The sequence below is a fragment of the Hirschia baltica ATCC 49814 genome (genome assembly GCF_000023785.1).
GTDB classification, from domain to species: domain Bacteria; phylum Pseudomonadota; class Alphaproteobacteria; order Caulobacterales; family Hyphomonadaceae; genus Hirschia; species Hirschia baltica.
Genome location: NC_012982.1, coordinates 749,729 through 1,211,101, shown reverse-complemented (window position 1 = coordinate 1,211,101; position 461,373 = coordinate 749,729). Strand labels below are relative to the sequence as shown.

Sequence of the window (461,373 nt, the reverse complement as noted above, 5' to 3'; positions counted from 1 at the left end):
CAATCCCGAACCCACATTTTCTCAAACATATACAAAATTACTAACAATATTGAATAAGCGATACCCCAACGCTGAAATTGTAAGCCTCGTTGGCCCCATGTTACATGGTGACGATGCCAAGAATGTAACGGAAGCTACGTTGCGCGGCATTCAAAATGCCTCCCCTGCAGTCCAAAAAGTAACGAAATTTATTTCACTGTATTCAATTGAAATAAACAAATCAGATTGGGGCTGTTCATGGCACCCGAACCTAGGTCTGCACAGAAAAATGGCCGAAACTATTTTGGCACGTTAATTGCTTGAAAGTCTTTAAATATTTTTAAAGGCTGCAGCAATGGCATTCAAAATCTCTTTCGCATCACCGACCACAATTGCACCGAGCACATTCGGCGCTTTTAAAATCGATTCTCTTCAGATTTTGCGAGCCGTTGCAGCGTTGAGTGTATTTTTCTTCCATTTTTTTGATGCAATGAATAACGATTTCGGATTATTTTCTGGAAACGTTTTCTCTGTTGGGGCCTTTGGGGTTGATGTTTTCTTTGTGGTCAGTGGTTTTATAATTTGCTTCGCAGCTGAAAAAGAAACCTCCCCAATATCATTCTTCATTAAACGCTTATGTAGAATCCTACCTCTCTACTATCTGCTCACCTTTGGCGTGTTCCTTATTGCGATAGTTGCACCATTTCTCCTCAATTCTACCAGTGCCGATATACCAAACCTACTGAAATCACTCTTTTTCATTCCGTACGCAAAAGAAAATGGACTTGTACAGCCTCTGCTATTTCTGGGATGGACATTAAATTATGAAATGTTTTTCTACGTCATTTTTGCTATTTCGATGATAGCTGGCCGCTTCAAGATATACGTCTGCATCGCCATCATTTCACTTTTGATCCTAGCTGGGTATGTCACCAAACCAACATCAACAATCGCTCAATTCTACACATCTGGAATAATGCTAAACTTTATTTGGGGTGCCGTATCTTACCTTATATTCCGCCACTTCCCCAATGTCTGCAAAGCCCTTCAGCCGTTTTGGCCCTTAGCAGCTATTGCTATCTTAGCTCAGAATTTTGTGCAGCTGCCATTGAATCGCGAGTTTGCCTTCGGTCTACCTGCCGCGATGCTTCTTCTTGGCGTGGTGACGATAAAAGTACCCAATGGAAAAGTCTGGTCCTTTTCTCAATTGTTAGGTGACGCGTCTTATTCTCTATACTTAGTTCACCCATATATTCTTCAAGTTATAATTAAAGTGCTTATTCCTCTTGTCGGTATAAACATTGTGTCAATATCGACTGCTACAGTTATGAGTATTGCTGTAACTTTCCTTGCCTCTATTTTATTATTCAAGTGGATCGAAAAACCATCGAATACATTTCTGCGCTCAATTGCCTTGAAAAAAACAATGCGTGCAGGTGGGCTTTCAGTTAAACTTAGTAGTTAAGGGTTTTAACTTCTTAAGTCTCAATCACGTTTTACCTTGTCAAAACAAGGTAAATTGGATAGTAAACTTGTACTCAAATTGGGCAAAAGCCCAGCTTTATTCGGATTTTCCCCTAAAACTTATAGGCTAAATCTTGAAATCTGCTGATGCTTACCCACATAATACTCATATTGAGTAAAAGGTTCCCCTCAGTCATCTCATGGCATTCGGGATATGGACCATAAAGAATAAAGGGGCTGAAAATGGCACGTATTATTGATGCAGGAAATGTTTGCGAGATCCCAAATCTGGATAAGCGTCACGCAAACCCATCCCAAGCGCGCGGCCTAGCCTATAATGACGAGGTCAAAGCAGCCGTTGATCATCTGTATGAAGAAGTCAAAGACTTCATCACACCAATGGAATGGCCAACTTATGCCCCACTCATTCATGCGATAAACAAGCTCAAAAAAGAGAAAAACGCGGTTGTTTTGGCGCACAATTACATGACACCGGACATTTTCCACCTTGTTGGAGATTTCCGTGGTGACAGTCTACAGCTTGCCCGTGAAGCAGCGGAAGTAGATGCTGATATCATTGTGCAAGGCGGCGTCCACTTTATGGCCGAAACATCAAAAATCCTCGCGCCAGAAAAGACCGTTCTTATCCCAGACATGCGTGCGGGTTGCTCCCTTGCTTCGTCTATTACGGCTGAAGATATCCGCCTGATTAGAAAAAAATACCCTGGCATCCCAGTGGTCACTTATGTGAACACATCCGCCGCAGTTAAGGCCGAAACCGACATCTGCTGTACGTCTTCCAATGCGGTTCAAGTTGTTGAACAAGCTGCAAAAGATTGGAATACTGACACAGTTATCCTGATGCCAGACCAATATCTTGCGAAAAACGTTGCGGCAAATACAGGCATCAAAATCATCACATGGGCAGGCGCTTGTGAGGTCCACGAATTATTCACGGGACAAGACGTGATCGACATGCGTGAAGCCCACCCCGGCGTTGTCGTATTAGCCCACCCTGAATGTCCACCAGACGTGCTAACCCAAGCAGATTATGCAGGCTCTACATCTGGCTTGGCCAATTATGTAAAAGAAAAATCACCAAACAAAGTTATCCTACTGACGGAATGTTCCATGAGCGATAATGTTGCAATGGAGAACCCCGACGTGGAGTTCGTAAAACCTTGTAACCTCTGCCCACACATGAAGCGCATCACAGTTGAAAACATCTATGATTGCCTTGTAAATATGGAATATGAGGTGGAAATCGAAGAAGCAACACGCATCAAAGCAAAATCCGCTATTGATGCAATGCTGGCCCTTCCCAAAATGCAAACACCGCCAGACTTCCAAACAGGCCTCAAACCGATAGACATCGAAGTTGAGTCACGCCCTGTCGAATTTGAGGCAGTTAAATAAGCATATTTGCTAAAAATCGCGGCGGTGGCACCTGCCATAACCATGTCACATTGCCACCGCTATTTCGTTGCAGGCTTTAATCTGATTGAGTTTGATCAGTTTTTCAGCCACAGGATGCCAAGCCATGACAGCTAAGTCATCATTTTTAAAGTCGAAGATACTTTTAAGTACGATTGCATTTTCTACAATCGCAACCATTTTTCCAACCGCTGCACAAGCGGAAGACGCTCGCGAACACGTCTCAACGAATATAGCTGGTGCATGGGTCTTCGAAACAGGTAGTTATAATCAAGGCCGCTGCAACCTAACCGGCCGTATGACAATTATGGCCACACCCCAACCTAACGCATATACATGTGAATTTACGACCTATGAAAGATGCCCCGGCCAATATGGTGAGGTTGAGCAGACTTGCTCCCTTCTCATTGATGGTGATGAAGCAGCTTTTGTATCCCAAATCGAAAATATCGTTAAACAAACGCCCCAGCCCTATGGGTATGCACCTGATGATTGGCGCCTAACGATAAAATCAAATGATGAAATGGTCGGCACGCTGGAAAGCGCCAGCCGAGCTTATGTCCTCTTCAAGCGCGATTCCGCGCCAATATCCTGAAAAAAGTATGACCGTGAACAATATGGAAAATTCAACATCGTCCAGAAGTGACACCGACATCCTCATCATCGGTGCCGGTCTTGCAGGCCTTTTCCTTGCGCTAAAACTTGCTCCAAGAAAATGTACGGTCATTTCTCCTGCGCCATTGGGCACTGCAGCGTCATCATCTTGGGCGCAAGGTGGCCTCGCAGCCGCGCTTCACCCAGCAGATAGTCCAGCGCTTCACGCAAAAGATACGATCGCAGCGGGTGGACACCTTGTTGAACCAGTTGTCGCAAGCCTCATCGCAACCCATGGCCCCGAACGTGTGCGAGACCTCTTAGAATTAGGCGTCCCTTTTGACAGAACAGAGAATGGCGCGCTTGCTTTAAGCCTTGAAGCTGCACATTCCCATCCGCGTGTGGCCCGCGTTGCCGGCGATCTAGCCGGTGCCGCCATTATGGAAGCTTTGGTGAATGCCTCAAGAGCAGCTGACCATATAGAGCTAATCGAAGGCGTCAAAGCCATATCATTATTACAAGATGAGCATGGCCGCATTGGGGGCATCGTCGCACAAAATGTAGCATCAGGTGAAACCCATCGAATGTTGGCACTGGAAACTGTGATATGCGCAGGCGGATCAGGTGGTTTATTTCAAGTCACAACCAACCCGCGTTCATCGCGCGGTGATGGCATTGCCATGGCGTATGAATGCGGCGCTTTAATTGCTGATCCAGAATTTGTGCAATTTCATCCCACAGCCATTGATGTTGACCGCGATCCAGCTCCGCTTGCTACGGAAGCCTTGCGCGGTGAAGGTGCCGTATTGCGCGACAAAAATGGTCGCCGCTTTATGTTTGATTACAATGAAAAAGGCGAAATGGCTCCTCGTGATGAAGTTGCCCGCGCCATCTATGCCGAACGCATGGCAGGTCGCGGCGCATTTCTCGACACAATAGCAGCTGTGGGTGACGAATTCCCACACCATTTCCCTACAGTTTTCGCAGCCTGTGAAGCCGCAGGCATAGACCCGCGCAAAGATCATATTCCAGTCGCGCCTGCCGCGCATTACCACATGGGCGGCGTTGTATCCGATATCTGGGGACGCACATCCTTAGATGGCTTATCCGTTTGTGGAGAAAGTTCTTCAACCGGCGCACATGGTGCAAACCGCCTCGCCTCCAATTCCTTGCTAGAAGCTGTTGTATTTGCTGACCGCATCGCAACACGCCTGCGCGAAGCAACATTATCCAGCGCTCAAGGGCTTTTATTTGGTCAACCACCTGTTGACCTAGATCCTACAGACCTAGAAGCCCTTCGCATTCTGATGGCCGATCATGCTGGTGTTTCTCGCAATAAAGACGGCCTCACATTGCTTTGCAACTGGATTGAAGAAAAAGAAGATGTACGCGGCGGCGCACGCGCGCTCACCGTCTGCCGCATGATTGCGCGCGCCGCCCTTGAACGCAAAGAAAGTCGCGGCGGACATTACCGCACCGACTACCCGCAGGAAGATGCACCTGCCCGCACTTATGTTAGTAAAAGTGACGATTTAAAGCCAATAATCACGCGCATTCCAATGGATAATACAATTCAGGCCGCTTAAGCTTGGCCGTGCTACAAATGAATGCCGCACACAAAGAGATTTTTTATATGAACATTCTGCCTATCCCACCGCTTCCTGATGTTATAATCGAACCTCTTGTCCGTTTGGCGCTCAGCGAAGACCTTGGCCGCGCAGGCGACATCACAACTGATGTCACAATACCAGCCGATACGCGAATGATCGCCACAGTAAACGCACGCGAACCTGGCATTGCAGCAGGCTATGACGCAGCAAGACTAGCAGCACGTATTGTCGACCCCGATCTAGAATGGGAAGTGGTACACGAAGAAGGCAAACCATTTGAAAAAGGCGCAGAACTTATTCGACTAAAAGGCTTTGCCCGATCCATCCTAACAGCAGAGCGCATGATATTAAATTTCATCGGCCCTCTATCTGGCATTTCGACGCTGACAAGCAAATTTGTCGATGAAGTCAAACACACTAATGCCCGCATTGTATGTACTCGCAAGACCACCCCCGGTTTTCGCGCCCTTGAAAAACGCGCTGTAAGGCTCGGAGGCGGCGTAAACCACCGTTTAGGCTTGGATGATGCCATTTTGATCAAAGACAACCACATCGCAGCTGCAGGTAGCATTAAAGCCGTATTGGAACGCGCCAAAGCCTCCGTTGGTCATCTATGCTCTATCGAAATAGAGGTGGACACACTTGAACAGCTTAAAGAAGCCATCCCTTTTACACCAACAGCTGTCCTACTCGACAATATGAAACCCGATATGCTGCGCGAAGCTGTCGCCATGATAAACGGCACGTGCAAAGCAGAGGCCTCAGGCGGTGTAAACCTATCTACTGTGAAAGCTATCGCTGAAAGCGGCGTAGACTTTATCTCAGTCGGCGCACTTACCCACTCAGCTGTAAATCTCGATGTTGGGTTAGATTATGGTGACTAGAGCTCTGATTTCAACATCATCAACTTAAATTGCCAGCAAGCCCAAGAGTAATCATAAATTTATGGATCTCCTCCACAATCAAATCTCTCTGTTCGGCAAAGATTGCATGATCACCGCCAGGCATCTCTATCAAACGTGAATTTGAGATTTGCGAAGCGATGTAACGTCCTTCCTCCACATAGACTTCCGTATCATCAACTCGATGCATAACCAGTGTCGGAACTCGAATGAGCGGTAAATATTCTCTAACATCAATAATTGTGTTGGTTTCCGCAAGGGACATTGCAGCTGCGGGGCTGGCACTGCGTCTCTGATATGTAGCCCACCATCGACAAAAGTCCTGATCGCTGGCGAGACTCGGCGCAATACTTTCAACACCAATAGGACCGCCCCAATTGGTTTTTATTTCATCATAAAAGGTTTGACGTTCTACCTTATTGGGTGCCCAAGGATAATCTTTCGACCATTCGCGTTTGGCAAATGCTCCATCCAATATCAAACAATCAACCTTCTCTGGAAACATCGCTGCAAACGCAATCCCAAGCGCTGAACCTTCACAAGTCGCAAGAATGCTTATTTTTTCAGACCCCGTCGCTGCAATGACAGCACGTACATCATCAATACGTTCGTCGAGATTTGGCAGACCAAAACTTCTGTCTGACAATCCTGTGCCACGTTTATCAAACAGGATTAATCTCGAAAAAGCCGAAAGTTGATCGTAGAAGGCACTCAGTCGACTCGGTTCCCAGCCATATTCAAGATGAGTGACCCATGCTGGAATGTATATTAAATCAGAAGGACCCAATCCCGACGTTTGATAAGCAATCGAAATATCACCGCTCTGCGCATATTTAACCTCAGAGAGTTGTCGCTCAGCCACATCATCTTTATCTGTAAATACCGGCAATCCTATCCGATACCCTCGCTTTGGGATTGTCACAATAATTGTTTTCTCTTCATCACCCAGAGCACATCGGCAGGTAGACACGACTCTGGCAAGGGATTCTTCGGTTGCAAAAACATGTGGCCACAGAGTTTCCAAAAGCTCTTCTTTTGAAAATAGTCTTCCACGTCCCTCGACTAATAGTGATAAAAATTCATACGCTTTAGGGCGCAATTTTAGATCATCACCTTCAAATGTAATGGTCCCCAGATCGCGATCTAGAACGAATTCTCCAAACTTGAAAACACGCGTATTTTGCTTTGATGGCTCCAATTTCAGCTTTCTTTCAAGACAAATGTCGTCTTGTCCCCCAAGGATAAAATCGACGCATTTATAATGGGAGAAGAAAGATGAGAGCACTAGTGCTTATCTATGGAACAATTTGTTACACGGCCTTTTTATTGGTTTTTTTGTATCTGATTGCGTTTGTCGGCGATTATGGTGATGGCAATACACTCAATAAAGGGCCTAATTCGCCGATTGGAATCGCATTTACAATAAATGTAATTCTACTTTTTCTATTTTCGATTCAGCATAGCGCGATGGCTCGCCCCACTTTCAAACGTTGGCTTGCCAAATTAGTTCCCGCGTCGATTGAACGCTCAACATATGTGCTTCTTACTAATCTTGTTCTTGTGTTATTATATTTTCAGTGGCGGCCAATTGACGGTTTGGTCTGGCAAATCACAAATCCTGCAATCATCATAATCCTTCAATCACTTTTTTGGATAGGCTGGGCCACCGTATTATGCTCGACCTTCATGATAAATCACTTTGAATTATTTGGGCTTCGTCAAATTTGGCAAAATTGGACAAGGACGACAGCTGCTCCTCCCACTTTTCGTACACCTTTTTTCTACAATCTAGTACGTCACCCAATCTATACAGGTTTCCTTATTGCTTTTTGGGCAACGCCAACTATGACGGCTGGTCATCTGCTCTTTGCATCGGGAATGACATTATATATTTTTATAGGTATTCAGTTTGAAGAACGAGACTTACTCCGCATATTTGGAGAACAGTATCAGAAATACCGCAAACAAGTCGCGATGGTCATACCGGGCCTAAAGCTGTAAAAAATGGAAAAAAGCCGCTCGAATGCAAATCTGAGCGGCTTTTTTGTGTATTCAATTTTATAAAACTTACAGCGCTTTTTCAGCAGCTTTGTTCAAATCATCAGACGTCACAACGTTTGACACTTTTTGGATACCACGCAGGCCATTCGCTTTGGCTTGTTGTGTGCGGACTGTTCTCCACTCTTCAGCCTCTGGAATGCGATAGAAGATGTGAGTACCAATTGTTTCTGTGTGTATAAGGCTAGAACGCCAATAAGGTGTCACATAATCTGTGTGATAATGTGTGGCATTGCCCGTCATAGTCTTGTCGCTAAGACCCATCATAACAAATGCTGCAACCTCGATCGAACGATCCCATGCTTCACCGCGAGGTTTACGACGCAATGAACCATCACAAGTGAAAGAGAACTGACAACCAGTCACACGTGTATGTCCCTGATAAACCACATCACAAACTGTGTCAGGGTATCGATCTGAAGCGACGCGGTTCTCTACGACTTCGGCAACAGCTAATTGTCCGCCTAATTCTTCACTACGTGCTTCATAATAAATCGCTTCAGCCAAACATAAGTGTTCAAGGCGCTGCTCTCTAACTTCCTCAATCTGCTTACGCGGAGAGAAATTCGCAATCACATCGACAACAGGATCAATTTTTTCAACGTCAAAAGACGCCTTCGTCAAAGAACCCGGAACAATCTCACTGTCAGATGCATATGCAACTTGCTGACGCCAAGGCTTGGAGATGTCTATGCCTTCAATATCAATCTGACCGTCTGCAGATGTATTGATAAGCTGTGCCAGCTCATTCGCTTGTCCCAGAAAAACTTCTTCTGTCTTTTGAACACTAACGTGAGCAGTAATTTGAGGCGCACCATATGCAGCAGCCGCGGCCGCACAAGCGACCCCTACTGCACGTTGTTGCATTTGCCGTTTTTCTTCAGCCGACATCATCACTAACCGGTTCAACGCGCCCGCAAGGAACGCCAACGAACTATCGAGTATATAACGAGTCGATTTCATAAAAGTTAACAAGATCGTCCCCCCCGGACAATCGCCCCTAAGCAAGTTTACAATTTATCTTCCCGCTGCTGAACGCAATGCAACGACGTCACGAGCACAGATTAACAAGGTGTTAACGGCCTAATTATGGCTAGATATGTGATTTTTTAGGGATTTGGCAACCCCAAACGCCACTTCATTAACACTTTGCAATGAAATGGTAATGTTTGCAGGCGGATGAATTTTAATGCCGATCCAATGCTAGCCAAGTTAAAATCAGGCTAAAAGTTTATTTTCTATGAAAGAATTCGTTAACGATAAAAACTTTTTTTTATCATTATTCATGGTGAAGATATGCATATCAGCATGCCAGCTACCCATAAAAAAGGGCTGATTCTTCAACCAGCCCTTCTTCAATTTTCAATTATTTGATTCGTTTACGCAGTCAAAGCCGCATGTGCCGCCGCTAAACGTGCCACAGGAACACGGTAAGGCGAACAAGACACATAAGTCATGCCAAGGCCGTGACAAAACGCGATAGAAGCTGGGTCACCGCCATGCTCACCACAAATCCCGATTTTCAAATCAGGCTTCACGGAACGACCACGCTCAGCACCAAGTTTCACCAATTCCCCAACACCTTCAATATCAAGTGTTACGAATGGGTCTTTTTCATAAATGCCTTGCTTCTCATAGTCACCAAGGAAACGCGCAGCATCATCACGGGAAATACCCAATGTTGTTTGCGTCAAATCATTCGTTCCAAACGAGAAGAACTCAGCCTCTTCTGCAATATCTGCAGCACGCAATGCAGCACGTGGAAGCTCAATCATTGTACCGACAAGATAATCAATCTTGATGGCTGATTTAGGCAAGACCGCCTCAGCCATTTTCACAATGCGCGCTTTCATCAGCGCCACTTCTGCTTTTGTTGCCACAAGTGGAATCATCACTTCAGGCACAGGCGCAATACCTGTTTCTTTTGCAACATTCACAGCAGCTTCAAATATAGCGCGTGCCTGCATCTCATAGATTTCCGGGTAAGTTACACCCAAACGACATCCACGGTGGCCAAGCATTGGGTTGCTCTCGTGCAATTCAGACGCGCGATGTGTCAGCATCTCAATAGATACACCCGAGCCTTTTGCCACTTCTGCCATTTCTTCATCAGAGTGCGGCATGAATTCGTGCAATGGCGGGTCAAGCAAACGAATATTGCAAGGCTTATCGCCCATAATGCGGAAAATAGCCTCAAAGTCGGAGCGCTGCATTGGAAGCAATTTTTCAAGTGCTTCTTTACGGCCCTTCTCATTGCTTGCCAAAATCATGGCGCGTACAACTGGGATACGGTCAGCATCAAAGAACATGTGCTCGGTGCGACAAAGACCAATACCTTCCGCGCCAAAGTTTTTAGCCACTTCAACATCAGCTGGCGTTTCAGCGTTTGTGCGCACAGATAATGTCCGCGCATTATCTGCCCATTCCATAATGTGCGCAAAATCACCAGAAAGATCTGGTTCAATCATCGCAACGCGGCCTTTAAACACTTCACCTGTCGCACCATCCACCGTTACGATGTCACCGCGTTTAAGCGTGTCACCTGCAACAGACACTTCGCCAAGCTCTTTATTGATGCGCAATGAACCAGCACCACACACACATGGACGCCCCATGCCGCGCGCCACAACAGCCGCGTGAGATGTCATCCCGCCGCGTGCGGTCACAATCGCTTTAGACGCGTGCATACCGTGAATATCTTCTGGGCTTGTTTCGATACGGATAAGAATCACGTCTTCACCCTTAGCAGCCGCATCCGCCGCTTCATCGGAATCAAACACGATTTTACCAATAGCCGCCCCCGGAGATGCAGGCAGACCTTTCACAAACACGCGCCCTTCAGCCGTTGCTGCCGCTTTGGCGTCTTGGTCAATCATTGGGTGCAATAATTGGTCAAGCTGAGCCGGAGCGAGACGAAGCACTGCTTCATCCTCAGTGATCAGACCTTCTTTACACATTTCAACAGCCATCGCCAAAGCAGCTTGTGCTGTGCGTTTCCCATTGCGAGTTTGCAGCATGTAAAGCTTGCCCTGCTCAACAGTAAACTCAATGTCCTGCATGTCGCGATAATGGTTTTCAAGCTTAGATGCGACATCAGTCAATTGCTGATAAACATCGGGCATTGTCACTTCTAATGGTTCATCATCAGAACCCATTTCAGCGGCACGTGCTTTTGAAATCGGAGCCGGTGTACGAATACCCGCCACAACATCTTCACCTTGTGCATTGATAAGGTATTCACCATAGAATAAGTTTTGTCCTGTGCCCGGGTCACGTGTAAACGCCACACCCGTCGCAGAAGTATCACCCATATTTCCAAACACCATGGACTGCACATTAACAGCAGTTCCCCAAGAAGCTGGAATATCATTGTGCTTGCGGTAGAAGATCGCGCGATCATTCATCCATGATCCAAACACAGCACCAATTGCGCCCCATAGCTGATCTTTAGGATCTTCAGGGAAAGGTTTGCCGCCATTATTGCTTAAAACAGCAGACTTATATTTGCCAATCACATCCTGCCAGTCTTCAGCCTGCATGTCTGTGTCCAGCTCATAACCTTGAAGGTCTTTATAGTCTTCAAGAATGTCTTCAAACACATCATGAGTGATGTTCAACACAACATTGGAATACATCTGAATGAAACGACGATAGCTGTCATAAGCAAAGCGCTTATCACCAGATAAGCTTGCAAGACCTTCAACTGTTGTATCATTGAGACCAAGATTGAGGACAGTATCCATCATACCCGGCATGGAGGCGCGCGCACCAGAACGCACAGACACTAATAATGGGTTTGTCGCAGATCCAAACTCTTTGTCAGTTTTCGCTTCAAGCGTTTTCAGGCTTGCTTCAAACTGTGCATCTAGCTCTTCTGGATATTTGCGGCCCAAATCATAAAATGCAGTACAAACGGCTGTCGTGATCGTAAATCCTGGAGGAACTGGTAGCCCTAGACTTGCCATTTCAGCAAGGTTTGCTCCCTTTCCACCAAGTAGGTTTTTCATAGACGCATCGCCATCTGACGCGCCGCCGCCGAAATCATAGACCCATTTTGTGTTGGCCATTATTGTTGTCCCGTAACTTGTCCCTAGCCTTCTATTTTTGAGAAATCCGCGACTTGGCTAGTTACATCCCGGATTCTTGCTAACAATTTTAGGCGGTTTTCCCGCACTTTATTATCTTCTGCATTGACGATCACATCGTCAAAAAATGTATCGACTGGACCACGTAGCAAACTCAATGCCGACATCGCCCCTTCGAAGTCTTCCTTCTTTAATGCAGCTTCTGCATTCGCAGTTGCAACATTTAAAGCTTCATGCAAAGCCAATTCCGCAGCGTCTGACAACAGTTTTTTGTCAATCTCGCCCGTTATAGCGCTACCATCCTTTTTTTCTTCTTTTTGTAGGATATTTGTCGCACGCTTGTGTCCCGAAACGAGATTCTTTCCGTCCTCAGTTTCCAAGAATGAACCAAGCGCCTCAACCCGTTTCACAATCAAAACAAGATCATCGCCGCCCAACGAGAACACAGCATCCAGTAAATCATGGCGAATGCCCTTATCGCGAAGGTAAACTTTTAAACGATCTTCAAAGAATGAGAGGAGGTTTTGAGCCAAAGTCTGCGCTTCATCTTTAAAGCCAGTTCCTTCAATGAAAGTTGTCCCATCAGCCTCGACGTCCTGTGACAACTTCCACATTTCAGTCCAGTGTGCTTTTGATACTGGCGACAGTGCAAATCCAATTTCAGCTAATTCTGAAAAACATGGCTCCAATTTCAATCGAATATTATTTTCCAAAACTAAGCGAATAACACCCAAGGCAGACCGTCGTAATGCATAAGGATCTTTTGATCCTGTAGGCAATTCATTGATGGTCCAAAAACCAGAACATAAAGTATCCAGCTTATCCGCCAGCGCCACAGCTACAGCCGTTGGCTCTGTTGGCACGTCATCAGATGGGCCTTTAGGCTTATAATGGTCGCGGATCGTATCAGCGATGTGTTGAGGTTGCCCCTCTTCCATCGCATAATAGCGCCCCATCACACCTTCAAGCTCAGTGAACTCAAACACCATCTCAGCGACAAGGTCACATTTGGCGAGTTTTGCCGCCGCAATCGCGTCTTCTTTCTTCGCGCCCACAATCGGCGCAAGCTCACCTGCAAGGGCCGCCACGCGCTCAGCTTTGTCTTTTACAGTGCCAAGCTTTTCGTGGAAGACGATATTGCCAAGGCTATCAAAACGCTCTTCTAATTTTTTCGCTTTGTCATTCTCATAGAAGAACACAGCATCAGATAAACGCGCAGACAACACTTTAGAATTACCCGCCGCAATCGTCTTGCCGCCATCTTCAGCTTCAAGATTTGCCACCACGATAAATTTAGGCGCAAGCTTGCCCGTCTTAGGATCACGCACCGCAAAATACTTTTGGTGTACGCGCATAGACAGGGTGATAACTTCCGGCGGCAACGCCAAGAATTTAGGGTCCATATCCCCCATAATCACCACAGGAAATTCAGCCAGCCCCGCCACTTCTTCCAGCAGGCCAATATCAGGCACTAACTCTAGGCCCTGCGCATCACACAATGTTTTGGCTTCTGTCGCGATAATGTCTTTGCGCTCATCGCGGTCGTAAATCACGCGGCCTTTATTCTTCAAAATATCGGAATAATCATCAAACCGGCGCACCTTAAACGGACCTGCGCCCATAACGCGGTGGCCCTGCGTGACATTGCTTGATGCAATGCCATCAATTTCAAACGGCACCACTTCACCATCAAACGTACACAAGATACGCTGCAATGGACGCACCCAACGCATTTCTCTGCTGCCCCAGCGCATAGATTTTGGCCAATGGAATGAGCGCACAATCTCAGGCACCATATTCGCAATAATCTGCGTTGTTTCTACGCCCGGCTTATTAATCACCGCGACATAGAATTGGCCCTTCTTTTTATCTTCTTGAATTTCTGCTTGCTCGATGGAGTCTAATCCCGCACCGCGCAAAAATCCCGCAATCGCTTTTTCAGGCGCACCAACTTTTGGCCCCTTGCGTTCTTCGCGTACATCCGCAGATTTAACCGGCAAACCTTCCGCTACAACACACAAACGGCGCGGCCCAGAAAAAGCCTTTACCCCTTCGGCCATCAAGCCCGCTTCGGATAATTTATCCATCACAGCGCGTTCAAGGTCTGCTTGCGCCTTTGCTTGCATGCGAGCAGGAATTTCTTCACAGAAAAGTTCAAGGAGTAATTGTGGCATAGCGTATGTGCCCTATGGCAAAGAGATCAAATTTTGGTTCAGAATAAACGATAAATTTCGCGCAAACTACTCTGCTGCGACCGCTTCTGCTTCTTCTTGCTTGGCCCATGCTTGAGCAGCGCCTTTGGCCATATCGCGCACGCGGGCGATAAAGCTTTGACGTTCGGTGGGTGACACCACCCCGCGCGCATCCAGCAAGTTAAACATGTGCGATGCTTTCAAAGCTTGCTCATAAGCGGGCAGCGGCAAAGGCTTTTCAAGACCAAGCAAATGCTGGCTCATGCGCTCACACGCTTTAAAGCTTTCAAGCAAATCATCTGTGTTGGCGTGCTCGAAATTATAGGCTGATTGCTGTTTTTCGTTTTCCAGAAACACATCCCCATAAGATAATGGGTGCGGGCTGTCTGGGTCATTATATGGCAAATCATACACATTATCGACGCCAAACACATACATGGCCAAGCGCTCAAGCCCATAGGTTAGCTCACCCGACACAGGGAACACATCCAAGCCACCCACTTGCTGGAAATATGTAAACTGAGACACTTCCATCCCGTCACACCACACTTCCCAGCCAAGCCCCCATGCGCCCACAGTTGGGTTTTCCCAGTCGTCTTCCACAAAGCGAATATCATGCACTGTCGGATCAAGGCCGATTGCGCGCAAGCTTTCCAAATACCAATCCTGAATTTCTGGCGGGTTTGGTTTTAAGATCACCTGAAACTGATAATAGTGCTGCAAGCGGTTTGGGTTTTCCCCATAGCGCCCATCTGTCGGACGGCGCGAAGGCTGCACATACGCCACATTCCAAGGCTTAGGCCCCAGCGCCCGCAAAGTCGTTGCGGGGTGTAATGTACCCGCCCCCACTTCCATATCATAAGGCTGCAATACCGCGCATCCGCGAGAGGCCCAATATGTTTGAAGGGTCAGGATCAAATCCTGAAATGATTTAGGTTTTTGGCTAGCTGACATGTCAGTTTCTTTTTTGTTCGCGAGGTCTGTCTTCTGGCCGTCATAGACCACAGATTCCCCACCGCTTCCATTGCACAATTTGGCGCGGAAGCTAGTCTTTTATGACAGTGGGATCAAGGTGGGGAGTTATAGTTAGAAGTCAATCATATAACTATTCGATTTTCTTTTCATCGTCTTCTTGTTTGACAAAACTTCTGAGAACCCTCAACGCCAGTTCTCGATCACCATCTGGAATTTTATCCCAAGTAGACCAAACCTGATTAGACGCCATTGGGTCGCGGATCAGAAAATCTGCAGGTTCACAACATAATGCTATAGAGAAAGCCTCAAGCAAACCTTGATTGTAAGGCTTGATTTGTCGCTCAAGTTCACTGACGTAACCCTTGGTGGTCTGCACGCGGTCAGCTAGTTCCTCTTGCGAGAGTTTGCGGTAAATCCGCCAATGTTTTAAATAAAAAGGTCTTTTACTGTTCATTTCTCAATTATATGTATTTGTTCCGTTGAGAAAAGAGAAATTCACCAAGCTGAAAAAATCTGACCGTGCCGCGTAGGTGCACTACGCACAAGCAAATGCAACATCTCACCCCGTCATACCCGACGGCGCAGCCGTCAGGGTATCCATCTCTTATCATCTCAACATAGTATCGGGATGCAATTTCGGGTGTTGGCTTCCACCAAAGAAGCTGTCACCTCAGCGAAGGCTGGGGCCCACCTCACAACACATCTTGCATTAAAAATGACTAAATGTGAGTGCTGCGAGGTCTGTTCTATTAGGATTAAAGCCAGTCGTGCTGAAAACTGAGCCCCAGCCTTCGCTGGGGTGACACGGAAAGAAATTGCAACCTATAACTGCCCAAGAGAAGCGTACATATCCAACCAATATGGATTATCGCGTTCAATCATATTGATTTTCCACTGGCGCTGCCACGCTTTGATGTTTTTCTCGCGCTTTATCGCGGTGTGAATGCAGTCATGGTTTTCATACCAAACTAACCGACTCACACTGTATTTTGTCGTAAACTTCGCACCGACACCCTGCTTATGTCCCCAAATACGCCGCGCAAGATTGTTCGTCACGCCCGTATAGAGCGTGCCATGATCTTGAGAGCTCACAATATAAACAGCATACCTCATCGCACCGAACATAAAGAGAACATTTACATTTGACAACGTCTTTTTCGCTCACCAAAATCATGGATATCTCAAAACTTATCCCCGCCTCTCAAAATCTAGCGCATATTTACATCACCTTCTCATGGTGTGGGCGATGCGCAAATTCGTATCATGAGCGGGCTGATGCTTTGAGCATTGAGCGAGCATGTGTTGATTGTCAGCTTGAAGATCAAAACATCAGGTAGAGCGCACGCTTCTGGCGGCACGCATACCATTTACCATTATCTAACAGCGGTCAGACCGTGCGCTTTACAGCCCATTTCCTAACCGACACAAAACAAGACCGACAAAACTCCCCTTAGCGATATGGCGGAGCTATTGGCGCATCTAAGCTTTTTAGCCTCATCATAGAGTGCATGACGCGCCAGCAAATACACCTTTGCGCAAGTCACGCTTTAGCAAATTCCGCCGCGCGCGCCTCTTCTCGCTGCAACAATCCCCATTTACCATTTTTGCAAGCACGTATAATATTCATCCCGAATTTGATGATATTGCCTGCTCTGGGACGCGGCGCAATCTAAACGCCACATCATTCGTGGATGCATATTAAAGGGGATGCATTAATGCGAAATCATACGCATAAACACCGCACACTATTTGGCAAAACAGCAAAATTTGCTTTCACCGCGCTCGCCGCCATCACTCTCGCGCCTGCTGCATCAGCAAAGAACTGTCCGAACGGGTTGGTCCTCGCCAACACATTTGAACATTATTTTGCCAGCGGACCAAATACATGGGGACAGGCCATTCTATATTGGCAGGATTATGGCTCCGCGGCGGTGGAAACACGCACTAAAGTCGTCCGCGCTTTGCTTGAATGCTATGGAAGTTATTGCGGCATGGGCAATGGCGACACCACTGCGCACACCACGCTGAAGAAATATTATCAGGAACTGGCAGCCTTTGAAGGGGGCCGGTCCACGGTGAAGCCCGAGTTTCCAAAGGGGCTTGATGCCCCGCCGCCAGTTATGCTGGCATGGGCTGAAAAACGTTTTGGCTGTACTGCCGGACCGACTAACAATGAGCGTCAGGCAGCGCAGCTTGCAACTTATAAAGCAGAACAGGCAGAAAAAGCCCGCATTGCGGCTCTACCGAAAAAGCCTGCAACCCGCGAAGAATTGGTTCTGCGCACGAATATAATCGACGACTGGGAATTCTATGAAGTCGCGCGCAAAGAAGGCGGGCCGATGTTCTACCGCTGGTGGGATGCCAACAAGAAAATGCGCACCATCCAGGACGCCTATGATATGTGCTATTTCCACAAGCCAACAAGTGTTGAATGCACAGGACCAAAAGCATGGGCAGATCGCATGTCTGGTAAGAAAACCTATTGGGGTAGTGGTCAGGCAAACCAGCCGAATAATGGTACCTATACGGAAAGCTACACCGATAAATACGGCTTCAAGCCACCGCCGCGCACCGCCCCTCCGCCGCCAAGCTCCAACCGCCGCGATTGTTATGACCAAGGCGATGGCACAGAAATCTGTTTCACCGATTAAGCTGGCAGCATCTTCATACCAATAAACAAAAAGCCCGACCATTTCTAATTGGGCTTTTATTATTTTCACATAGCAACGATAAGATTAAAACCCTTGCCCTGGGCGCTCTCTCCACAAAGTAGAATGTTCTTCACCCGAAATTTCTTCCTGAGGCCGGCCATTTGAAAAATAATACACGGCTATAGAACGGCGCATGAGATCAGGTGGACCTACTATTTTTTCCGGCTGCCCATGAAAGGAAAAATCTGTCGTCGAAAAAAGAACCGTGCGATTCATAACGGGCAATATACGCCGTTGACACGAAGTCATTTCACGATCCCACAATTCCAACCAACCCTGATTTTCCTCTTTCCACCCATCATTCAAATAGACCAGCAAATTTAATCGACGATCCAATTTAAAGAAATGATGCTTGTTAAAATCAGCATGGATTGCCAACTTCCCGCCAGAACTGGTGAAATGTAGTCCTCCGCCTAGCATATAAGGATCTGGCATTAGTCCTTGAATGCCAGTCACTGCTGTCAGTGTTTGAAGAAAGTGCGCTTCGTTTAATTGCCGTAGAATTTCTCTTGTATTCGGGCCGTACTCAGTTTTCCATGTTGATGCGTATTTCTGGACAGAATAAGTTCCATCATCATGAGGCTCTACCGAACTTTCAGATGTCGCCGGCCATTCTTCAATTACGTTGCTCAACACGTCGTTTTCAAACAAATTGTCGATTACGAGATGCGGGAAAGGTTGAGCGCTTTGATAATCGGCAGCTAGTCCCGTCAATTTTTCAATCGCACCCGGTGCAAAAACATTGATCTTTTTTGTTTGCTCTTCACTCAAGCCGAACAAACCTTTGATTGCATCAAGGTTGATCATTATCGCTCCTTAATATCTAGCAATAGAAAAAAGCCCGACCTTCTATGATCGGGCTTTTCTTTGTAACTATCTAAGTATCCAAGAAGCTGCGCAATTTACGTGAGCGGCTTGGGTGTTTCAGCTTGCGAAGCGCTTTGGCTTCAATCTGACGAATACGTTCACGTGTCACCGAGAATTGTTGCCCCACTTCTTCCAGTGTGTGGTCAGTATTCATACCGATACCAAAACGCATACGCAGCACACGCTCTTCACGTGGTGTAAGAGACGCTAGAACGCGCGTTGTTGTTTCACGTAAGTTCGACTGAATCGCTGCATCCACAGGAAGCAATGCCATTTTGTCTTCGATGAAGTCACCAAGGTTACTATCTTCGTCATCACCAATTGGCGTTTCCAGAGAAATCGGTTCTTTTGCGATTTTGAGAACCTTGCGGATTTTCTCAAGCGGAAGACCAAGCTTTTCAGCCAATTCTTCAGGTGTTGGCTCACGGCCAATCTCGTGAAGCATTTGACGCTGAGTCCGCACGATTTTGTTGATTGTCTCAATCATGTGCACAGGAATACGGATTGTGCGGGCCTGATCCGCGATAGAACGCGTAATCGCCTGACGAATCCACCAAGTGGCATAAGTCGAGAATTTGTAACCACGGCGATATTCAAACTTATCAACCGCTTTCATCAAACCGATATTTCCTTCCTGAATAAGATCCAGGAATTGAAGACCACGATTTGTGTATTTCTTAGCGATAGAGATTACGAGACGAAGGTTTGCTTCCACCATCTCTTTTTTCGCCACACGCGCTTCACGCTCACCTTTTTGAACTGTCGCAACAATGCGGCGGAAATCTTCAATTGGAACGCCCATCTCTTGTGCAAGAGAAGAAATTTCCGAGCGCATTTCTTCAACCTTATTGGTCTCAGCTGCGATGAATTTTTTCCACTTAGCAGAAATCAGGGATACGCGTGTTCCCCAATCAGGCTCAAGCTCGGTTCCGAAATAATTATCGAGGAAAGACTTACGCGGCACACCATGCGCATCAGCAAGGCGCATCAAACCGCCCTCTAATCCCATCAAACGTTTGTTGATGGCATAAAGCTGCTCAACAAGTGTTTCGATACGCGCATTGTTCAGGTGAAGCTTTTTCAGGTTTTCAATAATGTCATCCTGAAGTTTTACATATTCCTCAGAATCTTTTGGAGAAAGCTCTTTACCTTCCATGTGGCGGTTAACCAGCTTTTCCTGCAAACGGCGGTAAGCTTGGAATTCAGACGCCACATTATCCAAAATGTCCGTCACGCCTTCACGAAGTTCAGCCTCCATTGCCGACATCGACATTGCGCCGCCATCGTCAAAATCATCGTCATCATCGTCTTCCTTGCCTTCTTCTTCAGGCGGTAGACCTTCTTCGATGCGCTTTTTCTTGGCGATTTCGTCTTGCTTGGCTTTTTCTTCAGCTTCTAATTGCTCAGGTGTCTTCTCAAGCGGCTCACCTTTTTCAAGGGCAACAGCAGCAGCTGAGTTATCTGGTACACCACCATTTGCAGCAGCATAAGTTGCTTCAAGGTCGATAATATCACGCAACAACACGCGCTCATCTTCCAATTCCTGACGCCAAACCATGATCGCTTCAAACGTCAATGGACTTTCACAAAGCCCGCGAATCATTGCGTCGCGGCCAGCCTCAATACGTTTGGCTATCGCGATCTCGCCTTCACGAGACAATAATTCAACTGTTCCCATTTCACGCAAATACATGCGCACTGGGTCATCTGTACGGTCATAACGGTCAGAACGGCCGCCCGTTGCAGCAGCTGTTGATTTAGCTTTGGTTACAGCACCAGAAGCATTCTCGCCATCAGAGGATGCTTCATCGCCGTCGCCTTCACCTTCTTCGTCAGAATCAACAACGTTGATTCCCATTTCAGAAAGTGCAGACATAACGTCCTCAATCTGATCTGGATTAACTTCATCCGACGGAAGAACTTTATTCAATTCATCATGCGTGATGAATCCACGCGCTTTACCAGCGGCGATGAATTTCTTTACACTTGCATTCGATAAATCAAGTACTGGACCATCTTGGTTCTCAGCAACTTCTTCGTTATCGGCTTTTGTTTTGGTCATACAAATCTCCCGCCTTTAAACCCAGCTGCCCAAGCTGCGTTTGGCAAATCAATCCTGTGAGTTGCTTGTGGTTATATCGTCGATAGGTTCTTGTGACTTTGCCTTCAATGCTTGTCGTTCCGCCACTAATCTCTTTCGACGTGCCCATTCCGCTTTATGTTCCTCGACTCCGTTAGCTGAAGCGAACGCATTCTTCTCGCTCTCCGCCTCGTCTTTCAGAGCCGCAACAGTTGGGAAACGCTCCAGTGCAGCGAGCCATTCACGCCCAATCGTAGAAGATGGGTCTATGGGCTCCTGATTAGGATACTCTTCGAGCAGTTTCGCAGAACGTGTGCGGCCAAGACTCCGTAAATGGGCTGCAATTGCGCTGCGGTCAACCTTTTCCCCAAAATCTTGCACATCTAATGCAGCATTTCTTAGTGCTAACACGTCTTCATCGCGAAAATCAGCCATTGCAAGCATCTCTTTTGCCTCATCCATTAGGTTTGGGCTGTCAATAGCGCGTACAATCATTCCCAGTCCCGTGCGCCCTGTTAGGCCGCGTGTATCTGCTAATTTAATCACAGGACCTTGTGCAATATTCTTACCACGGAAGTTTGAACTGTTTTTGCCGCCCCATTCATTTTTACGAAATGGAGTCTGTTTAGCCTGTCTTTGATCTCGAAAATACTGATAGCGACGATCTTTTAATTCTCGCTCATATGCGCGGCGCACTTGCTCATTTGCAATCGCAGAGACGGCTTCATCCAACCTTGCCTCAAATCCAGCCCGTCGCTCAGGTGTATCTAGTTTTTCTTTGTTGAGTTCCCTGTCCCACAATAATTCCACCAATGGACGCGCATTACGCAATAAATCACGCAGACCATACTCACCACCATCCGTTTTTAAGAGATCATCAGGGTCCATCCCTTGTGGCAGAATCGTCACGTAAACAGATTTGCCCGGCTCAAGCATCGGCAATGCCAAATCAACAGCACGCATAGCGGCCTTCTGACCTGCTTCATCACCATCAAAACACATTATGGGTTCAGGCCCGACCCGCCACAGCATTTTTAATTGCTCTTCGGTGAGCGCTGTTCCCATCGGTGCCACAGCTGTTGAAAAGCCATGTTCTGCCATCGCGATGACATCCATATACCCTTCAGTGACAATTAAGCCGCGTGCAAATGGATCGGCTGAAGACGCATTGCGTGACAATTTATAAATGGCATCACGAGCTCGGCCATAATTATAAATAACCGAAGATTTGTGAAACAAAGGCGTTTCAGAGGAATTCACATATTTGGGAATCCCTTTTTCCTTCAGCACATGCCCCGGTTCTAATGCACGTCCGCCAAGCGCAATTGGTCGGCCCGTTGGATCAAGAATTGGAAAAATAATGCGATGACGAAATGCATCATATGGTGGTTTACTCGAATTTTTCGATGGCCGAACAAGTCCGATTTCAAGAAGTTCTTTGGCAGTCGCACCCATTTTGATCAGATGATCATGCAATGTTTGCCAACCTTCTGGTGCATATCCAATCCGGTGACGCCGCCACGCCCCCTCACCTAAACCACGCGATTTGGAAAGATATTCTCTTGCTTGCTCGCCCACTGGTTCACGTAATTGCTCTTCATAAAAAGCAACCGCCGCCTCCATCAGCTCAAACAAGGATTTGCGTTTGGTGACCTGTTTTTTCTCGGCCTTGGTTTCAGTTGGCATTTCCATGCCAGCGAGCTGAACAAGTTTTTCGACAGCTTCCTGAAAACTTAATCCTTCTGTTTCCTGCACAAAGGAAATAATATCGCCAGAGTTTTGCGTCGAGAAACAACGATAGGAACGTTTGTCATCATCGACATAAAAAGAAGGCGTATTTTCATCTTTAAAGGGTGAGAGGCCTTTGAAGTTCTTTCCCGAACGCACAAGCTTAACCTTGCGCCCGACATAACCAGATATTGGCAGTCGATCTTTTAATTCATCAATGAAAGCTTCGGAAAACCGCATCACACCTCTCGGAATTCTATCCTAGCCCAGGAAAGACTCCACGTCTGTCTCAAATTAACCAAAAAATCAATTATTGATTAGAGAAGCAACTTTTTCACAGCAGATTTTGCTGCACCTGACTCAATACGGTCAGGATAGCGTGCTTTTAGCTCAGAAACGCAGCGGCCCATGTCTTTCAGGCATTCAGCCCCAAGTTCATTGACCACTTCTTCTGCTGCAAGCGTAATCTCTGTCTTACCTAGACATTGTGGAAGAAACTCTTTGAGTGTCTCCACTTCTTCACGCTCTTGCTCAGCAAGTTCAATCTTACCAGCCGCATCATATTCTTCGGCTGCGGCTTCACGCTGCGCTATCATATGGCGCAAAATCGCGTTGATCTCTGTTTCTTCACAAACGCTGCATTCGTCTTTTTGACGCGCTTTGATATCGCGATCACGTACAGCGCATAAAACAAGTCTGAGTGTCGCCGCGCGTTGCTCAAGATTCTCAGTCTCTGCTTTGTGAAGCTCTGTTTTTAAAGTTTCACGAAGTCTCATTTGAGCGTTATCATCAACATTTTGTTGTAATGCAAGTGACATCTATCCGTTAGTCCTGCTAGGAGTTAATCCGTTTTCATCACCAAATATGAAGGTTTTAAGTCCGATCATCTTGACTGTTATTCCTTCATCTCTCTATTCACGTGCGAAAAGCGTCGTGAGTCAATGGTTATGAACACGCTGTAATAAAACAAGAAGGCGCGCTCTTATGCCCAATCAGGTTGCCAATCAAGACCCTAATACAAAGTTTACATCGGATGAGCTTTCTAACAACGGCTCCCAAATGACCCAAAAAGCGACTGGTGCGGTCGCTTTGGAAGACGGTACTATCGTTTATGGACGCGGCTCAGGCGCAGCCGGAACAGCAGTTGGAGAGTTATGCTTCAACACGTCCATTACTGGTTACCAAGAAATTTTAACTGACCCATCTTATTCAGATCAAATCGTGATGTTTACATTTCCTCACATTGGAAATGTTGGTGCAAATGAAGACGATAATGAAGAAAGCAGCGTCAATGGTGCTAAAGCTGCGCGCGGCGCACTTTTCAGAGCGCACCCTACACCGCCAGCAAATTGGCGCTCAAAAGATCATTTAGGTGCTTGGCTTCGCAAAAAAGGCATTGTCGGAATTTCCGGCATTGATACGCGCGCCCTCACACGTCGCATAAGAGAAGGCGGCATGCAGAAAGTGGCCATCGTTCACGCACCTGATGGCGTTATAGACAAAGATGCGCTTCTTGCAGCTGCACGCGCATGGGGCGGCGTCGAAGGATCTGACCTCGCTAAAACAGTCACAACCAATGATAAGTTTGAATCGTCTCAAAACCTGTGGGACATCAAAGATGGATATCTTGATGCAAGCACAGCCTTGTATCACGTCGTCGTCGTTGATTTTGGTGTAAAGAAAAACATCTTACGCAATCTGGCCAGTGTCGGTGCACGCGCGACAATCGTGCCTGCTTCAACATCTGCAGAAGACATTCTTGCGCTTAATCCAGATGGTATCGTCCTTTCAAACGGACCGGGCGACCCAGCAGCCACTGGTGAATACGCCTCCCCAATGATCAAAACTTTGATCGAATCAAACAAACCTATCCTTGGTATTTGTTTGGGTCACCAAATGCTTGCTTTGGCTCTTGGAGCCAAAACCATGAAAATGACGCAAGGCCACCATGGTGCAAACCACCCAGTCAAAGACCTAGAGACCGGAAAAGTGGAAATCGTATCCATGAATCACGGCTTCACTGTTGACCCTGACACACTCCCAGAAGGTGTGGAGCAATCTCACATCTCCCTGTTTGATGGCACCAATTCAGGACTAAAAGTGATCGGGAAACCCATCATTTCTGTGCAACATCACCCAGAAGCAAGTCCAGGTCCGCAGGATTCATTCTATTTATTCCAGCGTTTTGCAGATTTGATGAAATAATTAGCGGGCAAACAAAACCTTTATGTGAAGGTTTTGTGGCAACGCCCAAAAGTCCTTGCGGCTGCTAAGATTCAGTGCCATTCGGTTGCCTAACAGAGGTTTAACAGAAACCTCTGTCTAGTGTTGCGTTGAAGATAGATGGGCTGTTGCAATGGAAATTCTGGGCACTAACATTTGGGCGGTCATAGGTTTCGCCTTTGCTGCTTATGCTGTTGTCGGTAATGACGCATTGCAGACACTAGGTACTTTCATCAATTCAAACAGACGTTTGCCTTGGTGGGTTTTATACCTTTTCGCCGTTAGTATTCTGCTTATTACATTCTATTGGGGATGGTCCTCATCCCTTGGAGATGTGTCTTGGGGTAAGCTCGACAAGACAGATAAATTCCCAATTTTCGAAGTTCATTGGTATCATGCTCTCCCGCCCATGGTGCTTTTGCTTTTAACACGTTTTGGTATTCCGGTTTCAACAACCTTCATGGTGCTGGCCACATTCGCGACCATGTCCGGCATGATGACTATGCTGAACAAATCCCTGATGGGTTATGCGGTCGCATTTGCCACTGGTGGCCTGATCTATGCCGCATTGGCTCCATCACTTGAGCGCTGGTTCTTGAAAACGGCGGACTCGCAACACAATCCAGTCTGGGTCGTCTTACAATGGGTGACAACAGGTTATCTCTGGGGCGTGTGGTTGATACAAGATTTTGCGAATATCTTCGTCTACCTGCCCCGCAATTTGCCCAACGCATTCAATGTCGGCGGAGAAATTGTCGAAGCGAGCAAACCTGACGCGCAAGCCATTATCGACAAATGTAATGAACTTTTCATCGGACAAGCCGAGCTCATTTCTTCCTGTCTCTCTGATGTTTCTATCGCATCACGTTCTCAAAATCTCAGCCTCATGCACGCAAGCTTAGGCATGGGATTGATCGCAATATTCTTGCTGATCACTTTTGCCAACCGTGGTGGGCCCGTTCAGAAAATCTTGCTCACCAAAACTTCGGTGACAGATATTCGTTCAGCCACAGTGATCGACTTTATCTACGCCACGCTCTTATTCGCCTTCTCTGGAAACCTTCAGGATTTTGGTATCCCAATCTCAAAAGTGCCAATGTCAACAACATGGGTTTTCTTGGGATTGATCGCTGGACGTGAATTTGCCATCGCAACGATAGACAAAGTCCGCTCCACTGGCGCAACAGCTAAAATCGTGGGAATGGACTTAGCAAAAGCGACACTAGGTATTATCATCTCAGTTGTCCTCGCGCTCTCAATGCCCTATCTCGCGCAACAATTTGATCCGGTAGATGAAGTCACTATCGACACCAATAACAACTAGGCAGATATAGTTGAACTAAAAACATACACTATCAGACCACAGGTATGACCAAAGCTAACTGATAGTGGCATATTAATAAGCTAGCGAGTTGCGCGTTGCACAATAACACCTCGCCACCCAAGGCCGGCGTAAGTTTCATACCCAGGGGTTAAATGATACCCGACCGTTTCACCGCTCTTAGACGTATAAAAGCCCGCTTCGGGATCTGTAAGTGAAAGATCAAACGTCTCTCCGAGCCTTCTCTTAGGGTCGCTAGATGCAATAATTCTATCTTGTGCATCAATCAGCAAGACACTCGTGCGATCAGCCTCCTCATTCGTAAGACGAATACCGTTCACTATGCTTGCTGCCTGAGGCTCCCAATCAAAATGTATCCCCAAAACCCCAATCTGCTCGCCATGCAGATCACCATTTTTTCTGACACTGGCTGCATAAGTAGCAATTTGAGCGTTGCTCAATAAGCTCTCTTCTGTGATGTCATCAACGATATAATCATCACCACTTTGAAGATTTCTAGCCTGCCTATACCAATTTTTATAACTAACATCTTCTCCAATGACCGGATAAATATCTGGTCGGCCATTTGCAATGATTTTGCCATTCATGTCGCAAAGCCAAAGATCAACGTAAACAGTATATGCCCCTAAAATAACCCCTAATCGTTTGCTCGCATAATCCCGCGCAGAAGCGGCGTCATTATCAATTGCGTCAACAAGCGCTGAATCTGTTGCCCACCAGCGGACATCACATGTGCGTTCAAATAAATTGCGATCTATCAGCTCAACGGCATTCAAGGATAAATCAATCAGACGCTTGCCATTTGCTTGGCTGATCATGTTGCAAATGGTCTGCTCAAGTGCACTAATTTCTGCGACAAGTTCGCTGGATAAAGATTGCGCCAGCATATCCACACTGGCAGAGACACCCTTGACTTCGTCTGCAACGACCCCAAACCCAGCCCCTAATTCACCAACTCTTTTAGCTTCTATCAGAGCATTAAACGCTAGCATTCTTAAGCTCGCATTCTTAAGCTCGCATTCACTTTTTGAATATCACGAACCTTACCATCAGTTATTGTGCGAGCCCGTTCAGCTCCGGCAACAATAAGAGAAATTCCACCATCCTCATGTGAAGCACTCATCGACCACAACCTCCCTGATTGCTATAGATCATCGCTCAGCATGCTGAAGGTTTTAAAGTCTTCAATGTTCTCAAGCTATTATTTCAAATTTTACGAAACTAATAAAAAAACACAATCTCCAAAACCAGCTCTAGATTGGCTTTTTTGATAACATTCCTGACCCGAATATTAACCTTATGAATATAATGGTTAAATAACCAGCAAATTAGTACGGGTAATCTAAATTTTGTTCAAATCATCGCGCAGGCAATGGTCCACATTTTTGCTCATACAGCTCAATATATTGCGGCATCACTTCGATGAAAGCTCGCGCACGTTTTTCAGGATCAGGGTGAGTCGACATAATCTCAGCCGGACGATTTCCTCCGCCCAACTCTGCCATCCGCCCCCATAATTCAGGCGCTTCACGCGGATCATAACAAGCGCGCGTTAGCAACTCTAGGCCAATCATATCTGCTTCGCTTTCGTGCGCACGAGAGAACGGTTTCATCACGCCCATGTCTGCGCCCATGCCGAACGCCCCCATCACTGCGCGCTGCGCACCTGCGCCCATATCACCCACGCTTGCACCAACAGCCATCTGACCAAATTGCATAATCTTGGCTTGGCTCATGCGTTCTGCCCCGTGGCGCGCCAATGCATGACCAATCTCATGGCCCATAATCGTCGCGATGCCATCCCGATTAGCGGCTGTAGACAAAATCCCCGTATAGAAAGCCACTTTCCCGCCCGGCAGACAAAAAGCATTTGGTGTATCAGATGCAATGACCTGAAATTCCCACGCAAACTTATCTGCCAGCGTGCCCCATTTAGGAATATTGCCGCCCGATTTTCCCAGCCCGATAACAGGCGCACCTTCGCGTTCCCATTCAATCGCAGCACGCGCAATATCTTCACCAATTTTCTGAATGATATCGACAATCTCTTTTTCGTTGACGCCGCAAGATGTCGCGCGACTTCCACAAAGCACAGGTTCAGATTGCAAGATCTGCATATAGGATTGATCCCCAAGCGCAACTTCCTGCTCCACAGACATGGTGACCATTTGCTTACGACCAGCAATTCCGGTTTTCTGATTCGAAAACCAATAAAATGCCAATCCGAGGACGACCAAACCAATAATTGGCAGACGGCCACCAATTGCCCCCAATAGTCCGCCACTTGTTCTGCGACGACTTGAATAAGCAGGAATGCGCATACCATAAACCCTCTAAAATAGACCGTTCTTCACCCAATACCTCAAGAACATTCAAACCTTACCCCACACTTGGGCGTAATAAAAACACTTCTTGGCAGTGAAATGAGAAATCTTATTTGCCATTGGCTCATTGCATCCACATCTTGTGAATATATAAATGCCTGAAACGTCAGCAAAGATTGAAAAGCTTACCATGCCCGCGACACCTTCCGATCCAGAAAACCACACAGCAAACGCCCCGATCCCTTTCAAGGTGCAAATCATACCGGTCACGCCGCTTCAGCAAAATTGCTCTTTGATTTTCGATGAAGAATCAAAGGAAGCTGTCTTTGTCGATCCGGGCGGCGATGTTGAACAATTGGAAGCAGCGCTCAAACATTTTGGCCTCAAACTCACACAGATATGGCTGACACATGGCCATCTTGATCATGCCGGCGCGGCGCAATCCTTAAAAGAATCATGGAATGTCGACATTGTCGGGCCCCACAAGGAAGACCAATGGTTGCTCGATGATATCGAAGCGCAAGGTGCCAAATACGGCATTACGACGGGACGCAACACAAAATCAGATAAATATCTGGACGATGGTGACACGCTTGAATTTGCGGGACACACATTTGGCGTCGTGCATTGCCCGGGACACACACCCGGTCATGTTGTCATTTACAATGAATCAGCACAATTGGCATTTGTCGGCGATGTGATTTTCCACGGCTCGATCGGGCGCACAGACTTTCCACGTGGCAATCACCAAGAATTACTTGATTCCATCACTCAAAAATTATGGCCATTGGGAAAAGACATGCGCTTTATTCCCGGTCATGGACAAATGAGCACGTTTGGACAGGAACGCCTCACCAATAATTATGTGGCGGATTCTGTGTTAGCGCGCAAATAGCTAAGCCGCATCATCGCGGCGTTCAGCACCATTATATTTAATATTCTGGAGACGGCGCCGACATGGGCCAAAATAGTTTTCCGTCCGAACAAAAGCTCGGTTTTGATTTACAAGATTTACAATCTGACGCCATAAATCATTTCCAGTGAATGGTAGAGCCATCACACCATCCACACCGGCTTGAACAGCTTCCCGAACAACGCGTTGTGAAGGGGTCGCCGTCATAAGCAATACAGCACCATAAGGATTGGATGCATGTGTCTCAGACCGAACAGCTTCAACAAGTGGTGCAATTGGAAGCCCGGGCGCGTGATTAATGATGATTATGTCGCGATAATTGTGACGAACAGCTTCTTTTAAATTCTGAAGCTCACCAACCGATTCAATGCGCTTAACACCAAAAGAATGCAAAGCCGTTTTTTCAAGGTGAACCAAGTTCTTGTGTCGACTGTATATCAGAACATCAACTGCGTTTAAATTTGTGACACGCAAATCGCCTCATCTCCTCTAAATGCATCCATCTTTCAAATAAATCCCCATACTCATCTATACCGCCAATCTAGTTAACGATTTGAATACTGATTTAATTGAGTTTCTATATTCCCTTATCTATCTATTTCCATGATAACATAAGTTGGAGCAAAATAAGTATATCTGATTACTTATAGAGACACATCCAGATTTGAGATTCGTCCACACACTTATTAACGGCACATCCCAATATCATAGAACCAGAATTTTCCTTCGAGAATGCGCCCGCATTCTGTTGCATTAAATCCGCTACCATTTTCCTCACGGATACATTGACAATACGCGCTTGTCCTTGACTGTCCAAGCCTGCGGGAACCAGATAGATAGCTTCCCCCCGCGCGCTTAGAATTTTGCTTTCTTTTGCGCCGCACATCCCCATTGAAATCTGCTGCACTTGCAAGGAAGCACGTTGCGCCAAACTTTCTGACCATTCCAGTCCACTCGCGCCTTTGGCCTGCAAGGCATAAGTGTGTGCCTGCGTTATACCGGCAAGATCACCTTTTTCAGGAAACGCACGCAGAGGCGTCGCTGAATTGGCGATCACTGTTCCATCATTGTGTTTTGCTGGCGGAATATCGCGTTCGTCTACTTTCTCTACTGGTTTTGTCTTAGGCATTGGCCCCAAAGACAAATCAGGCTCGACAGGAACGGGATCTGGAACTTCTTCAATCTCTACAGACTCCACAACCGGCAAAGGCTCCAAAGGCGTCTCGTCAGAGGTCGTTTCACATCCTGCGATGACTAATACCCCCAGACAGATACTCGCTTGAATGGAAGATTTTACGATACGTCTCATATTCACATCACCTATTAGCGAAACTCTGGCGGCATTTTCACACAATCAAAATATTCAGTATTCGGAACACATTTTGATTCTTGAGCCTATCAATTACGCGATTTTTTTATCCATGCCTCAAACAAATTTGAATTTCCAGTTAGTTTTTAGCAATGCGAAATCATCAAACCTATCGGCAAACCACATTTTCAACCGACACGTATAAGCATTCATGATACAAGAAATAAGCATTGAATCAAAAACGTTTTAAATTGAGCCTTGCACCAACACGCTCAGACAGTTAAACCGTCCAACAATTTGCCCATACGAGCCTAGGCTTGTGTGAGAGCATTTATTTTGTAGTGCGCCGAAAAGACCCCAAGGACCGACCTCCATGCCTAAACGTACCGATATTAAATCCATCCTAGTTATCGGCGCAGGCCCAATCGTTATTGGGCAGGCTTGTGAATTTGATTATTCCGGTGTTCAGGCCATCAAAGCTCTTAAAGAAGAAGGCTACCGGATCATTCTGGTAAACTCCAACCCCGCAACAATCATGACAGACCCAGAACTTGCGGATGCCACATATATAGAGCCCATCACCCCTGAATTCGTCGCTAAAATAATCGCCATAGAGCGCCCAGATGCAGTTTTGCCAACAATGGGCGGACAGACAGCACTCAACACAGCCCTAGCACTTGATAAAGACGGCACACTTGAAAAATACAATGTCGAGCTGATCGGTGCCAAAGCAGATGCCATCGAAAAAGCTGAAGACCGCGAAAAATTCCAAGTCGCGATGAACAATATTGGCCTTGAAAACCCTAAATCCGTTATCGTTTCCGCACCTAAGACAGTTGATGCAAATGGCAATGAAACAGGTAAAGACATTTTAGGCGGCCTTAAAGAATGTTTTGATGCACTGGATGAGATTGGTCTTCCAGCCATTATTCGCCCTGCCTTCACCTTGGGTGGTACAGGCGGCGGTGTTGCCAACAACCGCGAAGAATACGAGCACTTCTGTCGCTCAGGTATGGAAGCTTCCCCAACAGGCCAGATCCTGATTGATGAAAGTCTTCTTGGTTGGAAAGAATATGAGATGGAAGTTGTTCGCGACACTGCGGACAATTGTATCATTATCTGTTCTATCGAAAACATTGACCCAATGGGTGTGCACACCGGTGATTCGATCACTGTTGCCCCAGCCCTCACTCTGACAGACAAAGAATACCAAATCATGCGGAATGCTTCGATTGCAGTTCTGCGTGAAATCGGTGTTGAAACGGGTGGTTCAAACGTACAATTCGCTGTTCACCCAGAAACAGGTCGCCTTGTTGTCATCGAGATGAACCCACGTGTAAGCCGTTCTTCAGCCCTCGCTTCTAAAGCTACAGGTTTCCCGATTGCAAAAGTTGCTGCCAAACTAGCCGTTGGTTACACGCTAGATGAACTCGACAATGACATTACTGGCGTCACACCAGCATCATTTGAACCAACAATCGATTATGTCGTCACAAAAATTCCGCGCTTTGCTTTTGAGAAATACAAAGGCGCAGACGAAATGCTTTCAACAAGCATGAAATCCGTTGGTGAAGCCATGGCCATTGGCCGGACATTCCAAGAAAGCTTCCAAAAAGCCCTACGTTCATTGGAAACAGGCTTTTGTGGCCTCAACGAAGTTGAGATCAAACGCCTTGGCAAAGGTGATGACCGCAATGTCATGCTGGCTGCTTGTAGCCAACCAACAAACAAGCGCCTGCTCGTGATCGCGCAATCCATCCGTAACGGTCTTTCAGTGGAAGATGCCGCCAAAGCGTCCGGCGTTGATTTATGGTTCCTGCGCCAGATTGCCGACCTTATCGAAACTGAAAAGAACATCCGCCGCGATGGTCTGCCAACAAATGCCGCTGATATGACGTTGATCAAATCCAAAGGCTTCTCCGATGAACGCCTTGGTATGCTGACTGGCAAATCAGAAACAGACGTGCGCGCTTATCGCCATTCTCTGGGTGTGCGCCCAGTCTATAAACGTATTGATACATGTGCTGCTGAATTTGCCGCTAAAACCCCTTACCTCTACTCAACCTATGAAACAGGTATGATGAATGAGGATGGCACACTGCTTCCAGCTGAATGTGAAGCCCTGCCATCAACACGCAAAAAAGCCATGATCCTTGGCGGTGGCCCAAACCGTATCGGGCAAGGTATCGAATTTGACTATTGTTGCTGTCACGCTGCTTTCGCCATGGAAGATCTGGGCATTGAAAGCATTATGGTCAATTGTAATCCTGAAACAGTGTCGACAGACTATGACACATCAGACCGCCTCTACTTTGAACCACTCACTCTCGAAGACGTGTCCGAGATTTGCCACATCGAGCAATCAACCGGTGAATTTGCAGGTGTGATCGTCCAGTTTGGTGGTCAAACACCCCTAAAATTGGCGCCTGGACTAAATGAGATGAAAGTTCCTATCCTTGGAACATCACCTGACGCGATTGACCTTGCTGAAGACCGTAAGCGTTTCTCAATTTTGCTTGATGAAATTGGCTTAAAGCAAGCACCATCAGGCATCGCAACGACAGTTGAAGAAGCCCTCGCCATTGCAGAGCGTGTTGGTTATCCAGTCATGGTACGCCCTTCCAATGTCTTGGGTGGACGCGCGATGGAAATCGCCCACGATATTACCGACCTTAAAGACTATGGCGCAAAAGCCATTGTGGCGTCTGAAGGCGGAAACCTCCTAGTCGACCGTTATTTATCTGATGCAATCGAAGTCGATGTCGACGCCATTTGCGATGGTGAAACCACCCACGTTGCCGGTATTATGCAGCACATTGAAGAAGCAGGTGTGCACTCAGGTGATTCGGCCTGTTCCATTCCGCCATACTCGCTTTCCCAGCCAATTCAGGATGAGTTAGCCCGTCAAGCTCGCGTTTTGGCCAGCGCGCTGAATGTAAAAGGTCTTATGAATGTGCAATTTGCCGTCAAAGATGATGAAATATTCGTCCTTGAAGCCAATCCACGTGCATCCAGAACGGTTCCTTTTGTCGCAAAAGCTGTGGGTAAACCCCTTGCTTCTATCGCTGCAAAAGTAATGGCAGAAGAAAAACTAGCCCAATTTGGACTAGGCGATGGACCAATTACACCACCTCGCATTGCCGTAAAGGAAGCCGTATTCCCATTCGCGCGCTTCACTGGCGTCGACCCGGCACTTGGTCCTGAAATGCGCTCAACCGGTGAAGTTATGGGGATTGCTGAGACATTTGATGCAGCATTCCTGAAATCTCAAATCGGTGCTGGTCACGATCTTCCACAAAGCGGAACTTGCTTCATCTCTGTGAAAAAGAATGACAAAGCAGCAGCGATCGAAACAGCTAAACAGCTGATAGATTTAGGCTTTTCAATTATTGCAACATCCGGCACAGCCCGTGATATGCAAGAAGAAGGCATAGATGTCAGCGTCGTGAATAAAGTTCTAGAAGGGCGTCCACACATCGTGGATAAAATTTCTGACGGAAAAGTTCAGCTTGTGATCAATACGACGGAAGGTGCACAATCCATGCTTGATTCTGCATCCATCCGACGCACAGCTCTTATTAAGGGCGTACCCTATTATACAACTATTTCTGGTGGGCATGCAGCAGTTAGGGCAATTCGTGTTCTTAAAGAACGCCCCCTTGAAGCTGCCTCACTTCAATCCTACTCTTGACCTTAGCGAAAGTTCGGTCGACCTTTCGTAAAGTTTCAATAACGGTATCTAACTAATGCAACGCATTCCTATGACAGCCCAAGGCCATCAGGCCTTGGAAGATGAACTTAAGCATTTGAAAACAGTCGCGCGCCCTGAAGTGATTCAGGCGATTGCGGTCGCACGCGAACATGGTGACTTATCTGAGAATGCTGAATATCACGCGGCAAAAGAAAGCCAGAGCCACATTGAAGGCCGTATTATCGAGCTGGACAGTAAGCTCGCGCGCGCTCAAGTTATCGACACGTCCAAATTATCTGGTGACAACATCAAATTTGGTGCCACGGTAACAGTTGTCGATGAAGACACCGAAGAAGAAGCGACTTACAAAATCGTTGGTGAAGACGAAGCCAATATTGCAGATGGTAAAATCTCGCTTTCCTCTCCTCTGGCGCGTGCCATGATAGGTAAAGAAGAAGGTGACATCGCAGAAGTAAGCGCACCTGGCGGTGCCAAGACTTACGAAATTCTCGACGTTAAATGGATCTAAAGCCATGATTTCCAGCGCGGCTGTCGGACCGTCTATCTGGGTTGTTTCCGATGGGCGCGCAGGAATTGAACGTCAAGCAGTCGCCATTGCGCAAGCATTGGGTGAATTGCACAGATGGGCAAACATCTCTCATATCAGATCAACAGCCCACAAGTCTGAACCAGTTCGCATATCACCTAAAGCACCTCAGCTTTGGTTGCCGCCCCAATTGTGGCTTGCGCCTTTAGCAGCCTTGCCCAAACCACAAAGAGACCAGCTTAAAGCGCCATGGCCTGATATCTGGATTGGGTCTGGTCGTCGGTCTGTGCCCTATTCGATGCGTGTCAAAAAATGGTCAAATGGCAAAACGCTAGTTGTCCAAACTCAAGACCCTAAAGTAAACCCGTCTCACTTTGATCTTGTGATCCCACCTGAACATGATCAGCTTGAAGGCTCCAATGTGCTTTCAACGATTGGCGCACCTGCCCATTTCTCGATGGGAGACCTAGAACAAGCCGCGCTCAATTTTGGTGATTTGATCGCTGAGCCGGGACGCAAAGCTGCTGTCATCATTGGCGGCACTTCCAAAACCCACACATTATCTGAAACGCGCGCCAAAGAATTAGAACAAGAATTACGCGGTTTAGCGGCGCAAGGCATCCGTATGTGGATTACGGTCTCTCGCCGCACCCCCGAACATGCGCGCATCCGCTTTCGCAATATGGCTGAAGAAGTTGGTGCACGCTTCTGGGAATCAGAAACAACCGATGGCCCCAATCCTTATTTGGCTTTCCTCTCAATGTCTGACCTAATCTTCGTCACCGAAGATTCAGCGAATATGATTTCTGAAGCCGCTTGGTTTGGAAAACCTGTCTATCTTCTAAAGCTTGTTGGAAAATCTGCCAAATTTGACCGCCTCCATCAAAGCTTTACCAAACAAGGCATTGCGCGCTGGTATGAAGGCAAAGTTGAACATTGGCCCACAGAGCCAGTCAGAGAAATCGACCGTGCCGCAGATGAAATTATAAAACGGCTATTGGAAAAACACCCCAAACCAAAATAAAATAGGCATAACAAGCCTGTATTGTGATGATATAACATTATAATACATTGTAATTATTAGGGTTTTCATTTCGTCCAAGATATAATACACAAATGCAATGACAGATAGCCACACTGACCATCATCACCACGACAAGCATGATCACGGTCACGACCATGATCACGGTCACGACCATGATCACGCTGCACACGCCTCTCAAAGCCGTATAGCTTGGGCATGCGCGCTAACAGCATCATTCATGATTGCTGAAATTATTGGCGGTGTAATTTCTGGTTCTTTAGCATTGCTGGCTGATGCCGCACATATGCTCACCGATTCTGCCAGCCTATTGCTTGCTTGGGTTGGTTTCTGGTTGGCCGCGAAGCCATCTGATGCAAAGCGTAGTTTTGGCTTTGGCCGGTTTCGCATTCTCGCCGCTTTTGCCAATGGTCTCACGCTGGTTCTACTTGCAGGTTGGATCGTCTTAGAAGCTATTCAACGCTTTATGGCTCCTGCTCCTATCCAGTCAGATATATTACTTGGCGTCGCCATTATTGGCCTGATCGTGAATATTATCGCCTTCTTCATTCTGCATGGCGGTGATGATCATTCACATGGTGATGTAAACCTTGAAGGCGCTCTATGGCATGTCGCCGGCGATATGCTGGGATCGATCGTTGCCATTATTGCGGCGATTGTCATCATCTATACCGGCTGGACACCCATCGACCCAATCTTATCCATGATTGTCGCAGTCATCATTGGCTATGGCGGCATTCGCGTGATCAAACGCTCAGGTCATATTCTTCTGGAAGGTGCACCAGAAAATTTCGATAAACAAAAATTGGTCAGTGATCTACTCGCCAATATTGAAGGCTTACAAAGCGTCCACCACATCCACGCATGGACGCTAACTGGGTCTGATAAGTTGGTGACCATGAATGTCTGCATTCAAGATGACGTCGACACAGCGACCACGCTTCAAGCTATTAAAACACGGCTGACGGAGCATCATCATATGAACCATGTTACAATTGAGCTCAGTCAATCTGAAAACGACACAGATTGCACACAAACTGCACACTCAGAGCACACTCACACTTAAAAACCATTGTAATTTCTCGATAGCAAAACGACATTTACGTCACATTGCATCGCGTATGATCACATTAGAATTGATATACAGTATTGATGGCTGTGTGACTTGCAATCTGGCTCTACTCCCCCTAAATCCGTTGATCTAAATTTACTATGTTTTGGCGCCCTGTTGGCGACGATTCCAAATGCCCCGCAGGAGCGAACCAAATGAGCAATACCGAGCACCGTTCACTGATCATCCTTGGATCAGGCCCTGCAGGATATACAGCTGCGATCTATGCTGCGCGCGCAATGCGTAAACCTATGCTAATTGCAGGTATGCAGCCTGGCGGTCAGCTAACAATCACAACCGAAGTTGAAAACTACCCTGGTTTTGCTGAAACCATTCAAGGCCCATGGCTGATGGAGCAAATGAAAGGGCAAGCTGAACATGTCGGGACTGAGATTGTCGAAGATCACATCAAATCAGTTGACCTGAACAACCGACCTTTCACACTGATTGGTGAAAGCGGAACAACATACACATGTGATGCATTGATCATTTCTACAGGTGCACAAGCTAAATGGCTTGGCCTTGATTCTGAAAAGAAATTTCAAGGATTTGGTGTATCTGCATGTGCCACATGTGATGGTTTCTTCTATCGCGGCAAAGAAGTCATTGTTGTTGGCGGCGGGAACACAGCGGTTGAAGAAGCACTCTTCCTCACCAATTTTGCATCCAAAGTCACATTGGTTCACCGCCGTGATAGCCTACGTGCAGAGCGCATCCTACAAGAGCGCTTGCTCAATCATGAGAAAGTGGAAGTTGTCTGGGATCACCAACTTGAAGAAGTTGTCGGTGATGAAAACCCACTTGGCGTCACAGGTGTAAAACTGAAAAATGTCAAAACAGGTGAAATCATAGACCGTGAAGCCCATGGTGTATTCATCGCCATTGGTCACGCACCGGCAACATCCCTATTTGACGGCCAACTTGAGATGAAACAAGGCGGCTATCTCATCACAGCCCCTGATTCGTCCAAAACATCCGTCCCCGGCGTTTATGCTGCTGGAGACGTAACAGATGACAAATTCCGCCAAGCCGTCACCGCTGCTGGAATGGGATGCATGGCAGCACTCGAATCTGATCATTTTCTTGCTGAATTAGAATTAAACAATAAATAATGCCCCGAAAAACGTGTTCGCTTTGACAATGATTTAAATCTTGGCATCTAGTAAATGCAGGATACGAATCACTAAGGTCTGCTTCAAAGGGACTCACAATGGTACAATCTATGGACTGGGATAAGCTCAAATCCTTCCATGCTGCGGCAGAAACTGGCAGTCTCACGGCTGCTGGGGAACGATTAGGTATTTCTCAATCGGCTGTTTCACGTCAGATTGCCTCTCTGGAAGAAGCGTTGCAAAATTCGCTTTTCCAAAGACATGCTCGTGGTCTAATTCTTACTGAAGCAGGTAGAATACTTCACCGCGCAACCGCTGAAATGGCATCCTCTGCCCGTACAGCCGAGTCCGCACTGAACGACACCGGAGACACACCGCAAGGCCAGCTTCATGTCACGGCACCTGTTGCTTTTGGATCTTTCTGGCTCGCACCGCGTATCCATAAATTTGCTGACATGTATCCGCGTATGCGCATCAAATTATCGCTTGATGACCGTGAGTTTGATTTGCTCACGCTTGAAGCTGAATGTGCGATTCGTTTATGGGCTGCCAACAAAGCTGACCTCATACAACGCAAACTCGTGACCGTTCGCACAAGCCTTTATGCCTCAGAAGAATACCTCGCTAACAATGGTACACCTGAACGTGCAGAAGATTTAGATCGTCACCGCATTATTTCATTCGGTGAGGACGCAGAACAAATGAAAGCGATGAATTGGGCACAGCGTGTTGGCCGCGATGATCGCCCCGAACGCGAGCCCGCTCTGCAAATCAACAATGTGAATGGAATGATGCGTGCTGTCCGCTCTGGTCTAGGCATTGCTGACCTTCCCGAATATATGGTGTCGAAGGAATTTGGACTGAAAAAAGTTCTTCCAGAACTAACCGGTCCAACATTTGATCTTTACTTCATCTATCCTGCGGATTTGAAACGTTCTCGCCGTATTAGTATTTTTAGAGACTTCATAACTTCAGAGCTAAAAGCCGACCGCCAACAGGTCAAATAAGCCCTTTACCTTAAGTCACACACAGAAGATATTGAAATTTAATGTATTTATTTCACAAAATGCATATGTTCAATCTGATCATAAACTATTGATATTCTATAAAAAATTTAAACATATGCAATACTGCATAACACCAATGATGAATTGTTGCTTGTTTGCCACACTTTAATATGATTATGTTAACGCAAGCAAAACGGCCTCACTTGCTACCCAATTCGAAGCGCTAGCCGCTTCTTGGGCGTTTCCTCCCCGAGGCACACCTTATATAGCCGCGCTTTTTAGCGTGGCTTTTTTTTGTCTAAAACATAAAATCTCTCTATCAGACCTTTGAATTATCGACCTTCAAAGTCTCCACTCAATCTGACCTATCCAGATAGCTATGCATTTTCACACTACAGCACTACCCAAACAATGCTTGTATGCATTGCTTGATAATGTATAAATAACCCAAGCGAGAATGCCTCCCTTGCTACCCAATTTGAAGCGCTAGTCGCTTTTGGGCGTTTCCTCCCCCCGAGGCACACCTTTTATAGCCGCGCTTTTTAGCGCGGCTTTTTTTTGCTGTTATTTTTTCATTAGTCGCCACAACTTGGCATCTTGCCGTTATTGAGCGCTGCAAGATCAATCTTCTGCTCCTTAACAAAGGTGAAGTAATCTTTTTCCTCTGATGGTTTTAAATAGATTTTCACCGCCATTTTTTGGAATGGGTTTGAACCAACCTCCAAACACCCCTGCGTTGTCACACTTAGACTAAAACTATTTTTTTCTTGCTGTGAACTCACCTTATCGTTCGCATTCCTGTCCTGCTCGACAATATTGGAAAACGCATCTCTAAACGCCAACACGCGATCATTATCTTTCTCCGCAAAAGATAATCCGTAAACATCAAAACCAGATAGCATTTGCCCATGTAGAAATGGGGAGACTGGCTTGGAAGTAACAACCATATCAAATGTTTCAGAGATATTCTCTTGAGTTCGTCCATTATAAAGATTGGCCACCAGCTTTACATCGCCATCCTCAACTCGAAACCCCTCCTCTATTCGAACGGCAATTTTTGCTTTTGAAAAATCAAATGTCTGAGGGTTCAATGCTGCTAACTTGGGAAAATTAGTAATCGGAATTGTGGAACAAGCTGAAATCACAGAGATTAAGCACGCGAATTTTAGTATTTTGAGGTAATTTTTCATAGACACAAATCCATATTTATATGATAATAAATTATCGTAAAACATGAATTTTTATAAATTGAAAGTTAAATGAGTCAGATACACATACTGCCAAACTCCTCACGCAATATCTGTACAGTCTGTAAATGGCTAACAATAGTGGGTGCCCTAGCGCTCGGGCTTCAACTTATTTTCGGCAATGGTCTGGATGAAATTGTAAACAAGCATTGGAATATGCTTTCGCTAGAAATTCGAGAGAATACCACTTATTCCAACCCCAAAAAAATTGCCGTTTTTGCTCTCGCCAGCTTAGACTTTATTGGAATGTATCTACTCGCTTTTGCGATTTGGCGTATCTTCAACTCGCTCGTAAAGCACGGCCCATTTTCCATAGACATTTCAAAAGCATTGTCATTTATGGGGTTGGCGATAATCATCGCCTCGCTATTGAACATAATCGCGCCGACATTGATGGCTCTCGCGATAACATATGATAACCCGCCGCAAATGCATGTGCTGACAATCCAATTATCAGCTGGTGCGATATCAATGCTATTTATTGGAATTGTAATTAGAATACTTGGAAAAATTATGCTGCAAGCATCTCATATTGCTGATGAAAACCGGCAGTTTGTTTGATGACCATCATAGTAAGACTAGATGTCATGCTCGCATTGCGGAAAATGAAATCAAAAGAATTAGCTCAAGAAATAGGTATTTCCGAACAAAACCTCTCCCTACTCAGGCAGGGAAAGGTCAAAGGTGTTCGCTTTGAAACGCTAGATAAGATTTGTGAGATACTCGATTGCAAACCGGGTGATCTTATCGACCGTGAATAAACCTTAAGCGATGTGTGAGCGCAGCATCCATGCTGCTTTCTCGCTTGCGGCTGCTCGCTGTGTCATGAGATCAGCTGTTGCATCATCATCTTTATCACCGGCAAGTTTCAGTGCATCACGCGCTGCGCGTACGACAGTCTCATTGTCTGCCACCAGATTGGCAATCATGTCATTTGCAGATGGAATTGCTGTATCTTGTTTGATGCCAGAGCGCTCATATATTTCACTGACTGCTGGTGCGTACAATCCAAGTGAACGAATTCGTTCTGCAATCTCATCCAGCGCAGCCCATAATTCAGTATATTGAAGCTCAAACATGGCGTGATAGGCAGAGAATTGAGGCCCTTCTACATTCCAGTGATAATTGTGCGTTTTCATGTACAACGCATATGTATCTGCAAGCACCTGACTTAAGGCATCCGCGATTGCTGTCCGGTCGTCTTTTGAGATTCCGATATCCATTTTCAATCCACCTATAATAATTTTATTTAGAACTATTCTAAATTAGTGCGATATTCTACATATTCAAGTATCATTCATAGATTAATCGGCGCTATTCTTCTATTGGGCGTTTTGTCCATACAGCAAGTTCATTGCCCACAGGGTCAAGAAAATGAAACCGCTTTCCGCCCGGAAATTCATGATGTTCAGTTACGGTGCCACCAGCTTCCAAAACTGATTTCTCAGTCGCCTCTAATGCCTCCATGTCTTTAGCGAGAAGTATAACAAGCGTCCCGCCCCGCACTGGCTTATCTTTAGACTTGCGAAATCCACCCTCAAGGCCAGCATTCGAAAAAGCGAGATATTCCTCCCCCCATTCTTCAAATTCCCATCCGAAAACAGATCCATAAAATGCCATGACACTGGAAAAATCGCTCGCGACAAATTCAATATAATCTATGTTCATGTTATATCCGCTTTTGTTTATGATTTGATCTAGCCAACATTTACCACAACAAACAAATTTGAAGAAGGCTATTCATGGCGAGTAAAGCATATAAATGCTCATTCACTCATTCTGGTTTCAGCCAAAGTTGAAGTTTGCGTTGAATGAAGTCTTTTTCAATCTGATTTTTTGTAAATGGCACTGCTTTTTCCAACAATTGTGATGCCTCTTCTCGCCGACCAGAACGATAAAACAAATCAGCTTTAGCCAGAAGGAATGAGATATGGTTTTGCATGTCGCTATTGAAATCTAACTCCGTCAGCATTTCCAAAGCCGCCGCGACAGAATACGCATAAGACACTGCTAAGGCGTGATTTATTTTCACAACCGAATTCGGCTGCAATTTATAAAGCAGCGCATACAGCGCTGCGATCTGTTGCCAATCCGTGCTTTCCCAGTCGACCGCCTCGCCATGAAGCGCGCTAATACATGCCTGTAATTGATAAGGACCAATGGTTTGCAAAGCCAAAGCTTGCTTTAATACATGGCGGCCTTCTTCAAATTTGGATTTGTCCCAAAGTTTACGGTCTTGAAATTCCAAAGCCACCATATGGCCCTGCTTATCAATCCTCGCAAACCGGCGCGCATCATGCAAAAGCAACAAAGCATACAGACCCGCAACTTCAGCCTCTTCTGGCAATAACTGCATTAAAATACGGGCAAGACGAATTGCTTCATCAATCAAATCGACCCGTGTCAGCGCATCACCAGAACTAGCCGCATAACCTTCATTGAAAATCAGATAAATGACGGCCAGCACCCCTCGCAATCGCGATGGCATCATCTGTTGATCAGGTATCCTGTATGGAATACCGGCCAATTTGATCTTTTTCTTCGCCCTTACCAGTCGCTGCGCCATCGCTGTGGGCGTATCTAAAAATGCGCGTGCAATTTCTTCGGTTTTTAACCCGCCAATTGTGCGCAATGTGAGCGCCACTCGCGTTTTTTCTTCTAGCGCTGGATGGCAGCAAGTGAAGATCATTTCCAACCGTTCGTCGGGAATGATTGATGTGCTTGAAATTGCCTGATCCAACAAGGTCATCTGAGTGAGATATTGCAAGTCCGCTTGCTTGTTTTCAAATGTCTTGAGACGCCTTAGTCGATCTATTGCTTTGCGGTGTGAAACCGAAATCAACCACGCTGCGGGCGATTTCGGTATCCCGTTCTTCTTCCAGTGCTTCAATGCAGCTTCTACAGCATCTTGCAAGCTGTCTTCAGCTAATTGGATATCTCCCACGTTTTTTGTCACGCAGGAAAGTATGCGCCCCCATTCCTCTTTCACGATCTTTTCGATGGTCTGATCCAGAGTATAAGGAGGCAGCATATGAAACGTTTCCGTTTTTTATTAAATGCAGAATTCTATTCAAACACCATAATTGGTCGCACTTCTACACGGCCATATCGCGCTGTTGGAATTTTGGCAGCATATTCCAATGCTTCATCCAAATCCTTACATTCGAGCAGATAATAACCACCCAATTGCTCTTTGGTTTCGGCAAATGGACCATCCATTATTTCAGCTTTACCATTCTCCATTGTGACAGTGCTAGCTGTTGCCACTGGCTCCAATGCGTTTGCGTTGACCAAAACACCATTCTGCGCGCAAAGAGCGCTAAATGTTTCATAATCCTGCATATAAGCACCAAACTCAGGTGTACCAGGCTGAGGGTCTTTACCTTCTGTTCCATAAATCAAACATAGAAACTGCATGTCGTTCTCCATAAAATGACGCAAGGTCATCAAAACCTTACATACACTAGACGAACGGCAAATGCCCAAATCGACATAGAAGAAAAAATAACTGCAAAATAAATTTTACGGTTTCAAACCATATCGCTTTATCTTGTCGCCACTAATGTCAGACCAAAACCCACAAACAGGCTGCCAATCACACGGCGTAGATATTTCAAACGCTGCGAACTTTGGAAAAATGGACGGATATATTCTCCCATATACGCGATAGCATAATGCACAATGAAACACATAAAAGCATAGGTCGTCGCCATAATAGCAGATTGAAGCCACAAGCTAGACTCAGCCTGCATAAAAGCTGGAAACATCGCCCCCATAATTACGATAGCTTTGGGATTAGTAATACTGAGAATAAAAGATGTGCGAAACAAGCTCACCTCATCGGGAGCAATCTCACCGCCTTCTGCAGCAATAAAATTGCCAGTTGCACGCCAGGATTTAATACCAAGCCAAACCAGATAAGCCCCACCGACGATTTTGACCATTGTAAACGCAAACGCAGAAGCCTGCATTAATCCACCTAGCCCATACCCGATGCAAAGTCCCAAAACGACCAACCCAATGGCATTCGCACTACCAGAAATAATCGCAGCACGACGACCAAAACGGATCACGTTAGAAATTGTAAGAAAGACTGCTGGCCCAGGACTTACACCGGCCATAAAACACAAAAAGGCAAATACAAGCCACGTTTCTAATGACACTTACAACGCTCCAACATGGTGAGAAAACCACTGCCTACACCTAAGAAAGATGGATTGTCAAAGCGGCGCAAAATCATCTGTTTTGGGGAGTGCATTGACAGCATCCAACAACATTTGCGGCGGTACAATAACCTTGCGCGTATTTAAATCCATCCAAACGACCATTGAGCGTACTTCAGCCGTTATCGTGCCATCGAGCGCACTAAAGCGATTGACGATCACATAGCGCGTATCTTTAGAATTTACACCAGCCCACATGAGCTCGATTTTAAACTTATCAAGCATGTGCATTTCGCGCCGATACGATAAATTATCATTGAGCGCGACCGGCCCGACTTCAAGCTCCTTCATCGCTTTGGCACCAAACCCATATTGCTCAAAATAAACAATCCGGCTGTATGTCGCAAAATCCATATAGGCTGTGTTGGCCATATGCCCATTCGCATCAAGGTCACGCCATGTTACCTGAAAATCAAATAAATTGGTTTTGTCCATAATCTGGCTCCCTGTCATGCACGATGTCTTGATATTTGGCCTATTCTAGACGTCACGTCCATCATGCCCTAGCGGCAGATTAGCCCATCTATCGCCCCGCAGATTGACGCACTTAAGCCAGCCTGCCATTGAACACGCTTAACTTCTCCTAAAAAAGGTCCCCCGATGAGCGAATTACCACCCTGCCCAAAATGTGAATCAATTTACACATATGAAGACGGTGCACTCCTCATCTGCCCAGAATGTGCGCATGAATGGTCCGCAGCTGAAACCGCTGAAGATACCGCCGAAAAAGTCTATAAAGATGCCAATGGCACCATCCTTCAGGACGGCGATGCGGTCACAGTGATCAAAGACCTAAAAGTCAAAGGCTCATCTCTTGTTGTAAAGGTCGGCACCAAGGTGAAATCTATCCGGCTCATAGATGGCGATCATGACATTGATTGTAAAATTGATGGTATCGGGCCAATGCAACTCAAAACTCAGTTCGTGAAGAAGATTTAGCGTAGAATTTCATCTGAAGAAAAATATTTACCACGACACCCTACACATTAAAAAGCCGCCCCATTACTGAGGCGGCTTTCTTATTTTCGATAATGATAACTGAGAGTTATTTCAAACCAGCACAGAAACGTTGAATACGCTTACCAGCTTCTTGCAATGCTTCAGTTGATGTCGCGTAAGAGATACGGAAAGCTGGTGAGAGACCAAAGGCTTCTCCGTGCACCACAGCGACCATTTCTTCTTCGAGCAAAGCACCAGCAAAATCCTGATCAGATTGGATAAGCTTGCCGCCAGCGGATGTCTTACCCATAGCTGCTTCACAGCTTGGATATACATAGAAAGCACCTTCTGGTGTCGGGCATTTCAAAATACCAGAACAATCATTTAGCAAAGCCACCATCATGTCACGACGCTCAACAAAGACTGCATTGCGCTCGGCGATAAAGTCTTGCGGGCCATTAAGCGCTTCAACAGAGGCATATTGAGAGATTGAACACGGGTTGGATGTTGTCTGTGTCATCACATTACGCATGCTCTTAATCAGGCTTTCAGGCCCAGCAGCATACCCGATACGCCATCCAGTCATTGCATATGATTTAGACACACCATTCATAGTCAATGTACGGTCATAAAGCTCAGGACAAACTTGCGCGATCGTGTAGAATTTAAAGCCATCATAGACGAGATGCTCATACATATCATCTGTCAAAATCCACACATGTGGATGACGCAACAAAACCTCACCCAAAGCTATCAGCTCATCTTTTGTGTAAGCTGCTCCTGATGGGTTTGATGGTGAATTTAGCACCAACCATTTGGTTTTGGGTGTGATCGCCGCTTCCAGCGCTTCTGGCTTTAATTTGTAATTGTCAGATGCTTTTGCTTCAGCAAATACTGGTTTTGCACCGCACAGGATCGCCATATCAGGGTATGAAACCCAATATGGTGTTGGGATCACAACTTCATCGCCAGGGTTCAGCGTCGCCACAAAAGCGTTATAGATAATAGGCTTACCACCGGGCGACACGTTTACTTGTGCTGGTGTGTAATCAAGCTCATTGTCGCGCTTGAATTTTGCACAAATCGCTTCTTTCAGCTCGGGGATACCATCAACGGCAGTGTATTTTGTGTGACCAGCATTAATCGCTGTAATTGCGGCTGCTTTAATATTGTCTGGCGTATCAAAATCAGGCTCTCCGGCACCAAGACCAATAACATCATGGCCCGCTGCTTTAAGCTCGCGCGCTTTAGACGTCACAGCAATTGTTGCTGACGGTTTTACGGCTTTTAGGGCTTCAGATATTGGTGCAGTCGACATGAGAGGTGATCCTTTCGCGGCTCACGGACAATTTAGAGAAATATCTCCAAATGCGGTCTGGAAATTAAGACTACTCCATTCCACAACCAGCCCATGATGAAAAGACGCAATGGTGTCACATTTAGGAAAATTCATCTAAAAAAATGGGTATAATTCGACTTCAATGCAACAAACTACGTAAATTTGCATTCATTGACGAATTTTACATGTCTTCAGGATCAGTTTGCACAGGTTGTTCTTTACGCCGTTCTTTACCTGTCCAACGCCCACCATCTTTACGGCGACGATCTGGTCCATAATAAAATGCAGTTTTCACAAACTGGCGTCGGTTATTCACAACAGCCGCTAACTTCTTCCAAGCTTGATCGGCAGATACAGGCTTTGCAAGGATCTCATCCACACCAGAATCAACAAGCAATTTCAACACTGAGCGGCGTGTATCAGCCGTACAAGCAATAATCGGAACATGCTGAGATGGACTATCAGGCGCACGCCGCAACATACCAGCAAATTCAGCCCCCGTCAGACCATCAAGATGATGATCCACGATGATTGCATCAATATCTTTATCACCAACCTGCTTAAAAGCATCTTCGGCATTGTCGGCTTCATGAACGGTACGAATACCAAACGCCAGCAATATCCCCCGCCACAACAATCGCATGTTGCGGTGGTCGTCCAAAACGAGAATAGAAATGTTTGCTAGCTTATTCGCCACGTTATAGACTCGATATCAAAAAAATGTGCACTTTTCTTTAAACATATCAGATAGCAACCGATTAATGTTAATAAAAAATGTCGCTTTATTCAGACTCTGCAAATTTCTTTTAATAAAATTGAGATTCGCAATCTTGGAAAGAGAACACGCTCAATTTAAAGTTACAAGCCTAATCAAGAAGACAGTCGTCAGGCATGTATACGCGTCGCTCTTGATCACCCACATAAGGAGAAGCACGACGACGGCGGTCTGGACCAGAATATTTCCCTAGCCTCACAAATGTACGACGACGATTCACAAGCATACACATTTTCTGCCAAGCTTGTTCAGCAGACACTGGTTTTGCGAGTATTTCATCCACTCCAGCATCAATCCATTTGCGCAATACTTTAGGGCGGGAATCGCCAGAACATGCAATTACAGGGATGTGTGGGGCTGGGCTATCAGCGCCCCTGCGCAGCATGCCGACAAACTCAGCGCCGGTGAGGCCATCGAGGTGAAAATCGACGATAAGTATATCGATAAAATTACTCCGCAAAACTTCAAGAGCTTCATACGCATCTTTCGCCTCATATACTGAACGTATGCCAAACCCCATAAGCATAGAACGCCATAAACTGCGCATATTCTTATGATCATCCAGAATCAAAACTTTGACGTTTCCCAAACGGTTCATGCGCTTGCCCTTATCAATTCTCTCTTCTCACCCAAGTCTCACCCAAGGAGATTTCCACCTATTAAAGCACAGTATGATTAGGGTCTGATTTTTAGGATTGAACCAATCTATGGGATTGATGGAATAAGCTATTAACTATAATTATCTGCCGCTTGGCATATTCTCACTTACATAAAACCCAACACCGCCCCTATATTGTTCTTATGACCGACTCATTGCCTGAAAAGCCAATTCACACACCCGCACCCAAAGATGCGCCCCCTAAAACGGGTGTTAAAATTGATGCGCCATCGCCTGCATCGCAGCCTTTTGAGAAGGGGCGAATATCGGGCGTAGATGTCATAAAAAACCATTTAAAACATCTGCCTAGCAAATCCGGTGTTTATCGCATGTATGGCATTGATGGTGATCTTCTATATGTGGGGAAAGCTAAAAGCTTGAAAAACCGCGTTGCCAATTATGCAAAGCTTGGCGGCCATACCCAGCGCATTGCACGCATGATTTCGCTCACCCGCAGCATGGAATTTGTCGTCACTGAAAGCGAAACAGAAGCATTATTGCTTGAAGCAAGCCTGATTAAAAAACTCAAACCGCGTTTCAACATATTATTGCGCGATGATAAGAGTTTTCCTTACATACTTATCCGCCGAGATCATGATGCGCCGCAAATTTTAAAGCATCGCGGGGCGAAAAAGACCAAGGGTGAGTATTTTGGCCCGTTTGCATCTGGTTATGCGGTCAATGAAACGTTGGATATCTTGCAAAAAGCTTTCTTGCTGCGCACTTGTTCCGACAGCGTGTATGAAGGGCGTTCGCGGGCGTGTATGCAGCACCAGATTAAGCGCTGTTCAGCCCCCTGCGTTGATATAATTTCTAAGAAAGATTACAATGATTTAGCCGATCAAGCCGCGCAATTTCTCAATGGCAAAGTCAACACCCTACAAGAAGACATGGCCAAAGAAATGGAGGCGGCATCTCAAGACATGGAATTTGAGAAAGCTGCTATCCTGCGTGATAGGATAAGAGCGCTTGCGGCTGTGCGGGCATCTCAGAGTATTAATCCGGCAAATCTCAATGAAGCAGACATTTTTGGCATTGAAACCAAGGCCGGACAGACATGTGTGCAGGCTTTTTTCTTTCGTGCGGGACAAAACTGGGGTGCGACCGCATATTATCCCCGTCATGATGTGGATGATACGCCGGAAGAAATCCTCGCGGCTTTTCTTGTACAGTTTTACGATAATCGCCCCGTCCCTAGGCTCATTCTAACGTCTGTTGAGCTTGATCAAGCCAAATTTATTGCCGAGGCGCTGGAATTACGCACGGATTATAAAGTCTATATCCACAAACCTTCGCGCGGTGAAAAACTTGGCTTTGTTAAACAAGCCCACACCAATGCCCGCGAAGCGCTTGCGCGTAAATTGGCGCAAACGCAGAGCCAAGGCAAAATTCTAAGCGCTGTGCAAAAGGTGTTTGATTTAGACGAGCCGCCCAAGCGTATTGAGGTTTATGATAACTCTCACATTCAGGGCAGCAATGCTGTTGGCGGCATGATTGTCGCCAATTCTGAAGGCTTTGATAAATCCAGCTATCGAAAGTTCAATATCAAAGACACTGAGATAGAACCCGGCGATGATTATGGCATGATGCGCGAAGTGATGCGCCGCCGTTTTGCGCGCCTTAAAAAAGAAGCAGCGGGGCGCGAAACCAAACCCGACACTTGGCCCGATTTGGTGCTAATTGATGGTGGTTTAGGCCAGCTTTCAGCTGTGATAGAAGCCATTGGCGAGGTGGGTTTTGGGCCCAACGACCTGAATTTAATAGCGATTGCCAAAGGGCCAGACCGCAATGCAGGCCGCGAGCAATTTTTCAGGCCCAACCGTGCCCCTTTCCAATTGCCGATCAATGATCCAGCGCTTTATTATCTTCAACGATTACGCGATGAAGCCCACCGCTGGGCCATTGGCGCACACCGCGCCAAACGCAGCGCTGATATTGTGAAAAACCCGCTAGATGAAATTGGTGGCATTGGTCCATCGCGCAAAAAAGCATTGCTACATCATTTTGGCAGCGCAAAAGGTGTCTCGAATGCGAAACTAAAAGACCTTGAAGGCGTTGATGGTGTATCTGCCGCGCTTGCGCAGAAAATATATGATTATTTCCAGAATTGAGTTTTGCCCCGAATAGAGGTTTACCCAGAATAGAGATTTGCCCCGAATAGAGATTTGCTATGTCGTCCACGCTCAATATCCGCCTCGCCGCCCCTAAAGATCACGCGCGCATCTGGGAAATTTTAGAGCCAGTCCTCAGCGCTGGCGAGACTTATGCCCTGCCTTCCGATTGGAGCAAGGACGAGGCGCTGGATTATTGGTGCAATGATGATCGGCATACATTCGTCGCTGAATGTGACGGTGTTATACTGGGGACATATTATCTTAAAACCAATGCAATGGGCGGACTTTCCCACATCGCCAATTGTGGATATGTCACCGGCTATAAGGCCCAAGGGCGCGGTGTCGCCTCCCAAATGTGTGAGCATTCTCTGTTAAAGGCCTGTGAGCTTGGTTATAAGGCAATGCAGTATAATTGTGTCGTTGCTACCAATTCAGGTGCGATTCGCTTATGGCAAAGATGGGGCTTTGATATTGTCGGCACACTTCCCAAAGCTTTCGCCCACCCCACCCAAGGCATGGTCGACGCGCATGTGATGTTTAAGAGCTTGGTTTAGGGTAAAAGATAGGAACTGACCCTTTCCAGCCCATCCTGAATGTATGCAGCTTGGTGATCTAACAGACCAAAAGCAAACGTTCTATTCACAATAACTACATCCAACCCAAACGGATCAATCGCACTCAAAGGCATCTCTGCAACATACCCAAACGGATTAGCGCCGCCATTTAACCTAATCGGGTCAGTATCCAGATAACGTCCAAGTGTAGGATCATAGTCGCGCCAATGGTTTTGCAGGAGGCCTGTTTCAAACGGCTCTACTCCCTTAATTCAACCCACTGATTTATTTACTTTATCAATAGCGGGCTGCTGTGCCCCCGTTACGAGAAGTAAATCCTATAATATCAAAAAACTCATTGAATGATTGCGTTTTCTTTATGAGATTTGCACGCCGCCGATCAAAACCTATTCCGGGCATCAATCTACGTAATCTTTGGGCCGTCATCTCTTGAGCTTCTTCTAGAGTAACCTGCCTTACAAAGGTCAGGTCAAATTCCACCTCTGCAAACTTTTTGAATTCTAAAACAAGCACATGATGCCAAGGCATCCAAGTTTTCACAGTACGAATATTTTCAGTATGGAAATATCGTAATTCCGCATCTATATATTCATAAGCCTGAATAGTTCCATCCACGACAGCTGTTTTATAACATGTTTGCAGGTCTTTGATATTTGCATATCCTTCTACATTTGCACCTTGACCAAGGGCAATTACAGGAAATGTTAATTGCATTTTTTATTCTCCAGATGCTCCCCCAAAAACATCGCCAGTAGCACTACCCGCTTGGAATGATTTTGGGACACCAGCACCCAATCGCTTATAAAAATTGAATTTAGAATGAATACTATGATGAATTGGTTTAGGAATTGAATTCAGATTAAATGGGTGGTTTTTGATGGAATTAGATACATGCTTTCCCCAATCATTTCTTGGAATTGCCCAGTGATGTAAATCATTTGAACTCGGTATATTTTGAGCTCTTCTAGTTCTTTGACTGACGGCATTCCATCTTTTAGACGTCGCGACATTTAGGCATTTCTTACCCTGTACAGAATGGCGCAATCCACCGCTTACAAATTTAGTACCCAGAGTTGCTGCTGTTCCTCCACCAAGCCCTCCAAGGGCACCTAATAAACCGGACTTCACGACTTGACTAGTATCGATACAATTAAAATCTCCATTCTGTTCGACATATTAATCCACAGCCGCTCCGATAGCACCCCATCCTATGACAGGTAACAACCATGCAAACTCTCCGGTTAGATCTAAATAATGCAGTGGATCAGCATAAGCATACCCAAACGGATTAGCGCCGCCATTTAGCTCAATCGGGTCTGCATCTAAATAACGCCCCAATATTGGATCTTACACTATCACCAGTACAGGCCCCAATGTTTACCGGCCTTGGAGTTTTTGGAACGATCAACTTTATGTGGATGCCATATCTATAAGTGTTTGCCAAAATTGTACCTGTCCACATTTCGCGAATAGCTACTTCCCCCTCAGAATCACTTATCCAGTAATAAACCACACCCCACAAAACGCGTCATGCCCGATGGCGCAGCCGTCTGGGTATCCATCTCTTATCGTCTCAACATTGTGTGGGGATGCGATGGCGGGTGTTGGATTCCCTGATGCGCACACGCATCGGGAATGACGCGCAGAGCAAGGCACGGACCCAAGACAGTTCTACACTCGCTCGACATCTTAGCCTCTATGTCATCCCGCATGAAGCGTAGCGGTATTGCGGGACCCATTTTTAAGATCTAGCAATGTTGATGCATGGGTTCCGGTCTTTGCCAGACGACAAAACCGGAATGATAGTGGTGGGTTTTGCTATTGGGTACGCACCTCCCTTTTGCTGGATGTCTGGAAACTTATCCTCGCCCCGTAAAGTCTAGCGCATATTCAATACACCTTCTCATGGTGTGGGCGATGCGCAAATTCGTATCATGAGCGGGCTGATGCTTTGAGCATTGAGCGAGCATGTGTTGATTGTCAGCTTGAAGATCAAATCATCAGGTAAAGCGCACGCTTCTGGCGGCACGCATACCAAATTTATATTCCCTAACTGCCGACAAGGCGTGTGCTTTACAGCCCATTTCCCAGTCAGTGATCAAGATAGGCTCTAAACACCTCCCCATAGCGATATGGCGGAGCTATTGGCGCATCTGACATCATATTGAATTATTCAAAAATAGAGACATATTCGGCTGGCATATCGTCGATTTCCAGAATTTCTATATCTTTATAAAACAGCTCGGCGGCTTCGCTTTGTAGCTGGATTTTACCCTCATACAAATCGATTGCTTCACCATTCTCAATATAGCGGGAATTTTGCAGCGCCATCACGACATGTCCATTGACGATGTGCAGGCTGCGGCCTTCATGGCAGATCAGCTCTAGCTCATTCCATTGCCCATGCGGGTTTTCGTGATTTTCCTTGCGCAGAACAAAGCCTTGAATGTCTTGGCCTTCCCCCACAGAAATCCAGTCTTGAGATTCATCGGCGACGGGGTTCATAATGTATTCGGGAATGTAAGCGCGAATATCTATGGCGGAATTGGCTTGATTCCAGAAATCTCCCATATGTCCCTGCATGATCTGAAATTCTTGAGATAGCATCCAGCTGCGCCAATGATCTGCGCCCATTGGCCCGATGGAATGATATAGAATGCCAGAATCTTTAAGAAGCTTTTCGCGCGGTGGCCAGACTTTATCGCCCCATTTCACTTTTAGTTTTAGGCGATAATTGCGGTATTCTTTCTTTGAGATGACAGCGCCATAAGCTTCGCCGCTGACACGCAAGACGGGTTCACCATCTTTGACAATGCTGGTGAAGACACCCATTTCATCATTGCCAGTGTTAAGCCCTATTGGAGCGATATCATTGCCTGCTGAATCCTTTGGCATTGAGCCATCATAGCCATATTGATGACGATAGCTGAGGTAGATATCCCATTGTGATAAATCTTCATCGAGAAGCGGTGTCCATTGTGTTTGTGTACACGCGCCTAGTGGCATGAGAAACAAACACGCGATGAATGTGAGACTAGATTTTACGGATATCATTTTGCTCCCCCTATTCAACCATTTTGGCTTTATCTGGGAGCCTTTTTAACACTATACACCAATTAAGACAACGTTATCATAATCTCGCATAACAATCGTGAAATGATCAGTACACTGATTAAAATCGTGATTAGCTGGCTTTTTCTTGAGGTGTTTGATCGAGGACATTTTCACGTCCCCATTTATGCAATTCCATAATAATAGTCCGCAAAGATTGCCCCTTATCTGTGAGGCTGTATTCAACACGAGGCGGCACTTCAGCATAGACTTCACGGTGGATCAATCCTGCATCTTCTAACTCTCGCAATTGCTTGGTTAAAATACGCTGAGAAATGCCTGTAAGCGTGCGCTGAAGCTCGTTGAAACGCATGGTTTGGTCCAGCAAAATGCACAGGATAGAGCCTTTGCCCTTGCCGCCGATAATATCCAGAGCTGCCTCTACTGGACATCCGCGATGGGTATAGTCTGCTTGCTTTTCATAAACAATTTTATCGCTCACCAATAGTACCCTTTATGTAACCACCGAACCAAATTGTGCGTTCTTGCGCCGAAATTTCAACATCATACATAACCGATATGAACCCAGTCCCCAAATCAAACTAAAGAGAGAAATGACTATGGGAAATGATATTATCGCCGCAGCAAACAGACGCTATACGACAAAAGCGTATGACCCTAACAAAAAAATCCCCGACGAAACTGTGCAAAAACTAAAAGACCTGCTGCGCCTCTCGCCATCAAGTGTGAATTCTCAGCCTTGGCATTTTATTATGGCGTCAACGCCAGAAGGCAAAGAACGCGTCGCCAAGGGCACAGATGAGAAATTTCCATTCAACTCACCGTCAATCCGCAATGCGTCTCAAGTTATCGTATTTGCGTCTCGCTTGCATGCAGACGACGCTTATTTGGCTCAACTTCTTGCACAGGAAGAAAAAGACGGCCGCTTCCCTGAAACTGCTCACAAAGAGAAAATGGATGGTGGACGCAAACTGTTTGTTGGATTGAACCAAACCTCTCCAGAAGCTGAAGCGAGCTGGCTGGCAAGGCAAACATATCTGAATTTAGGGCAATTTCTCTTGGGCGCAGCCGTGCTTGGGCTGGATGCGACACCTATGGAGGGCGTCGACACAGATGCTTTAGATAAAGAATTTGGCCTGAAAGAAAAAGGCTATTCCGCTCTGGCTGTTGTCACTGTTGGATATCACGACACAGACAATGACTATAACGCAGCATTACCTAAATCTCGTCTGCCATTTTCAGAGATTTTGACAGAGATATAAATCAAAAATCTGCAAAAAATAACAAAGGCGAGGTTTCTTACACCTCGCCTTATTTCAAAGCAGATTAATCTTCGTATCTCATATCCGAACTAAACTGACCCCAACGGTCAAATTTGTCTGGTCGTCTTTTGGGAGAATGTTGTGGCATCACATCAAACGCTTGATTGCGCGATGCATTATTTCCTAAACGTGTGCGTTTTGGACGAGAAGATGGACCAACTTTTTTCATTCCGGACATCGGATTTTCCTAGAAACGGGTCAGCAATCCTTAATTGTGACCACGAGCCAATACAATTTGATCGGCTTTTTTCGAGGGGTTTAAACCTACGCTATTTTTCCGACCATAATAGAAATTTGATACCGATTTAGGAAAAGCGCAATATGCTTTAAAAAATATTTTTTCAGCGCAAATATTCGTAATTTTCTAAGGCTAAATTTGCTTCATAAACAGCGCAAAAGCAGTCAAGCCTTCTGGCCATGGTCCTTGCCCTGTTTTGGGGCTTATATGCCCTGCTTCACCCGCATCTATCAGACTGGCTCCCCAAGCTGATGCAAGCGCTTCTGATTTTTCAAATTCCATTGTTTCATCATTCCGGCTCGCAACCAATTGCACGCGGAATGGAAATTTTTGTCGTGGAATAGGTTTAAAATCATGATCATCAAAGCCAGGAATTAAACCTTCACGTTCCCAATCTGATGGCGCAACGAGAAACGCCCCCACAACTTTGTCTGGTGCAAAAAATGGAAGCGCGTGCGCAATCGTTATAGCCCCCAAAGAATGCCCCACCAGCATGACGGGCTTATCTGCTTTTTCAACGGCAAGCACTAAATCCCCCACCCAATTGTCGCGCTTGGGTGTTTTATAATCTTTGTGCTCAACCAATTGTGCCGTTTTCATCTGACGCGACCATCGGGCCAGCCAGTGCGTGTCATCTCCCCATCCATAGCCGGGTGAGAGAAGAATACTTGCCTCAGATAATTTCATAGTCAGCCCACCTCAAAAAAACCAAACAAAAAAGCGCCGGAGAATGAATCTCTCAGCGCTTTTAATTACTCTACACAAATACTCTACACAAACTTGTAGGCCAAACTATGGCCGTTTTTTAGTTATCTTTTTTCAGCAACGACGCAGGGTCGAAGCGGTACGAAAAATACACACCAGCGCCAAGAGCTGCTAGAATGTAAATAAGAATTTGTGTGCTTTGTTCCATAATTGAATAATCGCTCAGTTCATATTAATTTCATATTAACGCTACTGATACGCTTGAGCCGCCGAAAAGTTCCTCAAAAACTGTAGAGGAGACGACTTTATTTTCGTAGATAAGTTGGAAACGTCACCTAGTCTCTCAATCAATCTACGATCTCATAATATACAATGACTGGTAGTTTACATTCAATCAGACGTTCACAACAGTGATACGCGATCAAACGTGATAAAACTTACCAATTATTCACAAGCCCCACTTCCAAATACGCGGAAGTTTACATCAATAACGCCCCAACAATTTCCCAGAAATTGTGTCGGGCTAGGCATGTAGGGAGCGCAAACTGTAGAGTCAATCTTCTCTATACAGACATTAAGCAGATGTAATTCTAATCACCGTCTCGTGAACGATGATCAGACAATTTGCGCACATTGTCCTGACCGTCTGGGTCTGATCCAGTGTCGTCATCATCATTCTTGCCTCTGCGTGCAAAGAAAGACGCAAAAAAAGCCGCTAATATCGCAAATACAATCGCAAAAAGAATTAAACGTCCCATAGCTAATTCATTTCCATTCTAATGCTTCGCCCCGCATAATTGCATTAGCACGGGGTGTTAAATGTCGGTCGGGCCCATCATAGAGTGTCAGACCATCAAGTAAAACTGTGTCACCTTTACGAAGGCCCTTTCGTGCACGCACCAAAATACGTTTTGAGGGGGCTCCAGCATGCGATCGCACGGGCAACACACATATTTCACCAAATCTAGGCTGTAGAAAACTGAGGATTTCAGACAAAGCTGCAGCGCGATGTATAATTGTTATGCGACCTTTGGGCTTAACGGCATGTAGCATGAATTTCAGCCAGCTTTCTAGCGGAACATCAGCGAGATAAGCGCCCTCTTTGCCTTCACCGACAGCTTGAATTGTGCTGGGATTAAAAAATGGTGGGTTGGAAAACACCTGATCATACGCATTGAGCAACGAATCTGGGCGATTGCTGACATCGCCTTGAAACACTTCCACCCGATCTTGCAACGCATTCTCTGCGACATTTTGCTGCGCAAGCGCGAGCATACGCTCATCGCGCTCTAAACCAGCGACATGGACACCCTGCAATCTGTGCGCACAGCTAAGCAATGCCGCACCAGCGCCGCAGCCCGCTTCTAAAATTCTTTGCTTAGGTGCTGCCTCAAGGGATGCAGCTAGAAGTACAGCATCTAATCCTGCACGGTATCCCTTTGCATATTGACGCAAGGAGACCTGCTCATTTAGAAGCCAATCCTTTGTAATTTCATCCATTTTTAGAAATTACTCGTTTTCTTCTAAAACTTTTAGTGCCAAACGGGCCGCATCAACGCGATCATCAGGCACCAATATACGTCGCGGAATCGCGCCGATTGATCCTTCAATAGAAGATGTGAACTGGTCAGCTTGAAATGGATCACACCCAGCTTCAGTCAACAAGGTCATGGCATAGCTCAACTTAACCGGATCATTCGTTCTTAAAATTTCAATCATAAACTCAATATTCCAGATTATTTTACCGGTCACATTCTCGCGACATTGCTCACTACATTCTTGACCTATATATGCTCGCCGGAATAGCTTGCGTCCAGTCTTGGGTGCGCGCATAAGCACATTCATACAAACAAATTGTATTCCTAATCCGCCAAGGGGGTCGTCTTTGACCTTAATCGCAGAACTCGCCGAAGGGTCACCATTGAAAAAACCCCCGATGGACACGCTTACCGAACTTGTCGCAGAAGACCTATCTTCTGTGGAAGCGCTTCTGTCTGAACGCGCAATAAGTTCAGTTGCAACAATCCCAGACATGTCAGCCTATTTGATTGGTGCGGGCGGTAAACGTCTGCGCCCTCTTATCACATTGGCTGCTGCTTATGCGGCTGGCGGTAAAGGTAGTGCGCCTCTGCACAGTCTAGCTGCTGCGGTGGAGTACATTCACACCGCGACCCTGCTGCACGATGATGTTGTTGATGAAAGCGATTTGAGACGCGGAAAAAAAGCGGCCAAAATGCTATGGGGGAATTCTGCCTCTATTCTGGTTGGTGATTTTCTGTTTGCCCGCGCTTTTACGCTGATGGTTGAAACACGTTCATTGCGCATATTAGACATTCTCTCCAATGCGTCCTGTGTGATTGCGGAAGGCGAAGTCAAACAGCTAGCCGCTATCGGTAAGGCTGACCTGCCTATTGAAGATTACATGGACATTGTCGAAGCTAAAACAGCCGCACTATTTGAAGCCGCCGCACGTGCAGGCGCGCTGACAGTTGTTGCTGAAGGCAAAGAATCTGATGGCTTGGCGGAATATGGCCGCCGCCTCGGACGCGCCTTCCAGCTTGTCGATGATGCACTCGATTATGACGGGTCAACTTCAGTCATCGGTAAATCTGTAGGCGATGATTTCCGTGAAGGAAAACTGACTTTGCCAGTCTTACTTGCTCGTGAACATGGCGATGCTGATGCGCGGGCATTCTGGGATCGTGCAATGGATGTTTCCAAGCAGACAGAAGCTGACCTAGACATAGCGATTGATTATATCCGTAAGGCAGACACCGTGAAAGCAACATTAGATGCAGCGCGCGATGAAGTTGCGAAAGCCAAAGCAGCGCTGGAAGTTCTGCCATCATCTGAATATGTAGATGCCTTAGCTGATATTGCAGATTTTGTGGTTGATCGCGCCTATTAAATCTTAAGCTTCGCCCTGCTCTGTTTGGCGTTTTGACATAGCTTCATTGCTTGTCGGGTCAACATCGTGCTCACCTGCTTCGAGCAAGCCCACGGCAATCGCTGCGCGCCGGATACGCACATGCATGGCGCAGCCTAAAAGCGTGACGCCGATAAAGATCACTAAGGGGGCTTCAAAGCCAATAGCAGCCCCTGCAAAGCCTAGAGCTGCGCAATTTGCGGCAATCATCCAATGCCCAATGGCAACTTGCCAATGCTTGAGGGCAAGCGGTGGTTTAAGTCCTAATTGATAGACATGCATTGTGTGCGCTTCCCAGAAATTTTCTCCGCGTTTGATGCGATAATTCAGCGTTAAAAGCACATCCACAAGGAAGGGTGATAATAATATTGGCGGGATAAACACATATTCAGGCCGCGCCTTTACAAGCAATATCGAAAACCCGCCCAGTGCCATACCTACAGCGAGCGCTCCGGCATCACCAGCAAATAGTTTTCCGCCAACATTCCAGATGAGGAAGCCTATCAGCGCCCCCGTCAGCGCAGCGGCAGCGATGGCTAATTCCCATTCACCAGCAAAACCTGCAACGCCGCAAAACCCCATACACGCAAAACTTGCCATGCCCATGGAAACACCATTGGCACCATCCATAAAATTAACGGCATTGGTCACGACAACAAACCAAATAACTGCCAGAATAATGCCGCCAATCATTCCAAATTCACGCACCTTGCCAAATCCAGGCGATATCGCATCGGCATAAACGCCCGCGCAAGCCACACCAACACCTATTGCTATTTGGGCGAGTAATTTGGCTTTCGCATTTATCGTGGCAAGGTCATCGATTAACCCCAACACCATCATAGCGACCACACCCACGCCTAACCATCCAATGGGTGTGTCTAATTGAAAAGCGACGCTAGAAGCCAACAGGGCCAACAAACCCGCAGGTATAAACCCTGCCCCGCCAGAGCTTGGCACTGCTTTTTTTTGGGATATCAGTTTGCGTTCGCTATCGGGTATATCCATCAAGCGCACAGCAATGAGCACGCGGCACGCAATCGCGGAGATGAGTAATGCCAAAGCACCGACTACAAATATATTTAAAGCCGGATGCATGTCTGCCACCATTATTGGAAAAACGAATTCAAAGCTTGGAATGGTTTGCCGTCTGTTTCAGCCAAGGACAAGCTATTTTCTCAAAAAAACTAGCGCGACCCAGAAAGCAAACTTGCCTTCACCCACCATTTTTTCTTGCGTTTGGAAATGATATAGGCGGCTGCTTGCGCCGCTTCCATCGTTTCAAATACACCAAAGCAAGTCGGTCCACTGCCCGACATGCGCGCCATTAATGCACCTTCGGTTTTCTCAATGGTGTCCAAGACATCTTTGACGGCTGGACATAGTATTTTTGCTGGCACTTCCAAATCATTGGAATAGCGCTCTAATGATCTGGCTAGGACTTCAGGGCCGCCCGATGAATCAGGGCCTTCTCTTTCTTTGAAGTCACTACCTAAGCCCATTGCATCAAACTTTTTAAAAACATCAGCCGTTGATAATGGGACGTTTGGATTGACCAATACAATCGGCAATGGCTGCATTTTAAAGGGTGTGAGCTGCTCTCCAATGCCACGCATCAAAACCGGTTCAGACTGCAAACAGGCTGGCACATCTGCGCCTAATTCAGCCCCAAGATTGAGGATAGCTTGATCGCCAAAACCAATATCCCAATAATGGTTTAATGCTTGAAGCGTTGCGGCTGCATCTGCTGAGCCGCCACCAATTCCCGCCGCAACGGGAAGCTCTTTATGCAAATTGAGCGCCGCCCCTAAATCGCTACGCCCCGCCGCATCCATCAGTAATTTGGCAGCGCGCAAAACAAGATTGTTTTTTTCGCCTTTGAGCGCTTTAGCTGCTGGGCCATCTACTTTTAAGACAACGGTCTGATAGGGGCGCACAGAAACACGGTCAGCTGCATTGCCATCGGCAAACATAACCAGACTATCTAGCGGGTGTCGCCCATCGGGCAGCGGTTTACCTACATGCAGGTAAAGATTGACTTTTGCGGGTGCCCAAACAGTGGACAGGCTGGTCGCCCTATCAATCATTTTGTGTACTCACTCGTCCCAATTCATACAGAATTTTATTTGGAGACCTGTAGCTCGGTCAATTGAGCATCCAGACCATGTTGCAGTTTTTGTTTTGCAGACGCTTTAAGAAATGGATCTTCAGAATATTGCGCCACGCGGGACCATTGATACTCAGCTTGCGTATGGCGACCAATGCGCCAATATGCGTCACCCAAATGATCATTAATGACAGGATCAGACGGATCAAGTGCGGCAGCTTCTTCCAAAAACTTCACTGCTTTTTCATAATGGCTAAGGCGATAATAAGCCCAACCAAGACTATCTCTAATATATCCCTGATCTGGGCGTTGTTCCATAGCGCTTTGGATCATTTGGAATGCACGATCAATGTTAACGCCGCGATCTACCCATGAATAACCTAGATAATTGAGGACTTCCGGCCTGTCTGGTGCATATCCAAGCGCTGCAATAAGATCTGCTTCTGCCTCTTCCCAACGTAAGAGTTTATCTCTCATGCCAGCACGGGCAAACAAAACGCGCCAATCGACAAATCCTTCTTCAGCGTCTTTGTTAAAGACATCATCAAAGAGTTGTTCGGCCTGCTCATACATTTCAAGACTTCGATACAAGTCTCCTATCTGCATTTTCAAAGAGCGGCCCGGTTTTGTTTCCAAAGCGGTTTGCGCCAGATTGATCGCGCTGTCATGCTTGTCCTGATCGTAAAGCACCCATGCCTCACGCGCACGGGCCGCGCCATAATAGACCGATCTATCATCTATATATTGAAGTTGTTCTATGGCCGCATCTAACCGATCAGCGCTGCGCATTGAATCAGCTAACAAAAGCCGCGCTGCATCTTGGTCTGGATCAAGCAGCAACACGATTGAATAATATAGATTGGCGATATCTCCGCTCTGGCCGGCGGCAATTGCAAGTGCAAATCCTAAAATAGACGAAGCTGCGCCTTCATTGGGCGACAAGCGAGGGGCAGAGATATCAATACCTGCACGCAAGTCTTTATCGACCTGATCAATCAGTGGATTATCACCGATTTCTTCGTAAAATTGATCAACAATGTTTTTGGCGGCGTCTAAATCGCCCTTTTCTGCATGCAAGCGCACCAAAGCATCCACACCGACGGGATAGCGCCCCCCCAGTTTCCATGCTTTTTCCAGACTTTCTAAGGCTTGCTGATCTTGACCATTGGCCAATTGCAACAATCCATCAGAATATAAACGGACACCGCGAAACAGGCGGGATTCTTTTCCTGTATAAGCGATGGGCAGTAATACACCCTCTTCCTGCAATCCTAATTGCGACCAATTCCGCAATGATCTGGCGACAACATTGCGCATCAGGCCAGTGCTTAATTCGCCTTGGAAATTGACGGTTGATTTGTATTTTTCGCGTGAGAATTTATCAACGGCGAGCAAAATTTCGACCATGCTGCCATTGTCTTGCGTGTTGGAAGCATTCTCTTTTGCTAATTTTAAAGCTTGCTTGGTATCACCTGCCACAAGCGCGTATATAATAGCTCTTTCCAGCAGGGATTCATCATCTGGCGCGCGCTTCAAAGCCTGAGAATAATACGTTGATGCAGACCCACCATCGCGCATTAGGCCGGCATACCGCGCAGACAAATAATCAGCATATTGCGGCCGATTTTCATCTAGGTCTGCTAACCCACCAGAATTTGTTGATGAAAGCCCTGCACAGGAAGCCATGCTTATGCACGCACTTCCCACCAATACGCTTTTCCAGAAGGCAGTTTGCCCAAACAGACCAGAAAATGCCGTTTGCAATTGAGATTTCTTCACGAATTTTTCCACGGCAGATCTACTACTTTACACTAAAACTATATCGAACGTATTTTAGGCGGAGCTTCATTTTTTGGTACAAATGGCGGCACACGCGGAACCGGCGCTGCTTCTGTTAGCCCATTTTCCAATTTAGACGCAATGGTTGCGCGATCTAACGCTGGCGGAAATTGATCAAGTGAAGTCTGCCAAGACGCACGCGCATCATCTTCACGGCCCAAACGCCAATAGACATCGCCTAAATGCGAATGCAATTCCCAATGATCAAATGGCAAAAACAAATCTAGCGCTTTGCTGATATATTCTTCTGCGCGCTCATAATCACCATAGAGATAATATGCCCAACCAAGACTATCTAAAAGGTTTGGCTCAAATGGGGTGATACGGTTTGCTCTTTTTAGGAGGCGAAAACCCTCATCTAGTTCTTTGTCTGTGGTTGCGTTTACGATCAACGCATATCCGAAATTATTCATCATGCTTGGACTGTCAGGGGACTGAATGAACAATTCTCGATATATATCCAGCCCTTCTTCGCGCGTCACATCCGATTTGGTGAGTGTCGACGCTAGAAATCCTCGTGTTTGGTCAGAATCATCAACTTCCACAGCCACGCGTGCCGCTTGTGAAGCCGCAAGCAAATCACCCGCTTGCTGTTTATTTTCAGCAAATAGGATATTGGCATATGCGCGCGTCTTTGGATCTAAATCTTCTTTATCAAGAATTTGCATGATCAACGCATCAGCGCGATCTGTGTCACTGATACGCACCATTAAATCAGCGATATTTAGCAATGTGAAAGGCTCATCCGTCAACGTTAAAGCACGTTTATTCAGGCTTTCCATAGCTTCAGAATTGCCAGCTTCCAGATGCGCTTCTGAGGCACGAATTAGCAGGCTTGCTTTCGCATCATCATCCTCGACATTTCCAGCAAGCGCAAATCGAGCAGCAGCATCGAAAAAGCCATACTGATACAAATTGTCAGCTTCAATCTGACGGATCTCTAGACTGGATGGATTTAGCAAAGCCGCCGTCTGACGTATCGCGCTTAGAAAGTGATTAAACGGACTTTTCGCGCCTTTGGCCAATACCATACCGGCAAACACTTCGCGCTGTTGAATAAGCTCGGCTTGGTCAGCCAAGGCCACACCAAGCGCTGTGTGAGCTGTGTGAAATGGTTTTACCTTTTTCTCGCCCGACGATAATTCTTTCATACGCGCATTTGTGTAGGCATCATCTTCATTGGCGTGAAGCAAAGAGGTGTAAATCACCATCGCTTCGGCATCGCGGTCTAGCTTCACAAGCAAATCAGCATGACGCAGTGCTAAAATGCGTTCCGCGTTAAATGCCAAACTTTCAGCGATAAATTTTTGATAGGCTTCAGCAGTATCCACATCATCTTCATCTGGATTTACGAAAAAATCCGGACCTTGCTGATATATACCTAAAGCTTCTTCATACAGGCCCACACCTTCTAAAAGCAGCGCCTGATACCCACGAAAGCTGTGATTAGGCATTGTGTCTTTTTGTGCAAGCATTGCTTCTTTGGCAAGTTCCACATCTCCTTTTGCACCCAATATCCAAGGACGCAAAAAGTCAGATGTCATCGCCGCCCATGGCGTTGTTTGCTGCGGCATTTCATTAAGCACAGTCAACGCTTCAGTGTATTGGCCGGCCAACATCATATCGACCGCAGTAAAGCCCCAAGCACCCGACTTTTCAGATTTCAGATAGGCATCGCGCGCTTCAAGCATAAAAGCTGCCATATCAGCATTTTCAAGCATCGCATTTGGACTGTCATATGATGTCACTACACCAGACTGAGTCTTAGCTGCAATTTGAGAAATACCCGATTGAGAAATTACATATGCAGATGGTTCAACATCGCTTTTAGGAGAGACAGCACAACCAGCTAATAAGCCCCCTATCAGTACACTCGCACATACCTGAGTTAGTTTTGTGTATCTAAATGAGGAACGGCGCATATATAACTCCAGCTTACAACTCGTCTTTGATTGACGTAGTGACATCACTTTATGACCAAATCGAGCCGCACTTGAAGTCATGCAGATGTTATTTTTGACCAAATTTCAAAAAATATGGCTTTAGAGACGCTGAAAAAACCTTAACGCGCCGAATATTAGCGTAAAAAGGGAATTCAGGCTCCAAAGCCATACAATTTTTGGACTGATATCAATTACATATTTGGATAGTTGGGACCGCCAGCACCCTCTGGTGTGGTCCATGTGATGTTCTGATTAGGGTCTTTGATATCACATGTTTTACAATGCACGCAGTTTTGTGAATTGATCTGGAAGACGTCTGTGTCCTGAGCATCCTTGACCCACTCATAAACACCAGCCGGACAATAACGTGCAGATGGGCCAGCAAACACAGCCAATTCTGAATTTTTCTGAAGCGCTAAATCTTCCACTTTCAAGTGGATTGGCTGGTCTTCTTCGTGGTTGGTGAAGGAATAAGACACGCTGGTCAGCTTATCGAATGAAAGCACACCATCCGGCTTTGGATATTTTATAGGCTTGTGCTTCTTGGCTGGCTCTAGGCTTGCCGCATCTGTTTTGCCATGCTTGAGTGATCCGCCAAATGGCGTGAATGGTGACCATCCGCCAAATAGAGTCGTGCTCCACAAATCCAAGCCAAACGCAGGAATACCCATTGTTGTACCAAGCTTAGACCAAAGCGGTTTAGCGTTACGAACTTTCTTAAGTTCTTTTGCCACCCAGCTTTTATTATAAGCAGTTTGATACTCAATCAATTCATCAGACTGACGGCCATTTACAATTGCATCAAAGGCAGCTTCAGCCGCAAGCATACCTGTTTTCATTGCATTATGACTGCCTTTAATACGCGGCAGATTCACAAAACCAGCTGAACATCCGATAAGCGCACCACCGGGGAAAGTCAGTTTCGGCACGGATTGATATCCGCCTTCAGTAATTGCCCGCGCGCCATAAGAAATACGCTTTCCACCTTTTAAGTGCTGCGCGATATCTTCATGGTGCTTCATACGCTGGAATTCATCATATGGAGACAGGTATGGGTTTTTGTAGTTCAGGTGAACCACAAGGCCCACGGCCACGTAATTGTCACCAAAGTGATAAAGGAATGATCCGCCACCTGTTTTATCATCTAGCGGCCAACCAAATGTGTGTTGTGCAAGACCTGATTGGAAAACCTCATCAGGCACCTGCCAAAGCTCTTTAATACCAATACCGTGTTTTTGTGGCTCTTTGCCTTTTGCCAGATCGAAATCGGCAATCACTTTCTTGGCAAGCGATCCACGGACACCTTCAGCTATGAAGACGTATTTACCGTTAAGCTCCATGCCTGCTTCAGCACCAGGCTTGGGTTGACCATCTCGGCCAATACCAGCGACACCGGCAACCACACCTTTGATCGAACCATCTTCATTGTAGGTAAATTCAGAGGCAGCAAACCCCGGATAAATTTCTACACCCAACGCCTCGGCTTGTTCAGCCAACCAACGCGATACATTTCCAAGAGACGCGATGTAATTGCCGTGGTTTTTGATCATTGGCGGAAATGCAAATTCCGGCAATGTGATCGAACCAGCAGGTCCAAGATACATAAACTTGTCTTTTGTAACCGGTGTTTCCAGCGGCGCGCCTTTTTCTTTCCAATCTGGAATAAGTTCATTCAGCGCGATTGGGTCAATCACAGCACCAGAAAGAATATGTGCGCCTACCTCGGATCCCTTTTCAAGAACAACAACACTAAGCTCTTGTCCTGTTTCTTGAGAGCGCTGCATGAGTCGAATAGCGGCACTTAATCCAGCTGGACCACCCCCAACAATAACAACGTCCACATCCATGGATTCACGTTCTATTTCTTCCAATGCCATTCTATTTCTCCCGAATCCAGCCGATTCCCTACAGCTCGCTATTTTCTTATTTTATAATTCGCTTATAGTCACTTAATCTGTATTGCAGCGCAACAAAAGAGATAATTTTAGTCAAAAATGCAATGGTCTCCCGAAGAATTAGCGCTAAAAAGTCTCCATGAGTGGTGGATTGACGCAGGGGTTCCACCAGATCAGCCTATTTCTTTAAAGAAAAAAACCGCACCTACAGCTGCGACTAAAACGCCCGCCCCAATTTCCAAAGCGGAAAAAAGCGCGCCAGCGCAACCGCGCCGCTTGCGAACTGACCAGATTTTGGCTGCTCAAAAACTTGCAGACCATGCCCTAACCATTGAAGACCTTAAAAAATCCGTCAATGATTTCACAGGTTGCGATCTTAGAACCACGGCACGCTCTACTGTGCTTTGCGATGGCAATATCAATGCTGACATGATGATCATTTGCGGCGCACCTGATCGTGAAGAAGATAAATCAGGTCGGCCAGCAGCTGGTGCCAACGGGCAATTGCTGGACAAGATGTTTGCAGCCATCAATTTTACTAGACAGGACAATCTTTACATCGCGTCATTAATGCCATGGCATATGCTGGGCGAGCGTAATCCAGATGATCAGGAATGGGCGATTTGCCGTCCATTCTTGCAGAGACAAATTGAACTGGTCTCTCCCAAGATAATCGTCACGATTGGCAAAATGTCTTCGCAAATCTTGCTCAACAAAACAGATAATATTGCAAAATTGCGCGGTCAGGAGTTTCAGTACAAACAAGAAAGCCTATCTCAGGAAATTCCTTGCTTTCCTTTATTTGCCCCAAGCTATCTGCGCGTGCGGCCAGCTGAAAAAGCTAAGACTTGGAAAGATTTGCAACTGATCAGAAAACGCGCTGAGCAACTGGGCGCGATTTCCTGAAACTAAACGCATTTGGATAAAGCGCTATGCATAAGCGCCCAATCAAACGGCTTGGCAAGAATATCATCAAAGCCAGCTTCCTGACATTTGGCATACGCATCTTGTGTCGTATCCGCACTACACGCGATCAAACGTGTCGACGAAGTATATTGACGTAATTCTCTCGCTACCTCAAACCCAGATTTATGCGGCATGTGAAGATCAAGAATAATCGCGTCAAAACTATGCGACTTGGCTTCCTGTAGTGCATTATTTCCATTTTCGGCGATAATTGCGTCACATCCCCATGTTTCCAATACGCGAGATAAGATAAACAGGTTTTGACTATTATCGTCCACAACAAGCACTTGCAGTCCTTTGAGTGCATCAGCATCAACGGCCTCTAGGCTTCCTTCTTTTATGTCTTCCAATTCAGGGCGTCTATCTACAACCCAACCATCTTCAACGATTTCAAAAGTGGGGATTTGTATCTTTAACTGCGTGCCGACACCTCGCTGCGAACGCACGGCAATAGTGCCCTCCATGCGATCCACTAATTGTTTAACGAGTGTCATGCCAAGACCTGTGCCACCATATTCGCGATCATCACCGACATTGGCCTGATTAAATGGCACAAATAAATTCGCAACTTCAGCCTGCGTCATGCCGATACCGGTGTCACTCACCTCAATGTTCAACAAGCAGGCATTTTCGATACTATTTTCACGCGGTAGGATGCTGATATTACAACTCACCTCCCCCTTACCCGTAAATTTCATCGCATTATGGATAAGGTTAAAGAGAATTTGACGGATGCGCGTAGGGTCAGCTTCGATATGTTGAGAAAACTCACCCAGACCATCAAACCGAATATTCAGATCTAGGCCCTTATTTTCAGCAAGTGGCTTAAAGTGATTTTTTAATTTTTCACAGAATGCGACCAAATCAAACGACTGATTATGTATCTGAACACCATCTGCTTCTATTTTAGCCGCATCTAGGGTTTCATTTAATAATTGTAACAAATCCGAAGCACTGGACCAGACTGTATTAAGCAGCTCTTTTTCAGCTTCATTGTCCTCATATGCTCGGTTATTCACTTTGGCGATCAACATGTCTGTCGCGCCCATAATACCAGCTATAGGCGTACGAATTTCATGTGAAATCAAAGACAAAAAAGACGATTTTGCATTGAAAGCTTTTGTTGCCGCAAATCTTAGTGATGCTTCTTCCTGCATTTGCAATAAAAGCCGTAATTCACTTTCAATTTGGTCAGCCAAACAGCGCAAAACATTACGCTCTTCTGAACTCAAAGTCCGTGGAGATTTACTCGCCAGCACAAAATGCCCACATACTTCTCCAGAAGGACCGGCGATAGGGGCAGACGCATAAAAACGTATCCCTGTTGTGCCGTCAAAACTGGGAAGATCGAAATAATCCGGATCTAATCGTGCATCCGGGATCTCAAATACATCATTAGATCGCGTTTCAGCTTGTAGCGGCTTGAGGTCATGGATGAGGTGTTGTTCATCACAATGCTCTAAGCTGTAAAGCCAGTATTTTTTTCCGCCTAATAAAGATACAAATGCAATTGGAGCAGATAGCACTTTAGCGGCAAGCCATGCGATTTTTTCAAATGCACTTGCCTGTGTACTATCCAAGACACCTGAACTGAAAAGTTCGTCTAATCCATCAGGGTAAAATGTCTCGTCATCTATCGCTCTAGCATACTCAGAAGCCAAACCGTCTCGCCTTTAATCAAAATACCCACTTCCCTCAATGTTAACCTTATCAAAAAAACCTTACAAATCGTTTCATTTTTCACGATTTGAATAGGGATAGACCGCACTTATTATCTGAAAATATTGCTTTATCTATCTCTTTGCGTGTATTTAGCGACCTATTCAACGCTACACATATATTTTGTAAAAAAGACTCCCATATCCGAGGTTTTAGGATATGACACCAACTATGACACGCGGCGAATTATCTATCATTATCCCAACCCTAAATGCGGAAAAGCATCTGCCGCATTGCCTTGATTCTCTCAGCGCGGGATTAGGGTCAGGATTAATTCGAGAAGTTCTAATTGTTGATGGCGGTTCCACAGACCATACAATCGCAATGGCAGGCAGTGCTGGATGCCGCGTTATAACCAGCCCCAAAGCTGGACGCGGACGTCAACTTCATATCGGCGCAAAAAATGCCAAATCCAACTGGTTTCTGTTTCTACACGCCGATACAGCCTTGGAATATAATTGGGCGGATGCCGTGAATGCACAAATGCATTTTCCAAAATTTGCGGCAGCTTTCACGCTCGCCTATGACAGCCCCAAAAAGGAAGCACGCTGGCTGGAGAGACGTGCAGGTCAACGCGTCCGCGCATTAGGGCTGCCCTATGGAGATCAGGGATTGCTTATTCACAAATCTGTTTATGAAGACATTGGCGGATTTAAAGATATCGCTCTCATGGAAGATGTTGATATTGCCCAACGCATTGGCAAATCCCGCCTTCGGATCATGACGACAAAAGCAATCACATCCAGCGAAAAATATGAACGTGATGGCTGGAGAAAACGGTCTTGGAAAAATGCTTTTCTTCTCTCCAGATTCCTTATGGGTGCCTCCCCCGACAAACTCGCCAAGGCCTATAAATAACCCATGCAGTCCACGCTTCTAATTTTTGCAAAACCACCGCGCATGGGGCTTGCAAAAACGCGTTTAGCGACAGCGATTGGACCAACACACGCACAGCGCATTAATCGCTATTGCCACAGCCAAACCATGCAAGCAGCTCGATCATCACGCTGGAAATCATATTTATGCATCGCACCAGATAAAGATATACATGCACCAACTGGAAATCTGTGGCCTTCAAATTTTGTGAGGCAAGCACAAGGCAAAGGCGATTTAGGCCAGAGGCTTTCTCTCGCTTTTAGATCTGCCCCCAAAGGCCCCGTCATTGTCATTGGCACAGATGCACCAGATATTTGCAAAAGCGACATTCACTTCGCTTTTAATAGCTTAAAAAAACATGATGCCGTTTTTGGCCCAGCAGATGATGGCGGCTTTTGGTTATTTGGTGCATCAACCCAATTGAGACGGCAAGCTTTGCACTTTAATCCGGTCAGATGGTCCAGCCAATATGCCCTCGATGATATGCGCCAAACCCTGCCAAACGGCACGCAAACGAAACTTCTCCACAGCCTGATTGATATTGATGATTTAGACTCTCTAAAAAAATGGTCTGCGAATTCAAAACAATAGCCGTTTCGTAAAACAAATCGATTGTGTTTTTGTTTTGTTCCGCTATTGTTCTATTCCTATTCAATATATCCTACCAATTACCTTTTAGGCATTCTATTGTGGAAAACTCAACCGGAAAACGTGCGCGCGCTAGGCCTGATAGGCATAGAATAATTGATGATACGCCCCAAAATCTGAGTGCAAATACCGACGATGACGACATACCAAACAGTCTGGAATGGCCTAAAGAAATGGGATGGGAAGCTACCCAATTGCGTGCACGTGGACGCGGCGCAGTTTCAAACGCAACGGGCAGATATGAAACCTATGGCCGACTGCCATTTGATGATGGCTGGAGTGATTTTTCCGAAGATATCCAACCTATCCGTACAGAAACAATTCGCGAATCCGCTAAGAAGGCAATCACCTATAATTCATCACCGGATTTACCTTTTGACCGGACAATAAATCCATACAAGGGCTGCGAACATGGATGTATCTATTGCTATGCGCGACCAAACCACACTTATGCAGGATTATCGGCAGGCATTGATTTTGAAAGCAAAATTTTCATAAAACCCGGCATTGCCAAATTATTGGAAGCTGAAATTGCAAAACCCAGATATCGCCCTAAGACACTGATTTTAGGCGGTGACACCGATATCTATCAACCGGTTGAACGCGACCTAAAAATCACGCGTGAGATATTGCGCGTCGCCTCTGAAGCGCGACACCCTATCGCATTCGTCACAAAATCAGCGCTCGTTCTGAGAGACTTAGATATTCTCGCCCCCATGGCCGAGCAAGGTCTTGTGCGCGCCTGTATTTCTTTGACATCGCTGGACAACAAGCTCTCACGCAAAATGGAACCGCGCGCAGCCGCCCCTCACCGCCGTTTGGATGTTATCCGTCAATTAGCGCAGGCGGGCATCCCTGTCACTGTTATGACAGCGCCAATCATTCCCGCTATAAATGACATGGAAATAGAAAACCTATTAGAAGCTGCCGTAAATGCTGGTGCAGACAATGCTGGCTATGTTCTCCTAAGATTACCCAATGAGATCGCCTATCTTTTTGAAGAATGGCTGCAAGTAAATTACCCTGACCGTGCAGATAAAGTCATGAATATCTTGCGCAGTATGCGCGGCAGTAAAACCTACCAATCCGATTTTGGATTACGTCAACGCGGGACCGGTCCATATGCTAAACTCATCGCCCAACGCTTCAAACTCGCAATTGAGCGACTGAACATAAGAAATACCAAATCAGAGCTACGAACGGACCTTTTTCGTCCACCAAGACCAGACGGATATCGGCAAATGAATCTTTTTTAGATTTTACCCAATGATTCAAGATTGACTCTTTAACGACTCATCTATTTGGAAACATGCATTTTTTTGAATTCAGGTAATATCTTGTTAACCTGAATTTTCTCGAACTTCTTGGAATCGTTAGAGTTTCTTAACCTGAATTCGGCTTCCTTAGAGCGAATCACTCATTCGTTCTGGAGCTAAAGCAAGACATGTCGAAAATAGATTTCCCAAAAGATCACATTCTTATTGGCGACTGCATTGAACTCATGAATTCATTGCCGGAAAAATCTGTCGATTTGGTATTTGCAGACCCTCCTTATAATTTGCAGCTTGGCGGCGACCTTGTGCGTCCAGACAATTCCAAAGTGGATGCTGTGGATAATGAGTGGGATCAGTTTGCCTCTTTTGAGACATATGACAATTTCACTAAAGACTGGCTGACAGCTGCCCGCCGCGTCCTAAAAGATGATGGTGCTATCTGGGTGATTGGCTCTTATCACAATATTTTCCGCGTCGGATCTCAGCTTCAAGATCTTGGCTTCTGGATATTAAACGATGTGATCTGGAATAAATCCAACCCAATGCCAAACTTTAAAGGCACGCGTTTCACCAATGCACATGAAACGCTGATCTGGGCGACAAAATCCAAAGAGCAAAAGAAATACACATTCAATTATGACGCGCTGAAAACAGCCAATGATGATGTGCAAATGCGATCAGACTGGACAATCCCAATCTGTTCAGGTGGCGAACGCCTTAAAAACGATGAAGGCAAGAAAGCACACCCAACACAAAAACCCGAAGCCCTGCTCCACCGCGTTATCATGGCAACGACCAAACAGGGTGACACGGTGCTTGACCCATTCTTTGGCACAGGCACAACCGGCGCAGTTGCCAAAATGCTCGGGCGCCACTTTATCGGCTTGGAGCGTGAAGAAGATTACGCAGCTGTTGCGCAGGCTCGTATTGATAATGTGCGCAAAGTTGATGACGTCGATCTTCAAGTCACGCAGCCAAAGCGCTCCGCGCCTCGCGTGCCATTTGGTGCCTTAATTGAGCGTGGGTTTTTACGCCCAGGTGATCGTTTATACTGCCCAAAACAACAACATATCGCCCGTGTGCGGGCAGATGGCTCGCTTGCAAACGGCGACGACACAGGCTCCATCCACCGCTTAGGTGCTCAAGTTCAAAATGCACCTTCTTGTAATGGTTGGACTTTCTGGCACTATAAATCAGATCAAGGGCTTGCCCCGATTGACCTGCTACGCCGCAAATTCCGCACGGAAATGGGCTTGCACTAAACCCATAAAATACTGAGCTTGACCTTCAATAAAAATCACTTCAACTGAAGGTCATGGCTCAGTTTATATCAGCACTTACACTCGTCGTACCCAATTATGATGACGGCATCGCTTTTTATGTCGACATGCTTGGGTTTGACCTGATTGAAGACACAAAAATATCGGCTAAAAAACGCTGGGTATTGGTTGCTCCTCCAGGCTCAACAGAAACAAAGATTCTGCTGGCCAAGGCCGACAAGCCAGAACAATTTGCAGCAATAGGCAATCAAGCCGGTGGCCGTGTCGGTTTTTTCCTGCAAACAGATGATTTTGAAGCTGATTATGCCGCCATGCGCGCAAAAGGCATCATTTTCCTAGAAGAGCCACGCGATGAACCCTATGCCAAAGTTGTGGTTTGGCAGGATCCGTTCGGCAATAAATGGGATATGTTGCAGCCCAAATAAGCGCGATTTATTGCGGCCACATTTGCGGCAGTTCAAAAATATTAATCGCGACAAGTCCGAATGATTTTTTCGGCGTATTATAATTGCCCTTGAGCACTTCATAATGCAGATGCCGCCCGGTCACTCTGCGACCAGTGCGTCCCATACGTCCAATCGTCTGGCCCATGTCAATTTCTTGCCCATATGCCAGCTCAGGCGTGATGGATTCCATGTGCGCATAGCGCGTATAAATGCCTTGCCCATGATAGATCAGCACGTAATTGCCAAAATCTCTGTGCACACCCGTTTCTAGAATGCGCCCGCGTCCTGCCGCGTAAATTTCAACAGGCTGCGAATGATGATAATCAATGCCTTTGTGCATTCTATTTGATCGCAAACCATATCCTGAGGATAAACACCCCGCCTCAAGCGGCGTGGTCGCCAATACGATGGTTTCATCAACTGCGATAAAAGGCGCAAAATCCACATAACCCACAGCGTCTTTTTCAGGTGGATTTTTCACATTCATGGACGGACAAAGCGCAACACGCGACAAAAATGGCAAGGTTCCAAAAGACGTGATGGAAGCTGCCTCTGCCGGTGGCTGATAAATCTCTTGATCAGATGCACATCCAGCAATCAAGCCAATACCTATAAGATATACAGCCTTTCGCAGGCAGGATGTAACATATTTCAACATTAAGCCGGCACCTCCAGAATGAGATAGCCTATTCACCCAAAATTGAAGCGAAAACTACTTAAATCGAGTTTAAGTACAGCTAAGCATCCAATGCCAGCTTCAGTGCTTTCCTGCCAACTGTGGGCAATCCAGCTTCCAAACACATATCAATGTCGATCCAATCACCTGATAAATCTGGCTTTTTCGTCAGGTGTGCGACATACACATCCCAATGCAGCGCAAAATGGGTGAACACATGCCTTGCCTGCCCGCGATAATGCCAATCGGCTTTGACGGGCTGATAGTCTTCCAATGTGTATTCCCCGCCCTCTTCCCAAGGCGAAGAAAGCGGCATCAGCATACCGCCCAATAAACCGCTATCTGGGCGGCGCTGCAAAAGCACTTTACCCTCATGAAAGATCACAAAAGCCAGCCCATTGCGAATGGGCTGTGGCTTGCGTTTGGGTTTTGCCGGATAGCTTTCCTGATTGCCTTCTTGCCTTGCCAAACAGATATCCATCCAAGGGCAAATCATACAATTGGGCGATTTAGGCGTACACACGCTTGCGCCCAAATCCATCATTGCTTGCGCAAAATCACCAGATCGCTGAGGCACGAGTGTCTGCACACGCTGCGTAATCTCTTTTTTATCCTGCGCCCAGCCAGCAGCGCTGCCATCGCCGGCAATCGCCATAAGACGTGAAATGACACGCTCAATATTACCATCCACAGGGGCCACCGGCAGATCAAACGCGATCGAGCCGACCGCCGCCGCTGTATATGGCCCCACACCCGGAAGCGCCAACAACGCTTCGATTGTGTTGGGGAAAGCATCCAGCCCAGCAAGCACTTTGGCGCATTTGTGCAGATTGCGGGCGCGCGCATAATAACCAAGGCCCGCCCATTCACGCATCACATCATCATTATGCGCCGCCGCTAAATCTTCAACTTTTGGCCAGAGACGGGTAAATTTATCAAAATATGGTGCGGCATGAGGCACAGTCGTTTGTTGCAGCATGATTTCCGAAAGCCACACGCGGTAAGGATCTGGCATGTCTCCGTTTTTGCGCGCTTGCGGGCTTAGCCGCCATGGTAATCGGCGCGCCATCTGATCATACCATTGCAACAATTCGTGTGCAGCGTTTTCAAAGTCAGACTTAACGAATGTGGATTTTGCATTTACCATGCTTTGCGTCATTCCTTTTTTCACGAGATTCTGCAAGCCCAGCTTTCATGTCAAATTCCGATCACTCCTCACCTCCACCTCCCAAAGCGACAAGGTCCGCTGAGGAAGAGGCGTTGATGAAGCTCAAAAAAATGCGCGGCAAAAAGCTTCAAACCGAGCATGATCTGAGTTTGATGTCAGCGAGAGAAGACACACGCGGCGCAAAGCAGGATCTTGCGCGCAGACGCGGAAAAGCCGTTTATAATTTCGCGCGCCCCGTCTCCAAATCAGTTTATAAGACACTCTACCCAGCATTGAGAGGCAAGGATTCAGGTGCTGCCCTGTCCTCTCTTCAGCGCCGCTGGCCAGAAGTGCTTGGGCGTGATTTGGCAGCTTTATGTGAACCCGTTCAAATTATAAAACCCTCAACCGGCTATGTGCTCGTGCTGGAAGCCAATTCGGCCTCAGCAGCGCTGAAGCTAAAACATCAAAGTGATATCATTCTTGAACGCGTGAATGCTGGTAGCGGCGCGCGCTTTAAAGGCATCCGCCTGCAACAAACCACAACCAAACACCAATCGGTAAAAACAACGTCCCAACTGAAACATCGCCTCACCCCAGAAGAAGCCCACGAAATCGAGGCCGAGCTACAAGGCGTTGAAAGTCCAGCTTTAAGAAAAGCCCTTCAAGGTCTTGGTGAAGCCATCCGCATTAAACGTGAAACCGAGAGAGCAGCACGCGCCAAAGCCGCTGCCCCAACATCAGCATCGCGCCGTGTGCGATCATTTCGATCAAAAAAATAGGCAAATGACCACGAATAGCCAATTTGATCACAAGTCGTTGAATTGCCCTATTTATCACTTCAGACTATCACAACAGTCACAAAATCTATTATTTGCTTATTTTTAAGTAGACTCACACTGCAAACAGGACATGTCTAAATGCGCACTAAACATCTTCTTTCAGCCATCGCGATCGCTGCACTAACAGTTGGATGCTCTCAAGCTGACTCAAAACCAGTCGCTGCGAATGATGTCAAAGGCTCAAGCGTGAGTTATGTTGCCGGTGACGTTATTCTAGGGAATGCAGATGCAAAAGTTCAGATTGTTGAATATGCATCAACAGCATGTGGACATTGCCGCACTTTCCACAAAACAATCCTGCCTAACATCAAAAAAGACTTCATTGAAAACGGTTCAGTTAGCCTGATCTATCGTGATCTTCCTACACCGCCAGCTCAACTTGCTGCCGCTGGTGCAGCGCTTGCGCGTTGCGCAGGTAAAGATGAATATTACAAAGTTCTTGACGATGTTTTCACAAGTCAGGGTGAAATCTTTGATGCTGCTCGCAGCGCTGGCGGCGCATTGCCAGCTTATAATGAAATTGGTGCGCGTCATGGCATGTCTGAAGAGACCGTCAAAGCATGTGTCACTTCAACTGAGGTTTTGAACGAAATCTCACGCACATCCGATCTTGCTCAAGCAGCAGGCGTCACTTCAACACCAACACTCTTTATTGATGGCGTTAAAGTTGAAGCAAAAGACATGTCCAATGAAGGTATCGCCGCCTTGTTGAACGACGCTTTGGGGATTGAAACAACCTCCGAATCAGCCCCCGCTGAACCAGAAGAAGCTGCAGAAGCAGCGCACTAGAAAAACGGCACGCGCCTAGAAAGGCTAAATTGCATTTCACCGGATTAAAAATAGTTGGATTTAAATCCTTCGCAGATCCGGTAGATTTTGCGATACGCGAGGGGCTGACAGGCATTGTCGGCCCTAATGGTTGCGGAAAATCCAATATTCTAGAATCACTCCGTTGGGTGATGGGCGCAACATCAGCCCGCGCCATGCGAGGCGGTGAAATGGATGATCTGATTTTCTCAGGCTCATCCAACCGCCCCCAACGTGAAAACGCTGAAGTCGCGCTTATTCTAGATAACTCAGCTAGACGTGCGCCGGCTGAATTAAATGACAGCGATGAATTAGAGGTCAAACGCCGCCTCAGACGCGGCGCGGGTTCCACGTATAAAATCAATGGCCGCACAGTGCGCGCCAAAGATGTGCAACTCCTTTTTGCCGATGCCTCCACCGGCGCAAATTCTCCTGCCCTTGTGCGTCAGGGGCAGATTTCTGAACTGATCGCATCAAAGCCGCAAAATCGCCGCCGCATATTAGAAGAAGCCGCGGGCATTGCGGGCCTAAACCAACGCCGCCATGAAGCTGAATTAAAGCTTCGCGGCGCAGCCGACAGCTTATCGCGTCTTGATGAAATCATTGGCGAAGTCGACAAACAGCTCAACACGCTCAAACGTCAGGCATCCCGCGCTAAAAAATATCGCGCCCTGCAAGAACAAATAGAAACACTAGAAGCGCAGATTGCATATTATAAATGGAAGACAGCGCGCGAAGAAACCGCTTTGGCTCAAGCCAGCGTTTTAGAAACATCTCAATCTGTGCAGGAATATGCCCAGCTTGAAGCTTCCTGTGCAGCAGCAGAATTAAAACTACGCGATCAAATCCCGCCACTTCGCGAAAACGAATCAGAGGCATCAGCCCATCTTGGCTTGCTCAAATTGGAAATAGCGAAATTAGATGGTGAACGCAAAGCTGCTTCTGATTCCATTGTCCGCCTGGAACAAGATTTAAAACGTATTGTTGAAGACCAATCGCGTGAACATGCTTTAAGAGAAGAAGCCCTCACATCTGCTGAGCGCGCAAAAGTCTCTCTCAATGCACTGCCTGAAGAAGATCAAGACACATTCGATACGCAATTAGCATCACTTCGCGCTGAACTCGCAGAAGCTCAACACAAATTACGCATTGCAGACACAGAATCTGACAATCTAGCTGCCAAATTAGCAACAGCGCAGGCAGAGGCAAGCAGCGCCAAGGCCGCATTAGAGCGCGCTATTTTAAAACAAAATAATCTGGAAACAGAAAAGCAAAACGCGCTTACAAGCCTTGCAGACCTTGGATCATCTGAAAAACTTGAAGCGCAACAAACAGCTTTAGCAAAACAATTGGAATTAGCTGAAAAAGCCCTATCGGATGGGCAAGATCTCGCCGATAAATTGGATGTTGAAGCAAACACCGCACGAAAAAACGAAAAAGAATCAATAACTCCGCTCAATGAAGCGGAAAAAAACATTCGTAGCATTGAAGCCCAGATTGCTGGCCTTCAACGCCTTGTCGGCAAAAAACAATCCAGCCAATCAGCGCCAATACTTGATGAGACCCACCCCAATGCAGGATTGGAGCGCGCCCTCGCCGCCGCATTGGGCGATGACCTAAACGCCTCGATGAACCAAGCTGACAGCCAATATTGGTCAGATAGTCAGGCGCAGCACTTATCCCCCATGCCCGATGGCGCAACGCCCCTCAACCAATTGGTCGAGGCACCAGCAGCACTTGCTGCACGTTTATCCCAATGCGGACTGGTAGAAGCAGAAGACGCTGCAAAGCTAAAATCACAACTAAAACAAGGCCAGCGCCTTGTCTCCAAGGAAGGTGATTTATGGCGCTGGGATGGTTTTGTCCGCACAGCCAAAGCCCCCAGCTCTGCCAGCGAAAAGCTGGAACAACGCGCGCTTATTCTTGATCTGGAAAAGCAGTTATCCAAAGCCAATAAAGCCGCTGATAAACTACGCACCGCCCAGCAAAATGCCGCTAAAGCACTTGTTCTCGCTCAAGACAAAGCCCGCGATTCGCAGCGCGCTTTACCAATTCTGACGCAAGCTGCATCCCGCGCCAAACAGGAATTGATGCAAAACGAGCAAGCTTTAGAACGGCTTATGCTACGCAGATCCAATGTCGAAGATAATGTCTCCCGCATTGAAGACGCGTTATTGCAAACGCTTGAAGAGGTCGCACAAGCAAAGGCATCTTTATCAGGCGGCCCATCGGAAAATGACACAAGAGCATTAGAGGATTTGCGCGCAGATGTTCGCAAATTGCGTGAAGAAGAAAGAGAATATCATAATTCTATCAATAATTTAGAGCATGAACAATCGCGCTCACGTGCTCGTAAATCTGCCCTTGAAAGAGAGTTAAAAGATTGGTCCAGACGTGCAGACTCTGCTGACATACGACTGACAGACCTTCACACACAGCGCACTGGCGTGCGTCGCCAATTAGAAAGCGCCAAAGCCCAACCAGATGATATTGCCGATAAATTATCCACGCTAAACTCCAAACTTGAAGCTGCAAATGCCACCCGCACAGAGGCAAGTAATGCGCTCTCCCAAATGGAAACCCAATTGCGAGAAGCAGAAACGCAGGCCCGACAAGCCAGAGACGCAAGCGCAAAGGCAAGAGAAACGCTTATCCGCAGCGAAACCCGCCTAGAAGCGGCACAACGGCGTGAAGAAGATATCAGCGAGAATATAAAAGCCCGCTTTGAGCTTGATTTTGACGCTCTTGAAAAGCTCAACGCTTCGTTCTCTCCTGAAAATCTCACTGCTGAAAACGATCAAGACATTGAAAATAAAGAAATTCCATTCAGCATTCCGCAAGCGGAAACGCAATTAGCCCTATTAATGCGCGACCGTGAAAGCCTTGGCGGCGTCAATATGGAAGCTGATTTGCAGGTTGAGGAAACAGCGAACCGTCTGGAAACTCAGCTTCGCGAGCGTGAAGATCTAGACCAAGCCATCGCCAAACTGCAAGAAGGCGTACAAGCGCTAAATGCACAAGGCCGCACGCTTTTACTGGAAGCGTTTGAAAAAGTATCAGAACATTTTCGTGTCTTGTTTGAAGCCCTATTTGAAGGCGGCGAAGCCCATTTAGAACTAACCGAATCAGATGACCCTTTACAGGCTGGATTGGAGATTTTCGCGTGTCCGCCGGGCAAACGCCTCTCTGCACTTTCGCTTATGTCAGGCGGCGAACAGGCCCTAACAGCCGCAGCCCTAATTTTTGCTGTCTTTCTCTCCCAACCCTCCCCTCTGTGTGTGCTGGATGAGGTCGATGCACCGCTTGATGATGCCAATGTCGACCGTTTCTGCCGAATGCTGGATACAATGCGCTCAAGAACCGATACGCGCTTCATCGTCATCACCCATAATCCGGTGACAATGACGCGGATGGATCGCCTCTACGGGGTCACAATGCAGGAGCGAGGCGTGTCCCGACTCGTCTCAGTAGACCTTCAGTCAGCGGAACAATTGGTCGCAGCCCAGTAATTTTCACGGCATTAATGGTAAAAATCCATTAAAAACAGCACACTATCTATTTTTAAATTGTCTTGACTTCGTGAATTTTGTTCCCTAGTTTCCGCCCAAGCTTGGCAAGCTAAGCTGTGACGATGAAAACGGGGCAATATTTTCCTTACCTTTTACGGTATTTAGTGGATTGAAAGCATGAGCAATGACGATCTCAAAAAGCAGATCGATGAGGCACGTGCTGCTTATGCGAAAACGTATGAGCGACCACTAAACCAAGAAGGTCAGGCTAAAGGCATGGCTCTGGGGTTTAGAATGGCAACTGAATTTGCTGTTGGACCTCTCGTTGGTGCAGCCATTGGCTGGGGATTAGACCTTGTGTTTCACACGAAACCTTGGATGCTAATCATCTGGATGATGTTTGGGTTTGCCGCAGGAGTTATGAATGTCGTGCGCGCGGCCACAGCCTCGCAAAACGCCGCCGGAAGTGAACCGGTTGAAGGAGTTGAAGAAGAATGATGCTGGAATCGATCAATTCAATGATCAACCAAGTCGCTACCGACCCGATTCACCAGTTTGTGCTGAACAAAATCGCTGACTTCCAAATTGGTGGTTTCGACGTTTCTTTCACAAACTCATCAGCATTTATGCTGTTAGCAGTTGTTTTGGCTGTTGTTTTATTAGGTGTTGCCTCTTCTAAAAGCGCGACAATCCCAAGCCGTGGCCAATCAATTGCTGAGATCGCCTATGGTTTTGTTGCTGGCATGGTCCGCGACATGATGGGCGAAGATGGAATGAAATTCTTCCCTCTCGTATTCTCACTTTTCATCTTTATCTTCTTTGCGAACATGCTTGGTATGTTCCCATATTTCTTCACCACAACATCTCACATCATCGTTAACATGGCGCTTGCCCTTCTCGTGATGGCAGTTGTGATCGGATATGGTATCTGGAAAAACGGATTTAAATTCTTCAAAATCTTCGTTCCATCAGGTGTTCCTCCGGTTCTTTATCTCTTGGTGACACCAATTGAGATTATCTCTTTTGCGTCTCGTCCGCTTTCATTGTCAGTGCGTTTGTTCGCCAACATGCTCGCCGGACACATCATGCTTAAAGTATTCGCTGGCTTTGTTATCATGCTTGCAAGTGCTGGTGGCGCATTAATTCTGCTTGCACCTGTTGCCCTTGCCGGTACGGTTGCAGTAGTTGCTCTAGAATTCCTGGTGGCGTTCCTCCAGGCATATGTATTCGCTATTCTAACATGCGTTTATCTAAACGACGCATTACACCCGGGACACTAAGTCTCGGGCGTAAATTGAATTTTTGGTTGACCTGCCCGCCCATTTAGGGTTTTAGGGCGCAAACTCTTGGGAGATCCGTTATGGAAGAAGGTCTAAAGTACGTCGGCGCAGGTCTAGCCTGTTTTGCTATGTTTGGTGCAGCTCTAGGTGTGGGAAACATTTTCTCTAGCTACCTTGATGCAGCTATGCGCAACCCATCTGCAGCTCAAGGTCAGTTCGGTAACCTGATCTTTGGTTTCGCTGTGACAGAAGCCCTAGGTATCTTCGGTTTCTTGATCGCGATCTTGCTTTTGTTTGCTGTTTAATAGCACTCAACAGAATATCGTCTGACGCGGAATTTGAAACTGCCCTTTCTGGGTTGACTTCAAATTCCGTCGTTGGGTTTTAAGAATATACCTAAGTATCAGGGGTTAAACCATGGCGACTACGCCAGCACACGGCGCTGAAGCAGCAAGTGGCATTTTTCCGCCGCTGAACGACTACGCCTCATACCCATCACAGATTTTTTGGCTCGCTCTAACATTCGGCGTGCTTTACCTATTTATGTCGCGCATGATTTTGCCGCGCATTGGTGGAGCTATTGATCGCCGTGCAGACAGCATTACACAAGACTTGGAAGAAGCCTCACGCATGTCTGATCGTGCAAGTGCTGCCCAACAGTCTTTAGAAAAAGAACTCGCAGAAGCACGCGCAAAAGCTCGCGCCACTGCAGCTCAAGCAAAAGCAGAAATCGAAGCTGAAGTTGCTGCTGAAACAGCGAAAACAGAAGCTGAAGTTGACGCTCGTCTTGCCAGCGCAGCAACACGCATTGCCGAAGTACAAGCAAGCGCAATGAAAAATGTTGAAGACGTTGCATCTATGACAGCAGCGAATATCGTCAACAAACTCATTGGTGTAAGCGTTTCAAAAGATGACGCCGCTAAAGCTGTCTCAGCCGTGTTAAAAGGAAACTAAGTCATGGCCGATCAAAAACACGCTGATGACGTAAAACACGTAGGTGACGTTCTTCAATCAGAAATTTCTGACGAATTACACGAAGCGACAGGCGTTGCAGAACATGGTGAGCATGTAGAAGCCGCTGGACCGTTTGCAGATCCTACATTTTGGGCAACAATTGCTGTACTTATCTTTTTAGGTATCCTTGTTTGGAAGAAAATTCCTGCAACTATCGCTAAATCGCTGGATGATCGTGCGCAGAAAATTCAAGATGAATTAGACAATGCCCGCCTCCTTCGTGAGAAAGCACAAGCTGCTCTTGCTGAAGCAGAGCGTAGCCAAGCACAAGCTGAAGAAGATGCAAAAGCGATAGTCGCAGCCGCGAAAGCTGAAGCAAAAGCATTTGCTGACACATCTCGCGCAGACCTAAAAGAACGCATGGAGCGCCGTGAGAAAATGGCTGAAGAGCGTATCGCACGCGCTGAAGCAGAAGCCACTCAAGCAGTACGCAACACTGCAGCTGAAGCAGCTTCTGCAGCTGCAGCTGGTATACTTCGTGAAAGCACAGCAAAAGGCCCTGCAAAGAAAAGCCTTTTCGAAACAAGCTTAGAAGATATCAAAAAGTCCCTTGGCTAAAGCCTTACTGAGATTTGATTGAGACGCGTCCCTGACTTAATTGGACGAGTTGCAACAAAAACGACTTTAAAACGCAGCATTTATCCATATCGGATTTGCTGCGTTTTTTATTTGCAATCGGGTGATTTTATTGAATTTGGTTGTCACCAAATATCAAATTTAACAGCCAGTTCGGCGCGAAGCGTTTCAAATTTGGATGTTTAGCGATTGTCTTCTGCATCCAGCGACGCCCAGCCAAAGAATTGCGTGCAAGCAACACCACCCCTAAAATCACAATGGGCAATCCAATTGGCACGAATGGAATTGGTGTTAGAAATGCGATCGGCACCCCAATAATAATAAAGAACAAGCCCAATGCCGCGAGTATAGGCCGGATAATTGCCATCACACCGCCCCTAGCGACCTGAGCTGAGCGTTTGGGTAAAGTTTGACGTGCGTGTGGGGGTTCTTCTTTAGAAAAAGGCGTCACAATATTGTTTTTCATAAATAATCTTTATTCATTCTGAGCGCTAATTATCATCAGGAATATGTGCCCAGAATATGGCTGTTCGTCATTAAAGATATGTATGAAATTAATCAAGCAGTTTGCAATCATATCTGCTCTAAGATGATTAGAACGAGACAAAAAAGCGCCCTTACATAATGAAGGGCGCTTTTAATTTTAATAGCTAATCAACAATTGTCGCTAAGCCTCTTCAGCTAGCCAACGCAAGACAGGTTTACGCGCTGCCAGCGTCTCATCTAGGCGGCGCATAGGGGCAAGATATGGCGCTTGTTTTAGCGCCTCATCACCCGATTTTGCTTTGCGTGCAACACTTTCTAGTGAGTCACAAAAACGATCCAGCTCAGCTTTGCTTTCTGTTTCTGTCGGCTCAATCAACATAGCGCCATGCACAACAAGCGGGAAATACACCGTCATTGGGTGATAGCCCTCATCAATCATCCCTTTTGCAATATCAACGGTTTCAATGCCGCTATCTTTTAGGAATGCATCCGAGAACAAAGCCTCATGCATGCAATAGCCCTCAAAAGCAGGTGACATAACTGACTTTAAACGCGCTTGAATGTAATTAGCGTTCAAAACAGCGTCTTCCGCCACTTGTTTTAGGCCGTCAGCACCGTGTGAGAGAATGTATGTCAATGCGCGCGTAAACATGCCCATTTGACCGTGAAACGCACACATACGGCCCAGTGGCTTTAAATCAGTGCCTGCAAGTTCAGCTTCATCATCTACATAAATAAGCTTGTAATCACCGTCGCGCTTATCAACTGTCATAACTGGATAAGGCGCATATTTCGCCAAACGCTCAGACAGAACAGTTGGACCAGCACCAGGGCCACCACCGCCATGAGGCGTGGAGAATGTCTTGTGCAGATTAATGTGCATCGCATCCACGCCCAAATCACGCGGACGCACACGCCCGACAATCGCGTTGAAGTTTGCACCATCACAATAGAAATAACCGCCGGCTTCATGGATCAGATCTGCGATTTCTCTGATGTCACGCTCAAATAACCCACATGTATTTGGGTTGGTCAGCATAATGCCCGCCACATCAGATGTGTCGCCTTCAAGCTTTGCTTTGAGATCATTTAGATCAACGCGGCCATCACTAGAGGCTGCAATTTCTTGCACTTTAAAACCACATTGCACAGCTGTCGCAGGGTTTGTTCCATGCGCAGACTCAGGCACAAGTACGCGCGTACGCGTATTCACTTCACCGCGATCAATCAGAGCGGCGCGTATCGCTGCCATACCGCACCACTCACCATGCGCCCCTGCTTTAGGGCTCATCGCTACGGCCGGCATGCCTGTTAGCTTTTTCAGCCAATCTTCAAGCTGCTCGATCACCTCCATAGCGCCTTGCACAGTTTGTTGAGGCTGCAATGGGTGTATATCGGCAAAGCCCGGCATACGCGCGACTTTTTCATTCAGGCGCGGATTGTGTTTCATCGTACACGACCCAAGCGGGAAAAGCCCTAAATCAATCGCATAGTTTTTTTGCGACAAACGCACATAATGGCGCACGGCTTGTGGCTCTGACAGCCCCGGAAGCCCTGTTCCGTTTTTGCGCTTTAAACCACCAAGGCGATCTTTACGCCCTTTAGGGGCAGGAAGGTCGACACCTGTTGTCTCAGTTGTGCCGATATCGAAAATCAGCTCTTCTTTTTGGAGAAGCCCCTTAGAGCCGGAGACTGTTTGAATGCTCATGCCACTAGCTCCGGTAATTGCAATTGGATAAGGAAAGTCTTAGCTTGCTCAAGTTCATCAAACTTCAAACTTACACCAAAATGCTGCTTCTTATTTTCCTTGGATATTTTCTTTGGAAAATTTGAAAAATTGGAACTAAATCTATCTTCTATCAATGCATCTACTCTGAGAACACTTTCTATATTGGCACCCGCTAAGACAGGATCCAATATAAAAGCAAATTTTGTTTTAGATTCACCATTGAAGTTCAATTCAAAACTCCCCTGTGAGAAGCGCAAGACTTTCTTAGTTTCCGAATTCAAGTTCCAACCAATAGAATTTAGGAGCTCTACTACTATATCTCTTTCCGGGTGATCACATAAAACTGTCATGCCAGCACCTCCTTCAGCGCTTGTGCATAGGCGGCAATGCCTTCAGCTGTATTGCATTCTGTTGCTGCTGCAATCACCACATTATCTAGGTCAGCGCGCGGGAATAAACGCGATGCACGTACGCCGCCAATGACGCCTTTTTCATCCAAAGCAGCCAGCAAAGCGCCCGCTTCCATTGGTGTTTCAAAAGAAATCTCGTTGAAGAATGTCTCTGTTTTTAGCGTCACGCCATCAATAGCTTCTAATGCATCTGCTAGATCACACGCTGCTTCATGGTTTAGCGTGGCCAATTGCGTTAGCCCCTTATCACCAAGCAATGTCATGTGGGCTGTAAACGCCAAGGCGCAAAGCCCCGCATTCGTACAGATATTGGAAGTCGCTTTATCGCGGCGAATGTGTTGTTCACGTGTGGAAAGTGTCAGCACGAAACCGCCTTTGCCATCCGCATCAATTGTTTGCCCACACACACGGCCCGGCATTTGTCGCACTAGCTTTTGGCGACAGGCCAAAAGACCAACATATGGACCACCAAAACCAAGCGGATTTCCAATAGACTGGCCTTCACCCACCACAATATCAGCACCCATTTCACCCGGAGGCGTGATTAGGCCAAGCGATACAACTTCGGTAAACACAGACACAAGCAAGGCTTTTTTCGCATGTGCAGCTTCTGCAATTGGCGTGAGGTCTGTCACTGTTCCAAATACGTTTGGAGACTGCGCAATCAAGCAAGCTGTATCATCCTCAGCATATCCAATGAGTGCTTTCTCATCATCAAAAGCAGGCGGCAGAATAACCACTTCAATGCCCTGCGTTTCACAGGCAGTACGAATTGTTTCTGCATAATGTGCATGTACGCCGCCTGAAACGATTACCTTTTTACGCCGCGTCGCACGACACGCCATCAAGGCCGCTTCAGAGGCCGCTGTTGAACCATCATACATAGACGCATTCGCCACTTCCATCCCAGTTAGCATCGCCACTTGGGATTGAAATTCAAACACGGTTTGCAAAGTGCCTTGCGCAATTTCTGGCTGGTAAGGTGTATATGTTGTCAAAAATTCAGAGCGCTGAATGATGTGATCCACGCTTGCTGGCACATGGTGTTTATATGCACCACAACCGACAAAAAATGGTCCTTCAGACGCTGTCCGGTTTTTTGCAGCTAGAGCGCTCATATGACGCTCAACAGCCAACTCGCCCTGATGCATGGGCAAGTCCTCAATCGGACCTGTCAAACGTGCAAACTCTGGAACATCTTGATAAAAATCATCAACGCTTTTTGCGCCAATCGTCTCAAGCATTTGCGCCCGATCATCAGGCGTCAGTGGGAGGTAACGCATATATTCCTAGCCCTCACAAAATGCTTTATACGCAGCTTCGTCCATCATGCCTTCAAGCTCAGAAGGATCAGACATTTTAACTTTGTAGAGCCATTCAACAGCTGTCAGTTTTGCATGAAACTCTTCTGAATCACCTTCTAGGAAATCATTCAATTCTGTAATTTCACCAGAAACAGGGGAATAGACTTCTACAGCTGCTTTTGCTTTTTCAAACACAAACAGGATGTCACCTTTGGAAACATCGTCATCCACTTCCAACAAGTCTTCAGCGGCCACGATATCATCGCCCAATTGCTCTGCTGCATAAGCGGAGACACCGATCGTCGCAATGTCACCTTCTACTGAAACCCACTCATGATCTTCTGTGTAAAGTTTAGTCATAATTCTCTAGCCCCTAGCCGCGATAATAATTTTGTTTGACGAATGGCATGCGGCTGACAACCGCTGCCCTTGGTTTGTTTCTTACAAGAACGTCCAGCTCTGTGCCTGCCTGCGTGTAGCCGCGCTGCACATAGCCCATAGCCACAGGCTTGCCCGCAGTGTGTCCGTGGCCGCCTGATGTAATGACACCAATGATTTTGCCATCTTTCGTGGCAATCTCAGATCCTTCACGTGCTGGTGCTTTATCTATCAATGTCAGGCCGATACGTTTCATATCGGTGCCATTTTCAATCTGAGCGATAATTTTTTCACCGCCAGGAAAATCAGCTTCATCGCGGCGCACTTTAGACACCGCCCAAGTGAGTGAGGCCTCAATCGGCGTTTTGCTGGTATCCATATCATGCCCGTATAGGCAAAGCCCTGCTTCCAAACGCAAACTATCGCGCGCGCCTAAACCAATCGGCGCTATTCCAGAATCTTCCAGCAATGTCTTGGTTATGGTTTCAGCATGTTCTGCTGGGACAAGAATTTCATATCCATCTTCGCCTGTATAACCCGAACACGAAGCCAGACAATTTACGCCGCATACATCCACGCGTTTAGCAGTCATAAACACCATATCAGCAAGCTGGGGTGCGTATTTCGCCATCAGCTTGCGTGTTAGAGGGCCTTGCACAGCAATCAGCGCGTTATCATCAGCTCGCTCTAGCACAGCGCCTTCACATTTTTCGCTAATCAGCGCGAAATCTTCTTCTTTACAGCCAGCATTCACCACGATGTAGAGGCAGCCTTGTTCCTCGGGCGCGAATGGACGCGTCACCATAAGGTCATCCAAAATACCGCCATCATCATTTAGCAACAATGTATAACGCATTTCACCCGGTGCGAGGCCTGCAATATCTCCACATACAAGCTGTTCAAAAATACCGGCAATTTTAGCATGAGCTGCATCACCGGTTAGCGCGGTTTCGCTGCCCATTTCTTCAAGTTTCAGAAAAGCCGGCCCCATGTGAGAAACATCAAACAAACCACATTTTTCACGTACATGATGATGTTCGGGAATGATACCAGAATCAAACTGGATAGGCATGGAATAACCAGCAAAATCGACCATTTTGCCACCCATAGAATGGTTCAGTTTTGATAAAGGTGTAAGCTTCAGATCTGCATTGGACACAGTACAAGGTTCTCCACGGTCGGCATAAACTTCTACGCACTCATGCACGTAGATATTTCATGCCCCCGCTGTCCCTTGCGCCTGAGAGATTCCGCAGTGCTTATTTTAGCGTCTGCTTGCTCCTTCGGCGAGGCTGCGCATTAAAATGCCGCCTCTTTCCAGCGTTTTATAATCTTTCGCGGTCCTTTTGCCTGAGCGTTTCCGGGGCGGTTGCGCCTTCGGCCATGACTTTTATGCCATTCTCTCCCGCGAGAGATACAAGGCTGCAATGAGCAGCCCCGATAGTTTCTAATGTTCAGTGAATAAGCGAATCGTCAATAGAGAAACGACTCATCCACTGATTTTCATATCTTTGCACAAAGCCTGTGCATAATTTGGTTACATACGCTCAGGCGTTTCTATCCCGATGAGCGACAAGCCTGTTTCCAATTGTTTGAGCGTTGCTTGAGCCAGAGCCAATCTCGATGCTTTCACATCATCTGGCACACCTGCTTTTAAAATAGGTGCATTCGTCCAGAAGGATGAAAATGCCTGCGCCAGATTATAAACATGATCACAAATCCCATGCGGTGTGCGGTTGGCATAAGCAAGTTTTAGCGCACCTTCAAAAGCATCTAGTTGAAGCGCTAATACACGCTCTTCTTTCAACTCAATTTTCATCGCACCAGCAACTATGCCTTCTTCTTTGGCGCGGCGCATAAGTGATTTCACGCGAACAGCTGCATATAAGAGATATGGCCCAGTTTTACCTTCAAAAGCCACAAACTGATCTAAATCGAACACATAATTCTTTGTACGAACATTTGACAGGTCAGCAAATTTAATCGCTGCAAGTGCCACTTTATCTGCGATATCAGCACGTTCTTCAGCAGAAAAATCAGCACCCATACCTGTTTCTTCAAGGCGCTCACGCGCTTTATCTTTGGCTTGCTGGATAAAGTCATGCAATTTCAACACGCCGCCTTCACGGGTCTTGAAAGGTTTGCCGTCTTTCCCATTCATCGTGCCAAAGCCGATATGCTCTAGGGATGCTTCTTTTTCATAACCCGCAATCTCTGCTGCACGGAAAACCTGTTCAAAGTGAAGCGCTTGACGCGCATCCACAACATACAAGGTCAGATCGGGTTTGTTTGTCCGTTTTCGGTCGAGAATGGTTCCCATATCCGTCGCATGATACCCAACAGCTCCTTGCGAATTGAGCAACATGAATGGCGGCATGTCTTTTTTATCAGACTCACGTTCGACATAGATGACCCATGCCCCGTCGCTTTCGACCGCAACTTTGCGTGATTTGAGGTCTTCAACAATTTCAGGCAACAAAACATTCGCGTCAGACTCACCTTTCCAAAGGTCAAACTGAACACCAAGATCCCCACATTCCCGCTCCAGCCCGATTTGTGTGACTGCACAAAATTGCTTCCAAAGCGCACGATATCCACGACGCCCTGCTTGAAGTTCTGCGGTTGCCGTTTGCGCCAATGCGCGTACATCTTCACGGTATTCTGGGTTGGGCACTTTCTTATAAACAGTCTTTCCATCTTCGATGGTTTCAACCGTATTTTCAGCTTTCATCTTCCCAGCATATAACGGGTAGAGACGCTCTAAATCATCCATTGAAACGGGAGATTCTTCTGGATATTCGCCTTCAAAATTATCATCAAAATAAGGAAGGTCTGGTTGTTCTTCGCTTACCCCAACAATTAGCAACCCCATTTGAAGCCCCCAATCTCCAAGATGAACATCAGAGGTCACATCATCGCCGAGAAAACGGAAGAGACGCTGAAGACTGTCACCGATAATCGTAGAGCGTAAATGCCCGATATGCATGGGTTTAGCGACATTCCAGCCACCAAAATCAATCATCACATTGCGCGGCGTTTCAACAGATCCACCCCCTGCTTTACCATCAGCAAGTATTTCAGTTGTCCGCCCTTCAAGTGCAGCAGCAGATACAGTGATATTGAGAAATCCTGGTCCTGCTACATCTACACTTTCAACCAATTCCAGAGCTTCGATTTTGGGTGCGACCTCGCCCGCTATCTCACGCGGGTTTCGTTTAGCCGCTTTTGCCGCAGCCATTGCACCATTACACTGAAAATCAGCAAGATCAGGACGGTCGGCGCGGCGCACTTGCCCAAGTTTCCTGTCCAGCCCTAAGCCTTCAAATATGTCGCCAACAGCGCCGCTTAATATATTTGCTATATCTGTCATTACTATTTTTCCGCACGCTCCTATTAGCGTGCGCCTACAAAGCCTGAATTTATAAAAATCAGATGATTTTCAGCCAATCCCGTCATCGACTGATGTATTAATCTTGTCCAGCATTCACACGGAAACGTTTACCAGCGCGATTGAATTCCAATTCCTCTTCATTCAACACAAAACCAACAAACACTTCGAAGTTGGAGCCGGAAATACTCGAATCAGCTCGAGGAATAACAATATTTTCAACAGTGTCACTCACGGTTACACGATCCGCACCTTTGGGAAATGTAACTTGCAGAGGAAATGTTTCTTTTTCGATCACAGCACGTCCACGGCGCGTTACCGAAACAAAATAATCATAATTATGCGTATCACCTTGGGCATTGGGGCCACGTCCCATCGCAAAATCAATGCTGACCTCCATTTTGATGGGATCATCACCTACATACCGACAAAAACTACGAACGCCGACAATTTCACCTGTGAAACCTACATTCTCGAAAGTCTCATTTCCATTAATCTGTACCTTGCGAGATGCATCATATAAAGACGCGACCACAGGACACGGCCCTTCATTTGGACGGCTATCTAATGTATTTTGCACTGAAGAACAGCCGGAAATACCCAAAGCTATAAGTGAAAAACCTGCCGCTTTTACAAAGCTAGCCACTTTTGAACGTTGAATCAGTCCTGTCACGCGCAAAATCCTCGCATATTTTAACACATCCAGCTAAGTCAGTTTGTGAATCGAAATGAAGCACTAACCCTGAATGCGATTTGAATTTATAGAGTGTGATAGCCGTCACAGCGCTTGGGCGCAATGAGTTCATCGCTTATGTATGTGCAACAAATGAGATAAACGTGCGAGTAAGAGGAAAAATCACTATGGAAACACGCCCCAAACTGACAATTTCGCTCGCTTCGCCTCGCGGATTTTGCGCTGGCGTGGATCGCGCCATCCATATTGTCGAGCAAGCAATCGAAAAATGGGGTGCTCCCGTCTATGTTCGCCATGAAATCGTTCACAATAGGCACGTCGTATCTCGGCTAGAAAATCTAGGCGCTATCTTTGTTGAAGAACTTGATGATTGCCCAGATGACCGCCCCGTTGTCTTTTCCGCTCACGGTGTTCCCAAAGCTGTCCCTGCTGAAGCTGCACGCAGAGAAATGACTTATGTAGACGCCACATGCCCTCTTGTTTCCAAAGTTCACATGGAAGCTGCGCGTCATGCCAAAAATGGCTTGCACACTTTCTTAATTGGTCATGCCGGTCATCCTGAAGTCGTTGGTACGATGGGACAGACTGCCGAAGGCACAATGACATTAATCGAAACCGTAAAAGATGCTGAAACTGTTACGCCAACAGATACCGAAAACCTTGCCTACGCCACTCAAACAACATTGTCGGTAGATGATACAGCAGAAATCGTGGCAACGTTAAAACAACGTTTTCCAACAATAGCAGAACCAGCCAAGGACGATATTTGCTATGCCACGACAAATCGGCAAGAGGCAGTTAAAGCCTTAGCAGAAAATATAGACCTCATGCTTGTTATAGGTTCACCCAACTCATCCAACTCTCAACGTCTTGTTGAAGTGGCGCAACGCGGCGGCGCAAAGGCTTCTCATCTCGTTGGAGCCGCCGAAGAAATAGACTGGTCGTGGTTTAAAGATGTCTCGACATTGGGTCTTTCCGCTGGAGCCTCTGCGCCTGAAACACTCGTGCAGGGCGTTATCGCGGCGTGTCGTGCTAGATTCGATGTTGAAGTGAAAGACGTCATAACAGCTAAAGAAAATGTTGTGTTCCACGCCCCTAAATGGCTCACAAAAGCCTAATAGAGTGAATCTCACATCTCCGACCATAAATAGGGTCACGCTTTGCGTATCCGCTGCCTGTTGTTTGCTGGCTCTTTTATATGCTTTCGTGCTTTTCAACGCACGTTTGAATATAGATACACTTATTTCAAACTGGTATCTTTTATTTGTCGGGATTTTCGGCGCGACGATTGCCAATGCTTCAGGCACTGGAGGCGGCGTTGTTTTTCTGCCTGTTTTCAACGCGATGAACGAGAGCGGGCAATTTGCTCTATCTCAAGCTAATATTCTTGCAGCCAGCTTCTTAATTCAATGCTTTGGAATGACAATGGGTGCCATTGTCTGGTGCAAAAATCTGTACAAGCCAAATACACAATCTATCTCAATATCAACATCCGACTTCTGGAACAGCGCTGGTCTAATATTGCTGTTAGCCATTCCGACCATGCTTCTCACCCAATATTGGGTGTTCATTGATCCGTTCTGGGTGTTATTCGCCTTTAAAATTTTTTCAATCTGCTTGGGTATTGCTGTTGTTGTCAGCACGCTAAAAAATGCCAATCAGCCAAACAATACTTTGAAAACTCAAATTTCATCTCAAGACATGCGGATTTTGTTATGCCTTGCGCCTATAGGCGGATTTGCGAATGCGCTTTTCTCTGTCGGCCTTGGCGAAATCATTGCTCTATTTCTTTTTGTCAGAGGGTATTGCATCACCACCAGTTCAGGACTGGCCGTATTTATCTCTAGCATCAGCGTATTAATAGGCGCACCATTTCACATATTCGCCGGCAATGTACCTTGGATGATCATAGCCATCACCGCACCCGGTGCTCTAATTGGTGGCTTCATTGCCCGTAAAATTGCCCTCAGCCTCGGTGCGTTTAAACTTAAACTTCTCGCTGGAGGCTGGATCGCAATATCGGGCATTTTATTGCTCTTCTTCAAAGTCAACTAAGATATGAAAACCTGTTAGAGAGCTATTCCTGCGCGGCGCAAAAAGAAGATCACCGCCCAGCAACATACAGCCGTTGCTATGATAGACAGACCAAAACTCGGCCAAAATGCCAAACCAAGTTTCTGACCTCCGATCAAAACGATGAAAAACGCAATTCCCGGCGGAACAAGGAAAAATGTCGTCGTTGCAAATCGCGTTGCGCCTGCTGCGTCTTTGCCATCAATATAGATATTGGCAACTGTCATCATCGTCGCCAATGGCAATGCCACCATTAAAGATGCCACCAAAGTTGATCTTTTTGCGATTTCAGAAAGAGCCGCAATGAAAAGCGCTGTCCCCACAGTTTTCAGTAAAAACATCCACATCTAAACCAGCCTTCCCTGCTGGATGCGAACGTGACGCAGATTCTTTCAACCGACAAGCGAAATATATTGGTCAGAACCTGCTATTATTTATGCAAACGACATATTTGTTTCAAAAATTGCCGCCTGCTGTGCAAATTTAGAAGACATTACCCGTAAAACTGCGCTAAAGCATAAGAATTATGGCAGTATATACCGAAGTAGACGACAAAGCGCTGGCCGATTTTTTGGCTGATTTTGACCTTGGCCCCGCAATCGCCTTTAAGGGCATTGCCGAAGGCGTGGAAAATTCTAATTATTTATTGGAAACAGCAAAAAGCCGTTTCATTCTCACCCTATTTGAAAAGCGCGTAAACGAGGAAGACCTTCCCTATTTCATGGGCGTAATGGATCACCTCGCTTTAAAAGGCTTTCCTGCGCCTCTTCCCGTTAAAGCAAATGATGGCAAAGCCCTGCGCACACTGTGTGGTCGCCCTGCTGTCATCATCACATTTTTAACAGGCATGTCGCTTAGTCGCCCCAATGTCGAGCAATGTCGTGATTTAGGAATTGGTTTGGCCAAATTCCACGACGCTTTATCTGACTATTCCGGCAGCCGGAAAAACTCACTCTCTGTTGATGCTTGGCATCCCATGTTTAAAGGCCGCGAAAAAGAAGCAAATGCCATAAATGCAGGCCTCACCTCACATATCCAATCAGATCTGGATGAACTCAAAGCCAATTGGCCAAAAGATCTGCCCAGCGGCGTGATCCATGCTGATCTTTTTCCCGATAATGCATTCTTTCTCGATGATAAACTCACTGGCGTTATCGATTTTTATTTCGCGTGTAATGATGCTCTCGCCTATGACATCGCTATCTGTCTGAATGCTTGGTGTTTTGAAGATAGTCGCGGCGAATACAATGTCACCAAAGGCCGCGCTATGCTGGCAGGATATCAATCAATACGTCCATTAGAAGATGCAGAAAAAGACGCCTTGCCAATCCTCTGTCGCGGTGCCGCGATGCGTTTCTTTCTCACACGCCTTGTCGATTGGGCAGATACTCCACGCGATGCACTTGTGCGCCCTAAAAACCCGATCGAATATGCCGAAAAGCTAGGCTTTCACCGCAATGCTAAAGGCTTTTTTGATTATGGTGGATAGCCTGTAATCCACAGCCAAATTTAAAGATGATCTTGACCTCTTTTACAAATCATCTCACCTCGATCCTATGACAGATATGATTGAAATATGGACAGATGGTGCGTGTTCGGGAAATCCCGGACCGGGTGGCTGGGGTGCTCTGATCGTCAATGATGGCCAAGAAATTGAGCTATATGGCGGCGAAGCTAACACCACCAATAACCGTATGGAATTAATGGGGGCGATTGAAGCGCTGAATTCAATCAATACATCATCCAAGATCACGCTGCATACCGATTCCACTTACGTCAAAAATGGCCTCACACAATGGATTCACGGCTGGAAAAGAAATGGCTGGAAAACAGCTTCCAAACAACCCGTGAAAAATAAAGACCTTTGGCAAGCGCTCGATGAAGCCTGTAAACGTCATCAAATAGAATGGAAATGGGTCAAAGGCCATTCAGGTGATGAAGGCAATGAACGCGCCGATAGTCTTGCGGTTAAGGGCGCTCGAGAAGCAGCGGGTGGTAAGCTCGAAGTCAACAAAACTGAAAAAGAGCCTTCAACGCCTGTTCTAGCAGAAAAACCGACTGCGCCAGAAGCGCCAAAATCAGGCCAAGTCCAAATATGGACAGATGGCGCTTGTTCGGGAAACCCAGGTCCAGGTGGTTGGGGAGCCCTCCTCAAAATGGGTGAGCACGAAAAAGAACTCTATGGCGGCGAGAAAGATACGACCAATAATCGCATGGAATTAATGGGCGCAATTGAAGCGCTCACCTCACTCAAAGGCCCGTCAAATGTTATCTTGAGCACTGATTCAACTTATGTGAAAGATGGCCTGACCAAATGGATACATGGCTGGAAAAAGAATGGTTGGAAAACCGCTGCAAAAAAGCCAGTCAAAAACCAAGACCTATGGCAAGCTCTCGATGAAGCTTGCAGTCGCCATCAAATAGAGTGGCGATGGGTTAAAGGCCATGCGGGCGATGAAGGCAATGAACGCGCCGATGGCCTCGCTGTTAAAGGCTCTATGGAAGCGTCAGGTAAAGCCTGATTTCTTAGGAACGACTTACCTCAGCTTCGTCCACATTCAATCCACGTGTTTTAAGTTTATGCCCAACTGTCACTAACGCATCGAGTGCCGGAATAATTTCTGTACCGATCTGGGTTAACTTGTATTCCACAGATGGAGGTGATGTCGGCAGAACATTGCGCTCGATGATACCGCGCTTTTCAAGCTCAGAAAGACGCGTAGACAAGACTTTTGCTGATATGGGCGGAATATCTATCTTCAGCTCACTAAATCGCCTTGGCCCTTCTCTTAAATTCCAGATCACATTGGGTGCCCAAGCCCCTGAAATAAAAGACATACAATGCGTCAATGCACATGGTGCAGGCGGATCAGGACTCTTATTTTTGCGAATTTTTAAAGCCATCAGATTTCTCGGTAACTGCCAATACACCTAGTTACTCCAGAGTAACTGCATAATGGAGTTACTACAAGAAACTTAGTTGGCAAAGGAAACTATCTATATCAAATAAGTGTCGTCACTAAAACAGGAGATGACACATGAAACTCTATTTCAAAACCGGCGCTTGTTCCCTCGCTTCTCGAATAACATTCAATGAATTAGGTCTGCCATTCTCATCTGAAGCAGTCGACACGGATAAAGGCCTGACGCAGAGTGGTGCGGATTTCAAAACCATAAACCCCAATGGTTACGTCCCTGTTCTTGAAGTGTCTCAAGGCATTTATCTTTCAGAAAACCCAGCCATTCTTCAATACATCGCGGATCAGAAACCTGACTCAACGCTTGCGCCAGTGAATGGAACCTTAGAACGTGCACGCCTGCAAGAAGCGCTAAACTTCACCGGTTCAGAACTTCACAAAGCATTCTCTCCATTCTTTAGAATACCAGATATGAGCGATGAAGTGCGCAGTGAACACATCAAAAATCTATACAAGAAAGTGCAACACATCGAAAATCAGCTCTCTGATGGTCGCACATTCCTGCTTGGAGAAGATTTCACAATCGCTGATGCCTACACAATAGTTGTATTGAACTGGGCAAATTTTATCAATGTCGACCTTAGCCAATATGCCAAAATCGGTGCCTATTTGAAAAATGGTTTTGCGCGTCCTGCTGTAATTAAATCATTAAAAGAAGAAGGCATTTATCAGGAAGAAACGGCCTGATCGTGTCTAATTTTGCAGCCATAGAAAAAGTGCTTCTAGATTATTTTGACATGCTTTATTTTTGTGACGTTGAAATACTGGACCGTGTTTTTCATCCCCAAGCGCTCTATGCAACAGCCGATGAAAAACCCGCTTTGTTTCGGTCGAAAGACGAGTACCGATCCGTGATTGCGACAAGACAGTCTCCAGCTTCACGTCATGAAATCCGCAAAGACAAGATCGAAAAAATAGAATTAGCTGGAGAAAACACTGCATTTGTACGCGCACGATGCAGCATCGGCCAACGGGATTTTATAGATTTTCTAACCTTCATCTATACCGATGGAGAATGGCAGATCATCTCTAAAGTTTTTCATTTCACTGACAGAAAAGCAATTTAAACATGCCTTATGTAAACATCAAAATCACGCGCGAGGGGAATGTCACTGCCGCTCAAAAAGCGAGCCTAATCAAAGGCACGACAGAGCTACTTCGAGACGTTCTCGGTAAAGATCCAAACACCACAATGGTTGTTATTGATGAAGTGGATCTAGACAATTGGGGTATTGGCGCGCTTCCAGCATTGGAATTTCGTGCACAACGCCAAAAGTAGAATGATAAAAGCCTGCTTCACCAAATGAGGCAGGCTTTTTCAAACATAGCTAACAATCTAGCCTTTTAAACTAGGCTGGTTTCACGATGACTGTAGAGCCTTCACCCGAAACAATTTCAACATTGTCTCCGATGTTCAGCACACCCTCTTCATTAAATTGAGCGCGCCATTCAGAGTCATTGACTTTTACACGGCCAAAGCCACCCAAGAATTCACCTGTTACAATTGCTTTTTTCCCTATCATGGAAGCATAGCGATCATTGAGATTTGGATGGGATGTAGGTGGATTACGAATCCCCGCAAACATAGTGCGCCCCAATACCATCAAAATGATGGACGAAATAACAAACACACCGACTTCATATTCCCATGAAGATAAGCTTCCCGGAGCAAGCGAAGCATAAAGTGCAGTTATGCCTGCAGCTATAGCAATCCACAATAAATCAAATGTGCCGAGCATCATCTCAAAAATCAGCAAACCAATGGCAAGTGCAATCCAGTGCCATACAGTTAGCTCAGTAAACAAAGCATCCATTTAAACGGCTCCTTCCATTCTATCGGTACAGCATTCTAGCCGAAGAAGGCGGACAAATTGTGTTCGCCTTCTCCGCAAAATAGTCAGAATTTAACCTTCCCAAGGTGAATTTGAACCAGATCCACCATTTCCATTGGAGCCATTCTTTGCACCCTTTGGCGGGTTTAAGCCTGTCAGTGCACCAATGCCTTCAATTGCGCCTGCAATCCCTGCAAATTCAGCCGGAATAATAACAGTGCGCTGCTGATCAGATGTCGCCAGTGCTTTGAAGGCTTGGATATATTCCTGACCAAGGAAATAATTCACAGCATTCACATCGCCAGCCGCAATCGCTTCAGACACCATTTGCGTTGCCTTGGCTTCTGCTTCTGCTTCACGCTCACGCGCTTCAGCATCACGGAAAGCTGCTTCTCTACGCCCTTCTGCTTGAAGAACAGCAGACTGCTTCTCACCCTCTGCACGCAAAATAGCTGATTGCTTATCACCTTCCGCCTGCAAGATTTCAGCCCGCTTGATGCGCTCTGCTTTCATCTGGCGTGCCATGGCTTCTGTAATGTCATGTGGCGGAGACAGATCAGCAATTTCAATCCGCGTGACTTTTACGCCCCAAGGATTTGTCGCAGCATCTATAACGTGCAGCAGACGCGCATTAATATCATCGCGGTTAGACAAAACTTCATCCAGATCCATAGATCCAACAACAGTACGAATATTGGTCAAGGCAAGGTTGGTTATTGCACGCGTAATATCATTGACTTCATAAGACGCGGGCACAGCGTCCACAACTTGCGTAAACACAACAGCATCACACGACACCATCGCATTATCTTTTGTGATCACTTCCTGCTGGGGCACATCCAGCACGGTTTCCATCATGTTCACTTTGTGACCGATACGATCAAAAAACGGCACGATGAAGGACAATCCCGGACTCAGTGTTTTTGTGTAGCGTCCAAATCGTTCGACAGTATATCTATGCCCTTGAGCAACGACTTGCACAGAACTCAAAATTACGACAACGGCAAAAATGATTCCTGCCACCGCAACAATAGAATAACCTTCCATTTACGTCCCTTTCCAAAAATGAATATTTGTTCACTTTACCATATCACAAAGTAAAAATCCAATATAATTCAAGGAATAACGAATTATGTCAGAATTCTATACTAAACTGTGTTTAAAGCTGGGCAAGCATATACTCAGCAGATGATACTTTAAACTCCCCACCATCTTCTATATTCAATTCTACAACCTTGCCGTCTTTGATCAGCATTGAATAACGTTTACAACGCGGGCCCATACCAAAGCCACGACCATCAAGCTGCGTGCCTGTCAGGTCAGCAAACTCAGCATTTCCGTCCGCAAGCATGATAATGTCTTCACCAACATTTGAGCTTTTGCCCCAAGCATCCATGACGAAAACATCATTCACAGATATACAAGCGATTTTATCAACGCCCTTTGCACGTAGAGCTTCGGCATTATTCAAATATCCAGGTAGATGACTGACTGAACAGGTAGGCGTGTAAGCGCCTGGAACAGCAAACAGAGCAACAGTTGCACCCGAAGTCAGATCTTTTGTCGAAAGCGGTTCAGGACCATTTTCACCCATCACAACGAAGTTAAATTCTGGGAGTGTATCGCCTTTGGAAATAGTCATAAATAAAATCCCTTTCATAGGATAATCTGATTTTAGAATTTAGAATCAAAAACTGTTGTAATTAGAAATATGTTACAGCTGGATACTCCTCGCGCAATCAAGATTCAGTGACATTAGAAATTACAATACTGAAATTCTCTCGTTTTTGATCAAACATCCTCTTGCAGAACGCCGCATTTAGCGCAACCTTGCCTAAGCTAGTCATCTGGAGTTCGGCATTGGAAGGTTCACTCAAAGGTAAACTGCTTATTGCACTCCCAACGCTCAAAGATCCCCTCTTTGAGCGCGCCGTTATTCTTTTGTGTGCCCACAATGAAGAACATGCGATGGGAATAGTCATTAATCACGCAATGACTGATATCGGATGCAATGAATTATTCGATCAATTGGGCATGCAGAATGCGCCATCAACGCAAGTTCCGCTGTTACTGGGCGGCCCTGTTTGCCCTGAACGCGGTTTTGTTCTTCATTCAGATGATTATGACGCAGAAGGCGCAACAGCGTCGATTATGGATGGCGTATGCCTGACTGCCACCGAAGATGTATTACTTGCCCTCGCATCAGACACACCACCAGAAAAAGCTGTCTTGGCGCTTGGTTATGCAGGTTGGGGTGAAGGCCAGCTAGAAGAAGAAATCATGGAAAATGTCTGGCTGGTTGCCGATGCATCAGAAGCTCTGATCTATGATAAATCTTACAACACTAAATGGAACCGCGCCTTAGCAAGCATCGGTGTATCTCCAGAAAACTTAAACTCTCAAGCTGGCCACGCTTAATTTAGGCAAGCCACGCTTAATATTCACCGACATGTTGCATTGAAAATGGCGCGATCTTAGAGCGTAGAAATTCCAGTATCGCATCTTCGCAAACCGGCTCACCACTCACATACCCTTGCAAGAAATCACACCCGACATCACGCATATGATCAGCCAATGCATGTGTCTCAACCCCTTCAGCTGTGACGCTCATGTCCAGATCATGTGCAAGATCGATAATCGCCTTGATAATAACGCGCCCGCGTGGCCGGCTCATCATAGAGGTCAAACGTTGATCCAGCTTCAACCCATCCGCAGGGATATCTGCCAGCCAAGCAAGAGAAGAATGCCCCGCGCCAAAATCATCTAGCACAATGCCTGCACCTGCGGCCCGAAAAGCTGCAAAAGCACCCAAAGCACGGTTCACATCCCTTAGCGCAGCCTGTTCCGTCAATTCGATACGCAAAACATCACGCGGAAGGTCACATGCACGAATAATGCTCTCAACTTCCTGCACTAATGTAGCACGCGCTATTTCGGCAGCGGATAGATTGACCTGCATGAAAACATCGCCCGCAGAGCGCCGAAAACGCGCTAATGCTTTGGCAGCTTTGTCCAGCATAGTTGGCGCAACATGCGTCCAGTCAGCAACCAAGCCATATTCATATAGTCCTTCAGGTCCGATAAGCTCCCCCAAAGGTGTGCGCCAACGGGCAAGCGCTTCAAATCCTGCCAATTCCCGTGTCTTTGCATCCCAGATTGGTTGGTAAACCGGCTCAAGCCCATCTAAATTCGTCACAGTGACTTTGCCCGCAGATGAGCGCACATATAATAATCCACGCGCCGTGCCATCATCGATAGCAGATCCGATTATGCGTGCTGAATCGCCGTTTCGTAATATGACTTTTTGATCTATGGCAAAATCAGGCGTATTGCCGACAAGTATTTTTTCAATACCAGAGCGTGCTAATCCATCCAGCTGCGCAAGAAACTCATTGAGTGTCCACTCGCCTGACATATATTCCAGAGGGCTCGACGGATCTGCCTCAATCGTGAAGCGTGCATCCAGTTTAGACCAATGCCATACAGCAGCGCGCGCGGCACTGATTGCTGTGCTTTCATCTAAACTTGCCATTCACTTCTCCTAGATCGGAAGCAAATTCTAAACCGCGTTTTGGTAAATAGCGAGAAGGTTATTTTTAATTCTTTCTCACAAATCACTTAAAGTGATACAAGCTCTATCCTTGGGTGAAATTAAAGGCAGCATCTAGGCAATTTGCAGGACCAACACAGCTTGCTGTCGCCTTGCCTTGCGTAGAATTTTGGGCGCATAACTTCACTTCATCCAATGATACTTTATCAATCGCCACAAGGGCTTCAGATAAATTGATCAACCGATCAAATGTAAACAATTCATATGCCCCAGAGCTAGCACGCGCTGATGGACCTTCAGAAGACATCGCAAACTGCGCTTTTTGAATAGCGATTGCACGTTTTAGTTCAGCTTCGCTTGGCCCCGCATTCGCAAACTCTAACCAAAGCTCTTTGACGATTTTCTGCACTTCCATCGTATCTGATGGGTCACATCCGCAATAGACATTAAACCGCCCAGTATCAGCATAAGAATCAAATTCAGCATCAATCGTATAAGCAAGGCCGCGCTTCTCGCGCACTTCCTGATAAAGGCGTGAAGACATACCGCCGCCAAATATCTCTTCAAATAAACGTGCTGCGAAACGGTCTTGCGTGCGAGAATCTGGAGCCGGAAAAGACAACACCATATGCGCTTGTTCAGTATCGCGTTCACGTACAATAGCGCCATTGCCATATTCAGGTTTCAACCGAATAGGCGCAGCTCCCGCTTTAAGCGGCTCTAACCATTTTTGAGATTGTGCAATAATCTGGTCACGATCAAAATGCCCAGCAACAGACATCACAACGCGATTGGCAACATAATTTGTTTCAACAAAATCACGCAATTGCGCACAGCTAATATCTTTTAGGCTTGCTTCTGTTCCCAGCACAGAACGCCCGATTGCATGATCTGGCCAAGAGGCTGCTTGGGCAAGTTCAAACACCAAATCTTCGGCTTGATCAGATGCTTCGCCAATCTCTTGAACAACAACACCCTTTTCGCGTTCCAGCTCGTCTTCTGGAAGCTGTTGATCTAATGCCAAACCCGCAGAAATATCGAGCATGTCGGCTGCATCTTCAGCAAGGCAGCGCACATAAAAACCAGTGCGCTCATAGCCAGTGGATGCATTCATCACACCGCCGCGATCTTCCACACGCTCAACAAGCTCACGCGCACCCAGACCACCTGCTCCCTTAAACGCCATATGCTCAAGCAAATGAGCAATGCCGTTATTTTCAGGCGTCTCATCGCGCGCGCCCGCATCCACCCACACACCCACACTTGTCGTTTGCAAGTGCGGCATGGGATCAAGCACTAAACGTGCGCCATTAGGAAAGGTGACAAGCTCGCGATTGTCGTCATTTAAATTATCTAAAGAACCGCTCAAGCAGTCACCCGGGATAGTGCAACCATACGCTCTTTAACATGATTGATATCCATTGGCCCTGTCTCAAAAACTTCTGGGCGAGATGTAAATTCATGCGCACGTGCAGGCAGCGGTGCATCTTGTCCAATTGCTTCCAAAACTGTCTCAGGAAATTTCGCGGCATGTGCAGTTGAAAGCACAACATCGACAACATCTTTTGATGGATTATGCCGCAAAGCGTACAATCCAACAGCTGTATGTGGACACACTTGCCAGCCAGTTTCATCCAGCGTCTTTTGCATTTCTACAAATGTCTCAGCATCAGAAACTGCACTTGCCGTAAAGCCCATGCAGCCAAGCGGACCAATTGCTTTTTCTGGCAATGGCGCAGCGCCATCTTTAGCAAGTTGATCATAAGCTGCTTTAATCGCAGCACCGTCTCGACCAGTGGCTTCAAATAATAGACGCTCAAAGTTAGATGGCACCTGAATATCCATAGCAGGACTTTTCGTTGGTGTTGTCTCGCCTTTTTTCAATTCCTGACCATCCAGCAAACGGGCCATTGCATCATTGGCATTCACGGCCACGTGACATTCAAATCCGTTCAACAGGCCAGAGCGCGCAGCAACATACCCAGCTAACGCATCCCCAAAATTACCTGATGGCACAACGAAACGAATTTTTGCATCAGCGCCTAGTTGAGCTTGCGCGGTTGCAAAATAAACAGATTGCGCCGCTATACGTGTCCAATTGATGGAGTTGACGCCCGATAAATTCAAACGGCGTTTAGTTTGCTCATCAGCAAACAATTCTTTGACGATCGCCTGACACTGATCAAAATCACCCTCAAGCGCAAAATTATGAATATTAGACGCACCCGTTGCCGACATGAAAACACGCTGCACGGGAGAGATACGATTGTGCGGATGCAAAATCATAACATCTACATTTTCAGCTCCAGCAAATGCAGCCGCTGCCGCTCCGCCTGTATCGCCAGATGTCGCACACACAATCGTCATACGCTCACCGCGCTGACCAAGGGCATAATCATAAAGCTGCGCAATAAAGCGCATCGCCACATCTTTAAACGCAAGCGTCGGACCATGGTGCAATTCCATCATCCATTTGCCTTGTCCAATTTGCGTCAAAGGCGCAACAGACTGGTGTGAGAATGCACCATAAGCTTTGGCAGCAAGATCTTCAATCACATCATATTCAATGGACTCACCTGCAAACGCTTTTAGAATGCGTGCAGCAGTTACATGGTAAGGCTCATCCTGCGCCGGACGATCAATCGTTGGAAACTCCTGAGGAATGTACAAACCACCATCAGGTGCAAGTCCTGCAAGACTGGCTGTTACAAAATCAACGGGCTCTGCTCCGCCTCGAGTAGAAATATAGCGCATGGGGTCTATCGCCTTATAAGTCGTCTAACTGTCTTTTTTGCCAAAGCTCAAGCGCCCGGCACGAATATGGAATGCGAGGTACAACACAAATAGCGCAATTGCCATCCCATACCACGTCAAAGAATATCCAATATGTTTGGAAGGCGGCGTTTGCGTTAGATCGGCAGGCAGACCATTGCTCGCAAGCAATACAATATCAGTGTTCAGAAAATTTGGCTTGGTCACAAATAAACTGTCTTCCATCGCCTCCAGATCAAACCAATACCATTCATTCGTCTCTGGTGAATTTTCATTTGAAAAAGCTGTTTTGTTTTCACTCACCGGCGCAATCCGAAAAGTATCAATCAACTCTATTTTGCCATTGTAATCTTCAAAGGCAGATTCAGCGAGTATCGCGCCCTCAATGCAATCAGGTTGTTCAATCGCCGTAAAAATACGCCACCCCGGACGTCCATCCGTCGATTGACCAAAAACACGTAACCATTCCGGCGATACAGCGTTACTAGATTGCACGCGAGAGCGCACTGACTCGTCATTGTCCGCACATAAAGCCGTATCTAGGTCGCGAATACCTCGAGACTCTTGTTGATGAAATTCGCTGATAAGTTCAGCTTTCCAGCCCGCGCGTTGCCATTGCCATTGCCCCAACCACAATAGCAGGCCCAACACCAGCACACTGCAAATTGTCAAAATTGGAAGGGGTTTAAATGTCATTGAGACATGGCGCTCCGCAGGAGAAAAACAGGAGAAAAATTAGATTTTAGCGATCCAAATTTTACCTAATTTTGTTGATCAGCATGCTTTTCAAACTGAGCTTCTTCAGCCTTATTCGCCCATTGAGAAGCGAAAAGCAAAGACTTGGCTGGACGCAAAAGCCACAAGCAAAACAATATAATAACAGGTGGAAATATCAATAAGTGCACCCAGACAGGTGGTCTCAACCAAAGATGAAACAACATACCTAAAGGTACGATGACAATCATGGCTATCCACATAACGAAGAATGCAGGACCATCACCAGAATCTGCGACGGTGAAATCAGCTCCACACGCCGCACATTCATCATTCATTTCAAGATAGCCACGAAAAAGCTGACCTTCCCCGCATTCTGGACAACGACAATTAATGCCGGCGGAAAACGGGGAAACTTTAGCCATATCGTCGCTTTCTTAAATCAGACTAGTGGTGACCTCCGCCACCGCCTAAAACGATGTGTGGTGCCACATATACAAATGCAAACAGGAACAACCATACTACATCCACGAAGTGCCAATACCATGCGGCAAATTCGAACCCGAGATGCTTCTCTGCAGTCATGTTATTAGCCAATAGGCGGAACAAACAAACGGCAAGGAATAGCGTTCCAATAACAACGTGTGCTCCGTGGAACCCTGTCGCCATGTAGAAAGCTGATCCGTAAAGTGATCCATCAAAAGAGAAACCTGCGTGCTGATATTCTATAACCTGCAAGAAGGTGAAGAATGCACCAAGGATAACTGTCAGAAAAAGACCAAGCTTAGCGCCTTTATAGTCTGCTTCTTGAAGTGCGTGGTGTGCCCAAGTCACTGTTGTTCCTGATAAAAGCAGGATCAATGTGTTGATCAATGGCAGGTGGAAAGGGTCAAAAGTTTGCACTTGATGACCATCATTCTGCATCACAGGCCAGTTTGCCCACGCTGCAAGATTTTCAAATTGCGCTACATCCATTCCCGTTGCACGGTGCTCATGGAAAATAACCATTTCGAAGAATGACCAAAACCAGCCAACAAAGAACATAACCTCAGAGGCAATGAACAGGATCATGCCGTATTTCAGAGACATCTGAACAACAGGTGTGTGGTCTCCTGCACGGCTCTCTTTAATCGTATCAGCCCACCAGCCGATCAATACGACTGTGATGATTAAAAGACCTGGCACAATCGTCAGGATATTGCCTTCAGGAATGCCCAACAGGCCTTTCATAAAAGCAACGCCGCCAAGCGCCAATACAAATAGACCCAATGAGGCCAATACAGGCCAAGGACTTGGGTCTACAATGTGATAGTCATGTTTTGTTGCGCCGTGCGCCATGGCCAATTCCCTCAAGTTTAAGTCGCGTTCGTCAATTCTTTTGCTGGCTGCGAGGTTTAGTGTGGTGAAACCTCGTTATCAAGCCGAGCGGTTAGGTGTTTTTCCGCATCCGTATCGTAAAAAGTATACGAAAGCGTAATATCAGTTATGTCGTCCAACTGTTTTTCGGAATCCATTTCAGGGTCAATGTAGAAGATAACGGGTAAACGCTCTTTGGCACCCGGTTCAAATACGCGTTCCTCAAAACAGAAACATTCAAGCTTATTAAAATACGGCCCTGCCTTATGCGGCGCTACATTATAAGCTGCCATTGCCGTAATCGGATGGTCGGTATCATTGGAAATTTCAAAAAACACCATGCCTGTTTCACCAAGGTGAATAGGGAAAGTGCGATCGACAGCCTTAAAACTCAGACCAGTCTGCGGCCCTGTGTTTGTATCCAAGCGGACAATCACTTCACGTTCCAGCACTTGGTCAGGACGTTTTTGGGCAATTTGTGTGGTTCCGCCAAAGCCAGTCACTTTGCAAAATGCATCATATAAAGGAACGGCAGCAAACCCTAAACCCAACATCCCCAGAGCAACAACTCCAAGGATACCAGTGGTCTTGGCATTACGAGATATTTTCATTGCCCGGCCTCATCGTCTTCAGATTCGACAATTAAATCAGGTGTTTCTTCGACAACTTTACCATCAGCAGTAATTTTGGTGCCGTCGTCAGAGAAATATTCAACGGCAGTCGAAAAATCTCTCGAGTTTGCGACGACCGATGCGTTTTCACCCAATCGAACCAAAGTGATGACAAAAACGAGAATCACAAAACTAAACAATGCCAAAGCCAAAAGAAGGCCACGTCTTTTGCGAATTTTCTCTTGAGCAGGTGTCAGCTTGATTGTTTCCATTACAGGCGTTGTTTGCTCACTCATGCTAGCCCCTCCAACACAAAGGGAGTTGCAAAGTGAAGCCCTAGCCCCTGCTCGATCGCTAAAACAGCGAACAACGCAAACAGATAAACTATGGATATCCCAAACAGTTTTTTGGCGTGAACAAGATCGCTTTCGCCAACCGCATCATCATCTCCCGCTTTAGACAGATAGACACGAATTGCTGCCCACAAAAACCAAGCGCCGAGACCAAAAGACGCTATCATGTAAACATATCCGCCCAATCCAGTTACCACAGGAGACATACCGATTGGCAATAGAAGGATGGAGTATAAAAGAATTTGAAGTCGTGTATTTTTTGAACCATGCGTGACCGGCAACATAGGCACACCAGCTTTGCCATATTCCTTGCTTGTCCAAAGAGACAAAGCCCAGAAATGCGGCGGCGTCCAGAAGAAGATTATGGCAAATAATAACCAAGCATTTAAAGGCGCTTCACCTGTTGCAGCAGCCCACCCAATCATTGGCGGAAATGCACCAGCGGCCCCGCCAATCACAATATTTTGCGATGTCGAGCGTTTGAGCCAAATCGTATAAACGACGGCATAGAAGAAAATAGAAAATGCCAATATACCCGCTGCGAGCGGATTGGCTGCAAGCGCCATAATCGTCACCGAAACAAAGGACATGATCAGGCCAAGGCCTAATGCTTCATCTCTTGGAATAAGGCCCGATGGAATAGGACGCACAACTGTACGCTTCATGATCGCATCTATATCGTGATCATACCACATATTCAGCGATCCAGCCGCGCCAGATGCCAACGCAACTGATAAAACAGCTGCAGATGCAGTCACCCAGTTCATAGAACCCGGTGCAGCAATCAAGCCAGCAAATGCAGTGAACACAACAAGCATCATCACGCGCGGCTTCATAAGCTGCACGTAATCACCAAAACTGGCCATGCGAATGTCATCTTCTAAAGGGGTGGCTATATCGCTCATTTTTTCAATCTAATGATACAATCGCTCCCCTGCTGAAGCAGTATGGCTTTGCAGGAGAGCGATTGAGGTTTCTTTAGCATATCGGCGTCACTCGCGAGCCGATATGCGTTTTCACTTAGTGTCCGCCAGCGTTTTTAACGACAGGTAGTTCGTTGAACTGGTGGAAAGGTGGAGGTGAAGACAATGTCCACTCAAGTGTTGTCGCATACTCTCCCCAAGGGTTCGCTTCAGCTTTCTTACGTACGATCATGGAAAGGATCAGTCCGGAGAAGAAAACAATCATAGCAACAGCAGTGATCATGTAACCATATGTCGAAATTCTATTCCAGAACTCAAATGCATCTGGGTAATCCACATAACGACGTGGCATACCGTTTAGACCCAAGAAGTGTTGCGGAAAGAAAATCATGTTCGTACCGATAAACATCAGCCAGAAGTGCAAAGCAGCCAAAGGTGCGTTGTACTTAATACCAAACATTTTCTCGAACCAGTAATACCAACCAGCAAACAGTGTAAACACCGCACCAAGTGATAGCACATAGTGGAAGTGAGCCACGACGTAATATGTGTCGTGAAGCATGTGGTCGACACCAGCATTGGCAAGCATCACACCCGTTACACCACCCACGGTAAACAAGAAGATGAAACCAATTGCCCAAAGCATTGGGACTGTGAAAGTGATAGATCCACCCCACATTGTCGCGATCCATGAGAAGATTTTCACACCTGTAGGCACAGCAATAACCATTGTCGCCGCCACAAAGTATGCTTTCAGTTCAACGCCCATACCAACAGTATACATGTGGTGTGCCCACACGATAAAGCCGATAAAACCAATCGCAGCCATCGCATATGCCATCGCGAGGTAACCAAAGACTGGTTTCTTAGAGAAGGTAGAAACGATGTGGGAAATGATACCAAATCCCGGCAAAATCATGATGTACACTTCTGGGTGTCCAAAGAACCAGAACAAGTGTTGGAACATGATCGGGTCACCACCACCAGCAGGGTCAAAAAACTGAGATCCGAAGTTACGGTCAGTCAGAAGCATTGTCAGCGCAGCAGCAAGAACAGGAAGAGCAAGCACAAGAAGGAATGCAGTGATCAACAAAGCCCATGCGAACAAAGGCATTTTGTGGATCGTCATACCCGGTGCCCGCATGTTCAAGATTGTCACGATGAAGTTAATCGCACCCAAAATTGAAGAAATACCAGCGATGTGAAGCGACAAGATCAGAAGGTCCATGGAAGAACCTGGGTGACCTGATGTCGAAAGCGGTGGATATAGCACCCAACCACCACCAAAACCTTTGGCTGTTTCATTCACACCCGGCACAAACATAGACAGCAATGCCAGACCAAATGAGAAAGGCATAAGCCAGAAAGAAATATTGTTCATGCGCGGCATCGCCATATCCGGCGCACCAATCATGATTGGAACAAAGAAGTTACCAAATCCACCAATAAGCGCAGGCATAACCATGAAGAAAATCATTGTCAGTCCGTGCATTGTCGTCACAACATTGTAGTTGTGCTGATCACCCCAAGAGCCTTCTAGGCCGGTGAAATATTGTACACCCGGCTCCATAAGCTCAATGCGGATCATCCCCGAAAGGCCAAATCCGATAACACCCGCAAACATAGCAAAAACAAGGTACATGATACCAATGTCTTTGTGGTTTGTTGAAAACAACCAGCGTGCTGGAGACCAGACACTTGGTGCACCCGTGTGATCACCATCATGGTGGTCTGCCACGGCTTCTCTTTTGATCGTCGGTTCCGTCGTCATGGGACCTTCGCTCCTTCTTAAATTATTGAGCCGAGGCCACACGAACAGGCGCAGCTGGACGTGGGGCGACTTGGTTGATGTATGTAGTTGCTTCGTCAATGTCATTCGCCGCTAGGCTCAGCCATTGATCATATTGATCTTGAGGCACGATGCGCATTTCAATCGGCATGAATGCGTGATCGCGGCCGCAAAGCTCTGAACATTGACCGTAATACACACCAAGCTTTTCAGCTTTAAACCAAAGTTGGTTCAAGCGACCTGGCACAGCATCTGTCTTCAGGCGGAAAGCAGGCATTGCCCATGAGTGGATCACATCTGAAGCAGCAAGGTTCATACGAATGTATTTGCCCTGAGGCAGAACAAGCGGATTATCAGTTGATAGATTGCGGCGTGCACCCGGTGTAGAAGGAATATCATCTTCAGCGATCATACGCGCATCAAATTCAACAACCTCTACTTCACCATCAGCGTTTTCAGTGTCGATGAAGTAAGACCAATACCATTGGCGACCATATGTTTTGATTGTTACCCAATCTTCAGGTGCAATCTCAGCATACTCACCATTTTCAAGTTTTTGCTTGGTTGGCTCAACGTCTTGTTCAAATAGAAGCGGGAATGAGAAGATCGCAATCGCAAACAAGATCAACACTGGAGCAACTGTCCAGATAACCTCAATTGCGGTGTTGTGCGAAAATTTTGCTGGAACAGGATTAGCTTTGGCGTTGAATTTCAAAATCACCCAACCAAGCAAAAACGTTACAAAAATCGTGATCACGGTAATGATCACCATCACATAATTGTGGAACCAAGTCACATTTTCCGCAACAGCAGACGCCGCAGGTTGTGGGCCAAGTGCCATCGCTACTGGTTCATTGGCAAACGCAGCACCTGCGCCAACCGTGAGAGCACCTGCAATCGCAGCGCCCAATTTTAATCCGTGCAAACGCATAGCTTTGCGCGTCTCCCTCAATTCTTCACGCATATTCAACACGATATCAAACATGCAACTTTAATCAGGACCAATGCGAATCTATGCGCAATCCAGCCAAAGCCCAAAATTACACACAATTCACCTATTTGTCCCCTCGCTAACATGACCCTTTAGCCTTTGAAAAGTCGGCTAAGTGTCAAAGCAATGGGTTTTCGTCACTTTATCGCCAAAATCCCCGTAAACTCAATGAAAAAAGCCGATATTTTTGTGCTGAGACGTATTGCCGCGCTAAGCCCCAAATGGGCAAATAGAACGGATTGGTGCGATTCGAATCGACGATTGAAGCCAATATTTATTTCTAATCGTTCCACCAGATACATGGTACAAAGCGCAATATCACTATTGAATGTTATCACGGCGCACCCTAACATTTAGATTAACACGCAAAGTGCAAAATGCTGATCACTCACTCTAACCCAACGAGTAAAACTGTCAGCTCACTCCCCTGTTCAGTTTGAACATTCAATAACGGACCCTCTTTTATGTCAGAACTTTACGACCGCTCTGCTGCTTCTAAAATACTCGATGACGCCCTTCATGGTGCAGATGATGGTGAGCTTTATGTAGAGACGGCCCGCTCAGAAAGTTTTGTATTTGATGATGGTCGGCTAAAATCAGCTGCCTTTGACACAGGTAAAGGTTTTGGCCTGCGCGTTGTGTCTGGCGAAACAACTGGATTTGCCCACGCTAGTGAAATCACAGAACCCGCATTGAAACGCGCTGCAAATGCCGCTTCTGCTGCAAAGCAAGGTCGCTCAGGCGTGCTTGCCGAACCACCTGCCCCCGTAAATTCACGCCTCTATGCAGATGTTGACCCAACAGACGCACCTGATTTTGCCGCAAAAACAAATTTATTGGCCGAAATTGATGCGTGGTGCCGCGCACAAGACAGCCGCGTTGTGCAAGTTTCTGTATCGCTTGCCGGATCACGGGCGGAAGTCGAAATTATGCGTCAAGGCGGTGCAATCGTCACAGATGCCCGCCCCCTCGTGCGATTAAACGTATCCATCACAATGGAAAAAGATGGCCGCCGTGAAACAGGTGGAGCCGGCGCAGGTGGACGCGCAGCCTATGATGAGTGGATCCAACCAGCTCGCTGGAAAGCGCTCGCTGAGCGCGCCATGAAAAAAGCTGCTGTAAATTTAGAATCCATCCCTGCACCTGCTGGAGAAATGCCAGTTGTTCTTGGCCCTGGTTGGCCAGCAGTCTTGCTCCATGAAGCTGTAGGGCATGGCCTTGAAGGTGATTTTAACCGCAAAGGCTCTTCCATATATTCAGGAAAGATCGGTGAACAAGTTGCCGCCAAGGGTGTCACAATCATTGACGACGGAACAATTCAAGATCGCCGTGGTTCTCTCTCCTTTGATGATGAGGGCACCCAAACACAGCGCACAGTACTGATCGAGGACGGCATTCTTAAAGGCTATATGCAAGACCGCATGAATGCTCGTCTTATGGGCGTTGCCGCAACAGGAAATGGTCGCCGCGAAAGCTATGCGTGTTCGCCCATGCCACGCATGACAAACACATTCATGACAGGTGCAGATCACGATCCAGAAGAAATGATAAAATCAGTTAAACGCGGCATCTGGGCCGTTGATTTTGGTGGCGGACAAGTCGACATCACAAACGGTCAGTTCGTATTCCAATGCACAGAAGCTTACATGATTGAAGATGGTAAAGTGGGCGCACCTGTGAAGAATGCGACGCTCATTGGACATGGCCCAACAGTGCTTCAGCAAGTCTCTATGATCGGAAATGATTTTGCTCTTGATGATGGCGTTGGCACTTGCGGAAAAGCTGGCCAATCAGTGCCGGTTGGGGTTGGTCAACCAAGCTTGAAAATTGATGCCATCACAGTTGGTGGTGCTGGCTAATCTTCACAAAGCCCCAAACTAAATAACTAATCACTACATAAAAGGGCGGCTCCTAATCACGAAGCCGCCCTTTCTTATTTTAATTCACCTCAGCGGTTTAGGTATCCGCAATCTGGCTTTCTTCTTTTTCACGCATCCACTTTTTAACAAGCGGACCCATTGCCAGCATAGCCACACCAATTCCCATACCGACATAAGCCAGCTTGGTATAAACAGCTTCATATGTTGCCTTCGCAGTAACAGCATCGACCATCTGACCACCAATTGTTTCAGCACCGGCCATTGTAGCAATCACACCAGCAAGAGAATTCGAAAGTCCTGTATACAAGAACCAAACACTCATGGCCAAAGCAGCAGCAGTCAAAGGTGCCATTTTCGTTGTCGCAGACAAACCAACAGGCGAGATGAAAAGCTCTCCCATCGTGTGAACCCAATAGACGAGGAAAATAAACAACACGCCTGTCATGGCACCAGGCCCTGTTAGCTTCATTCCGGCAACAAGCACCAAGAAACCAACTGCAACAAGAAATACACCAATTGCAAATTTGACCGGTGCGGAAGGTTCAAGCTTACGTTTTGCAAGGAAAATCCACATCCATGCGATCAACGGTGCGAACAAGAAAATAAAACCTGCGTTCAATGCCTGAAAGACCGGAGCAGGTACATTCCAGCCCAAAATAGTACGGTCAACAAGCCTGTCCGTGAATAGGTTCAAAGATGAAGCTGCCTGCTCAAATAGAGACCAGAATGGAATCTGTGCCAATGCAAAATACATTACAGCAAACATTCCACTTCTTTCCCCGCCTTCAAGCTTAAAGAAAGCATAAGCAAGCAAAGCTATGAATGTGACAATCCCGACAATCCCCATCAGAGGTGCAACGATTTCTGCATTCTTAATCAGCCAGATAGCTAAAATGGCAATTATAACAGCGCTGGCATAGCAAAGCATTTCCACATTGATCGGTCCTAAAACTGATTGTTTTAGCTTGGTTTCGGAAGGAGCTTCTCCCTTTCCGTTCAACCACCCTTTAAATCCAATAAAGGTAACAAGGCCGAGCAACATTCCAATACCAGCAAGACCAAAACCATATTTCCAGCCATATACAATACCGAGAATTCCACATGCAAATGACGCTATGAATGACCCGAGGTTAATCCCCATATAGAAAATGGTAAAACCAGAATCACGGCGTACATCGCCAATGCCGTATAGATCACCCACAATTGCAGAAATATTTGGTTTCAGAAACGCAACACCAGCAATGATAATGGCAAGAGATAGATAGAGTATGTTCACATACAAATCTTCTTGAACAACCGACGTGGTGTAGTCTTCTCTAGCAATTGTTTCAGGCAATCCAACTTGCGCTGAATCAGCAATCACCATCATTGAACCACCCTCATCATATGAAATATCAGAGCGACCAGTTTCAGACAGCACGTATGGGATTGCATCACCGCCGCGTCCATCAAGTTTCAGTTCATATTCAGCGCCTGAATACGTCATTATCTGCTTGGAACCTGAACCTTCAAATGCCATTCCAAAATGGCCAATTGTCAGCAATACCGCTCCAAAAATAATAGCTTTACGTTTTCCAAGATACCGATCGGCAAGTATACCGCCAACAATTCCCATGACGTAAACAAGGGAAACATAAGCCCCATAAATTAGAGATGATTTATGATCTGAGAATAAGAAATGTTGCGTCAGATACAGTATTAGTAGACCGCGCATACCATAGTATGAAAAGCGTTCCCACATTTCTGCAAAGAACAATACAAATAATCCGCGCGGATGACCAAGAATGGTCTTGTCCTGCGAATCTTCAATAGTCGTTTCTGTCATTTCGCCCCCGATGGCGTTGTTTTAAGTTGGCGGCAAGACAAGCACGCAAATTCGAGTTTCTCAAGCGATTTGAAGAAATGGACGCATGAATTGAAGGATAAAAATGCAGTTTCAGGCAAAACGGCAGGGAAAATGCCCTAAGATCTACTAGAACACGAAATATTCTGATCCGAACTCACCAAACTTTTGTCGCATTTAACCATTTTAGCCGCCCAAATCCATTTTTGGTGAAATTTATGCTATTGTTACGAAAAAAATAAATAAAAATAGCGAGGAAATTACCATCATGTTGACGACTTTCTCAAAAGTTTTGCTCACTTCTGTCGCCATATTTACGGCCCATGTCTCACCTTCAGAGGCTGTCCAAAAAGAAAATGCGGCCTTCACAATCCCCCTCACACGCTCGATAGATGGACTATATGCCTTTGACATTTCCATCAATGACAGCACGACTATTCCTGTCATTCTTGATACTGCCGCGAGTATGTCAGCGGTCAGGAAATCAACATTTTCTCAGCTCAAACTGGAACGACATGTCGCAAACAGAATGGTACATGGTCTCATTGGAAGCGAACTTTCTGACACAGTCGTCATGGAAGCACTGTCAGCCGGTCCTTTGAATTTTGCGGGGCATGTCTTAATCCTCGACAACTCTGATAGTATCGCCGACCCTTCCGTGCAGGGATTGATCGGAACAGACTTCCTAATGTCTGCAACCGAAGACCAGCGCTACCTCATGATTAATTTCTTAGATAGTGAGTTATCCCTAGGAAACAGGCTGTCTCATTTTGATTTTGATAACAATATTGACCAACTTAGATGGTCAAAACTCACAAATTTCGGAGACAATATGCGTCTCCTCACAGTGCCCGTTAAGGTCTCAGGTGTGCGCGCAACCGCTATTCTTGATACCGGAATAAATTTTACAGTAATCAATACAACGCTCGCCAAAAAATTAGAGAAGCGTGGTCGAACTTTAAAAACTGCTACTTTTTCAGATGTAAACGGCGAAGAAACCACAATGCATCACGTGAATTTGGGTAAAGTTAAAACGTCCAATCTCACATGGAACCCTTCGCGTGCACTTATTTTTGATGCGCCAGCCCTTGAGCATATAAATTTGACCCAAAGCCCGTCTATCTTAATTGGCCTAAACCTACTCAATGATATGGCAATTATTGTTGATAGGAAAACTGAAAAAATGGCATTTGTTACCAAATACTGGCTAGAGCAGGACGCGAACGACTGTACAGGTTCGAGAATAAAATGCGTCGGTGTAATGTCTTCTACATACAAAACGCCAGGAGGTGCGAATTAACTCGCCACCTCACTTTTGAATGCACGCTAATATTTGATTGAGCGTTACAAATGCTAGTATGCATATTCTTTAAATGCATGTGAAAGATCGCGGTTCCACTCACCATGATATTTCTTCAACATTATTTGCGCAGCATTTTCACCTGTTTCTGCAATCTGATCGAGCTGTGTCAAGAACCCTGTTTCGTCGTCACCAGATGAAGACAATTTTGCACGTCGCTTTAGACCAGCTCGAGACAAAGCCAACACTTCTTTAGCAATATCTTGCAAAGTTTGTGTACGAATTGGTGAGGCCAAACCCATAACAGGCGCACAACGTCGCATGCTTTCACGCTCAGCCACGCTCCAGTGACGTACAAGCTCCCAAGCATCATTGAGACTTTGCTCATCATATAATAAGCCAACCCAGAAGGCAGGCAGTGCACAAATTTGTCCCCAAGGACCAGAATCAGCGCCTCGCATTTCAAGAAATTGTTTTAGGCGCACTTCTGGAAACAATGTCGACATGTGATCATCAAAATCATCCATTGTCGGTTTGTCGCCGGGAATTATATCTAGTTTTCCATCCAGAAAATCACGGAAAGACTTTCCAGATGCATCCATATATTCACCATTTCGGCGAACAAAATACATAGGTGTATCAAGGACGTAATCTACATATCGTTCAAATCCATAGCCTTCTTCAAAGGCAAATGGCAGCATGCCCGTGCGGTCAGGGTCAGTGTCTGTCCACACATGCGCGCGATAGGATTGAAACCCGTTTGTACGCCCTTCATTAAAAGGAGAATTCGCGAACAAAGCCGTCGCCACAGGTTGAAGCGCCAGCGATACCCGCATCTTCTTCACCATGTCAGCTTCTGATGAATAATCTAAATTTGTTTGCACAGTACAGGAACGAAACATCATTTGACGCCCAAGACGCCCGACTTTCATCATATAGTCACGCATAATTTTATAACGCCCTTTTGGCATCATAGGCGTTTCTTCTAATGACCATATTGGTGAAAAACCAAGACCGAGAAATGCAACACCAATTTCATCAGCAATTTCACGCACTTCCTTTAAGTGAACACCAACTTCATTACATGTCTGATGAATGTGCTCTAGCGGTGCACCCGACAGCTCAAATTGACCACCCGGCTCTAAACTTACCGAAGCACCATCTTTTTTAAGGCCGATAATGCGACCATCTTCTTCAATTGGCTCCCAATTAAAGCGATCTCTAAGCCCTTCAAGCATTGAGCGCACTGAAGCATGACCGTCATAAGGAACAGGCTGATTACCATCTTTCAGAAAGCCGAATTTCTCGTGTTCCGTTCCAATCCGCCATTCTTCGCGGGGCTTACATCCTTTCGCAAGATGCGCGATCAGCTCATCCTTTGACTCAATTCGAGGCGCATTTGAATCGATTGGTTTAGTCGGCGTAGACATGGAAACTGCCCCTGCATGAATCGCCACAAAATTTGTGCAGCTATTGATATTAAACTTAGTCGCAAATAGGTGCTTGTGTGTCTCTAGCCAAGACCTGAACGTTGAAATAACGATAATTTTACTTCAACATTCAAATGTCGGACATGTTTACCAAATTCTGACTGTATCTAAAAATGATTAGCCAGATTGCCAAAACACTCCAGTTATAGTGTGAATAAGCTCCAGCTATGATGCTCGCCAATCCCCACGTGCGGCCTGCCACAATGTCAGCGCCGACACAGCAGCCGTCTCAGCGCGCAAGATACGCGGCCCTAAAGTAACGGGTATGACATAATCTTGCTGACGCAGATATTTGCGTTCTTCTGGTGAAAAACCACCCTCTGGCCCGATCAGTATTGCAGCCAAACCATCTTTCAGTTCAGATATCGCTTCCATCATAGGACGAGCGCGCCCAACATCGCCGCCCCAGTTTTCTGTTGGATCATCACCGGCTTCATCACAAAAGACCAACCGCCGATTCTTATCCCACTTCCCTAAAGCTTCCAGCAATTGAATTGGTTCCTGAACAAGTGGAATATCCAATCTTTCGGTTTGCTCGGCTGCTTCTTCAACAATTTTCTCGAGCCGAGACACACGCACTGTGCTGGTTTGTGTTCGCTTGGTAATCACTGGCTGAATCATTGTCACACCAAGCTCGGTGGCTTTCTCAACCACAAAGTCCGTGCAGGTCTTTTTCAAAGGAGCAAACAATAACTGTAAATCACCAATAACAGCTTGCGGGACAATCAACTCCTCCAAACACAAAAAACCAGCAGAGCGCATGACTTCTGTTACGCTCGCCCGCCATTCACCGTCACGTCCATTAAAAACACGCACAGCGTCATTCTTTGACAAACGCAAAACGCGAAAAAGGTAATTGGCCTGCTCAGAGGTCAAAGCGATTGGGGCGCCAAGGGTTAAATCGGCCTTGACGAAAAGGCGTGGGATCGTGCTCATAGGGCAAGTTTATGGGCAAATTTGCGCAAAGGCTCAACACTCGAATGAAAGTCTTCTCCAGATATGAAGAAAAAATTCAGTTTCACCTCGTTATTTCTAGCATTGGCCTGCTCAAGCTTGATAGCTTGTGAGGCTCAAATAGAAAATTGCAAATCAGTTGGTGGTCAGTTTGATTATGAACTCAAAGAGTGTCGTTGCTATCAAGACAACCAATCCGGTGAATGTGATATTTTCATAGAACGCGCGCCTAACGCACAAACACACACAGCCTCTGACACAGAGATAGACCAATGAACCAGAGCTCGCCTCTTATCCCTAAAGATGCCCAACCCACGTCTTGGGTCGATAAAATGCCAAATTGGTTTGAACCATATTGCCGTTTGTCACGCTATGATCGCCCCATTGGCATTTGGTTGCTCGCCATCCCAGGATGGATCGCGATTGCATTTACGCGTTTAAATGAGCTGCCACACTGGAGCGATTTGCAATTAGCTATCCTTATTTTTATAGGTGCAATTGCCATGCGCGGAGCCGGTTGCACCTATAATGATATTCTCGATAAAGACTTTGATGCAAAAGTTGATCGCACGGCTGGACGCCCGATTCCTGCAGGTCGCGTCAGTGTCAAAAAGGCTTGGATCTGGACATTAATTCAATGCTCCATCGGATTATGTGTTTTGCTCACCTTGCCGAGAACCGCACAAATTGTCTCCCTTTTATCAATCCCGCTCATTGCAGCCTATCCGCTCATGAAGCGGATCACATGGTGGCCGCAAGCATGGTTAGGTTTCACTTTTAATTGGGCAATTCTGGTCGCTATTGCTGCGGTGAACCAGCGCATTGAAATGGCTGACATGATTTTATATCTAGGATTCGTCTTCTGGACGATTGGGTATGACACAATATACGCGCTTCAAGATATTGAAGATGACGCAATGATTGGCGTGAAATCGACCGCCCGCCGCTTTGGCGCAAAAGTGCAATCAGCAACCTTCATCCTTTATGGCCTGTCTGTGATTTTAGTTTCAACAGCCTGCCTATTAAAGCAAGCGCCTATTGGCCTGCTCGGTGTTGCAATTTTCGGTGGCCATTTAATGTTACAGGCGATAAAGACATCTCCAGATATGGGTGATAGAGCGCTGATTTTGTTTAAATCAAACAGAGAAGCTTCTTTATTGCTTTTAGTCGGGTTTGGATTGTCGTCTATATTTCTAATCTAAACGGACGTGCACACTACAAACTGCAAAAGCAGATCTATAGGAATAAAAAATGGCTGTGAAAAAATCCAAAGGCTTGTTCGGCGATGAAGCTCTGTCCATAACGATTGCAATCTCGACAGCTTTAATCACAGCTCTGTTTACAATTATTGGCGGTGCTTCTAACGGTGCTCATCAGCTGCACACCGGCCCCACTATTGAAACTGATAAAGACAGCACGATAGCGACTTCCGGCAAGACAAACACGCAAACAACACCCGAAAAGCCGGTGCAAAACGTCACGCCTTCATCGGTTGTTCCCAAAACAGACGATAAAGATGTTGCAGAAGCAACACCTTCAATAGAGGCCACCCCTATTGCACCCCGCCCCGGAGCAAACCGATATGCGGAAAATATGCGGCTGGATTTACCTGAAATTGAATTTGAAGCACGGTTTCCAACAGGAAGCAGTGAAGAACCCGCCTATCTTCCTATAATGAAAAAAATTGGAAGCTATCGCGATCGCCTCAAAGCCGATGCAATCGAAGCAAAAGAAACGGCACTTGCAAATGACCTGACATTTCACCCTTGGGATGTCGATATTCAATTTGCTGAAATTCAGCGCAGCGGCAATATCGTCTCAGCCAAAGGGCGCGAATATAGCTATACTGGCGGTGCCCACCCCAATTTGAATTGGCAAGGACTTATCGCTGAAATAGATACCGGAAAATCAATAAATCTGGAAAATCTGTTTCATCCACGAATCGGTATTTCACCCGCATTGGCTATTGCCGCTTGTGAGCAATTGAAACAAGCTAAAATTGAACGCATAGGCGAAACCACCATTGATGGTGAGCCAATTGAATGTGCTTCCAACAGAATGAAAGAACGCATTTTTGGTGCTGAAATCGCACTGACAAGTTCAGATATTGATCAAAAATTTGGCGGTATATTATTCATGTTCGCCCCCTACACGCTTGGACCATATGTTGAGGGGCCATATACAATCATTGTTGAGCAGGAAATTTTCCATCTCGATCTACGTCCCGAGTATCAAGAATTATTCGGCGGCAACGCCTTAAGGCTTCACGTAGAATAAGCGCAATTGGATCACTTTAGCCCATTCACAATCAATTGTTTGGAAGTTTACCAATAGATAAGTCATCATGTTGGCATGACACATTCAGACAAAAATAAAGCCTTTTGGCTTTCCAGACGTAGTGCTTTTGTCTTTTTAGGCGGCGGCGCAGTCTTCACAAGCGGTGCACTCGTTGCAAACGGTTTTGGCAAAGACCCACAAACGACAGATGCAGATACCAGTCACGCAACGAGCGATGCTCCCAAAACCGCTCCGGGTTTTGACACACTTAGTCAAAATCAATGGCAAAATCTAACAAAAGCCGATTGGCGCGATAGACTTAGTGAAGACGCATACAAAATATTGCGCAACGAAGCGACCGAGCGCCCTTTCTCAAGCTCTTTAAACGACGAGAAACGGGATGGTTGGTTTGCTTGTGCAGGATGCGGGCAAATATTGTTCACCTCTGACCAAAAATATAATTCAGGCACAGGATGGCCAAGTTTCTCAGATGCCATTCCTGGCCGTTTAAAGACCAAAGCAGATCGCAAATTATTCTATACCCGAACAGAATACCATTGCTCTCGCTGCGGCGGCCACCAAGGACATGTCTTTGATGACGGACCTAAGCCAACCGGCAAACGTTGGTGCAATAATGGTGACGCGCTTGTCTTTGTACCCGAAGCTGATCTTTCTTGATGGTCTTTGATTTGTGCGCTTATTCAACGGCGCACAAATACTCATCATTGCTTACTTCACGGCCGGCTTCACAACCAATCGCACTAAGATTATTAGCCGCTTCTCCTAACCATTGAGAGCGCGCTTCATATTCTATGAGTGAGGTGACAGTATTGGGCGGAGTAGCAGCCCATTCAGGAATTTCGATCGCCACACATGTCTCAATTGGCTTTTCATTCGCCAAACATAGTGCATCGCGCAGCTCTAACAGGTCGCGCACCCCTGCACGAAGCGCCAAATCAATTCGAACCAAATCATCCTCAGAAGGAGTAGAATGTTTTAGCTCAAGCGCAGATCTCGCTTTACCGATAATGACATTCCAACGCTCAGCACCTATCGCCACAGTAAAAGGATCCAAATTGCTTCTTAGACCGACAGCGCGCACTTTTTCGGGCTTATCTTGAAACATGACACGTTCGGATTGCTTCGCCTCAGTGCCGCAAGCAATAAGCGATGTTAGACAAATAGTACTCAAAAAAGCCAATAAAAACGACCGCATGACTAATCCTCTCTTGGAAATAGGCTTCAGAACGCTATATCTTTTCTTGATACGCTACGCGTCAAATTCTCTTTCGGAGGAAGCATTTTAACCATTCCTCTTGCTTGTTCGAATTTTACTTTTCTGCGGAAAAACCAAAGAAAAGTCCCCCAATCCGCTCGTTTATAGTTAACATGAAACGCTGAAATCCCCAATTTGTCTATCCTAGAAGGCCAAGAAATATGACAATTAATTTAGATATGGTGTCCGATGTCGTATGCCCATGGTGCTGGCTGGGACTGCGCCGCGTAGAGGCCGCGATTGAGATTTTTGGAAGTGATAAAGTCACGTTAAATATGCGTCCTTTCCAGCTCGATGCCAATGTTGCGCCAGAAGGTGTCGATTATAAAGAGTATATGCGCAACAAGTTTGGAGACACATCATCCGACAATAAATGGACCCAAATGCGCGAACACTTGGAAGCTGCAGGCCAAGCTGAAAACATCCCCTTTCGTTTTGATGGAATCCCCAAACGCGCAAACACATTCAACGCTCACCGCATTATCCGCTGGGCACAAGGTCAAAGTGTAGATGGGAAATCATTAGGCCCCAAAGCCGCCGAAGCATTTTTTCATGCATACTTCAAGCGCCACAAAGATCTCAACGACACGCAGACATTATTAAGCTTGTCAGAACAAATCGGCCTCATCCCTGAAGTGATTGAAAAACTCCTTGGCGAAGACGCGGATGTAAAATCTCTACAAGAAGAAGAAGCATTCTTCCGCAATCTTGGTGTTTCAGGTGTTCCAACCTTTATCGCAAATGGCAAATATGCGATCCAAGGCGCACAAGAAGTGTCCGCGCTCGTAATTTTCTTGGAGCAAGTTGAAGCAGGGCCAAATATTCCCGAAGAGCCTGCGTAATCTAGGATAATTGCAGTTTGACTAGCTCAGCATAAACTGCATTTTTCTGCATGAGGGTTTCGTGATCCCCCTCTTCGACCACACGGCCCTTATCAAGCACGAATATTTTATCGGCCGATCTCACCGTTGATAACCGATGCGCAATAATCAACGTTGTGCGCCCGTGGGATAATGTTTCCAGTGCTTTTTGTACTTTGGCTTCTGATGAAGCATCCAACGCGCTCGTTGCTTCATCCAATAATAAAATAGGCGCGTCTTTTAAAATGGCACGGGCTATCGCAATACGCTGTCTTTGGCCACCTGAAAGATTACGACCACCTTCACCTGCGCGTGTATCTAATCCATCGGGCAAATCATGCACAAAATCACAAGCGGCCCCCTCCATCGCAACAATGATTTCAGCCTCACTTGCATCCATCTTCCCTAGCTTAATATTTGTTCTCAGCGTGTCATCAAACAAAAACGCATCTTGAGACACAAGCGACATATGAGACCGTAAATTATGGCGCTCTAAATGGCGCACATCGATATCATCCAGTAAAACATGACCATTGGCCGCATCATACAAACGAAGCGCCATATTAAAAACAGTCGATTTACCTGCCCCGGATGGGCCAACCAACGCAATCGTCTGTCCCTTCTCTGCTGAAAAGCTCAAACCATTTAGAACTGGCTGATCACCATAAGAGAAAAATACATTGTCAAAAGCTATTCTGCCTTCAATGTTTTCAAGCTTTGTCGCATCGGCTTTATCTGCAACTTCATCGGGTGCGTCCAGCACAGCATAGATACGATCTAGTGCCGCCAACCCCTCATTTGTCACAGAATTTAGCGTCCCAAGTGCACGCACCTCAGGAGAAGCGGCACCAATAGCTGCGATAAATCCACCAAAATCACCTACTGTGGCTTCACCATTCATGATGCGCCAACCTGTAAAAGCAAACACTCCCGCTAATGCTGCCCCGCCAACGACCTCTAATAATGGATCTACAAGCGCTTTAGAGCGCAACACTTTAAGGTATAATCTGGCCCGCTCAAGGAAACCCGCATGAGCACGCGCATTCTGATAAGCTTCAAGATTAAAAGCTTTAGAGGTTCGCCCCCCCTGAAAACCTTCATTGAGCAAAGCCGTCATTTCACCCGTTTGCTGCTGCGCAGCCTTGGAAACTTTACGAAGCCTATTACCAATCTGCACGACAGGCGCAAATGCAATCGGGTAGACAACCAAGACCATCAAAGCCAAAGCCCAATCATACCAAAACATGGTCGCAACACACGCCAGAACGGTAAGAATGCCCTTAATCAAGTTTGTCGCTACACGTAAAGATGCTTCACGAACAAGATTCATGTCATTGATAAATTGAGAAACAAATTCACCCGATGCAGCTGCAGTTAAGCGCTGATAATCACCTTCAATCAAACGACTGAACAGCGCATCCTGCACACTTACTAAGCCTTTTTGAACAGCGGAATTATTCAATATAGTTTGCGTGTACAATGAAATAGAACGTATCATTGCAAATCCCACCACAGCACACGGCAATAGCCAGATCATTTTTCCAGATGGTACGGACAGATTGAGCAATGGAATTTTGACCATGCCCTGACCATGTTCACTCGCACTGAGCCAATCAAGCCCCGTCTTCACCATCAAACCATAACTGGCAACGGCAAGCGCTGTTATAGCCGAAAATAGAGCCCCTAAAGCGAACAAACGCCAATGCTTCGCCATCCAATCAGAGGCGAAGCGACGTAAGAGTTTATTGTCTGGTTTAGCCATAATAAGGCCCTTCAATTATAGGGCCGCACATCCTAAACGTCGTGTGAATGACCAGTTTCTGGGTCCATCAAACGGTGAGCATGCAGAATAAAGAAACGCATCTCGGCATTATCAACAGTACGTTGAGCTGCTGCTTTCCATGCATTGTAAGCCTCTTCATGCGACCCGAATGCACCCACAAATTCTACAGCTTTGAGATCTTCAAACTCGATACCGGTGACATCTTTTAATTCTCCACCGATGACCAGGTGCAATAATTGGGAACTGGATTTTGGTGCTGATGTGTTCATAGGATCCAACTTCGTTTTTGCTCGATTTATGTTTTGATGTGCCGTACCGACAAGCTTTTCCTCTTTAGGATCAGGTATCGGGGCGACTCGTACTTTGTCTATTAGCAATGGATGCAAGTTTTTGCCAGCGCCAACTACGCTTCTCTGGACCGGTATACGACCATTGAATACAAATTCGCGCCCTTTATGGTCAGTACACTGCCCACCTGCCTCTTTGAGTATCAATGTTGCCGCCGCTAAATCCCAATCACACTTATTGCTCAAAGCCACCACAGCATCCCATTGCCCACTTGCAACCAACGCTATTCTATAGGCGACGGCGTTTGGAATAGGATCGGCTAATTGCAATTTGGGCCAAAGCCAATCTGGATATTCAGGGTAAGGCTGAAACTGCGTTGGATGTCCAATCATCTTACAATCAACAATTTCCTGTGCACCAGAAGCATAAATAGGCTCACCATTCAAAAATGCGCCGCCGCCCTTGCTAGCTTCAAACATTTCATCTGTGGATGGATTGTAAATGACACCCGCAACGGATTCATCATTGTAAAGCAACGCTATAGACACACAAAAATATGGCTGACCTGCAATGAACGCTTTTGTGCCATCAATAGGGTCGACAACGAACACACGCCCCATATCACGATTATCAGAATCATCTTTCGTTTCTTCAGATAGCCATCCATAAGTTGGCCGTTGAGAAAGCAATCGAAGCGCTATGCGGTCATTCACCTCAATATCAGCCTGTGTCACAGGGTTATTGGGTGATTTGTCCCATTTTTTAGCGCCTTTTTGAAACCAAGTTAACGCCAACTCACCTGCTTCCTTCGCAACATCACGCAAAAGAATGAGATCATCTTCTAAGGAAGCAGCAGTGTTTTTAGAGTCCGGCAAGCGACATCCCATCAATGAGAATACTTGGCGCATTTGTCGACCCACGGTTTTCAAGGTCTGAGCCAGGAATTAGTCTTTTAAACATGGATGGCAAATCACCCGCTATGGTTACTTCAGATACAGGGTGAACAATATCACCACCTTCAAACCAGAAACCAGATACCCCAACAGAATAATCACCTGTATTTGAGTTGATCGAAGGGCCAAACATATCTGTCACAAGCAAGCCACTTCCTGCTTGTTTCATTAATCCGGCCTGATCTAATTCACCAGCAGCAAGGTTTAAATTGGTTGTGGTCACGCCCGGAGGGTCACCAAATCCAGAAGAAGCCATTCCATTGGGTTTCAATCCCAACTGTTTAGCTGATGGACCAGACAAGAGCCACTGGGTGAGCACACCATCATCAATCAATTTCTTTTTTGATACAGGTCGCCCTTCACCATCAAACCAACGAGACCCCCAACCAGAAATTTCCAGTGGATTATCAATGATATCAACCCCTGCAGCAAAAACCTGCTCGCCCATTTTATCTTTCAAGAAAGACACACCGCGTGCGACAGCAGGCCCAGATATAGCACTGACAAAAGATGATATCAGCCGACTGGAGAGACGGTTATCGTAAATAATTGCTGCGGTCTGAGACTTTATTTTTTGCGCACCCAATCGCGCAACAGCGCGCTGCCCCGCTGACAATCCAACTGAAGCTGGTGTCGGCATATCTGCATATTTACGTTTTGCCCAACTGTCATAATCACGTTCCATCGCTCCATCTTTTTGAGCGATAGCCATCACAGCAACAGATGTTGATCCACCAACTTTCATTGCCGAAAAACCATTGGAAGCCGCAACATACCCTGTCGATGCGCTCCATGTTGCGCCAGCATGACCAGTTTGTTGAACACCAGACACTTCAAGCGCAGCAGCTTCAGCTTCCAACGCTCGTTCCTTTAGCAAATCAGCTGAGGGACATTCATCGCCTTCAAGCATAAGATTCACATATTCAGTCGCGATTTCATCTGCTGGCGTAATACCACAATATTTATCTTCAGGTGCCGCTTTGGCCATTGCCACAACGCGCTCCACCATAGCCTTTAAGCCATCTGGAGACATATCTGAACCCGACACATGCGCCTGACGTTGACCAACCAACGCACGCAGCGATACGCCGCCTGCTTCTTCACGCTCCACCCCCTCAAGGGCACCATTGCGAACCTCAACGCTCAAGCTTTCGCTCGTTGCCAAGCTAGCATCTGCCGCATCAGCGCCGGCTTTGATAGTAGCTTCAATGAGGGATGATAAAATGTCTGCTTTATTTTCTTGTGTCATGATTAACGGTATGGACCGGACAGCTAAAAACTACAACGCGCCAAATAAATTTGAATGCATTTTTTTTGATCTACAATTGCATTTCTTTGATCATTCTCCGTCCATTCACTGTGCGCTAATTGCGAGATTGGTTAGGACTATGAAAATGTAGAAATGACAATTTATCCCAATACCCACGCTGAAACACGATTTTCTCGTCCTTGATCTCAAAATACCCATGCCCTTTGAGACCATTGGGATCTTTCCATTCAAGCGTTGCCCAGTGATTTTCGCCTTCTATTTTCTCGATAATACAAAACATCTGCGCTTCTTCAAACTCTTGCTGAAAAGCTTCTCTTATGTTCGAACGCCCGATAACAGGCTGCTGCATCATTAAATGGTTTGTTGCGCCTTCCGCGTATAGCGAAGCTAGCAATTGCGCATCGGCCCTATTGAAAGCATCCACCCAAGCTTCAATTATACCTATATTTTTTCTACCTTGATTTTCAAACAACATCCTAGCCTTTATCTCGAAACCACCCCGATACTGTAAAACGGGGTAATGCAGCAAAAGATGAAACTTGAGAAACGGAATGAAGAAATTTTGTATCAAAGACCGTTAGATTATTGAAACGTGGTAAAAGTCCTTGTTCGACATCCTGTTTTTTATTCAAAAATAGTAATAAGCCCCCCCAATCAGGTTGCCATATTTTTGATAAACCCAAAACATAAGCTGCCCGACGTTCGTTATTTTTACCAAAATCCAAATGACGGGTGAGATAATGACCTGGATTATATCGACAGGCTGCCGCATCCGCACGAATGATGTGAGGTGTATTTGTCAGCTTGCGACCAATATCGAGAAATATGTCGCTATTTATGAAATCCGTGAGTTTGTGAATTGTGTGACCTGGATCCCAACCATTTTGTTTCGCTCGTACCATGGGATAAAAATCATATAAGTATCCACGGTTTTCTCGCGCCCTCAACAACACATCATTCAATAATAAGTTGCGATCATTTTCCGGCATTTTTAACCAATCAGCATAAGCATGCTCAACTGGCATATTTCTTTCATTGGTATATAAAACCCGCCAATTCACTTGGGTTGCAAACAACTTAAACAGCATTTCAGCTATATTTGTTTCAAAGAAATCAGGTATCTGAACAATACCCCGCTCTTCATAAAGCGCCGCATATTTTTTAATATCAATGTCTGGATTAATCTTTATTGAGATATTGCTGTCCATGCGACTCAACTTTCTAAGCTAATGTAGTTTCTAAAGCTGACATAAGCATGACAAGCTATTCTTCTCTATCAACTGATATTTTTCAGTTTCACAAACAAAAAAAACCTACTACGCAAACAGTAGTAGGTTTTATCGAGAACCGAATAGTGGAATAAATTAATTATCGCGCGCGTCTGGCAAGCGATCATTAATGTCGTCGCGAATATCGAGCAATGTCACGATCAATCCACACAAGATTGTTGCAACAAACCATCCGACAGCCAAACCAGACAACACGGCAACCAAACCTTCGCCTGTTTCAGTTAGACGACGACCTACCAGATCAAAAAATGTCTGATTTACAGTTTGTCGTTCAATGTAAGTACCGAGTGCAAACACAATGATTACCGCAAAATATGCGATGTAAACAAGGCTGCGAAAGCTGTTAATGATGAAGAACTTCATAGCGAACCTTTTATCCTAATTCTGCGCCTGAGCATACTTTTGGCTGATTGCAGATCATTTTCAAGTGTTTTCCCCCATATCGGGTAATTAATAAACACCTTACTCCCGGCGGAGTATGCGATCTACCATCATTTTGGCTTTCCAAGTAGCTAAAAACTCAGCTTTCACTGCTTCTCGATCATAAGGACCGTCAATCCACTCAAGGAAAGTCAGCGGTGTTTCACCTTCTGGTGTCTGCTCGACGAGGTCGATGTATTGCTGAAAGAAAAAATCCAGCATTCCGGTTTTACCTTGTTTAACGTGAAGATATTTAAACGATAGCTGCTCTACCGCTTCTGCTATTGGCAGGCCCTGCCGAAAATGCATGTATAATACTGACATAATACCAGCGCGATCCGCACCCGATTTACAATGCATGAATGCAGGATAAGCAATATTATCGAATAGATACTTTGCATCGTGTATCTTCTTGGGCGTCGGCGTATCTCTAGAAAACATCTGAAAATCGATCAGATCAATACGGTTTTCTTCGCAAGCTTCTTTCTCCAATACATAATAACCTTTGGGGCTTTCTCCGCGCAGGTTAATAATGGTTTTAATGCCCAGCTCTTTTGCATAAGCCGCCACCTGTTTGGGCGAGGGCTGATTCCCGCGATACATTTCATCAGATATTTGATGCAAATTGCGAAATCTGAGCCGTAAAAACCCGTGATCTCCCCACATTAGATCATGATTTGCCAATTTGCGGCCTTCAGGGGTCGAAATATCACGTGGTTCTTTTAGTTTCTTGCCCAAGATTCTAGCTCTCTGTCTGATAATTTAGGATCGTATTGGCAAATACGCGTACACGTCAGCAGAGTAAAGGCTTGTATCTCATGACAAACTGGCAGATGTTCTGCTCCACTCACGCCAACCCGCAGTGACGAGTAGATGTAAAACTGATGATAAAGTCCATTTTCCGATCCCAAATCCTGCAATCCATTCTTGGTTGGATATTGTGGGCTTACATGGCGCTCATGGTCCGCACGAGCAAATGGACGATTGAAGGAGAAGAAATTCTCCAAGACCATTTTGAAAACAATAAAGGCGCAATCCTCGCAGCATGGCATTCACGTATTTTTGTCATGTCTGTACTGCCTGCAAAAATCACATCCCGCTGGAAAAAAGCAGAGAACCCGATCTCAATGATTATCTCTCAATCAAGGGATGGCGCTTTTATCACTCAAGCGGCTATCCATTTGAACCTCAACCCGATTAGAGGCTCTGCTGCCAATAAAAAGAAAAAGAATAAAGACAAGGGCGGCACTGAAGCCCTTCGTCTCGCCACTAAAGCGCTTAAAAAAGGCGGCGTAGTTTGTATGACACCGGATGGTCCACGAGGCCCTCGTGAAGAAGCGGGTCTAGGACCAATCCGCATTGCCCAACTCACGAACACGCCTATCATTTTATGGGGTGTTTCCGCCGCTCCATCTAAACGTCTAAAAACATGGGACCGCCTTGTTCTTCCGGGATTGTTCTCGAAAGGTAGTGTTGTGTTTGCTGGCCCAATGGAAGTGCCGCGTTCAGCGGATGCTGAAGCATTACGCGCAGAACTTGAATCACGCCTGCGAGAGGTGACACGTCGCGCGGATAAACTTGCTGGCCTCGAAGCTTTGCCCTATCCAGAAAAAGCCTCTTCTCCACAATCTCAAGATGGCAATACATCCACGCAAGCGGCTAACGACTAAATGACATTCAGTCTATTTGCATATTCCATTATCACTCGACTACTAGAACCCTTCGCAGGGGTTATGCTCAACAAACGCGTTAAATCCGGTAAAGAGCGACAAGAGCGTCTCGCAGAACGATTTGGAAAAACAAACAAATCTCGACCATCGGGCAAGCTCATCTGGATGCATGGGGCAAGCGTTGGCGAAACAGCCATGCTATTGAGCATATTCAACAAATTACAAACGTCCTACCAAGACTATCATCTTCTTGTCACAAGTCAGACTTTAACATCTGCAGATATGATAGCTTCAAAAGCCAATCCCAATATCACCCATCAAATGGCACCAATTGATACGCCCAAAGCGATTGAAAATTTCCTATCCCATTGGCAGCCTGATATTGCTGTTTTTGCAGAAGGTGAAATCTGGCCAAACCTCATACGCAGAACACGCAAAAAAAACATCCCCCTCAATTTCATCAATGCGCGTATGACAACAAATACATTGAACGGGTGGAAAAAACGCAAGAATGCAGCAAAAGCGATTTTCAATTGCTTCAACTTTATCGGTGCGGCAGACACACAAACGGCCAATGGATTGGGTAAAATTCTTAACAGGCCCGTGAACACAATCGGCAACCTAAAACGTGCGATCGAAGCCCCCTCTTGTGACCCACAAGAATTGACAAATTGGCAAACCTCAATTGCTGGCCGTCAGTGTTTTCTTGCCGCTTCCACCCATTCGGGAGAAGATGCAATTGTGATTGATGCCTTTAAAAAGCTTCGCGCAAAAACCAGTAATGCTTTCCTTATCCTTGCACCACGACATCCTGACCGCGCACCTGAAATTGAAAAACTGCTCACCGATTCCGGATTAAATTTTGAAAAGCGCTCCATAATCAATCAGACAGCCTGTGCAGCCCCTGTTTTGCTTGCAGACACGATTGGTGAAATGGGGTTATGGATGCATTTAGCGAAAGCCATATATCTTGGCGGTGCTAACAAGCCAGACGTTGGCGGTCACAACCCGATAGAACCTCTCAAACTGCGCAAACCAGTTTTCACAGGCCCGCATTCTTTTAATTTTGCTGACTTGATACAAGCTTTGCAACCATGCAAAGCAATCTCCATCGGCAATGATGCAGAAGCTTTGTTTGCGTTTTGGGATGATGTGATATCTGAGAACACTCACTACAACCCAGATTGGGCATGCGTTGATTCAGTCTTTTCAGCAGTTGATGAACCGCTCACTCTGACGTTACATACACTCAGAGCACAGTTAGAGGAGTAGAGTATGCAAGAACCAGCTTTCTGGCGCGAAAGAGATAGAACCAGCCGCTATGCAGCTCCCTTGATCAGATCACTTCTGACCCCTTTCTCTATGGCTTATTCTTTTGCCGGCAAATATCGCCTCGATAAAACACAACCAGAAACAGTGGGTATACCTGTCATCTGCATCGGCAATTTAACTGTTGGAGGAACAGGAAAAACGCCGCTCACCACATATATTCGTGATGTCTTGCTTGCTGACGAAAACATTCGGGTCGCAACACTCTCTCGCGGTTATGGCGGCAGTATGAAAGACCCTGTCCGCGTCGATGTTGATCAACATACTGCAGCAGATGTAGGTGATGAGCCATTAATGATGGCACGCACCGGCGAAAACTGGGTCGGCAAAGACAGAGTCGCCGCTGCAGAAGCGATGGAACATGCCGGCGTTGACCTTATCTTGCTCGACGATGGCTTTCAAAACCCAACTTTGGCCAAATCAGCGTCCATTCTGGTGATCGATTCTTCCGCTCCATTTGGCAATGCATTTGTATTTCCCAAAGGCCCATTACGCGAACCAATTGAACAAGGCATTCAACGTGCCGATATCATTATTTTGCTAGGCGATGGCCCTATCCCCACCGAAATTGGCGGTTTCGCAGGACAAATAATGCGCGCACGCATCGTACCTCATGAAGCGCCTCATCCGGGAAAATATATCGCATTTGCAGGAATTGGACGTCCAGAAAAATTCTTTGATACACTCGCCTCTTTCCCAGACATTGAAGTGGTTGAAGGCATTCCTTTTCCTGATCACCATGTCTATTCTGAGGGCGATTTATCCTATCTAAGGCAATTGGCCCGCACACGCGTTGCCACCTTAATCACCACAGAAAAAGACTATATTCGCCTACCTGAAAAACAGCGCGGTAAAATCCATACACTACCAGTGACAATTTCATTCGACTCCTCAGAAGATGAAGCTCGTTTAAAAGCAGCTCTTTTAGCGCAATTGCCATCCCCCAAATGACGCAGAATGAAAACTCCTCCAGCTCAGGAAACGAGACTGAAGCAGCCTATAAACGCCGCACTTTCATAGATAGCCGCGCCACCTTCCGCGAGCGCGCGCAATGGCGTGTGGAAGCTTTTGCGTGGGATCACATATACTGGAACCGCTTCTCCAAAAAAACGATCGACCAAGCTTCAGATGACGGCGCAAAGCTCATCCGCAAGCTTGGCCCCATTTTCGGTAAAAGCGCCCACCGCACCGCCACACGTAACCTTGCCATGGCCTTTCCCGAATGGAGCAAAGAACAAGTAGAAGAATGCGCCCTAAAATCTTGGGAAAATTTTGGCCGTATCGCAGGCGAACTGCCCCATGTCCACAAAATCCGCGTCGATGGCGATGACCCGCGCCTTAACGTTGAAGGCGCACACCATGTCGACGCCATCAACGCATTGGGCAAGCCATGCGTGATTATCTCCTGCCATATGGCAAATTGGGAGGTTATGGCCCAGCCCATCACATCGCGTTTAAAAGACTGCGTGATCACCTATCGCTCTGCCAATAATCCCCACATTGATAAGCGCATTGCTGATGCGCGTTTGCAAAATTCCGTCGGCACACTCGCCGCCAAGGGCACTGGCACACGCGACCTTATGCGTGCTCTCGCGAGTAAGCGTTCTGTAGCGTTGATGAATGACCAAAAATACAATGAAGGCGTGCCAATTCCATTCTTTGGGCATGACGCGATGACAGCCCCCGGCCCGACGCGCATGGCGCACCGCTATAAAATTCCGCTTCTGCCTATTTCAACGCGTCGCACAGCCCCCGCACGCTACACCGTCACATTCCACGCCCCGATCTGGACCGACCAAGCCATGAGCGCTGATGAAGCAGTTGCAGACACACTCCCGAAAATCACAGCATGGACGGAATCCCAAATCCGCGCCGCGCCCGACCAATGGTTCTGGCAACACAATCGCTGGCCAAAAGAAGCGTGGAAACAGGCTGGGGTGATGTAAAGTGGGATTGAAGAGTACTAAAAATTGTTGATTTACCTTTAGCAACCATTACTTTTTAGTAGTGCTCCCAATGACAATCAGAGGACACGGAAAGAGCTAAACATACACCAAATTGACTATAGTTTGATAAATCAATCAAAGATCGTTCTTTCACAATTTTCTGTACAATTTCTTTTAAACCTATTCGGTCGTAGTCTTTGTCAAATTTGTTCACCGAAGCAAGAGCAATAACTCTACGGTTCCAACCATCGTTAGAAGTGCTGTTTGATTGTCCTAGAGTAATTTTAGCTATGGTTATAGTCTCTCCAGTTTCACAAACTTTCAAACTCACCCTTGCCAGGTCTGCTAAATAATTTGCTCTATTAAGTGCAAGTATTTCATTTTTGTCCTTCAAACCGTCACCTGACGCAGCTCCAATTACAAAGAGAGTTTTAAATTCACAGAGGTTGAATCCAAATCCTAATTCACTTGGAGACGCCTGTAAGTTGTTCATACCCATGACTAGATTTGATCCGCTCCCGATCTCCCAACTTACAGGCAAGTTTGTGGGCCTCTCGATGAGTGACAGACTGTAGCTTTGTTTGACTTTTATTTGTGATGAGCAGGATTGGATTGCTGGACAGCTTTTAACTTGTGGCGTCACTTCGGTCTCTTGAGGGATCTGAGATTGTTCAGTCGAGCCTGTACTAGAACCAAATAACGTAACGCTATCACCAACAGATATTCCACTAGCACTATAAACGCTTGCACTGGGCTCTACCGCCAAACCGGTAAGACTAAAAAATGCTACTCCTAAGATGCTGAACGATAAAAAAGCAATCCCTGCAAAGACCATGGATGGTCGCTGTAGCTTACTTCCTTTGAAAAAACTTTTCTTTAGTTGCTCAACAATCCAATGATGAGAACCGATTACAAAAACAAAAAATAAAACTACCCAAAAAACGAATGCCAATAAAGATATCAAAAGACCTTTTGATAAAATATATGGAACGCATGCACACAGACACATCACCATAATTATTAAAGGGGTCCAAAACAGGAGGAAGGCTCCCCAATAAAATATCGGCCTCCAGAAAGTAGATGGAGTTGCTTTGAAGCGAGCCAATTGCACGAGCTTACTGTTCCAGTAAATCGCCCATATTTTTCCAAAAAATTCAGATATTACTTAAGTGCCCCACAACCGAACTATTCTTTGATACACTTAACATCAACTTTTAAGTGTATCAATAAAATTGCCATTTACTATTATTTAACGCCCCAACAAAACCTCCCCTAGCGTAAACGCGAAACTATTGCTCATTTGCCAACCGACACAACATAGACGCGCCTCAAATTCGATCAAAAACAGCAAAAACGCCTATTTTTATGCGTTTTCTCAAATATTTTCTATTTACATCTGCCTCCATTTTCCACAACATGCGCCCACGCCGACAGCCTAACGCCTTTGTGCGTTCGCCTGTTAGCATTGGTGATGACATGTAATTGTCCGAGGGGTCAGACAATTACAAACGATATCATCGGGCAAATGTTGAGGTGTGTGTCATAACGACCTTCAGCGACAAGCGAGAAGTTTGGCTGGGCTGGCCAGACTTCTCGCGCCACTTTCAAAACCATTTCCGATAGAAACAGCAATAACCGACATGCATGCGTGTCGGATAAGTTTGCACATATCCATATAAATCAGCGCAGCATACCGGCGATTTAAGCTTGATAAATAACGCTTATTGTACGTCTAAGTCGGCCAATTCCAACACGATTGCCGGATCAATATAAAAATCACCATTGCGATCATCTCGCGCCGTGTTGCGCCATTTCACAGCCCAGTGCAAATGCGGGCCTGTTGTGCGCCCTGTATTCCCAGTCGCCCCTAAACGTTCGCCGGTTTGCACACTTTGCCCCGCAGCAACATCCACTTGTGATAAATGCATGAACACAGAAACCAGTCCATACCCATGATCTAGGAAAATTGAACCACCTTCATAATAGAGGTCAGGATCGCCTAAAATCACAGTTCCACCCATTGGCGCGATTAAATCTGTTCCCACAGGCACAGCCATATCCAAGCCGCGATGCACGCTTGTGGACTCACATTTTTTGCCAGTTATTTCAGACACACCTGTATAATGGCGGGTTGGTCCAAATGGGCTACTATAGGGCCCATCAGCAGGCTTTAAAAAAGATATAGACGATGAAACCGGCGCATTGAGGCTGGCAAATGCGTCCACTTTTTTCACCCAAGACTCACCAGCATGTTTCTTCTGTTCTGGTGTGCGCGCATCGACTTTATCGCAATTCATGCCCGTCAGTTCACGAAAATCATCCTTACGCGCCGCAACGGGGATTTCAAACTTTTCAAAAGCCTCAACGCCATCAATTGACCAAGACACAATCGCAGGTGAAGCGGCATTTTGCTTCAATCCAATCGTTGCCAGACCACTTTCCCCAACAATTGCCACAGCTTCTCCATTTAAGGAAACACGCGCTCCAACGGGCAATTGACAAACTATCAGACCACCTTGCTTCGCATTTTTAGAGCATTTGTTTTCAGCTGGTTGCATGACCGCTTGATCATCGACAACCTTTTCATTGCTGACTTCCTCCGCAAGCGGAACAGCATCTTCAACATCAGGCTCCGTCACAGCAATTTCAGGTACACTTTGCACTATCGCTTCATCCGCATCAGAAACCGGCGCACAGGCTATCATCACGCTCAGGCCAATTGCACAGGAAGAAATCAAAAGGCGTTTCATGTCGGTCAAATCGCTTCTCGCATTTGCTCTAAAAAAGGTGGCGAACTTTAAACCTAAACTTGTGTCATGAACCCAGCATTAAGCCTCACCACGACTGTCCAATTTACGCAGTCGGCTGCATTTCTTTCCAGCGCTTCACAGCAGCTTCTGCATCCACATAAGGCTCTTGCAGATCAACGCTCCAATATTTCAAATCCTCAAGCAAAATCTGTTCATTCGTCACAGCACAAATGACGAATTTTCCCATTTTTAGGATTTCAAAATCAGCATCAAGATACTTTATTTTCGCTTCTCCGGGGAGACCTGAAGGCAACATATTCATTTCCTTTTAGACCTCACAAAGATGGAGGCATCAATTTTAAGTCCAGCATTTTGTATGATCGTGAAGATCATAACTGATTATTCTTTTTAAAACAGATCACCCTGCCCACCGGACCCAGATGGAGGTTTAACTATTTTTTTTGTCGGTGCACTCGCAATCCCGCCCAATTGCGTGGTCTGAGGCTCCGTTTCGCGCACAATACGCGGCGCTTCTTGCGGCGTCTTCGGATCAGATGTCACCCGCACTTCGTCATCAATAAACTGCAAGCGCAATCTCTCAGATGAATCCACATCACTTGCATGACGCACCAATTCACCATTCATGCGTTGAACCAACACAAACCCCCGCGCCAACACATTCTCATGTGATACGGACGACAAGAGACGGTTCACCGTTTCTAAATTCTCATATTTCTTGCCAATCAAGCGCTCCATAGCCACAGTTGATCGGTGAAATGTCGCCTCAACCAGATCTTGCTTACGCCCAAAAGTATTGCGCGGATCCCGTGCTAGGAAGCGGCCATATATGCCATGCAAAAGCTTAGAGCGGTCGCCAGCATCTCTGCGAAGCGCAAAACTTGCTCGCATATACAAGGTGTCTAGCGCTGTTTTACGTCGCACCATTTCTCTTTGCAAAGCTAATGGCTGAAGCCCGCTTGATGCCTGCTGCAAGCGGCTACGCATACGCACGACAATATCTTTAAGCGCAAACCCAAGTTTTTCAGATGCATAGTCCAGTCGCTGACGCACACCTTGCACCAACATTTCAGGCCGAGGCATCCGCGCAGTCACAGCTCTCAACTCAACCTTACTTGTATCAACACCGCGTTGCAGTGCTCTTTTCCCACGCGCCCCCAATGCATCAGTGGTCGCAATCAGTTCAGCACGCACAGGCAGTGCAATTTCAGCTGCACCCGTTGGTGTTGGCGCACGTCGGTCTGAGACAAAATCAATGAGCGTCGTATCCGTTTCATGCCCAACAGCAGAAATGATCGGAATTTCGCTTTCAAAAACAGCGCGAACAACGTCCTCATCATTGAAAGGCCATAAATCCTCAACAGATCCACCGCCCCGCGCAACAATAATCAAATCGGGCCGCTTTATTTTCCGCGCCGCTGGTCCAATCGCATTAAACCCGCGAATTCCTCCTGCCACTTGAGCAGCCGCATGCTCACCCTGCACCAATGCCGGCCAGATCAAAACGTGCGTAGGAAAGCGTTCTTTCACACGATGCAGAATATCACGGATTACAGCCCCCGTCGGGCTGGTAACAACACCTATGGTTTCTGGCAAAAACGGCAGTTCTTTTTTGTGCTCAGGATTAAACAACCCTTCAGCCGCCAATTTTTTCTTGCGTTCTTCAAGCAATTGCATCAACGCGCCAACGCCAGCTGGTCGCATAGATTCCGCGATCATCTGATAATTAGAGCGGCCAGGATATGTTGATAAACGTCCCTCAGCGATCACTTCCAATCCCTCTTCAGGTTTGAATGGAAGTTTGGATACCTGCCCTTTCCACATAATCGTGTTGAGCACTGCTTTATCATCTTTTAAATCGACATAGAGATGGCCCGACTTTGCCAGCGTCACACGTCCCAATTCACCACGCACCCGCACATAAGAATATGCATCCTCGACGGTTCGCTTTAAACGATTGGAAAGTTCAGAAACTGACATTTCTGGTGAATTGGAGTGAACCTCCCCGACACCTGATTTTTCAAGTTCATTTTCTGTGGTGTTTTTTTGTGCATCAAAAAGATCAGACATATCTTTTAAATAAAGAATCCCAGCCAACGGGTCAAACCAAGATTTACCATATTCACAGCTCAATCAGTGTGTTTTGCAATAAAATCCATTGTAGACACACGGTTTTGCTTTCAATCAAGTCTTGACGGCGGGGCATTCAAGCGCCAATGACTTTTTCCCATGAAAATACTTATCGTCGGCGGCGGTGGCCGCGAACATGCGCTGGCTTGGCGGCTTAACAAAAGCCCTAAAGTCACTTCAATCCTATGTGCCCCGGGAAACCCCGGAATGGCGAATGTCGCTCGGTGCATCCCGATTAAAGCTGAAGACATTGATGGTCAGGTTCGCCTAGCAAAAGACGAACGCCCCCATCTAGTCATCATCGGTCCTGAAGTGCCCCTCGCCATGGGATTGGCCGACAAACTGCGAATGGCTGATATTCCTGTATTTGGCCCATCTAAAGCTGCCGCTCAATTGGAAAGTTCAAAAGGTTTTTCTAAGGACTTAATGAAAGCATGTGGTGTACCAACGGCTGAATATGGCCGTTTTACAGATGCAGCTGAAGCTAAAGCATTTCTCGATAAATTCTCAGCTCCCTATGTGCTCAAAGCAGATGGCCTTGCAGCTGGTAAAGGCGTTGTCATCGCAGAAACACGCGAAGAAGCGGAGAGCTCTATTGACGACATGCTCGCCGGTCAATTTGGCGAATCTTCCGCTGAACTCGTCATTGAAGAATTCATGCATGGTGAAGAAGCCTCTTTCTTTGCATTAACAGACGGAAACACCGCCGTCGCGCTTGCTGGCGCACAAGATCACAAGCGCGTTGGTGATGGCGATACAGGCGTGAATACAGGCGGTATGGGTGCCTATTCGCCTGCTCCTATTCTTGATGCAGACATGCAGGAACGCGTCATGACAGAAATCGTCAATCCGACGATAAAAGGCATGCGCGATATGGGTATTCCATATACAGGCGTTCTATATGTTGGATTGATGATCGGCCCTGACGGCAATCCGCGCGTCGTTGAATATAATTGCCGCTTTGGTGATCCTGAATGTCAGGTCATCATGGCACGTCTTAAAGGCGAAATTCTACCGTTAATGCTAGCATGTGCAACCGGCTTTGACCTAGCTGATTGTCGTCGCCCTGAGCGTTTTGAAGATGCAGCCGTGTGTGTCGTCATGGCAACAAACGGCTATCCTGCTGCCTATGAAAAAGGATCTGTCATCAAAAGATTGGATGAGGCCGAAGCAAGCGCTGAAGGTGTCGTCGTCTTTCATGCTGGTACAGCTGAAAAGAATGGCGAAATTGTCGCCGCTGGTGGCCGTGTCTTAGGTGTAACCGCACTTGCTGACACAATCACAGACGCAATCGACAAAGCGTATAAGGCAGTTGACAAAGTTGATTGGCCTGAAGGCTTTTATCGCAGTGATATCGGCTGGCGCGCCAAAGGTCGCGGATAAAATTAACAAAAATTAACCTTGTTTAGACTTGTTCTTTCGCAACGTAAATATCGTTAATACTTCCGTAGGGGCGAATTGGGTCGCCTCTAAAAAAGCTTACATCAAAAATGATGGAGCAATTGGGAGGAAATCATGAAAAAATTTATCCTTGCAGCGCTGTCTGCAATTTTTCTTGCTGCGCCAGCCTATGCTGGAAGCATGACAATTGAGTTTGCACCAGAAGACGGTGACAAAGTTACAATCATTCTAGACTCCACCGCACAGACAGCCACTATTGGTGACCAAACTTCACCCTATTCTTGGGACGAAACAGGCAAAACACTTTGCGGTGGTGAAGCAGAACAAAAAGTTTGTGTCACTTTTGATGAAGTTTCACATGATGTCGGTTTCACCACAGGCTATACAAGAAATGATGGCGTAACTGGAACTGCCACAGTGATTTCTGTAACGGAATAACTTCTTAGACATAATCAATAAAAAAGGCTCTCAATTTTTGAGAGCCTTTTTCTTTGCTTTATTTTTCAGCTATCTGCTATCTGCGCCCTTTAGGTCCGCCCGATTTTCCGCCCTTATTGAAACGATCCGTTTTTGAACTAGACCCACCCCGTTTGGGAGCTGGTCTCACACCTGCTGGACGTGGTTTTCCGCGTGTCGCACCTGCACGCTCATTCCAAGGCAATCCACCATCACCGCGAGAGCCAATTTCACCGGAGCTTGTTTTACCCTTTTTCTCCTGACGACGCTCGCTTAAAGAACGTGGACGCACAACATCCTCTTTAGTTGGGTGCGCAGTATTCCCCTTAGCTCTTGCGCGATCGCGGCGAGACCCAGCTGTTTTAGGGCGTTGCGGCAACTCACGTCTTGTTCCGTCCGCTTCCGTTATCCAAACTGCATCTGCCTCTTTACGCGGTGCCGTCGTCTTACGCGTTTTAGCTAGACTGGCTGGCACAACGGCTTCGCCCGGTTTAGCCGGTTTGCTGAAATCACGCGGCTCAGGATTAGTCTCGGCCCCCTCGCGCAATGCTGCATAACGGTGCGGTGTTTGACGTTTGTGCGAACGCTGCGCTGGCTCTCTTCCTGAGCTTGGCTTTTCAAACTTTTCACCACGCAATGGTTTTATCGTTGCAGCAGGCTTCTTTGCAGGTGCTGTTTGTGAAGTATCTTCATCACGTCCCTTTGTGCGCCTGCGCTTTGTATCTGGCTCCAAATAGGATTGAGGCACACTTGCAGGATCAGGGCGCCGTTTACGAGATATGCTATCACCAAATTCAGACAATAATTCGCCAGCTGGTATCTCTGCTACGCCGCCTTCAACAAGGTCACCCAATTCAAAGGGACCGTAAGATACACGGATCAAGCGGTTCACAATCAGGCCAACACTTTCCAAGGCACGACGCGCTTCGCGTTTCTTACCTTCAGTCAGTGTCATATCAATCCAATTATTGTCACCTTTGGTTTTATCCAAAGTTGCAATGATAGAGCGATATACAACGCCTTCGAACAACACACCTTCTTGAAGTTTATCTAGCTCAGCTTGCGTGATTTTACCAAAGGCGCGTGCACGATAACACCGCTTCAAACCTGTTGTTGGTAACTCAAGCGTACGCGCCAATTCGCCATCATTTGTCAGCAATAAAAGACCTTCTGTATTCAGGTCCAATCGCCCAATCGTCATCACGCGCGGAAGCTTTTTCGGCAGATGTTCAAAAACAGTTGGCCGCCCTTCAGGGTCTGAATTCGTTGTCACAAGGCCTTTGGGTTTATGAAAGCGCCAGAGACGTGTTTTATCTGGACCACCTACACGCTTACCTTCAACCGTAATTTTTTCATTACCGGTTACCTTAAAAGCAGCGCTATCAAGCACCTGCCCATTTACAGCCACGAGCCCTTCTTCAATAAGGCGCTCAGCTTCTCGGCGTGAACACACACCAGCAGCAGCTAGCCACTTTGCAATGCGTTCGCCTTTGGACCAATCTGGTGATTGAACTGATTTTTCAGCAGGCCTGTTTGTTGATTGAGTAGATTTGGGCTTACGGCCCGTCTCGCGACGCTCCGACATATAATTCTCCAGTCATAATTCGAGCTATTGCTCGTCAAAGTAAGGGAGCAGCATGTATCAAACAATTGCAGACAACTCAAGCTGGAAACCCCTATCTCACCCAATCTGCATATTGGCAAACCAGACGCATTGCCGTTAAAGACGCTTCATGTCGTTACTCATCGCTTTTCTTATTCTCATAACCACACTTATCACCGCATTCATTTCTGGCATTTTTGGAATGGCTGGTGGATTAATTTTGATGGGTATGCTTGCTGCTGTCGTTTCAATCCCGCAAGCGATGATTATTCACGGAGCCATACAATTTGTCGCCAATGGTTGGAGAGCATTTCTACTGCGCAGACACATAAACTGGACACTCATTCGACACTATATCGTAGGTGCTTTGATAGCGATTGCACTTCTTTGTTTTGTAAATTGGGTTCCAGACAAGCCTACACTCTATCTCATTCTAGGCTTACTTCCTCTGCTTATATGGCTACCCAAAAACCTGTTTCATGCTGATATCCTTAGAAAAACCGATAGTATAATAGCCGGTTTTCTTGTTTCTGGACTAAACACACTTGCAGGGGTGGCGGGGCCAATGCTGGACATTTTCTTTGTCCGTTCAGACCTCACCCGCCAAGGCATTGTCGCCAATAAATCAACAACGCAGGCACTCGCCCACCTTATCAAAATTGGTTTCTGGACCGGACCTGCAATTCAGGCTGCTGGCATGTCCGCACTGCCACCATTGTGGTTTTTAATTGCAGCGATACCCATATCAATGACCGGTACATGGTTGGGCGGGCTCGTCTTGCACAGAATGAATGATGTTAATTTCAAAAGCTGGATGAAATGGCTCGTCACAGCGATTGGCGTCGTCTTCCTTTTGCGCGCCGCTGGTATTTTTTAATATATTTCAACGCCTTGATTTAAAGAACGCTCTTAGCATCTCTCCAGCCTCACTCGCAAAACGTATGTCCTGTTCCCATTGAGATCGCCAATGACATGTTGATTGCTCAAAAAATTTGGGCCCGTGTTTAATTGCACCACCTTTTGGATCATCTGCCGCAAAAACAACTTTCCCGATACGCGCAAAACTAATCGCGCCAGCACACATGGCACATGGCTCCAGCGTGACATATAGCTCCAGATCAGGCAGGCGATAATTATCAACAGACGCGCATGCATTTCGAATAGCAACGATTTCAGCATGTGCAGTGGGGTCGTGTGCCCCAATAGGACCATTACGCCCCTCACCCACTATATTTCCTGTGCTCGGATCAACAATAACCGCTCCCACAGGCACTTCACCAGCCAGCGCGGCTTCTTCAGCCAATTGCATTGCACGGGCCATATATGGCATTTGTTCAGCTTCTTTCATCAATTACCCATTCCCAAATCATATCTGACAGTGCTAACGCATTTCTTATGAGAATTGTAAGCGGAAAACTCAAAGGTCGTTCGATCATCACACCCGAAGGTCGCGACACTCGTCCCACGTCTGATAGAGCACGTGAAGCCATGTTCAATATATTGGCACATGCAGCATGGGCTCCGCCTATCGAAGACGCACGCGTGATAGACCTTTATGCTGGCTCTGGTGCACTTGGGTTTGAAGCCCTTTCGCGAGGGGCAAGCTATTGTCTGTTTGTAGAAACACACGTTAAAGCGCGCGGCGTTATTCGTGAAAATATCGAAAAATTCCAGCAATTTGGCACTACACGTATCCACAGACGATCTGCTGTAGATTTAGGTAAACGCCCGGCAGGTGCCGGTGAAAAATTCGATATTGCATTTATGGACCCACCCTATGGGTATGAACTTGTTGACCCTGCAATTACTGAGCTTGTCAAAGGTGATTGGCTAGCTGACGATGCTATTATCGTTGCCGAAGTATCCAAGGATGATCCAGAACCCAAATTCCCCGGTTTTGAAGTCCTGCATGAAAAAAGCTACGGCGCTGCCCGTGTGTACATGGCGAGGGTTATTAAACCCGATGATGAAGAAACCAGCATCCCCAAAGAAGACACGACGCAAAACGAATAATTCGACAGGCCTTCTTCTATGCCCTTCCGCCTCAAAAGATCAGAAGCAGACATACGCCAGGCTTTAGCTGATAGAGATATTCCTGACGCCATCACTGATTATTTGATGGATGAACCAGAAGCACCTCATGCCTATGAAATGCTCACTTGGCTTATCGTAATGCTTTGGTTTGCTGGCATTTTTATTGGCGTACAATATCTCTGGCCAATACTCGTCGATTTCTCAAAATCTGCTGCTCTTGCCCACGCAAAAACAACAAATGCAATTTTGTTTGACTATAGCTTTGGCCCCGCGCTTATGCTGGGCGCATTGGCGTGGGTATTTATCTGTTTATCAATTTTAGGAATAATCCTAGCGATAAAACCCAATCTCAAAAAATCCGTTTTCACCGGATTAGTCACAGACAAGGTGAATGGATTTATAGTGCGTCATTTTTTAAAAAAGGCGCGCAGCGATAAATCGTTAGATATTACCAAACCCGAAAATTTCGTCTCATCCTTCTTCAACCACATGACCAGCTTCATGGAATGGCAAGCAATCCTTTTATCAGTTTTTACAGCTGGCATTATGTATCTGGAATTTCAATCTCACACCGTGGTGAGCAAACAAAGTGTTGAAAAACAACATATTATTCCGTTTATATCACCAGAAATACAACTCCTATCTGAAGCTAAATATGTCGAACTTGGCTGCAATTACACCGACGAGAATATGAGCCATTTAAACTACACAATTCATTTTTTAGATGGCACAAAAATCGACCTTGGTGCGACTTTTCCTGTTGAAGGCCAATGGATAGATCAAGCAGAAATCATCGACAAAATTCTGGTTCAAAATGATGTTGAATTTCGCCGCTGGACATGGCCTGGGCGCACCTCGCTTCATCCAGAGTGTATCAATAAATACGCAAAAAAATTTGAGCCCGGCGGAAATGTTCGTGTGAACAATTTACTGCGCACCAATCAATTCTAACGCCCAATCGACTTACTAATTATAATTTAGAATCTTACACTCTTGAATATTTATATAACATGTTATATTTAAATCTCAAAGCTCGGTTTGGAATAAAGATATGGTAAAAGATATATTGGAAAATGCTGGCTATTTGGCATTAGGCAGTCGGCTAAAACGCCTAGCAGAACGCCTTCAAGCAGATGCCGCAAGATTACATGAAGCACACGGATTTAGCATCCAACCTAGCCAATTTCCCCTATTGAAAGCCATCGACACACTTGGATCAATTACTGTTGCGCAAGCAGTTGAAGCTCTCGGTGTGAGCCAGCCGGCAGTCACACGCACATTGAATACGATTATTGAATCGGGCCTCGTCACCACTCGTGCTGACGACAAAGATCAACGTGTAAAATGGATAGAATTGACTCCCAAGGGCGAAGCAACGCTTGAGAGTTTGAGAGAAAATCTGTGGCCCCATGTGCAAGAAGCCGCCAAACAAGCAAGTTCGTTTCCTACTGGTGCTTCTCCTATGAATCTATTGGATGCCCTCTCCCGTTTAGAACAAAACCTCAATGAATCTTCCTTAGAAGAACGTGTCCTAAAAATAAGCAATCCTAATCCTGTCGAAATAGTTGATTTTACAGATGATCTTGCTCAGGATTTTCATGACATCTCTGAACAATGGGTCTCTAGCATGTTCAAACTAGAGCAAAATGATCGTGAAATTATTGAAAATCCACGTAAGCTTATCATTGACCGTGGCGGCGTTATTCTTTTCGCTAAAACACCACAATTTGGTGTGGTTGGAACTTGTGCATTAATCAAAATAGAAGACGGAATATTCGAACTCACAAAAATGGGTGTAACAGATAATGCGCGCGGCTTGAAAATCGGCGAAAAATTGCTTCAAGCTACCATCAATCGTGCAAAAGAAATGAACCTGACATGCATGTACCTTCTAACGAATAAGAAATGTGAGGCAGCTATACATCTTTATGAAAAGAACGGCTTTATTCATGACCCATATATCATGGAACACTTTGGAGCACGATATGAACGCTGCAACGTAGCCATGTCTTACCCGTTATAAGTTTGCTGCAAGCTTCACCCACTAAAACACCAGTCTCTAGTAAAAGAAACTGGTGTTTTTACAATGATCTTATCAAAGATTAGACGCAGTGAACTATAAAGTTGGAATACGCAAAACCTGACCTGGGTAAATTTTATCTGGGTGAGATAGCATTGGCTTATTTGCTTCAAAAATCACAGGATATTTCATCGCATCCCCATACATCTCCTTAGCAATCTTGCTTAGAGTGTCTCCACTTTTCACAGTGTGGGTGCGAGTTGGTGAAATCTCCATTTTATCTTCAACGGAATCAACACCTTCTACATTTCCAGCAACAAGAATAAGCTTTTCACGTTCTTCTTGAGATAGAGCTTTTCCTGTTAGAACGACTTTATCGCCTTCTACAGCAACATCCACTTCATCTGTTTTGAAGCCGTGTTTTTCCATCTCATTTTTAAGGTTCTTCGCGTCTTCGTCTTTGTCTTTTCCAAAGCCGATTTTAGCACCAGCATCTTTTGCAAACTTGATCAGATTTCCAAACATTTAACGCCCCTCCTCTTATTGGCATACCTATCTCTAACATGGTGAATATGAACCTACAAAAACAATCGAGCTTTCTTCAACTGGCGACTCATTCCATTTAAAGTACATGGCAGATAAAATCCTAATATGCGGCGTAGATGAAGCCGGTAGAGGTCCGTGGGCTGGCCCTGTATGCGCAGGTGCAGTTATTCTAAACCCTTTAAATCCGATTGCAGGCCTCAATGATTCTAAAAAACTCAGTGAGAAAAAACGCGATAAACTTGCATTGCTTATAAAAGAATACGCCCTTTGTTGGAGTATTGGCTGGGCAAGCCCTGAGGAAATAGACGAACTAAATATTCGCCAGGCCAACCACCTCGCCATGCAACGCGCCGTGCAAGGCCTATCTATCGCACCAGACCTCGCGCTCATCGACGGCAATGATGCGCCACCGCTAGATTGCCGCACTGAAACGCTCATTGGTGGAGACGGCATAGAGGCATGTATCTCAGCTGCATCCATTTTAGCCAAAACAGCACGTGATGCCAAAATGGTAGAATATGACCTTCAATACCCAGATTATGGGTTTGCAAAACACAAAGGCTATGGCGTGAAAGCACACTCAGATGCCCTGAAGCGCATCGGACCATGCCCTATTCATCGTATGACATTCAAACCGGTGCGAGCAGCCAAACAACAGCTAGATAATTAAGCTGGCATAATGCTCGGCTGTACAGGCACCCAGATGTCTATTTCGCCTTCACGGGTTTGTGGATTATAGCGCGCATCATACACCTCAAACTCAGGTGTCATTGCAAAAACCTCAATAATCTCTAGCCCCAAGCTCTTTGGAAATTCTACAAAAATCCAATCCCAAGTCTGTTGAATGTTTGAGACATCGCCCTCATGCGTCACGACGAGATAATTCTGGTCAGGTATCACCATACGATCAAAATCTTTATCAAGGCCGTCAAAACTCGTCACTTTGATGCCCGCAAGATAATCTACATCTCCATCAGGATTGCTTGCACCAATGACACCATAACACGCATCAGTCACGGCATTGGCAACTTCGGCGATTTGAGGACCAAATGCTTTCCACAAAGCAGGAATGCCATCAATTTTTTCATCTACATCAAACTGTTTACGTAAACCAGCAACTGAAAATCCTTCACGGAATTCATATCTCGTTTTTGGTATTTTGTATTCTTGATCAGCCATCAACGTCTTCCAAATAAGCGTTCAATATCAGCGAGTTTCAGCTCTACATATGTTGGACGACCATGATTACACTGTCCTGAATGAGGTGTATTTTCCATCTGCCGCAATAAAGAATTCATCTCTTCACCAGTGAGCCGCCGTCCAGCGCGCACAGAACCGCGACATGCCATATTGCCCATGACTTCTTCAAAACGTTCTTTTAGGGCAAGACCGGCATCGTATTCTGCAAAATCATCAGCAAGGTCTTTTATCAATCCGACCGCATCCATGTCCCCAAATAATGCAGGCGTCGCACGAACAGCAATACACCCCACACCAAAAGGTTCGATTTCCAGCCCTAATTCTAGCAATTCTTCGGAACGTGACAGAACGCGCATTGCCTCGTCTTCAGTCAGTTCAACAATTTCGGGAATCAATAATGCCTGACGTTTTACTCCGTCCAGCTCCATTTGACGTTTCATTCGCTCATACACTAAACGCTCATGAGCTGCATGTTGATCGACAATGACAATACCGTCATCAGTCTGCGCTACGACATATGTTTCGTGTAATTGTGCGCGTGCCACACCTAGCGGAAACCGGCTTAACTCCTGTGCTCGCTGGCTTTCCATTTCGTTTGGTTCAACACGAGCAGACATATCCGACGTGGCTGCAAAAGCGCCTGATTGGCCATTATATTGTGATGGTGCATCTTCTCTAAAACCGCCACTTAATCCCGTTGCATCCAGATAAGTATTTATCTCATCAGATGACGGACTGGCCGAAGGGCGCCATTGCCCACCGCTTGCTGATCTTCCCATCGTCGATTGCAAGACACTTGTGCCGGGCTGATACGCAGATTGCATTGGCCCGTTTGGCCCCATTTGCAATTCAGCCTGACGCGCTTGCGTCTCTGTTATGACGCGCCCTAATGCATCGCCAGCAACTGTTGTAGAAGCACGATGCCCAGCAGCGGCAAGCGTGTGCCGAAGGGCACCGATTAATAACCCACGTACATTTCCAGCATCTCTAAAACGCACTTCTGTTTTAGCAGGATGCACATTCACATCGACAAACTCTGGATGTAAATCAACAAAAAGCGCCGCCATAGGATGACGATCTCGCGCAAGAAAATCTTGATAGGCTGCACGTATAACGCCTGTCAGCAAACGGTCTTTAACAGGACGACCATTTACAAACAAATATTGATGCTGTGCGTTCCCTCGATTTAACGTTGGTAAACCAGCAAATCCGGTGACGAACACGCCTTCACGTTCAGCATCTATTTCGCAGGCATTTTCGCGAAACTCTTTGCCCATAATCGCACCAAGACGCTTCAGGCGTGCTTCTTCAAAAGCACCGTCTTCAGGGGCTAAGTTAATCACTTTGCGGCCATTGGATTCTAAAACCATGCCGACATCAGCATTCGCCATAGCCAAACGCTTAACTGTGTCAGTGAGTGCCATCGTTTCAGCGCGCTCAGACTTCATGAACTTTAGCCGCGCAGGTGTTGCATAAAACAAGTCTCGAACTTCAATACGCGTTCCGCTGTCTGAAAGGCCTGTCCATGCAGCAGGCAAGGGTCCCTCAACAACACCGCCTTCAATACGCAGCTGATAGGCTTCATCCGCCCCTTTTGCACGAGAGGTTATCGTCATACGAGACACAGAACCAATGGATGGTAATGCTTCGCCGCGAAAACCGAGCGTGTGAATATTTAAAAGGTCAACACGTCCCTCGGCATCGGCTTGAAGTTTAGATGTCGCATGACGCTCAATCGCGATCGGCAATTCTTCAGCCGACATCCCCTTGCCGTCATCTTCAATGACCATTCGGGATAAGCCGCCGCCTTCAATCAAAACTCGGATGTGGCGCGCACCTGCATCTAGTGCGTTCTCCATCAGCTCTTTTGCAGCCGCAGCTGGACGCTCAACAACTTCACCCGCCGCTATGCGATTTATAGCATCGGCAGGTAATCGGTGGATACATGAAGAGGGCGTGTGTTCAGATAAGGTATCAGGCATAGTTAAAGCTTACCGCGCAACGCGATTCGTACCTAGTCCACAACGCATTTTGATTGTGTAAAACTCAAAATGTAATCCAGATGGATTTAAAGCCCAGGAAGCTTGCTCTCGCCAGCTTTGCGTTCAATCACAACATCACCGCCGCCCGTGGCATTATCAATCAATTCGCGCTCAAGACGCTGTGCTTCATTGGCAGGCTCGATAATCGTTGCATCATTACCATCACCCTTGAAGAACAATATCTTGTCTGAAAGACTTTTGCTTTTGCGTAAAGTTCCTGTGGCGTCATAATCAACTTGTGCACGGATTTTAGGGTCAATCGCATCAGCATCAGCTTTTTGAACAAGCAAACGCTCACCTTCAGAAGCCTGAGACCCGACACGATCTCCAAACAAAATTGCGCGCGCACTATCATCCGATTGCAGTTCAGCTGGAACCGCTTCACCAACAGCTGGTGGACGCAAATTATATTCAGGTGGAACACTCAAAGGCGCTTTACGAACCACACGAAACTCATCAGGGCCATTTGTGCCATTAGAAGAACATCCGGATGCGACCATCGCTGCAACCGCTGCCGCAGTTAAACCCAATACTGATTTTTTCATCTGTCACGCCTTTTAATACACGTCGTTTTTGAATGCAGAAACCAAATAATAGGTTTCGAAATTCAAGCCTGTAAAACACTTATATGCAGGTTAGCGATAAAGCTAGCCCGATCAGCCCTCTTTCGCCAACAGTTGATCTGCAATCAATATGATTGCACCCACTGAAATAGCCATATCTGCAACATTGAACACATATGGAAAACCTAAACCTAAAATTCCATCGCCATTGTAAATAGCTTTATCTATCCAAGCAAAAGGCCCGCTCGTCGCATTAAATTTTATTCCAAACCACGGTCCAGAAAAATCCATAAAATCCACGACCGCGCCAAAACGTGCTCGATCTATCATATTCCCAATCGCACCGCCAATGACAAATGCCAGTGCTAGTGCTGTCATTTTGCGTTCTGCTTTCAACAACCAAGCAGTAAAAGCAATTACAATGACGAATGTGACGGCAAACAAAATCCAGCGGCCAATTCCATCAGATTGCATCATGCCAAAACTCATGCCGTAATTCCAAACCATGGAAAGGTCAAAGCTTTGAGAAATTTCTATTTTTCCGCAATTAGGTGTCGGTGAAAACAAACACCCCCTTGCATTAAACACATCATTTCCAAGCACAAGTGCTTTTGTAAATTGGTCCAAAATCAAAGAGAAAAGAGCAATTGGACCTGCCCAAATCCAATAACGGTTTGTTACCTGTATCATGCTCTTCCCTCTTTCGCTTTTGGCAAAGCCTAAGCGCTTTTATTCACTTTATCCCAAGCCATGACAGCCTTGGCATCACGCGGTGTAATGCCCGGAAATTCGGGCAAGGCTGTGGCAGGATCAAAAATCTTCCATGATCGCGCACACTTCACACCTTCGGCTTTAGCCGAAACGACTGCAACGCCTTCTATATCATCCATAGAAAACGCCGTTTCTGGAGCTGTTTCAGATTTCAAATTCACATCAGACGTGATGAAGATATCTGCAGCGACTTCACCGTCAAACGCTGCTAAAAGTTCAGCATCTGAGATATATACATCCGGTGCCGCCTCTAAGGATGAACCGATCCGCTTTTCACGACGTTCGATTTCCAACGCCCCGAGGACGACACGACGCACTTTAAACAGTTTAGACCATTTGCTCGCAACTGCTTCGTTTTTCCATTCCGCTGGCACTTGCGGGAACTGACGCAGGTGAACTGAACCAGCTTCAGGGAAGCGCAAACGCCAAGCTTCTTCACATGTAAACACCATAACAGGTGCAAACCATGCTGTGAGGCATTTGAATAATTCATCCATAACTGTGCGGCATGACCGACGACGGATATCATCGGGTGCATCACAATAAAGGCTGTCTTTGCGGATATCGAAATAAACCGCTGAGACATCATTATTGGTAAAGACTTGCAGCTCTTTGAATGCCGCTTGGAAATCATAAGCTTCAAAAGCTGCACGCACTTTTGCGTCAACTTCTGTTAAGCGGTGCAACATCCACTGCTCTAGGCTTGGCATATCTTGAACGGCGACGCGTTCGCTGTCGTCAAAACCATGTAGAGCACCAAGCAGATAGCGCATTGTGTTGCGGAGCTTACGATAGCTATCCACATTCGCTGCGATAATGTCTTTTCCAAATGCTGGATCATCTGTGTAATCAGTTGACCCAACCCAGATACGCATGATTTCAGCACCAAACTGCTTACACACTTCATCTGGTTCAATACCATTGCCCAAAGATTTGGACATTTTACGACCATCTTGAGCCACAACAAAACCATGCGTCAGCACGCCTTCATATGGGGCGCGGCCACGTGTGGCGCAGCTTTCAAGCAAGCTGGACTGGAACCAACCACGGTGCTGATCTGACCCTTCAAGATACAAGTCAGCGGGCCATTTCAAACCGCGTTTTTCGAGTGTAAATGCGTGTGTTGTTCCAGAGTCAAACCACACATCGAGAATGTCCGTGACTTTTTCAAAATCTTCAGCGTTGTATTGATCGCCCAAGAAGATGTCTGAAGATGTCACAAACCACGCATCAGCACCGCCCTGCTCAACGGCTGCAACAATGCGATCATTCACATCGCTATCATTGAGTATATCACCGGTTTGCTTGTTGACGAATAAAGTCAGCGGCACACCCCATGCGCGCTGGCGAGAGATAAGCCAATCAGGACGCCCCTCAACCATGGAGCTTAGGCGTGCACGACCTCGCTCGGGAGTGAATTTCGTTTCAGCTATCGCTGCCATTGCTTTTTCACGCAATGTTTTGCCGCTTTCATCCGCTACATCCATAGAGATGAACCATTGCGGCGTTGCACGGCGGATAACAGGCGCTTTTGAGCGCCAAGAGTGTGCATCGCGCAGTGTGGTCATGCCGCGCGCGAGCAAATTACCAGCGCCCATCACTGCATCCATGACAGCTTTATTGGCTTTCCCATCTTGGCCGCGCTTTTTGCCATCAATGCGGATAACATCTAAGCCTTCAAAACCCGGACATTCTTTTGTGTAACATCCCAAATCATCGAGTGTTTCAGGGATATCTGCTGTAGAACGTCCTGATGAGAGCCAGACATTATAGTCATCCTCACCATGGCTTGGCGCTGTGTGCACAAAACCTGTACCCGCATCATCGGTGACGTGATCACCTGAGAGCATTGGCACATCAAATTGATAACCGCCAAGGTCTGCGTCACGCAATGGGTGCGCGAGCGTCAATTTAGATAGAGTATCAGTAGAAACACTACCAACTTTTTTCCATTTAGCAGCCTTGGCTGCACCCATGACCGTTTCAACACGTGCATCTGCAACGACAAGCCTGTCACCGGGCTTAATCCAAGGCTCAAACGGCAAGTCAGCCTCAAGCTCAGTACATTCATACAGGCTGTATGCAATGCTGGGACTATAAGAGACAGCGCGGTTAGCCGGTATTGTCCAAGGTGTTGTCGTCCAGATGACTATTGCAGCACCGCTTGCCAATCCTTTTAGAACTTCATCATGCTCTTCAAGGCCACCGCGCACGAGCGTTGGGCCAATGCTGGCGATTGGAAACTTCACCCAGATCACATTGGCTTTGCGGTCTTCATATTCAACTTCAGCTTCCGCAAGGGCTGTTTGCTCCACTGGAGACCACATGACAGGCTTTGAGCCGCGACGCATTTGGCCCGACATTCCCACTTTCAGGAATTCTTCCACGATTGTCGCCTCAGAAGCATAATCCATCGTTAGATATGGATCGTCCCAATTTCCAACCACACCAAGACGTTTAAATTCTTCGCGTTGGATACCGACCCATTCGGTGGCGTATTCACGGCAAGCTTTACGAAATTCTGACGGATCGACATCGCGCTTGGCTTTGCCCTTTTGGCGAAATTGTTCTTCAACTTTCCATTCGATCGGAAGACCGTGACAATCCCAGCCCGGGATATAGTCGGCATCAAAACCAGACATTTGTTTTGTACGCACAACAAGGTCTTTCAAGATCTTGTTCATGGCATGACCAATGTGAAGATGACCATTAGCATATGGAGGGCCATCATGGATCATAAATTCAGGACGCCCTTTTGCATCTTCACGCAAAGCTTCGTAGAGGTTTTCCTCATCCCATTTTTCAAGCCAAACCGGCTCAACCTTTGGCAGACCCGCGCGCATTGGGAAATCTGTCGTCGGCAAGAAGAGCGTTTCGCGATAATCGCGGCCTTCAGGAGTATTCGTGTCGTTGGACATATTTTTTATCTTTTGATGATTTTTTGCAGAAACTGGTTAGCGAGATAACCCGGAACCGCCGAGTCGCAATTTGAGTTGCGCCTTCTAGCGGACCGGGCCAGTAATTCGCCCGAGAATTGCGCCGCCTATTTGGGCACGTATATATATGCGTATGATATTCTGCATTTTCATGGCTCAGTCCATATCAGGCTAAAAGCCTAGTGAAAAGAGACAGGAAAAAGTTTCACACGATTTCCGCCTCCTGTTTCACCAAACCTAATCAAACGACTGGCTGGCTTACCCCTGCCAACACTTGTTTTGCATTTTCAGTGTCTTTTTGTATTTGGGCGATTAAAGGCTCTAACCCGTCATACTTTTCTTCTGGACGTAGAAATTTTACAAAAGCCACTTCTAATTCTTTGTCGTATAGATCACCCTCAAAATCAAAAAGGTACACCTCTAATAGAGGATCACGGTCACCTGTTGTGGGGGTTCTGCCAAAATTGGCTACGCCCTGACGCCAATTTTTCTCACCCTCAATTCTCGTCCAAACTGCATAAATACCGAATTTGGGCTGCTGATAATCAGAAAGCTTCATGTTTGCTGTCGGAAAACCAATAGTGCGACCACGTTTTTCACCATGCTCTACTTTAGCTTCGGTGACCCAATAGTCTTTCATCATCAATTTCGCGGATTCCATATCTCCATCAGAAATAAGTTCGCGAATTTGAGTTGAAGAAATCTTCAGCGCCTCACCATGTGCACCAATTTCCATATTATTTGGCGTAATTTTATCTGTTACCAAGACATCAAAACCCATTTCATCACCAAATTTCTTGAGGGTGGTGACATTTCCCATACGTTTTTTGCCATAACAAAAATCATAGCCAACCGAGACGGCTGAAACACCTAACCCATCGCTCAAAACATCTTTTGCAAACTCAAAATCTGTGCGCCCAGCCATTTCTGCGTCGAAAGGTAGCGCAAAAGCGACGTCCAAACCGCCTTGTTTTAGCACTTTGACACGCCGTTTGAGACTCATGATTCGTTTTGATGGTGAATCTGGATTAAAAAAAATAAATGGTGTCGGATCAAACATTAACACACCAAGGGGTATATTTCTTTCCGTACACAGATCACGCAGTGTCGAAATTACACCCCGATGCCCCAAATGCAGGCCATCAAAATTACCAATTGCAACACCTGCTCCCCGAACAGATTCAGGTGCATTTTCAAATGTGTGAAACAGCTTCATTTAGATGGCCAATCCTCGACAGAAAAATTCTTGGCGAATTTTATTTTTTTGCAGAACTCGGGACCATGACTTTTGCTTCGCCCTGAATAACGATTTTATCATCCACTGAACATTTCACAGCCAATGTGACACGGTTCAGCCTGTCTTGTTTTTCAGAAACTTCAGCTCTTACCAATACCTTAGAGCCAATTTTCACTGGACGTTTGAAACGCATATTCATTTCTGTAAAGATCGCGCCAGGGCCTGGCAAATCATTTCCGAGGATTGCAGAAATGAATGATGCCGTCAGTGCACCATGCGCAATACGTGTTCCAAAAACTGTCGTTTTTGCATATTCCTCATCCACATGGAGTGGATTAAAATCACCAGATACACGCGCAAAATCCATCACATCTTGTTCTGTTACAAGGTGCTCGTTTTCGTGGCTCATGCCAATTTCTAGTTCTTCGTACGTCTTGCCTGGTTTCATTCTCATTACTCCAAATCACACCGTCAACGCGTCGTGCAATACGTTAACGTTAATACGTGAAATCTCTATTTCCCTTCACGGTTTATTTGCCTTGTTTGGTTATGACTAGTCCAAACAGACAAACTTTAGCCGCCCTAAGGAGATTTCCCATGGCTGTCGATATGTCGATGCCCGTTCTAGTCGTGGACGACTACAAAACGATGATTCGCATCATCACTAACCTTCTCAAGCAACTTGGCTTCGAGAATATCGAAGACGCTGCAGATGGCAAAGAAGCTTTCGCCAAGATGCAAGGCAATAATTATGGTCTTGTCATTTCAGACTGGAACATGGAACCGATGACCGGCTATGAGCTGCTACGCGAAGTTCGTGCAGACGACAAGCTAAAAGCGACACCATTTATCATGGTAACTGCCGAATCTAAGACGGAAAACGTGATTGCCGCTAAAAAAGCTGGTGTGAACAACTATATTGTAAAACCGTTCAACGCTGCGACACTTAAAGGCAAAATTACTGCCGTACTTGGTGAATTTTAATTTCCCTAGCTGGGCCACATCCGATCTGGGAGGATTAAATGACAGCCGCACCAAACGAAGTAGCCGACAGAGTCAGGGGAGCGATCAGCTCCCTGAAGAAAAGTAATGTACGCGATCGTCCATTGGTAGAAGTTCTTGAACTGTCTCACCAATTGGCCGACGCAATGAAATTTTTCTTTGGATCGCTAGATCAAACGATTCATGGTGAATTTAAATATATTGCTGACTTCATTCACAAGGCAAAAGATGAAATCTCTGATCTATGCCCGAATGAAATCAGTGGTGAACGCATCCCTGGTGCCTCATTGGAACTTGACGCAGTTGTCAGGGACACTGAAGCAGCAACCGAAACGATTATGACTGAAGCTGAAACACTAATGTGTGCAGATATCAGCGATCCAGCCGCATACAAAGAGCAAGTTGATGCTGCAATGATGCGCATGATCGAAGCATGTTCATTCCAAGACCTGACAGGTCAACGCGTCAACAAAGTTGTGACAACGCTGCGCCACATTGAAGAACGCGTTACCGCATTCTCAACAGCGCTTGGTGTGACCGATTCTGCGCGTGAAGAAACAAAAGAAGAAATTCGTGATCGTGAACAACTTCTCAATGGCCCTGCTATTGATGGACCAGAAGTCGCACAAGATGACATTGATGCGATGTTTGCAGAAGCACCTGATGCAAGTCAGGACGATATAGACGCCCTCTTTGACTAAGAATATTTAGTCAAAGCTGATTTTCCAATTCACACCTATGGCGGCGGTGAGCCGATAGGGTTTTGGAGGATTCCCCAAATGACCAGACCTCACCAAACGAGTGCAGGCGCGGCATAGGCAGCGTCTGCATCGTCGTTTTCCAGCAATTGAGCAGCATCTTCTAAAAAGCTCTCGCTCTCATCCATGATATCTCCGTGGATACCGCCGCCAATAAACAAGCAATCAAGCCCCTCACGCACTGCACCGCGCGCATCTGTAGCAGGGCCATCACCAATTGCGAGAATGGTGTCAGCAGACGGTCTGTAGCCAAGCAATTCTTCTAGCTTCTTATAAGCGAGATTATATATCGGAGCACCTGGCTTACCAGGACGTATCACACGGCCACCGACTTCCTCATAGATTTTAGCCAATGCACCCGCTGACGGGATTAATTCATCGCCATAGCGAAAAACCAGATCAGGATTGGCGCACAACATTTCGATTTCGCGTGCGGCCAGTTTGGTCAATTCATCGCGGTAATTTTCTGGCAAATCCTTGGGAATTTCACGCAGCCCCGTACAAGAAACAAAAGCAGCTTCCTCTATCTTGGTTGTGTATTCCATTGCTAGGCCTTGATAGAGCGGGTCATCATAGTCGGGACCGATACAATATGCAGGACCGGGCATACGTTTTTCCAGTTCGGCACGCGTTGCATCCCCTGACGTGATGACTGCGTCATAACAATCTGGTTCAACCCCCAAACGTTCAAGGCTCATCAATACACGCTCAGCAGGCACAGGCGCATTCGTAATTAAAACGACAGGTCCACGTATGTCACGATAGCGCCGAAGCGCCTCTACAGCATCAGGAAACACTTCCCGTCCATTGTGGATGACGCCCCAGACATCACATAATATGGCCTCATACTCATCTGCGATCTGATTTAAATGGATGAGACGCGGAAGTGTAGACATATCAGGATGCTCTTCAAATTTGGGATCAGACTATAAAATACTGGCACAGCAAGCTGCTATGTCGGATCAAAACCCGTTTATAAAATCAGATATAGTGCGATAATGTAGTTTGGCCTTTTGGTCCAGATATAGAGACCCGAACCCTCAAAACTCAAACAATTATGCGTTGATATTATTAGCAGCGTTTACGCGACGAATAAACTCTGGAGGCGGTGCTGTTTCTTCCAATAAAGATCCTTTAATTGGACGCGGCGCTCCAAACACATGGCCCTGCCCAAACGGGATTTCAAAATCGAGAAGTTCAATCACAGATTTCTCATCTTCAACTTTCTCGGCAACCAAATCCACACCATACCGCATAAAGACAGCAGATACGTCCTCAGGCGCAATTGAACGCACAATCCCAGATACGGGGCGTTGTCCACCCGGCACAAGTTCAGATAACAGGCGATCACCCGTCACTTTAACAAAGCGCACACCAGAAGATTGGAGTTCGGGCAGATCAAAATCCAGCCCCTCACCTTTATCTAGTGAGAAACGAAACCCTAATTCGGCCAAACGTCCCATATTGCGTGCAGCTATATTGGAACGATTATTGAAATTGCGGACGCCAATTTCAAAGATCATCGCACCCGCGAGATCTTGATTTTCACGCATAAATTCCAAAAATTGTGGGAAGTAGGTTTCATCTTCCAGAGATGACATCGCCACATTACAAAACACACCAACACGTCGGTCACGCTCTGAGAGACGGCGCACAATCTGCACACAACGAAATAAAAGCATGTTGTCGACAACGCCAAGCAAGCCCGCGCTTTCAGCCTCTGCCAAAAATTCACCCGGCATGATGACTTCACCATCAGCACGACGAAGGCGCGTAAATCCTTCATAAAAACGTACGCGTCTTTGCGGCAGCGTCACAATCGGTTGCAAATGTAAGTCTACACGGTTTTGACGCAGCGCATCTCTGACAGCTTCAAGAGCAGAAGAACCAGCAACGCTCGCTTGCGTTCCATTTTCCCGTACGCTGCTTAAGCGTGTCTCAAAACTGTCTGACATACGCGAAATCATGGTCTCAAGGCCACGCATTTCAGTGACAAGCGATTCGCGTCTATCTGCGATCTCACGTTCAAATTCATCACGTAATTCATCAGCACGGCGCTCTGTCTCATCAACCCGTTGTACGAGTTTTTTAAGTTCGTTTCTCAGTGATTGAAATTTGTCGTCGCCTTCTTTAGCAGCACCACTGCGAGAAAGAATCACATGAAATTGAGTCACCGCTAACCCAATAGCCGCCGCAATCAGTCCAGCTATAGTGAGATCAACCCCTAAATAACGATGCAGGGCTGCGCCCCCTACAATGCAGGCGGTTATATAGGTCAATGCAAGCATGACATGCGCAAATATCGGCATGAGTGCGTCCTGATTCTTTATTTGACGGCGTTAACGAAAATCAACATGAAGCTGATGCGTTTACAATCCGCTAACTGTACAACATTGAGACTATTCACCCAAAAATGAAAAGCCCTTTGTCTATTGAAGACAAGACTTTGGCACATTTTGATAGCCCCTAGCTACATAAGGTTAGCACTCAGACACATGAATGTGCTTTGAACGCAACACTATGAAAGCGAAATAGCATTGAAGCCGCTCTAGGGCTAGACTCTCAATTGTGACCTAAGCTTAACTCTCCAAAGCTGTTTGCAGGGGTGCATGACAGCGAACCTTGTAGGCTTGATAGAGAATATCGCCTGCAAGCTTTTGCGGGGGCAAAAGGGGAGCGCGGGGACTGTCGGTGGGGATCGACATGTCCCCGCCGCACTTTTCACGTAACAATTGTCCAAACTTCAAACCATAATCATCATGGCGATCTAAGAATGTGACCCAAAGTATTTTGTGGATAATTCAGTTTGCGACAGATCTAGAATCCCAGATTTGTCCCAGAAACATATCAATATTGCTGTTTTTCGTTTCTGACTGAAATTCAGATTTCCAAATCTTCTGCTCAGCTATTGAGTTCGGCGCTGGATATAATGGCGAAGCCACAACCCCACTCACCTGCGTCGCTCCAGCAAGATTACCAAGTCCACTTGGTGTTAGGCAATGTTCGACAGGGGCCGTTGCGAACCGGCTCTCACGACTAAGGCCAGCCTTTTTCGCCTGTTCGCGGATGATTTCAAGCTGGGCTTTGGATGCAACTGGCAAAACCAACATTGGCTGTTCAGCTCCCCCTTCTTTGGCTGTATTCACATCAACCAATCGCGCACCACATCCACCAATGATGAGAGATTTCTCTTCATAATCGAAGCGATATAAAACTTCAGCTCCCATTAATGTAGATTGCACCGGATAGGCATTTATCTGAAGCACGCCAGAATCGAAAATATTATGATTTTCAGGGTTAACATCCACAATAATAGCTTCAGCCTGTGCGACATCAAATGGTAAAATGCCCTGCCCATAGCGAACAGATCTATCAACGTCAGACGTTTCTAGCATAGCGTTCAGCCCTTCAATGACACGCTCTACGCCCGAAGGGCCATATACTTTCAGCATGCTTTTGCGGCCAGCTTCCAAAGATCTATCGCGTATGCCAATCAGCCCCTCGATTTGAGAAGAGCTCAAATCCGTTAGGATGACACCGTCCAGATTTTCCGTGAGTAGGCCTTTTTGCAACAATCCATCGGCAGCGCCACTAGAGGCACCAACAATAAATTCACGCCCACCAGCCTGCACCAGCAAACATGCACCTTGAGCACATGGCGTAACAACAATTTCGTCCAATGGTGGTGCTTCTTTTTTTGCATTTGCAAAATGACTTGCCTGCGCTTGCTCAAATTTAGACAAGCGAATGCCAGCTTGTCCGACAAGCAAATACCCCAAAGCCAAGAAAACCACGGCTATCAATGCGCTTATTATAACAAATCGACCCACAAATTGACTCACAGTCTAATCCTTCGCCAATGCCTGTTAAGCATGTTTTCAAGATGAGATAACACACTCTCCAGATTCGGGCATTATTTCTGCTGACATTGACCCAATTTGATCTATTTCAACACGAACTCTATCCCCAACTTTTAAGTATTTTGGCGGTTTAAAGCCCTGCCCGACACCGGCTGGCGTTCCTGTAAATATCAAATCACCCGGCTCTAGTGTCATAGCTGCACTCAGATGGGCAATTTGTTCAGATATTGAAAACATCATGTCTGCAACTTTGCCATCTTGGCGTTTTTCATCGTTAACATAACAGCGGATACGCAGCGCATCCACATCTTCAATCTCATCTGGTGTGACAACAAACGGCCCTATTGGCGCGTGCGTATCAAAACCTTTTCCCATTGTGAAATTGGATACTGCTTTTTGCCAATCTCTGATCGTGTAATCACATCCACACATATAACCACCGATAATTTCATGCGCGCGCTCGGCTGGAACATGTCTGCCATATTTTCCAATCACGACAACAAGTTCGGCTTCATAATCTAACTGATCAGACACCACCGGCATCATCACAGGAGCAAAAGGATCATTGATTGACGTGACCTGTTTACAGAACCAATTTTGCACGGGACTAACTTTACCATTCATTTCAGCCGCATGAGCTGCATAATTTTTGGCAATAGCAATAACTTTAGATGGTCTAGGCACTGGCGAATGCAACCTAACCGTGCTCAACTCATATTCAGGTGCATCATTTAAGGCACGCTCTAAAATTGTCCGCGTCTCTTCCCAGTTTCTGATGTTATCAACAATTGACGTAGACAAAAAAGGAGCGTTTTGTCTGATGTCTAAAACCATATTTTTAACCACAACACCTAATCGAGGCGCGTGTGTCGTGGACGAAGGAATGGAAAACAGAGCCAGCTTCATTGGGAGCCCTCTTATAGAAGTTTTTAGTTGTTAAGATAAACCTCCCAGATGAGGTCTATCTGCTGAGTTTGAGTCGCGTGCGTTACGAGGTGAATATATGTCTCTTGGATTTAAAGCACAGGAAATAACTGTGCGGGAGTTATTTTCTGAAACAGACAGCCTTTTAATGCCGCCTTATCAGCGCGGATATTCTTGGACTGAAAAAGAAGCATTAGAACTTGTCGCCGACCTTCAGGACGCAATGGAAAGAGGTCGCCCTTATTTTTTAGGTGCGATTGTTGTTGTTCAAAACTCTCCCAAAGATCCTGTTGAAGTTGTTGATGGTCAGCAAAGGCTTGCGACATTGTCCATTCTTTTTGCGATCTTGCGTGATCTTTCTCCCATAAGAGACGAAGCAAACCGCCTGCACGATATGCTAGAAGCCAAAGGCTCGCTAATGCGGCCTTCCTATTGGAGGCTGACCTTAAATAATGTCGACACTCCAATCTTTAGAGAAGTTATCCAAAAACGCGGTGCGACTCCTGAAGCTGAACAATATATTACATCCAGCGCGACACCTCAGCACATTCTGAGCAATACCCAAGCCATGCGGGAAATGCTGACAGAAATGTCAGATAAAGAGCGCTCAAATCTTTCAAATTACATTCTACGCAGATGTGGTCTTGTGCGTGTAAAAGTGGAAGACCGCGACATGGGATACACGGTGTTTCGTGTTTTAAACACACGCGGTAAACAGCCAAGCGCAAACGATATCCTCAAATCAGAGCTTTTTGAACTCGCTGGATTTTCACTTGATGAAGCTGCCACGCATTCAATCGCATGGAATAAATTTGGTCGCCGGCTGAATGCGACTGGTTTTGACGAATTGCTCAAATTCGTATGGACACTACACGGCAAGCCTGGTGATGATATCCTGTCAGGATATCGCGACCACATCGTGCCGGAAATGTCGGCCCGCGTATTCCTCGAAGATATGCTCCCCCGCTATGTTGATGCTTTTGAGTTGATATTGGGGCTAAGACAACCCGGTCAGGGATTTCCGCAGCAAGCTTGGAATCACATGTTGCATCTACGCAGTTTGGAGCATTCCAGCTGGCGCATACCTGTGCTCAGATACATGATTTCCGGTGATCTTTCTCCAGACGTTTTGACCAAATTTTTCAGAGAAATGGAACGTGTTGCATTTGCTATGCAGCTGACACGTCCTGACGGAAACTTCCGTTTACGTCGATATAATCGCATATCAAACGCAATTGAAAATGGCGATGATCTATTTGCGGAAGACTCCGACCTTATTTTAAAACCTGAAGAGAAGAAAATGCTCAGCGAGCGCCTTGAAGGCCGTTTCGCAACTTACCGACAGCGACGCTCTTTAAGCTTGCGGATCAATTCGATAATCAATGACGGCGTGGCCACACCGCCAGACTGGGACGCAACGTTAGAACACATATTGCCGCGTAATATGCCTGCCAAATCAAATTGGACAAAGATGTGGCCTTCAACAAACCAACATCGTGAATTGGTGGATAGTATCGGTAATTTCACCCTACTCAACAATGCTGAAAACCAAGAGGCTGACCGCCAAGATTTTGAAGCGAAGAAAAAGCTCTTCTTCAAAAATGGTGATCCCAGTTTTGCTTTGAGCCGCGACATTCAAAACATTGATGAGTGGACGCCGACAACAGTAAGAGAACGCGGCCGCAGACTCGCCGACCTGCTTCGCGCAGAGTGGGAGCTGTAGAGAAATGCATAAAGTGGATGATCCAACGCAAGGGCCAGAAGAAGAAACAAGTTTTGATGTTTTCCGCCAAATAGATATCCGCGTCGGCACGGTTATAGAAGCAGCTCCATTAGAAGGCGCGCGTAAACCTGCTTACAAACTCATCATTGATTTTGGTGAAGGTGTTGGCGTCAAGAAAACGTCAGCCCAGATTACGCATAATTACACACCGGAAGACCTTATTGGTCGTCAAGTTATGGCTGTCGTGAACTTTCCGCCTCGTCAGATTGGAAAATTTATGTCTGAAGTGCTGACATTAGGTTTTCCTGATAAGGAAGGCGAGATTGTCCTTGGACACCCCGCCACCTCAGTGCCCAATGGTGCTAGATTGGTGTAGCGCCGATAGGTGCCCAAGCCGCATCATTTTACAAACTGAACTTTCATAGTGCGGTAAGTTGCGGCCCGCCAGAGCCATTCCATCGGGCCATAGTAAAAATGCCGAAACCAAATATGTGCTGCCACGATCTGAAGTGCGAAAAAGACTATCGCCAACGACACAGCAACAGGCTGAGACATAGTGGCATGCAGATTTAGACCGAAACTGTAAAACACTGGTACGAATATCAATGACTGCAACAAATAGAGTGTTAGAGTCATGCGGCCTACAGGGGCAAGAAGATTCAGATATCGTTGTGCAACTCCGTGATAGAGCGTGATAAAACTTAGAACCCAAAATGACATCAGACTAACATTGAACCAACCTGAAAGTATGGAATTCCACAATGTGCGGGGCATAATCATTTCAGAAGTAGCTGGCACAAAATTGACCAATGCACCATCCGTCATATTCAATCCAAAATACAAGATCAAACACGCAAAAGCAGAGACTAACACACCTATCTGACGTAATTTCCGGTATTTTTCTGGTTCGCTGAAAAAGCCAATTTTACCGAGCACAAGACCAATAACAGACAATCCCGCTATTTGACTCATACGCCCAGATTCAAACATAAACAGCCATTTAAAACTTCGACCTTCTGTCCAATTTGCTTGGACAGTGGCCAATAGCGTACCATTATTTGTGTACACGTCCGGCATGCTACCTGACCAATATCCAAAGGGCTGATTTGCCCATGTCTGCCCCTGAAGACCACTAAACATCTGGATGAACATATAAGGCTGCAGCAACATGAATACACCAATGGCAAGCAGAAGCGGCACGGATTTCACAAAATAAAACGGGATAACAAATAGTCCCATTAGAGCCAACACCTCCAGAATATCACCGCGATAAATCAGGCAATGGCACATGCCGATAAGACCAAGTACAATCAGCCTCCAAATGAATCTGATTGTAAAATTCTGCCCTTTCTTAGCTGCCCTATCCATAATGATAAAAAAGCTAACCCCGAAGGTTAGTGCCAACATAGCAAAAGCTTTTCCACCAAACAGGGTAAAAATCAGCTCATGCCAAAAGAGTTCATTGGGATCACTGGAGGGATGCGCCCACCACAACTCAAACAATTCCGGCATGTGGACGATGAATATTCCAAACAAAGCAAATCCGCGCAATGCATCCAAATTTTCCATCCGCTTTGAATATGAGATTGTTGTTTCACTCATCAGCCCTATCGCCCCCTTCGGTTCATTGTTCTTTATTTTATTTGTTCATATCGCATATCAATGACAACGTTATCAAATATTTTAGAAAAATACAATTCATCCTGATTCCAACTTAAGGGTCTGAACAAAGCTCTTTTCATTTTTAAAAATTGGTATTACCAATTATTTAGATACTATCTTACAAATTATACCAACCTACAGGACAAAAAATGGCACACTGGCGTTTGGCAATCACTTCACAAATTCTTGGTCTTTGCTTGTTTGTCGGCAATGCATCTGCTGAACTTCCCCAACTTGTCAGCCATAACGGTGTTGAACAATTGCATGTAGAAGGTGCCCCTTTTTTAATATTAGGGGGAGAATTGGGCAATTCATCTGCATCCAATCGCGAACAACTCCAGCCCCATTGGGAGACTTTTCAAACGCTTGGAATAAACACAATCTTAGCCCCGATTAACTGGGAAATGATTGAACCTAATGAGGGAAATTTCGATTTTTCAAGCCTAGACTGGCTCATTGAAGATGCGCGAGAGCATGACATAAAACTGGTCATTTTATGGTTTGGTAGCTGGAAAAATTCAATGTCCAGTTATGTCCCAGCATGGGTAAAACGTGACTGGAAACGCTTTCCCCGCGTACAAACAGCCGACGGGAACACCACTGAAATTCTTTCCGCGTTTAGTGACACCAACGTTAACACTGATGCGAATGCATATGCAGCGATGATGAAGCATTTAAAAATGGTCGATGCTGAACAAAACACCGTCATTATGGTTCAAGTGGAAAATGAAATTGGCATGCTTCCCGATGCACGCGAGCATGGCCCCATTGCTGAGAAAACATGGGCAGGCAATGTTCCCCAACAACTAATCGAACACCTCATTGCCAACGAAGATGCACTCACACCTGAAGTTCGTAAGATATGGACAACGCATGGTAAAAAAACAGCCGGCAGTTGGGCTGATGTCTTTGGAAAAACACCAGCAGCAGAGGAAATTTTTACTGCGTGGCATTATGCGATATACGCTGACAAAGTCGCAAAAGCGGGAAAGTCAGAATATAATCTGCCAATGTATGTTAACGCTGCGTTGGATCGCCCTAATGTTCTTCCGGGGAAATACCCATCCGGCGGCCCTCTTCCTCATCTTTTGGACATATGGAAAGCGGGCGCACCGAATATAGATTTTCTAGCACCCGACATTTATTACCCCAATTATGTAGAACGCGTGTCTGAATACGTTCGCCCCGGCAATGCGCTTTTCATTCCTGAAGCCAATCGCGCGGGACGTATAGAATCTGGACCTGATTTATTATATTCAATCGGTGAATTGGACGCGATAGGCTATAGTCCTTTCGCAATCGACTCTATAGAAGACGCAAAAAATGAGCCGCTAGGACAAGCATACAAAATGCTGTCAGATCTTGCACCTCACATATTGGAATTGCAAGGAACAGATCACCTTCGCGCTTTTCGCCCAACATCAAATTATGAAGGGGAATTAGACCTATCTGACCGCACAGCCATATTCGGCAATTATGAGTTTACGATATCATTTGGTTCACCTTGGAGAGACAAATCTGAACAGTCACCCTCAGCGTATGGCGCAATGATCATTCAAACGAACGACGAAGAATTCTATATTGCAGGCCGAGGCGTTACGGTGAAATTTAAATCACTCAACACAGATGGCAGTGTTGCCGGCATAGAAAGCGCAATTAATGGGGAATTTATCGAAGGTGAATGGAAAGCCGGTCGATGGTTTAATGGCGACCAAACCCATCAGGGACGCCACATTCTTCTGGATACGGAAAAATACTCCATTCAGAAAGTCAAACTATACACTTACCAATAAAAATAAGGCCAGCCCATGAAAATGCGCTGGCCTTATCCTCTATATCAGATTGCAGGCATTAACCGCCAAATTTCACCCTCACCCCGCCATTGAGAATAAAACCGTCATTTCGTGACCAAATATCAGTTGTCCACTGACCATCAGCAGCGCGATTTGGCAGCACTAATGGGTGCTCATCGGTCTGCTTCACATCTAGAAGATTTTCAGCATTGATAAACCAACTCACATTCCCGAATATCACTTCGGCCAACAAGCCTAAATGCACATAAGGTTTGCTTTCAGATAGATAGGGATTGCCTTCTAATTTTTGCTTGCCTGTATAATAGGCCTCAAAACCAATACGTCCGCGATCATGTTGCTCCCACATTGCGACAAAACCTGCCGAATGCTTAGGCGTCAGCTCTATTTCCTTGCGTAGCCCCGACGAAACATCGGATTCGGTTGCATCCAAATAGAGATAACTCCCCGTCAGTTTGAAATCACCCAGATAATAGCGCAGCAAGAACTCAGACCCACGAATGCGAGATGTCCCGTCAGCATTAACCAGCCGCACGCGATCACTCATCCCAGAATTAGTAGAATCATAATCGACAAGCTGCACACTATTATCAACATCTGATGCAAATAGATTCACATTTGCTTCAACAGATCCAAGCTTATAACCGATGTCCAGCGATGCCGTCTGAGCTGTCTCTTCCTCCAATTCATTCAAACTATCAAGGCGAGAGAGACCTGCTGCTTCAATTGCTTCAACGAATGGCGTCGGGGCAAAGAAACCCTGCCCAACCGAACCACGAATTGTCCAATCACCAGGACGATAAAGCACAGAGACACGTGGGCTAAATTGCGTGCCATATTCACTATGCTCATCCACGCGGGCACTCGCAGATACAGATAGATTATCCAAGATATCTTGGTCTATTTGTGCAAAAAGACCAGGCACCTCATAAGAATAATCAAACGCATTAAAAGTATCAGAACTGAAAGTATCAGTTTGGTTTGCGACACCCGCTATCCATCCAGTCTTGCCGACTTTTCCAGATACAGACGCCTCAACCAAATAGCTTTCATGTTTATCATCTTCACGCAGGTCGCCAAACAGATGCTCATGATCTTGCACCATACCAGAAGCCCGCATATTCACGCTGATTGTCTCGTTGAGCGGAATTTCAGCGATTAGACCACTATCAACACGCGTGCTATTCTGGTTTTGCGCAAAAAAACTGCCATCTGGCATTGTGCGACCAGTTAGGTTTCCGCCTTGACGTTCTTCCTTCATAGCACCTGCTGTCAAATAGACATTGGCACCATTATCACCTTCCCAGAATAATCGTGGCCGCGCAGTCCAACGTTCATATCCTGAGAGATCAATCCAACCGTCAGAATCAAGATCTTGCTCATTTTGGCGGTGTGCACCTGCTGTGATTGAAGCACCAAACCCTTCCCCAAGCGGGGTCGAATAATAAGTTGTAAGATCTTGGCCGTCTTGGGTCGTCGCGTTGAAAAGCACCTCTCCTTCAGCAATTTCTATAGGGCGTCGCGAGACGAGATTGATAACCCCGCCAAGTGCAGATCCACCATATAGAGACGATGCTGACCCCTTGATCACCTCAACCTGTCGCAAATCAGTTGGAGGTATTTGCAACAAACCGATAGACGCAGCCTGCCCACCATAAAGCGGCAACCCATCTGCAAGAAGCTGAGTATAACGCCCTGCCATCCCCTGCATGCGTATGTTTGCAGCCCCCAGAGCCGGAGATGTAACTTGCACCCGAACACCACCTGTTTCAGCAACAATCATAGAAATATTGCCCGGACGCATTATGGCTTTTTCTTCGATTTCCTCGCGGTTGATAACTTCAACGCGCATAGGCTCATCTTGAACGCGACGTCCTAGCCTTGTCGCTTCGACAATAATCGTTTCTTGCTTGCCGTCATCATGACCATGACCATCATCGTCATGATGCGTTTCGCTCACATTATCTAGATTGTTCTCTGTCGTTAAATTTTCTGGCTCAGTTTGAACTGCATTTATATCCGCAGCATAACTTATTCCGGTGCCCATGCAGCCGAAAGTCAGGACACCCAGTGCCCCTATTGATTTTTTTAACATAATTTTCTCTTAGAAATAACAATTGAAAAGAGCATAAATTGCTCAATACGCTGTCAATTTCTAAGCGCGTGGCGGCCTAAATTGATGACTGGGATACCCAGACATTTCAGCCCAATCTAAATCAATCACATGCGCACGCTCAAAAGCAAAAACGTCATTTAATTTCATCAATGACGTTGCATATCCATGCATGTGGCACATGCCACATGAATGCACATGATGCTGGGAATTTGTTTGATGCTGAAGATCTGATTCAAGCTCTACAGTCACTAACTCAGCGTGCTCTGATACAGTCTCACCTGAATGCTGATGCTTCTCGATAAAAGTAGGCGCAGCGAAAAACGATGTTATCAACATGAATAACACTAAAAATCGATAGCCTAGAATTGGAAGCACTTTTTTCATAATCAAAGCACTACCGTCAAATTCTACTATATGAAAGCGTATTTTTTGTCACACATTACACAGCAAACGCGTGTTGAACTCTTCAATGCAATATTTCACGCCTGACATGAGATTTGAACCTGACTCCGCCTCAGTGCGAAAGGATGCAATTCTTGCTTTTGATTTTTCGATATAATCATTGCGCACATTCTCATCATTCATAACTAAAATAGCTAAAGCCTGAAGCTCTTCTAGGGTTTTAACTGCCGCACCTTCTCGAATAGTCATTTGCACATCGCAATCATCCAAGGTTAGAATTGGTAACCCCTCCAACATCGCCCAATATGCAGAATTGCCTCCGCCCTGCCGAGGTGGATTTAAGAAAGCATCACAATTTGACATAGCCGACCGCAAATCATCAATAAAACGAACCCATCGTATTCGCTCCTGATACAGTGCAAACTCAAGCTTCAATGATTGAGATACTGGACCAACAATCACCAAATATGCATTGGGAGACGCTTCAAGTATAGCAAAGAGCAGCTTTCTAAATTCTAGAGTTATTTCTTGCTCAATGCGCCCACCAACAAGCACAAATGCAAAAGCATCCTCTGGTAATTTCAAATCATCACGAGATAGGCTAGCTTGGTTTTCACCTTCAGTGAGTAAATCAAAGTCTTGTTTAAGCATTTTGGGCGGTTCGTGTTTCAACCGCTTCCAATCTATCTGCTGCATTGGCTCTATTTCAGAGCGATAATAATGCGTATGAGCGAGCGACGCGGAAAGCGTCTGCGATATTGGCCAACACATTGTTGGCAAAAACTTAGCACACACATCGCCTAGAATAATATTGTCACCAACCAGCAAGACTGCATCCGGTGCATACTCCTCTATGTAAGCAATATTATCTTGTATCGATTGTTTCGAAATGCCTTGTTTGGGGTGACTATGAATTGATATTTGATCGCCTTTAAAATCATAGTTTTCGTCACCGATTACGGTCGATTGAACAGCCCACATACTCTCATGAAATGTCGATGCTGGTTTCTCGGGATATTCATTCGTAATGAATAATTTTATGTCTTCAAAACCACCTATTCGAGCAATACGCGCAAATTCCAGCATACACATTGTTATAGAATATGGTGGACGTAAAAATTGCTGTCCTATTATTAGCAGGCGTTTGGGCGTCGTATTGGCTTTATTCTCCTCAGGTATGTTCAATTCATGCCCGAGGTAATCTATGAATCGAAAATACTTCAGCGCCAATTTTTTGTAGAGTATTTTATCGTGCTCTTTTACTGAGAGCGATGCACCACGCGTATGAACCAATCGCTTTATGGTCCAAAGCAATGAGTGAAAAAATTCTATATCTTCATGAAATAAGTGCATGATATCAATGCACGCAATAAGGTATTCTATCTGCCCGCCATTAGCATAACGATTAGATAAATAGGAAATGGCTTGTTTGGGGTTTCGCTTTTTCAACGCATCTTGCGCCAGCTTATCTGGTTGTGACTTGCCCACCTTAGCCCCAATTCAAACGTCAATATCTACTTTAAACACGAAGTATAAATATAAATATTTACTTTAAAAATCAGAAAAAGACAGGTCAGTAATTAAAGGAGCACTCTATCACACAAAAAAATGGGCGTTGTGGTCGAACTTTAGACACACCCCGCCCATTCATATACTTTGACTAAAATTTAAGCTGCTCGTATTTTTTGAATAAAGCCTTGCATTTGAGTGCGCAGAAATTCACTTTGTTTAGAAAGTTCTGCAGCCGCAACTAATACTTGAGCAGCACCTTCCCCAGCTTCTTCTGCTGTTTTGGCAACATCCACAATGTTTACATTAACTTCGGCCGACCCGGCAGAGGCTTGCCCCACAGCATGCACAATTTCCTGTGTGGCTGTGCCTTGTTCTTCAACAGCTGAAGCAATTGCCCCAGCTGAATCATTCACCATCTTGACCGATTTACTAATTTCATCAATCGCAAGGACAGCTCTGTTAGTTGTCGATTGAATTTCCGAAATCTGCTTGTTGATATCACTTGTTGCCCGCGCTGTTTGTTCTGCAAGGCTTTTAACTTCTGAAGCAACAACAGCAAAACCTTTACCCGCATCTCCTGCACGTGCGGCCTCAATCGTCGCATTCAAAGCCAGAAGGTTTGTTTGCTCGGCAATACCTGAAATAATCTCCAAGATCGTACCGATATGGTTTGCAGACTCGCGTAGCTCACCAACAATCACACCTGTGGCTTCTGCTTCTTCAACAGCAGACTTTGTTTGCTCGGCAGATCTTTGAACTTGCTTGGATATTTCATTCACTGAAGCGCCAAGCTCTCTAGCGGATGCAGCCACAGTTGCAACATTCGATCCTGCCTCTTCTGAAGCTGACGCAACTGAAGTCGCACGTGAAGAAGACATCTCAGAAGCCGACCTCAATTGAGAGGCTGTCGCTTGCATTTCTGTTGAAGCAGAAGCTACTGTATCGACAACAGCTCCGACTGAACTCTCCATTTCATCTGCAAGCGCCAACATAATGCGGCGCTGCTGTTCTTCTTCTTCTTTTTTCGTCCGGCTAACTTGCTCTTCAAGCTTTTTAACAGCAATTGCGTTGTCCTTAAACACTTGGACAGCATTCGCCATTTGGCCAATTTCATCCTTACGTTTTGCGCCGTAAACCACAGCGGACAGATCACCCTTAGCCAAGCGATCCATCACGTTTGTGATAAGCATAGTCGGTCCAGAAATCATTCTGGAAATAAACCAAGCAGCCGCTACAGCAAACACAACACCGCCCAATGTGACCATCGCAGAAACCGCAATAGAGCGCTCAACTTTTGCTTCGGCAATAGGTCCAAGCTCATCCTGCAATTGTTTGTAATTGAGTTTCATGTCCTCAATTATTGCCGCAGCTTCAGGCCCTATTTTATCCAACCCATTTTGAATTAAATCATTACGTGCCTCAATAATTGTTGCTGATCGCTCAAATGCCTGCAAATAAATTGTGCTATCAGCTATAACTTGTTTGGTTAATTGACGGCGCGTCGAGTTTTCCAATTTAGACAGCAACGAATTTGTCGCCTTATTCATATCCGAAAATGACTTTTCCATATGTTCTAAAGATGACTTTTGGTTGTCCAGCAAAAATTTCTGAACATGTAAACGTCCCAATAAAAGATGTTTTTGAGCATACCCAGCATAATAGGCTGCTTCAATGTCATTAGCTGAATATGCAGATTGCATTACATCAGACAGCGCCTTCTCCATTGCTGGACCACGCACATCTAGTATGTTGTTTACAATATCATCGCGCTCGGCCTGCAATCTTGTAACTTCTTCGAAAGTGGACTGATAACTTTTGACGTCATTCTCAAAACCAGCAAGAAGCTTTAATTGATCGGGGTGCTTAATCAGCGTTTTTGTTTCATTCAATAATTTGATTGTCGCTGCAAGACGCTCCTTAACAGTATTAATCTCTTTTTGATTGGCACTTATAACAAAGTCTTTTACGCCCAACCGCGCAGAAAGCAGATTAGCTTGAACACGGCCAACCGCATTCGTATTGCGAGCATAGCTTCTATAGGTGGATAGATTTTCTTTTGAACTTAGCAAGCCCGCACCAGAAACAACGGATGTCAAAATTAGCAAGCAAACTAACACTGTAAATCCGACACTTATTTTAGTGCCGATTTTCAAATTTTCGAACCAAGACACGATCAATATTCCTTAGTATAAAAGTCGATTCCATATTGGCTCACTAAGACCGTTTTGACCTAACAAGATATTAACCATAAGGGTCACGGGCCAAATTCTGGGCCATTTCATTTACAAACCGGCGTTTTTTCTCAATACATTGGGCAATAAAGTCATATAATTGTGCATTAAGCGCTTTATCATGCAGCAAAACCATCACTCAGCTTACTGCCTCACATTTCATTATTTCAAAAAAATACGATGCCTCCTGTTGACGGTGGTCACTTGTGATCTTAGATGCCATACATCGTTAGCAGCCAAGGCAGGTGAGTGCTAAAACTCATTTGCCTCAGCGTTTGACGATTTTAGAATTTGCAACCTTAATTGAAAGAGGTCTCATTATGGCATTTCGTCCACTTCATGACCGCGTACTCGTTCGTCGCGTAGAAGAAGTCGCTAAAACTAAAGGCGGGATCATCATCCCTGATACTGCGAAAGAAAAGCCTCAAGAAGGCGAAATCGTAGCAGTTGGTAACGGTGCAATCGGTGACGACAATGAGCGTATTGCTCTTGAAGTTAAACCGGGTGACCGCGTTCTTTTCGCAAAATGGGGCGGTACAGAAGTGACTGTCGATGGCGAAGAGCTCATCATCATGAAAGAATCTGACATCATGGGTATCGTTGAGTAAGACGCGCAGCTCTTTAACTCAAAGAGCGCCCTACTCAATTTCCCTTTTCAGATTTTCAATTTTTCAAATTAAAGGAATACGAACATGGCTGCTAAGCTAGTACACTTCGGTTCAGAAGCTCGCAACGAAATGCTCGAAGGTGTCGACATTCTTGCAAACGCTGTAAAAGTAACACTTGGTCCTAAAGGCCGTAACGTTGTTATCGACAAATCTTTTGGCGCACCGCGCACAACAAAAGATGGTGTGACAGTTGCTAAAGAAATCGAACTAGAAAACAAGTTCCAAAACATGGGCGCCCAAATGGTGCGCGAAGTTGCTTCTAAAGCAAACGATGTTGCTGGTGACGGTACAACAACTGCAACAGTTCTTGCTCAAGCAATCGTTCGCGAAGGCATGAAGCGCGTTGCTGCTGGCATGAACCCAATGGACCTTAAGCGCGGTATCGATAAAGCCGTTGCTGAAGTTGTTGCAACTTTAGAATCAAACTCCAAAAAAGTAAAAACAAACGAAGAAATCGCTCAAGTTGGTGCGATCTCTGCGAATGGTGAGCGCGAAATCGGTGACATGATCGCTAAGGCGATGGAAAAAGTCGGTAATGAAGGCGTTATCACTGTTGAAGAAGCTAAGTCTTTGGAAACAGAACTTGATGTTGTTGAAGGTATGCAGTTTGACCGTGGTTACCTATCACCATATTTCATCACTGATGCTGAAAAAATGACTGTGGCTCTTGATGACCCATACATTCTTCTTCACGAGTCAAAACTAACATCACTACAGCCAATGCTTCCAATCCTTGAAGCTGTTGTTCAGTCTGGTAAGCCTCTTCTTATTATCGCTGAAGACATTGAAGGTGAAGCACTTGCAACTCTTGTTGTGAACAAACTTCGCGGTGGATTGAAAATCGCTGCTGTTAAAGCTCCTGGTTTCGGTGACCGTCGTAAAGCAATGCTTGAAGACATCTCTGTTCTAACTGGTGGTACAGTGATTTCTGAAGACCTTGGCATCAAACTAGAGAACGTATCTCTTGAAATGCTTGGTACAGCGAAACGCGTATCAATCACAAAAGACGAAACTGTTATCGTTGATGGTGCTGGCGACAAAGCTGACATCGAAGGCCGCGTTGCTCAAATCCGTGCGCAAATCGAAAACACAACTTCAGAATACGACAAAGAAAAACTTCAAGAGCGTCTTGCTAAACTTGCTGGCGGTGTTGCCGTTATCAAAGTTGGTGGTGCAACTGAAGTTGAAGTGAAAGAGCGTAAAGACCGCGTTGATGACGCACTTAACGCAACACGTGCTGCTGTTGAAGAAGGTATCGTCCCAGGTGGTGGTACAGCGCTTCTTCGTGCATCTTCTGCCCTTAAAGTTAAAGGCTCAAATGTTGACGAACAAGCCGGTATCGACATTGTCACAAAAGCACTTCAAGCACCTCTACGTCAGATCGTTCAAAACGCTGGTGTTGAAGGTTCTGTCGTTGTGAACGCAATTCTTGCTGACAAATCTATCTCTTACGGATTTGATGCTCAAAAAGAAGAATATTGTGACCTTGTAGCAGCTGGTATTATCGACCCAACTAAAGTGGTTCGTTCATCCTTGCAAAACGCTGCATCTATCGCATCTTTGATCATCACAACTGAAGCTGCAATCTGTGACGCACCTGTTAAAGATGCTCCTGCTGGTGGTGGCATGCCTGACATGGGCGGTATGGGTGGAATGGGCGGTATGGGTGGCATGGGCTTCTAAGCTCAAACCAACCAATCGTCTTACGACATATAAGAAAGGCGGTTCCTTTGCGGGAACCGCCTTTTTCTTATAGGCAATAACACAGCCGCATTTGCCACGAATATACCACATTTGTAACATTTCAATTCACCCCATACACTTTGGGGAGAAATGAGAATGACAAACTATCACATAGAATATTACTTAACCTATCTGCCACGTCGGCTATCCGGCTTATTGTCCTGCCTTTTATTGATCAGCATTGTTCAATTGCCTGCAAACGCCCAGAGCGCTGAAAACATTTATGATGACCTCCCATCAGAAATAGCGCAGCAACTCCAGACCCATAACAAAACCTTCATACAGTCAGCCTTTCAAGGCAAGTTGACCTCAAAGGATGCATACTTTTCAGAAGATGTAAAAATCCTTCCAGAGTTTCAAAAGTCAGCTCTTGGGCAAGACAATGCCATCGCTTATTTTAAGGCGTTCTCAGATACATTTGCAGTCTCAAATCACACGCGCACACGTGATGAAATACTTACCATTGGCCCCAAATTATTCGTCAGAGGCTCCTTTACTTTTGATTTGTCGCCACATGAAACTGATATTTCCAACACAGTCTCAGGAGATTATTTTGAAATCTGGAATGTCGCTGCACCAGATCAAATAACTCTAGAAATCATCAGTTGGAATTTCCAAGACCACTATCCCGAGCTTAATCCATATATGGGATTTAAAGACTATCCATCCGCCATTATGGCGCATACGCCGCGCGTGAATTTTAGCCACCCTCAAGCATTTGAACTTGCCGGTCTAAACTTACTCCAATCAAATGTCATTTTGCGCGGCGATGGCGAGACTTGGAAGCTCTTTTCTGAAGATGAGGCAATACTGGTCCCTCATTTCAAAACACCAAGAATAGGTCGCGACGCGATAGATGAATTCCTAGGTGACCACATTAAAGAATTGCCCATCTTCGATGCGCTGACAAACCAAACGCATTACATCCAAGCGCATGATGACTATGTCATTACAATTATGAGCCATGTGGCGACGTGGCGAACCGGTGACGCGTCTGGCATATCCACGGGGAAAGGTATTCTCCTGTGGAAAAGACAGGACAGCGGTGAGCTTCGCATTTACCGACAATTGGCGGCATATGACTAATTTCACTGAGCTTCACATCTGAGTTTCAGAACACATAAGAAAGACGGCTCCTTCGCTGGAGCCGCCTTTTTTTCCATACAGCGCGAACAACAACAAACCCAACGCACCAAACAACAGAAAGCATATTTAGAATAGCAATTCCAATTTTACAGACACCCTAGATAGGCTTGGACTTCATAATTTGTTGAAACGTCAAATAACTGTCACTAAAACGCTAGGATAACTGTCACAGAACTCACCATAAATCCCCGCATTTACGCATATCATTTTCGGGGTCATCCAATGAAGAAGTCTGTTCTTTTCTGCTCGTCCGCAATTCTAGCGGGTCTTTCTATAAATACTGCGTACGCTCAAAGTGCTGAAGTTTCAGAGCGCCGCCTTGAAGCTGTTGTTGTATCAACTCAAAAAATTGACGAAAACCTCCTTGATGTTCCAATCAACGTCTCTGCTGTAGATCAGGATTTTATTGATCTTATCAATGCTGATGACCTTGAAGAATTAGCAGACTTTATCCCCGGCCTTCAGGTTCAAGCGCAATCATTGAACGCACCTAGTTTTTCCATTCGCGGTGTGACATCTGATGGCGGTGCACCGCGTGTGGCTATCTTCACCAATGGTGTATCAAATGCGCGTCCGGGTTGGGGTGCCAGCCTTGCCTATTTCGACATGGAACGCATCGAAGTTGTTAAAGGCCCGCAACCCACATTGTTTGGCCAAGGCGCACTTGTGGGTGGTATTAACTTCATCCAAAACAAAGCCAACACAGACGAGAATTCTGGTTATGTGCAAGTTGACGCGGGTTCATACAACACACAGCGTCTTGAAGCGGCTTACAACTGGGCTGTATCAGACACTTTTGCCCTACGCCTTTCTGGCGTGCACGATAGCTATGATGGTTACATTGAAAACCACGATCCTTCGACACCAGACCTTATGGGACAAAAAACAGACGCGCTACGTCTAGCTGCGCACTGGTCTCCAACGGCGAACTTTACAGCCGACATCATTGCAAACTACGAAGTCGACGACTCTACAGGTACAGAATTTAGATCTGCTGTTATTCCAACAGGTGCTGAAGGTAGCAAGTCTATCAATTATTATGATGATGTTGAGATGAACTTCACAAACACACAAGGCCGCGATGGCGGACTTGGTTCAGACCGTGAAATCTTCTCGATCACAGGTATTCTGGAATATGACCTGAACGAATATCTCTCGTTGACATCTATCACAGACTATCGTGACCAATATCAAGATGAAGCCTTTGATTCTGATGGTACTTCTGCTGATCTTCTGCAACTTGGAACAAATCAAAAAGGTCAATCATTCTCGCAAGAATTACGCCTGAATTTCAACAATGGCGGCAAGCTTCGCGGATTTGTCGGCCTGAACTATTTCGACGAACATGACAGTCAGAATCTCATTATCTCCAATGATGAAGCCGCAATTCAAGCGCTGTTAATCGCGCCTACATTTGCAGCCAATTTTGGTGGTCAAGCTGGCATGATTAGCTATTTGCAAAGCTTAAATGTGCCCGGTGCTGAAAACGCATTCAACATTTACGACCCTTTGCGCTACTCACTGGTTGGTCTAACTGGCGGTCAAGTTATCGCTCTGAATGAACAATATGTACAAAACACCTACACAACCAATGATCTGACATCGACGGATGTATTTGCAGATATTTCCTACGATGTAACAGACCGCCTCACTCTGACTGGTGGACTTCGTTACACTGAAGAAGAATTTGAAACTTCATCTGTTGCATTTGTATCAAATGGAAATGCAACGCTTGGCGGCACCGCGCAAGCCGTCTTCCCGGGTACAGACGTCATTCTGCCGAGCCTTATTTCTCCGGGCAGCTTCATTGGTTTTTCATACGCGATGTTCTCATCAGCGCCTCAGGGCGTCACGCAACAACGCTCTTATAATGCGGATGGAGACTTTACTTGGCGTCTAGCTGCGAACTATGAGCTAGCTGACGATCTAAATGGTTGGGCTTCTATCGCACGCGGACGTCGTCCCGGCGGTTTAAGCGCAGATGCAAGCGAGACATCAGGCTTTGCTGTTGTTGATCCTGAATTCCTGACAAACTATGAGTTGGGCCTCAAAGGAGAATTCCTTGATAACCGTCTGCGTCTGACATCTTCAGTTTATTATTCAGAATATGAAGACTTTCAGGTGTCTTTCCGTGAAGAGGGTAACCCTGTCGCACTTGTTGAAAACACAGGTGCAGCCACGCAATACGGGTTTGAAGTTGACGCATTCATGATCGCACATGACAATGTCGATGTCTTTGCAACATATGGTTACAACTTCTCTGAGTTTGATGATTCAGACTCTAATGGAAATTCTCAAGTGCGTGCTGGAAATACTTTCCGTATCAGTCCAAAAAACACATTGTCTCTTGGTGCTGAACTTCACTTCCCAATGGGCGCAATGGAGCTATTCGCTGTGCCAACTTATGTATGGAAAGACGAAGTGTACTTCTCAGACGAGAACACACCTGAAGAACTTCAGGATGCCTATGGATTGCTAGATTTCAAAGTCGGCCTACGAAATGAAAACAAAGGTTGGGAAGTTTCCGCTTTTGTTGAGAACGCAACAGACGAAGAATATCTGATCGACTATGGTAACACGGGAGATGCATTTGGTATTCCAACAACAATTCGCGGCATTCCACGTTGGTATGGTGTGAAACTAAAAGCCAAATTCTAGGCTGAATTTTCCTGCCCTTCCCGAAATTCATCATTTTGGGAAGGGTTTTCGGCCCCTATTCGGGCTGTAATCGTGTTTTTATTGCGCTCAAAAGCGCATCTAGCCCTTTGGCGATATCGCCGCAGGGTATCATCATTTAAGAAATGGAGCGGGATTATGCGGGATATTTCCAGAAGACGTTTTTTCTATTTTGGTGCAGCGTCCAGTGCACTTGCAGCAGGATGCGCAACACAAGCCACAGGCCCACTCGGGCAAGCTGAAAAATCAGTCACAGCCTTTGATGGAGAAGCGAGCTTTTCTCATGGTGTGGCCGCTGGAGATGCAACTTCAGACGCGGTTATTCTCTGGTCACGCATATCGCCTATTGCTGATAACGGCCCAATTCAGGGAATGGTTTTCATATCAACAGAAGCATCTGACATTGAAAACTTATCCCAACTGGAAAAAGGCAGCCTTACAACTCTTCCTACGCAAAGAAGCGTTGTTTTTTCGACAAACAAAGACCGTGACTACACAATCAAAATTGACGTCAAAGCATTAAAACCAGCCACACAATATTACTACGCCTTCGCCGTTGAAACAGTTTCTGGTGTTGTCGTCTCTCCAATGGGACGCGCAAAAACACTTCCCAAAACAGGCACAGCTCCTTTCAAAGCTGCGGTCGTATCTTGCTCGAACTTTCCATTTGGTTTTTTCAATGTATATGATGCAATCGCCAAACGCGATGATGTCGACGCGGTTATTCATCTAGGCGACTACCTATATGAATATGGCAGTGATGGTTATGGAAGCGAGGTTGGCGCAAAAATCGGACGTATTGTCGAACCTGCTCATGAAATCATTAGCCTCGATGATTACCGTAAACGCCACGCACAATATAAAGCTGACGAGAATTTGCAGAAAGCACATGCACGTGCTGTCTGGTATTGTTCATGGGATGACCATGAAAGCGCAAACGATTCATACAGAACAGGCGCGCAAAACCACCAAGAAGAGACCGAAGGCCCGTGGAGCACACGTAAAACACAGGCTATCCAAGCTTATCTTGAATGGATGCCAGTGCGCGATCCAGATGCAGGCAAAGCCCTTGGTTCCATCTATCGCGGGTTTGACATTGGTGACCTCGCTTCCCTCTTTATGCTAGAATCACGTCTGCTAGCGCGTTCTATTCCACTCTCTTTTGGAGACGCAATGGCAGTGCCTGAAGATCAACGCATGGCTAAAGTTCAAGAGATCATTGCCGAAACAATGAACCCAGAACGCAGCATGTTGGGTGATGTACAAGAAAACTGGCTAGCGGCAGAATTTAAACGTTCCGTATCTGAAGGCAAAAAATGGCAAGTGCTTGGTAATCAGGTCATCATGGCCAAAGTAAAAACACCAAATGTGGCTGCTGTACTGTCGGACGAACAGAAAAAAGCAATCTACGCCAAAGCACCTTATGCTGAGCAATATATCGAATTTTCCAAATTTGGTCTGACTTGGAATATGGATGCTTGGGATGGATATGTCGCCGCCAGAGAGCGCCTCTACGCCTCAGCTAAATCCGCCAATGCCCGCCTTGTAACTTTAACAGGTGACACGCACACAGCTTGGGCCAATGATTTACACGATAAAGACGGTGAACTGCGCGGTGTTGAATTTGGATGTACCTCAGTCACATCTGCTGGCTTGGGCGACATTATGCCAATCCCGCAAATCAATGCTTTGATGGAAGAGAAAAACGACGAAGTGCGCTTCTTTGATGCATTTGGACGCGGTTACACAATGCTATCTCTCAGCAAAGATGCTGTGGATGCAGAATTTGTCAAAGTCTCAGATGTTTATACGCCGGAATACACAGTGGAAACTGTAAAATCCATGCGCTCAACCGCTCAAGATAGCAGCATGAGCAAGCTGACATCACTCTAAATTAAAACTGACGACCCAATAAAAAGGCTGCACAATTTAAACTGTGCAGCCTTTCTTTTTATCTCAGGTAAAACCTGAACTCAGATGCTTAATTTAGCTCATCTCTAACTTGAACAATAATGTCTGGATTGTCTGAAAACAGACCATCAATATCCGCCGCAAATAAATCGCTTGCCAATTGCGCAATGTTTCCAGTTTGAATTGCATAATCAGCCTGACTTGGATCACCTTTACGATACGCTTCTGGCAACGCCATATTCTCTGAGCGCAATGTCCATGCGTGCACTTTCAAACCAGCTTCGTGTGCATCAGCAATCAGAGTTGATTCAACCCGCTCACCCTCAACAATGCTCGGAAGAACAAGATCAAGACTTGGCCCTACGCCATCGGCAAAGCTTGATATCCGCTTTAAACCTTCCGCGCTGTACATTTCGCTCCAGTCAGAAAGACCATTGGCTTTGAGGATCTCTTCTGGCGGAGATTGAGACGAGAACAAGTACACAAGCGGAAGCTCGGTCTTATCACGCATCTGCATAAGGCTTTGTGGCCAGAAACATTGAATATAGATTGGGATATCGCTATCCAACGCATTCAATTGATTGTCTTCCAGCACCTTCAAGAAGGCCTCTTCCATTGGCAGATCAATACCAGAAAAATAAGCTGGGTGTTTTAGCTCAATATATAGGCCGATAGGTCTGTTGTGTATTTTGCTCTGCTCACGCGTAAAGTCGATTATTTCTTCCAGCGTTGGCACGTCAAATTGATTGTCATATTCAGTGTTTTGCGGACGAAATTGCGGCAAACGTTCCTTTGAACGCAATGTCTTCAATTCAGCCAATGTAAAATCTTCGCTATACCAACCTTCATGCGGCGGCGCTTCTACAGATTTTGTGGTTTTACGATCAGCAAATTCAGGGTGATCTGCAACATTGGTGGTTGAGCCAATTTCATTTTCATGACGTGCGATGAATATACCATCCTTGGTCAAGACAAGATCAGGCTCGATAAAATCAGCCCCCTGCTCAATAGCCAGCTTATATGCTTCAAGCGTGTGCTCAGGGCGATATCCGCTTGCCCCCCGATGCGCGATAACAATAGGTTCTTTTATCGCTGCTTCGGCTTCAATTTGAGAGTCAGCGCCCGTATCAGATGATGCAGGCGGTGCTTTGGGCTGACATGCAACCAAAGCAACAATAGCGAGCGCTAGCCCGAAGTGAATTTTCACAATTATGTCCTTTGTTTTTCTGAATGTCCTCGAAAGCCTATTGGCTAATGACATATTTTACATCCGCCATTTAAACGCTGTTGAGCTATAGTTTTATGACACAGAAACAGCTTTAGACGGATCGACAATACGCGCCCCTCATCAAACGACTTTCACAAGATTTGGATATTTCGACAGATAAAATCAGGCATTGCGATCAATACTACTTTGTGTAGTTTTTTTGAACAAATCACCTTCAGGTGTAAACTCAAGCGCAACAGTAAGTTCAATTATAGAACCCACATAATCTCGTTAAAATGATACCGTTATCATTTAAATATCTGAATTCAAGACAAAAAAAGGGCGGTGAGTGCTTTGCTCACCGCCTTTGTCAGGGTCTTCTAAGAGCGTTTCCTCCCCGAAACGCAACCGCGATGCGGTTATGCATACTTTATTGTCCAGAATTGCATGACCGTCAACACATTCTCGCCTCTTTTTTAAAAAAAATTTCACACAATGGCTTATCCTTGCGGTAAGTCATCTAAAAATCTTTTAAATACAGGGTTATCTGCTTCGAATATATATTCCAGATTTTGTACGCTCACAGGGGCACCACCTGCCGCTGCCAATTTGCGACACACCAATTGAACATCATTACTCGGACAAAATGCCTCCCCATTGGGGAATAGGCGCGATTGCGGCATATCGAAGATATCCTGTAAAACAGACTCACTCATACCACTTTGGAATTTAATTTGGCATAATTGCTTAGCTCGCTGCCTTGCTTCGATATTATCTAGCAATGCGCGTAGTGTTTCCAATGTCTGCGAATTCCAGTCCGCTTTCTTGCTCGCCGCAAGCTGCGCTTCAGACGCCAAAATCTGTCCATCGGCGATAATCTTCAAACCATTTGCCACAAGCGTAGAGCCTGTTGATGTGATATCCACGATCAATTCAGCTGTACCTGATGCCGGCGCGCCCTCTGTCGCTCCTGCACTCTCGACAATACGATAGTGTCCAACTCCCTTTTGCGCGAAAAACTCCCGCGCCAAGCGCAGGTATTTGGTCGCCACACGCATGCGGTGTCCGGTCTTTTCCTGATAGGCAGCTCCTACCTCATCAAGATCAGCCATGCTCTCCACATCAATCCAGCTTTGCGGTGCTGCCACAATCAGATTTGCATGACCAAAACCAAGCGCTTTTAGAAGGTGCACATCATTTTCTAATTTTGTCGGTGCTTTTTCGCGCAGCAGATCTTCACCGGTCACGCCTAAGTGTATTTCACCGTTGAGAACACCACGCGCAATTTCACTCGCAGACATCAAGCGCATCTCTACGCCCTCAACCCCTTTTAACTCAGCTGAGTATGCGCGATCACCGCCAATTTGCTTTAGCTTAAAGCCCGCCTCGGCTAGGTATTTATCAGTCTGATCTTTTAAGCGCCCTTTGGACGGAATTGCCAGGATTAGCTTGCTCATTTGCAGCCCTCCTTATTTAGAACACTGCAAATACGATCCGCCCTCAAAGCCACACCAATGGCATTGGTGGATATCTTACCGCCCGATAATCCTGACACCAGCCCATCATAGCGCCCACCTGTTGCCAGTGGCAAAGAACCGCCAAGCTCAGAATGGGTCACCTTAAAGACGAGGCCGTCATAATAATCAAACCGGCGCCCAAATTCTGTATCAAACACAGCATCACTCACCATAGGCGCGCCAAGTCCTTCCAGCGCATCCAACCGTTCAACATAAGCATTCAATGCTTTATCCAGCTTCACACCCGCTGTTTTGGCAATTTTCGCAATCTCATCTACGGCTTTGCGTGCAGGCGCATTAATGTCCAGCAAAGCCTCTATGGCGGTTTGCGCTTTTTTAGACGGCCCTTCTCCATTGCTTTGAGAAAGAGAGCGCAAACGCTGAGCAATATCCCCCGCATCACGTCCGCCCACAGCAGAAATACCCGATACAGCAAACATTTCTTCAACAGCCGCGCGTGCTTCATCTTCATCAAGCGCCGACAATGCCGATGCCAAAGGTGAACGCTGCGCCCTTTCGCCTGCCGCCTGCATTAATTCGCGCGGCCCACGCTTGCGATTAAACGCTTTGCGCAAACGCTGCGGCCATGGCGCATCTAATTTAAGAGCATCTATCAATGCATAAAACAGCGCGCTATCACCAAATCGCAATGCGCCATCCGCCACGCCAGCCGATGCAAGCGTTTCCAATGTCAGTGCCAATGCTTCGGCATCTTCTTTGGGACCGCCCTTTTCGCCAAACCATTCAAATCCGGTCTGATCAAATTCAATATCATCCCCAGATCCAGCTTGCGGGAAGCGATAGACAGACCCAGAATATAAATAGCGTTTCGCCTTTAGATTACCGCGCGCAATCTCCAGCGCGATAGGCGCTGTCATATCAGGCCGCATACAAAATTCTTCGCCATCAGGTGCAGTAAAGCTACACAATCGCCCTCTTACACTCTCACCTGTCAGCTCAAGCAGAATAGACGCAGGCAATACATTCGCCGGCTGAATGGATATTGCATTTTTATTGGAAACGGCATTGGCCAGATCAGTTTCTAGCTTGCTGGCCATCTCAATCAATTGTTTGGTTTTCATGCGTTATTGGCCTCCACAACGGCCTTGATTTTTGCAGCAAAGTCTTCGCGGGTCGCCTCAAATTGCCCCGGACGTGCTTCGCGCCATTCAGCATTGTCCGTGATATCAGCCGCAGCTTTTGCGCCTGCAACGAGATCTTTGACCGTCACCTTGCCGCTCTCGCGTTCTTGATTACCCACAATCACAACAGCAGGTGCGTTGCGGCGATTGGCATATTTCATCTGCGCTTTCATACCAGATGTTCCAAGATAGACTTCAGCCTTCACGCCTATCGCCCGCAATTGCGCAGCGATGGAGCAATAATCAGCCATGTGCTCGCGTTGAAGCGCTAGCACAACAACCGGCCCATCCGCTTTTTGCTCGCCCTCATCTTCAGCTGCAAGCACAGCAGCAAGACGCGAAATACCCACAGAAAAACCAGTTGCAGGCACAAGCTCGCCTGTGAAACGCGCAATCAGATCATCATAACGGCCACCGCCACCAACAGACCCAAAGCGCATTAAACGGCCCTTCTCGTCTTTAAACTCTTTGAGCAATTCTGCTTCAAAAACAGGGCCAGTATAATATTCAAGGCCGCGTACAATTGCCGGATCAAATGTCGCCATCTGATCCGTCACGCCAAGACCGTTTAGAATGTCATGGATCGCGCTTAAATCTTCCAAACCTTGTGTTCCAACAGCATTTTGATTTGCAATAGCAGCCAACGCATTCAGCGTCTCAGACCGCGTATCGCGACCAGCTTGAGCAAACTGGAGCAGTGTTTCGATAGAAGCAGAATTTAATCCAGCACCTTCGGTGAAATCACCACTTTCATCTTTACGTCCGCCGCCCAATAATTCGCTCACGCCCTCAGCGCCAAGACGATCCATTTTATCCAGTGCACGCAAAACGATGAGACGTTTATTAGGGTCCTTTACATCGGCGGCCTGCATCACACCATCTAGCAATTGGCGTGTGTTGACGCGGATCGCGTAATCACCCACTTGCGCCCCACATGCCTGCATCGCTTCAGACGCAATCGCAATCATCTCAGCATCTGCCGCCGGACCAGCGGCTCCAACAGCATCTGCATCACATTGGATAAACTCACGGAAACGAAACGGACCTGGTTTTTCATTGCGATAAACCGGACCAGCAGAATAGCGCCGGAAAGGCTTTGGGATATTATTCCAATTTTCAGCAACAAAGCGCGCAAGCGGAGCCGTGTGATCATAGCGCAGCGCCATCCACTGATCATCATCATCTTCTAGCGCAAACACACCTTCATTTGGACGGTCTGTATCTGGCAGGAATTTCCCAAGCGCATCGACATATTCAAATGGCCCAGTATCAAGGCCCTCAAAGCCCCATTGCGCATAAACCTGCGTGACCTTGTCCACAAGATGGCGCTCAGCTGCAATCAAATGGGCACGTTTGTCTTGAAAACCACGCGGTTTGCGTGCTTCAGGACGAGGTGTTTCAGTTGACATATTGGCGGCGTTTTCTGGTGTATTTTCGTTTGTGGACATAGGTTTTTTAAAGCCATATTAGTTGAACGCGATTTTCATCATGAAAACCACGTGGTTGGCCTATCCTAATGAGTGCTAGAGAGCAACTCAATGGGCATGAATCCTGCCTATTTGCCTTATATTCATATCAAGTCTGGCAAGATATTTGCGCCCTATTAATCAATCATCTTCAAGATAATAGATATGAAACACAAAAACACACGCTCTCATGCGCTAAAAGCAATCATACTCACACTCGCTTTTGGTGTATCCGCGCCGTTGGCTCTAGGTGATGCTCAAGATGCGCGCGTATTTGGTGTCACAGCAGCACAATTGCTGGAAACCGCAAAAATGGCTGAAGGCGATGCGCTCGCCTACCCATCGCTAAATGCGCCAGAGATATCACAAGGTTTTATCAGTGATTTACAGCGCTTTGGCATTAGCGCAGCCAGACTTTCACGGGAAATCAAAGAGATTGATGGGCCAGAAGACTTTCAATGTATTTTTAGAGGCATGGCCAAAGAAACTGGCGATCAGTTAAATGCAATTTCAACAGCGCAAACTGGAGCAGACCAAGCAGATGCGCTCAAACGCTTGGTCACAATGCTAGATGATGCGGTTATGGTTTCTGAAGCAACTGCTCGTACCTTTGAAGGCAAGGCACCAGCCATTGATAGCAGCACAATTATCGGTTCTTGCTCAATTGAATAGGCATGCGCTCAAACTACGCCACACCTAAACCGGCAAAAATGGCACCAACGGTTAGTGAAGACGCAACAAAAACGCCACTCCAGTGACTTAGTCCGACTGTCAATAAATCCATCAAACGTATATTCATTTTATCACTCTACTGAGTTCTTCAAAATCCGAACGAAGCTCATACACTAATTCAGAGAAATGAAAATAGCTTGAGCTTCCAAAGGAAACTTATATCTAATTTACGGGGTGACCGTTTTTGCAACCAATCCTGCTGTGAGGATTTGCGGCAAAATCTGAACATCACCCTGCGGCGGATAATAAAGATACAACGGAACTCCGGCACGTTTATGGCGAGCCAGCTCATCTGCGATTAATTTATTGCGATTTGTCCAATCTGCCGTCAAAAAAACCACGCCCTGCTCAGCAAATGCATTTTTCACTTTATCAGTATGCAAAGCGATGCGCTTATTCATCTGACAGGTCACACACCAGCGCGCTGTGAAATCCACAAAAATCGGTGTGCCTGCAGCGCGAAGCTCCTCAACATATTCTGGAGACCAGTCACCTGTCTTCACTTCGACGCCAGATTTTGTCGTAATATCGCTGCTCGCAACTTCATTCACATGAGATGCACCGCCAGTCAGCACAAAAGGCACAATCACAGCACACAACATCAACACGCCAGCAACAGATTTTGCTAAGCCATTCGCGTTCGGACGCGCAAACATCCACAAAGCAAACGCTATAACCACAGCAGCTGTCAGCACCATAATTGCAGCATCAACACCTTTTTGACCGGCAAAAACCCACAACAACCAGATGGATGTCAAAAACATCGGGAAAGCCAAAACCTGTTTGACAATGTCCATCCAACCGCCCGGTTTAGGCATCGCTTTGGCAAGCCCCGGCACGAATGAAAGCAACACAAATGGCGCAGCCAAACCGCTCCCCATAACGATAAGAAATAAGATCACCACCCATGCAGGCTGGCTCACGACAGCGCCCAAAGATGCCGCCAGCAAAGGCCCCACACAAGGTGCCCCGACAACCGCCGCTAGCAGCCCCGTAAAGAATGCACCCGCTACACCAGATTTATTGGCAAGATTAGATCCAACGCCCATCACTGACGAGCCAATTTCAAACACGCCAAGCAGGTTCAAACCGACAATAAACATAAGTAAAGCAAGGCCTAACACCATTGGCGGGTATTGCAGTTGGAAGCCCAGCCCTGCTTGTTCCCCTGCTGCCCGCAGCATTAAGAGCACAATTCCAATCGCGACAAAACATGTCAGCACACCAGCAAGATACGCAATTCCATGTGACTTTAATTGGCTTTGTCCTTGTTGTGCAGCATGGGCCAAACCGTTTGCCTTAATTGTCAAAACAGGCAGAACACACGGCATCAGATTCAAAATCAAACCACCCACAAACGCAAATCCAAGCCAGACAAGAATTTGAGAAAAGCTAGCTGTCGCCGCAATCTCAACAGCTTGTTTTGCATGGCTATTACTTGCGGCAATATCATCCGTACCAGCAAGCACATCACCAATCTGCGCCTGCACTTTCATAGCAAAACGCGTTTTGTCATTTTTATCAACAACAACAATACCTTCTATCGGTGTTGGCTCAATTTTACTTAAAGACGAAAGCTGTAGATTTAAGGTTCCACCCTGCTCCCCAACACGAAGACTTTGCTCAGGAAAATGCTCAATTTCATGCTCATACGGATAAAAACGCACATGATCAGCATCTGCCAAACTCGCCGCAAATGCCTCATCCGCTATGGACAAACGTAGCGTATCTTCACCTTCAAGCGTGGTTGTCGCTTTACCTGTCATATCAATAGGACTTGCTTCTAAGGCAGATGCGATTAACCGGCTATTTTCTGCATCTGCTTCAGGCATGTCAGCGATGGGAAGCACCAAATCGATATCAGCATTTTCCCAAATACAGATGTCCAAACAGATCTGATATTCGGCTTTCCCCGTCATGATCAGATTGTCCCCCACATTCAAATCAGACGGGACGACAATTTCAAACGGCAGCACTAATTGGTCTTCATACCCATAATTCATCAATGTTTCTAATGGGATAGTGTGAGGTGCAGGCCAGTAAAACTCACCGATTTGAGCACCGCTTGTGATCTCCCATGCAATGCTTGGGGCGATACCTGCATCTCCTGCATTGCGCCAATAGACATGCCAGCCTTCATCAATATCAAGCTTTAACGCACCAAGGAAACGGTCTCCTTGCGCGATAACAGATCTCTCAGCAATAACTTCTACTGTCGCATTACCTGCATCAACGGGAGCGGAAAAAGCTGCATTTTGAGAAAACAGACTTAGCAGAAACGCAAAGACAAAGACAAATGCACGCATAAATAAATTCCATAATTGCAGAACTAAGACATAGCTCTTTTATAATTCTAAGGCTGAATATGCGAAAGAAACACTATCGACTAGTCACCTAACAAAGACGTGATTAATTATAGGGGGACCGTGATATCGTACAAAAAAGGCCGGACACACTAAGCATCCGGCCTTTTGAAAAATATATATTCTTCTAACTTAAGACACAGGACCTTGAGCCGCAGCAGTCTGAGCTGTTTGTAGACGGCGCATAGCGCGCTGAATAACACGCGGCCAATTTAGCAAAGATACCATGTGAGCATAAATCGCAGGCAACGCACCCGCTTCTTTAAGCTCCATGAATTTTGCATTGTCCAGAGCATTCAATTTCTCTTCTGACACAGCATAATAATCAGCAATTTTCTGAGGCTGACCTTCTTGTCCATTTGCATCACGCGGTGTGAATGACACAGATTTCTGTTCAAGCAATCCTGCATCTTCTATCATTTTCACAAATTCAGCTGTTGCACGGCGCTGACGCTCAAATTCTTTACAGAATTCCATAGCATCTTGCGTGAACTTAGATGGTTGGTCACCTTCAAAGAAAGGTACATCTGGTGTTTCTGAAACCATAGGTGCTGTTGTATCAACACAAAGCAACAAACGGTCTGCTGACTGGTCCGCTGCAAACACAAACGGGTAACGGCGCGCAAAAGCTGGTACATAGTGATCAGGATCAGGAATACCTGCATCACTCACGAATTCATTTTCACCTTGACGAACACCTGTGACAGCGACGGGTGTTTTTTCTTCACCAACAAAAATGATAGGATATGAAGCTGATGCAATACCAAATTCACTTACGGTCACCGGAATAGCGTGCGCAGAACGCAAAAATGTAAACGGGTTGGTTACCTGCTTAACACCGAGATTTTTGTGCGCTTCTAGTGTTAAAGGGACTGGGTTATTATAAAATAATACATTGCCTGAAAGTTCAGGTTGTTGGGGCTGAGCGCCACCTGTGTTGCTGTCCATAATTGTAGCTCCTGCCTTGATGATTAGATGCTATTAACGGAAAAGTGATTTGTTCACAACCAAACTTTGATCGTCCAATTGCAGGAATTCGATAGAAATGAATAGACTCCAATATTTTATGGCATTTTCTTGTTTACTTGGAATTGCAACTCTTTCAGGTTGTCAACCAAAACACAAAGCAGCTGATCAAGTATTTGAAAATCTGGTTTATACGATTACTAGAGAAGAGATTAAACACTCACCCGAGCTGGGTGCTAAGTTTGAAGACAAAATAAAATCTTTTTCAGATGCTCAAAGTCACTCTTTAGATGATCGCTCAACGGCCTCAGCGAGTGAAATTCAAGTTACGCGGCTCGAAGAACTCCAATCATTATCGGCAATAAACAAAGATCTTTTGTCTCCAACACAAAAAAACACATATGACACGCTGGAAATACTTCTCTCAAATTCTGCACGTTTCAGCACTTTTGTCTTTGGTGAAACCGACCTTTTCTCCACTAGACCTTATGTCATAACACATCTTGACGGTGCCTATCTTGAGCTACCTAATTTTCTAACGCATTCTCATCCCATCAATAGCTTGCGAGATGCACAGGAATATGTAGAGCGCCTAAGCAGCGTCGCCAACGCAATAGATGACGAGATTGACCGCTTTTCCCTCGACGTAAAAAAAGGGATCATGCCCCCTGATTTTATCCTAGATCAGATCATCACAAATGCGCAGTTGATTTATAATGCACCAACTGAAAACAGCAGCTTTGTGACCACGCTTCAATATGGGCTAGAATATTTAGAAGACCTCGACGTCAAAGCTGGTCAGTCATTGCTCAATCAAGCTAAATTGGCGTTAGAAGACCAGATACGCCCCGCCTATCAACGTTTAATTGATACGGTCACGCAAGCCAAATCTGGAATGTCTGGCCCTATCGGACTTTCAGCCATAAAAGACGGCAAAAATTACTACCAAGCGCTATTAAACACATACCCATCTCAAACAAAAACGCCTCAAGAAATTCACGACATCGGCCTCAATCTTGTAGCTGAAATTTCTTCTGAACTTGATCTCATGCTGATCAATCAAGAATTGTCAGAAGGTGCCGTCGCTGAACGCCTCATTCAATTGGGCACTCCTCCCGAATATCTTTTTGAAAACACACAAGAAGGCCATCAGCAATTTTTACAGATGCTCGATATGCACATATCAAGCATGGAAGAGAAACTATCTCAGGCATTTTCAACATACCCTTCTGCATCCAACGATATTGAAGCTCTTACAGCTCAGTTAATGCATTCCACCCCTGAAAATTTTTATCAATCTCCTCCCACCCAATTGGAAGAAAACACAACGTCTTCAGATGAACTCCCAACAGCCAGTACCGCACCGCAATATGTGTTCTCAGGACCAATTTGGTCGCTTGCAACATTTAGCTATCATGAAACTATTCCGGGACGATTGCTTCAAAACGCCATTCGCCAGACAATTGAAACACCGCCTCTACTTCAACTCGCAAGCTTTCCCACATATGTAGAGGGATGGGATTTATATGCCGAAGATCTAGCAGATGAAATGGGCATATACGCTGACGCTCCCCTCGATCGTATTGGTTATTTACAATCTCTCCTATTTCAAGCTGCTCGCCTTGTCGTCGATACCGGCATTCATGACCAAAATTGGTCGCGTGAACAAGCCACACAATACCTTGTCGATACAACTGGATATTCATACGCTTTGATGCAAACAGAGGTCGACCAATACATTGTACACCCCACATTGGCATGCGCTGCTATCTTGGGACGCAATGAAATTCGTCGCCTTCGCAAGCAAGCAGATCAAGCACTTGGCAACAAATTCAACCTCAAAGCATTTCATGATGTTTTGCTGACCAATGGCGCTCGCCCCTTATCGGTTGTTGAGACAGACATCACAGATTGGATCAGCAAGCAGTCGCAAATTATACAAGAGTAAATTCTTGATGTCGGCATCACACGGCCCACAAACCGCCTTATTCACAGCGTGAGATGACATATCAGTAACCTGCAGCAAACTCACACGCAGCAGGTGCACAACAGTTTTAAATGCTATCTGCTATGACAAACGGCACGTAAGGGGACGCGACATGAAACACAAATATATTGCTTTATTGGGGTCAGCTTCGATTCTCATTCTAGTGGCCTGTTCCAGCTCACAAAAAACCGAACAAGCACAGGAAGAAGTCGCAGTCACTGCCGATGAAGCTTATGCGGAAGCACCGCCTCCACCACCGCCGCCTTCGCCTAGCATGCTTAGTAAACACTCTCTTGGTATGATGGCGATGTCAGCGCCCGCGCCAATGCCAACAAGCCTACCATCACAACTTGATCGCGATAAATATGAAGACGTAGACACAAACCCAGTCAAGCTCGTATCCGAAGATCCCGTCTCCACCTTCTCCATAGATGTCGATACAGCCTCTTATTCCAATGTCCGCTCCTTCTTGAATGATGGAAATTTACCTCCCAAAGATGCGGTGCGCATTGAAGAATTGATCAATTATTTTGATTATGACTACCCAATACCAGCGTCTAAAGACGTACCTTTCGCAACGCATGTGAATGTCGTGCCAGCGCCATGGGCTGAAGGTAAACAGCTTATGCATGTTGGTATCAAAGGATATGATCTAGATCGAACCGAGCAACCTCCTCTCAATCTGACACTCCTTGTCGATGTCTCTGGTTCAATGAATCATGAGGACAAACTCCCGCTCGCGAAGAAAGCGCTCAAACTCCTAATCGATAAGATGGATGAGGACGACCACATTTCGGTCGTCGTCTATGCCGGCGCTGCGGGCACAGTATTAGAGCCAACCAAAGGATCTGAAAAATCAAAGATTTTTGCAGCTCTTGATAATCTTTCTGCCGGTGGGTCTACAGCTGGCGGCGAAGGGCTTCGTCTCGCCTATTCACTTGCTGAACAAAATTATGATGCCGCCAGCGTCAACCGCGTCATGCTGCTCACCGATGGTGATTTCAATGTCGGCGTGACGTCCGATGAGCGCTTAGAAGACTTTGTCGCCCGCAAACGCGAATCTGGCGTGTATTTATCGGTGCTGGGTTTTGGGCGCGGTAATTATAATGATGCGATGATGCAAAAAATCGCACAAGCCGGAAACGGTATGGCATCCTATATCGACACGCTGAATGAAGCGCGCAAAGTGCTTAATGATGACCTATCTGGCTCCATGTTCACCATTGCAAACGATGTTAAAATCCAGATGGAGTTTAACCCCGCTCACATTCAAGAATACCGCCTCATCGGCTATGAAACACGGATGTTGAACCGTGAAGATTTCAACAATGATAAAGTTGATGCAGGCGATATTGGTGCCGGCCACACAGTTACAGCAATTTATGAAATCACACCTGTCGGCTCAAATGCAGCGCTGATTGATGAAACTCGCTATGGAGAAAAGACAGAATTTACAGCCAATTCTTCAGAACTCGCCTATTTGAAATTGCGTTATAAAAAGCCAGAGGAAGATACATCAAATCTGATCCAATTCCCTGTGACGCAGGACAATATCTCTTCATCCATGGATCAATCACCAACCTATGTTCAATTTGCAACGGCAGTTGCTGGATACGGACAATTGCTAAAACAAGATCCATATCTAGCAGATAGTTTTGGATATGATGCAGTTATCAAACTCGCGAACAAATCCAAAGGCAAAGATGAATTTGGCTATCGTGCTGAATTTGTGCAATTAGCCCGCGCCGCCAAGACGGCAGCTGCTCAAGAAACGCTTCGTCAAAATGGAAGCAATGGCGAATAAATCTATATGACAAAAAACACCCGCAGCGTGGGCGAGACGCTACGGGTGTTATCAATATGCAGTTCCGGTGGGTGCCGGAAATAATTTCTCGGGCGATGGGGCGAAAGAAATATTTGGCATCAAAAAAAACCGAAACGGGAGTCTCTTGTGATTTGCCAACTGCATAATGAGCTCAATCCAACGAAACAGAGATCATAAAGCACCCTATTCTGGGGCGCTTTTCTTATTCCCAAACCCGATTACGCAGCCAAAGGCATGATGATACGCGCGCTTTCAGAGCCTGCCTCGAAAGCTGAATCTTGCGTATCACAGACCGGATTTAGACCTGTACGAAGGTCATCAATCTCAGCCATGCGCACGTTTCTGTCTTTCTGACGGCGGATATACATGTGTGTTGCACCAAAACGTTGCGCTTCGCGCCAGCGCCAGATCGCTGTAATATCTTCTACTTTACCAAATTGCTCAGCCAGCTTGATCACACGGCCATCTGCCGCAGTAAAAAGCACGATGCCTGCTTGGCTGGTCCAAGACTCGTCACGAAGCTTAATCGCTTCAAATTTATATGATTGACCGCTGAAACCGCAAAAATTGATTGATTGAAACATGTTCTCTCTCCGTTCTAATTTATCCTTTATATTCCGTTTTTGTTCTCATTCAAGCACTTTTTGTTCTCATGCCATTAACAGTAAATTTACCGTTTAAGGACTCAAAAGTGCGCTACCAACTGACAAATTTAGAATAATTCAACAGATTCAACACCCACGGAAGAAACGCCTAGAATCTAGTTTTGTTCCAAAATAAAAAAATGTTCTCAAAAAAAATTTGTAGCAGAACAAATATCACGAGAATTCTCGATTGGATTCACATGAATTGATCCAATTTGTTCCTGAATCGATTCTCTTTGAACTCAATTTCTCAGGTTTTGGAACAAAGTATCTGAGCAAAATTAGGTGTCCCTTTTCGCTCACCCTCATTTTAAACGTCTGATCTGCGTCAACCTGCCGTGCGGCAACCTGCCATCTATTCCATATTTTTTAAATGGTTATATATCCATATATTAAATATGGACATTGAGCGAGGGATAGTCGCTCATTGTTCAAACATCCCAGATTTGAAAAAGGGGAAAACCATGAGCCATATATTGAAATCTCTCGCAGCCGCCGCAATTGTGTGCTTCGGGACAGGCGCAGCGATGGCAGAAACTGATAACCCATGGATGGTTCGTGTGCGTGCGCTAAATGTCATTCCTGATGAATCGGCCAATCTCTCAGTTGGCGGCGCAGATCTTGTCGGCGATGTCGACATTGATCAAAGTTATGTGCCTGAATTGGATATATCCTATTTCCTCAACGATAACATCGCATTTGAGCTTATTCTGGGTGTCACACCGCATGACGTAAACACACAAGGGCTGGTTGTTCCTGTTGTCGGAGAACTTGGCACTGTAGGTCTGGGTGATGTTTGGTTACTCCCTCCAACTCTAACAGCGCAATATCACTTCACTCAATTGGGGGCTTTCAAGCCATATGTCGGTGCCGGCATCAATTACACATTATTCTTCAATGAAGATGAAGGCGATGTCGTAGACTCAATTGATTATGACCCAAGCTTTGGCCTCGCCCTACAAGCTGGTTTTGACTATGATCTTGATGGAGAAAAAGGCGGCTGGGCACTCAATGTGGATGTCAAAAAAATCTGGATTAACACTGATGTTACCGTTGATCTGACAACTGCCCTCGGCGCAGCCCTAAGTGCAGATTCAGTCATCGTTGATGCCGATGTTGATATAAACCCACTAATCGTCGGAATTGGTATGGGGTATAAATTTTAGATATTTAGCCCACCGCGAAATCTGAACACCTTAAATTAAAAGTGACGGAAACACCTGCCTTAAAGGTAGCAAGTTCGACCATCACTACACCAAATTCATGCGCCCTCGTATGAAGGACCTAAACTCAAAGCACCAATCCTCCTATATTAAACGGAGTTGGTGCTTTTTTTTAACCTTTTTTACAAATCCCGCTTGTCGATCCGCGTTGAAAAGCTGAAACTGCATAGATGACAGAGACTCACCTATCTTGCTCTAGTGGCAACCCAAAAGATGCTTTAGCGGAAGCAGCACGCATCAGCGAAGAAAACGGCGTCAGACTGACACCGCTTCGCAAACGTGTGCTTGAATTATTGCTGGCAGCCAAATCTCCTGCCAAAGCATATGACCTTCTGGAGCAATTGAGCAAAGAAGACACCACGCCAGCCAAACCGCCAACAATATACCGAGCCTTAGACTTTTTGCTCCAACAAGGTCTGGCGCATAAAATTGAAAGCCTAAATGCTTATGTCGCATGTGGGCATCGCGGACATGGACATGCTGCCGCTTTCCTAATTTGCGAAAGATGTGAATCTGCAAAAGAAATGCATGCCGAATCTACATTTTCTGCTCTAAAACAAGAAACGCAGGACATGTCGTTTAAATTTTTAAATGCTGTCATAGAAGTACGTGGCATCTGCGAAAAATGTCAGATTTCAGTTTAACCTCCTATAGCTAAATACCCACCGACAGGAAAAATCCTCATGATTGAAGTTTATCGCGGATCACCGAACGCATGGGAAACAGATGAAATGGGGCACATGAATGTGCGTTTCTATCTGGCCAAGCTTATGGAAGGTATTGGTGTATTTTGTTCCAAAACGGGCATGCCCAACGCATTCAAATCAAACGCCCCTTCGACGGTAAAACTCAAAGAGCTTCACGTCAGATTCGTAAAAGAAGCGCATGCAGGTGTCCCTATTTTTATGCAGGCGGGTGTCATCGAAACACATGTTTCCTCCGCTAAAATCTATATGCAGCTCAACCATTTAGATGGTTCACCCTGCGCTGTGTTTAGATTTGAACTGGAACATGTAGACATTCATACCGGTCAAGCTTTTCTATGGTCGCCTAAAACAGCCGAAATATTCAAATCCATTCCAGCAGTAATGCCAGAAATACTGGCACCTCGCTCCATTCCAATGGATGTCCCTCCCAAAGCTCCACCAACAATGGACGATGTCACAAGAATCGGTTCCATCCAAATAGGAACAGGCATGATCATGCCGGATCAATGTGATGTTTTTGGAAATATGAGAACAGAATATTTCATTGGAAAAGTCTCCGATTCTGCACCTCATCTGGCCGATGCGCTCGAAGTTGATATGACACGGAGTCCAAGAATTGGAGAAGCTGACGGTAAACGCATAGGAACAGCAGCGCTGGAATACAGATTTGCTTTTCAAAACCTACCAAGGTCTGGAGATTGCTACAATATCTATGCAGGCCTCGCGCATGTTACCGGCAAAACATGGGGAACTTTCTATTGGTTTATGGATCCAGTGACGCATATGGCATACGCGACATTGCAAGCCACCCTAATCCGTTTTGATTTGGATACACGTAAATCAATTATGCCTCCACCTGATGCTTTTGAGATTATGCAGAGAGCAATTCCCCAAGGCATGTGGCTTTAAAGCAAAAAGCCCACCTCATTTTTGAGGCGGGCAAAGCTTTTGAATTCAATTTTTTTCAAATATTAGACTAATAAATCTGTCCAATAGATGCATTAATCGTGCGCTTCACAGCGCCGAGATAATCCGTTCCATCATTGAGGCCAGCGGCCGTTTCAACCAATATCTTAATGGCATCACGCAACACATAAGGACGCTCCATAGGCAAGAAATGCGTTGTTCCGGGAACACGTGTCACAGCTGCATCTGGACGAAATGCATGAATGCGCTCATCAATATCAGAAATGCTGGTCGAATTTTTCTCTGCTTGCAGAAGAATGAAAGGGTAACGCTGCTTTTTCATAGAATGCAAAGCTGACCATGGACGATTCCGCTGAGACTTAAAGCAAGCCGCTTCCCAAGCCGGATCACACGCAAGCCGACACGCAACGCCATCTGTCGGCACAAGGCCATCACTTAAATAATCAATCAAGAATGGTGTACGCCACGTTTTGAATGCACCGCGTCCAGCAAGATTGCTCTCAGCTTCATCTGAACTTGAGAAATCAACACGTCGCTTCAAACTACCTTTGGCCTGAGGTATCTGTGAGCCAATAAGTGAAGACAATAAAGGAATGTGAAAAGCCATATAACTTAGTGGAGATAGAATAACAGGATCTGCTAACACAATCCCCTTCACAAGATCAGGGCGTTTTCCAGCCACCAACATGGCTATCGTTGCTCCCATGGAATGGCCAGCCAGAACCAGTCCTTCAGGTGCTATTTTTTCAATGACCTGAATGACATCATCCCGAAATACATTCCAACTTTTCAGTTTTTTAGGGTCTGTTTCCAGACGCGTACGGCCATGCCCACGTAAATCAATTGCGGACACATGCCACATATTCCCCAAAGGCTGGAGAATAGATTGATAGGTCATGGCATTAAAGCCATTCGCATGAAGAAACAACGCCTGTGTTGGTTGCGTCGGTTCACCAAAGGAAATACCGGCCACTTCACCGGAATCTAATTCAACTCGAAATCTGCGTAGCAAGAGAAGCTAGCCTCCAAATACTCTTTTTAAGAGCTTTGTTGTCTGTTTAACTGGATCATTCCTTATAGCCTGCTCTTCTTCAGCAAGATAATAAAATAATCCATCAAGCGCCCCATCAACAGCATGGGTTATCAATTCACTTCGCACACTTGAAACCATTTCGGAAGGTAAATATTGACCGACAACTTTTTCAGCTAAATCTAAAGCGCCCACTTGCGCCATAGCCCCAACAACATAGGGTTTAAATTCTTGGCGTAGTTGTGTTTCAGTTTTGCTTCTTAAAAACTCTGTCGCAGCATTATCACCACCATTCAACAAAGCCATAGCATCATCAATCGTCATAGAAGAAACCGCAGATACAAATAATTTTTTGGCTTTAGGGGCAGCTTCTTCAGCGGCACGGTTCATTTTTAATTCAAGATCATTCAATGATCCATCCATACCAATGCGGCCCAAAGACTTTTGAACTTTTGCCAATTCGCCAGGAAGTTTTATTTTGATCGCGTCGTCTTCAAAATAGCCATTCGTAGCCGAGACGTGATCAACAACACGTTCCGTACCCACTTTTAAAGCTTCTTTCAAACCAAGGCCAACTTCTTCGGTCGTCACAGGCCCAGCGACCTCGGTGATACCTCCAAATATATTGGCTAAATCTTGATTCCCATCCGTGACACAGCCTGTCGTCGCGCAGCTCATCAATAGTGCAAATGCAGCTATAATTTTACTCATATTACTTCCCCTTTTGCATTCGATAATGCCACCCCATTAACGTCATCATTTTTCGTCTACTCAAGCATTCTATGCTATCGGACAAAGCGCAAGCCATTTTGCATTGCTGAGGAAACTTACATTTCCCCTTTAAAATATCTCTCCGCCTATTTAAAAACATCTTTGTTTACCAAACAAATGCCTACACAGCAAAGAATTATACTTCGCCTTAACGGTGTCCATGTATTTGGTGATGATATGAATAACCTGTATATCAGCCCCTCGCGTATAGTCCCAACAGCACTCATTGCGCTTTGGACTATGCAGTGCCTAAGCTCTGCCATAGCTGAACCTTCCAGTTTGCATTCGCAACAGGCTGCACAAAATTCTGAAATCATTGATATTATTTCAAATGCGAATGGTCACGATCTTAATTTACTCGTCAAACTAAAGCATCAGCCTCATATTGCAGCGACCCAAATCACCGACAATGGATTTACGCTGTCAATTAGTGGTTTGCTATTGCATCAAGCCAGTATTGATCCACCTACCAAAACCTACATTACCAGTGTCGAGGTCATGTCTGAAACCAACTTACAGTCTAGCAAGTTAGAATTTTCAACGCCTAGACTAACGCAAATACGGACTGAAATTTTCAAGAATGCGATTCTTGTATCTGCCAAGTTAGCCAAACCGGCTCCTCTAAACTCACACACCGCCGCCCAAAGCCAGCAGCTTTCAATAACTGCGCCTCAGAAAGCAAGAATCACACCTCCACAGTCTATCAATCAAGAGAAGCATTTTAGAGATGTTTTCCAATTAACTGCATCCTATTGCATGCAGGCTAAGAAATTATTGTCGGAAGATGCTTGGAATCTCGAAGCCGTAGCCGACCACGCCCTATGTATGGTCGCAAATGACAAATTAGACGAAGCGCAAATTTCAGTGGATCAAATACAGAGTTTTAGTCCCAATAATTGGAAAGCCGCACTCACCGCGGGAGAAATTTTAAGGCTTAAGGGGGATGTCAGCCAAAGTAAGATACAATTTTCTTACGCAATGCAATATGTCGAAAACCCTGAAATGAAAAAGACAATAGCAAACTGGGCTGCCCGCGATTAGCTTTGTTGAGAAGTTTGCAGAATGGCGGATCAAAACCTTTAAAAAATCTCCGGCAAATGGGAAACCAAGTGGGGACAACATTGTCCCAAATGCCAGAGAAATTTATAAGATGAACGCAGTCTGTGACATGGGGGGATATCAACTTACAAGTTTGAGATGAGTAAACTCAAAGTTTGACTGCGTTCACATCAACAATGTAGTCAATGCCAGTTCACACCACAATTAACGCATCATCACACTTACGAGAGCAGCTTACTTTTTTTATCCGTTTTTTTGACATTAAGCACAAAAAAAGCGGACCACATTCATCATGTGACCCACTTCTTCAGGGAGAAAATTGTTATACGCTTAAGCGACTTTGACTTTTTCTACCGCTTCTCCAGCACCCAAGAAGTCACCAATGTGACCCACGCCTTCATAGCCCAATTCCGCTCTTGCAAAATCTGCAATCGTCGGCATCAATTTTGAAATCTGTTCATTACCCAACCCGGCATTTTGTAGGTCGCGTACCATTTGAAAAGCAACAGCAGAGCGTCCACCCGGTGTCTGCTCGATCAAGCGAGCAATAATACCTGTTGCAGCGCCAACATCTACGCCTGATGTCGCTGACAGTGTGCGTGCGCCAGGAATATTTTCAAATACCAATGTCGCAAACTGTGATCCCTGACGGTCTGCAGCATTTAAAACAATCCCAAGAGCCGAACGCGCCATGTCTGAATTTAATTCTGTTTCACCGGCAATGTAATTTACGAATTTCTTCAACATGATCAGCTCTCCTGGCTTTTTCGTTTGTGTTGAAAGCCACCTCAATCCCCATAAGGATCACCCAGCGCCTTCTTTTCCATGAGAGTAATATTGCGTTGCGTATCTTAACAAAAAACGAATCACTTAGTTAAATTTGAAAATTAGCTTCAAATATTTTCTTCTTTAAATACAGTTCATTAATATAGGCAAAAACATCGCACCAAGGCGGAAAACTTTGCCTACCTACAGGACAAGATTGCCTATTTCGGTCAAATTCAATTAACAAAACCAAAACAAAATATACAAAATTAAATGAAGCGCCGCTATCGCCACCGGCAAGTTTAGATGTGCGGAGAAACACCGCCATATATTGCAGCAGGAAATTGCTTTAATCTTGCCCACATCTGGTCGCCATAGGAAAAATGCCACCACTCAGTCGGGTTATTTGAAAAGCCAGCCGCATCCATCAACCAATATAGCAAGCGGCGATTTGCCTGCGCTTCCATATCAGACATTGAAGATGGTTCAGACCGTTCAAACCAATCTGTATGGGCATTTTCTGTCAGGTCGTCGAAAATACCGCCCATATAAAGCGGCTGTTTCGTATCAATATAGCGAAGCGTAAGGTCCGTTGCCCCTCCCGTTGCATGAGGCGAAGGCGAAGCCTCCCCTTCACTTGGCGGTGACCAGTATCGCTCAACTTCTTCCATCAAATTTTCTTCTGGAATTTCTGGTCGGTTTTGTCGTAGCCAATTGGGAAACCAGACACCATGAAAATGACGCTGTATAGCCTGCGGTCTCCATCCATCAAAAAGATATAGCTCTAAACCAGCCTCTTTAATTTGAGCATTAATATCCAGCAGCCGCATCGCCACACCTTCACGCAGATACAGCTCTTCAATCGCACCGGGTACTTTTTCAAAATAAGGTGGGTTATTTGGCGTGAAATAATGGTTGTCTCCCGCAATTCCCTTGCTGCGTACATCCACCATTCCTTCATTAAACGCAGGATTTTGCGTCTCGATAGCAACTTCTTGGCGAAAGCCCTGCTTTAATGCATTCACCGGCGCAAAAGCTGGAATGGCACGCCCTTTAAGGGCCAGAATATCTACATTAGGCATATCACAGCTCTCAACTTACTTTTCTACTGAAACCGGATCTTACTCAATGCTCTTCCAGTTTGCGCACTTCATATCCTGCAATCGGGAAATGGCAAATCACACCGCCCGTTTCATCAGTTTCACGCCCAATAATCACCTGTTCCGGTGACAGCGCCAACAATTCCCCAGACACAGCAACACACCCATAATCTACAGGTGTCACTTTTACATAATCTCCAATTTGTACGCCGGGTAAAAGTAAAGTCGTCACAAAGGGCAATTCTGGAAATGTATCAAAAGCATGATCCAACGCTTCCTGTTCATCGGAATCCTCGCTCAATCCATGCCCAAATGCATGTATCCGTTCCATCCATTCACAAACATTGCGATATGGGTACAGCAATGAGGAATTCAGCGGGCTTTGTGCCAATGACCATAAACAATGATAGACCGAAAAATCAGCTATCGACGGCTCATCCCCAAACATAAAGGCATTGTCGATCCAGTTGTTAAATTGGTTTAGATAGGAAGTCAGAAAACTCAACGCCGCTTCAGGCGTTAATTTTAATTTGGTCGACCCTTTAAAAAGAGCCGCCCTGTCTTTTTTAAAAGCCGCAGCTTTCCCGGGACTTATACGCTCAATTGTATCGGCAATCGCTTCAGGCCGCATATTCAATGTCCGGCAAACATCCACAAGCTGAGTGTCCGCCCATTCTGCCACCCGCTCGGCCACAAAACCATGAGCGAACAAAGTCTCATCAAACGCATGATCTGCCAATGTTTTGGAGATAAGATGCGTATCGCAATAAATATTTGAATCAATCTGCAAAACAGGGGTGCGTCTATATCCGCCCGTTAAAAGATCCAATCTTGGGCGAGGCAAAATAGGCTCAATTTGAACGGATTGCCATTCCAGTTTCAAATATCCCATTAAAACCCGCACTTTTTCCGCAAAAGAAGAGGCAGGATAATGATGAAGAAATATAGCCATATCCGACCCTTCGCACTGATCGTCCCCACACAGCTTGTTCTAGTCAACAACAAATAATCGAGACGCGAATCTCTTCCCACGCATTGAATGTGACACACAAAATTAGAAAAGGTCTAGTTTTTCAATTGGCCTTGAAGGTATTTACCCACCGTAATTTGGCCTTTGTTTGAGTTTTTGCCACACAAAAGCAACAATAAATGATATTATGAAAGATGAAGCCACAAAATACCTAGGGGAAACACAATGAAATACCTGAACTTCTTCTTCCGCGAAGGATCTTCAATAATGTTTTCAATATATCTCGTCATTTTTGCTTTGACAGATATCACATTACTACCCTTAGGAACTGAAGCAGCAGGCATGTTCGCGGTCGCGATTGTTTGTCTTATATATCTTTCTCTTCAAAGCGGTATGGCAGCCTATTCTAGCGTTGGAAATGACAGGCCTATTTTTGATTTCTTCTTTTCTTTAGCCCCGCTTTTTACGCTTTTGATGATTGCTGTTCTATCGGTCGTCGGCGCAACAACACTCAGCACATTTGAATCCCTTTCAATGTGGCTCGCTTTTGCCATCACAATGATGGATGTCGTTTTTAACACACAGGTTATATTTAAAATGAACAGACTAGCGACAGATATGGTGCAAATGAGGTAAGAGCTAGTTTGCTCTTCTCAATCATCAGGTGTCTGGGCATTTTGCCATGATCTTCAAATCCATATTCATTCCATTATGCGCAATGATGTTTGTCTTAAGCGCATGCTATGACGAAGACAGTGGAAATGAATCTTCTCCTGAGGTCGTGAGTGAAAAGCCCAATCCAGTTCAAAACACGGCGTCCAAACCTATCGACCATGACAATCATGGACGCCCAAAAACCTATAAACTGGTTGGGCAAAAAGCGCCTGTTTTTAGCACCACATCATCACAAGGTGAAACCATCAGTTCAGCCGATCTTGAAGGGCGCTGGACAGTCGTCAATTTCTGGGGGCTTTACTGTCATGACAGCCTCAATGACGCCAAATATGCAAACGCGTTAAAAACCGCGATAGATCAAGACCCTGATCTGAACTATCTTTCTATTCACACTGCACCAATGGAAAAACAACTCTCCAGACCCTTTGGAAAATGGGGCGCGATAGAAACATTTTTCCAAGACAAAGGATATGATGAATACCCTGTCGCGCTGGATATAGATGCCGAGATCCGTGACATATTCAACATCGAATGGACACCAACCTATCTCCTGATCGGGCCAGACCTAACCATTGAAAGTTTTCGTACTGATTTTTCTGTAGACTCTAAAAACGGTATAAAAGACTTCATCAAAAAAGTTCAAAATATCAAAAAGAAAAAAACCGACCAAAGCGCCCGCCCTTCCGTTGTTGAACAAGCATATAACGCCGCGCCAGCCGCCACGATTTCCAGCGCTGGCGTCGCGGGTTTATCAAGCCAGACTCCCTTTGATATGTGGGCGATACAACAAGCATTTGATGGATATGATGTGCGTGCAGTGCGCATTGAAACACCGCAAAAAGATTTAGAGACCTATGAAATCTACAATGAGCAAGAGCTCGTTATGCTGATCAGTCCAGACGAAACCGGAGATTGGGTTGGAGATGCAACAGCAGTCACACCCGAGTTTAAAGGTCCACTTGGAGAAACCATCGGTGTGTCCCGTCTTGGTGACATACCCAAAGATATTCTTGGAAAATGCGAGCACGAAATTGGTTTTTATAAAAATGCGCTAACCTGCCGCTCAGACAATATTTCACGATTTGCACGCATTTTTGAAATACCTGATAATTACGCCACGTCATCAGGAAATATTCCAAGCGAAGTGCGCCAAGCATCCAAACTTATCGGGCTCAGATTCATTCCCGATAATCGCGTTTTTTAAACCGATTATTTAAATGGTTGAACAATCAAGCGATCCAGATGCTGATCGTTTTTTGTCTGGAATTCCACTTGCCCTATTTGTGCATTATCGACGTTTGAAAATGACGCGCGATAAGTTCTGAACATCTTATCCCAGACGGGGAGAAAGAACCCATAATTTGAATCGCTCTGAGATCTCTCAATCGAATGATGCACACGATGCATTGCGGGCGTAACAATCAAGAGCCTAACAATGCGATCTAACCATTTAGGCAGCAAAATGTTAGCGTGGTTGAACAAAGCACTCACATTTAGCACAATTTGGAACCAGAAAATCGTCACTGGCGGCACACCAAGGACACACACAATCAATACTTTCCAGCCAAGTGAAATCAGTATTTCTAAAGGATGAAAGCGAAAAGCAGTCGACACATCCACATCTGGATCAGTGTGATGCACACGATGCAATCGCCATAAAAATGGAATTTTATGGGTTAGAAAATGCTGAAACCAGATAGCTAAATCCAGTGCTAGAAAACAGATAATGAACACCATCCAATATGGCCATTCTAGCACCATATTGAACAAGCCAACGCCCTGCTCACCCGCCCAAATGGCAATTGCAGCCAGCCCCAAAGGCAGTGCCAATTTCACCAAGACATTGCTCAAAATCACAAGGCCAAAACTGCCCGTCCAGCGCTGCAAACGGGTGAGCTTTCTTTTGCGATCTGGGAAGTACATCTCCAGCAGAGCAAAGATTGCAAATGCACCTAAAAAGCTAGCTAGGCGAAGTATGGTTTCAAAATTTTCCATGCTTTCAACGTATTCATTTTAACCGACCTCTACAATGAGGCTTTTACCTCGCTTTAGTTTACGACATGGTGTGCAAATGCCTTTGTTTGATTCGCTCCGTAAATCTGAACTGCCTCGTGTCCTGGAATTTTTCGCAGGCGGCGGATTTGCAATTAAGGGCTTAGAGGACAGTTTTCATTGTGTTTTTGCTAACGACAATGATCCACTCAAGTCCCGAACTTACACAGCGAATTTCGGCCCAACTCACTTTGACACCAGTGATGTGTGGACGTTGGATGCTAATCACATTCCCAATGCTGAATTGGCATGGGCATCATTTCCTTGTCAGGACATATCCATCGCCGGGTCACGCAAAGGCCTAAACGCGCCCCGCTCCAGCGCATTCTGGGGGTTTTGGCGTCTCATAGAGGCAATGGCAGATGAAAAACGCGCGCCCCAAACACTCGCACTCGAGAATGTGGCCGGCCTCATCTCATCCCGTCGTGGACGCGATTTTACAACCGTCATAGAGACGCTAGCCGATGCAGGATATCGTGTGGGTGCCATGGTTATAGACGCGGCTCTTTTTAGCCCGCAATCGCGCAAACGATTATTCATTATCGCTCATAAAGGCCGCATACCCGAAGGGCTGGAAGCAAATCATCCTGATCCAACCTACCACCCTCAAAATCTTCAGAAAATTGTCGCGCAGATGGACCCGACATGCCGCATGGCATGGACATGGTGGCAACTGCCTCACCCCCAAGAGAGATCCATTCAGCTTGAAGACATACTCGACCGTAAAGTGCCTGAAAACGCGTGGAGATCTCCAGAAGCCGCGCAAAAATTAATCGCGCAAATGTCACCAGCGCACCGCGCTAAATTTGATGCCGCATTGAAACAGAAAAAATGGCGTGCCGGAGCAGTTTATCGCCGGATACGGGTCGAAGATGGAAACAAAATTCAACGTGCAGAAGTGCGATATGATGGCCTCGCAGGATGCCTTAGAACACCTGCTGGAGGATCATCCAAACAATTGCTGATGATCACCCATAACGGAGAAGCGCGCCTAAGGGCATTGAATGCACGAGAAGCTGCCCGTTTGATGGGACTAGACGACACTTATATTCTGCCAGAAAAAGAAACACCCGCGCTTCAAGTCATTGGTGACGCGGTCAGCGTACCCGTTGTCAATTGGTTATCGGAAAATCTGCTAAAAAAGCTTGTTCTACGCCCATCTCGATCATAAAATTCAAATCATTATGAAATGGTTTGAGATCCCCCACTCATCTGGCCCTGTTCATGCATAGATAAATTAGACAAATTCACTGAGATTATTTCGGCGAATGCGCAAAAACATTGTACAACGTCTTTCAGCATACGCCCAACAGGCTTATATCAGTCTAAAAGTACACTATTTTAAGAGATTCATCTGACCATGCTTCACATCTCGACACAAAAACTCATCGAGAAACTCCTCGAACGCACCCTATCTGGGACGATTGATTGGAAAGAACGTGTGCCCGATGGTGTGATTCTGGAAACAGAAGGTTATGTCGTTGAGCTAACCGCGTCTCCAGCCAATGTTAAACTTTCACAAGTCTCTGGTCGTCTGCTCGAAGATGTCACGCATGAAGTTTTAGAAAGTACGCTCAATCAAGCTGGCCGCGATTATGCCAGCATCGTTGTCGAGCTTGCCGGAGAAGCTGACCGCTATGCCAAAGGCACCGAGCAAGCAATCGCTTCAATCCTTGACGCCGTTGAATCTAGCAATACGCCAGTCCTAAAATCAGGACCATCTTTCCTCGGTCAGCCCAAAACTGAAGCCCCAGCAACTGAGGCTGAAGAAGCAAACACTGAAGCAGAAACCGTTTCATCCGATTCTGATCCATCAACAGAAGCTGGAATGAACGCAGCTATTGTTAAAATGGTCGCCGAAATCAACGGCCCTCCTGCAGGTGAAGAGTTGGATGAATTGGAAAATTCTCCAGAAACTGAAGCTGACGAAGAGCCAGCAGAAATAGAGCAAGAAGAGCCAATTGCCGAAGTTGAAGCTGAGCCTGTTGTTGAAAGTGAAGAGGTCGAGCTTACACCTGAAAATGCGGAAGCTTTGCTTGCTGAAGGTCTACCTGAAGAACCTTCTGTTGATGAAATAGAAAACATCGAAGAACAAATAGAAGAAGATATTCCAGAGTTCAAAACTCACATTGTTGAAACACCAGCTTCAGGCATTGCAGCTGGAAGCATGGCAGCGGCAGCGGCTGCAGCCGCGCTTGCTCAATCCACAGCAGATGAAACAAGCGAAACTGAAGATAATATAGACGAAATCACTTCAGATGAAACTCATGCATCTGAAAACGATGATGATTTACCAGCTGATACACCAGAAACGCTTCCAGAGCTTCCAGACATACATGACATTGATGAGCTAGAAACAGCTGTAGAGGATGAAACTGATACGGTTGAGGCTGAAGCAGAAATCGAAGAAACAGAAGCTTCAATAGAAGAAATTCTTCCTCCACCGCCGCTTGATCTGGAACCCACAGAAAAAACGCTAGACTCTGATACGTTGGAAATAGACCTTCCAGAATTGGAAGATGAAATTCAACTTGATGACATCGAAGAAACAGTGATTGCTGAACCGGAAGCCGATTTCAACAAACCTGCGACGAACGACCATTTCCAGCCATTTGCCAAGAGAAGTGCTGAAATAGCCGAAGACGCTGCAGAAGACGAAGTCGAACCGGCTTCCGCATTCGAAGATGACATGCCACCTGCGCCCAAAGCATTGCCGCAAGTTGATGAAGAATTGGCTGCTTTAGACATTGAACAACAAGCAATTGAGCTTGAAGTTGCAACACACACTACGGCACCAGAAGCTCTTGAAGCCCCACCAACACCAGAGTCTCCAGAACAAGAGCCGCAAATGGTCGAGGAAGCAGCAGCATCTGCCAAAATCGAAGATGCGCCTGTTGAGCCCAAACCTGCGACGCCTGCTCCACTTGGATTTACATTTAAAAATAAAGTGACAGCCACAGGACTAACAATAGGCCGCAATATCGGGACTTTAATTTCAGGCGTCCCAGAGGATATTCGTCAACGCGCAGATGACCATGAACGCATGGTTCGATTGCAAACTGAAAAAGCACAAGCTGAAGAGCGAGCAATCAAAGCAAGAAAAGCAGCGGAAGATGCACGTAAATCTTCAGTTGGCTTTAAATCCTGGTCTTAGAATAATCACGCAAATAAAAGCCTGCTATAATTAATAAATGTAGCAGGCTTAATTTATGTTTTTTAAGTTTGGTCCTATGGACGGCAATTACGAGGCAATAAATACCCTGTAAGCTGGTTATCGACCATAACAGCTTCAGCATCCAGACATGCACGCGGCGGCGGACCACTTTCAACCCGCATAAAACGACCAGATACATTCATCCAGTCTTCGCGCTTAACATCACTTAACGCATCCATAGATTCGACACCGCCAGCTTCGCGCGCAATGCACAAATATTGATTATTCTTTGCTGTCTGCAAAACAAAAGCCGTCAAACCCTCATCACGAGATTGCATTGCAGTCACCATAGCTTTGCGTGATGCGCCGTCGCTTATCTCGTCCAATGCTCTGAAACAAGCATCAGATTCTATTGCATATATACCTATCTCTTTGGTCCAGTTTGAATTCGCTGCTTCATCAACAGATTCAGATGGTGCCTCTGCTTGAGTTTCACCTTTATAAACACACCCGTGATAACTCACATCATCGTGAAAGACGGTAATAGATCCACGAACAGGTTCATTGGCTTGTGCATTCACACACTCTCCCGCCCGAATAGAAATCGTCATTGCCTCCAACACGAATGAGTCAGCTCCATCACTTTTTTCAGGTGCGCTGATTTTGGCTTCTATCTCTGGCAATCCCAAACGTTGAAAAACAAACCATCCATTGTTTAGCTCCAATCTCCAGAAAGGCTCCTGACCTGCTGCATAGAATGGAGGATCAACAACCCAATTGGATGTATCCAGAACAACATCCTCCGCCTCTTCAGGCATCGCCAGCTCAAGCGTTTCGGGAATGACATATTGAGGAGAACCAACTTCAGATTCAGTTACATCGCTTTCATTCTCGTCTGTTTTATCTGCTCCATTGTCACAAGCAGACATCATCAAGACAAAGGGCAAAACCGTCATTAGAACGATATTCCGTTTTTCACGCAGACACTTCATTGATTGGTCCTGAATCCCATTCTCAATTTTGGCCTCGAAAGACTTCAAGCCAATGTAATAACCACTCAACCAAGAAGGTAAATGATTAAATCCCTAAATGTCGGCAATGTCCGTGAAAGATCACATAATTTCATGCTTCAAACCGACTGATAAATCTGCCGCTCAGAATCAAGCAGCTTCCCTTAAGTACATTCGACATAGAAAATGTAATTGTGAAGAGATTAAAAAAAATAAATACTTACATTTCTCAGTTTAACTTCAGCAAAGCACGTTTCTCATTAAATCTGAGTCCGCCTGATACGATAAAACCGGTATGAAAAAGTTGAAATACAATCCCTGACCAATGCTATCCTTTAATGCGCAATAGCAAGTGCTGGCCCATGGTCTGAGCGCAATAAAGTACGGCTAACACCACCAAAGATCAGCTCTTCAACTCGGGAATGTCCAAAAGCACCAGCAACCAATATACCCGCCCCCTCGTCTTTGGTGAGTTTAAGCAATCCATCCGCAACTTCACCAGAAAATTCACGAACTGTCATGGGTATATTCCGCACTTCAAGCCATTCGCGAACAATTGAGGTATTCTCTGGGCCATCCATATCTTGAGGATCAATACGATCAATATTTTGAGCAATTACGACGCGGTCTGCGCTACAAATAACACGTTCATGCAAAGCAACTGCCCGCGCGGCTTCAGGACTTCCATCCCATGCGATAACGATCGTTGAAATGTCAGGATCTTTATCTGTTCCAGCTATAATAACCGGTTGGCGACGTGACATTAATGTATATTCAAATGCAGAACCATACGGGCCACTGGCACGGCCACAATCATGGGGAAAAACCAATGCAGCCGACAATATAGCTGCCGCTCCAAATTCCTGCTCTGGTAAACCTTCAATATGACGTACAAATGCCATTTCAGGATCCATTTTCTCGGACGCGCAAATGGCTTTAAAATTCTTTTCTAATTTTTCGCGCGTATTTTGCTGTGCCTCTTTCACACCTTGAAGAACTTGCGCGCTGCTAGGCATATAAAGCCCCACTCCCGCACCAGTCATTAACAACGAACCTGCAGGGTCTGGCATTGCAGAAATACCTTGGACTTTGGTTTTAAGTCGCTTTGCCAATCGGCAAGCCAAAACACTTGCTTCAGTCATTGCTTCAGCACCCTCAGTCAGGGTCAGAAATACGCTCATAACATACCCTCCAGATCAAAAATTGTTTACAGAAAGAAAAATCCTTTCTTTCTGTGTGGATTTAAACACAAATATTGATCTATGAACACAGTTCCTTTGTCGCAATCTCCCATTTAAGACAAAAAAACCGAGTGTCAGAAGTGACACTCGGTTTCTTCACGATACTCTGGGGGAGAGTATCAGGGGTGCTGGTATGTGTTACTTACCAGCGGGAGGAAAACGTTCGTAGAAGGTTTGTCCCTTTGTCGCCATTTCACGTAGCATGGCTCCAGGACGGAAACGCTCACCATATGCATCTGCTAAACGGTCTGCTTCAGCCACAAACGCAGCTACGCCCCATTTAAGGTCAATGTATGAAACCGCTCCACCTGTGTAAGGCGCAAAGCCCCACGCAAGGATAGATCCGACATCACCATCACGCGCATCAGTGATAACACCCTCTTCAAAACAACGTGCAACTTCAACGCTTTGGCGAACCAGAAGACGATTAATAAGTTCTTGGCGCTCTTCAAGAGACACTTCTGTTGTTTTGACTTCGATTTTCTCAGACAAGCCTTTCCAAATTTGTGAAGGCTTACCTTTTTCATCATAGTCATAATAACCTTTACCGGCTTTGCGGCCGACACGGTCTTTTTCTTCAACAATCCAAGCTGTCAAAGCACCTAGCGGATCGGCATTGTAATCAACACCCTCTGCAGCTGCCATCTGACGTCCAATCTTAAGCCCTGTATCAAGTCCAACACTATCAGACACTTCAAGTGGGCCCATAGGCATACCAGATTGGCGTCCAACATTCTCAATGATAGCTGGTGCAATACCTTCACTCAGCATTGTGATGCCTTCATGCGTATATGTGCTGAAACAACGCGATGTATAGAAACCACGGAAGTCATTAACGGCAACAGGAGTCTTCTTGATCTTAAGCACATAGTCGATTGCTTTAGCCAAAGTCTCTTTAGACGTTTTCTCACCCATAATAATTTCAACAAGCCCCATTCTCTCAACAGGTGAGAAGAAGTGGATACCAATGAAATTGTCAGGACGCGATGACGCTTCCGCAAGACCTGTAATCGGCAATGTTGATGTGTTTGATCCCATCACGGCTGTATCAGCAATTTGTGCTTCACAATCAGCCGTAATCTTAGCTTTTAGCTCTGGGTTTTCATACACAGCTTCAATGATCAGGTCAGATCCTTTAAGCTGGTCATAGTCTGTTGTGGGAGTAATCAACGCAAGAAGAGCATCCGCTTTTTCTTGTGTCATCTTACCGCGACTAACGGCTTTATCGACGATACGTTTTGAATAATCTTTACCGCGATCAGCTGACTCTTGAGACACATCCACAAGAATAGTTGGAATACCGGCAGCTGCTTGAACATAAGCAATACCAGCTCCCATAAGCCCCGCACCCACGACACCAACTTTGTTGATTTCGTATTTTGGAACGCCTTCTGGACGTGATGCACCTTTGGATAGGTCTTGCAAGGATTGGAACAATGTCCGCACCATGCCTTGGGCTTCTGGTGTCGCCACTGTTTTAGCGAAGTAACGGCTCTCAACTTTGATCGCCAGATCCATCGATAATTGAAGACCTTCATACACACATGAAAGAATGTTTTTCTGTGCTGGATAGTTACCGTGAGTCTCTTTAACGATCATGGCATTACCCATCATCAAGACTTGTGTCGCCATTGGGTGCTGGTTTGGAATTCCGCCCGGCACTTTAAATTTAGGTTGATCCCAAGGCGCAACAGCTTTCGGGTTTGCAAGAACCCACTCAGTCGCTTTTTCGACAAGCTCAGCAGTTGGCGCAGATGCGTGACACACGCCCATAGAAACAGCTTCAGCCGCTTTCATTGTCTTCCCTTGAAGAAGGTAAGGTGCAGCAGCCTGAATTCCCATCAAACGCGGAAGACGCTGTGTACCACCACCACCTGGTAGCAAACCGATTTTGCCTTCAGGAAGCGCAATGCGCAGCTTTGGTTGATCATCAGCAATGATACGGTAGTGACAAGCAAGTGCCAGCTCTAAACCGCCGCCCATCGCCAAACCATTAATCGCAATAGCAACCGGCTTACCGCATGTTTCCATTTCGCGGAAAAGCTTGTTAATGCCAAAAGCCATGTTGAAAACTTCGGCTTTTTCTTCTGGTGTTTCTGCTTTACTTGCTAATGCCAAAAGACCTGTCATCTCACCAAGGTCAGCACCCGCACAGAAGCCGGACTCTTTTCCTGATGTAAAAACAAGACCTTTAATCGCGTCGTTCTCTGTGACTTCTTTGACAATCGCAGCAATATCTTCATTTGCCGCTCGCGTCAGTGTGTTCATAGAACGCTCAGGTGCATCAAACTTTGCCAACGCAACGCCGTTATCACCTACCTCGAAGGAGAATTGTGTTAAATTCATAGCTGTGTCTCCCTTAAACGCGTTCAATAACAGTTGCAGTACCCATTCCGGCACCGATACATAGAGTCACAAGAGCTGTTTCTTTGTCAGAACGCTCAAGCTCATCAACCATAGTTCCAAGGATCATCGCACCTGTTGCACCCAGCGGGTGACCCATTGCGATTGCCCCTCCATTCACGTTCATTTTGTCGTGTGGAATGTTGAAATGTTGCATCATACGCAGAACAACAGCAGCGAATGCTTCGTTCAACTCGATCAAGTCGATGTCGTTAATGTCCATTTTCAGCTTGCCAAGCAGCTTCTCAGTCACATCTACAGGACCAGTCAACATGATTGTTGGCTCAGAACCGATAGAACAAAAACCTTTCATGCGTGCACGCGGCTTAAGACCAAGGCGTTCACCCATTTCTTTTGTACCGATCAAAACACCAGCCGCACCATCAACAATACCTGATGAGTTACCAGCGTGGTGCACATGGTTCATTTTTTCAATTTCAGGGTAACGCGAAAGCGCCACAGCATCAAAGCCCATTTCTCCCATCATCTGGAAGCTTGGGTTAAGGCCAGAAAGGCCTTCCATCGTCGCATCTGGACGCATATGCTCGTCATGGTCTAGCAAAATGCCGCCCATTTGATCTTTTACGGGAATGATAGATTTCCTAAAACGACCCTCTTCCCATGAACGGGCCGCACGTTTCTGACTTTCCACCGCATAAGCATCACAGTCTTCACGCGAAAAACCGTATTTCGTGGCGATAATGTCAGCTGACACACCTTGGGGCACAAAACGAGTTCCGATCGCTGAAATCGGGTCTACAGGCCAGGCTCCGCCATTTGACCCCATCGGCACACGAGACATCGCTTCAACACCGCCTCCAATCGCCATATCCGCTTCACCGGACATAACTTTAGCAGCAGCCATATTACAGGCTTCCAGTGCTGATGCACAGAAACGATCAACCTGCACACCAGCAACTTTTTGATCATATCCAGCATTCATCACTGCGATACGCGCAATATCAGAACCTTGCTCACCAATGGGAGCAACACATCCGAAAATGGCATCATCAACTTTTGATGTATCCAAATTATTACGGTCGCGAATTGCTTCTAGAACTTGTGTCGCTAAAGAAAGCGACGTTGTTTCATGCAAGGAACCATTCTTGCCTTTTCCGCGCGGAGTTCTGACCGCGTCAAAAATATATGCATCTGGCATTCTTGTTTTCTCCCGTGTGTGGCGGCTTCCCGCCACGAATTAGAAGTCTAATATGAGTAGACGTAGTTATTATTTATCCGATTAGAATTGCGCTTCTTCTAGCAAGAAGAGAGGCTCAGCACCGGTTTTTACTTTTACCAGATGCGCCGCAACGTCAGGCAACATGCGTTCAACAAAATAACGCCCTGTCGCTAGCTTTTCTGCATAAAAACTATCGCCTGAATCTTTCTTAGCGAGTGCAGCTTTCGCCATGCGCGCCCACATATACGCAAATGCAGTATATCCAAAGATGTGCAGATAGTCATGAGATGCTGCCGCTGCATTATCTGGGTTTGTCATCCCGTTTTGCATCAACCACATTGTTGCTTCTTGAAGCTGACCTTTAGTTGTTTTCAAAGCATCAATATATAGCTTCATGTCTTCGCTGTCGTTTTCTGCAATAAATGCATCCATCTCAGCATTGAAGGTCATGATGGCACGGCCACCTTTTGATGCAAGCTTACGACCAACAAGATCAAGCGCTTGAACACCATTGGTTCCTTCATAAATCAGAGCAATACGGCAATCGCGAACAAATTGCTCCATGCCCCACTCTCTAGTGAAACCAGAACCACCGTGGATTTGCATCGCGTCGATACAGCCTTTAAGGCCTTTATCCGTCAAGAATGCTTTGATAACAGGTGTCAGCAAGCCCATATAATCGCCGGCTTTTTCACGTGTTGCTTCATCTTCTGCGCGATGTTCCAGATCATTTTGCAAAGACGTCCACAATGAGAACGCACGCGCACCTTCATTGAATGCTTTTTGATCCATCAACATACGGCGCACATCAGGGTGAACAATAACTGGGTCAGCCGCTTTCTCTGGCGCTTTCACACCAGATACTGAACGTCCCTGAATACGATCTTTGGCAAAATCAACAGCGTTTTGATAAGAGATCTCTGATTGTGCGAGACCTTGCATACCAACACCCAGACGCGCAGCATTCATCATCACAAACATTGTGCGCATGCCTTTATTTGGCTCACCCACGAGATAACCCGTCGCGCCATCATAATTCATCACGCATGTCGCGTTTCCGTGGATACCCATTTTCTCTTCTAGGCCACCACATCCACATGCATTACGCTCACCTGGGTTTCCATTTTCATCCAGAATGAATTTCGGCACGATAAATAGAGACACACCTTTAATGCCTTCAGGCGCGCCTTCAATTTTAGCCAACACAAGATGGATAATATTGTCAGTGAAGTCGTTTTCACCACCAGAAATCCAGATCTTCTGACCCGTGATTTTATATGTACCATCAGCTTGGGGTGCAGCTTTGGTTTTCATCAAACCAAGGTCAGTCCCACAATGTGGCTCGGTTAGGTTCATCGTACCTGACCACTCACCCGACACCATTTTAGGAACATAAGTTTCTTTTTGCTCTTGTGAGCCACCAGCGACAATCGCTGAATAAGCTCCATGAGTTAGGCCTGGATACATTGCAAATGCCATGTTTGCAGATGACATCATTTCGCTAATGGCACTATCCAACACATAAGGTAGACCTTGGCCGCCAAATTCAGGGCTAGCTGAAAGTCCAGTCCATCCACCTTCAGCCATTGCTTTATAGGCCTCAGGAAAACCATCCGGTGTTTTCACGCTTCCATCAGCGTTACGGATAACACCTTGTTGATCTCCAACCATGTTCAACGGATGCAAAACTTCTTTGGAAAATTTCGCACCTTCATTCAAAATAGCGTCAACAAGGTCTTCTGAAAGCTCAGAAAAACCTGACAGATTATTATAAGATTCAATGTTCAAAACATCATTTAAAATGAAGCGCATATCGCGCACGGGAGCATCATAACGAGGCATAATATCACCTGTATTGGGAATAGTGGTTTAGGTTTATTTGTATACGCAAAAAGACGATTTCAGCTATTCTGCGGCTTCGGCATTTTTGAAAATCCGGTCACGTTCTTGCAACAGCACTTCTTTGCTTGGTTTAGCTAAATGATCATTGATCGCTTTCATGTGCTCTTTGATTTGAACAAGCGCACCGTCAATATCACGCCGTTGTTTCTCTAGCTTTTTCACTTGATCTTGATAGCGCTCCAACATGCGTTCCATCTGAACACGTGGGCCTTCCAAGTTATACACGTCTAGCAATTCTCGAATTTCAGCGAGTGAAAAACCGATATTTTTACCTTGTAAAATCAATTGCAGACGACCACGATCTTTATAAGAATAGACGCGGTGCATACCATTACGTGTGGGGTGTAGAAGATCCTTGTCCTCGTAAAAACGAAGTGCTCGCGGCGTAACTTCAAACTCCTTGGCGAGCTCACCAATGCTGTATGAACGCATAATTTTCTCCCGATTGCTGCCTATTTTAGAATGGCTTATATGCAATTATATATACCTACCCCTTACGTGAACGTCAAGTATTTTCTGCTGCAGTGCGACATTTTTAGCAAAAATTTACTTATCGTGAAGAAAACACTGAAAATTCTGCCTAGTTAACCAATCCATTAACTCCCCTTTAAGCAAAAGCATCGCATCTAAGAGATTGGGTATAATTTGCCGGAGTTCATTAACTCTGCGTTAGTATAATAAGACTGGAGCCAAGGATGGGGCATGCACCTTGGAGCGTTAAAGGAATAGATCCTAAAGCTCGCGCGAAAGCTAGAGAACACGCTCAACGAGATGGCATAACTCTCGGAAGTTATTTGAACCGCCTTCTATTAGAAGACAGCGGATCCTATGATGGTGAAAAATCCCACTCCCCTTTAAACTCCATACTTCGCGGCGAAGCACCTCCTGAGCGCGTTTCCGAAGTAGCTAGCACACTCGAAGAAATTTCCCGTCGCATGAATGCAGGTGAAAACCGCTCAACGCAGGCATTGGCCGGCGTCGATCAATCCATGCTTACGCTTTTGAATCGCCTTGAATCGACTGAACGGGCAACAGCTGGCATGGCAAGCCGGTTTGATGGTGCCCTTGATGATATGCGCGCAACGCATGCATCCTTAGAAGAGCGTCTAGATTCAGTTAGCCGCAAAGATAATTCTCGCCGCATGCTAGATGCCATGCGTGCTTTAGAGGGTGCACTCACAAAGCTTTCTAAACAGGTTCACGACACAAAAGATAAAGTTGCGACAGAACACGATAACCTTCGCGAAGAAGTCAATCGCGGCGTGTCACACCTTTCCAAAGAAGTCGATAACATCACGCGACGCGTGGATGAGAGCACACGCAGATTTGATGACACTTCCAGTCGTTTGGACCGTTTCGAGCGCACTGCTGATGATCGCCTACGCGATGCTTTAGGCCGCACAGAGACAGCGCTTGATGTCGCCCGTGCGCAATCTCGCAAAGCTGAAGAACGTTTCAATTCATTAGAAGACAAAGTCAGCGAAACACAGCGCAAAGCAGATACAGCTCTAGCGACATCTCAAAATTCATTCAATGATCTGCGCGAAAGCCTCAAATCATTTGCATCTCACACAGATAGCAAACTTGATGAAGCGATATCGACTGCGGACACTGCGCTTTCTACCGCACAAAGAAACTCAAGCGAAATTTCAGCAGAAGTCACCAAACGCAATAATGAGCTCGCTGAAAAACTTTTTGGCAGCATTAATGACGTCGAGCAGCGCATAGCTGCGGCTCAGCAAAATGTGACTTCCATGTTTGCGAAGGTTTCAGACGTTGGCGCAAAAGCTGAAAAAGCTGAGCGTTCAGGCAAGTCATCTGAAGAAGCCTTGGCAACACTTCAGGCAGCTATGGAGCGCATCAATGAACGCGTATCAGCTGCTGAAGAAAACAAAGCGAACGCAATCACTGATCTTGAAAAATCATACAGCACGCTGGATGAGCGACTTGACGAAGTGCAGCAAAAAATCGGCGATTCCACCAATATCCGCGAAGAATTTGAAGCAAAACTAGCCTCCATCGCTGATGATTTCTCCAAATCTTTGGAAGACACGCGCACAGAAATGGCCCAAATCAGTAGCCAAAGCGCTGCGGGGAATGAAGGCGGCAATGCGATTGAAGCTCTGCAACAGCAAATGGATGCGGTTCACTCTGAAATAGCCGCAGCTGAAGAGCGTCAATTAAACGCTGTAGAGCTCATCACAGGTCAGCTTGAACGCCTTTCTGAAGCATTGGACCAACGCTTACACGCAGTTGAAACGAACAAATCAACGAATGTTGGTGTTCTGGCCGAGCAAGTCGGCAAAATTGCTGGGCACATGGAAGAGCGTCTGGAAGCAACAAACAAAAAGATTGATGACACAGAGCGTCGCAGCGCTGAGGCAATCGAACAAGTCGGCGAACATGTTGCTCGTGCAACAGAGCGTCTCCAAGCTCGCAATGAAGAAACTTTCGACAATATCTATGAAAAAATAGACGAAGTTTCTAAATCTACGCGCCAGCACCTTTCATCAACAATGGAAGATATTGAAAAACGTTTGCGAGATGCAAGAGAAGAAGCCGAGCGCATCGTGTCCCCTGTTCAAAACACAGTATCCTCACTCGCTAAGCGCATCAACAACATGTCGTCTGGTGATAATGATGACATTGACTTTGAAGATGACTTTTCTTCAGACATCGCACCACCTCCGCTACCATCTGCAGACTTAGAAGACGATCAAACAAGTCAGTTCAGTAATGATTCCGGCATACTTGATGACTTCATCGATGCTGTAGAAATGCCAGAAACTGATGCCTCATCAACAATAGACGATTTTGAAGAAAACACGACTTCACCACCCGTGTTTGAAGATGAATACACATCCTCAAGCGCCTCTGAAGGTGGCATTAAAGACGATGAAATCGCAGATATCGCTTATAATGCCCGTAAAGAATTTGCTGCAGAACTCGCTGAGCAGCGTGCTGAACTGGAAGCAGAAGAAGAATTATTCCGTCAAAATGATGATGCTGTCGAAGAATTTGCAATTAATTCACAGTCTACATTTCCTATATCAGAAGACGAAAACCTATTTTCCGGTGACGCTGAAACAGATGCTTTCACATCTTCACTAGAACTTGAATACGAAACAGAATTGCCAGTTGATAGCCCTGCTTATCACATGCGGTCTGATGAGGGGCTTAATGATGACCCTTATGCTCGCGCCAGCAATAATAGCTCTGAATTCCTAAATAGCGCACGCCAAGCCGCCAAAGAACGTGGAACCACTAACCGTGCTATCGTGACGGGCAATGACGAACGCAAAAACAACAAACTTCCAATGGTTGCCGCTGGTGTTTTAGCGGCTGCTGTCGTTGGCGGCGCAGGCATGGTTGCAATGCGCGGCAAGCATGTGAATGCAGATGATGCTTTCACAACCACACCGCCTAAATTTAACCCAGATTCAATTCAATCCGGCTCAACACTGGAAGACGAAGACACACTATTTGATTCAAACGAAGAAGCAGCCGACACACAAGCGGCACTCGAACGAGAGCAAAATATGGAATTTGCAAACCTAAATGTGGATGAAGAATTGCTATTTCCGCAAGAGGCGCGAATTTTGACGTCTGACAATTTCAAAAAAGCTGAAGCAACATCTGGCGCACTCAACAGTGCATCTGTTGCGCCAGCAAAACGCGTATCTCCTTTAGATGCATTTGCCTCTTCGCGTACAAAAGACATTGCTGAAGCATCTGCCACATCCGCAACACCTGCCGCAGCAACAAGCAAAGCTTTACCAGAAACTCTCACCTCTATGCCAAAGACTGTTACGCTTGAAACAGCAGCTGCAAGTGGTTCCCCTATCGCCTTGCACGAATTGGCAATAAAGCAACTGGCTTCAGGTGAAAAACGCATCGCTGCTGAAACGATGCGCAAAGCTGCTGATCAAGGTCTTGCGGCAGCTCAATATCGTATGGGTAAACTTTATGAGCGCGGCGAAGGTGTACCGCGCTCCATTAAAGAAAGCCGCAAATGGACAAAACTGGCAGCGGAAAATGGCAATGTTAAAGCTATGCACGACTTAGCGGTTTTCTACGCTGAAGGCGAAGGCGGAGAACAATCCTTCCTCTCAGGTGTAGAATGGTTCTCACGCGCAGCTGAATACGGCTTGATTGATAGTCAATACAATCTAGGTGTGCTGTATGAGCAAGGTCTTGGCGTTTCCACGGATTTAGCTAAAGCAGCTTACTGGTTTGAAGTGGCCGGCCACAATGGAGATGCTGATGGAACGCGCCGCGCGCGTGAAATTTTGCGCAATCTTCCATCAACAGAAGCAAACAAAATTATCGCTGACGCTGACGCATTCATTCCGCGCCAAATGAGCGCTGCTGCAAACGGGAAATTTGGACCACAATCGTGGAATGCCCCCATGAAGACTCAAATTGCCGAAGTTCAATCGCTACTTTCTAAAATAAACGGCATACAACTGACAAATGATGGTATTATGGGGCCAAACACACGTAATGCTATTCGATCTTGGGAAGAAAGAAATGGGCTCATACCCACAGGCGATGTTTCAGACGCATTATTGCGTCAATTGCGTGCGGCTACTCAAAAAGCAGCTTAACTCCTCCAATTGGCAGAGCTAAGGTGTTTTTAAATACCATATTACACCATTTGAGACTAAAAGCTTGCCGCTTAAGGGTTTTCTTTCCCGTCTGCTGGTTTTATCCATTATATAGGCGTGCTTGATTTAGGCGCACCTCATTGGAGGAAAAATGCAAATACACCTGCCTATCGCTGAAATGGCCGTTGATCCTCTCGTGATCATCGCAATTGGCGCAGGTGTTGGCTTTGTTTCTGGTCTTTTCGGTGTCGGTGGCGGATTTCTCCTTACACCACTTTTAATGTTTGCTGGCGTACCCGCAGTTGTCGCCGTTTCCACCCAAGCAAATCAAGTTTTAGCAACCTCTATTGCAGGTGCCTCCTCTCATTGGAAAAACCGCGCCGTCGACATACGCATGGGCCTGTTCATGATGTCCGGGGGCTTGGCCGGTTCTGGCCTCGGTGTCTGGGTATTCAAGCTCCTAAAAGCATCAGGCAATATAGACGAAGTCATTGCGATATCTTACGTGCTTTTCCTCGGCACGATTGGTGGCTTGATGTTTTGGGAAAGTATCGGACCCGCCATTGGCAATAAATCCGATGGCAACAAAGACCCCAAACGCCGAAGCGCAATGCGCGCTTGGACGCGCGCCCTGCCATTTAAACGACGTTTCCCAAGATCGGGCCTTTATATAAGCATGATCCCTCCGGTTTTGATCGGCTTTTTTGTTGGTTTTCTTGCGGCTGTGCTTGGTGTCGGAGGTGGATTTATCCTAGCCCCTGCAATGGTGTATTTATTGGGTGTCCCAACACGTGTTATGGTGGGTACATCACTTTTTCAAATTATTTTCCTGACAGCTTTCGTGACTTTCCTGCAAGCGGCAGTCAACCAAACAGTCGACCTTGTTCTTGCTGCTGTTTTAATGTCCGGCGGCGTTGTGGGTGCCAAGCTTGGTGCGGCCACTGGTCAATATCTCAATGCGGCTCAGCTGCGTTTCCTGCTCGCGCTTGTTGTTCTCGCAATGGGCGGAAAATTAGCGTATGATCTTATCTTTGGAACATCCGTAGAATTTACGATGGAGGCGCTTAAATAATGCGCCGCTTTTTACCAATTCTAGCGCTTATTTATTGGGTCTCCAGCTTCGCCTTAGTCAGCAATGCCGACACACCCGATCTTATTGCAAACAAACCTGAATTATCGGCCGCCCTATCTGAAAGCAAAATCAAGGTCGATGTTGATTTTTCTGGCACGCGCATCACTCTCTTTGCAGTCTCTGACCAATGGGATAATCCAAGCGTCACCTTCGCAGTTGCTCTAGTGGGACCGCAACGCCCCTATACAATTACGCATCACACAAAAAACAATAAGGAACGCTTTGTTTTTGTCTCAGCACCAGCGATTTTATCCGTTGCAACAGAGGCCGGCAAAGACGATATCGAGACAGCAAAAGAACTCAATCTTGCCATTATAAATCCGCGCTACAGCGCAATGCCCGAACCTGACAACATGAACGACCCCAAACTGGAATATTGGCGACAAGCATTTGCTGACCTTAAAACTCAAAAAGGTCTCTTCAACACAAATACACACGGTCTGCAGCGATTGGATGGCGGTCTGATACGCGCTGATATTGACCTACCCGCTGCTGCTCCACCGGGTATGTATGATGTCCGGATTTTACTTTTTCAGGACGACACATTGCTCGCCGAAACGCAAACACCTTTATTGCTCGAAAGAAAAGGTGTTGAAAATGCGCTTTTCACCCTCTCCCTTAAACATCCTATTATATACGGGTTTCTAGCTGTCCTTCTGGGATGCAGCGTTGGTATTGGTGCAGCGTTTCTAGGTGGTGGTCGCCGCTAACAACACCCTAGACATTGGCAAGCCGCTGAGATGGGCGCGCAAGCGTTATAATAGACTCGCCAATTTTTGCCCCCACTTTGGGAAACATCGCAATCACCCCAGCTTGATCAAGACTGAATAATTCTCCGCCAACTCTAAGTATTGGCTCGCCCTTGGGCAGAAGGTCAAAATTACTGATTTCATCAACAAGCAATCCATCATCTTCATGAGATTTGATAATCACTTGATAGAGTTCATAACATTCAAAATCGCCTTCAATCGTCGGCAGCTCGCCATCCACCATCCCCAGCCCAACGAGTGCTCCAGTTATGGCGGAAACACCATTTGATATGCAATCAGCAGCCTGATGTTGGCCGCATTCAACAGTGCACGCATAACCGCCTGCATTGCGCATATATTCTGTCATACCGACACTCTTCTCTAGCGCCGGATAAGGATCATCTGTTTTGCCAATCGATTCGTTAAACTCTGCCAATGCGCGATTATACGATCCAAGCCAACCATGCATCACCCGCTTAATACCAACAGATGCACCAAAAGCTGTTTCAGCAATTTCATGCTGAAATGGCTCTAAGCCATCAGTGTTGTTTTTGGGTCCCAATAACGCAAATGCACCATCCCCTTTTCGGAAGCTATGCAGGTCAAGTAACACATCATGAGAAGCCAAAATTTCGCGTATCTCAGGCACAATTTTATGTTCACTTAAATCTTGAAGATCTTTCGCGCCCATGCAGCGATTTAGATCAATATCCACAAAACGTGTGTTTTGTGCGCGCGCAGCCTCATTCACCACAGGCACAAAAGTCACGCGCCCTTTTTTGAGTTTTCGATCCCAGTTTTCCAAAAAAGACCCAATGGCATCTGGCCCCGCGCGTTCATCCCCATGAACTGCCCCTGTGATCACCACAGCAGGACCATCAATGCCAGAGTCAAACTCAAATTTTTCCACAATAAGTCCCGCCTAATAATACGATCAATCAATCGGCGGGACGTTATTTTCTTGAAAGCTAAAAAGCAATGCTGCTTTTAAACAAGATTACTCTGCGACAAAGCGGGAAACTTCAGCAGCAAACGCTTCTGGTTGATCCATCATGAGATAATGACGGGCATTTTCGATCATGCGCAAATCTACATTTTGAAGCGCAGCATAATTAATCTGATAGGCCCCCGCCACAGCATTCTTTGGAAAACCCGTCGCCTGATCAAAAGCATAAACGACAGTCGTCGGCACCGAAATTTTAGATACGTCTTTGCGCAAATCCGTCAACATCACATCATACATGATATTTGCAACAGCCGCGCGATCCGATGAAATAGACCATTGAGCAGCAATGGCTGCATCTTCATCAGACAAAGTCAGACGCTTCATCGCCGCTTTTTGACTGTCAGCAAATTCATCATCCGATTGCGCCAACATCTTATCGCGTGCTTCCACCGCCGCAGGCTTCATATTTTTCTCAGTCGCCATTGGGTTTATCAAGACTGAAAAGAAAGGCAGCACATCTACAGACATCACCTTCGAGACAGGTGCCTCTTCCTGACTAGCAACCATCAGCGCAACCAAACCACCCATTGAATGACCAATGATTGATGGCTTCTCCAACGCGCTGGCATAAGCTGAAACCTGTTTGGCAATTTCAAACAGACTGCCAGGCTCACTATTTTGACCAACGTCCGAACCAGCAAATCCATTCACATGCAAAACGTGAACTTCATGGGTGGCTTCAAGCTGTTCACGCGTTGCATCCCAAACATCTGGAGATGAAGCTAATCCCGGCAACAATATGATTTGAGGTTTGCCAGACGCAGATTGTTCGGCAATTTCTCCGTATATTTCGACTGTGAAACGCGTTGGTCTTAGTGGGTTTACATGATCCAAATTCAAAGTCTCGTCTGCTTTAGCCTGTGCGTCCGAGATAGTTTCGGTTGGCTCTTTGTCTGGCTCAATCGATTTTTCGGTCGGTGAACACGCCTGTAGCCCAAGACCGATGGTCAGAGCTATTGTCGACAAAAATATTTTGCCTCGCTTTAGGATCATCATCAATATCTCCTCCACTTTATTGTAAAGAGAGATTGAAGCAATATCTTCAAAAATTCAACAAGCGTTTGAATTTTCATTTCAGCATGCACTCATATGAAAATTCTGTGTTTCATCTCAGACCAAAACTGCAAACATATGTGAATTACGCAATTTTTGCCTTATTATTGTCCGATTCTACAAGTTATTTATCGAATATCAACAAAACACCCCTGCAAGCCGCTTTCATTTCCCCATGAATGCAAACTGTCCATGAAGGTCCAATAAGATGCATAAGCGTATCAAACTCATCCCTTTACTCGCATTGTCATCTGCTTGTGTATTTGGCCAAATAGCCAACGCCGATGCTTCATGGCCAGAGCTATTTAAAGAAGCTGCCATTCCCAAAGCTGATGTTACACCTCTTAGCGTCAGTTATGTCACCGAAATCACCCAAATCGGAGATGGAGACTGGGGTAAACTCACATATAAAACCAAGAGTCATCCGCAAACAGGCATCACCATTGACGTGGAAACTTATCCAAATAAAGGCGATAAGGAAGAGATAGTCTCTGAATTGAGCAGTGATGAAGATGCAGATATCTGGTGCGATGATTATCAAGATATTGTGGGCGGCCCCGTTGAGCTTGAATCAGAGACAGACGCCTATGCTATTTACAGCTTCGCAGCCAATGCTGAGACAGCAGAGGATAAACAAGAAAAGAAAATCCTTAGCAAAACAAAAGTCACAGTTATTGTTGATAAACAGCTTAAGGAAGTTACCAGCTTCAATTACGTGCTGACTGAGCCTGTTAAACCAATGATGATCGCGAAGATAAACACATTCGACCTAGAAGGTCGTTGCACCTCGCATGACAATGGTCGCCCGATTGTAACACAAATCTCCACAAAAGTTTCAGGTAAGGCAATGGGACAATCTTTTGACCAAGATTCACTTCAAATCTTCACGAACTTCTCAATTGAAGCGCCACAATAGTCACACTACCAAACTGTTTTTTAAAGAAAAATTTAAACGTAAACGTTTCAGCAAACAAATGGATGGAAACTAAGCCTCAACGCGTCGAGAAAATTTGGTTTTTCTCGACTTAAATTTCTTGAGGATGACGTTCATGCACAAACGCCTATTCACGTTTGCATTGCTTGCTACCTCCATGTTTGGATTGGCTGCAAATGCATTCGCTCCGCCTAAAAACAATGGTGGTCATAACGAGCACTCTCAGGCTCAAACATTTCACCAAACCAATGGTCACACAAATACCAAATCCCATGAGAATATTCATTGGGCTTACTCTGGACCACGCGGACCTGCGCATTGGGGAGAAAAAGACCCAGCCAATGCCACTTGCAAAACCGGCACGCAGCAATCTCCTATTGATATGCAGCACACCATTTCAGCTTTCGCCAATGCACCTCAAATTGATTGGACCCCCATCAAGAATGGTGAAGTCATCAATAATGGCCACACACTTCAACTCAATGTGCATGATGCGGGTGGCCTTGTGCAAAATGGCAAAACCTACAAACTTATTCAATTTCATTTCCATACCCCGTCAGAACACACAATCCACGGACGTCATTTTCCGATGGAAGCGCATTTTGTTCACAAGGCCGAAGATGGGTCGCTTGCTGTCGTAGGTGTGATGTTTGCCGAAGGTGCCAACAACACACAGCTTGATCCTTTGTGGTGGTCAGCCCCTTCAAGTCCCGGCAGTGCATCTGTTGCGTTCAATCTTGATATAGAAGATTTGCTTCCCACCAACCGTGCAGCATTTCGCTATCAAGGATCTTTGACCACTCCGCCTTGTTCTGAAATTGTAGATTGGACGGTATTGCAAACGCCTTTAAACGTTTCAAAAACTCAAATCGCTGCGTTTAGAGCGTTATTTGGCGACAATGCTCGCCCAACACAACCACTTTACCGACGCTATGTCCTCGAGACACCTTAAAGTCAAAGCTTCGACTAAACGTCCTTTAAAACAGGGTGCAAGCTGAAACTTGCGCCCGTTTTCTTGCGCTGTACCTTATGCGTTATCTTGTATTTAAATGATAAAAACATGGTTTTAGCGTAGGCAAATCCGCCCCTTAACTGCACAAAATCCACATATCTATTCGCCTCGCAGCTGAATCTTGTTGGGTTTCAAACAAAAATTGCGTAGTAAAACTTCAACAGATTTTGTTAGCACCTGAATTTGGGGCAATCTGAACACCTATTGGCAAAATGCTAATGTGTTGGTTATGGGAGAGGCACATGAAAATCAGATCCATTTTACTTGCTGGTTTTGCAAGCTTATCTCTGGCGGCATGTGATTCTATCTTAATGCCAGAAGGCACACCACCACCTCCACCAGACCAACCACCACCTCCACCATTGGATGATGATTTTGGTGATGTTCAAGCAGAAAATTACTCTGCTATTCCAGATGCAGGCACAGCCTTAGAAACATCCCAAGTTTATACTGATCTTGCCACCATAAACGCCGTCGCGTGCGCTTCTGTTGGAACAAGCCAGCCAACACAAACCATAGCACAAGTTGCCAATGCTCAAGAACCAGCGAGCCTGATAAATTCTTCCCTTTCAAGCAAAACCATTCAACCCTCTGTTGTTGGTTCACTAAGTGGTGCTGTTGCTCTAACTGCGTTACGTGGAGATTTTCCAGGTATCGTCAAACTTGAACCTAGAAAAATCTTATCCGAAAATTCCTATTCCAGCGGGCATTGCGGTGCGACACGTATTTCAAACAATTGGTTTGTAACTGCGGCCCATTGCCTTGATGAAAACTATGACACGACAATTTTAAAAGTCGGACATGAAAAACTTGATGGCCCTGTTGTCAGAGAGATAGAGGCTGATTGGTCTGCTTGCCATGCTGCCTATGCTGGAGAAGAAGGTGATCTCGCAAATGACATCGCCTTGCTTCATATCCCCGATGATACAGCTGCAAGTCTTGTTGACATCCCAATCGCTACGATTCTCTCTCACGATGATGCGATGAGCCCCGTGACAACACCAACTGCCAAAATGGCAGGATGGGGCATGACAACACCGGGCGGCAGCCTATCCACAACATTATTAGGCACACATGTTGAAATTAAATCTATCGGGCCAGCCCTGATAAAAGTGGGTTCAATCAATGGTTCTGGACCATGTGTCGGTGATTCTGGTGGCCCTCTATTTGTTGATGGTTCGCAAGGACAACCTGTTTTATGGGGTGTTTTATCAGGCGTTGAGAAAAACTCTGAAACAGCCTGTTCTGGCAATTATATTGCTCGCTACACAAACCTCCAAGGCTACACCAATTGGATCAATGACGTGATGTCTGCATGTGCGTCAAATGCAACTTTGTGCAGCAAGCCAATCGACGCTTCATAAAAAAAGCGCGAGCTGGTTCAATTTCTGGCTAGTCTATGTAATCTCATACTATTGGCTGTATCAAAAGCCGAACAATATCTCCCAGATGGTGATAACCAAAAAAGTGTCATGGCTTTTGGGTATTGCCGAATTATCAGTTCAATCTGGCAGAAACCGCTAAAATAGACGTTATGAAAGGCACCCTCATGGAAATTGATCTTATGGAAATCTGGAACCAGTATCAGGGTTCTATTCTCGCTTTTGGATTTAAGACCTTAGGTGCTTTAGTTGTTTTAATCGTCGGTTTAAAAGTCTCTGGCTGGCTGGCTGGCCTCGTGCGCGATTCAGCAATGAAAAGCGAAAAAATAGACGACACTCTAGGGAATTTCTTTTCATCTCTCGTTCGCTGGGGTATTTCAGCAGCTGTTTTCATTGCAGCGCTTCAAGTCTTTGGCGTACAGGCAACATCACTTGTCGCAATTTTAGGTGCCCTTACACTTGCCATTGGTTTATCCCTTCAGGGCGCATTGGGAAATATCGCATCTGGTGTTATGATCATGCTGTTTCGTCCCTACAAACTGGGTGACTACATCACAGCAGCAGGCGCATCAGGAACGGTGAAAGATATCAACCTCTTCCAAACAGTGCTTGCGACACCCGATAATGTGAAAATCATGGTCCCTAATGCACAGGCTATTGATGGAACAATCACAAATTTCTCGGGCTATTCTACCCGCCGCGTAGATGTTACTTTTGGTATTGATTATTCAGATGATATGGACAAAGCAATCGGTCTGATCCACGAAATTATTCAGGCAGATTCACGCATCCTATCGGTTCCAGCAGAGCCATTTGTAAAGGTGGTAAACCTTGGTGATAGTTCCGTGGATATCGCTTCAAGATCATGGGTTCAAGCGTCAGATTATTGGGATGTCAAATTTGACATTACCAAGAAAGTCAAAGAATCATTTGATGCAAATGGCATTTCAATTCCATATCCACACACGACAATCGAGCAAAAAGCTGTAAAATCCTAGATCGGGATATTTATTTGGATTTCTCGGATGAATTTTTTTGCAATTCGTTTGCCTAAAATCAGTGTTGACTGGGAGGATGAAAAACATCCTCCCGTCACAAAAGACGATTTACAAAAAAATATACATAATGAAGAGCCACACCCAATTGAAACTCCTACTCTTCAACCTTCAGTCAACCAGCCTCCTATAAAGAAAAAACGTCCTTTTTGGAAAATCCTGCTTGGAATTGATCGACCACCAAAACCACAACGCTCACTCGTCTCACGGCTTTTCGGTTTAAAAATAGGTCAATTTCTCAATCTCTTCATATGGTCGACCCTGATTGGGGTGGTCATGAATCTCACTAATTTCAACCCCTTAAACCCACATTTTGATGCAACAACAACTGCCGGAAATGTTTGGCAGCAAGGCTTGGCTGCGCTCAGTTGGGCCATTAGCGCCAGTTGGAAACCAGCTCTAACAGGCGCAAGTATCATTCTTCCGATATGGTTTTGTTGGCGGGTAATCACGCTCCCATTCCGCCGCTAATTCTGAATCATTTCTTAACCATAACTTTTAGATTCATCCTGTGATACACAACTCCTCTAAACCTTAATCAAGTATGTTCAACTTTTACGAAAGTACGAATTTTGAGGTTGATATGTATAGTGACAGCATTCACATAGAAGATGTGCGTAAAAAAAGACGGTATGACCCTCGAAATATCCGTGCAGTCGTCGCTGGTTCCAACAGATTTAATCGAAACCTGATGCTAGAAATCATGCGCACACTTGGTGTGCTGCAAGTTGATGGCGCAAGATGTGAAAACTCCCTCTTCCGCATGATGGATGATCAACGCTCCACTATTGTTTTCATTGAATGGTCCGACATGAACGACATGGATGTCGTACATACTACTCAGCAAATTCGTAAACTCCATGATGACAATCTTCGTCGCGTACCAATCATCGCAATATCTTCTCAACTCACAAAAGAAATGATCCTAGAAGGCCGCAATGCCGGTATAGATGAATTCCTTCGACGCCCGTGCTCTCCTGCTGATGTGGAAAAGAGATTAAGGATGGTCATAGAGACACCACGTCCTTTTGTTGATTCTAAAGTTTATATCGGCCCATGCCGTCGTCGTAAAAACCCAGCCGACTATCATGGTCCACGCCGCAGAGATAGAGATTCATCTCGTATCAAAGATGTGAGTGATGCTGAGCGTCAACTCGTCAATAAAAAATCACCAATGGCTGTCGCTTTAACACGGTTAAAAATGACATGCGAACTTCTTTCAAGTGACCCTAAAGGCGCACCTGTTAGAATAAGAGCCGCATTGGAAAAAGCCATGCAAACCGCAAGACAAGAAAACGATCATGCGATTGTGAGAACGCTTCAATCTTTCGGCGCTTACATAGAGATCATTATTCACTCCAAGGGTAACGCCAAGGATGCAAGATTCATCATCAATACTGGGGTCACAACACTAGAACAATTGCTCGTTCTTCCTCGCGAATATGATAGCGCACGTGAGACAGTTTCCAACGCATTTGCTGACGCAATTCAACGTCGTATGGCGGCATAAATTGAACCAAACACCCCAAACACCTAAAAAACGCTCTCTATCCATCGCCGACACGAACAATCTTAAAGTTCTGGTCGTGGATCCAAACGCGTATATGCGTGGCATAGTCGCCGATGCATTGAGACGGTTATCCATTGGAGAAATAAGCACCACGTCTTCAACAGATGAAGCGCAAGATATTTGTCTAAGCTTCCGCCCCAATATCGTCATTACAGATTGGGAAGCTGGACGCTTGTCTGGCTTGGAGTTCACGCGCTCAATTCGCCGTAGTGAAAAAAACATTCCTCGCGATATACCCGTCATCCTCCTAGCTTCAACAGTTGCCCGCGACCAAATCATGGCTGCACGCCAAGCGGGTATTAATGAGTTTCTTCTCAAACCCGTATCAGTGCGCGCTTTAAAATCACGTATTGAAGAAGTGGTTATCCGTCCGCGTAAATTCATTGATAGTAGACATTATATCGGACCATGCCGTCGCCGAAAAATGGACACTGAATTTAGTGGTCCATGGAGAAGACTAACCGATGAGCCGCCACTTGAATCACTTGCAGATGATTCGCCCGCACATGTTGATAAGCTCCGCGCCATAGTTGCGCAGCTCTCAGGCTTTGCGGTCCGTGATGCTTCAGACACAACAGGCATCGTGCGCGGATTATACAAACTTCTGTCAAAGCATTCTCAAGATATTGAACAAATTGGTGACAAAACTGTCACCGAGATTTGGGCGTCAGCACAACGCTATCTAGAAGGTGTCGGCATGACGCCTTATTATGATGCTAAAGTTATCCTTCGCCATTTTGAAGGTATAGCGGCCGTGATGGATGTACCGCGTTCAGACATATTGAGACGTCAAGCCTTGATCAGAGACCTAAGCCGCCTCGTCACTAAGAAAATTCACTCAATTGAGTCAGACGTACGCGGCGCTGTTGGCAAATAACAAAATCATTCAAGCTGATAGTGTTGGATAAAACCCACCAGTTCAGAAAATACCCTGGTCAGTTTCTGGTTAGGCAATGGCTTTGCGTTTTTCACGCGTGAAGACATTCATGACGATTCCAAATGCCGCTCGAAATAAAATCAGTGCCAAGACACCTATCATCGGCTCACCATATTTTTCCATGGCAAAAACACCTGCAAATATCGCTATATGCAGCACAACAATCCTGCCATAGGGCGCAAAAAGTTCATTGCCCGGATCAGTTTTTAGATATTCGCTGCGACGTATAAATTCCACCACATGCATATAAAATTGCCATAAAATGATAGCCACAAGGATAAAGGCCAGGCCTAAAAAACTCTGCATACTCAAGGCAGAAGCTACCTCGCCTCCGTCGGCCACAAATAATTCTTGTCCACTCCCTATCAAAGACAAAAGCGCCATGGCATGCGCCAGACAGAAACCGCCATAATGAATTGTAAAAAAAGCACCAAAGAAGATAGAATGAAATGATGTCGACACCTTGCCTTGACCAAAGCCGGATATAAAAATCCGAGACAGCGTCACAAATCCGATAACGACATTTTCCAGCCAATAAAGCAGTACAAGTTCCAGAGCGCCCCAGCCCATAAACAACACAGCAAATATCGGCAGAAAATCAACGCATAAGCCACTCAAAATAACTGGATCGCGTATAGCTCTTTGCCAATAAGCCAGCTCGAACATGCACCATTACCCTTGATAAATTATCACTGGTAAAACTCTAAAAGACAAAAACAAATCTGCAAAGTGAAATGCTCATACAGAACAGGGGCTTTGATCCATCAAAGCCCCTGTTCTCACATTATAAAAATGTTGGTTTTATTTAATCAGACCAAGGCTTTGACCGATCACGTGAAAGATTTCATTTTCTTCCATCACACCAGACACCAAATTCGCACCCGGACCACTGGCCAAAAGCGCAACATCTTCACCCGCATGCGTTTCAGACGACATAGGAATGGCAGATTGCTGCAAGAAATCTTTATCCAGCGTGTCGCGGTTGGTTAGATCACCACGTTGACATAAACCATCAGCATCGCCTTCACCCTCACCACACATTGCACCTGGGCCATTTGCATAGCTCAGTGTTGTATATGGTTTTCCATCAGCCGCTTTATTGGGCGTAAAGCCATAGGATGACAAACCAAGGATTGGGTTATTGCGCTGTGAATAACCAGAAATCGTCAGCGTATGCGCGTGGTCGGCAGTGACAAGGATCAAAGTTTCTTCATCCGATGTCATTTCAAGCGCTTTTGCAATGGCTTCATCAAGTGCCACAGCTTCAGCAAGGGCACGCGCAGCATTTCCTGCATGATGCGCATGGTCAATTCGGCCACCTTCAACCATCAACACAAACCCATCTTCATTCTGACTTAAGCGCGTAATCGCAGCTTCCGTCATTTGAGCAAGATGCGGCTCACCTGCCCCACCTTCTGAACGATCTAGTTCAAACTGCATGTGAGAGGGCTCAAACAAACCAAGCACACGCTGGGATGAAGAAAAGTCCTGTGCGTCAAATCCAGCCTGATCATAGATAAAGACATGCTGATCTGATTTAGCTGTCCACTCATTGATCAGATTACGTCCATCGGTGCGACGCCCTTGCTGATCAGGATATTCTAGATCGGCTTCTGTAACAGGCGTCATACGGCGACGTCCGCCACCCATCACAACTTCGAAACCATCACCATGATCCCACTCGATGAATTGACGCGCGATATCCGCACACCCTTCATCGCCCTCTATTTCACTATCATCTTCCCAATTGCGGGATGCGGATTTAGCATAAGTAGATGCTGGCGTTGCGTGAGTTATGCTTGTCGTCGTCACAACACCTGTTGAAAGACCTTGCTCTTCGGCCAATTCCCAAATCGAGTCTGTGGTATTGCCTTCAACGGATGCACAATTGCCATATTTAGCGTCTTGAGTAATACCCAGCGTACGTCCGGGCACCTTAATACCTGTCGTCATGGCTGTCGCTGTTGCAGCAGAATCAGCAATCTGCGAATCATGAGAATAAGTTTTAGACAGCGCAGACCAAGGCAGGCTATCCATCGCCAAATGATAGCTTTCGCCATCCAAACCTTTAAGTTGCCCCGCATGAATACGGGCAGCCGTAATTGTCGAAACACTCATCCCGTCACCAACAAACAAAATGACGTTTTTAGCTGGCTTTGGGTCACGTTTTTCTATTTTTGTCGCAATCGCGTTGGCCGCATTCACATAATAGGAATCTTTTGCTTGGACAGGCTCAACAGCCTCGCGGGCTGCATATGTTGGAGGCGCAACAACTGACGCCACTTCAACATCTTGATCATTTACGATATGCGCACACCCGCTCGCACCCAATAATACAGCTGCACTCGCAAGAGCAGTCAAACGAAATGATTTAAACAAAATAAGTCTCCGTCCCGTCATAAAAAAAACCGATAACAATATCCCTAGCGGAGTTTTACGTCAGTTTCATAGCGAAACTAGCCCTATGTGACACTTAATACCAATTATCCATTCCCAACTGACCTTTATCGCCTAAAAATAGGACGGCTGCTGACCTTGTTTCTACCCCTTAGATCTTGGCTAAAAATATCCAAAATAATTTCACGAATTTGGCTTAGTCCATCTTACATTTGCTGCAATTGATGCATACATTTCATCCACGCCCTGCAAACCGCGAAATGCAGACTGTCTGGCGGTGTCTCCACAACAAACAAACTTCATTTTTTGTTCAAAGACAGGTAAACCACATCGCCATGTCGGGAGTTAAGACAGCCAGACAAGAGCGACACCAATACACCGCAAACAACCCATCATTCAAAACGGTTTATGCGGCACGCATCTGAAATTGTTTAAGAACACTCTTTCAATCTGCAAGGATTTATCACCATGTCTAAAGGTCAAAAATCAAACAAAGAAATCCGCAAACCAAAAGCGGCAAAACCAAAAACAAATGCAGCCATCAGCTCTGCAACAAGCGGCAAAGCCTTAAATATCAATATCAAGAAAAAATAGGCTTTTAGGCAAAATCCCGCGCACGACCTGCCCCCCAATTGCCTGCTCTGTGCGGCGTGCGCGGGACGCCAATCCGCTGATAAAAGCGGTATAAGTGTTTTCTTATCCCCGCCCCTTAAAACCTCCCCCATATTATACGCCTTCAATCCTAGAGGGCGGCTCGCGACCGGACGTGTTGGGATTGGAATAGTGTCCTTTCACACTGGCTGGCATATCGGTATGCCTTTTAAGAGTTAGGCGCGGTTCTAGGCATAACCTGCGGGCAGAGGCGGTAGCTGCGCTTGGTAGGCTTGGGGTCATGAACCCCTTATAAGAAAGAGAGCCACCGTGATAAATTACTAGACGAGGCGCGCTTATTTGCGGCCAAATTTACCGCTGGCACCCCGTGTTTTGATCGGGACCAGCTATGACTGCCCCGTCAGCCTATGCTGACACTCACCGCTGATGAGCGTGCCTCGTGCCCTTACTCTTCTTGCTTTTCATACTCTCGCATCAGAAATGGTGGCGGAGATATTCGCACATCCGGCCCTCAAATCGCCAGCATATCTAAAGAGAATCTAAACACTGACATCTCTTGCCCAAGATTGCGCCATGGCCTACCAGCAAGACAGACGACTCATTGAAAAGTCGCAGAGAATACGGATTAAAAGCTGGGATTACATCCATAGCTTGAGCCGAGTTTGCAAAGGGGAGCAAACGTTCATGATGCTACGCATATTGCGGTCCTTGGGGCCTGCCGTCACTTTTCCATCCATGACAGAAGCCATTCGCGCTGGTTTTGGTGCGTTTGTCGGCTTGGGGCTAACGGGTCTCTTCGTTCTTTCGCCAATCATTGACCTGCAAACGGGTCTCTATCTCGTTGCGCCCTTTGGGGCCACGTCCGTATTGCTATTTGCCGTCCCAAACAGCCCCCTAGCCCAGCCTTGGTCAGCTATTGTCGGCAATACCATCGCCGCTATCGTTGCAATTGCCATTTGCATGTTCATAAGCGATCCAACCTTGAGCATCGCAGTCTCGGTCGGCCTCGCCATCACAGCCACAATACTGTGCCGCGCCATACATCCCCCCGCAGGCGCTGTTGCGATGACAGTCGCCATGAGTCCCGATGCCATTGCGCGCCTTGGCTTTTGGTTTGCACTCACCCCCATCGCCATTGGCACAATCGCGCTCGTTATCGTCGCGATCATCTATGCAAAGCTGACAGGGCGTCACTATCCATTTCGCCAATATAACGAGCCAAATCAGCACAAAACAAATGATATAGAACCCATTGAAAGACTGGGCCTTTCAGAACAAGAACTAACCGATATTCTTGAGCGCTATAGCCAATCCTTCAATCTTGGTGTGGAAGACCTTGCCCGCCTTATCGGTGCCGCCGAATTACAAGCAGCCGCCCATAGAACAGGCCCGCTCATCGCCGACAACATCATGTCGCGCAATCTTGTGAAAGTGCCGCCAACCATGCCGCTATCAGATGTTGCCGACCTATTCAGACGCCATAAATTCACAGCCCTTCCCGTTGTCGACTCTGAAGGCATTTTTCTTGGTGTTATTTTCCAGATTCACCTGATCAATCGCGCCAGAGAAGATTCTCTTCGCCTACATCGTGGTTTTGAGCAAGTCTTAAAAAGGCTTCTTGATCCTAAGAGAGAACAACCCATTCGCGCCGAAGATATTATGAGCGTCACCATTCCCCGCGCCTTTATTTCAACGCCAATTGCCGCGCTTCTGCCCTTAATGGCTGAGGGCGATATCGAAGCCATTCCAATCATGGATCATAAGAAAATCATCGGCATCGTCACCCGCACCGACCTCATCGCCGCCCTCGCCCGCACCTATTCCCAATCCCCGCCGCAACCCTAGCACTCACGACCAAATTTCTCGCGAAAGCGAGAACCCAGCCCAAACAATAAAGACGGGCAAAGGCATGAAATGGAGATACTCACATCCGGCCCTCAGGCCGACGAGCAAAGCGAAGGCGCAGGTGCGCCAATTTCTAATTGGCAATCGCACCGAGCAAACACAATAAAATGAGCTTTTTCTATACTCACCACCGCAAATGCCTTTAAGCTAAATCAAATTGTATTGCAGGGGACGCAAACAAAATGACTGAACAAAAAACCAGAGAACAGCTTGAAAAAGAATGGTGGGCTGCTTGGTGGGAAACTAATTACTCTTGGGAGAACCTATTTGAAATAGATTGGAAGGGCTGGTACGTAGACGCCGAAGGAAACCTAGTTAACAACACAGAGCCTTACTCTCCCGCGACACTACAAAAGATTCAAAATGAAGGTGGCAGACAGGCTAAACTACAGGACTACTGGCGTGACCAAGAAAACAAGCTAATCCAAGCACCCAATGGTAAGAAATATACCATAGCACACATGCCTTTATTCTGGAAAAAAGGTGAACCGTCCGGTAAATCAGATTGGAACAAGGAACAAATCTCTGAACTAAATAATCTCATTTCAGAGAAATTAGCAGCAGCTTCTGATACTACCGATTTTGTAAAAGGTGCTATGCACTTTCACCTACAATCAGGGCCTGACCTTAGAGCTCAATTCCAAGGATGCGTGTTTCCTGAATTTAACTCAAACAACTTGATAACAGACTCAAATTTCTCGGCGAAAAATAAACCTTTTAACTCAATCAACGCGACCTTCCAGCAAGCAGCTTTCGTTGGGTTTTCTTCTTTTGCAGATGTGTTTTTTAAATCAGGTGTAGATTTTTCAAAAGCCTTATTTGATCAAAAAACAGTATTTTCCCGCGCCAGTACAGAGCACGTAATAGATTTTAACAAAGCAATTTTCTTATGTGACTTTTATGCCCGCCATATGAGCATTAACGGATCTTGTAATTTTGAGTCATCAAAATTTACCAATAGTTTTGATGTTATGCATTCACGCTTCAAAGGTGCAGTGGGATTATCAGCTACTAAAATCTATGGTAACTTGTACGCTAGTTATTCGTCATATGAAGCACCTTTGGATTGGACTGTAACAACGGTATTTAAGAAAAGCTATTTTAAAAAAACTACTTTTAAAAAGTCACTCAGAATTAAGGGATGCCAGTTTCTAAATTCAGTTGACTTTTCAGACAGCATTTTTCACGACAAACTTCATCTCGAAAATATCACGTTTAGCGGAACTGTGAACTTCCAGTTCACAGGCTTTGGTGACCGTGTTTCTTTTTTTGATGTAAAATGGGACAAAAATGAAACCTCTTGGCGATACATGTTCAAAGGAAGCTCATTCGCCAAAATACTGGATTGGTCAGGTCAGAAACTAGACACTGTTGCAGCTTTCGCCGATGCAGAAATTCGCAAAGGTATTCTTCTTGGTCGCCCGAATGAAACAGTCGTCGAAAAAGAATTTGATGAAGCAATATCTTTAGCTGGAGACAATACCGATGCACTTTCAGCAATACAAGGCGGAGCGTTGAAATTGCGACTCGCTATGGAGCAAGACAGTGACACTCGACGCGCACATTGGTTTTATCGTCTAGAACTTATGGCCCGACAAAGACAGAAAGAAACGCCCAAACAAGAAAAATTCATTTCTTGGCTCTATGGTAAACTCTCAAATTATGGAACCTCGATCATCAGACCTTTACGGTGGCTCAGCATATTATGGGCTGCAATGTCACTTTTGTTTTACAGCCTAGAAATGCTTAGGTCTGGACCACCTTACTTCAAATTTGGTGCACCCATAGACGAACGCATTTTGCAATCTATGACATTCAGCCTTACCAATATTTTCCCAGCTTTTGGTCTGGGACTTACCGGAGAACACCATTTTATAAGTGGAAATTCATTCTGGGAACTACTGTTCGTATTCTTTGCAATTCTAGAAATCATACCTGCGTTTACGCTCTTATTCCTGTCCGGCCTCGCCATTCGGCGGCGTTTCCAGATTAGCTAACCCCTAACCCCGTATCGCCTCTTCGACGATGCGGGCTACGTCATCGACATAGCGTTCGGCTTTTTTCTCGCCGACGCCGGCAATGCGCAAAAGGTCATATTTGCTGAGGGGTTTTGCAATGGCGATTTCGCGCAGGGTTTTGTCGTTGAAAATAACATAAGGCGGCACGCCCGTATCGCTGGCTAATTCGCGTCGCCAATCGCGCAAATCCTCAAACAGATCAACTTGATCCGTGCTGAGGCCATCGCGGATATTGGTGCCGCTGGATTTGGTTTTCTCGCGCTTGCGAATTTTGGTTGGGTTTTCGCGCATGGCAATCGTCACATCGCCGCCAAACAGCGCCAGCGTCATCTCTTTATCGGGCGCATACAGCGTGGGGCGATTATCATTATCATCTTCCGCCAAATACCCATCAAACAACAATTGATCAATCACGGATCGCCACCCCACAGGGCCAAGCTCTGATCCCACGCCATATGTGGTGAGCTGCGACATGTCCTCGTCAATCTGATCTTTAGCATCACCGCGCAAATGCGTCACCACACGCCCGCGACCATAGCGTTGCCCCGTGCGTAAAACAGCCGACACAACCATTTGCGCCCAGCGTGTCGCGTCATAGCCTTCATCGCGTGGGCTTTTGCAATTGTCGCAATCACCACATTCCTGCACATTCTGTTCGGCAAAATAGCGGCGCACCCCTGCCCGTCGACATGCCATGCCATCGAGAAACCCAAATAATTGCCGCGTCTTGCGGATTTGCACTTGGCGCACGTCTTCCACAGCATCCGATTGCTCTGCCCAGCGCACCAGCTTTCGCATGTCAGATGGCGAATACAGGCAATAGCCTTCCGCTATCTCTCCATCACGCCCGCCGCGCCCCACTTCCTGCCAATAGGCTTCGATAGATTTTGGCGGGTCCGCATGCACCACAAAGCGCACATCGGGCTTATCCACGCCCATGCCAAATGCCACAGTCGCACACATCACAAGATTGTCTTCCAACAGAAAACGGCGCTGACGCTTTTCGCGTATCTCTGCATCCAAACCCGCATGATAAGCCAAAGCAGGAATACCCGCCTTCTCTAAAGCTTGGGCAATGCGCTCCGTACCATCACGCGATCCGGTATAAACAATGCCAGACTTACCCGCCTGTGCCTTCACCAGCTGTATAACGCGATCTGTGCCTTTACCGTCTTTACGTTCAGCATGGAGGATTAAGTTAGGGCGATCAAAACTATCAACAAGTTCAGCAGCTGTTTCTAAATGAAGCTGCGTCTTTATATCTGTGCGGGTGCGTGGGTCTGCTGTCGCCGTCACAGCTATGCGCGGTACATTGGGGAATAAATCTTTTAGTTCCCCCAGCGCGCGATAGTCAGGCCGGAAGTCATGCCCCCATTGGCTCACACAGTGTGCTTCATCCACAGCAATCAGTGAAAGATCCAATGTCTGCAAACGCGCCCGCAAACCATTACTCATCAAACCTTCGGGCGAGACATAAAGCAAATCCATCTGCCCATTGGCTGCTTTATCCAACGCAATCATGCGATCTTCAAAATCCATCGAAGAATCGAGCCGCTCAGCCCGCACACCAGCTTCACGCAACGCATCCACCTGATCCGCCATCAGCGCAATCAAAGGCGATACGACCAACCCAACACCCTCACGCACAAGTGCAGGAATTTGATAACAGAGTGACTTCCCACCACCCGTCGGCAGGATCGCTACAACATCTTCGCCAGCAAGCACGTGCGATATCACATCCGCCTGCAAACCGCGAAACTCGCCATAGCCGTAAACCTGACGCAGCACGCGCTGCGCAGCCTCCATATTGGACGCTAACGTATCTGTTTCAGCTTGATAGAAAGGTTTGGCCTGCGCCGACTCACTAGACATCGCGTGAACCTACATCGCTCTTTTATGCATGGCGACAACACTTTTATGTAAAGTTCAAATAAAAGCACTTTTACAATTAGTTTATGCATGTTACATATGTAACGTATCAAGTACGATCAGAACATACATACTTCAACAACTGCCAGAAAAAGGAAAACAAATTTATTTTTCGGTAAAAACTCCAAGTTTTCCAACCAATTAGATGAACTCAAGATGAATTGCCACAAAAATTCCTTATTGTTTTACTTGCAATGTTTATCGAAAAACAGTAAATATTAATCGTCTTTCGAGATGACCCCCACGAAAGACACCGTGTATATGCGGAGTAGCCTTGCCCGGCTACTCCGCGCCCCCCGAAGAAAACAAAAACCAAGGAACAGCCCAAATGAAAAACCTAGAAAGCAATTTATCAATCGCCGTTTTAGCTATCGCAGCTCTATCTATTGGCGGAATTGTCGCCCCCGCAGCTTCTGCCCAAGAACCTGTTCAATTTGAATTCAGCTATTCCGCTGAAGAACTGCAAACTGAAGCTGGGAAACACAATGTAATGGAACGTATTGAAGCTGGCGCCAAAAGAGCTTGCTCAATGTCATCACAACGCCTGACTTTGCTTAACCAACGTCTTCAAAACGAATGTGTGACAATCGCTATGGATGATGCCGTAAAATCCATTCAAGCATCGCAACAATTAGCACAACGCCAAGCGATTAAATCGTCAAGTTAAGTGTTGTCACTAAAAATTGCCTGGTCCCCCCGCTCACACCCACTTGCGGTCAGGCAATATAAAAGGTCGGAGTTCCCATATCTCCGACCTTTTTTCATGATGATTTAAAATCACCTCTTAGAGAATATCATTTAAAGCTTCAAACATAAAAACATGGCGGCGCGCCACATCTTCGGCGCTTTGACTATATCCACCACCCAGCACACCAACCACCGGCACGCCCAAGTCTCGGCAAGTGTTGGCAACCCATTTATCACGCGCCTGCAATCCAGCATCAGACAGGTTTAACAATCCAAGCCTATCTTCAATATGAGGATCTACACCCGCATTATAAAAGACAATCTGCGGTGATGATCGCTCCAGCGCTTCACAAAGAGACCATTTCAATGCTGCCAAATAAGCCTCGTCTTCTAGCCCCTTGGCCAATCCAACGTCCAAATCAGACGGCGGTTTTTCACGTGGCCAATTGTCTTCGCAATGCATGGAAAAAGTGAAAACGCGTTGATCATTGGCAAATATGCGCGCGCTTCCATCTCCATGATGGACATCAAGATCAACGATTAAAACACGCTCTACCAATTTAGCGTTGAGCATGTTTAAAACCGCAACGGCGACATCATTAAACACACAAAAACCTGCTCCATAATCATAGCCAGCATGATGCGATCCTCCCGCAGTATTAGCCGCAGCACCGTGTTTCAATGCAAGTTTTCCAGCCAGCAAACTGCCCGCAGCAGATGCCCTTGCACGATTGGAAACATCAATTGACCACTCAAATCCGAGTTTCTTTTGAGCGGCTCTATCTAAATTCCCAGAAAGAACAGCAGCCACATATTGAACGCTATGAGCAGCACTTAACTCCTCTGCCGAAGCCAATTCAGGTAGGTGAAAACTATTTGGATATGCAAGACCTGCTTCCATAAGCTTTAGCGGCAAAAGCGAATATTTTCGCATAGGAAAACGATGCTTATCAGATACCGAAGATGCGTCATATAAAGGATGATGAACAATAGGAAGCATAATTATCGCTACTACAAAACTAGCCCTATTTGCAATCTATTCTCAAATTTGGCACAAAAAAGCGCCCTACATTCTCATGTCAGGCGCTTTTTAGGTATTTCGTCGTTTTTATTTTTTATTCTTGAGCGTTTCGATCAACACTTCAATGTCACCATTCGATTGATCTAGCGTCGAAGAAAACTGAGCACGCTGCTCAATGGCAAACCAAAAACCTAAAGCTTCAACATCGACAACATTCCATTGATCTTGACGTTTCAGAACACGCCAATTCACCTTCTGAATGTCTCCATCCGCCGTTTTGACTTCTGTTTTCACAACAGCATCATTTGGCTTGCGCTTTACGGTTTCGATAATTTTTATATCGGCACCTTCAAACCCAGACAGGTGCGACCTAAATTGCTGTGCAGCATATTTTTCAAACGCTACTTTAAAACGTCCAAATTCTTCATCAGTCAGACTGCGACCGTAACGCCCAAGTGTGAAGCGCGCCACACGATCAATATCAAGAAAGACTAAAAGCGCCTCTGCTTCTTGTTGGCTAATCGAACCATCATTTAAAAATTCAATCGCGGACTGTCCTGCTAGGTCAACGAGACCTCTAGCATCCAATTTTGAAACATCTTCTTTAACAGAATTCGTCACACCTGTTTTGACAAGGTAGGGCGATGACACTTGCGCTGCAGCCACAGGGACTGACAACAAGATTGCTGTTGATAACAAAAGTTTCTTCATAACGTAGATCCCTTGCGATTGCTTAACAGTACAACACGTCAGCATTAATATAGTTCCCTATCGAAACTTGAAAATTTCAAATAAGTTTTCAGCCATCAGAAACAAGATGCCAGCAATCACGCCTTATTCAGGTATCATTCAACTCATTGTGATCGAGTTATTGCGAGCGCGCGCGATGCCCTCTAAAGATAGTTTCGCTCTTTGAGAGAGCGATGACTAAGGCACAAACCTTTGGCCATTAACCTTCCAACGGATTTAAAGCTCTCATATGCACAGTTTGCCAATTTTGACTCGCAAAGATGTCCTGTCCCAAGCTTGGCCTATTTTGCTTTCTCAAGCTTCCATACCTTTGGTTGGACTAGTTGATACGGCCATTATTGGGCGCACAGGAGACGCGACAGAGCTTGCTGGCGTCGCCTTGGGCGCTTCAGTGATCGGCTTCATATTTTGGAGTTTCGGTTTCCTTCGTATGGGCGTCACCGGCCTAACCGCGCAGGCTATAGGCGCAGATAACACAAACGAAGTTCAGTCAATTCTTGTGCGGTCGGTTTTAATTGGATGTATTATCGGTGCCGTCCTCACCATTTTGCAATTACTATTTATTTCAACGGCATTCCAAATTCTGCAAGCCGGCCCAGACGTTGAAACCGCTGCCACAGGCTATGCCTCTGCTCGATTTTGGGGAGCCCCTGCTATCCTTGCAAGTTACGCAATCAATGGTTGGCTCCTTGGCCTTGGAAAAAGCAAATGGGCGTTAGCGCTTCAAATCATCACCAATTCCGCAAACATATTATTGGATCTTTATTTCGTCATTGAATTAGACATGGGAGCCGAAGGCGTTGGCTGGGGAACAGCTATAGCAGAATGGTGTGCCCTTATCTCTGGTTTAATCATTTGTGCAGTCCTCATCTCCAAAAATGGTGGGCTAAAACCACATATTCTCCAGCTCACTTCTCTTTTGAACAAAGACCGCCTCAAGCATATGTTTGCCGTGAATGGCAATATTATGATCCGAACAATGGCGCTTTTGGCGCTTTTGACATGGTTTGCAAATTCAGGCGCACGCCAAGGTGAAATACAGCTTGCCGCCAATCACGTACTCATGCAGATGCTGACGGTTTCCGCATTTGTCCTAGATGCTTTTGCGGTAACAGCTGAAGCGCGCGTCGGTGCAGCTTTTGGCGCAAAATCAAAACAACACTTCTGGAATGCCGTCAAACTCACAACTGAATTTGCATTTAGCGGGGCATTGTTAGCAGCAATCGCTATCTATTTTGGCGGCAATACTTTTATTGATATCGTCGTTAAAAATCAGGAAATTGTACAAACTGCAAAATTGTTTTTGCCTATGGCGGCCGCTGCACCTGTGCTGGGTGTTGTTGCTTGGCAATTGGACGGGATTTTCATTGGAACAACCAACACCGCCGCAATGCGCTCAAGCACAGTGATGACATTAATCATATATATTGCATTGGATTTGGCGCTACACCCAATGGGCAATTGGGGTGTATGGATAGCCTTCAATGCCTCTTATGTTTTACGGGCAATAACACTTGGTGCCTTCCTACCTCAGTTAATTCATCGTATTGACGCAAATAAATAATCAAACCAAGTGGATGATCTCAATGTCGAGCAATACAGAAAATAATGCTGATTTGAACGAAACACTTCAAAAGCCAGATTCATCCAATCAAGATAAAATAGACAAGGTTTCCGATGTCGAGGCACTCGCTAGACTGTTGGATTCTCGTTTTACCATTCCCGGCTTCAATATGAAATTCGGGATAGACAGCTTAATCGGATTAATTCCCGGAATTGGCGATGTCCTAACTGCGATATTGGGACTTTATATCATTGTCAGGGCTATGCATCTTGGAGCCTCTTTCCTTCTCATCGTTCGCATGTTGATCAATTTGCTTGTCGACATGATTTTGGGGGCTTTCCCATTCCTAGGTGATATATTCGACCTCGCCTTCAGGTCTAACTCCATGAACATCAATATGCTTGTTAGACATCTGGAGAAAAAGGGAGAAAAAACGGACGCAATACACAATGCCTAGTGCTTACAGGTCTGCACCTACAGCTTCACTTAGCTGACTAAAGCCATCTGCTTCCAGCAATTGATCTAAACCATTTAGAATTTCGGGAATGAGCGCTGCGCCTTCATAAACAAGTGCCGAATACAATTGAAAACAATGGGCACCTGCGCGTATTTTGAGATATGCAGATTTAGCATCATGAATGCCTCCTGCTCCAATAATATCCAATTGCCCATCGGCTATCCGTGCGACTTGTTTTAAAACCTGTGTCGATTTCTCAAACAAAGGCTTTCCAGATAATCCGCCTGTTTGCTTTGCATTTTCACTTTGCAAAAAGCTAGGACGCTCAATGGTCGTATTGGATACGATCAGCCCTGTCATTCCCTTAGCGAGAAGAACAGTGTCAACAATATCCCTTATCGCTTCTTCATCAATATCAGGCGCTATTTTTAAGAATACGGGGCGTTTGGTTTTATGCCGATCTTCCATTTCAAGAATGGTTTCAGACGCAGCCGTCAGTAATGCGCTCAGATCGGATTTATTTTGAAGCCCTCTCAGTCCTGGTGTGTTGGGGGATGAAATATTGAGGGTTATATAAGCACAATATTGCCAAACAGCCTTAATCCCATCGACATAATCACCAACCCGTTTTTCACCTTCAGACGTTTTATTGGCACCCACATTCGCACCGACAACACCCTGATTGGCCGCACCATTTTTCAAACGGTGAACAAAGCTGTCCAATCCAGAATTATTAAACCCCATGCGATTGATAACACCGCCATCTTCTTTCAATCTGAAGAGACGCGGTTTTGGGTTTCCGTCTTGTAGCTGCGGCGTCACCGTTCCACATTCAACAAAGCCACAGCCTAGCGCGAGGCTGGGTACAAAAGCATCTGCGTTTTTATCAAACCCTGCGGCTATGCCCAACGGATTTGGCAAATCCAATCCTGAAATTGGCAAATGAACTTTTAGACGCTCAGATTGCTTTTTTGACAGCGGCTTTGCTTTGCCAGCCAATCCAAACTTCATCGCCGCTATCGTTGCTCGATGCGCTGTTTCTGGCGGCAATTGCTGAATAAGCGCGAGGCCCAACACATCAATTATTGTCATTCAGGCAACTCAAATTTGAGAGCATCATCTGGGGCCTGCGGCGCACCAGATGGCCCAATGTCCATATACCAGACCTTTATCGCCTGATTTGCTCTCACTTCACCATAGACATGCGGGAATTTGTCATTTCCACGAGACACTTCCCATTTCAATTGATCACCAAAAGCATTAGCATCAAAGGCAATCAAAACGGCTTCTTCCTCGCCTTGAAACCACTTATCTAGCGTCTCTTGCACCTGAAAAGCTGTTGAAAAATGCACATAGCCATCAGCTATGTCCACGGGCGCTTGTACTAGCTCACCAGCAATAGCTGCTTGCCAAGCCGTCGCATCCAATATTTTAAAAAGTAATCGATTTTCCATAATGACGTTTTGACCAACAATCACGCTTTAATCCAGAGTAAATTCATTATTTACGTCGCCTTTGTCATTAAAAAATCACGATGCAGGACCTAGAACTACGGAAAACTGAAAAAATCTCCAATTAGGACGTTCAACAATCGCGTAGAAGTGATTAGAAGAGTCCTGAGAATGGTTAAAAGCCTTCACATTAAGTATGAAGGATAGATTTTTACGGCCATAGTATAGTTTAAGTTGAGTTTGTCCCGGCATAGGAAAACCTATGCGATACTAAAAAACGTAGAGAAGATATGGAAACCGAGACTTTATTGCCTGCCAAATTGAAAGAAATTCAAGAGGCGCTTGAGAACAATAATCGCAACAAAGCAGCCCGCCTTCTCACGGAGCAAGCCAAAGATCTACCAGAGGAAACTGTTCACCGCCTTGGTCTTGCACAATTAGCTGCAACCATAGGTGAAACAGCGACAACTCGCTTTTATGCAACCCATGCAGTTGCAGGTGATTCAAGCTCCAATACTGCGCTTAAAGCTGCGACACTTCTTGCTGATGTTGGAGACTATCCAAACGCAATAAAAATGGCGCACCGTGTCGTAAAAACAGCAAAGGACTTTGCACCCGGCTGGAACATTTTGGGCACATTGCAAGCTCAGCAGGGACAATTTGCTGAAGCGGAAGAAAGCCTTAAAAAAGCGATTTTCATTCAGCCTAAATCGGCCATTCACTGGCTAGAATTAGCGACAATACACAACTTCACGCCCGATGATCCTATCGTAAAAGATCTACTAAAACTTCAAAGCACGATAGGTTCAACCTCACAAACGAACCAAGGTATCTATCTTTACGCACTCTCCAAAATGATGCGTGATTTAGGCGAAACAGAACAAGCATGGCATGCATTGAATGTTGGTGCGAATTTGATGAACAAAGCGGCACCATATGACAAAGAGAATAACCGTAAAAATGTAGACGACATCCTCGCCTCCATTCGTCAAAACACCTTCGCGCAATTGAAACCAAGTCCCGACACATCCAATCGTGCAATTTTCGTATTTGGAAATCTACGTTCAGGCGGAACCCTTATCCAGCGTATGCTCGTGGGACATCCAGATGTCGCTGGCGGTGATTCCACCGGATTATTCTCATTGGCCGCCGCGACACTTAAAGGCGTATCATCCGAAGAATTGCTTCAACTTCAGTCAAAATACGAAAACCCCTGGCGCGATATGGCGGCAGCATATTACCACATGATCAAATCACGCTTTGGTGCTGAAGGCCGTATTGTCGACCGCACATTGGCGCAAGCACGTCTTGCCCCAATCATTCACCACGCAATGCCAAAAGCACCTCTCATCTGGATCCGCCGCAACATTGAAGACACTGCGTATTCACAATTCAAAACATGTTTTGCCAATGGTGGTAGATGGTCCTTTAATCAAGAAAACCTTGGTGAACACCTCGCACAAGAAGAAAAGCTCTTCGAAGCAATTGCACCTTCCCTTGGCGATGCACTCCTCATTGTCAATTATGAAGATTTGGTCGCAAATCCAGAAGCAGAACGTGCACGCATTTACGCACATTGCGGATTAGACGCTTCAGCTGAAATTCAACCCACACATGCTGTGCCAAACAATCCAATTGTCAGCTCCAGTATTGTTGGGATTAGCAAACCAATCTACACCGATGCCATTGGAAAAGGCGCTGCCAACGCGCAATACATGTCGGCATTTAAAACTGCATATGCAGCAGCCAAAGCCTAGTCCGTTTTATTATGCAAGACAGACAACACAATCAGCTTGAACTCAGATTAAAGCGATAGTGAACTTCTATTTAACCCGCCTATTTTATGAATATGGCGGGTTAAATTTTGAAAGACTCATGCCTATGGTTGTTTCACGATCAAGAACATCCATATCCATTAAGCTTCCATAGAAATTATTACAGAAAGTCGTCCGCGTAGATGTCTAAAAAACACGGTAAAAATGCGTTTTTCTTTGTCTTGATTGTCGTGTTAATGGACATGATCGGCTTTGGACTTGTGATGCCGGTTATGCCGCAACTTATTTCCGAACTCACTGGTTTAGAAAACGTAGAAGCTGTTGCTTGGGCCGGACCAATCATCGCTGTCTACGCACTTATGAATTTCATATTTGGACCATTGCTAGGCGGCATATCAGATCGCTTTGGTCGTCGGCCTGTCATCCTGATTTCTGTTGCTATGCTGGGCGTGAATTTTCTAATTAGCGGATTAGCTTCGTCCATCTGGATGCTATTTATCGGGCGCGTCTTATCTGGAATATCTGGAGCGACCTTTTCAACAGCCAATGCTTATATTGCCGACGTAACAGAGCCAGAAAATCGCGGCAAAGCATTTGGAATGATTGGGGCAATGTTTGGTCTTGGCTTCATCATCGGGCCTGCATTGGGCGGTATTTTGGGGGACATACACATGCGTGCCCCTTTCTTTGCTGCAGCAGCGCTTTCTTTCATCTCATTTTTATATGGTTTGTTTGTGCTACCGGAATCTTTAGATCCCGAAAACAGACGCTCGTTTGATCTAGCCCGGGCCAATCCTTTTGGTGCATTCAAACACTTTGTGAAACTCCCCCATATCGCGTGGCTATTGCTAGCTGTCGGCTTGTTTTCTCTGGCACATAATGTCTACCCAGCTATTTGGTCATTCCACGGCGAAATCCGATATAATTGGACAGCCAAAGAAATTGGGATTTCACTCAGTATAATGGGATTAACTGCCGCTATCGTACAAGGCGGTTTGATAGGTATAGTTATCAAACGCTTTGGCTCGGCAAACACAGTGTGGCTAGGCCTCAGCGTCTCAATCCTTTGTTATATTGGATTTGCTTTCGCCGGATTGCCTTGGATCGTCTATATGATCATCCCGTTTTCTGCGTTGGGTGGTTTAACCATGCCAGCCTTAAATGCAATCACTTCTTCACAAACAGCCAAAAACGCACAAGGCGAACTTCAAGGGGCACAAAGTAGTCTACAAGCCCTTGCTCAGATTATCGCCCCTATCATGATGACTCAGGTGTTATCTAGCTTTTCAGCAGAAGATGCGCCCATACAATTCATAGGTGCGCCTTTCATATTGGCAGCAGTACTCGCTTTATGTGCCGCACCCTTTATCTGGATCGGTTTAAAACATACCGATGCCAAGAAAATAGATGATGCCAAAGCAGTTCTCGCCACGCCACTTGACCAAGAAACACAGCAAATTCCATAAAAAAACGCGCTGAACCAATGCTCAGCGCGTTGCTTTTTCTTTAAATTTTGTGTCGAGACTATTTGGCGATTTTACCAGCCAAAACGCCTAGAATGCCGCCACCTACACCGCCTTCAATAAGGTTGGCAAGCATACGCATCATGTCTCCGCCGCCCATAATGGATGCAAGATCCAGATTGACCATCTCTGATAATTGCCCGGCTCCAACGCCGCCTGCAACACCGCCGATAAGCCCCATAATCGTGCCTAAATTCCCTTTGCCGCCGACAAGCTTCATAAGAATCGGGCCAAGCACAGCACCTCCGACTCCATTTAACAGCAGTGGAAATAAATCTTGCATAATCAAACCCCTATCACATGCATTTCTATATTTTTGACAAAGAACAAATCATCTTCAGAAGATATTCGCAAAGCAAATACTTCTTCAAGCCCAATTTATAACACTCAAACATAATCAAAGCATTTGCGCAAAAGCTTGATGCAGTTGAAACACCTAGCCGAAAACGACCGTCTTGTTTTGATTGCTAAAAATACGCCCCTCAGTGTGGAGTTTAACAGCACGCGCAAGCACGCGCGCTTCTGTATCACGGCCTAATGCAGCCATATCTTCAGCTGTTAGCCGATGGTCAGCAGGTTCAACCGCCTGAGAGATAATCGGACCTTCATCCAAATCCGGCGTCACATAATGCGCTGTCGCTCCCACCAGCTTTACACCGCGATCAAAGGCCTGATGATAAGGTTTTGCTCCCTTAAACGATGGCAAGAAGGAGTGATGTATATTGATACATCTTCCCTCTAGTTTACGGCACATATCATCTGATAAGACCTGCATATACCTCGCCAATACAACGAGGTCTGCCTTCACATCCTCAATCACATCCAGCATACGCTCTTCAGCTTGCGGCTTGTTATCCTTGTTCACCGGTACATGGTAATAAGGCACATCATGCCTTTCCGCTAACCAACCACATGTCAGGTGATTGGATATAATCGCTGAAATATTGATATTGAGAGCACCAGTGCGGTGTCGATACAATAAGTCGTTCAAACAATGATCCCCCTTGGAGACCAATATCACCACATTGGGTTTAACTTTCGCATCTCTCAATTCCCAATCCATACCCCATTTTTTGGCAACAGGTTCGAATTCCGAACTGAAATTTGACCGAGAAAACGCGTTGCTTTCAGGAATGAATTTGACACGATAGAAAAACAGGCCAGTCGCTGGATCTCCAAAGTTTGCACTTTCGGTGATAAACAACCGTCGATCTGATAAAAAACGCGCCACTTCAGACACAAGCCCGATTGAATCCTTACATGATAGGCGAAGAATGAAGCTGTCATTGTCAGGAATAGAATTCATGGCTTGTAAGTCGTCCTTATAAAATGCATCAGTGTGCAAATAGCCATCGCACCAGCATTGTGCAAGCAAGAGATTTTAATACACGTGAATAAACGAGAATATTCATCGCCTAAACGCCCTGCTCTCTTTCTTGATAGAGATGGTGTCATAAATGTCGACAAAGGCTATGTCGACACACCTGATGGCTTTGAGTTTATACCTGGCGCAATCGACACAATAGCCGCTTTTAACAAAGCAAACTGGCGTGTTTTCGTCGTCACCAATCAGACAGGTATCGCGCATGGACATTATACCGAAGAAGATATGTTCCGCGTCCATGCATATATGCAATCTCAATTATCCAAGCACAACGCCTCAATAGACCGTATCTATTACTGCCCTTATGATATACGCGGCAGCGTCACGCGCTATTGCATCGAGAGTGAAGATCGCAAACCAGCTTCCGGCATGTTGCTAAAAGCTATGGAAGACTTCCCAACAATTGAAGAAGCCTCATTCCTGATTGGTGATAAGCCTACAGACATAACCGCCGCCCAAGGTGCGGGCATCAAAAGCTATCTGTTTAAGGCAGATAACTTGCTCGAATTTGTTCAAACAATCAAAGACGAAAACATCCAGAAAGTTTTTGATTCCGCCAGCTGATAGGGTTCAGGGTTCACATCTCAAGCTGTTGATCTAACCACCCAACACGCCTGCTATAGCAGCCTTAGCGGCAAGGATAGGACTAACAAGATGCGTACGTCCGCCGCGTCCTTGCCGGCCTTCAAAATTCCGGTTGGATGTTGAGGCACACCGCTCTTGAGGAGCTAATGTATCTGGGTTCATCCCCAAACACATGGAACACCCTGGTTCACGCCATTCAAAACCTGATTCAAGAAAAATCTTGTCTAGGCCTTCTTCTTCAGCTTGTGCGCGGACAAGTCCTGATCCCGGCACCGCCATTGCGCGTACTCCTGTCGCAACTTTTTTGCCCTTAACAACTTCTGCAGCTGCACGAAAATCTTCAATTCGTGAATTGGTGCAAGACCCGATAAAGACGCGATCAATTTTCAGGTCTTTAAGTGGTTCACCAGCCTTTATACCCATATATTCCAACGCGCGTTCAGCAGCGGAGCGTTTGATAGGATCGGCAATCTCAGACGGAATTGGCGCATTTGCGCTTAGAGGCAATGCCTGCTCGGGTGATGTTCCCCAAGTTGCAGTCGGGCCGACATCTTCAGCACGAATTTCAACAATCTCATCCCAATTGGCATCTTTATCTGAAAACAATGTTTTCCAATAAGAAAGCGCCGCTTCCCATTGTCCGGCTTTGGGCGCAGATGGACGTCCTTGAATATAATCAAATGTCGTTTGGTCAGGCGCAACCAAACCCGCACGCGCCCCCCCCTCAATCGACAGATTACACAAAGTCATACGAGACTCCATCGACATATTCTCGATAGTTTCTCCCATAAATTCCATCACACATCCCGTACCACCAGCTGTTCCAATGATCGAAATTAAGTGCAAAGCAAGGTCTTTGGCACCCACACCTTCTTGAAATTTACCGCTGACTTTAACAGCCATGTTTTTCATTTTGCGGGCACGCAAAGTCTGCGTTGCTAGCACATGCTCGACTTCAGACGTCCCAATACCATGCGCAAGGGCTCCAAAAGCACCATGCGTCGACGTGTGGCTGTCTCCACATACAATCGTCATTCCCGGCTGCGTACGCCCTTGTTCAGGACCAACCACGTGCACAATGCCGTTATTGATGTGTCCCATCGGGTAAAATTCAATGCCGTGTTCTTTGACATTAGCAGATAGCATTTCAAGCTGAGTCTTGGCTTGAATATCCTTCACACCATCCAGACCAGCTGCCTGATTTTCAGTGGGTGTATTATGATCTGCCGTTGCCAGCGTAAGATCTGGACGTCGTACTTTGCGTCCAGCAGCTTTCAAGCCAGCAAAAGCCTGCGGCGTTGTCACTTCATGTATCAAGTGCAAATCAATGAATAAAAGCGCTTCACCTGTCTGTGCATTTTCATGCGTTAGGTGAGCATCCCAAATTTTGTCATAAAGAGTTTTGTGTGTCATGGCGCTTATATGCCGCTTCAAATCACGTGATGCAAGCAGCACATGAGCTGAATTTCAAAAATCAAATGCGATTGCAAATCTTTTGCATTGATGCATTCTCACAATAGGCGCACTATATGCCTATAAGAGCCATTTCTGATTCAATGCGTATTTTAAAAACGACCATAATGGAAGCCAACTTCTTGATATGACACAGAGCGCAAAACGCTTCTTATGGATGATTTGTGGCTTCGTTGCCTTAGCGCTTGGCGTCGCAGGAATTATTCTACCTCTATTGCCGCATACAGTGTTTCTTTTGATTGCAGCTTTTTGTTTCTCACGCGGCTCTGAACGATTGCATTCTTGGCTCATCAATCACAAGCATTTAGGTCCCCCCATTCGTGACTGGAATGAACATGGTGCCATCCCACTAAAAGCAAAAATAATTGCAAGCATTATGATGGCTGCGACCCTTGGAACCGCCTATTTATTTCACGCTCCAAACCCAGTCATCATCGCGCAAATAATTATACTTCCTCTTGTTGGTTTATTCATATGGAGCCGCCCCAGCGGCCCCAAATCGTCAGCAGAAACCTAAACAAGACAAGCCAGCCCTCACCTGAAAATCATGCAAATAGGCTGACATGAGCAATAAGTACGATAATTTTGGGTTTGCTTCTAAACCGCAGGGCCAGCCGGAAGCTGCAATGTGATTTTCACGCCAGGTTCGTCTGAATCATCAATGACAAACGTCCCCTTTAATCCATGCATAATTTTACGGCATAAACTCAATCCAATACCAGCCCCTCGAAAACCTTCCTTGGAATGTAGTTTTTGAAAAACGCTTGAATAAGCATCAGAGGGTAAATACGAAAATCCAGCGCTATTATCTTGATACTCAATCACCAAATTATCGCCCTCTTTTTTTCCAAAAATCTTCACTTCCAATAGAGCTTTATCTTTGCTGAATTTTATGGAGTTATCTATGAGCTGGTAGAGGACTTCACTTAGCAATTCAGGATCGCTCCATACCTGTTCAGCGCAATGCAGTTGTATATTTAAATCGTCTGCCGATATTGTATTTTTAAGGCGCGATTTCACCTTTTCCAAACATAGCGACAAGTCAATTGCCTTCAATTCTGGTGCTTGCAAATTTAACCGAATATACTTCACCAATGCCTCAAGCTGCTCATTCATATTCCGGCCACTTGAACTGATGATATTTAGATATTCCAAAACCTCTTCAGGTATCTCGTCTACTTCTGTCGCTAATTTTGCAAATTGGGTGATATGACGAACAGGTGCCCGAACATCATGCGACAATGCACATGCAATCTTGGACATCTCATCAGAACTAAATAAAGATGCCTCTTCTTCAGTTACCAAGTCTTTATTCATCCCAAAACGAACCTTATTATCGTCAACAACGATATGTGGCGATTGATCTGGCAACACCATTGTCGATACCATTATCATCTTGTCAGAAGAAAAATCGAATTCTTCCTCTAGCTGAAACACCCCTTTTGAGCAGAGTGGATCGCCGTTTTTGATACTTTTGACAGGCCAATCGAATTTAGTTGCGAGTAACCTAGACACATCACTCAAACAACCAGCCGATTTTGGTTCACAAATAACAATAGCATCTTTTAAGGGATCAAAGCTCGATGCTGAGAGCTGTTCTACTACCTCAACTTTTTTTTGAGGAAGCATAATGAGCCATAAATTATAGATTTGTTTCAACTCATACCCCGACATTGTATACGATCAACAAGTGATCACTATATCCATTTCAAAACGCTGTGTTTTATAAGATTTCTCTACATAACCATTTCGCCAGCAACAAAAAAAGCACTCTATTCTGAGTCTCGACTTCGTCCAAATACAATTAACAGATGCATATTGATTTGGCTTTTCTGTTTCTTGCTTGTACGTATAGTTGAGTATGATTCTTAAATTCCCAAGTGAAACTGAATGATAGGAGATTGCAGCACTTGATAGGAAAGAATAATCAATCTTCCAAGGTTAGTTTTTTTAACAAAAGCTTCCATTTACATGGAGCTTTTACTTTCCCTTTGGTGATTGCTGCCATCGGCATCTTAGCTGCATCGTGGACCGGGATGCACTTTCGAAAGCAGAACCTCCTAATAGCAAGTGATTTTTCTCAAAAACGATTTGAATTAACCATTCATGAGATCAATGATAACATCCATATTAGTGTTGACATGCTGACAGCGCTGAACAGTATGTTCTTGTCTTCGGAGCAAGTCGACCGTACCGAGTTTGACACATTTGCGAAAAAGCTGATTGAACGTCATTCCTTTATTGAAGCGCTAATTTGGGCACCTAAAGTCACCAATGAAGAGCGACAAAGTTTTGTACAATTTGTTCGCGATGAAGGGTATGAAAACTACGCAATTAAAGAAGCAATGAATGGGATTCCCATTGGCATCTCTACTGAAAAACCCTATTATTTTCCAGTGCTTTATCAGGAGCCGACAACGCCGCATAACGAAAACATGCTAGGGGTAAACTTTCTGAGCAGAGAACATCTCTCTCTGGCTGTGCATTCGGCTATCGAGAACGGAACCCCTACAATTTCAGAATTAATTAAAATGCCGACACAAGAAAAAATAAGCCCTGGCATTCTCATATTTCACGCAGTTCCCGTAAACATTGCTGATGCAACATCTCCAGTCGCAGGTGTAACGGCACTGGCCGTCAATATAGACAAATTATTTGAAGAAGTATTTGCACACTTACACGCAGATACAGTGATTTCAATTCATGATATTACCGAAAATGGAAAAGCTGATCCAGTTTATACAGCCACACATCAAAGTGTAGAAACTTATGACGCCTTTAAATCCACTTTTAAGGTAGATTTTCTTAACCGTTCTTGGGAAGTTTCCCTCACACCAACAAAGCAATCCATTGATGAAATTAAAAGTATTGAACCTTGGTTGATCTTCTTCTTGGGGTCAGGCTTTGCAATTTTTAGCGCAATTTCGATTGCTCGACATTCTAAACAGCGCGAAATTGTTGAAAAATTGGTGCTGTCACGGACAACAGAATTAAAAACTGCAAATTTAGAACTGGAAGAATTTGCTTATAGATCCTCCCATGATTTGCGCTCACCTTTGATATCGTCCATTCGACTAATTGAAATCGCAAAAAGCTCAATGCACAGCGGAGATTTAGATACCGCCGATGTAAGCCTTTCTCATGTGGAACAATCTCTTACGAAGCTCGAAAATCTGGTACGAGATATTTTATCACTCACCAAAACAAAACATCAGGCCGAAGAAAATCGCCTTATAGACGTTGAAAAATTAATAAAGCGGTCTATCGAGCAAGTTGCACATTTGGAAAATTTCGAACGTGTCGATTTTCAAATTGAATTAACGCACACTGCAGAACTTCGAACAAAAGAATCTCGATTTAATCTTATTGCAGAAAATCTAATTTCAAATGCAATCAAATACCAAGATACAAATAATAAATCTTCATTCATCAAAATTTTAACATCGAATAATGACACCATGTTCAAACTTGAAGTTATCGATAACGGCATTGGAATTCCCGAACATAAGAAATCCCAACTCTTTCAAATGTTCCAACGCTTTCATGGCAATGTGTCTTTCGGCTCCGGCCTTGGATTGTACATGATAGAAAAAAGCGCCGCACTGATGGGGGGAACTATCGAATACTGCGACACCCATAATAATACTTGCTTTAAACTGAAAATACCGCTCAAATAACCTCTATTCTACCACACTTGTCTTGCTAGCATTGATAAAATGAAAATAGAGCGCGTTCTAATAGTTGACGATTCCAATGCTGATTTGTTTCTCTCGGAACTTGTCATAAAAAAACATGACAAAAATATTGAAATCCAAACAGCATATAATGGTAGAGAAGCTCTAGAGATTTTAGATAGTTTAGATGTTCAGCCGGACATAATATTTCTTGATATCAACATGCCTGAAATGAACGGGCACGAATTTCTTGAAATCTATAATCAAAGAACCGATCAAACATCGGTGGTCATTATGTTGACTTCGTCTGATCAAAAAATTGATATCGAAAAAGCGACTGCATACGATTGTGTAAAACACTTCTTTACGAAGCCGCTTGATGAAGACGATTTGAAAATGCTGGCATTAGAAAACTTTTCGTAACCGTTTTCTTCTCAAGACATTGCTCATCACAACGGAATACAAAACACAATACTTTGCCAGTATTGCAGCACCATCAACACAGTTTTACCCAAAATATTCAGCACGAATATGACAATGTTTGCGGAGATGAACCGCTCATTCTTGATATTTCAAGCTTCAAATTTCATATGAAATCGTGACACTCTCTTCTCAAAACAACACCAAATTTCTGTTGTCCAAAGCACGTCCCCCCCTTTCTAAAACTGCTTTCCTTTTCTCAACACCAAGAAAAAAGGCTACCCACAAAATGGGCAGCCTTTTCTTTTAATACTCTAAACGGAGGTCTTGTTTAGAATTTGCGGTTTACAGTCACGAATGCTGTACGTCCACGGAGGTCATAACCACCTGACAATGGAATGTTACCGCGACGATTAGCAACACCTGTTGAGATGTATGGAGGATCTTCATCGAAAACGTTCAAGAAACCACCTACAATGCTCCAGTCGTCATTTTGGTAACGTACTGATAAATCATGAGTTAATGTTGAATCTGCATCCACGATGTAACGAGCAGCGCGACCAAAGTAAGTTGAGAACTCATCTGCATAAATTGCGTTGCTAGTTTCGTGAATGTAGTCAAACAACCAAGAGTAAGTCCAGTCACCGCGTTCAATACTTACGCGTCCATTACCAACCCATTCTGGGTCACCAATTGTTCCTGAGAAATCATCTGTATCGAACCCAGATTCAGCATCAGAATCGAACAATAGCGCGATATCTTCAGTTGTTTGTGTTGCTTGAAGTTCAAAAACCATACTACCGAAATCAAAGTCGTGATTGTAACGAATTGTATAGTCAAAACCAGACGTTTTCTGTTGGTTCACGTTCAAGAAACTATCCGTAACCGTTGCCACACCGTGGTGAGCAAGTGCGTTTGCTGGATCATTTGTACGCGTAAACAGATCGCAGAAAGCGTTCGGGAAGTTGTTAGCTCCGTAACATCCTCCAAGAATCGCACCTGCACCCAAGCTACTCACCTGATCATTCACTTCAATTGAGAAGTAATCAATCGCAATAGAAAGGTCAGCAAATGTTGGCGTAAAAATAACACCTATAGTTTCTGACTCAGAAGTCTCAGCTTTAAGGTTACCAGCTCCACCACCTGATGTGATTGTGGCACTTGACGCTGCACCATTGTAGTCATCTGGAATACCATCTGCCGCACAGTTTGTGCGAATGTTGGCATTTGTTGAGTTACCCCAATCGATACAAGGGTCAATTGAAGATTGAGATAGGAAGGACGTTTGGCTACCAAGGTATAGCTCATAAAGTGCTGGTGCACGGTATGATGTACCTTTAGAACCACGGAAACGTACTGACGGGATAACCTGCCAGTTCAATCCAGCCTTCCATACATCACCTGTGCCGTAAGAAGCATAGTTAAATGTACGTGCTGAACCATTGAATGACAATTCTTCAAATCCAGGAACACCTTTTAAGATAGGTACTTCTAGCTCTGCAAAATATTCAACCACATCATCTTCACCCTTGGTTACAAGCGCGGAACTTGAACCCCAAAGGTCTCCATTGATTGAAGCTTCGGATGGTTGGTCATCAATCGAGAATTCCCGCGCTTCAAAACCAACAGCTAGACCGACCTCACCAGCTGGTAATTCGAAAATAGGACCAGAAGCAACCGCTGTGAACAAGGATTGCTCATAAGTTGTCTCACCCTCTTCATAGCTGGAAATTGCATCATACCATGACATGTCAGCGCCGCTTAATGCTTCTGGTGTGAACAGGTCATAAGTTGGTGCGAAAGAATAACCTGGCCCTTCTATGCCATAATTGTAATTCCAGTCACCTGATTTAGAAACCAAGATCTGGTTTCCGCCATATGTACCTTTTGATTTAGATGTCACAGCATCAAGGGACCAAGTCCAATCAGGTAACAAACCACCAAAAGTACCATCAACACCTGTCGCTAAGTTGTAATAGTCGACATTAATTTCACTATTTGACGGCGCAATCGCCACTGGCTGAACGAGGGAGCCAAGTGGGTTTGTGAAATCACTGTCTGTGCCATCAGCGTTTAAATATCCGTAACCAGAACCTGCAAGAGATGCATCCGCAATGATTGGGAAGAATTGACGCCAGCCTTCAGACTTTGTTTTACGCGAGCTATATAATAGTTCCGTATCCCATGTGATGCCGCCAAGAACATCAAACTCGAAGTTGGATGACCCGTATAATGTCAACAAATCCATAGCGTTGTATGCGTCTTCAGTTAGAGCATATTCACTATTGATCACATCTTCGTAAAAAGCCACACCACCAGCGTCATCATAACGACCGTTTGCACGTGGACGATAACCTTCTAGACCACCGATAGTTACACCATCTGGGGATGGTATGTAACGGTCTCCGGTAAAGAGATCGATGATTGTGTTGTGATAAACGTTTCCACTGGAACATGATAGATTTGTACCAGCTTGGATAGAACGGTCTTCACGATCAATATTTTCACCAGTTGTGGCGTCATAAACATTGTCATTTGGACAAGAAAGATAGTCACGGTCTCCGATTGAGAGATCTTTACGCTTGGTGTATTGAGCCGCTAGAACGATGTTACCTTTATCAAAGTTTAAACCGTAAGCTCCATCAATTACCAGAGATTCACCACCACCTTCTACAGGCTGATTATACTGAACTGTTACTTCAGGGCGATCAATCGATGTTCTTGTTATGACGTTTACAACACCTGCAACAGCATCAGAACCATAGATTGAAGAAGCACCATCTTTCAGGATATCAACACGCGTGATGACAGAGCTAGGTAGCACGTTCAAGTCAAATGAACCGACCTGACCACGAGTACCCGCAGGTCCTGGACGACGTCCGTTTAGAAGAACAAGTGAACGGTTTGCACCAAGGCCCCTAAGAGACACAGAGTTAATACCTGTACCACCCTCAACAACAAACCCACCAAATTGGTTATTTAATTGAACGGAACCGGCTGCAACTGATGAACCCTGAATAATTTCAGCTGTATCAACCAAACCTTCCAGAGTCGCGACTTCCGCTGTGATTACCTGAATAGGAGATGTTGATGTGAATTCATCGCGGCGAAGTAACGAACCAGTTACAACAACACGATCCATACGTTTTGTATCTTCAGCCGCTGGCGCTTCGACAGCGTCAGGTGCGGTAGTCGTTTCAGTTTCTTGAGCGTAAGCTGAAGTAAACAACAAAGTACTCGCGGCTACTCCGGAGAGTAATAGCGACGTCTTCGCTTTAAGTAATTTCTTCATTTAAGTTAAAGACCCATGTTAATCAATATATATATTATTGATGAATGTTTGGGATTAGTTTCCCAGGATTTTATGTCAAAGAATGCCCCAATGACACAGAACTGCCACAAAGTTCGCATTTCAAATTTAATTTGCCAAGGTGTAAAAACTTAGAGAGGAACAAAAAAAGCTTCGATTCATGTCATTTGCTAGAAAATGTGACTAATTAGCTACAAATTATGCAAATTTTAAGCGCCACGAGCCGATATCACGATAGATATCGACTAATCTCTACGAATGTCATATTTGATATTTCTAAAATTATATGGAATGAGTCTGTCTGAAATTTTACGCATGTAAGATTTTGGAGTTTAAAAACTACACTTGCGGTTGCTATAAAACACAATCTACAAGCTGCATCTAATATTCTGGTTGCATTCCATAAAACGTTTCTGAGGTGAAGAATGAAATTATTAAAGTCTATGGCTTTTGCGTTTGCGGCGATATCAATAACATGGGGTGCAAACGCGCAAATTCCTGTCGAGGATTTAGGGCGATACCCAGCCATGTCTTCGCTGGACATGTCCCCTGATGGGAAATTTCTTGTGGGCCTTATGACCCCTCCCGGAAACGACGGAACAGACCGTGGTGTCGCTGTTTGGGATCTCACAAAACCAGGATCAGCGCCAACATTTACGCCATCCAATGACAAGATGAAATTCATCGGTGCATCCGCATTTAAGGCGGGTAAAATTCTTGTTCGTGCCAACCAAGCTTGGACTGGCGCGATGTATGGATGTATCGAAGGAAAGTCCACAGGCGCGACTAAAACCTTCATTCAAAAAACTTATATGACAGACATCAAAATGAAAAAGTTTGATGAACCTTTTGAGCCAGTTAAGACTGGAAATGGGATCTTAGAAACTTGCGCGAAAGTGTCTGACGTTGGTGGCATCGTTGCGGATCTACCGCTGGATGATACTAGAGTTGTCGTAAGCCGCGTAAGTAAAGAGTGGGAATTTACCGAATACCTCGTTTATGATTTGAAAAAGGATTCTTATAAGCTTATTTTTCGCGAAAACGCCACTGATAGCCTCGGATTGATAGATACTCGAACAGGCGAATTGTTGACCAAACAGCGTCTAGATAATCTAGCAGATGGAGAATATTATTTCACCACTCTCATTGTTAATGATGCAGGTGAGTTTGAAGAGCACAGCCAACTAACTTGGACATCTTCAAAACGCAATACAATTGATGTTGTTGGAAAAGATGAAACATCAGGTAAATATTATGTTGTGACTGATCAATTCAGCGATAAATCTGCGCTTTACATGTATGACGCAAAAGCTAAAAAGTTTGATGATCAACCACTTTTTGCGCACCCTGATTTCTCTGTCACAGGCATATCACTTGGCCGGAAACCTAATAACTTCAACAAACTGTTAGCTGTCTTCTATGATGCCGCGGATGAGGAAGTTTACTATGTTGATGAGGATCTTTATGCTATTCACGAAGGATTAAAATCAGCATTTCCAGGCAAAACGATCACTATCAGAGAATATACAGAAGACTTTTCCAAAGTCCTCTTTATAACCGGTAGCACAGTCGACACGGCAACTTATTATTTGCTACGCGACCGTAAGGTACCGGAACTCATTGGCGCGTCACGTCCATGGATTTTACCTCAGGACATCGGACCAACTGAACTTGTTTATTACAATGCTCGTGATGGAATGAAGATTCCGGCATTTCTAGCAAAACCTCCAGGTTGGAAAAACGGTGATGGCCCGGTTCCAACAGTTATTATGCCACACGGGGGGCCTTGGGCGCGTGATTATGCACAATCCTCCGGCGGCGGCGACACATGGGTGCACTTTTTTACATCTCGTGGTTACGCAGTTCTTAAACCTCAATATCGCGGTTCTCGGGGCTGGGGCCACAGTCTTTGGTTAGCAGGTGACAATGAGTGGGGGCAGAAAATGCAGGATGATAAAGACGATGGAGCTGCTTGGCTTGTTCAAGAAGGCATTGCCGATCCAAATAAACTCGTCATGATGGGATATTCATACGGAGGCTTTGCAGCATTTGCAGCAACTGTTCGTGAGAATAGCCCTTATCAATGTGCCATTGCGGGTGCAGGTGTTGCCAATTTAGAACGAGTAGGCGCACTTTGGAGCAATGACCGCATCCAGCGTGCTATTCAAGGCCACACTGTGACAGGCATGGACCCGATAGAGAACACAGATAAAGCAAACATTCCAATACTGATTTTCCACGGTGATCGCGATGTGCGTGTGCCACTTTTCCACTCAACTGATTTTTACAACAAAGTAAAAGACAAAGTGGATGCTGAATTGGTTGTTGTGAAAGACATGCCACACAGCAATCCTTGGTGGCCTGAAAACTTCAACACAAGCTTTAATGCAATTGATGATTTCTTGGACAACCGCTGTTTTAGCAACTAAAAAAACCTACGAAAAGGGCTTGGCATCAAACCAAGCCCTTTTCATTTTAAGCTCAGGGAATGATCCAGCAATTTATATCATTCTTCCTTCCCCACAGTCGTGAATTTAGGGATAAAAGCAATACCGGATTTAAGCGACCTTTTGATTTGGAATTTCAGATAAAGACTTCTATTATACAAATCGCATAGACTTAGTTCTGACTTCAACCGATGTATTGAATGATTACAGCCATGCATTAGAAATGAACGTCGCAAGTTTCATGGCTGATAGCTGCTTCAAAGGATGCGTGCACATTGTCTTTACAAGCTTGAAGGTCTACTTACTTTATTTGTTCAATTTTCTGAAAAATTAGTCAGACGAGATGAGATGGTGGTCTGGGGAGGATTCGAACCCCCGACCCCTTGATTCGTAGTCAAGTGCTCTATCCAACTGAGCTACCAAACCATTCATCATCTCGTCTGAGAGGCGGTTTCTATCGTTACCTCCCAAAGGATGCAAGTAAAAATTTCAAAAAGATCACTATTGAGTCAAAAAACTTCATCTAGCTCTGTTTTTTAATAGATTTATTCGCTTCAAATACGCCGCGTGCAACAGCGCGCGCTAAAGTCCCGGCCGCAAGCTCACCGAGTCGAGCGAGGACCAATGGATGAGGCTCAGGCAATGCTTGTTTTGCTGTCGACATAACAAATACCACATCCCCGTCAAATGGTGCAAAAACTGGACGTATCGCACGTGAAAGCCCCGACAATGCCATTTGAGCCACCCGCTTGGCTTGTGCTGGTGTTAAAGCGACATCTGTTGCAACACAGGCAATTGTTGTATTCTCTCTATCTGTAGAAGTCGATTGCATTGCTAAGGGATTTATCTTCGCCCCCCCCCAATCATCGGGATCAAGAGAGAAATCAGCTGGAGGCCGCATACCGCCAAACTCATTTTTAATTTCATAGGGAAAGGCCCAAAAAGCATCACACCCCGGCATACGTGTTGCACCAAAACAGTTTACACCAACAAGTGCTCCAATCGTCATTCCATCCAGCGTTACTACACTGGCAGATCCCAATCCTCCACGCTCATTGCCTGCACGGGCGCCAAACCCCGCACCAGCTTGCCCAATGGCATGTCCATCTTTTGCATTTAATGCATCAATATAAGCGGCACGTCCTAACGCTCTATAGGGCGTATCTTCCCCCCATTGCTTATCGCCGCCATTCGCAAGGTCATATAAGATGGCTGACGGGACGACAGGAGATTTTGGCACATTGGGTAAGTCCATCAATCCAAACCCCTCTCCCTTAGCGCCAAGCGCTGCTACAACACCATCTGCTGCAGCCAGTCCATAAACAGAACCACCAGAAAGAACGACAGCATCAACAGCATCTACCAGTTTGTCAGCCCCTAAAGCATCCGTCTCTCGTGTACCGGGGCCGCCGCCCGCAATTGCAGCAGCACAAACAGCGCGCGCATCAGGTAAGATAACCGTGCTTCCTGTGAGTACCTTTTCATCGTGTGAATTACCCACTTTTATTCCAGGCACATCAGTAATTAAATTTTTCGCGCCGACGCATGTTGTAGTCATAGGGTGCCTGTACTTATCTAAAGTCATAGAATTCTGGATAGAGATCAAATATCTATCCTGATATACCAATCATGAATAGATCAACCGAACTAATGACATTAAGGGACATCGATCAATATGCGCTTTAAACACGTTTTGATGACAGCCAGTTTTTTGACAGCGCTTGTGGCCTGCCAGATCAATGAACCCCATTCGGATTCAAAAAATGCTAGCGATGAACAGGTAATCTCTAGAGAAGCAAATGCACTCGCTACAGAGTCAAACTGGCGACTATCAGGTCAAGCAATGGCAACTGCAGCAAATCCGCATGCCGTTAAAGCCGCTGAAGCCGTATTGAAACGTGGTGGCCATGCTGTTGATGCAGCTATAGCTGCCCATGCTGTGCTAGGACTTGTTGAACCTCAAAGCTCAGGAATAGGCGGTGGTGGCTTCATGATGGTATATGATCGCAATAGCGGCACGACACGCATGTATGATGGACGCGAGACTGCGCCTGCCGCCATTGATGAAAACTTGTTCTTCAATGATGCTGGTGAACCGATGGATTACGTCACAGCATGGCAAAGCGGCAGAAGTGTTGGTGTCCCCTCAATCGTACGCACCTATGGCCAAGCTTATGAAGATTTTGGGATCGTTGAATGGAGCAGCTTGTTTGGCGCAGCTGAAAAGCTTGCAAGTGACGGATTTCCAGTTTCCCCCCGCCTCAATGGATTGCTTTCCAATGAACGCCTACGCGGCGCAATGAACCTTGATGACAATACAGCAAGTGCTGCCTATTTTTACCCTGACAACACCCCTTTAGAGGTGGGTTATAATCGCACAAATCCAGCCTATGCTGAACTGATGAAGAATATTGCGACCAAGGGCGCGGACTGGTTTTATGAAGGCCCATTATCTGACGCAATTGAAAAAGCAGTAAAATCCGCTGAAATTCCTGGTGCACTTACCGCTAAAGATATCCGCGCATACGAGGCTGTTGAACGCAATGCACTCTGCGGACCATATAAAACCTACAAAATATGTTCAGCACCGCCGCCGTCATCAGGCGGTATTACACAACCCATGATCCTCGGCTTATATGAGCGCTTTACTGAAGGTATGGATTTTTCAACATCTGATCATTCAAATAGCTTTCCATCGGATACACATTTAAAAGCTTTTGTTGATGCACAACGCCTCGCTTATGCTGACCGTGATCACTATGTTGCCGATACAGATTTCGTTACAGTGCCATCAGAAGATTTGATCAACCCCAAATATCTTGATGCTCGCGCGAATGACCGATTTTCAGCCTCACAATCCCCAACAGCTGGCGATCCCGGAGCGATATTGCACAACAAACCAATAATAGACATGTGGGGCCGTGACACCAGTGACGATAAACCTGGCACAACTCACCTTTCCATTGTGGATATCTATGGAAACGCTGTTTCAATGACAGCTACGGTGGAAAGCCCATTCGGCTCCTCCATCTGGGTCGAAGAAGGTGGTTTTGTTCTCAACAATGAGCTCACAGATTTTGCCCGCACGCCCCGCATAAATGGCAAGCTAGTTGCCAATGCACCAGCCCCTAATAAACGTCCTCGTTCGTCTATGTCACCAACTATCGTATTTGACGCAAACGATGATCTCTTCATGGTCACCGGCTCCCCCGGCGGAAACTCAATCATCGCTTATACTGCTAAGTCATTGCTAGGAGTGCTTGATTGGCAAATGGATGCTCAAGCAGCAGCTAATCTACCCAACATCATAGCTAGAGGCGATAGCGTGAATGTTGAGATTGGAGTTCCTGACGGTCAAAATGCTGCGACGACCTTGAAAGACGCCGGATATAACGTACGCGAGCGAGAAGGTGAAAACTCTGGTATTCACACGATTGTTGCCCGCTCCGATCATTTTGAAGGCGCTGCAGATAACCGGCGTGAAGGAATTGTCGCAACTGTCGATAATAGAGAATAATACAAATTTAATTTTGTTATCAGATATTTGGGTCTGTTCGCTGCAGTTTCACAACAAATGCAGCGCCATGCTCATAATCATGGTTTAGATATACGTCTCCTCCCATTGCTAGGGCTAACTCACGAGTGATCGCAAGCCCTAGCCCTGTGCCTCCTTTATTTTCAGAGATAGAAAAAGGAAGGAAGAGTTTGTCCCTGACGTGAACAGGCACACCTGGCCCATTATCTTCAACAATGACATGCATCCACCCTTTCTCAACAGTCGCAGCAATACGGACTAGCCCTGCTTCGATATTGTGATCAGAAATAGCTTGGCCTGCATTTCTCACTAAATTTGATAATAGACGATGCAACATATCTGGATCAGCATATGCAGATATGTCTTCATCTACATCATTTAGCCAATCAATTTCAGCAAACGCAGATATACCTTCAAGAAAAGCTTCTTCAACGATATTTCGAATTTCAATCGACGCCATTTTGGCCTTAGGCGTGTCAGACTTCCCATACAATAATGTTGACTCAGCAAGGCCGATGGCACGTTCAATCGCTCTCTCCAACCTTGGGGCCACGGATTGAACACGCGGATCTTCTGAACGCCTTAAACTATCGGAAGCTAGCCGAGCAACAGCCAATGAATTGCGTAGATCATGGGTGATTTTAGCAACCGCTTCTCCTAGTTCCGCTAGACGTTTTGTTTGTCGGAAGGAATTAGAAACTGCACTCTGCATATCAATCAATGCGTTTTCTGCTTTACCAATTTCATCTTGACGCCCCGACGGCTTAAAAGCTGCCAGACGTTCAGGCGCTTCGCCAAAATCGGCAACAGCATTGGTAATTCGCATCATAGGCTTTACCACTAAGCGATATAGTGACCATGAAATAAATGCCCCCGTTAGCCCTGAAACAAGCAGAGACAATAGCAAAATATTGTAAGCATACTCCAATAGATCGCTGCGCAAAGCAGCTTCAGGCACAATAATATCAATGTATTTATCATCACTACCACTGTCGGTTGATGATAAAATGCGCAGGATGCGGCCCTCTTTTGCTGTTGCATGTTCTATAGTGCGAAAGAAAGAATCCCAACCGCGCTCTTCGCGCAAATCCATCGGTACAGGTATCGAATCGATAGGCATTTGCGGGCTAAAGACCAGCTCCCACATATCTTCATCCCCCATTGCCACTGCCAGCAATTGGGTTTCAAATAACAAGCGCTCACTCAATCCCTGAGATACTTGACGGTTAGGTGCAGCCTCTAGTGCAATTGCTGCTATTTCCGCAGCCTGCACTCTTTCATCGAACCAATCATTCCTAAACTTTGAGACTGAAGGCAGAAAAATCAGAAATTCTGCCAACAGTACAAACACAACGGTAAGACTCAGTAGTCTTGCCGGTAATCCAGTTTCAAATTTGGGTAGCTTAAAAAAGCGATTCTTCTTGTGATTTTCTACACCACTCTTGTGCACGCCAGCCCCTGCTGGGTGATTTCCGTCCAGAGACAACAAGTTTTTACTTGTTTCCTTAGAAGAAAATTCCTCTTTCACTCATCCCCATTTTTCTGTTCGAGTCAGGCAAATCTAATCAAAATGCCTGCAGAATCTTTACTATGAATTTTGCTTTTTTACCGAATACAAGTGGTTCATACCATTTTGATGCCGCCCGTTTAAGTATCTCAGTGCGTGTTGGATAAGGCGAGATGAAATTCGTAAGAGCTTTAATTTTTAAACCATTAGACATTGCCAGTCCCGCAAGCTGAATGATATCTCCAGCCCCCTCACCAACTATCGAAGCACCAAGAACAGTCCCATTTTTCAGGGCAACAATCTTAGCACCTCCAACTGTATCTTTTTCTGCAATAGCCCGGTCAATATCATCAAACTCGAATTTTGAGACTTTTACTTTATCACCATATTCTTTACGTGCCTGAGCTTCCGTTAGACCAACCTGCCCAATCTCCGGTGAGATATAAGTTACCATTGGCACAGGCAAAGAATCTGCGCGTGTTGCAGACTTAAACAACGCATTGCGAACAAAAACAGATGCATGCCAACCTGCTAGATGCGTAAATTGTCCGCGTCCCGCTGCATCGCCCAGCGCCCATACACGTCCATTCGACACAGACCGTAAATTCGGTTTCGTCTTGATACCAAGATGATCATATTCAACGCCGCCCGCCTCCAGCGCTAGTGTATCGAAAAATTGAACGCGACCAGTTGCGACAAGTAAATGACTTGCTGTCAACGCAGACACTTCATTCGCAGCGTTTTGTACTTCAACACGTATGCCTGCCCCCGTCGTAGAAACAGCATTTACCGCATGTTGTTCAAGTACCTCAACACCCTCTTCTCGCATTTTCCTTAAAGCTAAAGCCGCGTGCTCTTCATCTACACAACTAAGCGCTTTAGAGCGCTCAATGACAGTCACCTTTGCCCCTAAACGCCGGAAGGCCTGCGCCATTTCAATGCCAATTGGCCCGCCGCCGAGAATAGCCAAATGCTCAGGCAAAACGTCAATATCAAAGAGTGTTTCATTCGTCAGATATTCTATATCTTCAAGGCCGGTGATTGGCGGAATCAACGCCCGCGATCCAGTTGCGATAATTATACGTTTCGCTTTCACCTGTGTGGTTTGAGATGCAATCACATGCTCTGTTACAAAATGAGCTTCTTCCCTGATCACGGTAACGCCCATGCTTTCAAACCGCTCTTGACTGTCATTTGGTTCAATCGTGCCGATAGCACCTTGAATATGTTCTTTAACACGCTTCCAATCGACACCCGGATCTGCTGAAGTCAATCCAAATTTATCTGCAGTCCTAAATGCTTGCGCCTGTTTTGCTGAAGCGATCAGAGCTTTCGACGGAACACACCCAAAGTTAAGGCAATCACCACCCATCTTCCCTTTTTCAAAGAGCACAACTTTCAAGCCAAGCATCGCTGCGCCTGCAGCAGCAGATAAACCGCCAGCACCCGCCCCGATCACAACAAGGTCAGCTTTGAGACGTTTTTTGGTGCTTTTTTTCATAGCGACTTCATCTAAACTGCTGGGCATGATTTATTCCTTAGAAGTTCTTATTCGCTATCAACCACAACAGCAGATTTAGGCCCAATTTTTTTCCACGCAACCGGTATGAGCGAAACAATCCCCAACGCAATCAATGCAGGCAGTAAATTTTTTGCGACACCTGCAAAATCAGGAGTCTCCCCGGCGTCAAATGTTGCACCCAATCCTGCACCAATCCAAGTGTATGCAATAACCCCCGGAATAATACCTAGAGCAGTTGTCAGGGCATACTGACTATATTTTGCGCCTAGGATAGCCGGCGCAATATTAGCGACAGGAAAAGGGACAATTGGCAAAAACCGAAGTGCAAACATATAAGAAAGTGCATCTTCTTTAAAACCAGCCTCCATCTTTTTCACAAATGGCCCTGCCTTATCCTGCAATGCGGTCCCTAAAGATGTCTTCGCCGCAAAAAACAATGCTGACGCACCAAGGGTTGCTCCTATAACAGTTAGGATGCTCCCGCCGGCCAGTCCAAACAAAAAGCCGCCAGAGATAGTTATCCAAAGCGCGCCAGGAATCATAAACAAAGTCGCAAAGGCGTATATTGCCAGATACGCGAAAACAGCAACAATCAGGTTCTCAGATACAAAACTTGTGAGCACTTCACGTTGAGTTTGCAATGTTTCCAGCGACAATAATTTATGCCAGCCATTGGCAATAAAAACTGCGATCACAACCGCCATAATATATATTGGCCACATTCTTATAAGCAAATGTGGTCCTGATTTCGTATTTTCATCAACTTTTGAAACTGCGTTCATAATGATCGTGCTTTCTTATTTTTTAATATCATTGAGCGACCAATCATATTGATATGATTTGACCATAGTCTCTGCTGATAAATTTGACGCTAACGACGGCGATGCAAATTTCATCAAATGCATAACCGAACCAACTTGTGAGTCGCCAAAGTCCTCCTTAAACCAACGATATATACTTGAAAGTTTCAATCTACCGTCAGGTAATACTTCCACGCCTCTAGGGTGGTTTATAAACTCTGCGGCAGCACGGTCCAATTCAATATCCAGAGTCTCAGCTTCCCAAGCGGCCTTCTGAAGATTGGGACACCCGATTGACGCACAATTTACTGCATAATGGACGCGAGGATCATTCCATTTCTTACGCAATATCTTGTGTTCAATATCATTTAAGCTCAGACTAGAGCCATCCACTTCAACGATATCCCTATTCCAAGGTCCGCGCGAAATAAAGTTTCCGCCAATGTCACGAATAGAATCGACTGGATAATTTTTAACAACAAGTTCAATTGTCAAAGCGTTATACAGATTAGCCCATGCAGCAAAACTTTGTTCGCTTGTTCCATTGTTGAAAATTTCACTCTGGGCAATCTCTTCAATATAAGTTCGAAGTTTACGCCTATCTAAATCACTCTCCTTCAACCGCGCATAATCTACACGATTGATACCATCACTATTTTCCTGGACATACTTTCCCAATAATTGCGTCCAAGCTTTATGTGATTGCGCCTTTGCAGGCTGCATCATCAGAGTAAGTACAAGGCTTAGAATTGAAAAAACAGGTAAACGCATTGAGATAGTCCTTATTTTTAGAACTATCTCAATAGCAGGTTTTATGTGAAATGCCTTTTCACAAGACTATTTCCATCGCTAACAAGCGTGTGATTGAAAGTTTACAAGTTAGTTCACAGGATCAATGCGACCTATTCCGTGCCGTCCCAATCCAGTTGCTCAATTGCAAACTCTCTCATACGCTCAGACCGTGCAACGATATCTTGAGGACGCCATTTATTAAGTTGTGCGACCTCTTCAGACATAGCAAATGGCTGTTTCATTTCTCTGTAAAACTTTACTTTCTCAGAGAAATCACCGGATCCCGCTTTGTTATTTGTTTCTCGATCAATCAAGATCAAATTACCCAACATATTGCACAATCCTAGGCGAGCATCTTGATCTGGGAAATCTATCGCCCATTGCTTGGCATCAGGTGAAGGCGATGTTGGCATCACATGCTCAACTGTTCCGCCAGCGACATAATCAGGCAATGCTTCCCGCGTCCAATGCAAACTCTCAAGCCAACGCAAGAATGCAACGCGGGCCTCATAATCATCAAACCCCGTCGACAATTGACGTAATGCTCTGTCCTTTTGAGTCGGTTTCAGGCGGAGCGCCCCATAACTCAAAGACATACAATTTCTAGACTTACCATCTCCGGTAAGCCCTTCTGATTGTTCTATAGCACGGCGAATAATCGCATGTCGGGCTTTTGCCCCAAGTCCAGCCAATGAAATTGCCATCGCACGACGGTGAAAATCTGAAAAACGGTTTTCAACCACATCCATCCGGCGCTTATTGTTTTCCAATTGAGCCTGCTGATAAACAAAAATAAAGTGGAGCGCCAATGGCTTCCATTCATTCCAGTTTTGCAATCCCAAACGCCATAAATCCCCATCAAACGGATCTTGTTTAGGATCATAAACAGCTGTTTTCAAAAGTCGCCATGCATGAGACAGGCTTTCTAAACGCTCCATCCATTCCAAAATAGCAAAACCTGGACGAGCTTCGGCAAGATAATCACCAAACTCAACAAGATGAGACGGTCCTTGCTGTTCACGGCGTTCAATATAATCCACCGCGCTCATAAAATTCTCGAGGTCGGGCGTCGTTGAAATACGATCCCACACATCTTTGACTTGACGGGCGCGATCATCATTGCCTGCGATGTCCATAAGAACACCTTTTAAGATATCAACCGCTGAAAGAGCCACTCCGCGCTGATTGGAGGTGACGAATGCCTGACGTGCTAGCCGCATGTCTTCGATTTGAATGGCAACAACCCGAACGCGAGTCATCAAGAACTCGGCAAAAGCCGTCAATTCTGTTGCACTCATGTCCTGAGTCAACCTTCGGAACTCTCTTATTGCACGTGTTACACGGCCACGCGGCGTATTTGATTCTAGATTGCGTCTAAACTTAATACTTTCGCCTCGCTTCTGCGCGAGTTCAGTCAACCAACGCGCTGTACCAGTCTCTTTATGACTTTTGACAGGATAAGTTAAACGATACCCCCACTGAGCGTCCTCAACAAAACCATGGATCCAATCCCCCCACTCTTTCGAGACAAGAGAAACCCGATCACGCAAAACAGACAGCAAAATTGTCAAACTCGTTAAACGCTGCAAGCCATCATAAACTTCACTTACACCATTTTTAGGAGGAGCAAGATACATTGGTCCCAGCAGGTACGCATTGGGAGGGCCTTCAATGACCGTTTCGATTTCTGGAGCGACACCAGATAGATCACCTGTTTGCAAATCATCCGGCGACAAAGACAAAAGATTATCATCATCATCTTCCTCGGCCACGTCATAGTGAGCAGAAAAAACACGATAAATATCTTCAAACAACGCAACGCAGTTAGCAGCTTCCCATTTAAAATCTCTTTGAATGCTTGCAGGTTGAAACAACCTTCGTCCCATCAAGGAGCCGACTGTTTCCACGCGCGTTGCAATGTCATTCGTTGGTTTAGCGCCCATGAATGGTGACCACCCTCCTAGTATTTCCCAAGCAGGCTCTTTTTGCACCATCTAATAGCTAAGGTAAACAAAGGAGTGTAAGAGAAACCACGAGAAATGACTTGTGACTAAACTTTTGGCATAAGGCCCTTGACTTACTTGCCCCATACCTATAGCAACCGCTCCTTCTTATTACCTAGTTTTTTGTTAGAGGGCGTGAGCCGTGAAACGTACATTTCAACCAAGCAACCTCGTTCGCAAACGTCGCCATGGCTTCCGCTCGCGGATGGCTACAGCTAACGGTCAGAAAGTATTGGCCCGCCGTCGTGCGAAAGGCCGTAAGAAGCTATCGGCTTAAGCCCGATGGCGTCTGAGGCGCTGAACGAGACTACAATTGACCGCGTCGAGCGCTTACGCGTTCGGCGCGCGTTTTTGTTTGTGGCCAAAGGATATGCTGAAAGACGACGCTCAGTCGTTGTTCAAGCAAGACCTAGATTAAGCCTTCAAGTAGATTCCGTGACAAATCCCCCTTCCCAAAACAACATAAACACACCAGTAAACAAACTCATTTCACCGAAAATTGCAGGTGCAGGTTTTACAGCAACAAAAAAAATAGGTGGCGCTGTCGTTAGAAATCGCGCAAAACGACGCCTTCGAGAAGCTAGCAGTCAATTAATGTACAAACATGCCCTTGCTGACGTGGACTATGTGTTTATAGCAAGACGTGACACAGCGACCCGACAATGGGATGGATTGCTTGACGATGTAGAAAGCGCATTGCTAAGCCTGCGTCAGAAAATTCTATCAGGTGATCCACCTGACCCGAAACCAAATCGTTATGGCAATCAACGCAATAAAAAGCGCTGAACGCAAATAATAAAACTGAACTAGAAGAAGTAGAGAACGCGCCAACATGCAGCAGCAACCACAAGACCAAAAAAGTTTTATGATTGGCATTGGCCTTGTCCTCTGCGTCATGGCTCTATCTCAATTCTTTATCTGGGGACCTCAGCAAAAAGCGCAGGAACAAGCCCGCTTGGAAGCTCAAGCGCAGGCTGCGATTGCCGCACCTTCAGTTTCATCAGGAAGTGTTGACACAACGGCCAGTGCCGCACCTGTAGACCGTGCTGAAATTCTTACAGACACATCAAATGGTGGCCGCATTGATTTTGATGCTTCCAGTGTCGATGGTTCAATATCCTTAAAAGGTGCACGCTTGGATGATTTGTCCATGAAGCGCCACTTTGAAACAATTGAAAAAACAGAAGAAGTACACCTTCTATCACCTCAAGGATCCAAAGGCGCTTACTATGCTGCTTTAGGGTGGCGCGGTGATGCGGACCGCTTGCCTGGCGTTAGCACACTATGGAAGCAAACAGCCGGTTCCACACTGACACCTTCCACTCCAATAACATTAGGCTATGAAACAACTCAATTGTCGTTCTCTCGTAAGATAGAAGTCGATGACAATTATATGTTCACATACACCGACACTGTGACGAACAATAGCTCTGAAACACTTTCCATTCGTCCATTTGGTTTTATGCGTCAGTTTGGAATGCCAGACGACTGGAAACCATTCTACATCCTTCACGAAGGTGCTGTCGGAATGGCTGGCAACAAACTCAAGCTTCAAAAATACAAAAACCTTGATAAAGGCAAAGCCCTTGCTTACACGTCCCAAGGTGGCTGGATTGGATTAACCCAGAAATACTGGATGACAGCTTTCATTCCAGCCCAAACTGAAAACGTCGCAGTCCAGTCAAAGGTTGTTATGGATGGCCTGCGCCCAACATATGTCGCTTCAATTGAAGGAACAGACCGCGCGATTGAACCGGGTCAAACCGCAAGCTATTCTCAGCGTATATTTGCAGGCGCCAAGCGTGTTGAAGTGCTTGATGCCTACCAACAAGGCGCAACAGGACAGGAAGCTATTCCACGCTTTACCGATGCCGTTGATTGGGGAAATTTCTGGTTTTTCACGAAGCCTTTTTTCTGGCTACTTAGCCATTTCAACAGTTGGTTTGGCAATTTTGGTTTAGCAATCCTCGCGCTGACGGTCATCGTCAAATTGGCCTTCTTCCCTATTCAAAACAAAGCATACGCTTCCATGGCGAAAATGCGTAAGCTTATGCCGCAAATGGAAGAGATCAAAAAGAAGTGGGCTGACGATAAAGAACGCCAACAAAAAGAAACAATGGAATTATACAAGCGGGAAAAAGCCAACCCATTCTCTGGTTGTTTGCCTCTCATCCCGCAAATGTTTGTGTTCTACGGCCTCTACAAAACCTTGTTTGTAACGCTAGAAATGCGCCACGAACCATTCTTTGGATGGATCAAGGACCTTTCAGCACCAGATCCAACCTCATTCTTAAATTTGTTTGGTGCGCTTCCATTTGATCCTTCCAGCCTTCCTCTTATTGGTGCTTTATCAATCGGTGTTTTACCAATTCTATATGGTTTCACCATGTGGCTCTTGCAAAACTTGAACGCACCGCCGCCAGACCCAACACAGCGTATGATGATGCAATTCCTGCCAATCGTATTCACGTTTATTTTTGCAGGATTTGCAGCAGGCCTAGTTATTTACTGGACATGGTCAAACATTCTATCCATTGCGCAACAATATTACATTATGCGCAAAAATGGTGTGGAGACACAGTTTGATAAATTCATCAAAGCTAAATTCGGCAAAAGTGAAGAACCAGCCGAATAGCCCTAAAGAGTAGACGTACTCTAAAAAACAAGCCAATTTGAACGGGGCCATCTGGCCCCGTTCTCTTTTTCTAAACGACATAATCGAGCCACTAAATGACGAGCGATGAATACGAATACCCAGCCCTACAAATAGAAGATGGCCGCAAACTCTTTGCGTCTGAGGTCAATTTCGTCAAAGGTGTCGTAAACATGCAGGGCCTTCCCCCAGCTGATCGCCCTGAAATCGCATTTGCTGGCCGCTCTAATGTTGGAAAATCTTCTCTCATCAACGCTTTGTTCAACCGCAAACAACTCGCACGCGCTTCTGGCCAACCGGGGCGCACACAAGAGATAAACTTCTTTACCATTCTTGAAGCTCTATATGTGGTGGACCTTCCCGGCTATGGTTTTGCAAAAGCACCCAAAGCCGTCGTCGATAAATGGACAAATTTCACCCAAACCTATCTTCGCGGACGCACAAATTTACAACGCGTATTTTTGCTCATTGATAGCCGTCGCGGTGTTGGAGATGTTGATAGAGGCATCATGAAAGTTCTCGATCGCGCAGCCTTAAATTATCAGATCGTTCTAACAAAAGCTGATAAGCTCAAAAAATCAGAGCTAGACAAAGTAATTGATGACGCTGTTGTTGCAATTAAAAAAAATCCAGCGGCCCACCCTCGCATCATGCTTACATCGGCAGAAAAAAACATCGGCCTCCCCGAACTCAAAGCTGAAATAGTCGCACTTTTATAAACAATGCTGGCCTTTTCCAGACCACGAGTATTGTTCAAATATGGATGCGCGTTTTATCGCACTTATCATGAATGATTTAGGATGCTAGAGAGCGCCTCAACTCATTCTGAAAGTATGTGAAATTCAGTTAATCACAAAACATAAGATCCGCTTCATCGCGTTATTGACGATGTGCTTTGTTGCCCTGAATGCAACAATAGCTGACGGCTATATGGTCGAGACAGACCCTGACAATCTCATTCGTGTAAAAATTTGTGGTGGCGGCCATAATGACCGTTTTGCAAAACTCGACATCACAACTGGCAAATTTTTAGACTCGATCGAAGATCATCAAAATTCTGATGACAGCACTTCTTGTGAGTACGCGTCCCTAACACACTGGACTCTTAACTCTGCTTCCCTCAAACAAGATATAATTCTTCAAGTGATCCCATCTTCGGGTGGCATTCACCCTAAAGATGTTGCTTTTATTTATTCAACGTCTCCACCGCTTCCTGCGCGTGGCCCACCAGCTCTGCTTTGGATTTAAACCTCACCGTAAAAATCTAACTCGCTCGATAAAGCGAGAAAAGTATGAGAATTCAAATGACACGTATTTCAAAACTATCTGCAAGTGCAATCGCGCTTTGTGTTTCCATTTCAGCGCCTGCTTTCGCCCATGATGGTGATGGCGGTAAGGTAAATTACGCCACGGACCATGCCCCTATCGGTGTTATGGCGGACCATCGCCACAAAAAAGGTGAATGGATGACCTCCTATCGCTTTATGTACATGGATATGGAAGGCAATAGAAACGGCACAGACTCACTTTCCAATGAAGAAATAGTCACCACCATTCCCAATAAATTTGCTGGTATGCCTTCTATGCCGCCTACTTTGCGCGTTGTGCCAAACGATATGAGAATGAAAATGCACATGGTCGGTGGCATGTATGGTCTATCAGACCGCATCACACTAATGGCTATGGGCATGTACACAACAAATGACATGAACCACACCACGTATATGGGCGGAATGGGAACCAATATCCTTGGAGAATTCAACGTTGAGACATCTGGCTTCGGGGACACAACCATTGGTGCAATCATTGGCTTAGATGAAGGTAAAACACCCCACCAGCAATTCAATGTTGGTTTAAGTCTTTCCTTGCCGACTGGTTCAATTGAAGAGTCAGCGCAAGTTCTCACACCTATGAATATGCAGCCCACGCTACGTTCACCGTATGCAATGCAATTGGGTTCAGGAACATTTGACCTAAAGCCATCCATCACAGCACGTACCCTCAAAGGACAATGGAGTTTAGGTGGTCAAGCAAGTGCCGTTATTCGGTTAAATGAAAATGATGAGAACTATTCATTGGGGAACAAATTTGAAGCAACAGCATGGGCTGCCTATGAATTTATTCCTTCGTTTTCAGTTTCTGGCAGAATCCGTGGTGAAACTTTAGGTGCAATTGACGGCCAAGACATCAATATAATGGCACCTGTTCAAACTGCTGATCCGGACAATTATGGTGGCGAAAAAATAGAAGCACTTATTGGCTTCAATTATGTTGGACAATCTGGGTTTCTCAAGAGTCAACGCATCGCTTTTGAAGCAGGTTTTCCCCTGTATCAGGACCTGAATGGTCCTCAAATGGAAACAGATTTAACGCTAAACCTTGGTTGGCAAAAAGCTTTCTAACTGGATAGTTCAGCGTAAAAATTAAAAGGGAGTATATCCACATATACTTCCTTTTTTTGACTGAAAAATCGAGCAAAAAGGAATTTTTATGAAATTGATAAAAATAAAATACTGAATATCCGCCTGATTGTGCAAATACCTACTTTTTACTTCTTCGCTTTGCAGTTAAACATATTCGCATGACACACGATACACTTTCAGAGGCTGGCGCATTGACAGTTAACACCTTGTCCGAAGCCCTTCCGTTTATTCAGCGCTATGACAAAAAAACGATTGTCATAAAATATGGCGGACATGCCATGGCAGACATCTCGCTCGCAAAAGGATTTGCTCGCGATGTCGTTTTGCTAAAACACATGGGTGTGAACCCTGTAATCGTGCATGGTGGTGGCCCTCAAATAGGTGATGCGTTAAAACGCTTGAATGTCACAAGTAAATTTGAAGACGGATTACGCGTCACAGATGCAGCAACGATGGAAATCGTTGAAATGGTATTGTCTGGATCTATCAATAAAACAATTGTACGCGCAATTAACATGGCAGGCGGTAACGCAGTCGGTCTTTCTGGTGCCGACTCAAATCTTATTCTCGCTGAGAAAGCTACAAAAACGCGTAAAGATCCCGACTCCAACATTGAAAAAATCTTGGACCTCGGATTTGTTGGCGAACCAAAACATGTTGATCCAACAATTTTAGAAACCCTCGCTTCACAAAACACAGACTTTATCCCTGTTGTTGCGCCTGTTGGATTCGGTCTTGAAGGCGAAAGCTACAATATCAACGCTGACACAGCAGCAGGTGCTATTGCCAGCGCATTAAAAGCGGAACGTCTACTCCTTCTCACAGATGTGAAGGGAGTACTTGATTCAGACAAAAACCTGATCCGAGAACTGGATCAGGAAATGGCTACACAATTAATCTTATCCGGCGCAATCAGCGGCGGCATGATCCCTAAAATCGAAACTGCACTCACTGCAGTTAAGAATGGCGTAAAAGCATCCGTTATCCTAGATGGACGCACCCCACACGCCCTTTTAACGGAGTTGTTCACTGACCATGGTGCTGGAACACTTATCTCTTAAATATTTTCGCACGGCTGTTTTTCTTGCATTTGCGACAACAATGTTCGCAATATTTTCACCGTTTGCTCAAGCACAGTCAAATGCCAATGGTTGGAGATTGTGTAACGAAACAAGTTTTGTTCTAGAGGCCTCAACCGGACGTCCAGAAAGTGCAGCAAGTGTTGTTGTAGAAGGCTGGACACGGCTACGCCCGGGTGAATGCCGAATAGCTATACCAGCACCACTTCGTGAAGGTTTACACTATGTTATGGCACGCTCATCCTCGGCGCATCATGGTGGACAACGCACTTGGGGCGGTGACGTACCACTTTGTGTCGATTCCACTGGGTCATTTGCAGTTGAAAACCCACCCTCATGCACCGCCATGGGGTTAGAAGAACGTAGTTTTCGTACTGTAAAAATTGAGAACCGCAATAATTGGACAACTCGCCTAACCGAAACTGAACCTTATGGTATCAAAAGATCGGAAAGTGCAGGTCTTCAAAGGTTGCTAAAAGATGCTGGTGTCGCAAATACATCAATTGATGGTTATGTCGGTAGACGGACACGGGGAGCAATTGCCGCTTTCCTTAAAGCAAATAATCTAGACTCATCAACAAGTGATTCCACACTCATAGATATCCTAGAAGAAGTTGCGAATAACCGCTCCAGAGATGTCGGCATGACGATATGTAATCGCACACCTCATCGTATGTGGACAGCTATCGGACGTCGTCGTGGTAATGGTTGGGAGAGTCGCGGCTGGTGGTCACTCGATTCAGATGCCTGCGCTCGTACCATTGATGAAAGCCTCATCCCCACGCCGCACTATGTCTATGCTGAAATAGAAACAGACGAAGGCATGCGTCATCTGAAAGTTGCTGATCACATTTTCTGCATAGCAAGATCGAAGTTTGCAATTGTTGGACGCGAAGGGTGTGAAGTTCGCGCATATAAAGAAGCTGATTTCATTGTGACAGAATCACCCAAAGATGGAAAACTAATCTACGAATTCTTTGACCGCGATTTCAACGAAGAACCAACGGAGGCTTTCTAGCCCGCTATGACAAACACTCAACCTCTTCTGGTTTCCGCTGATTTTAATCACGTCGACAATTGGGTGTTTGACCTTGATAATACACTCTACCCTGCTGCTTGTGATCTATTTGCTGAAATTGACCAGCGCATGACCGCATTTGTGCAGAAAGAGCTAAATTTACCTCATGATGAAGCGCGGATCATTCAAAAAGACTATTACAAAAGATATGGCACAACGCTGCGGGGCATGATGATTGAGCACAAACTCGATCCTGCTATATTTATGAGCTATGTGCATGATATTGATCATAGTCCACTTGATGCTGCACCAGATTTAAAAGCACAGCTTTCTGCACTGCCCGGCAAGAAGTATATCTACACAAACGGCTCGACCTGCCATGCTGAAAAAGTGACGAAATACATGGGAATTGATCATCTTTTTCAGGATATCATTTGCATCGCAAAATCAGAATTTTTACCCAAACACGAAGACGGAGCTTTTGAACGCTTTATCGAGTTAACCAGCGTTGACCCCACAAAATCTACCATGTTTGAAGATCTACCGCGTAATCTCATCCCTGCACACCAATTGGGATTCAAAACAGTATTGGTGACATCGGATAAGGATTGGAGCCATGAACCTGAAGGCGTCCGACCAGCTCATGCCAATGACATAAAGCCCGATCATGTTCACCATACAACTGATGACCTTCCCCGCTTTCTTGAAGAAATCGTCAAAGACATTGCACCGAACACTTAAGCGGGCTACCCCCTGCTGCTAAGCCTTATTAAAATTTAGACGAAAGCCTGACCCTATGACTGATATTTCCGCCCTTGAGCTTGCCATCAACTCTGCTTGGGATGCACGCGATACTGTATCCACTGCAACACAAGGTGACATTCGTGATGCTGTGACTGAAGCTCTTTTGCTAACAGACCAAGGTATACTTCGCGCAGCAGAACCAGACGGCAATGGCGGCTGGAAAGCCAATGAATGGGTTAAAAAAGCAGTTCTTCTATCATTCCGTTTAAACCCAAACGAAATCATTAAAGGTGGACCAGGTGAAGCCACTTGGTTTGATAAAGTCCCGTCAAAATTTGATGGTTGGGGTGAGGCTGAATATAAAGAAGCTGGTTTCCGAGCAGTTCCCAATTGTACAGTACGTCGCGGTTCATTCGTCGCAAAAAATGCTGTTTTGATGCCATCATTCATCAATATTGGTGCCTATGTAGACGAAGGCACAATGGTTGATACATGGGCAACTGTCGGTTCATGTGCGCAAATCGGTAAAAACGTGCACATATCCGGCGGTGCCGGCATTGGCGGCGTGCTAGAACCACTTCAAGCAACGCCTGTCATTATCGAAGATAATTGCTTCATTGGTGCCCGCGCTGAAGTCGCCGAAGGTGTTATCATTCGTGAAGGCTCCGTTTTGGCGATGGGTACTTTCATTTCTCAATCAACAAAAATCGTTGACCGCGCAACAGGTGAATTCACTTACGGCGAAGTGCCGCCATATTCTGTTGTCGTTCCAGGTGCCATGCCAGCGGCAAATGGTGGTCCATCCCTAGCGTGTGTTGTGATCGTTAAAACAGTGGATGCAAAAACTCGCTCTAAAACGGGCGTGAACGAATTGCTTCGCGACTAGACAAAAATCTATACCGGTGTCGCTTTAAGCAAACGAAACATCAACGTTTTGTTCGAGCATTTCAGCGGCACCAAAGATTGTCATAAAACTAATATCAGTTGCATCTCGGCCCACAGCCATGCGGGCCATATGATCAACCGGTGCCAATCCAGTTGGATCAACAAGAAACCACTCCCCATTCAACCAAACTTCAACAACAGCGTGAAAATCAGGTGGCATGACTTCGGGAGCATATACAGACACCATTCGCGCTGGAACACCAGCAGCGCGTACAAAAGCTATCAGTAAATGCGCAAAATCTCGACACACGCCACGACGTGAAAAGAATGTATCAGAGGCAGTCGTCGTTTCATTGCTTACACCATGCGCATAGGTCAGATTCTGATTTATCCATTGCGACATAGCATCAATTTTGTCACCAAGGCATTGTTGCGGAAATGTTGCCTGCACAAAAGCCACCATATTATCTGACTCGCAATATCGGCTGGCAAACAAATACGGTATCACATAGGGCGGTAATTCTTCATGCTCGCTACCATACACGCCTTGTGTGCTTTTAGCTTGGCGCAAAATATCGACTTCTGCTTGATAAGTTATCTCCAAAATACCTTCTGCATTGGTGATCCATGTCCTGCGTCCAAGACCATCAACCCCTTCTGCCGTATGCAGACTTGGGCCAGAAGAAACATTCATCTGATCCTGTATTAAATGCTGGTCCGCCATAGGGATAACTTCTATCGCCAGCAGGACATCTGATGTCCCCGCGAAAGAGTATTTAAGATAATTATTGATTTTAATACGCATGACACCCATCCCGATATTGAACACCTACTCAGCCTTAAGGCTAAGTAACTACTATTCTTCACAGCCCATAAAGTTCCGCCTCTTTGGCCGAAACCGGAAAAGAAATATGTTAGTGAGTGAAGCTAAGCCGGAAAAAAACCGGAGCAAGAAAAGCTTGCTCCGGTTTCAACCAACATACCAGCTAAATAAAATTCTATTTTTCAAATTCAATTAATACATACCATCCTAAAAAGCGAACGCCTGGTATTTTAAAGAGTACTGAATCAAGCATTTCGCACGCACTCAATGCAATTTTATGGGCGGGTGTATTCCGTAAAGGTGTTGTACCAATAGTACTCAACCCATAAAACTTTGTATTTACCGTACTGAAGTGTTTTTTAAATATTTTCCAATCAGACACCAATAGTGGATGCTCATCAGGTGTACGCGCTTCAGGAGTGGCATTCCTATACATATTGATGATTGGATTATGCCCAAGCGGCTCCATAAAAACAGCACGACCATTTTCAGCTAACATACGGCTAATCTGGCTAATTGATTTTTCTAAATCCAAATGGTGAAGAATCCCAGCACCAAAAATAAAATCGAATGCTCCATCTTCAAAAGTTGGTTCTTCTGCATTCATGACGGACAGAGAAGCGTTGGTATAACCCAATTCATCTATTTTGCGTTGACCAATTACCACTGCATTGTCGGATATATCTATGCCCTTTATGTCAGAAGCCACGGGTGCGTATTTAGACACGTTGTCACCATAGCTACAGCCATATTCCAATGATCTGCTATTTCTCACCGATGATTTTATCTGCGAGTAATAATCTCCAAAACATCCTCGAATTGAATCATAATATTTATCCTGGATGTCTCTTGCATCATGCTCTTCTGCAAAACGCTGATTATGAAAAGCTTTTTCTCGCGCAATTTTATCTAGAATATCAGTCATCGGCAATTTCCCCCTTGCAAAAGTGATTGTTTCATCACGATTGAAAAGCAGCAAAAATTATGCCAACTAGAAATTGCTATTCTGAGTGTACAAAAAATTTTGAACTTTGAATTGATGATTAATTTGGATAATCAACCTGACTTAAATACAGGCCATCTGGTGGTGCAACTGTTCCACAGCGAGACCTGTCAGCCGCCCCCAATATCTCCTGCATCCAAGAAATCGGTTTTTTACCGCGACCTATTTCCATCAAAGATCCAGTTATAGAACGCACTTGCCTATGCAGAAATGAAGGTGCTGATACATAGATATTAATCTCGTCGCCATCGCGTATCACTTCAATTTTAGAAAGCGTTTTTACAGGGCTTTCAGCCTGACATTGAGCATCTCTAAATGTAGAAAAATCATGTTTCCCAACAAGGCACTGCGCCGCTTCATGCATGGCATCCGCATCAACAGGTGACATGGCGCGCCAAGCAAGATTTCGATCAAACGTCAAATCAGCGCGACGATCAATAATGCGGTAAATATAATGGCGCGCATACGCTGAAAAGCGCGCATGAAATTCGTCACTCACTTCTTCAGCAAGCAGGATTGATACGGGTTCATCTTTCATGAAATGGTTCATCGCATCGCGAACCTTGTCTGTCGTAAATTCCTTACTCAGATCAATATGCGCAACTTGACCCATTGCATGAACGCCGGCATCTGTACGCCCTGCGCCATGCACGGTCACCGTCTCACCCGCAAATTTGGGAATGGCTTCTTCTAGCACTTGCTGAACGGAACGATGTGTCTTCTGTCTCTGCCATCCCACATAGGGCGAGCCATCATATTCGATTGTGAGTTTGAAACGCGCCATAAGATTTAAGCGATGATCGCACCTTCTGTTAAATCATTGCCACGCAAGAAGTCTTCGGCATTCATAACAGGCTTACCTGCCCGCTGAAGACGCTTAATGCGGATAGCATCCTTACCGCAAGCCACTAGCAATTTGTCATCTAACACCTCACCAGCATTCCCCTCACCAAGACTATCAGCCACTTCGAGCACTTTTACGCGCACAGGCCCTTTAGGTGTTTGCATCTCAAACCACGCACCCGGAAAAGGTGAAAGCCCGTGGATATGCTGGCGAACCTTGCGTGCAGGTAGGGACCAATCTATGCGTGTTTCTTCATTTGTCAGCTTATGAGCATATTCAATACCCTCTTCTGACTGAGGGATAAATTTAGCAGTTCCAGCCTCAAGCTGTGCAACAGCCTCAACCAGCAATTTAGCACCTGCTTCGCACAATTCATCATGCAAACTGCCAACCGTTGTTTCAGGCGTAATATCCACCGAGACAGATGCCATCACAGGCCCAGTATCGAGCCCTGCTTCCATCTGCATTATTTCAACGCCGGTCACATCATCCCCTGCCATAATCGCGCGTTGAATAGGCGCAGCTCCCCGCCATCGCGGTAACAAGCTCGCATGTGCATTAATACAACCAAGTCGCGGAGCATCGAGCAATGCTTGTGGCAAAATCAAGCCATAAGCCACGACCACAGCCAGATCAGCTTCCAATGCTGCAAATTCATTCAGCGCTTCTTCCGATTTAACTGATTTAGGTGTGCGCACTTCAATGCCCAACTCTAAAGCGGCATCATGAACCGGTGTATTGCGTTCATTTTTGCCTCGTCCTGCACGGCGAGGCGGCTGTGAATACACGCACACAATGTCGTGCCCAGCGTCAACCAACGCTTTCAGGCAAGGCACAGAAAAATCAGGAGATCCCATAAAAACCAGTCTAAGGCTCATTCTTAGATCCCCTTTTTATATCATTCCATCTACAATCTAATGGTTGCAGTTAGGCCCGTGCACGTGTGGCACTGGTGCAAATTTCTTTGCTTTTTTCACTTTATCAACCGCACGCGTACGCTTTAGGCGCGATAGATAATCAATGAAAAGCTTGCCTTCAAGGTGATCCATCTCGTGCTGAATACAAGTGGCGTATAAGCCTTCAGCCCATTCAATCACTTCCTCGCCTTTATAGTTGAGATATTTGATCTGGACACGCTCAGGACGCTCAATCGTTTCATAAATCTCAGGCACAGAAAGACATCCCTCATCATAAGGAACAGTTGCCTCGACCTTTTCCAGAATTTCTGGATTTACAAAATACTGAGGATTTGGTTCTTCATCCTTATCAGCAATATCCATCACGATGACGCGCACAGGCTCACCGATTTGAATCGCCGCAAGGCCAATGCCAGGTGCATCATACATTGTTTCAAGCATGTCATCCATGAGCGCACGGATTTCATCGGTCACAGCATCAACCGGCTTGGAAACCTCTTTAAGTAGAGGGTTTGGAACTGTTAAAATAGGTCGTATTGTCATGTGTTTTAGCTAAGTGTGCAGGCCTAATTCGTCAAGCTATAGTCAACACAAAACCTATCAGTTTCTAGTTTTTGGTTGATATTTGCTTGGGCGGTGAAGGCATTTCATTCAAGTTAAAGAGCAAATCTCGTCCTCGACGTGGTTCGCGCATATGATCTTCAATCTCTTCAAGATCAGGAATTTCTTTACCATCAGCGCTCACACCCAATGCATCGAATTTGCGGGCTTGAGGCAGCACTTTTGTCTCCAGAGTACCGACTAATTCGTTATATGCTGCGGATGCAGTGTTCAATCCGCGTCCCATTTTGACGACTTTGTCGCCCATCACTGCTATTCTGCTGTATAGTTCGCGTGCGAGTTCTGTGACTTCTTTGGTGTTTTGCGCCGCATTTTCTTGACGCCATCCAAACGCCACAGCTTTGGCCAAAGCCACCAAAGTTGACGGGGTCACAATGATCACTTTATTACGCGCTGCATAATCAAACAAATCACGATCTGCGCTCAACGCGGCTGCATAGAAATTTTCACCCGGCACAAACATCGCAACGAAATCCACAGTGTCGGGCAATTGTGCCCAATAGGCTTTACGCGCCAAAACCGTGACATGATCTTTCATTTTGCGCGCATGGGTTTGCAATAATAAATTTTGACGTTGTGGATCACTCTCTTCAGAGGCCTGAAGGAAATCATCAACACTGACTTTTGAGTCAATCACCAAATGGCGTCCACCCGGCATACGCACGACAACGTCTGGCCGGATATTTTGTCCATCCTCTACGTTTGCATGTACTTGTTCGGAAAAATCAGCGTGTTCAGATAGCCCTGCCATCTCCAGCACATTACGGAGTGTTTCCTCCCCCCAACGCCCACCCGATTTGGGTGCAGATAATGCGTTGGCGAGCTTACCCGTCACATTCTGGGTGTCCGCCATGGTCTGAGAGAGTTTTTCTATCTCGGTTCTCAAGGATGCACGATCTTCACTGCGCACTTGCTCAAGGTTTTCAACCTTCTTGCTAAATTGCGAAAAGCTCTCTTTTATCGGTCCAATCATGCTGGATAGGTCGGCCTTGGAAACTTCCTTATGCTGGCGCATTTGTTCGTTGGCGATCTCCAGAAATTGCTTTTGCGATTGGCGAAGCGCATTATCGGCTAGGTGCTGAAATTTCTGATGAATTTCTGCATTGAGCGATTTCATCGTTGCCCGCTCAACCTCGAATGCCTTCTCTCGCTCTTCCTGTCCTGCTTCAAGTCCAGCAAGCTTGCGTGATAAAGCTTCGGCATGCGTACGATATTTTTCTAGTTGCGTTTGGTATTGCTCGGCCTTTTCCTGCTGCGCATTGAGGCTTTGCTCAAACCGGAGTTTTTCATTGGCCCAAATATCAATTTCACGCTGATAAGTTTCTTGCAGATTTTTCAATCGCAACGCGCCAACCTCAACCTCACCTTTGAGGAAATGGCTCTCTGCTTCAAAATGCTCTTGCATCGATTTTCTTACACGCGATACGCGAAACCCAAGGATTAAGCATAAAATTAACGCAACTACCGCAACAGCGAAGAAACAAACATGATACAAATCAAATACGAGCGCGGTTTCGCCAAAAGAGAATGAGAACATAACGAGACCATATATCGTTTTTTATTCTCCTACAAGGCGATATTTAACCAAAAACGAATCACTTATTCACAGATTGCAAGCATTAGCGCCTTGAAGAAAAAGCCGCCGCAATCGTCCCGTCATCAAGGGACCCTAGCTCGCCGCCGACAGGCACACCATGAGCCAGTCTGGAAACAATCACACCACTATTTTCGAGTTGATCCGCCACATAGTGGGCTGTTGTTTGGCCATCCACTGTTGCATTCAGCGCCAAAATGACTTCTTTGACCTGATCTTGGCCAGCTCTCGATATCAAGCTCGCAATATTGAGATCATCAGGCCCGATCCCATCCAGCGCTGACAGACACCCCCCAAGCACATGATAGCGCCCGCGAAAAACACCAGACCGCTCCATCGCCCAAAGATCACCAACGTCCGCCAGCACGCAGAGCACAGCCTCATCACGCCCTGTTGCCTGACACACAGCGCAGGGGTTTAAGGTATCGAAATTTCCACACACATCACATGCCGACACTTTTTGAGCCGCATCTGCCATAGCGCGCGCCATAGGAGCAAGCAATTGCTCCGGCTTTTTCAATAAATGCAGTGCAGCTCGTCTGGCAGAACGCGGCCCCATACCAGGCAGTTTAGACATCATCTCAATGAGACGTGTAATTTCAGGGCCAACAGATCTATTCGACATTTAGTTCAGCTTATGCTCGGGCCAATAAAAAACGTTTCAGAGCAGTTCTGATCAATAAAAGCAAAGCACCGCCACCAACAAATACGACAAGCCCCAAAAATAAATCTGCCATGAAGAACGCCGTCACAATGGAAAGGCCAACAGCACCACACCACATAAAGAAGAACACAACATCCAACCAGAATGGAATTGGCGTGTTGGACGGCAAAAAGCCCTCTTTTTTCTCGTCGCTCGGTTTAATCTTTTGGGATTTTTCCGGCTTTAACTTCTTCGCGAAAGGGTCATGATCTCTCTTAAATCCATCCAGTGGAATATCGTCAAAATCGCTTCTGCGTGTTGTGTCATTCATATTGAGCGTCCTATCCAAAGTGGCTCTAGCATATCGTAGACTTAGAAAGGCATTTTAAAACCAGGCAACATTCCCATGCCTGATGTTGCATCCTTCATCGCTTCTGCATGTGCTGCATCCAGCTTGCGGCGCGCATCATCATGAGCTGCTTTAACAAGGTCTTCAATAATTTCAGGATCATTTGGATCAATCAGGCTCGGGTCGATAGACATGCTCGCCATCTCGCCTTTGCCCTTAAGCGTCACTTTCACCATGCCACCACCAGACGTGCCTATAGCTTCGATCAGCTCAAGTTTTTCTTGGGCTTCTGCCAATTTTCCCTGCATTTCTTGGGCTTGGCGCATTATATCTTTCATATCCATGAGGTTTGTCCTCTAAAATCTAATTGTCATCTAACTTGGTGAAATCTCTACGCCGATTAAAGTCCACTCTGACCACATTTCCTTCAGTATCTGTGTCGAGTTTCTCAATCTTTACAACTTTTGCACCGGGCAAAAGCTCCAGCGCTTCGGCAATACGGGGTATTGCTGAAACTTCAGCAACACGTTCTTTTTCTTGACGCACACGGATTTCTTCAAGGCTCTCTTTTGTGGAATGCCCTAAATCTACGTTCCATTCTACGCCTGTTTTATCTTCCAACCAGTTTTTCATCCGCATTTGGAAATCAACCGGAATGCCCGGTGCGGCTGCATATGTGAATAATCCGTAGCGCACTTCAGCAGGTCTCACATAATGCTCCACATCATATAACAGATGGATTTGTTTATCCCCCTGCAATGCGGCACAAATTTGATTAAGCGAACCTAAAACAGGGCCCGGCGCTGCTTCTGCATATTTATCTGGTACAGCACGCGCCACAACAGATTGCGCACCAGATTGTGCTCGCGCACCACCGCCGCCATTTGCTTGATAGCTTTGCGCACCCGGCCCCGGATCACCATTAGAATACGCACCCCCACCAGATGGACCGCCGCCGTTTGGATTATTCCCGGAGGGACCATTTTGCAGCATGCGCGCCGCATCTTCTGGCGATGGCAAGGCCGCTGCCGCAGCCAGCCTCAACACAGCCATCTCAGCGGCCACATTAGGGTCTGGCGCACGCGCGCAATCTTCATACCCTTGCAGGAGTAATTTCCAATACCGTGCAGATTGCGCATTGCTAATGCTGCTTGCTAGCTTTTTAGTACGCTGCGTCCACTCAACAGGGCCAGCAAAAACATAGGATTCGCCCATAGCCTGAGCACGCGCAATTTCAGCCATAGCATCAAGCAAATCCTTCATCAGAATTTGCGCCTCAGCACCTTCTTGCAATTGAGCATTTGTTTCTTCAAGCGCAACTTTGTGCTCGCCCGCAATTGCAGCATCAAGCAAATCAAACACACGCGCCCGATCGGCAAGCCCAAGCATATCTCTCACAGCATCCACGGACACTTCATCGCCGGTTGATTGCACAATCGCTTGATCCAGCACAGACAAAGCATCACGCGCTGACCCTTCCGCCGCACGTGATATTAGGGCCAAACCTTCTTCAGAAACTTTTGCACCTTCTTTCTCGCATATCCTGCCAAGGTGTGCGGCGAGCGCATCTGTCGTTAAGCGCGCCAAATTAAAGCGCTGACACCGTGACAGCACTGTCACTGGCACTTTACGAATTTCAGTCGTTGCAAAGATGAACTTCACATGTGGGGGTGGCTCTTCAAGAGTTTTTAGCAACGCATTAAACGCCGCTGTCGAGAGCATATGCACCTCGTCTATAATATAGACTTTATACCGCGCATTCACTGGCGAATAGCGCACGCCATCCAGCAGCTCGCGCATATCAGCAACACCCGTTCGCGATGCCGCATCTAGCTCTAAAACATCAGGGTGACGACTTTCCATAATCGCCTGACAATGACGTCCGACGGGGGATAATTGGACACTTGGTTCTTCTACACCATCCCGCGAATAATTCAGCGCACGTGCCAGCAATCGCGCTGTCGTCGTTTTCCCGACGCCGCGAACACCTGTCAGCATAAAGGCGTGTGCAATACGTCCCGTTTTAAAAGCATTGGTGAGTGTGCGCACCATCGCTTCTTGGCCGACCATATCATCAAATGTGGTTGGTCGATATTTGCGGGCTAAGACCTGGTAGGCCCCCTCACCGCCAGAATTCTGGCCGGCATTGAGGTTTTCATCACCAAACATCGAAGATGTATTCGGGTCTGGGCCTTCATCGTGCATGTCATTTGAGTCGCTCATGCGCGGCAATCTATAGTGAGAGCTCGCACTTGCCTATAGGTGTTAGGCGGAATTTCTGTTGAGGATGGAAATTGGCCCCACACAATCACACTTCCCATTCTAACTGCGTCAGTGCTTCTGCGCCTTAGAGCGACATTCTCTATAATTATTTGAGAATTTTTTCCAGTTGCACCTGCGTTGGTTGAACAACATTAGGGTCATTGGCAGCACGGATATCTAGCATGGCTTGCTTAAAGGCATCGGAAGCTTTTGCGCGCTCAAAACTCGGCGGCGCGCCACCACAATCAGCAACATCTTTTAGAAAATAATCAATCTGAGACGCAAGAAACGTTGGCTTACCATTTTGAACAGCAAAATCACCCCATACGGTGAAGCCGCCTTTATCATAATCTCCTTGCATCACGTCCATGCAATTAAGCGGCTGTCTGTGCATATGATAGGTGCTGATTGTTGCACGAGCAGGATTGCCATACACATCAAAGCCCAAACCTAATGTGCATTTACGGTCCGCTAGATACAAAACGCCAATGGCTGTAGGCGTCGATTCAGGCGTGTGCTGAATATGCCAGAGCCCCATTTCTGCGGGTTCGCCAAAGAAAGTGCCGCGCCAACTGCCCTCTAAATCTTTAAGATTATAGCCATCTGGGCTACGCGGCGTAGAGATATATGTGGCAGATTCTTGCTGTCGCGGACAGGATTTAGGCGCATATTTATCGCGAACAGATGCGTATGCTGCGACGGCTTTTTCGTATGATTTCTGAGTGTAGGCAAAAATTTCATTGCGCTTTTCACGGGTTGAAGCCAACTCTTTTTTGACGACACGCGGATCAATTTGCGCAGGCAACCCACGATCAAATAAAGCAAGGTTTGTGTGGAGTGCACGCACTTGAGGCGTTTGGCATTTACCAGCAAATTGTTGGGACATAAACGCATCTCGCGTTGCTATATCAAAGCCGATCTCCAGCATTGCCAATGGGTTTTGCTCCATGACGGCCTCATAAGCCTTACCCGCCATTTCGAGCATGAAATTATTGGCGAGGTCTTTGCTGTATTTAATATAGCTATTGAAAAATTTAGTCTCGATTTCGCGTCGATACCCACCCGTCCCTAAAACAGGGTCTTCATAAATGTGCGTTTCCACCATCCCCTCACGAATGTGAACGCTGCAATGATCTGAATAGCCTTTGATGAAGTCTGCGAAGAAAGCTTTATACATTATATCCTTGCGGACATTTTGGAACTGACCGGTTGAAATGTTTTCAACGAGGTCTTTGTATTTATCAATCTGCGTCTCGCCTTTGATACAGCCTTTATAATCGTCTTCCTTACAGGTGCGACAGTGACTGTCGGCCAATTGCAAATAGCGCGTATAGCTGTTGGCTTCAGATTGTATTCCCTCAAGCTTGTTTAGGGCATAATAGTCACGACTATATTTGAGCCAGTCGGACACCGTCATGTGATCAAGGTAATAATCATTCTTGCACTGACACCAGCGAGCATCGACTTCAACATCAGATATTTCCCATGTCGCCTCACATGCATATTTTAAATTATTGCGTTCAGAGACTGCAATGTTTTGAGCTTGAGCAGTCGCACCCAATATGCTCAAAAGCACGATGATCCAAACAGTCAAGCACCTAAACATATTTGCACTCCTTACATCAATATAGCACTGATTTAGCTATATTTTATTCCCGCCCACACCTACATCTAAACCACGCTAACACATATAAAAAGATAAATTCAAAAAACTTGGCATTCCGTCTTTAAAACCAACAATACAACGGGCCGATAATTCGTATTTTCGGAAAGATTTTTTGCGTACTTCATTTGTCACCCGAAAGTGCTAAGGTTAATTGAAAACCGAATACGCGAGGGTGGGAATTGTGGACTACGATATTTTCTTAAGTTATCGGCGTGTCGATCAAGAACTGGCGCGAGCTTTAGTTACTGCACTTGAAGCTCGTGGTGTCGGAGTCTGGTGGGATCAAAAAATCGAAGGCGGAGTCGATTGGCGTGATGCCATCGTTGAAAACCTGATTTCATCAGACATGTTGGTGATTCTGTTTTCTGAGGAATGCAACAATTCCAAACAGCTCAAAAAAGAACTCGCCCTTGCTGATGATATGGATAAGGATGTTATCCCTGTTCTGATCGAAGACACAAAACCCAAAGGTCATTTCCTGTATGAAATGGCGGCAAGAAACTGGATACAAATCCATCCCAATCCTGAAAATAAAATCAATGAGCTTGCTGATCGCCTGACTTTATTGGCAGAGGCAAGCCCCGGTGGTTTAGCAGGCACCAAGCCAGAACCAATTCCTGAGGCCGCTCCGGTTGAAGCAGCAGCACAACCGGCCCTTTCACAACAAGACGCTGTCGACACCAACCAGCCCGACATACCTCAACAAACAGTCACAACGCCGCCTCCTAAGACACCGGCCTCAGCGCCTCCTGCTTCACCCTTTGCTGGCATTAACCCCAACGACCTCGTTGCTCGCCGTGAAGCGCTAAAACGCGAAGAAGCTTTATTGGAGATTGCTGAAAAGAAAGCCAAATTAAAGGCGGGTGGTGCAAAACCTGTCGCAAAAAAAGAAGCTGCATCAGCGCAATCTAAAACAAGTCGGGGAAAGGTGAAAAAACAATATCGAAATTTCCTGCCCTTCAAATGGATTGATCTGATTTTACTAAGTCCTATCTTATATTTTATTGTCGAAGAAACAGGCGGTGGGTTTGATCGCCTAGATTTTACAGACATTTCAGAAATGACTGAATTTATGGCGATGATCTCAGTCAGTCTTGCAGGCGTCGGTGCGCTTGTGTTTCCGATTCGATATTACATGCGAAACCTCCGCATGAAAGAAGCCGCCAAAGAATACGCTAAATCCAGCCTAGCGCTTTATGCTCTGCTTTGGTTATCGGGGCTTACATTTGCGATAAATGAAGGCGAAATTGGCGAGGTCGTAGGCGTTTGCCTTGGCTTTGGCGGTCTCTGGGTCGCATTTGGTGTTGGCGCATTCGCACTTTACGGCCTGATGCACTTCCAGCGTTCCGTACGAAACTTCAAATCAAATGTAGATAAGATATAGTTTTCTGATGAAAATAAACTAGCAGCTCAATGTTGCTGAATTTCTCAAATGTATAGAGAAAGGTGAAACTGGCGACGACCCGAACGAAACCCGTTGCGGCTGCTTCCTTCCGGACCTGACCGAGTTCGCGAGCGGCTCGTCCGCCACCAGCTTCGGGTTGATATATCGCAATGCTCACGCCATTTAGCAAGAGTATGCTAGACTTTAATCACAAAGAATCTCAGAAAAATTATTCCTTATGCTGCTAAATCCAACCATTACATTTGCAAATGCCCCATTTGAGCGTAGCGCCCACCGCCGCACAGATACAGATTGGCTGGAACAAGCTAAGAAATCTCCGGACACACGTTTTTTGCCATTTTACAATGGAAAAATATTATGCATCGATAATGGTATCCCTGCCCATGAAGTCATTCCCGGCATTCCCATATCCAAAGAGCCCCGAAAAATAGCATGGCTATTTTCTGATGAAATACCACACTTCAATCACTGCAAATTCATATTCCTAAGTGAAGAAAATGGCGTTGCACGATTTGGCGTTCTTATCCCCCCTTCTTTCCAGATAGAAACCTCTATACTTTCTGACCTAGTGTTGGGCGAACTGCGAGCCATTTCCGGCGGTATCAGCGCTGAAGATGCGCAATATGTCTCAACATGTGCAGCTGTGTTTAACTGGCATAGACGACATCGCTTTTGTTCAAATTGCGGTACAGAAACTCAAATATCAGAAGCAGGCTGGAAACGTGTGTGTGATGCATGTGAAGCCGAACATTTCCCCCGCATTGATCCCGTCGCCATTATGCTGGCAGTCAAAGGGGATAAATGCTTGATGGGCCGACAAGCCAGCTGGCACCCGAGCATGTATTCTTGTTTAGCAGGTTTTGTAGAACCTGGCGAAACCATTGCACAAGCAGGTGCAAGAGAACTTTTTGAAGAAGCCGGTGTCGTCGCAAGTGGTCGAATAGAATATCTATTTGAACAACCATGGCCATTCCCTTCATCTTTGATGATTGGCATGATTATGGAAGTTCAATCCGAAGAATTGAATATCGACAAAACCGAAATAGAAACAGCGCGCTGGTTTACCAAAGAAGAAGCGCGGCAAATACTTCAAGGTGAACACCCTGATATTTCCGCGCCAACTGATATCGCGATCGCTCATCACATTCTAAAAGCATGGGCCTATTCAGAAACTTGGTAAGATTACTTATTTAAAACTGCCGGCCATTGCTCATCAGCGGCACGAATGAAGCCCTCAATATCTGCTTCCCATTTTGATTTGATGGATTTGTTATAGTTGAGATATAATTTTCCATCGACGATGGACCAATATTTTGGGTCGCCTTTGGCAAATTTGCCATCGGCCATCGCCCAAGCACAATATCCGCCATATTGCGGCAGATACGCTTCTGGCGAAGATGTAAATTTGTCTAGATTTTCTGGAGAAGAAAACAAAAAGTCCGCTCCAAGATGTTGAGCGCTATAGGACTTATCACCCTTTACTGGCTCCCCAGCTTCAAAAAACGACACAACATCATATCCATCAGCTCCCAATTTACTGAAAGCTTTTGTATAAATGGGTGCTTTGTCTGCATAAGCCGGCGCAACACTCAAAGCAGCAATAGACATAGCAATGGCAGTTATTAGGCGTTTCATGGCAAAGCTCCATTTATAAATTTAATCTACAAAATAGCGCCTTGCCAGATCACTCACCATACACGTTTTCGCGATCTCGATACAAACGTCCTAACTTATATGAACACCTGTTTTGCGATACTGATCAGCATGAAATACACCCAAGACATCCAAGCGCGTTGAAAAGAAACTCATTTCCTCCAGCGCCAATTGAACATTGCGATCATCTGGGTGCCCTTCAATTTCAGCGTAAAATAAAGTCGCCGTGAATGACCCCTCAATGAGATAGCTTTCCAACTTCGTCATGTTGACATTATTTGTCGCAAAACCGCCCATCACTTTATAAAGCGCCGCTGGCACATTTCGAACTCTGAAAACAAAAGCTGTAATAAAGCTCTCATCTTCTGATTTTCGCTCAAGAACCGCAGGCTCTTTCGCCATAATCACAAAGCGAGTTGTGTTGTGTGCATGGTCCTCAATATTTGATGCAACAATATCAAGGCCATAAACTTCAGCGGCAAGCTCTGGTGCAATAGCAGCTAGATTTTCATCAACTGATTCGGAAACTTCGCGGGCTGCTCCTGCCGTATCAGCTGATGTGACTGCCTCTATTTGATGTTTTCTTAAAAAATTTCGACATTGCCCAAGCCCCATAATATGGGAACGCGCACGTTTTATCTGCTCTAACTTAACACCTTTTTTTGCCATCATGAAAAAACGAATCGGCTGAAAATACTCTGCATTTATGTGCAGACCAGACTCTGGTAAAAGGTGATGAATATCCGCCACGCGCCCCGCAATAGAGTTTTCCACGGGGATCATCGCTTCAGCTACATCCCCTTGTTTAACAGCACTAAACACGTCCTCGAACGTTTTGCATGGCACTGGCTCCAGATCAGGACGAGCTTGAGAACAGGCAATATGCGAATTCGCACCGGGTTCACCTTGATATGCAATTCGTTTAGTCATTTTGGCTTCTTTCATTGGGGTCAATCTTAGGCATATTCCACCCAAAACAGCTTGATTTTGAGTGCGACGGTTCGCCGCTTCTAAAAACGGGTCGATATTCCTGCAATACCCGCTATGTTGCAGTCTAAGCAATAGCGTGGCAAAAGGCCCGCGCATACCAATATATGAATCTACGACAAGGGCGTTTCATGAGCGACTTGGGCTTAAACAAAATTATGGCTGCGGCATTCTCAACGGGTCTTGCGATCCTTGGTCTAAACGCGGCAAGTGATGCTTTTTTCGAGCATGACGGACCAGAACAACCAGGATACCTCGTTGAGGTGGCAGCGACAGACGCTGGTCACGGCGATGACGAACCGAAATGGATTCCACCAACAGATTATGGTGTCCTTCTCGCGGAAGCTGACATTGCTAAAGGTCAGAAAAAAGTAGCTGCTTGTGCAAGCTGTCACAATTTCGAACCGAACGGACCAAATGGCACTGGACCGGGCCTATATGACGTTGTTATGCGTGATAAAGCCTCTCACGGTGGGTTTGGATATTCAGACGCCTTGATTAGCCTCGGCGGTCAATGGGATTACGCTTCTCTAGATGGCTTCCTGAAAAACCCGAAAAAATACGCTTCTGGTACAGCTATGAATTATGCTGGTCTTTCTAAGGAAACCGACCGCATGAACGTCATTGCATACCTGCACTCACTTTCCGCTTCGCCTGCTCCGCTTCCTGCTCCATTACCACCTGAAGCGTTCATCGAGCCAACAAGTGGTGAAGAAGCACATGGCGATGTTGTCGACGCTGCCCACGAAACAGCCGAAGACGCTGGACACGCTGTAGATGCTGCTCACGAAGAAGTAGAGAATGTAAGCGCTGATGCTGAAGCTGGGGTCGATGCACTCACAGATGCTGCTGAAGGTGCTCAATCGGATGTCGCAGATGCCGTCGAAGAAGCAACAGAGACAGCTTCTGACACAGCAAGCTCAATTGTAGACGATGTCACTGAAGCTGTAGAGTCAGCTACTGATGAAGTTGAAGAAGCTGCTGAAGAGGTTGGCGAGGAAGTTGATACAGAACACGGTCCTCACAACTAAAAAGCTTTAAACCTGAAATAATTGAGACGGCCGTTTGATTGTTCGAACGGCCGTTTCTTTTTGACCGATACGTTCTATCGCCTCAACGACTGGCTCACTTGCACACATCATGTGATGCGCATTCGCGTGAAGCATAAACTCATTATTCTGCATAATGCCGACATGCCCGGGCCAAAAAACCAAATCTCCACGCTGCAAATGATCAATACCATCCTCAAAGGGAATAGACTGCCCGAGGATATCTGCCGTCTCTTGCATGCTCGCATCTCTTGGAACACCTATGCCGACCGCCGCCATAGATGTTTGGACAAGCCCAGAGCAATCTAATCCGAAACTATCTTTTCCGCCCCAAAGATAAGGTGCATCTTGAAACATTTCGGCCACCGACACAAAGTCATCATAGGTTTCACCAATATTGAACAAATGGTCGCTAAAAACCCACCCTCCATTCACAATTTTACTGAACAAACCCTGCACTTCTTCAACAGCAACACGTGAATTTAAGCTCAACATATAAAGAGGTTTTGTCTTCAAATCAGGCTTGGAAAATACGATTGTTCGCAAAACACCAACTTTGTGCGTCACACCATAATGCACATCCGATAAATCACGAGATTGAATCCATCCCACATATTTATCGTCCTGCAACTGCCCCCAAGACCAATCGCCAATTTTGTCGTAAACGATAAAACTCTCACCCATAAGCGCTTGAGTATCAAGCATAGCATCATCGGCCGCATCTCGGTAAACACCTGTTATTGGTGCATTTATTTGAAAATGAGCGCCTTCAACAAAATTATCAGCTTCAACTTTTCCCTTTAAGTGTGCTGCCGCAATCCCGTCTTTGTAAGGGTTGAGTCTTGGATTAAGTGGGATATTCGCCAATGTCACAGCCCTGTTTTACTATTTCAACGAAGGTCACGACTAAACGTTAACATCAAAATTCAACTAATAAAACAAAGCACAACACGTTTTAAGCGGCATCTTTAGTCTCATTTGGCAATTGATGTTGAATAGCCTGAAACGCCTCACTAATCGTATCACCATACTCCGTTAGAAAGACAGACCCAGCGACAGTTCTTTGCACAAGTACATTGCGCAAATCATCAGTATCCTTGCGCCGTTTTAGCAAATTATGCCCTGAAAGCGTATCCAATGCGCGCGTCACTGCAGGCTTACCCATATTTAAACTTAAGGCCAGCCCGCGCACTGTATGCGGTGGCGGTGTCAAATACACCGCCATCAAAATCGCCATTTGGCGAGCAGATAAATCAGGCGAATCCGAGCGCACGGATTGCGCGAGCACATCCCGCCATAATTGAAGCGCTGTCGTCCGATCTAATTCCATCTCCAATAACTCTCCTACAAAGCGAATATGCCAGTAGAGAATCACCTAATTCGATTCGCGAATCAATGCCTTTTCGTTGTATTAATTCAAAATTCTCTCTTTAAATGATTAAATACAGCTCTCAACGCAAATGCCGCTCCACCTTCAGGCCGTCCATATTTGCTCAAACGCCATCCCCAAACATCAAAGTGAGTCCATGACGGTGCATCGACAAATTTTTGTAGGAATAACGCCGCTGTAATTGTTCCCGCAAACGGACTACTCGCGCCATTCACAATATCTGCAACAGAACTGTTTAACATTGAAAGATATGGCTTCCACAAAGGAAGGCGCCAGATGGGATCACCCATATCTACTCCACTTTGATAGATGCCAGTTGCAAGCGCTTCGTCATTTGTAAAAAATGGAGCAACATCAGCGCCCATTGCAACTCTCGCGGCACCAGTCAACGTTGCAAAGTCCATCAAAATATCAGGCTTCAATTCACACGCACGCGTCAATGCATCCCCCAACACCAAACGCCCTTCAGCATCTGTATTGTCGATTTCTACAGTCAAACCCTTACGGCTATTTAAAACATCGCCGGGTCGAAAAGCTGCGCGTCCGATAGCATTCTCAACGGCAGGTATGTGCAATGTCAAACGTACGTTTAAATTTGCTGCCATAATCATCCGCGCCAAACCAATAGCATGCGCAGCACCGCCCATATCTTTTTTCATAATGCGCATATAATTGCCGGTTTTGATATTCAGACCACCCGTATCAAAAGCAACACCTTTGCCTACCAATGCGATATGAGGTGCTTTTTTATTTCCCCAACTCAATTCAATATATCTAGGCGCTTGCACAGCAGCCCGCCCAACAGCATGAATCATTGGGTAATTTTCTTTGAGCAGGTCATCTCCAATTATCTGAGATACTTCAGCACCAAACTCTTTGCCTAGCTCTTCTATTTTTTCGGCTATTTGCGTTGGCCCCATGTCTTCAGCTGGCGTATTTATCAAATCACGCACAAGTTTGATGGAAGCCTCCTCTATTTGGGCAGCTTCTCTTTCATCTTGTTTGGAAATCACCAATATAGCTGGCTCAGCATCATCTTTTTTATAGCGATTGAAGCGATATGCCCCATCGGCCCATCCTGCCGCGATTTGCTCAACACTAAGAAATGGTACCGGCGTAGCTATCTCATACACCCCACTTGGCAGGCTAGAAGATGCGCCAGTCAGCACCATCGGATCATCGCCCTCACCCACACCAAATAATACGTCCGCAACAACACCATCACTATTTGGAATGAGCAGAAATTTTCCTGCTTGGCCTTTAAACCCAGCCGCTTCAGCAAAAGTTGAGAACCGCTTCTCTTGTGCTTGCATCCAGTCGTTTAAGGACTCCTTAGATAGAAGGTGAAGGCGAATGGCTTTTTTCGAAGACGCAATAAAAACAGAACTCATAAATTCATCCAAATTCAAACGCTGAACGTAGGGAAGCGTTAACTAATAATTGACTTGAAACCACGATAGTAAGGGCTTGAAACTATATCAACGCCCTTTCTCAAACTCTTAGGGGTCATGTCATGGCTACCAGCTCAATATCTCGTTTTATTCTACTATCAAGTAGCGCTCTTTTCCTTGCTTCAGCGTGTACAAAGCCGCCGACGAGCAAAGAAGAAGAGATGATGGAGCAAGTCGCCAATGAAAAGCAAATTCTTGCGGCATCCAAAGTTGAACGCCAAAAAATTAAAAACCACGACATGATCACTCAAGCCAAGTTTTGGGGTGATCAATTTGACCTAAACCCAAGCGATTACGAAGCCGCCGCTGAGTTTGCAAACGCACTTCGCGCCATCGGAAGCGCAGAACGTGCAGTTGATGTTGCCACACAAGCGCTTGCATTACACCCTGGCGATGTTGAACTTTCCAAAACGCTAGCAAAAGCACATATGGATACTGGACGCCCAGACCGCGCAACTAACGCACTCTATAATGCTGTCCCCGACGGAGAAGATTGGGTGTTATACTCCTTGTATGGAATTGCACTAGACCAATTAGGGGACCATAAAAAAGCTCAGCTTCGTTACACAAAAGCGCTCGATATATCTCCTGATAATCAAGTCATCCTCGCAAATTATGCGCTTTCTTTAGCTCTTGAGGGCAAACCTGAAGAAGCAGAAGCAAAATTGCGTCATGCTATTGCATCAAATGAATTTGTTGACCCCCGCGTGCGATTAAATCTAGCACTTATCTTGGGTGTGCAAGGTAAATTCAAGGAAGCGGAAGAAATATCAACCGCAGATTTACCGCCGCATATGGTGCAGGCGAATTCTGAATACTTCAAAAGACTTCTTACACCATCTTCGAGAAGCTGGAATGCATTGCGCCACACGCAACAAGATTAACAAAATCAATAGCTTATAAAAACTATATATCAAATCTGTCGATATTTCAAATTCAGCTCACACATTAAAGGCCGACACTATCAATCTGATAGTGTCGGCCTTTTCTATGATATTGTTTTATTAGTATTTTTCAGAATTTACTGCACGGATTGAGCCACAGGATTCACACCTTCACCGCCTTGTTCAGCGTCTTGTTTCTTTATCTGAATATATGCAGGCGTTCCAATTACGATAAAGAGAACTGGAAGGAAAAACACAATCATAGGCACTGTAAGTTTGGCCGGCAAAGCGGCTGCTTTCTTTTCCGCTTCCAGCACGCGAATTTCACGATTTTCTTTCGCCATTGTTCTCAATGCTGTCCCCATGGGTGTCCCGTATTTCTCTGCCTGCACCAAAGCTGTAGCAACAGATTTTATACCTGGGTGATTGGTTCTATCAGCGAGATTCACATAGGCTTGGCGGCGCTCCTGAAGATAAGACAATTCCGCAGTCGTCAAGCCAAGTTCCTCAGCAAGCTCAACAGAAGCAGTTCCAACCTCTTCTCCAACTTTGGCGAAAGCGGATTCAATGGACATTCCTGACTCAACACAAATCAACATCATATCCAAGCTATCGGGAAACGCCTTCATGATAGATGCTTTGCGTTTATCTGCCCTATTCGTCAAATACATGTTGGGCGCGTAGAAACCAGCGGCAGCCCCAAACATCACAGCACACATTTGCAATTGAAAATTCAAATCGAAATCATTCACGAAATGTAGATACAGAAACGTCAAAAGCCCGAGTAAAAATGGAAGCGCAAACCGCGCAAAATAGAAAGCCGACACAGGGCGCGGTCCACGAAGCCCTGCCTGAACAAGTGCTTTCTCAAGATTGTCGTCACGCAACAGCGATTGAAGATCAAGCTTATCAACGACATTACGCATCATCCCCTCATCCTTACGGCGAAGAGATTTATCTTTCAGTTGTTCTCGGCTTTTCCGGCGTAGTTCTTCTCGGCGGTTAGACACCGATTTTAGCCGAGTCTCTAGCTTATTGCCTTTGAGTGCTGGCGCAGCAATTGTCAAAATGGTGGCAAAGCTTGCAAGCCCAGCCAACAATGCAGCAAGAAATCCGGGATCTGTAAATGACTCAATCATTTTAACAACATTCTTTCTTGAGCTTGTTTTAAACGTCCAACTTCATCATCTGTTTCATCACGAAAATACCGGCCCCCATGAGCCCCGCTCCCACCATCAGCATGAAATGTCCTGTCGGATGGGTAAATAAGAGCGTGATATAGTCGGGTGAAGAAAAATAGACCAAAATCATAACGGCAATCGGCAAGGCACCAATAATCATTGCGGATGCTTTGGCTTCTGATGAAAGTGCTTTGACCTTTTCAGCCAACATTTTGCGAGATCGAAGCACTTCAGACAAATTGCCCAACGCTTCGGATAGATTACCACCAGATTGCTGTTGAATGCCGATCACAATCCCGAAGAAATTCACTTCTGGCAGAGGCATCCGATTATACATATTGGATAAAGATTTCTCGACGGTCGTTCCCATTTGAATAGCATCAATGACACGCTTGAACTCAGTGCCTAACGGCGCAGGCGATTCAGAAGCAATAATCCTCAAACATTCAATAAGTGGTAATCCAGATTTCACACCGCGAACGATAACATCAATTCCATCAGAAAATTGCTGCGTGAACTTCTTTTGTCGTGCACTAATGCCCATGCCAACGACCCAACGAGGAAGCCCCAATGCGCCAGCAAAACCCGCACCAGCAATAATAAGTGGGGTCTGTCCCAGAACAAAAGTTATTCCGGCAACAACAACACCTGTAACAGCAGACAAAACCCAAAACATAGCTGGCTCAATCGTCCATCCAGCCTGTGCGAGCTTATCTTTTATCGTACGTCCTCGCGTATCCTTACGGCGTTTATTTTCACGTTCGCGCAAGGTCTTCATCGAATCTTGCATCTGCTTGCGACGCATCAGGGTCGCATCAACAGAAGAGTTTTTCTTACCACCAGATCCAGCACCGACGGCCACTTGTTTAAAGCGCTTTTGCTGGGCTTTGGTCGTGCCGCCACCAGTAAACGCAAATCCAACGCCGACTACACTCACAAAAGCCAAACCTGCAATGAGGTAGACTATCATCGTCTGATCCATCACGCTGTCTCCAACTGATCCAGTGCAAGCCCGAGCTCTGCTTCCAAATTATAATATTTGGCACGTTCCCAAAAACGAGGCCGACCAACACCGGTTCCACGGTGACGACCAATAAGCTTGCCGTTTTTATCTTCACCATCAATTTCATAGCGAAGAACATCTTGAGTCACGATTACGTCACCCTCGAGCCCCATCACCTCTGAAATAGATACAATCTTTCTTGACCCATCACGAAGACGGGTCGCCTGAATAACAACATCAATCGAACCAACAATCATTTCACGTATCGTGCGCTGAGGAAGAGCAAAACCACCCATCGTGATCATGGATTCCACACGTGATAAACCTTCACGCGGCGTGTTAGCGTGGAGTGTTCCCATTGAACCATCGTGACCTGTGTTCATCGCTTGAAGCAAGTCAAACGCTTCAGGTCCACGCACCTCACCCACAATAATACGGTCTGGACGCATACGCAGACAGTTTTTCACAAGGTCGGTCATTGTTACCTTACCCTGTCCCTCGATATTTGGAGGGCGTGTCTCTAGGCGAACAACGTGGGGCTGCTGAAGCTGAAGTTCCGCGGCATCTTCACACGTAATCACGCGCTCACCCGGCTCAATAAAGGCAGTCAAACAGTTGAGAAGAGTTGTCTTACCAGAACCCGTACCGCCTGAGATCAACACATTGCAACGTGACGTCCCGATGATACGCAATATCTCTGCACCTGCAGGCGAAATCGCGCCAAATTCGACAAGGTTTTGAATAGTCAGCTTGTCTTTTCTAAACTTACGAATGGTCAGTGTTGGACCATCAATCGCGAGCGGCGGCGCAATAACGTTTACACGTGAACCATCTGCCAAACGCGCATCACAAATAGGGCTGGATTCATCCACACGACGACCAACCTGCGACACGATCCGCTGACAGATATTCATCAACTGGCCGTTATCACGGAAACGGATATTCGTGCGCTCAATCTTTCCGTTGACCTCAATGTAGGTACAATTTGCACCATTCACCATGATATCAGCGATATCATCACGCGCTAAAAGCGGCTCAAGCGGACCATACCCAAGAACATCATTACAGATATCTTCAAGCAGCACTTCCTGCTCGGCTAAAGACATCACCACATTTTTAATTGAAATGATCTCGATAACGATGTCGCGAATTTCTTCGCGTGCGCTCTCTTGATCCAATTGTGCCAGTTGAGACAAATCAATTGTATCTATCAAAGCATTGAATATCTCTGTTTTTACCAGATAATATTCCTCAGAACGCCCTTCATCCTCAGACTTGGCAGGTTTGGCTTTTTCCTTTTTCACAAGCGGCGGCGCAGACTTTGCCTTCACCGGCGGAGGTGTAGGAGATGGCGAAGCTTGAGGCGCAGGAATCGGTGTAGAAGCCTCCTGCTTTTCAGAAACAACAGGTTTCGGCGGCTCAACACTTTCGGGCTTTACCGGCGGTGCTGCCGGTCTAGGAGGAGCCGTTTGGCCAGCACCAAATGATCCTGTTTTTTTTCCAAACATTCTCTACCCCTAACGCTTGAACAATTTGTTCAATAAGCTACCGCGCTCAACTTTGATTTCGCGGCCAGTCACCAATGAAGCCAAGTAATCTATGCCTTGCGAACACTTAGAATCTTCAGCAACATCGGCAATCATTTGCCCATTATTGGCAGCTGTTCCAAATAGTTGAGGATCAAATGGCAAAACAAGATCTGGCTCTAAATCCATTGCTTGCGCAAAATCTTTCACCGGTATCTCAGGCCGTTTAGGCACACCAACTTGGTTGATAACCAATCTTGGTTTGCTATCATTTGGACGAGCAGCTTTGAGGAAATCTATTAAATTCTTACCATTGCGAAGTGATGCCAAATCAGGCTGCACGACAACAACGATTTCATCTGCAGACACGACCGTACCTTTAAACCAATCTGTCCAGATATGTGGAAGATCGAGAACAACAAACGGCACAGTTTCACGCACTTTATTCAAAACAATGCTGTATGTTTCTTCATCCACATCATAGGTGCGGTCCAGACTTGCTGGCGCAGTAAACAAGGATAGATTATCCGTTGCTTGCGTCAGCAAGCGGTTCATAACAGCATCGTCAAATCTGTCTGGTGCCATCAAAGCATCAGCTATTGTCTGGTTTGACTCACTGTTGAAATCGAGACCAGTCGTCCCAAAATTCAAATCAAGGTCGATAAGGGTCGTGGCTTGCTTCAATCGTTCAGAAATCGCCCACGCTAAGTTATGAGCGATGGTCGATGAACCCACGCCCCCCTTCACGCCAGTTACTGCAAGTGTTTTTCCAACAAATGGTTGCTCTGGATCAGCAAACTGACTTGAAATTGCGCGAATTAACTGCACCGTTTCAAGCGGAGGAACGATGTATTCAGACACACCTCTCGCCATCAATTCACGATACAAACGGATGTCATTTGCAGCACCAATGACAACCACTTTTACAGTCTCATCACATAATTGAGCGAGTTCATCTAGCTCAGCCAACAATTTTGCGGACTTTGCTGTAGACTCCACAACAATCATATGTGGCAAATCATGTTCTTGATAATAGTTGATTGCTGCAACAACACCGCCTTCAACAATATCCGCAGTGACATTCACCATTCGGCGGTCTTGCATGGATTTGTTGAGCATTTGCTGACACATCTGAGTCTGACAAAAAGCATGGATAGTGATGCGAGGAATAACACGATCCCCACCTTCTGCTTGCGTCAGAGCAAAATCAACATCTTCATCATCATCCATTGAAGCAGCATCAGTTTCTATGGATGGGATATATTCTTCGTTTTGAGCCGACGAAGTTAAGCCTAAATCAGATCTTGGCAGCACAGTTGAAGGCTGAACCGCTTTGGTCGGTATTTCGGGGCTTTGGCTCACTTCCTCGCCAAAGTCATCAGCAAAATCTTCTAAACTAAAATGATTATCATCTGCATCAAAATCATCTTCAAATGCCGGCATTTCAGTTTCAACTGGACTAGAATGGCTTCTTGAAGAAGGAGAATTTTCAGGCTCTTCAAATGCCTCAAAATCAGCACCAGTTGAAGACGTATCAGGTACTTCCAATTCGCTAAAATCTGGAGCAGACGCAGAAGATATGTTTGATTGGCTCAAACGGTCTGTATACTGGTCTGCATCGTCCAATGGCGGTTCAAAATCTTTTGATAGTGCATTTTCCAGAATACTGTCTAAATCTGAAAAACTGGACGAGACTTTATCTGATGCTGTATCAGATACCCATTCATCTTCGTTTTCAGTTTCGGGCTCAATGTCGAGTTCAAACTCGTCTGGATCTCTGGACAAAGCTTCTTCTGATAGGTCAAGCCCGTCGAAAACGGAAACCTCTTCCTCATCATTCAAGTCGTCAAAATCATTTTCATCATCGAGATCAACCGCTTCGATGTCATGAGTTTTTTCATCTTTGACGACATGCCCCATCATTGCCGCAGCAAGGTCTACCGGTTTTGCATCACTAACTTCTCGGGACACTTGAATTGGATCTTCGGCAAACGTGGCCTCTTCGTTAAACTCAGAAGGAGTCAGCTCACTTCCACCAATGACACTTTGAAGTTCAGCCAATAAATCAGCCGAAATTTCAACACCATTTTCATCATCTCGAGGAGATGTGTCCACATCATTTTGAAACAGAATATCGCTGCCATCTGCTTCACCTGCAGAAGAATGCAATTCATCTTTCTCAAACTGGCCAATTGGCTCATCAATGTCCAAATCGAGTCCTAGTTCTTCGATAAGAGACTCATATGTTTCATCATCAAGCGTGTCGTTGGGATCTGTCATATGAGCCCTCCTAAAATCTTCTACGGTCTATTGTTGCGTACTGCTACCATCGGCTTCTTGAGATGAAGCGGTACTCTGACCCAATCGGTATTTTTCATATACGGTTAGTTGGCGGGAGGAATCTCCATCGCCAATTTTTCTTTCGCCCAACAGGTCTCCCGGCTTGGCAATCATCATCGCAATATTCTCATTCACCGCACAGCCAAAACTGCCTACCGAAGAATTACTTCTCAGGTCAGTCCAATCATGTTCATTCACAGTCGAACATCCGGGCACATGAGCTTGATAAGATTTATAAGCGAGAACAAGAGGTGCAGCATTACCCGCCGCCGGCTGATAGCCACCAACGGTTATATTGTCAGGCAGCACGCCTGCTCTTGATAGTATGGAACGAATAGACGTAATGGCTCTAACAGCTTCACGAGAGCCATCTGGCGCACTTAGTACAATTGGGCCATATCCATCATCAGCGAAATTTTCGACAAAGAGTTCAACACGTCTTCGATCTGCCGGTGTAAGATGTCCCACTCCAAGTTCGGTCAATTCCAAATAATGCGTTTGTTCTTTAACTTCGATTTCACGATGGTTACCCGTCGCAATATCAATATTTTCCTGAGACTGACTACATGCAGAAACAGCGATCATTGATGCGCCAAGAAGCGCGAGTGTTTTCCAGTTGCTCATATTCGCCCCTTTATCAATCAAAGATGAAACCAGCACCGTTAATGCCGGCAGTTTCTTCTACATCAGCGCCCTCGACTGCGTAGACTTCATTCATTTTACCGAAGAAAATAGCTTTCGCGTCTTTCGCAGCAACATATCCATCATCAGGAGAACGTAATTTTTTCGGATCTGTCGGGTCCACCAGATATGGTGTTACGATCACAACCAATTCGGTTTCGTTGTTCTGAAATTCCCGCGACCGAAACAAAGAACCGATAACAGGTAAATTTCCAACACCAGGAACCTTATCCATTGCTTGGCTCGTTTGTTCTTGAATCAACCCAGCAATAACAAGAGAACCACCAGAAGGCATTTCAACTGTTGTATCTGCACGTCTAACTTTCAATGCAGGAATAACAACGGCGGGCGTGGAAACAGTATTTCCCGCACCATCGACATAAGTTGTTCCACCAATTTGGTATCCGCCCGTACTGGTCAGCTCTGATACTTCCGTAGAAATACGCATGGAAATACGGCTTTCAGAAAGCACAACTGGCGTAAATCCTAGTCCCACACCGAAAGGTTTAAATTCTAGAACGACTTCACCATCGCTATCGACTTCAGAAGGGACAGGAAATTCACCACCGGCAAGGAATTTAGCACTTTCACCCGATAGAGCTGTCAGATTGGGTTCTGCTAAAGTTCGCACCAATCCGATACGCTCTAGCATATCCACAGAGAAGCCAGCCGAACTTTGTAATTTGTCTCCAACATAATTGTTGTAACTTGGGCTAAGGCTCATTCCACCAAGAGATTCACCAGATATACCCAATGAATTGGATGTTCCAAAACTGACAGACTGATCCCAAGGCGCTGCCGGAGCAAGAACTTGCAAAGCCTCTCCGGCGGCATCTAATAAGACTTCACCCGTCACAGCGTCATATGCTGTTTGAACACTTTTATTGGCCAATTCACCAATATTCATAGAGCCTGAAAGGTTTACACCCAACTGCTTTATTACGGACCGCTGCATCTCAACGATACGCACTTTAAGCAAAACTTGGTCTTTGCCCTCAATAGAAATCATATTGATAACAGGGCTATCATCGACAACAAATTGCTGCGCCAATTGAATGGCCATATCCGCATCTGAAAGACTTGGCGATTTTCCAGCCAAAACAATGGCACCATTCACAAATTCAGCTTTGATCGCTGAACGTGGAACATATTGCTCAATCAACGCTTGTAATTCACTGACGCCCTGACCAGCGACAATGACATCTAATGATAAAATTTCTTTACCCTGAGCATTTGTAAAGATGATACTGCTTTCGCCTTTTCCCTTGGCAAGAACAGCTATGCGGCGCTTGGAGCGGGCAAGTACGTCTGCTATCTCAGGATTGGCAACCAAAATGTCATCAACATCTTCTTCAAACTCAAGCACAGCCGTTTTGTTTTGAGAAAGGTTCAATGTTCGTGAAGTGGCACTTTGGCCCGGCTCAGTCACACGTACTCGGATAGTTTCACTGACACCGCCTGCAAGACTGTTCTGTGCAAACGCACTTTCACTGCCAAAACCGATGGCAGCAACACACGCAGATAATAGAATTTTTTTAATCATAGCTGTCATTCCCATAGCCACACTTACGCGCCATCCTCGGTATATTGAGGGCTAGGTAATTCGCTCCCACCCATACTTTTAAATTCACTATTTTCTGATGATTGTTGGTTTTGATTGCGCTGTACGATGCCAGCAGGTGCACTCATCGGTGATACACTCACGCCTTTTTGAAAAACTCTTACGCCATCAGAACCAGCACCACGGCGAGACGCCATAGCTAGACCATTAGCCGTCGCACCAGAAGGACCACTCAACTCACTAATAGATCTCAACACTAAAGAAAGGTCGCCCCGTTCTTGAGCGGCCATCAAAACCATAGCGTCCTGTTTGCTGAGCTCCAGAGTCGCGCGATGTCCAACAACGGCGTCACCAGCTTCTTCTTCAACAGGTCTGTAATATCCATCAATTGCCAGAACACGTACATTGTTGAGTATTGTATCTATGGCGGTTTCTTCAGTGATGCCAGTTGGGCGCTCTACATCCACTTCAAAAGTGAGAAGCACATCAACATGATCATTTGGAAAGATGAACCCACCTGCTGCTGTTTCAGCTGAGATCTCAACAGCAACAGCGCGCATACCTGGCGTCAAAACAGCAGCCATAAAGCCTGCCTCACCTGGATGCACAACTTTTTCAGAGGTCAAAGGCTCACCAGCCATCATATTTGTGCGTACAACCGCCCCCTGCATAGCCTCGATAGCATCAGGACTCATTTCTTCAGTAAAGAAGGAGGATGTATTAGATTCCTCGGGCCAAGACTGCCAACTTAACTGACCCTCTTTTACAAACTGGCCAACTTTTAAATCAGTTGTTGCAACAAGAACTTTTAGGACAGGAATTTGTTCTGCTTGCCCAACTTCACTCAAAGTCGCAGTTTGGATTGGAATAACAGCAGGCGTAGAGGAACTCTGCATCCCGTTAACGAGAAAAGCTGCAGACACTGCTGCAGCAGCTGCAATAAGCAATATAACGAGGCGCATTACTGGCATTTTATTCTCCTAAAGTCCCACGGACTCCATTTTTCTTCTCTACAATTCCACATATGTCCTAAACGCATCGTTAATTCTTGAGACTATTGAGACGCCCCAATAGAGTTAATTGCTTGCATAAGAACAAAAGATTGAGGCGCGGCCCAAAACGCTCCGGCCGCAATAGCAACTCCGTAAGGGACTTTTTTTGTATCAAGCATCTTCGCTAGTCGGTCATTTTTGGGTTCAAATTTCATGCGGCGAATAATGATGAGGGGCAGAGCGATTAAACCGCCTGCGATCGCGAAGGCTGCTAAAAATGTAGGCTCGGCCTGTAGCCCCATCCACAAAGATACAGCCGCCACGAGTTTTGCATCACCGCCGCCCCAAATCCGCAAGTAAAATAGAGCAATACCAATGATTAAGGCGATTGCACCAACAAGCGCATGCCACCCAAATTGCTCCAAAGACAGTTCAGCAAAATAGGCCGTTGGCAGAAATAAAATTGCAATTAAGATCGAAACCCAATTGGGAATGGTGCGATCAAACACATCATGACAGGCCGCATAAACAAGCAATGCCGCAAATATTCCTGCAGATATTGGGATAATCATACGCCTTCTCACTTCCCCTATTGGTGCGACGACCAATTCATGAGTAAGGGCTTAAATAATTTTGGTGAATTTTAGGTTACTTCGTCTCTTAGCCAAGAGCTCACCAGAAGACCAGAACTTCGAACACAAAAAAAGCCGCCGGAATAAACCGACGGCTTCAATGTCAGAACCCTAAAGAGTCCTATAAATTCATTATGTAGATGGAGCTTCAACCAATTTTTCAGAAACAGCATCAAATGTTGCACTTGTTTTTGTACCAACAGTAGAAACACCACCGATGATAGCAACAGAGATAAGAGCAGCAATTAGACCGTACTCGATAGCAGTTGCACCAGACTCGTCTTTAAAGAATTTTTTCATAAGGTTTTTCATTTTGTATTCTCCGCATTTTGTTTACATGGCATATGTTTTCCCACCCCGTTATTTATGTCTTCTCGGTGGCGGTTGAGTTGTTTATAGAATAGATTGATGAAATCGACGTTTATCTATACAAAAACTTGTCTGGTAAATGAGTAATTACTTGTTTACCATAAGATTATTGGCCAATTAAGTAAGGTTTGGTTTACCCTTTACTTATGGTTAACTTATCCATACTCCAAACAGTCGAATGTCATATTTTCGGTAGAATGTATGAGTAGATAAAAGACAGTCACGTTTACCACCCTCCCCCCAGAGCTCTGCCCTATATAAGGGTGTCAAAAAGTGATTGAAAAACTTTTATGTCCCAATTCCTTAGGTTTTGATTCAATTTTAGGGGATATGATGCCTGTAAATTCGCTTTATGTGGCGAAAACAGGAGTTATTATGGCTTTCAATTTTTTTAAAATCGCCGCTATCGCTGCACTTGCCTCATCTATGACCATGGTGTCAGAAGCTGCAAATCCAGCCCAAGAAAATGAGATTGATGTATATATCGACCAAACTCAGCTTCTTCATTTAGGCACACCAATGGGAAGCATTATTGTCGGAAACCCAGATGTCGCGACAGTCGCTGTTCACGACAATCACACTTTGCTTCTGACCGGTTTGTCATTTGGCACAACAAATTTGATCGTATTGGACTCAGTAGGACGCCCGATACACAAGAGCCAATTAATGGTTTCAGAACGTACAGGTTCAGGCACTCTAACAGTCGCACGTGGCCAAGAAACAAACACGTACGCATGTAGCAATAAATGCCGCCCTGTAAATTCAGGCATGTAACTAATATAATGACTTTTCTTATGTTAATAAGAAAAGTCTAAATTCCACACACCCAAACAAGAATTACTTCATCTATTTTTGATATTCTGAAATACATATTGCAATTCTAAGGTGACGTGACGCCCCATGTGCACAAAACACAAAAAAAAACCTCAACTGCGTCTTTGGCGAAATCGACTAAACGATTTTGCTAAAAACAAAGAAGGGATTGTTGCTGTTGAGTTTGCCCTGATTGCAGCTCCATTTTTTCTACTCGTCTTTGGTCTACTTGAAATAGCATTGATCTTTTTCATGACCACGACACTAGATTATGGGGTTACTCAAGCGTCTCGCCAAATTAGAACAGGCGAATTGCAAAGCAAAGCTGCTGTTAAAAGCGATTTTGCAACACTGGTCTGCGGAAATCTTTTTGATTTGCTGGATTGTAGCAACCGACTTCACATTGATGTTCAAAGATATGAAGATTTTGTCGCGAGTAATGCCGGAGACACCCTTCCCCTAAATGAGGACGGAACACTCCAAAATAATTTCCAATATAATCCAGGCGGTCCAAGTGAAATTGTGCTTGTTCAAGTCTATTATGAGTGGAGCCTAATCACTCCTATTATGTCGTCCGCTTTAAAGAATATGAACGACGGCAAGCGCTTGCTCCATTCAACTGCTGTTTTCAGAAATGAACCATTCTGATGTTGATTAACTTTATAAAACAGTTCTGGAAAAATGACGAAGGCGTTGCTGCACTTGAGTTTGCACTATGTCTGCCTTTGCTGACCGTGTTATTTTTTGGCACAATCGAAATATCTTTACTTGTCGAAGCTGATCGCCGCGTTACATCCACAGCAAGCACAATTGCAGATTTGGTCGCAAGAACCAGTGAAGTAAATTATTGCGAAGTTGAAGACATATTTTATGCATCCAGTCGCATAATCCGGCCTAAAAACGCTTCAACAGTCAAAATGAGACTTTCAAGCGTTGTAGAAGACAGCAAATCTGGAAAAGCCGTCGTGGAATGGAGCCAAGGCCGCAATGGTATGGCAGCTTACGCTTCGGGGAAAGAATTGACCGTCGATTCTGGCATTATGCCAAGCAATGGATCTGTAATATTCGCCGAGATAGAATATGACTATGACACACCTTTCCAATACGTCATTTCATCCGTTTCGAAACTCTCGCAACATTTCTATTTACGCCCACGTCAATCAGATAAAGTGGCTTGGATAGGCTCAAAATCCAATCCGGGAAATTGCTAATCAAAGCAATTAGCAATCTTCACCCCAACAATACTGCATTCATTATAGGCATTCGCACATTATCCACTGATGCGACAGGCCGTACCCCCCACAGACTATTCAATCCAAAAATGTGATATTTAGCAGACAAAATGTCATCTATTGAAACAGAACGCTCCGTCACTTTTAGCGCCTGCTTATTCGCTTGCTGCAACACACGGGTACGCATATACCCCGCCCTTACCCCATCTTTGATAGGCGGCGTTATAATTTCATCTTGATGCACCAAAACAATATTTCCCATGGCGAGCCCCGCTACATTGTCTTTAGTGTTCAGCATCAACGCCTCATCGCCTCCATTGTCTTTGGCAAAACGCAATGCAGCCAGATGATCTCCATAACATCCAGCCTTAATGAAAGTGAGCGGAGAGGTTTCATTGCGACGAATGGGAGAAGTTATTAGCTTCAACGCGGAAAACGGTCGACCCGCGCCAATCTCAAACATTTGCAACACCATATTCGGTTTGCCGAGAACTTCAGCACCTCGTCCTAAACCACGGCTTAGAGTCAATCTCACACTCGCCTCTGTGATTTTCTCCTCTTTCAAGATGGTCTCAGCTGCCTCCAATGCTTTGAAGACAACATCATCCGCAAGAACATTCTCTATTTTCAGCACCTCAATAGATTTCTTCAAAAGCTGCAAATGTTCAGCTTTACCTTCAATTTCCCGCCCATTGAAATACAGAGTCTCAAAGCAGCTATCACCAAGTAGGAAACCTCGGTCATATGTCGAGATCTTAGCAATTTCAGGTGCTAGCCACTCACCATTTAGCCAGACTTGATCAATCATTGCGCTCTTCCTGTGCAGACATATCTGTTAGCGCGTAAACAAGAGCACGCCCCTTATCAATCGTCTCCAGATATTCCTCAGTAGGATCAGAATCCGCAACGATTCCACCGCCAACCCGAAATTCTCCGCGCCACCCACCTTCTTCCTCAACAAATGCTGTCGAACGAATGAGAATTGATGAATCCATACATCCATCAGGAGATATCCAAAGCAATGATCCACAATAAGGCCCGCGCGCGGCATCTTCCAGTTCCGCTATAATTTGCATTGCTCTAATTTTAGGTGCCCCGGTAATCGACCCCCCCGGAAATGCAGCACGCAGTAAATCGACCACACCTTTATCAACTTGAACCCGCCCTACAACTGTTGAAACCAAGTGATGCACATTTGCGAAACTTTCCAATGCGCTCAATTTAGGTACTTTTACAGATCCCGGCACGCAGACTTTCGACAGGTCATTACGCATGAGATCAACAATCATGAGATTTTCCGCAAGATCTTTTTCGGACGCCAACAATTGGGACGCCAAAGCCACATCCTTGTCTGGGGTGTCACCGCGCGGCCGCGTGCCTTTGATGGGCTTGGTAGAGACATACAGCTCACCATCAATTCCACGCCTCGTTTTCAAAAATCGTTCCGGCGAATTTGAAGCCAATGCCAAATTCTCCAGCCTAAAATAAGATGAAAATGGCGCAGCACTGCTTTGATTTAGCCGTTTGATCAAATGATAGGGATGAGCATCGCTTTTAAGCCTAAAGTCAAATGCTTGTGAAATGTTGGACTGAAAACAATCACCCGCATGAATATAGGCAACTGTTCTAGCTATCTTATTTTCATAATCTTGAATTTTCTCTCTTGGCTCTGGCGGCCTCTGGCTTAAAGGCCCGCACCAATTATCCAACCCCGCCATACCCGCCTGCAATACATGGTGTAGAGACACGTCTCTTGCATTGACGCCCTCTCTTTGAGCCCAATCCCAGACATACAAAGTGGCCTTCTGTTCTTCATGATCAAAAGCAAGAACTTGGTCATACAGCGCCAACGCAAGATCAGGCCATTGACTGTGTTCTGGACCATTTTCAAGCTTTGGTAAAAGCTGACGCCCGTATTCATAACTTACCAAGCCAGCCCAACCACCACAAAATGGTGGTGCGCCCAATGGACGTTCAAAATTCAATTCTTTTAGACTGGCTTCCAATGTTTCTAGCGCACAAACTTCCTGCACATCATCACTTTGAAAAATGACGGTTTGCAATGGCTGCGCACAAATATAACTCCACCGCTTGCCCTTGCCGTGCATCAACATTGCAAAAGGCAGATCCCTCAAAGGCGCAAACACCTCAATAGGGTCAGCGTATTGAAAATCATATGTCTTGAAGTGCTTGTTCGCAGTGTCTTGCATCAGGGAATCTAGCTTACAAACTTTCTAATCCAACAATTTCGATTTCAGGCGCTCAATTTTTTGATCGTCGACTTTAAGCACATCATTGGCATAAGCTAATATAGAACCATGCTTGGATTTTATTTCATCCCATGCGCATTGAAGATATTCTGTACGCACAGCAATAAAGGGATAGAGAGCCTCATCTTCGATGACCAACCCCAAGCGGCTTTCCCATTTCTCACGCGCCAATGGCAATATCTCTTCGATATTGATTGTTTCATTGGTTAGAACGTAATCCTCAAAAATTGTTTTTTCTGGCACGCCCAATAATGACAATGTCACGGCGCACCCTAAACCAGTACGATCCTTGCCAGCTGCACAGTTTATAAGGCCAGCTCCTTCTGTTTCAGCCAAGCGCTGAAACCATCTCGTATAAAGATCAACATGCGCCTCCACCCAAGGGGCAACCTTATAATAGGCAAGCATGAAATTATGGGCCTCATCGCCTGTCAAATTTCCCTTATCCATAAACTCAAGGTGAGAGGCTTTATACGCATTGAGGTCATTAAAGGTGTGCACTTCATGTGGACCCCACAGATTTGGATCCTCCACACGTTCAGACTGGCGGCGCAGATCAACTTGAAACCCAATATCAAGCTTATTTAGAAAATCCAGATCAGCTGCTTGTGCTTTGTTTAAGGCTGCCGTGCGATAAAGTTTGCCCGTTTTGACGCGGCGTCCACACACTGTCTCATACCCGCCAAAGTCACGAAAATTCTTGACACCAAGCAATGGTTTGATCCGGTCCTGCATTTTATTCACCTCACGTTTTAAACGGTAAGATGCATGGTTAAGACCGGATCATCTATTGGTCTAGTATGAATGTTGTTTTCTACGCAGGATGCAGCATCACATTCATGCTTTTATAGCCTTTAACAAAGCTATTGGGCAGGCGTTCTGGTTCTTGCAACACTTCAATATAGCTATAGCGCTTGAGTATTTCTTCCCACAGAATGCTCATCTGCATTTCCGCAAGACGATTACCGACACAACGATGAATTCCAAAGCCAAATGCGAGATGACGGCGTACATTTGGTCGATCAATCCAAATTTCATCTGGTCGCTCAATGGCGCGCTCGTCTCTATTTCCAGAGACATACCACATTAGGACTTTGTCACCCTTTTTTATCAACTTACCGTGCATCTCTACATCTTCCACAGCCGTGCGGCGCATATAAGCAAGGGATGTTTGCCAGCGCAGCGTCTCTGCTGCAAGGTTGGGAACAAGACTGCGGTCAGCTTTGACTTTTTCAAACTCTTTGGGAAATAAATTCCAAGCATAAACAGAGCCTGTCATGCTGTTGCGCGTGGTATCATTGCCGCCAACAATCAACAGGATCAAATTCCCTAACAATTCTTGCGGCGTCATATTCTTGGTGTTTGCATCATGCGCCAAAGCAGAGAGCAAATCATGTCCCGGCTCTTCGCGCTGTCCGCGCTCCTGCCAAAGCGTCATGAAATACATAAGACATTCGGTAAGCTCTTTTTGCCATTGCGCTTCACCGCCAGGGCAAATTTCAGGATTATATTTATTCGTCGCTATATCTGACCAGCGCGATAGCTTTCGGCGGTCTTTTTGTGGAAAATCAAACAATGTTGCTAACATCATCGTTGTCAATTCGACGGAAACTTTGTCCACAAAATCAAAAGGTTCGTGAATGGGTAAACTATCGAGTGTTTGAATAGTGCGCTCACGAATAAGATGCTCAAAATTTTTCAGACTTGCCGCATCCATGACAGGCTGCACAGCTTTGCGATATCTTGTGTGCTCGGGCCGATCCATTGCAATAAACATCGGCAATTGAAATCCTTGGTTCAGATCAGCAATAGTGATCCCACCATATTTCGAATCAGATGAAAATTGCTGATGATTTTTATCCACCGCCACGATATCTTCATATCGCGTGATCGACCAAAACGGCCCTTCAGGTGACTCAGCGGTGTAATGCACAGGCGAATTATCTCTGAGCCATTTAAAATATGGAAAATATTCTCCACGACGCCAAAGTTCTGGATGTAATAAAAAGACTTTATCCATGTCCAACTGGTCTGGGCCGGCAATAACGCCACCGGTATTGAAGCGTCCTCGCGAAACTGCTTCAAGAATTTCATTCCCACCACGCGATGCGCCAATATCAGGACCAATTACACAAGAACTATCAGGCATTTACAGCCTCCTATAACAACAAACTGGCACGCAATCATTTGCGGGTGAGCAAACAAATTCGCCGTTTTCTATCGTCAAAGATAGAATTTGTCAGCCAACGCATGCGTGTATTCACCACCCAACAAACAGTCAAACTAAAACACCTCAGATATAATCATAACAAAATTACAACTTCAACGTGTTTATTTATCAATCGCGTATTTTAATTTGCAGCGCTATAGCTTTTCAAGAAACCTATGGACGTCGATTCAATTCTTGGCGATACATTTTTCACAATTCACAAGCTCAAATTAAAATGTGAGAACGATACAATGTTGACGAGAGACGAAGCTGAAGCTTTCGCAAGAAGCTGGGTACAAGCATGGAATGACAGAGACATAGAAGCTGTCGCCAGTCATTACACTGAAGACATTGTCTATCACTCTCCCAAACTAGCGAGCGTCATAGAATATGATGGCCCCTTTCTTGAGGGGAAATCAGCATTGGTTGAATATTGGAATGCCGCCATGGAGGGGGCAAATACACTGTATTTTGAGATAAATTCTATTTTTCTATCATCAGATGCCATGACTTTGTTTTTTACAAACCATCGCGGACAAGACGTTGCCGAAACATTCATTTTCGATAAAAATTCCAAAATCAAAGAGTGCATTGCAGCGTATAATTAGCCATTTCAGAATTTCTGTTTTTAGCATTTTTCGTCCATATTGAGCTAAAAAAACAGCGCCGTATTTTCATCATTCAACAGAAATTCATTACAGCATAGTAATTCACTAAATAGGCGATCTGAATTGACCTTGCACATAAGTATACATGATAAAAGGGAAAACAAAGACCACAAGGTGATGAAATGAAATTGAAATTTACATTGAGCGCAATTGCTGCCGCTGTATTTGCATCAGCATGTCAATCCACTCTTCCAAGCGATATGCGTGTTGCTGAATACTGTGCAGCCGAAGAAAATGCAGCCAAAGGACTTTGTCAAATTAGTTTCGAAGTTGATGGTCAAAAAACGGCCCTTTCGGACACAAATCTACGTGTGAGTGAAGCGCGCACAATTGCAGATCAAGCCCTTATGATTTCACGCGAAGCACGCGAAGAAGCCAAATCAGCTCGCTCTTTGGCATCTGCTGCTCTCAACAAACAATCAGAACTCGCTTGTAAAACTGTAACCATCCAAAAATCAGACACAGGTAGCTGTGAAGCTGGCTATACGCTGATGGGCTGTACGCAAACACGCTACACAACCCGCGCCGGCGGTTTGTCATTCCTGCGTGAAGTCAACAACAAGTCTTGCCGCTTCAACTCTCGTGTTCTTGAAATGCAAGTCCGCTGCTGCGCTGCTGGCGTTGAAACACAACAATATTCTTCAAACTACTAGTTTGTTCAGACATCCGAATCAAAAAAGCCCGTATTGAGATAATCAATGCGGGCTTTTCTTTGATAGATTTCTTGCATTTCTATCTAAATGGCGGCTCATCAAACGCACGTAATTTACGTGAATGTAGCTTGGCATCGCCGCTAGCCAATCGCTCAAGCGTGTCAATTCCGATACGGATATGTTCACCAATTGCGCGCTCATAAAATTTGTTCGCTGCACCCGGCAATTTTAATTCGCCATGGAATGGTTTATCCGACACACACAGCAATGTTCCATACGGCACACGCATACGATAGCCATTCGCCGCAATCGTCGCACTCTCCATATCAACAGCAATCGCGCGAGACTGATTGATACGTTTCGCACTCTCAGTATAACGAAGTTCCCAGTTACGGTCATCTGTCGTAAATACCGTGCCGGTTCTAAGACGCTTTTTAAGTGCCTCAGGCGTATCACCTGTCACAATCTCAGCTGACTCAGACAGAGCTTGTTGAATTTCTGCAATTGGCGGCACCGGAATATCAGCTGGCAACACAGAATCCAGCACATGATCATCACGCAGATAAGCATGCCCAAGCACATAATCACCAATACGTTGAGATTGACGAAGCCCGCCGCAATGGCCAACCATAATCCAACATTCAGGCCTCAATACAGCCAAATGATCAGTGATTGTTTTCGCATTGGAGGGCCCAACACCAATATTGACCAATGTTATACCAGACGCATTATCGGGCCCCAGAATATGATAGGCTGGCATTTGATGCCGCCGCCATGGTCCGTCAGATACTTTCTTCGCAGCATTCTTCGTCTTCGCATCTACGCGAATTCCACCTGGCGCGACAAGCTCTTTATAAAGGCCATTTTCGTTTTTAATTTCTTCTACCGCCCAATCAACGAACGCATCAACATAACGATGATAATTGGTAAACAGGATGTAACGCTGAAAACTCTCTATTGGCGTACCTGTATAATGAGCAAGGCGTTTGAGAGAAAAATCAACACGCGCCGCATCAAACAATGCAAGTGGTTTTTCATAATCATCAATCCACGGCGTTCCATCGGGAACTTCATCTCCAATTTGAGATAATTTAGGCGTCGGAAAATAACTTGCAAAATCCGCTGGTGAGATAACATCCGCATCCACGCCTTCAGCCCCATCAAGCACATAAGGATAAGGGATATTGGAATCAGACAGTCCGACTTCAAATTCCACCTTATGATCGTTTGTAATCATGGTGAGCTGAGAGATGAGATAAGCTCGAAAAAAATGCGGCTGCGTTATCGTTGTCACATACACGCCCGGCTCTGACAGTTTTCCAAATGCGCGAGAAACCACAGGCGGTGGACCATCTGGCCGATATATGACTTTAACTTGAGGATAAGAAAAGCGGCCATCTGTACGCCATGCAGGGTCTGGCTTTTTCCCTTTAGTGATGAAGTCATTGAGTGCAGATTGTAGAGATGCCACGGAGGCATCGTATAATTGTGTGACGCGGTCTACGACTTCTACGGGTGTCATTGCAAACTCCAAACATTCAAATCTAATTTAGATAGAGGTAATCACTATTTGAAATATCGAAAAGCAAAATCCGACAAATTTTCAAATAAACTCAATTCTATATTCTAGGACCAGAAAGAGAACCAACGCCAACGTAACCATTCATCTCCTTCAAACGGCATTGCAGTTAGCACGGGATAGAAGAATACAAAGAAACCAGCGGCGACCAAACCCCATATAAGCAAAGCGATATTTTGCAGATCTCGCTTTACGAACCGAGACACAAAAGCTGCAATTCCCATCCCCAACATAAAGGAAGACTGCTCATAATAATAAAAGAACATCAAATCTCTTGGAATAACTGCATAGACCAACCAAAACCCCAAAAATGCAGACGATATTGCCAACAAAGCTCCGTCCTGACGCAAAATTCCATACACAAAGCACGCAATAATTGCCGGCAACCCCGCCCAATAAATTGCAGGGTTACCAATCAGAAAAATAGCAGTTGTATTTGGTAGGGTTTGCTTTTCAAAATAATACCAAACAGGCTCCAACATGAGTGGCCATTCCCACCATTGGCTCTGATAAGGGTGATTTTTCAGCTCACCCGTCACATCTGCGAGCATACGATTGTGAAGATCCACAATCGACCAATCTCCATCTATCAATAAAAATGGTGCAAATGTGAGTATATACACTATGAGTGCCGGAATTCCTTGACGAAACAGCGTGCCCATGAAGGAAAAACGTCTCCAGCCAGCAAAACCGCTTCCTAAGAAGCGCGGCAAGACCATGCCTTTGGGACTGGATTCCGTGCAGCGCCAGATAAAAATTCCAGCCCAGACCAGCACCATATATATGCCGCCGGACCATTTTGAAGACGCAGCAAGCCCTAGAAATACTCCAGATATAATAAGGCCCGCACTTGCCCCAATTCTAGAGCGAATTCTTTTTCCAGACCAAACCAAGAATAATGCAGATAAAACGAAAAAGCCAAGACTATGAATATCTAGCATTGCAGTACGTGCCTGCACGAGCAAAGTCTGGTTCAGCAATGTCATCAATGCCGCAAACAGCGCCACAACAACTCTAAAGCCAAACATGCGCATGACTGCAAAGACACTGCACACACTTAAAGTTGCTAGGATCGCCCCCGGCAATCTCCAGCCCCATGCGGCGTTATTGGTCAAATATGAGCTGAGGCCAATCAGCCATTTTGCAAAGGGCGGATGAGAATTATTGCTCCACCCTTCAGCCCCAAAAAACTGCTGGCCAGCCGGCACATAGTGCACTTCGTCAAAAACCAGAGTATTGGGTAAACCCAAACGCCAACAAATAAGAGTGCTGGCTATGACTGCAATCAATATCCCAACAAGCCAATCCGTTTTGCTTATGGAATGCGGTTTAGAGTTCACCATTACCTATGCCTTGACGAGAGAATAGCCATCCTATGTAGCGTTTAGTTGCTCAAAGAATTTTATTCAATCATCAAGGCACAATATAAAAGGTCGTTGGCTGCAATTCATTTTACCGCCAACGCAAAAATTTAGATCAAGCGCCCTGAGCTTCTTTTCGTGAGGCTACACTCTGGTCAAATTTAGACCAGACACCAGAATCACCATGCCAATCGCCAGCCGTCGCACCTTTTGAATATTCCGTCGCACGCGCCTCAAAGAAATTCGCATGCTCCACACCATTTAGTATCTCTGTCAGCCATGGAATCGGGTGTTCATCAACGCCGTAAACAGGGTCCAGCTTAAGCTGTTTCAATCGCCAATCAGCAATGTAACGAATGTAATTCTTGATATCTTCCGGCGTCATTCCCTCAACTTCACCAGCTTCAAACGCAAGGTCGATAAATTTATCTTCAAGTTTGACCACAGTCTGACAACAATCGGTGATGTCATCCTTCACTGTTTTCGTCAGTGCACCCGTTTCTTCTGCATAAGTGTGGAACATTTTCATCATCCCTTCACAATGCAGACTTTCATCCCGCACCGACCAAGAAACAATTTGCCCCATACCCTTCATTTTATTGAAGCGCGGGAAGTTCATCAACATTGCAAACGAAGCAAACAATTGCAGACCTTCAGTAAAGCCACCAAAGACCGCCATTGAAGTTAGGATATCTGCTTCAGTATCAACGGAAAACTTACCAAGGTAATCATGCTTGGCAGCCATTTCTTCGTATTCCATGAAAGCAGAAAACTCTGAATCCGGCATACCGATTGTCTCAAGAAGCAAGGCATAAGCTGCGATATGAACAGTTTCCATGTTTGAAAATGCAGCCAACATCATGCGAACTTCTACCGGCTTAAACAGCGGCATGTAGTTTTCCATGTAGTTGGCACCAACTTCCACGTCAGACTGAGTAAAGAAGCGGAAAATCTGCGTCAGCAAATTACGTTCTTTATCGTTTAGCTTGCCTGCCCAATCTTTACAGTCCTCACCGAGAGGCACTTCTTCCGGCACCCAGTGAACTTGCTGCTGGATTTTCCAAAAATCATATGCCCACGGATAACGAAATGGCTTGTACGACAAAGATGGCGTCATAAGGCCGGGTTTTTCAGGGAGAATTATCTTAGACATGACGTTAACCTGCTCGAATATGCGGTGTATATATTTTTGAATATGGGCGCGACTCGCCTCAACACAATATGTAGTGCTTTCCATACAATTGAAAGCAACATTTGGTGCCTAACTGAGTTTTATTATATATCAAATGCTATCACAAAACTCGAAAAAACTCGACGTTTTACTTGTGAATAAAAAGCACAATGCCAATTTTTAAAGCATCTTCAATGGCTTGTGTATATTCTGATTTCAAAAGAAAAGTTTACACGCCTCACAACAAAAGAAGCAGCATATTGCAAGCTGCTGTTTTTCTTTTTTGTGAGTAAAATGATGGCGAATAAAGATGATATAATTTATTCGCTAAATCGGCTCTAACCGATAGTTAGATATGATGTTCAGGCGTTCAAAAATTGCTTGATATGCTTATCGACGCATAGTGAAGGAAATAGCAGCAATATCGCTTGTCGTCTTAAAGTCCTCAAAGCGTGTCTCACGACGCGTTAGACCGATAGACAACTCACCGCCCGCTTTGTGAAATGCGATTCCAGCTTGCCAATCACCAACAGTCACCTGATCACGTAAAGCGACACCTTTAAAGTTGGCTCCGTTATCACCGACATCCCAACACAATGCTTCATTGTCAGTACCAACAAACATATACCAACTATCGACACGCACGGCTTTTCCACGCTGATCTACACGGTCCGCGATTTGACCCAAGCGCACTTCCGCACCGGCTTGTCTAGATTCGTGAACAGCAGTTTTTTCAACGCGTGCATGTGGACTTACAGAAAGATCCAAATCAAATCCGGCTTTGTCCAAAGGCGCGCTAAATTCCCACGCACCCGCATAAACTTCCTCAGTTGCTCTTTTCAAAGTGGCTGGAGAAAGATCCAAGCGCGATTTATAGCGAAGCACGTCATTGCTAACAGCCCAATTTGCTGAAGTAGAAACTAATTTAGAATGAGAATGCAGGCTTTGTTCTAATTGCGCAGCAACTATCTGAACTGGCGCTTCAGTCGAAATGTATTCAACAGGACCAGCATGAACAGATGTGCTTAAGGCTTCCGTTGACACTGTCGACGAACCACAACCGATACAAGAAAATGCGACAAACAGGCTCGCAACCATTGCTAACATCCTATTTTTCCCTGCAATATTTCATACACTATGGTAAGAATATCACACCCACTATTACTGATAGTATAATACTAAAACATAAAATATATCCATTCGTGTTAACAAAAAAAAGTTAGTTTAATTTACAAACACAAACAAAAACAAATGGTTGCATAAAAAAATCATTTTTTTTGTTAATTAACATCACAAAAAAAACGCGCCACATCCGAAAATGTGACGCATTTTTTATAATTTTGATTCTTGAAATGCCCGTTCTAAATTCCTACTGGCAAGCAAGACATTCATCATAATCAGTATCAGGTGTGTCCATTCCTTCAACTTTCACCTTGTCTTCGGCTCCAGCAAATGATGCACGCTGCACTGATTTGGAACGACAGTAATAAAGGGATTTCAACCCCTTCTCCCACGCACTCCAGTGAAGCATGTGCAAGTCCCACTTATCGATATCAGCCGGCAAGAACAGATTCAACGACTGAGCCTGACAAATATATGGCGTACGATCAGCAGCCAATTCAATCAACCAACGCTGATCAATTTCAAATGCTGTTCTAAAAGTTGCTTTCTCGTGCTCATCAAGGAAATCCAAGCCTTGAACAGAGCCCTCTGCTTCCAGAATAATAGCCCAAATACCATCGGTATTTTTGCCCTTCGCCTCAAGAACCTTTTCAAGGTGCGGGTTTTTCACAGTAAACGAACCTGATAAAGTTTTGTGCGTGTAAACATTTGCTGGAATTGGTTCAATACCCGCAGATGTTCCTCCACATATAATTGAAATCGAAGCTGTCGGTGCAATTGCCATCTTGTGAGAGAAGCGCGCCATGACACCGCATTCTTCCGCATCAGGACACGGCCCACGCTCTTTAGCTAATTTCACAGACGCTGCATCCGACCCACGACGAATGTGCTTGAAAATCATGTTATTCCAGCTTTTCGCTGTCGCAGATTCCATTGGCACATTCATGGATTGCAAGAAAGAATGCATTCCCATCAACCCAAGACCAACAGAGCGCTCACGCGTCGCAGAATATGCCGCGCGTGCCATTTCTGGCGGTGCACGATCAATAAAGTCTTGAAGAACATTATCCAAAAAGCGGAAGATATCTTCTAGGAAGTTCTCGTCATTTTTCCACTCAAGGAATTTCTCTGCATTCACAGATGACAAACAACATACAGCTGTACGGTCATTACCAAGGTGATCTAGCCCAGTGTGCAGCATAATTTCTGAACACAGATTAGATTGCTTCACCTTCATACCAAGCTGGCGTTGGTGAGCTGGCATCGCGTTATTCACAGTGTCTGAGTAAATCAGATATGGTTCACCCGTTTGAATACGGACTTCCAGAATTTTCTGCCAAAGCTTACGCGCATTGATCTTTTTAACTTCTTCGCCCGTTTTCGGACTGATCAGACCAAATTCCTCGTCATTCTTCACAGCTTCCATGAAAGCATCAGAGATATTCAAACCATGGTGAAGATTTAAAGACTTACGGTTAAAGTCTCCAGACGGCTTACGAATCTCTAGGAATTCTTCAATTTCCGGGTGGTGAATATCCAAATAACATGCAGCAGATCCACGACGTAGAGACCCTTGGGAAATCGCAAGTGTAAGCGAATCCATCACCCGAATGAATGGAATGATTCCCGATGTCTTACCGGCATTACCAATTGTCTCACCGATTGAGCGCACATTCCCCCAATAAGTTCCAATTCCGCCACCATTGGACGCAAGCCAGACATTCTCATTCCATGTCTCAACAATACCATCCAGAGAATCGTTTACATCGTTTAGGAAACAAGAAATCGGGAGACCACGACCAGCTCCACCATTAGATAATACAGGCGTTGCAGGCATGAACCATAGGCGCGACATGTAGTCGTAAATGCGTTGTGCATGCTCTGCATCATCAGCATAAGCCTCAGCAACACGCGCAAACATTTCCTGATAGCCTTCACCAGGTAGAATATAGCGATCTGTGAGTGTCTTTTTACCAAACTCAGTCAAAAGCTCATCGCGGCTCTCGTCGATCTTAACCTGCTGGACTACGCGCAATTCCGCTGTCTTTTGAGGCTTACCTCTACCGATTTTCTCGTTATTTTCTTTTGAAATTGCAGCATTTTCTACAGACATTAACCCAGGCTCCGCGATGTATATTAAACAGTCGGTTTTGCATTTGCTCATCATAATATATGGTGGCTAACACACTCCATGACCCCATATATAGTGGCTTAAGGGTTAATGAGACGTCAACACTTAGTTATTCAGAACGGTGATATTTCGGTGAATAACTCAGTCATCAGAGCAATATTCAATTAACCATAACATTCATTTTCCCGTTAAGTATGTGCATTCACTCGCTTTTCTGGAGAAAAGCACCAACTGCATAAATCTTAATCAAAAAAAACAGCGTTTCAAACGATCAACACCGATACGCTATTTCTACACAGCTTATCCACAGGCCCAGCCACGCAAATCTCCCTTTTGGGGTAAAATAGGGACAAAAAACCCAAACAGGCAGCCACTATATATAGTGGCTGCCTGCATAAAGAAATTTTAGATTCGATATAGAATTAAACTATAAATTCATTTCAGCACGAATTCTGGCACTCACACGAGAATCAATTTCGAGCTTATCGGCAAGTTCTGTTAAAAACACATTCTCTTCATCTGAAACCTGACACGCACCAGCACAAGCAGCCGCATATAATTGCACAGCATGATTTGGGGTGATTGCTGCTTTAGAAATGCGATTAAGAATATCCGCGCGGCTGATTGTTTCATCCAGAACTGTCTCGTTCAGTCCGCCCTCTTTCAATGCAATTTTAATAGCGTCTGCTTCATCAGCATCGAGTTGACCATCAGCATGCGCAGCAGCGGCCATTGATTCAACAACAGCAATGGAAAAAGCAGGATCTTCTGAATCATTCCCGGCAAAACCATAGCTTGCAGCATCATTGTGAGAATCAGCGGTCGCACCATCTCGCTTTTGCCATGCATTCCAAGCCATCGCCCCCATTGCTGCGACAGCGCCTGTTTTGGCGACATTGCCGACCAATTTTCGTCCGCCACTCGATGCCATCAATACAGCAAGCAATGCACCGCCGCCTATTGCAGCATTGCGCGCATTTTCATCTGTTTCGATTCTATCTTGTACCTTTTTCGCCATTTCTTTGGCGCTTTCAACTGATGCATCCACATCAATTTCATCTGCGATCTGCGTGGCTTTTTCTTGTACTTGTTTTAGAATTTTTTCGATATCAAACATAGCCAAATCCCCAATAAATAGATTTCGTTAGCAACAATATCGACATGACTTATGTCAACTATGTGACTGACACTGCCAAAAATATTTAGCTATTTTTGTATTACTCGAAGGAAAACATAGACAAATTCACATCAGGCAAAGTATGCAAGTGCTCTAAGCATTTGAAACGACCCAAAAGGATTCCTCATGCGCATCATGTTAGTTACCGACGCTTGGGAGCCTCAGGTAAACGGCGTTGTCCGAACAATGAAACGCGTTATCGCGGAATGTGAGGCAATGGGACATGATTGGGATATCGTTTCTCCAAATGATGGTTTCAAGACAATCCCCCTCCCAACATATCCTGAGATCAAACTCGCTTTTGGGGCAAAGCCACAAATTGAAGAACGCTTGCTAGAATTTGAACCAGATGCTGTTCACATTGCAACAGAAGGTCCACTCGGATGGGCGGCACGTAGCATTTGTCTCAAGCACAAAATGCCATTTACATCGTCTTACCACACCCGTTTCCCAGAATATCTGAACGCGAGATTACCAATCCCGCTTTGGGCTGGCTATAAATATGTTCGTCAGTTTCACCGTTATTCAGGGCGAGTGATGGTGGCGACAGTCTCCATGATTGAAGAACTTCAATCACGCGGTTTCAAAAATATTGCAGCCTGGTCTCGTGGTGTCGATACTGACCTTTTCCACCCAAGTAAAAGAACAGAGGATCGTGGCCCATATAAAAGCATGAAAGGTCCTATATTCCTCAACGTAGGACGTGTCGCCGTTGAGAAAAACATAGAATCCTTCCTAAAACTGGATCTTCCCGGCACAAAAGTGGTTGTAGGTGACGGGCCAGCTCGCGAAGAATTAATGCAAAAATACCCTGATGCAATATTTCCGGGTTCAAAATTTGGAGATGAATTAGGCAGCTATTTTGCCAATGCTGATGTATTTTGTTTTCCAAGCCTCACAGACACTTTTGGATTGGTGATCTTAGAAGCAATGGCTGCTGGCACCCCCGTGGCAGGCTATAACGTTTCAGGCCCAAAAGATCTAATTCCGGGCACCAATGCAGGCGCTATCAATGATGACCTTGCTCAGGCCTGTTTGGACTGTCTCGAGCTGGACCGAGAAACCACCCACAAACATGCGCAAGCTTTCTCTTGGACAGCATGTGCAGAGCAATTTCTAGAAAATCTTGATCCACTGCCCGTTCCAGAGCGCAAACGTTTCTGGCAGCGCTTCCGTCGCTTACGTCGCAAAAAACCTGTAGAATAGTACTATCAATCTAACATTTCAGTGTAAGCGTCAGACCAGAAATCACACATTTTTGTATCAAAAAATGTAATGAGATGGCTTGCATTTATCGCCAACGGTCAAACTTTCTCGGAACTTTTTCTTCCCTTCCCCGTTGTTTAAGCAACTACAACACGAAAGGAAAATCCGATGAATATCTTGAAAGTGCTATTAGCCATCCTTCTTCCACCATTGGGTGTGTTTCTTCAAGTTGGTATTGGTGTACAATTCTGGATCAACCTTGTTCTAACATTGTTTGGTTACATTCCAGGTATCGTGCACGCAATCTGGATTATTGCACGTCGCAGCGATCCTGTAACAACACCATAAATACAGTTGAAAAAACGATTTTTTTATCGAGCAGCGAATTTTTTAACTTTACACGAACGCATATACATTTTATGTGGCTGGCTCCGGCGGACATCGGCTCGAGGCTTTGCCGCCCTGATTCCACGTGGCGTCTGAACTTCCCTAACAGGGGTTTGGATGACGTGTGCGGGTTGAGGGGCAGACTTAACGAGACGAAAGCCCGTACTAACGCCGGATTGGGTTTAATTTAATACAGAGGGGACAGTGAGATGATCACTTTCCAAACACCTCTGGACCTAGTCCGTGTGCTTCACCCTGAATCTCCAGTCGCTTGTGTGCGACCAGAGAGGGTGTCAACAGCTGCTGCTTGGTTCCAGAACCACTTTCCGGGCGACGTGCTATATGCCGTCAAAGCAAACCCATCACCATGGGCGCTTGATGCTATGTATGAAGCTGGCATGCGCTGGTTTGATGTTGCGTCTCTGGAAGAAATCGAGCTTGTAGCAAACCGCTTCGATGACGCGGTACTTGCTTACATGCACCCAATCAAAAGCCGCAATTCAATTGAACGCGCCTATTTTGACTATGGTGTCAGAATCTTTGTGCTCGACTGTGAAGCTGAGCTACAAAAAATTCTTGAAGCAACTGATTTTGCCAAAGACCTAACATTGGTCGTGCGTATGGCTGTATCCAATGATGGTGCATCCATGCCCCTATCTGGCAAATTTGGCTGTTTTGGCGATGATGCTGCACACCTATTGCAAGCTGCACGTTCATACGCGGATGAACTAGGCGTGAGCTTTCACGTTGGGTCTCAATGTATGGACCCGGGCGCATACCGCATTGCTATGGACACTGTCTCAAACACAATCGTGCAAGCGGCTGTGACTGTGGATATCGTTGATGTTGGCGGCGGCTTCCCAGCCCTATACCCCGGCATGCAACCACCAGAGCTTCAGTCATACATTGATGTGATCAACCAAGTGTTTGAAGAAATGCCAGTTTTGTTCAACGCAGACCTATGGTGTGAGCCAGGCCGTGCGCTTGTGGCCGATTCAACATCTATCGTCGCTAAAGTAGAATTAGTGCGCGATGGCCGCGTGTACCTCAATGATGGTGCATATGGTAACTTGTTTGATGCTGCCCACTGCAAATGGCCTTTCCCTATGGAAGTCCACCGCGTATCTGGCAAAACAAGTATTCACAGCAAACCCTTCACCATTTACGGGCCAACATGTGATTCCATTGATGTGCTTGATGGCGTTTTCGATCTACCCGCCGACATTCAAGAAGGCGACTATATCGAATTTGGCATGATGGGCGCATACGGCACAGCTATGTCAACACGCTTTAACGGCTTTGGAGACACCAAAACCTACCGCGTACGCAATAGCATCAGCCAAACAATGTACGAAACACAAGCAGAAGAACAACGTCGTTACGAAAACAATGTTATCTTCTTGCCGCGCCGTGAAGCTTAGTCGTGAAGCATAGCGGCTGCTTTCAGCATTATTCCGCTTAAAATTTTCTAGATTTCTGTACCGAATAGACCTTCGGTACAGAGCTTTTTCCTGTTAAACATAATTATCACGCCGTGAACGCGCATACCTGCGCTTTGGCATTAGAGGATATATTCTCATGACAAAAGTTCTTCAAATAGGTGCCGGCGGCGTCGGCACAGTGGTTGCTCACAAGCTGGCTATGAGCCCGGTCTTCACAGACATCATGCTCGCCAGCCGCACAGTTTCTAAATGTGACGATATCGCAGCATCCGTAAAAGGAAAAACCGGCGTCACAATCGCAACAGCTTCCGTTGATGCAGACAATGTCGCGCAAACAGTTGAGCTGATTAAAAGCTTTGGACCAGACCTCGTGATTAACGTCGCACTTCCATATCAAGACCTCACATTGATGGAGGCTTGTTTGCAGGCCGGTGTCCACTATCTCGACACAGCCAATTATGAACACCCAGACACAGCAAAATTTGAATATAAAGAGCAATGGGCTTTCCAAGAGCGCTTCAAAGAAGCTGGCCTAACTGCCTTGCTTGGCTCTGGTTTTGATCCGGGCGTCACCAACATGTTCTGTGCCCACGCGCAGAAAAACCTATTCGACACAATCGAAACAATCGACATTCTTGACTGTAATGGCGGCGATCACGGCCACCCATTCGCGACCAATTTCAACCCTGAAATCAACATTCGCGAGATCACAGCAAATGGCCGTTATTGGGAAAATGGTAAGTGGATCGAAACAGAACCATTAGAACAATCCATGATGTTTGATTTCCCCGGCGTGGGAGAGCGCAAAGCCTTTCTTCTTTACCACGAAGAAATGGAAAGCCTGTGCCAAAACATTAAAGGCCTAAAGCGCATTCGTTTCTGGATGACATTTGGTGAAGCCTATCTCAAACACCTAGACGTTATCCAAAACCTTGGCCTCGACAGCATCAAACCGATTGAATTCCAAGGCCAGCAAATTGTGCCAATCCAATTCTTACAAGCACTATTGCCAGACCCTGCCAGCCTTGCACCAAACTATACAGGCAAAACCTCAATTGGATGTCTAGTAAAAGGCACAAAAGACGGCAAAGAACGCACAAGCTTCATCTATAATATTTGTGATCATGAAGAGACTTACAAAGAAGTCGGCGCACAAGCTGTCTCCTACACAACAGGTGTCCCTGCAGTTGTAGGCGCTGAAATGATCGCAACCGGAAAATGGCGCCAGCCCGGCGTGTGGAATATGGAACAAAACGACCCCGACCCATTCCTAGAACGCCTAGGCCCATCTGGCCTACCATGGCACGTCATGGATATGTAGAAATTATAGAGGGCAGCTTACGGGCTGCCCTTTTTTGTTCGGGAAACAGAATATTTGGTCTGACCGGTTTTTACATGACATGGACTGATGGACTAATTAGCGGCACGCATGTTTTGCATTAATAAATTGAATTGATATATCGCACATTAGGCTATTTTAAGTTGTGTATTATGTGATACTTTCTTAAAATATTTCAAACCATACGTACGAATGAAAGATGGTAGAAGTTATGTTTGATAAGGACACCCCGTTTGGAGACCAAGACGCCGAAATCCAGAGGTTAATGAGTATAAGTGTTATAAGACAAGGTGCTGAAAATAGCGTTTGTTTTATTGAATTATACAAAACCTGCGAGAATTCTGCCAGAGATATAAAATTAGCTACTGGAACAGGCTTTTTTGCCAAACAACGAAACCTCGTGCAACTCATAACTTGCTGGCATGTGGTTACAGGCCTTCATCATGAAACGAGGGAATGGCTCAGCGGAACACAAACATGTTTTCCCGACAAATTGAAATTATACTTCGTTGGCCGGGAACCCGAAACAAACCGCTTTGTATTTTGCAATACGATGGTAAATCTTTACCAAACTATTGATGGAGACAAAGCTCCTACTTGGAATGTTCATCCAACAGTTGGAAGTCTATATGATATTGTAGTAATAAACTTAGATGCCGATTGGTTAAATAAAACCGTTATACCATTTAAATTGTCAAAAAATGATGCTCACAACCTCATTGAGGCCAAAGACAGTGTATTCGTTCTAGGGCATCCAATAGACAACTTTATGCAAAGATACATGCCAATATATAAACGCGGCTCTATAGCATCGGCACCATCATTTCCTTACAATACTCATCCAAAATTTCTCATCGACGCGACCACTCGTAGTGGAATGTCGGGCTCTCCAGTAATGTTGCATCAGGACCCCATTCATAAGGCCTTTAGAGACGGCAGAGCTCGAGATTTAACTAACATAAATGTTATTGGAATGTATTCAGGTAGAGAGAGTGCATATGAGGGTGGTCATAGTACTGAATTAGGATTCGTCTGGCGTATTGATGATATAGTCGAAGTAATAGAAAATGGAAAAAGAGATATTATGCCAACCCAAGGAGTTGCGATACCAAAACCCAACCTCAAAATGGGTGACCCCGCGATGGACAAGGAAGGTAACTTTATACCCTTCACAAATATTCATCAGTCCGATTAGTACCAACACCACCTCTCGCATTTGTGACTGGACTAAATACAAAACACCCTTATTTTAGGCATTATGAAATTTCTGATCGCCCTTGCATTTTTAGTCTCTGGCCTGCTTGGAACAAGCAGTGCTTGCGCGCATGCAATGGGTGTTAAATCAGCATCTGCTCATTCAACCACAATTGATGAGCACACAAGCCATATTCATGCAGCACCCCCTGATCAGCATGATGGCCACAATACAGCACCAACAGCCCAACATGATATGCATGGCAAATCACATGGAAGCTGCCCTGAAGATTGTGATGGCGGGCCTGATTGTGCTGGCTGTTCAGCTATTCCCGTCAGTGTCACTGTCGGTGATTTCGCCCTCTACATCCCATTGATATCCGCTCATTTCAGCTTGAGCGATGAGGCTGGTTTTGAAAAAACCTACGCCCTAGAACCTCCCCCACCGCGAACCATTTGAACCCGTTCAATTCACAGGCGGACTCTGTCCGCCATTCTGAATAAACTTGTTCAAAAGGAAATATCATGTTGCGAACACTCGCGACGATGACAGCTTTGGGAACGGCTTTAAGTGTTTACGCAGCCTCACCCGCATTTGCACGCCCCGTCTCCTATGAAGGCGGCTGGACAGTCATCGAAGAAACGGACCGGCAAAGCACATCGCTTTTAGTCCATTACACACCAAACGCTTCTTACTCTATTGGGTGGAAAAGCGAATGGGACCGTCAGGAAGATATCGCCCTGCATGGCCCTCAACTCACCTATCTGGCTAAACGTTGGTTTGGTGAAGATTACCAAGCCAATCTCTATGCCTTTGCGGGAGCAGGCTGGGCAGAAGGTGTCAACGACAACCCAATCGACCAAGACGAGATGGCCTATGTCGGCCTCTTGGCAGATTGGGAAACACGCACATTATTTGCCTCTTATAAAGCACGCTATCTAGAGGGTGGACAAATTGATGGATCAGTCATGCAAGCCGCACGCGCCGGATGGGCACCCTATGAGGGTGACACCGGCGATCTGCACACATGGCTGATGGTCGAAGTCGACCATCGTCCCGATAATGAAGAAGACATCGGCATCACACCTTTAGTGCGTTTGTTTAAAGGCGCTGCCCTTTTTGAGCTTGGCTGGAGCGTCACAGACGACGAGCCGCTTATCAATTTTACCTACAGATTTTAGATCGGAACCAGATCAATGAAATATTTAATTATCACTTGCGCAATGCTTCTCTCAATTTCGCCAGCATTGGCTCAGGAACAATCGCATAAAATGCATTCAGAGCATGAAAATGCCGATCACGACATGCATGAAGACCATAATCACAGCGACCACACACATGATGAACATCAGGACGACACGCACACCACAGAAAGTGAGCACACAGCACACACTAAATTGGTAAAATCACCTGAAATACTCGAAGCTTTATCACAAGGCGGAGACGCTGCAGTGGTCAATGTTTTAGGTGTTGTGTGTGATTTTTGTGCAAAAGCCATGAACAAAACGTTCGGCAAAAAAGACGAAGTCGCCGCTGTACATGTCGATCTTGATACAAAAACACTCAACCTTGTGTTTGCACCAAATCAGTCATTATCAGATGAAGCCATTGAAAAGCTTGTGAAAAAAGCAGGATACCGCACTTCCAACATCACTCGTATCGCATCAGAAAAAGTTGAATCAACGCAATGAAACTCTGGTTACGAGAAGCAACAGCACCGTCTTTAGCGCTATTTGCAAGTGCCTCAACATTGGTATGCTGCGCCCTGCCAGCCCTTCTCATCACACTCGGTGCAGGCGCTGTCATGGCTGGCTTAACCGCTAATATTCCAGGACTTATATGGTTAACAGCTCATAAAAAAGAATTGTTCATCATATCGGGAATTATGCTTTTGCTGGCAGCTTTAGTGAAATGGCTCAACCGGAATGCTCCATGTCCGATTGATCCCAAACTCGCAAAAGCCTGCACTTTCTGGCGACGTGCAGGAACCATCATATTAAGCATAGCAGCAATTTGTTATCTCGTCGGAGGCTTTTTCGCCTTCTTCGCAGCTGACCTTTTGCTCTAAGCTGAAATGAATGACTTGGAGAAAGTCTAATTCTTAGATAAAAGCCAATCTGATATAAACAACGGATTGGCTTTTATGTCCCTTTATCCCAACCGCCCATTTGAATTCGATATCTCAAACATCGAAACGCCTGTTTTTATTGTAGATAAAGGCGCATTAGAAGAAAATCTTGCCATTCTAAAAGACGTGCAAGACCGCTCAGGCGCAAAGATATTGCTGGCCCTAAAAGGCTTTGCAATGTGGTCATTTGCGCCCACAATCATGAAATACCTCCCCGGCGTCACATCCTCCTCTACCGCCGAAGCCCGCCTTGGCGCAGAAGAATTTGGCGGCGAAGTCCACGCATGCGCCCCCGCCTATTCAGAAGCTGATTTTCGTGAACTCCTAACCCTATGTGACCACATCGTTTTTAACTCGGTGAATCAAGCCAAACGTTTCCTGCCAATTTACGAAGAAGCCAAAGCAAATGGGGGACGCAAAGTGTCATTCGGCTTGCGCGTCAATCATGGTCACCGTGAAACGGAAGTTGAACTGTATGATCCAGCCGCCCCCAAATCACGCCTTGGTGCACCGCGCGACCAAATTCCAACTGATGGTTTAGAAGGACTTGAAGGCTTACACTTTCACACATTGTGCGAACTAGATTCGGATTCACTTGAACGTTCCTTAGAAGTGTTCGAACGTGATTTTGGTGATCTCATCCCCGGTTTAAAATGGCTGAATTTTGGCGGCGGTCACCATATTACACGCCCAGATTATGATGTGGAACGCCTCGTTCACCTTGTAAAACGTATCAAAGAAAAATACGGCGTTGAAGTGTATTTAGAACCAGGTGAAGCGATTGCGATCCGTACAGGTGTCCTCGTCACAGAAGTGATGGATATCATGCACAACGCAATGGATATCGCTATCCTAGACACAAGCGCCACAGCGCACATGCCTGATGTTTTGGAAATGCCATACCGACCCGATATTGTCGGCGGCGACGAACCCAATGAGAAAGTACACACATACCGATTGGGTGGACTATCATGTTTAGCCGGCGATGTTGTGGGAGATTATTCATTCGATAAGCCGCTAGAAATTGGCCAAAAGCTGATTTTTCTAGATATGGGCCACTATACGATGGTTAAAACATCCACCTTTAATGGTGTACGCCTTCCTTCTATAGCGATTGCGGACCCTGACACTGGAAAAATCGAGATTGTTCGGCGGTTTGGGTATGAAGACTATAAGAATAGACTGAGCTAAAATTATAGCTGTCACAAAGACTTACTTTGACGCAAAGTCTTTATTGCGTCTTAATACTGTCTGAATTCAAGGTCAGGCTTGGATCAAATCAATCTTGAGAGGGACACTCATGAAAAAAGTTCTATTATTTTCAGCAGCTTTGATCGCACTGTCTGCATGTGGTGGTAGCGATGAAAAAGCCAGCGGTGCCATGAATATGGAATATTCTGAAGCTGACTTTGCTCCAGCTGCAATGGTTCAGGCATCAGAAGACATGATGGAACGAAAAATGGCGTCTCCTTCGCCAGTACCCGTTCCAACTGACGGAGCAACAGCTTCCACTGGACCAATGCTAGCGTACACGCATAATCGCTCAATCGAGTCACCAGCAAAAGACGTTGAACGCGTGGTCACATCTCACCAAAAGATGTGTGAAAAAGCTGGCTTTCAAAAATGTATGGTGGTCAACTCAAATCAAAATGGAATTGGCGAAGAATGGGCAAGTGCAAACCTGCACATTCGTGCGACACCAGAGTGGATTACTGAATTTTTTCAGGACCTTCCAAAAGATCTCAAGAAAACCGACTCTAAAATCACAAGCGCCAGCACAAGTGCACAAGATTTATCAACGCAAATCGTAGACACAGATGCACGCCTAAAAGCGCAACTCACTTTACGTGACCGCCTACAGGCATTGCTCACAGATCGTCCAAGCGAGTTGGGTGACCTTATTGAATTAGAACGTGAGTTATCGCGCGTGCAGTCAGATATTGATGCAAATGCAAGCATATTGGCGGCCTTACGTCAGCGTGTAGCAATGTCAAATCTTCACATGAATTATTCAGCAAAATCAACGGTTACATCACGCTCTGTCTGGGCACCTCTCGCGGATGCTTTTGGCAATTTCTTTAAGAATTTCGCGGGCGCACTTGGAGCGGTCGTTACAGCAATTGCCGTGATTATACCCTGGTTACCCGTCATAGGTGGATTGTTGTGGTTTGGCCGTTGGATCTATCGCAAAGTCTGGCGTAAAAACAAACAAGAAAAAGCTGTATTGGTAGACAATGCCAGCCCAGCACCGACGCCACCAGAAGCAAACTCATAATCCTCTAGTCAAATCACCCCTTCATTCCTATTTGAGAATGAAGGGGAATTACATACTGTTTTCAATAGCAGTAAAAAGGCCGCTCAATTGCTTGAGCGGCCTTTTTTAAAACTGATAAACTCTCGGCTTATTAATTTCCAGCGATTTCAGCTTGTTGTTCAGCCAATGTATCAAGAGCTGAACGCGCTTCTTCGTCTGGTTTAGATTCAGTTGCTTCAACAGGTTTACGACGCGGACGACGCACACGCTTCTTAGGAGGTGCTTTTTCTGCTTCTTCAGCTTCATCATTGGACAATTCATTATCAGAATCACCACTAGCATCAACAACTTGAAGCGGATCTTCCACAGCTTCATTCGTTGTCGTGGATACAGCAACTGCTTCAGTCGTTTCTTCTGCATCTGAAGATTGCTCTGCATCATCACGATTATTCTGATGCTGAGGCCGATCTTTTGGCATATTTGCCTGCATGATACGGTAATAGTGCTCAGCGTGCTGAAATAAATTTTCAGCCTTCACACGATCCCCCGCAGTTTGCGCATCTCGCGCATACTGAACATACTTTTCATAAATTTGGCTGGCTGAGCCACGGATCTTAACTTCAGGTCCGTTGCTTTCGAGCGAACGATTGCCCGAATTATTGGGCTTCCGCCCGCGCCCACGCTGACGCTTCATATATCCATATCCTAATCTAGTTAAAGCTGGCCCGATTAGAGGCCCTTTGCGCGATAGTCGTATTCTGATGTTGCGCCGTCAAAGCGAGAAATCCAGTGATTCGCTTACTGACTGTTAGGAGCCTAGCGTGCGATAGTTCGCTTTCCAAGCCCCGCTTGCATATTTGTATTACACGCTTGAAGCGTAGCCGTAAACACATCTTTTCACGCCAGATAGGTCCTTACGCACATTTATATGGATAAACTTCTCATTTTCGAGGAGTTCGCATACTTTTTCGGCTTGATTAAAGCCAACCTCAAACGCAATCAGCCCATTTTTATTCAAGTGCACTTTGGCTTTTGAAATTATATGCCTGTAATCATCATACCCATCTTCGCCGCCATCAAGCGCGGATAGCGGATCGTATTTTTTTACGTCGATATCTAACACTTCAATATCAGCAGACGGGATATAAGGAGGATTTGACACGATAACATCGAACTTTTGTTCAGGCGTTAGCGCATCAAACCAATTTGAATTCTGAAAGCGAGCACGTTGCTTAAGTTCTAATTTTTCAGCATTTTTAGTTGCAACGCCCAAAGCTTTTTCGCTTTGATCCAAACCCAAACCTTGCGCACTTAATTTTTCACTGAGTATGGATAAAAGAATACATCCGCTGCCCGTTCCCAGATCAAGAACATTCTTATAATCGCTTTTCCATTCACTCAGCACTAGCTCGACGAGCGTTTCAGTGTCTGGGCGCGGATCTAAAACGTCAGATGTTATGACAAATTCTAATCCCCAAAACTCTCGTCTACCCGCAATTCGAGAAATAGGTTCCCCCTCAAGACGCCGTTGGATAAAAGCGCTGAACTTAGCACTGATTTGAAGCGGTATTTGGGTATTTTCTTCTGCTATGAGGTCCGTTGTAGACATCCCAGCAGCAAGCTCCATCAACCGCCGCGCATCCCTGAGTGGCCCCTCAACATCCGCTCTTGCAAGCTTTTGAGCAGCTAATCTCAAAGCATCAGAATAAGTCTGCACAGTTTCATTCATTTATTCGAGAACTTCCAATTTATCTCCAATAGCGACAAAACCAGTCTTCACTATTTGTGCATAAATTCCCATTGTTCTGCGTTTAAAGTGTTGCATGAGTAGCGAAACAGTGTCGACATCATATCGAGCCGTTTCAGGGTTGGCATGCGTGGCCTTACAGCGCACAGTTGGTGCTAAAATTTCCAATTCCGTACCACCAATTTTTAGCCTTTGCCCTTTGCTCCAATGATCTTCCATCCAAGCATCTGCACTAAAAACGATGTTCGGACGAAAACGTTGAAAACCAATTTCAGTTTGTGATGCAGCGGCCAAAGCCTCAACCGAATTTGAATTTATGAACGATACAAATCCAGCAGTAAAATGATCAACAAAACGATGGTCTTTAGGTGCAGCGATTACTTTCAAAGGACCGTTAAATTCATCCCCCAACCTGTTTGTTAGCCAGTCAGATAAATCCTCAAAGCCTTCATCAGACGACATGTCAAAACGACAAATGCAGTTTTCGTCTCGTTCAAAAATTTCTAATTCTTGGCGGTCATCAAGATACATTGTTTCAAAATTAGCAATTTTGGCAGACCGCGCCAAAACCGCGAAACGCATTTTAGAAATATGTTTGGGTTCGTCAGGATCAAAACCGGATGGACCATCTTCAATGGCAAACATCCGATCATTGGGAAAATATCCACCTGCTTCGAGAAAAACCTGTTTTAAAGATTCTGGTGTAAACCCTTTAATTGGGTGACGCCACAAACTCTCAACATGTGCTGTAGAAGAAGTCATAACTCATCTCCAGTCAGGTGACTTTAGAATCAACCTTCTTCCATAGCGGCAAGTCTAGCGGCCTGATCTTCTGCAATTAATGCATCAATGACTTCAGAAATCGAGTCGCCCGCTAAAATTTGTTCTAATTTATAGAGTGTCAGCTTGATACGGTGGTCTGACACACGATTTTCAGGAAAATTATAAGTCCTGATTTTTTCAGACCGGTCCCCTGAGCCAACTTGGGTTTTACGCGCATCTGCCATAGCGGCATCTTTTTCAGCACGCTCTTTTTCATAGAGGCGAATTTTCAACATTTCCATCGCGCGGGCGCGGTTGGCATGTTGAGATTTCTCGGAAGATGTCACCATTATATTCGTGGGCAAGTGAATAATACGCACAGCAGAGTCGGTTGTATTGACGTGTTGTCCACCCGCACCAGAAGACCGCATCGTATCAATACGAATTTCTTCGGGTTTAATCTCAATATTCACCTGTTCAGGAGCTGGCAAAACAGCGACACTTGCAGCAGATGTGTGAATGCGCCCAGCACTTTCAGTTTTGGGAACGCGCTGAACTCGGTGAACACCCGATTCAAACTTCATTTTACCAAACACACCCTTACCGGTAACGGATGCGATAATCTCTTTATATCCACCAGCATCACCTTCAGATTGGCTTTCTATGTCCAGCTTCCAACCTTGAATCTGGGCATAGCGCTGATACATGCGGAATAAATCACCAGCAAACAAAGCAGCTTCATCGCCACCTGTTCCAGCCCGCACCTCAAGCATTGCGTTTGCTTCGTCATCTTCATCTTTGGGCAATAGCAATAGCTGCAAAGATTGCTCAAGTTCGGGCAAACTTGATTTTAATTCTTCGCGCTCTTCTTGCGCTAGTTCTTTCATGTCAGCGTCAGAATCTTTATCGCTTAAAATAGCATCCGCTTCCGCCAATGCTTCACGCGCATCCATAAGCTCTCGTGCTTTATCAGCAACAAGCTTTAGCTCGGCATGATCTTTAGAAAGCTGGACAATTTCTGTGGGGTCTGTCGCAACAGACATCCGTGCCTCAGTTTGTTCAAATCTATCAATTACCTGCGTTAGGCGCTCTGCAGAAACTGCTGCCATGAATTACGTCTTTCTAATAGCTAATCGCGAAGGTTTATATCGACTAACGGCCTACGTCACTCCCCTTGGACAAATTGTATGCGCAAATAAATCCGACTAAGCGCAAATGCTAATCAATTCATATAATTGCAGTCGAAGATTATTAACTAAACGCAAGTAACAATTTATGATGAATTGATATTTTGATGAGGCAGACGCTTGGCTAGCTTAATTGCAGATATAAAAAGTAAATTTCAAGCTGCCGCACCGGACAAGATGCGTGAAGTACCGATGAAATCCCTTCTGATTCTAGTCGGAATATCAATCAGTCTTATTTTCGTGGTGTTATGGCTCGTCAGTTTTAAAGGCGATGAGATCGCTCAAAAAAGACAAAACGTTTTATTTGGCGCTATTTTAGAATCACAGACCAGCATAACCCAAGACATGACGGAATCTCTGTTAGCGCTTCCTGGAACAACAGATATGTTCTTTGATTCTCTGAGTAAAAGAGAAATTCATACAAAACTAACACAGCGCTTTGCCGATAGACTCGGAACCACTGATATTCTCATTTCCGATATAGAAGGCCATATTCTATTTCGTGATGCATCCGACATCTCAATTTATCCTACAGACTTACAAATTTTATCCCCGAGCCTCAAGCGCCTAAGAGATAAAATCCAATTGTCTCCAAATCAAAATTTTGCGTCTGATAGACTCATTCTCAATGACGAAGTCTATCATGTATCAGCACGCGAAATCTCTATGTTTGACCGAGTCAGATATCTATACATTGCGACACCGGTCGAAAGCATATTCTCACATTCTTTTTTAATCCCGCTAAATCTAAAAGTTATCGCTGGAACTCATCCACCAAAGCAGCGTGCTGACCTTTATGTTTTAGACTTAAAATCCTCCGACGGTAAAATTGTTGGCTGGTTGTCATGGCAAAGACATTTACCCGGAATTACTGCCATCAGGCATTTCCTTCCGACCATACTTTTAGTGGCCGTGATCATTGGTATTATTTCATTTCTCGCTTGGAAACGGGCAACAGCTTTATCAAACGACATTATATTCAGTCATCAAGAAGCTCAAAAACTTGCCCTTCACGACCCGTTGACGGGCCTCGCCAACAGAATGCTGCTGAAAAAACAAATCGAAACGGCCAAGGCTGATGTAAAACGCGGCAGAGAAGGGTTTGCGCTGCATCTCATTGATTTGGACAAATTCAAAGATATCAATGACACGATGGGCCATCCGGCAGGTGATGAATTAATCCGTCAAGCAGCTACCCGCTTGAAAGATGCATGCCGCGCCAATGATACCGTCGCCAGAATTGGTGGAGATGAATTTGCCGTTATCCAGATTGAAGCCACATCAACCAATACAGTATCCAGATTAGCGCGGCGCATAAACGAACAAATGGCCCGCGCATTCGTCATCAACAATACTGAAGTTTATGTCTCGGCCTCAATCGGTATCGCAATAGATGCAACCGGAGAATCTCAACAAGAAGAAATTCATCGTCGCGCGGACATAGCCCTCTATAAAGCGAAAGAAGCCGGACGCGATCAATATTGCTTCTTTGAAGACGAAATGGATGCTGAATTAAAGCACAAACACAAAATTGAGCGCGATCTACGGCAAGCTTTGCAAGAGCCAGATAAAAATGGACTAAGAGTTGTCTATCAGCCTCAAGTTTCTGCCAATGGTCGGCACATACGTGGATTTGAAGCCCTGATACGCTGGGAACATCCGGTACGTGGCAATGTATCTCCAGTTGATTTTATACCCATCGCTGAAGAAACCAATCTGGTTATTGCACTTGATGAATTTGTGATGAAAGAAGCCTTTAAAACAGCGCTTAAATGGCCAGAAGTCACAATGGCCGTGAATGTATCTGCCAAAGAGCTTCATCAAGACAATTATCCACATAAAATTATCGCACTTGCATCTGAGTATAACATTCGCCCAGATCAGATTGAGTTGGAAATCACTGAATCTGTTTTACTAGAGGATTCACCTCGCGTCGCTAAAACGCTCAAAATTCTCAAAGCTGCAGGCTTCAAAATCGCGCTGGATGATTTTGGTACTGGGTATTCTTCCCTCTCCTATTTGCGTCGTCATCAAGTTGATAAGCTGAAAATAGATCAGAGTTTCGTGGCGTCTATTGGTGTGAGAGAAGATGCTTCAGCAGTCGTTCAGGCCATTCTCAGCCTCGGAGAAAGCCTTGGACTGTCCGTGACTGCAGAAGGCGTGGAAACCATCGAGCAACGCGATTCCTTGCGAAAACGTGGATGTGCTTATCTGCAGGGCTATCTCTTCTCCAAACCGCTTGAAGAAAAATCTATCGTGCAGATTATGAAAAAATTCAAAGATCGCAATGATCAACAAAGGCTACAGAAAATCTCTTAAACGAGATATCCTGCAAATAACGCCCATACATTTCTAAGTGCGATAATCATTAAAATGGCCGTGCCCGTCATAAATACCCGGAAACGCCAGATTATATTGTTTGTGCTTGTTTGGATTATCGAGTGGATCACACGCAAAACAACATAAGCAAACGCCAAGCCTATATTGATATTATCTGCGACACCAACGAGATGAGAATACAAACATAGCGCATAAAAAAGAGTTGGTTGTTCATGCAGGTGAGTGTGATTATCGGACGTCCAAATTGATTTCTCTGGCAGGCCCGCTAATTCCTGTGTTCGCTTAGACGGATATATACCTTTTTTGGCATTGGCTATAATGGAAGGAAGCCGCCTAGAAGCCAACAACACAAGGATGATTAGCGTCCAAACGATTAGCAGCAAGACAGGCGTTAACATCGTCATTTTCAAACTCCCCAGATATAATGATTCTTTTTATGACATCACATTAGCTGGTTTGAGCGATCTGCCTAGTTCTCGCTAAGTAAGAAGTGCGCATCTAGGAAGCTTAGAAAGTCTGTCCAATCCTGTGCACGAATACCGTGTCGACCTTTAGATATCTGAAAGACCAGCTCACCTGAGGTGATATCTGTATCCTGCAAGCCTGTTTGCACCAGCCCGTTCTTTCCCAACAATTTATAAGCAGGGTCAGCACCTTGCGCAGCTCTGAATGCACCATTTGGATCAGACCAGACATCATTCCAACTATTGCCTAAAAACACAGGCCTTGGCGCTGCTAAAGCAATTAGAAAATGCTGATCAATAGGGCTTTCCTCTTCACGCTCGGAATATGATGCAAACCTGTCATTAAACCAATATGGATAGCTATCGGTGATTTTTTTAACAGATTCGCCATTCAAACTCTTGGTAAGCGTCGCTCCACCAGTGCCAGATTGATGCGCAATAACAGCCTCTAAACGCGCGTCATTTGCTGCTGCCCACAAAACAGCTTTGCCCTGTCTTGAGTGTCCCCAACCCACAGTTCGATTTGCATCTAGCCGTAGGTCTTGATCAAGCACATCCAGCGCCCAACCAAAACCAGCAGCCCAGACAGACAACACGCCAACAGGTGCATTTTCTGAACTTGTCTCAGCAGCAATCTTCTCTATCCCGATATATGCGCTCGTTTCACTGTCTGCCGCGATTTCAGTTGAATATATCGTTGCGTACGCATACCCACGATCGAGCACATCATTGATAGGCGGACCTTCAATATATTCGCCAAACACCCATTTAATAATGGATGCCATAATGCCCCCGCCACCGCATACGCCGCCATTTTCTGGATCGTGTAGACGTTCATCATGTAGAGCTGCAGAATTTTGGCAGAAACTTTGAGCCACAATCATAGGTGCCGGCTGCTCTTTTGATGCCGCATTAGGAATTGCCAGCCCAATCCAAAATTTAGGGCCGTTTTCACCAACTTGCACTTGATATTCTTCTAAGCGTCCACGCCCATCAGCAAATGCTTCGTCGATCACATTATGCGCAACAAGCTTGCCTTTTAGCCCATGCGGATACGGCCCATACACATTTTCTATAAGCGCCTTTTTTAACAACTCGCGACGCTGTGGCCAGTCTTGGGCATCTTCCACCGACGATTGACCAAACATAGCAGACAAGATAGGTGGCTCGGCAATTGGAGGACCGCTCAAATCAGTATCAGCTTTTTTAAGGCCCAGCTGAACAGCACATGATGATGTGACCAACATCATGCCGACACCCATTGCACCTATAAACCCCAAGCCTAAGCGCTTTTTCCAACTCATTTGCTTTGCCATGGGAATTTCCTCGTATTTAGAATCTATTCTCTATACTCATCCGTTTTATTGGTAAAATTGCGAGCAAATAATAGTCAACTCATTGTGAAGCGATTGGAAACTTCAAATCAGGTGCGAGGCCACAAAACCATTTGAGTGCAGGAAAAATGAGCGATTACTTTATCTGTCTCTATATGAATAACTTTCGCTTCCCACAATTGCGTTGTTTTTCCGCTATGTAACACTTTCGCTATAGCTCGAATTCTTCCGTCTCGCGCCGTACCTGTAAAATTTGATTTCAACTCAATAGTCGTAAACCCTGTCGCGCCTTCAGGAAGATTTCGTACGCACGCATATCCGCATGCCGTATCTGCCAAGGATACAACTGTTCCGGCGTGTAAAAAACCATTGGGAGCCATCAGTTTCTCACAGACATCAGCTTCAGCTTCCATCCAGCCATCTCCGGCCTTGGTAACTTTAACCCCAATTAGCCCGGGCAGGTTTTTGCTACCAAATGCATTTAAACTATCGACATCAATTTCCATGATTTATCCATCTCAAAAGCAAAGCTTAAAAGTGTGTTTGACATTACACTAAATCAAGGTGCCTCTAGGGAACGCAAATATTCAGCACGTTTTTCAACTTGTTCCACAATATGCTCAACCATATCCGCGTTTGAAAGTTTGTGATCTGGCCTGCCGCCAACATACATCATGCCAGCATCCTTACCGCCACCAGTGAACCCCAAATCAGTTCCTGCCGCTTCACCCGGACCATTCACAACGCACCCAATAATGGACAAGGTAATAGATTCGCGAATGTGCTCTAAACGCTGTTCCAGTTTCTCAACTGTGGCGATCACATCAAACCCCTGACGCGCGCACGATGGACACGCGATGATATTCACACCGCGCGTTCTTAAGTTTAGGGATTTAAGCATATCAAAGCCGACTTTGATTTCTTCAACTGGGTCAGCAGACAAAGAGACACGGATTGTGTCACCTATGCCTGCCCATAATAAATTACCCATGCCTATCGCAGATTTAATACCACCTGTTCTTAGTGGACCAGCTTCGGTCACTCCCAAATGCAGGGGCGCATCCGTGGCTTCTGCGAGGCCTTGATAGGCTGCGACAGTGAGGAAGACGTCGGAAGCTTTGACGGAAATCTTATATTCATGAAAATCATGATCGTCGAGAATACGGGCATGATCGAGTGCACTTTCAACCATGGCTTCAGGACAAGGCTCACCGTATTTTTCTAAGAGATGTTTTTCTAACGACCCGCCATTCACCCCGATACGAATGCAAGCGCCATTATTTTTAGCGGCATTCACAACTTCACGCACACGGTCTGGAGAACCAATATTACCCGGATTAATCCGCAAACATGCGGCCCCAGCTTCGGCCGCTTCAATTCCACGCTTATAATGGAAATGAATGTCCGCCACGATTGGTACTTTTGCAGCTTTGACAATTTCTTTGAGTGCAGCAGTGGATTCTTCATCCGGGCAAGACACGCGCACAATATCTGCACCCGCATCTTCCAAACGCCGTATTTGGTCGATCGTTGCGCGCGCATTGGATGTTGGGGTATTGGTCATGGACTGAACACTGATTGGTGCATCACCACCAATTTCTAGATCACCCATTTTGATTTTGCGGGATTTGCGGCGCTCAATTGTACGCCACGGTCTGATTTGATCAATATTCATGAACCACTCTCCGCTCTTAAATATTTGCCACTGGTATAAAGTCTAACTGGCAAATTTTCATACCATCTGGCGCGAAGAGTGCCAGTGGTAAAGAGCAAAAGAAAAATAACACTTATTTTTAAATGGAACGCATCGTCTCAACGACGCAGATCAATCCGTCAACTCATTCCCAATTATAGGCTGGCGGTCCATTGCCTCATCAACTGCTGCTGAATAAACAGGCAAGCCAGTTTCAGCCAATGTTCCAAGAGATTGACCTGACAAATACCATTCAAATGCACCGCCATCTCTGGCAGTAATTGTCCAACCTGCACCAACACGAGGCACGTAAACGTCTCCAGGAGCTAATTCTCTGGAAAGGTAAACTGTACCATCTGATCCGCGAACTTCTATCCATGCACGCGATACGGCACGTAAAGTCAAATCTGAAGCAGATGCAGGCGCGAGAATTTCTGAATTTGAATAAACAGTGTTGTCTTGAGCGGCAGGACTTGCAGCTGCTGTCCGAACATCTTCATCGGCTTGCCAAGGCTTAAGCACATATGCCCCACCTGCGGCACAAGCTATCAGCGTGGCCACAACAGACATGACGACAGGAGCGACCCAACCACGTTTTTTGCGATCTTCCGTTTTTTTAGCTTTTTGTGCTAGCTCTTCTTTTGTCGGCTCCATCGCCAACAAACCACATTCATTGAGATAGCGTTGAACGACATCTTGCGGGTCTGGCAAGCCAAGTGAGCGTGCATAATTGTTCAAATAGCCACGTAAGTAAGATTGTGATTTTGGCATGCCCGGCAAAAGGTTTGGCATCATATCTTCGATAGCACCGAGATAATCTTTATGAATACGCGTTTCTTTTGCGGCGGCTTCCAATGTCCAGCCTCTAGCTTCGCGCGCGGCACGCAAACGCGGCCCCATACGTTCTGCATTTAAAGCATCAGGTGAAACGACGACAAGATGAGGCGCTTTGGTCGGCTGAGTATCCGGTTTGCTGGCAGGCGTTTCTGACACAGCATCTTTGGTTCCTTTAGCAGCATCTGCTAAAGTTTTCTTTGTTTCATCCGAGATCGAATTCAAAACAGCTAGTGACTCCGACTTTTCTCCGTTTTTATTCGCAGCATTACTCATAAAACGTTCCGTTCCGGGAAATGACCCATTATTCGTGGCTCACCCTCAACCCACAATACTAGTTAACAATTCAAAGCGTCTAAAGCAACGCTTTAAGCTTGTATGTCAGATTGCTGAATGATCTTTAATAATTCTTTACGAAGATCGACACTTCCCGAATCAATCAACAAATTGACCTTTTGACTGACTTTCGCAAAATCCATGCCGCGCAAAAGTCGCTTCATCGGGCCGATTCTGGCACCTTGCATAGATAAGCGTCGATATCCAAGACAGGCCAATGCCAAAGCCTCCACAGGTCTCCCTGCAGCTTCCCCACAAATAGAGATCGGAATTTCTGCCCGATTTGCACTGTCGACAATGCTCTTCATTAACCTTAACGCAGGCGGGCTAAGAAGATCGTAACGTTCTGAGACAAGCTTGTTTTCACGATCCGCCGCAAAGAAAAATTGCATGAGATCATTTGTTCCCACAGACAGAAAATCTACTTTGCCTTTCAATGCCTCGATAGAAAAAGCAAATGACGGTGTTTCAACCATCGCACCAACGCGCAATTGGGATGGAGTTTCACGATTAAACTTCTTAGCCCAAGCAATTTCAGCATCAACAAGCTCGCGTGCTTGCACAAACTCTTCAACGGAACACACCATAGGGAACATTAAACGCAATGGATTGCTCTTTGATGCCCTTATCAACGCACGCAATTGGCGACGGAAGAAATAAGGACGATCCAAAGCTAAACGCAAAGCACGCCATCCAAGGGCCGGATTTTCTTCGCGATCCCCGCCCATAAACGGAGCAACTTTATCGCCACCAAGATCTAAAGTGCGAAATACCATCGGCTTTGTACCAGCACGACGCATTGCATCTTCATAAAATGCAGCCTGCTCATCAAGTGTGGGAACAGTTTGCGAAGACATAAACTGAAACTCAGTACGGAAAAGCCCGACACCTTCGGCGCCAGTTGCGTCTAAATGGTCCAAATCGAAAGACAGACCTGCATTCAAGAATAAATTGAATTTCACACCATCTTTTGTCGTTGCAGGCAGATCTGTTAGCTTGGCGTATTCAGCGCGCTCATCGCTGGAAATCAAAATACGTTGACGATATGTCTCGACAACATCATTCGTCGGACGAATGAGAATAAGCCCCCAATCAGCGTCGACAATGACTTGATCGCCTTGCTCGATGCGGCTGACAATACCTTCAGCATCCCCGATGGCCGGAATACCTATTGCCCTTGCAACAATAGCTGCGTGAGATCCTGCACCACCTTCTTCAAGGATAACACCAGCAAGCTCACAATCGCGATATTCTAATAATTCAGCTGGCCCCAACCGACTTGCGACAAGAATAGACCCAGGAACAGGCTTGTGGTCGGATGCAACTTCTCCCGATAAGTGGCGCAATAGCCGGTTTTCCAAATCTTCAAAATCGTGCAGGCGTTCCCGCAAATAGGCATCACGCGCATTTTGCAGTCTCGCACGATGCTCGCGCCGTGTGCGATCAACCGCCGCTTCTGCGGATAACCCAGATTGTATCGCATCATGCAGACGCGTCTCCCAAGAAGGATCATGCGCGAATAAGCGGTATGTTTCCAAAACATCCCGGCTTTCACCAAATAAGACAGGTGTCGCCCGGTTGAGCATTGTGTCGATAGATTTGCGTAAATCAGCCAAAGCGGCGTCCAAACGCTCGCCTTCAGCCTCAGGATCTTGAGAGAAAAACCGCGCTGCTGAAACGATTGGGTCATGGAGATGGACTGTCCCCAAACCAACACCTTCATTTAGCGTGCGTCCTTTGAGTTCTCCGGGAGGAAGCTCCCGAATGTCTAAATCATTGCCTTCATCCAAAGCCGATGCGACGATTTCAGCCAGAACCATCGCAATTGTCTGCAATGACTCCATCTCTTCATCATCATAATTTCGTTCGGTTCTGTTTTGAACGACCAACACGCCAAGGACGCGGCCACCCCTTAATATCGGGACACCAAGAAAACCGTGATAAGGGTCTTCACCTGTTTCTGGCCGATATGAGAAACGTGGGTGTTTGGGGGCATTACTAAGACGTTTTGCTCGCGCAGAGGATGCGATAAGCCCCACAAGACCTTCATTTTCAGCAAGACGGGTGCGTCCAATTGCTTCAGGCAATAAGCCTTCAGTTGCCATCAATACAAGGCTATTGTCACCAGAACGAACATAAATAGAGCACACATCAGCAACCATCGTTGTCGCAATCAACTGAACGACGCGCTCAAGTCTTTCTTGTTGCTGTGCTTCGCTGGCCATAAGCTCACGAAGACGGCTCATCAAAAGGCGTGCAGTTCCTGCGGCAACAAATGTCCTGTTGTGGCTCATATAGTGCGCTTCCCTAAATAACCGATCACAACAGCCTACACCAAAAAAGTGCGTGCTGGTTGTATATAGTAGATGATATCACGCAAACCACGTTAAACGGGTCTGCGTGACACGGGACCCAGTATTATTCTGTATCTAAACCATATGCAGTGTGCAAAGTACGCACAGCAAGTTCAGTATATGCATCATCAATAAGCACTGAAATCTTGATTTCAGATGTCGAGATTACCTCGATATTGATAGATTTTTCAGACAACGCCTTAAACATAAGTGTTGCGACACCAGTGTGACTACGCATACCGACACCCACAACTGAGACTTTCGCCACATTGCGGTTTACTTCCAATTTATCAAAACCAAGACGCTCTTGTTCATTTTCCAATGTCTGGCGCGCGAGTTCTGCATCACGATCAGCTGTGGTAAAAACCATGTTCTGCTCGCCGTGCGTTCTTGAATTTGCCTGAACGATCATGTCAACATTCACGCCTGCATCTGAAAGTTTTTGAAACAATTCAGCCGCGACACCCGGATTGTCGGGTAGACCTAAAAGCGTAAATTTTGCTTCATCACGAGAATACGCAATTCCGCTAACAACTTGTTTTTCCACGATCTCTTCCTCATTACAGACCAATGTACCCGGGAATTCATCACCATCTTTAGTGAAACTTGTGCGGACACGGATTGGAACATTGTGATTCATACCAAGTTCTACACAGCGCGTCTGTAGAACTTTGGCACCAAGAGAGGCCAATTCGAGCATCTCTTCATAAGATATTTTTTCCATACGGCGAGCTTTGGGCACAATGCGAGGATCAGTTGTGTAAACACCGTCTACATCCGTGTAGATATCACAAACCTCAGCATTCAAAGCCGCAGCTGCTGCAACAGCGCTTGTGTCTGAGCCACCACGCCCAAGTGTTGCAATCCGGCCTTCACCGCTCACACCTTGGAAACCAGCGATCACAGCGATTTCACCGCTGTCGACGCTGTCGCAAAATTCATCACCTTCAAAGCCCAAAATGCGAGCTTTTCCGTGTGCTTCATCTGTGCGCATTGCCAATTGCCATCCAAGCCACGAACGCGCCTTGAAGCCGCGTTTGCGTAGGGCCAATGCAAGCAAGCCTGATGTGACTTGTTCTCCTGATGCAACAACAACATCATATTCATCATCAAACTGATCACCAACTAGCTTACCGCCAGCGGCTTCATCAGCATATCCAACGAGCTTGTTTGTCTCGCCGGACATTGCGGATACAACAACAGCGAAACCGCCGCCATCATCTTTCACACGTTGCGATACAATATCTGCAACATGCTCAATCCGCTCCATATTGGCGACAGAAGTGCCGCCGAATTTTAAAACTGTACGTTTCATGGGGTCGGGTTATTCCAAAGTAGTATTGATTGCCAAAGCAATTTTATTCTTATCTAATGATCCACTCATCAAAGCCAAAACAATCGGCTTTTCAAAGTTAGCTTGCTGGTCTTTTATGCCGCAGATCGCAAACACGCAAATGTTGATATTTCTGGAACACGAAAATGAAAGTGGATTTTATAAAGGCTAAGGCAGAAACGTACAGCTTTTGTACAAAATTTTCTTATTTTGTTTCAATATATTCTCCGATAAGAGGCAAAAAATGACCTTGAAAAGCCCTAGTATTGACGAAAATGAAATTGAAAAATTTCGTGCCATGGCCTCAGAATGGTGGGACCCTAAAGGGAAATTCAAGCCACTTCACAAATTCAACCCTGTTCGGCTAGCATTTCTTAGAGATAAAATTGTTTCTCATTTCAATCTAAACAACACCTCACATACGCCTCTTGAAGGCCTTAGAATTCTCGACATTGGATGCGGTGGCGGATTGGTGTCCGAACCTATTGCACGGCTGGGCGCAAAGATGACGTCTGTTGATGCTGGTGAAGCCAACATAAAAACGGCAATGACGCATGCGCAAGAAACGGGCGTTAAAATAGATTATCGCGTTGGCACTGTTGAAGAACTTATTGAAAATGGCGAACCACCATTTGATGTCGTGTTAAATCTTGAAGTGATCGAACATGTTGCCGATCCTCATCAATTTATCAAAGATACTGCCAGCTTGGTAAAACCCGGCGGAATGATATTTGTGGCGAGTATAAACCGGACTTCCAAAGCATTCGCACTGGCTATTGTGGGAGCGGAATACATTATGGGATGGCTACCCAAAGGCACACATGAATTTCACAAGCTTGTTAAACCAACCGAAGCCAAACAAGCATTAAAAGCGGGCGGTATCAGCATTCAAGAAACCACTGGGGTGAGCTACAATCCCCTATCAGGAGAATGGTCCTTGTCTTCTGATACAATGGTCAATTACATGTGTGTCGGAACGCGATCAGAATAACACATATCATGTGTTTTATTTTAGCGCATTCGATCCTATATGCTATGAAGCTGAACAGCCGATTTGAGCGCTAATATACGATACATAACCGGAAGAAAAAGGACTGAACGACCATGTACACAGATAACGCAGCTATTGGTCGCGACTTGATCGAGAAAAAACGTTCAACTCGTCCGCTTCAAACACCCGGTGATGTATTGAATTTCTGGTTTGATGATGCTGCAAGTGATCCAGAAAAACTTGAAGGACGCAATCAACTTTGGTGGTCTGGAGACGAAGAAATTGACAGGCTGGTCGCGACACGCGGCGTCACACTTCTTGCGCGCCTTGCATCTGGGCTCGCTCAGGATTGGGCCAAGCGCGGCGCAGCTGAGAGACTTGCAGCCATTGTCGCGATTGATCAATTCACTCGCAATATTTTCCGTGACACAGAATTCGCATTTGAAAATGATGCGCTAGCTTTAAAACTTTGCAAGGATGGATTGCTCAAAGAAGAAGACAAAGTTCTTGCTCCGGTGAAGCGCTGGTTTTTCTATCTTCCGCTGATGCATTCAGAAAACCTTGCTGATCAAGATCGCTGTGTTGAGTTGTTCGAAAACCTACTCGAAGACACAGACGACGCTTATTATAGCACCATCAAAAATGCGCTTGAATTTGCGATCAAACACCGTGACGTCATTCAAAAATATGGTCGTTTCCCGCACAGGAATGCAGTGTTGGAACGTAAATCAACACCTGCTGAACTCGATTATCTTGCACAGCCGGGTGCTGGTTTTTAATGCAGCCTGATCTGACAATTTATATCGACGCGGATGCATGTCCCGTCAAAAACGAAATTTTCAAAGTCGGTGAACGCCACAACGCTCTAATTTGGGTTGTCTCCAACTCATTTTTGCAAGTACCTCGCATGCCTTTTATCAAACAAATGGTTGTGGATGCAGGGCCAGACGAAGCTGACAACTGGATCGCTGATAATTGTGATGAAAAATCAATAGCGATCACAGCAGACATTTTGTTGGCTGAACGCGCATTGGAAAATAACGCTGTCGTTCTCAAGCCTGATGGCAAAGCTTTCACCAAAGAAATGATAGGTGCAGCCGTGGCAACACGCGCCCTGATGGAGCAATTGCGGTCCACTGGCGAGCAAATGGGCGGAGCAGCTCCATTTTCTCAAGCAGACCGGTCACGATTCCTTCAAGCCCTACATGAAGCCTGCGTCAAAATGAAAGCCAGCTAGTTTAGTTTTTTCACATCTTTAGGTGCCGGCTCTGGCGGCGCGAATGTATCTGGAATAGGCACAGCAGATACACCTTCTTCAATCAGCGCTTTTGCTTCTTCTGGTGTTGCTCGTCCCCACACAGATCGCATTTCTTGATCACCATAATGCATGGCGCGCGCTTCATTGGCGAATTTATCACCGACATATTCATGCGTTTTTCCAATATGCTCTCGCACTTTGGAAGCAACCCGCTCAATTTCATCTGGTGTCGGCATGGAATCAGATTTCGGCATTTTCAATTTACCCGATTTGCTGCCCGAATCCCGAATCATAGGAGCCATAATCTGTTTATTGATTTTCGTAGATCCACAGACTGGACACTCTACCAAGCCACGCTCTGACTGCTCATCATAAGCAGTAGAGGACGCAAACCATGCTTCAAACTCATGATCTCCCGGACAGCAAAGCGCATACTTTATCATTTATTGGCCTATGTATATTCCATTCAACGAATTGCTTTGTCTCCCCTCCTGAACAAAGCCGTCCCATTCATATTACCCTAGCATAACATCCAGAGCACCTTTGCTCTCTAAAGCCATCATATCATCACAACCGCCAATGTGTTCATTACCTATGAAAATCTGAGGAAATGTCGCACCGCCATTTGAGCGTTTTATCATTTCCTGCTTTTTTGCGGCATCCATACCAGCATCAATTTCTTCGAAGTCTACACCTTTTTTCTTAAGTAGCGAAACTGCTCGCGTACAATAGGGACACATCATGCGGGTATAGATAGTAACTTTGGCCATATAACTCTCCTTGGAGTTTTAATTGAACAGCAATTTCATATAGTAGGATCTGTAGGACTTACAACGCGAGAAAGTGTAATGACATCTACACTTGTCGCACCAGAACGCTTCAAAGCACGGCAACATGCCTCCACTGTTGCTCCTGTTGTATAAACATCATCAACTAATAGCACACGTTTGCCAGCTAATTTTTTGCGATGCCTTTCAGCGATATGAAAAGCACCTTCTACATTCTTTTGTCGCCCGACTGCACTACGCCCCGCTTGAGATGGTGTATTTCTCCGGCGTTTCAAAATATGATGCGCGAGTTTCAAATCACGCCTTCGGGCAATAGCAGCTGCCAACCACAAAGATTGATTATACCCGCGAGACCTCAATCGACTCGCATGCAATGGCACCGCCATCACAAAGTCGGCATCACGCACTAAATCCCCAGCAACGTCCACACACCATTGCGACATCAACTTTAGTCCATTGCGATCTGCACCATTTTTGAACCGCAAAATAATGCGACTGGTCAAATCATCGTAAATAAAGACGGCTCGCGCGCGATCAAAAGCTGGTTTGCGAGCGATACAGGCTGCGCATTCCACCAATTCATAGGCGTCGCCAACATCATGCATAGCCTCAAACGGTGCACCGCACCGACAACAAACGGGCATATTCAGAAATTTAATATCGAGCCAATATTCCACTTCGATCAAACCGGGGCCTGCTATCTGATCTCCCGTCACAAGAGAGCGCGGCGGCCAGATAAGTTGATCAATATTGCGTAATACTCTCCGAGAGTGATTGCCTAGTGCTCGGAAAAAAGCATATTGGCCCAATGACGCTTTCATCTGATAAACACTCTTCCCCAGCAAACCAGCAAATTGGCTCTTCAAACAATTCGGGTGCCCCAATTGTTTTTGACCGCCTCTCTGTCAAAAAGCACAGAAATCGCGCTGCGCAAAATTTTGGTGACCATTCTTTTCTAAAGACCAGAGCTGCTGAAGATATCGCCGACCGAATCGAAGTCATTCCACGTCCATTTAAGAAAATTCTCGATATAGGCAGCCATACAGGTGAAGTAGAGGCAGAATTGCGATCGCGTCCATCCATCGCAGAGCGCCTTGGTGTCGTCATCAAGAGTGACCTTTCTCCAAAATTCGCAACACAATCGGGAGAGCTGTCTGTCGCTGCTGATGAAGAGTTTCTACCATTTAAACCAGCCAGCTTTGATGCCGCCCTATCTAGCTTGGCATTGCATTGGGTCAATGATCTGCCTGGCGCACTTGTTCAGATAAGAAACGCGCTCATTCCAGATGGGCTGTTTATCGCACAACTACTGGGCGGTAGAACTCTCCATGAATTACGAACGAGCCTGATCGAAGCTGAAACGGAGATTCGCGGCGGTGCGGCAATGCGCATATCTCCATTTGCAGACGTGCAAGATATGTCAACGCTGTTGCAACGCGCAGGTTTTGTGATGCCAGTCGCCGACACAGAAACAATTACTGTGCGTTATTCAAACCCGATAAAGCTATTTCAAGATTTGCGCGGAATGGGTGAAACAGCAGCTTCAGCTCGCAGACCAAACGAAACAAGACAACCCAATCTAACGCGCTCAATCCTTTTTAAAGCGCTAGAAATATATGCGAATAAATTTTCAGATAAGGATGGGAAATTTATAGCAACTTTTGAAATCGTCACAGCATCAGGCTGGTCACCCGGACCAGATCAACCCAAACCGCTTGCACGAGGTTCCGCCAAGGTTAGCTTAAAGGACGCATTGAATAACGTAAAAAACGACGACAAATAGAAAAATAACGCAGTGAAGTAACTAGTTTGCTTGAGAGGCAACAGCCTCGTCCCATTTGGTGGAGACATTATCAAAGTTTTTGCTGTTTTCAGTTCCAACAACTTCAACACTCGTGATTATAGCAACCGCTATCAAAGAGGCGATCAAACCATACTCTATCGCAGTCGCACCGGATTTATCCGCGCAAAATTTTTGCAGAAGAGTTTTGATTTTTATTCCCCACATTTGCGGCTTCCTATCCATCTTCTATAATCATCCATAAGCCTCACATCAGCCGGAGGTGTTGGATATTTCGCTAATTCGTCTACGGATACCCAAGCCAAATCTTGGCCTTCGCACCCTTCCGGTTCACCTTCCCAAGTTTGGCAAAGATAAACTGGCATTAGAAGATGAAAATCTTTGTAGGCATGGGATGCAAACGTGAATGGCAAGAAATCTCGCTCATCAACCTTTATTCCCAATTCCTCTTTTAATTCCCGGACCAAAGCAGCTTCAGGATTTTCGCCTTCTTCTACCTTGCCACCTGGAAATTCCCAGAGACCTGCTAAACTCTTCCCTTCTGGACGCTGTGCCAATAACAATCTGTCTTCTTGATCTACAAGTGCGACAGCTGAAACCAACACCAACTTTTTGTCTGTCATATGCTTAGAACACTTTTTTCAAGATCAAATTAGGATAACCGGTTAAGTTCGATATGCGCCGTTAATATCCACGTAACCATGAGTGAGATCACACGTCCAAACTTGAGCCTGCGCATCGCCAACACCAACATCCACACGAATGCTTATTTCCTGAGCCTGACACGCTTTGCTTGCAGCGTCTTCGGAATAATCAGGCACACGCATACCATTGCGCGCAACTTCAACATCTCCAAAAGAAATACTCAACGCATCGCGATTAACTGGCTGATCTGTTTTTCCAACAGCCATTACGATACGCCCCCAATTCGCATCCGACGCAGCTAAAGCTGTTTTTACCAATGGTGAATTGGCAATACTCGTTGCAATGATTTTAGCAGAAGAAACCGAGGCAGCACCCGTTACAGTGATGTCGACAAGCTTAGTCGCCCCCTCACCATCTCGGACAATCTGGATCGCCAAATCATGCATAACTTTATGAAAAGCAACTGAAAAATCTGCGATCCGTTCGTCATTTACATCTTCTATGAGCGGGCCAACTTTTCTGGTCGCAAATAACATGAATGTATCTGATGTGGATGTGTCACCATCCACTGTGATGCAATTAAACGTGCTATCAGTATAGCGCGCCAAAAGTGCCTGACATACAGACGGGGATAAATTAGCATCTGTAAAAACATATCCAAGCATGGTTGCCATATTAGGCATGATCATACCAGAGCCTTTGGCAATACCGCCGATCTGAACTTCCACCCCATCAATGCTGGCACTTGCCGTACTAGCCTTTGGAAAAGTGTCAGTCGTCATGAATGCTTCACCAGCATCATTCAAACTAGCCGTTCCCAGCTTTGGCCAGATTTCTCGCACTTTATCAGCAATAAATTCTGGCTCTAACGGTTCACCGATAACACCAGTGGCCGCCAGAAAAACACTGCTAGATTTACTATTATTCAATTGGGTAACTGCCGCGATCGTCGCATTATTTTTTGCAACACCAGCCGCACCAGTAAACGCATTGGAATTTCCAGCATTTACAACGAGCGCACTCGCCTCACCTTGGCCTGCACTTAATGCTTCACGGCACCAATCCACATCAGCAGAACAAGTTGATGAACGCGTAAAAACACCAGCTGCTGATGCTGGTTGTTCAAACCGCGCAATAAACACATCATTTCGGTTTCCATAGAAACCATTGCTGCCAACCGCAAATTCTACACCTGCTATTTGGGGTAAAATCGGCGTCGTTTCTGGAGCCAATGGCGATTTCGTCAGTTTCATACCGGCCATGCAACTATTCTTTCAAAGGTAAACTAGTCTGTAATTTCTTCATCTGGCAGAATAGGGCTGTTCTGCTCATCTATTTCCAACGCATTTGAAAAGGCATCATTAATTGGGCCTTCCACCTCTTCAAAAGAACGAATAATAGCCGAATCTTTATGAAGTTTCTTCAATAATCGTTCTAATTCGCTCGCAATTAAGAAATCCCATATTTGAGGTCTCAAATCCTGTAATGTCGGCAAGGGTTCGGGGCGCTTTTCTACGACCTTGATGACAACCCAACCTTTGCGCGTTTCAAATGGTTTGGATACGCCGCCCATCGCTGTATTCTGGATAGCATTGGCCAGCGGCAAAGGTGCTGTTTCTGGGTTTATAAATCCTAGATCACCACCTTCTAAGCGTGTTTCTTCATCAATAGAGCGATTTGACGCTAGCACTGAAAAATCAGTTTCCGCTGTCATTTGTTTTATCATCGCGTTTGCAGCTTCAAGTGTGGGCAATACAATTTGGCGAACGCGATATTCCTCACCAAGCTGAAGCTGTTTTAAGTTGATAGATGTCTCATAATATTTCTGAATTGATGCTTCATCGACACCTTGAGAAAGTAACATATTTCCCAGCAATCTTTCTCGAATCACTTTCAAGCGATGCTGCACATAAGGATCAGTGTGCAAATTCTGTTTTTCAGCTTCTTTCGCCAACAAATGATCGTCGATGAGCGAATTGAGTATACGGGTAAATTCTGGCGTACTGGGATCAAGCGTACGCCCAGCTAAGAGGATACCTTGTGACTCCGCTTCCATTTCAATATCAGCGACATAAATAGGATATCCATCCACCGTTGCAGCAATTACCGCATCATCGGCTGCGGTCGGTGTGGGTTGAATCAATATGGCCTGCTCATCTTCACACGCTGAAAGAACAATCAACGCCCCTAATAAACCAAGCATTCCCCGCACAGTTTTTAACACTGGAGACGGCTTCATTTCTTTGACTTGCATGATTCTGTTTCCCTGTATGGCACCCGAAAAATAAGGTTATTTGTAATATCGCATAGTCATCACGAACACCATTTGAACGCACTCAATACGAAGAGCTGTCGCTTTAGTCGAGATAAATTCGTCTAAAACACCCTTCAAGTGGGATAAAAAAGTCATAAAGCAGTGCAATGCTGTACCTAAGCGCCTTCGCCGCATTGACACACTAAGGGGGGCTGCTTACCTCTGCCTAACTGGTTTGACATATATCAACCTTTTTCAGGTAGTCATAACCGCGTCTTTACACGGTTTTGCAGTCGATTATTTTGTAGAACCATCTTTATTAGTTATCTATGCCCTTTGTGGCAGTCGAACGGTAGTATATTTATGTTTGGGATCGCCCAGAAACTTTTTGGTTCCGTCAACGACCGCAAATTAAAGCCTTTTCGTGCGCGTGTGCAGCAGATCAACGCACTAGAGCCCGTAACGGAAGCTTTATCCGACGATGCTTTGCGGGCCCGTACTGGTGAGTTTCGCCAGAAAATCGCCAACGGCGCACCACTGGATGATATTCTTCCAGAAGCTTTTGCAACCGTTCGGGAAGCAGCTAAACGCTCAATAGGCCTCCGTCATTTCGATACGCAGCTTATTGGAGGCATGGTCATGCATGCCGGTAATATTGCTGAGATGCGCACCGGTGAAGGTAAAACTTTGGTGGCAACGGCCCCAACCTACCTGAATGCGCTTGAGGGAAAAGGCGTTCACGTTATCACAGTGAATGACTATCTTGCTGCACGTGATGCTGAATGGATGGGTCAAGTCTATAATTTCCTAGGCATGAGCTGGGGCAGCATTGTTCACGGCATGGACGACAATCAACGCCGTGAAGCATACGCATGTGACATCACATACGGAACCAATAATGAGTTTGGCTTCGACTATCTGCGCGACAATATGAAATATTCGCTCGCTGATATGGTTCAACGCGGTCACCGTTATTGTATTGTTGATGAAGTTGACTCAATCCTAATTGATGAAAGCCGCACACCGCTTATCATTTCAGGTCCAACAGACGACCGTTCTGAGCTTTATATCAAATTAGACGCCATCATTCCCAATCTTGAAGAAGCAGATTTTGAATTAGATGAAAAACAAAAATCAGTTGTCTACACAGAAGAAGGCAATGAAAAACTAGAAGAATTGCTATCTCAAGCAGAACTTCTTGATGGCTCAATGTACGAACCATCAAATGTATCTGTTGTGCACCATGCTAATCAGGCTCTACGTGCCCACAAGCTTTTCAAGCGCGACATTGATTACATTGTACAAAAAGGTGAAGTTATCCTGATTGACGAATTTACTGGACGTATGATGCCTGGTCGTCGTCTTTCTGAAGGTTTGCACCAAGCAATTGAAGCCAAAGAACGCACAAAAATTCAGCCAGAAAACCAAACACTGGCGTCTATCACCTTCCAAAACTATTTCCGACTATACGACAAACTATCTGGTATGACCGGTACAGCGTCCACTGAGGCTGATGAGTTTTCAGATATTTACAAACTTGGTGTGTTGGAAATTCCGACAAACAAACCCATCCAACGTATTGATGATGATGATGTTGTTTACCGGACTGCGAAAGAAAAATTTAACGCGATTATCGAAGATCTAGCTGATTGCTCAAAACGCGGCCAGCCTGTCTTGGTCGGAACAGTATCCATCGAAAAATCAGAACTTCTTTCAACACTCCTTGCCAATAAAGGTGTCAAACATCAGGTGCTGAACGCGCTGCATCATGAGCAAGAGGCTCAAATTGTTGCTATGGCGGGCGTACCTGGTGCCATCACTGTTGCCACTAACATGGCGGGGCGCGGAACCGACATTCAGCTTGGTGGTAATCTCGAAATGCGTATCGAGAAAGAAACTGCTGAAAAAGAAGAAAAACTTGGCCGTGAACTTACTGAAGTTGAAGCAAATGCTTTGGCCGAAGAAATTACAGCTGATGTCGCAGTCAAAAAACAACAAGCGCTCGATGCAGGTGGATTATATGTTCTGGCAACAGAACGCCATGAGAGCCGCCGTATTGATAACCAATTACGTGGTCGTACGGGCCGTCAAGGTGACCCTGGACGTTCAAAATTCTTCATCTGTCTAGAAGATGACCTTCTTCGTATTTTTGCCGCAGATAGACTAGATGCAATTATGCGTCGTCTAGGTATTGAAGAAGGTGAAGCAATTGTTCACCCATGGATGAATAAGGCACTGGAAACATCCCAGCGCCGCGTGGAACAACGCAATTTTGAAATCCGTAAAAATCTGTTGAAATATGATGATGTTATCAATGATCAGCGTAAAGCAATCTTTGAACAACGCATCGAATTTATGCACGCTAAACAAGTCACAGATGATATTCGTGAAATGCGTCATCAGACCATTGAAGCAATGGTTCACACTCACATGCCAGCCAAAGCATTCCATGAACAATGGGACATTGATGGCTTGGAAAAAACCTTACTTGAAGAATTCGCTCTTCAAGCACCTGTTCGTCAATGGGCAGATGCTGAAGGTGTCGCGACCGAAGAAGTTGTTGAGCAATTGATCGAATTTTGCGATGACGCCTACGCTAAAAAAGCAATCGGTGTCGGCGAAGAGCGCATGCGCTGGATAGAGAAACAAGTTCTGCTTCAAGAAGTTGACACCCGCTGGCGTGAGCACTTGTCAAATGTTGATCAGCTTCGTTCCGTTGTGCACCTTCGCGGTTATGCGCAACGTGACCCTCTCAATGAATTTAAGTCCGAAGCGTTTGCATTATTTGAATCTCTACTCACAGACATGAGAACAGCGGTCACAACAATGCTTATGCGTTTGCAAGTTGCATCTGAAGAAGGTGGCACGCAAGCAAGTGAAATCGCACCTGCTGAACCACCTAAAGCAGTGGTACAAACTCACATTGATCCGCAAACAGGCCAGAATGAAATGGCGCAAGCACCTCGTCAGGACCCCGCGTGGGACAGAACGCCAAGAAACTCCGCTTGTCCTTGTGGGTCTGGTAAAAAGTATAAACATTGCCATGGCGATGTAAGTGCAGCAGCCTCAACAAAGGGCGCTGTGTAGCTTCTACCGTACAATTTTCAGGAAAAACGCATATTTCTGCATTGGAATATGCGTTTTTTTGTGTTTCATGAACTTATTGTAATGTTACTTTATTAATTCGAATCCAGAACTGCACTCAGACTCTTGATCGATGCCTATAGCTATGATGGTTAATCGCAAAATGGAAAAGAGCGCCCTAGTAAGGCCAATTTTCCAATGTAGAGATCTGACTTTGATGTTTAAGAACAGTTCAATAATTTGTAGATTTAGAATACAGGGCCAATGAAATGAAGTTTTCGCCAATCCTAGCTATCAGCCTAAGTGCGATATCAACCTCTGCATATGCACAAGCCACCTACACGGGTGAAGGCTCATTTGCAGCTGGTTACACCACAGGAAACACGGAAACAACGAATGCCGGCATTGGATTAAAATTAGCGCGTGAAGCATCCACATGGCGACAATCAGGAGAGTTCAAAGCTGATTATGGTGAGAACGAAGGCTTAGAAAACCAGAACCGTATATTTGCTGCGGGCCAGTTAGACCGCAAATTTGATAGTCCACGATGGACAGCTTATGGACGAACAACCTATGAGCAGGACAAGTTTTCAGGTTTTGACAACCGTGCTTTTGTTGGGGGTGGTTTGGGTTATATTGCTCTTGATGGTGATAAAGCCACTTGGACAATTGAAGGTGGTCCAGGGTGGAGATTTGATACAATCGCGGAATCGACAAGCAATGATGTCGTCACACCTAGTTATAAAGAAGATAGTGTCGCATTACGTGCAGGTTCGACATTCAATTATCGCTTCAATGAAAACGTAACATTCTCGAACGATACCAACGCTGTTTATGCTGAAGCATCAACACAATTTGTGAATGGATTATCGCTTACTGCAAACCTGTTTAATGATATTTCGGCGCGGTTTTCCGTTGATGTGCGCTACGACACTGATCCACCGAGTAACAGAACAGAGAAAACAGATACGGCGACCAAAATCTCTTTTGTTTACGCATTTTCAAATCAATAATAAAAAAGGCTCCGCCATATGACGGAGCCTTTTTTCAATGAGTAATCTAACTTGAAAGCTTAATTCAAGCCTTCACGTCCAATCTTATAGAAGCGGTCTTTACGTTGTTTACGCAACGCTTCAGGAGATAAATCTTTCAACTCATCTAGTGAACGATCCAGCAAATCACTTACACGCGTGTAAACATCTTGAGGCGCACGGTGAGCCCCACCAATTGGCTCTTCGACAACCGCATCGACAATCTTCATTTTCTCAAGATCGGCTGCTGTAATTTTCATAGCTTCTGCTGCATCTTTCGCACGAGCAGCATCTCTAAATAAAATTGAAGCAGCACCTTCAGGAGAAATCACAGTGTAGATAGAGTGCTCAAGCATGAAAACCTTGTTGCCAGAAGCTAGTGCAACAGCTCCACCAGATCCACCTTCACCCGTGATGATAGAAATCAAGGGTGTGTTTAGCGTCAATCCTTTTTCGATTGATTTCGCAATCGCCTCAGCTTGCCCGCGTTCTTCTCCACCTCGTCCAGGGTATGCACCGGCTGTATCAATTAGGGCGATCACAGGAAGGTTAAAACGCTCAGCCAGCTCATATAAGCGGTAAGTTTTGCGGTATCCTTCAGGGCGCGCCATTCCAAAATTGTGTTTGATCCGTTCTTCAGTCGTGCGCCCTTTTACATGGCCGACAACCATCACAGGCGTGCCCTTAAAACGAGCCAAACCACCAACAAGTGCTTCGTCATTCATAAATTTACGATCGCCGGCCAGCTCCACCCAATCGGTGAATAGGTTTTCGACATAATCAAAAAAGTGCGGGCGCTCTGGGTGACGCGAAACTTGGGCCTTTTGCCAAGGGCCAAGGCTTGTATAGATGTCACGCAATTGTTTGTCAGATTTCTCGCGGAGCTTTTGTACTTCTTCTTCGATCGACGCACCACCTTCAGCCGCAGCAGCTTCAAGCTCTGCGATTTTCTTTTCCATCTCGGCAAGTGGTTTTTCAAAATCTAAAAAAGTTGATGGTGTGGACACGTTAAATCCTTACATTCTCGGCATATTCCAACAACACAAGTACGCCGTGCAAGCACGTGATGCAAGTCTATAAGGTCAATAACCCTTTGGCTCTACATTGAAAATCAAGAATAGACTTCGCTGCTTAGGAGAAAAATTATCATCCGACACAATGAATAGACGAATAATGCCGTTTTCTTCTCTTCGAACCGTGATCCCCTCGAAATTATCAGTGATTCCGGGTGGCTTCAAATATAGAAGTTCTTTTGGCTCGCCCAATTGATATTCATCATTTTCATCAAGTTGAACATGCGTTTGCAAAAGCCGAATATATGTGCCCGTTACAGGATTATAATGCCGGTGAAGCGAATAAAGATCACCTTCTGTATCGCTTTGTGCAAGAAAATCACTTCCAGTCATTTTCTTATTGCCACCCGCATTAAGACGGTGTTTGAAATCCGCCATCTTGCCTTGCGGGCTAATGGAAACTTGAGATGCCCCATCAATGAGGGTTTCAATGCCCAATATCAAACCACCATCTCCCGTCAAAGCGAGTGCTTCCATGCCGCCATTTGGGGATATTTTCTCAACACCATGCTTGTCCAAGTCCAAATCTAAAATTCGGCTTGCTCTGGCATTGCTTCCACATGTTTCAAGATCAAAAGCTTCAATGCGATGATCCTGCTCAAATGACACAAGCGCCAAACCATTGCTAACAGCAAGACCTTCAGAATCAGCAGCGCGCTTACTGTCGTATGGCGTCCCATTTGTATCGCGAATCGCACTTATCTGCGCAGATACTGGTTGAAGGTGATCATATTCATCCATTCCAATCCAAAGAAAATCACCTTGATCCGTAATTGAAAGAAGCGATCCATTATCTAGTGTTTCAATACCTGAAATGCCGCCAAAGCGCGGGTCATCGCTCGTTAGATGATATCCTGCCACATATTCCAAACCGTTGAGCTCTGCACTTTTCAGAAAATCAAAAGATGCCGCTTCACCCGCATTCACATTCCTCAGATTTATTGGCGCGGTATAAAGACTGATTTCCTCTGGGGGAATATAGAGGGTATTTGATGGGCATGATGCTTGATAATGCTGGTTTGCAACTTCACCCAACACCCATCTTTTTTGTTCAATTGTGGTCGTCTCAGCCACCACAATATCAGCACTGCTCTTTGAAACGGCTTCTTCTTTTACTTCAGCCGATTTAGGAGGAGAACTCTCGCATCCAGCAATGAGAAAAGCGGCAAGCGCCACGCAAGTAATAGATAGATTTTGACTAACTTTTAAACGCACGCTGAACATCCCCCGTGCCGCTTCGTTTCAATCCAGAAACCCCACTGGATTTTTTTAATGACTTACTTGATCCACGCTTCGGATTTACGACAGTTTCACCTTTTTGCGAGCCTTCTTCATCAAAAAGTTCGGCCAGTTTATCCGTCATTGCCCCACCAAGCTGTTCGGCATCAACAATCGTGACAGCACGGCGATAATATCGCGTCACATCATGGCCAATACCAATGGCAAGTAATTCCACTGATGAGCGTGTTTCAATATAACTAATGACTTCCCGAAGATGAGATTCTAGATAATTACCTGTATTCACAGAAAGCGTTGAATCATCAACAGGGGCACCATCAGAAATCACCATCATAATGCGTCGCTGTTCAGGCCGCGCCATCAAACGATCATGCGCCCATATCAGCGCTTCGCCATCAATATTTTCTTTGAGCAACCCTTCGCGCATCATCAAGCCAAGGTTTTTACGCACCCGCCGCCATGGCGCATCCGCACTCTTATAAACAATGTGACGTAAATCATTTAGCCGCCCGGGAGAAGCAGGCTTTCCGGCATTAATCCATTCTTCGCGCGCTAAACCGCCCTTCCACGCTTTGGTGGTAAAGCCCAAAATCTCAACCTTGACGCCACACCGCTCTAACGTACGCGCTAGAATATCAGCACATAAAGCCGCGATCATGATAGGCCGCCCGCGCATTGATCCTGAATTATCCAGAAGCAAAGTCACAACGGTGTCGCGGAAATTGGAATCATCTTCCTGCATAAATGAGAGCGGTGAAGTTGGATCAACTAGAACACGGGTCAAACGCGCAGTATCTAGGATGCCTTCTTCCAAATCAAATTGCCACGACCGGTTTTGCTGCGCCATCAATCGACGTTGCAGGCGATTTGCCAAACGTGAGACAGCCCCCTGCAAACCTTGCAATTGTGTATCAAGATAGGCTCTCAACCGACCAAGTTCTTCGGGATCACATAAAGTTTCAGCTGGTGCGATTTCATCATGCGCCGTTGAGAAAGCCTTGTAATTACCCGCTCCCCAATCATCGCCGGGGCGATAATTAGGACGAATAGGTTGTGAACCTTCATCCATTTCTGGAGCATCTTCATCAGAATCCATATCAGCTTCGGCTTCCATAGCCATTGCTGATTCACTCTCTGTGTCGCTTTCGCCTTCTTCTTCGTCGAATTCTTCGCTACCCTGACTTTCTGACTGCTCATCGCCAGAGTTTTCAGTTTGATCTTCTGCTTCGTCAGTATCCTCAGCATCTTCGACTTCTTCGCCCTGATCTTCAGATTCTTCAGCAGGTGAAATTTCGTCACTCATATCCAAATCAGTCAGCAAACGCCTCACAGCATCTGCAAATTTAGATTGGTCTGACATTGCTTTTTCTAAAGCTTCAAGCGAACCGGAAGCTCTTTTTTCAAGATCAGCTCGCCAAAAATCAGCCACATGTTCAGCTGCAGACGGCAAAGGCTTACCAGTTAGCCTTTCTCTTAAAAGAAACTCGATCGCATCTGCTTGAGATATTTTCGTTCTTTCCTGAATGCGCATAAATTCGGCGCGTTCACACCGCTCCTCAAGCACAGCATCAAGATTTGAAGCCACGCCATCCATCGCCTTTGCACCAATGGAATCAATACGTGCACGCTCAGCTGCTTCATAAATCGCTACAGCTTCTTCAGATTCCGGCATATTCGCCGAAAAAGCTTTGGCATCATGATGGCGTTTTTTTAGCGCAAGCATGTCTGCTTCACCACGCGCCAATGCAGCACTCGCAGCCGTCAATTTTCGAGGTGGACTATTGAGAACAATACGATCCCCGGATGCATGACCACCATCAGCTGAAAATCCAACTTCCACATTTTTATCGGCCACCATAGCAGCAGTCGTCACGGCTAAGGCTGAACGAAAAATTTCGTGTTGATCAGCGGGCTTACTCATTTAGGGATAGTATCTTTCCGGTCCATTACAAATTTTATGCGCTAAATCCAGCCAAAGCGCTCTCAGGAAGATCTTCACCAAATGCGCGTTGATAAAATTCAGCAACAACCGGACGTTCCAATTCGTCACATTTATTGACGAATGTCATACGGAAAGCTGTCGGCACATCACCAAAAATAGTAGCGTTCTCAGCCCAAGTTATCACAGTTCTTGGGCTCATAACGGTTGAGATGTCACCATTTATAAATGCTGCTCTGGAAAGATCTGCGACATGCACCATTTTGGATATAATTTCGGTGTCCATATCAGGCACTTTAGCCGCAACAATATCAGCTTCAACATCATGTTCTAGATAATTCAAAGTCGTCACAATTGACCAACGGTCCATCTGACCTTGGTTTAATTGTTGAGTCCCGTGATAAAGCCCCGTCGTATCACCCAAACCAATAGTATTGGTTGTTGCAAACAAACGGAAAAAATTGTGCGGACGCATAACTTTGTTCTGGTCAAGCAATGTCAATTGGCCAGAAGCCTCAAGAATACGCTGAATCACAAACATAACATCGGGACGCCCTGCATCATATTCATCAAATACAAGTGCGATCGGCCGCTGCAAAGCCCAAGGTAGAATTCCTTCACGAAACTCAGTGATCTGCTTGCCATCTTTCAGGACGATCGCGTCCTTACCGACAAGATCAATACGAGAAACGTGACTATCCAAATTGATCCGCATTAAAGGCCAATTCAAGCGCGCAGCAATCTGTTCAATATGTGTGGATTTACCTGTTCCGTGAAATCCTTGCACCATAACACGACGATTGTGCGTAAATCCTGCCAACACAGCACGCGTCGTCAACGGATCAAAACGATATGTATCATCATAATCAGGCACATAAGATGAGCGCTCAGGAAAAGCTGGCGCAGTGCCGTCCATATCAATGCCAAAAGTGTCACGAATGGACACCTCAACAGTAGGAGCTAAACCTTTTAATTCTTCGGAAGCATCAGTAACGGACATAGGACCACGCAATATCAAACAATTCAAATCTTGGGCACCATAGAGCGGCCCGCGAAATGTTTCAAACGGTTAGATCAAGTTAAATGACAACTTGATAGAAAAGTAGAGGTGACATCTTGGCTCAAATATATGAGCCAAGCGTATTTATTGAGTTAGCCCAGCCGCTTTTAGCGTCTTAAAGGCTCTCATAATTTGTCCTAGTCGATGCTCTTGTGACCGATCACCACCATTAGAGTCAGGGTGGCACTCCTTAATCAAGCGCGAGTAACTCACTTTAATATGCTTGGCATCAGCATTGTGAGGCAAACCCAACTCATCAAGCGCCTTAATCTGCAAACGTGTTCGCTCAGGTGCATCGCTCTTGGAAGATGGCCGGATCGGATTACCAGCCGCATCAAATTGGTGGCGACCATTATATATGCGCGAACGCAATCCAGCAGCAGCAGCAGAACCACTCACAGGTCCTGTTCCAAATTTCCAAGTCTTCTGATGTCCAGCATCTTCAGAATTGCGAAATGACATATATTCCGCTTCTGTCATTCCATCGAAGAAATTATATTGTTTGTTAAACTCAGAAGCATGACGCTGGCAAAACCAGTGAAAGTCTTCATCGCGCTTACGTTTGCGTTTGATTGCAGCAGCCGTTTGTTTAGGCGCTTTACAGTCTCCCGGTTTATCACACCCCTTGTGTTCACATACTTTATCTGAAACAGGCTGCTTATTGCGCACGTTCTTGCGTCCGCGATGCCCTGGGGGCTTAATACGAATATCCACGAACTTTGCGCGGAAACCATCTTTTGAGTCTTCAGAATCTGCCATAAGACTTTAAATGACCTACCTTCGCTAAAGGATCAAGAATTGACAAACCGACAAAACCGAATCCGCACTGCACTAATAACTGTTTTAACACCTGAACTTCTGGAAGTCGAAGATGAATCCCATCTTCATGCCGGTCACGCAGGTGCTAGCCCAACTGGCGAGACACACTACAGCATTAAAGTCTGGTCCAAAAGCTTTGAAGGCATGAACCGTGTCGAAATTCACAGAAAAATCAACGAAACTCTACAATCTGAGTTCGATTCAGGGCTTCACGCACTCTCAATACGCATCGTAAAACCGAATTTAGACAATTGAGACGACCTGCCTGACGAAACATCTTTTGCAAAAAACGCGGCTAAACCACGATTCGAGTGAGATTGATCAGCTGATTTAAGTCCGGAAAAATTACCTTCTCAAAATTCGATATTCTATTTGAGAAGGTAAATTTACGTCCCCCCAACCAAGAGGCATTTGATGTGTATATCCGAGGACTTGCTTCAGTAACAACTAGGGAAAACCCCATTTTGAAAGGAAATATTTCTATTTTGAATTATAACTTCGCGGGATAAGGCCCTTACCGCGCGCAAGACCAATCGCTTGGGAAGTTGTGCGTGCATTCATCTGCTTGCGAATTTTTGTCAAATGGCCCTCCACCGCTTTAACGCTAACGCCTAGACGGTCCGCCGTTTGCTTGTCTGTTTGTCCATTTGCTTTGGCTTGCAGCACCTCAATTTGACGCTTTGTCAGATCATGGTCTTTAAGCGGTGTTCCAACACGCCGATTCAGTAGCATCACACCTTCATGCACAAATTTTATACTCGCAAGATCAAAAAGAATGCGCACATTGGGATCACGTACTAATGTCTTCCCATAAAGCGACACAAGATAATAAGACCCATTTAATGTTGGTATCAGGCGGCTATACCCATCAGCATATCCATGAGCAGCAGCATCTTCCATCACCTTCAAACCGGCTTGGCTTACAGGCAAATTAGACACCAACTCATCCCAATACCCAGCATCAAAACCTTTCAATAAAGATTCAAATACCGGATCGACTTCAAAATATCTCTGATCGGCATAATGGCGCGCCCAAACTTTCGGCCATTCACCAAAACCACGGCTTAGCTTCACATCACCGCCAATGACCGCCCATGCGGAACTTGCAGTGACACCATAAGGCGCAACTAAGTCTTGAAAAAGTCGCCCCAAAGCCGGCACATCTGTGCATTCTTTCGCTTCTCTCGCGAATACAAATAAACTATTTGCAATATTATCCGACACCATAACCACCCCTCAGATCAATCGGTCTCCTCAATTTGGCCACATTTCGCCACAATTAGCCACATTTTGTCACAAATAGCACGTGCTTAAAACACGTCTAAAGTTGTGTTGGAAAAACAGTATACGGATAAAACTACAGTCCCAGATCGCGTCTGACTCTCAAGCCCGTAATCTGATTGCGGTGTTTACGCAATATTTCAAATTGGTAACCGTGAAACACGAATTTCCGTCCTGGCTCAGGAATAGATTGCGTTTCATGAATCACCAGTCCAGCGACAGTCACGGCTTCCTCATCGGGCAAGTCCCAATCCATCGCACGGTTCAAATCCCGAATAGGTGCCCATCCATCCACAAACACTGATCCATCCGGTTGAGGACGCACACCCTCTACCGTCACATCATGTTCATCTCGGATTTCACCTACAATTTCTTCCAGAATATCTTCAAGCGTAATCAACCCCATGATCGCACCATATTCATCAACCACGATGGCAAAGTGAGACTGACTCTGTTGGAAATGATCCAACTGATCCTGCAAAGATGTTGTTTCGGGCGCAAATAATGCTTTTCGTTTCACGCTTTCCACATCAAGGCTAGAAAAATCGCCTTCCGCTTCCATAATGGCGCGCAGCAAATCTTTCGCGTGTAGAATGCCGATAATTTCTTCTTTATCGCCTCGATATAAAGGCAATCGGGTGTGCGGGCTTTCAAGCGCTTGGCGCACAATGTCATCAGGTGGAATATCCGCATCAATCATGATGATCGATTTCCTGTGCACCATGACATCAGCAACAGTTAGCTCTTTGAGGTCTAAAACACCGCCCAAACGGTGCTTATCTTCAACTTCCACATTTCCATCCACAACGTGCATATCAATTGCACCGCGAATTTCATCAACTGGAGAGAAAGCATCAGCTTCTGTTTTAACACCGAACAAAGATAAAGTTCCGCGCACGACAAGCTGCACAAAACGCACAACGGGTTTCAGCACCAAGACAAGAATTGATATCGGCCAAGAAACAGACATGGCTGTGCGATCAGCATTATTCAGCGCATATGTTTTTGGCATAACCTCTGAAAACACCAACACAAGAACAGTCATTGCAGCCGTCGCCACAGCAACCCCGTTTGCGCCAAAAATTTTCAACAAATATGACGTCGCAATGGATGTTGCGAGAATATTGACCAGATTATTCCCAAGCAGAATAGACCCGATCAAGCCTTCTTGGTTTGATAAAAGCCTGACAACACGCGCAGCGCCTTTCTTGCCTTCTTTTTCAAGGCTCAGCATACGTGCACGAGATGCAGCCGTCAGAGCTGTTTCAGACCCAGAAAAGAACCCCGACATCATCAATAGGACAAACACGATTATTGGCGGCAACACCAATCCCACATCAATATTCATATTGTCTTATCTAGTCCGCCGTTTCAATTTTCAAAAATGCCCGTAAACTATCGGCATCTACTTGTTTCTCAATATAGGACTGCCCAATTCCCTTGGCGAGAATAAGGGTCAGATTTCCCTGCTCAGTTTTCTTGTCATGCATCATATGTTCCAACAAAGCATCGCCTTCGTAAGGACCACCTGATAATTTACGTACATCTGTTTCAAGGCCTAGCGCAAATATAGCCTTTTCAGCCCGAACAGCTTCTTGTCCAGAGCATAATCCTAAAGCTTGGGAATAGCGAAATGCCATTGCCATCCCCGTTCCAACAGCTTCCCCGTGCAACAAAGCAGGACCAAAACCATTGGCACGCTCTAAAGCATGAGCAAATGTATGACCTAAATTGAGCAAGGCCCGTTTTCCACGCTCTGTTTCATCTTCAGACACAATCCGCGCTTTAGCTTCACATGACACACGCACAGCTTCGGATAATATTTCTGGGTCAGCGGCATTCAACTTCTCAGCATTTTGCTCGATAAACTCAAAGAATTCAACATCATCAATCAAACCATACTTGATGACTTCCGCAAGACCAGCGCGCAATTCACGCACAGGCAATGTCTGCAAAACATCCTGATCAGCAATCACCATTTCAGGCTGATTAAACAACCCAATCAGATTTTTACCCATTTTTGAGTTGATCGCTGTTTTGCCGCCCACTGACGAATCTACCTGCGCCAATAATGTTGTCGGCACTTGTACAAAACGCATTCCGCGTTTCAAAAGCCCCGCAACTAAGCCCGTCAGATCACCGATGACGCCGCCACCAAGCGCAATGACAACATCATTGCGATCTGCGCCCTGCGCCATTAATGCATCAATCGTGCTTTCAAGATTAGCATAACATTTCGTCGATTCCCCGGGCGGCAAGACTTCCACAAAAGCAGAAATGCCTTCTTTGGCCAGCCCAGCTTTAAGCGTTTCTAAGTGAATTTTCGCAACATTTTCATCTGTCACAATGTAAACGCGAGGCTGCTTCAAAATTGGTTTGGTCAACTCACCCGCACGCGACAATAACCCGCTCGCTATGTGAATATCATAGCTACGTTCGCCCAAAGCGACGGTAACTTGCATGGCAGATTTATTAGTCATTCACTTCTCACTCAAACATTCAACGCCGAACGCACGGCATCGACCGTCGTTTTATGTGGGCCATCTATGGACGCAACTTCATAATCGGCCAATGCGTATATCGGTTTTCTTAAAGTTAGAAGGTCAGCCAATACTTGTTTTGGATTTTCCTTCTTTAATAAAGGCCGGCCGCCCTTTTTACTGACACGCCGCCACAAGGTTTCAAGATCAGCATTCAGCCAAACCGTAATAGCATTTTTCTGCATGATTTCTCGCGTCGCTTCATTCATGAACGCGCCGCCGCCTGTCGCCAGAATCATTCTAGGTTCTTCAAGCAGGCGCTCAATCACGCGCGCTTCGACGCGTCTAAACTCTTCTTCACCGTGTTTTGAAAAAATTTCCGGGATGGTCATAGACGCTGCTTTTTCCACTTCGTCATCACTATCAAAAAATGGAATCTTCAATTCTTGCGCCAATCGCCGGCCCACAGAAGACTTACCTGCCCCCATGATACCCACAAGCACAATTGTCTGTTTATGCGGATCTTGTGCATTAAACTGCACCTTTGCCGCTTTTTGGTCGTTTTCAATCGATAAACCGTGTGTCACAAAAAAGCTCTTTGCCGATAGACTCAATATACGCTTATACAACCCGTAAGATGGGAGCAATTCATGCGAAACCAAAGAATGGCCGGAAAAAAAGAAAAATCCATGCTTCCAAAGCTGATTTTTCTATTATTGCTCGTAGGTGTAGCAGCTGGGGGTGTATTTTACTTTGCTGATAAAGCCGAAAAGAATGCGCCGAATGTAGAAGAGATTCGCATGGAGGCAACAAATGTTAAAATCCGCTAAGTGTATTTCAGCATCGATTCTAGTCCTTGCCAGCGTTTTAAGCCTACCCGCAACAGCTCAAATCATCTCTTCAGGCTCGCTGACAGAAGTTGACCCTTGGGGTGTCGGCTGGAAAAGCGGCAAAACAAACGGCTTAAACTCAAATCTTTGGGCAGCCACAAGCGCACAAACAGTCAATGAACTCCTCGGATCAATTGACGGACACCTGCTTTCATCTGCTCAGTCTAATTTATTGCGGGCTGTCATATTGTCCGGCGGCAAAGCACCTATCGGCGATATCAATGAAGCAACAGGCCAACGTCTGCGTCTTTTGCGTGAGCTTGGCGAAAACGCCCACGCCAATAATCTGCTTCAGCGTTTTCCATCAGAAGCATGGTCAGAAGATCCACACAAATATGAAGCCGACCTAGACCTCGCCACAGGTGATAATCAACGCGCCTGTGCAGCAGTAGAACTTGCTCCAAGTGAAGACCCATATTGGCAAACACTTCGCGCAACATGTTTTGCGCTAGCGGGAAATGCAGCTGCGGCAAATCTCGCTGCCGAAATGGCTGTTTCCACTGGTGAAGAAGACCCTTGGTTTTTTGAAGCCGTTGGAGCCATTGCCGAAGTCAAAGCCGGAAATGACAAAATAAAACTTCCACCAGCTAATTATTCTTCTGGTGCTGCGATCGCGCTTTCATTAGCTGCAGACCTGCCAGCCGCACCCGATGCCGCCACAAGCATCCCGGTGACTTATGCTGCGCTTCTTTCTGAGCGCACAGACGCATCAGATGAAATCCGCATGCAAGCCATGCTGCACGCCGCTAGAGCCGGCATTATAGAAGCGGCCAAAGTTCGCCGCGCTGTTATATCACCAAAGCCAGCAATGATTGCACCTGATCCAAACCTTCCAGCAGATCAACAGCCACAAGCTGACTCAGATATCCTTAGAAATCCGCTAGAGCGCGCCGTTGATAGTGTCACTAACCCTGCGCTTTCCATGCAAGACAAAGCTACTCAGCTAATTGCTGCGCTCGCAGCATCCTATGGAAACGCTCAGGATTATTCACTCAACGCCAAAATTTTGCTGCCAGAGCTAAAATCCATTCCGCAAATTAGAGAGACGGCACAACTCAGCCCTTCTTTTGTCGAAGCTGCACTTGCAGCAGGTGATATTGCGCTTGCGAAAAAATGGCGCGATGCGATGGACAACACATTTGATGAACCACCGCCAGCTCCAGCACCGACAATGCAACCTACTGGCTTGGTTCAACAACCTCAGCCCGTGCAAATTGATCCTGCAACAGGAAAACCGCTTGCATCAGGTCCAATGAATTTGACGCCGACACTAAGTCAGCAGCCAAATGACACATCGCTCACACTCGATGAACAATTGGCCGCATTAAATGCCAACCAAAACGCACCAAACTCAGCAGTAAATGGACAGCCCTCTACCATTGAAGCGCCACTACCAGCACGTTTACCACCGATTTTACACTCAGAATGGGACAAAGCGCGCTTTGATGTTTTAATCTTGTTCGCGACTGACAATGCTAAATCTCAAGACATTACAAAAGTTGCGCAAAGCCTCATGGCGCAAAATAAACAGCACCCAATTGAATCAGCACAGCTGCTGTCGCTAATGTCAGGTATCGGATACAAACTTCCACCAGAAGCACGGCATTTGATCGCTGATTATCAAAATTCAGTTCCAAGCATGGAATTAATTTTACAAGATTATCAAATGGATACGGCATTGCGTACCGACGCAACAGGTGAAGCTGTGCTGCGTGCGTTTTTAATATTAAGAGACAATCAACCTCATTCTGGTTCACTCATCCCCTATACAAACAGCTTAAATACGTTGAGCCAAAATGGCCTAGAAAAAAACGCCAAAGCCATCGCATTTGAAGCTCTTGCACCATGGGGTAAACCAAAAAATTGATTTCTATCAATATGATAGGGTCTATTTTCAGAAAGTGACAAATCGCTATGTCCGTGCGTCTTGATTTTCGCCGCGTCGATGCTTTCCTTGAAATGATGAGCGCCTCGAGAGGTGCCTCACAAAACACGCTGGATGCCTATCGACGCGACCTTTCTGATGCGTCTGAATTCCTCGCAGATAAAGGCGGCTTGGTTGGAGCAAATAGTGAAAACCTGTCCGCTTATATGCGCGACTTGGACAGCCGAGGTATGGCAAAATCAACTGCTGCTCGTCGATTGTCTTCGCTAAAATCCTTCTTCAAATTTGAATTAGAAGAAGGCGAACGCGAAGATGATCCAACCTCACGATTAGACGGCCCGCAAATCATCCGCAACATTCCAGACGTTCTGTCAAAAGAAGAAGTTGTCGCTCTTATAAATGCCGCCGATGGCGATGAACCCTCAGATATTAGAGACCGCTGTATTCTGGAATTATTATATAGCGCAGGCCTTCGCGCGTCAGAAGCTTGTGAACTTCCAATGTCATCTCTTCCACGCGGAAAAGATACGGCGCTGATTATACGAGGTAAGGGAGATAAAGACCGTTTAACCCCGTTAGGCAAACCTGCTAGAGATGCCCTTGAGCAATGGTTTAGTGTACGTGAGAAATTTCTTCCCAAGAATGAAACCCGTAAAATCGCTGATAAATACGTATTTCCTTCACGCGGAAAAACTGGGCACTTCACACGCAGAAGACTAGCACAAATACTAGAGAACCTCGCCACTAAAGCCGCAATTTCTCCCAAAAGAGTCACACCTCACGCGCTAAGACATGCCTTCGCAACACACCTTTTATCAGGCGGCGCTGATCTGCGCGCAGTCCAAATGCTGCTAGGCCATGCCGATATATCAACAACGCAAATCTACACTCATGTCATGACAGATGAATTGCAAAAGCTCCTAGAAGCTGCGCATCCCCTTTCTAACCCATACTAATTTTGCGACCAAATTTATCGACTAAAATCTTTAATTGACGCAGTGCAGCATAAAGTTTAGTTTCGAAGAAAATATATAAAATTCGATACGGGAAGGGTCCAAAATGTCTAAAGCAAAACCACCACGAAGCTTCTTCAAGCCTTTAGCTATTGGCGCACCCGCTCCTTTTCGTGAACTTCCCGTCAATGTGGAACGCATGATTCACTTTGTGCCGCCACATATCGAAAAAGTACGTGCAAAATCAGGCGACATCGCAAAAAAAGCAGATGTTATCCTCGCAAACCTTGAAGATGCCATTCCAACTGACGCCAAAGAAGCGGCACGTGCTGGTGCTTTGGCAATGGCAAAAGAGTTTGATTTTGCGGCAACAGGCACGGGGTTTTGGGCAAGAGTTAATTGCTTGAATTCACCTTGGTTTTTAGATGATGTCACAGAATTAGTCACAAAAGCAGGCAATCAATTAGATGTCATAATGCTGCCCAAAGTCGAGGGCCCATGGGACATACATTATGCTGACCAATTGATCGCTCAGCTGGAAGCCAAAGCAAATATCAAACGCCCAATCATGCTCCACGCGATTTTAGAAACGGCTGAAGGCGTTCAAAATGTCGAGGAAATATGCCTCGCCTCACCACGTATGCACGGAATTTCACTTGGCCCCGCCGATCTTGCCGCCTCTCGCGCAATGAAAACAACTCGGGTCGGCGGCGGCCATCCTTTTTACAAAGTCATAGAAGACCCGCATGCAGACGGCAGCGCCCGCGCAGCTGCCCAGCAGGATTTATGGCACTATACAGTCGCCAAAATGGTTGATGCTTGCTGCACTGCAGGAATTAAAGCTTTCTATGGCCCATTCGGAGATATTGCTGATCTAGATGCCTGCGAGCAACAGTTTAAAAATGCTTTCCTCATGGGATGTGCCGGCGCATGGAGCCTACACCCGAATCAAATCAAAATTGCAAAAGACGTGTTTTCTCCAGCAATTGATGAAGTCCTCTTCGCCAAAAAAATCCTCGAAGCCATGCCAGATGGTTCTGGTGTGCATATGATTGATGGCAAAATGCAGGATGACGCAACATGGAAGCAGGCCAAGGTTATCGTCGACCTTGCCAAGCAAATTGCAGCCAAAGACCATGACATGGCGTCAGCATACGGTTTTTAGGGCATAAATAGTAGCACCTCGAATTCATTTTTAACGATAAACTGCCCTTAGGACAGGGTTTTCAGAGGCCCAATCTTTCGTCATGATATTTTTCTGAAAAATATATGATGAACGGATTTTCTATGAAATTCTCTGAAATATTCACCTCTATGACGCGGTCAGGAGACACACTCACTGCCCCCATCCATAAGGACTGGTCTCAGGGAAGATCTGCATTTGGGGGCCTTGTCGCAGGGCTAGCCTATCATGCAACGCGTGAAATAAGCGGAGAAAAAAGAGCATTGCGCTCAGCGATGATTTCGTTTGTCGGCCCGACTGGCGACGAAGTTGATATTGATGTCTCTCTGCTTCGTAGCGGCCGCACATCATCATCCTACCGCACGGAAATAAAGAATGGTGCAAACTGTGCGACGGAAGTCATTTTCACCTTCGCCGACCATCGGACAGAATCAATTTTGGATTATCCAGCGCCCGTTAGTCCAGTTCAGAAAACACCTCTTAGCGACCCGACAATTGAGACCTATCACCCGCCATTTCCGTTGTTTTACAGTCAGTTCGAAGTCGCACCAATCCACAATATGCCATTTGCCAAAGCAGAAACGCCTGACCTGTATTGGTGGATACGGCACAATGATGAAGATGCTCGAAAAAGTATGACTGGGCTTATCACATTGGCAGATGCGCTTATTCCTGCCTACGGAACCTCCATGTCAGAATGGACACCAATGTCGAGTGTTAATTGGATGATCAATATGCTTGGTGACAACCCAACGACAGAAGAAGGTTGGTGGCTTGTACGCACAACCGCCGACAGCGCTGGCGGTGGATTCTCAAGCCAGAATATGGCTATCTGGAACACATCCGGTGAATGCGTGATGCTAGCACGTCAGCTCGTTTCGATATTTGCCTAAACGGCTAAATTCTCACTGACCAAAGACTGGAAGAGATTTTTCTGGTCTTGGCCATGCTTGCGCGCCACCGATAATTGTCATGACCGGCCTAATATCATTAGCTGCATCAGATTCGGATGCCGCAGCAAACAAATCTCCATTCATAATTGTGAAGTCGGCAAGCTTACCGACCTCTATTGACCCGATCATATCTTGACGAAAACCAACATAAGCGGCGCCTGTTGTATAGTTTTCCAGCTTTGTGTCTTTGCTAAAAATGTCTTCAAATTTCAGTTCACCGCTGCGCTCAACCTCAAGCCCCAAGCTTTTTGCGCGCTCAATCAATGCCGGCGATAACGCGTCATCCGCAAGAATACGCCAACGCGGATCAGCGTCAGGCAATGCATCATGAAAAGCGATTTCAATATTATCTAGCAACTGATCAAACTCAATGGTTTGGACTTTAAAAACCAATTGCACATGACTTTTCAAGGCAAGCTTCATTGCTTCTTCCAAACTAGGTGTCTCACCCGTCTCTACAAACTGGTCAAATGGTTGGGCGGTATCAATGAGCACTGTCCGCGTTTCCACTAATCCACCTGGAGACACTCCCGGCCCATAAGAAACAAGGCTTTCAAAGCCAGCCTGATTGAGCACATTGTAAATGCGCACGGGTAATTTACCAGACATCGCCAAATCTTCCATTATACGCACATTCTCTGGCACCACATTGAATGCATGAAGGGTTGTCCAGCCCATTTTGGCATACTCAATTGCGGCTGCTTCAATCTGGCTACCTGCCGTATCGTCTAAACCTTCAACAAGCGCACCTGTATGCGTGTTGATTAGCCCAGGGTACATGACCTGCCCGTTCAAATCGACCAGCTTTGTTGTGGGATGTGTATCACCAACAATACCATTGGCATCACCAACATACACAATGCGCGCTTTAATCGTCCCGACAGCTTCAGCAATAGGTGCTTCAGGGTTACCTGTGTAAATCCTTCCGCCAATATAAATAGTGTCTGGGCGCTTTTCTCCACTACAGGCCGAGATATAGAAAACAGCTACAAGAACCGTAATCAATTGGGTCATACGTTGAAGAATACTCATGGCATCTCATCCAAACAAATTTATCTTATCATTCATCCCAAGGCATAGTCGTTCATTACAGATTAGGGAATGCGACAATAAAAAACGCGCCCTGAAATACCAGAGCGCGTTGAAATTTCATCTAACCTTCAAGGTTAGTAATTAAGCAGCAGCTTCTTCAGCTACTTTTTTCGCGATGTCGCGCTTAATTTTAGCTGCTTTTGCGCTAAGCTTTTCTTCTGTTTCCTTTGCAAGGAAAGCATCAAGGCCACCGCGCTTGTCTACAGTACGCAACGCTGAAGCAGCGATACGAAGCTTGAACTCTTGTCCAAGAGCTTCAGAGCGCAAAGATACTTTTACCAAGTTTGGCAAAAAACGACGCTTAGTTCTCAAGTTAGAGTGACTAACGTTGTTGCCTGTGATTGGCTTCTTGCCTGTAAGCTCGCATTCGCGTGACATATGCTCAGTCTCTTATGTTAGCGAGGCGCAGCCGCTTCAATTCTAGTGCGCGCGCTCGGCTTATTAAAAAATCGAAGGGCGGGAATTACACGGCAGATGCTCATTCGTCAACACCCAAGTTGGTCCTTCCGCGTTCTTTCTTCAAGAATAAAGAGTTGAACCCGAAAATTACGGTCATTTAACCCACCCAATATCCTAAATATGCCAGAAACCCAAAACTATTTCAGTTTGTGACAGCGAATTGATCTATTTTTTGATTTTGCCGTCACAAAGCAGTTATTTTGTCCGCAATTCGCCATTATGTTGGTTTCTGAATTAGCATCTGTTTAGAGTTCGCCTTGGAGTATTTCGCTTATGTCTCGTTTAAAAACCATTTTGCGCACAAGCTTAATCTCAACTGGATTACTAGTTTGGGCAGGCATATCTGCGACAGCTTCACCTGAATTGAAGACAGTCAAAAATACCGAGACACATGATTTTGTTCGCCCAATTGATACAATTCAAAACGGTAAAGCGCGCAAATTCGTTGTCGAAATGGAAGCTTTTGTCCCTCCAACGAACTGGCTGCCTCAAATTAAAGGCGGTAAGGCAACAATTTCAGCTGAAGTTTATCCAGACAAATATAACATCCACACCCGTGCTAGTGTTGCTGGCATTGTTGATTGGTTTGTCAATTATTCTTCTACGCTCATTTCAAATGGTGACATCACAGATACAGGCCTCCAACTGCGGCACTATTTTGCTAAAGATGATGAGGGACGGAAAAACCGTTCAACCGAAATCACGCATGATGGCAAAACTGTAAAAGTAAATGTCATCCCCGAGCATGGTGACCTTGGAGACCCTGCTGCAACGCTAGAGCAAAAGCTTGAAGCCGTAGACCCAATTTCTGGCCTTCTCCAGCTTGCACTTGCGCCAAAGGCTGCTTCAGATGTGCCATGCAGCGGCGTTGCGCGTGTATTTGACGGTAAAGGCAGATACAACATCCATCTTGAAAATGGTCGGCATGTCGAAAGCATTGACCTTAAAGGATGGAAAGGCCCAGCCTATGTTTGCCAAGTTCGATACGAAGAACTAGCTGGTTATAAAAAGAAGACACCAGAACAACGTGCTAAAGAAGCAAAAGACATACGTTGGATATCAATGGTTCTAGCAGATATGGGACCAGGTGAATTGCGTGTACCCATTCAAATTGAGGCACGTTCAGAAAAACGCGGCAAGATTACTGTAGAAGCTAAAAAGATCACTTATCTTCCCCTAGAAATGGATCAAGCTGATGCATCCGATACAAACCAATCAGATCAAGGCTAAAGCCTTTCTGGTTTTAAAAAAATAAAAATCCCCTTGCTATTATTGATTGGCACGCTCTAGCGTGGCACCGCAGACGCTGTAAGACGCAATATGGGGTGATATTTCTCGCCCAAAATAGACTATGGAGCCACCAATGACCTTAGGGATAAAGAATGTCCGCGCGGTTTTGGGGCCAACCAATACAGGAAAAACCCATCTAGCCGTTGAGCGAATGGTCGCGCATGAAAGCGGGATGATTGGCCTACCTTTACGTCTTCTTGCGCGCGAAGTTTACGATAAATTGGTCAAGATCAAAGGCGAACGCCTCGTTGCGCTGGTGACAGGTGAAGAGCGCATTATCCCCAAAAATGCACGCTATTATGCCTGCACTGTCGAGGCTATGCCACTTTCTATCCCCGTCTCTTTTCTCGCGATTGATGAAATTCAGATCGCACGTGACCCAGATCGCGGTCATGTTTTCACTGACAGAATATTACACGCCCGAGGCCAGCATGAAACAATGCTATTGGGTGCAGAAACCATGCGTCCAGTGCTCAATGCATTGGACCTCCATGTTGATGCTGAACATAGAGAGCGCTTCTCTGAGCTTAATTATACTGGCCCAATCAAGATTACAAAACTGCCTAAAAGAACGGCAATTGTCGCATTTTCGACAGAGGAAGTGTACTCCATTGCCGAGTTATTGCGTCGCCAGCGTGGAGGTTCTGCTGTTGTAATGGGTGCTTTGTCACCACGTACACGCAATGCACAGGTAGAATTGTATCAATCTGGTGAAGTAGACTATCTGGTTGCAACAGATGCAATCGGCATGGGCTTGAACTTGGATGTCTCGCACATCGCTTTTGCGAGTCGCCGAAAATTTGACGGTCATCGCAGTCGTTTTCTTAGAGCAGATGAAGCAGCACAAATTGCTGGTCGCGCAGGTCGCTTTCGGGATGATGGTACATTTGGCGAAACCAGCGATTGTTTCTTATTTGAAGAAGAAGATATCCAACGGGTTGAGAATCACACTTTTGATCCAATTGATTTTCTCTCATGGCGTAATTCAAGGCTCAATTATTCGTCCCTAGAAGCGCTATCAGACAGCTTGCACAAACCAGCCACACATCGCCGTTTAAAACGCTGTCCAGATGCGCTGGATGAAATTACATTTCAGGCCTTGCGCGGCGACAGTGAGATAAAAGACCTCGTTAAAAGTCAAGAACATGTTCGCCGGCTCTGGGATTTATGCACTCTGCCTGATTTCAGAAAACACGGACCTGACGCCCATGTAAGGTTGGTTCAATCTTTTGCAGAAAAATTGATAAACCCGAATGCGCGCCTTCAAGATACGTGGATTAACAAGCAATTAGAGCGCATAGACAACATAGAAGGCGACATAGATGCATTGCAGGCAAGGCTTGCATCTATTCGCACTTGGACTTATGCAGCCAATCGGCCAGACTGGATCCAACACATAAAAGTTTGGCAATCTCGCACGAGAGACATTGAGGATAGGCTATCAGATGCGCTACATGAGCGTCTGGTAGAGAAATTTGTAGACCGTCGTACCTCGGCGCTATTAAAAAGCTTGAACTCGGAGGAAGCTATGGACGCAGGCGTCGGCCTTGATGGAGAAGTTGTTGTGGAAGGTCACAATGTCGGGAAGCTGGATGGACTCACATTCACCCCTGCAGTGACGAGCCAGACGCTAGAAGGCCGCGCTGTGCGCAACGCCGCATTTAAAGCTCTTAAAACAGTGATTGAAGATAAGCTGAATGCTATTAGCACAGCTGGAGACGGTAATTTCTCAATTCTTGATGACTACCGGATCACATTCCAGGGGCAAACAATTGGTAAAGCTGTTGTCGGCAGCCATTGGCTCGCTCCGAGTGCAGACCTTATCGGTGCACCTGATGCTGAAACCGCAATCCGCGCTCAAGCAGAAAACCGCATTCGTAAATGGCTGTTAGATCACACAAAAGAAGTTTTAAAACCGCTTTTCGATTTACAGGCCACATTAAAATCTGGCCGCCTTACAGGTTTAGCGCGCGGCGTTGCACACCAGCTCGTTGATGCAGGTGCCGCGATTGACCGACGCAAGGATGAAGTGGCCTCATCTCTTTCACGCGATGACCGCGCTGCCTTAAAAGAAGTCGGCGTGCGTACAGGCCGTATTGCTGCTTATATGCCGGGCCTTTTAAAACCTGCTCAAGCTGACCTTTGTTTGAAGCTTCGTGCTTTGGGCACTGACTATGCGCCAATGAAGCCGCCGTCTTCAGCGTCTTTCAAAACTGAAAAAGGCTGGAACCGCGCAAACCTTGAAGCAGCTGGTTATATCCGCCTTGGGCCGCGTGCCGTGCGTGCTGATATGGCTGAACGCTTATCATGGACACTGGGGCAAGAACGCAAAAAGTCTGAAACATCAACTTTTGCAATTCCCCCAGAGCATGCTGCTTTGGTCGGATCACCAGCAGATGATTTCGTTGAAATCCTCAAAGCTATGGGCCTAATGCCTGCGCAAAAGAACAAAGAAACCGGCGCGATCGAATTATGGCGTTTTGCATCAAAACAGCGCCAGCATGAGAAGAAAAAACAAGCCGCAGCTGCACCAACAGCTAAGCAAGTCAAAGCAATGGAAGACAGTCCCTTTGCAGCTCTTGCCGCTTTAACAATGCCAAAAGCAGAAGATGCTCCAGCCAAGCCTAAAAAGAAACGCAAAAAGAAAAAAGCAAAGCCAGCAGCAGCAACTGAAGCAAAAGCCGACACGACACCATCAAATGGTGAGGATGCTTCAGAACAAACACAAACTGTTGAACAAGTTGTTGAAGCTGAAGCATCTGCAGCGGCAAAACCTGATGAAACTGAAACAAAGAACATTGAAGCCTAGGCACGAGGGTTAATTGGCAAAACAAGACGCCTCACCCGATGAAACAGACAGGATGCGGGTAGATTTATTTCTACACCGCATCCGTTTTTTCAAAACACGCGCACTTGCTACGTCCCAGATCACAAAAAAGAATGTACGAATATCGCGCAATGGCGAAACACGCAGAACAAATAAACCTGCAGCCAATATTTTTGTGGGAGATATTGTGAGCTTTTATTGCAATAAGGAAATCGTAACACTAAGTGTGCTCAACCTACCTTTGAGACGTGGCCCCGCCCCAGAAGCGCAAAAATGTTACACATTGATAGAAGATCAGCTAAAAGAGCGTGACTAAACGCGCCTACTAGCTTTCCTCAATTGACACCAGCGCAGAAATTTTGGATGTCACTCTCTGAACAAACACGTGGAGTTACCAGCCTTGACCTATATCGTCATCGACGCATGCATAAAATGTAAATACACAGACTGCGTTGAAGTATGTCCTGTCGATTGTTTTTACGAAGGTGAAAACATGCTGGTCATAGATCCAGAAGAATGTATTGATTGTGGTGTATGTGAGCCAGAATGTCCTGCCGAAGCAATTGTTCCTGATACTGAGGACGATAAAGACGGTAAATGGCTGAAACTAAATACTGAATACGCAGCCAAATGGCCAAACATCACCGTTCGTAAAGATCCGCCTGAAGATGCAGATGAATGGTCACAGGTGAAAGATAAACTTGGTCCGCATTTCTCAGAAAAGCCTGGAACAGGTGACTAGGTTACACATTAACCAACCCATTGTATAAATTAAGATTTTACCCATGCTTTGTGTCAAACATTACCAGTTTGTGACGAAGACTTGAACAAAACCCTAATTTTTGCTATATTACATCCTCTGCTGAGGAGCAGAACAATAAATATATCGCGCCAAACAGCCCTTATCGTAATGCCTCCCCGCGTTAACGAAACAGGTCTTTTTGGCCTTATGGTTGAGTAAAGAGGAATATTGCGGAATGGCTAACCAAGCAGGTACCGGGTCTATGTTTGAAGTAGAACAACACATTGTATATCCAGCACACGGCGTAGGCCGCGTGACCGCAGTTGAAGTCCAAGAAGTCGCAGACATGAAACTCGAAGTTTATGTTGTTGCATTTGAACAAGACAAACTCATCCTTCGCGTACCTACAGCTAAAGCAAAATCTTCAGGCATGCGCTCGCTTGCATCAACAAAAGTTGTTGGTGACGCGATCAAAACTCTTGGTGGCCGCGCTCGCATTAAACGCACAATGTGGTCTCGTCGCGCGCAAGAATACGAAGCGAAGATCAATTCTGGTGACTTGATTTCAATTGCTGAAGTTGTTCGCGATCTTCACCGTGCAGATGACCAACCAGATCAGTCTTACTCTGAGCGTCAATTGTATGAATCAGCACTAGACCGCATGGCACGTGAGCTTGCTGTTGTTGAGAACATTGAACACACAGAAGCTGTTGCTCGCTTGTCACAATCTTTGGCACAACGCGCTGCTTAATCTTCTTTGAAGATATAAGAAATTCAAAAAATGCTCTTCATGATATGGAGGGCATTTTTTATGCGTGAATTTCTGGCAAAGCATTTTAAAGTACTATTTCAAATTGCCCCCAATGATCAGGTGCCAGATAGGCTTCACCCTCATATTTTCCATCTGGATTTTTCTCGCGTCGAATGCTTGACCTCACGCGAATTTCTTGCCCAACAGCCAAATCAATCCGTTCTGTTGATCGCGCAAGCGTAAGCCCCATAGTCAGATGCAGCAATCCATCTTCACCGACAGAACAACGGCTATCGACCTCTAGCACCTCGCTGATTTTTGACACTTTCCCTTGCACCAGAGCTAAACCGCGCGGCGCATCTTTTAAGGCATTTGGAGAAAACACGTCGTATTCAGAATGTGCCCACAATCCTATATTGGAATTTCGCGCATCTCTCTCATGATCATATAGCTGACGCACATGGGCAACATTATCGGCCCAAGTGCGCACACGTGCGCCGCCCAATTCAATCATTTTTTTATTGAGCCAAACCGTCTGGCCTGCTTCGTCTTCAACAAACGCATGCGCAATCGCTCTATCATACCTGTCTCTGGTCAACCCTCCATAAAAGAGCTGGCATTTGCGACCTACAGCCTCAAAATTTAATAGCTTTGTTGCTTCTTCACCGAAAGGATCAGCGGGGCGATCATTCCATGCGCGGCGCGGAGCTTCAATGCCGGCCAACCTAACAGACAGGCCAGTATCGAGCGTAAATGCATCACCATCACGAATGCGGCTGACAATTCCCACCTCTCCGGCAATCAATTTATCCGTTGGTTCAGCTTTTCCTCCGCAACCACTCAACATAATTGAGCTGCCGCTTGCAGCCAGAAAAACTCTCCTATTAAACGAGTTTGATGAGAGGTTTTCTTCATTAGCTAGAAGCATGTTTATGTATTTGGAAACATTCATGGTTAACGTCGAAATTCTTTCTGAAATATTCCAAATTACGCCATATATTCGCGCTATATTCTACCAAAACTCAATACAGTAACGCTAATCTATATTAGCAATTATTTTTCGACGCTTTTCAATATGGCGCACAGCTCAAGACAAGACCCCTCTAATGAAGCCAACAGCCATATTCTTTTTTGCAAGTTTTGTAGCGTTCAACGCTTCATCAAACGCGCTTGCACAAAATGTTGAGCTAATCGGTGATGGAATTGAGAAGTCTACAAAAGATGAGGTCGCTCTTCTATTGGGAGAAGTTGAACCGACGACTTCCAAATTTACAGCAAGACACCAAGCGCGACGTGCAGCAGGTATTGCTTTAGATGTTCTCAACTCCAAAGGTTGGCTGGATGCCAGTGCTGATATTGCTGTTGAAACCGGACCACCTCTAAAACCCATTGTGCGCCTCGACCAAGGCAAACGCTTCACACTTGGAAAGATCGAACTCAAACTCAGCGATGCGCAAATCATCCAGACAGATATACCCAGCTTTCAAATCTTTACTGGAGATATTGCACGCGCCGATACGATACTGAATGAAGAGAAACGTCTCTTATCTCAACTGCGCACAAGCGGTTATGCTGACGCTAGCTCACAAGCGCGACAAGTGATTGGAGATCGCAAAGCAGCAACTGTTGATCTCACTTACAATTTCACGACTGGCCCGAAAGTCTGTCTTGGAGATATCACCGCAAATAATCCAGGCCGCACGCGCGAGAATATCTTGCACAAATTATCTCCGTTTAAAAATGGCGACACATATTCGCCTGATATTATTGATCAGTACAAAACCCGACTATCTGAAACGCAATTATACAAATACGCCAAAATCGACCTTTCTGCTCCTGTTGAAACAGACAATGCAGAACAATGTGAAGTCAGAGATGTTCTTGTGACATTAGAAGACGCTTCAAGACGCACAGTGTCAGCTGGTGCGAGCTATGCAACGACAGAAGGCTTTGGTTTGCAGGCTGGGTATGAAATGCGCAATTTTTCAGGTCGCGCAGATACTGTGAATATTGATCTTTACCTTAGTAGTTTGGAACAATCCCTCACCACGAGCTGGAAGCAACCCTTAAATGGTGGATATCGCCACAGCTTGCTTGTTGATGCTGCGATCATCAATGAGCAAACAGATGCTTATGATAGTAGGTCCATCTCAACAAATGCTTTGTATGAACATCCATGGACAAAAAACATTGATGTTTATGCTGGGATCGGACTGGAAGTCGGTCAAGAAACTCAAAATGACACTGAGTTAGATTTTCAAATCATTACTGGCCGTGGCGGCGCTCGTTTTGACAATACAGACAATGTATTGGACCCGACTCAGGGCGTTCGCCTCCAAGTAGGTGCAGAACCAGCTTATAGTCTTGGTGATGCAGAAGGACAATTCATCACAACAACAGCGCAAGCGCGGGGCTATACTAGCTTTAACGAAGACAAATATATTCTTGCTGGACGTTTGAAAGTGGGCGGAATCGCTGGCTCTGCTGTCGCTGATATACCTTCCACCCGTCGTTTCTATGCAGGTGGTGGTGGATCAGTGCGTGGGTATGAATACCAAAGCATTGGCCCATTCGATGCAGATGGCGACCCGTTAGGTGGGCGTAGTCTTGTTGAAATGAGCGCGGAAGCACGCATCAGATTTAAAAACAATTTAGGTATGGTTGCTTTTGTCGATGCGGGTGAAGTTGGCGAAAGTCAAACACCATCATTTTCCAACTTGCGCATGGGTGCCGGTCTAGGTCTGCGGTATTACACAAGTTTCGGTCCTCTACGCTTAGATGTGGCAACGCCCATTGATCCGCGCGACAGCGATGAACGCCTCCTATTATATCTAAGCATTGGACAAGCATTCTAATGCAAAATGAAACACCGACACACGTGACAGAAACAGAAAAGCCAACTCCACAAAAGAAGCGTTGGTTTAGAATAGTCCTATGGATTTTTGCTGGCCTTTTTCTCACCGTATTGCTGCTTCGCCTTTTGATCGCCAGCCCTATTGGACGCGGTATTATCGAAGATCAGCTTGAAGGACGGATTATAGCTGGGCAACAAATCCAGATTGACGGATTTGAAGGTGATGTTTTAGGCCGGTTCAAAATTGCTAAGCTCTCTATCCAAGATACGGATGGCGAATGGTTAAACGCCCAAAATGCTGAATTAAAATGGAAACCATTAAAGCTAATTGGTAAGACCTTATACCTCAATTCCATCGGTATCGGCTCGATAGATGTCAGCCGCAAACCTTTACTGCCAGCTTCTCCTGAAAAAGACGATGATGAAACACCGAGTTCTATCTTCATCAAACGTTTTGTTCTTGAAGAAGCAGATATTCCAAAGGTCTCAATAGCGCAAGAAACCGGCCTTCCTGAAACTCGCCACAGCCTTAACCTAAGCGCTGATATTGGAAGCACGCAAAGTTATCTTAAACTCGCGACATCCACAGCCGGCTTAAACGATGATGGCAGCTTAATTAGGCAAGACGAAGAGACCATAAACATTGATTTGAACTGGAGTTTGAAAAAACTCTTAAACGGTCATGTGGATATTAAAATTCCACAAAACGGCTTTGTTTCAACATTCCTACCTGCTCCGCTTGAAGATGATTTAACACTTCTCTTCTCAGGGAAAGGCGACCTTAAAAACTGGGAAAGCCTAGGAAATTTATCATTGGGCCCCAAAACTATTGCGAGCCTTGATGGAAAAAGCACGGCTTCTGTCGCCAAATTCAATATCATTGCTGATCTTGAAGGTTTTGCTTTAGCTAACCCGGCAACTGACCGATTAGGCTCCACGCTCAACCTCGACTTAGATGCAAATCTCACATCACTTCGTAAAGCAGAGCTGACAGCACATTTTGTATCGCGTGTACTAGAGATCAGCACATCTGGACCCGTGAATTTGCGCAAGCCAGAAATGTTAGACATTTGGACGCTTAAGGCTGACATATTATCACTTACTCAGCTTTCACAAATGCCCGACCTCAAGGCCAAATCAGCCAAGTTTGATGGTGTTTGGCAATATGGCGACACGCAATCAAAGCTGGCTGGTAAACTAATCGCTGATCAATTTGCTTATTCAGGTCGCACAATCCAATCAGCAGAAATAAACTTAGATTCCCAATTGGCTGATGACACGCTTAAATTTAAAATAGATACGGCAACCAACAAATTGCGCACGCAAATTGCGGCCCTTGATGATGCGCTGGGTGCTAAACTCACTTCTAACATTCGCGGTCAATTAGATATTGCCTCGCAAAACTTGAATCTTGATCAGTTTGAATTGAAAGCTGCACAGTTTGATACATCAGGCAAAGGTAATCTTTCAACCGAAGGAAAGTCGTCTTTCAAACTCAATTCCAACCTAAAAAATGTAAGTCATTTCACCGACGCTCTTAATGGGGCAATCCAGTTTAATACGACACTTGACCGCGCTGGCCCAAGCGCACCTTTTAAGCTATCGCTCAAATCCAAAAATTCAGAAATCACGTCTTCAAATGAAAATATTCAGGCATTTCTAGATGGGCCGGTAAACCTTGATGTCGCCGCCTCCATGCTAGCGTCTGGGCCTATCACATTTGACGCAAATATTGATTCAGGGGCAAACATGGCTTTGGTCAGGGGCTCCATGGAAAACGAGCAATTGATCACCAAACTTGTTGCGAACATCCCTGCCCTGAACCTTCAAAGCGTGCAGGCTCGCAATGCTGTTCTCGCACTTGATCTCAACGGACCATTGACCAACCTCACTGAAGACCTTTCATTTACGGCATCTTCAATCGCCGCAAATGGATTGGACATTGCGGATTTATCGCTGACTTCAAATGGTCAGATTCAAGATGGCGGCATCCTAACGGACATCCAAATAGAAGCATCTGCGAATGATCGCCCCTTAAAAGGGACATCTCAGATATCGTATGATAACGGATTAGAAATCAAAACACTGCAAGCAAATTGGGCGGATTTGAACTTAAACGCTAATGCATCTTTATCCGACCAAGCTCCCCTAAATGCAACTATTGACCTGAAAGGTACATTGGCAGCTTTGGGACTTGATGGTGCAATCGACGTTCAAGGCAATTTGACGGGCGAAACGCTGCAATTGTCGGCTAAAGCAACTGACCTTGTGTTCGGTGATACGCTTCTGCCAGTCACAACGATCAATGCTTCAGGTAAACCAAACGCTTTTGACTTTGATGTTAAAACGAATGGTTTTATGACGCTTGTCGCCCCAGATACACCGGTGGAAATAGTTATTCGCGGAAATGCAACGCAAGTTGAAGAAAGCCGCAATATTACATTTTCTCTCGACGGTAAGATGGATGAAGAAAGCTTTAGCTCAGTTGAACCAGTCAAAATCACCCAATCGGCTGATCTGCTATCTATTGATGCCAAGCTAGATAGCCTTGGCGGCATCATCAATTTATCAGGCTCAAAAACACAAACAGACACAGGCTTGAAGCTCGCAATTGAGACACTTTCATTAAGCCGCATAAACGCTCTATTTGGTCGAGAAGGTCTAACCGGCAGCCTCGATGCAAATGCTGATTGGAGCGCTCAGGATACAACAGGTAGTGGAACCTATAACCTTGAGTTAAAAGATGCCGGACGTGAAGGCGATGCCATTGCTTTTATCAATGCAAGCATTGATGGCGAATTCATAGAGGAACGTCTTGTATCTGTATTTGAAGCCCACAATGGCGGCGACCTCAACGTTGATGCTGTTTTCTCTGTTCCAATGCAAGTTGAAAACGGAATTCCTAACTTGAACCAAAATGACGTCGCAAGACTGGATATTGGTGCGCTTGGGAAATTAGAAGCAGCTTGGGCGTTGGTCGGATTAGACAGCGTCGCTTTAAACGGTTTTTTCGAATTAAATGCGGAAGCAGAAGCACCGCTATTGGAGCTGAGACCTGTCGGCCAAGCTACTATTTCCGACACAGACTTTGAACACGACCGCTATGGCGCACGCATGTCAAATATAGAAGCGCTCGTAAACTTTGATACTAAGAGTATTGAACTTGAATCTGCCACAGCAACGGGTGTTGATGGTGGAACTGTATCAGGCTCAGGTAAGATGTTCTTATCTCCTGAAACGCCTTCAGCTATGCACATAGATTTTGATAATTTTGGTGCCATAAAACAAGACGGCCTCGCCGCAAACTTTACCGGTCGCCTAGATGTCACCAGAGCAATTGAAGGCATTAAAATTGCGGGTGATCTCAATATTGATCAAGCGAAAGTCAACATCGCGCAATTTGGCTCCTCAGGTGTCAAAACCATTGATGTTATTTTCCTCGATGAAATAGACGATCTTGAAAACCAAGAACCAGAAGTGTCTCCGACATCAAAAATGGCATTGGATATGAAAGTTACCGCAGACCGCCGTGTCTACGTGACGGGCCGCGGTTTAAATATTGAATTGTCTGCTGATACGCGGATCAAAGGAACTCTCAAAACGCCTGACGTTCGAGGCACAGCCAACATTGTGCGTGGAGAATTTTCACTTTTAGGTCAGCCCTTTGCTTTCTCCGAAGGTGTTGTGCGACTTGACGGCAACCCAGCTGAAGCAACCACAGACATGCAGGCAAGACGCACATCGGACGGCGTCACATCCATTATCAATGTTTCAGGTTCGGTCCGTTCGCCCACGATAAGCTTTTCTTCTTCACCAGACCTGCCCGAAGATGAAATCATTTCCAGACTTTTATTTGGCCGTGCGCCAACCCAACTCAGTGCTGTTGAAGCCGCCCAACTTGCTGTAGCAGCAGCGAACATGACCGGAAATGGCGAAGGTTTCTCACCATTATCCAGTATTCAAAATGCTATTGGGCTTGATCGCCTTGTTGTCTCACAAGATGCTGACAGCAACCCACAACTTGAAACCGGTAAATACCTGTCGGAAAACGTCTATGTGGAATTGAGAAGTCGTGCCAGTGGCCAGTCCGATCTTGCGATTGAATGGGAACCTGTTGAGAATGTCGAAGTTGGAACTGTTTTTGGAAATGAAAACGGTGCCAAAGTTTCAGTAGAATGGAAAAAAGAGCTTGATTAAACAAGCGCTATATAAATGAAACATCAAATTTGTAGCTGAGGCAAATATAGCATGGACAATGCCTTCCATTTCCCCAATTAAACCCTCAAATAGAGGATATATCGCAGATACGAATGGATAGTTATGGCCAACTCAACATCACGTGCACCTTTTATAGAATCTCCTGCTCTGAAACCATTTTCAATGAATTGGCGGCATGGCTTCTTTGGACGTGAGGGCGGCGTATCTACGGGCGTCTACAAAAGCTTGAATACAGGCCCCGGCTCCAACGATCAAGGAAATCGCGTCAAAGCCAATCGTGACCGTATTTGCGTCACGCTAGGTGCCCTTCCTGGTCGTATGATTACGCTGAGGCAGGCGCATACAAATAAAGCGATTATTGTCGATGGTCCACTTTCTGTATCTCAAGCACCAGAAGCAGATGCCATTGTAACTGCGACACCCGGGCTTGTTATTACAGCATTGGCCGCCGATTGCGCACCAATCTTAATTGGTGACCCTAAAGCAAGCGTCATCGCTGCAATCCATGCAGGATGGAAAGGCGCGGTAACGGGTGTGATAGAAGATGCTATCAAGCAAATGGAAACACTTGGCGCATCTCCAACAAACATGATTGCCGCTATAGGACCATGCATAAGCAAAGACAGTTTCGAAGTGGGCCCAGATTTTGAAAAAGCCTTTCTCGACATCTCGCCTTGGTGCGCAAATTTATTTGAACCAGGCGAAGGAGATCGCCTTAAGTTTGATCTAAAACATTATTGCCGCTCCCGCCTCATTCGTGCTGGAGTCGGGAAATGCGAGGCAATCGCTGATGACACAGTATCTCAACCCGATAAATATTTCTCCTACCGCCGTTCAAAAAAACAAGGAGACACCGACTATGGACGCAATGCATCGTCAATTATGCTCGTCGCTTAGGGCAAACTCTTAAAAAAACTGCCGTATATACAAAAAGTATCAATATATTTCGATAAGCGCCCGTAGAGCTGTTGCGGGAAAAGGCAGATTGATACAAAAGCTTTACAAATCGGACCTGCTAAAAACCTTGGCACGAGATTAGGGCGCAGGAATTAGAATAAGCGGAACCTTTGGGCGATGGGCGAAATGAAACTTATCACATGTAATTCCAACCGCGAGTTGGCAAAAGATGTAGCTTCCTATCTGGATGCTAGACTAACCGAAGCAGATGTGCAGACATTTGCGGACAACGAAGTCTTCGTTCGGATCAACGAAAATGTCCGTGGTCATGACGTATTCCTCATTCAATCAACGTCTGCACCAGCAAACGACCATTTAATGGAATTGCTCATTACGTGTGATGCACTTGTACGCGCGTCAGCTCGCAGGATTACGGCAGTCATCCCCTATTTTGGTTACGCAAGACAAGATCGCAAAACAGATGGCCGCACACCGATTTCAGCCAAACTCGTCGCCAATCTCATTCATAAAGCAGGTGCCGATCGCGTTCTAACCGTTGACCTTCACGCTGGGCAGATTCAAGGCTTTTTTGATATCCCAACCGACAACTTGATCGCGGGTCCTGTGTTTGTTCAAGACATTAAAGAAAAATATGGCTCCAAAGACGTCATGGTCGTTTCTCCAGATGTCGGAGGTGTGGTTCGCGCACGCGCCCTTGCAGACCGGCTAAACTGTGACCTAGCTATAGTGGATAAACGCCGCCCCAAAGCTGGTGTGTCTGAAGTCATGAACATCATCGGGGATGTTAAAGACCGCGCCTGTATAATGGTTGATGACATGACAGATAGTGGAGGCACTTTGTGTAATGCTGCGGATGCAATGCTGAATGCCGGCGCTAAATCTGTTTCTGCCTATGTCACCCATGGTGTTCTTTCACCCGGCGCAGCAGCAAGAATTGATAAATCCCGTCTTAAAGAGCTCGTTTGCACAGACTCTATCGCCGCTTCAGAAGAAGTTGCCAATGCGAAGAAAATACGCCGCGTATCAATTTCTCACTTGATTGGAGAAGCTGTACGCCGTGTTGCCAATGAAGAATCCGTCTCGAAACTATTTGACTACTAAGTCGTACATTTTACATCACTATATACACAGCAAAAACGCAGCTCTGGGGCAACAGAGCTGCGTTTTCTATGACGTCATGCTAATTCGGGGGTCATTATCCTAGTTAGCCAGTGTCAATTCCCAACGTTTACCTTAGGTCACACCTATAACAAGTTAGTAAATCTTACCTGTAAAAATCGCTCAACTATATCTAAAAATTAGTCAGGATTGAAACAGCACCTAAATTTCTACTTTTTAAGCACAAGAACAACGCAAATTTCATTCCCATTATTGTCTATATACTTAGCCTAATGAAAGGCTTTCTGAGCCTCTACTAATTGTTCAGCAACTTGAGTACGTGCTTCTTGCAAAGCTGACTTCGCTGTTTTTAGACCAACCAATTTATACTTGGCATCTACCTCTTCTGAATTTTCAATTTGCTCACACTGCTCGGAAATTGATAAAACTTTTTCATCCAATTCCACGAGAACCTGCTCCAAAGCAACAATTTGTGTTTTAGCAATCTGCTCTTGTCGGACCGCAGTCCAATCTTGAGCGAACGCACGAGATGACATTGCCAATGCCTCAGCACTTGACCGCGCATTCGCTCGTGCTTGTGCCTGAGCTTGGGCTTTCAAGTTCGCAGCGTGACGAGAAGATTCAGCAGAGCGCTCAAATCGCGCGGCAAGTTCCTCTACTTGCGCTTCTAAACTATCTGTCCACCTATCAACTTCGACTTCATACGCATCTGCCTGCGCTTCAATGCGCTTCTCCAAACCACCTTCAAGCATTTCGACAAACTCACGATCTTCTCGCTCACGATCACGCATGTCTTGAGCTTGTTCACGCATATCGGCCTTGAAATCATTCATGTCTTTTTCAAAATAGTTCTGAATTTCATGACGCCATTCATTCCATTCCGCAGCATTAGAAATCTTGTCTCCATTCACCCAAATACCAAGCTTACTCGGAGGAATATCAGAAGTTCCGGCAATAATTTTCACTGAATCACCATTTGCATCTTCATAAGTATATTTACGCTTATTGGACACACCGTCTTTGCTCACAATGTGCCTAGGTATGAAATCATCTTTTGATGGATCAAATTCAATAACCACAACACCTGCATCCAGGATTTGTACGCGGCCATCATCCAAATAAGTAATACCTGTCACTTTGGGGGCATTCGGCGCTAATGGGGCCTTAGGTGCAACTAAAGCAGCCGGTGCTGATGGCGCGACCAATGCTGATGCGCTATCGGCCGCAATTGGTTGTGCAAGAGATTTTGGAAGAACAACGCCAAGGTCTCTAATTTGCTTAGCCCGTAATTCTAAAGCTGGAATAAGTGCAACACCAAGCTGCTCTGGATCATAGGCAACTTTATGCCCCGATCTTACAAAATCAGGTGCAGGGCCATAAACTTCGATATGCAAATGCGGTCCAGTTGCATTGCCTGATTCACCCAACAACCCAATCACATCACCAGCTTGAACAGATTGTCCAACTTCGACAAGAATTTTGCTCAATTGGCCAAAGCGCCCCATCCATTCAGGATTGTAATTGATTTGAACAACATTCCCATAGCCTTCTTTATAGCCGGCGAATGTCACCAAGCCATGCGAAGGCGTGTGGATTTTGGTTCCTATTTTATCCGCAATATCAATGCCAGCATGGTCTTTCATTTCTTTGGATATTGGATGCTTGCGAATACCGAAACCAGAGGTAATTTTAGCTTTTTCCGATTTAATGACTGTCGCTTCAAACTCAGGCAATGGAGCACGTAATTTCTCGCCGCCCGCTCCTTGAGCCGCAGCAAGAGGCAAACCAGCGAGTAAGAACACACCAAATGCAGCAAGGCCAACCAATGACGAATTACCTTGTGAATTAGCCACGGCGATTTTCACACGCTCAGTTAGCTCTTTATCCTTATTGAAGGGAAACATTGCTGCAGCGGGCGCACGGGTAGGCAAACCTTCGGCAAAGCGTGCAGCAGCCACCAAAGCGCGTGCATATACAGTTGGCGGCGCTTTAGAGACCAGCATCGCTTCATCACATGCAATTTCACGTGCACGGTCAAGCTCTGCGCGAACCAACCACGCAAACGGGTTGAACCACAATACATCCGCGACGATCCGCTCCATTGGGCGCCAAACAGCATCCAGACGCCGTATGTGCATGAGCTCATGCCCGACGACTAAAGCCATCTCTTCTTGGCTCAACTCACGTTCCAGCCCATGGGGAAGATACACAACCGGCTTCAACACGCCCTGTGTAAACGGAGAATAATCTCCTGGAAGTAGACGAAAACTTGTACGGCGCGTTAGTCCCAAACGTTTATTCCAGAACTCTGCTGATGAAAGCACCGCATAGCTTTGCACCGGATCAGATTTATCCGTAATTCTTTTCAGCTCTTTATTTGCCCAACGTGCACGACATGCGCGGAACATCCAGCCGAGGCTCAAAAACACGATAGCAGCAGTCATTAGGTCAAACTCAAATAACACCCCTTGAGATACTTCCTGCACAGCAACCCCTGTTTGCGCTGGCATTTCTTCAAGAACAATCGGAATAGACGGAGCCTGTCCTTCACCATAATTCCAAATAGGATCAATCGTTCCCGGCCCCATACACGCATATATAAGCGCAACGGGAAAAGGCGCGAGAAGCATAATACTCGCGCATCTCCACATCATTTGACGCGTGCGCCCCGATAAACCAAGTCGTTGAATACCAGCAGCAGCGACAGCCACAACACCGCCCCAAAGGATTGACAGAACAAGCAGTACGACAAAGCTCATTTTTTCTCTCCATCATCTACAGAAGAAGAATTGATTAGCGCATCAAGCTCGTCTAATTCATCCGATGTAAGGTGTGGACTACCCGCAAACATCGACACCGGTAGGTCGCCTTCAATATCCATAACTTTGCGGGTCAGATCTTTTACAAGCCCGCTAAAAACTTCAACTTTCGACAAAGCTGCATCAAATACAGTAATCCCATGCACATCTCGACGCGTGAGCCATGTTTTATCAATCATCCGGTTAATCACTGTTCGCGTTGTCGAATAACTCCAGCCAGTTTCAGCCGATACACCATCATGAACTTCACGAGCGCTTTGCTCACCTATGGTCCAAAAATGCTTTAAGACGGTCAATTCAGATTTATTTGGCTGTTGGCTCATATTCTCTCTCGCTCTTCGTTGGCGAATTGTCATATTAGTACGACACACTGAAGTCATTCACTACAACTGTAACGAACTTTTGTCAAAGTGTTTTTTGTCTCTTATTCTAGCGATAGCGCATACGGCCTTTTCGAGGTTGCTTTTCCCTTTCAGTCCCACTATAAGCCCCTCTTCAACTCTAAGGGTTTACCCCTGTGATGTTTGGGGGCGCATAGCATGGTGCAATGTTTGCCTCAGGACGGAAGGACATAAAAATGGCTACAGATATTTTATTAAACGTTGAGCTACGTGAACGCACAGGTAAAGGCGGATCTCGCCAAGCACGTCGTGAAAACCGCGTTCCTGCTATTCTTTACGGCGGAAAAGAAGCTCCAGTTTCAATCAGCTTAGACCGTATTGAAATTCTTAAAGCACTTAACACTGGTAAATTTCTTTCTAACCTTGTTGAGATTGAACACAAAGGTAAGAAGCAATTTGTTATCCCTCAGGATGTTCAATTCCACCCAGTAACTGAAGTTGCACTACACGTAGACCTTTACCGCGTGAAAGAGGACCAACTTGTTAAAGTTGAGGTTCCTGTACACTTCACAGGTGAAGACGTATCTCCAGGTATTAAACGCGGTGGTTCATTGAACATCGTACGTCACACTGTAGAACTTGAAGTTCCAGCTGGACACATTCCTGAATTCCTAACTGGTGATGTAAGTAGCTTGGATATTGGTGATAACGTTAAAATCTCCAACATCGAACTTCCAAAAGATGCTACTCCAACAATTACTGACCGTGACTTCACAATCGCGACAATCGTCGGCCGTACAGCATCAGCCAAAGCAGATGATGCAGAAGACGATGCAGCAGAAGAAGAAGGCGAAGCAGAAGCTTAATTGCTCGCTTTGTACAAACAAAATAAGATTACACGGCGTTGAAGCAATTCAGCGCCGTTTTTCTATAATGCCAAGGATTATTAGCCAATGACGAGTTTGCTTTCAAAACTGCTCGCGCTATTACCATTCGCTAAATCACACCAAAGAGATGCGGAGCCATTCATGTTATTACTCGTTGGCCTTGGAAATCCCGGCGACCAGTATAAAGGCAATCGCCACAATATTGGCTTTATGGCAATTGATGCGATTGCTGACATGCACGGTTTTAGTCCTTGGAAAACAAAATTTCAGGGGAAAATATCTGAAGGTTTTCTGACAGATGCAAATGGAGGCCGTGTTAAAACGCTCCTTCTAAAACCAACAACATTTTACAATGATAGCGGACGTTCTGTTGGTGAAGCTATGAACTTTTTCAAAATCTCTGCGGATCAAACTGTCATTTTTCACGACGAAATAGATTTAGCGCCCGGCCGCGTGCGGATGAAAATTGGTGGTGGACATTCTGGTAATAATGGCATGCGCTCTATTATGGCGCAGGCCAGCAAAGACGTGCGCCGCACCCGACTAGGCGTAGGTCATCCCGGCGATAAATCCCGTGTGCAGGGGCATGTCTTATCTGATTTTGCGAAATCAGAAGCTAAGTGGCTAGATGACATGCTGGATGCTTGCGCGCGCGCTATTCACTTCCTTGCTGCGGGAGATGATGAACGCTTCCAAGCAGAAGTCATGCGCCTTGCACCTGCACCTAAAGAAGATATGTCTCGCCGCAAGGGTAATTAAGTTAAATAAATATGCTGTAGCGGGAGCTATTCCATACCAATATTCGACATCGCTTTCGCCATTATACGCTTCCCGACAATATTACCATACAATTCTGCAGCACTTGTAAACACAGGTTTTTGCAAATCAACCTTAGACAAACCACAGCCATTCATGGCCATTTGCGACATAGACATGCCAAGCTTGAGCGCATCTGATTGAGCTTCTATTTTGTTTTCAAGAAGCGCATTTACAAGAAAATCTTTCATGACTAGCTCAATCTCCTCGTCTGAGTGACGCACCAAACATCTAGCAAGTTCTTCGGCAGTTGTTTCACTAGCCTGCGCATGAGATACTGAGGTTGCTAGCATAGCAACGATTACAAAAGCCCAAGTTCGTTGAAACATCTTGGTCACCCCCTTTTTATCAAGATTAGCCCTCACCATTTCATGAGACAAAAACCAGAACAATAAAAATATTGAAAACTCCAAGAAATGTGCTCCGCTATTCCATTCTAAGCTCTTGCCCTTTTGCTTGATTTGCTGTCAGTAGTGGCAATTAAATTTTCTGACCGTACGGAGTTCCCCTAATGGGTTTTAAATGTGGTATTGTTGGTCTTCCCAACGTCGGTAAATCAACCTTGTTCAACGCGCTAACAAAAACAGCGGATGCACAAGCAGCCAACTACCCTTTCTGTACGATTGACCCAAATGAAGGCGAAGTCGCGGTTCCAGAAAAACGCTTAAAAGCGCTCGCCGATATCGCGGGCTCAAAAGAGATCATTCCAGCTCGTATGAATTTCGTGGATATCGCGGGTCTCGTAAAAGGTGCTTCACAAGGTGAAGGGCTGGGAAACCAATTCCTTGCCAATATTCGTGAAACCGATGCCATCGCTTATGTATTGCGTTGTTTTGAAGATGATGATGTCACCCACGTTTCCGGCACAATTGATCCGATGTCTGATTATGAAGTTGTTGAAACAGAACTCATGATCGCCGACATGGAGAGCCTTGAAAAACGCAAGCCCGGCCTTGAGAAAAAAGCACGCGGCAATGATAAAGAAGCAAAAATTGCCTTAGAACTCATAGACTTGGCAATGGCTCAACTTGAAGATGGAAAGCCTGCACGTGCTGCTGTTATTCCTGACGATCCAGACACACGTAAAGTCTGGCGCATGATGCAGCTTCTCACTTCCAAACCTGTTTTCTACATCGCCAATGTAGATGAAGATAGCGCTGCAGATGGTAATGATTTTTCTGCAAAAGTCTTCGCACACGCTGAAAAAGAAGGTGCACAAGCTGTTGCTATTTCAGCAAAAATCGAAAGTGAAATCGCCGTTCTAGACGATGATGAAGCCGAAGAATTTCTTGAGACATTAGGTCTTGAAGAGCCGGGCCTAAACCGCGTGATTCAAGCCGGATACAAGCTTTTGAACCTGCAAACTTACTTTACTTGCGGCCCCAAAGAAACACGTGCTTGGACAATCCCTGAAGGCTGCACTGCGCCTAAAGCAGCAGGTGTTATCCACGGTGATTTTGAAAAAGGCTTTATTCGCGCTGAAACCATCGCCTATGACGATTATATCCAATATAATGGTGAAGCGGGAGCCAAAGAAGCCGGTAAAGTTCGCCAAGAAGGTAAGGAATACATTGTTAAAGATGGTGATGTCTTGCTATTCAAATTCAACGTCTAAGGCATTTTGACATTCAGCTTACAAACGCTACCTTGACGTTATAACGTTCAATAACAATACATTACGCCTTTACAAACGCGCCGCCCCGCTGGAATACATCTCCGCCCGTGCCAATTTTAAACCGCGCAATTCCAGCGCCGGACTGTGTGTTAACACCGCCTAGATCAAACTGCTTAAAGCCGCGCGCCTTTAGGTCTAAACAGGCATTCCAAAGGCATAAATTGTGCGCACCCAGCTTGCGCCCCTCTTCAGAGGTCCAGCCGATATGATAGGTGGCCATGCTGCCATGCTCTAGCACCAGCATGGCCCCCGCACATTCTTTGCCCAGATCAGCTCTGTAAACGGAAATCCCACCATTTTTACCAGCTTGCAGGCACTTTGATTTAGATTCTTGCCATTCTAATGTGAGAGCAGCAGGCAATGCGCGATAACCGCGTTTTTCTCTTTGTGTTTCTTCAAGGTCTAGAAGCCATCTATATTGCGCTGGCTTAGTGCCGCCGCTGACAAATTTTAGACCTGACTTTTCAGCTGATGTGAGACGGTTTCGCCATTTTTGATCCATGGATTTGCGCAAAGTCTCGACATCTTGTTCAAGGTTTATGCGAACTGTTGCTTCCCCAGTCATGACCCGCTTCACACTTTTTACCGGTTTAATGTCAGCTTCGTGTTCATCTGGTGTGAAGATCAAGAGTTTAGGCCAGCCCACCGGAACCGCCTTGCTTAAAGTGCGATACACAAAATGCTTATCGGCAATACTAATGTCTTCTAGCCAAATTGGACCATGCGTGCAGAGCGCAAATTGTCCAACCAATGCGAAAGGCTTAGATGTGATCTGAGCCAAGGCTATGACGGTATTATCGTCTGATCGCGCTACACTCGCGCGCCATACTTTTGCACCATGATGAGAGAGCACATCACCATACGCCCAATCTTGTTGATAGCTGGCGCAAGCATTCGTGTGGGCGATGTCCCAGTCTGTTCTATTAATTTGGTTCCAACGAACCTGCAGGACTTCACTCATGAAACAAAAAATTAGTCAGTTAGGGTTAACGATGGGTCGACATACAGACAATCATTCGAAGTGAAAAGGCAATAAAGCATATGGCCAAATCAAAGGTTCAAACAATCTCCGGTTACACTCTGAAAGAACCAAGAATCACACCTATGGCCATTTGGCTAGTTTTTCTTTGGGTTGGACTACCTGTTCTCCTTATAGGCGGTGCTCTGGATCTTCTTATGCAAGTCACAACTGGCATTTGCTCTGGCGTGTGGTGCTTCGTCGACTAAATCAGAGTCACTTCCTCAAGCATAAAGGTTTGGTCACTGTGTAATGATGGTAATCTTGCTCTAACTTTTTCAACCTCTTCCAAATCAATTTGAGCACTGATCACACATGGGTCTGACCCAGCTTCCGCTAGAATTTCACCCCAAGGTGATACGATCATAGAATGTCCATAGGTTTCGCGGCCATCTGCGTGCTTACCGCCTTGCGCCGCCGCAAGAATGAACACGCCATTTTCGATTGCACGTGCCCGAATGAGCGAGTGCCAGTGCGCTTCTCCTGTCACCTTTGTAAACGCAGCCGGAAGTGTCACGAGGTTTGCGCCCGCTTTGGCTAAATTTCGATAGAGTTCTGGAAAACGCAAATCGTAACAAATGCTCATCCCTAGCTTGGCAAAAGGCGTTGTCACCAAAGTACTTTTATTGCCTGCCTTATAGGACTTAGATTCCCGATATGATTGCCCATCCCCGACCTCCACATCAAACATGTGGATCTTGTCATAGCAGGCGACTATTTCGCCATTGGGATTTATCAAAAATGACCTGTTTGCGAATCGCTCATCATTGTCCCCCCTAACAGCGAGTGATCCAATCTGTAGCCAGATGTTCAGCTCTCCAGCTAGCGCCGAGAGTGCTTTTAGACAGGTATCGTCTTCTTGAGCCACTACTTTGCTTTTTGCACCGCCCGGGCGAATATCTAAAAAGCCAGTATTCTCAGGCGTGACAACAAATTTAGCGCCTTGTGCCGCAGCTTGTTTTATTAAATCTGACGCAGCATTTATGTTTTCATGCACGACGTCGCTTGATCGCAGTTGAACGCAGGCACAGTGTAAGAGTGTCATAACTGTCACTTATTTCATCTATGAGACGGGAAAAGAGTACACTCAGAGCCTTGCCTTTGACGGTCTTTCTGTCAATTGTGGGGAGCTATTTTGAACGAACGTTCTAAATGTATATATTTTCATTATTCGACCCGTCATCGAGATTGCATGTCAAACGAATCTAAAACAAAAACAAAAGCACAAACCGCGACATCTACGCGACCAAGTGCCATGAAGCATCTACCTGTCTGGGAATTGATTTGTATCATAGCAGGCCTGATGGCACTGAATGCTACGGCTGTGGACATTATGCTGCCCGCCCTCAGCGATATTCAAAACACTTTCCAATTTGAAGATGACAATAATCGACAAAAAATGGTGATTGTCTATCTTATGGGAATGGGACTTTCTCAAATATTTTATGGTCCTTTAATCGACCGATTTGGGCGCAAACCCATCCTCGTCGTTTCCCTAATCGTATACATTATTGCCAGTGTTGCTTGTCTAGTTGCACCTGATTACCAGATGCTAATTTTCGCAAGAGCTGTTCAGGGTGCAGCAGCTGGGGCGACACGCGTTGTGGCCGCAGCGGTCGTTCGAGATTGCTATACTGGGCGCGCAATGGCTGAAATCATGTCGATCGTTATGTTGATATTCATGGCGGCCCCCATTCTAGCTCCAAGCCTTGGTGAAGGTATTCTTTTCTTTTTCGGGGATTGGCGAGCAATTTTTTGGGCGCTTGTGGTCTTAGGCAGTGTGATGATGATCTGGTCATATGTTCGATTGCCCGAAACCTTGGCGCCTGAAGACCGAAGGCCGTTAAAACCGTCAACTATCGCGCGTTCCTATTACACAGTCTTCACCAATAGATACGCCATGGGATATTCAATCGCGTCTGCACTCATCTTTGGGACGTTGTTTGGCTATATCAGCGCTTCTGAGCAAATTTACGTGGAAGCTTTTAATAAAGGAGCCTCTTTTCCATTATGGTTTGCGGGTGTCTCCGCTGGGATGGCCGTGTCCAACTTGTTGAACTCACGTCTTGTTCGAAACCTAGGAATGCGTTTCTTATCGCATTGGGCTTTGATCATTATGATTTTGGTCAATATTCTGCATGCAATCGTCTCTCATAGTGGCAATGAAAGCTTCGTCGTATTCTATGTTCTGATGATCATATCTTTTGTTTGCATAGGCTTTATTGGGCCAAACTTTTCATCAACAGCGATGGAACCTTTAGGACATATTGCTGGTTCAGCATCAGCTCTATACGGCTTTGCAACAACATTCCTTGCGGCTGCTATTGGTGGTTTTGTAGCAGATCAATACGATGGAACTTTAGGGCCATTATTTGCCGTTAATGCCATCTGTTTGATATTGGCATTGGTTGTTATTTTATGGACTGAAAGAGGCCGGCTTTTTCAACGCAATGAAATGTAAAAGCACAACAAAGCAAAGGCTGGAGCACCACAGCACCAGCCTTTCATCATTTTCTAAATGTCGTTCTTATTCAGGCCAAGCTCTGCAAGATCTTCATCACTAAGTTCAATATTGCCGTCATCTGGATCAAATGTCGGCACATTCTCTATTTCGACATCAATTTGCTCTTCAAGACCAGGTTCTGCCTCAGGTGCATTAATACGCCAACCTGCTCCCTCATCTTGTTGCAACAGCTCTGTTACCCACGGCAAAACCGTCAATAGCGCTTCCTGCATGCCGTAAGGCGGATTAACGACAACAACACCTGCTCCACACAAAGGCCCAGGCTCTACGATTTCTTTTACCCATAAATCTGCAAGCAGAATTTTCTCGTGAGAAAACTCCATATCATCAAGCAACCACTCTGCGAGGCCATCATCAAATTTTTGGGTGTTTTCCATATCCTTAAGCGGACGCCAGAAAATATATGTTCCTGTCGGCCAGCGAGAAATTCCGCCCATAGCGCCTTTGGCCATATGCGCTAGCTCATCGCGATGCTCAAATGGAGGATCTACCAGTACAACACCGCGACGTTCTGGTGGTGGCAAATACGCCTTAAGCGCTTCATAGCCATTGCGGTTTTCAATCTTCACGCGTTTATCGCGGAAAAAATGATCCGTTAGCGTCTCTTTGTCAGCTGGATGCAATTCAGTAAGGCGCAAGCTATCCTGTTCACGCATCAATGTCGCCGCCAGATCAGGAGACCCCGGATAGCTCTCTAAATCGCCATCATAATTAATCTCGGAAACAGCATCCAGATAAGGTTTCAAGATTGCCGCTACATCTTCGGGAATGTCTCCCGCTTTATGTGCAGCCCAAATACGGCCAATGCCTTCTTGCCATTCAGGACTGCGGCGTGCCTCATCACCCGTTAGATCATATCGACCTATGCCTGCATGTGTATCGATATAGCGAAAGGGTTTGTCTTTCTTTTTCAAGCTCTCGATACAAAGGACCAGCACAAGGTGTTTAAGGATGTCAGCAAAATTGCCAACGTGAAATGCATGACGATAATTCAATCTAAGAACCCACGAGTTTGGACTAAGTGTAGCAAGCAGCTGTACGCCTCTCGCGCTCTTATTCCAAGCCCCATCATCATGTTTATGGATCAACACGCATTATGGGCGCGTGACCTCGTCATATGCATGCGGGTGAGGGTCAGGCAGACCGCCTTCCCCAACACCGCCCCCTCGTATAGAACCAGACAATACTTCAGGCAAAGGCCCTTTGAATAGATCAAAGCTTTCACGCTTTACAAAAGGGAGATCACCAGCAGCTGAAAACTTTGCGGCATTCTCAGAATTTATACGTGCACGAATATCTGGTTCCGCCATATATCGTGCAATTGCACCCAATTCAGCACAGGCGCTTCCTGCTTTTCTTGCAGTTCCGATATCGAGGCAAGCTGCAAACCCAAGCGCGCGCCGAACAAATGCGAGATCACCGTCTAAACCACTTCCAGCCGGTGTTCTTGGCATAAAAATGCCAGTCGCCTGTTCCTCTAATGTCAGTCCCGCTCTATCGACTTGCCATTTTTCAGATGCACCCTCAGTCTGTCTGCGCTTAGCGTCGGATTCTTCTGCATTTAATGGTGGATTTGGGTCTGGGATTACAACCTTTTCTGAGACTGCCTCTAACGGTTTTGCAGCCGCTTCTGGATTGTCCTGCGCAAGTTCAGGCGTCAAAGGCGCTTCTTGCAAGCGCGCGCGTGGTTTCACGTCCAGCTTGGGTTCTAAAATTTTTTCTTCAGTTTGAGGCGTGTCTTCGGCCAATTCAATTTCGATAAAATCAATTGCGGTATTAATTGGAAGAGGTGCAGTCTGCTTATTTTCACTTTCCGTCATCCAAACTGCGAACATCAACACCACGCCATTGGTGATCACCGATGCCGCAAAAAGGCCAACCCGCCTTTTGTATCTGACAACAAATTGACGAGCAGCAGAGATGAAAAAAGAAAAAGCCACGCAACAAACATCATTGCGTGGCTTTTATGGCTAAAATTAGCCTTTTGACTTTACTCACCAAAGTGTGTGGTGAAATGTTGAGCCCTAGCCCATGATTTCTTTTTGTGATGTCACGATCTTGCCAACAAGACCATATTTGACAGCTTCCTCAGCACTCATCCAGAAATCACGGTCTGTGTCTTCTTGGATTTTCTTCAGTGGCTTGCCTGTGGCTTCAGCAAAGATATTGTTGAGACGCTCACGCATTTTGATAATTTCACGCGCTTGGATTTCAACATCAGACGCTTGTCCGCCAACACCGCCGCGTGGTTCATGAAGCAAGAAGCGTGTGTTCGGTGAAGCAAAGCGGTTTTCTTTTTGGGCTGCTGCATAAATCAATGCACCAGCAGAAGCCACCCAACCTGTTCCCAGCACTTTTACAGGTGCAGGTACAAATTTGATCATGTCGTGAATCATATCGCCAGACTCAACATGTCCACCGGGAGAAGACAGAACCAACAAAATAGGGTCTGCGCTTTCAGATGATAATGCCAAGAGGCGTTCACATACACGGCGTGCTTGATTGTCATCAATGCCGCCGGTTAACAATATTGTACGAGCCTTAAAGAGCGCTTCTTCAAGAAACGCATTTGGCTCGCCTAGTGGCTTTTCTTTTGTGTCGTCGTCCAGTCGAATAGTCATGTTCGTATAGTGCTCCCAGAGCGTTCGGGAAAAAAATTCTAACACCTTAAGTGTGGTGCATTGGCCGCCGGGTCAATGGGGCTAATACTAATCTCATGCTTTATGGCGCAGGAATCCTTTCTGAATCCTTCGCAAAAGCTGTTTAATGTCCATCAAAACGCATAAGAGATACAGTTGGAACACCTAAAGCCTCTATTTTTTGCGTTCCACCCAATTCTGGTAGGTCGACAAGAAAAATAGCAGCTTCGACAATCGCACCACCTTTTTGCAGCAATTTGATGCCCGCTTCAGCCGTCCCGCCTGTCGCGATCAGATCATCTACAACAAGAATACGTTCGCCCGGGGCAACCGCATCTTCATGCATTTCAAGTTCATCAATTCCATATTCCAGCTCATAAGACTGAGAGATAGACTTATAAGGTAATTTTCCCTTTTTGCGAAGCGGTACAAAACCAGCAGAAAGCTGGTGTGCACATGCACCTCCCAATATAAATCCACGCGCTTCTATACCCGCAACTTTATCTATCTTCAGCCCAGCAAAGGGTTGCACCAATTCATCCACAGCGCGGCGGAAAGCTTGAGGGTGCCCCATCAAGGTCGTTACATCGCGAAACATGATCCCAGCTTTAGGGTAATCAGGAATAGTTCGAATAAAGCTTTTCAGATCCATAAGATCACCTCTGGCAAGATAGGTTTTTATAATTGCGCTGGATTGATCAATGCATTGAGCACGTGATCACGCCAAACGCCGTTTAGTTGCAGATAGGATTTGGCATATCCTTCTTTCTCAAATCCGAGGCGCGCAAGCACAGCCGCAGATTTCTCGTTTTCTGGTACATGATTCGCAATAACACGATGCAGATAAAGCTTTTCAAATGCATGATTTATAACGTTGGATAAGCATTGAGTCATAATGCCTTGGCGCTCCAATGATGCATCAAGCACATACCCTAATGCAGCAGCCTGTATGACACCCTTAGTGATTTGATCTAAACTCACCTGCGCAAACACGCCTTCACTATCGACCAGCATCCATCTTAGCGCAGTTTCATTTTTGCGTTCTCTTCTGGAACGCGACTTCGCTTTGATCCAATATTCTGGTGTAAAGAAAAATTCTGTCCGCAATGGCGAATATGGGGCAAAGCGTGGTCGATTGCGTTCATGAAAAGCAGCAATTTCATAGGCATCGGCTTCCTCCATAGGAATAAGCTCACGCGTACCTATTTCAAATCGAACGCGATCAAAAGCCATCCATTCCCACTCCCCAAGCAATAAATATTTGCCACAAAGCTATGACAAATACTTGTCAGTCTCTTCTATACTCCAAGATTCTGCTTGGGCTGCAACCGACCATGCCGAAAAAGCTTCTTCAGCTTTCATCGCATTTATATATTTCTGGGCAAGTGGTGACCTTGGCAGATGATAAGTCTCAAATCGCGCAACCACAGGCGCATAGAAAGCATCTGCGATAGACCATTCACCAAATAAGAAGGGCTTCTCATCCGTTGCATATTTGTTTAGCCATCCGGTCCAAAAAGCTTCAATTTTTCGAGCATCTGCCAAAGCAGCATCATTGGCAGCCGCAGAAGATTTAGCTCTGATATTCATCGGGCAGTATTCGCGCAGACTTGAAAATCCTGCATGCATTAAACTTGCCGCTGCGCGCGCCTCAGCACGAGTAAGCGCATCTTTGGGCCATAGAGATGGATCTTGCTCTGCCGCCCATTCTGCTATCGCAAGGCTTTCAGTAATCACCACACCATCAACTACCAGAATAGGCACAGTGCCGGCACTTGAGACAGACAATATTTTTTCTTTGAAGCCGGGAACATCCAGCGGAATAATCTCTTCCTCAAATGCAATCCCCGCCTTCTTCAAGCAAAGCCATGGACGCAATGACCATGACGAATAATTCTTGTTTCCGATATAAAGTTTCACGTTCATTTCAAAACTCTTCCAGCAACAGCATCAAGTTTTTTCAAAACCTCAGGATCACGCGCCGCTGGCGGCGTAATCAGCGCAAAATCCAAACCTGTCTCAATGCCTTGCATCGTTGGTTCACGCTCAATTTTGGCCATCATCTTGATTAGGTTTTTAACAGTCATCCGCGCAAGATCTGCATTACCTTTGAGTATTTCCAGCACGTTGGTCACGGACACATTGTCTTCTTCCTCATGCCAGCAATCATAATCGGTCACCATCGCAAGTGTGGCGTAAGACATTTCAGCTTCACGTGCGAGTTTGGCCTCGGGCATATTTGTCATGCCAATCACATCACATCCCCATTGGCGATATAATTTAGATTCCGCCAACGACGAAAATTGTGGACCTTCCATCACAATATATGTGCCGCCGCGATGCACTTTAACATCCAGCGCATCCGCGGCATCAGCTGCCATATGGGCTAATCTCTCACAAACGGGATGCGCCATAGAGACGTGCGCCACCACACCTTGTCCAAAGAAGCTTTTTTCGCGCGCGAAAGTGCGGTCAATAAATTGATCGACCATCACAAAATCACCAGGCTTATAATCCTCACGCAAAGACCCTACAGCAGAGAGCGATAGAATATCTGTCACGCCACAGCGTTTGAGAATATCAATATTCGCACGATAATTTAGGTGTGAGGGGGAAATCGAATGCCCGCGGCCATGACGTGGCAAAAACACGACTTCAATGCCTGAGAGTGTACCTCGATATACTTGATCAGACGGTTGCCCCCAAGGAGATGAAACACTTTCCCAACGCCCATTTTCAACGCCATCGATCTCGTAAAGGCCCGAACCTCCAATTACACCTAATATCCAGTTCGCCATCTGGGCAATCTCCACTGCTAAAGTACATTTATTGTCAGCTGTTTTAACATTCATACAACCCACAAATTCCAACCATCAACAAAAATAAAAAAAGGCCGCAGCGAACAATCACTACGGCCTTTTAAATTCTTAAAAACCAAACGGGAGCTTAGTGCTCTACATTCCGCCAAATTTGTTTGTACGATAGGTATACAAGCACAGTCAGGATCAAGAGATAGATCATGACGCTAAAGCCAAGTTTCTTACGTGTCTCGGCTTTAGGCTCACCAGCCCATGCGAGGAATGCAGAAACATCTTCAGCCATTTGGTGAACAGTGGCGGGTGTTCCGTCATCATATTCAATCATTTCATCGCCAAGCGGAGGTGCCATAGCAAGGAAACCACCCGGAGGTAGCATTGTCTTGCCGTGGTCCCCATCATCATGACGAGGACGCGGGTCACCAGACCAATGCGGTGTCGCATCACCCGGGAAATACGGGTTATAGTGCTGACCATCTGGAACAGTTAGACCTGCATATTTGGTCGCCATGTCTTTTTCAGATGGGTAACCAGTCAACAATGAATACACATATGAAGCGCCGCCATGACGAGCTTTTGTGATCACAGAAAAGTCAGGCGGAAGTGCACCATTATTGGCGTAGCGGCCTTGTGCTTTATTCGCATATGGATTTGGGAATGGATCAGATGTCATACGCGTACGCACATCGTCTGAACCATCTTCCTGATTGATGATGTCAACTTCCATTGCATCAGCAGCCAGCTGCTTCACAATTGGGTTATCATTCGGGTTTGGGTAAGCAGGATCATAGAATGGTCCGCCTTTTTGTCCCAAATTACGAAAACGCATCAGATCCATTGAGTGACAAGCAGAACAGACTTCTCTGTATACTTTGTAACCACGCTGAAGCTGTCCTTGATCAAATTGACCAAAAGAGCCTTCGAACGACCATCCACCTTCAGGCGCGTGAGGGTGTTTCACATCGCCAGCCGCATGGGCAGATGCCACGAGACCAACTGATGTTGCTGCAATAGCGAGGAGTTTGAAAATACGCATTATGTCAAATCTCCTTAAGCGTCGTCACGCGCTGGTGAAGCATTTGCCCCACCTGGGATTGGCGTACCACCACTCGAAGCCTTTTTGTGACCAAGTACGCTGTCAGCAATAGATGCTGGACGCGGTTTTGGTTTTTCTTTCACACCAAGGATCGGTAGGATAACGAGGAAGTAAGCGAAATAGTATAAGCCCATAAGTTGAGCTGCCCAAAGCCATTTGAAACCAGCTTTAGAAATCTCTAGACCCGGTTTAGCCGCTTCAGGTAATTCTTGCATGAAGTGTTCAGCGTCGTGATAATCATCAAAGCCTTTAGACTTCACCGCTTCACCTGCTTCATCTGTGTAGGCCACAACTAATTGGTCTTCACGGAATTTGAAAAGCAGATCATCCGGGTTGTTTGCACCAGCGAAACCAAGACCTATTCCACACAAAACAAACAGAATGAAGAATTGTTTTGCCAATGGACGGTAACGCATTGAGCGCACTTTTGATGTGTCGAGCCAAGGCACAACGAACAAGATAGCAATCGCACCAAACATAGCGATAACACCAGCCAATTTTGCGTCAATTGGACCAATATCAAACGTGATCGCACGCAGGATTGCGTAGAATGGTAGCAAATACCACTCAGGCACAATGTGTGCAGGTGTTTGTAACGGGTTGGCTTCGATATAGTTATCTGTGTGACCAAGAGCATTTGGTGCGTAGAACACGAAATATGCAAAGATCATCAAGAAAACGAGGATCGCGAACCCATCTTTCACTGTGTAGTAAGGGTGGAAAGGAACAGTATCCTTTTTCACGTCCTTAACGGACACACCGGTTGGGTTGTTATTCCCTGGAACGTGCAGCGCCCAAACGTGCAACACAACTATACCAAAGATAACAAATGGCAATAGATAGTGAAGCGAGAAGAAACGGTTCAGCGTTGGGTCACCAATAGCTGGTCCACCTTGCAGGAAGGTCTTCACTGTGTCCCCAACCAATGGAATAGCACCGATTAGAGACGTGATCACGCTCGCACCGTGGTAGGACATCTGACCCCAAGGTAGAACATACCCAAGGAAAGCTGTTCCCATCATGATCAGATAGATCACAACACCCAAAATCCAAAGAACCTCACGCGGTGCTTTGTATGATCCGTAATATAGCCCCCGGAACATGTGGATATACACAGCAAGGAAGAACATGGACGCACCGTTTGCGTGTATATAACGCACCAGCCAACCAAATTCGACATCACGCATGATGCGCTCAACAGAAGCAAAAGCTTTTGACGTGTCCGGCACATAGTGCATGGCCAGAACGATACCTGTTACGATCTGAATAACGAGACAGATTGCGAGGATACCCCCGAAAGTCCACCAGTAGTTCAGGTTTTTCGGCGTTGGAAAATCAATCGCCGTGTCGTTTGCAAACCTAATAATCGGCAGGCGCGTATCGAGCCATTTTTCAAAGCCGGTTTTTGGTTCGTATGTAGACGGTCCACTCATGCGAAGATCCCCTTACAACGAAATTTTGATGAGAGAGTCAGAAAGATATGCGTATGTTGGCACTGGCAAGTTTTTCGGTGCCGGTCCCTTACGAATACGTCCTGATGTGTCGTAGTGCGATCCGTGACATGGGCAGTACCATCCGCCAAAATCACCTGTATTACCTTGAGCTGGCCCAACAGGCACACATCCGAGGTGCGTACATGCACCAGATGTTACCAGAATAGCGCGGTTAAGCTCACCATTCATCATTGGCACCAAACGCTCATCATCCGTTTGCGGATCAGGAAGCTTGGAAAGATTCACAGCTTCAGCGGCAGCGATCTCAGCTTCCGTGCGGTGACGTACGAAGAAAGGCTTACCACCAATCAACACACGGATCTCACCGCCCAATGGAATTTTGGATGTATCGACTTCTGCACTTGATGCAGCTCGAGTATCAGCGGCTGGCCCCAGCTGCATGACAAAAGGCCATGCAACGGCGGCGGCACCACCGGCGAATGCCGCACCAGCGGCAATGTGAATAAAGTCACGGCGAGTTTCACCGTCTTCTTCGATATTTGATGTGTGTGCGTCAGACAACGGACAGACCCCTAGCGCAATTGGAGTTATTGCAGAAACTTCTATAGATAGCTACGAAAAAGCGCATGGTGACGCAATGTCGCAACAGCCCCAGAAACCTAATTAGGAGAAGCACCTACAGTGCAGATCGCATTCTATCAACCTGATATTCCGCAAAATCTTGGATCTAATTTCCGAATTGCAGCCTGTTTCTCAACCAAAGTCGATATCATCGGCCCTTGCGGTTTCCCCCTTACTGCCAAGGCTTTACGCCGTTCTGCAATGGATTATGGGCCTATGGTGGACGTTGAACAGCATGATAGCTGGACCAGTTTTAAAAATTCTCCCGACCGAAAAAAAGGTCGCTTAGTTTTATTCACAACAAAAGGTGCAACACCGCTTTTAGAGACTAAATTCGAATCAGGGGACACACTTTTATTCGGTCGAGAGAGCGCAGGCGTCCCCGACGAGGTGCATGATTCGGCTCAAATCAGGTGCGTCATTCCATTGAATCCCGAAGCACGCTCTCTAAATGTGTCTGTTAGCGCTGCAATCGCTCTACATGAAGCATTACGGCAAACAGGCGGCTTACCAAGATAACAAAAAGCCAGTTCGCTCTCATCATCGAACTGGCTTTCTAATTTGAAACAAATGGTTTTGTTTATTTAGCGCATGTCGTTGCTGCGCCCATCATAACCATAGCAAGGCTCATTTTTTTATCCAACGGAAGCTCTTCCATAGACGCTTCAACATCTCCGCCTTTGGCACCTTTGGCAATCAGAGCGAAGGTCTCCTCGTCAGTTCCTTCCTCCAGCGCATCTGCCACGCAGCTACACATTGCCTTGTCTTCACCCTCTTCGACACAGGCATTCACGATGGCAGATTTACCGCCGCCGCCGCCACATGCAGACAAAGCCAGCGCGGACAAGGATAACACTAAGATTTTTCTCATTTTTCTCTCTCATTATTCAGCAAAATATCGAGAGAAACTAAGCGCCCGAGTAAATGCCTTTTGTTCAGATTTGAGGCGATTTGTTCTACTGACAGGCCTCTAAACCATCTTTGAATACACGGCGTGACATCTTTTTATTCTCTTTTGAGAATGCATCCGAAACGCGCTCAAGTCCATCTTCGCCATCTTCAATTGCACCTTGAGCCAATGGTGCCAGCAATTCAGCGTCTAAATTTTCTTCAACATACTCAACGATACAAGCGCAATCTACCTCGCCCTTTGTTTCGTCTTCACAAGAATTTTGAATGCCTGATAAGTCCAGTTTCGGCTCGCTATTACACGCAACCAAGGTTACAGCAGCACATAAAAGTACGATTTTAGATTTCATAACTACCCCTCTTCCATCTCATACATCAGCCTAAAGACTTCAACACAAAGATATTTTACATTTCGATCGACTGTTTTGTGATTTGTAAAAGGCTTACTCTTTCTCAAAAGTAAATAAAAAGGGGTTATGTATTCACTAACACCTTATTTAGTATGACTTTTCCACAGCAATATAGAAAATCTCATTCCGCTTTGACGCAAATTTGTTGCGCCTCCATCATCGTCAAACCAACCGCCATTTGTTCTTGCTCATTTAATGCCTGAACGCCCAGTGACAGCCCGTCATTCCCGCCATCAATAGCACCGCCGGCAAGGATTTTATACGTTTCGGAAGACACATTTTCTTTCACATAATCTGCCCAGCAATTACACATTTTCGGCGTGTTCCCATCAATTTGACACGCCTTACTCATGGCAGCATCAGCACTCAATATTTCAGGCTGTTCGACCATTTCATTCGTCGTTTTCTCTGAAACTGGCGGCGCATCACTCCCGCCATCAGGGCCACATGCTTCCACGATGATATTGCCCACGCTGTAACGATCTTGCTCAGACAATGCCAACATCGCTTTTGCTAAACCCATCGCCCCATTATTGGCCGCTTCAGTCTCCAACGCATCAAAAAGCGCTGTTGGCAGCTCGCTTTTCAAAGCATCTCCCATGCAGCGACATTCAGCCACTTTGCTTCCTTCGCTAATACAGGCTTTTTCTATTGCTGTTGGTTTTTGCTGATTACACCCAACCAGCAAAGTCCCAGCGGATACGAAAAAGATGAACCGAACGAATATTTTTAACATGCCATGACCTTACACTTTTAAATGCTTGTGCCTGTCTTAGACAAAAAACCAAGGAATGCTAACGCTTTTCCTTCCCAAGCATCAAAAGTCGAGCCATTGACATCAAACCTGTGAAATACTTACTCCACCAGAAGGCCGTCGCCATGTCAGACATTTCTCCCGAACAAATGGAAAGCCGCAAATCTGTAGCAAAAGCTTGGTTTGAAAACCTTCAAAGCGATATTATTGCGCGTTTTGAACAGCTTGAAGAAGAGGCCTCGCCGCCACTTTACAAGGGAATAGCCGGCAAATTTGAAATCACGCCTTGGAAGCGCGGTCAGGATGGTGAAGACCTTGGTGGCGGCAATATGGCCATTATGAAAGGCCGTTTGTTTGAAAAAGTTGGTGTGCATACATCTACCGTTTATGGTGAATTTTCTGAAGAATTCCGCAAACAAATCCCCGGCGCAGAAGAAAATGATGGAAAATTTTGGGCGTCTGGAATCTCTCTGATTGCGCATATGCACAATCCACATGTTCCAGCCGTGCACATGAACACACGTATGATTTGCACATCAAAATCATGGTTTGGCGGCGGCGCAGATCTCACACCTCTAATGGAAGTGCAGCGTCATCAAGACAATCCTGACGCAATCGCCTTTCATGCTGCAATGAAAGCCGCTTGTGATGCCCATGAAGGCGCAGATTATGCCCGTTTTAAAGATTGGTGTGATGAATATTTTTATCTGCCTCACCGCGAAGAACCACGCGGAACAGGCGGCATTTTCTATGACCGTCATGACACAGGCAATTGGGACGCTGATCTGGCATTCACAAAAGACGTTGGTGAAGCTTTCGCAGCTATCTATCCAACAATTGTTCGAAACCGTATGAATCAGAGCTGGAACGAGGCTGACCGCGACGCCCAACTTATCCAACGTGGCAGATATGTTGAATTTAACCTGCTCTATGATCGCGGGACAACATTTGGTCTAAAAACAGGTGGAAATGTAAAATCCATTCTCTCCTCAATGCCACCCGTTGTTAAATGGCCGTAAGCTAAGCAGCAATAGGCTTGGCTTCTGATCAGTATTCCTTCATCATGAAGAGATTAGAAGTCGAGCCTTTGCGCGTTTTTAGTTTCACCGTCGGGAGTCATTGCATTTGTTTACGCTGCTCAAAGCATTAGCCACATTCGTCGTGTCTTTTTTTATGGGCATGGTTGGGCTTGTGCTGGGCGTCATAATCTATGGCGGGCTAAATGAACAACTACTCGAAATGGAAGCAAACCACCAAGTCATAGCAAAAGCGATTGCATTTATGTGCATTGGTGGATCGGCCATACTTGGAGGCATTTTTGGCCTACAAAAAGGTGCCCGCTGGACCGGACTTTTCGACAATCCTGACTTTTAGCTTTAGTCGTCGATCGACCCAGCGCCTTCTCTAAGTTTAACATCTTCTGCGATTAAACGCATATGCCGCGCAATAAGCGCCACATCCGATGGGAAATCTTCATCTATCCACCATTGTTCGGCACGTTGCAGCACCTCCCCAACGGGCTTTCCTTCTGGAACTCCCACAGCAATGATGTGCTCGCCACTGATTGGAAAAACCGGACGTTCATATTTTTCTGCAGATTGCGTTAAGACGCGCCAATAGCGGTGATTGGCTTCTCGGCCTCGCACAGCCCATGCAAGACGGGCACGTGCCTTAAATACATCCTTACCCGTTTTATAAATAGCGCGGCGAAATGCTTTTGCAGAAAATTCTTTTGAAAAATCAGTTGTATCTGAAGCCGTCGCAAGCAATCGTTTCTTTTCATAATTGGACATTTTCAGACGTTTCACATCTGCTGATATGACATCTATATCCTTTGGATAGAGCGATAAAAGTCTAAGATAAGGATCTGGTGCCAAATGCTCTTCTAGCTCAAGGCCAACCAATGCATTAAAAAGATCAAGCCCAATCGCTTCTGATAAAACAAACTGCAACACGCCCGTTTGAGACATCGCTTCCAAAACAACTCGCGGATCACGCGCAGCTAGTATTTTTTTTAATTCGCTCCAAATACGTTCAACCGAGATTGTTTCAAGGCCCGCACGATGACGTAAACACGCACTCAAACCTTCAACATCTAGCTGTCCCGAACCATACCATGCGTTGAAGCGAAAAAAGCGTAATATACGCAAATAATCCTCTTTAAGGCGAGTATCCGCATCACCGATAAAAGCGATCTTCTGCTCTCGCAAATCCGATATGCCTCGCCCTGTTGGATCAATCAGGTCTCCCATCAAATCGCAATAGAGCGCATTCACATGGAAATCACGGCGCTTGGCATCTTCTGTCCAGTCTGTTGTAAAAGCGACTGTCGCATGGCGTCCATCCGTAGACACATCGCGGCGAAGGGTTGTAATTTCATAGGGCTGATTATTTGCAACAGCTGTGACTGTACCATGCTCAATGCCAGTTGGATGCACAGCAACATTTGCTTTTAACAGCCGCCGCGTGACCTCATCTGGTTCCCATTTCGTTGCTATATCTATATCAGCAACAGGTTGGCCTAACAGCGCATTTCGTACACAACCACCTACAAAACGTGCACTATCGGGTGCCCCAGCATTTAATGCACGCATCACCCGACGCGCACCATCAGCCTGCATCCATGGCTGAACAGGAAGTCTGTTCAATAAATCAATTGCCATCTTCGTCTGTCTCTTCAGAAACCCCTTTGGTTGGTTCCATAACAGTAGGCAATTTTCGTGCCGTCGATCCTGAATGCACTCTCTCAGTTCCATCCGCATCCGTACCTGGAATTAAATCCCGATCCGTGGGGTGAACAACTTGGTCACAAGGCACTTTCTTGGCCGGAATAAACACACGATTTTCATATCTGGCAGCTTGAAAACACAAGCCTTTATCTGAGGGGTACAACATTGCCTTAATGAACAATCCGCCGCCAGCCAAAACGCCGCCGGCAATCACCAGCCACAATAAAGGCCAACGATCTTTTACACTCATATTTGTTGAAGCGGCACGATACATAAAGAAAATCAAAAACGGTATCGAGAAAAGCGCAAATTCAATCAATATACGGCGTGTCATCCAACTCTTCCCATCTTTCGACAATTCAATGTCTTACAGCATAAAAACCTTACAAGGCGCATGCTAATCTTAAAACAGTGTATTTGTTTAAATAGTGGCCCAATTCAAGGCGAGTCGTAAAGGCAGTCATAGAGTGATTTGATCATTCCCGCCGTCACGCCCCAGATAAACCGTCCATTGTGGGGCATGGCGTAATAGCGCCGCCATTCACCGCCCCATTCTTTGACATGTTCTTGATGATTTTCAGGCGACATCAGAAAGGACAATGGCGTCTCGAAAACTTCATCCACTTCGTGTGGGTCTGGCACGGGCTCAAATTCAGGCGGAAACACACCCACAGTAAGGGACACACAAAACCCTGAAAGGGTTCTATATGGTTCTGCCTGACCGATAAGTTCAACACTATCTCTTGCAACGCCAATCTCTTCTTCAGCTTCTCGCACAGCAGCCTCAGTAAAGCTTTCATTGGGTTCAAGTTTACCACCGGGCAATGCTATCTGCCCCGCATGTGCTTTCATTGTTTTAGGGCGCTGAGTGAAAACAACGCCAAAATCATCGCCGCGATCAATCAAGCCAAACAAAACAGCAGCAGGTCGCAATTTGCGAATAGGAAGTCCGCTACCATCTCCAGGCACAAATGGTTCAATTTGATCTAAAGGTTCCAGATTGGCTTTCATTTCCTCATACGGGTCTGCCAAATTGGCTCTAGCGCGTCGAAGAAAATCTTCTTTGTCTACAAAACTCATTCAGATTTAACCGATCCCAATTCAAAAATCTCTCCCGCCGATTTCACGCCAATAATATTAGCTGCATCATCGAGGGGTTCTGACCATTCAACCAATTCATAAAACGGGGCTCTGGCAACCTTGGCCTCAAGTCCATGTCTTACCTCAACATAAGGTGACGGCTCACCTGTTTCAGCATCCATACTCACACGCAAGGGATGGTTTGCATCAATCACAAAAATATCACCAACATTCGTCGTTACGACCAGATTTTGTTCGCCTTCAATCATCTTTCGATCAATGCGAACAGCAATGAAGGGAGCATCTTCTACGTGAACAATGACTTTTTCATGAGGCGTCACAAGATAAATACCGTCATCATCCTTTCGGAGAATCGTAGAAAACAACCTGACAATTTTCTGACGGCCGATAATACCTCCGTCATGCCACCAGCTGCCATCCTTGCGAATTTCCATCCCGATATCTCCGCAATGCTCAGGATTCCACAAATGCACTGGCGGCAAAGCGCGTTTTCCATCTTCGCCCGCTTGTGTTTTCAATGCATCTAGAACAGCTTGCAAAGGATCTGAAACTGTCTCTTTTGATTTTTCTTCTTCTGTTTTACGCATAGAGACCTTCTCCGCCTTGGTTTTGCCCGACTATAACAGGTACAACATCCTTTTGAGTTTAAATGAAGACCACGTCATGACAGAAACACAATCAAATCTATTCGCAAACACAGATGCAGTCATTGCGGCACTTGGTGACGTCAAAACAGAAATTGGTAAAGCTGTGTTTGGTCAGGAACACGTCGTAGAACTGGTACTTAGCGCTGTTTTATCGGGGGGACACGCTCTTCTGGTTGGTGCGCCGGGGCTAGCAAAGACACGCCTTGTCGAAGCCACAGCAACAGCACTGGGAATTGATTCAGGCCGCGTTCAATTCACTCCAGATTTGATGCCTTCAGATATTCTCGGATCAGAAGTTTTAGACGAATCACCTTCAGGCAATCGCTCCTTCCGCTTTATCAAAGGCCCGATTTTCACCAGCCTATTGATGGCAGATGAGATAAACCGCGCAAGTCCGCGCACCCAATCTGCACTTTTGCAAGCTATGCAAGAGCATCAAGTGACAATTGCAGGTGTCAATCACGACCTTCCCGCGCCTTTCCATGTTTTAGCAACGCAAAACCCTGTAGAGCAAGAAGGCACATATCCATTACCTGAAGCACAATTAGACCGTTTTCTTCTGAAAATTGACGTCAATTATCCTGATGCCGAAACCGAGCGCCGTATTCTCATCGACACAACAAGCGGTGCAGAGAAAAGCGTCAATCCAGCGCTCACTGCAGAAAAATTATTAATGATCCAGCATTTGGTTCGCAATATGCCTGTGCCAGAAAAAGTTGTGAATTCTATCTTAGAACTCACTCGATCAGCTAGACCCGAACAAAGTGACGATCCACGCATCAAAACCCGCGTAGAATGGGGCCCATCCCCAAGAGCCGGGCAAGCTCTAATGCTAACAACGCGCGCGCGTGCACTTTTGCGCGGTCGGTTTGCACCTTCTATTGACGATGTTGAAGCCCTTGCTGAACCAGCACTCGCGCATAGAATGTCACTCAATTATGACCCAACGGGACAAGGTGAAACACTATCAGAATTGATCGCGGATCTGGCGAGAAAAGCATCCTAGTTTCCATATGAAAACGCCGCTAAACCAGATAATATCGGATGCAAATCTCCTTTCAAAGGAGCATCCACGTTTGCATGCCAAAGCGGGCCCCGCCTCTGCTGCCCACCAAGGCAGTGCTGGTCGCCGCAAAACCGGACAAGGTGAAAATTTCTGGCAATATCGTGGTTATAATGCAGAAGACAGCGCGTCTCGGGTGGACTGGAGAAAATCTTCTCGCGGTGATCAGCTTTTTGTCCGTGAAACAGAAATGGAAACAACGCGCACATTCCTTTTCTGGTGTGATCCATCAGACGGGTTTGACTGGCGCGGCAGCGAAGACGTTTCCACAAAAGCAGGCCGCGCGCTTTCAATTTTAATGGCGCTTGGCAGCTCCATTGCCAAATCTGGCGATCGCTGCGGCGCACTTGGCGGCCCCAGAGCGCCAAGCTCAGGCGGCAAAGCTGCTTTATCAATGGCCCAAGATTTGTGGCAAAACCCTGTGGAAACCTCTCTTCCCGTATCAAATAAAAAACCTGCCACATTGGTATTAGCGTCAGATTTTTATCGCCCACTAGAAAGTTTAAGTGCATGGATACAAGAACTCGCTCATAAAAATCGTAACGGCACTCTGCTCATGGTCTACGATCCCATCGAAGCCAGCTATCCATATGAGGGGCGGATAAGATTTTTTAATCCATCCGCAAAAAAAGACCGATTAATCGGGCGCGCTGAAAATCTCAAAGAAGAATATTTGAAGAGATTCCAACAACGCCGCGATGACATGCAAGCGCTCGCTCATAGTGTGGGATGGAATATTGTTTTCCATCAAAGCAACGAACCAGCTGCGCCTGTGTTTATGCAAATCTCAAGCTGGCTTGAAATGACACGACAAGACGGAAAAAAACCGGCATGAATTTAGGTTCAGTTTTCTTTGCTCAACCTTTGGCACTGCTCGGCTTGCTAGCCTTGCCGGTTATCCTGTGGTTGCTGCGCGCAACCCCGCCTGAGCCAAAGCGTGTGGTTTTACCATCGCTCAGCTTGCTAGATGATGTCGACCAAATTGAAGAAACGCCCGCTAAAACCCCATGGTGGATTCTAGCACTTCGCTTTGCCACCGCCGCACTTGCTATTATCGGCTTCTCTCAGCCTTTATTGCAATCGCCTCAAAGCAATACACAAAACATGCAATCAGCACTGATTATTGTTGATAATGGTTGGACGAGCACTGAACAATGGAATGACATTAAACAAACAATACTTTCCTCATCAGATGCAATTTCCGACAATGGCGGCTCCATCCACCTTGCCTTCACAGCCCCTTCAACGCTCACGTCAGACATAAACCAAGCTCTTGGTGTAGATGAAGTGCGAAAACGCCTTCAAATTGAAAAGCCAGCTCCATGGAATCCCGATCACAACGCATTGCTTGATCGCATTGAAAAATCGTCCCTAAACCCCTCTAAAATCATATGGCTAAGTGATGGTTTAGAGCATAATGGAAGTCAGGCATTTAATTCCTATTTGGAAAAATCCAGCGCAGTCGAGATTTATAAATTCGCGCCGCGTTCCGCCTATGCAATAACAAATGCAGAAACCTCTTCCAATGGTGCCAATGTCTATTTGAAAAGACTAGCTAGCGAAACTGCTATTGAGACGCGTGTCATTGCCGAAAGTGAATCAGGGCTTAGTCTGGCCAGCGCTATTGCAACTTTTACTCCCAATACCACTCAGGCCGTCGCAGAGTTTTCTATTCCCTCGGCAATTCTCAATCAAATAGCGCGATTTCGTGTTTTAGGCTCTGCTTCTGCTGGGCAAGTCTGGCTTTGGGATGATAGCGCGGCAACACCCTCAGTTGCTTTAGCAGACCCAGTCCCAAGTGATCAGCCGCTATTGGAAGAATTCTATTATATCCGCAAAGCGCTTTCTCCTCATGCCCAGATGATGGAAGGTGAATTATCGCAAATGCTCTCCAGATCACCCGATGCAATCATTTTGGGTGATCGCTCTCTAATCGGCTATCCTCACCTGACAGAGTTGGAAGACTGGATAGAAGAAGGCGGCGCTCTTATCCGCTTTGCAGGGCCAAAACTAGCAGCGGCCGAAAGCCATACTCTAACGCCAAGCCCATTGCGTTCCGCAACCCGCGCGCTCGGCGGTGCCTTAGCTTGGGAAGAGCCTCAATCCATTGCTCCCTTTATCGCAACAAAGGGTTTTGCTGACATCAAAACACCTGCGGACTCCATTCTTGTGAGACGACAGGTTCTTGCCCAACCTAGTCCCGAACTCGCAGCTTATACATGGGCAAAACTAGCAGACGGCACCCCATTGGTCACAGCAAGAAGCTATGGAAAAGGGCTTATTGTCTTATTCCACGTTACCGCCACACCGGAATGGTCAGACCTGCCTTATGATGGCGCATTTGTTAGCATGCTGCGCCGCGCGGCAGCATCTGGAAATGGCAAAAGAAATACACAATCCGTTTCAACTGGCACACTTGCGCCCTTTAGGCTGGTTGATGCTTTTGGTCAGCTTAAACTACCTTCAGGAAATCTAGAGCCATTATCTGCAGAAGCTTTTTCCATCACAACACCTTCACCGCTATCACCGCCTGGCCTTTATCAAGGACCGCAAGGAAGCCGTGCCATCAATGCAGGTGCATTCGCTGCTGAAGAATTACAGTCACTTGCATCAAATGCTGTTGTTTTTGATGAAGCACTCAGTCAAAAACGGCGTGGCTTGGGAGGCGTGTTTTTAATGGCAGCTTTTGGACTTTTGTTTCTAGATTTGGTTGTCGCGCTTCTCATCTCAGGCCGTTTTAGACGGTTTTCGAAATCAGCAAGTTTCGCTCTCATTCTATTCATGGGTGCTAGTGTCTTTGTTGACCAACCTTCCCAAGCCCAAACAGAAGCTGCCCCAAAAGCACCAATATCAAAAAAACAAAAAGAAGCTGCATTGCAAATGCGCTTTGCATATGTGGAAACAAACAACCCCGCATTAAACATGCAATTAGCTGCTGGTTTAAGAGGGCTAAATCTTGAACTTTTTCGGCGTACTTCCGTGGAACCCGCAACGCCCCATTCTGTAAAACTCGGCATAGATGCTCTTGATCTATATCCGATGATATATTTTGCCCCTGAACGCGACGCTACAGCACTAACAGTTGAACAAATAGACGCACTCAATTCTTATCTTAGAAATGGTGGCTCTCTTGTCATAGACACACGCGATGCCATTCCGGGGCAAGCTGTCAGCGCGCGCCTCAAAAATATCATCCAAGGGTTGGATGTGCCGCCCTTGCAACCCACGCCCAATGAACATGTTTTGTCACGCAGCTTCTATTTGCTTAATAATTTCCCCGGCCGGCTCGCAAGTGGACAAGTCTGGATAGAAGCACAAAACAGCGCGAGCACATCTTCTGGCGGTGATCGAGTATCACGTATCTATATCGGTGCATCCGATTGGATCGGTGCTTGGGCAATTGATGATAACAACCGACCATTAAATTCTATGGATGGACAAGAGTCGCGCCGCGAAATTGCCTATCGTTTTGGCATTAATCTCATCATGTGCATCCTCACAGGAAACTATAAAGAGGACCAAGTTCACATTCCAGCGCTTCTTGAACGCCTAGACGCAGAAAATGCGAACGAACCCAACAGTAAACCCACACGAGAACGCACAATTATACCCAGTCCTTCAACAGGAAACCCACAAAACCTCGACGAATTCTTTGACTCGATGCGACGAAAACGAGACCAGCAAGGATTGGACACGCAAGAATGATAGAGGCTTCACGCATAGGTTTTGACCCATTCATTCCGTGGATCTGGATATGGGGTTTTGTCGCTGTCTCCATAGCCGTTTGGGTATTGTACGTCTTCCTGAGAGGTCGCGCATGGCTGACTCGCGCATTGGGGTTTGCAATACTCACTTTGGCACTTTCAAATCCGCTATGGGTGAAAGAACAACGAGAAGGCCAAAAAGACATTGTAGCCGTTGTCTTAGACAAATCAGAAAGCATGAATTTTGGTCAAAGGTCACAGACCGCCAAAGCCGCTTTCGAAAAGCTAAAAACTGATTTAGAATCAAGGCCTGATATAGAATTACGCATCACTGAAACGTCTCAAACCAGTGAAGCAACGAATATTTATCAAGCTCTAAATTCCGCATTATCAGATGCCCCACGTGAACGCATTGCTGGCTCTATTTTGATAACTGACGGGCAAGTTCATGACTTGCCAACATCAGCAAAAGAAGCGCTCCCCTTTGGACCAGTCCACTCTCTCATTGTGGGGCAAAAGGGAGAGCAAGACCGCCGCGTCGAAATTGTCTCAAGTCCTAATTTTGGCATTGTTGGCAGCATGGCAGAACTTTCAATTCGCGTTGAAGATGCAAACTCTTCCAACGTCGATGTCAATATTTCGGTGAATGGTGAACGTGTTGCCACGCATTCGGTGCGCACAGGAAAAACCAGTAAAATCAATGTAGAAATACCAAGACGTGGCTCCAATCTCATCGTTGCAGAAGTTGGAGAAGGTGCCAGCGAACTCACACTTGCCAACAACAGAACTGCCACAAATATTTCCGGTGTCAGAGACAGATTACGTGTTTTGCTTGTCACTGGAGAACCACATTCGGGTGCCCGCGTTTGGAGAGATTTACTAAAAGCTGACCCTTCTGTAGACCTCGTCCATTTTACGATTTTACGGCCCCCTCACAAAATGGACCCAACACCACTAGATGAATTGGCGCTTATTTCATTTCCCACACGCGAATTATTTGTTGAAAAACTAAAAGACTTCGATCTGGTGATTTTTGACCAATACAAACGCATAAATGTGTTGCCGATGATCTATTTTGATGGAGTCGCCAGATATGTCGCTGATGGAGGCGCACTCCTTGTTGCAACAGGACCACCCTATGCAATGCCATCATCCATATACCGCACACCCCTTGCGGCTATTCTACCCGCTCAACCAACTGGCCGAATAATAGAACATACTTTCAATGTACTACGAACAGAATTAGGCCAACGCCACACCGTAACCTCTTCTCTCCCCAATGATAAAAACTGGGGCCGCTGGGAACGCTATGTAGAAGCAAAGGCCGCTTCTGGTGAAGTCCTGTTAAAGTCAGATAACGGAGATCCGCTACTCGTCCTCGACCGCGTCGGAGACGGGCGTGTGGCCGTTTTACTATCGGACCAATTGTGGATGTGGGCGAGAGGCCATGATGGCGGCGGCCCCTATTCAGAACTCGTGCGACGCACAGCCCATTGGCTAATGAAAGAACCTGAACTTGAAGAAGAATTGCTGACACTCGCTTCTAATGGTCAACAAATGAAGGCGAGCCTGCGATCACTGTCTGACCGACCCAACTCACTTTCCATCACGACACCCAATGGAGAAATACTAACACCAGAATGGGAAAAAACCGACGAAGGGCGATTTGAAGCAAGCGTCGATGTCGATGGCCTGGGAATGTATACAGCTCGCGCTGGAGAAGCTGAAACGGTCGCACTAAATGGCCCCGCCAACCCGCTAGAATACGCCAATGTACAATCAACGACGCGCATTCTCGCTCCAATAGCAGATGCGACTCATGGCGGCACATTCCGCATTGGCGAAACCAATAATCCCGATTTACCCGCTATCCGTCGCGTGTCTAAAAATGGTGATCATGCAGGAGAGAACTGGGCCGGATTAAAGCGCAATGAAGCCTACACTGTTCGCTCATCTCAAGCCACACCACTCCTCCCCGGCGTCATCGGAATGGCCTTGCTGATGTTGATTTTGTTATTTACATGGCGACGTGAGGGACGCTAAGTCGCCCCTGATTTTCCAAAATAGCATTATCTTCAAGTTCAATAGCTAACAAGCGATGCTCTGGAATATATCCTGGTGCTGGGTAAGCTTGTGTTGAAACTTGCTGAAACCCAATTTTGCTGAAATAGGGCTCATCCCCGATTAGAATAGCCATTGGCCATCCAGCTTTCTTCGCAAGATCAACGCATTGCTGCGTTAGGATCAGGCCCAAACTGCTACCACGATACAAGCTATCGACGGCGACAGGCCCAACAAATACAGCGCGCCCTGCATCTCCCACCTGCAGAGGCCATAACCGCACGGCTGCCACTACATTTTCATTTGCATCAACTGCCACTAAACTCATGTCGGACAGCAATTGATTACCTTCACGCAGGCGTTCTGCCGTCTTTGCAAACCGTCCAAAGCCAAAACAGCGATCATATAATGCTTCAATACCAACAGAATGCTCTGCTTGTTCCAAGGCAATTGTGTATGATGGAAAGGATGGATCTAAGACCCGTAAAGATGCGGACATACTAAAACTCAAAAACGAAAAATCAGAAAAAACTGTTGCAAAACGAACAAAAAAGACGATCTGCACAGAACGTTATTCTCAGTCTGATTATCTTCGTCGTAGTTTCATAGTGTTCCCTAGCGATATATTATCAGCCACTTAGGGGTAAAGAATTAGATTGTCAAAGCTTAAATTTGCATAATGTCCACTTTTATATCACCAATAAACTCATTATGCGTAAATTTCATATCAATTTGCCTACGCGCAATCCTTGCTCTTCCTTAAGTTCAAAATCAGTTTAAACAGTGCTACTCAAATTACATTCATTTGGAGTTCTAGTGGTGGCGTTGCTTTCTATTTTCAAAAACATTCAACTACAAACTCCGTCAGACCCACCGTCTCCGGCAGACAGCCCGAACAGCTTAGACGTAGATAGTCTAAAGCAGAGTGCATTTTCATATGGCCAGCAAGCGCTTGAATGGGTAAATGCAGAACTTCTGCATACATCGACGCTTATACAATTTGCGACTATTTTGGGTGTTTTGGTCTTAGGTATTATCCTCTCGCCACTCGTCAAAAATTGGATAAGTGCAGGCCTGAGCAAGCTTCCTGAAAATGTCTCTCGCAACATCTCAGGTCCAATTTTGCAAATTGTACGACCATTGCTATGGCTTGCTGGCTTGTTTATCGCTCTGCCAACTCTCGAAGGCATGGGATATCCAACATCATTTGTTAGGCTTGCCAGCTCTCTCGCACTCGCATGGGTAATTATCCGAACAGCCACTTATATCGTCCCAGCGGAATACCGGCAGGCCACAACATGGATAGCTTGGGGTGTTGCTGGTCTAAATGCGTTTGGCCTTTTGCTGCCCACCTTAAATTGGCTGGACAATAACGGGTTTAGCTTTGGTGACAGACTTATCACTCTGCCCTTTATCTTTCGCGCTATCTTATTTTCAGCACTCTTCCTCTATGGTGCAAACTGGTTATCCAAACGCCTAAGAGCACGTATTGATACACTGCCTCGCGTAGAACCTTCAATACGGGCGCTAATATCTAATGCGACGCATGTTGGGCTATTCTTTGCTGCTGTCGTCCTTGCACTCTCCTCATTGCAAATACCGCTTGGCGGCCTCGCGGTTCTTGGAGGGGCGCTTGGTGTCGGTATTGGTTTTGGTATGCAGCAGATTGTTGCCAATTTCATATCAGGCATCATCCTGCTAACCGATAGATCCATAAAGCCGGACGATGTCATTGAAGTGGACGATACTTACGGTGTGGTGAAATCCCTTGGTTTGCGTTATGCCTCTGTCGTCACACGCGATGGAAAAGAACACCTCATTCCCAATGAAGGATTGGTGACAAACAAAGTCGTCAATTGGAGCTATTCAGATAATCGCGTCCGCATTAAACGCAGATTGCGCGTGGAATATGAAACGGACTTAAGAACAGCGACAGACCTCGTTGTTCAGGGAGCTAAAAAGATCGACCGCGTATTAAAAGACCCCGCACCGACATGTCTTGTCATGGAGTTTGGAGATGAGGCTGTTGAAATTGAATGCCGTTTCTGGATTAATGACCCACAAAACGGCATCAATAATGTTGGCTCTGCCGTCATGATGTCTGTCTGGGATTTATTTAAAGAAAACGGAATTGATATCCCGTTGAGGCAAGAAGAAATCCTTATCCAGCCCGGATCTGTTTTAGAAGTCAAAATGGCCAAGGAGTGACGCATTTCTAATTCGTCACTTAACGGCAAGATTTAAATTCAGCTTCACTTATTTTTCGATGTCACCAATCGTCAAGATCGAAGCTGCTTCAAGATTTTTGGCGTCTAAAAGATTGACTATTTTCTCAAGCGCAGCAACCAGCATGGCTTGCTCCCAGCTTTCAAGCTTTTCGAATTTAGCTTCAAACACTTGCTGTAAATCTCTAGGTGCATCCTCAAGCGCTTTTTTTCCGTCTGGCAATAATTCTAGCCAGACTTTCCTTTTATCGCTGTCGCATTTCGTCCGCTGGATAAATTTCCGCGCAACCAACTTATCAACAATAGATGTAATCGTTGCATTGGTGAGCTTTGTTTCTTTTGCAATTTCACTTGCTGATAAAGTTTTGCTTTCATCCAATAATTGCAAAACCCTCAATTGCGAATGAGTTAGGTGCGCTTCTCTGGCAAGATTTCTAGAGTCCAACTCTACGCGACGCTGTATCTGACGCAAAGCAACCACAACATCCATCGTACGCTGACTCATTTTATCATCCTGCAATGCTAACCGACGAGGTTAGGCCCCAAAGCCATTTTCAGTGGCGCTAGATATGGCTCAAACTTTAGCCATGCGTCCAGTCCTTTTGTGTTGATAGGTTGTCTAACCTGTTCAGAGCTTGCGGTTCTAACTGGTCGATCTGTCTTATGAAAATCAACACATGCTCGCTCAAAAGGTAGATTACAATAATCCAGAATACGGGACACTTGGGTTTCAAGGTCGTTTACAACATCTTCATGCTGAACCCTCAAAACTTTGCCCGGCAACACGTCATCCCAATGCTTCATCAAATCAACATACGCGCGGTAATACCGGCCTATTTCTTCTAGTCCGTATGTGAATTCCTGCCCCTCAGCAAACAATTGCTTGAAGCCAGAAAAACAACATGACATTGGCTCTCGCCGCGCATCAATAATTTTTGCGTTCGGCAGAATTAGGTGGATCAAACCGATATGCCGGAAATTGTTGGGCATTTTATCGGTAAAAAAGGCTGCTCCCTGACGGTGAATACGCGTCGTTTCTATATATTCCTGCCCCATCGCCTTTAATTGGTCAGCACTTAGACTGGTCAAATTCTCAGGATATGCGCCACCATTAGAGCGATTTCGTCCACGCAGCCTTTGTGACAAAGCCAAAATATTGGGCAGTTCTAAGGTTCCATCAACCTGAGAATGGGAGGCCAATATTTGCTCGATCAGCGTCGAACCAGCACGGGGTAAACCAACTATAAAAATAGGGTCAGCAGCCTCAAATCCACCTCCCTCTGATCCTTTTAAAACATCCGATGTGCAAAATTGCTTTTGCAATGCGAGTTCAGCTTCCATCCCTTCGCTTGTATATCGGCTTTGCGTCCGTTTTAGAGTATTTCCTTTCTCGAAATACCGAAAAGACTTTTCGATATCTCCTGATTTTTCAAAAGCACTTCCCAATGCAAAACAAAAATGAACGCGGTCAGCATAACTAAGATCAGCGCGTAGCTCTAATTCCTGCATTTGCTGCATTTCAGTGTTTGAAAAACTATAGGTTTTTAAATTTGCCAATGCATACCACGCATCACCTTGCTCTGGTCGTGCGCGACAGGCAGCATTATAGGATGCAATTGCTTCTTTCTGTTTTCCCCATGTCTTCAAAGCATGTCCGCGAGAGGTCAATGTCGCTGGATCATGCGGCAGCGTTTCCAGCACCGCATCCATCAGCTCGACAGCGCCCTCATAATCTCCGGTCTGCATCTTCTCGATGGCGTAATGCGAACGGAAAATCGCATTTTCTGGGTCAAGATCATATAACCGCTTAGCTTCTTCAAGCGCACGCGAGAATTTTTGGCGCTTTCTTAGAATTTGTATGTAGTCCAACCGCAATTGGATATTATCGGGTTCAAACTCAACCGCTTTTTCCAATAATATTTCTGCATCCTCTAAGACGCCTAGCCGGCTGCCGATATCTGCCAGCAAACGCATTGCTTCTACGTCTTTGGGGCTGGACTTCAAATGTATGCGGCACAAATCCTCAGCTTTTAGCAATTTGCCTTCAGCTAAAAAATTAGTCGCCGCATATAATGGTTTAGATAAAGATTTTAGACGATCAGCCTGCGCTTGCGCATTTATCGCCTGCTCCTTTTGTCCCGTCTCTCGCAGTAAGCCAGCCTGCTTTTCCCAACTTGCGGTGAGCGCTGGATTAAAACGGCATGCGGCTATAAATTGTTTAAGAGCTATTTCTTTTTGCCCTTGCGCCAAAGCTAGATATCCAGCCTCTTGATGAGCACGTCCAAATTCGGGCGCTATCGCAAGCAATTTATCAAGAAATGATTGTGCAACATCAAACTTGTTTTGATATCGTCCACACACAGCGTGCATATAAAGCGCTTCCTGTGCATATTCAGGATTGTCCAGCAAAGGTTCAAGCTCAATGCATGCTTGAGCAAATTGATTTGCATACATCGCGGCTTTTGCTCGCTTCAACTGTTCAGCGGCTTGCTGCACATCATTCATTTTGTAATCCTGAATACCAAAAGAAGCGCTATGATCTCTCAAAGCGCTTCCTTTTTTAAAACAAATTTCTTTGTAAAACTAGAAGTCTACGCCAACACGCACACCCACAGTGCGAGGTCTCGCAAGAGAGACACGACTACGGTCATATGTGAAGTTACCTGAGTATTGAGCTGCCTCATTCGTCAAGTTGTCGACATATGCTTCCATTCTCCAATTATCTTTGGCAATACCTGCAGACAGAGCTGCAGTCGTCCAACTTTCCAATTGGATTTTGTTGATTTCGATAATGTCTGTGTATGATTCACCAGAATGTACAATTTGCGGCATGATGTGAGCACGATATTCACCCATATCCCACTCATAGCGCGCACGCAAATTGCCTTGGAATTCAGGTGCAAATGAAAGCGGTGAACCAACCAACACATCATCTGTCGGCACTAACACCTCAGTCACCTCTGTATCAAGCAATGACACAGCACCCGAAATGGTCAAACCATCAATTGCATCAGGTGCCCAATCAAAGTCTGCTTCAACACCCATAATTTCTGCATTGGCCGCGTTATCAGAGAAGAAAAGATTGGTGATGTTTGGATCGAAAATAGTCGTCTGCATATTCTCGATTTCAATCATGAACGCACTACCATTGATGCGCAATGAGCTATCAAACAACATTGTTTTCCAGCCAATTTCATAATTTTGCACATCATCTGTATCAACTGCGAATGGCACAGTATATGTGCCCGCAGCATTTGATGCTCCACCCGGACGGTTCAATAATCCCGGACGGAAACCTTCAGAATATGTTGCAAACAACAACACATCATCCATTGGCTTCCAGTCAGCTGTCACTTTGAAAATCACGCCATCAGTTGCAGCTTTATCAACTGTGCTACTACCTTCACCGCTGAATTGAGCAGATATATTTGTACCTGCACGTTGAGCATCTGTTGAACTGCCCAAATTGAAGAAAGATGAGTTTGCACTACCTTCAAAATCGACTTCGATGTCGTACGCTCTCGCCCCAACAGTCAATGTAAAGACTTCTGGCACGATATCATAAGCAAGCTCACCAAAGAGCCCCATTTGCTTATCGGTACGCAGAATATCATTTCGGAAAATAGTTGGCGCGTAGAAAGGGCCAGCATCAGAATAATACCCTGGAGATGCACTTCCCACTTCGCCAGTCACTTCTGTGTTGGTAAGTGGATAATTCGGTGCAAACCCTTTTGTGACGCCATCAAAGCCAAGCACTTCTGTTGAACCAGCGTAAATGAAATCATTTTTCTCTTTTAGTTCAAGATCACTGTAGAACCCACCAAATGTTGCACGAACACGGTGTTCTGCCGGCGTATTAAAACGCAATTCATGCGTTTGAACCTTAAGTTTGTTGCTGATATCAACCTTTTGATCAGGCGCATAACATGTTCCTGACGGGTCAGTGCCTGCTCCCGGATAAGTCACAGATGCATCACAAATATAGTAAGGTAAATACTGACCGATAAAGAGATAATCCGTATAATCGACGGTCTGATCTGTTTCTCTATCTGTAAATGCCCCTGTGTAGACAGCTTCAAGCCCGCCTACTTCACCTTCAAGCGTCCAACTTACATTTGTGTAGGAATCTTTCGTGTCGTCTTCACTATAGCGCTGAATTTCCCAATCATCTAAATCAGGGTCGCTAAAGAACACACCTTCTGTGTCTAGCTGTTGTTGCGCCAGCGCAGTGGTCAATTTCCATTCGTCATTGATTTGATAAACACTACTCAAACGAAAACCGGTGTAGACAGTATCGTTGAAATTTTTCTCTACGAGATTTTGATTATTCGCAGCTTTAAAATCAACATTGCTCAAGTCTGCCCCAGCTTGAAAACCAGCACGGAATGGTTCAACAGCAACGCCATTGTCTCTCATTGTGCCTTCAGCGCGGAAACGCGCGGAATCTTCAGCGGTGATTGAACCTGGAACATTATCAATATAGCCGCCTTGGCTATCAGTATACATCACACCACGCACCGCGAAGTTGGATGTAACTGGAACATTGATCATGGCTTCAAGATTGTGAGATGGATCACCGCTTTCAGTAAAAGCTGTTCCAAATCTAACATTTGCTTGAAACTCATCAAGGTTAGGCTTGTTCGTAATCAAACGCACAGTACCAGCCTGAGAACTCGCACCAAACAAAGTCCCTTGAGGGCCAGACAGCACCTCGATACGCTCAAGGTCGGCAGCATAGACATCAAGATTGCGGCCAGGTTGTGCTAGTGGCTGCTCATCAAGGTAAAAAGCTACATTTGGAGAAAGACCAGCAACGCCTGCTGTTGTCGTAGCTGGCGTCGTAGATGCAACCCCACGAATGTAGATTGTGCTTTGGCCTGGGCCACCACCGCCACCAGCTGTCACACCAGGAAGCTGCGTGAGGTAATCTGTAAACACACTGACATTCAACTGGTCTAAATCTTCCGCACCAATTGCATTGACTGCGATGGGCACATCTTGAGCGCTCTCATCACGTTTTGTCGCAGTAATAACGATAGATTGTAGGCGTTTTTCTGAAACACCCTCGGATTGGTTTTCTTGAGCTAAACTTTGAGACGGCAAAATCAAAGATGCAATTACAATTAATGAAGCACCACTTAGATTGCGAGCCATATAGAATTCCTTTGTTTGTTCTTTGTCTGACCAGCGTATTTCGAAGCGATCAGAATAAAGGCGGATAAGTATCTATCCGTATCCAGCTCAATTTCTTTAGCAGATCGTTTTAATTTTGAAACAGGAAGAACAAGCTCTATTTTTATATAAATCAGCAATTTTCTGACAAAAACTACAATAAATTCAATAATAATAGTGCACTATATAGGCTTGTTGTATATATGTTACAATTGCTTTGTTAATGCATTTATGTTTCGAAGATCAAAATATCTATTTCGAATATCGAAACAATTGCTTGCAGATAGTTGAGCCATTGCTACGCCCATCCCATCGCCGGAGATTATATGTCGGAAGTACCAAACGAAGCCACAGGCAATGGTGAAGACGATGACACCTACACAACTGATTATGAAGTTGGCCAAGACAATATAGATGTCTTGGGTTTTGATATTCACAACCCTGTATTTTTTCTAGCTGCTGGCCTGCTCATTGCATTTTGTGCTGCTGTGCTTACCATGCCAGAGCAAGCCGGTATCCTGCTAAGAGGCGCACGAGACTGGACCATTCATACATTTGACTGGTTCTTTGTTATCATAACAAATGTCGTGTTTTTATTCTGTCTATATCTCGCGCTATCACCGCTTGGAAAAATCAGATTAGGTGGAGATGACGCCAAACCAGAATTTTCGACAACATCTTGGTTATCAATGCTTTTTGCCGCCGGTGTAGGAATAGGGATGATATTTTTTGGCGCTGCTGAGCCTCTGGGATATTATACAGATTGGGCCGGTACACCGCTCAATGTCGAGCCGGCCACTGAGGCAGCTGAGCGTTTTGCTTTCTCTGCTACAATTTTCCACTGGGGTATTATTCCTTGGTCGATATATGCCGTTATGGGACTCGCACTCGCATTTTTTGCGTTTAACAAAGGACTGCCATTAACAGTGCGGTCGACTTTCTATCCAATATTTGGCGAGAGAATTTGGGGATGGCCCGGTCACATTATCGACCTACTCGCAGTCCTAGCCACACTATTTGGACTTGCCACCTCGCTTGGCCTTGGTGCGCAGCAAGCAGCGAGTGGAATATCCTTCTTATTTGGCGTCCCAAGCGGCCTCGCGACACAAGTCATTTTGATCTGCGTAATCACATCCTTGGCGATTTTTTCAGTGATTCGAGGGTTAGATGGAGGTGTAAAAATACTCTCCAACATCAATATCGTTTTGGCGATTCTCGTTCTATTATTCGTTATTATTGCGGGTCCAACCTCGCAAATCTTTAAAAATATAGCCCTCAACACCTATCACTATGTTGCAAATATTCCTGCACTATCCAACTGGATTGGACGTGAAGACACGGCATTCTTCCATGATTGGACCATATTCTATTGGGCTTGGTGGATCTCTTGGTCCCCATTTGTTGGAATGTTTATCGCGCGCGTTTCATATGGACGCTCGGTCAGAGAATTTGTTGCAGCCGTAATCGGTGTACCATTTATCGTGATGATTATTTGGTTTACTGCTTTTGGAACAACGGCTTTGGAACAAGTAAAAGCTGGCATTGGTGCCTTACCAGAAGGCATCTCTGAATTTCCACTTGTATGGTTTCAAATGTTTGAAAACCTACCATTTTCTCAAATCATGTCATTTGTTTCGATCTTATTATTGTTGGTTTTCTTTGTCACTTCATCAGATTCAGGCTCGCTTGTGATTGATTCAATTACTGCTGGAGGTAAGCTGCACGCCCCTATTCCTCAAAGAATATTCTGGGCAAGCTTAGAGGGTATTGTTGCAATTGTTCTGCTGGTAGGTGGTGGCGCACAGGCCCTATCATCCTTACAAGCAGGTGCCGTGACAACTGGGCTTCCCTTTGGGGTCATCCTGCTCATTTGCTGTGTCAGCCTGTATAAAGGCATGAAAAGCATCTCACCTAGCGAGTGATAAAACCTTTCTCGTACAGCCCTATTTGCTTTCATCAATAGTATGAGACAAAGGTCAAGAAACAACTATTTCCACTAGCCTTCATACTCTCACACACGACATCCGAGTTCTTTAGCGAGAGACACAATAAAGAACTCTCTTTTCACTTATGTTTAGCAATGCTGTTAGAGTTAGCAGCGCATCGAGAGCCGGAATACTCTTGTCATTATTGCACATTTTACGCTGCTTTAGCTGCTGTTTGGGAGAGCTTCTCATCGTATCCAACATTCCCAAAAAACCACAAACGCAAACACCACCCGTTAGGGTGGTTGAGTGTATATATTTGTTCTTGGGTATAAATTGGGTGCGGGGGTTGGATTTGAACCAACGACCTTCAGGTTATGAGTTTGATGATTGGCCTTTTTTAGTTTCTCCGCCCATCTCCCTAAATATACCGCATTCAATTGTTATTGTTGACTTTTATATCAATATTGATCGTATTGAGTTCCCGCGATTTCTTGTCGTGTTGTAACCCATATGTAACCCAGGTTGGTTTTGAACTTTTGTAAATGTCGGCCAAAAGATCAAACTAAAATCTTGATGAATTGAAAGATGCTGGAATGAAGCTAACTAAACGGTCTGTTGATCTTCTTGTCTCTGAAGACAGAGATAAAGACTATTATGATGACGCACTCAAAAGCTTTGGAGTAAGAATCCGTAAATCAGGTCGCAAATCTTATTTTGTGATGTCACGCTATAAAGGACGTATGCGACGCATAACGATTGGCCAACATGGTCCCCTCACCGCTGAGGACGCCCGCAAACAAGCCAAGTCGATTTTACATGATTTATCATCCGGAATTGATCCAACGGAAGACAAAACCAAGATACGTCAAAGCGGGACAGTCAAAAAACTCTGCGAACGCTTTATGATTGAATATGTCCCACAACATTTAAAGCCAAGCACAGCGTCCGAATACAAACGTTCTATAGAAATATTCATTCTTCCCAAGCTTGGCAGATTAATTGTCAAAGATGTAAGCCGCCAAGACATCATTGCTCTTCATCACGATATGAGAGGAACTCCATACCAAGCAAACCGCACACTTGGAGTCCTCTCCATATTATTCTCTCAAGCTGAAGTTTGGGGATTAAGAGATGAATTCACCAATCCATGCCGCGGCATTAAAAAATTCAGGGAAGAGAAACGCGAACGTTTTTTATCGCTTGAGGAGCTTCAACGATTAGGCAGAGCATTGCATGAGGAAACTGCGCTCGCTCCTTCTGCTGTAGCGTGTATAAAATTGCTCATTCTCACTGGATGTCGACTAGGAGAGATCCAAAAACTCAAATGGGTTCACGTTGATCTCGACCGCCAATTACTCTTACTTCCAGATTCCAAAACAGGTAAGAAAACGATATATCTTGGCACCTCTGCAGTTGATTTACTCAAATCAACCCCACGCCAATTAGACAATCCTTTTGTCATCGCAGGCTACAAGCAGGGTCAGTATCTTACAGATTTACAAAAACCATGGAGACGTATCCGAAAAGCAGCAAATTTGGAAGATGTCCGGATCCACGATTTAAGACACACTTATGCTTCCACTGCAGTCGCCAATGGAGAGAGCTTACCGATGATTGGAAAACTACTTGGACACTCTCAACCACAAACAACAGCCCGCTATGCACATTTAGCGGATATTCAAGCAGTTGAAGTAGCAGATAAGATTTCAATTCATTTGTCAGAAGCTCTGTTAAAATAAAACCTTGCTGACATTTAAGCCCGCCCAATGCTCCATACGTGTCTTATATTGTGATTCCTAGCAAAACGCCGACGCTTTCCAGCTAGGCGTGACTCAGATGTCAACTGCAAACGGCACCTGCCCGCGTCGTTAGTCTAACGGGAAATGGTGAAAGATCGCCTGTTCATCAGAGTATTTGTGGCCCTAACTTGCCTGATGAAACGAAGTAAACCATGTCCGATTTTGCACTCAAAGCGGACATTAGGATTTGATTAAACAAACAAGATAAATCGTGGTATAGATTTTTTATAGTGGAGATATTCTTGCCCGAATTTCATCTCCAGAACTTTTTCTTCTGGTATGATTTGCATGTAGGTAATGCAGATTACAAACAGAATAGGTGCCAGCAGAACAAAAAAGTTTCCTAGCACTAAAGCTTCACCAAATAGAATTAGGGCCATGCCTAAATACATTGGGTTCCTACTAAATCTGTAAAGCCCAGACATGACTAACGCCTTGGCTTGATCTGGCTTTACGGGATTTACTGACGTTTTTGCGTTAATAAAAGCAAGAACAGCTCCAGCCAAGATTAAGGCACCAATTCCAATCAGTACCCACCCCAGATAACTGAAAATAAGCCAGGAAACTTGGTTGGTAGGAAGCAGTATCGAACTCACGAGCCCGGCAATACTGAAGAACAAGAATTGGATAATTGGAGGGATTTTCAATTTCATTGAACTTTCCTTTTAGAAAGGTCTCTTGACTGCCTATCAGTATTGAGTTCTTGGAGCGCTTGAAGTGAAATCGAAGTCGCCGATTTAAGAAACAAGCTTGCCAAGATCACGGCTACTATTAGATCAGGCCATGCTGTATTAGTATAAGCCACAGCAAAGGCAGCAAGTATCACCGCTACATTGCCAATTGCATCATTGCGAGAGCACAGCCAAACGGATCGAACATTGCTATCGCCATCTCGCCATTTAATCAAAATTGCGACACTGGTTAGGTTTGCCAAAAGTGCTGCAAAACCGATAAGCCCCATTGTATCTGCTTGTGGGGGCGCACCACTGAAAACGCGGAATACAGTCATAATTAAAACGCTGATAGCGATTAACGCGAGGGTCGCGCCTTTGAATAAAGATGCGCGAGCGCGTGTAACGACAGAGGCACCGATAACAGCCAAACTTAGAGCATAGGTGGCTGTATCTCCAGCGAAATCCAAAGCATCAGCTTTCAAGGACTGTGAACCAGATACTAAACCAGCATACATTTCTACAACAAACATAATTGCATTGATGAAAATTACCGCAATCAAGGCACGCTTATAACCTTCAGAGACGCCATCAAAACATTTGTTATCACAACAATCAGACATTCTTTATTTCCAAACAGCTAAATAGTTCGAGATCTACAGTGACTTTTGATGCAAGCACTTTTGAAAAAGAAGATAGCTCTGCATTAATTGTACTTAGTGGTTACTCGTAGAATTCCAATAGGTTTTATTTTGGCAAATTTTTCCTTAGTGTCTTCATTACTGATCGGTCATTTTTGAAAGCCAGTAGTCTTAAGGCGTTGAACACTACTATGAGTGTTGAACCCTCATGGACAAGAACTGTTGGACCTATGCCAAGACCAAACAGCGTCGCCGGGATCAGGAATGCAACGACACCTAAGCTAGCCCAGAGATTTTGACGAATAATAAGGGTTGTTGCTCGGCTGAGGCCAACGGCAAATGGCAGCGTTTCAAGATCATCCGCCATCAGAGCGATGTCAGCTGTCTCTAAGGCTACATCCGACCCGGCTGCCCCCATCGCGATTCCAACAGTGGCGTTGGCCATGGCTGGGGCGTCGTTTACCCCGTCACCAACCATCACGACACCGCCTTCAGCCTTAAAGGCTTTGATTTTCGAAACTTTGTCGTCTGGCATTAAATTTCCAAACGCTTCATCGAGTCCAACCTCTTTGGCAACAGCGTTGGCGACGTTTTGATTATCTCCTGAGATCATCAGCATGCGGGTCACGCCGATGTCGCGCAGGCGAGCAATCACAGCTTGGGCTGCCGGTCGGGGCGTATCCATCAGACCAATGGCACCTAAATAGCGATCTCCCTGCCGCACGATCATAGTGGTGCGTCCGTTCGCAGACATCGCATCAACCTTGGCGACCAGATCAATTGGCGGAGGAAGGCCTGGCACTTCCCCAAAGAGTGCGAGCTTTCCAATGTGGACGATTTGCCCTTGATAGGAGGCCGCCACACCGCGACCGGTAATACTGGTAAATTCTGATGCGCCCTCAGGAACACGACCCAAACGCGCCTTGGCATCGCGAACAACAGCTAACGCCAGCGGATGGTCACTAAGTGTTTCAACTGCGGCACATACTTCAAGCAAGGTTTCTTCGCTGATTTCACTGTAAGGTGCGATCTCAACTAATCGCGGCTTCCCTAAGGTCAACGTTCCGGTCTTATCGAACGCAATGGCATTGAGATGACCGAGGGCTTCGAGCGGTGCACCGCCCTTGATGAGGACGCCGTCACGTGCGGCCCGCGCAACTCCTGACAGGATGGCACTTGGGGTCGCAATCGCCAGAGCGCAGGGACTGGCTGCGACAATAACTGCCATCGCTCGGTAAAAACTATCGGCTGGGCTTTCATTCAGAAATAAAAAGGAGAGTGAAGTCACAATAGCCAGAACAATGACAAAGGGTACGAAGATGCGTTCGAACTTCTTAGTAAAATTTTGGGTTGGCGACTGACGGGTTTCCGCTTCACTGACCATCTTGACAACACGTGCCAGCGTTGTGTCTCCAGAGAGCTTGGTGACCTGGATTTCTAAACTACCTGACCCGTTGATAGATCCTGCAAAAACGCGGGTTTCCGAGGCTAAACTTTCAAGATTATTAGCTGCCAGATCAGGGTTTTCAACTGGACGCTTGTCGACTGGCAAACTCTCACCAGTTATCGGTGCCTGATCGACGGCGCTTTCTCCTTTGATGACAAAGCCATCAGCCGGTAAGCGCTCATTGGAGCGAACTATCACAATATCGCCCAATACAAGCGCTTCAACCGCCATGGTTTCCGTTTGGTTTCCCCGCCGAACAATTGCCTCGTCAGGTGCCAATTCGGCCAGTGACGAAATGGCATTGCGTGCCAGTGTCATCGCGTAATTTTCAAGAGCGTGACCAATCGCAAACAGGAATAAGAGGAAGGCCCCTTCCGCCCATTCGTCAAGGAAGGCTGCGCCAGTTGCAGCAATCAGCATCAGAAAGTCTATTTGAAATTGACCTTTAAGAATTTTTTCGAGCGCTTCACGCAGCGCGAAGTACCCGCCAAAGAAGTAAGCCCCGATTATTAGAATGAATCCTATAGAATTAGGCAGGATGCTCATTTTCGGACCCAGCCATCCTGTAAGAAGGAAAATACCCGCCAATCCAGCAAATATCATTTCTGCACGTGAGCCGAGAAAGCTGCTTATGATGTCATCATGATCGTGACCGGACTGGCCTTCATGGTTATCGTGATTTTTATGTTCAGATGTATTCATACTAAGCCCCTGAAATTAAAAGCACCTCAGCAAAAAAACTCGCTGAGGTGCTAATGGTTCACTCTGCCGGAGACGTTCCCGCCTGATGCGGCGTTTCCACGAGTGAGTGATGGGTACCCTGCTTAGGTGCGAACCACTTATGCAATGCTGGCATAACAAGTAGCGTCAACACTGTTGAAGAAACCAATCCTCCCATCACAACCGTAGCAAGTGGACGTTGAACTTCCGCCCCCACACCAGTAGCAAACAATAGTGGAGCTAGGCCAAGAGCTGTTGTAAGCGCAGTCATAAGAACTGGACGAGCGCGAAGGCCTGCTGCTTCAATAGCAAGAGCGTCTAGTTCTCGCCCTTTTCTTGCAAAATCATCCATGAAGCTGACAAGCACCATACCATTTCCAAGAGCAATCCCAAACAATGCAATGAAACCAACTGTGGCAGGAACTGATACAGGTAGGCCAGATAACCACAGCGCTAAGGCTCCCCCAGTCAAGGCAAGCGGAATGTTCAGCAGGATCAGGATCGCAGATTTGAGACGTCCGAATGCTAGAAGCAAGATCAACAAAACAATACCTAATGTTATTGGTATAACGACAGCAAACCGAGCATTTGCTTGTTGTTGAAGCTCAAACTGACCGCCCCATTCAACACGATATCCTGGGGGTAACTGTAGTTTTGAATCGGTAACAGCTTGTGCATCACTCACAAATGAACCGATATCGCGACCTCTTACGTTAAGCTGCACCGCGATAAACCGTTCCCCATTTTCACGCGTAATTTGACGAGGCCCGATGACGTCTTTGATGGTAGCAACATTTGAAAGTGGAATTTGCGCTCCACTTTCACTTTCCAAAATCAAATTACCAATGGCCTCCGCACTATTACGCCGATCCTCTTCTAGTCTAACGACAACTGGAAACTGACGTACTCCTTCAAACAGTACTCCAGCTTCTGCTCCGCCAACTGCAGCACTTAAAGTATCAAGCGCATCTTCAACTGTCAGGCCATAACGTCCTAATGCTGTCCTATCTACCGAGACAACGAGTTGAGGCGCACCTGTAATTTGGTCAGCCTGAACATCACTCGCTCCAGAAATTTCTTGAAGGATGGACTGTAAATCCTGTGATGCGCCCAATAAGACTTCAGAATTGGGGCCAAATATTTTAACAGCCAATTGTGCCTTTGTTCCAGTAAGCAGCTCATCAACGGACATAGCAATTGGTTGTCCGATGTTCACACGGATTCCTGGGAATGACTCAAGGTTTTCGGAAATTTCAGCTCTTAAATCGTCTGGCGAAAGACCAGTCCTCCATTCCGAGCGAGGTTTCAAAGCGACAAAAGCTTCTATACTATTGACTGGGTCGGCATGAGCTCCAACTTCTCCTCTACCAATCCTACTTACAACTGATTCAATCTCAGGGAAGGTCTCAAGTAAGCGTTTTTCAACCCTTGTAGATGTTTCTCGTCCCTCAGAAAGTGAAATTGAAGGTGCCATTGCAACACGAAGCAGAATGTCGCCTTCTTCAAGTGCCGGAGTAAACTCCGATCCAAGTTGAGAACCTGCAAAACCTCCGATTAGCAAAAGTCCCAATGCTAATCCAACTGCAGCAATTCGCACTTTAACGAATATTCCTGCTATGGGCCTTACAAAATTTGCAATACGGCCGTCTCCGACAGTTTGTCGTTTGGGCGGTTTTATTAGTCCATAGGCCATTGCCGGTACTACAAGTGCTGCATAAAACAAAGAACCTAACATTGCTAATGCTGCAGATGCGGCGAGTGGACGGAAAGTTTTACCTTCAACTCCCTGTAATGAAAATAGAGGTAAGAAGACGATAATAACGACTGTAACTGCTGCGATTAAAGGGGCAATAACTTCTGCTGAAGAACGGGCGACAACATCGCGGTCTGTTTCAGCATTTTGCCTTTCACGAAATCCTCGATCAACGTTCTCAGCGATCACAATGGCACCATCAACCATCATGCCGATAGCAATTGCGACACCTCCCAAAGACATAAGGTTCGCACTGATACCTAGAACTTTCATTGCTATAAACGCGAAACCTACAGAAAATGGGATCGACATTACGACGACAAGGCTAGGTCGCCATCCACCTAAAAAGACAAAAACAACTATTGCTACGAGTAGCGCACCTTGCCAAAGTGCTGTTGTCACTGTTGCGGCAGCGCGTTTTACCAATGTACCCTGATCATAGTACGGTACAGCTTGGACACCTTCTGGAAGAGTTGCGTTGATTTGATCGAAACGAGCCTTTGTTCGTTCAATAACATCAGAAGTGTTGGTTCCGTAAAGTTTCAGAACTAGCCCAGCAACAGCCTCTCCTTCACCATTTGCGGTCGCCATACCTTGACGCACACCACCACCGATTTGGACAGTTCCTAAATCGCTAACGCGAACTGTTCGACCATCAATAGTATTTACAGGTGCCTCTGCAAGGTCAGATATAGTGCGTGCCAGACCAACACCGCGCACTGTGTATTGCTCAGCACCAACTTCGATAAATTGCGCACCTGTCGTACGGTTTGCACTTTCAAGAGCGTTAATTACATCAGAAACTTGAAGATTATATGCAATCAAGGAATCAGGGTTTAGACTTACTTGATATTGTTTTTCAAACCCTCCTAGTGCAAGAACTTCTGTGACTCCTTCAACCGATTGAAGTGGATATTTGATCATCCAATCAGCGATTTCGCGCAATTCTGTCAAATTATATTCACCAGTTTGATCAACCAAGCGAAAATACATGATAATTCCGAGACCACTTGAAATAGGCCCCATCTTAGGAGTGCCGAAACCTTCAGGTATGCCATCACTGGCTTCAGACAAGCGCTCCCCTACGACCTGCCGAGCAAAGTAAACATCTGTACCATCTTTAAAATAAATGTTTACAATCGATAGACCGAAATTGGAAACTGAACGGATTTCTTCGACATTCGGCAGGCCGGACATAGCGGTCTCGACAGGGAATGTCACATATCGCTCTACTTCTTCAGGCGATAGCCCCTCTGTTTCTGTAAAGACTTGTACTAACGAAGGTGACGGGTCGGGAAACGCATCTACAGGTAGCGCACGAAAGGCGAACAGGCCGCCAAGGGTTAAAGTGAGTGCTGCAATTGCAGCCAATAGTCTTCCGCCAGCAAGGCGGTGCATAAGGTTTAGCATGTGTCTGTCCTCTTAGTGCGCGTGGCCGTCACCAAAAGCATCTTTTTCAAGCTGTGCTTTTAGAGTGAATGCACCTTCAGATACGTATTGTTCGCCTTCATTGAGACCGGACAGGACAACGACTTGCCCTGAAGTTTCAGTTTCAATAGACACCGCTCGTGGCTCAAAACCATCATTTGTCGGTACAAATACACTCGCGCGTTCTTCGACTGTAACAACCGCACTCGATGGAACCAGCAAACGCAAATCACCCTTGCCTGTAATTATTTCTGCCGTAACAAATTGACCAGGACGCATGCGATTATCTGAGTTTTCTACTATCATCCTTGCTGTTGCTGTCCGAGAGGTTTCATCTATAGAAGGAAGTACCGTCGCTATTTCACCTTCCACTAAAGTGGTTCCAGCCTCTGATTTCAGGATAACCTTAGAGCCGGACTTCACTGACGCCGTGTTTTGTTTATATACGGCAATATCAGCCCATAAAACGCTATCATCAACAATTGTGAACAATGCTGGCGCGCTTGGGTCATCCGCAGATACTGACGCTCCTAAGGTCGCTTGTCGTTTCGCTATGACACCGCTAATCGGAGCGCTAACTCTGATATTTGCAAGAGCTCCATCTACAGCATTAGACAAAGCACCTAATTCATCATGAGATACACCTACAGCGTGTAGTGTATTTTCAATACCTTTGAGATTGGCGATCGCAGCTGTGAGATTGGCTCGTGCTGCCTGTAAATCGGCTTCTGATGTGATACGATCAGCAAACAGAGATTCTTCTCGAACAAGTGCTGTGCTAGCAAGTTCGACCGCAGTTTCGGACGACAAATATTGTGCTTTTAAATCAGCCAGCTCTCGACTAGAAAGTACCGCGAGAGTAGCACCTCGTTTCACTACATCACCTTCCGTTGCAGTTAGCTTTATAATACGGCCATTTATTTTGGGAGCTACAGCTGCAATCCGATCAGCATCAAAGCGGAGTTCAGCTGGAAGCGAAGTCGTATGCCGCATCGGTGCAAGTGCGGCACGAGATACAACGATACCGGCTTCTGTGGCTTGAGTTATTGATAACTCAACGTGATCTGCTCCCTCTTCTTCTCCGTGATCGTCATGATCATTGTCACCATGACCAGAATGATCATTTTCTCCGTGAGAGGCATGTTCTTCATCCGCACTTTCTCCATGATCACCATGCTCATGGGAGCCCGCGTTCGACGTCTGTTTAAGATTTTCTATGGACTGTGAACTGCCATCATTTCCGCACGCGCTCAGCATGAAGGTAGCCAAAACAGCTGTTAGAATATAAGGTGTGGGTCTCATTGGATTTCTCCATCAAAAGGGGTAGCACCAATCAGGGCGCGCAGCCGCATGTCTTGGCTCTGCAGAGCAAAATCGGCTTCAATCAAAGCGGACCTAGTCTCAATCAGGGTGGCCCGAGCATCTAAGGTTGTAGTAAGATCAAAGCGACCTATCTCATAACCTTTTACAGCTGCTGTATAAGCTTCTTCAGCCGCAGGTAACGCTTCGCTTGTTAATATATCGAGTCTCTTTTGGGCTGCCTTACGGGAAGAAACCGCTGCACGTTTCTGTGAGAGAAGTCTTTGTTCAGTTACAGTTCTGCTTAAAGTAGCTGCATCCCGACGAAACGAAGCAGCACGTACTGCATCTCTTCCTCGGTCGAATATAGGGAATGGTATGCTTATACCAGCAATGACTGCCTGCTCCCCTGTTTCCTCAAAGCGACGCAAACCAGCTGACACTGTCAGATCAGGTATAGCAGCACTTTTCGCGAGGTCTCGTTCTGCTTGACGAGCGACAAGTGCAGCATCTGCTGCATCAAGTGCGGGATGCGATTTTATTGAGTTATCTATCGATGAATTTATTAGTGTGTTGCTACTGATATCCATTTTGAATGTTGGATTTGCACTGCCCCATAGAAGGGCGAGCTCGTAGCGCAGCTGGTTTACATTTGCGGAAGCAGTAGAAACACTAGCACGCGCTGCTGCTGCGTCTGCACGTGCGCGCAATAGTTCTGGCGGCGCAGCTGCCCCAGCATCGACACGTCTTTTAACTGTTCCAGCTAATTGATCAGATAGATCTGCACTTTCGATTGCAAGATTTTTGAGTTTGGAAGCAGCAATGAGCTCAGCAAAAAGCACCGCCCCTGTAAGCTGAGCTTCGAGAAGAATTACAGAACATTCAGCGCTAGATAAAGCTTCTTTGGCTCTTGCAGCACGTTCGTTCAGTTTACGTTTACCACCTAGCCGCAAGGTCTGTTCAAATGCTAAAGTCGTTTCGCTTTGAGCTTGACCAGAAAAAGCACCGCTTCCGGAGAAGTTTTCCATTTCCAGTGAAATATTTGGGTTCAAACGACGACCTGCTTGATCAGCTTCTGACCTTAAAGCCTGTACCTCTAGCGCAGCAGCGCGCGCAGCGGGTGAAGCATTGCGAATTTTCTTCATTACATCAACAAGCGTGAGCGGCTCATTTAATTGTAAAGTAGATGATGAAGTTTGCGCCTCATCACAAGGTGAGGCGTTTGCATCAGCGACGATAGCGCTGAATGCCAGGGCGGTGAATACACCCCTTAAATAGAATGACATTGATAAAGTCCTTAAAGTTGATCCATAGGCAACGCATCACTTATAAGGATGCGATAATTAGTTAAGGATCAGCTCCGTGGTGGACGATAAGGACTTCCAGAAGAAGAAGGTATCAAACCTTCATTCACGAACTGAAGTCTAATTCTTTGGCTGTTGTTAAAAATACCTAAGTGCCCGCAATCAATGCGCAGTAAGTGCTGCAAACATGGTCCGCAGTTATGAATATGATGGTCATGTTGTTCATTTTCTCCATCACTTACGTTGTTGTGATCTGCCTCGCAAGTTATCTCAAATGCATTTTCAGAATGCCCTGCTTCAGCCAATGGTGCATACACGAATGCAACAGCAATAAGTGTTGCTGTTAAAAACCTAAGTGCATATTGAGCTAAAGAAAATAACATAACTTGTATTTAATCGATTTTTCTAAATAATCCACTAAGCGTTTGAAAAAAATTTAGTGCGCATGTTCTCCATGAACCATTGTTATCTTAACATCACTACAACGAATACAGGCTCGTTTAATCCCATCTGCATTAAGCGTTACAAATTTTGTTTCATCCAGTTATTTGTATCAATTCGTCATTGTTATCTAGGCCTCAAGCAGCCTGATTTTGCAAGTTAAATTTGTAGGCATATTCATTAGGTGTAAGATTACCTAGTGATGAATGTGGTCTGTTTTTGTCGTAATTCTCTTTCCATTTTGTAATTTTATATTGGGCATGACGAAGAGATGAAAAGAGTGTTTCGTTTAAACATTCATTTCTAAAGCTACCGTTGAAACTCTCGACGAAGCCATTCTGCATTGGCTTGCCAGGGGCAATATAATGCCAGTTTATTTGCGTATCCTGACACCATTTCAAAATGGCTGTGCTCGTTATTTCGGTTCCATTATCAAACACAATTGTGTGAGGCTTGCTACGTCGTTTGATGATCGCAATAGAGGCTTCAATGCACTGAGTAGATGTTTGGGTCACAGGCGGAGTCAAGCTAACTTGGTATGTCATCCCACTTATGCTGTTAGCCGGTTTCTTAGCACCTCTACTTACTATTATTGAAGAATAGCTGCGTTCAAGAAACCCTGCCATTGATTGGCAGGAAAAGGACAATCATCTGTCATTCAATTAATTGATGTCGAATGTCCGTTATTGGCGTCGAATGGCAAAGCGCGGTTGGTGATACCGCGGACTTCATCGAGGCCTCTAGAGGCGAAAAAGACCAAAGAGCATTGCTTGTTGGTTTGCGAAGCTGGTTTTAAACATGATGGAAATTTAAATTGGTCGGTATGAGGCATATGACTTTGGCAATTTTGGTGCGCTGATTTTATGGAGCGTCCTCGCATTGCTGATCTATGTCGCTGTGCGTGCGACCTTCAATCGGGCTGGGTCGGACTCCACCCGGCCGATATCCTCCGACGGCGATATCGCGCGCGACCAAATAGACATGGATGCATTTGTTCGTTGGATTAAAGACCTGAACTAACGCCGCTTGCGGGTCCCACAATTCTTGAGGGGTCAGGCAAGTGTCCGCGTATCACCCAGACAATGGCCAGTCGCTGAAGACAGCGACGTTCACGCATACAGCTAACTGGGAGGCGTTCTTGGGTGATTTGATTGAACCGAACTTGCATCCAATATTGGTGCATTTTGCCTATGCGCTTAGCCTCACGGCTTTTGCTTCTTATGTGTTGGCCGCCTTTTCGCCTGTCGAGCGATGGCGAGAGACCCTGCGGCAGGCTGCGGACTGGATGCTGGCCTTTGGTGCTATCGCGATCGTGTTGACCATCGCAGCGGGGTTTCAGGCCTATTACACGGTAGCTCATGATGCGCCGTCGCATGCCGCGATGACCACTCACCGAAACTGGGCTGTACCATCCGGCCTCGCCGTTCTACTACTGGCGGCCTGGCGCTGGACGGGAAGAACAAAAGCCACCTCTGGTATTTTCGTTACAGGCTTGGCTGCGGCCGTGCTCGCCTTAACCGTCACAGCCTGGTGGGGCGGTAAAATCGTCTATGGTTACGGTCTTGGAGTCAAAAGCTTGCCGCAGGTAACCGGAGATGGCCACGACCATGATCATGGCGTCGTCGCGGCAGATCATGATATGGATCCCATGCCAGACGCGGCACCGACCGCGGATGTCTATGACAACGCCGACGACCACCACGAATCTAACCCAACCAGCCTTGACAATAGTTATGGGCACCACGATGAAAACAGTCCGCCTGCGATACCTGCGCTGCAAGCCGCTTCGCCGGCGAGTGTCGCTGACGCTTTCGGCGAAGCGTTAAAAGCAGGTGATAAAGCGGCGCTACGCGCACTGTTTGCGCCCGACGCTGTGATCGCAGAAGGTGGCGGCGCTGAGCGTTCATTCGAAGAGTATGCTGGCCACCATATGTCCAATGATATGGCCTATGCGGCGGCAGTGTCATTCGATCTCAAAGATCGAAACATTATCGAGAATGGCGATATCGCTACGGTGATCTCTCAATCGGAGATTAAAGGCACCTATAGAGGCGCGCCCGCGCACCGGCAAGCGATGGAAACCATGGTTCTCAAACGCGACGCTGGGGTTTGGAAGATTCACCACGTCCATTGGTCATCCTCGCCGATCACCGAAGATCACGAGCACTGATAGATGGCTGGGGATGCTCAAACACAGCTTGCGGACCCGCTTATGGGTCAAAATCATTTCACCGCAGTGCGGTGGGTGTTGGCGATCGCTGTAGTACTCGGTCATATCTGGCTCCTCACGACAGGGGTGGAGCCGTTCTCCATCCACGAATGGACTGCCAGTTATATGGCCGTGAACGGATTCTTCGTCCTGTCAGGCCTCTTGATTGCCAAGAGCCTACATACAAGGCGCGATATGAAGGCTTATGCCCTTTCACGGTTTCTGCGGACCTACCCGGCTCTGGTTATTGTACTTGCGGTTTTTGTACTCGTCTTCGCGCCTCTCTATTCGGCAGAGGGTGGCGGATCACCGTTTCAGTCGGAGACCTGGCAATACACCTACAAAGTCTTGGCGCTTGGCGATCCCGACAGCGCGCCCGCACAGATATTCTCTCAGAATTTGGAAACCGACTTTAACGGGCCTCTCTGGACCATTAGGTTCGAGCTAGCAGCGTACATCCTAGCGGGCATCGCGTTCATGTTTGGTGCCGTCAACGGCCCATGGCGTGTTCTCAGCGTCTTCTTGCTTGTGCAATCGGTCTATCTTGGCGCGCCTTTCTTCATCGATACGAGTGCGCTCCCGCCGAGCGTGATGTCCTTGCTCCGCCTCTCATCGGCCTTTCTGCTCGGAATGACGCTTTGGCAGTGGCCTATTTTGCGCAGGCCGCCCCTCTTCGTGGTCGCAGGTCTGATTGCGGCGTTCGCGCTCCTTGGCGGCGGCCTCCTCGGCGAATTGTTTGCGACCTTTGCCCTCACAAGCCTTATGCTTCGGGCTGGATTGTCAAAACGTACGTCCGTCCGTATCGCCAAAATCCCGGACTATTCGTACGGGATCTATATCTGGCACTATCCGCTTTTACAGGTATTTCTGGTTGGCCAACCAGATCTTAGACCCGCTGCCCTGGCTATAATGACTGCGCCGCTCATTCTGCTCGTCGCTGCCACTTCGTGGCATGTCATCGAAAAGCCAATACTTGCTCTAAAACCTCGTTCAAGCTCGATATCCAAAAAACCTAATGCCAGAACTCCATTGGAGATCAACCGCCCAACCAGGGGCGTCGACCTATGAGAGTGACACTAAAGCCAAACCCCGGAGGGGCCGGATATGACCAATACCGATAATAAGCATCACGACCATGGGCATCATGATCACCACCACGGGGATGATCATGATTGTTGCCATGGTGGCGGAGACGCCGATGCCGGCGCGGACGGCAAATATGATCTCGTCCCGCAGGGCTACTCAGGCACGGTCTATACATGTCCGATGCATCCAAACGTTCGCGACGTCCGAAACTCCGGATGCCCGATATGCGGCATGCCGCTGGAGCCCGAAGGTGTTGTTGTAGGCGAAGAAGACACCTCAGAACTCGACGATATGACCCGTAGATTCTGGATCAGCGCCATTTTCACCATCCCACTTGCCATTTACGCCATGGGTGACCTGATCCCCGGCAAACCCCTCGAAGGGCTCTTGCCCGCCGGTTGGTCCCAATGGGCTCAATTCGCGCTGGCCGTTCCTGTCGTCCTCTGGGGCGGATGGCCCTTCTTTGTGCGCGGCGTTCGGTCGGTACGCACGATGAACCTCAACATGTTCACCCTCATCTCGCTTGGCGTCGGCGTTGCTTTTGTCTTCTCACTTGTTGCCACCGCTTTGCCAGGCATTTTTCCGTACGCCTTTCGCAATGAGGCCGGCGAAGTCGCTGTATATTATGAAGCCGCTGCGGTGATCACGACGCTCGTATTGCTCGGGCAGGTTCTGGAGCTGCGAGCCCGAAGCGCGACATCGGGCGCCATCCGCGCGCTCCTTGAACTCACGCCGCCAACCGCAAACCGGATCATGGCTGACGGCCAGGAAGAAGAGGTTTCCGTCGACGATGTCCAGAGCGGTTACCGGCTACGGGTCCGGCCAGGCGAAAAAGTACCTGTCGACGGCGAAGTTGTTGAAGGGCGTTCGAATGTCGACGAATCCATGATCACTGGAGAACCTATTCCAGTTGAGAAAGCAGCAGGGGATCTGATTACCGGCGGTACAGTTAACGGCACCGGATCACTCGTTATGGCCGCGACGCGCGTCGGCGAAGATACAATGCTATCGCAAATCGTACGCATGGTCGCCGAAGCCCAGCGCTCACGCGCGCCCATCCAGAAGCTCGCCGACACAGTGGCCGGCCTGTTTGTCCCGGCCGTCGTCGTGATCGCGATTATCACATTCATCGTCTGGGCGATTTTTGGGCCGCACCCGGCCATGGCTTTTGCGATCGTCAACGCCGTGGCTGTGTTAATTATTGCGTGTCCCTGCGCACTTGGTCTTGCAACGCCGATGTCAATTATGGTCGCCACAGGAAAGGGCGCACAGAGCGGCATTCTGATCAAAAATGCTGAAGCGCTCGAGACGTTCGAGAAAGTCGACACGATCGTCGTCGATAAGACCGGCACTTTGACAGAGGGCCACCCCAAACTTGTGACAGTCGAGCCTGCGAGTGGTCTCGCAGAAGCAGACTTCCTAGCTTACGCTGCTGCGATTGAACGCGGGAGCGAGCACCCTCTTGCGCAAGCCATCGTCAACGGGGCCGAAGAGCGCGGCGCAGCGCGCCTCGAGTCGACTGATTTTGAATCGGTCACCGGAGAAGGCGCGCAGGGCCGGATCGATGGAAAGCTTTTCGCCATCGGCAACGCTAAGATGATGCGCCGGGTCGGTGCTTTTGACGAAACACTGAAGGCCCATGCTGAAGCCTATCGCCGCGACGGCCAGACGGTGATGTTCGCCGCTCTGGACGGCAAACCGGCGGGCCTGATTGGTGTCGCCGATCCAATCAAAGAAACGACCCCTGAAGCCATAGCCGCCTTGCACAAGGCTGGCATGAAAGTCGTCATGCTGACAGGCGACAGCCTGGCAACAGCACAAGCGGTTGCAAGCCAAATCGGCATTGATGAAGTAGAGGCCGATGTGTCACCAGAAGACAAAAACCGGATCGTGCGCGAGCTCCAATCGAAAGGTGCGGTTGTGGCGATGTGCGGCGACGGCATCAATGACGCGCCTGCCCTTGCTCAAGCGGATATCGGTATAGCCATGGGAACCGGTACAGATGTGGCGATGGAGAGCGCCAGTGTCACCCTAGTAAAAGGCGATCTTCGCGGTGTCGCCCGCGCGCAACGGCTGAGCCGCGCGACGATGGGCAATATTCGCGAAAACCTGTTCTTTGCCTTTATCTATAATTCGCTCGGTGTGCCGGTTGCTGCCGGTCTCCTTTATCCGTTCTCTGGACTGCTTCTCAGTCCAATTATTGCAGCCGCGGCGATGAGCCTCAGCTCTTTCTCGGTTATTGCGAATGCGCTGCGACTTCGCTCTGTCAAACTATAATTTCGAAGGAAACTCTTATGTCAAAATGGATTCTTGGCGCCTTGGCCACCGCCCTTTTTGCGCTTGCCGCTGGGTTTTTCGTCTCGGGCGGTTTGTCGAGCCCTGCGAATGCGCAAACCATTACCGTCTATAAAACACCCTGGTGTGGATGCTGTACGGCCTGGATAAAACACCTTCAGCGCGATGGTCTTGAAGTACGTGTTATCGAACGCGAAGACCTTGGACCTGTGCGGGCCTCGCTGAACGTGCCCGATGAACTTGCCTCCTGCCACACTGCGTCGGTTGATGGCTACGCGATTGAGGGCCATGTCCCAGCCTCGGAAATTCGTAAGCTTCTGGAAACCCGGCCAGATGCGGCGGGGCTTTCGGTGCCTGGCATGCCAATGGGCTCTCCCGGAATGGAAACGACAAGCCCGCCTGACGCCTATGATGTCATTCTGTTCAGTACGGAACAGCAAAGCGTATTCGCGAGCTATGTCGGCCGATTCCCAGCTGAACAGGCGGTTGGGCAATGAAATCCGAAACCTATAAAAAAGGCTCACTAAGTCTCGCAGGAACCGTTGCGATGGGCACCGGTGTCATGATTGGCACCGGGATCTTCGCACTGACCGGGCAAGTCGCGCAATTCTCAGGACCGGCGTTTCCGCTCGCCTTTTTACTTGCGGCCGTGGTAAGCGGGGCCAGCGCCTACACTTACATAAAAATGTCTAACAAATATCCGTCGGCCGGCGGCATCGCGATGATCCTTCAAAAAGCCTATGGGCCAACGACAATTGCTGCTGCCAGCGCGTTGCTCATGACTATGTCCATGATCATCAATGAGAGCCTCGTCGCACGCACATTCGGCACCTACACATTGCAACTCTTTGATGTTTCGAAAGACAGTATTCTGGTACCAGTTCTGGCCGTCGGACTGATCGTTTTTGCGTTTATAATCAACATATCCGGAAACAAAATCATTGGCGGCGTATCCAAAGTTGCTGCGGTCCTGAAAGTTGGCGGCATTCTGATATTTGCTGGCGCTGCGCTCTGGGCGTCCGGCCTTTCTTTTGAAGCAGCCTCCTCGGCCACAACAAATGAGACTGGACCTGCGGGATTCCTCGCCGGCGTCGCCCTCGCCATTCTTGCTTTTAAAGGGTTCACCACGATCACCAATAGCGGCGATGAGGTGAAAAACCCCAATAAGAATGTCGGCCGCGCGATCATCTGGTCGCTGGCGATCTGCCTTGTTGTCTACATGGCTGTCGCTCTAGCGGTGGGGTCCTCACTAACACTTGAAGAAATTGTCGCAGCCAAGGATTTCTCGCTCGCGGAAGCCTCGCGGCCGGCCTTTGGTGATTTTGGCGTGGCGTTTACCGTGATCATTGCAATCATTGCCACCGCGTCGGGACTACTCGCCAGTGTCTTCGCGGTTTCGCGCATGCTCGCCATGCTGACGAATATGAACTTGATCCCCCACAAGCATTTTGGCATGCCCGGCGGCATCCAGAAACACACGCTTGTCTATACAGTTGTTTTGGCTGCCGTCCTGGCCGCGTTCTTCGATCTAGGACGGATCGCTTCACTCGGCGCGATCTATTATCTCGTAATGGATATTGCTATCCATTATGGCGTGCTGCGCTATTTACGCGAAGATGTCGGCGCCCGTGCCTCTATTTTAATCGCCGCCATTTTATTCGATTTGATTGCCCTTGGTGCCTTCCTGTTCATCAAAGCGACCGCAGACCCAATGATCGTCGTCATCGCGATTGGGTCAATGGCTGCAATCTTCGCTTTCGAAGCGCTCTATCTCGGCCGGATCCGCGACAAGGAGGCGTCCGATCATGCGCACTCTCACTCTTGATGTATCTTGTCCCCCCGCCGGGGTGTAAACCAGATCGAGCTCTGCGAGCGGTCAGTTAACAGAATTGGGAGCCTTGTTGACTTAAATGCGACGGCGCGTGTGAAGAGGTTTTCGCTGACCCGGCTCACCGCTAGGTGAACGCGGTGCCACTCGGTCATCTAACGCAGTTTGTCGCCCTTACATTAAGCCAAGGCCTTCATCGTACAACACGCGATACTGATCTGTCTTGATCCCGGGTGTCGGCATGAAAATACAAGATGTTCTTCCGGGGTTCGGGTTTGATGCTCTGCTTGAGGGTCCTCAGCAATGGAGCGATTCTGCATTTGGGTCATGCTGGGTATTTGAGCTGTTGATCGTTTATATTTTTGCGGTGCAGCTCATCGGTTTGAGGCCTTTAGGCCGGAGCCGCGTATCAAACCTATCATCTTCATCCCTCGGATCCCGTCCGTTCTGACCCTGCTATAGGAGTAATCGCTATGCACAACCATTCTGATCATGATGACCATCGCCCAAAAGGCGGACGCTTCTGGTTGCCGCTCTTGGTGTTCGCCGGCGCGATCGGCTTCCTGCTACTCCTTGAACACCGCGCTCATATCCCCGGTGATGCGGTCTTCCTTGTCAGCTTCTTACTCCTTTGCGGTGTGATGCATCTGTTCATGCACAGCGCAATGGGTGGACATGGAGGCCATAGCAATCATGGAGGTCAGAGCCCTTCCCAACTGGATGAGGATGATGACTGGAGGACAAGAGGATGAGTGAGAACATGGCCCATTCTGAATATGGTCTCTGGTTCTTGGTGATCCTAAACTCGGCCATCCTCATCATTTTCGCGTTCAGTTTTGCAAAACCATCCAAGTCAAAAGACTGGACGTCATTTGGCACCTTTAGTGGTTTTGTGATCGCCCTTTTTACCGAGATGTATGGCTTTCCGCTTTCGATTTATTTCCTTTCGCCATGGCTTGAAGAACAATTTCCCGACATCAACTGGTTTGCCCATGATTCCGGGCATTTTTGGGAGATGATCTTCGGCTGGCAAGGCAATCCACATTTTGGCCCATTCCACTTTGCAAGCTTCGGCTTCATCTTGCTCGGCTTCAGCGTTCTGTCATGGGGGTGGCCGATCCTGCACGGGGCGCTGCGCAGCGGTAAGCTTGCCAAAGCCGGCATTTATGCCCGTATGCGCCACCCGCAATATGTCGGCTTCGTGCTGATTATGTTTGGTTTCCTGCTGCAATGGCCGACGATTCTAACCTTGATCATGTTCCCGGTTCTTGTGTTCATGTATGTCCGTCTCGCTCTGAAAGAGGAGAAGGACGCCGAAGCCGCATTTGGTGACGAGTATCGCGCCTACGCCGCGGTCACTCCTAGCTTCTGGCCGCGTTGGGGTGCCTAGAGCCCCCCACGCACTCCGCTCAAATGCCATGTAATCCCAGCTATTTCTTATTCTTGCGGTCCGCCTAAGCCAGCGACCTCGTCGACCGCACGCCCGTTTTAAACGCTGTGCGTCCTCACCAGACCAATTAGGAAGAGAATCGC

Annotated in this window: 421 protein-coding genes, 1 tRNA gene, 1 other RNA gene, 2 pseudogenes and 1 riboswitch (1 of these 426 running past the window's edge); of the genes and pseudogenes, 183 read left to right on the top strand and 242 right to left on the bottom strand. The window is 45.9% G+C overall.

Translation table 11 applies throughout. The features are described from left to right. The 6 genes from HBAL_RS05680 to nadC all read left to right on the top strand — a co-directional run. Positions 1–295 carry the final stretch of an SGNH/GDSL hydrolase family protein gene (locus tag HBAL_RS05680; RefSeq protein WP_015826978.1) on the top strand. 437 nt of this gene lie to the left of the window's left edge, so 295 of the gene's 732 nt are visible here — the last part of the coding sequence; the start codon falls outside the window, past its left edge; the stop codon is at positions 293–295. A gap of 39 nt (positions 296–334) precedes the next feature. Continuing rightward, entirely contained in the window at positions 335–1,444 is a 1,110-nt protein-coding gene (locus HBAL_RS05675) for an acyltransferase family protein (protein ID WP_015826977.1), read from the top strand. Between the two features lie 242 nt (positions 1,445–1,686). Further along, positions 1,687–2,859 carry a quinolinate synthase NadA gene (nadA, locus tag HBAL_RS05670; protein WP_015826976.1) on the top strand — a complete coding sequence of 391 codons (1,173 nt, stop codon included), beginning with the start codon at positions 1,687–1,689 and terminating at the stop codon, positions 2,857–2,859. Positions 2,860–2,983: 124 nt separating this feature from the next. Then, entirely contained in the window at positions 2,984–3,472 is a 489-nt protein-coding gene (locus HBAL_RS05665) for a hypothetical protein (protein WP_015826975.1), read from the top strand. 7 nt (positions 3,473–3,479) lie between these two features. Continuing rightward, a complete protein-coding gene (locus HBAL_RS05660) occupies positions 3,480–5,057 on the top strand; it encodes an L-aspartate oxidase (RefSeq protein ID WP_015826974.1) in 1,578 nt (525 codons plus the stop codon). A 47-nt stretch (positions 5,058–5,104) separates the two neighbouring features. Further along, entirely contained in the window at positions 5,105–5,965 is an 861-nt protein-coding gene (gene nadC, locus HBAL_RS05655) for a carboxylating nicotinate-nucleotide diphosphorylase (protein ID WP_015826973.1), read from the top strand. Positions 5,966–5,984: 19 nt separating this feature from the next. Here nadC and HBAL_RS05650 read toward each other — a convergent pair whose 3' ends face one another. Then, positions 5,985–7,181 (bottom strand): alpha/beta fold hydrolase, encoded by a 1,197-nt coding sequence (locus HBAL_RS05650; protein ID WP_015826972.1) that lies wholly within the window; start codon positions 7,179–7,181, stop codon positions 5,985–5,987. 77 nt (positions 7,182–7,258) lie between these two features. On the opposite strand from HBAL_RS05650, the gene mddA reads away from it, so the two are divergent. Then, the gene (gene mddA, locus HBAL_RS05645) at positions 7,259–7,984 is read left to right on the top strand and encodes a methanethiol S-methyltransferase (RefSeq protein ID WP_015826971.1); all 726 of its coding nucleotides are present in this window, start codon (positions 7,259–7,261) and stop codon (positions 7,982–7,984) included. 66 nt (positions 7,985–8,050) lie between these two features. Here the strand turns inward: mddA and HBAL_RS05640 are convergent, their stop codons facing one another. The 6 genes from HBAL_RS05640 to HBAL_RS05615 form a co-directional block, all read right to left on the bottom strand. Then, positions 8,051–9,004 (bottom strand): cell wall hydrolase, encoded by a 954-nt coding sequence (locus HBAL_RS05640; RefSeq protein WP_015826970.1) that lies wholly within the window; start codon positions 9,002–9,004, stop codon positions 8,051–8,053. 416 nt (positions 9,005–9,420) lie between these two features. Then, complete coding sequence (gene ppdK / locus HBAL_RS05635; RefSeq protein ID WP_015826969.1) at positions 9,421–12,108, bottom strand: pyruvate, phosphate dikinase; 2,688 nt, start codon at positions 12,106–12,108, stop codon at positions 9,421–9,423. A gap of 23 nt (positions 12,109–12,131) precedes the next feature. Further along, positions 12,132–14,300, bottom strand: a complete 2,169-nt coding sequence (gene glyS, locus HBAL_RS05630; protein WP_015826968.1) for a glycine--tRNA ligase subunit beta — start codon at positions 14,298–14,300, stop codon at positions 12,132–12,134. Between the two features lie 66 nt (positions 14,301–14,366). Next, positions 14,367–15,272: a glycine--tRNA ligase subunit alpha gene (locus tag HBAL_RS05625; RefSeq protein ID WP_015826967.1), complete on the bottom strand. Its 906-nt coding sequence runs from the start codon at positions 15,270–15,272 to the stop codon at positions 14,367–14,369. 151 nt (positions 15,273–15,423) lie between these two features. Further along, positions 15,424–15,747, bottom strand: a complete 324-nt coding sequence (locus tag HBAL_RS16275) for a helix-turn-helix domain-containing protein (RefSeq protein WP_015826966.1) — start codon at positions 15,745–15,747, stop codon at positions 15,424–15,426. Positions 15,748–16,115: 368 nt separating this feature from the next. Then, complete coding sequence (locus HBAL_RS05615) at positions 16,116–16,406, bottom strand: GIY-YIG nuclease family protein (protein WP_041302020.1); 291 nt, start codon at positions 16,404–16,406, stop codon at positions 16,116–16,118. Between the two features lie 602 nt (positions 16,407–17,008). Between HBAL_RS05615 and HBAL_RS05605 the strand changes: the two genes are divergently transcribed. After that, positions 17,009–17,944: a hypothetical protein gene (locus HBAL_RS05605; protein WP_015826964.1), complete on the top strand. Its 936-nt coding sequence runs from the start codon at positions 17,009–17,011 to the stop codon at positions 17,942–17,944. 84 nt (positions 17,945–18,028) lie between these two features. Here the strand turns inward: HBAL_RS05605 and HBAL_RS05600 are convergent, their stop codons facing one another. The 4 genes from HBAL_RS05600 to HBAL_RS05585 form a co-directional block, all read right to left on the bottom strand. Next, entirely contained in the window at positions 18,029–18,811 is a 783-nt protein-coding gene (locus HBAL_RS05600; RefSeq protein WP_015826963.1) for a 2OG-Fe(II) oxygenase, read from the bottom strand. Positions 18,812–18,881: 70 nt separating this feature from the next. Beyond that, a complete protein-coding gene (gene rpoD / locus HBAL_RS05595; RefSeq protein WP_015826962.1) occupies positions 18,882–20,933 on the bottom strand; it encodes an RNA polymerase sigma factor RpoD in 2,052 nt (683 codons plus the stop codon). Between the two features lie 48 nt (positions 20,934–20,981). After that, positions 20,982–22,919 carry a DNA primase gene (gene dnaG / locus HBAL_RS05590; RefSeq protein WP_015826961.1) on the bottom strand — a complete coding sequence of 646 codons (1,938 nt, stop codon included), beginning with the start codon at positions 22,917–22,919 and terminating at the stop codon, positions 20,982–20,984. Between the two features lie 77 nt (positions 22,920–22,996). Next, the gene (locus HBAL_RS05585; protein ID WP_015826960.1) at positions 22,997–23,497 is read right to left on the bottom strand and encodes a GatB/YqeY domain-containing protein; all 501 of its coding nucleotides are present in this window, start codon (positions 23,495–23,497) and stop codon (positions 22,997–22,999) included. Positions 23,498–23,738: 241 nt separating this feature from the next. On the opposite strand from HBAL_RS05585, the gene carA reads away from it, so the two are divergent. Both carA and HBAL_RS16845 read left to right on the top strand, forming a co-directional pair. Beyond that, entirely contained in the window at positions 23,739–24,884 is a 1,146-nt protein-coding gene (carA, locus tag HBAL_RS05580; protein ID WP_041302013.1) for a glutamine-hydrolyzing carbamoyl-phosphate synthase small subunit, read from the top strand. Between the two features lie 151 nt (positions 24,885–25,035). After that, on the top strand, positions 25,036–26,226 hold the full coding sequence (locus tag HBAL_RS16845; RefSeq protein WP_015826958.1) for a hypothetical protein: 1,191 nt from the start codon (positions 25,036–25,038) through the stop codon (positions 26,224–26,226). Positions 26,227–26,306: 80 nt separating this feature from the next. On the opposite strand, the gene HBAL_RS05570 is transcribed toward HBAL_RS16845, so the two are convergent. The 3 genes from HBAL_RS05570 to HBAL_RS05565 all read right to left on the bottom strand — a co-directional run bounded on the left by HBAL_RS05570 (position 26,307) and on the right by HBAL_RS05565 (position 28,565). Continuing rightward, on the bottom strand, positions 26,307–27,236 hold the full coding sequence (locus tag HBAL_RS05570) for a methyl-accepting chemotaxis protein (protein ID WP_015826957.1): 930 nt from the start codon (positions 27,234–27,236) through the stop codon (positions 26,307–26,309). Between the two features lie 2 nt (positions 27,237–27,238). Further along, a complete protein-coding gene (locus HBAL_RS16970; RefSeq protein WP_015826956.1) occupies positions 27,239–27,367 on the bottom strand; it encodes a hypothetical protein in 129 nt (42 codons plus the stop codon). Positions 27,368–27,602: 235 nt separating this feature from the next. Beyond that, on the bottom strand, positions 27,603–28,565 hold the full coding sequence (locus HBAL_RS05565; RefSeq protein ID WP_015826955.1) for a M48 family metallopeptidase: 963 nt from the start codon (positions 28,563–28,565) through the stop codon (positions 27,603–27,605). Between the two features lie 193 nt (positions 28,566–28,758). On the opposite strand from HBAL_RS05565, the gene HBAL_RS05560 reads away from it, so the two are divergent. Then, on the top strand, positions 28,759–29,463 hold the full coding sequence (locus HBAL_RS05560; protein ID WP_015826954.1) for an MBL fold metallo-hydrolase: 705 nt from the start codon (positions 28,759–28,761) through the stop codon (positions 29,461–29,463). Here HBAL_RS05560 and HBAL_RS05555 read toward each other — a convergent pair whose 3' ends face one another. Then, positions 29,464–29,955 (bottom strand): response regulator, encoded by a 492-nt coding sequence (locus HBAL_RS05555; RefSeq protein WP_015826953.1) that lies wholly within the window; start codon positions 29,953–29,955, stop codon positions 29,464–29,466. Positions 29,956–30,121: 166 nt separating this feature from the next. Continuing rightward, positions 30,122–30,790: a hypothetical protein gene (locus HBAL_RS05550; protein WP_015826952.1), complete on the bottom strand. Its 669-nt coding sequence runs from the start codon at positions 30,788–30,790 to the stop codon at positions 30,122–30,124. Between the two features lie 373 nt (positions 30,791–31,163). Here HBAL_RS05550 and carB point away from each other — a divergent pair, with 373 nt between their 5' ends. The 6 genes from carB (at position 31,164) to HBAL_RS05520 (ending at position 39,300) form a co-directional block, all read left to right on the top strand. After that, positions 31,164–34,481 carry a carbamoyl-phosphate synthase large subunit gene (carB, locus tag HBAL_RS05545; RefSeq protein ID WP_015826951.1) on the top strand — a complete coding sequence of 1,106 codons (3,318 nt, stop codon included), beginning with the start codon at positions 31,164–31,166 and terminating at the stop codon, positions 34,479–34,481. A gap of 55 nt (positions 34,482–34,536) precedes the next feature. Next, positions 34,537–35,010 (top strand): transcription elongation factor GreA, encoded by a 474-nt coding sequence (gene greA / locus HBAL_RS05540; RefSeq protein ID WP_015826950.1) that lies wholly within the window; start codon positions 34,537–34,539, stop codon positions 35,008–35,010. Between the two features lie 4 nt (positions 35,011–35,014). Next, positions 35,015–36,052, top strand: a complete 1,038-nt coding sequence (locus HBAL_RS05535; protein ID WP_015826949.1) for a mitochondrial fission ELM1 family protein — start codon at positions 35,015–35,017, stop codon at positions 36,050–36,052. Between the two features lie 97 nt (positions 36,053–36,149). Further along, a complete protein-coding gene (locus HBAL_RS05530; RefSeq protein WP_015826948.1) occupies positions 36,150–37,136 on the top strand; it encodes a cation diffusion facilitator family transporter in 987 nt (328 codons plus the stop codon). Between the two features lie 200 nt (positions 37,137–37,336). Then, positions 37,337–38,293 carry a thioredoxin-disulfide reductase gene (trxB, locus tag HBAL_RS05525; RefSeq protein WP_015826947.1) on the top strand — a complete coding sequence of 319 codons (957 nt, stop codon included), beginning with the start codon at positions 37,337–37,339 and terminating at the stop codon, positions 38,291–38,293. A gap of 98 nt (positions 38,294–38,391) precedes the next feature. Beyond that, a complete protein-coding gene (locus HBAL_RS05520; protein ID WP_015826946.1) occupies positions 38,392–39,300 on the top strand; it encodes a LysR family transcriptional regulator in 909 nt (302 codons plus the stop codon). A 575-nt stretch (positions 39,301–39,875) separates the two neighbouring features. Here HBAL_RS05520 and HBAL_RS05515 read toward each other — a convergent pair. After that, positions 39,876–40,490, bottom strand: coding sequence for a hypothetical protein (locus HBAL_RS05515; protein WP_015826945.1), 615 nt, complete (start codon positions 40,488–40,490; stop codon positions 39,876–39,878). 69 nt (positions 40,491–40,559) lie between these two features. On the opposite strand from HBAL_RS05515, the gene HBAL_RS05510 reads away from it, so the two are divergent. Beyond that, the gene (locus HBAL_RS05510; protein ID WP_015826944.1) at positions 40,560–41,108 is read left to right on the top strand and encodes a DUF2975 domain-containing protein; all 549 of its coding nucleotides are present in this window, start codon (positions 40,560–40,562) and stop codon (positions 41,106–41,108) included. Beyond that, on the top strand, positions 41,108–41,308 hold the full coding sequence (locus HBAL_RS05505) for a helix-turn-helix domain-containing protein (protein ID WP_015826943.1): 201 nt from the start codon (positions 41,108–41,110) through the stop codon (positions 41,306–41,308). Before HBAL_RS05510 ends, HBAL_RS05505 begins: the two co-directional genes overlap by 1 nt. A gap of 3 nt (positions 41,309–41,311) precedes the next feature. On the opposite strand, the gene HBAL_RS05500 is transcribed toward HBAL_RS05505, so the two are convergent. From HBAL_RS05500 to HBAL_RS05475, 6 genes are all read right to left on the bottom strand, one after another. Then, a complete protein-coding gene (locus HBAL_RS05500) occupies positions 41,312–41,776 on the bottom strand; it encodes a Dps family protein (protein ID WP_407635705.1) in 465 nt (154 codons plus the stop codon). An 85-nt stretch (positions 41,777–41,861) separates the two neighbouring features. Next, positions 41,862–42,215 (bottom strand): VOC family protein, encoded by a 354-nt coding sequence (locus HBAL_RS05495; protein WP_015826941.1) that lies wholly within the window; start codon positions 42,213–42,215, stop codon positions 41,862–41,864. A 106-nt stretch (positions 42,216–42,321) separates the two neighbouring features. Continuing rightward, the gene (locus HBAL_RS05490) at positions 42,322–43,578 is read right to left on the bottom strand and encodes an RNA polymerase sigma factor (RefSeq protein ID WP_015826940.1); all 1,257 of its coding nucleotides are present in this window, start codon (positions 43,576–43,578) and stop codon (positions 42,322–42,324) included. A gap of 35 nt (positions 43,579–43,613) precedes the next feature. Next, positions 43,614–43,964 (bottom strand): YciI family protein, encoded by a 351-nt coding sequence (locus tag HBAL_RS05485; RefSeq protein ID WP_015826939.1) that lies wholly within the window; start codon positions 43,962–43,964, stop codon positions 43,614–43,616. A gap of 128 nt (positions 43,965–44,092) precedes the next feature. Continuing rightward, the gene (locus tag HBAL_RS05480; RefSeq protein WP_015826938.1) at positions 44,093–44,710 is read right to left on the bottom strand and encodes a LysE family translocator; all 618 of its coding nucleotides are present in this window, start codon (positions 44,708–44,710) and stop codon (positions 44,093–44,095) included. 57 nt (positions 44,711–44,767) lie between these two features. After that, positions 44,768–45,205 (bottom strand): thioesterase family protein, encoded by a 438-nt coding sequence (locus tag HBAL_RS05475; protein ID WP_015826937.1) that lies wholly within the window; start codon positions 45,203–45,205, stop codon positions 44,768–44,770. Positions 45,206–45,370: 165 nt separating this feature from the next. Between HBAL_RS05475 and HBAL_RS05470 the strand changes: the two genes are divergently transcribed. Continuing rightward, the gene (locus tag HBAL_RS05470; RefSeq protein WP_015826936.1) at positions 45,371–45,709 is read left to right on the top strand and encodes a zinc ribbon domain-containing protein YjdM; all 339 of its coding nucleotides are present in this window, start codon (positions 45,371–45,373) and stop codon (positions 45,707–45,709) included. 106 nt (positions 45,710–45,815) lie between these two features. Here the strand turns inward: HBAL_RS05470 and HBAL_RS05465 are convergent, their stop codons facing one another. From HBAL_RS05465 to HBAL_RS05455, 3 genes are all read right to left on the bottom strand, one after another. Further along, complete coding sequence (locus HBAL_RS05465; protein WP_015826935.1) at positions 45,816–47,027, bottom strand: pyridoxal phosphate-dependent aminotransferase; 1,212 nt, start codon at positions 47,025–47,027, stop codon at positions 45,816–45,818. 202 nt (positions 47,028–47,229) lie between these two features. Continuing rightward, positions 47,230–47,745, bottom strand: coding sequence for a response regulator (locus tag HBAL_RS05460; protein WP_015826934.1), 516 nt, complete (start codon positions 47,743–47,745; stop codon positions 47,230–47,232). A gap of 169 nt (positions 47,746–47,914) precedes the next feature. After that, positions 47,915–48,421 carry a response regulator gene (locus HBAL_RS05455; protein ID WP_015826933.1) on the bottom strand — a complete coding sequence of 169 codons (507 nt, stop codon included), beginning with the start codon at positions 48,419–48,421 and terminating at the stop codon, positions 47,915–47,917. Between the two features lie 203 nt (positions 48,422–48,624). Here HBAL_RS05455 and uvrC point away from each other — a divergent pair, with 203 nt between their 5' ends. Both uvrC and HBAL_RS05445 read left to right on the top strand, forming a co-directional pair. Continuing rightward, entirely contained in the window at positions 48,625–50,592 is a 1,968-nt protein-coding gene (gene uvrC, locus HBAL_RS05450; RefSeq protein WP_015826932.1) for an excinuclease ABC subunit UvrC, read from the top strand. Between the two features lie 59 nt (positions 50,593–50,651). Next, on the top strand, positions 50,652–51,149 hold the full coding sequence (locus tag HBAL_RS05445) for a GNAT family N-acetyltransferase (RefSeq protein ID WP_015826931.1): 498 nt from the start codon (positions 50,652–50,654) through the stop codon (positions 51,147–51,149). Here HBAL_RS05445 and HBAL_RS17030 read toward each other — a convergent pair. The 6 genes from HBAL_RS17030 to HBAL_RS05425 form a co-directional block, all read right to left on the bottom strand. Further along, entirely contained in the window at positions 51,146–51,388 is a 243-nt protein-coding gene (locus HBAL_RS17030; RefSeq protein WP_407635708.1) for an RHS repeat-associated core domain-containing protein, read from the bottom strand. The two genes, HBAL_RS05445 and HBAL_RS17030, sit on opposite strands and share 4 nt — an antisense overlap. Before the next feature lie 58 nt (positions 51,389–51,446). Beyond that, positions 51,447–51,884, bottom strand: a complete 438-nt coding sequence (locus tag HBAL_RS05440) for a hypothetical protein (protein WP_015826930.1) — start codon at positions 51,882–51,884, stop codon at positions 51,447–51,449. 3 nt (positions 51,885–51,887) lie between these two features. Continuing rightward, complete coding sequence (locus tag HBAL_RS05435; protein WP_041301420.1) at positions 51,888–52,298, bottom strand: hypothetical protein; 411 nt, start codon at positions 52,296–52,298, stop codon at positions 51,888–51,890. Positions 52,299–52,346: 48 nt separating this feature from the next. After that, positions 52,347–52,508, bottom strand: coding sequence for an RHS repeat-associated core domain-containing protein (locus HBAL_RS16770; RefSeq protein WP_159098032.1), 162 nt, complete (start codon positions 52,506–52,508; stop codon positions 52,347–52,349). Between the two features lie 831 nt (positions 52,509–53,339). Further along, positions 53,340–54,224, bottom strand: a complete 885-nt coding sequence (locus HBAL_RS05430; RefSeq protein ID WP_015826929.1) for a 3-keto-disaccharide hydrolase — start codon at positions 54,222–54,224, stop codon at positions 53,340–53,342. Positions 54,225–54,354: 130 nt separating this feature from the next. Further along, the gene (locus HBAL_RS05425; protein WP_015826928.1) at positions 54,355–54,723 is read right to left on the bottom strand and encodes a winged helix-turn-helix transcriptional regulator; all 369 of its coding nucleotides are present in this window, start codon (positions 54,721–54,723) and stop codon (positions 54,355–54,357) included. A 118-nt stretch (positions 54,724–54,841) separates the two neighbouring features. Here HBAL_RS05425 and HBAL_RS05420 point away from each other — a divergent pair, with 118 nt between their 5' ends. Next, positions 54,842–55,504, top strand: coding sequence for an oxygen-insensitive NAD(P)H-dependent nitroreductase NfsB (locus HBAL_RS05420; RefSeq protein ID WP_015826927.1), 663 nt, complete (start codon positions 54,842–54,844; stop codon positions 55,502–55,504). Between the two features lie 64 nt (positions 55,505–55,568). Here the strand turns inward: HBAL_RS05420 and HBAL_RS16765 are convergent, their stop codons facing one another. The 5 genes from HBAL_RS16765 to HBAL_RS16885 all read right to left on the bottom strand — a co-directional run bounded on the left by HBAL_RS16765 (position 55,569) and on the right by HBAL_RS16885 (position 58,340). Then, positions 55,569–55,742: a hypothetical protein gene (locus HBAL_RS16765; RefSeq protein ID WP_015826926.1), complete on the bottom strand. Its 174-nt coding sequence runs from the start codon at positions 55,740–55,742 to the stop codon at positions 55,569–55,571. A 192-nt stretch (positions 55,743–55,934) separates the two neighbouring features. Then, a complete protein-coding gene (locus HBAL_RS05415) occupies positions 55,935–56,489 on the bottom strand; it encodes an RBBP9/YdeN family alpha/beta hydrolase (protein ID WP_015826925.1) in 555 nt (184 codons plus the stop codon). A gap of 608 nt (positions 56,490–57,097) precedes the next feature. Beyond that, positions 57,098–57,265 carry a hypothetical protein gene (locus HBAL_RS16820; protein WP_015826924.1) on the bottom strand — a complete coding sequence of 56 codons (168 nt, stop codon included), beginning with the start codon at positions 57,263–57,265 and terminating at the stop codon, positions 57,098–57,100. Positions 57,266–57,272: 7 nt separating this feature from the next. After that, positions 57,273–58,007 carry a tRNA1(Val) (adenine(37)-N6)-methyltransferase gene (locus HBAL_RS05410; protein WP_015826923.1) on the bottom strand — a complete coding sequence of 245 codons (735 nt, stop codon included), beginning with the start codon at positions 58,005–58,007 and terminating at the stop codon, positions 57,273–57,275. Positions 58,008–58,016: 9 nt separating this feature from the next. Then, positions 58,017–58,340, bottom strand: coding sequence for a putative signal transducing protein (locus HBAL_RS16885; protein WP_233356748.1), 324 nt, complete (start codon positions 58,338–58,340; stop codon positions 58,017–58,019). Between the two features lie 103 nt (positions 58,341–58,443). Here HBAL_RS16885 and HBAL_RS05400 point away from each other — a divergent pair, with 103 nt between their 5' ends. Further along, positions 58,444–59,415 (top strand): polyprenyl synthetase family protein, encoded by a 972-nt coding sequence (locus HBAL_RS05400; RefSeq protein ID WP_041301418.1) that lies wholly within the window; start codon positions 58,444–58,446, stop codon positions 59,413–59,415. Between the two features lie 3 nt (positions 59,416–59,418). Here HBAL_RS05400 and HBAL_RS05395 read toward each other — a convergent pair whose 3' ends face one another. The 5 genes from HBAL_RS05395 to HBAL_RS05375 all read right to left on the bottom strand — a co-directional run bounded on the left by HBAL_RS05395 (position 59,419) and on the right by HBAL_RS05375 (position 67,199). Continuing rightward, entirely contained in the window at positions 59,419–60,531 is a 1,113-nt protein-coding gene (locus HBAL_RS05395; RefSeq protein WP_015826920.1) for a glycosyltransferase family 4 protein, read from the bottom strand. Between the two features lie 89 nt (positions 60,532–60,620). Beyond that, complete coding sequence (locus HBAL_RS05390; RefSeq protein ID WP_015826919.1) at positions 60,621–61,520, bottom strand: 4-(cytidine 5'-diphospho)-2-C-methyl-D-erythritol kinase; 900 nt, start codon at positions 61,518–61,520, stop codon at positions 60,621–60,623. A 35-nt stretch (positions 61,521–61,555) separates the two neighbouring features. Then, positions 61,556–63,319: a tetratricopeptide repeat protein gene (locus HBAL_RS05385; RefSeq protein WP_233356747.1), complete on the bottom strand. Its 1,764-nt coding sequence runs from the start codon at positions 63,317–63,319 to the stop codon at positions 61,556–61,558. A gap of 38 nt (positions 63,320–63,357) precedes the next feature. Next, a complete protein-coding gene (locus HBAL_RS05380; protein WP_015826917.1) occupies positions 63,358–65,301 on the bottom strand; it encodes a tetratricopeptide repeat protein in 1,944 nt (647 codons plus the stop codon). Positions 65,302–65,513: 212 nt separating this feature from the next. Next, positions 65,514–67,199 carry an electron transfer flavoprotein-ubiquinone oxidoreductase gene (locus tag HBAL_RS05375; RefSeq protein ID WP_015826916.1) on the bottom strand — a complete coding sequence of 562 codons (1,686 nt, stop codon included), beginning with the start codon at positions 67,197–67,199 and terminating at the stop codon, positions 65,514–65,516. Between the two features lie 117 nt (positions 67,200–67,316). Between HBAL_RS05375 and HBAL_RS05370 the strand changes: the two genes are divergently transcribed. After that, positions 67,317–68,123, top strand: a complete 807-nt coding sequence (locus tag HBAL_RS05370; protein WP_015826915.1) for a uracil-DNA glycosylase — start codon at positions 67,317–67,319, stop codon at positions 68,121–68,123. Positions 68,124–68,125: 2 nt separating this feature from the next. Here HBAL_RS05370 and HBAL_RS05365 read toward each other — a convergent pair whose 3' ends face one another. Beyond that, the gene (locus tag HBAL_RS05365) at positions 68,126–69,844 is read right to left on the bottom strand and encodes a GAF domain-containing hybrid sensor histidine kinase/response regulator (protein ID WP_015826914.1); all 1,719 of its coding nucleotides are present in this window, start codon (positions 69,842–69,844) and stop codon (positions 68,126–68,128) included. A 217-nt stretch (positions 69,845–70,061) separates the two neighbouring features. Between HBAL_RS05365 and HBAL_RS05360 the strand changes: the two genes are divergently transcribed. From HBAL_RS05360 to HBAL_RS05340, 5 genes are all read left to right on the top strand, one after another. Then, a complete protein-coding gene (locus HBAL_RS05360; protein ID WP_015826913.1) occupies positions 70,062–70,760 on the top strand; it encodes a TIGR04283 family arsenosugar biosynthesis glycosyltransferase in 699 nt (232 codons plus the stop codon). 3 nt (positions 70,761–70,763) lie between these two features. Continuing rightward, complete coding sequence (locus HBAL_RS05355; protein ID WP_015826912.1) at positions 70,764–71,369, top strand: TIGR04282 family arsenosugar biosynthesis glycosyltransferase; 606 nt, start codon at positions 70,764–70,766, stop codon at positions 71,367–71,369. Between the two features lie 98 nt (positions 71,370–71,467). After that, entirely contained in the window at positions 71,468–72,682 is a 1,215-nt protein-coding gene (locus tag HBAL_RS05350; protein WP_015826911.1) for a PA0069 family radical SAM protein, read from the top strand. A 188-nt stretch (positions 72,683–72,870) separates the two neighbouring features. Continuing rightward, entirely contained in the window at positions 72,871–73,962 is a 1,092-nt protein-coding gene (locus HBAL_RS05345) for a site-specific DNA-methyltransferase (protein ID WP_015826910.1), read from the top strand. A gap of 53 nt (positions 73,963–74,015) precedes the next feature. After that, entirely contained in the window at positions 74,016–74,405 is a 390-nt protein-coding gene (locus HBAL_RS05340) for a VOC family protein (RefSeq protein WP_015826909.1), read from the top strand. A 7-nt stretch (positions 74,406–74,412) separates the two neighbouring features. Here HBAL_RS05340 and HBAL_RS05335 read toward each other — a convergent pair whose 3' ends face one another. Together HBAL_RS05335 and HBAL_RS05330 are read right to left on the bottom strand one after the other, a co-directional pair. Then, positions 74,413–75,084 carry a M23 family metallopeptidase gene (locus HBAL_RS05335; protein WP_015826908.1) on the bottom strand — a complete coding sequence of 224 codons (672 nt, stop codon included), beginning with the start codon at positions 75,082–75,084 and terminating at the stop codon, positions 74,413–74,415. 79 nt (positions 75,085–75,163) lie between these two features. Continuing rightward, positions 75,164–76,249, bottom strand: coding sequence for an A/G-specific adenine glycosylase (locus HBAL_RS05330; RefSeq protein ID WP_015826907.1), 1,086 nt, complete (start codon positions 76,247–76,249; stop codon positions 75,164–75,166). A 47-nt stretch (positions 76,250–76,296) separates the two neighbouring features. Between HBAL_RS05330 and HBAL_RS05325 the strand changes: the two genes are divergently transcribed. From HBAL_RS05325 to HBAL_RS05290, 8 genes are all read left to right on the top strand, one after another. Beyond that, positions 76,297–77,031 (top strand): DUF721 domain-containing protein, encoded by a 735-nt coding sequence (locus HBAL_RS05325; protein ID WP_049763127.1) that lies wholly within the window; start codon positions 76,297–76,299, stop codon positions 77,029–77,031. A 138-nt stretch (positions 77,032–77,169) separates the two neighbouring features. Continuing rightward, positions 77,170–77,880, top strand: a complete 711-nt coding sequence (locus tag HBAL_RS05320) for a thioredoxin domain-containing protein (protein WP_015826905.1) — start codon at positions 77,170–77,172, stop codon at positions 77,878–77,880. Positions 77,881–77,909: 29 nt separating this feature from the next. Then, the gene (gene smc, locus HBAL_RS05315) at positions 77,910–81,407 is read left to right on the top strand and encodes a chromosome segregation protein SMC (RefSeq protein WP_015826904.1); all 3,498 of its coding nucleotides are present in this window, start codon (positions 77,910–77,912) and stop codon (positions 81,405–81,407) included. Between the two features lie 177 nt (positions 81,408–81,584). Continuing rightward, on the top strand, positions 81,585–81,905 hold the full coding sequence (locus HBAL_RS05310) for an AtpZ/AtpI family protein (protein WP_015826903.1): 321 nt from the start codon (positions 81,585–81,587) through the stop codon (positions 81,903–81,905). Continuing rightward, positions 81,902–82,687: a F0F1 ATP synthase subunit A gene (locus HBAL_RS05305; RefSeq protein WP_015826902.1), complete on the top strand. Its 786-nt coding sequence runs from the start codon at positions 81,902–81,904 to the stop codon at positions 82,685–82,687. Before HBAL_RS05310 ends, HBAL_RS05305 begins: the two co-directional genes overlap by 4 nt. Positions 82,688–82,767: 80 nt before the next feature. Then, positions 82,768–82,992, top strand: coding sequence for a F0F1 ATP synthase subunit C (locus tag HBAL_RS05300; protein ID WP_015826901.1), 225 nt, complete (start codon positions 82,768–82,770; stop codon positions 82,990–82,992). Positions 82,993–83,104: 112 nt separating this feature from the next. After that, positions 83,105–83,641, top strand: coding sequence for a F0F1 ATP synthase subunit B family protein (locus HBAL_RS05295; RefSeq protein WP_015826900.1), 537 nt, complete (start codon positions 83,105–83,107; stop codon positions 83,639–83,641). A 3-nt stretch (positions 83,642–83,644) separates the two neighbouring features. After that, complete coding sequence (locus tag HBAL_RS05290; protein ID WP_015826899.1) at positions 83,645–84,259, top strand: F0F1 ATP synthase subunit B family protein; 615 nt, start codon at positions 83,645–83,647, stop codon at positions 84,257–84,259. A 127-nt stretch (positions 84,260–84,386) separates the two neighbouring features. Here HBAL_RS05290 and HBAL_RS05285 read toward each other — a convergent pair whose 3' ends face one another. From HBAL_RS05285 to HBAL_RS05250, 8 genes are all read right to left on the bottom strand, one after another. Beyond that, positions 84,387–84,743 (bottom strand): hypothetical protein, encoded by a 357-nt coding sequence (locus HBAL_RS05285; protein WP_015826898.1) that lies wholly within the window; start codon positions 84,741–84,743, stop codon positions 84,387–84,389. Between the two features lie 201 nt (positions 84,744–84,944). Beyond that, on the bottom strand, positions 84,945–86,471 hold the full coding sequence (gene gcvPB / locus HBAL_RS05280; protein WP_015826897.1) for an aminomethyl-transferring glycine dehydrogenase subunit GcvPB: 1,527 nt from the start codon (positions 86,469–86,471) through the stop codon (positions 84,945–84,947). After that, positions 86,468–86,842 carry a hypothetical protein gene (locus HBAL_RS05275; RefSeq protein WP_015826896.1) on the bottom strand — a complete coding sequence of 125 codons (375 nt, stop codon included), beginning with the start codon at positions 86,840–86,842 and terminating at the stop codon, positions 86,468–86,470. The genes gcvPB and HBAL_RS05275 overlap by 4 nt, the downstream gene beginning before the upstream one ends. After that, positions 86,839–88,185: an aminomethyl-transferring glycine dehydrogenase subunit GcvPA gene (gene gcvPA, locus HBAL_RS05270; RefSeq protein ID WP_015826895.1), complete on the bottom strand. Its 1,347-nt coding sequence runs from the start codon at positions 88,183–88,185 to the stop codon at positions 86,839–86,841. The genes HBAL_RS05275 and gcvPA overlap by 4 nt, the downstream gene beginning before the upstream one ends. Before the next feature lie 6 nt (positions 88,186–88,191). Then, entirely contained in the window at positions 88,192–88,566 is a 375-nt protein-coding gene (locus tag HBAL_RS05265; RefSeq protein WP_015826894.1) for a glycine cleavage system protein H, read from the bottom strand. Positions 88,567–88,579: 13 nt separating this feature from the next. Further along, positions 88,580–89,743 (bottom strand): glycine cleavage system aminomethyltransferase GcvT, encoded by a 1,164-nt coding sequence (gene gcvT / locus HBAL_RS05260; protein ID WP_041301413.1) that lies wholly within the window; start codon positions 89,741–89,743, stop codon positions 88,580–88,582. Positions 89,744–89,912: 169 nt separating this feature from the next. Further along, positions 89,913–90,002: riboswitch (glycine riboswitch) on the bottom strand. Between the two features lie 119 nt (positions 90,003–90,121). Continuing rightward, positions 90,122–91,954 carry an arginine--tRNA ligase gene (argS, locus tag HBAL_RS05255; protein WP_015826892.1) on the bottom strand — a complete coding sequence of 611 codons (1,833 nt, stop codon included), beginning with the start codon at positions 91,952–91,954 and terminating at the stop codon, positions 90,122–90,124. A 97-nt stretch (positions 91,955–92,051) separates the two neighbouring features. Beyond that, positions 92,052–92,645, bottom strand: a complete 594-nt coding sequence (locus HBAL_RS05250; RefSeq protein ID WP_015826891.1) for a hypothetical protein — start codon at positions 92,643–92,645, stop codon at positions 92,052–92,054. Positions 92,646–92,833: 188 nt separating this feature from the next. On the opposite strand from HBAL_RS05250, the gene ispH reads away from it, so the two are divergent. After that, on the top strand, positions 92,834–93,784 hold the full coding sequence (gene ispH, locus HBAL_RS05245) for a 4-hydroxy-3-methylbut-2-enyl diphosphate reductase (protein WP_015826890.1): 951 nt from the start codon (positions 92,834–92,836) through the stop codon (positions 93,782–93,784). Between the two features lie 4 nt (positions 93,785–93,788). Next, positions 93,789–94,721 (top strand): sulfite exporter TauE/SafE family protein, encoded by a 933-nt coding sequence (locus tag HBAL_RS05240; protein ID WP_015826889.1) that lies wholly within the window; start codon positions 93,789–93,791, stop codon positions 94,719–94,721. A 14-nt stretch (positions 94,722–94,735) separates the two neighbouring features. On the opposite strand, the gene HBAL_RS05235 is transcribed toward HBAL_RS05240, so the two are convergent. Then, a complete protein-coding gene (locus tag HBAL_RS05235; protein ID WP_174256050.1) occupies positions 94,736–95,080 on the bottom strand; it encodes a DUF3147 family protein in 345 nt (114 codons plus the stop codon). 185 nt (positions 95,081–95,265) lie between these two features. Here HBAL_RS05235 and thrB point away from each other — a divergent pair, with 185 nt between their 5' ends. The 3 genes and pseudogenes from thrB (at position 95,266) to rnhA (HBAL_RS17020) (ending at position 97,261) form a co-directional block, all read left to right on the top strand. Next, positions 95,266–96,228 (top strand): homoserine kinase, encoded by a 963-nt coding sequence (thrB, locus tag HBAL_RS05230; RefSeq protein WP_015826887.1) that lies wholly within the window; start codon positions 95,266–95,268, stop codon positions 96,226–96,228. A gap of 67 nt (positions 96,229–96,295) precedes the next feature. Continuing rightward, positions 96,296–96,733, top strand: a pseudogene (gene rnhA / locus HBAL_RS17025) (ribonuclease HI); the annotation flags it as partial. A 99-nt stretch (positions 96,734–96,832) separates the two neighbouring features. Beyond that, positions 96,833–97,261: a ribonuclease HI gene (gene rnhA, locus HBAL_RS17020; RefSeq protein ID WP_041301990.1), complete on the top strand. Its 429-nt coding sequence runs from the start codon at positions 96,833–96,835 to the stop codon at positions 97,259–97,261. A 4-nt stretch (positions 97,262–97,265) separates the two neighbouring features. Here the strand turns inward: rnhA (HBAL_RS17020) and HBAL_RS05215 are convergent, their stop codons facing one another. After that, positions 97,266–97,643, bottom strand: coding sequence for a winged helix-turn-helix transcriptional regulator (locus HBAL_RS05215; protein ID WP_015826885.1), 378 nt, complete (start codon positions 97,641–97,643; stop codon positions 97,266–97,268). A gap of 134 nt (positions 97,644–97,777) precedes the next feature. On the opposite strand from HBAL_RS05215, the gene HBAL_RS05210 reads away from it, so the two are divergent. The 3 genes from HBAL_RS05210 to HBAL_RS05200 are packed head-to-tail and all read left to right on the top strand — an operon-like array spanning position 97,778 to position 98,996. Next, positions 97,778–98,404, top strand: coding sequence for a glutathione binding-like protein (locus HBAL_RS05210; RefSeq protein ID WP_015826884.1), 627 nt, complete (start codon positions 97,778–97,780; stop codon positions 98,402–98,404). Positions 98,405–98,406: 2 nt separating this feature from the next. Then, complete coding sequence (locus HBAL_RS05205; protein WP_015826883.1) at positions 98,407–98,784, top strand: nuclear transport factor 2 family protein; 378 nt, start codon at positions 98,407–98,409, stop codon at positions 98,782–98,784. 2 nt (positions 98,785–98,786) lie between these two features. After that, positions 98,787–98,996 carry a tautomerase family protein gene (locus HBAL_RS05200; protein WP_015826882.1) on the top strand — a complete coding sequence of 70 codons (210 nt, stop codon included), beginning with the start codon at positions 98,787–98,789 and terminating at the stop codon, positions 98,994–98,996. Between the two features lie 70 nt (positions 98,997–99,066). Here HBAL_RS05200 and HBAL_RS05195 read toward each other — a convergent pair whose 3' ends face one another. The 3 genes from HBAL_RS05195 to HBAL_RS05185 all read right to left on the bottom strand — a co-directional run bounded on the left by HBAL_RS05195 (position 99,067) and on the right by HBAL_RS05185 (position 101,191). Beyond that, the gene (locus HBAL_RS05195; RefSeq protein ID WP_015826881.1) at positions 99,067–99,531 is read right to left on the bottom strand and encodes an NfeD family protein; all 465 of its coding nucleotides are present in this window, start codon (positions 99,529–99,531) and stop codon (positions 99,067–99,069) included. Between the two features lie 90 nt (positions 99,532–99,621). Continuing rightward, a complete protein-coding gene (locus HBAL_RS05190; protein WP_015826880.1) occupies positions 99,622–100,596 on the bottom strand; it encodes an SPFH domain-containing protein in 975 nt (324 codons plus the stop codon). Between the two features lie 112 nt (positions 100,597–100,708). Further along, a complete protein-coding gene (locus tag HBAL_RS05185) occupies positions 100,709–101,191 on the bottom strand; it encodes a peroxiredoxin (protein WP_015826879.1) in 483 nt (160 codons plus the stop codon). Positions 101,192–101,409: 218 nt separating this feature from the next. Here HBAL_RS05185 and HBAL_RS05180 point away from each other — a divergent pair, with 218 nt between their 5' ends. Continuing rightward, a complete protein-coding gene (locus HBAL_RS05180) occupies positions 101,410–101,967 on the top strand; it encodes a YqgE/AlgH family protein (protein ID WP_015826878.1) in 558 nt (185 codons plus the stop codon). 16 nt (positions 101,968–101,983) lie between these two features. Here HBAL_RS05180 and HBAL_RS05175 read toward each other — a convergent pair whose 3' ends face one another. The 11 genes from HBAL_RS05175 to coxB form a co-directional block, all read right to left on the bottom strand. Then, positions 101,984–103,081: an EAL domain-containing protein gene (locus HBAL_RS05175; protein ID WP_015826877.1), complete on the bottom strand. Its 1,098-nt coding sequence runs from the start codon at positions 103,079–103,081 to the stop codon at positions 101,984–101,986. Positions 103,082–103,184: 103 nt separating this feature from the next. Then, positions 103,185–104,468: a M16 family metallopeptidase gene (locus HBAL_RS05170; protein ID WP_015826876.1), complete on the bottom strand. Its 1,284-nt coding sequence runs from the start codon at positions 104,466–104,468 to the stop codon at positions 103,185–103,187. Next, positions 104,465–105,853 (bottom strand): threonine synthase, encoded by a 1,389-nt coding sequence (thrC, locus tag HBAL_RS05165; RefSeq protein WP_015826875.1) that lies wholly within the window; start codon positions 105,851–105,853, stop codon positions 104,465–104,467. Before thrC ends, HBAL_RS05170 begins: the two co-directional genes overlap by 4 nt. 24 nt (positions 105,854–105,877) lie before the next feature. Further along, positions 105,878–106,567: an SURF1 family cytochrome oxidase biogenesis protein gene (locus HBAL_RS05160; protein WP_015826874.1), complete on the bottom strand. Its 690-nt coding sequence runs from the start codon at positions 106,565–106,567 to the stop codon at positions 105,878–105,880. Between the two features lie 65 nt (positions 106,568–106,632). Continuing rightward, positions 106,633–107,010, bottom strand: coding sequence for a DUF983 domain-containing protein (locus HBAL_RS05155; RefSeq protein WP_015826873.1), 378 nt, complete (start codon positions 107,008–107,010; stop codon positions 106,633–106,635). A gap of 22 nt (positions 107,011–107,032) precedes the next feature. Then, positions 107,033–107,923 carry a cytochrome c oxidase subunit 3 gene (locus HBAL_RS05150; RefSeq protein WP_015826872.1) on the bottom strand — a complete coding sequence of 297 codons (891 nt, stop codon included), beginning with the start codon at positions 107,921–107,923 and terminating at the stop codon, positions 107,033–107,035. A 56-nt stretch (positions 107,924–107,979) separates the two neighbouring features. Next, positions 107,980–108,552, bottom strand: coding sequence for a cytochrome c oxidase assembly protein (locus HBAL_RS05145; protein WP_015826871.1), 573 nt, complete (start codon positions 108,550–108,552; stop codon positions 107,980–107,982). Continuing rightward, positions 108,549–108,848 (bottom strand): hypothetical protein, encoded by a 300-nt coding sequence (locus HBAL_RS05140; RefSeq protein ID WP_015826870.1) that lies wholly within the window; start codon positions 108,846–108,848, stop codon positions 108,549–108,551. The genes HBAL_RS05145 and HBAL_RS05140 overlap by 4 nt, the downstream gene beginning before the upstream one ends. Next, positions 108,845–109,810 (bottom strand): heme o synthase, encoded by a 966-nt coding sequence (gene cyoE, locus HBAL_RS05135; protein WP_015826869.1) that lies wholly within the window; start codon positions 109,808–109,810, stop codon positions 108,845–108,847. The genes HBAL_RS05140 and cyoE overlap by 4 nt, the downstream gene beginning before the upstream one ends. A gap of 115 nt (positions 109,811–109,925) precedes the next feature. Beyond that, positions 109,926–111,599 carry a cytochrome c oxidase subunit I gene (gene ctaD, locus HBAL_RS05130; protein WP_015826868.1) on the bottom strand — a complete coding sequence of 558 codons (1,674 nt, stop codon included), beginning with the start codon at positions 111,597–111,599 and terminating at the stop codon, positions 109,926–109,928. A gap of 22 nt (positions 111,600–111,621) precedes the next feature. Continuing rightward, positions 111,622–112,602 (bottom strand): cytochrome c oxidase subunit II, encoded by a 981-nt coding sequence (gene coxB / locus HBAL_RS05125; RefSeq protein WP_015826867.1) that lies wholly within the window; start codon positions 112,600–112,602, stop codon positions 111,622–111,624. Between the two features lie 470 nt (positions 112,603–113,072). Here coxB and tldD point away from each other — a divergent pair, with 470 nt between their 5' ends. Then, entirely contained in the window at positions 113,073–114,467 is a 1,395-nt protein-coding gene (gene tldD, locus HBAL_RS05120; RefSeq protein WP_015826866.1) for a metalloprotease TldD, read from the top strand. Positions 114,468–114,564: 97 nt separating this feature from the next. On the opposite strand, the gene HBAL_RS05115 is transcribed toward tldD, so the two are convergent. Next, positions 114,565–116,313 (bottom strand): peptide MFS transporter, encoded by a 1,749-nt coding sequence (locus HBAL_RS05115; protein ID WP_015826865.1) that lies wholly within the window; start codon positions 116,311–116,313, stop codon positions 114,565–114,567. Positions 116,314–116,599: 286 nt separating this feature from the next. Between HBAL_RS05115 and HBAL_RS05110 the strand changes: the two genes are divergently transcribed. Beyond that, positions 116,600–117,631 carry a retropepsin-like aspartic protease gene (locus tag HBAL_RS05110; RefSeq protein WP_015826864.1) on the top strand — a complete coding sequence of 344 codons (1,032 nt, stop codon included), beginning with the start codon at positions 116,600–116,602 and terminating at the stop codon, positions 117,629–117,631. Positions 117,632–117,684: 53 nt separating this feature from the next. On the opposite strand, the gene HBAL_RS05105 is transcribed toward HBAL_RS05110, so the two are convergent. Both HBAL_RS05105 and HBAL_RS05100 read right to left on the bottom strand, forming a co-directional pair. Further along, a complete protein-coding gene (locus HBAL_RS05105; RefSeq protein ID WP_015826863.1) occupies positions 117,685–119,061 on the bottom strand; it encodes a glutamate--cysteine ligase in 1,377 nt (458 codons plus the stop codon). Positions 119,062–119,286: 225 nt separating this feature from the next. Then, positions 119,287–120,057 (bottom strand): 16S rRNA (uracil(1498)-N(3))-methyltransferase, encoded by a 771-nt coding sequence (locus HBAL_RS05100; RefSeq protein WP_015826862.1) that lies wholly within the window; start codon positions 120,055–120,057, stop codon positions 119,287–119,289. A 290-nt stretch (positions 120,058–120,347) separates the two neighbouring features. Between HBAL_RS05100 and ubiA the strand changes: the two genes are divergently transcribed. The 3 genes from ubiA (at position 120,348) to msrB (ending at position 123,030) form a co-directional block, all read left to right on the top strand. Further along, entirely contained in the window at positions 120,348–121,277 is a 930-nt protein-coding gene (gene ubiA / locus HBAL_RS05090) for a 4-hydroxybenzoate octaprenyltransferase (protein ID WP_015826861.1), read from the top strand. A 49-nt stretch (positions 121,278–121,326) separates the two neighbouring features. Then, complete coding sequence (locus HBAL_RS05085) at positions 121,327–122,352, top strand: DUF3298 and DUF4163 domain-containing protein (RefSeq protein WP_015826860.1); 1,026 nt, start codon at positions 121,327–121,329, stop codon at positions 122,350–122,352. A 75-nt stretch (positions 122,353–122,427) separates the two neighbouring features. Beyond that, positions 122,428–123,030: a peptide-methionine (R)-S-oxide reductase MsrB gene (msrB, locus tag HBAL_RS05080; protein WP_015826859.1), complete on the top strand. Its 603-nt coding sequence runs from the start codon at positions 122,428–122,430 to the stop codon at positions 123,028–123,030. A 19-nt stretch (positions 123,031–123,049) separates the two neighbouring features. Here msrB and HBAL_RS05075 read toward each other — a convergent pair whose 3' ends face one another. Further along, complete coding sequence (locus HBAL_RS05075; protein ID WP_015826858.1) at positions 123,050–123,568, bottom strand: hypothetical protein; 519 nt, start codon at positions 123,566–123,568, stop codon at positions 123,050–123,052. Between the two features lie 221 nt (positions 123,569–123,789). On the opposite strand from HBAL_RS05075, the gene HBAL_RS05070 reads away from it, so the two are divergent. Next, positions 123,790–124,470, top strand: coding sequence for a DsbA family oxidoreductase (locus tag HBAL_RS05070; protein ID WP_015826857.1), 681 nt, complete (start codon positions 123,790–123,792; stop codon positions 124,468–124,470). A 1-nt stretch (position 124,471) separates the two neighbouring features. On the opposite strand, the gene HBAL_RS05065 is transcribed toward HBAL_RS05070, so the two are convergent. The 7 genes from HBAL_RS05065 to HBAL_RS05035 all read right to left on the bottom strand — a co-directional run bounded on the left by HBAL_RS05065 (position 124,472) and on the right by HBAL_RS05035 (position 131,229). Further along, positions 124,472–126,250 (bottom strand): ABC transporter ATP-binding protein, encoded by a 1,779-nt coding sequence (locus HBAL_RS05065; RefSeq protein WP_015826856.1) that lies wholly within the window; start codon positions 126,248–126,250, stop codon positions 124,472–124,474. 32 nt (positions 126,251–126,282) lie between these two features. Continuing rightward, positions 126,283–127,467, bottom strand: coding sequence for an inositol monophosphatase family protein (locus tag HBAL_RS05060; protein WP_233356745.1), 1,185 nt, complete (start codon positions 127,465–127,467; stop codon positions 126,283–126,285). Beyond that, complete coding sequence (locus HBAL_RS05055) at positions 127,421–128,761, bottom strand: TldD/PmbA family protein (protein ID WP_015826854.1); 1,341 nt, start codon at positions 128,759–128,761, stop codon at positions 127,421–127,423. The genes HBAL_RS05060 and HBAL_RS05055 overlap by 47 nt, the downstream gene beginning before the upstream one ends. A gap of 115 nt (positions 128,762–128,876) precedes the next feature. After that, positions 128,877–129,257 (bottom strand): YybH family protein, encoded by a 381-nt coding sequence (locus HBAL_RS05050; protein WP_015826853.1) that lies wholly within the window; start codon positions 129,255–129,257, stop codon positions 128,877–128,879. Position 129,258: 1 nt separating this feature from the next. Continuing rightward, positions 129,259–129,990, bottom strand: a complete 732-nt coding sequence (locus tag HBAL_RS05045; protein ID WP_015826852.1) for a 2OG-Fe(II) oxygenase — start codon at positions 129,988–129,990, stop codon at positions 129,259–129,261. 156 nt (positions 129,991–130,146) lie between these two features. Further along, positions 130,147–130,434: a hypothetical protein gene (locus HBAL_RS05040; RefSeq protein WP_015826851.1), complete on the bottom strand. Its 288-nt coding sequence runs from the start codon at positions 130,432–130,434 to the stop codon at positions 130,147–130,149. Between the two features lie 99 nt (positions 130,435–130,533). Beyond that, positions 130,534–131,229 carry a fused DSP-PTPase phosphatase/NAD kinase-like protein gene (locus HBAL_RS05035; protein ID WP_015826850.1) on the bottom strand — a complete coding sequence of 232 codons (696 nt, stop codon included), beginning with the start codon at positions 131,227–131,229 and terminating at the stop codon, positions 130,534–130,536. A 146-nt stretch (positions 131,230–131,375) separates the two neighbouring features. Here HBAL_RS05035 and HBAL_RS05030 point away from each other — a divergent pair, with 146 nt between their 5' ends. From HBAL_RS05030 to HBAL_RS05015, 4 genes are read left to right on the top strand one after another with little or no spacing between them, the layout of a single operon-like run. Continuing rightward, positions 131,376–132,161 carry a lysophospholipid acyltransferase family protein gene (locus tag HBAL_RS05030; protein WP_015826849.1) on the top strand — a complete coding sequence of 262 codons (786 nt, stop codon included), beginning with the start codon at positions 131,376–131,378 and terminating at the stop codon, positions 132,159–132,161. Then, positions 132,162–133,433, top strand: coding sequence for a 3-deoxy-D-manno-octulosonic acid transferase (locus HBAL_RS05025; RefSeq protein WP_015826848.1), 1,272 nt, complete (start codon positions 132,162–132,164; stop codon positions 133,431–133,433). It begins immediately after the preceding gene. 3 nt (positions 133,434–133,436) lie between these two features. Then, positions 133,437–134,441, top strand: coding sequence for a tetraacyldisaccharide 4'-kinase (gene lpxK, locus HBAL_RS05020; RefSeq protein ID WP_015826847.1), 1,005 nt, complete (start codon positions 133,437–133,439; stop codon positions 134,439–134,441). Continuing rightward, positions 134,438–135,436: a lysophospholipid acyltransferase family protein gene (locus HBAL_RS05015; protein WP_015826846.1), complete on the top strand. Its 999-nt coding sequence runs from the start codon at positions 134,438–134,440 to the stop codon at positions 135,434–135,436. The genes lpxK and HBAL_RS05015 overlap by 4 nt, the downstream gene beginning before the upstream one ends. 55 nt (positions 135,437–135,491) lie before the next feature. Here the strand turns inward: HBAL_RS05015 and HBAL_RS05010 are convergent, their stop codons facing one another. From HBAL_RS05010 to xseA, 4 genes are all read right to left on the bottom strand, one after another. After that, positions 135,492–136,547, bottom strand: coding sequence for a hypothetical protein (locus HBAL_RS05010; RefSeq protein WP_149037366.1), 1,056 nt, complete (start codon positions 136,545–136,547; stop codon positions 135,492–135,494). Between the two features lie 610 nt (positions 136,548–137,157). Continuing rightward, positions 137,158–138,186, bottom strand: a complete 1,029-nt coding sequence (locus HBAL_RS05005) for a M23 family metallopeptidase (RefSeq protein ID WP_015826843.1) — start codon at positions 138,184–138,186, stop codon at positions 137,158–137,160. Between the two features lie 103 nt (positions 138,187–138,289). Then, complete coding sequence (locus tag HBAL_RS05000; protein ID WP_015826842.1) at positions 138,290–138,502, bottom strand: DUF2093 domain-containing protein; 213 nt, start codon at positions 138,500–138,502, stop codon at positions 138,290–138,292. Positions 138,503–138,594: 92 nt separating this feature from the next. After that, a complete protein-coding gene (gene xseA, locus HBAL_RS04995) occupies positions 138,595–140,274 on the bottom strand; it encodes an exodeoxyribonuclease VII large subunit (RefSeq protein ID WP_015826841.1) in 1,680 nt (559 codons plus the stop codon). 159 nt (positions 140,275–140,433) lie between these two features. On the opposite strand from xseA, the gene purD reads away from it, so the two are divergent. Both purD and HBAL_RS04985 read left to right on the top strand, forming a co-directional pair. Continuing rightward, entirely contained in the window at positions 140,434–141,717 is a 1,284-nt protein-coding gene (gene purD / locus HBAL_RS04990) for a phosphoribosylamine--glycine ligase (RefSeq protein ID WP_015826840.1), read from the top strand. Positions 141,718–141,849: 132 nt separating this feature from the next. Continuing rightward, positions 141,850–142,173, top strand: a complete 324-nt coding sequence (locus HBAL_RS04985) for a hypothetical protein (RefSeq protein ID WP_015826839.1) — start codon at positions 141,850–141,852, stop codon at positions 142,171–142,173. Positions 142,174–142,249: 76 nt separating this feature from the next. Here the strand turns inward: HBAL_RS04985 and HBAL_RS04980 are convergent, their stop codons facing one another. After that, a complete protein-coding gene (locus tag HBAL_RS04980) occupies positions 142,250–143,776 on the bottom strand; it encodes a pseudouridine synthase (protein ID WP_015826838.1) in 1,527 nt (508 codons plus the stop codon). Positions 143,777–143,924: 148 nt separating this feature from the next. On the opposite strand from HBAL_RS04980, the gene HBAL_RS04975 reads away from it, so the two are divergent. Beyond that, entirely contained in the window at positions 143,925–144,671 is a 747-nt protein-coding gene (locus HBAL_RS04975) for a TSUP family transporter (RefSeq protein WP_015826837.1), read from the top strand. Positions 144,672–144,677: 6 nt separating this feature from the next. Here HBAL_RS04975 and HBAL_RS04970 read toward each other — a convergent pair whose 3' ends face one another. After that, complete coding sequence (locus tag HBAL_RS04970; RefSeq protein WP_015826836.1) at positions 144,678–145,142, bottom strand: nucleoside deaminase; 465 nt, start codon at positions 145,140–145,142, stop codon at positions 144,678–144,680. A gap of 47 nt (positions 145,143–145,189) precedes the next feature. On the opposite strand from HBAL_RS04970, the gene rsmD reads away from it, so the two are divergent. The 3 genes from rsmD to HBAL_RS04955 all read left to right on the top strand — a co-directional run bounded on the left by rsmD (position 145,190) and on the right by HBAL_RS04955 (position 147,851). Further along, positions 145,190–145,807 carry a 16S rRNA (guanine(966)-N(2))-methyltransferase RsmD gene (gene rsmD / locus HBAL_RS04965; RefSeq protein WP_015826835.1) on the top strand — a complete coding sequence of 206 codons (618 nt, stop codon included), beginning with the start codon at positions 145,190–145,192 and terminating at the stop codon, positions 145,805–145,807. An 18-nt stretch (positions 145,808–145,825) separates the two neighbouring features. Further along, complete coding sequence (locus HBAL_RS04960) at positions 145,826–146,779, top strand: hypothetical protein (protein WP_015826834.1); 954 nt, start codon at positions 145,826–145,828, stop codon at positions 146,777–146,779. A 100-nt stretch (positions 146,780–146,879) separates the two neighbouring features. Further along, a complete protein-coding gene (locus HBAL_RS04955) occupies positions 146,880–147,851 on the top strand; it encodes a bifunctional helix-turn-helix transcriptional regulator/GNAT family N-acetyltransferase (RefSeq protein WP_015826833.1) in 972 nt (323 codons plus the stop codon). Between the two features lie 93 nt (positions 147,852–147,944). Here HBAL_RS04955 and lysM read toward each other — a convergent pair whose 3' ends face one another. Then, on the bottom strand, positions 147,945–148,373 hold the full coding sequence (gene lysM, locus HBAL_RS04950; protein WP_015826832.1) for a peptidoglycan-binding protein LysM: 429 nt from the start codon (positions 148,371–148,373) through the stop codon (positions 147,945–147,947). 64 nt (positions 148,374–148,437) lie between these two features. On the opposite strand from lysM, the gene rnhB reads away from it, so the two are divergent. After that, positions 148,438–149,064: a ribonuclease HII gene (gene rnhB, locus HBAL_RS04945; protein WP_267879145.1), complete on the top strand. Its 627-nt coding sequence runs from the start codon at positions 148,438–148,440 to the stop codon at positions 149,062–149,064. Here rnhB and HBAL_RS04940 read toward each other — a convergent pair. The 7 genes from HBAL_RS04940 to HBAL_RS04910 all read right to left on the bottom strand — a co-directional run bounded on the left by HBAL_RS04940 (position 149,061) and on the right by HBAL_RS04910 (position 157,591). After that, positions 149,061–149,573 (bottom strand): GyrI-like domain-containing protein, encoded by a 513-nt coding sequence (locus tag HBAL_RS04940; protein WP_015826830.1) that lies wholly within the window; start codon positions 149,571–149,573, stop codon positions 149,061–149,063. The two genes, rnhB and HBAL_RS04940, sit on opposite strands and share 4 nt — an antisense overlap. Further along, the gene (gene mutL, locus HBAL_RS04935; protein ID WP_015826829.1) at positions 149,573–151,576 is read right to left on the bottom strand and encodes a DNA mismatch repair endonuclease MutL; all 2,004 of its coding nucleotides are present in this window, start codon (positions 151,574–151,576) and stop codon (positions 149,573–149,575) included. Before mutL ends, HBAL_RS04940 begins: the two co-directional genes overlap by 1 nt. An 86-nt stretch (positions 151,577–151,662) precedes the next feature. Beyond that, the gene (locus tag HBAL_RS04930; RefSeq protein WP_015826828.1) at positions 151,663–152,181 is read right to left on the bottom strand and encodes a DUF3035 domain-containing protein; all 519 of its coding nucleotides are present in this window, start codon (positions 152,179–152,181) and stop codon (positions 151,663–151,665) included. A 111-nt stretch (positions 152,182–152,292) separates the two neighbouring features. Then, on the bottom strand, positions 152,293–152,889 hold the full coding sequence (locus HBAL_RS04925) for a signal peptidase II (RefSeq protein ID WP_015826827.1): 597 nt from the start codon (positions 152,887–152,889) through the stop codon (positions 152,293–152,295). Positions 152,890–152,918: 29 nt separating this feature from the next. Further along, positions 152,919–155,888 (bottom strand): isoleucine--tRNA ligase, encoded by a 2,970-nt coding sequence (ileS, locus tag HBAL_RS04920; RefSeq protein WP_015826826.1) that lies wholly within the window; start codon positions 155,886–155,888, stop codon positions 152,919–152,921. A gap of 259 nt (positions 155,889–156,147) precedes the next feature. After that, on the bottom strand, positions 156,148–157,122 hold the full coding sequence (locus HBAL_RS04915) for a bifunctional riboflavin kinase/FAD synthetase (protein WP_015826825.1): 975 nt from the start codon (positions 157,120–157,122) through the stop codon (positions 156,148–156,150). A 40-nt stretch (positions 157,123–157,162) separates the two neighbouring features. Continuing rightward, a complete protein-coding gene (locus HBAL_RS04910; RefSeq protein WP_015826824.1) occupies positions 157,163–157,591 on the bottom strand; it encodes a MaoC family dehydratase in 429 nt (142 codons plus the stop codon). A gap of 149 nt (positions 157,592–157,740) precedes the next feature. Between HBAL_RS04910 and HBAL_RS04905 the strand changes: the two genes are divergently transcribed. Further along, entirely contained in the window at positions 157,741–158,127 is a 387-nt protein-coding gene (locus HBAL_RS04905) for a response regulator (RefSeq protein ID WP_015826823.1), read from the top strand. 38 nt (positions 158,128–158,165) lie between these two features. After that, positions 158,166–158,846, top strand: a complete 681-nt coding sequence (locus HBAL_RS04900) for a protein phosphatase CheZ (protein ID WP_015826822.1) — start codon at positions 158,166–158,168, stop codon at positions 158,844–158,846. A gap of 89 nt (positions 158,847–158,935) precedes the next feature. On the opposite strand, the gene HBAL_RS04895 is transcribed toward HBAL_RS04900, so the two are convergent. From HBAL_RS04895 to HBAL_RS04880, 4 genes are all read right to left on the bottom strand, one after another. After that, the gene (locus tag HBAL_RS04895; protein WP_015826821.1) at positions 158,936–159,799 is read right to left on the bottom strand and encodes a TIGR01459 family HAD-type hydrolase; all 864 of its coding nucleotides are present in this window, start codon (positions 159,797–159,799) and stop codon (positions 158,936–158,938) included. 159 nt (positions 159,800–159,958) lie between these two features. Further along, complete coding sequence (locus tag HBAL_RS04890) at positions 159,959–161,212, bottom strand: EAL domain-containing protein (RefSeq protein ID WP_015826820.1); 1,254 nt, start codon at positions 161,210–161,212, stop codon at positions 159,959–159,961. Positions 161,213–161,704: 492 nt separating this feature from the next. Further along, positions 161,705–162,745 (bottom strand): MBL fold metallo-hydrolase, encoded by a 1,041-nt coding sequence (locus tag HBAL_RS04885; RefSeq protein ID WP_015826819.1) that lies wholly within the window; start codon positions 162,743–162,745, stop codon positions 161,705–161,707. A 36-nt stretch (positions 162,746–162,781) separates the two neighbouring features. Next, the gene (locus tag HBAL_RS04880; RefSeq protein ID WP_015826818.1) at positions 162,782–163,669 is read right to left on the bottom strand and encodes a fumarylacetoacetate hydrolase family protein; all 888 of its coding nucleotides are present in this window, start codon (positions 163,667–163,669) and stop codon (positions 162,782–162,784) included. A gap of 97 nt (positions 163,670–163,766) precedes the next feature. Between HBAL_RS04880 and HBAL_RS04875 the strand changes: the two genes are divergently transcribed. Together HBAL_RS04875 and HBAL_RS04870 are read left to right on the top strand one after the other, a co-directional pair. Then, on the top strand, positions 163,767–165,410 hold the full coding sequence (locus HBAL_RS04875; protein WP_015826817.1) for a DUF262 domain-containing protein: 1,644 nt from the start codon (positions 163,767–163,769) through the stop codon (positions 165,408–165,410). A gap of 4 nt (positions 165,411–165,414) precedes the next feature. After that, the gene (locus tag HBAL_RS04870) at positions 165,415–165,786 is read left to right on the top strand and encodes a tRNA-binding protein (protein ID WP_015826816.1); all 372 of its coding nucleotides are present in this window, start codon (positions 165,415–165,417) and stop codon (positions 165,784–165,786) included. A gap of 23 nt (positions 165,787–165,809) precedes the next feature. On the opposite strand, the gene HBAL_RS04865 is transcribed toward HBAL_RS04870, so the two are convergent. After that, positions 165,810–167,012 (bottom strand): DUF418 domain-containing protein, encoded by a 1,203-nt coding sequence (locus tag HBAL_RS04865; protein WP_015826815.1) that lies wholly within the window; start codon positions 167,010–167,012, stop codon positions 165,810–165,812. A gap of 209 nt (positions 167,013–167,221) precedes the next feature. Between HBAL_RS04865 and HBAL_RS04860 the strand changes: the two genes are divergently transcribed. Beyond that, complete coding sequence (locus HBAL_RS04860) at positions 167,222–168,865, top strand: GH35 family beta-galactosidase (protein WP_015826814.1); 1,644 nt, start codon at positions 167,222–167,224, stop codon at positions 168,863–168,865. A gap of 58 nt (positions 168,866–168,923) precedes the next feature. On the opposite strand, the gene HBAL_RS04855 is transcribed toward HBAL_RS04860, so the two are convergent. From HBAL_RS04855 to HBAL_RS04840, 4 genes are all read right to left on the bottom strand, one after another. Continuing rightward, a complete protein-coding gene (locus HBAL_RS04855; protein WP_015826813.1) occupies positions 168,924–170,978 on the bottom strand; it encodes a TonB-dependent receptor plug domain-containing protein in 2,055 nt (684 codons plus the stop codon). A gap of 60 nt (positions 170,979–171,038) precedes the next feature. Next, positions 171,039–171,335, bottom strand: a complete 297-nt coding sequence (locus HBAL_RS04850; protein ID WP_149037365.1) for a hypothetical protein — start codon at positions 171,333–171,335, stop codon at positions 171,039–171,041. A 96-nt stretch (positions 171,336–171,431) separates the two neighbouring features. Beyond that, positions 171,432–172,889 (bottom strand): glycosyltransferase, encoded by a 1,458-nt coding sequence (locus tag HBAL_RS04845; protein WP_015826811.1) that lies wholly within the window; start codon positions 172,887–172,889, stop codon positions 171,432–171,434. A gap of 179 nt (positions 172,890–173,068) precedes the next feature. Continuing rightward, positions 173,069–175,084 carry a HAMP domain-containing methyl-accepting chemotaxis protein gene (locus HBAL_RS04840; RefSeq protein ID WP_015826810.1) on the bottom strand — a complete coding sequence of 672 codons (2,016 nt, stop codon included), beginning with the start codon at positions 175,082–175,084 and terminating at the stop codon, positions 173,069–173,071. A 380-nt stretch (positions 175,085–175,464) separates the two neighbouring features. Here HBAL_RS04840 and groES point away from each other — a divergent pair, with 380 nt between their 5' ends. The 5 genes from groES to HBAL_RS04815 all read left to right on the top strand — a co-directional run bounded on the left by groES (position 175,465) and on the right by HBAL_RS04815 (position 183,270). Continuing rightward, on the top strand, positions 175,465–175,752 hold the full coding sequence (gene groES / locus HBAL_RS04835) for a co-chaperone GroES (protein WP_015826808.1): 288 nt from the start codon (positions 175,465–175,467) through the stop codon (positions 175,750–175,752). An 84-nt stretch (positions 175,753–175,836) separates the two neighbouring features. Then, positions 175,837–177,495, top strand: a complete 1,659-nt coding sequence (gene groL / locus HBAL_RS04830; protein ID WP_015826807.1) for a chaperonin GroEL — start codon at positions 175,837–175,839, stop codon at positions 177,493–177,495. Positions 177,496–177,651: 156 nt separating this feature from the next. After that, positions 177,652–178,641 carry a Cif family virulence factor gene (locus tag HBAL_RS04825; RefSeq protein ID WP_015826806.1) on the top strand — a complete coding sequence of 330 codons (990 nt, stop codon included), beginning with the start codon at positions 177,652–177,654 and terminating at the stop codon, positions 178,639–178,641. Between the two features lie 282 nt (positions 178,642–178,923). Further along, a complete protein-coding gene (locus HBAL_RS04820) occupies positions 178,924–181,359 on the top strand; it encodes a TonB-dependent receptor (RefSeq protein WP_015826805.1) in 2,436 nt (811 codons plus the stop codon). Between the two features lie 156 nt (positions 181,360–181,515). Continuing rightward, positions 181,516–183,270 carry an alkaline phosphatase D family protein gene (locus HBAL_RS04815; RefSeq protein ID WP_015826804.1) on the top strand — a complete coding sequence of 585 codons (1,755 nt, stop codon included), beginning with the start codon at positions 181,516–181,518 and terminating at the stop codon, positions 183,268–183,270. A gap of 88 nt (positions 183,271–183,358) precedes the next feature. On the opposite strand, the gene HBAL_RS04810 is transcribed toward HBAL_RS04815, so the two are convergent. From HBAL_RS04810 to hisS, 4 genes are all read right to left on the bottom strand, one after another. Next, positions 183,359–184,495 (bottom strand): glycerophosphodiester phosphodiesterase family protein, encoded by a 1,137-nt coding sequence (locus HBAL_RS04810; RefSeq protein WP_233356743.1) that lies wholly within the window; start codon positions 184,493–184,495, stop codon positions 183,359–183,361. 500 nt (positions 184,496–184,995) lie between these two features. Beyond that, positions 184,996–185,952 (bottom strand): ATP phosphoribosyltransferase, encoded by a 957-nt coding sequence (gene hisG / locus HBAL_RS04800; protein ID WP_015826801.1) that lies wholly within the window; start codon positions 185,950–185,952, stop codon positions 184,996–184,998. Further along, positions 185,949–187,094, bottom strand: a complete 1,146-nt coding sequence (locus tag HBAL_RS04795; protein WP_015826800.1) for an ATP phosphoribosyltransferase regulatory subunit — start codon at positions 187,092–187,094, stop codon at positions 185,949–185,951. The genes hisG and HBAL_RS04795 overlap by 4 nt, the downstream gene beginning before the upstream one ends. Then, complete coding sequence (gene hisS, locus HBAL_RS04790; protein ID WP_015826799.1) at positions 187,091–188,602, bottom strand: histidine--tRNA ligase; 1,512 nt, start codon at positions 188,600–188,602, stop codon at positions 187,091–187,093. The genes HBAL_RS04795 and hisS overlap by 4 nt, the downstream gene beginning before the upstream one ends. A 183-nt stretch (positions 188,603–188,785) precedes the next feature. On the opposite strand from hisS, the gene HBAL_RS04785 reads away from it, so the two are divergent. Further along, a complete protein-coding gene (locus HBAL_RS04785; RefSeq protein WP_015826798.1) occupies positions 188,786–189,292 on the top strand; it encodes a hypothetical protein in 507 nt (168 codons plus the stop codon). 227 nt (positions 189,293–189,519) lie between these two features. Here HBAL_RS04785 and HBAL_RS04780 read toward each other — a convergent pair whose 3' ends face one another. Together HBAL_RS04780 and HBAL_RS04775 are read right to left on the bottom strand one after the other, a co-directional pair. Then, on the bottom strand, positions 189,520–191,658 hold the full coding sequence (locus HBAL_RS04780; RefSeq protein WP_015826796.1) for a protein-disulfide reductase DsbD family protein: 2,139 nt from the start codon (positions 191,656–191,658) through the stop codon (positions 189,520–189,522). A 189-nt stretch (positions 191,659–191,847) separates the two neighbouring features. After that, complete coding sequence (locus HBAL_RS04775) at positions 191,848–192,663, bottom strand: SapC family protein (protein WP_015826795.1); 816 nt, start codon at positions 192,661–192,663, stop codon at positions 191,848–191,850. A 97-nt stretch (positions 192,664–192,760) separates the two neighbouring features. Here HBAL_RS04775 and HBAL_RS04770 point away from each other — a divergent pair, with 97 nt between their 5' ends. Both HBAL_RS04770 and HBAL_RS04765 read left to right on the top strand, forming a co-directional pair. After that, positions 192,761–194,629 carry a DUF885 domain-containing protein gene (locus tag HBAL_RS04770; protein ID WP_015826794.1) on the top strand — a complete coding sequence of 623 codons (1,869 nt, stop codon included), beginning with the start codon at positions 192,761–192,763 and terminating at the stop codon, positions 194,627–194,629. A gap of 151 nt (positions 194,630–194,780) precedes the next feature. Beyond that, the gene (locus HBAL_RS04765) at positions 194,781–196,472 is read left to right on the top strand and encodes a vWA domain-containing protein (RefSeq protein ID WP_015826793.1); all 1,692 of its coding nucleotides are present in this window, start codon (positions 194,781–194,783) and stop codon (positions 196,470–196,472) included. Between the two features lie 239 nt (positions 196,473–196,711). Here the strand turns inward: HBAL_RS04765 and HBAL_RS04760 are convergent, their stop codons facing one another. Next, positions 196,712–197,077 carry a hypothetical protein gene (locus tag HBAL_RS04760; RefSeq protein ID WP_015826792.1) on the bottom strand — a complete coding sequence of 122 codons (366 nt, stop codon included), beginning with the start codon at positions 197,075–197,077 and terminating at the stop codon, positions 196,712–196,714. A 524-nt stretch (positions 197,078–197,601) separates the two neighbouring features. Between HBAL_RS04760 and HBAL_RS04755 the strand changes: the two genes are divergently transcribed. The 3 genes from HBAL_RS04755 (at position 197,602) to HBAL_RS04745 (ending at position 199,976) form a co-directional block, all read left to right on the top strand. Then, a complete protein-coding gene (locus HBAL_RS04755; protein ID WP_015826791.1) occupies positions 197,602–198,303 on the top strand; it encodes an OmpW/AlkL family protein in 702 nt (233 codons plus the stop codon). 227 nt (positions 198,304–198,530) lie between these two features. Next, positions 198,531–199,004, top strand: coding sequence for a transcriptional repressor (locus HBAL_RS04750; RefSeq protein ID WP_015826790.1), 474 nt, complete (start codon positions 198,531–198,533; stop codon positions 199,002–199,004). Between the two features lie 39 nt (positions 199,005–199,043). Further along, positions 199,044–199,976, top strand: a complete 933-nt coding sequence (locus tag HBAL_RS04745; protein WP_015826789.1) for an acyl-ACP thioesterase — start codon at positions 199,044–199,046, stop codon at positions 199,974–199,976. 67 nt (positions 199,977–200,043) lie between these two features. Here HBAL_RS04745 and HBAL_RS04740 read toward each other — a convergent pair whose 3' ends face one another. Together HBAL_RS04740 and HBAL_RS04735 are read right to left on the bottom strand one after the other, a co-directional pair. Next, entirely contained in the window at positions 200,044–201,006 is a 963-nt protein-coding gene (locus HBAL_RS04740; protein ID WP_015826788.1) for an alpha/beta hydrolase, read from the bottom strand. 6 nt (positions 201,007–201,012) lie between these two features. Beyond that, the gene (locus HBAL_RS04735) at positions 201,013–201,735 is read right to left on the bottom strand and encodes a DUF4197 domain-containing protein (RefSeq protein WP_015826787.1); all 723 of its coding nucleotides are present in this window, start codon (positions 201,733–201,735) and stop codon (positions 201,013–201,015) included. A 237-nt stretch (positions 201,736–201,972) separates the two neighbouring features. On the opposite strand from HBAL_RS04735, the gene HBAL_RS04730 reads away from it, so the two are divergent. Continuing rightward, on the top strand, positions 201,973–202,836 hold the full coding sequence (locus HBAL_RS04730) for a hypothetical protein (RefSeq protein WP_149037364.1): 864 nt from the start codon (positions 201,973–201,975) through the stop codon (positions 202,834–202,836). Between the two features lie 348 nt (positions 202,837–203,184). On the opposite strand, the gene HBAL_RS04725 is transcribed toward HBAL_RS04730, so the two are convergent. The 3 genes from HBAL_RS04725 to HBAL_RS04710 all read right to left on the bottom strand — a co-directional run bounded on the left by HBAL_RS04725 (position 203,185) and on the right by HBAL_RS04710 (position 205,671). After that, complete coding sequence (locus tag HBAL_RS04725) at positions 203,185–203,601, bottom strand: hypothetical protein (RefSeq protein WP_015826785.1); 417 nt, start codon at positions 203,599–203,601, stop codon at positions 203,185–203,187. A gap of 320 nt (positions 203,602–203,921) precedes the next feature. After that, positions 203,922–204,701 (bottom strand): M15 family metallopeptidase, encoded by a 780-nt coding sequence (locus HBAL_RS04715; protein WP_015826784.1) that lies wholly within the window; start codon positions 204,699–204,701, stop codon positions 203,922–203,924. A 43-nt stretch (positions 204,702–204,744) separates the two neighbouring features. After that, positions 204,745–205,671: a glutathione S-transferase family protein gene (locus HBAL_RS04710; protein WP_015826783.1), complete on the bottom strand. Its 927-nt coding sequence runs from the start codon at positions 205,669–205,671 to the stop codon at positions 204,745–204,747. Between the two features lie 243 nt (positions 205,672–205,914). Between HBAL_RS04710 and HBAL_RS04705 the strand changes: the two genes are divergently transcribed. Both HBAL_RS04705 and HBAL_RS04700 read left to right on the top strand, forming a co-directional pair. Next, positions 205,915–206,325 (top strand): hypothetical protein, encoded by a 411-nt coding sequence (locus HBAL_RS04705; RefSeq protein WP_049763126.1) that lies wholly within the window; start codon positions 205,915–205,917, stop codon positions 206,323–206,325. A 46-nt stretch (positions 206,326–206,371) separates the two neighbouring features. After that, on the top strand, positions 206,372–207,568 hold the full coding sequence (locus HBAL_RS04700; protein ID WP_041301972.1) for a TlpA family protein disulfide reductase: 1,197 nt from the start codon (positions 206,372–206,374) through the stop codon (positions 207,566–207,568). A 5-nt stretch (positions 207,569–207,573) separates the two neighbouring features. Here the strand turns inward: HBAL_RS04700 and HBAL_RS04695 are convergent, their stop codons facing one another. Next, complete coding sequence (locus HBAL_RS04695) at positions 207,574–208,359, bottom strand: sterol desaturase family protein (protein ID WP_015826780.1); 786 nt, start codon at positions 208,357–208,359, stop codon at positions 207,574–207,576. 76 nt (positions 208,360–208,435) lie between these two features. Here HBAL_RS04695 and HBAL_RS04690 point away from each other — a divergent pair, with 76 nt between their 5' ends. Together HBAL_RS04690 and HBAL_RS04685 are read left to right on the top strand one after the other, a co-directional pair. Beyond that, entirely contained in the window at positions 208,436–209,587 is a 1,152-nt protein-coding gene (locus HBAL_RS04690) for a DNA cytosine methyltransferase (protein WP_015826779.1), read from the top strand. A gap of 189 nt (positions 209,588–209,776) precedes the next feature. Then, the gene (locus tag HBAL_RS04685) at positions 209,777–211,570 is read left to right on the top strand and encodes a hypothetical protein (RefSeq protein ID WP_015826778.1); all 1,794 of its coding nucleotides are present in this window, start codon (positions 209,777–209,779) and stop codon (positions 211,568–211,570) included. A 74-nt stretch (positions 211,571–211,644) separates the two neighbouring features. Here HBAL_RS04685 and HBAL_RS04680 read toward each other — a convergent pair whose 3' ends face one another. From HBAL_RS04680 to HBAL_RS04655, 6 genes are all read right to left on the bottom strand, one after another. Continuing rightward, positions 211,645–212,562 carry a COG3650 family protein gene (locus tag HBAL_RS04680; RefSeq protein ID WP_015826777.1) on the bottom strand — a complete coding sequence of 306 codons (918 nt, stop codon included), beginning with the start codon at positions 212,560–212,562 and terminating at the stop codon, positions 211,645–211,647. Positions 212,563–212,915: 353 nt separating this feature from the next. Next, on the bottom strand, positions 212,916–213,761 hold the full coding sequence (locus tag HBAL_RS04675) for a universal stress protein (RefSeq protein WP_015826776.1): 846 nt from the start codon (positions 213,759–213,761) through the stop codon (positions 212,916–212,918). Between the two features lie 198 nt (positions 213,762–213,959). Beyond that, positions 213,960–216,167 carry a 3-hydroxyacyl-CoA dehydrogenase NAD-binding domain-containing protein gene (locus tag HBAL_RS04670; protein WP_015826775.1) on the bottom strand — a complete coding sequence of 736 codons (2,208 nt, stop codon included), beginning with the start codon at positions 216,165–216,167 and terminating at the stop codon, positions 213,960–213,962. A gap of 13 nt (positions 216,168–216,180) precedes the next feature. Beyond that, positions 216,181–217,383 carry an acetyl-CoA C-acetyltransferase gene (locus tag HBAL_RS04665; RefSeq protein WP_015826774.1) on the bottom strand — a complete coding sequence of 401 codons (1,203 nt, stop codon included), beginning with the start codon at positions 217,381–217,383 and terminating at the stop codon, positions 216,181–216,183. Positions 217,384–217,464: 81 nt separating this feature from the next. Further along, positions 217,465–219,246, bottom strand: coding sequence for an acyl-CoA dehydrogenase C-terminal domain-containing protein (locus HBAL_RS04660; protein ID WP_015826773.1), 1,782 nt, complete (start codon positions 219,244–219,246; stop codon positions 217,465–217,467). A 63-nt stretch (positions 219,247–219,309) separates the two neighbouring features. After that, entirely contained in the window at positions 219,310–219,738 is a 429-nt protein-coding gene (locus HBAL_RS04655) for a MerR family transcriptional regulator (protein ID WP_015826772.1), read from the bottom strand. Between the two features lie 263 nt (positions 219,739–220,001). Between HBAL_RS04655 and HBAL_RS04650 the strand changes: the two genes are divergently transcribed. The 3 genes from HBAL_RS04650 (at position 220,002) to HBAL_RS04640 (ending at position 225,755) form a co-directional block, all read left to right on the top strand. Next, positions 220,002–223,913, top strand: coding sequence for a peptidoglycan-binding protein (locus tag HBAL_RS04650; RefSeq protein WP_015826771.1), 3,912 nt, complete (start codon positions 220,002–220,004; stop codon positions 223,911–223,913). A 151-nt stretch (positions 223,914–224,064) separates the two neighbouring features. Continuing rightward, positions 224,065–224,985, top strand: coding sequence for a sulfite exporter TauE/SafE family protein (locus HBAL_RS04645; RefSeq protein WP_015826770.1), 921 nt, complete (start codon positions 224,065–224,067; stop codon positions 224,983–224,985). Beyond that, the gene (locus tag HBAL_RS04640) at positions 224,985–225,755 is read left to right on the top strand and encodes a TIGR02186 family protein (protein WP_015826769.1); all 771 of its coding nucleotides are present in this window, start codon (positions 224,985–224,987) and stop codon (positions 225,753–225,755) included. Before HBAL_RS04645 ends, HBAL_RS04640 begins: the two co-directional genes overlap by 1 nt. 7 nt (positions 225,756–225,762) lie before the next feature. Here HBAL_RS04640 and HBAL_RS04635 read toward each other — a convergent pair whose 3' ends face one another. After that, positions 225,763–226,704, bottom strand: coding sequence for a succinylglutamate desuccinylase/aspartoacylase family protein (locus HBAL_RS04635; protein ID WP_015826768.1), 942 nt, complete (start codon positions 226,702–226,704; stop codon positions 225,763–225,765). 87 nt (positions 226,705–226,791) lie between these two features. After that, positions 226,792–227,796, bottom strand: coding sequence for an alpha/beta fold hydrolase (locus HBAL_RS04630; protein WP_049763125.1), 1,005 nt, complete (start codon positions 227,794–227,796; stop codon positions 226,792–226,794). 265 nt (positions 227,797–228,061) lie between these two features. On the opposite strand from HBAL_RS04630, the gene HBAL_RS04625 reads away from it, so the two are divergent. From HBAL_RS04625 to HBAL_RS04595, 7 genes are all read left to right on the top strand, one after another. Beyond that, positions 228,062–228,769, top strand: a complete 708-nt coding sequence (locus tag HBAL_RS04625) for a hypothetical protein (RefSeq protein ID WP_015826766.1) — start codon at positions 228,062–228,064, stop codon at positions 228,767–228,769. 133 nt (positions 228,770–228,902) lie between these two features. After that, entirely contained in the window at positions 228,903–229,739 is an 837-nt protein-coding gene (locus HBAL_RS04620; protein ID WP_015826765.1) for a carbonic anhydrase, read from the top strand. 302 nt (positions 229,740–230,041) lie between these two features. Beyond that, on the top strand, positions 230,042–231,163 hold the full coding sequence (locus tag HBAL_RS04615; protein WP_015826764.1) for a S1 family peptidase: 1,122 nt from the start codon (positions 230,042–230,044) through the stop codon (positions 231,161–231,163). A gap of 185 nt (positions 231,164–231,348) precedes the next feature. Continuing rightward, complete coding sequence (locus HBAL_RS04610; protein ID WP_015826763.1) at positions 231,349–232,179, top strand: mechanosensitive ion channel family protein; 831 nt, start codon at positions 231,349–231,351, stop codon at positions 232,177–232,179. Between the two features lie 27 nt (positions 232,180–232,206). After that, entirely contained in the window at positions 232,207–232,707 is a 501-nt protein-coding gene (locus HBAL_RS04605) for a hypothetical protein (protein WP_015826762.1), read from the top strand. Positions 232,708–232,819: 112 nt separating this feature from the next. After that, on the top strand, positions 232,820–233,746 hold the full coding sequence (locus HBAL_RS04600) for a response regulator (protein WP_015826761.1): 927 nt from the start codon (positions 232,820–232,822) through the stop codon (positions 233,744–233,746). Then, positions 233,691–234,683, top strand: a complete 993-nt coding sequence (locus tag HBAL_RS04595; RefSeq protein WP_233356742.1) for a response regulator — start codon at positions 233,691–233,693, stop codon at positions 234,681–234,683. Before HBAL_RS04600 ends, HBAL_RS04595 begins: the two co-directional genes overlap by 56 nt. A gap of 69 nt (positions 234,684–234,752) precedes the next feature. On the opposite strand, the gene HBAL_RS04590 is transcribed toward HBAL_RS04595, so the two are convergent. Then, positions 234,753–235,409, bottom strand: coding sequence for a DUF6498-containing protein (locus tag HBAL_RS04590; protein ID WP_015826759.1), 657 nt, complete (start codon positions 235,407–235,409; stop codon positions 234,753–234,755). 135 nt (positions 235,410–235,544) lie between these two features. Then, positions 235,545–237,122 carry an alkaline phosphatase gene (locus tag HBAL_RS04585; RefSeq protein ID WP_015826758.1) on the bottom strand — a complete coding sequence of 526 codons (1,578 nt, stop codon included), beginning with the start codon at positions 237,120–237,122 and terminating at the stop codon, positions 235,545–235,547. Positions 237,123–237,608: 486 nt separating this feature from the next. Between HBAL_RS04585 and HBAL_RS16965 the strand changes: the two genes are divergently transcribed. From HBAL_RS16965 to HBAL_RS04575, 3 genes are all read left to right on the top strand, one after another. Next, the gene (locus HBAL_RS16965) at positions 237,609–237,734 is read left to right on the top strand and encodes a hypothetical protein (protein ID WP_015826757.1); all 126 of its coding nucleotides are present in this window, start codon (positions 237,609–237,611) and stop codon (positions 237,732–237,734) included. Between the two features lie 702 nt (positions 237,735–238,436). Beyond that, a complete protein-coding gene (locus tag HBAL_RS04580; protein ID WP_015826756.1) occupies positions 238,437–239,597 on the top strand; it encodes an HPP family protein in 1,161 nt (386 codons plus the stop codon). A 242-nt stretch (positions 239,598–239,839) separates the two neighbouring features. Beyond that, positions 239,840–241,654: a pentapeptide repeat-containing protein gene (locus HBAL_RS04575; protein ID WP_015826754.1), complete on the top strand. Its 1,815-nt coding sequence runs from the start codon at positions 239,840–239,842 to the stop codon at positions 241,652–241,654. 3 nt (positions 241,655–241,657) lie between these two features. On the opposite strand, the gene recQ is transcribed toward HBAL_RS04575, so the two are convergent. Further along, positions 241,658–243,547, bottom strand: a complete 1,890-nt coding sequence (recQ, locus tag HBAL_RS04570) for a DNA helicase RecQ (protein ID WP_015826753.1) — start codon at positions 243,545–243,547, stop codon at positions 241,658–241,660. A 385-nt stretch (positions 243,548–243,932) separates the two neighbouring features. On the opposite strand from recQ, the gene HBAL_RS04565 reads away from it, so the two are divergent. Continuing rightward, on the top strand, positions 243,933–244,271 hold the full coding sequence (locus tag HBAL_RS04565) for a UrcA family protein (RefSeq protein ID WP_015826752.1): 339 nt from the start codon (positions 243,933–243,935) through the stop codon (positions 244,269–244,271). 117 nt (positions 244,272–244,388) lie between these two features. Here the strand turns inward: HBAL_RS04565 and HBAL_RS04560 are convergent, their stop codons facing one another. Continuing rightward, positions 244,389–245,291, bottom strand: coding sequence for a histone deacetylase family protein (locus tag HBAL_RS04560; protein WP_015826751.1), 903 nt, complete (start codon positions 245,289–245,291; stop codon positions 244,389–244,391). A 108-nt stretch (positions 245,292–245,399) separates the two neighbouring features. Then, positions 245,400–246,023 carry an MlaC/ttg2D family ABC transporter substrate-binding protein gene (locus tag HBAL_RS04555; protein WP_015826750.1) on the bottom strand — a complete coding sequence of 208 codons (624 nt, stop codon included), beginning with the start codon at positions 246,021–246,023 and terminating at the stop codon, positions 245,400–245,402. A gap of 268 nt (positions 246,024–246,291) precedes the next feature. On the opposite strand from HBAL_RS04555, the gene HBAL_RS04550 reads away from it, so the two are divergent. Further along, complete coding sequence (locus tag HBAL_RS04550) at positions 246,292–247,626, top strand: MATE family efflux transporter (RefSeq protein WP_015826749.1); 1,335 nt, start codon at positions 246,292–246,294, stop codon at positions 247,624–247,626. 22 nt (positions 247,627–247,648) lie between these two features. After that, positions 247,649–248,083, top strand: coding sequence for a DUF4112 domain-containing protein (locus tag HBAL_RS04545; protein ID WP_015826748.1), 435 nt, complete (start codon positions 247,649–247,651; stop codon positions 248,081–248,083). Positions 248,084–248,086: 3 nt separating this feature from the next. On the opposite strand, the gene HBAL_RS04540 is transcribed toward HBAL_RS04545, so the two are convergent. Together HBAL_RS04540 and HBAL_RS04535 are read right to left on the bottom strand one after the other, a co-directional pair. Then, positions 248,087–249,175, bottom strand: a complete 1,089-nt coding sequence (locus HBAL_RS04540; RefSeq protein WP_015826747.1) for a quinone-dependent dihydroorotate dehydrogenase — start codon at positions 249,173–249,175, stop codon at positions 248,087–248,089. Then, positions 249,172–249,561: a DUF952 domain-containing protein gene (locus HBAL_RS04535; RefSeq protein WP_015826746.1), complete on the bottom strand. Its 390-nt coding sequence runs from the start codon at positions 249,559–249,561 to the stop codon at positions 249,172–249,174. Before HBAL_RS04535 ends, HBAL_RS04540 begins: the two co-directional genes overlap by 4 nt. Before the next feature lie 263 nt (positions 249,562–249,824). Between HBAL_RS04535 and HBAL_RS04530 the strand changes: the two genes are divergently transcribed. Further along, positions 249,825–251,291 (top strand): tetratricopeptide repeat-containing sulfotransferase family protein, encoded by a 1,467-nt coding sequence (locus HBAL_RS04530; RefSeq protein WP_015826744.1) that lies wholly within the window; start codon positions 249,825–249,827, stop codon positions 251,289–251,291. Between the two features lie 200 nt (positions 251,292–251,491). Next, complete coding sequence (locus HBAL_RS04525; RefSeq protein ID WP_015826743.1) at positions 251,492–252,775, top strand: TCR/Tet family MFS transporter; 1,284 nt, start codon at positions 251,492–251,494, stop codon at positions 252,773–252,775. Between the two features lie 58 nt (positions 252,776–252,833). Here the strand turns inward: HBAL_RS04525 and HBAL_RS04520 are convergent, their stop codons facing one another. Together HBAL_RS04520 and purU are read right to left on the bottom strand one after the other, a co-directional pair. Beyond that, the gene (locus tag HBAL_RS04520; RefSeq protein WP_015826742.1) at positions 252,834–253,115 is read right to left on the bottom strand and encodes a hypothetical protein; all 282 of its coding nucleotides are present in this window, start codon (positions 253,113–253,115) and stop codon (positions 252,834–252,836) included. Positions 253,116–253,268: 153 nt separating this feature from the next. Next, positions 253,269–254,138 carry a formyltetrahydrofolate deformylase gene (gene purU, locus HBAL_RS04515; protein ID WP_015826741.1) on the bottom strand — a complete coding sequence of 290 codons (870 nt, stop codon included), beginning with the start codon at positions 254,136–254,138 and terminating at the stop codon, positions 253,269–253,271. A gap of 84 nt (positions 254,139–254,222) precedes the next feature. Between purU and HBAL_RS04510 the strand changes: the two genes are divergently transcribed. Continuing rightward, on the top strand, positions 254,223–254,780 hold the full coding sequence (locus HBAL_RS04510) for a D-glycero-alpha-D-manno-heptose-1,7-bisphosphate 7-phosphatase (protein ID WP_015826740.1): 558 nt from the start codon (positions 254,223–254,225) through the stop codon (positions 254,778–254,780). 33 nt (positions 254,781–254,813) lie between these two features. Here the strand turns inward: HBAL_RS04510 and leuC are convergent, their stop codons facing one another. Then, entirely contained in the window at positions 254,814–256,214 is a 1,401-nt protein-coding gene (gene leuC, locus HBAL_RS04505; protein ID WP_015826739.1) for a 3-isopropylmalate dehydratase large subunit, read from the bottom strand. A 187-nt stretch (positions 256,215–256,401) separates the two neighbouring features. On the opposite strand from leuC, the gene HBAL_RS04500 reads away from it, so the two are divergent. Next, complete coding sequence (locus tag HBAL_RS04500; protein ID WP_015826738.1) at positions 256,402–256,791, top strand: YbaN family protein; 390 nt, start codon at positions 256,402–256,404, stop codon at positions 256,789–256,791. An 80-nt stretch (positions 256,792–256,871) separates the two neighbouring features. Here the strand turns inward: HBAL_RS04500 and HBAL_RS04495 are convergent, their stop codons facing one another. Next, positions 256,872–257,933, bottom strand: a complete 1,062-nt coding sequence (locus HBAL_RS04495; protein ID WP_159098031.1) for a sensor histidine kinase — start codon at positions 257,931–257,933, stop codon at positions 256,872–256,874. Positions 257,934–258,154: 221 nt separating this feature from the next. Between HBAL_RS04495 and HBAL_RS16265 the strand changes: the two genes are divergently transcribed. Both HBAL_RS16265 and HBAL_RS04485 read left to right on the top strand, forming a co-directional pair. Beyond that, positions 258,155–259,951: a CHASE domain-containing protein gene (locus tag HBAL_RS16265; RefSeq protein ID WP_159098030.1), complete on the top strand. Its 1,797-nt coding sequence runs from the start codon at positions 258,155–258,157 to the stop codon at positions 259,949–259,951. Positions 259,952–259,990: 39 nt separating this feature from the next. Then, positions 259,991–260,371 (top strand): response regulator, encoded by a 381-nt coding sequence (locus HBAL_RS04485; RefSeq protein WP_015826735.1) that lies wholly within the window; start codon positions 259,991–259,993, stop codon positions 260,369–260,371. Positions 260,372–260,699: 328 nt separating this feature from the next. Here HBAL_RS04485 and HBAL_RS04480 read toward each other — a convergent pair whose 3' ends face one another. Continuing rightward, positions 260,700–263,660: a TonB-dependent receptor domain-containing protein gene (locus HBAL_RS04480; RefSeq protein WP_015826734.1), complete on the bottom strand. Its 2,961-nt coding sequence runs from the start codon at positions 263,658–263,660 to the stop codon at positions 260,700–260,702. A 443-nt stretch (positions 263,661–264,103) separates the two neighbouring features. On the opposite strand from HBAL_RS04480, the gene HBAL_RS04475 reads away from it, so the two are divergent. Then, a complete protein-coding gene (locus HBAL_RS04475) occupies positions 264,104–266,107 on the top strand; it encodes an alpha/beta hydrolase family protein (RefSeq protein WP_015826733.1) in 2,004 nt (667 codons plus the stop codon). A gap of 367 nt (positions 266,108–266,474) precedes the next feature. Here the strand turns inward: HBAL_RS04475 and HBAL_RS04470 are convergent. After that, a tRNA-Arg gene (locus tag HBAL_RS04470) sits at positions 266,475–266,551 on the bottom strand. Positions 266,552–266,648: 97 nt separating this feature from the next. Continuing rightward, complete coding sequence (locus HBAL_RS04465) at positions 266,649–267,683, bottom strand: P1 family peptidase (RefSeq protein ID WP_015826732.1); 1,035 nt, start codon at positions 267,681–267,683, stop codon at positions 266,649–266,651. A gap of 117 nt (positions 267,684–267,800) precedes the next feature. Between HBAL_RS04465 and ggt the strand changes: the two genes are divergently transcribed. Further along, positions 267,801–269,642, top strand: a complete 1,842-nt coding sequence (gene ggt, locus HBAL_RS04460) for a gamma-glutamyltransferase (RefSeq protein WP_015826731.1) — start codon at positions 267,801–267,803, stop codon at positions 269,640–269,642. Between the two features lie 19 nt (positions 269,643–269,661). On the opposite strand, the gene HBAL_RS04455 is transcribed toward ggt, so the two are convergent. From HBAL_RS04455 to HBAL_RS04435, 5 genes are all read right to left on the bottom strand, one after another. After that, complete coding sequence (locus HBAL_RS04455; RefSeq protein WP_015826730.1) at positions 269,662–271,188, bottom strand: sensor histidine kinase; 1,527 nt, start codon at positions 271,186–271,188, stop codon at positions 269,662–269,664. Positions 271,189–271,225: 37 nt separating this feature from the next. After that, complete coding sequence (locus tag HBAL_RS04450; RefSeq protein WP_015826729.1) at positions 271,226–272,695, bottom strand: dihydrolipoyl dehydrogenase family protein; 1,470 nt, start codon at positions 272,693–272,695, stop codon at positions 271,226–271,228. 20 nt (positions 272,696–272,715) lie between these two features. Further along, positions 272,716–273,471, bottom strand: a complete 756-nt coding sequence (locus HBAL_RS04445; RefSeq protein ID WP_015826728.1) for a TVP38/TMEM64 family protein — start codon at positions 273,469–273,471, stop codon at positions 272,716–272,718. 15 nt (positions 273,472–273,486) lie between these two features. Further along, positions 273,487–274,260: a DUF547 domain-containing protein gene (locus HBAL_RS04440; RefSeq protein ID WP_015826727.1), complete on the bottom strand. Its 774-nt coding sequence runs from the start codon at positions 274,258–274,260 to the stop codon at positions 273,487–273,489. A 131-nt stretch (positions 274,261–274,391) separates the two neighbouring features. Then, positions 274,392–276,224: a DUF262 domain-containing protein gene (locus HBAL_RS04435; RefSeq protein WP_149037359.1), complete on the bottom strand. Its 1,833-nt coding sequence runs from the start codon at positions 276,222–276,224 to the stop codon at positions 274,392–274,394. 202 nt (positions 276,225–276,426) lie between these two features. Here HBAL_RS04435 and rpmH point away from each other — a divergent pair, with 202 nt between their 5' ends. From rpmH to dapD, 10 genes are all read left to right on the top strand, one after another. Beyond that, positions 276,427–276,561 carry a 50S ribosomal protein L34 gene (rpmH, locus tag HBAL_RS16585; protein ID WP_015826725.1) on the top strand — a complete coding sequence of 45 codons (135 nt, stop codon included), beginning with the start codon at positions 276,427–276,429 and terminating at the stop codon, positions 276,559–276,561. A gap of 5 nt (positions 276,562–276,566) precedes the next feature. Beyond that, the gene (locus HBAL_RS04430) at positions 276,567–277,070 is read left to right on the top strand and encodes a ribonuclease P protein component (protein ID WP_015826724.1); all 504 of its coding nucleotides are present in this window, start codon (positions 276,567–276,569) and stop codon (positions 277,068–277,070) included. A gap of 46 nt (positions 277,071–277,116) precedes the next feature. After that, positions 277,117–278,919: a membrane protein insertase YidC gene (gene yidC, locus HBAL_RS04425; RefSeq protein WP_015826723.1), complete on the top strand. Its 1,803-nt coding sequence runs from the start codon at positions 277,117–277,119 to the stop codon at positions 278,917–278,919. A gap of 95 nt (positions 278,920–279,014) precedes the next feature. Next, the gene (yihA, locus tag HBAL_RS04420) at positions 279,015–279,656 is read left to right on the top strand and encodes a ribosome biogenesis GTP-binding protein YihA/YsxC (protein WP_015826722.1); all 642 of its coding nucleotides are present in this window, start codon (positions 279,015–279,017) and stop codon (positions 279,654–279,656) included. 169 nt (positions 279,657–279,825) lie between these two features. Then, positions 279,826–280,185 carry a hypothetical protein gene (locus tag HBAL_RS04415; RefSeq protein WP_015826721.1) on the top strand — a complete coding sequence of 120 codons (360 nt, stop codon included), beginning with the start codon at positions 279,826–279,828 and terminating at the stop codon, positions 280,183–280,185. A 56-nt stretch (positions 280,186–280,241) separates the two neighbouring features. Continuing rightward, positions 280,242–281,339 (top strand): transporter, encoded by a 1,098-nt coding sequence (locus HBAL_RS04410; RefSeq protein ID WP_041301392.1) that lies wholly within the window; start codon positions 280,242–280,244, stop codon positions 281,337–281,339. 179 nt (positions 281,340–281,518) lie between these two features. Further along, entirely contained in the window at positions 281,519–282,421 is a 903-nt protein-coding gene (gene argB / locus HBAL_RS04405) for an acetylglutamate kinase (protein WP_015826719.1), read from the top strand. After that, on the top strand, positions 282,396–283,457 hold the full coding sequence (locus tag HBAL_RS04400; protein WP_015826718.1) for a DUF1036 domain-containing protein: 1,062 nt from the start codon (positions 282,396–282,398) through the stop codon (positions 283,455–283,457). Before argB ends, HBAL_RS04400 begins: the two co-directional genes overlap by 26 nt. 6 nt (positions 283,458–283,463) lie before the next feature. Then, positions 283,464–284,198 (top strand): pyrimidine 5'-nucleotidase, encoded by a 735-nt coding sequence (locus HBAL_RS04395; RefSeq protein WP_015826717.1) that lies wholly within the window; start codon positions 283,464–283,466, stop codon positions 284,196–284,198. A 55-nt stretch (positions 284,199–284,253) separates the two neighbouring features. Next, positions 284,254–285,087 carry a 2,3,4,5-tetrahydropyridine-2,6-dicarboxylate N-succinyltransferase gene (dapD, locus tag HBAL_RS04390; protein WP_015826716.1) on the top strand — a complete coding sequence of 278 codons (834 nt, stop codon included), beginning with the start codon at positions 284,254–284,256 and terminating at the stop codon, positions 285,085–285,087. A 24-nt stretch (positions 285,088–285,111) separates the two neighbouring features. On the opposite strand, the gene HBAL_RS04385 is transcribed toward dapD, so the two are convergent. The 11 genes from HBAL_RS04385 to HBAL_RS04335 all read right to left on the bottom strand — a co-directional run bounded on the left by HBAL_RS04385 (position 285,112) and on the right by HBAL_RS04335 (position 295,748). Continuing rightward, the gene (locus tag HBAL_RS04385) at positions 285,112–285,891 is read right to left on the bottom strand and encodes a transglutaminase-like domain-containing protein (RefSeq protein ID WP_015826715.1); all 780 of its coding nucleotides are present in this window, start codon (positions 285,889–285,891) and stop codon (positions 285,112–285,114) included. A 193-nt stretch (positions 285,892–286,084) separates the two neighbouring features. Then, a complete protein-coding gene (locus HBAL_RS04380; RefSeq protein WP_015826714.1) occupies positions 286,085–286,834 on the bottom strand; it encodes a class I SAM-dependent methyltransferase in 750 nt (249 codons plus the stop codon). A 118-nt stretch (positions 286,835–286,952) separates the two neighbouring features. After that, entirely contained in the window at positions 286,953–287,696 is a 744-nt protein-coding gene (truA, locus tag HBAL_RS04375) for a tRNA pseudouridine(38-40) synthase TruA (protein WP_015826713.1), read from the bottom strand. Positions 287,697–287,701: 5 nt separating this feature from the next. Further along, a complete protein-coding gene (gene fmt / locus HBAL_RS04370; RefSeq protein ID WP_015826712.1) occupies positions 287,702–288,634 on the bottom strand; it encodes a methionyl-tRNA formyltransferase in 933 nt (310 codons plus the stop codon). A gap of 36 nt (positions 288,635–288,670) precedes the next feature. Beyond that, entirely contained in the window at positions 288,671–289,216 is a 546-nt protein-coding gene (gene def / locus HBAL_RS04365) for a peptide deformylase (RefSeq protein ID WP_015826711.1), read from the bottom strand. A gap of 64 nt (positions 289,217–289,280) precedes the next feature. After that, on the bottom strand, positions 289,281–290,699 hold the full coding sequence (locus HBAL_RS04360) for a DNA recombination protein RmuC (protein ID WP_233356740.1): 1,419 nt from the start codon (positions 290,697–290,699) through the stop codon (positions 289,281–289,283). Between the two features lie 214 nt (positions 290,700–290,913). Continuing rightward, on the bottom strand, positions 290,914–291,513 hold the full coding sequence (gene recR / locus HBAL_RS04355; protein ID WP_015826709.1) for a recombination mediator RecR: 600 nt from the start codon (positions 291,511–291,513) through the stop codon (positions 290,914–290,916). 10 nt (positions 291,514–291,523) lie between these two features. Beyond that, the gene (locus HBAL_RS04350; RefSeq protein WP_015826708.1) at positions 291,524–291,862 is read right to left on the bottom strand and encodes a hypothetical protein; all 339 of its coding nucleotides are present in this window, start codon (positions 291,860–291,862) and stop codon (positions 291,524–291,526) included. A gap of 41 nt (positions 291,863–291,903) precedes the next feature. Beyond that, positions 291,904–292,224, bottom strand: coding sequence for a YbaB/EbfC family nucleoid-associated protein (locus HBAL_RS04345; RefSeq protein WP_015826707.1), 321 nt, complete (start codon positions 292,222–292,224; stop codon positions 291,904–291,906). A 19-nt stretch (positions 292,225–292,243) separates the two neighbouring features. Further along, positions 292,244–294,103 (bottom strand): DNA polymerase III subunit gamma/tau, encoded by a 1,860-nt coding sequence (locus HBAL_RS04340; RefSeq protein WP_015826706.1) that lies wholly within the window; start codon positions 294,101–294,103, stop codon positions 292,244–292,246. 145 nt (positions 294,104–294,248) lie between these two features. Next, on the bottom strand, positions 294,249–295,748 hold the full coding sequence (locus HBAL_RS04335; protein WP_015826705.1) for a hypothetical protein: 1,500 nt from the start codon (positions 295,746–295,748) through the stop codon (positions 294,249–294,251). 241 nt (positions 295,749–295,989) lie between these two features. Between HBAL_RS04335 and HBAL_RS04330 the strand changes: the two genes are divergently transcribed. Continuing rightward, positions 295,990–297,192 (top strand): toll/interleukin-1 receptor domain-containing protein, encoded by a 1,203-nt coding sequence (locus tag HBAL_RS04330; RefSeq protein WP_015826704.1) that lies wholly within the window; start codon positions 295,990–295,992, stop codon positions 297,190–297,192. Positions 297,193–297,252: 60 nt separating this feature from the next. Here the strand turns inward: HBAL_RS04330 and ffs are convergent. Beyond that, an RNA gene (gene ffs, locus HBAL_RS16505) (signal recognition particle sRNA small type) lies at positions 297,253–297,347 on the bottom strand. 83 nt (positions 297,348–297,430) lie between these two features. On the opposite strand from ffs, the gene nudC reads away from it, so the two are divergent. Beyond that, complete coding sequence (gene nudC / locus HBAL_RS04325; protein WP_015826703.1) at positions 297,431–298,393, top strand: NAD(+) diphosphatase; 963 nt, start codon at positions 297,431–297,433, stop codon at positions 298,391–298,393. A gap of 2 nt (positions 298,394–298,395) precedes the next feature. Here nudC and HBAL_RS04320 read toward each other — a convergent pair whose 3' ends face one another. Both HBAL_RS04320 and HBAL_RS04315 read right to left on the bottom strand, forming a co-directional pair. After that, positions 298,396–298,848 carry a YHS domain-containing (seleno)protein gene (locus tag HBAL_RS04320; protein WP_015826702.1) on the bottom strand — a complete coding sequence of 151 codons (453 nt, stop codon included), beginning with the start codon at positions 298,846–298,848 and terminating at the stop codon, positions 298,396–298,398. A 90-nt stretch (positions 298,849–298,938) separates the two neighbouring features. Beyond that, positions 298,939–299,796, bottom strand: coding sequence for a prephenate dehydratase (locus HBAL_RS04315; protein ID WP_041301955.1), 858 nt, complete (start codon positions 299,794–299,796; stop codon positions 298,939–298,941). Between the two features lie 188 nt (positions 299,797–299,984). On the opposite strand from HBAL_RS04315, the gene HBAL_RS04310 reads away from it, so the two are divergent. Next, on the top strand, positions 299,985–300,884 hold the full coding sequence (locus HBAL_RS04310; RefSeq protein ID WP_015826700.1) for a c-type cytochrome: 900 nt from the start codon (positions 299,985–299,987) through the stop codon (positions 300,882–300,884). Positions 300,885–300,890: 6 nt separating this feature from the next. On the opposite strand, the gene HBAL_RS04305 is transcribed toward HBAL_RS04310, so the two are convergent. The 3 genes from HBAL_RS04305 to HBAL_RS04295 all read right to left on the bottom strand — a co-directional run bounded on the left by HBAL_RS04305 (position 300,891) and on the right by HBAL_RS04295 (position 303,683). Continuing rightward, on the bottom strand, positions 300,891–301,775 hold the full coding sequence (locus HBAL_RS04305) for a C40 family peptidase (RefSeq protein ID WP_407635698.1): 885 nt from the start codon (positions 301,773–301,775) through the stop codon (positions 300,891–300,893). 82 nt (positions 301,776–301,857) lie between these two features. Next, positions 301,858–302,232 carry a MarR family transcriptional regulator gene (locus tag HBAL_RS04300; RefSeq protein ID WP_015826698.1) on the bottom strand — a complete coding sequence of 125 codons (375 nt, stop codon included), beginning with the start codon at positions 302,230–302,232 and terminating at the stop codon, positions 301,858–301,860. Between the two features lie 86 nt (positions 302,233–302,318). Beyond that, a complete protein-coding gene (locus HBAL_RS04295; protein ID WP_015826697.1) occupies positions 302,319–303,683 on the bottom strand; it encodes a leucyl aminopeptidase family protein in 1,365 nt (454 codons plus the stop codon). A gap of 122 nt (positions 303,684–303,805) precedes the next feature. On the opposite strand from HBAL_RS04295, the gene HBAL_RS04290 reads away from it, so the two are divergent. Continuing rightward, the gene (locus tag HBAL_RS04290) at positions 303,806–304,627 is read left to right on the top strand and encodes a tetratricopeptide repeat protein (RefSeq protein ID WP_015826696.1); all 822 of its coding nucleotides are present in this window, start codon (positions 303,806–303,808) and stop codon (positions 304,625–304,627) included. 137 nt (positions 304,628–304,764) lie between these two features. Here the strand turns inward: HBAL_RS04290 and HBAL_RS04285 are convergent, their stop codons facing one another. The 9 genes from HBAL_RS04285 to HBAL_RS04245 form a co-directional block, all read right to left on the bottom strand. Next, complete coding sequence (locus HBAL_RS04285) at positions 304,765–305,766, bottom strand: type II secretion system F family protein (RefSeq protein ID WP_015826695.1); 1,002 nt, start codon at positions 305,764–305,766, stop codon at positions 304,765–304,767. Between the two features lie 28 nt (positions 305,767–305,794). Next, on the bottom strand, positions 305,795–306,790 hold the full coding sequence (locus HBAL_RS04280) for a type II secretion system F family protein (protein ID WP_015826694.1): 996 nt from the start codon (positions 306,788–306,790) through the stop codon (positions 305,795–305,797). Continuing rightward, positions 306,790–308,319: a CpaF family protein gene (locus HBAL_RS04275; protein WP_015826693.1), complete on the bottom strand. Its 1,530-nt coding sequence runs from the start codon at positions 308,317–308,319 to the stop codon at positions 306,790–306,792. The genes HBAL_RS04280 and HBAL_RS04275 overlap by 1 nt, the downstream gene beginning before the upstream one ends. A gap of 9 nt (positions 308,320–308,328) precedes the next feature. Beyond that, positions 308,329–310,617: an AAA family ATPase gene (locus HBAL_RS04270; RefSeq protein ID WP_015826692.1), complete on the bottom strand. Its 2,289-nt coding sequence runs from the start codon at positions 310,615–310,617 to the stop codon at positions 308,329–308,331. 27 nt (positions 310,618–310,644) lie between these two features. Continuing rightward, complete coding sequence (locus HBAL_RS04265; RefSeq protein ID WP_015826691.1) at positions 310,645–311,301, bottom strand: CpaD family pilus assembly protein; 657 nt, start codon at positions 311,299–311,301, stop codon at positions 310,645–310,647. Positions 311,302–311,314: 13 nt separating this feature from the next. Beyond that, positions 311,315–312,901 (bottom strand): type II and III secretion system protein family protein, encoded by a 1,587-nt coding sequence (locus HBAL_RS04260; RefSeq protein WP_049763187.1) that lies wholly within the window; start codon positions 312,899–312,901, stop codon positions 311,315–311,317. A 23-nt stretch (positions 312,902–312,924) separates the two neighbouring features. After that, on the bottom strand, positions 312,925–313,890 hold the full coding sequence (gene cpaB, locus HBAL_RS04255) for a Flp pilus assembly protein CpaB (protein ID WP_015826689.1): 966 nt from the start codon (positions 313,888–313,890) through the stop codon (positions 312,925–312,927). Between the two features lie 83 nt (positions 313,891–313,973). Continuing rightward, positions 313,974–314,483 (bottom strand): A24 family peptidase, encoded by a 510-nt coding sequence (locus tag HBAL_RS04250; protein WP_015826688.1) that lies wholly within the window; start codon positions 314,481–314,483, stop codon positions 313,974–313,976. A 192-nt stretch (positions 314,484–314,675) separates the two neighbouring features. Next, on the bottom strand, positions 314,676–314,855 hold the full coding sequence (locus tag HBAL_RS04245) for a Flp family type IVb pilin (RefSeq protein ID WP_015826687.1): 180 nt from the start codon (positions 314,853–314,855) through the stop codon (positions 314,676–314,678). A 432-nt stretch (positions 314,856–315,287) separates the two neighbouring features. On the opposite strand from HBAL_RS04245, the gene HBAL_RS04240 reads away from it, so the two are divergent. The 3 genes from HBAL_RS04240 to HBAL_RS04230 all read left to right on the top strand — a co-directional run bounded on the left by HBAL_RS04240 (position 315,288) and on the right by HBAL_RS04230 (position 316,936). Beyond that, the gene (locus tag HBAL_RS04240; protein ID WP_149037358.1) at positions 315,288–315,686 is read left to right on the top strand and encodes a pilus assembly protein N-terminal domain-containing protein; all 399 of its coding nucleotides are present in this window, start codon (positions 315,288–315,290) and stop codon (positions 315,684–315,686) included. Between the two features lie 126 nt (positions 315,687–315,812). After that, the gene (locus HBAL_RS04235; RefSeq protein WP_015826685.1) at positions 315,813–316,373 is read left to right on the top strand and encodes a TadE/TadG family type IV pilus assembly protein; all 561 of its coding nucleotides are present in this window, start codon (positions 315,813–315,815) and stop codon (positions 316,371–316,373) included. After that, on the top strand, positions 316,373–316,936 hold the full coding sequence (locus HBAL_RS04230) for a TadE/TadG family type IV pilus assembly protein (RefSeq protein ID WP_015826684.1): 564 nt from the start codon (positions 316,373–316,375) through the stop codon (positions 316,934–316,936). Before HBAL_RS04235 ends, HBAL_RS04230 begins: the two co-directional genes overlap by 1 nt. A gap of 19 nt (positions 316,937–316,955) precedes the next feature. On the opposite strand, the gene HBAL_RS04225 is transcribed toward HBAL_RS04230, so the two are convergent. The 4 genes from HBAL_RS04225 to HBAL_RS04210 form a co-directional block, all read right to left on the bottom strand. After that, positions 316,956–317,765 carry an aminotransferase class IV gene (locus HBAL_RS04225; protein WP_015826683.1) on the bottom strand — a complete coding sequence of 270 codons (810 nt, stop codon included), beginning with the start codon at positions 317,763–317,765 and terminating at the stop codon, positions 316,956–316,958. Next, positions 317,758–319,167, bottom strand: coding sequence for an anthranilate synthase component I family protein (locus tag HBAL_RS04220; RefSeq protein ID WP_015826682.1), 1,410 nt, complete (start codon positions 319,165–319,167; stop codon positions 317,758–317,760). Before HBAL_RS04220 ends, HBAL_RS04225 begins: the two co-directional genes overlap by 8 nt. A gap of 24 nt (positions 319,168–319,191) precedes the next feature. Further along, on the bottom strand, positions 319,192–319,962 hold the full coding sequence (locus HBAL_RS04215; protein ID WP_015826681.1) for a tyrosine-protein phosphatase: 771 nt from the start codon (positions 319,960–319,962) through the stop codon (positions 319,192–319,194). 79 nt (positions 319,963–320,041) lie between these two features. Further along, entirely contained in the window at positions 320,042–321,376 is a 1,335-nt protein-coding gene (locus tag HBAL_RS04210) for a cytochrome P450 (RefSeq protein WP_015826680.1), read from the bottom strand. Positions 321,377–321,612: 236 nt separating this feature from the next. Here HBAL_RS04210 and HBAL_RS04205 point away from each other — a divergent pair, with 236 nt between their 5' ends. Beyond that, positions 321,613–322,044, top strand: a complete 432-nt coding sequence (locus HBAL_RS04205) for a YybH family protein (protein ID WP_233356739.1) — start codon at positions 321,613–321,615, stop codon at positions 322,042–322,044. A 182-nt stretch (positions 322,045–322,226) separates the two neighbouring features. Further along, positions 322,227–322,757, top strand: a complete 531-nt coding sequence (locus tag HBAL_RS04200) for a hypothetical protein (RefSeq protein WP_015826678.1) — start codon at positions 322,227–322,229, stop codon at positions 322,755–322,757. 79 nt (positions 322,758–322,836) lie between these two features. On the opposite strand, the gene HBAL_RS04195 is transcribed toward HBAL_RS04200, so the two are convergent. From HBAL_RS04195 to HBAL_RS04170, 6 genes are all read right to left on the bottom strand, one after another. Beyond that, positions 322,837–324,279, bottom strand: a complete 1,443-nt coding sequence (locus HBAL_RS04195) for an AMP nucleosidase (protein ID WP_015826677.1) — start codon at positions 324,277–324,279, stop codon at positions 322,837–322,839. A 104-nt stretch (positions 324,280–324,383) separates the two neighbouring features. Continuing rightward, entirely contained in the window at positions 324,384–325,679 is a 1,296-nt protein-coding gene (locus HBAL_RS04190; protein ID WP_015826676.1) for a dolichyl-phosphate-mannose--protein mannosyltransferase, read from the bottom strand. Positions 325,680–325,812: 133 nt separating this feature from the next. After that, on the bottom strand, positions 325,813–326,850 hold the full coding sequence (locus HBAL_RS04185) for a ribonucleotide-diphosphate reductase subunit beta (protein WP_015826675.1): 1,038 nt from the start codon (positions 326,848–326,850) through the stop codon (positions 325,813–325,815). 408 nt (positions 326,851–327,258) lie between these two features. After that, entirely contained in the window at positions 327,259–327,975 is a 717-nt protein-coding gene (locus HBAL_RS04180) for a lipid A-modifier LpxR family protein (RefSeq protein WP_149037357.1), read from the bottom strand. A 262-nt stretch (positions 327,976–328,237) separates the two neighbouring features. Then, positions 328,238–330,103 carry a ribonucleoside-diphosphate reductase subunit alpha gene (locus HBAL_RS04175; protein ID WP_015826673.1) on the bottom strand — a complete coding sequence of 622 codons (1,866 nt, stop codon included), beginning with the start codon at positions 330,101–330,103 and terminating at the stop codon, positions 328,238–328,240. 445 nt (positions 330,104–330,548) lie between these two features. Then, complete coding sequence (locus HBAL_RS04170; RefSeq protein ID WP_015826672.1) at positions 330,549–331,238, bottom strand: DUF533 domain-containing protein; 690 nt, start codon at positions 331,236–331,238, stop codon at positions 330,549–330,551. Between the two features lie 186 nt (positions 331,239–331,424). On the opposite strand from HBAL_RS04170, the gene HBAL_RS04165 reads away from it, so the two are divergent. The 11 genes from HBAL_RS04165 to HBAL_RS04115 all read left to right on the top strand — a co-directional run bounded on the left by HBAL_RS04165 (position 331,425) and on the right by HBAL_RS04115 (position 341,270). Further along, positions 331,425–332,504, top strand: a complete 1,080-nt coding sequence (locus HBAL_RS04165) for a glycosyltransferase family 4 protein (protein ID WP_015826671.1) — start codon at positions 331,425–331,427, stop codon at positions 332,502–332,504. Between the two features lie 168 nt (positions 332,505–332,672). Continuing rightward, entirely contained in the window at positions 332,673–332,852 is a 180-nt protein-coding gene (locus HBAL_RS04160; RefSeq protein ID WP_015826670.1) for a YqaE/Pmp3 family membrane protein, read from the top strand. A 248-nt stretch (positions 332,853–333,100) separates the two neighbouring features. Further along, the gene (locus HBAL_RS04155; RefSeq protein WP_015826669.1) at positions 333,101–334,312 is read left to right on the top strand and encodes a type III PLP-dependent enzyme; all 1,212 of its coding nucleotides are present in this window, start codon (positions 333,101–333,103) and stop codon (positions 334,310–334,312) included. Positions 334,313–334,469: 157 nt separating this feature from the next. After that, positions 334,470–335,654, top strand: coding sequence for a saccharopine dehydrogenase family protein (locus tag HBAL_RS04150; protein ID WP_015826668.1), 1,185 nt, complete (start codon positions 334,470–334,472; stop codon positions 335,652–335,654). A gap of 229 nt (positions 335,655–335,883) precedes the next feature. Further along, positions 335,884–336,867, top strand: coding sequence for a trypsin-like peptidase domain-containing protein (locus HBAL_RS04145; protein ID WP_159098029.1), 984 nt, complete (start codon positions 335,884–335,886; stop codon positions 336,865–336,867). 63 nt (positions 336,868–336,930) lie between these two features. Further along, complete coding sequence (locus HBAL_RS04140; RefSeq protein WP_015826666.1) at positions 336,931–337,326, top strand: hypothetical protein; 396 nt, start codon at positions 336,931–336,933, stop codon at positions 337,324–337,326. Positions 337,327–337,391: 65 nt separating this feature from the next. Further along, positions 337,392–338,048, top strand: a complete 657-nt coding sequence (locus HBAL_RS04135; RefSeq protein ID WP_015826665.1) for a hypothetical protein — start codon at positions 337,392–337,394, stop codon at positions 338,046–338,048. Between the two features lie 15 nt (positions 338,049–338,063). Beyond that, positions 338,064–338,558: a heavy-metal-associated domain-containing protein gene (locus HBAL_RS04130; protein WP_015826664.1), complete on the top strand. Its 495-nt coding sequence runs from the start codon at positions 338,064–338,066 to the stop codon at positions 338,556–338,558. Next, positions 338,555–338,935 (top strand): hypothetical protein, encoded by a 381-nt coding sequence (locus tag HBAL_RS04125; RefSeq protein WP_015826663.1) that lies wholly within the window; start codon positions 338,555–338,557, stop codon positions 338,933–338,935. Before HBAL_RS04130 ends, HBAL_RS04125 begins: the two co-directional genes overlap by 4 nt. Before the next feature lie 75 nt (positions 338,936–339,010). Continuing rightward, on the top strand, positions 339,011–340,186 hold the full coding sequence (gene nspC, locus HBAL_RS04120; protein WP_015826662.1) for a carboxynorspermidine decarboxylase: 1,176 nt from the start codon (positions 339,011–339,013) through the stop codon (positions 340,184–340,186). A 109-nt stretch (positions 340,187–340,295) separates the two neighbouring features. Next, positions 340,296–341,270, top strand: a complete 975-nt coding sequence (locus tag HBAL_RS04115; RefSeq protein WP_015826661.1) for a DUF4349 domain-containing protein — start codon at positions 340,296–340,298, stop codon at positions 341,268–341,270. Positions 341,271–341,400: 130 nt separating this feature from the next. Here HBAL_RS04115 and HBAL_RS04110 read toward each other — a convergent pair whose 3' ends face one another. From HBAL_RS04110 to prfA, 4 genes are all read right to left on the bottom strand, one after another. Next, positions 341,401–341,943 carry a DUF4167 domain-containing protein gene (locus HBAL_RS04110; protein ID WP_015826660.1) on the bottom strand — a complete coding sequence of 181 codons (543 nt, stop codon included), beginning with the start codon at positions 341,941–341,943 and terminating at the stop codon, positions 341,401–341,403. Positions 341,944–342,111: 168 nt separating this feature from the next. Continuing rightward, entirely contained in the window at positions 342,112–342,978 is an 867-nt protein-coding gene (gene prmC, locus HBAL_RS04105; RefSeq protein ID WP_015826659.1) for a peptide chain release factor N(5)-glutamine methyltransferase, read from the bottom strand. Further along, positions 342,979–343,758 carry an MOSC domain-containing protein gene (locus HBAL_RS04100; RefSeq protein WP_015826658.1) on the bottom strand — a complete coding sequence of 260 codons (780 nt, stop codon included), beginning with the start codon at positions 343,756–343,758 and terminating at the stop codon, positions 342,979–342,981. Positions 343,759–343,787: 29 nt separating this feature from the next. Next, complete coding sequence (gene prfA / locus HBAL_RS04095) at positions 343,788–344,867, bottom strand: peptide chain release factor 1 (RefSeq protein ID WP_015826657.1); 1,080 nt, start codon at positions 344,865–344,867, stop codon at positions 343,788–343,790. A gap of 198 nt (positions 344,868–345,065) precedes the next feature. On the opposite strand from prfA, the gene HBAL_RS04090 reads away from it, so the two are divergent. Further along, the gene (locus HBAL_RS04090) at positions 345,066–347,264 is read left to right on the top strand and encodes a putative bifunctional diguanylate cyclase/phosphodiesterase (protein ID WP_015826656.1); all 2,199 of its coding nucleotides are present in this window, start codon (positions 345,066–345,068) and stop codon (positions 347,262–347,264) included. Here the strand turns inward: HBAL_RS04090 and HBAL_RS04085 are convergent. The 7 genes from HBAL_RS04085 to HBAL_RS04055 all read right to left on the bottom strand — a co-directional run bounded on the left by HBAL_RS04085 (position 347,261) and on the right by HBAL_RS04055 (position 355,615). Further along, positions 347,261–347,689 carry an MAPEG family protein gene (locus tag HBAL_RS04085; protein ID WP_015826655.1) on the bottom strand — a complete coding sequence of 143 codons (429 nt, stop codon included), beginning with the start codon at positions 347,687–347,689 and terminating at the stop codon, positions 347,261–347,263. The two genes, HBAL_RS04090 and HBAL_RS04085, sit on opposite strands and share 4 nt — an antisense overlap. A gap of 65 nt (positions 347,690–347,754) precedes the next feature. After that, positions 347,755–349,065, bottom strand: a complete 1,311-nt coding sequence (locus tag HBAL_RS04080) for a glucuronyl esterase domain-containing protein (RefSeq protein ID WP_015826654.1) — start codon at positions 349,063–349,065, stop codon at positions 347,755–347,757. Between the two features lie 107 nt (positions 349,066–349,172). Next, positions 349,173–349,589, bottom strand: a complete 417-nt coding sequence (locus HBAL_RS04075; protein ID WP_015826653.1) for a PaaI family thioesterase — start codon at positions 349,587–349,589, stop codon at positions 349,173–349,175. Between the two features lie 53 nt (positions 349,590–349,642). Further along, positions 349,643–350,758, bottom strand: a complete 1,116-nt coding sequence (gene ispG / locus HBAL_RS04070) for a flavodoxin-dependent (E)-4-hydroxy-3-methylbut-2-enyl-diphosphate synthase (RefSeq protein ID WP_015826652.1) — start codon at positions 350,756–350,758, stop codon at positions 349,643–349,645. Positions 350,759–350,908: 150 nt separating this feature from the next. After that, a complete protein-coding gene (locus tag HBAL_RS04065) occupies positions 350,909–351,886 on the bottom strand; it encodes a helix-turn-helix domain-containing protein (RefSeq protein ID WP_015826651.1) in 978 nt (325 codons plus the stop codon). A 92-nt stretch (positions 351,887–351,978) separates the two neighbouring features. Then, positions 351,979–354,240, bottom strand: a complete 2,262-nt coding sequence (gene ptsP / locus HBAL_RS04060) for a phosphoenolpyruvate--protein phosphotransferase (RefSeq protein WP_015826650.1) — start codon at positions 354,238–354,240, stop codon at positions 351,979–351,981. A gap of 124 nt (positions 354,241–354,364) precedes the next feature. Then, positions 354,365–355,615 (bottom strand): aspartate kinase, encoded by a 1,251-nt coding sequence (locus HBAL_RS04055; protein ID WP_015826649.1) that lies wholly within the window; start codon positions 355,613–355,615, stop codon positions 354,365–354,367. A gap of 262 nt (positions 355,616–355,877) precedes the next feature. Between HBAL_RS04055 and ubiG the strand changes: the two genes are divergently transcribed. From ubiG to HBAL_RS04035, 3 genes are all read left to right on the top strand, one after another. Continuing rightward, positions 355,878–356,624: a bifunctional 2-polyprenyl-6-hydroxyphenol methylase/3-demethylubiquinol 3-O-methyltransferase UbiG gene (gene ubiG / locus HBAL_RS04045; RefSeq protein ID WP_015826648.1), complete on the top strand. Its 747-nt coding sequence runs from the start codon at positions 355,878–355,880 to the stop codon at positions 356,622–356,624. A gap of 113 nt (positions 356,625–356,737) precedes the next feature. Then, on the top strand, positions 356,738–357,403 hold the full coding sequence (locus HBAL_RS04040; protein WP_015826647.1) for a DUF924 family protein: 666 nt from the start codon (positions 356,738–356,740) through the stop codon (positions 357,401–357,403). Further along, positions 357,403–357,861 (top strand): YaiI/YqxD family protein, encoded by a 459-nt coding sequence (locus HBAL_RS04035; protein ID WP_015826646.1) that lies wholly within the window; start codon positions 357,403–357,405, stop codon positions 357,859–357,861. The genes HBAL_RS04040 and HBAL_RS04035 overlap by 1 nt, the downstream gene beginning before the upstream one ends. Here the strand turns inward: HBAL_RS04035 and HBAL_RS04030 are convergent. The 3 genes from HBAL_RS04030 to HBAL_RS04020 form a co-directional block, all read right to left on the bottom strand. Continuing rightward, a complete protein-coding gene (locus tag HBAL_RS04030; protein ID WP_015826645.1) occupies positions 357,858–358,325 on the bottom strand; it encodes a DUF1178 family protein in 468 nt (155 codons plus the stop codon). The genes HBAL_RS04035 and HBAL_RS04030 overlap by 4 nt on opposite strands. Before the next feature lie 72 nt (positions 358,326–358,397). Further along, complete coding sequence (grxC, locus tag HBAL_RS04025) at positions 358,398–358,652, bottom strand: glutaredoxin 3 (protein WP_015826644.1); 255 nt, start codon at positions 358,650–358,652, stop codon at positions 358,398–358,400. A gap of 35 nt (positions 358,653–358,687) precedes the next feature. Continuing rightward, positions 358,688–359,491 carry a ComF family protein gene (locus tag HBAL_RS04020; protein WP_083773148.1) on the bottom strand — a complete coding sequence of 268 codons (804 nt, stop codon included), beginning with the start codon at positions 359,489–359,491 and terminating at the stop codon, positions 358,688–358,690. On the opposite strand from HBAL_RS04020, the gene HBAL_RS04015 reads away from it, so the two are divergent. Beyond that, positions 359,479–360,453 (top strand): methyltransferase domain-containing protein, encoded by a 975-nt coding sequence (locus HBAL_RS04015; protein ID WP_015826642.1) that lies wholly within the window; start codon positions 359,479–359,481, stop codon positions 360,451–360,453. The genes HBAL_RS04020 and HBAL_RS04015 overlap by 13 nt on opposite strands. Positions 360,454–360,474: 21 nt before the next feature. Here HBAL_RS04015 and HBAL_RS04010 read toward each other — a convergent pair whose 3' ends face one another. Genes HBAL_RS04010 through HBAL_RS03995 form a run of 4 tightly spaced genes read right to left on the bottom strand, consistent with a single transcriptional unit; the run spans position 360,475 to position 363,370 of the window. Then, a complete protein-coding gene (locus HBAL_RS04010; RefSeq protein ID WP_015826641.1) occupies positions 360,475–360,678 on the bottom strand; it encodes a Flp family type IVb pilin in 204 nt (67 codons plus the stop codon). Next, a complete protein-coding gene (mutT, locus tag HBAL_RS04005; protein WP_015826640.1) occupies positions 360,666–361,094 on the bottom strand; it encodes an 8-oxo-dGTP diphosphatase MutT in 429 nt (142 codons plus the stop codon). Before mutT ends, HBAL_RS04010 begins: the two co-directional genes overlap by 13 nt. A gap of 42 nt (positions 361,095–361,136) precedes the next feature. Beyond that, positions 361,137–362,378 carry a bifunctional glutamate N-acetyltransferase/amino-acid acetyltransferase ArgJ gene (argJ, locus tag HBAL_RS04000; RefSeq protein WP_015826639.1) on the bottom strand — a complete coding sequence of 414 codons (1,242 nt, stop codon included), beginning with the start codon at positions 362,376–362,378 and terminating at the stop codon, positions 361,137–361,139. Positions 362,379–362,401: 23 nt separating this feature from the next. Next, positions 362,402–363,370 carry a peptidylprolyl isomerase gene (locus HBAL_RS03995; RefSeq protein ID WP_015826638.1) on the bottom strand — a complete coding sequence of 323 codons (969 nt, stop codon included), beginning with the start codon at positions 363,368–363,370 and terminating at the stop codon, positions 362,402–362,404. 363 nt (positions 363,371–363,733) lie between these two features. Between HBAL_RS03995 and secA the strand changes: the two genes are divergently transcribed. Both secA and HBAL_RS03985 read left to right on the top strand, forming a co-directional pair. Continuing rightward, a complete protein-coding gene (secA, locus tag HBAL_RS03990; protein ID WP_015826637.1) occupies positions 363,734–366,457 on the top strand; it encodes a preprotein translocase subunit SecA in 2,724 nt (907 codons plus the stop codon). 266 nt (positions 366,458–366,723) lie between these two features. Then, a complete protein-coding gene (locus HBAL_RS03985) occupies positions 366,724–367,467 on the top strand; it encodes a DUF481 domain-containing protein (RefSeq protein WP_015826636.1) in 744 nt (247 codons plus the stop codon). A 59-nt stretch (positions 367,468–367,526) separates the two neighbouring features. Here HBAL_RS03985 and HBAL_RS03980 read toward each other — a convergent pair whose 3' ends face one another. From HBAL_RS03980 to HBAL_RS03960, 5 genes are all read right to left on the bottom strand, one after another. Beyond that, entirely contained in the window at positions 367,527–368,492 is a 966-nt protein-coding gene (locus tag HBAL_RS03980; protein ID WP_015826635.1) for an acetyl-CoA carboxylase carboxyltransferase subunit alpha, read from the bottom strand. A gap of 75 nt (positions 368,493–368,567) precedes the next feature. Continuing rightward, a complete protein-coding gene (locus HBAL_RS03975; RefSeq protein WP_149037356.1) occupies positions 368,568–369,782 on the bottom strand; it encodes an esterase-like activity of phytase family protein in 1,215 nt (404 codons plus the stop codon). Continuing rightward, positions 369,757–371,718: a cobaltochelatase subunit CobT gene (gene cobT / locus HBAL_RS03970; RefSeq protein WP_015826633.1), complete on the bottom strand. Its 1,962-nt coding sequence runs from the start codon at positions 371,716–371,718 to the stop codon at positions 369,757–369,759. The genes HBAL_RS03975 and cobT overlap by 26 nt, the downstream gene beginning before the upstream one ends. Before the next feature lie 34 nt (positions 371,719–371,752). Beyond that, the gene (gene cobS, locus HBAL_RS03965; RefSeq protein WP_015826632.1) at positions 371,753–372,736 is read right to left on the bottom strand and encodes a cobaltochelatase subunit CobS; all 984 of its coding nucleotides are present in this window, start codon (positions 372,734–372,736) and stop codon (positions 371,753–371,755) included. 144 nt (positions 372,737–372,880) lie between these two features. Further along, the gene (locus HBAL_RS03960) at positions 372,881–373,555 is read right to left on the bottom strand and encodes a DnaJ domain-containing protein (RefSeq protein ID WP_015826631.1); all 675 of its coding nucleotides are present in this window, start codon (positions 373,553–373,555) and stop codon (positions 372,881–372,883) included. Positions 373,556–373,594: 39 nt separating this feature from the next. Between HBAL_RS03960 and HBAL_RS03955 the strand changes: the two genes are divergently transcribed. Next, positions 373,595–373,870, top strand: coding sequence for a BolA family protein (locus HBAL_RS03955; RefSeq protein WP_015826630.1), 276 nt, complete (start codon positions 373,595–373,597; stop codon positions 373,868–373,870). 225 nt (positions 373,871–374,095) lie between these two features. On the opposite strand, the gene HBAL_RS03950 is transcribed toward HBAL_RS03955, so the two are convergent. The 4 genes from HBAL_RS03950 to HBAL_RS03935 all read right to left on the bottom strand — a co-directional run bounded on the left by HBAL_RS03950 (position 374,096) and on the right by HBAL_RS03935 (position 377,963). Then, positions 374,096–374,842 (bottom strand): helix-turn-helix transcriptional regulator, encoded by a 747-nt coding sequence (locus HBAL_RS03950; protein WP_015826629.1) that lies wholly within the window; start codon positions 374,840–374,842, stop codon positions 374,096–374,098. Between the two features lie 130 nt (positions 374,843–374,972). After that, positions 374,973–376,244, bottom strand: a complete 1,272-nt coding sequence (locus HBAL_RS03945; RefSeq protein WP_015826628.1) for an HlyC/CorC family transporter — start codon at positions 376,242–376,244, stop codon at positions 374,973–374,975. Positions 376,245–376,254: 10 nt separating this feature from the next. Continuing rightward, complete coding sequence (gene aroB, locus HBAL_RS03940) at positions 376,255–377,376, bottom strand: 3-dehydroquinate synthase (RefSeq protein WP_015826627.1); 1,122 nt, start codon at positions 377,374–377,376, stop codon at positions 376,255–376,257. A gap of 11 nt (positions 377,377–377,387) precedes the next feature. Further along, positions 377,388–377,963: a shikimate kinase gene (locus HBAL_RS03935; protein WP_015826626.1), complete on the bottom strand. Its 576-nt coding sequence runs from the start codon at positions 377,961–377,963 to the stop codon at positions 377,388–377,390. A gap of 63 nt (positions 377,964–378,026) precedes the next feature. Between HBAL_RS03935 and HBAL_RS03930 the strand changes: the two genes are divergently transcribed. From HBAL_RS03930 to HBAL_RS03910, 5 genes are all read left to right on the top strand, one after another. Then, the gene (locus HBAL_RS03930; RefSeq protein WP_015826625.1) at positions 378,027–378,206 is read left to right on the top strand and encodes a hypothetical protein; all 180 of its coding nucleotides are present in this window, start codon (positions 378,027–378,029) and stop codon (positions 378,204–378,206) included. Next, positions 378,190–380,133 (top strand): hypothetical protein, encoded by a 1,944-nt coding sequence (locus tag HBAL_RS03925; protein ID WP_015826624.1) that lies wholly within the window; start codon positions 378,190–378,192, stop codon positions 380,131–380,133. Before HBAL_RS03930 ends, HBAL_RS03925 begins: the two co-directional genes overlap by 17 nt. A gap of 47 nt (positions 380,134–380,180) precedes the next feature. Continuing rightward, the gene (locus tag HBAL_RS03920) at positions 380,181–381,107 is read left to right on the top strand and encodes a site-specific tyrosine recombinase XerD (RefSeq protein ID WP_015826623.1); all 927 of its coding nucleotides are present in this window, start codon (positions 380,181–380,183) and stop codon (positions 381,105–381,107) included. A gap of 103 nt (positions 381,108–381,210) precedes the next feature. After that, entirely contained in the window at positions 381,211–382,269 is a 1,059-nt protein-coding gene (locus HBAL_RS03915) for an HpcH/HpaI aldolase/citrate lyase family protein (protein WP_015826622.1), read from the top strand. 122 nt (positions 382,270–382,391) lie between these two features. Then, positions 382,392–383,180, top strand: a complete 789-nt coding sequence (locus HBAL_RS03910) for a thioesterase family protein (RefSeq protein WP_015826621.1) — start codon at positions 382,392–382,394, stop codon at positions 383,178–383,180. A gap of 12 nt (positions 383,181–383,192) precedes the next feature. On the opposite strand, the gene HBAL_RS03905 is transcribed toward HBAL_RS03910, so the two are convergent. Together HBAL_RS03905 and rpmB are read right to left on the bottom strand one after the other, a co-directional pair. Continuing rightward, on the bottom strand, positions 383,193–384,272 hold the full coding sequence (locus HBAL_RS03905; RefSeq protein WP_015826620.1) for an amidohydrolase family protein: 1,080 nt from the start codon (positions 384,270–384,272) through the stop codon (positions 383,193–383,195). A 141-nt stretch (positions 384,273–384,413) separates the two neighbouring features. Then, the gene (gene rpmB, locus HBAL_RS03900; RefSeq protein ID WP_015826619.1) at positions 384,414–384,710 is read right to left on the bottom strand and encodes a 50S ribosomal protein L28; all 297 of its coding nucleotides are present in this window, start codon (positions 384,708–384,710) and stop codon (positions 384,414–384,416) included. Between the two features lie 354 nt (positions 384,711–385,064). Here rpmB and HBAL_RS03895 point away from each other — a divergent pair, with 354 nt between their 5' ends. The 5 genes from HBAL_RS03895 (at position 385,065) to HBAL_RS03875 (ending at position 390,401) form a co-directional block, all read left to right on the top strand. Beyond that, entirely contained in the window at positions 385,065–386,021 is a 957-nt protein-coding gene (locus HBAL_RS03895) for a DUF3108 domain-containing protein (RefSeq protein WP_015826618.1), read from the top strand. Positions 386,022–386,154: 133 nt separating this feature from the next. Then, complete coding sequence (locus tag HBAL_RS03890) at positions 386,155–388,890, top strand: helicase-related protein (RefSeq protein WP_015826617.1); 2,736 nt, start codon at positions 386,155–386,157, stop codon at positions 388,888–388,890. Between the two features lie 13 nt (positions 388,891–388,903). Next, the gene (locus tag HBAL_RS03885; RefSeq protein WP_015826616.1) at positions 388,904–389,224 is read left to right on the top strand and encodes an RNA-binding S4 domain-containing protein; all 321 of its coding nucleotides are present in this window, start codon (positions 388,904–388,906) and stop codon (positions 389,222–389,224) included. An 84-nt stretch (positions 389,225–389,308) separates the two neighbouring features. Further along, positions 389,309–389,650 (top strand): ferredoxin FdxA, encoded by a 342-nt coding sequence (fdxA, locus tag HBAL_RS03880; protein ID WP_015826615.1) that lies wholly within the window; start codon positions 389,309–389,311, stop codon positions 389,648–389,650. Positions 389,651–389,885: 235 nt separating this feature from the next. After that, positions 389,886–390,401, top strand: a complete 516-nt coding sequence (locus HBAL_RS03875) for a CarD family transcriptional regulator (RefSeq protein ID WP_015826614.1) — start codon at positions 389,886–389,888, stop codon at positions 390,399–390,401. Positions 390,402–390,486: 85 nt separating this feature from the next. Here HBAL_RS03875 and HBAL_RS03870 read toward each other — a convergent pair whose 3' ends face one another. Further along, on the bottom strand, positions 390,487–391,248 hold the full coding sequence (locus HBAL_RS03870) for a thermonuclease family protein (protein ID WP_233356738.1): 762 nt from the start codon (positions 391,246–391,248) through the stop codon (positions 390,487–390,489). Positions 391,249–391,507: 259 nt separating this feature from the next. On the opposite strand from HBAL_RS03870, the gene HBAL_RS03865 reads away from it, so the two are divergent. From HBAL_RS03865 to HBAL_RS03850, 4 genes are all read left to right on the top strand, one after another. Next, entirely contained in the window at positions 391,508–393,256 is a 1,749-nt protein-coding gene (locus HBAL_RS03865; RefSeq protein ID WP_015826612.1) for an autotransporter assembly complex protein TamA, read from the top strand. Then, complete coding sequence (locus tag HBAL_RS03860) at positions 393,256–397,452, top strand: translocation/assembly module TamB domain-containing protein (RefSeq protein ID WP_015826611.1); 4,197 nt, start codon at positions 393,256–393,258, stop codon at positions 397,450–397,452. Before HBAL_RS03865 ends, HBAL_RS03860 begins: the two co-directional genes overlap by 1 nt. Positions 397,453–397,575: 123 nt before the next feature. Further along, positions 397,576–398,370 carry a peptidoglycan editing factor PgeF gene (gene pgeF, locus HBAL_RS03855; RefSeq protein WP_015826610.1) on the top strand — a complete coding sequence of 265 codons (795 nt, stop codon included), beginning with the start codon at positions 397,576–397,578 and terminating at the stop codon, positions 398,368–398,370. A 186-nt stretch (positions 398,371–398,556) separates the two neighbouring features. Then, entirely contained in the window at positions 398,557–399,492 is a 936-nt protein-coding gene (locus HBAL_RS03850; RefSeq protein WP_041301935.1) for a ribose-phosphate pyrophosphokinase, read from the top strand. A 287-nt stretch (positions 399,493–399,779) separates the two neighbouring features. Here the strand turns inward: HBAL_RS03850 and HBAL_RS03845 are convergent, their stop codons facing one another. Both HBAL_RS03845 and HBAL_RS03840 read right to left on the bottom strand, forming a co-directional pair. Then, positions 399,780–402,269, bottom strand: a complete 2,490-nt coding sequence (locus HBAL_RS03845; RefSeq protein ID WP_015826608.1) for a M23/M56 family metallopeptidase — start codon at positions 402,267–402,269, stop codon at positions 399,780–399,782. Then, positions 402,266–402,652 carry a BlaI/MecI/CopY family transcriptional regulator gene (locus tag HBAL_RS03840; RefSeq protein ID WP_015826607.1) on the bottom strand — a complete coding sequence of 129 codons (387 nt, stop codon included), beginning with the start codon at positions 402,650–402,652 and terminating at the stop codon, positions 402,266–402,268. Before HBAL_RS03840 ends, HBAL_RS03845 begins: the two co-directional genes overlap by 4 nt. A gap of 254 nt (positions 402,653–402,906) precedes the next feature. Between HBAL_RS03840 and HBAL_RS03835 the strand changes: the two genes are divergently transcribed. Beyond that, positions 402,907–403,536, top strand: coding sequence for a 50S ribosomal protein L25/general stress protein Ctc (locus tag HBAL_RS03835; protein WP_015826606.1), 630 nt, complete (start codon positions 402,907–402,909; stop codon positions 403,534–403,536). A 162-nt stretch (positions 403,537–403,698) separates the two neighbouring features. Further along, positions 403,699–404,316 (top strand): aminoacyl-tRNA hydrolase, encoded by a 618-nt coding sequence (pth, locus tag HBAL_RS03830; RefSeq protein WP_041301934.1) that lies wholly within the window; start codon positions 403,699–403,701, stop codon positions 404,314–404,316. 26 nt (positions 404,317–404,342) lie between these two features. Here the strand turns inward: pth and HBAL_RS03825 are convergent, their stop codons facing one another. Continuing rightward, positions 404,343–404,702 carry a hypothetical protein gene (locus HBAL_RS03825; protein WP_015826604.1) on the bottom strand — a complete coding sequence of 120 codons (360 nt, stop codon included), beginning with the start codon at positions 404,700–404,702 and terminating at the stop codon, positions 404,343–404,345. A 182-nt stretch (positions 404,703–404,884) separates the two neighbouring features. Here HBAL_RS03825 and ychF point away from each other — a divergent pair, with 182 nt between their 5' ends. After that, entirely contained in the window at positions 404,885–405,988 is a 1,104-nt protein-coding gene (ychF, locus tag HBAL_RS03820; RefSeq protein WP_015826603.1) for a redox-regulated ATPase YchF, read from the top strand. Between the two features lie 61 nt (positions 405,989–406,049). Here ychF and HBAL_RS03815 read toward each other — a convergent pair whose 3' ends face one another. Both HBAL_RS03815 and HBAL_RS03805 read right to left on the bottom strand, forming a co-directional pair. Then, complete coding sequence (locus HBAL_RS03815; RefSeq protein WP_015826602.1) at positions 406,050–407,009, bottom strand: lipid II:glycine glycyltransferase FemX; 960 nt, start codon at positions 407,007–407,009, stop codon at positions 406,050–406,052. A 262-nt stretch (positions 407,010–407,271) separates the two neighbouring features. Next, on the bottom strand, positions 407,272–408,111 hold the full coding sequence (locus HBAL_RS03805) for a carbon-nitrogen hydrolase family protein (RefSeq protein ID WP_015826600.1): 840 nt from the start codon (positions 408,109–408,111) through the stop codon (positions 407,272–407,274). Between the two features lie 75 nt (positions 408,112–408,186). On the opposite strand from HBAL_RS03805, the gene HBAL_RS03800 reads away from it, so the two are divergent. Next, entirely contained in the window at positions 408,187–409,527 is a 1,341-nt protein-coding gene (locus HBAL_RS03800; protein ID WP_407635696.1) for a multidrug effflux MFS transporter, read from the top strand. A 53-nt stretch (positions 409,528–409,580) separates the two neighbouring features. On the opposite strand, the gene HBAL_RS03795 is transcribed toward HBAL_RS03800, so the two are convergent. The 10 genes from HBAL_RS03795 to petA form a co-directional block, all read right to left on the bottom strand. Next, positions 409,581–410,585 carry a 23S rRNA (adenine(2030)-N(6))-methyltransferase RlmJ gene (locus HBAL_RS03795; protein WP_015826598.1) on the bottom strand — a complete coding sequence of 335 codons (1,005 nt, stop codon included), beginning with the start codon at positions 410,583–410,585 and terminating at the stop codon, positions 409,581–409,583. Positions 410,586–410,684: 99 nt separating this feature from the next. Next, entirely contained in the window at positions 410,685–411,530 is an 846-nt protein-coding gene (locus HBAL_RS03790) for a hypothetical protein (RefSeq protein WP_041301380.1), read from the bottom strand. An 84-nt stretch (positions 411,531–411,614) separates the two neighbouring features. Continuing rightward, complete coding sequence (locus tag HBAL_RS03785; RefSeq protein WP_015826596.1) at positions 411,615–412,211, bottom strand: ATP-dependent Clp protease proteolytic subunit; 597 nt, start codon at positions 412,209–412,211, stop codon at positions 411,615–411,617. Positions 412,212–412,353: 142 nt separating this feature from the next. After that, positions 412,354–412,881 (bottom strand): adenine phosphoribosyltransferase, encoded by a 528-nt coding sequence (locus HBAL_RS03780; RefSeq protein WP_015826595.1) that lies wholly within the window; start codon positions 412,879–412,881, stop codon positions 412,354–412,356. Positions 412,882–412,907: 26 nt separating this feature from the next. Continuing rightward, positions 412,908–413,462, bottom strand: coding sequence for a GNAT family N-acetyltransferase (locus HBAL_RS03775; protein WP_015826594.1), 555 nt, complete (start codon positions 413,460–413,462; stop codon positions 412,908–412,910). A gap of 39 nt (positions 413,463–413,501) precedes the next feature. After that, positions 413,502–414,155: a glutathione S-transferase family protein gene (locus tag HBAL_RS03770; protein ID WP_015826593.1), complete on the bottom strand. Its 654-nt coding sequence runs from the start codon at positions 414,153–414,155 to the stop codon at positions 413,502–413,504. Next, positions 414,152–415,027, bottom strand: a complete 876-nt coding sequence (locus HBAL_RS03765) for an S-methyl-5'-thioadenosine phosphorylase (protein ID WP_015826592.1) — start codon at positions 415,025–415,027, stop codon at positions 414,152–414,154. The genes HBAL_RS03770 and HBAL_RS03765 overlap by 4 nt, the downstream gene beginning before the upstream one ends. Before the next feature lie 148 nt (positions 415,028–415,175). Then, a complete protein-coding gene (locus tag HBAL_RS03760) occupies positions 415,176–416,081 on the bottom strand; it encodes a cytochrome c1 (RefSeq protein WP_015826591.1) in 906 nt (301 codons plus the stop codon). A gap of 14 nt (positions 416,082–416,095) precedes the next feature. Then, positions 416,096–417,574, bottom strand: coding sequence for a cytochrome b (locus HBAL_RS03755; RefSeq protein ID WP_015826590.1), 1,479 nt, complete (start codon positions 417,572–417,574; stop codon positions 416,096–416,098). 12 nt (positions 417,575–417,586) lie between these two features. Next, positions 417,587–418,156, bottom strand: a complete 570-nt coding sequence (gene petA / locus HBAL_RS03750) for a ubiquinol-cytochrome c reductase iron-sulfur subunit (protein WP_015826589.1) — start codon at positions 418,154–418,156, stop codon at positions 417,587–417,589. Between the two features lie 120 nt (positions 418,157–418,276). On the opposite strand from petA, the gene HBAL_RS03745 reads away from it, so the two are divergent. After that, a complete protein-coding gene (locus HBAL_RS03745; RefSeq protein WP_015826588.1) occupies positions 418,277–418,735 on the top strand; it encodes a tRNA (cytidine(34)-2'-O)-methyltransferase in 459 nt (152 codons plus the stop codon). Positions 418,736–418,796: 61 nt separating this feature from the next. Here the strand turns inward: HBAL_RS03745 and HBAL_RS03740 are convergent, their stop codons facing one another. The 3 genes from HBAL_RS03740 to HBAL_RS03730 form a co-directional block, all read right to left on the bottom strand. Continuing rightward, positions 418,797–419,087 (bottom strand): hypothetical protein, encoded by a 291-nt coding sequence (locus HBAL_RS03740; protein WP_015826587.1) that lies wholly within the window; start codon positions 419,085–419,087, stop codon positions 418,797–418,799. Between the two features lie 85 nt (positions 419,088–419,172). Next, positions 419,173–419,475, bottom strand: coding sequence for a hypothetical protein (locus HBAL_RS03735; RefSeq protein ID WP_015826586.1), 303 nt, complete (start codon positions 419,473–419,475; stop codon positions 419,173–419,175). Positions 419,476–419,656: 181 nt separating this feature from the next. Next, positions 419,657–420,271 carry a hypothetical protein gene (locus HBAL_RS03730; RefSeq protein ID WP_015826585.1) on the bottom strand — a complete coding sequence of 205 codons (615 nt, stop codon included), beginning with the start codon at positions 420,269–420,271 and terminating at the stop codon, positions 419,657–419,659. Positions 420,272–420,414: 143 nt separating this feature from the next. On the opposite strand from HBAL_RS03730, the gene hemF reads away from it, so the two are divergent. Together hemF and HBAL_RS03720 are read left to right on the top strand one after the other, a co-directional pair. Next, complete coding sequence (gene hemF, locus HBAL_RS03725; protein ID WP_015826584.1) at positions 420,415–421,308, top strand: oxygen-dependent coproporphyrinogen oxidase; 894 nt, start codon at positions 420,415–420,417, stop codon at positions 421,306–421,308. 106 nt (positions 421,309–421,414) lie between these two features. Beyond that, positions 421,415–421,663, top strand: a complete 249-nt coding sequence (locus HBAL_RS03720; RefSeq protein ID WP_015826583.1) for a hypothetical protein — start codon at positions 421,415–421,417, stop codon at positions 421,661–421,663. Between the two features lie 2 nt (positions 421,664–421,665). On the opposite strand, the gene HBAL_RS03715 is transcribed toward HBAL_RS03720, so the two are convergent. The 4 genes from HBAL_RS03715 to HBAL_RS03700 form a co-directional block, all read right to left on the bottom strand. Then, positions 421,666–422,952, bottom strand: a complete 1,287-nt coding sequence (locus HBAL_RS03715; protein ID WP_015826582.1) for a CCA tRNA nucleotidyltransferase — start codon at positions 422,950–422,952, stop codon at positions 421,666–421,668. After that, positions 422,942–423,352 carry a hypothetical protein gene (locus HBAL_RS03710; protein WP_015826581.1) on the bottom strand — a complete coding sequence of 137 codons (411 nt, stop codon included), beginning with the start codon at positions 423,350–423,352 and terminating at the stop codon, positions 422,942–422,944. The genes HBAL_RS03715 and HBAL_RS03710 overlap by 11 nt, the downstream gene beginning before the upstream one ends. A gap of 104 nt (positions 423,353–423,456) precedes the next feature. Continuing rightward, entirely contained in the window at positions 423,457–424,098 is a 642-nt protein-coding gene (locus HBAL_RS03705) for an NUDIX hydrolase (RefSeq protein ID WP_015826580.1), read from the bottom strand. Further along, positions 424,095–424,706 carry a DUF1285 domain-containing protein gene (locus HBAL_RS03700; protein ID WP_015826579.1) on the bottom strand — a complete coding sequence of 204 codons (612 nt, stop codon included), beginning with the start codon at positions 424,704–424,706 and terminating at the stop codon, positions 424,095–424,097. Before HBAL_RS03700 ends, HBAL_RS03705 begins: the two co-directional genes overlap by 4 nt. Positions 424,707–424,782: 76 nt before the next feature. Between HBAL_RS03700 and HBAL_RS03695 the strand changes: the two genes are divergently transcribed. The 4 genes from HBAL_RS03695 (at position 424,783) to HBAL_RS03680 (ending at position 431,576) form a co-directional block, all read left to right on the top strand. Further along, complete coding sequence (locus HBAL_RS03695) at positions 424,783–425,772, top strand: AAA family ATPase (protein WP_041301377.1); 990 nt, start codon at positions 424,783–424,785, stop codon at positions 425,770–425,772. 70 nt (positions 425,773–425,842) lie between these two features. Beyond that, a complete protein-coding gene (locus HBAL_RS03690; protein WP_015826577.1) occupies positions 425,843–426,664 on the top strand; it encodes a DUF58 domain-containing protein in 822 nt (273 codons plus the stop codon). Continuing rightward, a complete protein-coding gene (locus tag HBAL_RS03685) occupies positions 426,661–429,534 on the top strand; it encodes a DUF4159 domain-containing protein (protein WP_015826576.1) in 2,874 nt (957 codons plus the stop codon). The genes HBAL_RS03690 and HBAL_RS03685 overlap by 4 nt, the downstream gene beginning before the upstream one ends. Next, entirely contained in the window at positions 429,531–431,576 is a 2,046-nt protein-coding gene (locus tag HBAL_RS03680) for a DUF7408 domain-containing protein (RefSeq protein WP_015826575.1), read from the top strand. The genes HBAL_RS03685 and HBAL_RS03680 overlap by 4 nt, the downstream gene beginning before the upstream one ends. Here HBAL_RS03680 and HBAL_RS03675 read toward each other — a convergent pair. Continuing rightward, positions 431,551–432,093, bottom strand: a complete 543-nt coding sequence (locus HBAL_RS03675) for a GNAT family N-acetyltransferase (RefSeq protein ID WP_015826574.1) — start codon at positions 432,091–432,093, stop codon at positions 431,551–431,553. The two genes, HBAL_RS03680 and HBAL_RS03675, sit on opposite strands and share 26 nt — an antisense overlap. A gap of 320 nt (positions 432,094–432,413) precedes the next feature. Here HBAL_RS03675 and HBAL_RS03670 point away from each other — a divergent pair, with 320 nt between their 5' ends. After that, complete coding sequence (locus HBAL_RS03670) at positions 432,414–433,802, top strand: mechanosensitive ion channel family protein (protein ID WP_233356736.1); 1,389 nt, start codon at positions 432,414–432,416, stop codon at positions 433,800–433,802. Positions 433,803–433,850: 48 nt separating this feature from the next. On the opposite strand, the gene HBAL_RS03665 is transcribed toward HBAL_RS03670, so the two are convergent. The 3 genes from HBAL_RS03665 to HBAL_RS03655 all read right to left on the bottom strand — a co-directional run bounded on the left by HBAL_RS03665 (position 433,851) and on the right by HBAL_RS03655 (position 438,973). Further along, entirely contained in the window at positions 433,851–434,324 is a 474-nt protein-coding gene (locus tag HBAL_RS03665) for a MarR family winged helix-turn-helix transcriptional regulator (RefSeq protein WP_015826572.1), read from the bottom strand. 17 nt (positions 434,325–434,341) lie between these two features. Beyond that, a complete protein-coding gene (locus tag HBAL_RS03660) occupies positions 434,342–436,324 on the bottom strand; it encodes a tetratricopeptide repeat-containing sulfotransferase family protein (RefSeq protein WP_015826571.1) in 1,983 nt (660 codons plus the stop codon). Between the two features lie 78 nt (positions 436,325–436,402). Further along, entirely contained in the window at positions 436,403–438,973 is a 2,571-nt protein-coding gene (locus HBAL_RS03655; protein WP_015826570.1) for a TonB-dependent receptor, read from the bottom strand. Positions 438,974–439,317: 344 nt separating this feature from the next. On the opposite strand from HBAL_RS03655, the gene HBAL_RS03650 reads away from it, so the two are divergent. Further along, positions 439,318–440,913 (top strand): BCCT family transporter, encoded by a 1,596-nt coding sequence (locus tag HBAL_RS03650; RefSeq protein ID WP_015826569.1) that lies wholly within the window; start codon positions 439,318–439,320, stop codon positions 440,911–440,913. Between the two features lie 599 nt (positions 440,914–441,512). Continuing rightward, the gene (locus tag HBAL_RS03640; protein ID WP_015826568.1) at positions 441,513–442,658 is read left to right on the top strand and encodes a tyrosine-type recombinase/integrase; all 1,146 of its coding nucleotides are present in this window, start codon (positions 441,513–441,515) and stop codon (positions 442,656–442,658) included. Positions 442,659–442,909: 251 nt separating this feature from the next. Here the strand turns inward: HBAL_RS03640 and HBAL_RS03635 are convergent, their stop codons facing one another. The 7 genes and pseudogenes from HBAL_RS03635 to HBAL_RS03600 all read right to left on the bottom strand — a co-directional run. Next, on the bottom strand, positions 442,910–443,371 hold the full coding sequence (locus tag HBAL_RS03635; protein WP_015826567.1) for a methyltransferase family protein: 462 nt from the start codon (positions 443,369–443,371) through the stop codon (positions 442,910–442,912). Then, the gene (locus HBAL_RS03630) at positions 443,368–444,012 is read right to left on the bottom strand and encodes a cation transporter (RefSeq protein ID WP_015826566.1); all 645 of its coding nucleotides are present in this window, start codon (positions 444,010–444,012) and stop codon (positions 443,368–443,370) included. Before HBAL_RS03630 ends, HBAL_RS03635 begins: the two co-directional genes overlap by 4 nt. A 124-nt stretch (positions 444,013–444,136) precedes the next feature. Then, on the bottom strand, positions 444,137–446,179 hold the full coding sequence (locus tag HBAL_RS03625) for a heavy metal translocating P-type ATPase (RefSeq protein WP_015826565.1): 2,043 nt from the start codon (positions 446,177–446,179) through the stop codon (positions 444,137–444,139). A gap of 58 nt (positions 446,180–446,237) precedes the next feature. Then, complete coding sequence (locus HBAL_RS03620; RefSeq protein WP_015826564.1) at positions 446,238–449,360, bottom strand: efflux RND transporter permease subunit; 3,123 nt, start codon at positions 449,358–449,360, stop codon at positions 446,238–446,240. 12 nt (positions 449,361–449,372) lie between these two features. Beyond that, a complete protein-coding gene (locus HBAL_RS03615) occupies positions 449,373–450,680 on the bottom strand; it encodes an efflux RND transporter periplasmic adaptor subunit (RefSeq protein WP_015826563.1) in 1,308 nt (435 codons plus the stop codon). Then, on the bottom strand, positions 450,677–451,963 hold the full coding sequence (locus tag HBAL_RS03610; RefSeq protein ID WP_015826562.1) for a TolC family protein: 1,287 nt from the start codon (positions 451,961–451,963) through the stop codon (positions 450,677–450,679). The genes HBAL_RS03615 and HBAL_RS03610 overlap by 4 nt, the downstream gene beginning before the upstream one ends. Before the next feature lie 596 nt (positions 451,964–452,559). Continuing rightward, a pseudogene (locus HBAL_RS03600) lies at positions 452,560–452,865 on the bottom strand (integrase core domain-containing protein); the annotation flags it as partial. Between the two features lie 233 nt (positions 452,866–453,098). On the opposite strand from HBAL_RS03600, the gene HBAL_RS16580 reads away from it, so the two are divergent. From HBAL_RS16580 to HBAL_RS03565, 8 genes are all read left to right on the top strand, one after another. Further along, positions 453,099–453,218, top strand: a complete 120-nt coding sequence (locus HBAL_RS16580; RefSeq protein WP_083773108.1) for a copper resistance protein B — start codon at positions 453,099–453,101, stop codon at positions 453,216–453,218. 342 nt (positions 453,219–453,560) lie between these two features. Next, entirely contained in the window at positions 453,561–454,592 is a 1,032-nt protein-coding gene (locus tag HBAL_RS03595; RefSeq protein ID WP_015826560.1) for a nuclear transport factor 2 family protein, read from the top strand. Between the two features lie 3 nt (positions 454,593–454,595). Continuing rightward, positions 454,596–455,699 (top strand): acyltransferase family protein, encoded by a 1,104-nt coding sequence (locus tag HBAL_RS03590; RefSeq protein ID WP_015826559.1) that lies wholly within the window; start codon positions 454,596–454,598, stop codon positions 455,697–455,699. Between the two features lie 36 nt (positions 455,700–455,735). After that, positions 455,736–457,994, top strand: coding sequence for a copper-transporting P-type ATPase (locus HBAL_RS03585; protein ID WP_015826558.1), 2,259 nt, complete (start codon positions 455,736–455,738; stop codon positions 457,992–457,994). 17 nt (positions 457,995–458,011) lie between these two features. Further along, the gene (locus HBAL_RS03580) at positions 458,012–458,509 is read left to right on the top strand and encodes a DUF411 domain-containing protein (protein ID WP_015826557.1); all 498 of its coding nucleotides are present in this window, start codon (positions 458,012–458,014) and stop codon (positions 458,507–458,509) included. Next, complete coding sequence (locus tag HBAL_RS03575; protein WP_015826556.1) at positions 458,506–459,837, top strand: APC family permease; 1,332 nt, start codon at positions 458,506–458,508, stop codon at positions 459,835–459,837. Before HBAL_RS03580 ends, HBAL_RS03575 begins: the two co-directional genes overlap by 4 nt. A 476-nt stretch (positions 459,838–460,313) precedes the next feature. Further along, positions 460,314–460,592 (top strand): DUF2933 domain-containing protein, encoded by a 279-nt coding sequence (locus tag HBAL_RS03570; RefSeq protein WP_015826555.1) that lies wholly within the window; start codon positions 460,314–460,316, stop codon positions 460,590–460,592. Then, on the top strand, positions 460,589–461,230 hold the full coding sequence (locus HBAL_RS03565; RefSeq protein WP_015826554.1) for a methyltransferase family protein: 642 nt from the start codon (positions 460,589–460,591) through the stop codon (positions 461,228–461,230). The genes HBAL_RS03570 and HBAL_RS03565 overlap by 4 nt, the downstream gene beginning before the upstream one ends. Positions 461,231–461,373 lie beyond the last annotated feature (143 nt).

What these genes read in the sequence shown, in the direction of transcription:
- HBAL_RS05675 (WP_015826977.1), top strand. Translation starts at nt 335, where the DNA reads ATGGCATTCAAAATCTCTTTCGCATCACCGACCACAATTGCACCGAGC.
- nadA (WP_015826976.1), top strand. Translation starts at nt 1,687, where the DNA reads ATGGCACGTATTATTGATGCAGGAAATGTTTGCGAGATCCCAAATCTG.
- HBAL_RS05665 (WP_015826975.1), top strand. Translation starts at nt 2,984, where the DNA reads ATGACAGCTAAGTCATCATTTTTAAAGTCGAAGATACTTTTAAGTACG.
- HBAL_RS05660 (WP_015826974.1), top strand. Translation starts at nt 3,480, where the DNA reads ATGACCGTGAACAATATGGAAAATTCAACATCGTCCAGAAGTGACACC.
- nadC (WP_015826973.1), top strand. Translation starts at nt 5,105, where the DNA reads ATGAACATTCTGCCTATCCCACCGCTTCCTGATGTTATAATCGAACCT.
- mddA (WP_015826971.1), top strand. Translation starts at nt 7,259, where the DNA reads ATGAGAGCACTAGTGCTTATCTATGGAACAATTTGTTACACGGCCTTT.
- HBAL_RS05640 (WP_015826970.1), bottom strand. Translation starts at nt 9,004, where the DNA reads ATGAAATCGACTCGTTATATACTCGATAGTTCGTTGGCGTTCCTTGCG.
- ppdK (WP_015826969.1), bottom strand. Translation starts at nt 12,108, where the DNA reads ATGGCCAACACAAAATGGGTCTATGATTTCGGCGGCGGCGCGTCAGAT.
- glyS (WP_015826968.1), bottom strand. Translation starts at nt 14,300, where the DNA reads ATGCCACAATTACTCCTTGAACTTTTCTGTGAAGAAATTCCTGCTCGC.
- HBAL_RS05625 (WP_015826967.1), bottom strand. Translation starts at nt 15,272, where the DNA reads ATGTCAGCTAGCCAAAAACCTAAATCATTTCAGGATTTGATCCTGACC.
- HBAL_RS16275 (WP_015826966.1), bottom strand. Translation starts at nt 15,747, where the DNA reads ATGAACAGTAAAAGACCTTTTTATTTAAAACATTGGCGGATTTACCGC.
- HBAL_RS05615 (WP_041302020.1), bottom strand. Translation starts at nt 16,406, where the DNA reads ATGAGGTATGCTGTTTATATTGTGAGCTCTCAAGATCATGGCACGCTC.
- HBAL_RS05605 (WP_015826964.1), top strand. Translation starts at nt 17,009, where the DNA reads ATGCGAAATCATACGCATAAACACCGCACACTATTTGGCAAAACAGCA.
- HBAL_RS05600 (WP_015826963.1), bottom strand. Translation starts at nt 18,811, where the DNA reads ATGATCAACCTTGATGCAATCAAAGGTTTGTTCGGCTTGAGTGAAGAG.
- rpoD (WP_015826962.1), bottom strand. Translation starts at nt 20,933, where the DNA reads ATGACCAAAACAAAAGCCGATAACGAAGAAGTTGCTGAGAACCAAGAT.
- dnaG (WP_015826961.1), bottom strand. Translation starts at nt 22,919, where the DNA reads ATGCGGTTTTCCGAAGCTTTCATTGATGAATTAAAAGATCGACTGCCA.
- HBAL_RS05585 (WP_015826960.1), bottom strand. Translation starts at nt 23,497, where the DNA reads ATGTCACTTGCATTACAACAAAATGTTGATGATAACGCTCAAATGAGA.
- carA (WP_041302013.1), top strand. Translation starts at nt 23,739, where the DNA reads ATGACCCAAAAAGCGACTGGTGCGGTCGCTTTGGAAGACGGTACTATC.
- HBAL_RS16845 (WP_015826958.1), top strand. Translation starts at nt 25,036, where the DNA reads ATGGAAATTCTGGGCACTAACATTTGGGCGGTCATAGGTTTCGCCTTT.
- HBAL_RS05570 (WP_015826957.1), bottom strand. Translation starts at nt 27,236, where the DNA reads ATGCTAGCGTTTAATGCTCTGATAGAAGCTAAAAGAGTTGGTGAATTA.
- HBAL_RS16970 (WP_015826956.1), bottom strand. Translation starts at nt 27,367, where the DNA reads ATGAGTGCTTCACATGAGGATGGTGGAATTTCTCTTATTGTTGCCGGA.
- HBAL_RS05565 (WP_015826955.1), bottom strand. Translation starts at nt 28,565, where the DNA reads ATGCGCATTCCTGCTTATTCAAGTCGTCGCAGAACAAGTGGCGGACTA.
- HBAL_RS05560 (WP_015826954.1), top strand. Translation starts at nt 28,759, where the DNA reads ATGCCCGCGACACCTTCCGATCCAGAAAACCACACAGCAAACGCCCCG.
- HBAL_RS05550 (WP_015826952.1), bottom strand. Translation starts at nt 30,790, where the DNA reads ATGAGACGTATCGTAAAATCTTCCATTCAAGCGAGTATCTGTCTGGGG.
- carB (WP_015826951.1), top strand. Translation starts at nt 31,164, where the DNA reads ATGCCTAAACGTACCGATATTAAATCCATCCTAGTTATCGGCGCAGGC.
- greA (WP_015826950.1), top strand. Translation starts at nt 34,537, where the DNA reads ATGCAACGCATTCCTATGACAGCCCAAGGCCATCAGGCCTTGGAAGAT.
- HBAL_RS05535 (WP_015826949.1), top strand. Translation starts at nt 35,015, where the DNA reads ATGATTTCCAGCGCGGCTGTCGGACCGTCTATCTGGGTTGTTTCCGAT.
- HBAL_RS05530 (WP_015826948.1), top strand. Translation starts at nt 36,150, where the DNA reads ATGACAGATAGCCACACTGACCATCATCACCACGACAAGCATGATCAC.
- trxB (WP_015826947.1), top strand. Translation starts at nt 37,337, where the DNA reads ATGAGCAATACCGAGCACCGTTCACTGATCATCCTTGGATCAGGCCCT.
- HBAL_RS05520 (WP_015826946.1), top strand. Translation starts at nt 38,392, where the DNA reads ATGGTACAATCTATGGACTGGGATAAGCTCAAATCCTTCCATGCTGCG.
- HBAL_RS05515 (WP_015826945.1), bottom strand. Translation starts at nt 40,490, where the DNA reads ATGAAAAATTACCTCAAAATACTAAAATTCGCGTGCTTAATCTCTGTG.
- HBAL_RS05510 (WP_015826944.1), top strand. Translation starts at nt 40,560, where the DNA reads ATGAGTCAGATACACATACTGCCAAACTCCTCACGCAATATCTGTACA.
- HBAL_RS05505 (WP_015826943.1), top strand. Translation starts at nt 41,108, where the DNA reads ATGACCATCATAGTAAGACTAGATGTCATGCTCGCATTGCGGAAAATG.
- HBAL_RS05495 (WP_015826941.1), bottom strand. Translation starts at nt 42,215, where the DNA reads ATGAACATAGATTATATTGAATTTGTCGCGAGCGATTTTTCCAGTGTC.
- HBAL_RS05490 (WP_015826940.1), bottom strand. Translation starts at nt 43,578, where the DNA reads ATGCTGCCTCCTTATACTCTGGATCAGACCATCGAAAAGATCGTGAAA.
- HBAL_RS05485 (WP_015826939.1), bottom strand. Translation starts at nt 43,964, where the DNA reads ATGCAGTTTCTATGTTTGATTTATGGAACAGAAGGTAAAGACCCTCAG.
- HBAL_RS05475 (WP_015826937.1), bottom strand. Translation starts at nt 45,205, where the DNA reads ATGGACAAAACCAATTTATTTGATTTTCAGGTAACATGGCGTGACCTT.
- HBAL_RS05470 (WP_015826936.1), top strand. Translation starts at nt 45,371, where the DNA reads ATGAGCGAATTACCACCCTGCCCAAAATGTGAATCAATTTACACATAT.
- HBAL_RS05465 (WP_015826935.1), bottom strand. Translation starts at nt 47,027, where the DNA reads ATGTCGACTGCACCAATATCTGAAGCCCTAAAAGCCGTAAAACCGTCA.
- HBAL_RS05455 (WP_015826933.1), bottom strand. Translation starts at nt 48,421, where the DNA reads ATGAACCGTTTGGGAAACGTCAAAGTTTTGATTCTGGATGATCATAAG.
- uvrC (WP_015826932.1), top strand. Translation starts at nt 48,625, where the DNA reads ATGACCGACTCATTGCCTGAAAAGCCAATTCACACACCCGCACCCAAA.
- HBAL_RS05445 (WP_015826931.1), top strand. Translation starts at nt 50,652, where the DNA reads ATGTCGTCCACGCTCAATATCCGCCTCGCCGCCCCTAAAGATCACGCG.
- HBAL_RS05440 (WP_015826930.1), bottom strand. Translation starts at nt 51,884, where the DNA reads ATGCAATTAACATTTCCTGTAATTGCCCTTGGTCAAGGTGCAAATGTA.
- HBAL_RS05430 (WP_015826929.1), bottom strand. Translation starts at nt 54,224, where the DNA reads ATGATATCCGTAAAATCTAGTCTCACATTCATCGCGTGTTTGTTTCTC.
- HBAL_RS05420 (WP_015826927.1), top strand. Translation starts at nt 54,842, where the DNA reads ATGGGAAATGATATTATCGCCGCAGCAAACAGACGCTATACGACAAAA.
- HBAL_RS16765 (WP_015826926.1), bottom strand. Translation starts at nt 55,742, where the DNA reads ATGTCCGGAATGAAAAAAGTTGGTCCATCTTCTCGTCCAAAACGCACA.
- HBAL_RS05415 (WP_015826925.1), bottom strand. Translation starts at nt 56,489, where the DNA reads ATGAAATTATCTGAGGCAAGTATTCTTCTCTCACCCGGCTATGGATGG.
- HBAL_RS16820 (WP_015826924.1), bottom strand. Translation starts at nt 57,265, where the DNA reads ATGGGACGTTTAATTCTTTTTGCGATTGTATTTGCGATATTAGCGGCT.
- HBAL_RS05410 (WP_015826923.1), bottom strand. Translation starts at nt 58,007, where the DNA reads ATGGATGAAATTACAAAGGATTGGCTTCTAAATGAGCAGGTCTCCTTG.
- HBAL_RS16885 (WP_233356748.1), bottom strand. Translation starts at nt 58,340, where the DNA reads ATGCGCGCACCCAAGACTGGACGCAAGCTATTCCGGCGAGCATATATA.
- HBAL_RS05400 (WP_041301418.1), top strand. Translation starts at nt 58,444, where the DNA reads ATGGACACGCTTACCGAACTTGTCGCAGAAGACCTATCTTCTGTGGAA.
- HBAL_RS05395 (WP_015826920.1), bottom strand. Translation starts at nt 60,531, where the DNA reads ATGCATCCGGCTTTAAATATATTTGTAGTCGGTGCTTTGGCATTACTC.
- HBAL_RS05390 (WP_015826919.1), bottom strand. Translation starts at nt 61,520, where the DNA reads ATGATTGATAGGGCGACCAGCCTGTCCACTGTTTGGGCACCCGCAAAA.
- HBAL_RS05380 (WP_015826917.1), bottom strand. Translation starts at nt 65,301, where the DNA reads ATGCGCCGTTCCTCATTTAGATACACAAAACTAACTCAGGTATGTGCG.
- HBAL_RS05375 (WP_015826916.1), bottom strand. Translation starts at nt 67,199, where the DNA reads ATGGCATTGGAAGAAATAGAACGTGAATCCATGGATGTGGACGTTGTT.
- HBAL_RS05370 (WP_015826915.1), top strand. Translation starts at nt 67,317, where the DNA reads ATGCAATGGTCTCCCGAAGAATTAGCGCTAAAAAGTCTCCATGAGTGG.
- HBAL_RS05360 (WP_015826913.1), top strand. Translation starts at nt 70,062, where the DNA reads ATGACACCAACTATGACACGCGGCGAATTATCTATCATTATCCCAACC.
- HBAL_RS05355 (WP_015826912.1), top strand. Translation starts at nt 70,764, where the DNA reads ATGCAGTCCACGCTTCTAATTTTTGCAAAACCACCGCGCATGGGGCTT.
- HBAL_RS05345 (WP_015826910.1), top strand. Translation starts at nt 72,871, where the DNA reads ATGTCGAAAATAGATTTCCCAAAAGATCACATTCTTATTGGCGACTGC.
- HBAL_RS05340 (WP_015826909.1), top strand. Translation starts at nt 74,016, where the DNA reads ATGGCTCAGTTTATATCAGCACTTACACTCGTCGTACCCAATTATGAT.
- HBAL_RS05335 (WP_015826908.1), bottom strand. Translation starts at nt 75,084, where the DNA reads ATGTTGAAATATGTTACATCCTGCCTGCGAAAGGCTGTATATCTTATA.
- HBAL_RS05330 (WP_015826907.1), bottom strand. Translation starts at nt 76,249, where the DNA reads ATGGTAAATGCAAAATCCACATTCGTTAAGTCTGACTTTGAAAACGCT.
- HBAL_RS05325 (WP_049763127.1), top strand. Translation starts at nt 76,297, where the DNA reads ATGTCAAATTCCGATCACTCCTCACCTCCACCTCCCAAAGCGACAAGG.
- HBAL_RS05320 (WP_015826905.1), top strand. Translation starts at nt 77,170, where the DNA reads ATGCGCACTAAACATCTTCTTTCAGCCATCGCGATCGCTGCACTAACA.
- HBAL_RS05310 (WP_015826903.1), top strand. Translation starts at nt 81,585, where the DNA reads ATGAGCAATGACGATCTCAAAAAGCAGATCGATGAGGCACGTGCTGCT.
- HBAL_RS05305 (WP_015826902.1), top strand. Translation starts at nt 81,902, where the DNA reads ATGATGCTGGAATCGATCAATTCAATGATCAACCAAGTCGCTACCGAC.
- HBAL_RS05300 (WP_015826901.1), top strand. Translation starts at nt 82,768, where the DNA reads ATGGAAGAAGGTCTAAAGTACGTCGGCGCAGGTCTAGCCTGTTTTGCT.
- HBAL_RS05295 (WP_015826900.1), top strand. Translation starts at nt 83,105, where the DNA reads ATGGCGACTACGCCAGCACACGGCGCTGAAGCAGCAAGTGGCATTTTT.
- HBAL_RS05290 (WP_015826899.1), top strand. Translation starts at nt 83,645, where the DNA reads ATGGCCGATCAAAAACACGCTGATGACGTAAAACACGTAGGTGACGTT.
- HBAL_RS05285 (WP_015826898.1), bottom strand. Translation starts at nt 84,743, where the DNA reads ATGAAAAACAATATTGTGACGCCTTTTTCTAAAGAAGAACCCCCACAC.
- gcvPB (WP_015826897.1), bottom strand. Translation starts at nt 86,471, where the DNA reads ATGAGCATTCAAACAGTCTCCGGCTCTAAGGGGCTTCTCCAAAAAGAA.
- HBAL_RS05275 (WP_015826896.1), bottom strand. Translation starts at nt 86,842, where the DNA reads ATGACAGTTTTATGTGATCACCCGGAAAGAGATATAGTAGTAGAGCTC.
- gcvPA (WP_015826895.1), bottom strand. Translation starts at nt 88,185, where the DNA reads ATGCGTTACCTCCCACTGACGCCTGATGATCGGGCGCAAATGCTTGAG.
- HBAL_RS05265 (WP_015826894.1), bottom strand. Translation starts at nt 88,566, where the DNA reads ATGACTAAACTTTACACAGAAGATCATGAGTGGGTTTCAGTAGAAGGT.
- argS (WP_015826892.1), bottom strand. Translation starts at nt 91,954, where the DNA reads ATGACAGATATAGCAAATATATTAAGCGGCGCTGTTGGCGACATATTT.
- ispH (WP_015826890.1), top strand. Translation starts at nt 92,834, where the DNA reads ATGGAAACACGCCCCAAACTGACAATTTCGCTCGCTTCGCCTCGCGGA.
- HBAL_RS05235 (WP_174256050.1), bottom strand. Translation starts at nt 95,080, where the DNA reads ATGTTTTTACTGAAAACTGTGGGGACAGCGCTTTTCATTGCGGCTCTT.
- thrB (WP_015826887.1), top strand. Translation starts at nt 95,266, where the DNA reads ATGGCAGTATATACCGAAGTAGACGACAAAGCGCTGGCCGATTTTTTG.
- HBAL_RS05215 (WP_015826885.1), bottom strand. Translation starts at nt 97,643, where the DNA reads ATGGCTTTAAAAATTCGCAAAAATAAGAGTCCTGATCCGCCTGCACCA.
- HBAL_RS05210 (WP_015826884.1), top strand. Translation starts at nt 97,778, where the DNA reads ATGAAACTCTATTTCAAAACCGGCGCTTGTTCCCTCGCTTCTCGAATA.
- HBAL_RS05200 (WP_015826882.1), top strand. Translation starts at nt 98,787, where the DNA reads ATGCCTTATGTAAACATCAAAATCACGCGCGAGGGGAATGTCACTGCC.
- HBAL_RS05195 (WP_015826881.1), bottom strand. Translation starts at nt 99,531, where the DNA reads ATGGATGCTTTGTTTACTGAGCTAACTGTATGGCACTGGATTGCACTT.
- HBAL_RS05190 (WP_015826880.1), bottom strand. Translation starts at nt 100,596, where the DNA reads ATGGAAGGTTATTCTATTGTTGCGGTGGCAGGAATCATTTTTGCCGTT.
- HBAL_RS05185 (WP_015826879.1), bottom strand. Translation starts at nt 101,191, where the DNA reads ATGACTATTTCCAAAGGCGATACACTCCCAGAATTTAACTTCGTTGTG.
- HBAL_RS05175 (WP_015826877.1), bottom strand. Translation starts at nt 103,081, where the DNA reads ATGGCAAGTTTAGATGAAAGCACAGCAATCAGTGCCGCGCGCGCTGCT.
- thrC (WP_015826875.1), bottom strand. Translation starts at nt 105,853, where the DNA reads ATGCGCTATATTTCTACTCGAGGCGGAGCAGAGCCCGTTGATTTTGTA.
- HBAL_RS05160 (WP_015826874.1), bottom strand. Translation starts at nt 106,567, where the DNA reads ATGACATTTAAACCCCTTCCAATTTTGACAATTTGCAGTGTGCTGGTG.
- HBAL_RS05155 (WP_015826873.1), bottom strand. Translation starts at nt 107,010, where the DNA reads ATGGCTAAAGTTTCCCCGTTTTCCGCCGGCATTAATTGTCGTTGTCCA.
- HBAL_RS05150 (WP_015826872.1), bottom strand. Translation starts at nt 107,923, where the DNA reads ATGGCGCACGGCGCAACAAAACATGACTATCACATTGTAGACCCAAGT.
- HBAL_RS05145 (WP_015826871.1), bottom strand. Translation starts at nt 108,552, where the DNA reads ATGAAAATATCTCGTAATGCCAAGACCACTGGTATCCTTGGAGTTGTT.
- HBAL_RS05140 (WP_015826870.1), bottom strand. Translation starts at nt 108,848, where the DNA reads ATGAGTGAGCAAACAACGCCTGTAATGGAAACAATCAAGCTGACACCT.
- cyoE (WP_015826869.1), bottom strand. Translation starts at nt 109,810, where the DNA reads ATGAGCGATATAGCCACCCCTTTAGAAGATGACATTCGCATGGCCAGT.
- ctaD (WP_015826868.1), bottom strand. Translation starts at nt 111,599, where the DNA reads ATGACGACGGAACCGACGATCAAAAGAGAAGCCGTGGCAGACCACCAT.
- coxB (WP_015826867.1), bottom strand. Translation starts at nt 112,602, where the DNA reads ATGTTTGATATCGTGTTGAATATGCGTGAAGAATTGAGGGAGACGCGC.
- tldD (WP_015826866.1), top strand. Translation starts at nt 113,073, where the DNA reads ATGTCAGAACTTTACGACCGCTCTGCTGCTTCTAAAATACTCGATGAC.
- HBAL_RS05115 (WP_015826865.1), bottom strand. Translation starts at nt 116,313, where the DNA reads ATGACAGAAACGACTATTGAAGATTCGCAGGACAAGACCATTCTTGGT.
- HBAL_RS05110 (WP_015826864.1), top strand. Translation starts at nt 116,600, where the DNA reads ATGTTGACGACTTTCTCAAAAGTTTTGCTCACTTCTGTCGCCATATTT.
- HBAL_RS05105 (WP_015826863.1), bottom strand. Translation starts at nt 119,061, where the DNA reads ATGTCTACGCCGACTAAACCAATCGATTCAAATGCGCCTCGAATTGAG.
- HBAL_RS05100 (WP_015826862.1), bottom strand. Translation starts at nt 120,057, where the DNA reads ATGAGCACGATCCCACGCCTTTTCGTCAAGGCCGATTTAACCCTTGGC.
- ubiA (WP_015826861.1), top strand. Translation starts at nt 120,348, where the DNA reads ATGAACCAGAGCTCGCCTCTTATCCCTAAAGATGCCCAACCCACGTCT.
- HBAL_RS05085 (WP_015826860.1), top strand. Translation starts at nt 121,327, where the DNA reads ATGGCTGTGAAAAAATCCAAAGGCTTGTTCGGCGATGAAGCTCTGTCC.
- msrB (WP_015826859.1), top strand. Translation starts at nt 122,428, where the DNA reads ATGACACATTCAGACAAAAATAAAGCCTTTTGGCTTTCCAGACGTAGT.
- HBAL_RS05075 (WP_015826858.1), bottom strand. Translation starts at nt 123,568, where the DNA reads ATGCGGTCGTTTTTATTGGCTTTTTTGAGTACTATTTGTCTAACATCG.
- HBAL_RS05070 (WP_015826857.1), top strand. Translation starts at nt 123,790, where the DNA reads ATGACAATTAATTTAGATATGGTGTCCGATGTCGTATGCCCATGGTGC.
- HBAL_RS05065 (WP_015826856.1), bottom strand. Translation starts at nt 126,250, where the DNA reads ATGGCTAAACCAGACAATAAACTCTTACGTCGCTTCGCCTCTGATTGG.
- HBAL_RS05060 (WP_233356745.1), bottom strand. Translation starts at nt 127,467, where the DNA reads ATGCGCCAAGTATTCTCATTGATGGGATGTCGCTTGCCGGACTCTAAA.
- HBAL_RS05055 (WP_015826854.1), bottom strand. Translation starts at nt 128,761, where the DNA reads ATGACACAAGAAAATAAAGCAGACATTTTATCATCCCTCATTGAAGCT.
- HBAL_RS05050 (WP_015826853.1), bottom strand. Translation starts at nt 129,257, where the DNA reads ATGTTGTTTGAAAATCAAGGTAGAAAAAATATAGGTATAATTGAAGCT.
- HBAL_RS05045 (WP_015826852.1), bottom strand. Translation starts at nt 129,990, where the DNA reads ATGGACAGCAATATCTCAATAAAGATTAATCCAGACATTGATATTAAA.
- HBAL_RS05040 (WP_015826851.1), bottom strand. Translation starts at nt 130,434, where the DNA reads ATGAAGTTCTTCATCATTAACAGCTTTCGCAGCCTTGTTTACATCGCA.
- HBAL_RS05030 (WP_015826849.1), top strand. Translation starts at nt 131,376, where the DNA reads ATGATAAAGTCCATTTTCCGATCCCAAATCCTGCAATCCATTCTTGGT.
- HBAL_RS05025 (WP_015826848.1), top strand. Translation starts at nt 132,162, where the DNA reads ATGACATTCAGTCTATTTGCATATTCCATTATCACTCGACTACTAGAA.
- lpxK (WP_015826847.1), top strand. Translation starts at nt 133,437, where the DNA reads ATGCAAGAACCAGCTTTCTGGCGCGAAAGAGATAGAACCAGCCGCTAT.
- HBAL_RS05015 (WP_015826846.1), top strand. Translation starts at nt 134,438, where the DNA reads ATGACGCAGAATGAAAACTCCTCCAGCTCAGGAAACGAGACTGAAGCA.
- HBAL_RS05005 (WP_015826843.1), bottom strand. Translation starts at nt 138,186, where the DNA reads ATGAAACGCCTTTTGATTTCTTCCTGTGCAATTGGCCTGAGCGTGATG.
- HBAL_RS05000 (WP_015826842.1), bottom strand. Translation starts at nt 138,502, where the DNA reads ATGTTGCCTTCAGGTCTCCCCGGAGAAGCGAAAATAAAGTATCTTGAT.
- xseA (WP_015826841.1), bottom strand. Translation starts at nt 140,274, where the DNA reads ATGTCTGATCTTTTTGATGCACAAAAAAACACCACAGAAAATGAACTT.
- purD (WP_015826840.1), top strand. Translation starts at nt 140,434, where the DNA reads ATGAAAATACTTATCGTCGGCGGCGGTGGCCGCGAACATGCGCTGGCT.
- HBAL_RS04985 (WP_015826839.1), top strand. Translation starts at nt 141,850, where the DNA reads ATGAAAAAATTTATCCTTGCAGCGCTGTCTGCAATTTTTCTTGCTGCG.
- HBAL_RS04980 (WP_015826838.1), bottom strand. Translation starts at nt 143,776, where the DNA reads ATGTCGGAGCGTCGCGAGACGGGCCGTAAGCCCAAATCTACTCAATCA.
- HBAL_RS04975 (WP_015826837.1), top strand. Translation starts at nt 143,925, where the DNA reads ATGTCGTTACTCATCGCTTTTCTTATTCTCATAACCACACTTATCACC.
- HBAL_RS04970 (WP_015826836.1), bottom strand. Translation starts at nt 145,142, where the DNA reads ATGAAAGAAGCTGAACAAATGCCATATATGGCCCGTGCAATGCAATTG.
- rsmD (WP_015826835.1), top strand. Translation starts at nt 145,190, where the DNA reads ATGAGAATTGTAAGCGGAAAACTCAAAGGTCGTTCGATCATCACACCC.
- HBAL_RS04960 (WP_015826834.1), top strand. Translation starts at nt 145,826, where the DNA reads ATGCCCTTCCGCCTCAAAAGATCAGAAGCAGACATACGCCAGGCTTTA.
- HBAL_RS04955 (WP_015826833.1), top strand. Translation starts at nt 146,880, where the DNA reads ATGGTAAAAGATATATTGGAAAATGCTGGCTATTTGGCATTAGGCAGT.
- lysM (WP_015826832.1), bottom strand. Translation starts at nt 148,373, where the DNA reads ATGTTTGGAAATCTGATCAAGTTTGCAAAAGATGCTGGTGCTAAAATC.
- HBAL_RS04940 (WP_015826830.1), bottom strand. Translation starts at nt 149,573, where the DNA reads ATGGCTGATCAAGAATACAAAATACCAAAAACGAGATATGAATTCCGT.
- mutL (WP_015826829.1), bottom strand. Translation starts at nt 151,576, where the DNA reads ATGCCTGATACCTTATCTGAACACACGCCCTCTTCATGTATCCACCGA.
- HBAL_RS04930 (WP_015826828.1), bottom strand. Translation starts at nt 152,181, where the DNA reads ATGAAAAAATCAGTATTGGGTTTAACTGCGGCAGCGGTTGCAGCGATG.
- HBAL_RS04925 (WP_015826827.1), bottom strand. Translation starts at nt 152,889, where the DNA reads ATGATACAGGTAACAAACCGTTATTGGATTTGGGCAGGTCCAATTGCT.
- ileS (WP_015826826.1), bottom strand. Translation starts at nt 155,888, where the DNA reads ATGTCCAACGACACGAATACTCCTGAAGGCCGCGATTATCGCGAAACG.
- HBAL_RS04915 (WP_015826825.1), bottom strand. Translation starts at nt 157,122, where the DNA reads ATGAAGCTGTTTCACACATTTGAAAATGCACCTGAATCTGTTCGGGGA.
- HBAL_RS04910 (WP_015826824.1), bottom strand. Translation starts at nt 157,591, where the DNA reads ATGAAACCAGGCAAGACGTACGAAGAACTAGAAATTGGCATGAGCCAC.
- HBAL_RS04905 (WP_015826823.1), top strand. Translation starts at nt 157,741, where the DNA reads ATGGCTGTCGATATGTCGATGCCCGTTCTAGTCGTGGACGACTACAAA.
- HBAL_RS04900 (WP_015826822.1), top strand. Translation starts at nt 158,166, where the DNA reads ATGACAGCCGCACCAAACGAAGTAGCCGACAGAGTCAGGGGAGCGATC.
- HBAL_RS04895 (WP_015826821.1), bottom strand. Translation starts at nt 159,799, where the DNA reads ATGTCTACACTTCCGCGTCTCATCCATTTAAATCAGATCGCAGATGAG.
- HBAL_RS04890 (WP_015826820.1), bottom strand. Translation starts at nt 161,212, where the DNA reads ATGCCGATATTTGCGCATGTCATGCTTGCATTGACCTATATAACCGCC.
- HBAL_RS04880 (WP_015826818.1), bottom strand. Translation starts at nt 163,669, where the DNA reads ATGAAGCTGGCTCTGTTTTCCATTCCTTCGTCCACGACACACGCGCCT.
- HBAL_RS04875 (WP_015826817.1), top strand. Translation starts at nt 163,767, where the DNA reads ATGTCTCTTGGATTTAAAGCACAGGAAATAACTGTGCGGGAGTTATTT.
- HBAL_RS04870 (WP_015826816.1), top strand. Translation starts at nt 165,415, where the DNA reads ATGCATAAAGTGGATGATCCAACGCAAGGGCCAGAAGAAGAAACAAGT.
- HBAL_RS04865 (WP_015826815.1), bottom strand. Translation starts at nt 167,012, where the DNA reads ATGAGTGAAACAACAATCTCATATTCAAAGCGGATGGAAAATTTGGAT.
- HBAL_RS04860 (WP_015826814.1), top strand. Translation starts at nt 167,222, where the DNA reads ATGGCACACTGGCGTTTGGCAATCACTTCACAAATTCTTGGTCTTTGC.
- HBAL_RS04855 (WP_015826813.1), bottom strand. Translation starts at nt 170,978, where the DNA reads ATGTTAAAAAAATCAATAGGGGCACTGGGTGTCCTGACTTTCGGCTGC.
- HBAL_RS04850 (WP_149037365.1), bottom strand. Translation starts at nt 171,335, where the DNA reads ATGTTGATAACATCGTTTTTCGCTGCGCCTACTTTTATCGAGAAGCAT.
- groES (WP_015826808.1), top strand. Translation starts at nt 175,465, where the DNA reads ATGGCATTTCGTCCACTTCATGACCGCGTACTCGTTCGTCGCGTAGAA.
- groL (WP_015826807.1), top strand. Translation starts at nt 175,837, where the DNA reads ATGGCTGCTAAGCTAGTACACTTCGGTTCAGAAGCTCGCAACGAAATG.
- HBAL_RS04825 (WP_015826806.1), top strand. Translation starts at nt 177,652, where the DNA reads ATGACAAACTATCACATAGAATATTACTTAACCTATCTGCCACGTCGG.
- HBAL_RS04820 (WP_015826805.1), top strand. Translation starts at nt 178,924, where the DNA reads ATGAAGAAGTCTGTTCTTTTCTGCTCGTCCGCAATTCTAGCGGGTCTT.
- HBAL_RS04815 (WP_015826804.1), top strand. Translation starts at nt 181,516, where the DNA reads ATGCGGGATATTTCCAGAAGACGTTTTTTCTATTTTGGTGCAGCGTCC.
- hisG (WP_015826801.1), bottom strand. Translation starts at nt 185,952, where the DNA reads ATGAGCAAGCTAATCCTGGCAATTCCGTCCAAAGGGCGCTTAAAAGAT.
- HBAL_RS04795 (WP_015826800.1), bottom strand. Translation starts at nt 187,094, where the DNA reads ATGAAAACCAAACAATTGATTGAGATGGCCAGCAAGCTAGAAACTGAT.
- hisS (WP_015826799.1), bottom strand. Translation starts at nt 188,602, where the DNA reads ATGTCCACAAACGAAAATACACCAGAAAACGCCGCCAATATGTCAACT.
- HBAL_RS04785 (WP_015826798.1), top strand. Translation starts at nt 188,786, where the DNA reads ATGAAACACAAAAACACACGCTCTCATGCGCTAAAAGCAATCATACTC.
- HBAL_RS04780 (WP_015826796.1), bottom strand. Translation starts at nt 191,658, where the DNA reads ATGCGTGCATTTGTCTTTGTCTTTGCGTTTCTGCTAAGTCTGTTTTCT.
- HBAL_RS04775 (WP_015826795.1), bottom strand. Translation starts at nt 192,663, where the DNA reads ATGGACAGCAACACAGGTGGCGCTCAGCCCCAACAACCTGAACTTTCA.
- HBAL_RS04770 (WP_015826794.1), top strand. Translation starts at nt 192,761, where the DNA reads ATGAATAGACTCCAATATTTTATGGCATTTTCTTGTTTACTTGGAATT.
- HBAL_RS04765 (WP_015826793.1), top strand. Translation starts at nt 194,781, where the DNA reads ATGAAACACAAATATATTGCTTTATTGGGGTCAGCTTCGATTCTCATT.
- HBAL_RS04760 (WP_015826792.1), bottom strand. Translation starts at nt 197,077, where the DNA reads ATGTTTCAATCAATCAATTTTTGCGGTTTCAGCGGTCAATCATATAAA.
- HBAL_RS04755 (WP_015826791.1), top strand. Translation starts at nt 197,602, where the DNA reads ATGAGCCATATATTGAAATCTCTCGCAGCCGCCGCAATTGTGTGCTTC.
- HBAL_RS04750 (WP_015826790.1), top strand. Translation starts at nt 198,531, where the DNA reads ATGACAGAGACTCACCTATCTTGCTCTAGTGGCAACCCAAAAGATGCT.
- HBAL_RS04745 (WP_015826789.1), top strand. Translation starts at nt 199,044, where the DNA reads ATGATTGAAGTTTATCGCGGATCACCGAACGCATGGGAAACAGATGAA.
- HBAL_RS04735 (WP_015826787.1), bottom strand. Translation starts at nt 201,735, where the DNA reads ATGAGTAAAATTATAGCTGCATTTGCACTATTGATGAGCTGCGCGACG.
- HBAL_RS04730 (WP_149037364.1), top strand. Translation starts at nt 201,973, where the DNA reads ATGAATAACCTGTATATCAGCCCCTCGCGTATAGTCCCAACAGCACTC.
- HBAL_RS04725 (WP_015826785.1), bottom strand. Translation starts at nt 203,601, where the DNA reads ATGTTGAAGAAATTCGTAAATTACATTGCCGGTGAAACAGAATTAAAT.
- HBAL_RS04715 (WP_015826784.1), bottom strand. Translation starts at nt 204,701, where the DNA reads ATGCCTAATGTAGATATTCTGGCCCTTAAAGGGCGTGCCATTCCAGCT.
- HBAL_RS04710 (WP_015826783.1), bottom strand. Translation starts at nt 205,671, where the DNA reads ATGGCTATATTTCTTCATCATTATCCTGCCTCTTCTTTTGCGGAAAAA.
- HBAL_RS04705 (WP_049763126.1), top strand. Translation starts at nt 205,915, where the DNA reads ATGAAATACCTGAACTTCTTCTTCCGCGAAGGATCTTCAATAATGTTT.
- HBAL_RS04700 (WP_041301972.1), top strand. Translation starts at nt 206,372, where the DNA reads ATGATCTTCAAATCCATATTCATTCCATTATGCGCAATGATGTTTGTC.
- HBAL_RS04695 (WP_015826780.1), bottom strand. Translation starts at nt 208,359, where the DNA reads ATGGAAAATTTTGAAACCATACTTCGCCTAGCTAGCTTTTTAGGTGCA.
- HBAL_RS04690 (WP_015826779.1), top strand. Translation starts at nt 208,436, where the DNA reads ATGCCTTTGTTTGATTCGCTCCGTAAATCTGAACTGCCTCGTGTCCTG.
- HBAL_RS04685 (WP_015826778.1), top strand. Translation starts at nt 209,777, where the DNA reads ATGCTTCACATCTCGACACAAAAACTCATCGAGAAACTCCTCGAACGC.
- HBAL_RS04680 (WP_015826777.1), bottom strand. Translation starts at nt 212,562, where the DNA reads ATGAAGTGTCTGCGTGAAAAACGGAATATCGTTCTAATGACGGTTTTG.
- HBAL_RS04675 (WP_015826776.1), bottom strand. Translation starts at nt 213,761, where the DNA reads ATGAGCGTATTTCTGACCCTGACTGAGGGTGCTGAAGCAATGACTGAA.
- HBAL_RS04670 (WP_015826775.1), bottom strand. Translation starts at nt 216,167, where the DNA reads ATGAATTTAACACAATTCTCCTTCGAGGTAGGTGATAACGGCGTTGCG.
- HBAL_RS04665 (WP_015826774.1), bottom strand. Translation starts at nt 217,383, where the DNA reads ATGCCAGATGCATATATTTTTGACGCGGTCAGAACTCCGCGCGGAAAA.
- HBAL_RS04660 (WP_015826773.1), bottom strand. Translation starts at nt 219,246, where the DNA reads ATGCCTCGTTATGATGCTCCCGTGCGCGATATGCGCTTCATTTTAAAT.
- HBAL_RS04655 (WP_015826772.1), bottom strand. Translation starts at nt 219,738, where the DNA reads ATGCGTTCATACAGCATTGGTGAGCTCGCCAAGGAGTTTGAAGTTACG.
- HBAL_RS04650 (WP_015826771.1), top strand. Translation starts at nt 220,002, where the DNA reads ATGGGGCATGCACCTTGGAGCGTTAAAGGAATAGATCCTAAAGCTCGC.
- HBAL_RS04645 (WP_015826770.1), top strand. Translation starts at nt 224,065, where the DNA reads ATGCAAATACACCTGCCTATCGCTGAAATGGCCGTTGATCCTCTCGTG.
- HBAL_RS04640 (WP_015826769.1), top strand. Translation starts at nt 224,985, where the DNA reads ATGCGCCGCTTTTTACCAATTCTAGCGCTTATTTATTGGGTCTCCAGC.
- HBAL_RS04630 (WP_049763125.1), bottom strand. Translation starts at nt 227,796, where the DNA reads ATGATGATCCTAAAGCGAGGCAAAATATTTTTGTCGACAATAGCTCTG.
- HBAL_RS04625 (WP_015826766.1), top strand. Translation starts at nt 228,062, where the DNA reads ATGCATAAGCGTATCAAACTCATCCCTTTACTCGCATTGTCATCTGCT.
- HBAL_RS04620 (WP_015826765.1), top strand. Translation starts at nt 228,903, where the DNA reads ATGCACAAACGCCTATTCACGTTTGCATTGCTTGCTACCTCCATGTTT.
- HBAL_RS04615 (WP_015826764.1), top strand. Translation starts at nt 230,042, where the DNA reads ATGAAAATCAGATCCATTTTACTTGCTGGTTTTGCAAGCTTATCTCTG.
- HBAL_RS04610 (WP_015826763.1), top strand. Translation starts at nt 231,349, where the DNA reads ATGGAAATTGATCTTATGGAAATCTGGAACCAGTATCAGGGTTCTATT.
- HBAL_RS04605 (WP_015826762.1), top strand. Translation starts at nt 232,207, where the DNA reads ATGAATTTTTTTGCAATTCGTTTGCCTAAAATCAGTGTTGACTGGGAG.
- HBAL_RS04600 (WP_015826761.1), top strand. Translation starts at nt 232,820, where the DNA reads ATGTATAGTGACAGCATTCACATAGAAGATGTGCGTAAAAAAAGACGG.
- HBAL_RS04590 (WP_015826759.1), bottom strand. Translation starts at nt 235,409, where the DNA reads ATGTTCGAGCTGGCTTATTGGCAAAGAGCTATACGCGATCCAGTTATT.
- HBAL_RS16965 (WP_015826757.1), top strand. Translation starts at nt 237,609, where the DNA reads ATGTCTAAAGGTCAAAAATCAAACAAAGAAATCCGCAAACCAAAAGCG.
- HBAL_RS04580 (WP_015826756.1), top strand. Translation starts at nt 238,437, where the DNA reads ATGATGCTACGCATATTGCGGTCCTTGGGGCCTGCCGTCACTTTTCCA.
- HBAL_RS04575 (WP_015826754.1), top strand. Translation starts at nt 239,840, where the DNA reads ATGACTGAACAAAAAACCAGAGAACAGCTTGAAAAAGAATGGTGGGCT.
- recQ (WP_015826753.1), bottom strand. Translation starts at nt 243,547, where the DNA reads ATGTCTAGTGAGTCGGCGCAGGCCAAACCTTTCTATCAAGCTGAAACA.
- HBAL_RS04565 (WP_015826752.1), top strand. Translation starts at nt 243,933, where the DNA reads ATGAAAAACCTAGAAAGCAATTTATCAATCGCCGTTTTAGCTATCGCA.
- HBAL_RS04560 (WP_015826751.1), bottom strand. Translation starts at nt 245,291, where the DNA reads ATGCTTCCTATTGTTCATCATCCTTTATATGACGCATCTTCGGTATCT.
- HBAL_RS04555 (WP_015826750.1), bottom strand. Translation starts at nt 246,023, where the DNA reads ATGAAGAAACTTTTGTTATCAACAGCAATCTTGTTGTCAGTCCCTGTG.
- HBAL_RS04550 (WP_015826749.1), top strand. Translation starts at nt 246,292, where the DNA reads ATGCACAGTTTGCCAATTTTGACTCGCAAAGATGTCCTGTCCCAAGCT.
- HBAL_RS04545 (WP_015826748.1), top strand. Translation starts at nt 247,649, where the DNA reads ATGTCGAGCAATACAGAAAATAATGCTGATTTGAACGAAACACTTCAA.
- HBAL_RS04540 (WP_015826747.1), bottom strand. Translation starts at nt 249,175, where the DNA reads ATGACAATAATTGATGTGTTGGGCCTCGCGCTTATTCAGCAATTGCCG.
- HBAL_RS04530 (WP_015826744.1), top strand. Translation starts at nt 249,825, where the DNA reads ATGGAAACCGAGACTTTATTGCCTGCCAAATTGAAAGAAATTCAAGAG.
- HBAL_RS04525 (WP_015826743.1), top strand. Translation starts at nt 251,492, where the DNA reads ATGTCTAAAAAACACGGTAAAAATGCGTTTTTCTTTGTCTTGATTGTC.
- HBAL_RS04520 (WP_015826742.1), bottom strand. Translation starts at nt 253,115, where the DNA reads ATGCAAGATTTATTTCCACTGCTGTTAAATGGAGTCGGAGGTGCTGTG.
- purU (WP_015826741.1), bottom strand. Translation starts at nt 254,138, where the DNA reads ATGAATTCTATTCCTGACAATGACAGCTTCATTCTTCGCCTATCATGT.
- leuC (WP_015826739.1), bottom strand. Translation starts at nt 256,214, where the DNA reads ATGACACACAAAACTCTTTATGACAAAATTTGGGATGCTCACCTAACG.
- HBAL_RS04500 (WP_015826738.1), top strand. Translation starts at nt 256,402, where the DNA reads ATGACACAGAGCGCAAAACGCTTCTTATGGATGATTTGTGGCTTCGTT.
- HBAL_RS04485 (WP_015826735.1), top strand. Translation starts at nt 259,991, where the DNA reads ATGAAAATAGAGCGCGTTCTAATAGTTGACGATTCCAATGCTGATTTG.
- HBAL_RS04480 (WP_015826734.1), bottom strand. Translation starts at nt 263,660, where the DNA reads ATGAAGAAATTACTTAAAGCGAAGACGTCGCTATTACTCTCCGGAGTA.
- HBAL_RS04475 (WP_015826733.1), top strand. Translation starts at nt 264,104, where the DNA reads ATGAAATTATTAAAGTCTATGGCTTTTGCGTTTGCGGCGATATCAATA.
- HBAL_RS04465 (WP_015826732.1), bottom strand. Translation starts at nt 267,683, where the DNA reads ATGACTACAACATGCGTCGGCGCGAAAAATTTAATTACTGATGTGCCT.
- ggt (WP_015826731.1), top strand. Translation starts at nt 267,801, where the DNA reads ATGCGCTTTAAACACGTTTTGATGACAGCCAGTTTTTTGACAGCGCTT.
- HBAL_RS04450 (WP_015826729.1), bottom strand. Translation starts at nt 272,695, where the DNA reads ATGCCCAGCAGTTTAGATGAAGTCGCTATGAAAAAAAGCACCAAAAAA.
- HBAL_RS04445 (WP_015826728.1), bottom strand. Translation starts at nt 273,471, where the DNA reads ATGAACGCAGTTTCAAAAGTTGATGAAAATACGAAATCAGGACCACAT.
- HBAL_RS04440 (WP_015826727.1), bottom strand. Translation starts at nt 274,260, where the DNA reads ATGCGTTTACCTGTTTTTTCAATTCTAAGCCTTGTACTTACTCTGATG.
- HBAL_RS04435 (WP_149037359.1), bottom strand. Translation starts at nt 276,224, where the DNA reads ATGGGCGCTAAACCAACGAATGACATTGCAACGCGCGTGGAAACAGTC.
- HBAL_RS04430 (WP_015826724.1), top strand. Translation starts at nt 276,567, where the DNA reads ATGGCGTCTGAGGCGCTGAACGAGACTACAATTGACCGCGTCGAGCGC.
- yidC (WP_015826723.1), top strand. Translation starts at nt 277,117, where the DNA reads ATGCAGCAGCAACCACAAGACCAAAAAAGTTTTATGATTGGCATTGGC.
- yihA (WP_015826722.1), top strand. Translation starts at nt 279,015, where the DNA reads ATGACGAGCGATGAATACGAATACCCAGCCCTACAAATAGAAGATGGC.
- HBAL_RS04415 (WP_015826721.1), top strand. Translation starts at nt 279,826, where the DNA reads ATGTGCTTTGTTGCCCTGAATGCAACAATAGCTGACGGCTATATGGTC.
- HBAL_RS04410 (WP_041301392.1), top strand. Translation starts at nt 280,242, where the DNA reads ATGACACGTATTTCAAAACTATCTGCAAGTGCAATCGCGCTTTGTGTT.
- argB (WP_015826719.1), top strand. Translation starts at nt 281,519, where the DNA reads ATGACACACGATACACTTTCAGAGGCTGGCGCATTGACAGTTAACACC.
- HBAL_RS04400 (WP_015826718.1), top strand. Translation starts at nt 282,396, where the DNA reads ATGGTGCTGGAACACTTATCTCTTAAATATTTTCGCACGGCTGTTTTT.
- HBAL_RS04395 (WP_015826717.1), top strand. Translation starts at nt 283,464, where the DNA reads ATGACAAACACTCAACCTCTTCTGGTTTCCGCTGATTTTAATCACGTC.
- dapD (WP_015826716.1), top strand. Translation starts at nt 284,254, where the DNA reads ATGACTGATATTTCCGCCCTTGAGCTTGCCATCAACTCTGCTTGGGAT.
- HBAL_RS04385 (WP_015826715.1), bottom strand. Translation starts at nt 285,891, where the DNA reads ATGCGTATTAAAATCAATAATTATCTTAAATACTCTTTCGCGGGGACA.
- HBAL_RS04380 (WP_015826714.1), bottom strand. Translation starts at nt 286,834, where the DNA reads ATGACTGATATTCTAGATAAAATTGCGCGAGAAAAAGCTTTTCATAAT.
- truA (WP_015826713.1), bottom strand. Translation starts at nt 287,696, where the DNA reads ATGGCGCGTTTCAAACTCACAATCGAATATGATGGCTCGCCCTATGTG.
- fmt (WP_015826712.1), bottom strand. Translation starts at nt 288,634, where the DNA reads ATGAGCCTTAGACTGGTTTTTATGGGATCTCCTGATTTTTCTGTGCCT.
- def (WP_015826711.1), bottom strand. Translation starts at nt 289,216, where the DNA reads ATGACAATACGACCTATTTTAACAGTTCCAAACCCTCTACTTAAAGAG.
- HBAL_RS04360 (WP_233356740.1), bottom strand. Translation starts at nt 290,699, where the DNA reads ATGCAAGAGCATTTTGAAGCAGAGAGCCATTTCCTCAAAGGTGAGGTT.
- recR (WP_015826709.1), bottom strand. Translation starts at nt 291,513, where the DNA reads ATGTCGAATAGATCTGTTGGCCCTGAAATTACACGTCTCATTGAGATG.
- HBAL_RS04350 (WP_015826708.1), bottom strand. Translation starts at nt 291,862, where the DNA reads ATGAATGACACAACACGCAGAAGCGATTTTGACGATATTCCACTGGAT.
- HBAL_RS04345 (WP_015826707.1), bottom strand. Translation starts at nt 292,224, where the DNA reads ATGGATATGAAAGATATAATGCGCCAAGCCCAAGAAATGCAGGGAAAA.
- HBAL_RS04340 (WP_015826706.1), bottom strand. Translation starts at nt 294,103, where the DNA reads ATGAGCGACTCAAATGACATGCACGATGAAGGCCCAGACCCGAATACA.
- HBAL_RS04335 (WP_015826705.1), bottom strand. Translation starts at nt 295,748, where the DNA reads ATGTTTAGGTGCTTGACTGTTTGGATCATCGTGCTTTTGAGCATATTG.
- nudC (WP_015826703.1), top strand. Translation starts at nt 297,431, where the DNA reads ATGCTGCTAAATCCAACCATTACATTTGCAAATGCCCCATTTGAGCGT.
- HBAL_RS04320 (WP_015826702.1), bottom strand. Translation starts at nt 298,848, where the DNA reads ATGAAACGCCTAATAACTGCCATTGCTATGTCTATTGCTGCTTTGAGT.
- HBAL_RS04315 (WP_041301955.1), bottom strand. Translation starts at nt 299,796, where the DNA reads ATGACTAAACGAATTGCATATCAAGGTGAACCCGGTGCGAATTCGCAT.
- HBAL_RS04310 (WP_015826700.1), top strand. Translation starts at nt 299,985, where the DNA reads ATGAGCGACTTGGGCTTAAACAAAATTATGGCTGCGGCATTCTCAACG.
- HBAL_RS04300 (WP_015826698.1), bottom strand. Translation starts at nt 302,232, where the DNA reads ATGGAATTAGATCGGACGACAGCGCTTCAATTATGGCGGGATGTGCTC.
- HBAL_RS04295 (WP_015826697.1), bottom strand. Translation starts at nt 303,683, where the DNA reads ATGAGTTCTGTTTTTATTGCGTCTTCGAAAAAAGCCATTCGCCTTCAC.
- HBAL_RS04290 (WP_015826696.1), top strand. Translation starts at nt 303,806, where the DNA reads ATGGCTACCAGCTCAATATCTCGTTTTATTCTACTATCAAGTAGCGCT.
- HBAL_RS04285 (WP_015826695.1), bottom strand. Translation starts at nt 305,766, where the DNA reads ATGATTGAGTCATTTACAGATCCCGGATTTCTTGCTGCATTGTTGGCT.
- HBAL_RS04280 (WP_015826694.1), bottom strand. Translation starts at nt 306,790, where the DNA reads ATGGATCAGACGATGATAGTCTACCTCATTGCAGGTTTGGCTTTTGTG.
- HBAL_RS04275 (WP_015826693.1), bottom strand. Translation starts at nt 308,319, where the DNA reads ATGTTTGGAAAAAAAACAGGATCATTTGGTGCTGGCCAAACGGCTCCT.
- HBAL_RS04270 (WP_015826692.1), bottom strand. Translation starts at nt 310,617, where the DNA reads ATGACAGATCCCAACGACACGCTTGATGATGAAACATATGAGTCTCTT.
- HBAL_RS04265 (WP_015826691.1), bottom strand. Translation starts at nt 311,301, where the DNA reads ATGAGCAACTGGAAAACACTCGCGCTTCTTGGCGCATCAATGATCGCT.
- HBAL_RS04260 (WP_049763187.1), bottom strand. Translation starts at nt 312,901, where the DNA reads ATGATTAAAAAAATTCTATTATCTGCGTGTGTTGCTGCCATCGGTTTT.
- cpaB (WP_015826689.1), bottom strand. Translation starts at nt 313,890, where the DNA reads ATGCCAGTAATGCGCCTCGTTATATTGCTTATTGCAGCTGCTGCAGCA.
- HBAL_RS04250 (WP_015826688.1), bottom strand. Translation starts at nt 314,483, where the DNA reads ATGATTATCCCAATATCTGCAGGAATATTTGCGGCATTGCTTGTTTAT.
- HBAL_RS04245 (WP_015826687.1), bottom strand. Translation starts at nt 314,855, where the DNA reads ATGAAAAACCTTATGAAAAAATTCTTTAAAGACGAGTCTGGTGCAACT.
- HBAL_RS04240 (WP_149037358.1), top strand. Translation starts at nt 315,288, where the DNA reads ATGGCTTTCAATTTTTTTAAAATCGCCGCTATCGCTGCACTTGCCTCA.
- HBAL_RS04235 (WP_015826685.1), top strand. Translation starts at nt 315,813, where the DNA reads ATGTGCACAAAACACAAAAAAAAACCTCAACTGCGTCTTTGGCGAAAT.
- HBAL_RS04230 (WP_015826684.1), top strand. Translation starts at nt 316,373, where the DNA reads ATGTTGATTAACTTTATAAAACAGTTCTGGAAAAATGACGAAGGCGTT.
- HBAL_RS04225 (WP_015826683.1), bottom strand. Translation starts at nt 317,765, where the DNA reads ATGATTGATCAAGTCTGGCTAAATGGTGAGTGGCTAGCACCTGAAATT.
- HBAL_RS04220 (WP_015826682.1), bottom strand. Translation starts at nt 319,167, where the DNA reads ATGCAAGACACTGCGAACAAGCACTTCAAGACATATGATTTTCAATAC.
- HBAL_RS04215 (WP_015826681.1), bottom strand. Translation starts at nt 319,962, where the DNA reads ATGCAGGACCGGATCAAACCATTGCTTGGTGTCAAGAATTTTCGTGAC.
- HBAL_RS04210 (WP_015826680.1), bottom strand. Translation starts at nt 321,376, where the DNA reads ATGCCTGATAGTTCTTGTGTAATTGGTCCTGATATTGGCGCATCGCGT.
- HBAL_RS04205 (WP_233356739.1), top strand. Translation starts at nt 321,613, where the DNA reads ATGGACGTCGATTCAATTCTTGGCGATACATTTTTCACAATTCACAAG.
- HBAL_RS04200 (WP_015826678.1), top strand. Translation starts at nt 322,227, where the DNA reads ATGAAATTGAAATTTACATTGAGCGCAATTGCTGCCGCTGTATTTGCA.
- HBAL_RS04195 (WP_015826677.1), bottom strand. Translation starts at nt 324,279, where the DNA reads ATGACACCCGTAGAAGTCGTAGACCGCGTCACACAATTATACGATGCC.
- HBAL_RS04190 (WP_015826676.1), bottom strand. Translation starts at nt 325,679, where the DNA reads ATGGTGAACTCTAAACCGCATTCCATAAGCAAAACGGATTGGCTTGTT.
- HBAL_RS04185 (WP_015826675.1), bottom strand. Translation starts at nt 326,850, where the DNA reads ATGTCTAAGATAATTCTCCCTGAAAAACCCGGCCTTATGACGCCATCT.
- HBAL_RS04180 (WP_149037357.1), bottom strand. Translation starts at nt 327,975, where the DNA reads ATGTTAGCAATGGTTGCGAGCCTGTTTGTCGCATTTTCTTGTATCGGT.
- HBAL_RS04175 (WP_015826673.1), bottom strand. Translation starts at nt 330,103, where the DNA reads ATGTCTGTAGAAAATGCTGCAATTTCAAAAGAAAATAACGAGAAAATC.
- HBAL_RS04170 (WP_015826672.1), bottom strand. Translation starts at nt 331,238, where the DNA reads ATGTTTGATATCGAAAAAATTCTAAAACAAGTACAAGAAAAAGCCACG.
- HBAL_RS04165 (WP_015826671.1), top strand. Translation starts at nt 331,425, where the DNA reads ATGCGCATCATGTTAGTTACCGACGCTTGGGAGCCTCAGGTAAACGGC.
- HBAL_RS04160 (WP_015826670.1), top strand. Translation starts at nt 332,673, where the DNA reads ATGAATATCTTGAAAGTGCTATTAGCCATCCTTCTTCCACCATTGGGT.
- HBAL_RS04155 (WP_015826669.1), top strand. Translation starts at nt 333,101, where the DNA reads ATGATCACTTTCCAAACACCTCTGGACCTAGTCCGTGTGCTTCACCCT.
- HBAL_RS04150 (WP_015826668.1), top strand. Translation starts at nt 334,470, where the DNA reads ATGACAAAAGTTCTTCAAATAGGTGCCGGCGGCGTCGGCACAGTGGTT.
- HBAL_RS04145 (WP_159098029.1), top strand. Translation starts at nt 335,884, where the DNA reads ATGTTTGATAAGGACACCCCGTTTGGAGACCAAGACGCCGAAATCCAG.
- HBAL_RS04140 (WP_015826666.1), top strand. Translation starts at nt 336,931, where the DNA reads ATGAAATTTCTGATCGCCCTTGCATTTTTAGTCTCTGGCCTGCTTGGA.
- HBAL_RS04135 (WP_015826665.1), top strand. Translation starts at nt 337,392, where the DNA reads ATGTTGCGAACACTCGCGACGATGACAGCTTTGGGAACGGCTTTAAGT.
- HBAL_RS04130 (WP_015826664.1), top strand. Translation starts at nt 338,064, where the DNA reads ATGAAATATTTAATTATCACTTGCGCAATGCTTCTCTCAATTTCGCCA.
- HBAL_RS04125 (WP_015826663.1), top strand. Translation starts at nt 338,555, where the DNA reads ATGAAACTCTGGTTACGAGAAGCAACAGCACCGTCTTTAGCGCTATTT.
- nspC (WP_015826662.1), top strand. Translation starts at nt 339,011, where the DNA reads ATGTCCCTTTATCCCAACCGCCCATTTGAATTCGATATCTCAAACATC.
- HBAL_RS04115 (WP_015826661.1), top strand. Translation starts at nt 340,296, where the DNA reads ATGAAAAAAGTTCTATTATTTTCAGCAGCTTTGATCGCACTGTCTGCA.
- HBAL_RS04110 (WP_015826660.1), bottom strand. Translation starts at nt 341,943, where the DNA reads ATGAAGCGTCAGCGTGGGCGCGGGCGGAAGCCCAATAATTCGGGCAAT.
- prmC (WP_015826659.1), bottom strand. Translation starts at nt 342,978, where the DNA reads ATGAATGAAACTGTGCAGACTTATTCTGATGCTTTGAGATTAGCTGCT.
- HBAL_RS04100 (WP_015826658.1), bottom strand. Translation starts at nt 343,758, where the DNA reads ATGACTTCTTCTACAGCACATGTTGAGAGTTTGTGGCGTCACCCAATT.
- prfA (WP_015826657.1), bottom strand. Translation starts at nt 344,867, where the DNA reads ATGGCAGCAGTTTCTGCAGAGCGCCTAACGCAGGTAATTGATAGATTT.
- HBAL_RS04085 (WP_015826655.1), bottom strand. Translation starts at nt 347,689, where the DNA reads ATGACGATGTTAACGCCTGTCTTGCTGCTAATCGTTTGGACGCTAATC.
- HBAL_RS04080 (WP_015826654.1), bottom strand. Translation starts at nt 349,065, where the DNA reads ATGGCAAAGCAAATGAGTTGGAAAAAGCGCTTAGGCTTGGGGTTTATA.
- HBAL_RS04075 (WP_015826653.1), bottom strand. Translation starts at nt 349,589, where the DNA reads ATGGAAATTGATGTCGATAGTTTAAATGCATTTGGTAGCAAAAACCTG.
- ispG (WP_015826652.1), bottom strand. Translation starts at nt 350,758, where the DNA reads ATGAATATTGATCAAATCAGACCGTGGCGTACAATTGAGCGCCGCAAA.
- HBAL_RS04065 (WP_015826651.1), bottom strand. Translation starts at nt 351,886, where the DNA reads ATGAGTAATGCTGCGAATAAAAACGGAGAAAAGTCGGAGTCACTAGCT.
- ptsP (WP_015826650.1), bottom strand. Translation starts at nt 354,240, where the DNA reads ATGAGCCACAACAGGACATTTGTTGCCGCAGGAACTGCACGCCTTTTG.
- HBAL_RS04055 (WP_015826649.1), bottom strand. Translation starts at nt 355,615, where the DNA reads ATGAAACGTACAGTTTTAAAATTCGGCGGCACTTCTGTCGCCAATATG.
- ubiG (WP_015826648.1), top strand. Translation starts at nt 355,878, where the DNA reads ATGACCTTGAAAAGCCCTAGTATTGACGAAAATGAAATTGAAAAATTT.
- HBAL_RS04040 (WP_015826647.1), top strand. Translation starts at nt 356,738, where the DNA reads ATGTACACAGATAACGCAGCTATTGGTCGCGACTTGATCGAGAAAAAA.
- HBAL_RS04035 (WP_015826646.1), top strand. Translation starts at nt 357,403, where the DNA reads ATGCAGCCTGATCTGACAATTTATATCGACGCGGATGCATGTCCCGTC.
- HBAL_RS04030 (WP_015826645.1), bottom strand. Translation starts at nt 358,325, where the DNA reads ATGATAAAGTATGCGCTTTGCTGTCCGGGAGATCATGAGTTTGAAGCA.
- grxC (WP_015826644.1), bottom strand. Translation starts at nt 358,652, where the DNA reads ATGGCCAAAGTTACTATCTATACCCGCATGATGTGTCCCTATTGTACG.
- HBAL_RS04015 (WP_015826642.1), top strand. Translation starts at nt 359,479, where the DNA reads ATGACGCTTTCATCTGATAAACACTCTTCCCCAGCAAACCAGCAAATT.
- HBAL_RS04020 (WP_083773148.1), bottom strand. Translation starts at nt 359,491, where the DNA reads ATGAAAGCGTCATTGGGCCAATATGCTTTTTTCCGAGCACTAGGCAAT.
- HBAL_RS04010 (WP_015826641.1), bottom strand. Translation starts at nt 360,678, where the DNA reads ATGTGGGGAATAAAAATCAAAACTCTTCTGCAAAAATTTTGCGCGGAT.
- mutT (WP_015826640.1), bottom strand. Translation starts at nt 361,094, where the DNA reads ATGACAGACAAAAAGTTGGTGTTGGTTTCAGCTGTCGCACTTGTAGAT.
- argJ (WP_015826639.1), bottom strand. Translation starts at nt 362,378, where the DNA reads ATGGCCGGTATGAAACTGACGAAATCGCCATTGGCTCCAGAAACGACG.
- HBAL_RS03995 (WP_015826638.1), bottom strand. Translation starts at nt 363,370, where the DNA reads ATGCAAGTCAAAGAAATGAAGCCGTCTCCAGTGTTAAAAACTGTGCGG.
- secA (WP_015826637.1), top strand. Translation starts at nt 363,734, where the DNA reads ATGTTTGGGATCGCCCAGAAACTTTTTGGTTCCGTCAACGACCGCAAA.
- HBAL_RS03985 (WP_015826636.1), top strand. Translation starts at nt 366,724, where the DNA reads ATGAAGTTTTCGCCAATCCTAGCTATCAGCCTAAGTGCGATATCAACC.
- HBAL_RS03975 (WP_149037356.1), bottom strand. Translation starts at nt 369,782, where the DNA reads ATGTTCAGCGTGCGTTTAAAAGTTAGTCAAAATCTATCTATTACTTGC.
- cobT (WP_015826633.1), bottom strand. Translation starts at nt 371,718, where the DNA reads ATGAGTAAGCCCGCTGATCAACACGAAATTTTTCGTTCAGCCTTAGCC.
- cobS (WP_015826632.1), bottom strand. Translation starts at nt 372,736, where the DNA reads ATGTCCGTTACTGATGCTTCCGAAGAATTAAAAGGTTTAGCTCCTACT.
- HBAL_RS03960 (WP_015826631.1), bottom strand. Translation starts at nt 373,555, where the DNA reads ATGGCAGATTCTGAAGACTCAAAAGATGGTTTCCGCGCAAAGTTCGTG.
- HBAL_RS03950 (WP_015826629.1), bottom strand. Translation starts at nt 374,842, where the DNA reads ATGGTGTCGGATAATATTGCAAATAGTTTATTTGTATTCGCGAGAGAA.
- HBAL_RS03945 (WP_015826628.1), bottom strand. Translation starts at nt 376,244, where the DNA reads ATGAATATTGATGTGGGATTGGTGTTGCCGCCAATAATCGTGTTTGTC.
- aroB (WP_015826627.1), bottom strand. Translation starts at nt 377,376, where the DNA reads ATGACTAATAAATCTGCCATGCAAGTTACCGTCGCTTTGGGCGAACGT.
- HBAL_RS03930 (WP_015826625.1), top strand. Translation starts at nt 378,027, where the DNA reads ATGCGAAACCAAAGAATGGCCGGAAAAAAAGAAAAATCCATGCTTCCA.
- HBAL_RS03925 (WP_015826624.1), top strand. Translation starts at nt 378,190, where the DNA reads ATGTTAAAATCCGCTAAGTGTATTTCAGCATCGATTCTAGTCCTTGCC.
- HBAL_RS03920 (WP_015826623.1), top strand. Translation starts at nt 380,181, where the DNA reads ATGTCCGTGCGTCTTGATTTTCGCCGCGTCGATGCTTTCCTTGAAATG.
- HBAL_RS03915 (WP_015826622.1), top strand. Translation starts at nt 381,211, where the DNA reads ATGTCTAAAGCAAAACCACCACGAAGCTTCTTCAAGCCTTTAGCTATT.
- HBAL_RS03910 (WP_015826621.1), top strand. Translation starts at nt 382,392, where the DNA reads ATGAAATTCTCTGAAATATTCACCTCTATGACGCGGTCAGGAGACACA.
- HBAL_RS03905 (WP_015826620.1), bottom strand. Translation starts at nt 384,272, where the DNA reads ATGAGTATTCTTCAACGTATGACCCAATTGATTACGGTTCTTGTAGCT.
- rpmB (WP_015826619.1), bottom strand. Translation starts at nt 384,710, where the DNA reads ATGTCACGCGAATGCGAGCTTACAGGCAAGAAGCCAATCACAGGCAAC.
- HBAL_RS03895 (WP_015826618.1), top strand. Translation starts at nt 385,065, where the DNA reads ATGTCTCGTTTAAAAACCATTTTGCGCACAAGCTTAATCTCAACTGGA.
- HBAL_RS03890 (WP_015826617.1), top strand. Translation starts at nt 386,155, where the DNA reads ATGACCTTAGGGATAAAGAATGTCCGCGCGGTTTTGGGGCCAACCAAT.
- HBAL_RS03875 (WP_015826614.1), top strand. Translation starts at nt 389,886, where the DNA reads ATGGCTAACCAAGCAGGTACCGGGTCTATGTTTGAAGTAGAACAACAC.
- HBAL_RS03870 (WP_233356738.1), bottom strand. Translation starts at nt 391,248, where the DNA reads ATGTTGAGTGGTTGCGGAGGAAAAGCTGAACCAACGGATAAATTGATT.
- HBAL_RS03865 (WP_015826612.1), top strand. Translation starts at nt 391,508, where the DNA reads ATGAAGCCAACAGCCATATTCTTTTTTGCAAGTTTTGTAGCGTTCAAC.
- HBAL_RS03860 (WP_015826611.1), top strand. Translation starts at nt 393,256, where the DNA reads ATGCAAAATGAAACACCGACACACGTGACAGAAACAGAAAAGCCAACT.
- pgeF (WP_015826610.1), top strand. Translation starts at nt 397,576, where the DNA reads ATGGCCAACTCAACATCACGTGCACCTTTTATAGAATCTCCTGCTCTG.
- HBAL_RS03850 (WP_041301935.1), top strand. Translation starts at nt 398,557, where the DNA reads ATGAAACTTATCACATGTAATTCCAACCGCGAGTTGGCAAAAGATGTA.
- HBAL_RS03845 (WP_015826608.1), bottom strand. Translation starts at nt 402,269, where the DNA reads ATGAGCTTTGTCGTACTGCTTGTTCTGTCAATCCTTTGGGGCGGTGTT.
- HBAL_RS03840 (WP_015826607.1), bottom strand. Translation starts at nt 402,652, where the DNA reads ATGAGCCAACAGCCAAATAAATCTGAATTGACCGTCTTAAAGCATTTT.
- HBAL_RS03835 (WP_015826606.1), top strand. Translation starts at nt 402,907, where the DNA reads ATGGCTACAGATATTTTATTAAACGTTGAGCTACGTGAACGCACAGGT.
- pth (WP_041301934.1), top strand. Translation starts at nt 403,699, where the DNA reads ATGTTATTACTCGTTGGCCTTGGAAATCCCGGCGACCAGTATAAAGGC.
- HBAL_RS03825 (WP_015826604.1), bottom strand. Translation starts at nt 404,702, where the DNA reads ATGTTTCAACGAACTTGGGCTTTTGTAATCGTTGCTATGCTAGCAACC.
- ychF (WP_015826603.1), top strand. Translation starts at nt 404,885, where the DNA reads ATGGGTTTTAAATGTGGTATTGTTGGTCTTCCCAACGTCGGTAAATCA.
- HBAL_RS03815 (WP_015826602.1), bottom strand. Translation starts at nt 407,009, where the DNA reads ATGAGTGAAGTCCTGCAGGTTCGTTGGAACCAAATTAATAGAACAGAC.
- HBAL_RS03805 (WP_015826600.1), bottom strand. Translation starts at nt 408,111, where the DNA reads ATGACACTCTTACACTGTGCCTGCGTTCAACTGCGATCAAGCGACGTC.
- HBAL_RS03785 (WP_015826596.1), bottom strand. Translation starts at nt 412,211, where the DNA reads ATGACTATTCGACTGGACGACGACACAAAAGAAAAGCCACTAGGCGAG.
- HBAL_RS03780 (WP_015826595.1), bottom strand. Translation starts at nt 412,881, where the DNA reads ATGGATCTGAAAAGCTTTATTCGAACTATTCCTGATTACCCTAAAGCT.
- HBAL_RS03775 (WP_015826594.1), bottom strand. Translation starts at nt 413,462, where the DNA reads ATGGCTTTTGATCGCGTTCGATTTGAAATAGGTACGCGTGAGCTTATT.
- HBAL_RS03770 (WP_015826593.1), bottom strand. Translation starts at nt 414,155, where the DNA reads ATGAACGTGAAACTTTATATCGGAAACAAGAATTATTCGTCATGGTCA.
- HBAL_RS03765 (WP_015826592.1), bottom strand. Translation starts at nt 415,027, where the DNA reads ATGGCGAACTGGATATTAGGTGTAATTGGAGGTTCGGGCCTTTACGAG.
- HBAL_RS03760 (WP_015826591.1), bottom strand. Translation starts at nt 416,081, where the DNA reads ATGCGTATTTTCAAACTCCTCGCTATTGCAGCAACATCAGTTGGTCTC.
- HBAL_RS03755 (WP_015826590.1), bottom strand. Translation starts at nt 417,574, where the DNA reads ATGAGTGGACCGTCTACATACGAACCAAAAACCGGCTTTGAAAAATGG.
- HBAL_RS03740 (WP_015826587.1), bottom strand. Translation starts at nt 419,087, where the DNA reads ATGAGAAAAATCTTAGTGTTATCCTTGTCCGCGCTGGCTTTGTCTGCA.
- HBAL_RS03735 (WP_015826586.1), bottom strand. Translation starts at nt 419,475, where the DNA reads ATGAAATCTAAAATCGTACTTTTATGTGCTGCTGTAACCTTGGTTGCG.
- HBAL_RS03730 (WP_015826585.1), bottom strand. Translation starts at nt 420,271, where the DNA reads ATGTTAAAAATATTCGTTCGGTTCATCTTTTTCGTATCCGCTGGGACT.
- hemF (WP_015826584.1), top strand. Translation starts at nt 420,415, where the DNA reads ATGTCAGACATTTCTCCCGAACAAATGGAAAGCCGCAAATCTGTAGCA.
- HBAL_RS03715 (WP_015826582.1), bottom strand. Translation starts at nt 422,952, where the DNA reads ATGGCAATTGATTTATTGAACAGACTTCCTGTTCAGCCATGGATGCAG.
- HBAL_RS03710 (WP_015826581.1), bottom strand. Translation starts at nt 423,352, where the DNA reads ATGACACGCCGTATATTGATTGAATTTGCGCTTTTCTCGATACCGTTT.
- HBAL_RS03705 (WP_015826580.1), bottom strand. Translation starts at nt 424,098, where the DNA reads ATGAGTTTTGTAGACAAAGAAGATTTTCTTCGACGCGCTAGAGCCAAT.
- HBAL_RS03700 (WP_015826579.1), bottom strand. Translation starts at nt 424,706, where the DNA reads ATGCGTAAAACAGAAGAAGAAAAATCAAAAGAGACAGTTTCAGATCCT.
- HBAL_RS03695 (WP_041301377.1), top strand. Translation starts at nt 424,783, where the DNA reads ATGACAGAAACACAATCAAATCTATTCGCAAACACAGATGCAGTCATT.
- HBAL_RS03685 (WP_015826576.1), top strand. Translation starts at nt 426,661, where the DNA reads ATGAATTTAGGTTCAGTTTTCTTTGCTCAACCTTTGGCACTGCTCGGC.
- HBAL_RS03680 (WP_015826575.1), top strand. Translation starts at nt 429,531, where the DNA reads ATGATAGAGGCTTCACGCATAGGTTTTGACCCATTCATTCCGTGGATC.
- HBAL_RS03675 (WP_015826574.1), bottom strand. Translation starts at nt 432,093, where the DNA reads ATGTCCGCATCTTTACGGGTCTTAGATCCATCCTTTCCATCATACACA.
- HBAL_RS03665 (WP_015826572.1), bottom strand. Translation starts at nt 434,324, where the DNA reads ATGAGTCAGCGTACGATGGATGTTGTGGTTGCTTTGCGTCAGATACAG.
- HBAL_RS03660 (WP_015826571.1), bottom strand. Translation starts at nt 436,324, where the DNA reads ATGAATGATGTGCAGCAAGCCGCTGAACAGTTGAAGCGAGCAAAAGCC.
- HBAL_RS03655 (WP_015826570.1), bottom strand. Translation starts at nt 438,973, where the DNA reads ATGGCTCGCAATCTAAGTGGTGCTTCATTAATTGTAATTGCATCTTTG.
- HBAL_RS03650 (WP_015826569.1), top strand. Translation starts at nt 439,318, where the DNA reads ATGTCGGAAGTACCAAACGAAGCCACAGGCAATGGTGAAGACGATGAC.
- HBAL_RS03640 (WP_015826568.1), top strand. Translation starts at nt 441,513, where the DNA reads ATGAAGCTAACTAAACGGTCTGTTGATCTTCTTGTCTCTGAAGACAGA.
- HBAL_RS03635 (WP_015826567.1), bottom strand. Translation starts at nt 443,371, where the DNA reads ATGAAATTGAAAATCCCTCCAATTATCCAATTCTTGTTCTTCAGTATT.
- HBAL_RS03630 (WP_015826566.1), bottom strand. Translation starts at nt 444,012, where the DNA reads ATGTCTGATTGTTGTGATAACAAATGTTTTGATGGCGTCTCTGAAGGT.
- HBAL_RS03625 (WP_015826565.1), bottom strand. Translation starts at nt 446,179, where the DNA reads ATGAATACATCTGAACATAAAAATCACGATAACCATGAAGGCCAGTCC.
- HBAL_RS03620 (WP_015826564.1), bottom strand. Translation starts at nt 449,360, where the DNA reads ATGCTAAACCTTATGCACCGCCTTGCTGGCGGAAGACTATTGGCTGCA.
- HBAL_RS03615 (WP_015826563.1), bottom strand. Translation starts at nt 450,680, where the DNA reads ATGAGACCCACACCTTATATTCTAACAGCTGTTTTGGCTACCTTCATG.
- HBAL_RS03610 (WP_015826562.1), bottom strand. Translation starts at nt 451,963, where the DNA reads ATGTCATTCTATTTAAGGGGTGTATTCACCGCCCTGGCATTCAGCGCT.
- HBAL_RS16580 (WP_083773108.1), top strand. Translation starts at nt 453,099, where the DNA reads ATGTCCGTTATTGGCGTCGAATGGCAAAGCGCGGTTGGTGATACCGCG.
- HBAL_RS03590 (WP_015826559.1), top strand. Translation starts at nt 454,596, where the DNA reads ATGGCTGGGGATGCTCAAACACAGCTTGCGGACCCGCTTATGGGTCAA.
- HBAL_RS03585 (WP_015826558.1), top strand. Translation starts at nt 455,736, where the DNA reads ATGACCAATACCGATAATAAGCATCACGACCATGGGCATCATGATCAC.
- HBAL_RS03580 (WP_015826557.1), top strand. Translation starts at nt 458,012, where the DNA reads ATGTCAAAATGGATTCTTGGCGCCTTGGCCACCGCCCTTTTTGCGCTT.
- HBAL_RS03575 (WP_015826556.1), top strand. Translation starts at nt 458,506, where the DNA reads ATGAAATCCGAAACCTATAAAAAAGGCTCACTAAGTCTCGCAGGAACC.
- HBAL_RS03570 (WP_015826555.1), top strand. Translation starts at nt 460,314, where the DNA reads ATGCACAACCATTCTGATCATGATGACCATCGCCCAAAAGGCGGACGC.
- HBAL_RS03565 (WP_015826554.1), top strand. Translation starts at nt 460,589, where the DNA reads ATGAGTGAGAACATGGCCCATTCTGAATATGGTCTCTGGTTCTTGGTG.